Annotated in this window: 417 protein-coding genes, 2 tRNA genes, 17 pseudogenes and 1 other annotated feature (2 of these 437 cut by a window edge); of the genes and pseudogenes, 211 read left to right on the top strand and 225 right to left on the bottom strand. The window is 62.5% G+C overall.

Translation table 11 applies throughout. The annotated features are described in order from the left end of the window. The 3 genes in view from THIVI_RS15955 to THIVI_RS15945 are tightly spaced (each overlapping or abutting the next) and all read right to left on the bottom strand, a layout consistent with a single transcriptional unit that may run on beyond the window. Positions 1-688 carry the 5' portion of a phosphatidate cytidylyltransferase gene (locus THIVI_RS15955; RefSeq protein WP_014779575.1) on the bottom strand. 260 nt of this gene lie to the left of the window's left edge, so only the first 688 of its 948 coding nucleotides appear in the window; its start codon is at positions 686-688; its stop codon lies beyond the left edge, outside the window. Continuing rightward, on the bottom strand, positions 685-1,317 hold the full coding sequence (locus tag THIVI_RS15950) for a lysophospholipid acyltransferase family protein (protein WP_014779574.1): 633 nt from the start codon (positions 1,315-1,317) through the stop codon (positions 685-687). The genes THIVI_RS15955 and THIVI_RS15950 overlap by 4 nt, the downstream gene beginning before the upstream one ends. Next, positions 1,314-1,967 carry a CDP-alcohol phosphatidyltransferase family protein gene (locus THIVI_RS15945; protein WP_014779573.1) on the bottom strand — a complete coding sequence of 218 codons (654 nt, stop codon included), beginning with the start codon at positions 1,965-1,967 and terminating at the stop codon, positions 1,314-1,316. Before THIVI_RS15945 ends, THIVI_RS15950 begins: the two co-directional genes overlap by 4 nt. Before the next feature lie 162 nt (positions 1,968-2,129). On the opposite strand from THIVI_RS15945, the gene THIVI_RS15940 reads away from it, so the two are divergent. Genes THIVI_RS15940 through THIVI_RS26085 form a run of 3 tightly spaced genes read left to right on the top strand, consistent with a single transcriptional unit; the run spans position 2,130 to position 4,732 of the window. Further along, positions 2,130-3,770 carry a sensor histidine kinase gene (locus tag THIVI_RS15940; RefSeq protein WP_245537287.1) on the top strand — a complete coding sequence of 547 codons (1,641 nt, stop codon included), beginning with the start codon at positions 2,130-2,132 and terminating at the stop codon, positions 3,768-3,770. Between the two features lie 20 nt (positions 3,771-3,790). Next, a complete protein-coding gene (gene mtgA / locus THIVI_RS15935) occupies positions 3,791-4,594 on the top strand; it encodes a monofunctional biosynthetic peptidoglycan transglycosylase (protein WP_014779571.1) in 804 nt (267 codons plus the stop codon). A gap of 15 nt (positions 4,595-4,609) precedes the next feature. Then, on the top strand, positions 4,610-4,732 hold the full coding sequence (locus THIVI_RS26085) for a hypothetical protein (protein ID WP_014779570.1): 123 nt from the start codon (positions 4,610-4,612) through the stop codon (positions 4,730-4,732). A gap of 136 nt (positions 4,733-4,868) precedes the next feature. Here THIVI_RS26085 and THIVI_RS15930 read toward each other — a convergent pair whose 3' ends face one another. From THIVI_RS15930 to THIVI_RS15920, 3 genes are all read right to left on the bottom strand, one after another. Continuing rightward, positions 4,869-5,282, bottom strand: coding sequence for a SufE family protein (locus tag THIVI_RS15930; protein ID WP_014779569.1), 414 nt, complete (start codon positions 5,280-5,282; stop codon positions 4,869-4,871). Between the two features lie 21 nt (positions 5,283-5,303). Then, a complete protein-coding gene (locus THIVI_RS15925) occupies positions 5,304-5,630 on the bottom strand; it encodes a HesB/IscA family protein (RefSeq protein WP_014779568.1) in 327 nt (108 codons plus the stop codon). A gap of 62 nt (positions 5,631-5,692) precedes the next feature. Beyond that, complete coding sequence (locus THIVI_RS15920; protein ID WP_014779567.1) at positions 5,693-6,355, bottom strand: LON peptidase substrate-binding domain-containing protein; 663 nt, start codon at positions 6,353-6,355, stop codon at positions 5,693-5,695. A 261-nt stretch (positions 6,356-6,616) separates the two neighbouring features. Here THIVI_RS15920 and THIVI_RS15915 point away from each other — a divergent pair, with 261 nt between their 5' ends. From THIVI_RS15915 to egtD, 3 genes are all read left to right on the top strand, one after another. Continuing rightward, positions 6,617-8,935, top strand: coding sequence for a tetratricopeptide repeat protein (locus tag THIVI_RS15915; protein WP_014779566.1), 2,319 nt, complete (start codon positions 6,617-6,619; stop codon positions 8,933-8,935). 521 nt (positions 8,936-9,456) lie between these two features. Further along, complete coding sequence (egtB, locus tag THIVI_RS15910; RefSeq protein ID WP_014779565.1) at positions 9,457-10,755, top strand: ergothioneine biosynthesis protein EgtB; 1,299 nt, start codon at positions 9,457-9,459, stop codon at positions 10,753-10,755. Next, complete coding sequence (gene egtD / locus THIVI_RS15905; RefSeq protein ID WP_014779564.1) at positions 10,752-11,792, top strand: L-histidine N(alpha)-methyltransferase; 1,041 nt, start codon at positions 10,752-10,754, stop codon at positions 11,790-11,792. The genes egtB and egtD overlap by 4 nt, the downstream gene beginning before the upstream one ends. A 149-nt stretch (positions 11,793-11,941) precedes the next feature. Here egtD and THIVI_RS15900 read toward each other — a convergent pair whose 3' ends face one another. Then, the gene (locus THIVI_RS15900) at positions 11,942-12,202 is read right to left on the bottom strand and encodes a DUF2934 domain-containing protein (protein ID WP_245537286.1); all 261 of its coding nucleotides are present in this window, start codon (positions 12,200-12,202) and stop codon (positions 11,942-11,944) included. A 211-nt stretch (positions 12,203-12,413) separates the two neighbouring features. On the opposite strand from THIVI_RS15900, the gene THIVI_RS15895 reads away from it, so the two are divergent. The 5 genes from THIVI_RS15895 to THIVI_RS15875 all read left to right on the top strand — a co-directional run bounded on the left by THIVI_RS15895 (position 12,414) and on the right by THIVI_RS15875 (position 19,225). Next, positions 12,414-12,965, top strand: a complete 552-nt coding sequence (locus tag THIVI_RS15895) for a DUF2760 domain-containing protein (protein ID WP_014779561.1) — start codon at positions 12,414-12,416, stop codon at positions 12,963-12,965. Beyond that, positions 12,962-14,809 (top strand): Hsp70 family protein, encoded by a 1,848-nt coding sequence (locus THIVI_RS15890; RefSeq protein WP_014779560.1) that lies wholly within the window; start codon positions 12,962-12,964, stop codon positions 14,807-14,809. The genes THIVI_RS15895 and THIVI_RS15890 overlap by 4 nt, the downstream gene beginning before the upstream one ends. 128 nt (positions 14,810-14,937) lie before the next feature. Further along, positions 14,938-17,121 carry a glycogen synthase GlgA gene (gene glgA, locus THIVI_RS15885; RefSeq protein WP_014779559.1) on the top strand — a complete coding sequence of 728 codons (2,184 nt, stop codon included), beginning with the start codon at positions 14,938-14,940 and terminating at the stop codon, positions 17,119-17,121. A gap of 131 nt (positions 17,122-17,252) precedes the next feature. Next, complete coding sequence (locus tag THIVI_RS15880; RefSeq protein ID WP_014779558.1) at positions 17,253-18,563, top strand: alpha-amylase family glycosyl hydrolase; 1,311 nt, start codon at positions 17,253-17,255, stop codon at positions 18,561-18,563. Between the two features lie 182 nt (positions 18,564-18,745). Beyond that, positions 18,746-19,225 carry a L,D-transpeptidase gene (locus THIVI_RS15875; protein WP_157174645.1) on the top strand — a complete coding sequence of 160 codons (480 nt, stop codon included), beginning with the start codon at positions 18,746-18,748 and terminating at the stop codon, positions 19,223-19,225. A 263-nt stretch (positions 19,226-19,488) separates the two neighbouring features. Here the strand turns inward: THIVI_RS15875 and THIVI_RS15870 are convergent, their stop codons facing one another. From THIVI_RS15870 to THIVI_RS15815, 12 genes are all read right to left on the bottom strand, one after another. Continuing rightward, positions 19,489-20,442, bottom strand: coding sequence for a hypothetical protein (locus THIVI_RS15870; RefSeq protein ID WP_014779556.1), 954 nt, complete (start codon positions 20,440-20,442; stop codon positions 19,489-19,491). Between the two features lie 217 nt (positions 20,443-20,659). After that, positions 20,660-21,136, bottom strand: coding sequence for a DUF302 domain-containing protein (locus THIVI_RS15865; RefSeq protein WP_014779555.1), 477 nt, complete (start codon positions 21,134-21,136; stop codon positions 20,660-20,662). Positions 21,137-21,278: 142 nt separating this feature from the next. After that, positions 21,279-21,446 (bottom strand): 50S ribosomal protein L33, encoded by a 168-nt coding sequence (gene rpmG / locus THIVI_RS15860; RefSeq protein ID WP_007193702.1) that lies wholly within the window; start codon positions 21,444-21,446, stop codon positions 21,279-21,281. Between the two features lie 15 nt (positions 21,447-21,461). After that, complete coding sequence (rpmB, locus tag THIVI_RS15855) at positions 21,462-21,698, bottom strand: 50S ribosomal protein L28 (RefSeq protein WP_014779554.1); 237 nt, start codon at positions 21,696-21,698, stop codon at positions 21,462-21,464. Between the two features lie 235 nt (positions 21,699-21,933). Further along, a complete protein-coding gene (locus THIVI_RS15850; RefSeq protein ID WP_014779553.1) occupies positions 21,934-22,353 on the bottom strand; it encodes an SCP2 sterol-binding domain-containing protein in 420 nt (139 codons plus the stop codon). A 281-nt stretch (positions 22,354-22,634) separates the two neighbouring features. After that, positions 22,635-23,405 carry an SDR family NAD(P)-dependent oxidoreductase gene (locus tag THIVI_RS15845; RefSeq protein WP_014779552.1) on the bottom strand — a complete coding sequence of 257 codons (771 nt, stop codon included), beginning with the start codon at positions 23,403-23,405 and terminating at the stop codon, positions 22,635-22,637. Then, positions 23,402-24,103: an SDR family NAD(P)-dependent oxidoreductase gene (locus tag THIVI_RS15840; RefSeq protein WP_041447054.1), complete on the bottom strand. Its 702-nt coding sequence runs from the start codon at positions 24,101-24,103 to the stop codon at positions 23,402-23,404. Before THIVI_RS15840 ends, THIVI_RS15845 begins: the two co-directional genes overlap by 4 nt. Beyond that, positions 24,100-24,819, bottom strand: coding sequence for a 6-pyruvoyl trahydropterin synthase family protein (locus THIVI_RS15835; RefSeq protein ID WP_245537285.1), 720 nt, complete (start codon positions 24,817-24,819; stop codon positions 24,100-24,102). The genes THIVI_RS15840 and THIVI_RS15835 overlap by 4 nt, the downstream gene beginning before the upstream one ends. Continuing rightward, positions 24,767-25,426 (bottom strand): ZrgA family zinc uptake protein, encoded by a 660-nt coding sequence (locus THIVI_RS22920; RefSeq protein WP_014779549.1) that lies wholly within the window; start codon positions 25,424-25,426, stop codon positions 24,767-24,769. Before THIVI_RS22920 ends, THIVI_RS15835 begins: the two co-directional genes overlap by 53 nt. Before the next feature lie 8 nt (positions 25,427-25,434). Continuing rightward, on the bottom strand, positions 25,435-25,890 hold the full coding sequence (locus THIVI_RS15825) for a Fur family transcriptional regulator (RefSeq protein WP_014779548.1): 456 nt from the start codon (positions 25,888-25,890) through the stop codon (positions 25,435-25,437). A 16-nt stretch (positions 25,891-25,906) separates the two neighbouring features. After that, the gene (locus tag THIVI_RS15820; RefSeq protein WP_014779547.1) at positions 25,907-26,755 is read right to left on the bottom strand and encodes a metal ABC transporter permease; all 849 of its coding nucleotides are present in this window, start codon (positions 26,753-26,755) and stop codon (positions 25,907-25,909) included. A 188-nt stretch (positions 26,756-26,943) separates the two neighbouring features. Next, a complete protein-coding gene (locus tag THIVI_RS15815) occupies positions 26,944-27,750 on the bottom strand; it encodes a metal ABC transporter ATP-binding protein (RefSeq protein ID WP_014779546.1) in 807 nt (268 codons plus the stop codon). Between the two features lie 159 nt (positions 27,751-27,909). Here THIVI_RS15815 and THIVI_RS15810 point away from each other — a divergent pair, with 159 nt between their 5' ends. After that, positions 27,910-28,593, top strand: a complete 684-nt coding sequence (locus THIVI_RS15810) for a hypothetical protein (RefSeq protein WP_014779545.1) — start codon at positions 27,910-27,912, stop codon at positions 28,591-28,593. A gap of 16 nt (positions 28,594-28,609) precedes the next feature. Here THIVI_RS15810 and THIVI_RS15805 read toward each other — a convergent pair whose 3' ends face one another. From THIVI_RS15805 to THIVI_RS26345, 3 genes are read right to left on the bottom strand one after another with little or no spacing between them, the layout of a single operon-like run. Beyond that, positions 28,610-29,719 (bottom strand): IS5 family transposase, encoded by a 1,110-nt coding sequence (locus THIVI_RS15805; protein WP_041447215.1) that lies wholly within the window; start codon positions 29,717-29,719, stop codon positions 28,610-28,612. Between the two features lie 44 nt (positions 29,720-29,763). Continuing rightward, positions 29,764-30,162 carry a hypothetical protein gene (locus tag THIVI_RS25395; protein WP_217160908.1) on the bottom strand — a complete coding sequence of 133 codons (399 nt, stop codon included), beginning with the start codon at positions 30,160-30,162 and terminating at the stop codon, positions 29,764-29,766. Positions 30,163-30,195: 33 nt separating this feature from the next. Beyond that, a complete protein-coding gene (locus THIVI_RS26345) occupies positions 30,196-30,342 on the bottom strand; it encodes a DNA/RNA non-specific endonuclease (RefSeq protein WP_217160906.1) in 147 nt (48 codons plus the stop codon). An 18-nt stretch (positions 30,343-30,360) separates the two neighbouring features. On the opposite strand from THIVI_RS26345, the gene THIVI_RS15795 reads away from it, so the two are divergent. After that, a complete protein-coding gene (locus THIVI_RS15795) occupies positions 30,361-30,819 on the top strand; it encodes a bacteriohemerythrin (RefSeq protein WP_014779544.1) in 459 nt (152 codons plus the stop codon). 90 nt (positions 30,820-30,909) lie between these two features. On the opposite strand, the gene budA is transcribed toward THIVI_RS15795, so the two are convergent. The 6 genes from budA to THIVI_RS15770 all read right to left on the bottom strand — a co-directional run bounded on the left by budA (position 30,910) and on the right by THIVI_RS15770 (position 35,844). Continuing rightward, a complete protein-coding gene (gene budA / locus THIVI_RS15790) occupies positions 30,910-31,788 on the bottom strand; it encodes an acetolactate decarboxylase (RefSeq protein ID WP_014779543.1) in 879 nt (292 codons plus the stop codon). A gap of 204 nt (positions 31,789-31,992) precedes the next feature. Then, a complete protein-coding gene (locus tag THIVI_RS23875; RefSeq protein ID WP_157174480.1) occupies positions 31,993-32,178 on the bottom strand; it encodes a hypothetical protein in 186 nt (61 codons plus the stop codon). 230 nt (positions 32,179-32,408) lie between these two features. Next, the gene (locus tag THIVI_RS15785) at positions 32,409-33,149 is read right to left on the bottom strand and encodes an ABC-type transport auxiliary lipoprotein family protein (protein ID WP_014779541.1); all 741 of its coding nucleotides are present in this window, start codon (positions 33,147-33,149) and stop codon (positions 32,409-32,411) included. Continuing rightward, on the bottom strand, positions 33,137-34,276 hold the full coding sequence (locus tag THIVI_RS15780; protein ID WP_014779540.1) for an MlaD family protein: 1,140 nt from the start codon (positions 34,274-34,276) through the stop codon (positions 33,137-33,139). Before THIVI_RS15780 ends, THIVI_RS15785 begins: the two co-directional genes overlap by 13 nt. Further along, entirely contained in the window at positions 34,273-35,010 is a 738-nt protein-coding gene (locus THIVI_RS15775; RefSeq protein WP_014779539.1) for an ATP-binding cassette domain-containing protein, read from the bottom strand. Before THIVI_RS15775 ends, THIVI_RS15780 begins: the two co-directional genes overlap by 4 nt. Before the next feature lie 12 nt (positions 35,011-35,022). Continuing rightward, entirely contained in the window at positions 35,023-35,844 is an 822-nt protein-coding gene (locus THIVI_RS15770) for an MlaE family ABC transporter permease (protein WP_014779538.1), read from the bottom strand. 114 nt (positions 35,845-35,958) lie between these two features. On the opposite strand from THIVI_RS15770, the gene THIVI_RS15765 reads away from it, so the two are divergent. After that, complete coding sequence (locus tag THIVI_RS15765) at positions 35,959-37,533, top strand: GAF domain-containing protein (protein ID WP_014779537.1); 1,575 nt, start codon at positions 35,959-35,961, stop codon at positions 37,531-37,533. A gap of 214 nt (positions 37,534-37,747) precedes the next feature. Here the strand turns inward: THIVI_RS15765 and THIVI_RS15760 are convergent, their stop codons facing one another. The 5 genes from THIVI_RS15760 to THIVI_RS23870 all read right to left on the bottom strand — a co-directional run bounded on the left by THIVI_RS15760 (position 37,748) and on the right by THIVI_RS23870 (position 43,152). Continuing rightward, positions 37,748-39,034: a GGDEF domain-containing response regulator gene (locus tag THIVI_RS15760; RefSeq protein WP_014779536.1), complete on the bottom strand. Its 1,287-nt coding sequence runs from the start codon at positions 39,032-39,034 to the stop codon at positions 37,748-37,750. Positions 39,035-39,330: 296 nt separating this feature from the next. Continuing rightward, the gene (locus THIVI_RS15755) at positions 39,331-41,079 is read right to left on the bottom strand and encodes a RyR domain-containing protein (RefSeq protein WP_014779535.1); all 1,749 of its coding nucleotides are present in this window, start codon (positions 41,077-41,079) and stop codon (positions 39,331-39,333) included. A gap of 105 nt (positions 41,080-41,184) precedes the next feature. Next, positions 41,185-41,997: a hypothetical protein gene (locus THIVI_RS15750; RefSeq protein WP_014779534.1), complete on the bottom strand. Its 813-nt coding sequence runs from the start codon at positions 41,995-41,997 to the stop codon at positions 41,185-41,187. A 166-nt stretch (positions 41,998-42,163) separates the two neighbouring features. Further along, on the bottom strand, positions 42,164-42,625 hold the full coding sequence (locus THIVI_RS15745) for an OsmC family protein (RefSeq protein ID WP_014779533.1): 462 nt from the start codon (positions 42,623-42,625) through the stop codon (positions 42,164-42,166). Then, positions 42,571-43,152, bottom strand: a complete 582-nt coding sequence (locus THIVI_RS23870) for a gamma-glutamylcyclotransferase family protein (RefSeq protein ID WP_245537284.1) — start codon at positions 43,150-43,152, stop codon at positions 42,571-42,573. The genes THIVI_RS15745 and THIVI_RS23870 overlap by 55 nt, the downstream gene beginning before the upstream one ends. A 260-nt stretch (positions 43,153-43,412) precedes the next feature. On the opposite strand from THIVI_RS23870, the gene THIVI_RS15735 reads away from it, so the two are divergent. Beyond that, a complete protein-coding gene (locus THIVI_RS15735; protein ID WP_014779531.1) occupies positions 43,413-44,237 on the top strand; it encodes a UDP-2,3-diacylglucosamine diphosphatase in 825 nt (274 codons plus the stop codon). Between the two features lie 205 nt (positions 44,238-44,442). On the opposite strand, the gene THIVI_RS15730 is transcribed toward THIVI_RS15735, so the two are convergent. Beyond that, entirely contained in the window at positions 44,443-45,552 is a 1,110-nt protein-coding gene (locus THIVI_RS15730; RefSeq protein WP_041447215.1) for an IS5 family transposase, read from the bottom strand. Positions 45,553-45,859: 307 nt separating this feature from the next. Between THIVI_RS15730 and THIVI_RS22915 the strand changes: the two genes are divergently transcribed. Next, a complete protein-coding gene (locus tag THIVI_RS22915) occupies positions 45,860-46,552 on the top strand; it encodes a hypothetical protein (protein WP_014779530.1) in 693 nt (230 codons plus the stop codon). Between the two features lie 117 nt (positions 46,553-46,669). On the opposite strand, the gene THIVI_RS15720 is transcribed toward THIVI_RS22915, so the two are convergent. The 5 genes and pseudogenes from THIVI_RS15720 to THIVI_RS15700 form a co-directional block, all read right to left on the bottom strand. Next, positions 46,670-48,118, bottom strand: a complete 1,449-nt coding sequence (locus THIVI_RS15720; RefSeq protein ID WP_014779529.1) for a bifunctional 2-methylcitrate dehydratase/aconitate hydratase — start codon at positions 48,116-48,118, stop codon at positions 46,670-46,672. Between the two features lie 229 nt (positions 48,119-48,347). Next, positions 48,348-49,505 (bottom strand): bifunctional 2-methylcitrate synthase/citrate synthase, encoded by a 1,158-nt coding sequence (prpC, locus tag THIVI_RS15715; RefSeq protein WP_014779528.1) that lies wholly within the window; start codon positions 49,503-49,505, stop codon positions 48,348-48,350. A gap of 34 nt (positions 49,506-49,539) precedes the next feature. Then, a complete protein-coding gene (gene prpB, locus THIVI_RS15710) occupies positions 49,540-50,430 on the bottom strand; it encodes a methylisocitrate lyase (protein ID WP_014779527.1) in 891 nt (296 codons plus the stop codon). A 145-nt stretch (positions 50,431-50,575) separates the two neighbouring features. Beyond that, complete coding sequence (locus tag THIVI_RS15705; RefSeq protein ID WP_014779526.1) at positions 50,576-51,268, bottom strand: GntR family transcriptional regulator; 693 nt, start codon at positions 51,266-51,268, stop codon at positions 50,576-50,578. Positions 51,269-51,597: 329 nt separating this feature from the next. After that, positions 51,598-53,241: pseudogene (locus THIVI_RS15700) on the bottom strand (IS1182 family transposase). Between the two features lie 285 nt (positions 53,242-53,526). Between THIVI_RS15700 and THIVI_RS23865 the strand changes: the two are divergent. Beyond that, a pseudogene (locus tag THIVI_RS23865) lies at positions 53,527-53,942 on the top strand (DEAD/DEAH box helicase family protein); the annotation flags it as partial. An 89-nt stretch (positions 53,943-54,031) separates the two neighbouring features. Next, positions 54,032-54,379 (top strand): hypothetical protein, encoded by a 348-nt coding sequence (locus THIVI_RS25130; protein ID WP_169315553.1) that lies wholly within the window; start codon positions 54,032-54,034, stop codon positions 54,377-54,379. Between the two features lie 167 nt (positions 54,380-54,546). Here the strand turns inward: THIVI_RS25130 and THIVI_RS15690 are convergent, their stop codons facing one another. Beyond that, positions 54,547-55,656, bottom strand: coding sequence for an IS5 family transposase (locus tag THIVI_RS15690; protein WP_041447215.1), 1,110 nt, complete (start codon positions 55,654-55,656; stop codon positions 54,547-54,549). Between the two features lie 84 nt (positions 55,657-55,740). Here THIVI_RS15690 and THIVI_RS15685 point away from each other — a divergent pair, with 84 nt between their 5' ends. The 11 genes from THIVI_RS15685 to hisC all read left to right on the top strand — a co-directional run bounded on the left by THIVI_RS15685 (position 55,741) and on the right by hisC (position 65,489). Then, positions 55,741-57,081 (top strand): ABC1 kinase family protein, encoded by a 1,341-nt coding sequence (locus THIVI_RS15685; RefSeq protein ID WP_014779525.1) that lies wholly within the window; start codon positions 55,741-55,743, stop codon positions 57,079-57,081. Positions 57,082-57,251: 170 nt separating this feature from the next. Further along, positions 57,252-58,187: an ABC transporter ATP-binding protein gene (locus THIVI_RS15680; RefSeq protein WP_014779524.1), complete on the top strand. Its 936-nt coding sequence runs from the start codon at positions 57,252-57,254 to the stop codon at positions 58,185-58,187. Further along, positions 58,187-58,969 (top strand): lipid asymmetry maintenance ABC transporter permease subunit MlaE, encoded by a 783-nt coding sequence (mlaE, locus tag THIVI_RS15675; protein WP_014779523.1) that lies wholly within the window; start codon positions 58,187-58,189, stop codon positions 58,967-58,969. Before THIVI_RS15680 ends, mlaE begins: the two co-directional genes overlap by 1 nt. Before the next feature lie 4 nt (positions 58,970-58,973). Next, positions 58,974-59,444, top strand: coding sequence for an outer membrane lipid asymmetry maintenance protein MlaD (mlaD, locus tag THIVI_RS15670; RefSeq protein ID WP_014779522.1), 471 nt, complete (start codon positions 58,974-58,976; stop codon positions 59,442-59,444). Continuing rightward, the gene (locus tag THIVI_RS15665; RefSeq protein WP_014779521.1) at positions 59,441-60,061 is read left to right on the top strand and encodes an MlaC/ttg2D family ABC transporter substrate-binding protein; all 621 of its coding nucleotides are present in this window, start codon (positions 59,441-59,443) and stop codon (positions 60,059-60,061) included. The genes mlaD and THIVI_RS15665 overlap by 4 nt, the downstream gene beginning before the upstream one ends. Continuing rightward, positions 60,058-60,399, top strand: a complete 342-nt coding sequence (locus THIVI_RS15660) for an STAS domain-containing protein (protein ID WP_014779520.1) — start codon at positions 60,058-60,060, stop codon at positions 60,397-60,399. Before THIVI_RS15665 ends, THIVI_RS15660 begins: the two co-directional genes overlap by 4 nt. A gap of 109 nt (positions 60,400-60,508) precedes the next feature. Beyond that, positions 60,509-61,786, top strand: a complete 1,278-nt coding sequence (gene murA, locus THIVI_RS15655; protein ID WP_014779519.1) for a UDP-N-acetylglucosamine 1-carboxyvinyltransferase — start codon at positions 60,509-60,511, stop codon at positions 61,784-61,786. Continuing rightward, a complete protein-coding gene (gene hisG, locus THIVI_RS15650; RefSeq protein WP_014779518.1) occupies positions 61,783-62,424 on the top strand; it encodes an ATP phosphoribosyltransferase in 642 nt (213 codons plus the stop codon). Before murA ends, hisG begins: the two co-directional genes overlap by 4 nt. An 8-nt stretch (positions 62,425-62,432) precedes the next feature. After that, positions 62,433-63,020 carry a DUF3782 domain-containing protein gene (locus THIVI_RS15645; RefSeq protein ID WP_014779517.1) on the top strand — a complete coding sequence of 196 codons (588 nt, stop codon included), beginning with the start codon at positions 62,433-62,435 and terminating at the stop codon, positions 63,018-63,020. 55 nt (positions 63,021-63,075) lie between these two features. Beyond that, the gene (hisD, locus tag THIVI_RS15640; RefSeq protein ID WP_014779516.1) at positions 63,076-64,380 is read left to right on the top strand and encodes a histidinol dehydrogenase; all 1,305 of its coding nucleotides are present in this window, start codon (positions 63,076-63,078) and stop codon (positions 64,378-64,380) included. Then, complete coding sequence (hisC, locus tag THIVI_RS15635) at positions 64,377-65,489, top strand: histidinol-phosphate transaminase (RefSeq protein WP_014779515.1); 1,113 nt, start codon at positions 64,377-64,379, stop codon at positions 65,487-65,489. The genes hisD and hisC overlap by 4 nt, the downstream gene beginning before the upstream one ends. 73 nt (positions 65,490-65,562) lie before the next feature. Here hisC and THIVI_RS15630 read toward each other — a convergent pair whose 3' ends face one another. Continuing rightward, positions 65,563-66,834, bottom strand: coding sequence for a cyclic di-GMP phosphodiesterase (locus THIVI_RS15630; RefSeq protein WP_014779514.1), 1,272 nt, complete (start codon positions 66,832-66,834; stop codon positions 65,563-65,565). Between the two features lie 238 nt (positions 66,835-67,072). Between THIVI_RS15630 and ileS the strand changes: the two genes are divergently transcribed. Then, the gene (gene ileS / locus THIVI_RS15625; RefSeq protein WP_014779513.1) at positions 67,073-69,904 is read left to right on the top strand and encodes an isoleucine--tRNA ligase; all 2,832 of its coding nucleotides are present in this window, start codon (positions 67,073-67,075) and stop codon (positions 69,902-69,904) included. 147 nt (positions 69,905-70,051) lie between these two features. Here the strand turns inward: ileS and THIVI_RS22910 are convergent, their stop codons facing one another. Both THIVI_RS22910 and THIVI_RS15615 read right to left on the bottom strand, forming a co-directional pair. Next, the gene (locus THIVI_RS22910; protein WP_014779512.1) at positions 70,052-70,456 is read right to left on the bottom strand and encodes a type II toxin-antitoxin system VapC family toxin; all 405 of its coding nucleotides are present in this window, start codon (positions 70,454-70,456) and stop codon (positions 70,052-70,054) included. Further along, positions 70,453-70,683: a FitA-like ribbon-helix-helix domain-containing protein gene (locus THIVI_RS15615; protein ID WP_041447052.1), complete on the bottom strand. Its 231-nt coding sequence runs from the start codon at positions 70,681-70,683 to the stop codon at positions 70,453-70,455. Before THIVI_RS15615 ends, THIVI_RS22910 begins: the two co-directional genes overlap by 4 nt. Before the next feature lie 331 nt (positions 70,684-71,014). Here THIVI_RS15615 and lspA point away from each other — a divergent pair, with 331 nt between their 5' ends. From lspA to THIVI_RS15595, 4 genes are all read left to right on the top strand, one after another. After that, entirely contained in the window at positions 71,015-71,524 is a 510-nt protein-coding gene (gene lspA / locus THIVI_RS15610) for a signal peptidase II (protein WP_041447658.1), read from the top strand. Positions 71,525-71,617: 93 nt separating this feature from the next. Further along, entirely contained in the window at positions 71,618-72,523 is a 906-nt protein-coding gene (gene rimK, locus THIVI_RS15605) for a 30S ribosomal protein S6--L-glutamate ligase (protein ID WP_014779509.1), read from the top strand. Positions 72,524-72,623: 100 nt separating this feature from the next. Next, the gene (locus THIVI_RS15600) at positions 72,624-73,667 is read left to right on the top strand and encodes a succinylglutamate desuccinylase/aspartoacylase family protein (RefSeq protein WP_014779508.1); all 1,044 of its coding nucleotides are present in this window, start codon (positions 72,624-72,626) and stop codon (positions 73,665-73,667) included. An 80-nt stretch (positions 73,668-73,747) separates the two neighbouring features. Further along, positions 73,748-74,035, top strand: coding sequence for a hypothetical protein (locus THIVI_RS15595; RefSeq protein WP_014779507.1), 288 nt, complete (start codon positions 73,748-73,750; stop codon positions 74,033-74,035). A 51-nt stretch (positions 74,036-74,086) separates the two neighbouring features. Here the strand turns inward: THIVI_RS15595 and THIVI_RS15590 are convergent, their stop codons facing one another. Beyond that, positions 74,087-74,740, bottom strand: a complete 654-nt coding sequence (locus tag THIVI_RS15590; RefSeq protein WP_245537283.1) for a retropepsin-like aspartic protease family protein — start codon at positions 74,738-74,740, stop codon at positions 74,087-74,089. A gap of 328 nt (positions 74,741-75,068) precedes the next feature. On the opposite strand from THIVI_RS15590, the gene THIVI_RS15585 reads away from it, so the two are divergent. From THIVI_RS15585 to THIVI_RS15575, 3 genes are all read left to right on the top strand, one after another. Next, positions 75,069-77,027: an SLC13 family permease gene (locus tag THIVI_RS15585; protein WP_014779504.1), complete on the top strand. Its 1,959-nt coding sequence runs from the start codon at positions 75,069-75,071 to the stop codon at positions 77,025-77,027. A 141-nt stretch (positions 77,028-77,168) separates the two neighbouring features. Further along, entirely contained in the window at positions 77,169-78,401 is a 1,233-nt protein-coding gene (locus tag THIVI_RS15580; RefSeq protein ID WP_014779503.1) for an ATP-binding protein, read from the top strand. A 126-nt stretch (positions 78,402-78,527) separates the two neighbouring features. Beyond that, the gene (locus tag THIVI_RS15575) at positions 78,528-78,827 is read left to right on the top strand and encodes a hypothetical protein (protein ID WP_014779502.1); all 300 of its coding nucleotides are present in this window, start codon (positions 78,528-78,530) and stop codon (positions 78,825-78,827) included. On the opposite strand, the gene THIVI_RS15570 is transcribed toward THIVI_RS15575, so the two are convergent. Next, positions 78,770-79,414 carry a nicotinate-nucleotide--dimethylbenzimidazole phosphoribosyltransferase gene (locus THIVI_RS15570; protein ID WP_157174478.1) on the bottom strand — a complete coding sequence of 215 codons (645 nt, stop codon included), beginning with the start codon at positions 79,412-79,414 and terminating at the stop codon, positions 78,770-78,772. The two genes, THIVI_RS15575 and THIVI_RS15570, sit on opposite strands and share 58 nt — an antisense overlap. Positions 79,415-79,704: 290 nt before the next feature. Further along, on the bottom strand, positions 79,705-80,718 hold the full coding sequence (gene cobD, locus THIVI_RS15565) for a threonine-phosphate decarboxylase CobD (protein WP_041447050.1): 1,014 nt from the start codon (positions 80,716-80,718) through the stop codon (positions 79,705-79,707). 441 nt (positions 80,719-81,159) lie between these two features. Between cobD and nhaD the strand changes: the two genes are divergently transcribed. Both nhaD and THIVI_RS15555 read left to right on the top strand, forming a co-directional pair. After that, on the top strand, positions 81,160-82,560 hold the full coding sequence (gene nhaD, locus THIVI_RS15560) for a sodium:proton antiporter NhaD (RefSeq protein WP_014779499.1): 1,401 nt from the start codon (positions 81,160-81,162) through the stop codon (positions 82,558-82,560). Further along, positions 82,553-83,110 carry a thermonuclease family protein gene (locus THIVI_RS15555; RefSeq protein WP_052315046.1) on the top strand — a complete coding sequence of 186 codons (558 nt, stop codon included), beginning with the start codon at positions 82,553-82,555 and terminating at the stop codon, positions 83,108-83,110. The genes nhaD and THIVI_RS15555 overlap by 8 nt, the downstream gene beginning before the upstream one ends. A gap of 154 nt (positions 83,111-83,264) precedes the next feature. On the opposite strand, the gene THIVI_RS24795 is transcribed toward THIVI_RS15555, so the two are convergent. From THIVI_RS24795 to tsaC, 4 genes are all read right to left on the bottom strand, one after another. Further along, positions 83,265-83,489: a hypothetical protein gene (locus THIVI_RS24795; protein ID WP_014779497.1), complete on the bottom strand. Its 225-nt coding sequence runs from the start codon at positions 83,487-83,489 to the stop codon at positions 83,265-83,267. A 141-nt stretch (positions 83,490-83,630) separates the two neighbouring features. Then, on the bottom strand, positions 83,631-83,882 hold the full coding sequence (locus THIVI_RS15550) for a hypothetical protein (RefSeq protein WP_014779496.1): 252 nt from the start codon (positions 83,880-83,882) through the stop codon (positions 83,631-83,633). 251 nt (positions 83,883-84,133) lie between these two features. After that, the gene (locus THIVI_RS15545) at positions 84,134-85,180 is read right to left on the bottom strand and encodes an SAM-dependent methyltransferase (RefSeq protein ID WP_014779495.1); all 1,047 of its coding nucleotides are present in this window, start codon (positions 85,178-85,180) and stop codon (positions 84,134-84,136) included. Positions 85,181-85,319: 139 nt separating this feature from the next. Then, positions 85,320-85,883: an L-threonylcarbamoyladenylate synthase type 1 TsaC gene (tsaC, locus tag THIVI_RS15540; RefSeq protein ID WP_014779494.1), complete on the bottom strand. Its 564-nt coding sequence runs from the start codon at positions 85,881-85,883 to the stop codon at positions 85,320-85,322. 165 nt (positions 85,884-86,048) lie between these two features. Between tsaC and THIVI_RS15535 the strand changes: the two genes are divergently transcribed. Beyond that, complete coding sequence (locus THIVI_RS15535) at positions 86,049-87,554, top strand: HDOD domain-containing protein (protein ID WP_014779493.1); 1,506 nt, start codon at positions 86,049-86,051, stop codon at positions 87,552-87,554. Positions 87,555-87,649: 95 nt separating this feature from the next. Here the strand turns inward: THIVI_RS15535 and topA are convergent, their stop codons facing one another. The 4 genes from topA to THIVI_RS15515 all read right to left on the bottom strand — a co-directional run bounded on the left by topA (position 87,650) and on the right by THIVI_RS15515 (position 93,293). Further along, positions 87,650-89,953 carry a type I DNA topoisomerase gene (gene topA / locus THIVI_RS15530; RefSeq protein WP_014779492.1) on the bottom strand — a complete coding sequence of 768 codons (2,304 nt, stop codon included), beginning with the start codon at positions 89,951-89,953 and terminating at the stop codon, positions 87,650-87,652. Between the two features lie 335 nt (positions 89,954-90,288). Continuing rightward, positions 90,289-90,765 (bottom strand): Smg family protein, encoded by a 477-nt coding sequence (locus tag THIVI_RS15525; protein ID WP_014779491.1) that lies wholly within the window; start codon positions 90,763-90,765, stop codon positions 90,289-90,291. Positions 90,766-90,901: 136 nt separating this feature from the next. Then, positions 90,902-92,077, bottom strand: a complete 1,176-nt coding sequence (gene dprA / locus THIVI_RS15520) for a DNA-processing protein DprA (protein ID WP_014779490.1) — start codon at positions 92,075-92,077, stop codon at positions 90,902-90,904. A gap of 7 nt (positions 92,078-92,084) precedes the next feature. Next, positions 92,085-93,293, bottom strand: a complete 1,209-nt coding sequence (locus THIVI_RS15515) for a LysM peptidoglycan-binding domain-containing protein (protein ID WP_014779489.1) — start codon at positions 93,291-93,293, stop codon at positions 92,085-92,087. 128 nt (positions 93,294-93,421) lie between these two features. On the opposite strand from THIVI_RS15515, the gene def reads away from it, so the two are divergent. The 7 genes from def (at position 93,422) to trkA (ending at position 102,024) form a co-directional block, all read left to right on the top strand. Next, the gene (gene def, locus THIVI_RS15510; RefSeq protein WP_014779488.1) at positions 93,422-93,958 is read left to right on the top strand and encodes a peptide deformylase; all 537 of its coding nucleotides are present in this window, start codon (positions 93,422-93,424) and stop codon (positions 93,956-93,958) included. A gap of 109 nt (positions 93,959-94,067) precedes the next feature. Continuing rightward, complete coding sequence (gene fmt, locus THIVI_RS15505; protein ID WP_014779487.1) at positions 94,068-95,024, top strand: methionyl-tRNA formyltransferase; 957 nt, start codon at positions 94,068-94,070, stop codon at positions 95,022-95,024. Then, positions 94,990-96,363 (top strand): 16S rRNA (cytosine(967)-C(5))-methyltransferase RsmB, encoded by a 1,374-nt coding sequence (gene rsmB, locus THIVI_RS15500; protein WP_014779486.1) that lies wholly within the window; start codon positions 94,990-94,992, stop codon positions 96,361-96,363. Before fmt ends, rsmB begins: the two co-directional genes overlap by 35 nt. Further along, the gene (locus tag THIVI_RS15495) at positions 96,360-96,947 is read left to right on the top strand and encodes a DUF4390 domain-containing protein (RefSeq protein ID WP_014779485.1); all 588 of its coding nucleotides are present in this window, start codon (positions 96,360-96,362) and stop codon (positions 96,945-96,947) included. Before rsmB ends, THIVI_RS15495 begins: the two co-directional genes overlap by 4 nt. Next, positions 96,947-99,154, top strand: a complete 2,208-nt coding sequence (locus THIVI_RS15490) for a sensor histidine kinase (RefSeq protein ID WP_014779484.1) — start codon at positions 96,947-96,949, stop codon at positions 99,152-99,154. Before THIVI_RS15495 ends, THIVI_RS15490 begins: the two co-directional genes overlap by 1 nt. Continuing rightward, positions 99,151-100,518 carry a sigma-54-dependent transcriptional regulator gene (locus THIVI_RS15485; protein WP_014779483.1) on the top strand — a complete coding sequence of 456 codons (1,368 nt, stop codon included), beginning with the start codon at positions 99,151-99,153 and terminating at the stop codon, positions 100,516-100,518. Before THIVI_RS15490 ends, THIVI_RS15485 begins: the two co-directional genes overlap by 4 nt. A 189-nt stretch (positions 100,519-100,707) precedes the next feature. Further along, the gene (gene trkA, locus THIVI_RS15480) at positions 100,708-102,024 is read left to right on the top strand and encodes a Trk system potassium transporter TrkA (protein ID WP_014779482.1); all 1,317 of its coding nucleotides are present in this window, start codon (positions 100,708-100,710) and stop codon (positions 102,022-102,024) included. On the opposite strand, the gene mobB is transcribed toward trkA, so the two are convergent. The 3 genes from mobB to THIVI_RS24790 all read right to left on the bottom strand — a co-directional run bounded on the left by mobB (position 101,981) and on the right by THIVI_RS24790 (position 104,028). Then, entirely contained in the window at positions 101,981-102,523 is a 543-nt protein-coding gene (mobB, locus tag THIVI_RS15475; protein ID WP_014779481.1) for a molybdopterin-guanine dinucleotide biosynthesis protein B, read from the bottom strand. The genes trkA and mobB overlap by 44 nt on opposite strands. 108 nt (positions 102,524-102,631) lie before the next feature. Further along, positions 102,632-103,867, bottom strand: a complete 1,236-nt coding sequence (locus THIVI_RS15470; RefSeq protein WP_014779480.1) for an HDOD domain-containing protein — start codon at positions 103,865-103,867, stop codon at positions 102,632-102,634. Further along, on the bottom strand, positions 103,864-104,028 hold the full coding sequence (locus tag THIVI_RS24790; protein ID WP_014779479.1) for a hypothetical protein: 165 nt from the start codon (positions 104,026-104,028) through the stop codon (positions 103,864-103,866). The genes THIVI_RS15470 and THIVI_RS24790 overlap by 4 nt, the downstream gene beginning before the upstream one ends. Before the next feature lie 272 nt (positions 104,029-104,300). Between THIVI_RS24790 and ettA the strand changes: the two genes are divergently transcribed. Continuing rightward, the gene (gene ettA, locus THIVI_RS15460) at positions 104,301-105,968 is read left to right on the top strand and encodes an energy-dependent translational throttle protein EttA (protein WP_014779478.1); all 1,668 of its coding nucleotides are present in this window, start codon (positions 104,301-104,303) and stop codon (positions 105,966-105,968) included. A 78-nt stretch (positions 105,969-106,046) separates the two neighbouring features. Here the strand turns inward: ettA and THIVI_RS15455 are convergent, their stop codons facing one another. From THIVI_RS15455 to THIVI_RS15405, 11 genes are all read right to left on the bottom strand, one after another. Continuing rightward, on the bottom strand, positions 106,047-106,907 hold the full coding sequence (locus THIVI_RS15455) for a ferredoxin reductase domain-containing protein (RefSeq protein ID WP_014779477.1): 861 nt from the start codon (positions 106,905-106,907) through the stop codon (positions 106,047-106,049). Positions 106,908-107,009: 102 nt separating this feature from the next. Then, on the bottom strand, positions 107,010-107,201 hold the full coding sequence (locus THIVI_RS15450; protein WP_014779476.1) for a hypothetical protein: 192 nt from the start codon (positions 107,199-107,201) through the stop codon (positions 107,010-107,012). After that, a complete protein-coding gene (locus tag THIVI_RS15445; protein WP_014779475.1) occupies positions 107,194-107,784 on the bottom strand; it encodes an electron transport complex protein RnfA in 591 nt (196 codons plus the stop codon). Before THIVI_RS15445 ends, THIVI_RS15450 begins: the two co-directional genes overlap by 8 nt. Continuing rightward, on the bottom strand, positions 107,774-108,436 hold the full coding sequence (gene rsxE / locus THIVI_RS15440) for an electron transport complex subunit RsxE (RefSeq protein WP_014779474.1): 663 nt from the start codon (positions 108,434-108,436) through the stop codon (positions 107,774-107,776). The genes THIVI_RS15445 and rsxE overlap by 11 nt, the downstream gene beginning before the upstream one ends. Before the next feature lie 206 nt (positions 108,437-108,642). Further along, positions 108,643-109,335: an RnfABCDGE type electron transport complex subunit G gene (locus THIVI_RS15435; RefSeq protein ID WP_014779473.1), complete on the bottom strand. Its 693-nt coding sequence runs from the start codon at positions 109,333-109,335 to the stop codon at positions 108,643-108,645. Between the two features lie 7 nt (positions 109,336-109,342). After that, a complete protein-coding gene (locus THIVI_RS15430) occupies positions 109,343-110,371 on the bottom strand; it encodes an RnfABCDGE type electron transport complex subunit D (protein ID WP_014779472.1) in 1,029 nt (342 codons plus the stop codon). A 117-nt stretch (positions 110,372-110,488) separates the two neighbouring features. Continuing rightward, positions 110,489-111,895, bottom strand: a complete 1,407-nt coding sequence (rsxC, locus tag THIVI_RS15425; RefSeq protein ID WP_014779471.1) for an electron transport complex subunit RsxC — start codon at positions 111,893-111,895, stop codon at positions 110,489-110,491. Between the two features lie 172 nt (positions 111,896-112,067). Next, positions 112,068-116,990: a 2-oxoacid:acceptor oxidoreductase family protein gene (locus tag THIVI_RS15420; protein WP_014779470.1), complete on the bottom strand. Its 4,923-nt coding sequence runs from the start codon at positions 116,988-116,990 to the stop codon at positions 112,068-112,070. 177 nt (positions 116,991-117,167) lie between these two features. After that, the gene (locus tag THIVI_RS15415; protein WP_014779469.1) at positions 117,168-118,034 is read right to left on the bottom strand and encodes an RnfABCDGE type electron transport complex subunit B; all 867 of its coding nucleotides are present in this window, start codon (positions 118,032-118,034) and stop codon (positions 117,168-117,170) included. A 232-nt stretch (positions 118,035-118,266) separates the two neighbouring features. Then, positions 118,267-119,127, bottom strand: coding sequence for a COG3904 family protein (locus THIVI_RS15410; protein WP_014779468.1), 861 nt, complete (start codon positions 119,125-119,127; stop codon positions 118,267-118,269). Between the two features lie 25 nt (positions 119,128-119,152). Next, positions 119,153-120,748 carry an imidazole glycerol phosphate synthase HisHF gene (locus THIVI_RS15405; RefSeq protein ID WP_014779467.1) on the bottom strand — a complete coding sequence of 532 codons (1,596 nt, stop codon included), beginning with the start codon at positions 120,746-120,748 and terminating at the stop codon, positions 119,153-119,155. A gap of 286 nt (positions 120,749-121,034) precedes the next feature. Here THIVI_RS15405 and THIVI_RS15400 point away from each other — a divergent pair, with 286 nt between their 5' ends. From THIVI_RS15400 to THIVI_RS15385, 4 genes are read left to right on the top strand one after another with little or no spacing between them, the layout of a single operon-like run. Beyond that, positions 121,035-122,138, top strand: a complete 1,104-nt coding sequence (locus tag THIVI_RS15400) for a polyamine ABC transporter substrate-binding protein (protein ID WP_014779466.1) — start codon at positions 121,035-121,037, stop codon at positions 122,136-122,138. A 17-nt stretch (positions 122,139-122,155) separates the two neighbouring features. Next, positions 122,156-123,304: an ABC transporter ATP-binding protein gene (locus THIVI_RS15395; RefSeq protein WP_014779465.1), complete on the top strand. Its 1,149-nt coding sequence runs from the start codon at positions 122,156-122,158 to the stop codon at positions 123,302-123,304. After that, a complete protein-coding gene (locus THIVI_RS15390) occupies positions 123,301-124,209 on the top strand; it encodes an ABC transporter permease subunit (RefSeq protein WP_041447048.1) in 909 nt (302 codons plus the stop codon). Before THIVI_RS15395 ends, THIVI_RS15390 begins: the two co-directional genes overlap by 4 nt. After that, the gene (locus tag THIVI_RS15385) at positions 124,206-125,024 is read left to right on the top strand and encodes an ABC transporter permease subunit (protein ID WP_014779463.1); all 819 of its coding nucleotides are present in this window, start codon (positions 124,206-124,208) and stop codon (positions 125,022-125,024) included. The genes THIVI_RS15390 and THIVI_RS15385 overlap by 4 nt, the downstream gene beginning before the upstream one ends. Positions 125,025-125,074: 50 nt before the next feature. On the opposite strand, the gene pnp is transcribed toward THIVI_RS15385, so the two are convergent. The 12 genes from pnp to nagZ all read right to left on the bottom strand — a co-directional run bounded on the left by pnp (position 125,075) and on the right by nagZ (position 138,311). Further along, positions 125,075-127,171 (bottom strand): polyribonucleotide nucleotidyltransferase, encoded by a 2,097-nt coding sequence (gene pnp / locus THIVI_RS15380; RefSeq protein ID WP_014779462.1) that lies wholly within the window; start codon positions 127,169-127,171, stop codon positions 125,075-125,077. A gap of 111 nt (positions 127,172-127,282) precedes the next feature. Then, positions 127,283-127,552, bottom strand: a complete 270-nt coding sequence (gene rpsO, locus THIVI_RS15375; protein WP_014779461.1) for a 30S ribosomal protein S15 — start codon at positions 127,550-127,552, stop codon at positions 127,283-127,285. Between the two features lie 106 nt (positions 127,553-127,658). Continuing rightward, positions 127,659-128,576, bottom strand: coding sequence for a tRNA pseudouridine(55) synthase TruB (truB, locus tag THIVI_RS15370; RefSeq protein WP_014779460.1), 918 nt, complete (start codon positions 128,574-128,576; stop codon positions 127,659-127,661). 4 nt (positions 128,577-128,580) lie between these two features. After that, complete coding sequence (gene rbfA / locus THIVI_RS15365) at positions 128,581-128,970, bottom strand: 30S ribosome-binding factor RbfA (RefSeq protein ID WP_014779459.1); 390 nt, start codon at positions 128,968-128,970, stop codon at positions 128,581-128,583. A gap of 2 nt (positions 128,971-128,972) precedes the next feature. Continuing rightward, the gene (gene infB / locus THIVI_RS15360) at positions 128,973-131,813 is read right to left on the bottom strand and encodes a translation initiation factor IF-2 (RefSeq protein WP_014779458.1); all 2,841 of its coding nucleotides are present in this window, start codon (positions 131,811-131,813) and stop codon (positions 128,973-128,975) included. Between the two features lie 18 nt (positions 131,814-131,831). Beyond that, complete coding sequence (gene nusA, locus THIVI_RS15355; protein ID WP_014779457.1) at positions 131,832-133,334, bottom strand: transcription termination factor NusA; 1,503 nt, start codon at positions 133,332-133,334, stop codon at positions 131,832-131,834. 33 nt (positions 133,335-133,367) lie between these two features. Next, a complete protein-coding gene (gene rimP / locus THIVI_RS15350) occupies positions 133,368-133,862 on the bottom strand; it encodes a ribosome maturation factor RimP (protein ID WP_014779456.1) in 495 nt (164 codons plus the stop codon). A gap of 377 nt (positions 133,863-134,239) precedes the next feature. Continuing rightward, entirely contained in the window at positions 134,240-134,989 is a 750-nt protein-coding gene (locus tag THIVI_RS15345) for a hypothetical protein (RefSeq protein WP_014779455.1), read from the bottom strand. 99 nt (positions 134,990-135,088) lie between these two features. Continuing rightward, positions 135,089-135,829, bottom strand: coding sequence for an S-methyl-5'-thioinosine phosphorylase (locus THIVI_RS15340; protein WP_014779454.1), 741 nt, complete (start codon positions 135,827-135,829; stop codon positions 135,089-135,091). Between the two features lie 103 nt (positions 135,830-135,932). Then, positions 135,933-136,394 carry a hemerythrin domain-containing protein gene (locus THIVI_RS15335; protein ID WP_014779453.1) on the bottom strand — a complete coding sequence of 154 codons (462 nt, stop codon included), beginning with the start codon at positions 136,392-136,394 and terminating at the stop codon, positions 135,933-135,935. Positions 136,395-136,686: 292 nt separating this feature from the next. Further along, positions 136,687-137,238, bottom strand: a complete 552-nt coding sequence (locus tag THIVI_RS15330; RefSeq protein WP_014779452.1) for a hypoxanthine-guanine phosphoribosyltransferase — start codon at positions 137,236-137,238, stop codon at positions 136,687-136,689. Next, positions 137,235-138,311, bottom strand: a complete 1,077-nt coding sequence (gene nagZ, locus THIVI_RS15325; protein WP_014779451.1) for a beta-N-acetylhexosaminidase — start codon at positions 138,309-138,311, stop codon at positions 137,235-137,237. The genes THIVI_RS15330 and nagZ overlap by 4 nt, the downstream gene beginning before the upstream one ends. A 344-nt stretch (positions 138,312-138,655) precedes the next feature. Here nagZ and THIVI_RS15320 point away from each other — a divergent pair, with 344 nt between their 5' ends. Further along, positions 138,656-140,227 carry a methyl-accepting chemotaxis protein gene (locus THIVI_RS15320; RefSeq protein WP_014779450.1) on the top strand — a complete coding sequence of 524 codons (1,572 nt, stop codon included), beginning with the start codon at positions 138,656-138,658 and terminating at the stop codon, positions 140,225-140,227. A 72-nt stretch (positions 140,228-140,299) separates the two neighbouring features. Here THIVI_RS15320 and THIVI_RS15315 read toward each other — a convergent pair whose 3' ends face one another. Next, positions 140,300-141,079 (bottom strand): dienelactone hydrolase family protein, encoded by a 780-nt coding sequence (locus tag THIVI_RS15315; protein ID WP_245537281.1) that lies wholly within the window; start codon positions 141,077-141,079, stop codon positions 140,300-140,302. A 191-nt stretch (positions 141,080-141,270) separates the two neighbouring features. Here THIVI_RS15315 and THIVI_RS15310 point away from each other — a divergent pair, with 191 nt between their 5' ends. The 9 genes from THIVI_RS15310 (at position 141,271) to THIVI_RS15265 (ending at position 153,023) form a co-directional block, all read left to right on the top strand. Continuing rightward, the gene (locus THIVI_RS15310) at positions 141,271-142,818 is read left to right on the top strand and encodes an SDR family oxidoreductase (RefSeq protein WP_014779448.1); all 1,548 of its coding nucleotides are present in this window, start codon (positions 141,271-141,273) and stop codon (positions 142,816-142,818) included. A 7-nt stretch (positions 142,819-142,825) separates the two neighbouring features. Continuing rightward, on the top strand, positions 142,826-143,746 hold the full coding sequence (locus tag THIVI_RS15305) for an alpha/beta fold hydrolase (protein ID WP_014779447.1): 921 nt from the start codon (positions 142,826-142,828) through the stop codon (positions 143,744-143,746). 272 nt (positions 143,747-144,018) lie between these two features. Continuing rightward, positions 144,019-145,407, top strand: a complete 1,389-nt coding sequence (locus THIVI_RS15300; protein WP_041447045.1) for an isochorismate synthase — start codon at positions 144,019-144,021, stop codon at positions 145,405-145,407. Positions 145,408-145,413: 6 nt separating this feature from the next. After that, positions 145,414-147,252, top strand: a complete 1,839-nt coding sequence (menD, locus tag THIVI_RS15295) for a 2-succinyl-5-enolpyruvyl-6-hydroxy-3-cyclohexene-1-carboxylic-acid synthase (RefSeq protein ID WP_014779445.1) — start codon at positions 145,414-145,416, stop codon at positions 147,250-147,252. Between the two features lie 318 nt (positions 147,253-147,570). Then, positions 147,571-150,939: an Eco57I restriction-modification methylase domain-containing protein gene (locus tag THIVI_RS15290; RefSeq protein WP_014779444.1), complete on the top strand. Its 3,369-nt coding sequence runs from the start codon at positions 147,571-147,573 to the stop codon at positions 150,937-150,939. After that, positions 150,936-151,382: a hypothetical protein gene (locus THIVI_RS15285; protein ID WP_169315580.1), complete on the top strand. Its 447-nt coding sequence runs from the start codon at positions 150,936-150,938 to the stop codon at positions 151,380-151,382. The genes THIVI_RS15290 and THIVI_RS15285 overlap by 4 nt, the downstream gene beginning before the upstream one ends. Before the next feature lie 23 nt (positions 151,383-151,405). After that, a complete protein-coding gene (locus tag THIVI_RS15280; RefSeq protein ID WP_014779442.1) occupies positions 151,406-151,747 on the top strand; it encodes a hypothetical protein in 342 nt (113 codons plus the stop codon). Next, positions 151,731-151,961: a hypothetical protein gene (locus THIVI_RS15275; RefSeq protein WP_014779441.1), complete on the top strand. Its 231-nt coding sequence runs from the start codon at positions 151,731-151,733 to the stop codon at positions 151,959-151,961. The genes THIVI_RS15280 and THIVI_RS15275 overlap by 17 nt, the downstream gene beginning before the upstream one ends. A gap of 243 nt (positions 151,962-152,204) precedes the next feature. Continuing rightward, on the top strand, positions 152,205-153,023 hold the full coding sequence (locus THIVI_RS15265) for a flagellin N-terminal helical domain-containing protein (RefSeq protein WP_014779440.1): 819 nt from the start codon (positions 152,205-152,207) through the stop codon (positions 153,021-153,023). Between the two features lie 70 nt (positions 153,024-153,093). On the opposite strand, the gene THIVI_RS15260 is transcribed toward THIVI_RS15265, so the two are convergent. Continuing rightward, entirely contained in the window at positions 153,094-153,891 is a 798-nt protein-coding gene (locus tag THIVI_RS15260) for an inositol monophosphatase family protein (RefSeq protein WP_014779439.1), read from the bottom strand. An 88-nt stretch (positions 153,892-153,979) separates the two neighbouring features. Here THIVI_RS15260 and THIVI_RS15255 point away from each other — a divergent pair, with 88 nt between their 5' ends. The 7 genes from THIVI_RS15255 (at position 153,980) to iscR (ending at position 162,324) form a co-directional block, all read left to right on the top strand. Further along, positions 153,980-154,744 (top strand): RNA methyltransferase, encoded by a 765-nt coding sequence (locus tag THIVI_RS15255; protein WP_014779438.1) that lies wholly within the window; start codon positions 153,980-153,982, stop codon positions 154,742-154,744. Next, on the top strand, positions 154,741-157,443 hold the full coding sequence (locus THIVI_RS15250) for a DEAD/DEAH box helicase family protein (protein ID WP_014779437.1): 2,703 nt from the start codon (positions 154,741-154,743) through the stop codon (positions 157,441-157,443). Before THIVI_RS15255 ends, THIVI_RS15250 begins: the two co-directional genes overlap by 4 nt. A 189-nt stretch (positions 157,444-157,632) precedes the next feature. Next, positions 157,633-158,103 carry a clan AA aspartic protease gene (locus THIVI_RS15245; protein ID WP_014779436.1) on the top strand — a complete coding sequence of 157 codons (471 nt, stop codon included), beginning with the start codon at positions 157,633-157,635 and terminating at the stop codon, positions 158,101-158,103. 161 nt (positions 158,104-158,264) lie between these two features. Further along, positions 158,265-158,606: a hypothetical protein gene (locus tag THIVI_RS15240; RefSeq protein WP_014779435.1), complete on the top strand. Its 342-nt coding sequence runs from the start codon at positions 158,265-158,267 to the stop codon at positions 158,604-158,606. 293 nt (positions 158,607-158,899) lie between these two features. After that, the gene (locus THIVI_RS15235; protein WP_014779434.1) at positions 158,900-160,915 is read left to right on the top strand and encodes a site-specific DNA-methyltransferase; all 2,016 of its coding nucleotides are present in this window, start codon (positions 158,900-158,902) and stop codon (positions 160,913-160,915) included. 66 nt (positions 160,916-160,981) lie between these two features. After that, entirely contained in the window at positions 160,982-161,779 is a 798-nt protein-coding gene (gene cysE, locus THIVI_RS15230; protein ID WP_014779433.1) for a serine O-acetyltransferase, read from the top strand. A gap of 62 nt (positions 161,780-161,841) precedes the next feature. Beyond that, positions 161,842-162,324, top strand: a complete 483-nt coding sequence (iscR, locus tag THIVI_RS15225; protein WP_014779432.1) for a Fe-S cluster assembly transcriptional regulator IscR — start codon at positions 161,842-161,844, stop codon at positions 162,322-162,324. A gap of 221 nt (positions 162,325-162,545) precedes the next feature. On the opposite strand, the gene THIVI_RS15220 is transcribed toward iscR, so the two are convergent. Then, complete coding sequence (locus tag THIVI_RS15220) at positions 162,546-162,974, bottom strand: rhodanese-like domain-containing protein (RefSeq protein WP_014779431.1); 429 nt, start codon at positions 162,972-162,974, stop codon at positions 162,546-162,548. 126 nt (positions 162,975-163,100) lie between these two features. Between THIVI_RS15220 and THIVI_RS15215 the strand changes: the two genes are divergently transcribed. Then, positions 163,101-164,078, top strand: a complete 978-nt coding sequence (locus THIVI_RS15215; protein WP_014779430.1) for a lysophospholipid acyltransferase family protein — start codon at positions 163,101-163,103, stop codon at positions 164,076-164,078. Positions 164,079-164,153: 75 nt separating this feature from the next. Here the strand turns inward: THIVI_RS15215 and soxZ are convergent, their stop codons facing one another. From soxZ to THIVI_RS15190, 5 genes are all read right to left on the bottom strand, one after another. After that, complete coding sequence (soxZ, locus tag THIVI_RS15210; RefSeq protein WP_014779429.1) at positions 164,154-164,468, bottom strand: thiosulfate oxidation carrier complex protein SoxZ; 315 nt, start codon at positions 164,466-164,468, stop codon at positions 164,154-164,156. A 60-nt stretch (positions 164,469-164,528) separates the two neighbouring features. Beyond that, positions 164,529-164,996 carry a thiosulfate oxidation carrier protein SoxY gene (gene soxY, locus THIVI_RS15205; RefSeq protein WP_014779428.1) on the bottom strand — a complete coding sequence of 156 codons (468 nt, stop codon included), beginning with the start codon at positions 164,994-164,996 and terminating at the stop codon, positions 164,529-164,531. 247 nt (positions 164,997-165,243) lie between these two features. Beyond that, positions 165,244-166,740 (bottom strand): M48 family metalloprotease, encoded by a 1,497-nt coding sequence (locus tag THIVI_RS15200; protein ID WP_041447647.1) that lies wholly within the window; start codon positions 166,738-166,740, stop codon positions 165,244-165,246. A 234-nt stretch (positions 166,741-166,974) separates the two neighbouring features. Continuing rightward, positions 166,975-168,246 (bottom strand): vWA domain-containing protein, encoded by a 1,272-nt coding sequence (locus tag THIVI_RS15195; protein WP_014779426.1) that lies wholly within the window; start codon positions 168,244-168,246, stop codon positions 166,975-166,977. Continuing rightward, positions 168,243-169,286 (bottom strand): AAA family ATPase, encoded by a 1,044-nt coding sequence (locus tag THIVI_RS15190; protein WP_014779425.1) that lies wholly within the window; start codon positions 169,284-169,286, stop codon positions 168,243-168,245. Before THIVI_RS15190 ends, THIVI_RS15195 begins: the two co-directional genes overlap by 4 nt. A gap of 368 nt (positions 169,287-169,654) precedes the next feature. On the opposite strand from THIVI_RS15190, the gene THIVI_RS15185 reads away from it, so the two are divergent. After that, positions 169,655-169,852, top strand: coding sequence for an Alvin_2107 family globule sulfur oxidation protein (locus tag THIVI_RS15185; RefSeq protein ID WP_014779424.1), 198 nt, complete (start codon positions 169,655-169,657; stop codon positions 169,850-169,852). Between the two features lie 78 nt (positions 169,853-169,930). On the opposite strand, the gene THIVI_RS15180 is transcribed toward THIVI_RS15185, so the two are convergent. Further along, on the bottom strand, positions 169,931-172,420 hold the full coding sequence (locus THIVI_RS15180) for an ABC transporter permease (RefSeq protein ID WP_014779423.1): 2,490 nt from the start codon (positions 172,418-172,420) through the stop codon (positions 169,931-169,933). After that, positions 172,417-173,106 (bottom strand): ABC transporter ATP-binding protein, encoded by a 690-nt coding sequence (locus THIVI_RS15175; protein ID WP_083845764.1) that lies wholly within the window; start codon positions 173,104-173,106, stop codon positions 172,417-172,419. The genes THIVI_RS15180 and THIVI_RS15175 overlap by 4 nt, the downstream gene beginning before the upstream one ends. Here THIVI_RS15175 and THIVI_RS15170 point away from each other — a divergent pair. The 3 genes from THIVI_RS15170 to THIVI_RS15160 all read left to right on the top strand — a co-directional run bounded on the left by THIVI_RS15170 (position 173,105) and on the right by THIVI_RS15160 (position 175,763). After that, positions 173,105-173,731 carry an arylesterase gene (locus THIVI_RS15170; RefSeq protein WP_014779421.1) on the top strand — a complete coding sequence of 209 codons (627 nt, stop codon included), beginning with the start codon at positions 173,105-173,107 and terminating at the stop codon, positions 173,729-173,731. The two genes, THIVI_RS15175 and THIVI_RS15170, sit on opposite strands and share 2 nt — an antisense overlap. Before the next feature lie 76 nt (positions 173,732-173,807). Further along, positions 173,808-174,560, top strand: a complete 753-nt coding sequence (locus tag THIVI_RS15165; protein WP_014779420.1) for a PD-(D/E)XK nuclease family protein — start codon at positions 173,808-173,810, stop codon at positions 174,558-174,560. Positions 174,561-174,635: 75 nt separating this feature from the next. Further along, positions 174,636-175,763: an NAD(P)/FAD-dependent oxidoreductase gene (locus THIVI_RS15160; protein WP_014779419.1), complete on the top strand. Its 1,128-nt coding sequence runs from the start codon at positions 174,636-174,638 to the stop codon at positions 175,761-175,763. Here THIVI_RS15160 and secF read toward each other — a convergent pair. The 8 genes from secF to fliW form a co-directional block, all read right to left on the bottom strand. Beyond that, positions 175,760-176,707 (bottom strand): protein translocase subunit SecF, encoded by a 948-nt coding sequence (secF, locus tag THIVI_RS15155; protein ID WP_014779418.1) that lies wholly within the window; start codon positions 176,705-176,707, stop codon positions 175,760-175,762. The two genes, THIVI_RS15160 and secF, sit on opposite strands and share 4 nt — an antisense overlap. Positions 176,708-176,718: 11 nt before the next feature. Next, entirely contained in the window at positions 176,719-178,575 is a 1,857-nt protein-coding gene (gene secD, locus THIVI_RS15150) for a protein translocase subunit SecD (RefSeq protein ID WP_014779417.1), read from the bottom strand. Positions 178,576-178,738: 163 nt separating this feature from the next. After that, positions 178,739-179,074 (bottom strand): preprotein translocase subunit YajC, encoded by a 336-nt coding sequence (gene yajC, locus THIVI_RS15145; RefSeq protein WP_014779416.1) that lies wholly within the window; start codon positions 179,072-179,074, stop codon positions 178,739-178,741. 174 nt (positions 179,075-179,248) lie between these two features. Beyond that, on the bottom strand, positions 179,249-180,385 hold the full coding sequence (locus tag THIVI_RS15140; RefSeq protein WP_014779415.1) for a RuBisCO large subunit C-terminal-like domain-containing protein: 1,137 nt from the start codon (positions 180,383-180,385) through the stop codon (positions 179,249-179,251). Continuing rightward, positions 180,382-180,726 carry a Uma2 family endonuclease gene (locus THIVI_RS15135; RefSeq protein WP_052315045.1) on the bottom strand — a complete coding sequence of 115 codons (345 nt, stop codon included), beginning with the start codon at positions 180,724-180,726 and terminating at the stop codon, positions 180,382-180,384. Before THIVI_RS15135 ends, THIVI_RS15140 begins: the two co-directional genes overlap by 4 nt. A gap of 104 nt (positions 180,727-180,830) precedes the next feature. Then, entirely contained in the window at positions 180,831-181,838 is a 1,008-nt protein-coding gene (locus THIVI_RS15130; RefSeq protein WP_014779413.1) for a transketolase family protein, read from the bottom strand. Further along, positions 181,838-182,782, bottom strand: coding sequence for a transketolase (locus tag THIVI_RS15125; RefSeq protein ID WP_014779412.1), 945 nt, complete (start codon positions 182,780-182,782; stop codon positions 181,838-181,840). The genes THIVI_RS15130 and THIVI_RS15125 overlap by 1 nt, the downstream gene beginning before the upstream one ends. Positions 182,783-182,825: 43 nt before the next feature. Continuing rightward, entirely contained in the window at positions 182,826-183,239 is a 414-nt protein-coding gene (gene fliW / locus THIVI_RS15120; protein ID WP_014779411.1) for a flagellar assembly protein FliW, read from the bottom strand. Between the two features lie 251 nt (positions 183,240-183,490). Here fliW and THIVI_RS15115 point away from each other — a divergent pair, with 251 nt between their 5' ends. Further along, the gene (locus THIVI_RS15115; protein ID WP_014779410.1) at positions 183,491-184,180 is read left to right on the top strand and encodes a thiopurine S-methyltransferase; all 690 of its coding nucleotides are present in this window, start codon (positions 183,491-183,493) and stop codon (positions 184,178-184,180) included. Positions 184,181-184,501: 321 nt separating this feature from the next. After that, a complete protein-coding gene (locus tag THIVI_RS22905; protein ID WP_014776674.1) occupies positions 184,502-185,908 on the top strand; it encodes an IS701 family transposase in 1,407 nt (468 codons plus the stop codon). Between the two features lie 14 nt (positions 185,909-185,922). On the opposite strand, the gene THIVI_RS24785 is transcribed toward THIVI_RS22905, so the two are convergent. From THIVI_RS24785 to THIVI_RS15090, 5 genes are all read right to left on the bottom strand, one after another. Next, positions 185,923-186,660, bottom strand: coding sequence for a hypothetical protein (locus THIVI_RS24785; protein ID WP_014779409.1), 738 nt, complete (start codon positions 186,658-186,660; stop codon positions 185,923-185,925). 212 nt (positions 186,661-186,872) lie between these two features. Beyond that, positions 186,873-186,995, bottom strand: coding sequence for a DUF2283 domain-containing protein (locus tag THIVI_RS23860; protein ID WP_245537280.1), 123 nt, complete (start codon positions 186,993-186,995; stop codon positions 186,873-186,875). Positions 186,996-187,079: 84 nt separating this feature from the next. Continuing rightward, positions 187,080-191,129, bottom strand: coding sequence for a ribonucleoside-diphosphate reductase subunit alpha (locus THIVI_RS15100; protein WP_014779408.1), 4,050 nt, complete (start codon positions 191,127-191,129; stop codon positions 187,080-187,082). 209 nt (positions 191,130-191,338) lie between these two features. Continuing rightward, complete coding sequence (locus tag THIVI_RS15095) at positions 191,339-191,998, bottom strand: thiopurine S-methyltransferase (RefSeq protein WP_014779407.1); 660 nt, start codon at positions 191,996-191,998, stop codon at positions 191,339-191,341. A gap of 113 nt (positions 191,999-192,111) precedes the next feature. Further along, on the bottom strand, positions 192,112-192,999 hold the full coding sequence (locus tag THIVI_RS15090) for a DNA ligase (RefSeq protein WP_157174476.1): 888 nt from the start codon (positions 192,997-192,999) through the stop codon (positions 192,112-192,114). A gap of 248 nt (positions 193,000-193,247) precedes the next feature. Here THIVI_RS15090 and THIVI_RS15085 point away from each other — a divergent pair, with 248 nt between their 5' ends. The 6 genes from THIVI_RS15085 to THIVI_RS15060 all read left to right on the top strand — a co-directional run bounded on the left by THIVI_RS15085 (position 193,248) and on the right by THIVI_RS15060 (position 203,280). Continuing rightward, a complete protein-coding gene (locus THIVI_RS15085; RefSeq protein WP_014779405.1) occupies positions 193,248-194,531 on the top strand; it encodes a CoB--CoM heterodisulfide reductase iron-sulfur subunit A family protein in 1,284 nt (427 codons plus the stop codon). 1 nt (position 194,532) lies between these two features. Continuing rightward, complete coding sequence (locus THIVI_RS15080) at positions 194,533-196,818, top strand: hydrogenase iron-sulfur subunit (protein WP_014779404.1); 2,286 nt, start codon at positions 194,533-194,535, stop codon at positions 196,816-196,818. A 205-nt stretch (positions 196,819-197,023) separates the two neighbouring features. Beyond that, positions 197,024-197,650, top strand: a complete 627-nt coding sequence (locus tag THIVI_RS15075) for a 4Fe-4S dicluster domain-containing protein (protein WP_014779403.1) — start codon at positions 197,024-197,026, stop codon at positions 197,648-197,650. A gap of 16 nt (positions 197,651-197,666) precedes the next feature. Then, positions 197,667-198,566: a CoB--CoM heterodisulfide reductase iron-sulfur subunit B family protein gene (locus THIVI_RS15070; RefSeq protein WP_014779402.1), complete on the top strand. Its 900-nt coding sequence runs from the start codon at positions 197,667-197,669 to the stop codon at positions 198,564-198,566. A gap of 330 nt (positions 198,567-198,896) precedes the next feature. After that, a complete protein-coding gene (locus THIVI_RS15065; protein WP_157174475.1) occupies positions 198,897-200,414 on the top strand; it encodes a hypothetical protein in 1,518 nt (505 codons plus the stop codon). Continuing rightward, complete coding sequence (locus THIVI_RS15060) at positions 200,401-203,280, top strand: AAA family ATPase (protein WP_014779400.1); 2,880 nt, start codon at positions 200,401-200,403, stop codon at positions 203,278-203,280. Before THIVI_RS15065 ends, THIVI_RS15060 begins: the two co-directional genes overlap by 14 nt. Before the next feature lie 233 nt (positions 203,281-203,513). Here THIVI_RS15060 and THIVI_RS15055 read toward each other — a convergent pair whose 3' ends face one another. Further along, positions 203,514-203,768, bottom strand: a complete 255-nt coding sequence (locus tag THIVI_RS15055) for a type II toxin-antitoxin system Phd/YefM family antitoxin (protein WP_014779399.1) — start codon at positions 203,766-203,768, stop codon at positions 203,514-203,516. A gap of 312 nt (positions 203,769-204,080) precedes the next feature. On the opposite strand from THIVI_RS15055, the gene THIVI_RS15050 reads away from it, so the two are divergent. Beyond that, positions 204,081-204,341 carry an AbrB/MazE/SpoVT family DNA-binding domain-containing protein gene (locus tag THIVI_RS15050; RefSeq protein WP_014779398.1) on the top strand — a complete coding sequence of 87 codons (261 nt, stop codon included), beginning with the start codon at positions 204,081-204,083 and terminating at the stop codon, positions 204,339-204,341. Positions 204,342-204,595: 254 nt separating this feature from the next. Here the strand turns inward: THIVI_RS15050 and THIVI_RS15045 are convergent, their stop codons facing one another. Both THIVI_RS15045 and THIVI_RS15040 read right to left on the bottom strand, forming a co-directional pair. Then, a complete protein-coding gene (locus THIVI_RS15045) occupies positions 204,596-205,228 on the bottom strand; it encodes a hypothetical protein (protein WP_014779396.1) in 633 nt (210 codons plus the stop codon). A 3-nt stretch (positions 205,229-205,231) separates the two neighbouring features. After that, positions 205,232-206,746 (bottom strand): AAA family ATPase, encoded by a 1,515-nt coding sequence (locus THIVI_RS15040; protein WP_014779395.1) that lies wholly within the window; start codon positions 206,744-206,746, stop codon positions 205,232-205,234. Between the two features lie 78 nt (positions 206,747-206,824). Here THIVI_RS15040 and THIVI_RS26340 point away from each other — a divergent pair, with 78 nt between their 5' ends. Further along, complete coding sequence (locus THIVI_RS26340; protein WP_083845825.1) at positions 206,825-206,923, top strand: type II toxin-antitoxin system YoeB family toxin; 99 nt, start codon at positions 206,825-206,827, stop codon at positions 206,921-206,923. Positions 206,924-207,196: 273 nt separating this feature from the next. On the opposite strand, the gene THIVI_RS15035 is transcribed toward THIVI_RS26340, so the two are convergent. Beyond that, positions 207,197-207,778: a hypothetical protein gene (locus THIVI_RS15035; RefSeq protein WP_169315579.1), complete on the bottom strand. Its 582-nt coding sequence runs from the start codon at positions 207,776-207,778 to the stop codon at positions 207,197-207,199. A gap of 218 nt (positions 207,779-207,996) precedes the next feature. On the opposite strand from THIVI_RS15035, the gene THIVI_RS15025 reads away from it, so the two are divergent. Beyond that, complete coding sequence (locus THIVI_RS15025; protein ID WP_217160902.1) at positions 207,997-209,178, top strand: DNA-methyltransferase; 1,182 nt, start codon at positions 207,997-207,999, stop codon at positions 209,176-209,178. A gap of 537 nt (positions 209,179-209,715) precedes the next feature. Here the strand turns inward: THIVI_RS15025 and THIVI_RS15020 are convergent. The 3 genes from THIVI_RS15020 to ampD all read right to left on the bottom strand — a co-directional run bounded on the left by THIVI_RS15020 (position 209,716) and on the right by ampD (position 214,773). Beyond that, positions 209,716-212,988 carry an efflux RND transporter permease subunit gene (locus tag THIVI_RS15020; RefSeq protein ID WP_014779391.1) on the bottom strand — a complete coding sequence of 1,091 codons (3,273 nt, stop codon included), beginning with the start codon at positions 212,986-212,988 and terminating at the stop codon, positions 209,716-209,718. Then, a complete protein-coding gene (locus tag THIVI_RS15015) occupies positions 212,981-214,063 on the bottom strand; it encodes an efflux RND transporter periplasmic adaptor subunit (protein ID WP_014779390.1) in 1,083 nt (360 codons plus the stop codon). The genes THIVI_RS15020 and THIVI_RS15015 overlap by 8 nt, the downstream gene beginning before the upstream one ends. A 113-nt stretch (positions 214,064-214,176) precedes the next feature. After that, positions 214,177-214,773, bottom strand: a complete 597-nt coding sequence (gene ampD / locus THIVI_RS15010; RefSeq protein WP_014779389.1) for a 1,6-anhydro-N-acetylmuramyl-L-alanine amidase AmpD — start codon at positions 214,771-214,773, stop codon at positions 214,177-214,179. Positions 214,774-214,823: 50 nt separating this feature from the next. Between ampD and nadC the strand changes: the two genes are divergently transcribed. Further along, the gene (gene nadC, locus THIVI_RS15005; protein WP_014779388.1) at positions 214,824-215,714 is read left to right on the top strand and encodes a carboxylating nicotinate-nucleotide diphosphorylase; all 891 of its coding nucleotides are present in this window, start codon (positions 214,824-214,826) and stop codon (positions 215,712-215,714) included. 16 nt (positions 215,715-215,730) lie between these two features. Here nadC and THIVI_RS15000 read toward each other — a convergent pair whose 3' ends face one another. From THIVI_RS15000 to THIVI_RS14990, 3 genes are all read right to left on the bottom strand, one after another. After that, positions 215,731-216,057 (bottom strand): chaperone modulator CbpM, encoded by a 327-nt coding sequence (locus tag THIVI_RS15000; protein ID WP_014779387.1) that lies wholly within the window; start codon positions 216,055-216,057, stop codon positions 215,731-215,733. A gap of 3 nt (positions 216,058-216,060) precedes the next feature. Further along, on the bottom strand, positions 216,061-216,990 hold the full coding sequence (locus THIVI_RS14995) for a DnaJ C-terminal domain-containing protein (protein WP_014779386.1): 930 nt from the start codon (positions 216,988-216,990) through the stop codon (positions 216,061-216,063). A 322-nt stretch (positions 216,991-217,312) separates the two neighbouring features. After that, positions 217,313-218,803, bottom strand: coding sequence for an AAA family ATPase (locus THIVI_RS14990; RefSeq protein WP_014779385.1), 1,491 nt, complete (start codon positions 218,801-218,803; stop codon positions 217,313-217,315). Positions 218,804-219,271: 468 nt separating this feature from the next. On the opposite strand from THIVI_RS14990, the gene pabB reads away from it, so the two are divergent. The 5 genes from pabB (at position 219,272) to THIVI_RS14965 (ending at position 224,520) form a co-directional block, all read left to right on the top strand. Next, a complete protein-coding gene (pabB, locus tag THIVI_RS14985) occupies positions 219,272-220,681 on the top strand; it encodes an aminodeoxychorismate synthase component I (protein ID WP_014779384.1) in 1,410 nt (469 codons plus the stop codon). 240 nt (positions 220,682-220,921) lie between these two features. Continuing rightward, the gene (gene hemB, locus THIVI_RS14980; RefSeq protein WP_014779383.1) at positions 220,922-221,935 is read left to right on the top strand and encodes a porphobilinogen synthase; all 1,014 of its coding nucleotides are present in this window, start codon (positions 220,922-220,924) and stop codon (positions 221,933-221,935) included. A gap of 112 nt (positions 221,936-222,047) precedes the next feature. Further along, positions 222,048-222,887, top strand: a complete 840-nt coding sequence (gene aroE / locus THIVI_RS14975; RefSeq protein WP_014779382.1) for a shikimate dehydrogenase — start codon at positions 222,048-222,050, stop codon at positions 222,885-222,887. A 78-nt stretch (positions 222,888-222,965) separates the two neighbouring features. After that, positions 222,966-223,832, top strand: coding sequence for an NAD(P)-dependent oxidoreductase (locus tag THIVI_RS14970; RefSeq protein WP_014779381.1), 867 nt, complete (start codon positions 222,966-222,968; stop codon positions 223,830-223,832). Position 223,833: 1 nt separating this feature from the next. Then, positions 223,834-224,520, top strand: coding sequence for a hypothetical protein (locus THIVI_RS14965; RefSeq protein WP_014779380.1), 687 nt, complete (start codon positions 223,834-223,836; stop codon positions 224,518-224,520). 73 nt (positions 224,521-224,593) lie between these two features. Here the strand turns inward: THIVI_RS14965 and tyrS are convergent, their stop codons facing one another. Continuing rightward, complete coding sequence (gene tyrS / locus THIVI_RS14960; RefSeq protein WP_014779379.1) at positions 224,594-225,796, bottom strand: tyrosine--tRNA ligase; 1,203 nt, start codon at positions 225,794-225,796, stop codon at positions 224,594-224,596. A gap of 146 nt (positions 225,797-225,942) precedes the next feature. Here tyrS and THIVI_RS14955 point away from each other — a divergent pair, with 146 nt between their 5' ends. Continuing rightward, entirely contained in the window at positions 225,943-226,245 is a 303-nt protein-coding gene (locus THIVI_RS14955; protein WP_041447037.1) for a hypothetical protein, read from the top strand. Between the two features lie 26 nt (positions 226,246-226,271). Here the strand turns inward: THIVI_RS14955 and erpA are convergent, their stop codons facing one another. The 5 genes from erpA to THIVI_RS14930 all read right to left on the bottom strand — a co-directional run bounded on the left by erpA (position 226,272) and on the right by THIVI_RS14930 (position 229,124). After that, complete coding sequence (gene erpA / locus THIVI_RS14950; protein ID WP_014779377.1) at positions 226,272-226,622, bottom strand: iron-sulfur cluster insertion protein ErpA; 351 nt, start codon at positions 226,620-226,622, stop codon at positions 226,272-226,274. Positions 226,623-226,693: 71 nt separating this feature from the next. Continuing rightward, positions 226,694-227,722: an N-acetyl-gamma-glutamyl-phosphate reductase gene (gene argC / locus THIVI_RS14945; RefSeq protein WP_041447640.1), complete on the bottom strand. Its 1,029-nt coding sequence runs from the start codon at positions 227,720-227,722 to the stop codon at positions 226,694-226,696. A 195-nt stretch (positions 227,723-227,917) separates the two neighbouring features. After that, positions 227,918-228,286, bottom strand: coding sequence for a HesB/IscA family protein (locus tag THIVI_RS14940; protein WP_014779375.1), 369 nt, complete (start codon positions 228,284-228,286; stop codon positions 227,918-227,920). 82 nt (positions 228,287-228,368) lie between these two features. Further along, a complete protein-coding gene (locus THIVI_RS14935; RefSeq protein ID WP_014779374.1) occupies positions 228,369-228,881 on the bottom strand; it encodes a DUF5063 domain-containing protein in 513 nt (170 codons plus the stop codon). Positions 228,882-228,959: 78 nt separating this feature from the next. Beyond that, complete coding sequence (locus THIVI_RS14930; protein ID WP_014779373.1) at positions 228,960-229,124, bottom strand: rubredoxin; 165 nt, start codon at positions 229,122-229,124, stop codon at positions 228,960-228,962. Between the two features lie 143 nt (positions 229,125-229,267). Here THIVI_RS14930 and thiD point away from each other — a divergent pair, with 143 nt between their 5' ends. From thiD to THIVI_RS14910, 4 genes are all read left to right on the top strand, one after another. After that, the gene (gene thiD, locus THIVI_RS14925; RefSeq protein WP_014779372.1) at positions 229,268-230,092 is read left to right on the top strand and encodes a bifunctional hydroxymethylpyrimidine kinase/phosphomethylpyrimidine kinase; all 825 of its coding nucleotides are present in this window, start codon (positions 229,268-229,270) and stop codon (positions 230,090-230,092) included. A gap of 278 nt (positions 230,093-230,370) precedes the next feature. Continuing rightward, on the top strand, positions 230,371-231,009 hold the full coding sequence (thiE, locus tag THIVI_RS14920; protein ID WP_014779371.1) for a thiamine phosphate synthase: 639 nt from the start codon (positions 230,371-230,373) through the stop codon (positions 231,007-231,009). After that, entirely contained in the window at positions 231,006-232,289 is a 1,284-nt protein-coding gene (gene hemL / locus THIVI_RS14915; protein WP_014779370.1) for a glutamate-1-semialdehyde 2,1-aminomutase, read from the top strand. Before thiE ends, hemL begins: the two co-directional genes overlap by 4 nt. Positions 232,290-232,403: 114 nt before the next feature. Further along, positions 232,404-234,299 carry a propionyl-CoA synthetase gene (locus tag THIVI_RS14910; protein WP_014779369.1) on the top strand — a complete coding sequence of 632 codons (1,896 nt, stop codon included), beginning with the start codon at positions 232,404-232,406 and terminating at the stop codon, positions 234,297-234,299. Between the two features lie 481 nt (positions 234,300-234,780). Here the strand turns inward: THIVI_RS14910 and THIVI_RS14905 are convergent, their stop codons facing one another. From THIVI_RS14905 to msrA, 3 genes are all read right to left on the bottom strand, one after another. After that, positions 234,781-235,890 carry an IS5 family transposase gene (locus tag THIVI_RS14905; RefSeq protein WP_041447215.1) on the bottom strand — a complete coding sequence of 370 codons (1,110 nt, stop codon included), beginning with the start codon at positions 235,888-235,890 and terminating at the stop codon, positions 234,781-234,783. A gap of 67 nt (positions 235,891-235,957) precedes the next feature. Next, the gene (amrS, locus tag THIVI_RS14900) at positions 235,958-237,055 is read right to left on the bottom strand and encodes an AmmeMemoRadiSam system radical SAM enzyme (protein ID WP_014779368.1); all 1,098 of its coding nucleotides are present in this window, start codon (positions 237,053-237,055) and stop codon (positions 235,958-235,960) included. Positions 237,056-237,234: 179 nt separating this feature from the next. Continuing rightward, positions 237,235-237,777, bottom strand: a complete 543-nt coding sequence (msrA, locus tag THIVI_RS14895) for a peptide-methionine (S)-S-oxide reductase MsrA (RefSeq protein WP_014779367.1) — start codon at positions 237,775-237,777, stop codon at positions 237,235-237,237. A 415-nt stretch (positions 237,778-238,192) separates the two neighbouring features. On the opposite strand from msrA, the gene hypF reads away from it, so the two are divergent. Continuing rightward, positions 238,193-240,592: a carbamoyltransferase HypF gene (gene hypF, locus THIVI_RS14890; RefSeq protein ID WP_014779366.1), complete on the top strand. Its 2,400-nt coding sequence runs from the start codon at positions 238,193-238,195 to the stop codon at positions 240,590-240,592. A 34-nt stretch (positions 240,593-240,626) separates the two neighbouring features. Continuing rightward, the gene (locus THIVI_RS14885; protein ID WP_014779365.1) at positions 240,627-241,094 is read left to right on the top strand and encodes a rhodanese-like domain-containing protein; all 468 of its coding nucleotides are present in this window, start codon (positions 240,627-240,629) and stop codon (positions 241,092-241,094) included. Positions 241,095-241,239: 145 nt separating this feature from the next. Here the strand turns inward: THIVI_RS14885 and THIVI_RS14880 are convergent, their stop codons facing one another. Further along, positions 241,240-241,950, bottom strand: coding sequence for an SOS response-associated peptidase (locus THIVI_RS14880; RefSeq protein ID WP_014779364.1), 711 nt, complete (start codon positions 241,948-241,950; stop codon positions 241,240-241,242). A gap of 211 nt (positions 241,951-242,161) precedes the next feature. Here THIVI_RS14880 and ccmE point away from each other — a divergent pair, with 211 nt between their 5' ends. From ccmE to ccmD, 11 genes are all read left to right on the top strand, one after another. After that, a complete protein-coding gene (ccmE, locus tag THIVI_RS14875; RefSeq protein ID WP_014779363.1) occupies positions 242,162-242,635 on the top strand; it encodes a cytochrome c maturation protein CcmE in 474 nt (157 codons plus the stop codon). Then, positions 242,635-244,620: a heme lyase CcmF/NrfE family subunit gene (locus THIVI_RS14870; RefSeq protein ID WP_014779362.1), complete on the top strand. Its 1,986-nt coding sequence runs from the start codon at positions 242,635-242,637 to the stop codon at positions 244,618-244,620. Before ccmE ends, THIVI_RS14870 begins: the two co-directional genes overlap by 1 nt. 12 nt (positions 244,621-244,632) lie before the next feature. After that, on the top strand, positions 244,633-245,172 hold the full coding sequence (locus tag THIVI_RS14865; protein WP_014779361.1) for a DsbE family thiol:disulfide interchange protein: 540 nt from the start codon (positions 244,633-244,635) through the stop codon (positions 245,170-245,172). Between the two features lie 84 nt (positions 245,173-245,256). Next, complete coding sequence (locus THIVI_RS14860) at positions 245,257-245,748, top strand: cytochrome c-type biogenesis protein (protein ID WP_014779360.1); 492 nt, start codon at positions 245,257-245,259, stop codon at positions 245,746-245,748. Positions 245,749-245,754: 6 nt separating this feature from the next. Further along, positions 245,755-247,113 carry a c-type cytochrome biogenesis protein CcmI gene (gene ccmI, locus THIVI_RS14855; RefSeq protein WP_014779359.1) on the top strand — a complete coding sequence of 453 codons (1,359 nt, stop codon included), beginning with the start codon at positions 245,755-245,757 and terminating at the stop codon, positions 247,111-247,113. Between the two features lie 322 nt (positions 247,114-247,435). After that, positions 247,436-248,053: a cytochrome c biogenesis heme-transporting ATPase CcmA gene (ccmA, locus tag THIVI_RS14850; RefSeq protein WP_014779358.1), complete on the top strand. Its 618-nt coding sequence runs from the start codon at positions 247,436-247,438 to the stop codon at positions 248,051-248,053. A gap of 5 nt (positions 248,054-248,058) precedes the next feature. Continuing rightward, complete coding sequence (ccmB, locus tag THIVI_RS14845; RefSeq protein WP_014779357.1) at positions 248,059-248,730, top strand: heme exporter protein CcmB; 672 nt, start codon at positions 248,059-248,061, stop codon at positions 248,728-248,730. A 9-nt stretch (positions 248,731-248,739) separates the two neighbouring features. Then, positions 248,740-249,000, top strand: coding sequence for a DUF4160 domain-containing protein (locus tag THIVI_RS23845; protein ID WP_245537279.1), 261 nt, complete (start codon positions 248,740-248,742; stop codon positions 248,998-249,000). After that, the gene (locus THIVI_RS23840; RefSeq protein ID WP_157174472.1) at positions 248,984-249,253 is read left to right on the top strand and encodes a DUF2442 domain-containing protein; all 270 of its coding nucleotides are present in this window, start codon (positions 248,984-248,986) and stop codon (positions 249,251-249,253) included. The genes THIVI_RS23845 and THIVI_RS23840 overlap by 17 nt, the downstream gene beginning before the upstream one ends. Before the next feature lie 78 nt (positions 249,254-249,331). Continuing rightward, complete coding sequence (ccsA, locus tag THIVI_RS14835) at positions 249,332-250,090, top strand: cytochrome c biogenesis protein CcsA (protein ID WP_014779354.1); 759 nt, start codon at positions 249,332-249,334, stop codon at positions 250,088-250,090. Further along, positions 250,087-250,245, top strand: coding sequence for a heme exporter protein CcmD (ccmD, locus tag THIVI_RS14830; RefSeq protein WP_014779353.1), 159 nt, complete (start codon positions 250,087-250,089; stop codon positions 250,243-250,245). The genes ccsA and ccmD overlap by 4 nt, the downstream gene beginning before the upstream one ends. Positions 250,246-250,640: 395 nt before the next feature. Here ccmD and THIVI_RS14825 read toward each other — a convergent pair whose 3' ends face one another. The 13 genes from THIVI_RS14825 to THIVI_RS14765 form a co-directional block, all read right to left on the bottom strand. Continuing rightward, positions 250,641-251,432, bottom strand: a complete 792-nt coding sequence (locus THIVI_RS14825) for a hypothetical protein (protein ID WP_014779352.1) — start codon at positions 251,430-251,432, stop codon at positions 250,641-250,643. Positions 251,433-251,685: 253 nt separating this feature from the next. Next, entirely contained in the window at positions 251,686-252,774 is a 1,089-nt protein-coding gene (locus THIVI_RS14820) for an HlyD family secretion protein (protein ID WP_014779351.1), read from the bottom strand. Positions 252,775-252,776: 2 nt separating this feature from the next. Then, complete coding sequence (locus THIVI_RS14815; protein WP_217160900.1) at positions 252,777-253,919, bottom strand: glycosyltransferase family 2 protein; 1,143 nt, start codon at positions 253,917-253,919, stop codon at positions 252,777-252,779. A gap of 130 nt (positions 253,920-254,049) precedes the next feature. After that, positions 254,050-255,453, bottom strand: a complete 1,404-nt coding sequence (locus THIVI_RS14810) for a TackOD1 domain-containing metal-binding protein (RefSeq protein WP_014779349.1) — start codon at positions 255,451-255,453, stop codon at positions 254,050-254,052. Between the two features lie 156 nt (positions 255,454-255,609). Continuing rightward, positions 255,610-258,378 carry a pyruvate, phosphate dikinase gene (gene ppdK, locus THIVI_RS14805; RefSeq protein ID WP_014779348.1) on the bottom strand — a complete coding sequence of 923 codons (2,769 nt, stop codon included), beginning with the start codon at positions 258,376-258,378 and terminating at the stop codon, positions 255,610-255,612. A gap of 384 nt (positions 258,379-258,762) precedes the next feature. After that, entirely contained in the window at positions 258,763-259,494 is a 732-nt protein-coding gene (locus tag THIVI_RS14800; RefSeq protein ID WP_014779347.1) for an MBL fold metallo-hydrolase, read from the bottom strand. An 11-nt stretch (positions 259,495-259,505) separates the two neighbouring features. After that, entirely contained in the window at positions 259,506-259,793 is a 288-nt protein-coding gene (locus THIVI_RS14795) for an encapsulin-associated ferritin-like protein (protein WP_014779346.1), read from the bottom strand. A gap of 466 nt (positions 259,794-260,259) precedes the next feature. Then, a complete protein-coding gene (gene phoU / locus THIVI_RS14790; RefSeq protein ID WP_014779344.1) occupies positions 260,260-261,018 on the bottom strand; it encodes a phosphate signaling complex protein PhoU in 759 nt (252 codons plus the stop codon). Further along, complete coding sequence (pstB, locus tag THIVI_RS14785; RefSeq protein ID WP_425358601.1) at positions 261,018-261,839, bottom strand: phosphate ABC transporter ATP-binding protein PstB; 822 nt, start codon at positions 261,837-261,839, stop codon at positions 261,018-261,020. The genes phoU and pstB overlap by 1 nt, the downstream gene beginning before the upstream one ends. 95 nt (positions 261,840-261,934) lie before the next feature. After that, positions 261,935-263,248 carry a phosphate ABC transporter permease PstA gene (pstA, locus tag THIVI_RS14780; RefSeq protein WP_014779342.1) on the bottom strand — a complete coding sequence of 438 codons (1,314 nt, stop codon included), beginning with the start codon at positions 263,246-263,248 and terminating at the stop codon, positions 261,935-261,937. Beyond that, positions 263,241-264,632, bottom strand: a complete 1,392-nt coding sequence (pstC, locus tag THIVI_RS14775; RefSeq protein WP_014779341.1) for a phosphate ABC transporter permease subunit PstC — start codon at positions 264,630-264,632, stop codon at positions 263,241-263,243. The genes pstA and pstC overlap by 8 nt, the downstream gene beginning before the upstream one ends. 100 nt (positions 264,633-264,732) lie before the next feature. Continuing rightward, positions 264,733-265,773, bottom strand: a complete 1,041-nt coding sequence (locus THIVI_RS14770) for a PstS family phosphate ABC transporter substrate-binding protein (protein WP_014779340.1) — start codon at positions 265,771-265,773, stop codon at positions 264,733-264,735. Positions 265,774-265,912: 139 nt separating this feature from the next. Beyond that, positions 265,913-266,317 (bottom strand): hypothetical protein, encoded by a 405-nt coding sequence (locus THIVI_RS14765; RefSeq protein WP_014779339.1) that lies wholly within the window; start codon positions 266,315-266,317, stop codon positions 265,913-265,915. Between the two features lie 83 nt (positions 266,318-266,400). Between THIVI_RS14765 and THIVI_RS14760 the strand changes: the two genes are divergently transcribed. After that, positions 266,401-267,588, top strand: a complete 1,188-nt coding sequence (locus THIVI_RS14760) for a glycosyltransferase (protein WP_014779338.1) — start codon at positions 266,401-266,403, stop codon at positions 267,586-267,588. Here the strand turns inward: THIVI_RS14760 and THIVI_RS14755 are convergent. The 8 genes from THIVI_RS14755 to THIVI_RS14720 form a co-directional block, all read right to left on the bottom strand. After that, positions 267,585-267,821, bottom strand: a complete 237-nt coding sequence (locus tag THIVI_RS14755; protein ID WP_014779337.1) for a hypothetical protein — start codon at positions 267,819-267,821, stop codon at positions 267,585-267,587. The genes THIVI_RS14760 and THIVI_RS14755 overlap by 4 nt on opposite strands. A gap of 88 nt (positions 267,822-267,909) precedes the next feature. Continuing rightward, positions 267,910-268,689, bottom strand: coding sequence for a queuosine precursor transporter (locus tag THIVI_RS14750; RefSeq protein ID WP_014779336.1), 780 nt, complete (start codon positions 268,687-268,689; stop codon positions 267,910-267,912). 80 nt (positions 268,690-268,769) lie between these two features. Next, positions 268,770-269,333, bottom strand: a complete 564-nt coding sequence (dcd, locus tag THIVI_RS14745; RefSeq protein ID WP_014779335.1) for a dCTP deaminase — start codon at positions 269,331-269,333, stop codon at positions 268,770-268,772. Positions 269,334-269,408: 75 nt separating this feature from the next. Then, positions 269,409-270,497, bottom strand: coding sequence for an EAL domain-containing protein (locus THIVI_RS14740; protein WP_014779334.1), 1,089 nt, complete (start codon positions 270,495-270,497; stop codon positions 269,409-269,411). A 65-nt stretch (positions 270,498-270,562) separates the two neighbouring features. Next, the gene (apbC, locus tag THIVI_RS14735; protein WP_014779333.1) at positions 270,563-271,654 is read right to left on the bottom strand and encodes an iron-sulfur cluster carrier protein ApbC; all 1,092 of its coding nucleotides are present in this window, start codon (positions 271,652-271,654) and stop codon (positions 270,563-270,565) included. Positions 271,655-271,832: 178 nt separating this feature from the next. Beyond that, positions 271,833-273,602, bottom strand: coding sequence for an SLC13 family permease (locus tag THIVI_RS14730; protein WP_014779332.1), 1,770 nt, complete (start codon positions 273,600-273,602; stop codon positions 271,833-271,835). Between the two features lie 147 nt (positions 273,603-273,749). Continuing rightward, on the bottom strand, positions 273,750-274,967 hold the full coding sequence (locus THIVI_RS14725; protein WP_157174471.1) for an NF038122 family metalloprotease: 1,218 nt from the start codon (positions 274,965-274,967) through the stop codon (positions 273,750-273,752). Positions 274,968-275,154: 187 nt separating this feature from the next. After that, complete coding sequence (locus THIVI_RS14720) at positions 275,155-276,930, bottom strand: hypothetical protein (RefSeq protein ID WP_014779330.1); 1,776 nt, start codon at positions 276,928-276,930, stop codon at positions 275,155-275,157. 395 nt (positions 276,931-277,325) lie between these two features. Between THIVI_RS14720 and THIVI_RS14715 the strand changes: the two genes are divergently transcribed. After that, a complete protein-coding gene (locus tag THIVI_RS14715; protein ID WP_014779329.1) occupies positions 277,326-277,535 on the top strand; it encodes a hypothetical protein in 210 nt (69 codons plus the stop codon). Positions 277,536-277,551: 16 nt separating this feature from the next. On the opposite strand, the gene THIVI_RS14710 is transcribed toward THIVI_RS14715, so the two are convergent. From THIVI_RS14710 to THIVI_RS14690, 5 genes are all read right to left on the bottom strand, one after another. Next, the gene (locus THIVI_RS14710; protein WP_041447215.1) at positions 277,552-278,661 is read right to left on the bottom strand and encodes an IS5 family transposase; all 1,110 of its coding nucleotides are present in this window, start codon (positions 278,659-278,661) and stop codon (positions 277,552-277,554) included. Between the two features lie 425 nt (positions 278,662-279,086). After that, a complete protein-coding gene (locus THIVI_RS14705) occupies positions 279,087-279,881 on the bottom strand; it encodes an SDR family NAD(P)-dependent oxidoreductase (protein WP_014779328.1) in 795 nt (264 codons plus the stop codon). Further along, positions 279,878-280,597: a pirin family protein gene (locus THIVI_RS14700; protein ID WP_014779327.1), complete on the bottom strand. Its 720-nt coding sequence runs from the start codon at positions 280,595-280,597 to the stop codon at positions 279,878-279,880. The genes THIVI_RS14705 and THIVI_RS14700 overlap by 4 nt, the downstream gene beginning before the upstream one ends. Positions 280,598-280,661: 64 nt before the next feature. After that, positions 280,662-280,877, bottom strand: a complete 216-nt coding sequence (locus THIVI_RS14695; RefSeq protein ID WP_041447033.1) for a Rossmann-fold NAD(P)-binding domain-containing protein — start codon at positions 280,875-280,877, stop codon at positions 280,662-280,664. A 119-nt stretch (positions 280,878-280,996) separates the two neighbouring features. Continuing rightward, the gene (locus THIVI_RS14690; protein ID WP_014779326.1) at positions 280,997-281,797 is read right to left on the bottom strand and encodes a M90 family metallopeptidase; all 801 of its coding nucleotides are present in this window, start codon (positions 281,795-281,797) and stop codon (positions 280,997-280,999) included. A 370-nt stretch (positions 281,798-282,167) separates the two neighbouring features. On the opposite strand from THIVI_RS14690, the gene THIVI_RS14685 reads away from it, so the two are divergent. From THIVI_RS14685 to THIVI_RS14665, 5 genes are all read left to right on the top strand, one after another. After that, positions 282,168-282,374, top strand: a complete 207-nt coding sequence (locus THIVI_RS14685; RefSeq protein ID WP_014779325.1) for a hypothetical protein — start codon at positions 282,168-282,170, stop codon at positions 282,372-282,374. Between the two features lie 148 nt (positions 282,375-282,522). Continuing rightward, on the top strand, positions 282,523-283,299 hold the full coding sequence (blaOXA, locus tag THIVI_RS14680) for a class D beta-lactamase (RefSeq protein WP_014779324.1): 777 nt from the start codon (positions 282,523-282,525) through the stop codon (positions 283,297-283,299). Continuing rightward, positions 283,296-283,922, top strand: coding sequence for a LysE family translocator (locus tag THIVI_RS14675; protein WP_014779323.1), 627 nt, complete (start codon positions 283,296-283,298; stop codon positions 283,920-283,922). Before blaOXA ends, THIVI_RS14675 begins: the two co-directional genes overlap by 4 nt. 69 nt (positions 283,923-283,991) lie before the next feature. After that, positions 283,992-284,387: a lactoylglutathione lyase gene (gene gloA, locus THIVI_RS14670; protein WP_014779322.1), complete on the top strand. Its 396-nt coding sequence runs from the start codon at positions 283,992-283,994 to the stop codon at positions 284,385-284,387. A 24-nt stretch (positions 284,388-284,411) separates the two neighbouring features. Next, entirely contained in the window at positions 284,412-284,873 is a 462-nt protein-coding gene (locus THIVI_RS14665) for a DUF1810 domain-containing protein (RefSeq protein WP_014779321.1), read from the top strand. A gap of 236 nt (positions 284,874-285,109) precedes the next feature. Here the strand turns inward: THIVI_RS14665 and THIVI_RS14660 are convergent, their stop codons facing one another. The 3 genes from THIVI_RS14660 to THIVI_RS22900 form a co-directional block, all read right to left on the bottom strand. Further along, on the bottom strand, positions 285,110-286,048 hold the full coding sequence (locus THIVI_RS14660; protein WP_014779320.1) for a hypothetical protein: 939 nt from the start codon (positions 286,046-286,048) through the stop codon (positions 285,110-285,112). Further along, the gene (locus tag THIVI_RS23835) at positions 286,038-286,616 is read right to left on the bottom strand and encodes a DUF6932 family protein (RefSeq protein WP_014779319.1); all 579 of its coding nucleotides are present in this window, start codon (positions 286,614-286,616) and stop codon (positions 286,038-286,040) included. The genes THIVI_RS14660 and THIVI_RS23835 overlap by 11 nt, the downstream gene beginning before the upstream one ends. Before the next feature lie 134 nt (positions 286,617-286,750). Then, positions 286,751-288,157: an IS701 family transposase gene (locus THIVI_RS22900; RefSeq protein WP_014776674.1), complete on the bottom strand. Its 1,407-nt coding sequence runs from the start codon at positions 288,155-288,157 to the stop codon at positions 286,751-286,753. A 778-nt stretch (positions 288,158-288,935) separates the two neighbouring features. Between THIVI_RS22900 and THIVI_RS23830 the strand changes: the two genes are divergently transcribed. Next, positions 288,936-289,076 carry a 4Fe-4S binding protein gene (locus tag THIVI_RS23830; protein WP_014779317.1) on the top strand — a complete coding sequence of 47 codons (141 nt, stop codon included), beginning with the start codon at positions 288,936-288,938 and terminating at the stop codon, positions 289,074-289,076. A 142-nt stretch (positions 289,077-289,218) separates the two neighbouring features. On the opposite strand, the pseudogene THIVI_RS14650 reads toward THIVI_RS23830, so the two are convergent. The 3 genes and pseudogenes from THIVI_RS14650 to THIVI_RS14640 form a co-directional block, all read right to left on the bottom strand. Continuing rightward, a pseudogene (locus THIVI_RS14650) lies at positions 289,219-289,692 on the bottom strand (IS1595 family transposase); the annotation flags it as partial. A gap of 358 nt (positions 289,693-290,050) precedes the next feature. Further along, complete coding sequence (locus THIVI_RS14645) at positions 290,051-291,160, bottom strand: IS5 family transposase (RefSeq protein WP_041447215.1); 1,110 nt, start codon at positions 291,158-291,160, stop codon at positions 290,051-290,053. A gap of 87 nt (positions 291,161-291,247) precedes the next feature. After that, a pseudogene (locus THIVI_RS14640) lies at positions 291,248-292,358 on the bottom strand (IS5 family transposase). Positions 292,359-292,859: 501 nt separating this feature from the next. Between THIVI_RS14640 and THIVI_RS14635 the strand changes: the two are divergent. Then, complete coding sequence (locus THIVI_RS14635; RefSeq protein ID WP_157174469.1) at positions 292,860-293,630, top strand: HAMP domain-containing protein; 771 nt, start codon at positions 292,860-292,862, stop codon at positions 293,628-293,630. Here THIVI_RS14635 and THIVI_RS14630 read toward each other — a convergent pair. Continuing rightward, positions 293,576-294,760 (bottom strand): ISAs1 family transposase, encoded by a 1,185-nt coding sequence (locus THIVI_RS14630; RefSeq protein ID WP_014776993.1) that lies wholly within the window; start codon positions 294,758-294,760, stop codon positions 293,576-293,578. The two genes, THIVI_RS14635 and THIVI_RS14630, sit on opposite strands and share 55 nt — an antisense overlap. Before the next feature lie 193 nt (positions 294,761-294,953). Between THIVI_RS14630 and THIVI_RS14625 the strand changes: the two genes are divergently transcribed. Together THIVI_RS14625 and THIVI_RS22895 are read left to right on the top strand one after the other, a co-directional pair. Continuing rightward, positions 294,954-295,658, top strand: coding sequence for a methyl-accepting chemotaxis protein (locus THIVI_RS14625; RefSeq protein WP_052315043.1), 705 nt, complete (start codon positions 294,954-294,956; stop codon positions 295,656-295,658). Between the two features lie 605 nt (positions 295,659-296,263). Next, a complete protein-coding gene (locus tag THIVI_RS22895) occupies positions 296,264-296,539 on the top strand; it encodes a hypothetical protein (protein ID WP_169315577.1) in 276 nt (91 codons plus the stop codon). On the opposite strand, the gene THIVI_RS23825 is transcribed toward THIVI_RS22895, so the two are convergent. After that, positions 296,515-297,646 (bottom strand): IS630 family transposase gene (locus THIVI_RS23825; RefSeq protein ID WP_217160896.1). Its coding sequence is split into 2 segments (ribosomal slippage): positions 296,515-297,220 and positions 297,219-297,646, totalling 1,134 coding nucleotides; the frame shifts between segments, so codons are not numbered across the junction. The two genes, THIVI_RS22895 and THIVI_RS23825, sit on opposite strands and share 25 nt — an antisense overlap. Positions 297,647-297,867: 221 nt before the next feature. On the opposite strand from THIVI_RS23825, the gene THIVI_RS14605 reads away from it, so the two are divergent. The 3 genes from THIVI_RS14605 to THIVI_RS14600 all read left to right on the top strand — a co-directional run bounded on the left by THIVI_RS14605 (position 297,868) and on the right by THIVI_RS14600 (position 299,222). Beyond that, positions 297,868-298,575: a tyrosine-type recombinase/integrase gene (locus THIVI_RS14605; RefSeq protein WP_217160894.1), complete on the top strand. Its 708-nt coding sequence runs from the start codon at positions 297,868-297,870 to the stop codon at positions 298,573-298,575. A gap of 196 nt (positions 298,576-298,771) precedes the next feature. Then, positions 298,772-298,951: a type II toxin-antitoxin system RelE/ParE family toxin gene (locus THIVI_RS25840; RefSeq protein ID WP_245537278.1), complete on the top strand. Its 180-nt coding sequence runs from the start codon at positions 298,772-298,774 to the stop codon at positions 298,949-298,951. After that, a complete protein-coding gene (locus THIVI_RS14600) occupies positions 298,944-299,222 on the top strand; it encodes a helix-turn-helix domain-containing protein (protein ID WP_014779315.1) in 279 nt (92 codons plus the stop codon). Before THIVI_RS25840 ends, THIVI_RS14600 begins: the two co-directional genes overlap by 8 nt. Positions 299,223-299,527: 305 nt before the next feature. Here THIVI_RS14600 and mnmE read toward each other — a convergent pair whose 3' ends face one another. From mnmE to rpmH, 5 genes are read right to left on the bottom strand one after another with little or no spacing between them, the layout of a single operon-like run. Beyond that, positions 299,528-300,865: a tRNA uridine-5-carboxymethylaminomethyl(34) synthesis GTPase MnmE gene (gene mnmE / locus THIVI_RS14595; protein WP_014779314.1), complete on the bottom strand. Its 1,338-nt coding sequence runs from the start codon at positions 300,863-300,865 to the stop codon at positions 299,528-299,530. A gap of 22 nt (positions 300,866-300,887) precedes the next feature. After that, positions 300,888-302,564, bottom strand: coding sequence for a membrane protein insertase YidC (yidC, locus tag THIVI_RS14590; RefSeq protein ID WP_014779313.1), 1,677 nt, complete (start codon positions 302,562-302,564; stop codon positions 300,888-300,890). Continuing rightward, the gene (gene yidD, locus THIVI_RS23815) at positions 302,557-302,793 is read right to left on the bottom strand and encodes a membrane protein insertion efficiency factor YidD (RefSeq protein WP_014779312.1); all 237 of its coding nucleotides are present in this window, start codon (positions 302,791-302,793) and stop codon (positions 302,557-302,559) included. Before yidD ends, yidC begins: the two co-directional genes overlap by 8 nt. After that, positions 302,778-303,164 (bottom strand): ribonuclease P protein component, encoded by a 387-nt coding sequence (gene rnpA, locus THIVI_RS23810; protein ID WP_014779311.1) that lies wholly within the window; start codon positions 303,162-303,164, stop codon positions 302,778-302,780. The genes yidD and rnpA overlap by 16 nt, the downstream gene beginning before the upstream one ends. Positions 303,165-303,167: 3 nt before the next feature. Continuing rightward, positions 303,168-303,302: a 50S ribosomal protein L34 gene (gene rpmH, locus THIVI_RS23805; RefSeq protein WP_083845760.1), complete on the bottom strand. Its 135-nt coding sequence runs from the start codon at positions 303,300-303,302 to the stop codon at positions 303,168-303,170. Between the two features lie 319 nt (positions 303,303-303,621). On the opposite strand from rpmH, the gene THIVI_RS14585 reads away from it, so the two are divergent. The 3 genes from THIVI_RS14585 to gspE all read left to right on the top strand — a co-directional run bounded on the left by THIVI_RS14585 (position 303,622) and on the right by gspE (position 306,824). Further along, positions 303,622-303,708: transfer RNA gene (locus THIVI_RS14585), tRNA-Leu, on the top strand. Between the two features lie 139 nt (positions 303,709-303,847). Further along, positions 303,848-304,927, top strand: a complete 1,080-nt coding sequence (locus tag THIVI_RS14580; RefSeq protein ID WP_014779310.1) for a quinone-dependent dihydroorotate dehydrogenase — start codon at positions 303,848-303,850, stop codon at positions 304,925-304,927. A gap of 118 nt (positions 304,928-305,045) precedes the next feature. Continuing rightward, positions 305,046-306,824, top strand: coding sequence for a type II secretion system ATPase GspE (gspE, locus tag THIVI_RS14575; RefSeq protein ID WP_014779309.1), 1,779 nt, complete (start codon positions 305,046-305,048; stop codon positions 306,822-306,824). A gap of 157 nt (positions 306,825-306,981) precedes the next feature. On the opposite strand, the gene THIVI_RS14570 is transcribed toward gspE, so the two are convergent. Continuing rightward, complete coding sequence (locus THIVI_RS14570) at positions 306,982-307,329, bottom strand: hypothetical protein (RefSeq protein ID WP_157174468.1); 348 nt, start codon at positions 307,327-307,329, stop codon at positions 306,982-306,984. Positions 307,330-307,478: 149 nt separating this feature from the next. Beyond that, on the bottom strand, positions 307,479-310,991 hold the full coding sequence (locus THIVI_RS22890; RefSeq protein WP_014779307.1) for a PAS domain-containing protein: 3,513 nt from the start codon (positions 310,989-310,991) through the stop codon (positions 307,479-307,481). Between the two features lie 514 nt (positions 310,992-311,505). Between THIVI_RS22890 and THIVI_RS14560 the strand changes: the two genes are divergently transcribed. Genes THIVI_RS14560 through rsmD form a run of 3 tightly spaced genes read left to right on the top strand, consistent with a single transcriptional unit; the run spans position 311,506 to position 314,798 of the window. Next, positions 311,506-312,894, top strand: a complete 1,389-nt coding sequence (locus THIVI_RS14560; protein ID WP_014779306.1) for a M16 family metallopeptidase — start codon at positions 311,506-311,508, stop codon at positions 312,892-312,894. Then, positions 312,884-314,251 (top strand): M16 family metallopeptidase, encoded by a 1,368-nt coding sequence (locus THIVI_RS14555; protein ID WP_014779305.1) that lies wholly within the window; start codon positions 312,884-312,886, stop codon positions 314,249-314,251. Before THIVI_RS14560 ends, THIVI_RS14555 begins: the two co-directional genes overlap by 11 nt. After that, positions 314,235-314,798 (top strand): 16S rRNA (guanine(966)-N(2))-methyltransferase RsmD, encoded by a 564-nt coding sequence (rsmD, locus tag THIVI_RS14550; RefSeq protein ID WP_014779304.1) that lies wholly within the window; start codon positions 314,235-314,237, stop codon positions 314,796-314,798. Before THIVI_RS14555 ends, rsmD begins: the two co-directional genes overlap by 17 nt. 360 nt (positions 314,799-315,158) lie before the next feature. Here the strand turns inward: rsmD and THIVI_RS14545 are convergent. After that, positions 315,159-316,269: pseudogene (locus THIVI_RS14545) on the bottom strand (IS5 family transposase). 310 nt (positions 316,270-316,579) lie between these two features. On the opposite strand from THIVI_RS14545, the gene coaD reads away from it, so the two are divergent. The 3 genes from coaD to ggt are packed head-to-tail and all read left to right on the top strand — an operon-like array spanning position 316,580 to position 319,080. After that, positions 316,580-317,056 (top strand): pantetheine-phosphate adenylyltransferase, encoded by a 477-nt coding sequence (coaD, locus tag THIVI_RS14540; protein WP_014779303.1) that lies wholly within the window; start codon positions 316,580-316,582, stop codon positions 317,054-317,056. Positions 317,057-317,116: 60 nt separating this feature from the next. Then, positions 317,117-317,368 (top strand): YfhL family 4Fe-4S dicluster ferredoxin, encoded by a 252-nt coding sequence (locus tag THIVI_RS14535; RefSeq protein ID WP_014779302.1) that lies wholly within the window; start codon positions 317,117-317,119, stop codon positions 317,366-317,368. Then, a complete protein-coding gene (ggt, locus tag THIVI_RS14530; protein ID WP_014779301.1) occupies positions 317,365-319,080 on the top strand; it encodes a gamma-glutamyltransferase in 1,716 nt (571 codons plus the stop codon). Before THIVI_RS14535 ends, ggt begins: the two co-directional genes overlap by 4 nt. A gap of 102 nt (positions 319,081-319,182) precedes the next feature. Here ggt and THIVI_RS14525 read toward each other — a convergent pair whose 3' ends face one another. Continuing rightward, positions 319,183-319,572 carry a hypothetical protein gene (locus THIVI_RS14525; protein WP_014779300.1) on the bottom strand — a complete coding sequence of 130 codons (390 nt, stop codon included), beginning with the start codon at positions 319,570-319,572 and terminating at the stop codon, positions 319,183-319,185. Positions 319,573-319,983: 411 nt separating this feature from the next. Between THIVI_RS14525 and THIVI_RS14520 the strand changes: the two genes are divergently transcribed. The 12 genes from THIVI_RS14520 to THIVI_RS25125 all read left to right on the top strand — a co-directional run bounded on the left by THIVI_RS14520 (position 319,984) and on the right by THIVI_RS25125 (position 335,477). Continuing rightward, complete coding sequence (locus tag THIVI_RS14520; protein WP_041447028.1) at positions 319,984-321,429, top strand: glycosyltransferase; 1,446 nt, start codon at positions 319,984-319,986, stop codon at positions 321,427-321,429. Positions 321,430-321,676: 247 nt separating this feature from the next. Continuing rightward, a complete protein-coding gene (locus tag THIVI_RS14515; RefSeq protein ID WP_014779298.1) occupies positions 321,677-323,014 on the top strand; it encodes a hemolysin family protein in 1,338 nt (445 codons plus the stop codon). Continuing rightward, the gene (locus THIVI_RS14510) at positions 323,007-324,341 is read left to right on the top strand and encodes a hemolysin family protein (RefSeq protein ID WP_014779297.1); all 1,335 of its coding nucleotides are present in this window, start codon (positions 323,007-323,009) and stop codon (positions 324,339-324,341) included. Before THIVI_RS14515 ends, THIVI_RS14510 begins: the two co-directional genes overlap by 8 nt. Positions 324,342-324,665: 324 nt before the next feature. After that, a complete protein-coding gene (locus THIVI_RS14505) occupies positions 324,666-327,644 on the top strand; it encodes a chemotaxis protein CheB (protein ID WP_041447027.1) in 2,979 nt (992 codons plus the stop codon). Further along, positions 327,637-331,107, top strand: coding sequence for an EAL domain-containing protein (locus THIVI_RS14500; protein ID WP_014779295.1), 3,471 nt, complete (start codon positions 327,637-327,639; stop codon positions 331,105-331,107). Before THIVI_RS14505 ends, THIVI_RS14500 begins: the two co-directional genes overlap by 8 nt. Before the next feature lie 162 nt (positions 331,108-331,269). Next, positions 331,270-332,541, top strand: coding sequence for a signal recognition particle-docking protein FtsY (ftsY, locus tag THIVI_RS14495; protein WP_014779294.1), 1,272 nt, complete (start codon positions 331,270-331,272; stop codon positions 332,539-332,541). A 12-nt stretch (positions 332,542-332,553) separates the two neighbouring features. Further along, complete coding sequence (gene ftsE / locus THIVI_RS14490) at positions 332,554-333,222, top strand: cell division ATP-binding protein FtsE (protein ID WP_014779293.1); 669 nt, start codon at positions 332,554-332,556, stop codon at positions 333,220-333,222. Between the two features lie 3 nt (positions 333,223-333,225). Next, the gene (ftsX, locus tag THIVI_RS14485; protein ID WP_041447026.1) at positions 333,226-334,191 is read left to right on the top strand and encodes a permease-like cell division protein FtsX; all 966 of its coding nucleotides are present in this window, start codon (positions 333,226-333,228) and stop codon (positions 334,189-334,191) included. 160 nt (positions 334,192-334,351) lie between these two features. Beyond that, complete coding sequence (locus THIVI_RS14480) at positions 334,352-334,672, top strand: PAS domain-containing protein (RefSeq protein ID WP_041447025.1); 321 nt, start codon at positions 334,352-334,354, stop codon at positions 334,670-334,672. Positions 334,673-334,695: 23 nt separating this feature from the next. Next, positions 334,696-334,992, top strand: coding sequence for a hypothetical protein (locus THIVI_RS14475; protein ID WP_157174467.1), 297 nt, complete (start codon positions 334,696-334,698; stop codon positions 334,990-334,992). Between the two features lie 23 nt (positions 334,993-335,015). Next, entirely contained in the window at positions 335,016-335,258 is a 243-nt protein-coding gene (locus tag THIVI_RS14470; protein ID WP_014779290.1) for a hypothetical protein, read from the top strand. A gap of 51 nt (positions 335,259-335,309) precedes the next feature. After that, positions 335,310-335,477: a hypothetical protein gene (locus THIVI_RS25125; protein WP_217160892.1), complete on the top strand. Its 168-nt coding sequence runs from the start codon at positions 335,310-335,312 to the stop codon at positions 335,475-335,477. Positions 335,478-335,488: 11 nt separating this feature from the next. Here THIVI_RS25125 and THIVI_RS14465 read toward each other — a convergent pair whose 3' ends face one another. The 6 genes from THIVI_RS14465 to THIVI_RS14440 all read right to left on the bottom strand — a co-directional run bounded on the left by THIVI_RS14465 (position 335,489) and on the right by THIVI_RS14440 (position 339,581). After that, positions 335,489-336,256: an endonuclease/exonuclease/phosphatase family protein gene (locus THIVI_RS14465; RefSeq protein ID WP_041447626.1), complete on the bottom strand. Its 768-nt coding sequence runs from the start codon at positions 336,254-336,256 to the stop codon at positions 335,489-335,491. 108 nt (positions 336,257-336,364) lie between these two features. Next, entirely contained in the window at positions 336,365-337,012 is a 648-nt protein-coding gene (locus tag THIVI_RS14460) for a c-type cytochrome (protein WP_014779288.1), read from the bottom strand. A 207-nt stretch (positions 337,013-337,219) separates the two neighbouring features. After that, positions 337,220-337,675, bottom strand: a complete 456-nt coding sequence (locus THIVI_RS14455; protein WP_014779287.1) for a copper chaperone PCu(A)C — start codon at positions 337,673-337,675, stop codon at positions 337,220-337,222. A 108-nt stretch (positions 337,676-337,783) separates the two neighbouring features. Further along, positions 337,784-338,425: an SCO family protein gene (locus THIVI_RS14450; RefSeq protein ID WP_014779286.1), complete on the bottom strand. Its 642-nt coding sequence runs from the start codon at positions 338,423-338,425 to the stop codon at positions 337,784-337,786. Positions 338,426-338,497: 72 nt separating this feature from the next. Then, positions 338,498-338,866, bottom strand: a complete 369-nt coding sequence (locus THIVI_RS14445) for a c-type cytochrome (protein WP_014779285.1) — start codon at positions 338,864-338,866, stop codon at positions 338,498-338,500. A gap of 79 nt (positions 338,867-338,945) precedes the next feature. Continuing rightward, the gene (locus tag THIVI_RS14440) at positions 338,946-339,581 is read right to left on the bottom strand and encodes a carbonic anhydrase (RefSeq protein WP_014779284.1); all 636 of its coding nucleotides are present in this window, start codon (positions 339,579-339,581) and stop codon (positions 338,946-338,948) included. A gap of 61 nt (positions 339,582-339,642) precedes the next feature. On the opposite strand from THIVI_RS14440, the gene THIVI_RS24780 reads away from it, so the two are divergent. Together THIVI_RS24780 and THIVI_RS14435 are read left to right on the top strand one after the other, a co-directional pair. Then, positions 339,643-339,807, top strand: a complete 165-nt coding sequence (locus THIVI_RS24780; protein WP_157174466.1) for a hypothetical protein — start codon at positions 339,643-339,645, stop codon at positions 339,805-339,807. Positions 339,808-339,817: 10 nt separating this feature from the next. Next, a complete protein-coding gene (locus tag THIVI_RS14435; protein WP_014779282.1) occupies positions 339,818-340,858 on the top strand; it encodes a GGDEF domain-containing protein in 1,041 nt (346 codons plus the stop codon). Between the two features lie 285 nt (positions 340,859-341,143). On the opposite strand, the gene THIVI_RS14430 is transcribed toward THIVI_RS14435, so the two are convergent. After that, the gene (locus THIVI_RS14430) at positions 341,144-343,195 is read right to left on the bottom strand and encodes an elongation factor G (protein WP_014779281.1); all 2,052 of its coding nucleotides are present in this window, start codon (positions 343,193-343,195) and stop codon (positions 341,144-341,146) included. Between the two features lie 32 nt (positions 343,196-343,227). Between THIVI_RS14430 and THIVI_RS14425 the strand changes: the two genes are divergently transcribed. Next, a complete protein-coding gene (locus THIVI_RS14425) occupies positions 343,228-344,193 on the top strand; it encodes a L,D-transpeptidase family protein (protein ID WP_014779280.1) in 966 nt (321 codons plus the stop codon). On the opposite strand, the gene THIVI_RS14420 is transcribed toward THIVI_RS14425, so the two are convergent. Beyond that, complete coding sequence (locus THIVI_RS14420) at positions 344,172-344,369, bottom strand: alanine-zipper protein (RefSeq protein ID WP_014779279.1); 198 nt, start codon at positions 344,367-344,369, stop codon at positions 344,172-344,174. The genes THIVI_RS14425 and THIVI_RS14420 overlap by 22 nt on opposite strands. 709 nt (positions 344,370-345,078) lie before the next feature. Here THIVI_RS14420 and THIVI_RS14415 point away from each other — a divergent pair. The 3 genes from THIVI_RS14415 to THIVI_RS14405 all read left to right on the top strand — a co-directional run bounded on the left by THIVI_RS14415 (position 345,079) and on the right by THIVI_RS14405 (position 348,240). Next, a complete protein-coding gene (locus THIVI_RS14415) occupies positions 345,079-345,660 on the top strand; it encodes a chorismate--pyruvate lyase family protein (RefSeq protein WP_014779278.1) in 582 nt (193 codons plus the stop codon). Between the two features lie 43 nt (positions 345,661-345,703). Next, entirely contained in the window at positions 345,704-346,933 is a 1,230-nt protein-coding gene (locus THIVI_RS14410; protein ID WP_014779277.1) for a hypothetical protein, read from the top strand. A gap of 122 nt (positions 346,934-347,055) precedes the next feature. Beyond that, positions 347,056-348,240 carry an ISAs1 family transposase gene (locus THIVI_RS14405; RefSeq protein ID WP_014776993.1) on the top strand — a complete coding sequence of 395 codons (1,185 nt, stop codon included), beginning with the start codon at positions 347,056-347,058 and terminating at the stop codon, positions 348,238-348,240. On the opposite strand, the gene THIVI_RS14400 is transcribed toward THIVI_RS14405, so the two are convergent. The 3 genes from THIVI_RS14400 to THIVI_RS14390 form a co-directional block, all read right to left on the bottom strand. Beyond that, a complete protein-coding gene (locus tag THIVI_RS14400; protein ID WP_169315576.1) occupies positions 348,186-348,725 on the bottom strand; it encodes a hypothetical protein in 540 nt (179 codons plus the stop codon). The two genes, THIVI_RS14405 and THIVI_RS14400, sit on opposite strands and share 55 nt — an antisense overlap. A gap of 71 nt (positions 348,726-348,796) precedes the next feature. Continuing rightward, positions 348,797-349,852 (bottom strand): transposase, encoded by a 1,056-nt coding sequence (locus THIVI_RS14395; protein WP_014777014.1) that lies wholly within the window; start codon positions 349,850-349,852, stop codon positions 348,797-348,799. A gap of 44 nt (positions 349,853-349,896) precedes the next feature. After that, a complete protein-coding gene (locus THIVI_RS14390) occupies positions 349,897-351,006 on the bottom strand; it encodes an IS5 family transposase (RefSeq protein ID WP_052315090.1) in 1,110 nt (369 codons plus the stop codon). Positions 351,007-351,199: 193 nt separating this feature from the next. Here THIVI_RS14390 and THIVI_RS14385 point away from each other — a divergent pair, with 193 nt between their 5' ends. Genes THIVI_RS14385 through THIVI_RS14360 form a run of 6 tightly spaced genes read left to right on the top strand, consistent with a single transcriptional unit; the run spans position 351,200 to position 356,985 of the window. After that, on the top strand, positions 351,200-354,010 hold the full coding sequence (locus THIVI_RS14385) for a monovalent cation/H+ antiporter subunit A (RefSeq protein WP_014779275.1): 2,811 nt from the start codon (positions 351,200-351,202) through the stop codon (positions 354,008-354,010). Beyond that, positions 354,011-354,364 carry a Na+/H+ antiporter subunit C gene (locus THIVI_RS14380; protein WP_014779274.1) on the top strand — a complete coding sequence of 118 codons (354 nt, stop codon included), beginning with the start codon at positions 354,011-354,013 and terminating at the stop codon, positions 354,362-354,364. After that, entirely contained in the window at positions 354,361-355,878 is a 1,518-nt protein-coding gene (locus tag THIVI_RS14375) for a monovalent cation/H+ antiporter subunit D (protein ID WP_014779273.1), read from the top strand. Before THIVI_RS14380 ends, THIVI_RS14375 begins: the two co-directional genes overlap by 4 nt. Beyond that, entirely contained in the window at positions 355,875-356,369 is a 495-nt protein-coding gene (locus tag THIVI_RS14370) for a Na+/H+ antiporter subunit E (protein WP_014779272.1), read from the top strand. Before THIVI_RS14375 ends, THIVI_RS14370 begins: the two co-directional genes overlap by 4 nt. After that, the gene (locus THIVI_RS14365; RefSeq protein ID WP_014779271.1) at positions 356,363-356,632 is read left to right on the top strand and encodes a K+/H+ antiporter subunit F; all 270 of its coding nucleotides are present in this window, start codon (positions 356,363-356,365) and stop codon (positions 356,630-356,632) included. Before THIVI_RS14370 ends, THIVI_RS14365 begins: the two co-directional genes overlap by 7 nt. An 8-nt stretch (positions 356,633-356,640) precedes the next feature. Continuing rightward, complete coding sequence (locus tag THIVI_RS14360; RefSeq protein ID WP_014779270.1) at positions 356,641-356,985, top strand: Na+/H+ antiporter subunit G; 345 nt, start codon at positions 356,641-356,643, stop codon at positions 356,983-356,985. Between the two features lie 426 nt (positions 356,986-357,411). Here THIVI_RS14360 and THIVI_RS25835 read toward each other — a convergent pair. Beyond that, positions 357,412-357,855 (bottom strand): annotated as a pseudogene (locus THIVI_RS25835) (transposase); the annotation flags it as partial. Next, positions 357,532-357,648: a sequence feature (AL1L pseudoknot), on the bottom strand. (Overlaps the previous pseudogene by 117 nt.) Before the next feature lie 88 nt (positions 357,856-357,943). Between THIVI_RS25835 and THIVI_RS14350 the strand changes: the two are divergent. Continuing rightward, positions 357,944-359,053 (top strand): IS5 family transposase, encoded by a 1,110-nt coding sequence (locus THIVI_RS14350; protein WP_041447215.1) that lies wholly within the window; start codon positions 357,944-357,946, stop codon positions 359,051-359,053. Positions 359,054-359,378: 325 nt separating this feature from the next. On the opposite strand, the gene THIVI_RS14345 is transcribed toward THIVI_RS14350, so the two are convergent. Then, entirely contained in the window at positions 359,379-360,488 is a 1,110-nt protein-coding gene (locus THIVI_RS14345) for an IS5 family transposase (RefSeq protein ID WP_041447215.1), read from the bottom strand. Between the two features lie 54 nt (positions 360,489-360,542). On the opposite strand from THIVI_RS14345, the gene THIVI_RS14340 reads away from it, so the two are divergent. From THIVI_RS14340 to THIVI_RS25825, 3 genes and pseudogenes are all read left to right on the top strand, one after another. Further along, positions 360,543-360,791, top strand: coding sequence for a recombinase family protein (locus THIVI_RS14340; RefSeq protein ID WP_217160890.1), 249 nt, complete (start codon positions 360,543-360,545; stop codon positions 360,789-360,791). Positions 360,792-360,848: 57 nt separating this feature from the next. Continuing rightward, positions 360,849-360,953, top strand: a pseudogene (locus THIVI_RS25830) (transposase); the annotation flags it as partial. 76 nt (positions 360,954-361,029) lie between these two features. Then, the gene (locus THIVI_RS25825) at positions 361,030-361,416 is read left to right on the top strand and encodes a hypothetical protein (RefSeq protein ID WP_245537468.1); all 387 of its coding nucleotides are present in this window, start codon (positions 361,030-361,032) and stop codon (positions 361,414-361,416) included. Here THIVI_RS25825 and THIVI_RS23795 read toward each other — a convergent pair. Next, a protein-coding gene (locus THIVI_RS23795) for an IS630 family transposase (protein ID WP_086013616.1) occupies positions 361,390-362,522 on the bottom strand; the annotation gives its coding sequence in 2 pieces (ribosomal slippage) (positions 361,390-362,087 and positions 362,087-362,522; 1,134 coding nt in all). The genes THIVI_RS25825 and THIVI_RS23795 overlap by 27 nt on opposite strands. 89 nt (positions 362,523-362,611) lie before the next feature. After that, a complete protein-coding gene (locus THIVI_RS14320; protein ID WP_014777014.1) occupies positions 362,612-363,667 on the bottom strand; it encodes a transposase in 1,056 nt (351 codons plus the stop codon). Between the two features lie 56 nt (positions 363,668-363,723). On the opposite strand from THIVI_RS14320, the pseudogene THIVI_RS14315 reads away from it, so the two are divergent. After that, a pseudogene (locus THIVI_RS14315) lies at positions 363,724-364,086 on the top strand (transposase); the annotation flags it as partial. A gap of 220 nt (positions 364,087-364,306) precedes the next feature. Here the strand turns inward: THIVI_RS14315 and THIVI_RS25820 are convergent. After that, the gene (locus tag THIVI_RS25820; protein ID WP_281054891.1) at positions 364,307-365,632 is read right to left on the bottom strand and encodes a transposase; all 1,326 of its coding nucleotides are present in this window, start codon (positions 365,630-365,632) and stop codon (positions 364,307-364,309) included. Between the two features lie 276 nt (positions 365,633-365,908). Next, positions 365,909-366,970 carry an IS110 family RNA-guided transposase gene (locus tag THIVI_RS14305; protein WP_014779264.1) on the bottom strand — a complete coding sequence of 354 codons (1,062 nt, stop codon included), beginning with the start codon at positions 366,968-366,970 and terminating at the stop codon, positions 365,909-365,911. 174 nt (positions 366,971-367,144) lie between these two features. On the opposite strand from THIVI_RS14305, the gene THIVI_RS14300 reads away from it, so the two are divergent. Continuing rightward, the gene (locus THIVI_RS14300; RefSeq protein WP_157174464.1) at positions 367,145-367,432 is read left to right on the top strand and encodes a hypothetical protein; all 288 of its coding nucleotides are present in this window, start codon (positions 367,145-367,147) and stop codon (positions 367,430-367,432) included. Positions 367,433-367,473: 41 nt separating this feature from the next. On the opposite strand, the gene THIVI_RS14295 is transcribed toward THIVI_RS14300, so the two are convergent. Then, positions 367,474-368,583: an IS5 family transposase gene (locus tag THIVI_RS14295; RefSeq protein WP_041447215.1), complete on the bottom strand. Its 1,110-nt coding sequence runs from the start codon at positions 368,581-368,583 to the stop codon at positions 367,474-367,476. 329 nt (positions 368,584-368,912) lie between these two features. On the opposite strand from THIVI_RS14295, the gene THIVI_RS14285 reads away from it, so the two are divergent. After that, positions 368,913-369,257, top strand: a complete 345-nt coding sequence (locus tag THIVI_RS14285) for a hypothetical protein (RefSeq protein ID WP_157174463.1) — start codon at positions 368,913-368,915, stop codon at positions 369,255-369,257. A gap of 622 nt (positions 369,258-369,879) precedes the next feature. Here THIVI_RS14285 and THIVI_RS14280 read toward each other — a convergent pair. Then, positions 369,880-370,935 carry a transposase gene (locus THIVI_RS14280; RefSeq protein ID WP_014777014.1) on the bottom strand — a complete coding sequence of 352 codons (1,056 nt, stop codon included), beginning with the start codon at positions 370,933-370,935 and terminating at the stop codon, positions 369,880-369,882. An 87-nt stretch (positions 370,936-371,022) separates the two neighbouring features. On the opposite strand from THIVI_RS14280, the gene THIVI_RS22880 reads away from it, so the two are divergent. The 5 genes and pseudogenes from THIVI_RS22880 to THIVI_RS24770 all read left to right on the top strand — a co-directional run bounded on the left by THIVI_RS22880 (position 371,023) and on the right by THIVI_RS24770 (position 373,834). Continuing rightward, positions 371,023-371,445: a transposase gene (locus THIVI_RS22880; protein WP_052315039.1), complete on the top strand. Its 423-nt coding sequence runs from the start codon at positions 371,023-371,025 to the stop codon at positions 371,443-371,445. A 188-nt stretch (positions 371,446-371,633) separates the two neighbouring features. Beyond that, positions 371,634-371,822, top strand: a complete 189-nt coding sequence (locus THIVI_RS24775; protein WP_157174461.1) for a hypothetical protein — start codon at positions 371,634-371,636, stop codon at positions 371,820-371,822. 48 nt (positions 371,823-371,870) lie between these two features. Further along, positions 371,871-372,951, top strand: a pseudogene (locus THIVI_RS14265) (IS5 family transposase). After that, a pseudogene (locus THIVI_RS14260) lies at positions 372,872-373,348 on the top strand (transposase); the annotation flags it as partial. The pseudogenes THIVI_RS14265 and THIVI_RS14260, both read left to right, overlap by 80 nt. 87 nt (positions 373,349-373,435) lie before the next feature. Next, positions 373,436-373,834, top strand: a complete 399-nt coding sequence (locus THIVI_RS24770) for a hypothetical protein (protein ID WP_157174460.1) — start codon at positions 373,436-373,438, stop codon at positions 373,832-373,834. A 504-nt stretch (positions 373,835-374,338) separates the two neighbouring features. Here the strand turns inward: THIVI_RS24770 and THIVI_RS14250 are convergent. After that, positions 374,339-375,049 carry an IS4/Tn5 family transposase DNA-binding protein gene (locus THIVI_RS14250; protein ID WP_014779263.1) on the bottom strand — a complete coding sequence of 237 codons (711 nt, stop codon included), beginning with the start codon at positions 375,047-375,049 and terminating at the stop codon, positions 374,339-374,341. A 120-nt stretch (positions 375,050-375,169) separates the two neighbouring features. On the opposite strand from THIVI_RS14250, the pseudogene THIVI_RS26335 reads away from it, so the two are divergent. Further along, positions 375,170-375,421 (top strand): annotated as a pseudogene (locus THIVI_RS26335) (IS982 family transposase); the annotation flags it as partial. A gap of 5 nt (positions 375,422-375,426) precedes the next feature. On the opposite strand, the gene THIVI_RS14240 reads toward THIVI_RS26335, so the two are convergent. Next, positions 375,427-376,536 (bottom strand): IS5 family transposase, encoded by a 1,110-nt coding sequence (locus tag THIVI_RS14240; RefSeq protein WP_041447215.1) that lies wholly within the window; start codon positions 376,534-376,536, stop codon positions 375,427-375,429. Positions 376,537-376,788: 252 nt separating this feature from the next. Between THIVI_RS14240 and tal the strand changes: the two genes are divergently transcribed. The 4 genes and pseudogenes from tal to THIVI_RS25815 all read left to right on the top strand — a co-directional run bounded on the left by tal (position 376,789) and on the right by THIVI_RS25815 (position 381,101). Further along, positions 376,789-377,760, top strand: a complete 972-nt coding sequence (tal, locus tag THIVI_RS14235) for a transaldolase (protein ID WP_014779261.1) — start codon at positions 376,789-376,791, stop codon at positions 377,758-377,760. 361 nt (positions 377,761-378,121) lie between these two features. Beyond that, on the top strand, positions 378,122-378,952 hold the full coding sequence (rsmA, locus tag THIVI_RS14230) for a 16S rRNA (adenine(1518)-N(6)/adenine(1519)-N(6))-dimethyltransferase RsmA (protein ID WP_014779260.1): 831 nt from the start codon (positions 378,122-378,124) through the stop codon (positions 378,950-378,952). A gap of 318 nt (positions 378,953-379,270) precedes the next feature. Further along, a complete protein-coding gene (locus tag THIVI_RS14225; RefSeq protein WP_041447013.1) occupies positions 379,271-380,197 on the top strand; it encodes a hypothetical protein in 927 nt (308 codons plus the stop codon). Beyond that, a pseudogene (locus THIVI_RS25815) lies at positions 380,184-381,101 on the top strand (ISAzo13 family transposase). Before THIVI_RS14225 ends, THIVI_RS25815 begins: the two are co-directional and overlap by 14 nt. Positions 381,102-381,116: 15 nt before the next feature. Here THIVI_RS25815 and THIVI_RS14215 read toward each other — a convergent pair. Then, positions 381,117-381,767 (bottom strand): annotated as a pseudogene (locus THIVI_RS14215) (IS982 family transposase); the annotation flags it as partial. Between the two features lie 67 nt (positions 381,768-381,834). On the opposite strand from THIVI_RS14215, the pseudogene THIVI_RS14210 reads away from it, so the two are divergent. From THIVI_RS14210 to THIVI_RS14165, 10 genes and pseudogenes are all read left to right on the top strand, one after another. Then, positions 381,835-382,915: pseudogene (locus THIVI_RS14210) on the top strand (IS5 family transposase). After that, positions 382,836-383,312, top strand: a pseudogene (locus THIVI_RS14205) (transposase); the annotation flags it as partial. The pseudogenes THIVI_RS14210 and THIVI_RS14205, both read left to right, overlap by 80 nt. A gap of 504 nt (positions 383,313-383,816) precedes the next feature. Further along, the gene (locus tag THIVI_RS14200) at positions 383,817-384,773 is read left to right on the top strand and encodes a CHAD domain-containing protein (RefSeq protein ID WP_014779258.1); all 957 of its coding nucleotides are present in this window, start codon (positions 383,817-383,819) and stop codon (positions 384,771-384,773) included. A 22-nt stretch (positions 384,774-384,795) separates the two neighbouring features. Then, entirely contained in the window at positions 384,796-385,329 is a 534-nt protein-coding gene (locus tag THIVI_RS14195; protein ID WP_014779257.1) for an HD domain-containing protein, read from the top strand. Positions 385,330-385,423: 94 nt separating this feature from the next. Continuing rightward, complete coding sequence (locus THIVI_RS14190) at positions 385,424-386,446, top strand: TerC family protein (RefSeq protein ID WP_014779256.1); 1,023 nt, start codon at positions 385,424-385,426, stop codon at positions 386,444-386,446. A gap of 264 nt (positions 386,447-386,710) precedes the next feature. Next, positions 386,711-387,352 (top strand): vWA domain-containing protein, encoded by a 642-nt coding sequence (locus THIVI_RS14185; protein ID WP_014779255.1) that lies wholly within the window; start codon positions 386,711-386,713, stop codon positions 387,350-387,352. 109 nt (positions 387,353-387,461) lie between these two features. Beyond that, positions 387,462-388,514 carry a TerY-C metal binding domain-containing protein gene (locus THIVI_RS14180; protein WP_014779254.1) on the top strand — a complete coding sequence of 351 codons (1,053 nt, stop codon included), beginning with the start codon at positions 387,462-387,464 and terminating at the stop codon, positions 388,512-388,514. Then, positions 388,492-390,180 (top strand): PP2C family serine/threonine-protein phosphatase, encoded by a 1,689-nt coding sequence (locus THIVI_RS14175; RefSeq protein ID WP_014779253.1) that lies wholly within the window; start codon positions 388,492-388,494, stop codon positions 390,178-390,180. The genes THIVI_RS14180 and THIVI_RS14175 overlap by 23 nt, the downstream gene beginning before the upstream one ends. A 70-nt stretch (positions 390,181-390,250) precedes the next feature. Continuing rightward, positions 390,251-391,750: a helix-hairpin-helix domain-containing protein gene (locus tag THIVI_RS14170; protein ID WP_014779252.1), complete on the top strand. Its 1,500-nt coding sequence runs from the start codon at positions 390,251-390,253 to the stop codon at positions 391,748-391,750. Positions 391,751-391,838: 88 nt separating this feature from the next. Further along, positions 391,839-392,441 carry an HAD-IB family hydrolase gene (locus THIVI_RS14165; RefSeq protein ID WP_014779251.1) on the top strand — a complete coding sequence of 201 codons (603 nt, stop codon included), beginning with the start codon at positions 391,839-391,841 and terminating at the stop codon, positions 392,439-392,441. Positions 392,442-392,526: 85 nt separating this feature from the next. Here the strand turns inward: THIVI_RS14165 and THIVI_RS14160 are convergent, their stop codons facing one another. Further along, positions 392,527-392,733 (bottom strand): hypothetical protein, encoded by a 207-nt coding sequence (locus tag THIVI_RS14160; protein ID WP_014779250.1) that lies wholly within the window; start codon positions 392,731-392,733, stop codon positions 392,527-392,529. A gap of 133 nt (positions 392,734-392,866) precedes the next feature. Between THIVI_RS14160 and THIVI_RS14155 the strand changes: the two genes are divergently transcribed. The 8 genes from THIVI_RS14155 to THIVI_RS14120 are packed head-to-tail and all read left to right on the top strand — an operon-like array spanning position 392,867 to position 401,495. Then, the gene (locus THIVI_RS14155) at positions 392,867-393,748 is read left to right on the top strand and encodes a methyltransferase domain-containing protein (RefSeq protein ID WP_014779249.1); all 882 of its coding nucleotides are present in this window, start codon (positions 392,867-392,869) and stop codon (positions 393,746-393,748) included. Then, complete coding sequence (locus THIVI_RS25240) at positions 393,749-394,042, top strand: ArsR family transcriptional regulator (protein WP_174284511.1); 294 nt, start codon at positions 393,749-393,751, stop codon at positions 394,040-394,042. Between the two features lie 21 nt (positions 394,043-394,063). Continuing rightward, positions 394,064-396,076 carry a hydrogenase 4 subunit B gene (gene hyfB / locus THIVI_RS14145; protein ID WP_014779247.1) on the top strand — a complete coding sequence of 671 codons (2,013 nt, stop codon included), beginning with the start codon at positions 394,064-394,066 and terminating at the stop codon, positions 396,074-396,076. Then, positions 396,061-397,041: a respiratory chain complex I subunit 1 family protein gene (locus THIVI_RS14140; protein ID WP_245537277.1), complete on the top strand. Its 981-nt coding sequence runs from the start codon at positions 396,061-396,063 to the stop codon at positions 397,039-397,041. The genes hyfB and THIVI_RS14140 overlap by 16 nt, the downstream gene beginning before the upstream one ends. Next, positions 397,038-397,760, top strand: a complete 723-nt coding sequence (locus THIVI_RS14135; protein ID WP_014779245.1) for a formate hydrogenlyase — start codon at positions 397,038-397,040, stop codon at positions 397,758-397,760. The genes THIVI_RS14140 and THIVI_RS14135 overlap by 4 nt, the downstream gene beginning before the upstream one ends. Further along, positions 397,757-399,229 (top strand): hydrogenase 4 subunit F, encoded by a 1,473-nt coding sequence (locus THIVI_RS14130; RefSeq protein ID WP_014779244.1) that lies wholly within the window; start codon positions 397,757-397,759, stop codon positions 399,227-399,229. Before THIVI_RS14135 ends, THIVI_RS14130 begins: the two co-directional genes overlap by 4 nt. Then, positions 399,226-400,977, top strand: coding sequence for a hydrogenase large subunit (locus tag THIVI_RS14125; RefSeq protein WP_014779243.1), 1,752 nt, complete (start codon positions 399,226-399,228; stop codon positions 400,975-400,977). The genes THIVI_RS14130 and THIVI_RS14125 overlap by 4 nt, the downstream gene beginning before the upstream one ends. Next, entirely contained in the window at positions 400,977-401,495 is a 519-nt protein-coding gene (locus THIVI_RS14120) for an NADH-quinone oxidoreductase subunit B family protein (protein ID WP_014779242.1), read from the top strand. The genes THIVI_RS14125 and THIVI_RS14120 overlap by 1 nt, the downstream gene beginning before the upstream one ends. 320 nt (positions 401,496-401,815) lie before the next feature. Here THIVI_RS14120 and THIVI_RS25810 read toward each other — a convergent pair. Both THIVI_RS25810 and THIVI_RS14115 read right to left on the bottom strand, forming a co-directional pair. Next, positions 401,816-401,992, bottom strand: a pseudogene (locus THIVI_RS25810) (ISKra4 family transposase); the annotation flags it as partial. Positions 401,993-402,068: 76 nt separating this feature from the next. After that, positions 402,069-402,365 carry a transposase gene (locus tag THIVI_RS14115; RefSeq protein WP_041447011.1) on the bottom strand — a complete coding sequence of 99 codons (297 nt, stop codon included), beginning with the start codon at positions 402,363-402,365 and terminating at the stop codon, positions 402,069-402,071. Positions 402,366-403,232: 867 nt separating this feature from the next. Between THIVI_RS14115 and gyrB the strand changes: the two genes are divergently transcribed. Beyond that, positions 403,233-405,638, top strand: coding sequence for a DNA topoisomerase (ATP-hydrolyzing) subunit B (gene gyrB / locus THIVI_RS14110; protein ID WP_014779240.1), 2,406 nt, complete (start codon positions 403,233-403,235; stop codon positions 405,636-405,638). Positions 405,639-405,764: 126 nt separating this feature from the next. Here gyrB and moaE read toward each other — a convergent pair whose 3' ends face one another. The 5 genes from moaE to glgB are packed head-to-tail and all read right to left on the bottom strand — an operon-like array spanning position 405,765 to position 409,950. Beyond that, positions 405,765-406,214: a molybdopterin synthase catalytic subunit MoaE gene (gene moaE, locus THIVI_RS14105; RefSeq protein WP_014779239.1), complete on the bottom strand. Its 450-nt coding sequence runs from the start codon at positions 406,212-406,214 to the stop codon at positions 405,765-405,767. A gap of 54 nt (positions 406,215-406,268) precedes the next feature. Then, on the bottom strand, positions 406,269-406,841 hold the full coding sequence (locus tag THIVI_RS14100) for an NnrU family protein (protein WP_014779238.1): 573 nt from the start codon (positions 406,839-406,841) through the stop codon (positions 406,269-406,271). 31 nt (positions 406,842-406,872) lie between these two features. After that, complete coding sequence (locus THIVI_RS14095) at positions 406,873-407,349, bottom strand: YaiI/YqxD family protein (RefSeq protein WP_014779237.1); 477 nt, start codon at positions 407,347-407,349, stop codon at positions 406,873-406,875. Continuing rightward, positions 407,262-407,687: a DUF2288 domain-containing protein gene (locus THIVI_RS14090; protein ID WP_052315034.1), complete on the bottom strand. Its 426-nt coding sequence runs from the start codon at positions 407,685-407,687 to the stop codon at positions 407,262-407,264. Before THIVI_RS14090 ends, THIVI_RS14095 begins: the two co-directional genes overlap by 88 nt. After that, positions 407,674-409,950 (bottom strand): 1,4-alpha-glucan branching protein GlgB, encoded by a 2,277-nt coding sequence (gene glgB / locus THIVI_RS14085; protein WP_014779236.1) that lies wholly within the window; start codon positions 409,948-409,950, stop codon positions 407,674-407,676. Before glgB ends, THIVI_RS14090 begins: the two co-directional genes overlap by 14 nt. A gap of 127 nt (positions 409,951-410,077) precedes the next feature. Between glgB and glgC the strand changes: the two genes are divergently transcribed. From glgC to THIVI_RS14055, 6 genes are all read left to right on the top strand, one after another. Next, positions 410,078-411,349 (top strand): glucose-1-phosphate adenylyltransferase, encoded by a 1,272-nt coding sequence (gene glgC / locus THIVI_RS14080; protein ID WP_014779235.1) that lies wholly within the window; start codon positions 410,078-410,080, stop codon positions 411,347-411,349. 1 nt (position 411,350) lies between these two features. Beyond that, positions 411,351-411,551 carry a sulfur carrier protein ThiS gene (thiS, locus tag THIVI_RS25370; protein ID WP_014779234.1) on the top strand — a complete coding sequence of 67 codons (201 nt, stop codon included), beginning with the start codon at positions 411,351-411,353 and terminating at the stop codon, positions 411,549-411,551. A 51-nt stretch (positions 411,552-411,602) separates the two neighbouring features. Beyond that, complete coding sequence (locus tag THIVI_RS14070; protein WP_014779233.1) at positions 411,603-412,400, top strand: thiazole synthase; 798 nt, start codon at positions 411,603-411,605, stop codon at positions 412,398-412,400. A gap of 97 nt (positions 412,401-412,497) precedes the next feature. Continuing rightward, entirely contained in the window at positions 412,498-413,208 is a 711-nt protein-coding gene (gene trmB, locus THIVI_RS14065) for a tRNA (guanosine(46)-N7)-methyltransferase TrmB (RefSeq protein WP_014779232.1), read from the top strand. After that, positions 413,208-413,858: an ABC transporter ATP-binding protein gene (locus THIVI_RS14060; protein WP_014779231.1), complete on the top strand. Its 651-nt coding sequence runs from the start codon at positions 413,208-413,210 to the stop codon at positions 413,856-413,858. Before trmB ends, THIVI_RS14060 begins: the two co-directional genes overlap by 1 nt. Further along, entirely contained in the window at positions 413,855-414,664 is an 810-nt protein-coding gene (locus tag THIVI_RS14055; RefSeq protein WP_014779230.1) for an ABC transporter permease, read from the top strand. Before THIVI_RS14060 ends, THIVI_RS14055 begins: the two co-directional genes overlap by 4 nt. Before the next feature lie 56 nt (positions 414,665-414,720). Here the strand turns inward: THIVI_RS14055 and hemE are convergent, their stop codons facing one another. Both hemE and THIVI_RS14045 read right to left on the bottom strand, forming a co-directional pair. Continuing rightward, positions 414,721-415,785, bottom strand: a complete 1,065-nt coding sequence (gene hemE / locus THIVI_RS14050; RefSeq protein WP_014779229.1) for a uroporphyrinogen decarboxylase — start codon at positions 415,783-415,785, stop codon at positions 414,721-414,723. A gap of 167 nt (positions 415,786-415,952) precedes the next feature. Then, a complete protein-coding gene (locus THIVI_RS14045; protein ID WP_014777014.1) occupies positions 415,953-417,008 on the bottom strand; it encodes a transposase in 1,056 nt (351 codons plus the stop codon). Between the two features lie 64 nt (positions 417,009-417,072). Here THIVI_RS14045 and THIVI_RS24760 point away from each other — a divergent pair, with 64 nt between their 5' ends. From THIVI_RS24760 to THIVI_RS14035, 3 genes are all read left to right on the top strand, one after another. Then, positions 417,073-417,237, top strand: coding sequence for a hypothetical protein (locus tag THIVI_RS24760; RefSeq protein WP_014779228.1), 165 nt, complete (start codon positions 417,073-417,075; stop codon positions 417,235-417,237). A gap of 117 nt (positions 417,238-417,354) precedes the next feature. After that, the gene (gene lon / locus THIVI_RS14040) at positions 417,355-419,760 is read left to right on the top strand and encodes an endopeptidase La (protein WP_014779227.1); all 2,406 of its coding nucleotides are present in this window, start codon (positions 417,355-417,357) and stop codon (positions 419,758-419,760) included. A 157-nt stretch (positions 419,761-419,917) separates the two neighbouring features. Beyond that, positions 419,918-420,007: transfer RNA gene (locus tag THIVI_RS14035), tRNA-Ser, on the top strand. Positions 420,008-420,280: 273 nt separating this feature from the next. On the opposite strand, the gene THIVI_RS22865 is transcribed toward THIVI_RS14035, so the two are convergent. The 3 genes and pseudogenes from THIVI_RS22865 to THIVI_RS26075 form a co-directional block, all read right to left on the bottom strand. Then, positions 420,281-420,508 (bottom strand): hypothetical protein, encoded by a 228-nt coding sequence (locus THIVI_RS22865; RefSeq protein ID WP_157174458.1) that lies wholly within the window; start codon positions 420,506-420,508, stop codon positions 420,281-420,283. A 299-nt stretch (positions 420,509-420,807) separates the two neighbouring features. Next, positions 420,808-421,272 (bottom strand): RtcB family protein, encoded by a 465-nt coding sequence (locus THIVI_RS26080; RefSeq protein WP_281054890.1) that lies wholly within the window; start codon positions 421,270-421,272, stop codon positions 420,808-420,810. An 85-nt stretch (positions 421,273-421,357) separates the two neighbouring features. Beyond that, a pseudogene (locus tag THIVI_RS26075) lies at positions 421,358-421,873 on the bottom strand (RtcB family protein); the annotation flags it as partial. 688 nt (positions 421,874-422,561) lie between these two features. Between THIVI_RS26075 and THIVI_RS14020 the strand changes: the two are divergent. Continuing rightward, the gene (locus THIVI_RS14020) at positions 422,562-423,938 is read left to right on the top strand and encodes an IS1182-like element ISTvi2 family transposase (RefSeq protein WP_014777777.1); all 1,377 of its coding nucleotides are present in this window, start codon (positions 422,562-422,564) and stop codon (positions 423,936-423,938) included. Between the two features lie 1,374 nt (positions 423,939-425,312). On the opposite strand, the gene THIVI_RS14010 is transcribed toward THIVI_RS14020, so the two are convergent. The 13 genes from THIVI_RS14010 to THIVI_RS13950 form a co-directional block, all read right to left on the bottom strand. Further along, positions 425,313-426,041, bottom strand: coding sequence for a M48 family metallopeptidase (locus THIVI_RS14010; RefSeq protein ID WP_014779225.1), 729 nt, complete (start codon positions 426,039-426,041; stop codon positions 425,313-425,315). Further along, positions 426,031-426,309, bottom strand: coding sequence for a hypothetical protein (locus THIVI_RS14005; RefSeq protein ID WP_157174457.1), 279 nt, complete (start codon positions 426,307-426,309; stop codon positions 426,031-426,033). Before THIVI_RS14005 ends, THIVI_RS14010 begins: the two co-directional genes overlap by 11 nt. A 59-nt stretch (positions 426,310-426,368) precedes the next feature. Next, entirely contained in the window at positions 426,369-427,478 is a 1,110-nt protein-coding gene (locus tag THIVI_RS14000) for an IS5 family transposase (protein WP_041447215.1), read from the bottom strand. A 58-nt stretch (positions 427,479-427,536) separates the two neighbouring features. Continuing rightward, positions 427,537-430,335, bottom strand: a complete 2,799-nt coding sequence (locus tag THIVI_RS13995) for a type I restriction endonuclease subunit R (RefSeq protein WP_083845753.1) — start codon at positions 430,333-430,335, stop codon at positions 427,537-427,539. Further along, positions 430,332-431,522, bottom strand: coding sequence for an ATP-binding protein (locus tag THIVI_RS13990; RefSeq protein ID WP_014779224.1), 1,191 nt, complete (start codon positions 431,520-431,522; stop codon positions 430,332-430,334). The genes THIVI_RS13995 and THIVI_RS13990 overlap by 4 nt, the downstream gene beginning before the upstream one ends. A gap of 75 nt (positions 431,523-431,597) precedes the next feature. Then, positions 431,598-431,801, bottom strand: a complete 204-nt coding sequence (locus THIVI_RS13985; RefSeq protein WP_014779223.1) for a hypothetical protein — start codon at positions 431,799-431,801, stop codon at positions 431,598-431,600. Then, positions 431,798-432,382 (bottom strand): ATPase, encoded by a 585-nt coding sequence (locus tag THIVI_RS13980; RefSeq protein WP_014779222.1) that lies wholly within the window; start codon positions 432,380-432,382, stop codon positions 431,798-431,800. Before THIVI_RS13980 ends, THIVI_RS13985 begins: the two co-directional genes overlap by 4 nt. Then, positions 432,379-433,680, bottom strand: a complete 1,302-nt coding sequence (locus THIVI_RS22860; RefSeq protein ID WP_052315032.1) for a restriction endonuclease subunit S — start codon at positions 433,678-433,680, stop codon at positions 432,379-432,381. Before THIVI_RS22860 ends, THIVI_RS13980 begins: the two co-directional genes overlap by 4 nt. Further along, entirely contained in the window at positions 433,677-434,030 is a 354-nt protein-coding gene (locus THIVI_RS13970) for a type II toxin-antitoxin system PemK/MazF family toxin (RefSeq protein ID WP_245537276.1), read from the bottom strand. The genes THIVI_RS22860 and THIVI_RS13970 overlap by 4 nt, the downstream gene beginning before the upstream one ends. Continuing rightward, positions 434,017-434,223 carry a hypothetical protein gene (locus tag THIVI_RS13965; RefSeq protein WP_014779220.1) on the bottom strand — a complete coding sequence of 69 codons (207 nt, stop codon included), beginning with the start codon at positions 434,221-434,223 and terminating at the stop codon, positions 434,017-434,019. Before THIVI_RS13965 ends, THIVI_RS13970 begins: the two co-directional genes overlap by 14 nt. Before the next feature lie 73 nt (positions 434,224-434,296). Next, entirely contained in the window at positions 434,297-434,818 is a 522-nt protein-coding gene (locus tag THIVI_RS13960) for a GNAT family N-acetyltransferase (RefSeq protein WP_014779219.1), read from the bottom strand. After that, entirely contained in the window at positions 434,815-435,087 is a 273-nt protein-coding gene (locus tag THIVI_RS13955) for a type II toxin-antitoxin system TacA family antitoxin (RefSeq protein WP_014779218.1), read from the bottom strand. The genes THIVI_RS13960 and THIVI_RS13955 overlap by 4 nt, the downstream gene beginning before the upstream one ends. 90 nt (positions 435,088-435,177) lie before the next feature. Continuing rightward, positions 435,178-437,571: a type I restriction-modification system subunit M gene (locus THIVI_RS13950; RefSeq protein WP_014779217.1), complete on the bottom strand. Its 2,394-nt coding sequence runs from the start codon at positions 437,569-437,571 to the stop codon at positions 435,178-435,180. A 429-nt stretch (positions 437,572-438,000) separates the two neighbouring features. On the opposite strand from THIVI_RS13950, the gene gspG reads away from it, so the two are divergent. From gspG to gspD, 9 genes are all read left to right on the top strand, one after another. Then, positions 438,001-438,411: a type II secretion system major pseudopilin GspG gene (gene gspG / locus THIVI_RS13945; protein WP_425358600.1), complete on the top strand. Its 411-nt coding sequence runs from the start codon at positions 438,001-438,003 to the stop codon at positions 438,409-438,411. Between the two features lie 78 nt (positions 438,412-438,489). Next, positions 438,490-438,972, top strand: coding sequence for a GspH/FimT family pseudopilin (locus THIVI_RS13940; protein ID WP_014779215.1), 483 nt, complete (start codon positions 438,490-438,492; stop codon positions 438,970-438,972). Next, positions 438,969-439,397 carry a type IV pilus modification PilV family protein gene (locus THIVI_RS13935; protein ID WP_014779214.1) on the top strand — a complete coding sequence of 143 codons (429 nt, stop codon included), beginning with the start codon at positions 438,969-438,971 and terminating at the stop codon, positions 439,395-439,397. The genes THIVI_RS13940 and THIVI_RS13935 overlap by 4 nt, the downstream gene beginning before the upstream one ends. A gap of 14 nt (positions 439,398-439,411) precedes the next feature. After that, positions 439,412-440,119, top strand: coding sequence for a prepilin-type N-terminal cleavage/methylation domain-containing protein (locus THIVI_RS13930; protein WP_014779213.1), 708 nt, complete (start codon positions 439,412-439,414; stop codon positions 440,117-440,119). Between the two features lie 8 nt (positions 440,120-440,127). Next, on the top strand, positions 440,128-441,042 hold the full coding sequence (locus tag THIVI_RS13925; protein ID WP_014779212.1) for a type II secretion system minor pseudopilin: 915 nt from the start codon (positions 440,128-440,130) through the stop codon (positions 441,040-441,042). A 276-nt stretch (positions 441,043-441,318) separates the two neighbouring features. Continuing rightward, positions 441,319-442,419, top strand: coding sequence for a PilN domain-containing protein (locus THIVI_RS13920; RefSeq protein WP_014779211.1), 1,101 nt, complete (start codon positions 441,319-441,321; stop codon positions 442,417-442,419). Beyond that, positions 442,419-443,033, top strand: a complete 615-nt coding sequence (gene gspM / locus THIVI_RS13915) for a type II secretion system protein GspM (protein ID WP_014779210.1) — start codon at positions 442,419-442,421, stop codon at positions 443,031-443,033. The genes THIVI_RS13920 and gspM overlap by 1 nt, the downstream gene beginning before the upstream one ends. Beyond that, positions 443,030-443,617 (top strand): type II secretion system protein N, encoded by a 588-nt coding sequence (locus THIVI_RS13910; RefSeq protein WP_014779209.1) that lies wholly within the window; start codon positions 443,030-443,032, stop codon positions 443,615-443,617. Before gspM ends, THIVI_RS13910 begins: the two co-directional genes overlap by 4 nt. A 45-nt stretch (positions 443,618-443,662) precedes the next feature. Next, on the top strand, positions 443,663-445,861 hold the full coding sequence (gene gspD, locus THIVI_RS13905; protein WP_245537275.1) for a type II secretion system secretin GspD: 2,199 nt from the start codon (positions 443,663-443,665) through the stop codon (positions 445,859-445,861). A gap of 87 nt (positions 445,862-445,948) precedes the next feature. Here gspD and THIVI_RS13900 read toward each other — a convergent pair whose 3' ends face one another. From THIVI_RS13900 to THIVI_RS13850, 11 genes are all read right to left on the bottom strand, one after another. Then, positions 445,949-447,004 (bottom strand): PilT/PilU family type 4a pilus ATPase, encoded by a 1,056-nt coding sequence (locus tag THIVI_RS13900; RefSeq protein WP_014779207.1) that lies wholly within the window; start codon positions 447,002-447,004, stop codon positions 445,949-445,951. Positions 447,005-447,030: 26 nt separating this feature from the next. Next, the gene (locus THIVI_RS13895) at positions 447,031-448,281 is read right to left on the bottom strand and encodes a PilT/PilU family type 4a pilus ATPase (RefSeq protein ID WP_014779206.1); all 1,251 of its coding nucleotides are present in this window, start codon (positions 448,279-448,281) and stop codon (positions 447,031-447,033) included. 158 nt (positions 448,282-448,439) lie between these two features. After that, positions 448,440-448,871, bottom strand: coding sequence for a DUF29 domain-containing protein (locus THIVI_RS13890; RefSeq protein ID WP_014779205.1), 432 nt, complete (start codon positions 448,869-448,871; stop codon positions 448,440-448,442). Between the two features lie 95 nt (positions 448,872-448,966). Beyond that, positions 448,967-450,433 (bottom strand): glutamate synthase subunit beta, encoded by a 1,467-nt coding sequence (locus THIVI_RS13885; protein ID WP_014779204.1) that lies wholly within the window; start codon positions 450,431-450,433, stop codon positions 448,967-448,969. Further along, positions 450,426-455,081, bottom strand: coding sequence for a glutamate synthase large subunit (gene gltB / locus THIVI_RS13880; protein WP_014779203.1), 4,656 nt, complete (start codon positions 455,079-455,081; stop codon positions 450,426-450,428). Before gltB ends, THIVI_RS13885 begins: the two co-directional genes overlap by 8 nt. Positions 455,082-455,701: 620 nt before the next feature. Continuing rightward, a complete protein-coding gene (aroB, locus tag THIVI_RS13875) occupies positions 455,702-456,781 on the bottom strand; it encodes a 3-dehydroquinate synthase (RefSeq protein ID WP_014779202.1) in 1,080 nt (359 codons plus the stop codon). 16 nt (positions 456,782-456,797) lie between these two features. Next, entirely contained in the window at positions 456,798-457,322 is a 525-nt protein-coding gene (gene aroK / locus THIVI_RS13870; RefSeq protein WP_014779201.1) for a shikimate kinase AroK, read from the bottom strand. 282 nt (positions 457,323-457,604) lie between these two features. Further along, positions 457,605-458,003, bottom strand: a complete 399-nt coding sequence (locus THIVI_RS13865) for a hypothetical protein (protein ID WP_041447007.1) — start codon at positions 458,001-458,003, stop codon at positions 457,605-457,607. A gap of 23 nt (positions 458,004-458,026) precedes the next feature. After that, positions 458,027-460,411, bottom strand: coding sequence for a type IV pilus secretin PilQ (locus THIVI_RS13860; protein ID WP_014779200.1), 2,385 nt, complete (start codon positions 460,409-460,411; stop codon positions 458,027-458,029). 19 nt (positions 460,412-460,430) lie between these two features. Beyond that, on the bottom strand, positions 460,431-460,955 hold the full coding sequence (locus tag THIVI_RS13855) for a pilus assembly protein PilP (protein WP_014779199.1): 525 nt from the start codon (positions 460,953-460,955) through the stop codon (positions 460,431-460,433). Beyond that, positions 460,952-461,373: the 3' portion of a type IV pilus inner membrane component PilO gene (locus THIVI_RS13850; RefSeq protein ID WP_014779198.1), read on the bottom strand. 196 nt of this gene lie beyond the right edge of the window; only the last 422 of its 618 coding nucleotides appear in the window; its start codon lies off the right edge, out of view; its stop codon occupies positions 460,952-460,954. The genes THIVI_RS13855 and THIVI_RS13850 overlap by 4 nt, the downstream gene beginning before the upstream one ends.

Here is a 461,373-nt window from a genome sequence, read left to right as displayed (position 1 = left end):
CGCCGACCGTGCCCTCCCAGGTCTTGTTCGGGCTCACCCGCAGGCTGATCCGCCGCCGCCCCATGGTCTTGCCGAAGACGTACTGAAGCACGTCGCTCAACTGCACCACCAGGATCAGATAGAGCAGCAGCTTGGCCTGCTGCCCCTCGTAGCCGGGGATCTGGAGCATCAGCAGCGCGGGGGCGTGACTCACGCAGTAGACGGCGACCATCAGTCCCCATTGGATGGTCGCGGTGCGGGCGAGAAAGGATTCGGTATCGCCGGACAGGACGCTGCGCACCGGCACGAAGAGGAAGGCATAGACCGGGATCAGGATCACGAAGAGCCCGTACCAGTGGATGCCGACCAGCAGATACTGCGCCGGCGCGAAGACGAAGAAGGCCCAGAAGAGCGTGCGATGGTCGGCGCGCCGCGTCGGGGCGAGGGTGACGAACTCGCGCAGGGCCACGAAGGAGATGAGCGCGAAGAGGATGACCGAGCCGATCCCGCCAGTGGCGAGTGCCGCGACGAAGACCGCCGTCATGATCCACCAGGAGCGGATGCGGGCGTTGAGGTTGTCCACCACCGCGCGGGCCGACGTGCCGCTCAGCCGCCGGTCGAGCGCCAGACCCACCAGACTGCTCAGGATCAGCAGCCCGACGATCCCGCCGAGCAACAGCAGCATCTCCCGATCCCAGACCAAATTCATCGCGGTTCTCCAAGATCGGTCAGGGCGGCGCGCGCCCGTTCGAGGAAGGCGACGCGATCCTCCCCCGGTTCAAGCCGGAGGGGCGCGCCGAAGATGGCGCTCCCCAGGATGGGGACGGGCAATACCTCGCCCTTGGGCAGGATGCGGCTCAGATTCTGGAGCCGGACCGGGACCAGGTCCACCGCCGGGCGCTGCCGCGCCACGAAATAGAGACCCGGCCGCAGTTCGCCGATCTCGCTCCCATCGCCGCGGGTTCCCTCCGGAAAGAGGATCAGCGAAGCGCCCGCGTCCAGCGCGGCCGTCAGACCGCGCAGCGAATCGCGACTCCCCCAGCGACCGGAACGATCGATCAGGAGCGCGTTGAGCACCCGGGTCGCCAGCCAGCATCGCACGCCGGGCTGGTTCCAATAATCGGCGGCCGCGACCGGACGGGTGCACTGGCGTAGCGTCCGTGGCAACGCCGCCCAGATCACCAGGGTGTCCAGATGACTGGTGTGATTGGCGAAATAGACGCGGGGCGCCGCGCCGAATCCATCGCTGGGCGCGCCACCCACCCAGCGCGCGCTGACAGCCGTGATGAGTCGGGTCAGCCCCGCAAGCAGTTCGGCGGTCAGCGGCACGATCGTCACCGCGATTCCAGCGCATCCAGGATGACATGCACCCGCCGCGCGGCGGTCCAGGCGGCCCCCGCCGCGACCATCAGCAAGGCGAGGATCAGGATCCAGCCATCCCATCCGAAGGGCACCGCCAGCGCCGCGATCAGGAGCCCGAGGGTCATGGCCGCCATCCGATGGGGTTTCGCCATGGGACCCCGGAAGTCCTGCGGCAAACCGCAGGTGCCGCCGAGCAGGCGGATATAGGCGGTCAGCAGGGCCAGACAGCCGGCCAGCCAGGCCAGTTCCGGCCCCCAGGCCAGCCCGGTCGCGTAACCCGCCGGGACGATCAACAGCGGATCGGCCAGCCGGTCCGGTAAATCGTTGTAGACTTCACCCACGCGCGAACCCAGCCCGCCTTCCACCGCGACCATGCCATCGAGCAGGTTGCAGAGGAGGCGCAACTGGATACTAACGGCGGCAAGCACCAGGAGCGTGATGCGCGCGGCCGGCTCGGCGAACGGAACGAGCAGCATGGCGCCAGCGCCCAGCACGGCGAACGCCAGGCTCAGCAGCGAGATCCGGTTCGGCGACACCCGGCGCTGCGCGAGCCAGCGCGCCAGGGCGCGCGCCCAAGTGGCATCGCGGGTCTTGAGTGGACGGCGGACGCTCGGAGCGGATGACATGGCGGCGAATCCTCACTGGTCGATCGGGTTGCCAAAAAACGCTAATCGGCAGTCGTTAACCTTGGCTGGACTATGCATGAACCACTGGAATCGACGCAAGTACGCCGCCGTTCGGAAGGATGTCGAGCCTGGAATCGACCGGCTCGGAAAGAACGCAAGGCGATGAATATGGGCCGGACGCAGGAAGACCCGAATCCCCCAGCGGCACCTGGCGCGACAGGTGCGCCCGCACCCGATCCTGGCGCGCGCTATCCGACCTGGGGCGCGTTACGCTGGCTGTTGGTCTTCCGCATGCTGATTTTATGCGGCTTGATTCTGGTCTTTTCCCCGGCGGTCGTGGATCCGGCGACGGGCAGAGTCGACACCCGATTCGCCTGGTCCATCCTGCTGGTTTACGCACCGCTGGTTCTGCTCGGCGGGCTATCCCTGGCGAATCGTTGGCCGCACCGGATCCAACAGGTCCAGATCGGCATTTTCGTCGATATCCTCGCCTATACCCTCCTGATGCATGCCGCGGGGGGCATTGCCAGCGGGCTTGGCATCCTGCTCGCCGTCGCGGTCGCCGCCGCCGCGTTGATGATGGAAGGCCGTCTGTCGCTGCTGTTCGCCGCGCTCGCCTCGCTGGCCATCTTTGCCCAGCAGATCTATTCCGCCATGCAGGGCGATGCGCACGCCACGTCCTTCACCCAAGCCGGCCTGCTGGGTCTGTTGTTTTTTATGGTCGCGCTGATGTCGCATGTGCTGTATCGGCGCGTGCGCTCGGCGGAGGCGTTGGCGGCGCGGCGCAAGGTCGACATCGACGATCTCTCGAAACTCAACGACTTCATCATCCAAAGCATCGGCACCGGCATCCTGGTGGCCGATGGTGAACGCCGCTTGCGACTGCTCAACCGGGCCGCGCTGGATTTACTCGGAGCCAAGCGGTTCAACACCGGGGCGGCGCTGTCCGATCTCTCGCCCGAACTGGGCGCCTGGCTGGCGACGCAGGTGCGGCCGTCCCCTCCCAATGGGCGGCTGATCCACATCGGCGACCGGGAGATTCGGGTCTCGCTCAAGCTGCTGGGCGACTATCGCGCCAGCGGCGTCATCCTCTATCTGCGCGACAACCGGGAGGTCGCCAGGGAGGCCCAGCAGATCAAGCTCGCCTCGCTGGGGACATTGACCGCGAGCATTGCCCACAATATTCGCAATCCGTTGAGTGCCATGACCCATGCCAGCCAATTATTGACCGAAAGTCCGGGGCTGACCGACGATGACCATCACCTGCTGGAGATCGTCCGCCGCAACGGCGCGCGCATCGAAGAAACCGTGCACAGCGTGCTGCAACTCTCCAGTCGCAATCAGCGGCAGCCTTCCCCGATCGATCTGGCCGTCTGGCTGGAGGAGTTCGCCGCCGAATTTCGCGAACGCCATCAATTGAACGAGAACGCGCTCCAACTCGCGTTCGACGCGGACGCCATCGCCGTCGAGGCCGATCCCCGCCATCTCCATCAGATCCTTGCCAATCTGTGCGAAAACGCGCTCATCCATGGCAGACAGGACGCGCAGCCGGCCCGGATTCTGATTCGGCTCGACCGGACCGGCGACCTGGGCGAGGCGCTGATCGAGATTATCGATGCGGGACCGGGGATCGATGCCGCGACCGTCAATGAGATCTTCAACCCATTTTATACGACGACCTCCAAGGGGACCGGGCTTGGGCTTTACATCGCGCGGGAACTCGCGGAGAGCAATGGGATTCGGCTGACCTACGCGCCTGCCAAACCCCAGGGCAGTTGCTTCAGGCTGGTCTTTTCCGGCTGATTTTGAGGTGTGCCGCGGACATGGATTCTCTCGATCAGGCTGCTGAAGCGCGGGATCCCGTCCGCGCCGGGTGGATGACGACGCGGATGCGCGCGGCGGGCGGCTGGAGCCGACACCCGCTGGTGTCCGGTGTCCGCTGGCTGTTGCGTCTGTTGCTGGGGCTGACGCTCTTCTCGGTGTTGCTGTCGGTGCTGCTGGTCGGCGTCTTTCGCTGGGTGGATCCGCCGGCGTCCGCCTTCATGTTGCGTCATGCCTTCAATGTCTGGCGACTCGATCAGTCGCCCCCCTATTACCGCTATGACTGGGTTCCCTGGGAACGGATCCCGCCGACCGTTCGATTGGCCGCCATCGCGGGCGAAGACCAGCGATTTCCGCATCACTTGGGTTTCGATCTGGTCGAAATCCGTCATGCCTGGTCCGATTACCGCCGGGGAGGCCGACTGCGCGGCGCCAGCACCATTACTCAACAGGCCGCCAAAAATCTGTTTTTGTGGCCGGAATCGGGTTGGTTGCGCAAGGGAATCGAAGCCTGGCTGGCGCTGTTGATGGAAGTTCTGTGGTCGAAGGAGCGGATTTTGGAGGTCTATCTCAACGTCGCTCAATTCAGCCCAAGCACCTACGGCGTCGAAGCCACCAGCCAGCGCTATTTCGGTTGCCCAGCCAGCGCACTCGGCTTGGAGGAAGCCGCGCTGCTGATCGGCGCTTTACCGGCACCCGGCATGTATCGGCTGGACCACCCCTCCGAACGGCTCCAGCAGCGCGCGGATTGGATCCTCGACCAAAGCCAGCGGCTGGGTGGGATGCGCTATTTGAAACAACTATAAACGGGGGGCGGAACAATGAAGTGCCATGAAGGCGATTTCCCGGAGATCCTCGGACTCGGACTCGGACTCGGACTCGGACTCGGACTCGGACTCGGACTCGGACTCGGACTCGGACTCGGACTCGGACTCGAAGCCTGAAACCGTTCGTGGTGAGGTACTCGAACCACGAACGGTTTCAGGCGGGGCGAATGGTCTGCGCTTTTTCGGAAATCACTTTAATGGCAGTAGGGTGAAACGCGGCATGCGTGCTGGACGCGGTGTCAGGGGATGGTCTTCAGCCTTGTGCCTGCCGCTTCATTTTATTGACGATGGCATAGACGCCAACGTGTCGATTCGGACTCAGATGTTCTTCGAGCCGCAAGCCCTTGAAGAGATCGTCCACGTCAAGCGACTCGATGTCCGCTGGGGTTTTGCCCGAGAACAGCTCCACCAACAGCGCGACCACGCCTTTGATGATGGCCGTGTCGCAGTCGCCGGTGTAGAACAGATGTCCCCGCCGGTCGGGATCCGGATGCGCGGCGACATGGACCAGGCTCATGCACTCCATCACCCGGTTGGCGTCGGTCTTGTCTTCGACCGGCATTCGGGGCATTCGCTCGCCAAGTTCGACGAGGTATTGATAGCGCTGATCCCAGTCGCCCAGTAGCTCGAAATTATCGATGATCTCTTGAATGTCGTCGTGTCTCATCGCGGGGCTCGTGGGTCACCTCTAAACGCTGAACGATTCGCCGCACCCGCAGCGATCCTTCACCCTGGGATTGCGAAACTCGAAGCCTTCGTTGAGCAAACTGGATTTCACGAAATCGATTTCCATGCCGTCGATGCGCTCAAGATTGTCTGCGTCGACCACCACCTGGACGCCATGACTCTCGAACACCCGATCCTGGGCGTCGACGCCATCGGCGTAATCGACCTCATAGGCGAAGCCGCTACAGCCGCTTTTTTTCGTGCCAACCCGCAAACCAACGCCATGCCCGCGCTTTGCAAGCATCGTCGCCACATGGCGCGCGGCTGCTTCAGTCAAGGTAACTGCCATGGAAAACCCTCGTGAATCAGAATGTCGTCAGGATCTTGAAATTGCCCCAGAAGCGGTCGATTTCAATGCCGATGCTCCGCGACGCGCATGCTGGAGGCCGACGCCATGTCCAGCAGTCCGCGCATCAGGGCCGCGCGCTCGCCGGTGGAGATGGTCTCGATCAGTGCCTGTTTGTCCTCCGGACTGAGCGGCAGATGGGCGCAGAGCAGATTGGTCAGATCGGCGTCGGCCATCTTCTCGATGTCGTTCCAGGGCACCTCGACCCCACGCAGTTTGCAATAGGACTTGAGCGACGTGAGAAATCCCGCGCGGTCGGCGATCGTTTCCGCGTTGTCATGACAGTCCGCGGCGAACCGCTCCCAGTCGACGGCCGTGCGCCGATAGCCCTGACGAGCCTCGATTTCGCGCTTGATCTGAAACCGGCAGATGCCGGTCAGAACCAGGATGATTCGTCCATCGCTGGTCTCGCTGTAGGAGGTGATGCGGCCGGCGCAGCCGATGCGGTGGAGCGCCGGAATCTCGTCCAGCATGGTTTCGCTGGTCGGCTGAATCATGCCCAGCAGATGATCCGACGCCAGTGCATCGAACACCAGGTTGAGATAGCGCGGCTCGAAGATATTGAGCGGGAGCTGCACGCCCGGCATCACGACCGCGCCGGCCAGGGGGAAGATCGGGAGTTCGGCGGGCAGATCGGAAAATTTGGGAAAGAAGGGGCTACGGGTCATCATATGCTCCATGATCCGAACCCGGCATCCAGGCTCGGGACGATTGGCCGAGACCGATCACGTCATCGCACGTCGATCGTTGTTGACGGTTACATGGGGTGCGCGCGGTCGTTCCACAGTCCATCGGTGACGAAATTCCATCTGTCCATTAACCGCCCTCTGCGGGTAGATTGATGTCAGGACATCACCTTCAACAACAGCGCGGGCCTTGCCGGACGCGGTTTCGCACCTGAACAACGAGCTGAAATTCGAGGAACTCCGATGACGACCAAGGCAGACCTGATGACCCGCGAGGCGCAATGCAAGAGCGCGGCCGACTTCGCAACGCTGGCGCAAGCCGCCCTCACAATCGATGCGGACTATGCGAAGACCCTGCTGGAGCGCGCCGAGGCGCAGTGTCAGATGCCGGCGGACTATCTGGCCGCCGCCGAGGGCGCCGTTGCCGCCGGTCTGACCGATTACGCCGGGGATCTCTACGGGCAGGCGGAGGATGCCTGCTTCGATGCCTTGGAGAAGGCCGCGCTGGGTGCCAGTCTTGCGCGCACCGGGATCGATCCCGCGAAGGGTCGCGCCTTGATCGAAGAGGCCGCCGGCGAGGCGAAAAAGCTTGGCGAATTCCTGACGCTCTCGGGCTACGCCAAGGAGTCGCTGGGCGACGAGGCGCTGGCCGCGACCCTGCTCGCCAAGGTCGAGGCGCAGGCCAAGACCCTGGCCGATTACCTCGATCTCGCGCGCACGCTGTCCGCCGAAGGCAACGCCGGGGCGGCGCGCGCCTTCTATCAGAAGGCCGCGCGTCATCTGGACGGCATGACCGAGACGGTCGCCTACGCGAAAGGCTATCTTGACACCTTCAGCGACCGGGACGCGGCCCGCAAGGTGCTCGACAACGCCGAGACCGACTGTCAGTTTCCCAAGGATTTCGCGGCCCTGGCCGCCGGCTACAAGGCGCTGTTCGAGGATGGCGACAAGGTCGCGGAGCTGATGGAGCAGGCCGCCGAATTCGCCATGAGCGGCGAGGAACATCTCGATCTGGCCACTGCGTACTGGACCCTGCTGGGCGATCGCGACAAGTCCGTCGCCGCCTATCGCCGGGCGCTGCCCGAGGTCAACGACAAGGGCCAGCTTCTGGAACTGGGAGGATTCATCGCTGCGAAAGTCGGCGATCCGGCGCTGGCCAAGCAGTTCTACGCCAAGGCCGAAGAGCGCATGAGCGCCGCCGCCGAACGGCTCAAGCTGGCCGAGGCGGTGATCGCGGACACCGGCGATAAGGCCTATGCGGCGGAGGTCTATGGCCGCGCGGCGGATGCCTTGACCCAGCCCAACGACCTGTTGTCGGTCGCCGCCGAGGTTGTCGACCGGCTCGGCGAAACGGCCAGGGCGACGGCGATCTATCGCAAGGCGATGGCCGGGATGACCGACCTGGGACAGCATCTGAAATTGCTGGACGCGGTCGCGGCCAAGCTCGGCGATCAGGCATTCGCCCGCGAGATTCTGGTCAAGTCCAGCGAGCTGGCGTCCGGAACCCCGGCCTTGCTGGACCTTGGCAAGCGTGCGCTGGCCGTGCTGGGCGACCGGGAGATGGCCCGCGCATGGTTTGCCAAGGCGGAGGAGCAGGTGACCTCGGTCGGCGAGATGAAGAGTCTCGTCGCGGCCGTCAAGACCGATTTCGCGGAGGACGCGGACTGGCTCGCGGTGGTCGAGGAAAAGCTGGCCAAGCGCGAAGCGAACCAGGAGAAATACGCGGTGTTCCAGGATGCCGAAAAGGGTGCCAATACCGCGGTCAAGACGCTCAAGCTGATCGACGCCATGATGGCCGAACTCGACGACCGATTCTATGCCCGGAAGCTGCTGCTGGACGCGCAGAAGAAGCTGGACGAGGAGGGCTGGGATTTCTCCAAGGCCCGCAAGCTGGTTGCCAGCGTGAGTCAGCATCTGGGCGATAGCGACTGGGCGATCCGGCTGTTGAAAGACGCCGCCGGTCGGGTCCAGGGTTTCGCCAATGTCATTCAGATCGCCGAATCGGCCGCCGAATTGCTGCCGGATCGCGAGCAGGCCCGCGTGCTGGTTCGGGAGCTGCTTGAGGACTGGGAGCGGCAACTGGCCGGGTTGAGCGAACGAACCGCCTACGACTTCAGCAAGCTCGCTGCGGTCAAGGGGCGCCTGCTGGGCGATCGGGACGGGGCCGCCGCCGCGCTGGAACAAGCCGCCGAACAGGCCAGCAACCATTTCGCCTTTGCCGAACTGGCACGAGTGGCCAGGGAACTGGGTCTGGAGGAAACGGTCAAGGCGTTGCTGGAGAAGGCCGCGGAACGCTGCGGCTCGGCGAGCGAGGCGCACCAACTCGCCAACCGGCTGCTGGAGAGCGGTTTCGGCCAGGAACCGGTGCGCGCGCTGTATGCGGGAATCAAGGGCAGACTCACCGCCGCCGAACAACTTCAGTGGACCGATGGCATCGTCGACCTGTTCGGCGATCGCGCCTGGGCCGAGCGGGAGTTCGCGGAACTGGCGGGCGCCACGCAAGGCACGGACGCGCTCCGCGTGCAACGCCGTCGTCAGCAACGGGTCGCACGGACCAACTAAGAAACTGTCTATTTGCTACGTCCCGATTGCTGCCGGACAGTGCCGCTCAAGTCGGGAAACCGTTGATGGACACTGTCTAATGTTTCACGCGGAGACGCGGAGAGTTGAAAGAGGGACGACGGCTCACGCCGAGCGATTGCCATCGGAAGGTTCCTTGGAGGCCATCTCCATCATTCATCTTGTCTTTCTCCGCGCACTCCGCGCACTCCGCGCCTCCGCGTGAAACCGTCATTCAGCAACTGTCCATTTTCGACGTCCCGATGGCGGCCGAACAGTGCCGCTCAAGTCGAGAAACAGTTGATGGACACTTTCTAAACCGCGTTCAAAACGACGCATCCCCTCATAAACGCGGTTGCAATTGCTGGAAATCATCGAAGTCGACCGCACTCTGCACATACCGTTGCAATCGACGTCCGCCAAGTGACGACACGTCGCCTCGCTCCCAACGCGCTCTGACCGGCACGGCTGGCCAAGGGTGCGGTTGTGGGCGGCGATCAACTAGCCATTCAAGCGAGGGAACCATGCAGGCAACACCGGCAAGCGACGATCACAGCGACGCCGAGCGCGCGCATCGATTCAGGGACTTCCAGCGCATCCGCGCCTTCAGCGAGCAACTCTGCGAGCATCTGGTCATCGAGGATTATGGTTTACAGACCGTCGTCGAGGCGAGTCCGCCGAAATGGCATCTGGCCCATGTCTCCTGGTTCTACGAGACCTTCCTGCTGCGGCCCTTGCTGCCCGGCTATCGGGTCTTCCATCCGCGTTTCGAGTATCTCTTCAACAGCTATTACGAGCAGACCGGCAGCGGTTTCTGGCCGCGCCCCGAGCGCGGTCTGCTGTCGCGCCCGACGGTGGCCGAGGTCTATGACTATCGCCACCATATCGACGCGGCCATGGCGCGGCTGATCGCCGACTGTCCGGCGAGCGACTGGCCGACGGTTGAGCAACGGCTGCGGATCGGCCTGAATCACGAACAGCAGCATCAGGAATTGCTGATCACCGACATCAAGCGGCATTTCGCGCACAATCCGCTGCGTCCTGCCTATCGCGCGGATCTGCCGTCCTCGCCGATCGGCGAGCCAGACCCCTTGCAGTGGCTGTCGTTCGATGGCGGTCTGGGGGAGATCGGCGCCGCGTCCGGCACGGGCGACTTCTCGTATGACAACGAACACCCGCGTCACCGCGTCTTTCTCGAACCCTTCGCGCTGGCCGACCGGCCGATCACCAATGGCGAGTATCTGGAGTTCATCGCCGATGGCGGCTATGAGAAGACCGCGCTCTGGCTTTCGGACGGTTGGGCCACGGTGCGTCAACACGGCTGGCGCGCGCCCTTGTATTGGGAAGAACAGGACGGCGACTGGCGGATCATGACGCTCGCCGGAATGCGTCCGCTGAACCCCGCCGAGCCGGTCTGTCATGTCAGCTACTACGAGGCCGACGCCTTCGCGACCTGGTCCGGCAAGCGTCTGCCCACCGAGGCCGAATGGGAACTGGTCGCGACCGCGCATCCCGTTGCAGGCAATTTCGTCGACGGCGGCTGGCTGCATCCGCGCCCGGCGGCGGCGGGCGACGGACCGCGCCAACTCTTCGGCGATGTCTGGGAGTGGACCGGTTCCGCCTACCTCCCCTATCCGGGCTATCGCGCGGCGCCCGGCGCGCTCGGCGAATACAACGGCAAGTTCATGTGCAATCAGATGGTGCTGCGCGGCGGTTCCTGCGCAACCTCGCGGGAGCATGCGCGCGCCACCTATCGCAACTTTTTTTATCCCCAGGAACGCTGGCAGTTCAAGGGATTCCGACTCGCGGAGAGCAGGTCATGACACAGCGCGCGGCGATGAAACACGCACGACATCCGGATCTTCAACCGGAGTTCGCTGAATCTTCAGATGGGACGAGCGAGCGCGTCCGTTTTCACGACAATCATCCGACACCCACCGACGTGCGCGCCGAGGTGCTGGCCGGGCTCGGTCAGCCGAACAAACGTCTGCCGCCGAAACTCTTTTACGATCAGGCCGGTTCGCGTCTGTTCGACGCCATTACCGAACTGCCCGAGTACTACCCGACCCGTACCGAGATCGGCATCCTGCGCGCGTATGGCGGTGCGATGGCCGACCGTCTCGGGCGCGGCTGCGTGCTGGTCGAGCTGGGCAGCGGCAGCAGTCTCAAGATCCAGACGCTGCTGGCCGCCCTGGAGCCACAGGTCTACATTCCCGTCGATATTTCCAGGGACCATCTGCTGGAATCCGCGCACGCCCTGGCCGCACGCTTCCCGCTGCTCGCCATCCGGGCCGTCTGCGCCGACTACTCCGCTTCCTTCCAACTTCCGCTGGAGCCAGACTGGCCGCGACTGGCCGCCTTCTTCCCCGGTTCCAGTATCGGCAATTTCGATCCCGAGGACGCCCGGCGTTTTCTGGAACGGGTCGCCCGACTGCTCGGGCCGGGCGGACGACTGCTGATCGGCGTCGATCTGCGCAAGGATCCGGCGCTCCTCAACGCCGCCTACAACGATGTCCAGGGTGTGACGGCGGCCTTCAATCTCAACCTGCTGACCCGGATCAATCGCGAGTTGGAGGGCAATTTCGATCTCGATGCCTTTGCGCATCGCGCGTTCTTCAACGACGCGCGGAGCCGGATCGAGATGCATCTGGTCAGTCTGGCCGAGCAACGGGTTCGGGTTTCCGGTCAGGATTTCACGTTTCGCGAGGGCGAAACCATCCACACCGAGAACTCCTACAAATATGGCGTCGCCGATTTCCAAAGCCTCGCGCGGGATGCCGGTTTCGAGGCCGAACAGGTCTGGACCGATGTGGCGGATCTGTTCAGCGTGCAGTGTCTGCGCGTGAGTGACGTAACCTGAATCTCGACGCGCGCACTCCATCCGAGTCCAACCCATGAGCGAATACCAATACTACGAATTCGTCGCGCTCGACGAACTGAGGTTCCCCCCGAAATTTCGTCTTCCAAATGGTGGCGTAGAATGTCGTTCCTAGCCAGGTACCGACGGGTTCAGGTCAATTGAAGCGCGTTGCGAATGCTGGCGCGTCTGGCCTCCGGTTCGGTCGCGCGGCCGATCCGCCGGTCGGCGATCATGGCGTCGATCAGTTGCTCGGCGCGGAGCCAGTCCGCATCCGCTCCGCCGGGCGCGAAATCCCGCTGCTCCGCCAGATAATAGGCGGCGATCGCAATCATCTCCTGACGTTGTGGGGCGGTCGGTATCCTGTCGGTCTCGGTCTTCATGGCGAGGAGCGTCTCTGTCGGTCTGAGCATCGTCTGGCCGCGCGGCAGGGGCGGCACAAAATAGCAGTGAAGCGCATGCGGATTATGCCACGATCCCGCCCATCCCCCTTGACTCCCGAAAGAGCCGTATAATCGCGACTTCAGCGCGGGCGCGTGACTTGGCGCATCCTGATGCGCTCTCGATCGGCGTCTCGGCGCCTTCACCGACTTTAGCGACCTTCACAGCGAAGAGGAACCCTTCATGGCATCATCGGCGCCGTCCTTTTTCCGGAGGGCATTCATTGCGTTCGGCAGTTTCCGACGCATCCTGAAAGACCCTGATTTTGCGCACGCCGTCGCGACCCTACCGGCCGGCGAATCCGCGCATCCGGCGGCGCGGCAGGCGCGTCCCGCCGCGGCGCCACCGGCAACGGCCGCGCCGGATTCCGCCCTGCTCCTGCTCGGCCTGTTGCAGAAAGAAGGGCGTCTGGTGGATTTTCTTCACGAGGACATCCAGAGCTACTCCGACCAGGAAGTCGGTTCCGCCGCGCGGATTGTCCATCAGGGCTGTCAGCGGGTGCTGCAACAGCATCTGACGATCATCCCGGTACGCGACGAGCCGGAAGGTAGCCGGATCACCCTGGAGCGGGGTTTCGACGCCTCGGCCCTGCGGCCCACGGGTCATGTGGTCGGCGACCCTCCCTTTACCGGTTCGCTGGCGCATCGCGGCTGGCGCGTGGTGGAAACCCGTCTTCCGGCGGTCACCAGCGGGCATAACCTGAAGATCCTCGCGGCGGCGGAGGTGGAGTTGTGAGCGCGGGACGTTATGCCGTCGGCATCGATCTCGGGACGACCCATTGCGCGCTGTCCTACGTGGACTCGGAAAAGAGCGAGGGGGAAAACATCGTTCAGGCGCTGCTGCCTGTCCCCCAACTCGTCTCGCCGGGCGCGGTGGAAGCGCGGCCACTGCTGCCGTCGTTTCTCTATCTGCCTCACCAGGACGAATTCAGGATCAGCGATCTGGGGTTGCCCTGGCAGAGCGATTCCACCCGCATCGGCGGCGAACTGGCGCGCAATCAGGGCGCTATGACCCCGATTCGTCTGGTGTCCAGCGCCAAGAGCTGGCTCTGTCACCCGGATATTGATCGCAAGTCGCCGATCCTGCCGGCTGGCGCGCCGGACGAGATCCCGAAAGTCTCGCCCTTCGAGGCGAGCATCCATTTCCTCGCGCACCTGCGCAATGCCTGGAATGGATTGCATCCCTACGAGCCGCTGGACCGTCAGGAGGTTACGGTCACGGTGCCCGCCTCCTTCGATCCGGCGGCGCGCGAGCTGACCGCCGAGGCCGCGAAGGCGATCGGCATCGAGCATCTGGTGCTCCTGGAAGAGCCGCAGGCGGCGCTCTATAGCTGGGTCAGCGACAGCCAGGGCGATTGGCGCAATCAGGTGCGGGTGGGCGATGTCATCCTAGTCGTCGACGTGGGCGGCGGAACCACCGACCTGTCGCTGATCGCGGTCACCGAGAACGCGGGCGCGCTGGAACTGACCCGGGTGGCGGTCGGCGAGCACATCCTGCTCGGCGGCGACAACATGGACCTGGCGCTGGCCTATCTGCTCAAGAACAAGCTGGCGCAATCCGGCGTCGAACTGGACCGCTGGCAGTTGCAGGCGCTTACCCACGGCTGCCGTCAGGCCAAGGAATCGCTCCTCGCCAATCCCGAGCTTGAGCGCCTGCCGGTTGTCGTTCCAAGTCGCGGCTCGCGTCTGATCGGCGGCAGCATCCGTACCGAACTGACGCGCGAGGAGGTCCAGGCCAGCCTCATCGAGGGCTTCTTCCCGGCGGTCGAGTCCAGCAGCCGACCAGCCAGCCGCGCGCGCGGCGCCCTGACCAAGGTCGGTCTGCCCTATGCGCAGGATCCGGCCGTGACCCGTCATCTCGCCGCCTTCCTGGGTCGGCAGAGCGGCGCGACCGAGGATCTGGCTGGCTTCGTCGCCCAACATCCGGGCGCGAGTTTTCTGCGCCCGACCGCGGTGCTCTTCAACGGCGGTGTCTTCAAGGCCACACCGCTCCAGGCGCGCGTCCTGGAGGTACTCAACCAGTGGCTGGCGGCCGAGGACGCGCCGCCGGCACGCCTGCTGGAGTCCCGCGATCTGGATCTGGCCGTGGCGCGAGGGGCCGCTTTCTATGCCCATGTGCGCCGTCACGGCGGGGTGCGGATTCGCGGTGGCACCTCGCATACCTACTATGTCGGCGTGGAGAGCGCGATGCCTGCCATCCCTGGCATGGAACCCGAGCTTCAGGCGCTCTGTCTGGTTCCCTTCGGGCTGGAAGAAGGTTCCGCGCCGGTCGCGCCGCCCCAGGAGTTTGGTTTGGTGGTTGGCGAGCCGGTGCGTTTCCGCTTCTTCGGCTCCAGCGTGCGTCGCGAGGACCAGGTCGGCGAACTTCTGGACGAGTGGCGGGAGGACGAACTCGACGAACTGGACGAGATCCAGACCACGCTGCCAGCCGAACAGCGGAAGAAAGGCGAAGTGGTGGCCGTGCGACTGCAGGCGGCGGTCACGGAGGTCGGCACCCTGGAACTCACGGCGATCCCGGTCGATGCGACCGAGGAACGCTGGAATGTCGCCTTCAATACCCGGGGCAATCGCGGGGACTGAGTCAGACGAATCCGCGCGGCTGCGTATCGGCGCGGATTCGCCGCTTTTGACAAGCGCGACCTCGGTACACTAATAATAGAGTCGTTAAGCGTTCTCCCAGAGACGACACCGCTGCAGGAAACGAGTGCATGGCGAAAAAGCCGACTGGATCGAAACAGGGACCGACCGCGCGCCCGCGCGCGGCCGATAAGACTGCAACCATCGCCGCAAGCAAGATCGCGCCAAGCGAAGCCGCCCCAAAGGCGTCCGGCGACGCTTCGGCCAAGTCGCCCCAAGCGCCGGCTGACGCGACTGCGGGGGGCAAGCAAGCGCGCTCGGTGGACGCGCCCGTCAGCACCGAACCAAAGCCGGAGACGGTTTTGCAGGCGCCGGCAGCAAAGGAGACGCCTCGGCCCGCAGCGGCAAAACCGGCATCGAAACCAGGATCTCGCACCACGGCGAGGCCGGTTGAACAGACCGCGCACCCAACGAAGCCCGACTCCGGTTCCCCGGCCATCTCGGCGAGTGCGTCACCGAAAACGACCGATGCCGTGATCAAGACTGAACCGGTAACTGCCCCGACAACCGACGCGAGCGCTCCGCTCGTCGCGGATGACCGTCGCCAAGCGACCAAGCTATCGCCGCCACCACAGCCATCCGCCGCACCCAAGCCCATTGCGCCAACCCAGGACAGCCTTGAGCAAGGGACAGTCGCGTCGCCGTTGGCAGCTGCGACACTGGAGCCCGCCGAGGAGCCGCAACCGGAACGTCCTCCGGAATCCGCGCAGGCAGACGAGCCGCCGCCCGAGTTCGTTCCGGAGCCGCCGCCCGCCGCGCCGCCGGCACCCAGCCGCCCCAGCCTCTTCATCGTCCACATCACGCCCGAACTCGCGGCGGTGGCGAAGGTCGGCGGTCTGGCCGACGTGGTCTTCGGTCTCAGCCGCGAACTGGCGATTCGCGGCAATCATGTCGAGATCATCCTGCCCAAGTATGCCTCGATGCGCTATGACCAGATCTTCGATCTCCAGGAGGTCTACAAGGATCTCTGGGTGCCCTGGTACGACGGCGCCATCCATTGCACGGTCTTCTTCGGCTTCGTGCATGACCGCAAGTGCTTTTTCATCGAACCGCATTCGCCGGACAATTTTTTCAACCGAGGCAGCATCTACGGCTTCAAGGACGATGTTCTGCGTTATGCCTTCTTCTCGCGCGCCGCGATGGAGTTCCTCTGGAAATCGGGCAAGCACCCGGACATCATCCACTGTCACGACTGGCAGACCGCGCTGGTGCCGGTGTTTCTCTACGAGTTCTATCAAACGCTCGGGATGACGCATCCGCGCGTCTGCCTGACCATTCATAACTTCGCCCACCAGGGGGTGACCGGCGTCGAACTGCTGCACGCCACCGGACTGCATCGGCCCGAGCGTTTTTTCGATCCGACCCGGATGGCCGACAACCGTCACCCCAAGGCGCTGAACCTGCTCAAGGGCGGCATCGTCTATGCCAACTTCGTGACCACCGTCTCGCCGCGCTATGCCTTCGAGACCAAGGATCAGGGCCAGGGCTTCGGCCTGGAACCGACGCTGCACACCCATCACATCAAATATGGCGGAGTGGTCAACGGCATCGATTACGATATCTGGAACCCCGAGGTCGACCGCCACATCCCGGTGCATTACGGGATCGACTCGATCGACGGCAAATACGACAACAAGCGCGCGCTGCGTCACCGCCTGATGCTCGCCGACAACGACAAGCCGATCGTCGCCTTCATCGGCCGGCTGGACCCGCAAAAGGGTCTGGATCTGGTGCGTCACGCCATCTTCTACACCCTGGAGCGCGGCGCCCAGTTCGTGCTGCTCGGTTCCAGTCCGGATGACCGCATCAATGGCGATTTCTGGGGTCTCAAGCGGATGCTCAACGACAGTCCGGACTGTCATCTGGAGATCGGCTTCGACGAGGATCTGTCGCACCTGATCTATGCCGGCGCCGATATGATGCTGGTACCGAGCCGCTTCGAGCCCTGCGGACTGACTCAGCTCATCTCGCTGCGCTACGGCACCATTCCGGTGGTGCGTGCGATCGGCGGACTGGCGGATACGGTGTTCGACAAGGATTTTTCGGATCGGCCGCTGCATGCGCGCAATGGCTATGTCTTCCAGGATTACGACAATCCAGGACTCGAATCCGCGCTCGGGCGTGCCATCGCCTGCTATCGCAACCACCCGGAGCATTTCCGCGAGTTGATGAAGAACGCCATGCGCTCGGATTACTCCTGGAACGTGCCGGGGCAGGACTATCTGAACATCTACGATTACATCCGCGATGCCTGAAAAAATTCCGGGTACGGAATTTTTATTTTTTTATAAAGGAGTGACACGCGAGCCGATTGGACGTTCGTGAGCGATGTTCGTGTGTCACTCCGGCATGTTGCCGCCGATCGCGGCAAGGACTTGACTGCTTCATGAAGATCTACAATCTGTTTCCGCGGCTGGCCGGGCATTTCGAGGATTGGGGGCCGCATCTGGAGCGCGCCGCGGCGATGGGCTTCGACTGGGTGTTCGTCAACCCGATCCAGAAAACCGGCCGCTCGGGCAGTCTCTATTCCATCGCCGATTACTTCGCGATCAACAAGGATTTCCTCAACCCGAACGCGCCTGTTTCGCCCAAGGAGCAGGTACTCGCCATGGTCGCGAAGGCCGAGTGCCATGGGCTGTCGATGATGATCGATCTGGTCATCAACCATTGCGCGGTCGACTCAAGCCTGCTCAAGGAGCATCCCGAGTGGTTTCTGCATGAGGGGAAAAAGATCGCCAATCCCTTCTGTGTCGAGGCGGATGGAACCAAGGTGGTTTGGTATGACCTGGCTCAGTTCGATCACGAGCACTCGCCGGCGCGCGCCAAACTGTTGGATTACTGCGTCAAGCTGGTGCTGCATCTGGTCAGTCTCGGGTTCCGGGGTTTCCGCTGCGATGCCGCGTATCAACTCCCCAATGAGGTTTGGAAACAACTCATTACCCGCGTCCGGCGGGAGCACCCGGAGACGGTCTTCGTCGCCGAAACCCTAGGCTGTTCGCCGGAGCAGACCAAAGCGACGGCCTCCGCCGGTTTCGACGCCATCTTCAACAGTTCCAAATGGTGGGACTTCAACGGCGCCTGGCTGCTCGATCAATACAACCTGACCCGAGAGGTCGTCCCCTCGATCAGCTTTCCCGAGAGCCACGACACCGAACGGCTGTTCAGCGAATCCTGCGACAATCCGCACGCGATGAAACAGCGCTATCTGTTCTCCGCGCTTTTTTCCGCCGGTGTCATGATCCCGATCGGCTTCGAATACGGTTTTCGCAGCCGTCTCGACGTCGTGAACACCCGCCCGGAACAATGGGAGTCGCCGAACGTCGATCTGACGCATTTCATCGCTCACATCAATCGCATCAAGGATGACTATCCGGTTTTTCAGAGCGAGGGTCCGATCAAGCGCCTGGAGACCTCCAGTGACGCGATTCTGATGCTGCATAAGCGCGCGCCAAGCGGCAAAGGCGAGGCGCTGCTCGTCATCAACAAGGATCCCTGGAATCGCCAGTATCTCCATGTCGACGACCTGTATCGTTACTTGCGCACCCCGGCTCCGCTGGTGGATGTTTCGCCCGAATGGCCGATGGAGTATCTGCCGACGCCTTTCGAGTTCGATCTGGCGCCCGGCATGGGGCGGATTCTGGTGACGTCCGACAAGCCGCCAGTCGATTTGAAGGCGCGGACGAAGCGGGATTCCTGACGTCGTTCGCACCGCGCCGGCAGGACGCCCCATCGTTTTATATTGCGGGCAAACGCTCCAGGAGGCGCGAAACGAACATGCATGCAAGTCGATACCCTTGGTTATCCCTTCTGGTGGCCGTTCTGTCGATCGGTTGCGCGCACACGCCCTCGCAACCCGCGCCTGAGAGAATCGAAACAGCCATGACCGCGCCCGATGGATCCGGGAATGCGTTCGGTCACGAGGGAGAACGGACCTCGGATGAATCGAAGGAGCGGACGAACGAAGAATTACCCGTCGATGGCCCGGATCAGCGGAGCGAAGAGACGCAAAGCCGCGCGCTGACGATCAATCTGAAGACGCAGCAATTCAGCTATCTGGTCGATGGCGAAGCGGTCAGGAGCGGACCCATTTCATCTGGCGCTCAGGGTTATCCGACGCCGACCGGGACGTTTTCCGTTCTCGGCAAGGAGAAAGACAAGGTTTCCTCCCGCTACACGAACACGCTTGGAATGCAGGCATGGATGCCCTATTCGATCCGGTTCCATGGTCATTATTTCCTGCATGAAGGCTGGCTGCCCGGCTATCCCGATTCGCATGGATGCGTGCGTCTGGGCGAGAAGGATGCGCGCTTTCTGTTCGAGCGGATGAAGATCGGCGACCGGGTCGAGGTCGTCAATTAAGCGGCGTCCGGCTGGATATACGCCGTTTGCGCGGCGGTTCGTCCGCGTCGGCGCTGTCTAAGGTGATTTACGGGAAAGACTTTACCGATTTTCCGTTCGTCCTGAGTCCTGAGCTTGTCGAAGGGTCGAAGGATGACCGGAAAATCGCGCTCCGAGGCCGACATTGCATCCGTTCATGGTTCGACCCTTCGACGGGCTCAGGACTCACCACGAACGGATGCAATGTCACCACGAACGTGGGTATGAGCTTTTCAGTAAATCACCTAAAAGGCCGACCGAAAGGCATCGAGAAAGGCGTCAAAGGCTTCGTCGGGGAGCGCATTGATGCCGGCGGCCGCCTTGCGTCCGCCGCCGCTCGGAAAGCGACGACAGAGTGCGTCCGCGCCATCCGGCCGCGACAGCGGCGCCCGCACGCTGACCAGGTAGCATCCGCTTGCGATCCGGGTCAGGATGGCATGCGCCCGATCCGGTGCCTGCTGGGCCAGTTCGTTCGCGAAGACACCGCTGGCGCGACGCGCCCAGGTCTCGGCGGGCAGAATATAGAGTCGGTGGCCCGCATCCTCGAATTCCGGCGCCATGGCACGCGCGCGCGCCATGTCATCCGTATAGCCGTCACGCAGCACGGCGAAGGTTGCATCCTCCGCGATAAAGGCGAGCGGGTCCGTATAGGGCTGTAAACGCCGGTACAGGTCTTCGGGCGCAACGTGCAGATCTTCGACCGTCTCTCCATAGCCGTTATAATTCAGATAGATGCCAAGATCCCGCAGCAATCCGAGATCGGCTTCGGAAAGCCCTAGCGGCTCGGCCGCCCGCCGTGCGGACTGGTCGAAGTTATCGCCGAAGGTTCCGACCACGGCCCAGGCGCGTTGCCGGCCGCCCAAGTAGTCATCGACCAGGAGGCTGGTTCCCTTGTCCGGCACTGTCTCCACATGGACATCGAGCGCGGGATGCGAGGGTATCGCGCCGGGAAAGTGGTGATCGAAATACTGCACGCGGACGCCCTCGGCCAGCAGCCGTTGCAGCGCATCCCGATTTTTATCCATTGAAATATCGAGGGCGGTCACGGTCGCGGCCGCGCCACCCGGTACCCGATCGAGCAGATTGATCTCGCGCTTGGGGCCGGTCACCAGAATGCTGGCGATGGGATTGACCAGACGCAATTGTTGCAGGGCGCAAAGGCCGTCCGCGTCGCCATTGAAAACGTCATAGTGATTCATTGCGTCTTTATGATCGCAGGTGTCTTGTGAGCGAGAGGAAGTAACGTTGGCAGGTGTCACGGCAATCCTCGATATGGCTTAAGACAGACCGGGAATGACCGCGCCGGGGCTGGGGCTGTTTCCTGCGCGGGGCGGTTTCAAGATGGCGAGCCCCGTCCAGCCACCCCGTGGCATGAACGAGCGCGGGAGCATCCCACCGCGCGCGGCAAGGCGATGATTACCAGTCCACCGCCGCCCCGGAGACCTCCTTGAGCATGGCCGCAACCCTGGCCATGACCGCGTTCGCGGCGATCTGGTCCTCGGGAATCTCGCGATGCGCGACAAAAGTGATGTCGGTCTTATCGGGCAGTGTGTAGACACTGACGATGAAGGGGCAATTGACGATGCGGGCGGGATCCTCCAGGGTCATTTCGCGCGAAAGCACCGCGCTGCAGAACTCGACGGTCCTGGCCTGGCCATAGATGCGGTCCTCCATGCCGAGATCCTTTCCCGTGCGCGCCAGCATCTCGCCCATGTCCATGACGTTATTGATGTACATGCCGCGTTCGAGAATCGCGGCCTTGAGTCCGTCCAGCACATCCTCGAAGGTCGAATCGCTCTGATAGACGGCATAGCCGCGATCCGCCGCCTGTGTGCCGGGCAGAAGAAAGCAGAGGAGTAACAGAAAGGTGAGGGTGCGAAAGCGGATCGACATGGGCTGGTAGCTCCATCGAAGTTTGCGCCGGGCAGACGTCTGGCTTGGCCTGAAAAGCTGCGAAAAACAGAAAACCCGCGTTCAGCGGGTTTTCTTGTTGTGGCGCGCTTTCAGGCTAGCCACGGTCACGAGAAGGATCAAGCTATTTGATCTTGCCTTCCTTGTACATCACATGCTGGCGGATGACGGGATCGAATTTCTTGATCTCCATCTTGCCTGGCTGATTGCGTTTGTTTTTGGTGGTCGTATAGAAATGACCGGTGCCGGCGCTGGAGTTGAGGCGGATCTTGTCGCGTGCTGCCTTGGCCATGGATAAATCCTCCGGTTAGACCCGTTCGCCGCGGGCGCGGATCTCACCGAGAACGGTGTCGATCCCTTTCTTGTCGATGATGCGCATCCCGTTGGCGGAGACACGCAGCTTCACGAAGCGTTTCTCGGCCGCAACCCAAAAGCGGTGCTCGTGGAGATTCGGCAGGAAGCGGCGTTTGGTCTTGTTGTTCGCGTGCGAGACGTTGTTGCCGGTGAGGGGACGTTTACCGGTAACCTGGCATACCTTGGACATGGCGGGAATCCCTGCAAGTCGGCGAGTGTGATTCGGTACAGAAAGAAGCGGAATGCTATCAGCGGATTGAATGTAGCGCAAGCCCCGCCTTATTTTTGTCTGCCATTCTCAGTCATGACTGGCGAAGCAGCCGCGATTGACATCGTTGAAAATCCAACCGCGTCTGCTCCGACGTTGACTGGCTCAGGCGTGCCTTCTCTCGCGATAAACCACGCTTAATATTTCGGGACGCGGTTTACGCAAGTTCGTCTGTCTCGATCTGCTGCATCAAGCCGAAGCTCTTGACGAAGGGATTCGCCATGCGCGGATCCTTGAGCATGGCCTTGTAATCGCCGACCTTGAACTTGAGCTTGCCGGTCGCGAAGGCGGTGCCCATGCCCATCATGCCGATGCCCTTTTCGACCCATTTCAGCCAGTCTTTGAGATCGGCGCGCATGTCCCAGTTGGCGGGCGGATCGCTTTCCGCCCAGGCCCCGGCGCGCACGCAGACGCCATTTTCGACCACGAACACCCCGCGCGGGTTTTCCTCGTCCTTGAAACCGCAATAGATCACGGAGTCGAAATTGATCTCGGCCAGTTTGTCCTTGACCTCGGGTTCGGCATTCCAGGCGTCCTTGAGATGGTTCATCCAGTCGGCGGAAAAGAGTGCGGCCATTGTGATCGGTCCTCCAGTGTGGGCAGCGAAAGAGCCAGCGCGGAGATCGCGGTGGCTGAAAATGAGCCTGAAAAAACGTTTGACTCGCAAAAACGCAAGCTAAACAAAGGATCTTGAATGGCTGCTTGGTGCCTGCTGTTCACCGACCGGATCTTCCCTGAGCATCGTCGCGGGGTGCATCCTCTTGGAGTGACAGCAGTTTATGGTTCTTCGCAGCCTTTGCATGGGCTTGCATCACCCCAAATTCTATCAGGATTTGGCGGAAAGAATACCCGCGAGAATCAACCAAGCGTATAGCCTGCATCCACGTTTAGTGTTGCTCCGGTGATCAGTCGGGCGCGCGAGGAGGCGAGAAAGAGCACGGCGTCGGCGACATCCGCGGGGGTGACGATCTGTTGTCCAAGGATATGGCGAGCCTGGACGGTAGACGCGATCAGGTCAGTCTGGCCACCCCACATCGCCGAGGCGACGACGCCGGGCGCGACGCCGTTGACGCGAATGCCGCGCGGCCCAAGCCCCAGGGCCAGCCGCCGGGTCAGCATGTCGAGCCCGGCCTTGCTGACCGAATAGCTGGTCGAGGTGCAGGCGACGAATGGATGCTGCCCGCAGGCCGACGAGAGATTGATGACGACCGGCGCGGCGCTACGCTCCAGAAGTTCGGCGCAGGCCTGGGTCAGCGCGAAAGGGGCGATCAGATTGGTCTCCAGGGTCGCCCGCCAGGCATCGACGCTTTCTTCCAGATCCCCGGAGTCGAGGATGACCCCGGCATTGTTGACCAGCACGTCCAGCCGGCCGGATTGCTCGGCGATGCTCGCGACCAGTCGTGCGCGAAAGTCCGCGTCGGTGACGTCGCCGACCAGGGCGATCAGCGTTCCATTGGCGGTCTGCTCCGGCCAGCGTTCGGTCAGCCGCTTCAGCTTTCCGGGATCGCGCCCGAAGGTATACACCCGGTCACCGGACGCCAGAAATCCCGCCACCAGCCCGGCGCCGATGCCCGAGGTGCCGCCGCTGATGCAGACCGCGCGGCTGGAATCGCCAGGTTGGGCGCTCATCGCTCGCGCTGCCCCAGATTGGCGTGGATCAGGGCGCCGTTCAGCACCGGCGCATGGGCCGCAAAGGCGACCGCCTCGGCGATCTCCTCCGGCTCGATCAGACGGTCGAAGGCGGAGAGTCCCGTGATCGCGGCCAGCGTATCCGGGTTGTCGCCGATCAGCGCGCGCAGTTGCTCGGTGTCGGTGAAGCCGGGACAGATCATGCAGGTATGGATGCCGCGCCCGGCCAGATCCTGACAGGTCGCGCGCATCATCCCGGCCAGCGCATGTTTGGCGATGACATAGCTCGCGACCCCCGGCACTGCCTTTTCGGCCAGGGTCGAACCGATGTAGATCAGGCTCGACCCCTGGCCCATGTGTGGCACGACCAGTTGGTTCAGTCCATTGGCGGCGATGATATTGAGTTCGAGCGCCGCGCGCAGATCCGCGCTAGGGAGGCTGTCGATTCGATCCGAGCGCATGACCGAGGCGTTATGGACCAGACAGATTCGCCCGGCATCCTTGAGCCAGGGCTGAAGCGGCGCATCCAGCGCGGCCACCGCATCGGGTTCGGCAAGATCGCAAACGAGATTCTCGACCCCGGATTCGGGGCAGGGGTGGCGCGAGAGGTTGACGATGACCCAGCCGTCGACCAGAAAGCGGGTGGCGATGGCGTGCCCGATGCCGGAACTGGCGCCGGTGACGATCAAGAGGTTCATATACGGGACTCCCAGGATGAAAAAGCCCATTGGCCGAGTCCTGAGGAGACGCCGAGTTCGATGGCGCGTAGATCCCGACCGGCCAGTTCGGGGCGTTCGCGCAGTCGGGCGAGTAGCAGCGCAGCCAATTCCTCGATGGTGACGTTGCGGATCGGCAGCGGCAGGACGTCGCGTTCCAGAAAGGGAATCCGCTCGTCGGCGAAGAGGGCGAAGACCATCCCGTCCCGATGCTCGATGCACAGATGAGGCGAGCGTTGCGGCAGCAGAACGCGCTCGTCGAGCTGGTCGCAGAGGTTCTTCAGCACCCGTTTGAGCAGCACATAGTCGAAGGCCAGCCCGTCAGTGCCCACCGCGGCCGTGACGGCGCAGCGGACCTGAAAGTTGTGGCCATGGAGATTTTCCCGCTCGGTCGCCGAGAAGAGGGTGAAGTGGCCGGCGCTGAAATTGAGATAGTCCTTACTGATCTCGATTCGGGTTAGGGGTTGCTGGGGCGTCACCGGTCTCTCCTGATCTGCAAGCCTGTGTCCTTCCGGGATGGGCGAGTTGTGCTTGGCCTTCTCGCTCCGGCTTGGTGGCCGAAGCGCCGAGTGCGACTGGGCGATCCCAGGGGCGCGGTGTGCCGCGAGTCCATTGGCGTGAAAGCGCGCATCCCGGATTGGGATGTCACCTAATTGGGGCGTCTGGTCCGGCGGATAAACCCCCGCCGCGATCTTCATCGATACGCACGCCCGACAGCGGCACGAAAGACATGATCGGGTTGACGGGCGTCAGTTCCGCCTCGCCCTGGCCGTCGTTGGTCACGTAGTGAACCAACACCCGTTGCAGAACCGGAAAACCCATGAAGAGCCCGAGCGCGGCGGAATCCAGCCGGTCCGGGCGGTCGCAGCGGAAACGGTAGCGCGCCGTCAAATGCGCGGGCTCCGCTGTGCCGGGATCTTGACCGCGCGTGCTGGTCCGCCGACGGTCGGAGAGCTGGGCATCCACCCTGGACTCGATCAGCCGGCAATCGGCATTGGTGTTGAAGCGGATCATGCCGTCCCCGGCCTTCAGGTTCTCCCTGGCCAGACGCAAGGTCTCCCGCTCGTCGGCGGTCGCTGGCGCATGCTCGAAGCCGACCAGGGTTACCGCCGGCGCGCTCAGTTCAACGAGAACGTCGGGGCCATCGGCGTTCATGGCGATGCGCGCGGTTCCCTGGACATGCGCGGTCGGCTGGCGGGGCGGCGATTCCCGCGCGCTCGTTGTTCCCGCAAACTCGATGGCGACGATCAGGACCATCAGGATCGCCAGTCGGCGGCGTGGCGCGAAACGTGGCGACAGGGTCATCTCGCGCCTCAATCCGTCGCCTTTTCGGCGCAGTCCGCGCAGGTGCCGATCACCTCCACCACCCGTCGCCGGGGTTGGAAACCGGTCTCGCTGGCGGCGGATTTCAGGCTGGCGGCGATGGCTTCGTCCTCCAACTCGGTCACCAGGCCGCAGTCGGCGCAGATGAGGAACTGGCTGAAGTGCGGATGATCCGGGTGGGTGCAGCCGACATAGGCGTGCAGACTCTCCAGTTTGTGCACCAGTCCCTGCTCCAGCAGAAAATCCAGCGCCCGATAGACCGTCGGCGGTGCCAGCGGGCGCGATCCGTCGCGCATGGCCTCCAGGATTTCATAGGCGCCAAGCGGTCGCCCCGCGGCGCAAAGGATGTGCAGCACCTGTCGCCGTTGCGCCGTGAGACGCACGCCTCGCCGCTGACAGAGCGTATCGGCCTCTTCCAGTGCGGTGTCAGTCGGTTTGAGGTCCATCGGATCGACCTCGCGTTCAGGCTCGGGTTGCCTGACGCAGCGCGCCGCGCCAGGTCAGAAAACGGCTCAACAGCGCCGACAGCACATAGACGCCGCCGGCCAGCAGAATCATGGTTGGCCCCGCCGGCAGATCGGGGCCGTAGGAGAGTCCCAGTCCCAGCGAGGTGAAGAGTCCACCGAGTAGGGTCGCGATCGCCATCATGCCGCCGAGCGAGTGGACATAATGGCCGGCGATAGCGGCCGGCAGGGTCAGCAGGGCGATCACCAGGATCAGACCGACCACCTGGATCAGCAGCACCACGGTCACGGCCACCAGACAGAGCAGCAGCAGATAGAAAAAGGCCACCGGCACGCCACGCAGCCGGGCGAATTCCTCGTCGAAGGTGACGGCGAGAAACTGACGGTAGAAGAGCGCCACGGTCAGTATCAGCACCAGATCCAGGCCGGCCATGAACCAGAGTTCGCGGGTCGGAACCAGCAGGATGTTGCCGAACAGAAAGCTCATGAGATCCGCGGCATAGCCGGGCGTCTTGGCGATGAAAAGGATGCCGATGGCCATGCCGATCGCCCAGAGCGCGCCGATCAGGGTGTCTTCCTGCATCTTCCAGAACAGACGCACGGTTCCGATCAGTAGGGCCGCGAGAATGGCGGCGAGCAACGCGCCCAGCAGCGGGTCGAAGCCGTAATAGAGCGCGGCCCCCATCCCGCCGAGCACCGAATGCGCGATGCCCCCGGCCATGAAGGCGATCCGCTTGACGACCACGAAGGTGCCGATCACCCCGCAGCCGATGCTGGCCAGAAGACCCGCGAGCAGGGCGGTCTGGAGAAAGGCGTGTTCGCTCAGGGCGGAAAGGAATTGACTCATAAATTAAACCGCGTCTAGCGTCATATGGAGAGTTGCGAGTGAACTTGGCCTGCCGTTATCCGCGGTAATTGGCAAGACGCAGTTAAAATGATAAAAAACAAACACTTAAAACGCGTCCGCTGCAACGTCTTTTGGCTCATCCGTGGCTGAGTCGGTACACAAACATCACATACCCGACCGGACGCGTTTTAATGCCGATGCGCGACCAGGCGCACATGTCCGCCGTAGAGTTGCTGGATGGTCTCGGCATTCACCGCGTCGGTCCCATGATAAAGGAGCGTGCGGTTCAAACAGGCAACCCGGCTGACATAGTCCGAAATAAAGGCGATATCGTGCGAGACCAGCAGAATCGTCAGGCGTCGGTTCAGCACCGCGAGCAGATCGAAGATGTCGTTCTCGACCCGCTGATCGATATTGGCGGTCGGCTCGTCGAGGATGAGGATCTCCGCCTCCCCGGCCAGCGCCCGTGCTAGCAGAACCCGTTGCAACTGACCGCCGGACAGGGTGCCGATCCGCCGCCGGGCCAGGTCCAGCGCCTCCACCTCCTCCAGCGCCCGCCGCGCGGCGTTCCGGTCGGCCGCCCGCTGCCAGCCAAGCATCGGCCCGATGCCCAGCCGCCCCATCGCCACCACCTGCTCCACCGAGATGGGAAAGTCGCGTGGGAAGCTCGGGAATTGCGGGACATAGCCGATCCGCCGCGTGACCAGTCGCGGCGGCTGGCCAAGCACCCGGATCTGTCCGGCCTGAGGCGCCAGCAGACCCAGGATCAGCTTCAGGAGGGTGCTTTTGCCGCCGGCATTGGGTCCGACCAGCCCGACGAATTCGCCGGGCGCGACCGACAGATTCACCTGCTCCAGCACCAGCGAATCGCCATAGGAAAAACTGAGATCCCGCACGAGAATGACCGGCGCCTCCGGGCTTTCGGCGGCAGGCGGGATCGCGGAAGCCTCATCCCCGTGATCGAACGGAGACGGCGGAAGCGTGTGTGCGAACATGGCGGGTATCCGGCGGAGAGGCTCGAATTCGTTCAATCGGCGTTAAGTTGGATAGTATAACGTCTTTCATTCCGCTGCTTCGATCCCGCCATCCCGAGAGGACATCCCGCGCCGGTAGGATTAGGATTGCCCGCACCCGGAATCCGACGCCAACGCTCCATGACCATCTCCACGCAATTTTATTGGGCCGCCGGCCTGAGCCTCTATGTGCTGGCCGTTCTCTTTCTGACCCGACTGCCGTATCGGCGGATGGTCGATCGAGGCATGGAGCCCATCCGGGCGGTCTATTACAACCGCAAGATCGTGCACATGTTGGCCGGCGGTGTCGGCTCGGTGATGGTTCCGCTGGTCTTCGCCGATCCCTGGTATCCGCTGGTCAGCGGATTGCTGCTGACGATCCTGCTCGATGTGGCGCATGTCACCGGATTCAGGTTCTACTGGTTCCAGACCGGCGAGAACCGCAACGATGTCAAGTTCGCGCTCATGTGGGCGACCTCGGTCTCGCTGCTCTGGTGGATTCTGGAGAATCCCTGGCTCGCGATCCTGCCGTCGCTCTATATGGCCTTCGGCGACGGCGTGACCGGGATCGTCCGCAATGCCGTCATCCGCAAACGTTCCAAGAGTCCCATCGGCAACGTCTTCATGCTTCTGGTCTGCGCCCCCATGGGCTGGATCATCGGCGGATTGGCGACCCCGGCGATCCCGGTCTGGGGGCTGCTCTCGGCGATCGTGGCGACCGTGATCGAACGCTATGAATTTGGCCCTATCGACGACAACATTCTGATCACGGTTTCGGCCTCCGCGGTGCTCCTGTTGGGTGCCTATTGGGGGCCGCTAGGCTAAGAGGGTGTAGACAAAATCAAACCGTTGTGGTCAACCGCCGCAGCAGGATGCGCGCCTCCGCCAGCCAAACCCAGGTTTCGGAGACCGCTGGCAGACGGTCATGATGCATGATCAATCGACGGGCACGCTCATTCCACGCATGGGTGCGCTCGACAACCCAGCGCTTCGGCAGCGGAACGAAGCCGTCGGCGTTGGCGATCACCACTCGGTCAGGCGCCCCGTCCACGTGCCAGGAGCCAACGCTTTTGTTGGCTGGATGGCGCACGACTTCCACGCGGATCGCGTGGGTCTGCTCGGTGGTTTGGGCAAATTGACCGGCGTAGGCGCTATCGACAAACAGCGTGTTGATCTGGGGGTACTTGGCGGCCGCGTCAGCGACGGCGCCCGAGGCGGCATCGCGGTCCTGAAGATTGGCCGCGACCACGCTCACCGCCAACACGAACCCCAAGGTATCGACCACCAGGCTGCGCTTGCGCCCCTTGACCTGCTTGCCCGCATCAAAGCCGCTCGGTCCACCCTGCGGCGAGCCGCGGGTCGATTGCGCATCCAGCACCGCCGCCGTCGGCGCGATCTCACGCCCCTCGCGTTCGCGCCATTGCCCCCGCAGTCGATCATGCATCTGCTCAAACTTCCCAGCCGCACTCCAACGGCGAAACGTCTTGTAGACATTCTGCCAAGGCGCGAAATCGTGCGGCAGCATCCGCCACGCGCACCCCGTGCGCACCACGTAGCAACACGCCTCCAGGATGCTCCGGCGCGACACGCGGGGCGGTTGACCCCGCCCGCCCGGCATCTCAAAGAGAGCGGCGACCAAGTCCCACTCCGCATCGGTCAGACAACTTGGGTAGCTTTGGTCGGGGTCGTGGCGACGATGCGCATCCGTATACCCATACCGACGCGGCGTTGCGCGCGCTTGCGCCTCGAGACCACTCTCGCCCCGGAGGCGCGTGACGCCCGCCTCCCGCAAGGACTTGCGAATCGTTGCTTCATGAGCCTCGATTCCCGTCCGTGCCGCGAGTTCCCGGGCAATCTCTGACAGCGTGGAGGTCGGGCGATCCGTGACAATTTGACGCAATACCGCTTGCTCCGCCTCGTGAATCTTGGGGGGACGACCAGCTTTCGACATCAGCGCACACCAGCTCAGTTGTAGACTGGTATACAAATAGCAGCTCAATTATTTTTGTCTACACCCTCTGAGCGGCAGTTTGCCAGAATGTGATAGGTGATGAGTCGGAACGTGACTCGAAACGATAAAAAATCCAGCCCTGATCCGGCGTTTTCGATCAGACATTTCACCTCCGCCAAGGTGACGTGTCGCTTCTCGCAGGGTTTACCGTCACCGTTCCCATCCAGCGAAGCAACTCCGCAGTCGTTGAGAGAGTGCCGCGCTTCGGCGGAGTCCGACATCTGCTTACACGTCCGTTGATTTCCACACTCGGCGACAGCGGCATCGGTCGCACCCTCACGCGAACCCGAGATCGTCCCGCCTCCTGCACTGGGCGAGATTCCCGGTAAACACTCAATCCCGATGCGCTTGACCAGTTCTTCATAGCGGATCGGCTTGTTCATCCTGGCATCGTCGCGGTTTTCGACCCAATCAGCCTAGGCGCGATTCTCGGCGACATCGTAGACTAACTTGAACAGGTGCGTCGGCACCCACACGCGACCGGCACCGAGGGTGGCGGGTTGACCGGCAAAGACCGGCCCGGTAAAGACGAAGACATCGCCCGTTGCCCGCCTCGTGTACACTTCAAACGGAGAATAGCCATGCCGATTATCTGGCGACCACAGTTAACGACGGGAGACGAGCGGATCGATCAAGATCACAAATATCTTTTTACGATCTTTAATTGCGTCGAACTCGCCGTCCATTCCCATGACCAGATCCAGCATTTACCGCTCTTTTTTGGACAACTCTTTGATTATACAAAAGAACACTTCTTGCGCGAAGAAAAACTTCAGTTCTCGGTCGGTTATCCCGAATACCTCGCGCATAAACAGGCCCATCAGGATATTTTGGTGCGGCTGAAGGAGGTTAATGATCATCTGCAACAACTTGCAACGTCGGAAGGGGGACTCAATGACCCTGAATTACTCCGCGCGGGTCTTGATCAAGAAATTCTCAATTTGTCACGCAGTTGGATTGTGGGGCATGTCGCAAAAATGGATACCGCCATGCTTCCGTATCTGAAACGTGCCCCAAAACCCTTTGTTTTTGGTTCGTAGGAGCGCCTGTTGTGCGCGCCTTCCGACCTCGCCACGGTCTTCCGGCCTCTCTCCTGGTACGAACCCAAAGCCCCTCCCCTTCGAGTGGTCTTAAAACGCCTTTTTAGCGCCGTTTCGCCAAGCCTGGAAGCAACGACACCGTCCTATCCGGATCATTTCGCCTGGATCGCGGCCCATGGATGCCATTATGGCGCGGATGGTCCCTGCTCGACCGCCTGCAAGGCGGTACTCTGGTCCCCCTCCCTGGAGCGGCGCGTTGAGAAACGCCGGATCGAGCGGGAGCTGGACCTCCCACGCCTCGGTTCGGTCCAGTTGGACCCGTCCACTGGCGAGACGGAAGTCGAGCACATGCCCGGCGTGCTGTCGATCGGCGGACAGGAAATGGAGATGGAAACCGGGGACGTTGACACCTTGCAGGAAGGTCGGGCACCAGAAACCGAGCAAGGTGCCTTGGATCGCCGCGTGCTCAAACAGGGTCTGCTGCTTGGACACCTCCGCCAGTGGCCGATACGGCGGCGCCTGTCGTGGCACGCTGCGAACCGTGAGGTGCTGGAAGGTGCCATCCACGCGCACGGCATAGATCAGATTCCGACTCGGGAGCTTAGACTCCAGCCAGGGTTTGAACGCTGCGTAAGTTTGATCGGGGGGTGGATCGAGGATCTGGTCGGCGTCGAAAAAGGTCACGGCCATGAACGGCGTCCCGGTGTCGGGCGGCATGCGTCGGACTTGGCCATCGGCGGCGGCCTGATAGACCTGTCCGTCCAAAAGGATCAGTTCGCCGTCGAGGGCGGCGAAGGTACCCAAACCAAAATCCCCGTGCGGCAACACCTCACGGAGCTTGGCCAGAGGCTGGTAGACCCCGGTCAGCAGGGCATCGATAGTGGAGACTTGATACAGCGTCTCGCGGTCGTGGTCGGCCTGCACCGAACTGGCGACGATGAGCGCAAGCAGGAGCCAGGGTCTGGGCATGAGCGTTTTCCTGATGATGACCGATAGCGACTTGTGCGATAAAAATTGCCGGGCCTACCTGTGACGCCATGTCCGCCTTCACCAGCGCCTCACTACGGCTTTCCTGCGCCCCTTCTGTCACGGACCCAAAGCGCCTCCCCTTTAGCGGCCTTAAAACACCTTTTAGCGCCGTCAGAGACGCGATGGCCCTGCCTGGGCGAGGCTTTAGCGCCGAACGCCAGCGCGGTTGACGCCACCGTTGAGGTTGGTCGGACTGCGGCCTACGCGCGGCGCCACCACCACCGGCGCGCGCACTGCCGGTGCGACCACGACCGGGCGCACCACGCAGCCCTTCGGGACGCCCACGGTCTTGCAATAGCCAGCGTAGGATGGGTAGAACGGCCATGGCACAACGCTAACGGTTGGCACGGACGCCGATTGGCCGTGAAACCCATCGAACCACTGCACTAAGCCTGACTGATTGACTTGAACGCCTTCGAGAAACCGGGGGCGTTTTTGGTTGGGCGCGAATCGGAAACGTCGGCGCATGAGTTCGATGGGTTTCGCTTCGCTCTACCCATCCTACGTGGCTGGAGTTGCATGTGTGGCGCGATGGACGCGGCCCGATAAGCGATATCCGGTCATCGCGCGTCACCGGCCGCAATGGACCGGATTTGGGCCGTCGATCCGCTGATGTTCAGCGACCGAATCCGGGTAATTCCAAACTGTGGCAGACCCGTGAACGCCCGCAGATCGCGCACCACCTCGCCGGCCAGACGCCCGGCGAGCCGGTTGAATGCCTCCGCCATGGCGTCCGGGGTCGCGCCCTGGACCCTTTCCTCCCCGCTGTAACGGCGGGTCCAGACCGCATGACGGTCGCTGGTGCTGACCAGCGACAGGTTCAGTGTCGCGATCACGCGCGGCGGCTGCTCGGTGGGCCGATGCTCGAAGCGTTCCACCTCGCCGCCGAGCAGATAGTCCGAGCGCGCGCGATCCGCCGGGATCGCGACGACACGAAAGAGGCCGGCATCTCGAATCGCGTTGACCATGACTTGGGACAGGGCGCGCGGCACGGGCTCCTCCCACAGCAGCTCTTCGTAGCGCTCGACCAGCAGCGGCTGGCGATGGTCGCGATAGACGATCTGCCGTCCGCCAAGAAAGCCCCGCGCGGCCAGATGGTTGACCAGCAGAATGGCCGATGCCGCGGTGTTTCCGGGAGCCTGAACGGACGGCGGCGGCTCCAGGGCATAAAAACGGTCGCGCTGGAGCGGCGCGGACGAGCCGCAGCCGGCGAGGGCCAGGAACGCCAGTGAGAGGGCATGCCACCGGTGACGCCGGACGAAGCGGTGCCCTTCGATGGCCAATGGGCTTACTGAAACCAAGGCGTCTTCTCCTCGACTTCGCGGCTTTTGAGGATGGTCGCGGGATCGGCGCGCAGTTCGCGCGCGAGCGCGGAGAGGTTGCGGGTCGCGTCCTCGATGTTGGTGAGGATCGGCGTCAGGGCAGTGGCGAGTTCCTGAAGCAGAAACTGCGTATCGTCCAGGGTGCGTTGCAGCGCGGGGCGGTTGTCCCGCACCAGTCCGCGGAGATCCACCGCCAACTCGCCATAATTGGTCACCGCGCGTTGCAGATCGTCGGTGCTCCCGCTGAATTCCGTGCTCATCCCGGCGAGGTTGTCGGACAGGGTCCGGACCGACGCCAGGATCGCCGCGATGGCCTGTGGATCGATCGACGCCTTGAGCCGCTCCGAGAGTTCCCGCAGATTCTCGAAGGCGCCCGCGAGCCGCGCGCGATTGTCGCCCTGCTCCTCGCCCGTGCCGATCAGGGTCTCGATGGTCTTGATCTGATCGCGCAGACTGATCAGCGCCGGGGCGACGGTCTCGTCGACCAGGGTCTTGAGCGTGTCGGTCAGGTTCCCAACCTGGGCCAGCAGATCCGCCTCCCGCCCCTGGGCGTCGATGACCGCGCCATCCGCCAGCAGGTCGAGCGCCTGACCCGGCCGGATCTTGACGGCATCCCCCTTGAGCAGACCGGCGCTGCCCAGTTGCGCGACGCTGTCGCGAGGGACCGGCCAGGCGTCCTTGATCCGCAGGGTGGCGCGAAAACAGGGGAGCGCGGGATGACGGGAAGGCGCGTCGGCGAACGGCGGGCAGTTCCCGGATCCGGCCTTGAGGGACGCGCCCTGGGGGTCGGCATTCCGCCCTGGAAACACCGGCGTCACCCGTTCCACCAGCCCGATGACATAGCCCTCCTGGATGACCTGAATCCCGACCTCCAGCCCATCGGCATTCAGAAAATAGGCGTCCACCCGATAGGCGCGTCCGAACAGACCCGGCAGCAGCAGGGCCAGCGCGCCGACGAGGACCGCCGCCATGGCCAGCACGAACAGCCCCGCCAACAAAAGATCCCGGCGTTGCGCGCGCGCCTGGCGTTTGCCGGGCGCGCCGATTTCGGGCGGCGCGTAGAGACGCTCCAGACGGTGGCTGGATGGGCCTTCGTCCAGGTTCACGGTTGCCCCCAGAGGGCGGAGCGCAGCTCCAGGCGCGATGCGCTGGCGGCGGCCAGATCGGTCGCCGGTCCCTCGAACAGCAGCCGGCCGCGATCGAGCACCGCGACCCGATGCCGGGCATCGGCCAGAATCTCCGGCCGGTTGTCGGTGGCGATGAGTGTCAGTTTACGGTTCTCCCGAAGTTTGCCCAGCCGCTCCAGCGTCTCGCGGATGGCGGTGAGATCCAGCCCATCCGAGAGTCCGTCCCAGATCAGCAGCCGGGGCTGGTGGATGAGCGCCCGCGCCAGTTCGACCTGACGCTGCTGGCCCAGCGAGAGCGCGCGCGGCGGATGGTTTTCGAGTCCGTCGAGTTGCAGCAGGGTCATCACCAGCCGCGCGGCGCGGGCCATGTCCCGGCGGGTCATGGCGGTGTCGCGCAACGGCAGCAGCAGATTGTCCAGCACCGTGGCGCTCGCCAGCAGGGATCCGCCCTGCAGCACCGCCCCGGTCTGGTGCCGCAGACGCCGCATGGCGCGCCCGTCGAGCCGTTCCAGATCCTCGCCAAACACCCGCAACGTCCCCGCGGACGGGCGGTCGAGCCCGAGAATCAGGCGCATCAGCAGACTCTTGCCGGCGCCATTCGGCCCCACGACCAGCAGCCAGTCGCCCTCGGCGAGACGCAGCCGCAGATCCATGAGCGCCATGCGTCCCTTGACATGCTGATAAATCCCGTCGAGTGCCAGTGCATCCGTCATCGCGCGCTCCAATCAACCGCGCGGCAGCAGACTATAGAACAGATCCGCGAACAGGATCGCGGCGACGGCGCCGATCATGGTGCGGGTCGCGGCCTGTGCGATGCCTTGCGGATCGCGACCCGCCGCAGTTCCGTTCACGGTCGCGATCAGACCGATCAAGAGGGCGAAGAACATCGGCTTGATCACGGACATCAGCAGATCAGCGGGACCGAGGGCGCGGGTCAGCGCGTCCAGAAAGAGCGCCGGCGGCAGTTCCGCCATCCCCCAGAGCCAGAGTCCGGTGGCACCAAGCGTGATCAGACTCCCCCAGACCGCGAAGGCGAAACTCATCAGCAGCATCGACAGCAGCACCGGCCCCAGGGTAAAGCGGATGGGATCGATGCCGTTCGCCAGCAGTCCGTCCATCTCGCCGCTGACCGTGAGCGTGGCCTGGCGCACCGCCAGCGCCACCCCGGCCCGCCCGGCCACCAGGATACCGACCAGAATGGGCACGAACTCCAGCGCGACCGCATGGATGACCGAGACCAGCACCAGCCCCGGCAGGTCGAACTGATCCAGAATCCTCTGGGTCTGGCGGCCGAGAATCAGACCGACCGCCAGGCTCGTCAGGGTGATCGCGGGCAGGATGGACAGCCCGGCCTGACGCAGCGAGACGGCCAGGGCCGGCAGATCGAGACGCGACCGGCCGGCGAGAATGCGCAGATAGAGACCGCCACAGCTCAGGAGCGCCAGTCCGGCCAGGCCGATGCCCTCGATCCAGCCGGCGGGTCCATGGAAAGGACGGCGCGGCTGGGTGTCGATGCGGAGGGCGCGGGATGGGCGGTGTTGGTTCATGAAACCGCATCCAGTAAGGTAGCGTCGTTGGTACGTCGGTTGAGAGACTTGTCCGAGGGGATCTTACCCGATGACGGCTGATTTCCGCTCCGCTTCAATTTGAGGGCAACATCGATGAGCGAGCTTTCACTGCAAGGTTTTCTGGCCGAGTGCGAACGCGAGCAACTGCATCGCGTCCAGGCCATCCAGCCCGACGGCGCGCTGCTCGGCGGGATGGTCGGCGATCCGCGAATCCGCTTTGCGAGCGCCAATCTCGCCGACTGGATCGGACACGGGTGCGACGAGGCGCTGGGCCAGCCGCTCGCGGCCATCCTGCCGGACGTTCCGCCCCCGACCGATGCCACGGCCGCCGCGGACGATACCTGGATGCAACCGTCCACCGAAAAGCGGCTGTATCGCAATCTGTTCAGCGGTCCACGCGGCAGTCTGGACGGGTTGTTGTCCTGCAACGAACAGAACTGGCTGCTGGAGTTGGAGACATCACTGCCGCCCACACGCCAGCACGACGCCGATCGGCCGGTGCCGCATCGTCTGTATCGGATGCCCTACACCGAACTGGACTGGGAGCAGCAGTGCCAATACCTGGCCAACGAGCTGCGCGCCGCCACCGGCTTCGAGCGCGTCATGATCTACCGTTTCCGGGATGACGACTGCGGCGAGGTCATCAGCGAAAGCCTGGCCGAGGGTCTCTCGCCCTACCTGGGGCTGCGCTATCCCGCGTCGGATATTCCGCGGATCGCGCGAACGCTGTATCTCAGCAATCGGCACCGTCAGATCGCCGACATCGCCGCCGAGCCGGTGCCGATCCAGGTTCACGATGGGGCGATCGCCGATCTCACCCTGTCGGATCTGCGCGCCGTCTCGCCGGTCCATCTCGCCTATCTGCGGAACATGGGCGTGACGGCCTCGCTCTCCTTCTCGCTGATCCTGTACGGACGGTTGTGGGGGCTCATTGCCTGCCATCATCACGCACCGCGCAGCCTGCCGTTGCCGGTGCGCGAGCGTTGCGCCGAGATGGCTCAAGTCTTCACGCTCTCCATCGGAGGCTACCAGAACAACCGTCGTTTGCGCGAGGTCAACGGCAGCGACCAGGAGATCGTGCGCCTGCTCGACGCCCTGCGCGACGCCGAAAGCCATCGTCGATCAAGCGCGTTCGGCGCTCCCACCTTCAATCCCGGTCCGACCCTCGGCCGCGCGCTCCTGTCGCTGGTCGCCGCCGAGGGCGCGGCGCTCGTCGACGGCAATCAGATCGTGACCTTCGGGATCACGCCCACCCGGCCGGAGATCCAGGCTCAGGTCGAATGGCTGCGCACCGGCCTTGGCGATCAGGTCTTTTCCACCGACGCGCTGCCCAATCTGTTTTACCCCGCCACGAACTACGCCGATCGCGCGAGCGGGCTGCTGGCGGTGCGTGTCAGTCGTTTCGACCATATCGACAAACGTGGCGAGCGCGTCTTTCTCTGGTGGCGGCCCGAGCAGCCGCGCACCGTCTACTGGGCCGGCGATCCGCGCAAGGACGTCTGCTTCGACGAGCAGAGTCAACACCTGTCGCCGCGCTCCTCCTTCGATCGCTGGATCGAGACCACCTCGGGCCATTCCGAACCCTGGTCCGATAGCGACCTGCTGCGCGCCAAGAAATTCCGCAGTCTGGTGCTGCGCGCCATCAACGCCGATGTTATGCGGGGGTAGAAAGGGGCAAGGGGCAAGGGGCAAGGACAGCAATTCTCAGTTTGAACATAACTGTATGAGCAATGGTGTCCCTGAAGCCGTTCGTGGTGAGGCCCTCGAACCATGAACGGCTTCACGCGCCGAACCCCGGATTTCCCGTCTGTCCTCCGAGCGTTCGACCACCAGGCCGCTACGATCCAACCGCCATGAAAATCGCTGCCCTTGTCCCTTGTCCCTAACCGCGAACAACGCGGTTACGTCCCTCCGCCTTGGCGCGATAAACCGCGCCATCCGCCCGTCCGATCATCTGGAGCAACGAGGTTTCCAGCTCGGTGGCGAACCCAATGCTCACGGTCAGCGGGATCGGCGTTCCGCCATCCTCGAAATCCACCTGAGCGACGGCGGCGCGCACCCGCTCTAACACCAATTCCGCGTCATCGTCTTGTTTAATCACGAGTAAACAGATGAACTCCTCGCCCCCGTAGCGCCCGACAAGATCGGACGCGCGTAACGATTGACTCAGCGCGACGGCAATCCGCTTCAAGGCATCGTCGCCGACCAGATGGCCAAAGCGATCGTTGACCTGCTTAAAGTGATCGACGTCGATCATGCCGAGCGCGATCTGAAAATGACCGCGCCGGGCATTGGCGTAGAGCTTTTCGCACACCTCCAGGGCATGACGCCGGTTGGCCAGTCCGGTCAGCACGTCGCGGGTGGCCGCCTCGCGCAGGCGGCGCACGTATTCCATCATGTTGGTGTTCTGGGTGACGCGACAGAAAAACTCCTCCGCCTGAAAGGGCTTGGCGATGAAATCGTTGGCGCCGGCCTTGAGCAGGCGTGCCGAGAGTCCGGGCTTGGAAGCATCCGACATGCCGATCACGGCCAGATCCTCGCGGCGATATTGCTGACGGATGGCTTCGATCAACTCCAGTCCGTTCATCTCGGGCATGTTGACATCGGTGATCACAAGACTGGTCTCGGGATGTTCCGCTAGCCGCTTCAGCGCTTCCCTGCCATTGTTCGCCGTCAAGGTCCGATAGCGATAACTCTCCAGCAGACGTTGCAGATACGCCCGAAAACTGGGCGAATCGTCAACCACCATCACCTTGACCTGACGGTTGTGCCACAGGCGTCCGAGCGTGTGCGCGACCTGTTCGATCTCGTTACGCTTGTGCTTGACGAAATAATCCACGACCTGTTTGCTCAGCATGGTCTCCCGCAGCAAGGGATCTAGGGAGCCGGTCAGCACCACCACCGGAATCCCGTGACGCTGCACCAGATCCACGACCTCGCCCTCCGGGGCATCCGGTAGATTGAGATCCAGCACGGCGGCGAAGAACCGCGTGGGATCCAGGGCCAGCGCCGCTTCCGCCTCGGCCAGCGACCCCGCCTCCACCGTCCTCAAGCCATGCGCATCGTCGAGATAGGCGCTCAGCAGACCGCGCAGGGAACGGCTGTCCTCGACCACCAGCACCGTGCCGGTTGCGCTGACGCTGGTCGCGTCATTCATCATCTGAATCATTGGGGGCTTGCCTCTGTCGGGGACCGCCGAAAGTCACTGTTCGACAGGCCATACTCGAAACACTCGAACTCAAGCCATCCCAGCCGCGAGGAAAAGGGCGGATTCTAAAGCGATTTTCGGCAAACATCATCTTCGCGTCGAGTGCTGGCCTGGCGGACGAAGCTTCGTGTGCAACGACGTTAGCCATCCCGGAGGGCGCTGCCATGCAGTTAAGCCGTTCATGGTTCGACACACTCACCACGAACGGCTTAACTGCATGGCAGTGCATCCCGAAAGGAGTCCGCGCGTGGCCGGGATCAATACTCGAAGTTCCAGTCGAGTCCGGCCCAGCCGGCCGCGAGCGTGACCCGTCTGACGGGTTCGGCCATGGGCGCGATCGCTCCCAGCGCGATGACGATCTCGGCCCGCGCGGCAAACCAGCGCGCCAGTTCGCCCTCGCCGTCCAGCGCGATTCGGCGCTCGGCGCGGGCGGCAAGTTCCAGCAGATCCCGCCGCGCGGCGGCGTCGGGCTGGGCGGCCAGCAGTTCGTCGATAGGCTGGGACAGCAGCCAGAAGAGTCCGGCGCCGCTCTGATCGAGCGCCTGTCGCGCCACCTGTCGCGTTGCCGGATCCGCCAGGGTGGCGGCGAACACGAGCGCGCGATCCGGATAGCGGGCGACGAGCCGCTCCAGAACCAAACGGGTCAGGGTGCGCAGCCGTTTCCCGCTGACCGACCCCGCACCCGGCGCGGGGATGCCGACGATCAGCAGACGCACCACCCCCAGCCCGGAACGCGCCAGCAGGTTCGGCACGCCGCGCACGGCGAAACGGTCGAGATCCTTCATGGGTTCGGACAGCTCGGCATAGGGGATGAGCTGCGGATGATGCTTGCGGGCATTGTCGCGTACCGGGGCATAACTCCAGCCATCCAGCGACCGGTCGGCGGCCCAGCGCCGGTGTTCGATCAGGGCCAGCCGTTCCACCTCCAGCGGCGTGAAGGCGAAGGCGTCCACCATCTCCTCGGCGACCGCGCGGCAATCCGTGACGGCCAGCTTGGCCCAGAGATGGTCCGCCTGATGGCGGTTGGCCTGCCGATAGGACGTGGCCAGTCGCGGCCAGGGCTCGCCGGCTGGCTCGGTGCCCGGATCGCGTCCCTGAGCGGCGATGCTGTCGCAATAGTATTCATGGATGGTCCGAGCCGCCTCGTCGCCGAGACCATCGAGCAATACTTCCGGGCGGCAGACCTCGCGGAGCGACGAGAAGGGGATGATCTGTCCATCCCAGTCCGCGATGTCGCCCCTTGCCTCGTCGTCGCCGATCTCCAGCAGGATCGGCGGCGAGGCGCGTTGCGCGCGGGCAATGGTCTGGACAAGCGCGCGCGCCACCCGAAGACCCTCCGGGCCGGGAGCGTCCTGGCAGACCAGGGCGAGGGTGACGGCTGGCGTGTCCTTGAGTGGCGGTGACGCGAGCGGCGCGAACCGAATCTCCGCCACTTGATCGGCCTGAGGATAGTCAGCCTGGAAACGCGCGGCCGCGCGCGCCGTATCGTCACAGAGAATGCTGACCCGGGGGCGCGCGTCGGCGTAGTGGATCAGCCGCAGCGCCTGGACCAGAAAAGCGCCGGCGGAGGGCGTGAACCCCGCGATCAGCAGATGCGGCACCTGACCGAACGGCGGATCCATGCCGGAATGCAGCGGCCAGCGGGCAAGCAGCGCGCGCATGGCGCGGTTTTCGATGGCGAAGGTCTCCAGGCGCAGCCGTCCACCGAGGTTCAAGTCTGGCAGCGGGGGCGGCGGATCGGCCAAGTGCATCAGGATCAGCCGGACGGGCTCAGCACCGAACCCTCGCCGAATTTGAGCCAGTCGGGTGGCGAACGCGGCGATCAAGCCCGCCGGATCGGGTGGATCGGCCAGGATCAGGGTACGGATTCGGGCCGGCTTCAGCGTCGTCAGTTGGTCGGGCGAGACCAGGCGCACCCGTCGCCCATCCGCGCGCAATCCCGCGACGACACGCGAGGCGAGCGGCTCGGAGCCGCAGACATGGATAAGCGATGGGCCAAATAACATGGAGAGGCACTCGGGTCATTTCCAGGAAACGGCCCTGGGACCGCCGACTTGTAGTCGGCAACTGGGATCGCCGACTACAAATCGGCGGTCCCAGGGGCCGCATCCTCATGACGCCTTCCCATCCCCCGTCGACGCAAACGTCTGGGCCAGGAGGGCGGCCACGGATTCGGCGGCATCCGCCATCTCCACCACCTGCATCAAGGCGCGCTCGCGCGCTCCGAGCGGGAAATCCGCGATCTCCCGGCCGTGACGCCACCCGTCGGCCAGCAGATCGGCCGTGCCGCCCGTACCGGCCAGGACGATCAGACGCCGACCCGCCCGCAACGCCAGCGCCACGTCGCGCCGGGTCACGAGCCCGCCGGCGGCGACCAGGGTCAGGGCTGGACGGTTGCCGGCAAGCTGGGTCGCGGCGGCAACGATCCAGGCCGATTCGTCACCCCAACGATCTCCTGGCGTCAGGAGAAAATGCGAGTGGTTCGGGTCAAGCCGCGCGCCCTTGCCGGAGGTCCGTCCCCCAAACCAATCGGTGTCCCCACAATGTCCCGCCCCGGACAGAACGCGGACCGCGGCACGCGACGGCCGCGTCTCCAGCGCCACCGTGCCAAGAGCCGCGATCCCGACCAGCGGAAAGCGGGCGGCGGTCCGATGGCGCGCCTGCCCCATCAAGGCCATGACCCCAAAGGCGGTCCCGCCATCGACGACCGTGACATCCAGCGCATCCAAGCGGGGCGCCAGTCGCTCGAACAGGATCAGCAGGGCCTCCGCCACCGCCGGATCGACATTCGCGGCCCCGCCGATCAGCACCAGCACCGGCCTGGGTTCCGAAAGCCCCAGCGCGTCGAGCGCGCCGGCGAGGGCGGTCACGGCTTCGGATGGCGCAAGTCCGGCGTTTTCCCGAGTCATCTCGCCGATGTCCATCAACCCGCTCCCGTGCAGCAGTTCTCATGTTGGCGTCATCCCATCGTAGGAGCCCGCTTGCGGGCGACGGTGTTTGGCAGACCCAAATCATGTCGCCCGCAAGCGGGCTCCTACGTCTCAACGAGAATTGCTGGCTCCCGTGGGCGCGGATCGACACGCCATGGTTTCACTCGGACTCATGCAGGATAACGCCCTGCCCATCCAGCAGCGTGACGCGCATCGGAATGCCCTGGCGGATGCTCGCCGACACCACGCAGAAGTCCTCGAACAGGGTCTTGCAGCGGGCGAAACGGGGCGACTGCGTGACGACATCGGCCAGGATCAGCCGGATCTCCAGAGCGCCGATCCGCTGACGCTTTTTCTCGTTGCGGACCATGATGCAGGTGGCCTCGGCGCGCAGACAGTTTTCTGGCGGCTCCTCCTTGAAGACGCAATAGAGCAGGCTCGCGCTCAAACAGTTGGCCGCGGCGGCGGCCAGCAGGCGCGAGGCGTTCGGCCCCTGCTGCTCGCCAAGCGGCGGGGGCTCGTCCATCAGCAGATCGGGGGCGCGCTTCCAGTCGAACGCGACATTGATCAGGAAGCCTTCCCGTTGCTCAAGATGGATGGTGAAACGGCCTTCTTCGGACATGCTCTTTCCTCGATCTTGGTGGTTATCGCGTCTGAAGCTGTGGATGGCGACGACCGCCGGTGACGGGTCTTGGGATCCCTGACGCAACGCACGCCGGCGGCCCGCAAGGACTGCGGATCCGCGGCGAAGGCACGCCAGTCGCCGCCGCCGATGACCGGCCGGTCGCGCAGCCGGCCGCGATAGACATAGATCCAGGCACGGCCATAGGGCGTTGCGATCAAGTGTCGATCATAGAGGATCGGATAGTCCTCCAGCCGGTCGAGTTGGCGCAAACCGGCGCCATCCAGGGCATACACCTCGCCGACGATGGCGGTCGCCCCGCCGCGGGCCGCGCCCGGATAGGCACCGACGCGGTAAAGCGTAAAGCAGGGCGCGGTGCGATGCGGCCCCAGCCAATCCGCGCCGTTCAGCAGGCGATGATTGACCTCCCCGCGCAGCAGGGTGCCATAGACGAAGACGCGATGGCGCATGGCGGCGGTCTCAGGATGCGCGCGGGGCGCCCGACAACTGGCGCGGCGCCCGATCATCCTCGACAACCGCGCCGGTTCGCATCGGGATCGTTTGCGCGTCCATTGAATGTTCCCCGCGGGGCATCGGTGGAAATTCCCGAACTATAGCATTCAGCCGGCAACTCCCGCCAAAACCCGATGCGGCACGCCATTTTCGGGATGCGACAATCCCTGACAACCGCCCGCGATCTTCATCGTATCTTCACCAAGCCTCAACCGTGCGGCAACAAAATTCGGACAACATTGCACGAATTTTTCTGGCAGAGGCAGCGAATGCGATGTCCGATATCAAACGCATGAACCCCCTGAAATACCGCAGCATCTTCATCTCGGATGTGCATTTGGGATTTCGGGGCTGTCAGGCCCGATTCGTCCTGGATTTTCTGCAAGCGACCCAGTGTCGGCAGCTCTATCTGGTTGGCGATATCGTCGATGTCTGGGCGATGAAAAACGGTCTCTACTGGCCCGACTCGCACAACCAGGTTGTGCGGGAAATCCTGGACAAGGCCCGTCAGGGGACCGAGGTCATCTATCTCCCCGGCAACCATGACGATCTGTTTCGCGATCATCTGGGCGCCAGTTTCGGCGAGGTGACGGTACGCGACGAAGTCGTCCACACCACCGCCGATGGCCGGCGTTTTCTAGTGCTGCATGGCGACAAATTCGACGGCGTGGTCCAGAACAGTCTCTGGCTCGCCAAGCTCGGTTCGCGCGCCTACGACACTCTGCTGGCGCTGAATGGCTTGCTCAGCCGCGTCCGTTCCCTGTTCGGGCTGAAATACTGGTCGCTGGCCGGTTATCTCAAGCACAAGATCAAGAACGCCGTGAGCTATATCGGCAACTTCGAGCAGGCCCTCGCCCGGGAAGCCGAGCGGCGCGAACTCGACGGCATGATCTGCGGCCATATCCACCACGCCGAGATGCGCGACATCGCCAGCGTGTCCTATTGCAACTGCGGCGACTGGGTCGAGAGCTGCACGGCGCTGGTCGAGCATCACGACGGACGTCTGGAACTGCTGCGCTGGACCGATGCCTATCCCGAATCGCTGGTCGCGCCAGCGATCACCCCCGCCCCCGCCATCGCGCTGGCCCAGGCAAGTTAGGCGATTTCCGGGAAAGACTGTACCGATTTCCCATTCGCCTTCGACAAACTCAAGGACGAACGGGAAATCCTCCGCGCGGTCGGCCCCCCCAGCCGCCCCTCTGCCTGAAACCGTTCGTGGCGAATCCTGAGCGGAGCCGAAGGGTCGAACCACGAACGACTTCACGCGCGGCGGACATGATTCGTCTGAGAGGGTGTAGACAAAATCAAACCGTTGTGGTCAACCGCCGCAGCAGGATGCGCGCCTCCGCCAGCCAAACCCAGGTTTCGGAGACCGCTGGCAGACGGTCATGATGCATGATCAATCGACGGGCACGCTCATTCCACGCATGGGTGCGCTCGACAACCCAGCGCTTCGGCAGCGGAACGAAGCCGTCGGCGTTGGCGATCACCACTCGGTCAGGCGCCCCGTCCACGTGCCAGGAGCCAACGCTTTTGTTGGCTGGATGGCGCACGACTTCCACGCGGATCGCGTGGGTCTGCTCGGTGGTTTGGGCAAATTGACCGGCGTAGGCGCTATCGACAAACAGCGTGTTGATCTGGGGGTACTTGGCGGCCGCGTCAGCGACGGCGCCCGAGGCGGCATCGCGGTCCTGAAGATTGGCCGCGACCACGCTCACCGCCAACACGAACCCCAAGGTATCGACCACCAGGCTGCGCTTGCGCCCCTTGACCTGCTTGCCCGCATCAAAGCCGCTCGGTCCACCCTGCGGCGAGCCGCGGGTCGATTGCGCATCCAGCACCGCCGCCGTCGGCGCGATCTCACGCCCCTCGCGTTCGCGCCATTGCCCCCGCAGTCGATCATGCATCTGCTCAAACTTCCCAGCCGCACTCCAACGGCGAAACGTCTTGTAGACATTCTGCCAAGGCGCGAAATCGTGCGGCAGCATCCGCCACGCGCACCCCGTGCGCACCACGTAGCAACACGCCTCCAGGATGCTCCGGCGCGACACGCGGGGCGGTTGACCCCGCCCGCCCGGCATCTCAAAGAGAGCGGCGACCAAGTCCCACTCCGCATCGGTCAGACAACTTGGGTAGCTTTGGTCGGGGTCGTGGCGACGATGCGCATCCGTATACCCATACCGACGCGGCGTTGCGCGCGCTTGCGCCTCGAGACCACTCTCGCCCCGGAGGCGCGTGACGCCCGCCTCCCGCAAGGACTTGCGAATCGTGGCTTCATGAGCCTCGATTCCCGTCCGTGCCGCGAGTTCCCGGGCAATCTCTGACAGCGTGGAGGTCGGGCGATCCGTGACAATTTGACGCAATACCGCTTGCTCCGCCTCGTGAATCTTGGGGGGACGACCAGCTTTCGACATCAGCGCACACCAGCTCAGTTGTAGACTGGTATACAAATAGCAGCTCAATTATTTTTGTCTACACCCTCTGAGTTTTCGCCCCCTCACGTCAGACGTAGAATTGCTGGCACTTTCGGCAACGGCTCGGTCCCGGCGCACCCCCTGGCTGTACGATGATCGGCGGCCAGCGTTGGTGCCAGGTCGCGTGTCCGGAAGATCCCCGCGCCAAAGGCCGGGGGGCCGGACGTGATTTGCGTGCGTCGCCCTCTTGGCCCTAATCTTGTCCCGTTCAGCGATTCTCAATCCTGTCAAACCGGAGCGTTTCTCCATGACGAAACAGACCCAGCCCCTTCCAACCCACCTCGGCGTCTTGCTGGTTCTGACGCTCACGGCACCGAGCGCCGCCTTTGCCTATGACAACAAGGATGCGATTCGCGACTGCGAGAGCCGCCTCGGTCGCGACTACGGACTCACCGACCTACGCGATGCCCGCGCGGTCCAACTGCCTGGCGAGAAGAACTATAAGGTCGAAGGCCAAGCCAAGATCGACGGCAAAAAGTACCCCTGGAGCTGCAGGGTCGCGGACCGGCGCGTGGTCGATGTGGAGTATCGCGGACGCCGTCCCTCCCAGTCTTCCGGCGGCAGGCCCGAGATCCTGCCCCGTCGCGGCGGCGAGATCGAGGTCCGGATGCCGAGCGGTTGCACCTCGCGATACGATCGCGACGGCGACTTGATCACCCGTAGCAGCGGTTGCAGCCAGAGCGACCGACGCCACGCCGACGACGCCGCCGACGACTACTTCCGCGAGCAGGGGCGCCGCGGTGGCGGCAGCTGGCATGACGATGGCGACAGGCCGCCACGGGTCATTGCTGGCAAGAATGGCGAAAGCGAGGTCGTGTTCAGGAACGATTGTGTCGTCTACTATGATCGGCGTGGCCGGCGGACGGAAGCCTTGCCGAGATGTAATGGCAACCAGTTAATGGAGGCGGATCAGGCCATGCGCGCCTACCGTCGCGAATAGGAACAGTAGGGGCGAATTCATTCGCCCCTACGCCCTGCTGGCTCCCAGAAATCGGGACGCTTGACGCAGACTTCTCATCCGAGGATGAGCGTTCGGCAGCGATCGCTCAAGACGGGTTCAGATCACGAACAGATCCATGAACTGGTTGATGGGCGTCGCCATCAGCCGCTGTTCATCCTGGCATAGATCATAGATCCGCTGGGCCTGCCCCTTGGGAAAGCGGGTCTTTAGCGCGTTCAGGAATTTTGCCTCCAGGACCGGAATCCCCTCGGCGCGGCGGCGGCGGTGACCGATGGGGTACTCGACCTCCACCTTGTCGGTGCTGGTGCCGTCGGTAAAGAAAACCTGCACGGCATTGGCGATGGAACGCTTGTCCGGATCCAGATACTCGGCGGTATAGCGCGGATCCTCGCGCACGGTCATCTTCGCGCGGAGTGCGTCGATACGCGGATCGACGGCAACCGCGTCCTCGTAATCGTCCGCGGTCAGGCGCCCGTGGATGAGCGGCACGGCAACCATGTATTGCAGGCAGTGATCGCGGTCGGCCGGGTTGTGGAGCGGACCGTCCTTGCTGATGATGCGCACGGCGGATTCCTGGGTGGTCAGCTCGATGCGCGCGATCTCGTCGATGCGATTTTTGACCAGCGGGTGCAGGGTCATGGCGCACTCGACGGCGGTCTGGGCGTGGAACTCGGCCGGGAAGCTGAGTTTGAACAGGATGTTCTCCATCACATAACTGCCGTAGTCGCGCTGGAACGCGAAACGGTTGCCCTTGAAGAGCACGTCATAGAACCCCCAGCGGGACGCGGTCAGGACCGAAGGCAGGCCCATCTCGCCCTTCTGCACCATCATCGCCAGACGCACGGCGCGCGAGCTAGCGTCGCCCGCCGCCCAGGATTTGCGCGAGCCGGTGTTGGGCGCGTGACGATAGGTGCGCAGCGCCTGGCCATCGACCCAGGCCTGCGACAGAGTATCGATGACCTGATCGCGGTCGGCGCCCAGCATCGACGCCGCGACGCCGGCGGAGGCGACCTTGACCAGCAGGACATGATCGAGTCCGACCCGGTTGAAGCTGTTTTCCAGCGCCAGCACGCCCTGAATCTCGTGGGCCTTGACCATGTAATGCAGCACGTCGGCGACGGTCAGCGGCGCGGCGCCATCGGCGATCGCGCAGCGCGACAGATAATCGCCCAGTCCGAGGATCGCGCCCAGGTTATCGGAAGGATGACCCCACTCGGCCGCGAGCCAGGTGTCGTTGAAATCCAGCCAGCGCACCAGCGCGCCGATGTCCCAGGCGGCCTTGACCGGATCGAGCTGGAACTGCGTGCCCGGCACGCGCGCGCCGTGCGGCACGACCGTGCCAGGAGCGATGGGGCCAAGGTGCTTGGCGCACTCGGGGTATTGCAGGGCCAGCAGCGCGCAGCCCAGCGAGTCCATCAGGCAATGGCGGGCGGTGGCGATGGCCTCAGGCGAAGCGATTTTGTAGTTGCAGACATAGTCGGCGATGGCGACCAGTTCCTGGTCCGGGTCTGGACGCAGGTTGGCGTCGGCGATGTGAGAACTCATGAGGTTTATTTCCGGTTTGTAAGGGGGACGAATTGTTTGGGGGGAGAACGGCAGGTATTCCGGGGTTGCCGACATCCTGTCGGCACCGAACTGGACGCCGACAACATGTCGGCGATCCCAGGTTTCAGTTTTGAAATTTTTGACACCTAAACCGCGTCGACTCCGACGCAACGGATGATTGCGAACCGAATTGACCATTCAATAAGACGCATACCGTAAAGGACGCGGTTTAGCGTTGCTCAATCGGCAACCACTTGAGGTTCTCGACCCCGACATAGTTGGCGCTCGGGCGAATGATCTTGCCATCCTGACGCTGTTCGATGACGTGGGCGACCCAGCCGGCGGTGCGCGAGATGACGAAGATGGGCGTGAACAAGGGGGTCGGCACGCCCATCTGCGCATAGGAAACGGCGGAGAACCAGTCGAGATTGGGGAACATCTTCTTCTGGTCCCACATGACGCTTTCGAGCCGCTCGGCGACCTCGAACATCGCCAGGTTTTCGTTGGCCACGGACAGCCGCCGGGCGACCGACTTGATGACCTCGTTGCGCGGGTCGGCGATGGTATAGACCGGATGGCCGAAGCCGATGACGATCTCCTTGCGGGCGACCCGTTCGCGGATGTCCGCCTCGGCCGCGTCGGCGCTCGCGTAACGTTGCTGGATCTCGCAAGCGGCCTCGTTGGCGCCGCCGTGCTTGGGACCGCGCAGCGCGCCGGTGGCGCCGGTGATGGCCGAGTACATGTCCGAGTTGGTGCCGGCGATCACCCGCGCGGTGAAGGTCGATGCGTTGAACTCATGCTCGGCATAGAGAATGAGCGAGGTGTGCATGGCGCGCACCCAATCGGCGGACGGTGTCTCGCCGTGCAGTAGATGCAGGAAATGACCGCCAATCGTCTCGTCGTCGGTCTCGACCTCGATGCGCCGGCCGTGATGGGCAAAGTGATACCAATAGAGCAGCATGGAGCCGAAGCAGGCGATCAGACGGTCGCCAATTTCGCGCGCCGCGCCAACCGGCATGCTGTCCTTTTCTGGCTCCAGGGTACCGAGCAGCGAACAGCCGGTACGCATCACGTCCATCGGATGGGCGGACGAGGCCGGAATCTGCTCCAGTGCGGTCTTCAGTGCCGCCGGCAGGCCACGCATGGCCTTGAGCTTGCGCTTGTAGGCGGCCAATTCTGTCCGGGTCGGCAGACGCTCATGGATCAGCAGGTGGGCAATTTCCTCGAACTCGGCCCGGTCGGCGAAATCCAGGATGTCATAGCCGCGATAGTGCAGGTCGTTGCCGGTCCGTCCGACCGTGCAGATCGCCGTATTGCCGGCGACGGTGCCGGACAGGGCGACGGATTTTTTTGGCTTGGGCAAGGGGTTTGCGTCGTTCTCGGCCATCGTTTCCTCTCCTCGGTTCAACTGCTTTTTTGGTTTATGCCTCGGGTTGCGACTGCGCGAACAACTCGTCGAGTTTCTGCTCGAAGCTGTGATAGTTCAGATAGTCGTACAGCTCCATGCGGGTTTGCATGATGTCGACCACGTTGGCCTGGGTGCCGTCGCGGCGGATCGCCTGATAGACATTGAGGGCAGCCCGGTTCATGGCGCGGAAGGCCGACAGCGGGTAGAGCACCAGCGACACGCCGACCGCGCCCAGCTCGGTCGTGGTGAACAGCGGCGTGGCGCCGAACTCGGTGATGTTGGCCAGCACCGGCACCTGGACGGCGGCGATGAAGGTTTCGTATTGGGCAAGCTCGGTCATGGCCTCCGGAAAGATCATGTCCGCGCCGGCCTCGACACAGGCCACCGCGCGCTCGATGGCCGAGTCCATGCCCTCGACGGCCAAGGCGTCGGTGCGGGCCATGATCACGAAGTCGTCGGTGCGCGCGTCCACGGCGGCCTTGATGCGGTCGACCATTTCGGACTTGGAGACCACCGCCTTGCCGGGGCGATGACCGCAGCGTTTGGCCGCCACCTGATCCTCGATATGACAGCCCGCCGCGCCCGCCCGACTCATCTGCTTGACCGTGCGGGCGATGTTGAAGGCGCCGCCCCAGCCGGTATCCGCGTCGACCAGCAGCGGCAGCTCGGTCGCGTAGGTGATACGGCGCACGTCTTCCAGCACGTCATCCAAACTGGTCATTCCGAGGTCCGGCACGCCGAAAGAGCCCGCCGCGACCCCGCCGCCGGAGAGATAGATCGCCCGGTAGCCGGTCCGTTCGGCCATCATGGCGTGATAGGCGTTGATCGCGCCGACGACCTGCAAGGGACGTTCTTCCTGGACGGCGCGACGCAATTTGGCGCCGGGGGTCGTTTTTTCGGTCATCGTGTTCGCCTCGTTGATGATCTGTGAATGACTGGGTGCTGACTTCTTGGTCGGACAACGTGGAGAGACGGTCGACGACAAGTCGACTGCCCCAGGGCCGACTACAAGTCGGCGGTCCCAGGGGACGGTTGCGACGGATTGGTGGTCAGGCCGGGTTCGCGGCCAGCCGGCGCTCGATGGACTGCCGCGAGGCACGGATATGCCGACGCATCAGCCACTCGGCCAGCTCGCCATCGCGCTCGGCGATGGCTTCGACGACCTGCCCGTGTTCCTTTAGCGCCTCGCGCGCCCGGTCGCTTTTCATCCCGAACTGACAGCGGTACATCCGCGCCAGGTGGTAGAGATCGTTACAGAGAATGTCGATCAGTCGGCGGTTGCCGCTGCCCTGGACGATCCGGAAATGGAAATCCAGATCCCCTTCCTGCTGAAAGTAGGTCTGCCAGTCGTCGCGGGCGACCTCGCGCCGGTGGCGTTCCAGCAAAGCCTGAAGTGCGGCGATCTCCGCGTCGGACATGCGTTCCGCCGCGAGTCGCGCGGCCATGCCTTCGAGCGCCTCGCGGATGACATAGATCTCCAGCAGTTGATCGCTGGAGAGCGTGATCACGCGCGCCCCCACGTTCGGCTTGCGCTCCACCAGATTGGTCGCTTCCAGCCGTCGCATGGCCTCGCGCAGCGGGCCGCGGCTGATGCCGTAACGGGCCGCCAGGACGGGCTCGCTGATCTTGCCGCCGGGCGGAATCTCGCCCGCCACGATGGCTTGGCGAAGCTGGTCGAAGACCCGGTCGGCGATGGTTGAGCAGGCTTCTTCGGAATCAGCTTCGGCTGGACTCGGCGTCATTTATTGTCGACAATATAGTGAAATTTAAGCGCAATAATAGATGATAATTTTATAAAAGCAATAAATTGTCGACAATATTACTGCCGCTGTGGCAAGTCCTGGCGTTTGCCGGATGGTTCCTCGCGGTTCCCGCCGATCCTTATTTATATGCGGCCGTCAGCAATTCACAGTATATGAAGGGAGCCGAAAGATTCAGGGTTCAGGGCTCACCACGAACGGTTTCAGGCGAAGCTCGTCAAGTGTCTGGACAGTCGGTCAACTAGGCAGCCGGGCAGCCGGTCGGCCGGTCAGCCAAACGTTGACACTGGTGGCGAATTCATTCGGCCAGTTCACCCCGCGCCCTGAAGCGCGGCAAACCGCGAACAGCGGGTTGGCGCGATGGGGGTTCCACCCAACCACTCCCCGACTCGAATCAGGTTGATGGCCACGGCCGTGACGAGGTGTTGCAGATGGGTTTTTGCCTCCCCGATGTAGCGACACTGTCGCAGGCCACTGCGTCGGATGGCTTGCTCATGGGTGCTTTCCACACCCGCATGGGCCGCGTACTGCTGACGAAACGCCTCGGTGGCCTGCTCCTTACGCCGTCCCTGTAACACCTCATACTGCTCGCGCGAGGATAAGGCAATGATGCGCGGCTCCTTTTTCGCTCGCGTGCACTGAGCGCGATGGGCGCACGGCGTACAATCTTTGGCCGAGAACCGCGCCTCCACGCTGATCCCAGGCACCGTCGTCTTTGGCAACCAAGAGGCTCTGTTTCCCGACTGGGCACGTCACGACGTGGCGCTCCCAATCAACGTGAAAATGGGCCTTGTCAAAACCCTCTCCCGCCCGGGTTTGCCAACTCGGGTCATCGGCCACGGGGCCGACGACGGCGACGTGATACTCCCGTTGACTGTCCAGCAACACCTGAGCGGAGGTATAGCCTTTGTCGACCAGGTGCTCGCTCGGGAGCCACTGACGCGGCGCGAGCGAGGCATGGACGACCTCAAGCATATTGTCATCAGGCGTCGTCGCCGGAGTCGTCTCGACATTGACGATCAGGTGCGGCCTGACCGCCTCGCAGGTTTCGGTCAAGTGAACTTTGTAGCCCACCCACTCGACGCTACGCTTGGTGCTGTAGCGCGCGTCTGGATCGTAGGGTGAGCTGATCATCGCCGCTGGAGGAGGCATGTCCTCGACCGCCCGCCAGACCAATTGGCCGTTGCGCTCGACATACTGCTGGTCCAAACCTTGCGTAGGGTCTGGATAGATGGAATCTTTTCCAGCCATGCCTGCTCGGGGTCGGACTCGATGGCCTTGAGAAGCAACTGTCCGTCGGCTCCGATGGTGGCCGCTAAGGTCTGGCGGGCCTCATCAGCCTTCGGTAAGTGATAGTTCTCGATGCGGTGACTGTAGCGCTCGTACCAAGTCGGCGGCGCCAAGGACTGCAACCACTCGGGCACGACCACACCCAGGCTGTTCAAGGCTGCACGTAGCGTTTCACCAACACGCTCCAGGCGATTGAGGTCGCGCACGGCGGCCAGCACATGGGTCGAATCCGTCCGTTGGCGACCACCGGCTTTGAGTAAGCCCTGCTCCTGCAATTGCTGGAGGAGATCATCGAGCAAGCGCGGCGCGGCCTGCTTCTTCACCAGACGCGCTCGGAATTCGCTTAACACCGTGTGATCGAAGCCCGGATCGGTCAGTTCCAGCCCAAGCAGGTACTTCCAGTCGAGGCGACTGCGCACGGCGTCGGCGGCCGCCCGGTCCGACAGATCCTCGATAAACTGCAAGATCGTCACCCAGGCCAAGCGGCCGGGGGCTTCGGCGGGTTGACCGCGGCGCGGGAAGAGATCGGCAAAGCGCTCATCGGCGTAGAGCGCTCCAACGTGCTCGGCCAACTGTAAACACAGGGTGCCGTGCGGAAAGGCCGCGAGCGCGACGCGACGGGGCTCGGACGGAATCTCAAAGGCGGTGCGCAGTTGCAGCGACATGGGTCGTCTCCGAAGCGGTGGCGGCAAGCCGTCTAGCCTGCATGAGACCGTGGACCGCGCAACCCGGAGGAATGCTGCGACGGCAGCCGCCTGGGCATGGAAACGAATTCGCCACCAGTGTCAACGTTCGTAGGATTTCCCGTTCGTCCTGAACGTGTCGAAGGGCGGACGGGAAATCCGGGCCTCGGAGCGTGAAGCCGTTCATGGTTCGACCCTTCGGCTCCGCTCAGGACTCACCACGAACGGCTTCAGGGACACCAATGCTCATCCAGTTCCGTTCAAACTGAGAGCCTGCTCGATATCCTGCAACGCTTCATGCACCTGGAGGTGAAGGAAAAGCAGGCAAGACCGAGCGGGGCGCGCGGACGGTCCGCCGGGAGACGCTGATCTTTCCGCGCTATCACCAGCTCGACGGGGTGCGCGCGCTCGTTCGGCATGCCGTGGCGCATGGCGCCGGTCACAACTATCTGGTCCAGCATTCGGCGGGCTCGGGTAAGTCGAACACCATCGCCTGGCTGGCGCATCGACTGGCCACCCTGCACGGCGACCAGGATGAAAAGGTCTTCCATTCGGTCGTGGTAGTGACGGATCGGCGCGTGCTGGATCAGCAGTTGCAGAACACCATCTATCAGTTCGAGCACAAGACCGGGGTGGTCGAGAAGATCGACGAGGATACCCGGCAACTCGCCCGCGCGCTCTCGCTTGCAGCAGATGACCGAGGGCTCGATCGATCTGAGTCAGGGGGAGACCTATCCGCTCAAGGGGCCGACGGATGTCGGGACCGGCGTCCGTGACGATCCGGTTCCCTTGTCGACGCTCGTGGACAAGCTCAACGTGCGTTTCGGGACCGATTTCAACGCGGCGGATCAGCTTTGAGCAGACTCGCGCCAGCCCGGAGTTCAACGAAAAAATCCTGGACGCCGCTCGGGCGAATACCCTCGACAATTTTTCGGCGTATTTCGGGAGGATGCTCGATGAACTGTTCATCGAGCGCATGGAAGGGAACGAGGAGATTTTTTCGCGGGTGATGGGCGACCGGGAATTTCGTGTGATTGCTCAGGCGCATCTCGCACGCGCGATCTTCGGGCGTGCGAATGGCCGAGAGTCAGCCGCCAGCGCAGGTCCATCGGAGACTTAGGCGAATTCTGCCGACAATCTATTTATCAATGCGGCGACCCCGTTCTTTGTGAAACTTTATAACCTTTACCGACACCAAGGCTGCCGGCACTTCCGCTTTGTCACCGTTTTGTCCGGGATCGATCTGGGCGCCATTTTTTTATTCTTACTCAGAGGGTGTAGACAAAATCAAACCGTTGTGGTCAACCGCCGCAGCAGGATGCGCGCCTCCGCCAGCCAAACCCAGGTTTCGGAGACCGCTGGCAGACGGTCATGATGCATGATCAATCGACGGGCACGCTCATTCCACGCATGGGTGCGCTCGACAACCCAGCGCTTCGGCAGCGGAACGAAGCCGTCGGCGTTGGCGATCACCACTCGGTCAGGCGCCCCGTCCACGTGCCAGGAGCCAACGCTTTTGTTGGCTGGATGGCGCACGACTTCCACGCGGATCGCGTGGGTCTGCTCGGTGGTTTGGGCAAATTGACCGGCGTAGGCGCTATCGACAAACAGCGTGTTGATCTGGGGGTACTTGGCGGCCGCGTCAGCGACGGCGCCCGAGGCGGCATCGCGGTCCTGAAGATTGGCCGCGACCACGCTCACCGCCAACACGAACCCCAAGGTATCGACCACCAGGCTGCGCTTGCGCCCCTTGACCTGCTTGCCCGCATCAAAGCCGCTCGGTCCACCCTGCGGCGAGCCGCGGGTCGATTGCGCATCCAGCACCGCCGCCGTCGGCGCGATCTCACGCCCCTCGCGTTCGCGCCATTGCCCCCGCAGTCGATCATGCATCTGCTCAAACTTCCCAGCCGCACTCCAACGGCGAAACGTCTTGTAGACATTCTGCCAAGGCGCGAAATCGTGCGGCAGCATCCGCCACGCGCACCCCGTGCGCACCACGTAGCAACACGCCTCCAGGATGCTCCGGCGCGACACGCGGGGCGGTTGACCCCGCCCGCCCGGCATCTCAAAGAGAGCGGCGACCAAGTCCCACTCCGCATCGGTCAGACAACTTGGGTAGCTTTGGTCGGGGTCGTGGCGACGATGCGCATCCGTATACCCATACCGACGCGGCGTTGCGCGCGCTTGCGCCTCGAGACCACTCTCGCCCCGGAGGCGCGTGACGCCCGCCTCCCGCAAGGACTTGCGAATCGTTGCTTCATGAGCCTCGATTCCCGTCCGTGCCGCGAGTTCCCGGGCAATCTCTGACAGCGTGGAGGTCGGGCGATCCGTGACAATTTGACGCAATACCGCTTGCTCCGCCTCGTGAATCTTGGGGGGACGACCAGCTTTCGACATCAGCGCACACCAGCTCAGTTGTAGACTGGTATACAAATAGCAGCTCAATTATTTTTGTCTACACCCTCTCAGGAAGAACATCCCATGTCCGAAAGACCGACTTCCAGCGGCTCCGCCGTTCCAAGCAAGCGCCTCAGCCGTCTCTGGCATCTGGGCCGGGCAACCGGCGATCTGGCCGCGGGGATCGGGGTCAAGGGTCTGATCGACCTGGCGCGCAATCGCGGCGGCGCGCAATCCTCGCGCATCCAGCTTTCTCCCGAACACACCCGGCGTTTTACCGACCGGCTCGCGCGTATGCGCGGGGCGGTGATGAAGATGGGTCAGCTCATGTCGATGGATGGCTCCGACATCTTTACCCCGGAGGCCGCCGAGATCATGAGCGCGCTGCGCGACCGCGCCGAGCCCATGCCCCTGAGCCAACTCGCGAAGGTGCTGGAGGGCGAATATGGCGCGGGTTGGGACAAGCGTTTCAAGCGCTTCGACTTCACGCCCATCGCCTCCGCTTCTATCGGGCAGGTGCATCGGGCCGAGACGCGGGACGGCCGACAGCTCGCGCTCAAGATCCAGTTTCCCGGCGTGCGCGAGAGTATCGACAGCGATATCGACAACCTGACCTTTCTTGGCCGGACGCTTGGGATGGCGCCGACGGGGATGGACATCGCGCCCTTTCTCGACGAGGCGCGTCGGCAGCTCCACCGCGAGGCGGACTATGTCGCCGAGGCCGATTCGCTGGATGCCTATCGGGCGATGGTGGGCGAGGACGCGGATTTCTTCGTCCCCCGCGTCCACCGCGATTTCTCGACCATCAACATTCTTGCGATGGATTTCGCCGAGGGCGCGCCGCTCGACCGGCTGGCGGAGCCTACCTATCGACGCGCCGAGCGTGACCGCGCGGCGACCCTGCTCATGCGTCTGTCATTGCGTGAGCTGTTCGAGTTCGGTCTGGTCCAGACCGATCCGAATTTCGCCAACTATCTCTATGACGCGGCGAACGGGCGTATCGTGCTGCTGGATTTCGGCGCCACGCAGACCGTCGCGTCCGCGCTCGTCGACGAGTTCCGGCGACTCGCCCAGGCCGCGATCCGAGATGATCGTCCGGCCATGCGCGCGGCCTCGGTCGCGCTCGGCTACATGGGCGAGGACGATCCCCGCGAGCATGTCGACGCCATGATCGAGATGCTCTGTCTGTCCGCGGAGCCGCTGCGCGAACCCGGCCATTACGATTTTGGCGCGTCCGATCTGTTCGAGCGGGTCTATCGGCGGGGTCGGGAGATGTTCCATTCGGGCGTCTTCAGCACCGCGCCCGCGCCGGAGACGATGTTTCTGCATCGTAAGTTCATGGGCTCGTTCATGCTGTCGCGCCGGCTGCGGGCACGGGTCGATCTGGCCACGATCGTGCGGGAGTGTCTTGGGACCAGTACGTGAGTGCAAAACCTGGGACCGCCGACATGTTGTCGGCCCTGGGGTAGTCGACATGTTGTCGACGACATCGAGAATCGCGGCTCGGCCTCGGCCTGACTTGACGCTCGGAGATCCGCTCGCGACAATGCTCCGCTTTCGCGAATGGTGCGCTGGGCAAAACATCGGATCAATAGATGAGGCGAGATTCTGAAACCGGGCGGATGGAGCGCGACAGCGATACCTCCCCGCCGCGGCCCCCGCTCGCCGATGCGGTGCACGCGACTCCTGAATCCGATGGGCGGCGGGAACTCCCAGGCGCCGCGGCCTCGACCCCGCTGGTCAAGATCCGTGGACTGAGTTTTCGGCGTGGCGACAGGCTGATTTTCGACAACCTGAATCTCGATATCCGCCGGGGTTCGGTCACCGCCGTCATGGGGCCGAGCGGAAGCGGCAAGACCACCCTGCTCAAGCTGATCACCGGCCAGATCCACCCGGATGCCGGACGCGTCGAAGTGGACGGCGAGGATGTCCATCGGCTCGACAAAGCCGGACTGTACCGGCTGCGCCGGCGCATGGGCATGCTGTTTCAAAGCGGGGCGCTCCTGACCGACCTCACGGTGTTCGAGAACGTCGCCTATCCGCTGCGCGAGCATACCGACCTCTCGCCTTCGCTGCTGCGCAAACTGGTTCTGCTCAAGCTGGAGGCCGTGGGTCTGCGCGGCGCGCGGGATCTGCTGCCGAACGAATTGTCCGGCGGCATGGCGCGGCGGGTAGCGCTCGCCCGAGCGATCGCGCTGGATCCGCTGATGATTCTTTACGACGAACCCTTCACGGGTCAGGATCCGATTTCCATGGGGATGCTGGTCGCCCTGATTCGTCAACTGAACGACGCCGCCGGTCTGACCAGCATTCTGGTCTCCCACGACGTGCGCGAGACCGCGAGTATCGCCGATGATCTGTATGTCATCGCCGAGGGACGGATCATTGCACACGGGACGCCGGCGGAGATCGCGGCGGATCGTTCGGCCTGGGTCCGCCAGTTCATGGACGGCTTGCCGGATGGGCCGATGCATTTTCACTACCCGGCGCCCCCGCTGGAAGCGGATTTTCGCACCCGAGGAGCGCGCTGATGCGACTCGATAGCCTGGCGCGTCTCGGACGCGTTGGATTGGGCGCGCTGGAGCGGCTGGGACGGGCGCATCTGCTGCTCGTCAGTATCGTCCTGGGCGTCGGTGAGATTCTGCGCCGCCCCGGGCTGCTGTGGGCGCAGATCTTCAATATCGGCGTGCTCTCGCTGCTGATCGTCGGCGTCTCGGGTCTGTTCGTCGGCATGGTGCTGGGATTGCAGGGCTATTATGTGCTGGCCCAGTTCGGCGCGGAACAGAGTCTGGGGGTCATGGTCGCGACCTCGCTGGTCCGCGAACTGGGACCGGTGGTCACCGCGCTGCTGGTCGCCGGACGCGCGGGCTCGGCGCTGACCGCCGAGATCGGGCTAATGAAAGCAACCGAGCAGTTGTCCGGTCTGGAAATGATGGCGGTGGATCCCATTCGGCGCATCCTGACCCCGCGCTTTTTCGGCGGCGTGCTGGCCATGCCCCTGCTGGCGGCGATCTTCAGCGCGGTCGGCGTGATGGGCGGTTATTTCGTGGGGGTCGGGCTGCTGGGGGTCGACGATGGCGCCTTCTGGAGCCAGATGCAGTCCAAGGTCGATTTCGAGGAAGATGTGATCAACGGCGTTGTCAAGAGCCTGGTGTTCGGTGTCGTCGTCACCTGGATCGCCTTGTTCCAGGGTTACGATAGCGCGCCGACCGCCGAGGGCGTGAGCCGCGCGACGACACGTTCGGTGGTGCATGCGGCACTGGTGGTACTGGGAGTCGATTTCGTGTTGACGGCATTGATGTTCGGAGACTGAGCGCATGGGCAAGCAACACCGGATCGAGGTCATGGTCGGCGCCTTTATGGTGATCGGCTTTCTCGCGCTGTTTTTTCTGGCGATGCGGGTCAGCAATCTGAGCCTGGATACCAATGCCGAGGGCTACCGCCTGAGCGCCCGTTTCGCGAATGTGGGCAGCCTCAAGGTCCGCTCGCCAGTGACCATGGCCGGGGTGCGGATTGGGCGGATCGAAGAGGTGCGCTTCGACAAGACGACCTACGAGGCGGTCGTCACCTTCAGAATCGACGCGGGGATCGATACCATCCCGGAGGACACCTTCGCGAACGTCTTCACCTCCGGCCTGCTCGGCGAGCAATATATCGGGCTGGAGCCGGGCGGCAGTCAGGAGTATCTGCGCGATGGCGACGAAATCGCCAATACGCAGTCGGCGCTGGTCCTCGAACAGATGATCGGGCAATTTCTTTTCAAAAAAGCCGGAGAAAGCGGCGGATGATTCAACGACGTCATTTTCTGATCTTCGCACTCTGCCTCCTGCCCCTGGCCTGGAGCGGAAACATCCTCGCCGCGCAGGACGAGGCAACCGCCCTAGTCCAGCGCACGGCGGAGCGGATGCTCAAAACGCTGGAGGCGCGCCGCGGCGAGGTGGAGCGCAATCCGTCCCTGATCTATGGGATGGTCGAAACCACCGTGGCCCCGCATTTCGATTTCGAGCGGATCACCCAGGGCGCGCTGGGACAATCCTGGCGCCAGGCCACGCCCGAGCAGCAGCGCCAACTCGTCAACGGCTTCAAGCAAGTGCTGATCCGCACCTATGCGCGCTCGCTCCTGAGCTATTCCGGCGAGGAGATTCGCTACCTGCCGGTCAAGCCCGGCAGCCGGCCATCCACCGTCACCGTCTCGACCGAGGTGCGCGAGCCGGGCGCGACCCCAATCCCGGTTGACTACCGGATGCACAACAGCGGCGGCGGCTGGAAGGTTTACGATGTCGTGATCAACAACGCCAGTCTGGTGGGCAACTACCGTAGCAATTTCGCCAACGAGATCCGTCAGGTCGGGATCGACGGGCTGGTCGCGAAGTTGAGCGACATGAATACTCAGGGGCGGGATTGAACCCGTCTCCCCTCACTCCCTGTGGCCCCGGCCGCTGGTGTCTGTCCGGTGCGCTCGACTTCAGTACCGTCACCGGACTGGCCAGCGAGGCGGGCACCTTATTCCGGGATCAGGCCGCGTTGGGGCTTGCGCACATGGAGATCGACCTGTCCGACCTGGATGCCTCCAACAGCGCGGGTTTGGCGCTGCTGCTCGAATGGGTGGAGATGGCCCGCGAGCGCGGCATTCGTCTGACCTATCGCCAACTCCCGGACTCGCTGAGCCGGATCGCGACCTTCTCGAACCTCCAGAGCATTTTGCCGCTTGAAGAGATAAACCGCGTCAGCAACGACCTGTGACGCCGGTTCCGACCGTGGCGTCAACGATGCCGAGCATGCTCGACGCGGATTGACGCTGTGTTTCCCTTCTCCAATTCACTGCCATTTTTCCGGTTTCACCAAATCATTCATGGATAAACTTCTGATCAGCGGCGGCCCCGCCTTGCAGGGCGAGGTGCGCGCCTCGGGCGCCAAGAACGCCGCCCTCCCGATCCTGGCCGCCACCCTGCTGGCCGAGGCACCGGTCACGCTCACGAATATTCCGCGCCTGCGCGATATTGCCACGACCCTGGCGCTGCTGGGTCGGATGGGCGCCCGCTTGACGCGCGACGGCGACGAAGTGCGGGCGGAACCCTCCGCGCTCACCAGTTGTGTCGCGCCCTACGAGCTGGTGAAAACCATGCGCGCCTCGATCCTGGTGCTGGGTCCGCTGGTCGCCCGCTACGGTCGCGCGGACGTGTCGCTGCCTGGCGGCTGCGCCATCGGCGCGCGTCCGGTCAACCTCCATCTCGACGGACTGCGTGCCATGGGCGCCGAGGTGACCGTCGAGAGCGGCTATATCCGGGCGCGGGCCGCGCGGTTGCAAGGCGCTCGTCTGGTGATGGAGATGGTGTCCGTTACCGGCACCGAGAATCTGATGATGGCGGCGACCCTGGCTCAAGGCGAGACGCTGATCGAAAACGCCGCGCGCGAACCCGAGGTGGTCGATCTCGCGGACTTTCTGAATGCGCTGGGCGCACGCATCGAGGGCGCCGGCACCGATCTGATCCGCATCCAGGGCGTCGAACGACTTGGCGGCGCATGCTATCGGGTGATGCCCGATCGCATCGAGACCGGCACCTTTCTAGTTGGGGCGGCCATGACCGGCGGTCGGATTCGAGTGCTGGACACGCGCCCGGAGTGTCTGGACGCGGTCCTGCAGAAACTGCGCGAGGCCGGCGCCGAGATCGCGATCGGGCCGGACTGGATCGAACTCGACATGCAGGGACGGCGTCCGCGCGCGGTGGATATCCATACCGCGCCGCATCCGGCCTTCCCGACCGACATGCAGGCCCAGTTCTGCGCGCTCAACAGCATCGCCGAGGGCGTCGGAACGGTCACCGAGGCGATCTTCGAGAACCGTTTCATGCATGTCCCGGAGTTGCAGCGCATGGGCGCCGATATCCGGGTCGAGGGCAATGTCGCCATCTGTCGCGGGGTCGAAGGTCTCACCGCCGCGCCGGTCATGGCCACCGATCTGCGCGCCTCCGCCGGTCTGGTGCTGGCGGGTCTGGTCGCCTCCGGCGAGACCCTGATCGACCGCATCTATCATCTGGATCGCGGCTATGACAACATCGAATCCAAACTTCTCGCCCTGGGCGCGCGCATCCAGCGCGTCGCCGGGGAAAGCCGGATCGCGACGCCATGAATCTGAACGCCCCCCTGACCATCGCGCTCTCCAAGGGCCGCATCCTCGAACAGACCCTACCGCTGCTGGCGCATGCCGGCATCGCGCCGCTTGAGGATCCCGAAACCAGCCGCAAGTTGATCCTCGGAACCAGCAATCCACAGGTCAAATTCGTCATCATCCGCGCCAGCGACGTGCCGACCTACGTCCAATATGGCGCGGCGGATCTCGGCGTCTCGGGCAAAGACGTGCTCTTGGAACATGGCGGCGAGGGGCTTTACGAACCGCTGGATCTGGGGATCGCCCGTTGTCGCTTGATGGTGGCCGGACTCCCGGATACCCCGGTGCCAACCTCTCGACGACTGCGAATCGCCACCAAATATGTCCACAGCGCGGAACGCTATTTCGCCGCCAAGGGTCAACAGGTGGAAATCATCAAGCTCTACGGCTCGATGGAACTCGCCCCACTGGTCGGTCTGGCCGACCTGATCGTCGATCTGGTCGAGAGCGGCAACACGCTCAAGGCGAACGGACTGGTCGCGCTGGAACACATCGCCGACATCAGCTCACGTTTGGTGGTCAACAAGGCGTCCTGGAAGATGAAACACGAGTCCGTGAGCGCCCTGCTGGAATCGTTACGCGAGGCCGTTGGCAAGTGAGTCACACCATGGCACCCACCTATGAAGACATCCTGACGCTGTTCCGCGAAGTCGCGGAATCGCAGAAAGAGACCGAGCGGAAATTCCGGGAGACCGATCTGAAGTTTCAGGAAACCGACAGGAAGATCCAGGAAACCGATCGGTTGATCAAGGAACTCAGCCGAACCTTCGGCGGCTGGAGCAACCGGCTGGGCGAATTCGTCGAGGAAATGGTGCGGCCGGCGGTCGTGCGACTGTTTCGCAGTCGCGGGCTGGAGGTGCATCAGGTGATGCGCGACGTGACGGCCATCAACGACGACGGCACTGAAGGCATCGAGGTCGATCTGCTGATCACCAACGTGGAGACCGCGATCGGCGTGGAATGCAAAAGTCGCCTGACCCTGGAGGACGTGCAGGAGCATCTCGCGCGGCTGGAAAAATTCAAGCGACTCTTTCCTCAGTACGCGGGCTATCGGCTGATGGGCGCGGTGGCGGCGATGGTGCTGCCCGACGAGGTGGCCCGCTTTGCCTATCGACAGGGCTTGTTCGTGCTGGCGCAAAGCGGGGATGCGATCCTCATCCGCAATGACGATCGGTTCACCCCGAAGGAATGGTAATTCAACCGCGTCGACCGACACCCAAACGCCTGACCTGACAGCGAGTGACATCTCCGTGACCGATATTCAACGTCTCTCCACCTTGGACGCCGATTTTCAACCTCGGCTCGCCGCGCTCCTGGCCTGGGATTCGGTTTCCGACGACCTGGTCCAGCAGACGGTCGCCGAGATCATCCGCGCGATCCGCGCGCGCGGCGACGCGGCGCTGCTCGACTATACCGCCCGCTTCGACCGCTGGACGCCCGCCACGGCCACCGAGCTGGAACTCCCCCGCGCCCGCCTGGCGCAGGCTTGGCAGACCATCCCGACCGATCAACGCGAGGCGCTGGAGTTGGCCGTCGCCCGCATCCGCGCCTATGCCGAGCATCAAAAGCTGGAAAGCTGGAGCTATCGCGAACCGGACGGCACCCTGCTCGGTCAGCAGGTCACGCCGCTCGATCGCGCCGGACTCTATGTCCCCGGCGGCAAGGCGGCCTATCCTTCGTCGGTGCTGATGAACGCCATCCCGGCCAAGGTCGCGGGCGTCGGCGAACTCATCATGGTGGTGCCGACCCCCGACGGCGAACTCAACGAACTGGTGCTGGCCGCCGCCCACATCGCCGGCGTCGATCGCGCCTTCGCCATCGGCGGCGCGCAGGCGGTCGCCGCGCTCGCCTATGGCACCGAGACGATCCCCGGCGTGGACAAGATCGTCGGTCCCGGCAACATCTATGTCGCCACCGCCAAGCGCGCCGTCTACGGCCAGGTCGGCATCGACATGATCGCCGGCCCCTCCGAGATCCTGGTGGTCTGCGACGGCGCGACCGATCCGGACTGGATCGCGATGGACCTCTTCTCCCAGGCCGAGCACGACGAGGACGCCCAATCCATCCTGCTGAGTTGGGATGGCGGATTCCTGGAGCGTGTCGCCGCCAGCATCGAGCGTCTGCTGCCGACGATGGAGCGTCGGACCATCATCGCCGCCGCCCTGGGCGCGCGTGGCGCGCTGATCCAGGTCCGCGATCTCGACGACGCCATCACCGTCGCCAACGTCATCGCCCCGGAGCATCTCGAACTCTCGGTCGCGGATCCCGAGGCCATCGTCGGGCGCATCCGTCACGCCGGCGCCATCTTCATGGGCCGTTATACCGCCGAGGCGCTGGGCGACTATTGCGCCGGGCCGAACCATGTCCTGCCCACCTCGCGCACCGCCCGCTTCTCCTCGCCGCTGGGCGTCTACGACTTTCAGAAACGCTCCAGCCTGATCATGGCCTCCCGCGCCGGTGCCGCCGAGTTGTCCCGCACCGCTTCCGTGCTGGCGCGGGGCGAGGGACTCACGGCCCATGCGCGTTCGGCCGACTATCGCGGAGAGGCGTCGTGAAGGAATTGATCGATCGGCTGGTTCGCCCCGAGATCCGCGCGCTGAATGCCTACCATGTGCCCGAGGCGGCGGGGCTCATCAAGCTGGACGCGATGGAGAATCCCTACGTCTGGCCGGAGTCGCTCAAGACCGAATGGCTCGACGCACTGCGCGACGTAGCGCTGAATCGCTATCCCGATCCCTCCGGGCGCGCGCTCCAGGAGACGCTGCGCGAGGCGATGGAGATTCCGTCCGACATGGGGCTGCTGCTCGGCAACGGTTCCGACGAGCTGATTCAGATGCTGGCGCTGACGGTCGCCCAACCGGGGAACCCGCTCAGGACAGGCCCTTCGGCTTCGCTCAGGACAGGCATTCTGTCGCTCGATCCCGGTTTCGTCATGTATCGGATGATCGGGCTGTTTGCCGGCATGGACTACGTGGGCGTGCCGCTCCAGGCGGACGATTTCTCGATCGACCTCCCCGCCACGCTCGACGCCATCGCGCGCGCGCAACCCGCCCTGATCTATCTCGCCTATCCCAACAACCCGACCGGCAACCGTTTCGATGCCGACGACATGGTGCGGATCATCGAGGCGGCACCCGGTCTGGTGATCGTCGACGAGGCGTATTCACCTTTCACCGATTCCAGCTTCCTGGGTCTGCTGGGCGACTGGCCGAATCTGCTGGTGATGCGCACCGTCTCCAAGATGGGGCTCGCCGGTCTGCGACTCGGCTATCTGGTCGGCCCGCCCGCCTGGCTTCAAGAGATCGACAAGGTTCGGCTGCCCTACAACGTCAACGTCCTGACCCAGGCATCCGCAACCTTCGCGCTGAGACACAAAGCAGTGATGGACGAACAGACCCGCGCCATCCGGATCGAGCGTACCCATCTGTTCGAATCACTGACTCGGATCGAGTGTCTTCATGCCTATCCGAGCGAGGCCAATTTCATCCTGGTCAGGGTGCCGGAAGGGCGCGCGGACAGCCTCTTCTCGGGACTTCGGGAACGCGGAATTCTGATCAAGAATTTGCACGGCACACACCCGCTGCTGCGGGATTGCCTGCGCATCACGGTCGGACTGCCCGAGGAAAATGCCGCCTTGATGGCGGCGTTGACAGATCTTCTGTAAACCTCGAAAAACCGCGCCCAGAGCGAGAGAGTGAGTTCGACGTTTGGCGCATGGTCCCTGGCGGGGATGCGGTTTAACGCGTTTTCGCCCCTGACGATGACTGGAAATAATAACTGAGCTTGTCCGAGAGGTTGAGGTATTCCAACTGATCCTGGCTCAGGTCGGATTGGCACAGACTCTCGCGGATACCGACATCTTCCTCCGCGAGATTCAGCACCAGCGATTCCTCCTTGGGAATATCCGGCGAGTAGAGCAGGACATTCGGTTTCAACAGATCGGCCGCGTTGAGCGAGATCACCAGCGCAATCCGCTCGTCATTCAGTCTGACCACGGTGCCGGGCGGATAGACGCCAAGATTGGTGATGAAGGTGGTCAGCACCTTGGGGTCATAACAGGCGCGTTCTTTTGAATACATGCGCGAGATGGCCTGGTGAGGGGATAGCCCGCGCTCCGCCCCAAGCCCGTTGCACAGATTGTCATAGCGGTTGACGACCGTCACGATACGGGTCAGCAGACCGATGTCCGCCGCGCGCAGCCCCCCGGGAAAGCCGCTGCCGTCCTGGTGCTCGTGATGCTTGGCGATGACCTCGACCACGCCCGGAGGCAAGGTGCCGATCGCGCGCGCGATCTCGGTACCATAGCGGGTATGCTGTTCGTAAAGCAGACGTTCCGGCCGCGTCAATTCGCCCTTTTTATGCAGGATCTGGTAGGGAACCTTCTGATGGCCCAGATCGTGAAAGAGCGCGCCGAGCCCGAGCTGACGCAGTTGAGCACTCTCCAGGTTCAGCTTCTGACCGACCACCAGCGCCAGCGCGATGACATTGATGGCGTGAAAATAGCTGTTCTCGTCCTGGTGCTTGAGATTGACCAGTTGGACCGTGGTCTCTTGGTCGTCGGTGAGATCCTCGACCATCCCCACGACCAGACCCTGGGCCTCCTCGACCGCCTGCATCGGGGAAGCGCGTAGATTGGCCATGAGTTTGCGCACCGAGCCAACCGACTGGGTGTAGCGTTTAGCGCATTGATTGAGACGGGTACGGCGCTCTTTCAGTACCCGGATACGCTGCTGTTTTTCCTCCCAAAGCGCGGCGGCCGGATCACCCCCGACCGCGTCCGTCGGGGCTGGCGGGGGTTCGGGCGGCGGATCGGCGGCCGACGACGGGGCGTCGCTACGCGCGGGATCGATGCGTATCTGCTCGATCCCGAGCGAGCGCAAGACATCCAGTTGCTTCTGGGTGCGGATCTTGAAGCTGCTCGTCACGAAGGGATGACTCATCCAGGGCAGGTCGAGATGGATGAACAAACCGATCCTCAGTTGGCTTGTATCGACGGTTTCTTTACTCACATCACGCACCCAAATCGCCGCGGTTCGATTATCCCGATACCAAGCGGTTGAGCCGCAAAGAACGCAACCGCACCAGGTTGCAACGGAAACCCGTTACACTCGTTCAAAAAAGGCCAAGAATAAGTCATTCGGACCCTTTCCGCTTGATTCTCGGCTTGACGACTTGTAGCGTGCATGGCTTGGACGTGTCCAAGTCCACTTAAATCCAGGCCCTCCGACGCACCCGAGACCGATTGCAGTGACTGACTATAAACATACCCTGAACCTCCCCAACACCGGCTTTGCGATGAAGGCGAATCTGGCTCAGCGCGAGCCCGAGATGCTCAAGCGCTGGGAGTCGCTGGATCTCTACGCCCGTATCCGCGCCGCGCGCGCGGGCGCCGCGACCTTCATCCTGCATGACGGCCCACCCTATGCCAATGGCGACATCCACATCGGTCACGCGGTCAACAAGGTGCTGAAGGACATCATCGTCAAGTCGCGCACGCTCGACGGACTGGACGCGCCCTATGTGCCGGGCTGGGACTGCCACGGCCTGCCGATCGAGCTTCAGGTCGAGAAGAAAAAGGGCAAGCCCGGAAACAAGATCAGCGCCGCTGAGTTCCGCGTCGCCTGCCGCGAGTATGCCGCGAAGCAGGTCGATGGCCAGCGCGGCGACTTCAAGCGTCTGGGTGTCCTTGGCGATTGGGAGCGGCCCTATCTGACCATGGATTTCGGTTTCGAGGCCGGAATCATCCGCGCGCTCGGCAAGATCATCGCCAACGGTCATCTCCAGAAGGGCGAAAAACCGGTGCACTGGTGCATCGACTGCGGCTCGGCCCTGGCCGAGGCCGAAGTGGAATACGCCGACAAGCAGTCGATCGCCATCGACGTGCGCTTTCCGGTCGCCGAACCCGAGGCGCTCGAAGCCCGCTGTCATGCCAGCCCCACCGGTTGCGGCGAGGGTCCGGTGTCGGTCGTCATCTGGACCACGACGCCCTGGACCCTGCCCGCCAATCAGGCGGTGGCGCTGAACGCCGATCTCGACTATGTCGTCGTCGAGGCCGTCTCGGCGCACGGGAAAGAGCGTCTGATCGTCGCCGAGGGTCTGCTCAAGGACACCATGGACCGCTGGGGCATCGAGCACTATCGGGTGCTGGGCGACGGGCGCGGCATCGAGTTTGAGGGCCTGATGCTCAGGCATCCTTTTTATGATCGCGAGGTGCCGGTCATCGTCGGCGAGCATGTCACGCTCGATGCCGGTACCGGCGCCGTACATACCGCGCCCGGTCATGGCCTGGAGGATTACATCGTCGGTCAGCGCTACGGGCTGTCGGTCGACAATCCGGTCGGCGGGGACGGGCGCTTTTTGCCTGGTACCGAGCTGTTCGCGAGCGAGAACGTTTTTCAGGCCAACGAGCATGTGATCGAGGTGCTCAAGGCCAAGGGCGCGCTGCTGCTGGAGACCCGCTTCACCCACAGCTATCCGCACTGCTGGCGCCACAAGACCCCGATCATCTTCCGCGCCACGCCCCAGTGGTTCATCAGCATGGACAAGCAGGGACTGCGCGAGACCGCCCTGCGCGAGATCGACAACGTCCACTGGATGCCGGACTGGGGCCAGAGCCGGATCGAGGGCATGGTGCGCGGACGCCCGGACTGGTGCATCTCGCGTCAGCGTACCTGGGGCGTACCCATCGCGCTCTTCGTCCACAAGGAGACCGCCGCGCTGCATCCGCGGACCGGCGAGTTGCTCGAACTGGTCGCCAAGCGGGTCGAGAAGCACGGCATCGAAGCCTGGTTCGAGCTTCATCCGAGGGATCTGCTGGGCGACGAGGAAGGCGCGCGCTACGACAAGGTCCACGACACCCTGGATGTCTGGTTCGACTCGGGCGTCACCCATGCCTGCGTGCTGGAGCATCGGGAGGGGCTACGCGCGCCGGCGGATCTCTATCTGGAAGGCTCTGACCAGCATCGCGGCTGGTTTCAGTCCTCGCTCATGACCTCGGTCGCCATGCACGGCCACGCGCCCTATCGGCAGGTGCTCACCCACGGTTTCACCGTCGATGCCCGGGGCGAGAAGATGTCCAAGTCGAAGGGAAACGTGGTCAGCCCTCAAAGCGTCATGAAAACGCTCGGCGCCGACATCATCCGGCTGTGGGTCGCGGCGACCGATTACCGCACCGAGATGAATGTCAGCGACGAGATCCTCAAGCGCACCGCCGATGCCTACCGGCGCATCCGCAACACCGCGCGCTTCCTGCTCGCCAATCTGAACGGCTTCGACCCGGCCATCCATACGGTCGCGCCGGGCGACATGCTGGCGCTCGACCGCTGGGCGGTCGACCGGGCCGAGCAGCTTCAGCGGGAGTTCAGCGACGCTTATCGCGACTATCAGTTCCATCTGATCGTGCAGAAGGTCCAGCAGTTTTGCGTGGTCGACATGGGCGGCTTCTATCTGGATGTCATCAAGGATCGCCAGTACACCACCCAGGCCGACAGCCTGGCGCGGCGCTCCTGTCAGACCGCCATGTATCGCATCGTCGAGGCCATGAGCCGCTGGCTGGCACCGATTCTCAGCTTCACCGCCGACGAGATCTGGCGCGAGATTCCGGGCGAACGCGACGAGACCGTTTTTACCGCGACCTGGTATGAAGGACTCTTCGCGCTGGAAGACGGCGACGCCATGGATCGCGGATTCTGGGACCGCGTGATCGCCACGCGCATGGCCGTCGGACCCGCGCTGGAGACCGCCCGCAAGGCCGGCCAGATCGGCTCCTCGCTCGACGCCGAGCTGGATCTCTATTGTGCGGACGCGCTGCGCGAGACGCTCGAACGGCTCAGGGACGAATTGCGTTTCGCCCTGATCGTTTCCGAGGTTCGGTTGCACGCATTCACCGAGCGCCCCGAGGATGCGGCCGAGACCGACCTGGACGGACTTGCCGTGCGGGTCATCGCGTCCGGTCATCCGAAGTGCGTGCGCTGCTGGCATCATCGCGCGGATGTCGGCAGCCATGCCGAGCACCCGGAACTGTGCGGGCGCTGTGTCGAGAATGTCGCCGGGGCGGGCGAGAACCGGCACTTCGCGTAGGATGGGTAGAACGGCCATGGCACAACGTTAACGATTGGCACGGACGCCGATTGGCCGTGAAACCCATCGAACCCCGCTGAACCATGAGACGCATGACCGACAAAACCACCCTTCATTGACGATGACGCGGCGAATTGGCGGCAACCGTCAGGTCAGTCCTAACGTGCGCGCGGCCGCGTTTAACGCTTCGTCGTTCGTGATCAGACGCGCGCCCTGTCGTTCGGCCAAGGCCAGATACAGCGCATCGTAGGCTGTCAGGCCATGCGCCTCCGCCAAGGCGCAGGTCGATAAAATCAAGTTTTCATGCTCGCAATAACGGATCGGTAGCGACATCATCGCTTGCAGAAGCTCGACCAACTCCAGTGCCGACAGTTCGCCCCGTTGCCGCTTGCGCAGCATGACGTTCGCCGCTTCCGCCAATAACAACTGAGGCGCCAACACCAGATCACCGCCGCTGGCCGCGCGATTGAATGCAGTCTCGACCTCGGGATGCAGCGGACCATCGGGCACAAACAAACGGATCAGGGCCGAGGTATCGACCACCCAGATCATCTTGCACGATCCTGTCGCACGTCTTCCACCGTGTCGCCCAGAGTGCGTCCCTCCAGGCGTGCCCGCCAATCACGGGCTGTCGCCAAGCCAGAGCCGCCGATCAGTCGGATTTCCCGTTCGATCAAGCAGCGCACCTGTTCCTGCATGCTGCGGTGGTTCGCCGCAGCCATTGCCTTCAGGGATTCATAGACATCATCCGGGAGATGACGAATACTCAATGCTTTCATGAATTTTCTTGCCATCAAATTGCATTCATCATGATACTAGCATATCGCTGCGCTGGGCGAGACTGAGCATGATGCGTTTCGCGGCCAGCCATTATCGAGACATGTTGCTGCCCTTCGACCCGAGAAGGGCGGGATCAAGGATTCGTTGGGGTTCGACCCGTTACGAAACCTCATTCAATTTCATTTTGGATTGAGCAAGGGAATCAGGATATATTAAAAATAAAGACTTAAACCGCGTCAGCGCCGGCGTTTGCTGGTCGAGCGCATCAACACCGAGGTGCAAATAACGCCTGCCATGCCGGACGCGGCTTCACAACTCAATGGTGCCCATTTGAAACGCTGGCTCTTACTCTCACTACTCGTCCTGCTCCTGGATCAGGCGACCAAATGGTTGATCCTCTCCACCCTGCAACCCTTCGAGCCGGTCATCCTGTCACCGAACCTCAACCTGACCCTGATGTTCAACGAGGGCGCGGCCTTCAGCTTTCTCTCGGACGCGGGCGGCTGGCAGCGCTGGCTGTTCACCGGGCTCGCGCTGACCGTCAGCGTCGTGCTCACGGTCTGGTTACTGCGGCTCAAGCGTGGCGAGGGCTGGCTAGCGGCCGGTCTGGCGCTGCTGATCGGCGGTGCCATCGGCAATCTGATCGACCGGATCCTGCTCGGTCACGTGGTGGATTTCATCCAGGTCTCTCTGCCCTTTATTCCACTGGATCTGTTCAATCCCTGGCCCGCCTTCAACATCGCCGACAGCGCCATTACCCTAGGCGTCATCATCCTGCTGATCGCGACTCTGATCGCGGACGACACCGCGAACCGTTCGCCGTCTGAAAACGGCGTCTGAAACCAGAACCAACCGGAAGCGCGCAAGCGATTCCGGTATCATGCGCTCCGATCACAGACCACGAAGGTTCACGGCGACCGGCGCCGACCCTGCATGAGAATTGCCATCCTCTCGCGCAATCCCTCGCTGTACTCGACCCGTCGACTGGTGGAGGCCGCGCGCGCGCGCGGACACGAGACCAAGGTCATCGATGTCCTGCGCTGCTACATGAACATCACCTCGCTCGCCCCCTCGATGCACTACAAGGGCGAGGAATTCACAGATTTCGATGCCGTCATCCCGCGCATCGGCGCCTCGGTCACCTTTTACGGCACGGCGGTGCTGCGCCAGTTCGAAATGCTGGGGGTCTATCCGCTGAACGAATCGGTCGCCATCACCCGCGCCCGCGACAAACTGCGCTCGCTGCAACTGCTGTCGCGCAAGGGGATTGGGCTGCCCATCACCGGCTTCGCCCACGCCCCGGACGACGTGGAGGATCTGATCAAGATGGTCGGCGGCGCGCCGCTGGTCATCAAGCTGCTGGAAGGCACCCAGGGCATCGGCGTGGTGCTGGCCGAGACCCAGAAGGCCGCCGAGAGCGTCATCGAAGCCTTCATGGGCCTCAAGGTCAACATCCTGGTGCAGGAATACATTAAGGAGGCCAATGGCTCGGACATCCGTTGTTTCGTCATCGGCGACAAGGTGGTCGCGACCATGAAACGCCAGGCCAAGGAGGGCGAGTTCCGGTCTAACCTGCACCGCGGCGGCAGCGCCTCGCTGATCCGCATCACCCCGGAGGAACGCTCGACCGCGACCCGCGCGGCCCGCATCATGGGGCTCAACGTGGCGGGCGTGGACATTCTGCGTTCCAATCATGGCCCGGTGGTGATGGAGGTCAATTCGTCGCCGGGACTCGAAGGGATCGAGACGGCGACCGGCAAGGATGTCGCGGGCATGATCGTCGGCTTCATCGAAAAGAACGCCGCGCTCGGCAAGACGCGCACGCGCGGTCAGGGCTAGCGATCCCAGAATGAGGTTGACTCGCTGGCACTCCGCGACGGTTTCATGACAAGATCGGGGCGATGTCTTTCCGGTCGCTTCATGTTCTGGACGTCTCACGATGACCCCTGCCCCGCTTGTCATCGCCGGTCGCCGCGTGCAACCCGGCGAGCGCGCCCGCGTCGATATCCCGCTGCCCAGCCTTTACACCCAGACGCCAGTTCTCATGCCGGTGCATGTCCTGCAGGGGCGACGCCCTGGACCGCGGCTGTTCGTCACCGCCTCGATCCATGGCGACGAAATCAACGGGGTCGAAATCATCCGGCGTCTGCTGCTTCAAAAATCCTTGCAGCGACTGTCCGGCACCCTGCTGGCCGTGCCCGTGGTCAACGTCTATGGCTATGTGCGCCAATCCCGCTACCTGCCGGATCGGCGCGACCTGAACCGAAGCTTCCCCGGTTCCGACAAAGGCTCCCTGGCCGCGCGCCTGGCGGCGACCCTGATTGGCGAGGTCGTGGAAGGCTCGACCCATGGGATCGATCTGCACACCGGCGCGCTGCATCGCGAGAACCTGCCGCAGATCCGAGTGACGCTCGATGCCGATGTCCGCATGCCGGCACTCGCCAACGCCTTCGGGACGCCGGTGATCCTGGACGCCGAGGTTCGACCCGGCTCGTTGCGCGCGGCGGCGATCGAGCGCGCCATCCCGCTGCTGTTGTACGAGGGCGGCGAGGCATTGCGGTTCGACGAGTTCGCGGTGCGCGCCGGGTTGCGCGGCATTTTGGGGGTGATGTGCCATCTGGGGATGATCCGCGACCACGCGAGCCGCAAAACGCACGAACCGAAACCGGTGGTGGCCCGTTCCTGCCTCTGGATTCGCGCCGACCGCAGCGGCGTGCTGCTCTCCCTGACACCGCTCGGCGCCTGTGTCAAAAAAGGCGATACGCTGGGGATCATCACCGATCCCTTCCGTCACGCGGACGCGTCGGTGCTCGCGCCCACCAGCGGCATCGTCATCGGGCGCACCAATCTACCCCTGGTCACCGAGGGCGAAGGGATCTACCACATCGCCCGTTATGGCATGCTGGAGGCGACGGTCGAGCGGCTGGAACAATATCGCGACTCGCTGGATCCGGATGACGAAGAGAGCGAAGAGATTCTCTGAACCGGCATCCCGAACGACGTACTATAGCGGTCTTCGCACAGAAGCTGCCCTCACTTCCGCCGTCGCCCCTGGAGCGCACCATGTCCACCGGCTTTGTTCTTGTCCTGCTGAGGGAAATTCGCGAGAGCATTCTGAAACTGCGCGAGGAATTCAACGCGCGCCTGGATCAGACCAACGAACGTCTGGACCAGACCTCGGCCAGCCTGGGCCGCGTCGAGAGCGAACTCCATGAACTGCGGAAATACATGCGCCAGATGGCGCTCAACCAGGCCAAGCATGAACAGGCGCATTCACAGCCTGTCGAGCGTCTCGGCAGCGATGTGCATGAACTCAAGGAACAACTCCAGCGGTTGAAAAAGGGCCTGTAACGCTGAACCGCATCCTGACCGCCGCGTCGCGCCCGCCAGAACAGCGGACGTTTACTTCGACGCTAGCGTCACCTGACTGTTGGCATCGTCGATCGTCATCCGGAAACGCCCCAGCACATTCATTCCAAGCAATGCCTGACCGCCGAGCCGCTGGTCCTCAATGAACGCGGCCGACACCTCGGGTATGCGCGTCTCGCCGAGCCAGAGCGCGGGCAGCACTCCGACGCGTGCCTGGATCGTCCCATTCGCGGTCTGCACCTGCTGCTCGCGCAGCGCGCCCGCCTCCAACCCCAGCGACACGACCAGCGACGCCGGCAGCACCACCTGATCCGCGCCGGTATCGATGAGCAGAACCTGTTCGATCCGCCGGTTGTTCGGTCCTTCCAGGATCAGGGTCAGCAGATGCGAGTCCCCCTTGCGCTGCGTCGACAGGACGATCTCCCCAGGCGGCGCGCCGGATTCGACCGAATCGTTCGCTGGATTGCCGCCGGCCTCGTTTTCGACCACTATGGGCGGCGGAAGATAGGCAACCTTTTCGCCAAGGATGATCACCCGCTCGATCCCGCCGGTCGGCGTCTGCACCAGCACGTAATCGAAATTTTCCAACAAGGCTTGCAGCCGCGCAGACAAGGTCTCGCCCTCTACGCGCGCCAGGGCATCGGCGGTCTGCTCGATGCCTCGCACTTCGAAGCCATGTTCGGACATGAGCCGCTCGAGTTCAGCGGTGACCGCAACGCGCGAGACTGGCGCCGGTTCTTCCATGGCGAAGGGGAGACCCCAGACGAGGCATGACGACGCGATCGAGATCCAGCGGATGACAGGCTTCATAGCAACAGGCTCACAAGTAGCGAACAAAGCAGAACATCAGGGCAAAGACTAACAGTGCACTGAATCGCCCGCCACCGGCGCGCAGGCTCAAGCCTTGAAGCGCATCCCCGGCCCTGACGGAAAAAGACAGGAATCCGGGAAACCCTTTACGTATCATGCGCGGTTGACGCACGGTCATAAACCAGCTCGCAAGAGGGAAACCAGTATGTCCAACATCTTTCGCACCTTGTCCAAGCAAGACCTCACGGCCGCCTTTTTCGCCATCGTCGGTATCTACCTCGCCAGCGTGGTTCCCTCCACCGAGATCGCCTGGGTCAGCGCCTTCCTGCTGCTCACCATTTATCTGTTCGTGACCGAGGTGGTGAGCGTGGACGTGGCGGCGGTCACCGTGATGGTGTTGCTCGGCCTGACCAGTCTGCTCGCCCCCTGGATGGGACTGGACCAGGGACTGGTTCCAGTCGAACATCTGTTCGATGGTTTTTCCAGTAACGCGGTCATTTCCATCATCGCAGTCATGATCGTCGGGGCTGGACTGGACAAGACTGGCATCATGTCGAAGGTCGCTGGTTTCATCATGCGCATCGGCGGCACCACCGAGGGGCGCATCATCCCGTTGATCTCGGGCACTGTCGGGGGGATCTCCAGCTTTATGCAGAACGTGGGGGCCGCCGCCCTCTTCCTTCCGGTGGTGAGCCGTATCGCCGCCCGCACCGGCTTGCCGATGTCGCGCCTGCTGATGCCGATGGGCTTCTGCGCACTTCTCGGCGGCACCATCACCATGGTGGGCTCCAGTCCGCTGATCCTCCTGAACGACCTCATCCTGACGTCAAACCAGACCCTGCCGGACGGCATCGCGCCCATGGCGACCTTCCAACTGTTTGACGTCACGCCGATTGGCCTCGCGCTGCTTGCCACCGGCATCATCTATTTCGTGATCGCCGGACGCTTCGTGCTGCCGTCGCGGGTCAATGACAAACTCGAAGGCAGCGATACCAGCGAATACTTCGCCGAGACCTACGGACTCAGCGACTTCGAACTTGGGGAGTTCCGCGTCCCGGGGAAAAGCCATCTGATCGGGATGAGCGTCGACGAGCTGGAGCGCACCTGGAAGGTGCGGATCGTCGGCGTCGAAAAAGGCGACGGCCTGCGCTTTGGCGCCGACGGGATCGACCGTACCCTGGGCATCACGGCCGGCACCACGCTCGGACTGCTAGGCAACGCCGACGCCTTGCTGGATTTCAGCAACGCCAATCAGCTCACCCGCAAACGCGAGCTGGAACTCTTTGCCGAGGCGATGGCCCACACCAAGGCCGGCATCGCCGAGATCGTCATTCCGCCCGGCTCCAGCCTGATCGGCAAGACTGCGCGCGATGTCTGGCTGCGCAAGACCTATGGGCTTTCGCTGCTGGCCATCAGCCGCGGTGGCGAGCAGATCACCTTTCATACCGGTGGCGTTCGCAATACGCCTTTTCAGGCCGGTGACGCGCTTGTGGTCCACACCACCTGGGCGGATCTGGCGCGAGTGGAAAAAGACCGTAATTTCGTCGTGGTCACCACCGAGTACCCACACGAGGAATTGCGTCCGCACAAGGTCTCAGCTGCCCTGTTGATCTTCATCGTCACCCTCAGCCTGATCCTCTTCACGGATCTGCGGCTGTCGATCGCGCTCTTTGCCGGCGCCATGAGCATGATCCTGGCGGGGGTGCTCACCATCGAGGAGGCTTACCAGGCGGTGAGCTGGAAGAGCGTCTTCCTGCTGGCCTCGCTGATCCCGCTCGGGCTGGCGGTGGAGTCCACCGGCACTGCGGCCTGGATCGCGCAACAGACGCTCGCGGCACTCGGCGACGTGCCGATCTGGGTCGTCCAGGCGGCACTTGCCGTGCTCGCGACCGCCTTCACCCTGGTCATGTCCAATGTCGGCGCCACCGTGCTGTTGGTCCCGCTCGCGGTCAACATGGCCTTGGGCTCAGGCGCGAATCCGGCGTTGTTCGCCCTGACGGTCGCGATCGCCACCTCCAACTCATTTTTCCTCCCCACCCATCAAGTGAATGCACTGATCATGGGGCCGGGCGGTTACCGAGTCGTCGACTTCATGCGTGCGGGCGGCATCATGACCATCCTCTTCCTGATCGTCGCGCTGACCATGTTGAACCTGGTGTTCTGAACAAAGGGCAAGGGGGCGTTACTCGTGACACCGCTCCGCGGTGTCACGCATCCCGCTGCGCTCCGCGCCGCGAGCGGATTCGCAACCACTGACCGTTGACCCGTCATTCCATCTCCTGACGGGTGGCCGAACCTCCATCCCATGCTGTCATTACTCAAAAAAAAGCCCATCTGCCCGCTTCATGGGTGCGAACTGACCCTGTCCCACCATGGCAAGAAATCCAATGTGGGTCACTATTTCATTGAGGTGGTCGGCGCGCCGCTGCTCTATTGTCAGCAATGCTTCGAGAAGGGACAGGACACCTCGGTCGAGGTCGAGGCGGCGGCCTCGAATGATTTTCTGCGCAAGCTCGCTCGGCTGCTGGATGCGTCCGAATTCCCCGGATCGCTGTCCAAACCCCGGATTCGCGTCGACTTCAATCCGTCCAAGACCCACCTGGAGACCCCGCCCGCAGAGCAGATCGGTCCGCTCTACGACATCAACGGCCGCAGTGACATGCGGGCGCGGACGACAGAGAACGAGGAACCGCGGCTGGCGGGACTCGAACCGCTCGAACCGCGCTATTCGCTGGAACATCTCGTCCTCGACCCGGACAGCCTGGAGCGCATCCGCGAAGCCACCAATGTCCTCGTCTCGCAGGATCTGCTCTACGAGACCTGGAATCTCGGCTCGATCGCACGCACCGGACGGCGGGTGGCATTGAACTTCTATGGACCGCCCGGCACCGGCAAGACCCTGGCCGCCGACGCCATCGCCGATCTGCTCGGCAAACGGATTCTGCGGATCAGCTACGCCGAACTGGAATCGAAATATGTCGGCGAGACGCCCAAGAACATCCAGGCGGCCTTCGCCAGGGCAACCGAGACTGGCGCCCTGCTGTTTTTCGACGAGGCCGATTCGATCCTGGGCAAGCGTCTGCTCAATGTCTCGCAGTCCGCCGACAACAGCATCAATGTTGCGCGCAGCACCACACTGATCGAGCTGGACAACTTCAATGGCGCGGTCATCTTCGCCTCGAACCTGGTCAGAAATTACGACACCGCCTTTCTGCGCCGGATGCTGGCGCATGTGGAGTTTCGGCTTCCCGCCGCCGAACAGCGCGAGCGGATCTGGCGCGGTCACGTTCCCCGCCAACTGCCGCTGGCCGACGACGTGGACTTCGCGGCCCTCGCCCGGTCTTCGGAGGGCGCGGCTGGGGGCGACATTCAAAACGCGGTGCTGCTCGCGGCCTCCTATGCCTCGCTGCGCCTGGGCGAATCGCGAGTCGTCTCGCTCGCCGATTTCAACCGTGCCACCCGTTTCATTCTGGAGGGCAAACGCAGGATTCTCGAAGGCGGCATGGAGACAGACCAAGACCCTTTTGGATGGGCCTAAGTGTTTTCACGGATACCCATGAGGAATGAGAAGACTAGGATTCAAGACTGTCCTTTAAACCGCGCCCGGCTCATCAATCCGGAGGCGTTTTAGATCCTATTGACGGAAGCCATGGAGAGACCAGAAATGGACCCTGACCCCATCCACTGCGAGATGATCAACCTGGACGAACACAGACTGACGCGACTGGAGCAGGCGATCGAGCGAACCAGAAGAAAGCTTGATGTCGTGGGCATTCGACTGGACTGGCTGGGGCGAAAGCTCTTAAAAGCCGAGCTTGAGAAGGCCGACCTGCGTCGCCAGCTCGCCGAGCGAACCTGGGAATTCAACCTGCTGCGCCATCGGCTAAAACAGGGGCCGCAGGTCAGTCAGACGGACGCCTCCCGCAGCACGACGACCGTGCGGGTTTCAACCGTGAGGGATTGAAACGCCGCGCCTTGGGCGAAATACGCAAGCGACAGCCCATTGGCTGGCAAGGCCCGGGGTGTCCAGCCGGTCACGGTCAGCCACTCGCCCAGATGCGGATGCAGGCTGGAGGCGACCCGTGCCGCAATGCTCGCGTCGGCCCCTGGTAAAAGGACCGGAAGACCGATCTGGGCACCCGCGATCAGAATGCCGACGAACGCGGCAAGTTCCGGGCTTCCCATGAGACGTAGCGCCTCGTAGGGATCGCCCGACGCTCTGACATCCCAGTCTGGCTCTGCTGGACAACGGTCGGGCGCCTGCGGGCGCAAGACGTTTGCCCCTGCCGTCTCGGCCCTGTCACACCGCGTCTCCCGCCCCCATCCGACCAGAAGGTCGCAACCGGCAAGCTTTGCGCGTTCCACCGCGTGCCGGCCAAGACTCAGGGCAATATCCAGCCGATGTTTATCCAGCGCCTTGCGGTTACGCGAACCGCCTGTCGCGGACAGGATTCCATCACGCGCACGCTTGGCAACCAAACCGGACTGACCATGGGTGCCAGCGTCAAGGGTCTCGATGTCGACATCCGGGTGCTCCAGCAACCAGTCCATGATGGGATTCCGGGCGACACACGTTTGTGCCCTGAGCGAAGCCGCGAGCGTCTCCTCAGGCGACCTCAAGGTTGGATCGAGATTGGCGCCCAGGACGACGACCCGCACCCGGCCGGCATTTCTCCAGCCCCTGGCGGTATCCGTCTCGACGGCGCGGGGGCGGCTGACCGGCAACGAACGCGGCCCGATGGCCCGATTCCGAGCAACCGGAAACGCATCGGTTTGCGCCCGGCGAGCCCATGCCGGAAGTTCGGCCCGATCCGCGGCGGGCACCGCAAGCCAATCAGGTTTCACGCATGGGCAACGGCTGTCAGAGCCATCTCCAACCGCCGCCAATCCCGTTCATCGCCCGGCAAACCGAAACGCAGACTGGGAGGGCGGATAAAGCGACGCACCAGGATTCCCTGTCGCGCCAGATTCGCCTGGATCCGGTCCGCCTCGTCGGTGAGCACCCATTGAAAGAGCGCCGTTCCGCCCATCGGCGCCAGTCCGTATCGACGGAGCAACTCGGCGAGTCGGTCGGCGGCCAGCGGAAGCGCTGCCCGCGTGACCTGTTGCCAAACGGTATCGGCAAGTGCCTGACGGGCGATCGCGCGCGAGGGACCGCTCAGGGTCCAGGGGCCCAGCCAGGACAGCAGACGCGCGCGCAGGGCGGATTCCGCGAACAGAAAACCGACACGCGCCCCGGCCAAACCGAAAAATTTGCCGAGCGAGCGCAGCAGAATCAATCCCGGCCGACCGGCGAAAGGGGTCAAACTCGCCTCGGGCGTGGCATCCATGAACGCCTCGTCGACGATCAGCCAGCCGCCGCGAGCGGCAAGACGCGCGTGCCAGTCGAGCAGGGTCGCGATCGGCCAACAGCGACCGGTCGGATTGTTGGGATTGATCACGACCAGGCAATCGAGCCGTTCGGGGCCGTCGTCCAGCCATCGACCGGGATCGCTGTCGACCAGTTCGACGACCTGATGCCCGGCGCGACACCAGGCATGCGCATGCTCCCGGTAGCCCACCCGAGGCACGCCCACGCGGCAGGGCGCGCGCAACGTGGGGAGCGACTGGATCGCGGCCTGGGAACCCGCCAGCGGCAAGGGACATGGCGCCCCGTAGTAACGCGCCGCCGCCGACTCCAAACCATCACCCTCCTCGGGCAAGCGGCCCCAAACGGCTGCGGGCAAGGTCGCGACCGGCCAGGCATGCGGGTTGATCCCGGTGGACAGATCGAGCCAGTGTTCCAATGGAATGTCGAAACGCACGGCGGCCTGGCGCAGCCGACCGCCGTGCTCGGGTGGATCATGGTCTCTCAGAGGGCAGTCTCCCGCGGACAGAAGGTAAGAGGAAAGCGGCCAGCAAGCGTGCGCTCAATCTGGCGCGGATCGCCGTTGTCAACCGACAGCGACCAATCTTCCGCGGTCGGCCATGAAAAACTGACGCGGATTGCAAAGTATAGCGTTCAGGCCGCTCATATAACGAACATGACCAGGCAATTCTTACAATCTGTCCGTGCTTCGGCGTCGCTCAGGACGAGGAGCGAAGGGGCGCCACGCACGTCTTTAAACTCGCCACGCTCGGCTGACCGATACCCTTGATTGCATGCGCTCCGGCAGAGAAAGCAGCTAAAACGGTGACGTTCAAACCGAGAATCGCTTGCAACCGCCGGAACGACTTGGCGCCCGTCAAAACACAGGGTATCTTGCGCGATTGCCCTTTCACCGATACAGATCCAGCAGTTCACAGAAGGCTCACTCATGCACCCCGCGACCCGTTTTTTCATGGGCGTCATCGCCCTCTTCGCCCCTTTTGCGGCCTTTGCGTCAGAGACCGCCAACTCCATCGATCTGACAACGCACGCCGTCGGCTATACCGCTCTGATTATCTTTGGTCTGGCCTACGCCCTGGTCATGACCGAGGAATTCCTGCACCTACGCAAATCCAAACCGGTCATCATCGCCGCCGGCGTCATCTGGTGCCTGATCGCCTACGTCTACACTCAGATGGGCGAGCCGCATCTGGCCGGCGAGGCCGTCCGCCACAACCTGCTCGAATACGCCGAACTCATGCTGTTCCTGCTGGTGGCGATGACCTATATCAACGCGCTCCAAGAGCGGCAGGTTTTCGACGCGCTGCGTGCCTGGCTGATTCGCAAGGGCTTCGGTTTTCGCGCGCTGTTCTGGTTGACCGGCATCCTCGCCTTCCTGATCTCGCCGGTCGCCGACAACCTGACCACGGCCCTGTTGATGTGCGCGGTGGTACTGGCGGTCGGCGGCGACAACAAGCGCTTCGTCACCCTCGCCTGTATCAACATTGTGGTGGGAGCGAATGCCGGCGGCGCCTTCAGTCCGTTCGGGGATATCACGACCCTGATGGTCTGGCAGAAGGGCATGGTCGACTTTTTTGGATTTTTCAAGCTGTTCGTGCCCGCCGTGGTCAACTTCGCGGTTCCCGCGATCCTCATGCACTTCGCCGTCCCGAATCTCAAGCCGGTGGCAAGCTCGGAGGATGTGCACATGAAACGGGGCGCCCGGCGCATCATCGTCCTGTTTCTGCTGACCATCGCCACCGCGGTGAGCTTCCACAACTTCCTACATCTGCCGCCGGTGCTGGGGATGCTCACTGGTCTTGGATATCTGCAGTTTTTCGGGTTTTACCTGCGCATGAGCCACCAGCGCTGGCAGCGACGCAACGAGGATCGGGCCACGCTGGTTGGCGACATGACCCCCTTCGATGTCTTCAACAAGGTCGCGCGGGCTGAATGGGACACCCTGCTGTTCTTCTATGGCGTGGTGCTCTGCGTCGGCGGACTCGGGCAGCTCGGCTATCTCGCGATGGCGTCCGATCTGATGTACAACCAATGGGGGCCGACCCTTGCCAACGTGTCGATCGGCTTCCTCTCGGCCATCGTCGACAATATCCCGGTGATGTTCGCCGTCCTGACCATGAATCCCGAGATGAACGAGACCCAGTGGCTGCTGGTCACCCTGACCGCTGGCGTCGGCGGCTCGCTATTGTCCATTGGCTCGGCGGCTGGCGTGGCGCTCATGGGTCAAGCACGCGGAACCTACACCTTCTTCGCGCATCTGGAATGGACGCCCGCGATCGCGCTCGGCTACCTGTCGAGCATCGCGGTCCATCTGTGGCTCAATGGCTGATTCCGGACCTCGGGTGCGTCGTCGCACGCCGCTTTCAACCCTGGCGATCGCCCTGCTCCTGGTCGGCGCCTGGGCGGTCGAACGCTGGGGACCGGGGCTGATCCCGGCCAACTGGTCGTTCGGCGCCTCGGGCCGCACCTGCCGGCTGGATACCGTGCTGGATGGCGATTCGCTGCGGCTGACCTGCCAGGGCGAGCGGGTTGAGGTGCGATTGCACTGCATCGACGCCCCCGAGCACAAACAGCGGCCTTGGTCCGACCGCTCGCGCGCCTCGCTTCGCCAACTCGCGACCCGGCAGTTGGAGTTGGTTCCGATCGAAAAGGACCGCTACGGGCGCACGGTGGGCGATGTCTACAGCGTCGGAGCGAAACAGCGGCTCCTGCTGAATCTGGAACAGGTCAGGAGCGGTCACGCCGCGGTCTATGCGCGCTATTGCGAGGATGCCCGGTTTTTTCGCGCCGAACGCGAGGCCCGCAAGGCCAAGCGCGGGATCTGGAGCCGTAAAGGCGAACACCAGACCCCCTGGGTTTTTCGGCATCGCAAACATTGAGCGCGGCCGACAATGGCGGATGGCGGTGATTGATTGTCGCACCGCCGTATCGATTCTGGATCTCCAGCGGCCCGCTGTCCGGAAAGGGGTTTCAGGGCGATCACGGTCTTTTTGAAACAGGCCCGTCTTCACGCCCCAGCCTTTGCCGATTCGTTCAAGACATGAACGGGTACGCTGTAAAAGGATTGATCGACGAGGCATCCCGAGAAGGAACCTCCCGTTCCCCGGCGTTTTGCAGCAGGTGATGATAGACGTTGGCCAACACCCGCTCGCGATACGTCTTCGGAGGGGTGACGCATCGCAATTCCCGCCTGTAGTATTCAATACGTTCCCTGGGCGTCAACGCCTGGATATCGGAATAACTGGCGTCTTCATTCATTGTGCGTTCTCCACGGACATCTTCTGGGTTGTCGACACGTTCAATCCGATCGAATCGTTCGCCATTCAGAGTACACAAAGGCGACAGCCTGTTTTGTGCGTAAGTCGGCACTATGCGAGAGAAACGCTCCGATCATTGCCCTCAACGGTTTAAATGCGTTCTGACGTTTTGAATCGGAGAAGGTCGCAGATAACCCAGGAGCGCAACGGCGGCTTGATGGGCGGTTTCCTGGTCCAGTGGGCAACCACCCACCTTGGCGTAGTGCCGGCGGATGGTCTCGCGATGGGTTGACGCGAATTCGTCAACCGCTAACGTCCTGTCGGCAAGAATAGTTCTAAAGGTCACCAGATCGGTCTTCAGATCATGATAGATAATCGCTGGATCGAGATGCATCACAGTTAGCGAATCATTGGATGGATGGTATCTGAATTCTGACTGATCCGGACACGCCGGAACATTCCGTATGAGTACGCATTCACCGGACGACGAATCAGATCGGCATCGCCCCGTCGGGACACGACAGAATTGCGTCCCAACGTGCGTCGGTTCCGACGACGGCGCGCTCTGCCAACTTCCGGGCTGATCGTTCACCCCGACGTTTGCCCTACCGAACGCGGTTTCGGCTGAATGCGCAGGCGCCAGACTCACGCTGGCCGTGCAAATAAATAGTGACCGACAAACCATTCCTGACCCTTGCGATAACCGAACAGCTCGGCGCAGGCCATGAAGAAGAGTCGCCAGCGCATCCACCAGGTCGCCGCCTCGCCCGCGCCGTAGGTGTCCTCCAGGATCGGCCAGATTGACGCGCGGGCGGCATCCATGCGCGCCAGCCAGGCGTTGAGCGTGCGCTCGTAATGTCGACCGTCCCAACGCCAGCGGGTGACCAGTTTCAGGTCATCCTGGAAGTGCAGCGGCAGATCGTCGCTCGGCATGATGCCGCCGGCAAAGAAGTAATGACTCATCCAGTCGCTGGGTCCGATGTCCTCGAAAGGATAGGGATGCTCCCGATGCACGAAGATATGCATCAAAAAGCGCCCGCCGGGCGTGAGCCAATCGTGGACGCGCCGTAAGAGTTGGCGGTGGTTGCGCATGTGCTCGAACATTTCCAACGAAACGATGCGGTCGTACTGACCCTCGGCCTGGAAGTCGTTCATGTCCGCCGTGACGATCGTCAGGTTGGTCAGCCCCAGACGGTCACGTTCCGCTTCGATGAACTGGCGCTGACCGTGCGCGTTTGAAACGCCCGTGATCCGGGAATTCGGATACCGCTCCGCCAGATAGAGACTGAAGGCGCCCCAGCCGCAGCCAAGCTCCAACACCCGCTGGCCGTCCGCGATTCCAGCGCGTTCGGCGGTGACGCGCAGCGCCGCCGCCTCCGCCTCCGCAAGGGTCTTGACTCCATCCGGCCAATAACAACTGCTGTATTTTCGGCGCGGCCCCAGCACGAGATCGAAAAAGCTCGCGGGGAGTTCGTAATGCTGTTCGTTGGCGCGCTCCGGCACCTCGGCGATCGGAGCGGCGTCCATCATGGCGACGAACTCGCGTTTGTGGCACATCGCCGCCTCGCAGTCGTGCAGCGGCAGACTCGCCAGGCGCTGGCGTAGCAGCAGTCGAATCCCAGCGCGCACGACCGCATCCGGCGCCTTACCCTGTTCGACCCAGCGGATCGCCATTTCCGTTGCCTTGAGCATCGTCATTCCTCTCGTCTTGTCTTTTATGTGCCGATGTCAATCAGATGCCGACGGGACTGGACAAGGACAAGTCTCTGCGCTCGATACAGGACAACGCTCCAAGGCGTCAAAAGCACAAACCTGACAACTGACAACGCATTCAACCCCGTAGCACCCGCCCCGTGCGACCGTCGCGGATCCTGGAAGGACGCCCGGATCCGCCACAGGCACCCGCGAGGACAAGGTCGGGCCCATCCTCCAGCGCCAGTCGGACCCGCAGGCTCGTGCGGGCCGGCGGGCGATCGGCCCGATTGGCGCTGGTGGACACGATGGCGCCGCCAAAGGCGCGGCACAGCCCGGCGGCAAGCGGATGGGCGGTGACCCGGACCGCGAGCGTGTCGAAGCGACCGGTCAGCCAGCGGGGCGTCATGGAACGGATGGGCAGGAGCCAGGTATGCGGACCTGGCCAGCTCGCGCGGATTTCCGCCATGCGCGCGGCCGGCAGATCTTCGACAAAGGGCGTCAGTTGAGCGGGATCGGCGGCGATCAGGATCAGACCCTTGGAGACATCCCGCTGCTTGATGGCGAGAATGCGGGACACGGCGGCCCGATTCCAGGGATCGCAGCCGAGTCCGTAGACGGCTTCGGTGGGATAGGCCACCACGCCGCCCTGTCGGATGACGTGCGCGGCCCGACGCAAGCGGTGACGAGGAAAGTGGGACATTGATTCAATCCGCGAGAATTGCCGGCCTATCGGCGCGGACGCCAGGAATCGAGGTGGCGGTTCGGCGGGCTGGCAACCGATCGGTCTGTGGCGCTCATCGGCACATCTGGCAATGCCTCCGCCGCTCGCCTATAGTCTAACGCTGATTAACGCGCCGATACCGACTTGAAAACCGAAACCTCCCCTAAAAGCCTCGACGAGTGGGTCGAACTGATCCGCCAAGAGGAAATGCCGATCTTCGACGACACGGCCCAGAAGGTCATTGCCTTTGCGGACGATGAGCTGGCGCCGATCTCGGAACTGGCCGGAGTGATTCTGCACGACGCATCCCTGACCGCCCGCGTCCTCAAGTTGGCCAATTCCATCTACTACAATCCGACTGGCGCCGGCATCAGCACCATTACCCGTGCCGTCATCTTGCTTGGCTTCAATGCGGTGCGCGACATGTGCCTGGCGATCACTCTGGTGGACGCGCTGGTCAAGGGGGCCGCCAGAGAGCGCCTGAGTCGCGAACTGGCCCGCTCGCTGCACTCCGCGACCCAGGCGCGCGCGCTGGCTGCGGCGCGCGGCGACAAATCGCCCGAGGAAGTCTTCATCGCCACCCTTCTCACGCGCATCGGAGAGATGGCCTTCTGGTGTTTCTGCGGCGAGATCGGCCAAACCCTGGAAGGGCTGTCGAAGCAGCCCGGCATCACCCCGGAGCAGGCCCAGGAACAGGTGCTCGGCTTTCGGCTGAGCCTTCTGAGCAAACACCTGATCCAGGAATGGCACCTCACCGAACTGCTGCAGAAGGCCATCAGTCACCCCACTCAAAAGGACGAACGGATGCAGGCCGTCGTGCTGGGCCAACAGATCGCGCGCCACGCCGAGGACAAGGGCTGGCGCACGGAGGAGATGAATCAACTGGCCCGCAAGGCGGCCAAACTGACCGACCTCCCGCTCGGCGAGGCCAAAACGCTGCTGTATCGGAATGCGCACGAGGCAACCCAATTGGCAGCCGATCTCGGCGCCAGTTTCGCCGCGATCCATATCCCCCTGCCCAGTCTGAACGAATCCGACGAGCGCGCTCAGACGACCACGGATCGGTTGCTGGAATCATCGCCCGCCGCCGTATCCCCAACGAGCCAACCCTACCCAGACGCTCCGCTGCGCAACAAGATCCTGCGCGAACTGACGGCCTTTCTCGATGCGGGTCAATGCGACTTCAATCTCGTCATGGAACTGGTGCTGGAGGGAATCTACCGTGGGGTCGGCATGGATCGCGTGCTGTTCGCCCTCATGACGCCCGACAAGCAGGGCATCAAGGCGAAATACGCGCTCGGTCAGGATCAGGGCGAGCTGACCAGCGGTTTCCACTTTACCCGTCGGGCCAATGCCCCCGACATTCTGTTCCAAACCATGGATCGCAAACTTCCGCACTGGATGACCGCCCGTGACTGCGAGGAGTACGCGCACCTGATCCCCAGCGGCCTGACTCAGTTGGTTGGATACACGCCCTTCATGCTTGCTCCCATCGTCGTCAACCAAAAGTGCATCGGACTCTTCTACACCGACCGCGGCCTGAGCAAACGAGCGCTCGATGCCGCCAGTTTCAACGACTTCAAATATTTTGTCAGCCAGGCCAACCTAGGGCTCAGCCTGGCCGCCTCGCGTCCACGCCGGAAATCCTGACCCAATTCAAACCGCGCCCGGAGCCCCTTCCTTGCGGCGCAGCGGCGGCCTGGAAACGAACGAAAGCTCCGGAATAGGACAGGATTAACAGGATTCTAAGACTCCGCCTCTTGCGTCTCGGGCTGGTCGAGCGGCTCGCGATAACCGCATTCCTTTTGCGGACAAACCTTGGCTGTGCCCTTGGTCTTGGTCGTCTTGATGGTCATCACCGCCCAGCCGCACTTTGGACAGGGTTCGGCGATGGGTTCGTCCCAGACCGCATAGTCGCACTTGGGGTAGGTGGAGCAGGAATAAAAAATCTTACCCCGCCGCGATTTTTTCTTCTGTAACGTGCCCTTTTGACATTTGGGACAGACCACGCCCGTATCCTCGGGCTTCTCCAGCGGCTCGATGTGCTTGCACTTAGGATAGGCGCTGCAACCGATGAACTTACCGTAACGACCGCGCTTGATCTCCAGCGGGGCGTCGCACTCGGGGCAGGTTCGGCCCTCGACGATCTCCGGTGCCTCGGCCTCTGCCTTGTCGGCGTTGAGGTCGCGGGTGTAGTCGCAGTCGGGATACTGGGTGCAGCCGATAAAGCGTCCGTTGCGCCCGAGTCGGATGGACAGCGGCCCGCCGCATTTGGGACAAAGTTCGTCGAGCTTTTCCTGCGTCACGTCGCTACGCTTGACGTTCTCCTGGGTGTTGTCAACCAACTCCTTGAAAGGCTTCCAGAAATTTTCGAGCAGCGGCACCCATTCCTCCTCGCCGCGCGAGACCGCGTCCAGTTCGTCCTCCAGGCGCGCGGTGAAGTCGTAGTCGACGTAGGCGGTAAAATATTCGGTGAGGAATTTGTTGACCACCCGCCCCACATCGGTCGGCGAAAAGCGCTTTTTGTCGAGGATGACGTATTCGCGATCCTGCAGAGTGGAGATGATAGAGGCGTAGGTGGACGGCCGACCGATGCCGAATTCCTCCAGTTCCTTGACCAGCGACGCCTCGGAATAGCGCGGCGGCGGTTCGGTAAAATGCTGCTCGGGCCGAATGGCCAGCAGATCGACCAGATCTCCGGTCTGCATCTCCGGCAGCATCCGCTCCTCGTCGTCATCGGCGCTCTTGGCATCATCGCGTCCTTCGAGATAGACGCGCATGAAGCCCGGCTCGGCGATGATCGAGCCGGTCGCGCGCAGCAGATTACCCGCTCCCGCGCTCAGATCGACCGCGACCTGATTGATGAGCGCATGCGCCATCTGACAGGCCAGGGTCCGTTTCCAGATCAGCTCGTAGAGCCGGAATTGCTCGGGAGTCAGATGCGCCTTGACCACCGTTGGCTCGCGCAGGATCGAGGTCGGACGGATCGCCTCATGCGCCTCCTGGGCGTTCTTGGCCTTGGTCTTGAACAGACGAGGCTGGTCCGGCAGGTCGGCGGCGCCATAGCGCTCGGTCACGTAGACGCGAATCTCCTCCACGGCCTCCTGGGCCAGATTGACCGAGTCGGTTCGCATATAGCTGATCAGACCGACCGCGCCGCCGCCGACATCGACGCCTTCATAGAGTTGCTGGGCCACCCGCATGGTGCGCAGGGTCGTGAAACCGAGCTTGCGCGCCGCTTCCTGCTGGAGGGTCGAGGTGATGAAAGGGGGGGCCGGATGGCGCTTGCGCTGCTTGCGCTCGACCTGTTCGACCTTGAGCTTGCCGTTGGCGGCCTGTTCCAGCGTCTGCCGCACCTCGGTGGCACGCGTCTCGCCGGCGATCGTGAACTGCTCCACCTTCTCGCCGCCGAAGGTCGTCAGCTTGGCGCTGAATGACTTGGCGTCTTTCGCGGCATCGGCCTCGATGGTCCAATATTCCTGCTGGACGAAGGCTTCGATCTCGTTCTCGCGTTCGCAGATCAGACGCAGCGCCGGACTCTGAACCCGCCCGGCCGAGAGTCCGCGGCGGATCTTCTTCCACAACAGCGGGGACAGATTGAAGCCGACCAGATAGTCCAACGCGCGCCGCGCCTGCTGGGCGTTCACCAGGTCATAGGAGAGTTCGCGGGGGTTCGCGACCGCCTCCTGGACCGCGCGCTTGGTGATCTCGTTGAACACCACCCGATGCACCGGTCGGTCGCCCAACTGCTTGCGGCCCTTGAGCAGTTCATACAGATGCCAAGAGATCGCCTCGCCCTCGCGATCCGGGTCGGTCGCCAGATAGAGCGCCGTGGCCCCTTTGAGCTTTTTGGCGATGGCCTGGACGTGTTTCTCGTTGCGGTCGATGATCTGGTATTTCATCGCGAAGCCGTTCGCGGTGTCGACGGCGCCCTCCTTTGGCACCAGATCGCGCACATGGCCATAGGAGGCGATGACCTCGAAATCGGGTCCGAGATATTTTTCGATGGTCTTGGCCTTGGCGGGCGATTCGACGATAACGAGATTCATGTGGTCTTCTGGTCGGAGGTGGCGCGATTTTTCTAGGGTAAACCGATTTTGAGCCGCGTCTAGGGCGATCTACCTTGCCGCGCACGAATTAAGGCGATTTCCGGGAAAGTTTATACCCATGCCAAAGGCTTCAAAATGGACAGGATTAAACCGCGCCCAGCATGGTATGCGATGTTTTTGGATTGGATCCATCTCGGCAGCATCCACAACTGTCGGAGCTGGCGCGGTTTAAAACATGAAAAATTAAAAATTTTAAACCGCGTCTCCACGGATTCCGCAAAAACCCCAAAGGCCAGACACAAAATGAAAATGACGCAGATCGCTCTGGACGCGGTTTAATGCAGATACACGGGCTCTTCGTTATAGACCATGTCTTCCATCTGGGTGAAGGCATCTTCCCGGCCTGGGCGATTCATGAGCACCAGCAGCACCACCCATTTGACCTCATCGACCGTGACCAGCGGGTGATCGATCGCCAGCAGACGGTCGATCGCCAGCTCACGACTGGCCGGATCGAGGATTCCACTCTGTTCCAGAAACAGAAGCAGTCCGCGCGCCTCCACATCCAGCTTGGCGCATTCGACCTCGCAGTAGAGACGCAACGAGCCCACGGCATGGTCGTGGGACTGAGGCGCGTCGACACCGACGGCCAATTCGTCGAGCCAAAGCAACGCCTTGTCGATCTCTGTCTTGCTGAAACCCGCCTCTGACAGTTCGTCTTCCAGATCGCTTTGGTCGACCGGGGGCTGACTCTCGCCGTCCATATAATTCTCATAGAGATAGATCAACACATCGACCATGTTTTCGTACATCAACCAACCTCGTGGAGGGCATCGGCCGTCAGGCCGACAGAGACAATCGTCAAACAATGCCATGACCGCTCATGACTGGATCGCGACCGGCATGACAGGCGCTGCATGAACCGGCCGGCGTCATCGCTGACGCGGGTTAGGCGCGAGAACGGTGATAGCGTCCTCCAGGGGCCGATGATACATGACCGCTCAATTCGAGAACCAACAACATGGCGGCAACGCGCTGGGCAGGCAACCCGCTGCGCTCGATCAATTCATCCGGGGCAACCGGGTCGAACCCCATGGAATTCAGCAACCGCTGCGACTCCGCGTCAAGGGATACCGACAGATCTGGCGCCGCTTCCGCCTCCGTCAGATCCACGGCAGTGGCCGCGGTCGCCGCGAGGGCCGAGTCTGGTGCCGCCAGCGCACAATGCAGCAGTGGCGCCAGTTCCACCAGAATTTCCTGGGCGGATTCGACCAGCCTGGCACCATCGCGAATCAGCGCGTGACAGCCCCGCGCCAGCGGGTTGCGGATCGATCCCGGCACGGCGAACACCTCGCGCCCCTGTTCGAGCGCGGTACGGGCGGTAATCAGGGATCCGCTTTTCAGGGCCGCCTCCGTGACCAGCACCCCCAGACTCAATCCGCTGATGAGTCGGTTGCGACGTGGAAAATTTCGGGCCAGCGGCCCCTGCCCCGGCGGAAACTCGCTAACCAGAGCGCCCGCGCCCGTGTCGGCGATCCGGCGGGCCAGATCCCGATGGACCGCGGGATAGACGCGGTCGGGTCCGGTCCCAAGCACCGCGACGGTTCGCCCGCCTCCCGCCAGGGCGGCGGCATGTGCGGCACCGTCGACGCCAAGCGCCAGACCGCTGGTGACGATCAATCCGAAACCGACCAACTGCCGGGCGAACTCCCGGGTGGTCTCAAGTCCGCCCGGCGTGGGATTGCGGCTGCCGACGATGGCGATCTGGGGTTCGGCGAGCAGACCGGCATCGCCGCGCACATAGAGCAGCGGGGGCGCATCGTGGATCTCGGCGAGCAGCGGGGGATACCGGGGATCGGCAAGGGTGAGGATATGGGCATCGGGCTGAGCCGACCAGTCCAGCACGGCCGCGAGAGCGTCCGGATCCGGCTGCTTGAGGGCCGCCACGCTTGCCGGCTTCAGGCCCGCGGCGGCAAGCCGTTCGGGGGAGGCGCGCAGAACCGCGACGGGACTGCCGAAGTGCTCGATCAGTCTGGCGACGGTGCGCGGACCGATCCCTGGCGCATTGGCCAAGGCGAGCCAGGCGTCGAGCGGCGCGTCCAGCGGATTCGAGCGCGGACTCAAGACGCGATCAAGAGGGCGGTGGCGCGACCTGGTCGCCAACCGTGAAGGCGCGCTGGGCATTCAGCACCAGGGCGAAGCTCACCCGCTCGAAGGTCCGGAAGACCATCAGGACGCCCGCGCGTTCAAAGGGTGCGACGAACTGCGCGTTCTTCCTGCGGAAATCCGCGTGGAGCGGCAAGGGTGCGTTCGGGGAGGGCTCGTCGCGACGCCAGCCCTTGTTCTCGAAATCGCGACCGTACCAGAACTCGGTCGACAAGGGGCTCTCGCTGCGCCAGTTGGAGACGATACTGCCGCCGCGCACCTGATCGCGTTGCTTGGTACCGCCGACGAATGCCTCGAAGACATGGCCCGGTTCGATGCGGTCACGGGTTCCGCGATTGAGGACGACGACATCGAATTGACCGATCTGCGAGACGCCGTTGAGCACCGACAGGATGCGGCCCCTGGTTCCCGCCGGCGCGGGTCGCGGGTAAAAATTCTCGAGCGGTTTCTCGACACTGGCGGGGATCACGCGATCGCCGATGGACACCTCGCGTTCCGAGCGCACGACCTGAAGTTTGGCCGGATCGCCGACACGCTCCAGCGCGGCGTTGGCGACAAAGAGCGCCTCGTAGCCCAGGATTTCGTTGGTGTCGGGATCGCGCAGCGCGTCTCCGGGCCGGAGAATCTGGAAATTCGTCTGCTGGTTGGAACGGATTCGGCGCACGTAGATGGAGTCGTGCAAACCCGCCACCAGATGTTCGTCCGGGAAACCCACGACATAGGAGGCGCGCTCGATCTGATCCGAGTCCGCCACATAGGGCTGGGTCAGGAAGGGTGCGATCGAGGCGATCCTGATCGTCGGCACCGCCTCCTTGAGCGAAGACGCGCGAACCTGCGGGCTCAGTCGCACCACCCGCATGCCGTCGCGGGATCCGGACGCCGAACTGCCGCCACGCGCCACCCCGATCCGCGGTTGCCCGTCGACCATCGTCAACTGGAGCACATCGCCGGGGTAGATGAGATCAGGATCGTCTAGGCCCTCGTTGGCCTGCCAGACCTCCGACCAGCGCCAGGGGTCGCGCAGAAACCGCCCGGCGATGTCCCAGAGCGTATCGCCCGAACGCACGACATAGGTCTGCGGCGCATCGGGCGCCAGTTCGACGGCAAGCGCCACGGTGGACAGCAGAAGCAGGATGCCGGCAAGTAGGGCAGTGATGGCGAAACGGCTGATCATGGCGCAACGAAACCTCCGGGGTGGTCGAAACGGGATTCACCCGCCCCCATCAAGGTGGTGTGGTATTCTTACCGATAGTAGCGCACGCGACTCTGTCTATTCCACTCGTTTACTGCAAACTCGCAAAGATGGCTAAGCTCGATATCCTTACCTTTCCCGACCCCCGGCTGCGCCATAAGGCACGGCCCGTGGAGCACGTCGACGCCGCGATCCAGCGCTTGGTCGATGACATGCTGGAAACCATGTACGCCGCGCCAGGTATCGGCTTGGCGGCTACCCAGGTCGATGTCCCGCTCCAGGTGCTGGTGATCGACACCTCCGAACGCCATGACACGCCACTGTGCCTGATCAATCCCCGGATCCTGTCGCTGGAAGGCACGGAGCAGATGGACGAGGGCTGTCTCTCCGTGCCGGGCTTTTACGAAACGGTCACCCGCGCCGAGCGGGTCAGCGTCCAGGCGCTCGACCGCGCGGGCGAGCCCTTTACCCTGGACGCCGACGGACTGCTCGCGGTCTGCATCCAGCACGAGATCGACCACCTGGCGGGGAAACTCTTCGTCGACCATATCTCGATGCTCAAGCGTCAGCGCATTCGACGCAAGCTGGAGAAGGATCAACGACAGTCCGCGGCACCAGCCGGCGAACCGCGACGGGGCATCCTCTGATGCGGGCCGGTCATCGCAGAGATTCGACGCGAAGCGCGCCTTTGCGCATCCGCCGCCGGCGCGCTCCGAGTCGGGATGTTGGCCGGGGCTCCGGCGGTCAGTCGATGCAATGGCCTACCCCGCGATGAACAACACCCGAGTGATCTTCGCGGGAACGCCCGAGTTCGCGGTCCCGAGTCTCGCCGCCCTGCTGGACGCCGGACTGGACGTCGTCGCGGTCTACACGCAGCCGGACCGCCCGGCCGGACGCGGACAAAAGCTCCAGGCGAGCCCGGTCAAGGCGCTGGCCCAGGCCCGTGCCATCCCGGTTTTTCAGCCCGAAAGCCTGAAACGGGACGCCGACGCGGTGACCCAACTGCGCGCACTCGATGCCGACCTGATGGTGGTGGTGGCCTATGGGCTGCTTCTCCCGGTCGCGGTTCTGGAAGCGCCCCGTCTCGGCTGTCTCAACGTGCATGCCTCGCTGCTCCCGCGCTGGCGCGGCGCGGCGCCGATCCAGCGCGCGGTACTCGCCGGGGACGCGCTTGCCGGGGTCTGCATCATGGGGATGGAAGCCGGTCTCGACACCGGTCCAGTCTATCATCGCGTCGAGACGCCGATCGGCCCGCGCGAAACCGGCGGCAGTCTCCATGACCGGCTCGCGACCCTGGGCGCCAGCGCACTGCTCGCGGCGCTCCCGGGGGTTCTCGACGGTTCGTCCGTCCCCGAGCCCCAGGACGACGCGCTCGCGACCTACGCGCGTAAGCTCACCAAGGAGGAGGCGCGCATCGACTGGACCCAACCCGCCGACGCCATCGAGCGTCAGGTGCGCGCCTTCGACCCCTGGCCGGTCGCGCAGACCAGCCTGGACGGCGCGGTCCTGCGCGTCTGGGATGCCGAGGCCGACGAGGGGGCGACGCCCCCGGCCGCTCCCGGAGAGGTCGTCGCCACCGACAAAACCGGCATCATCGTGGCGACCAGCCGGGGCACGCTGCGCATCACCCGTCTTCAGCCCGCCGGGAAAAAACCCATGAGCGCAACGGATTTCCTCAATGCACGACACCTGGACGGGCTGCGGCTTGGTTGATCCTGGACAGCACGCAAGTCCAGGCACTCCCGCTGGCGCCGAAGCGCGCGCGGCCGCCGCGCTCAACCTGCATCGGGTCCGCGATCAGGGTCAATCGCTGACGCGGGTTCTCCAACAGCCCCAGGCCGCGCGCGCGCCCGCCGATCAACCTTTGATCCAGGAGATGACCTACGGGGCGCTGCGACTGCTGCCCCGACTGGAGGCGCTGGCCGGACGTCTGCTCAATCGCCCCGTCAAGAAATCCGACCGGGATCTGGAGGCGCTGATCCTGATCGGGCTGTATCAGCTCATCGCGATGAAAATTCCGGCGCACGCCGCCGTGTCGGCCACCGTCGACGCCAGCCGCCTCCTCGGCAAGCCGGACAAGGCACCGTTGGTCAATGCGCTGCTGCGGCGGTTCCTGCGCGAACGCGAGACCCTGCTGGCCGAGATCGAGCATGAGCCCGGCGCCCGCTGGCTCTTTCCCGACTGGCTGCTGACCCGCCTGCGCCGCGACTGGCCCGAGGATTGGGAGCGCATCGTCGACGCCAGCAACGCGCGTCCACCGATGGCCCTGCGGGTCAATCGCCTACGTGCCAGCCTGAGCGATTACGCCGACCAACTCGCCGCCGCCGGCATCGCCGCGCGCCCCGTCCCAGGGTGCGAGATGGGTTTGATCCTCGACCGCCCCCACGCCACCCGCGATCTCCCCGGTTTCGAGCGCGGGCTCGTGTCGGTGCAGGACAGCGGCGCCCAACTCGCGGCCCACTGGCTCGACGCTACCCCTGGACAGCGCGTCCTCGACGCCTGCGCCGCGCCCGGCGGCAAGACCGCCGCCATCCTGGAGCGGGCCGACAATGCCTTGGATCTGATCGCCATCGACAGCGACGCCTCGCGGCTCGACACCGTGCGCGCGACCCTCGACCGGCTCGGCCTAACGGCCAGCGTCATCCAGGCCGATGCCGCCGCTCCCCAGGGCACCTGGACCGAGCGCCCCTTCGACCGCATTCTGCTCGATGTCCCCTGCTCCGCCACCGGCGTGATCCGCCGCCATCCGGACATCAAATGGCTGCGGCGCGACCGCGATATTCCCGAACTCGCTGCGACGCAGGCGGCGATGCTCGACGCCATCTGGCCCCTGCTCGCGCCCGGCGGACGCCTGCTCTACGCGACCTGTTCGCTGCTGGCCGAGGAAAACCACGAGCAGATCGCCGCTTTTCTGTCCCGTCAGCCGGAGGCGCGCGAACGGGATCTGCCGACCGCTTCAGGCCAGACCTGCCCTCGCGGGCGTCAATGGCTGCCGACGCCGGACGGGAGCGACGGTTTTTACTATGCGATCATCGAGCGAGTGTCCGCATGAGCGGGGGACACGCAACTCGGTCGCGGCGCGCGCTGGCACTGAGTCTGGTGTTCTCGCTCCTGACCTGGGCAATCCTGTCATCCGCCCTTGCGGGAGATGACTTCGAGTTCCGGCAATCCCAAATTCGACTTGAGGACGGAATCTACTATCTGGATGCCACCATGGACTCGGCGTTCAGCGAGGAGGCCCTGGAGGCGCTGAACAATGGGGTTCCCCTGACGATCATCATCCATCTGCAAATCCGGCGCGTCAACGCCTGGCTGTGGGAAGACAGTCTGCTGGATCGGCAGATGCGCTACGCCATCCGCTATAAGCCATTGTCCGAACGCTACGAGGTGTATCGCCTGCCGGGCACCAGCGGACGCGGATTCGAGACCCGTGAGGCCGCGATCCGCGCGCTAGGCGAACTCCAGAATGTGCAACTGATCGCGCAGGACAAACTGGACGAGGAAGAGGAGTACGAGATCCAGATCAAGGTCTTTCTGGACATTGAGGAATTACCCCTGCCGCTGCGCCCCATGGCCTATCTCAAACCGTCCTGGAAGCTCTCCAGCGGGTGGAGCAAGTGGCCGCTAAGCCCCTGATGCGACTGCGCGAACTCGGAATACTGCCAGTCGCCGGACTGATCGTCGGATTGTTCGTGGTACTGGTGCTGATGCGCGACGCGGTGCAGAACTCCGAGGCGCTCAGCCGCGCCTTCGTGCCGCTGCTGTTCGCGGTCCTGGCCGGGCTTCTGGTGCTGGCCGTGCTGGTGGCGGTCAACGTGGTCAAACTGGTCCGGCGCCATCGCCGCCAGGCGGCCGGATCGCGACTGACCGCGCGCATCGTCACCCTGTTCGCGCTCATCTCGCTGCTGCCGGTTGGCGTGGTCTACTATTTCTCGCTCGGCTTTCTCCTGCGCGGGATCGATAGCTGGTTCGATGTCGAGATCGGACGCGCCATGCAGGATGCGCTGCTGCTGAATCAGGCCTCGCTCGATCTCAATCAGCGGGTGCTCGGCAAATACACCGAGCAACTGCTCGCCGGTATCGAGGACCGTTCGGCGACCGCGATCGCGCTCAGCCTCAATCATCGGCGCCGTCAGGCTGGCGCCATCGAATTGACCGTCTATGGGCCAGGCGGCCAGGTTTTAGGCACGGCCAACGAGGATCCCACGCAACTGGTTCCCGACCACGCCGAGCGCGAGATTCAGCAGAGCGTGCGCGCCGGCAACAATTATGTCGGACTGGAAAGCGGCCCCGGCGACGAACTGGTGGTGCGCGCGCTGGTCAACGACCCCGGCGGCCGCGAGATGCAGATGCAGGCGATCTTCCCGACCTCCGCGCGCATCAGCGAACTCTCCGCGCGTCTCGAAGAGGCTTACAATCGCTACACCGAGCTGGCCTATCTGCGCCAGTCACTCAAATTCAGCTTTTCGCTGACCCTGTCGCTGGTGCTCCTGTTCGGCCTCATGGCCGCCTTGATCGCGGCCTTTCATACCGCGCGCCGGCTGGTCGCGCCGGTGGCGGATATCGCTCGCGGCACCCGCGCCATCGCGGAAGGCAACTACGAGCAGCAGATACCGCTGCCGGGACATGACGACGAAATCACCTTTCTGGTCGCTTCGTTCAATGCCATGTCACGCCGGATCGCCCGGGCGCGCGACGAGGCCGCGCGTAGCAAACTGGCGGTCGAGACCCAACGCAACTATCTCGAAACCGTGCTCGGGCGTCTCTCCTCGGGTGTCGTGGCCTTCGATGAAAGCCAATGTCTACGCACCGCGAATCCCGCCGCGCGCAAGATTCTGACGTTGAACTTCGCCGAGGACGCGGGTCCGACGCTCGAACGGATCGAGCGCGAGCAGCCCTGTCTCACCCCCTGGACCGAAACCGTCCGCCGTCACCTCGCCGCTGGCGATGCCTGGCGTGCCGAGGTGATCCTGCAACGCGGCGAAGGCAACCAGACGCTGCTGTGTCGCGGCAGTCCCCTGCCTCTTCCGGATTCCGAGCAGCGCGGTCATGTGGTGGTCTTCGACGACATCACCTCGCTCATCACCGCCCAGCGCAATGCCGCCTGGGGCGAGGTGGCGCGACGCCTGGCTCACGAGATCAAGAATCCGCTCACACCTATTCAACTCTCCGCCGAACGGCTCCGTCACAAGCTGCTGTCCAAGGCCGACGAGGCCGATGCCAGAATCATCGACCGCGCCACCGGCACCATCATCGCGCAGGTCGAGGCCATGAAGGCCATGGTCAACGATTTTTCGGACTATGCGCGCGGCCCCCGGATCCAGCGCGAGCCACTGCTTCTCGATCGGTTGATTCAGGAGGTTCTGGATCTTTATCGCAGTGCCGGGACGCCCGCGCTGCACATCGGTCTGAACGCGGCGGGGGTTCAAGTTCGCGGCGATCCGCTGCGGCTGCGTCAATTGATCCACAACCTCATCAAAAACGCGCAGGAGGCATTGGAAGGCCGCGCCAACGCACGCATCGGCGTGACCACGGACGTGATCGACGAACTGGCGCCAGACGTCTCTCAAGTGGAGGCCGGCTCTGCGGTACAGCTCACCGTAACCGATAACGGTCCCGGTTTCGAGGCGCACCTGCTGGAGCGGCTCTTCGAGCCCTATGTCACCACCAAAGCGAAGGGGACAGGACTTGGGCTGGCCATCGTCAAGAAGATTATTGAGGAGCACGGCGGTATGATCGCGGCTGAAAACACCGGCGAGGGCGCCTTGATCAGGATCCGACTGCCGGTCTGGCAAGCCGCCCTGCGCACGAACCAACGTCTGGAGCAAGACACACACCCATGAGCGCAACACACATCCTGGTGGTGGACGACGAGCCCGACATTCGCGGCCTGGTCCAGGAAATCCTGGAGGACGAGGGCTATACCGTCGCCATTGCCGAAAACGGCGAGACCGCGCGTCATGCCCTGCGCGACCGGCGCCCGGACCTGATTCTGCTGGACATCTGGATGCCCGACATCGACGGCATCACGCTGTTGAAGGAATGGGCGGAAGAAGAGGGACTACCCTGTCCGGTCATCATGATGTCCGGTCACGGCACGGTCGAGACCGCGGTGGAGGCCACCCGGCTTGGCGCCTACGACTTTCTCGAAAAACCGCTGTCCATGGCCAAGCTGCTGCTCACGGTCGAGCGTGCGCTGGAGGCGGACAAGCTCCAACAGGAAAACATCGGTTTAAAGCGCCGCACGCCGCAGGTGCACGAGCCCATCGGGCGCAGCGCGGCCATACAGCGACTGCGCGAGCAGGTCAAGCGCATCGCCCAGCACGACACCTGGGTGTTGATCATGGGCGAGGCCGGCAGCGGGCGCGAGACCTTCGCCCGCTATCTGCACTCCCAGAGCGCGCGCCGCGAGCGGCCCTTCGTGGATCTCAGCGTCTCCTCGCTGGCCGGCGGCAACGCCGCGCGCGAGTTGTTCGGGACCGAGGAAGGCGAGCATACGCACTACGGCAGTCTGGAGAAGGCGGCGGGCGGCACCCTGCTGCTCGACGAAGTCGCCGACATGGAACTCGACGCGCAGTTGAAACTGCTGGGCGCCCTGGACAGCGGCTCCTTCCTGCGCGTGGGCGGCAGCGAGCCGGTACGCATCGACGTGCGCATCGTCGCCGTCACCCAGCGCAACCTGGAAGACGAGGTGCGCGCCGGACGCTTCCGCGAGGATCTCTTCTATCATCTCAACGTCGTCCCGCTCAACGTGCCGTCCCTGCAGGAACATGCCGAGGACGTGCCGGACCTGCTGAATTTTTATCTGGACTATTTCGCCACCCACGAAAAACTGCCCTACCGTCGCTTCAGCGTCGGCGCGCAGAACTTCCTGCGCAATTACGGCTGGCCGGGCAATGTCCGCGAACTGAAGAACCTGGTCCAGCGCGTGCTGATTTTGGGCGCCGGCGACGAGATCGGGCAGAAAGAGGTCGAAACCGCGCTCGGCGCGCCGCCGCCGATTCAGGTTCAGGCGCTGGAGGGTCTGGTGTCCTTCGATCAGCCGCTGCGCAACGCGCGCGAGCAGTTCGAGAAGGCGTATCTGGATTATCAATTGGAAAAGCACGCCGGCAACGTCAGCAAGATGGCCAAGGAGGCCGGCATGGAACGCACCCACCTCTATCGCAAGCTGCGCTCGCTCGGGATCGAGATCAAGGAGCGGCGTTAAACCGCGTCTGGCGGGATATTCACCGTTGGTGCGTTGGCCCTGGCCTCGCGTCAATCCACGGACGCGACAGTTGACGCGGTTTAAATGATAAAAATTCAATCCTGAAACCGCGTCAACTCCAACGTTTGCTGGTTCTTACGAGGCCGAACCAATGCACCAGCCGCACACGTCCTGCCGGACGCGGTTTCAATGAAGATCATCATCCTGGGCGCTGGCCAGGTCGGCACCTCGGTGGCCGCCAATCTGGTCAGCGAGGCCAATGACATCACGGTGGTGGATCACAACCCGGAACTTCTGCGCGAATTACAGGAACGCTTCGACCTGCGTACCGTGCTGGGTCACGGCGCGCATCCGGATGTGCTCGCGCGCGCCGGCGCCGATGACGCCGACATGATCATCGCCGTCACCAACAGCGACGAGACCAACATGGTGGCCTGTCAGGTCGCCTATACGCTGTTTCATACGCCCACCAAGATCGCGCGGGTGCGCGCTCAAAGCTTCCTCGATCAGCCCAGGCTCTTCGGCACCGACGCCCTGCCCATCGATGTCGCCATCAGCCCCGAGGCATTGGTGACCAGCTACATCCTGCGCCTGATCGAAAACCCCGGCACGCTCCAGGTGCTCGATTTCGCTGGCGGACGCATCCGGCTGGTCGCGGTCAAGGCGTATTATGGCGGCCCGCTGGTCGGTCACGAATTGCGCGCGCTCCAGGAGCATATGCCCCAGGTGGATGCGCGGGTGGCGGCCATCTATCGTCAGGATCGTGCCATCCAGCCGGAGGGCGATACCGTCATCGAGGCCGATGACGAGGTCTTTTTTCTCGCCGCCCCGATCCATATTCGCGCGGTCATGGGGGAATTGCGGCGACTCGACAAATCCTACAAGCGTCTGATCGTCGCCGGCGGCGGCAACATCGGCACCCGGCTTGCCCGCGCGCTCGAAGCCAACTACCGGGTCAAGCTCATCGAGCGCAATCTGAACCACTGCAAACGTATCGCCGAGGATCTGGAAAAGACCATCGTGCTGCACGGCGATGCCGCGGATCAGGAACTGCTGCTGGAAGAGAACATCGAGAACACCGATGTCTTCTGCGCCGTCACCAACGACGACGAGGCCAAAATCCTCTCCGCCATGCTCGCCAAGCGGCTGGGCGCGCACGAAATCGGCCGGCTGATCCACCCCAACGCGCAACTCCCCGTGCGCATCGGCGGCAAGAGCGTCAATCATCGCGTGGTGGACGCGGTCTGGGGATTTTTCTCGCTCTATGTCGCCAGCTTCGTCCTCATGTATCTGCTGCTGGCGGCGACCGGGCTGGATCTGCTGACCGCCTTTTCGGCGGTGGCCGCCTGCATCAACAATCTCGGCCCTGGCCTGGCGCAGGTTGGCGCCCATTACGCCGACCTGCACGATCTGGCGAAATGGATCCTCTGCTTCGCCATGCTGCTCGGACGGCTGGAGATTTTCACCCTGCTGGTGCTGCTGAGCCCGGCCTTCTGGCAGCGTTGAGGAGGAAATCCGCGATCGCGTTCGCGTCATCGAGCGGCAGGACCGGCGGGTGTCCGTCAGCGGGTAGCTCGTCGGGGGTCGCCACCGCGATGATGTCGCCATCGCCTGGATAGAGCGGCGCCTGACCGAGCGCGGCGCGGTAGATCTCGATCTTGGGATAGCGGGCATGCTTGAAGCCCTCGACCAGAATCAGGTCCAGTCGGTCCGACTCGAAGCGCGCGAGCATCGCGTCGAGGTCGGGATCTTCCCCCTTCGCGGCATTCTCGACCTGCAATGCCCAGCGTTCGCGGGAGGCCAGCAGGGTCTGGGCCGCGCCGGCGGCACGGATCTCGAAGCTATCCTTCCCCGGCACGTCGAGGTCGAAGGTGTGATGGGCGTGCTTGAGATAACCGACCCGCAGCCCACGTTCGCGCAGAACCGCGACGAGCCGCCGCAGCAGGGTGGTCTTGCCGCTGCCGCTCGGGGCCACGAAACCGAATACCGGAATCTCGACTTGCATCGTCTGTTTTCGTTCCTGGAAGGCGCTTTTGAACCGCAAAGAGTGCAAAAGAATGTTGATCGTTTCGGCCCGGTCGCTCGCAACGACGCACGCCTTGACGGACGCGGTTCAGGCGCCCCCCTTGAGCATCCCGATCACGGCGGCCAGTTCCTCGCTCGCCTCCGCGATCACGTCGACCTTGCCCGCCGTCTCGGAGAACCCCAGGCCCAGCTTGAAATAGGCCGGCACTTCGTCATAGCGCGGCACCGGACCCCGCGATTCGGACTGATTCATGCGATAGAGCCGGGCCACCAGCACGATATCGCAATCGTCGGGCCGGTCGCCCTGGTCGCGATGCCAGTGGCCCGATTCGCGCACCACCTCGACCAGCTCCGGCCCCAGTCCCCAATAGCTCATCACCAGTTCGCCCACCATGTCGCGCAGCTTGAGGATGGCGGCATCCAGTTCGTCGTCGTCGATTTCGCGGTAATGACGGCTAACAAAATCCAGGATGGGAATTTCGCCGACATCGTGCAGCAGTCCCGCCAGCAGGGCCTCCTCGGGGTTGATCCCCTTGCAATGCCGGGCAATCACAAAGCTCAGCGCGGAGATATGGACACTGCGATTCCAGACTGCCTTCATCCGCTGCTTCATCAGCGGCGATTTGGTCTTGAAGACCTTTTGCATGGCCATGCCGACCACGGCCCCGCGGGTGAGATCCATGCCGAGTCGGATGATGGCGCTGCGCAGATCCGCGGTCGGCTTGGCACCGCGGTAGACAGGACTGTTGGCGAGCCGGATCAGCCCCCCGGTCGCGGCCGGGTCCATCTGCACGATACGTGCCAGCCGCGCCGAATTGATGTTCGGATCGCTCATGGCCTCCTGGATCGCCCGTGCCACCTTCGGCAGCGAGGGCAGCGCGAGGCTACCGCTTTTGCAGGCATGATAAAATCGCATCAGCAGGGCGCTTTCGGCCTCGCTGAGATCCAGGTCGTCGAGCGAGCCGCCCGGCGCGGGACGGTCGCCGCTGAGCGTTTCGTAAAGCTGTCGATCCAAACGTAGCAGTTCGGCCTCGCCGAGGGCGACGGCGGAGTCCCGCAAACGACCCGGCTCGAACACCGGATGGCAGGCCCGCATCGAACCCGCCTCCACGATGTCCTTCTGATCACCCTTCAGCAGACAGAGCCTGCCGGCCAGCAAATAATCCAGCCAGGGATGCTCCTGGGTCGCGACGAGTTTTTTACCCGCCGGGAGCGACGCGACCTGACCGCCTCGGGCCAGGCGCGCGCGCTGATCCCGCGTCAATCGATGCACCGGAATCAGATCTTCCAGGGTCTCCGCGGACAGTACAGGGGTAACGGTCAAGCCAGTACCTCCAAGAGCTGGAGCATCGCCTTTGGCAACGGCAGCGGCGATAGCGTTTCAGTCGCCGACGGTTTGCGGATGAGACGATACAGCCCCTGCGCGGATTCGCGATAGACCGTCAGTTCGCCTGACTGGGTGTCCAGCAGACCGGACTGCGCCATCCGGGGATAGTCCTCAACCGACCAGCGGTGGCAAGGCAGACCAACCGCGGATTCTCGCGGAGACAGCATCGATGACATGAAAAACTCCCGACCCTTGGTTGCCAGGGGATTCAAGATGCCTGAAGTATATTCGGCGCCGGCTCCCCATTTTGGACATTTCACCCTCGACAGCGCAGAATGGCCATCGACAGCGGGGCGCAATGCCCCCTCCCCGACATCTGCAACAGCGCATCCCTGACGACATCCCCCAAGCAACCAAACCGCAAAAAACCATGGCTCAATACATCTTCACCATGAACCGGGTCGGCAAGATCGTGCCGCCCAAGCGCGTCATTCTGCGCGATATCTCGCTCTCGTTTTATCCCGGCGCCAAGATCGGCGTCCTGGGTCTGAATGGCTCGGGCAAATCCACCCTGCTCAGGATCATGGCCGGTCTCGACACCGAAATCGAGGGCGAAGCCCGCCCGCTCGCAAACATCAAGATCGGCTTTCTGTCGCAGGAACCACAACTGGATCCCGCCAAGGACGTGCGGGGAAATGTCGAGGAGGCGCTTGGTCATATCAAGGACGCGCTGACCCGGCTCGATGACGTCTACGCCGCCTATGCCGACGCGGACGCCGATTTCGACGCCCTGGCCAAGGAACAGGCGGATCTCGAAAACCTCATCGAGGCCACTGACGGACACAACCTGGAGCGCACCCTGGAGGTCGCCGCTGACGCCCTGCGCCTGCCGCCTTGGGACGCCGACGTGACGAAACTCTCCGGCGGCGAGCGCCGCCGCGTCGCGCTCTGCCGGCTGCTGCTCTCCAAGCCCGACATGCTGCTGCTCGACGAGCCGACCAACCATCTGGACGCCGAATCGGTCGCCTGGCTGGAGCGCTTTCTGCACGAATATCCCGGCACCGTGGTCGCGGTCACCCATGACCGCTACTTCCTGGACAACGTCGCCGGCTGGATCCTGGAACTCGACCGCGGCCACGGCATCCCCTGGGAAGGCAATTATTCCTCCTGGCTGGAGCAGAAGGAGCAACGCCTGGAGTTGGAACAAAAGCAGGAACAGGCCCGCATCAAGGCCATGAAGCACGAATTGGAGTGGGTGCGCTCCAACCCCAAGGGTCGCCACGCCAAGAGCAAGGCGCGCATGGCCCGCTTCGACGAATTGCAGTCGCAGGAATTCCAGTCCCGCAACGAGACCAACGAGATCTATATCCCGCCCGGTCCGCGTCTCGGCGAGTTAGTGATCGAGGCGACAGGACTCAAGAAGGCGTATGGCGACAATCTGCTCTACGAGGATCTGTCGTTCAACCTGCCCCAGGGTGGCATCGTCGGCATCATCGGCCCCAACGGCGCCGGCAAGACCACGCTGTTCCGGCTCCTCACCGGACAGGAACAGCCCGACGCCGGCACGCTACGCATCGGCGAGACGGTCCAGATCGCCCATGTCGATCAGAGTCGCGACGCGCTCGACGACGACAAGACCATCTGGCAGGAAATTTCGGACGGCTCCGACATGATCGTGGTCGGTCGTTACGAGATGCCTTCGCGCGCCTATTGCGGGCGGTTCAACTTCAAGGGCGGGGATCAGCAGAAGCGCATCGGCGATCTGTCCGGCGGCGAGCGCAACCGGGTGCATCTGGCCAAGCTGCTGAAAAGCGGCGGCAATCTGCTGCTGCTCGACGAACCGACCAACGACCTGGACGTCGAGACCCTGCGCGCGCTCGAAGAGGCCCTGCTGACCTTCCCTGGCTGCGCGGTGGTCATCAGCCATGACCGCTGGTTCCTGGATCGCATCGCCACCCACATCCTCGCCTTCGAGGGCGACTCGCAAGTGACCTGGTTCGAGGGGAATTACGCCGACTACGAGGCCGACCGCCACCGCCGTCTGGGCACCGACGCGGATCAGCCGCACCGGCTCAAGTATCGGCGCTTGTCGGCTTAAACCGCGTCAGCTCTGACATGCGTTGTTCCAGCGAGGTTGAGCCAATGCACAAACAACGCATGTCATGCTGGACGCGGTTTAATCGTAGGTCAATTCAGACCAGCGGCCCTCGTCGATCAACTGTTGCTTGACCTGCTTCCAAGCATCCGCCGATCCCGCCTGTTCGGCCATGACCTGGTCGAACACCTGCGCGATCTTGCCCAGCCCCGAGAGGAAGACATGGGTGTTGGATTCGCGGATGAGACGCCAGGCATCGGCGGCGTGCTCGGCGAGAGCCTGCCCCAGCGCCTGTGACGAGGACATCATGGGGCGCGTCCCCAAGGCGCGGAATGCCTGGAAGGTCTTGTCGTCGTAGTAGTTGGCGAGATCGGTGCTCTCGTCGTTGGCGTACATCAGATCGAGACCGCTGCGCCCGCCGTAATACAGCCGCACCTGTCCCTTCCAGTCGCCGCGGCGCTCGTAGATGAGCTGGGCGAAGGCGCGGAAGGGGGCGACGCCGGTACCGGTGCCGATCATGAGCAGATTGGCGCGGTTGTCCAGCGGCATCTTGAAGGGGCTCAGATACGGACCGCTGATGGTCAATTGGTCGCCCGGTCGAGCGTCGCAGAGATAGTTGGACGCCACGCCCGGATAGCGTTCGCCGCTGATCTCGTCGACGTAGAAACAGCGGCGCACCAGAATCTCCAGGGTCACGCCATCGCCCACCGGAAGATTGCGGGCATTGGCGATGGAATAGCGGCGCAGATGCTGGGCGTTGCCGAAAGCATGCGGACCGGGCACCAAGACGCCGATGCTCTGACCCTCGACGAACTGAAAGGCCGGGTCCAGCACTTCGAGCGTGAGATGACGAACCTCCGCCGCGCTGTCCGGAGTGACGCGCTGGGACGCCTTGACGACCGCCGCCGTGGTGGGGCCGATCTCGGGGGTGAACTGACTCATCCGCTTAACTCCTCGCTCTTGCGGCCTTCAGCCGCAAGAGATGATTGAAATTGACTAACCAATGAAATTCGACTGCCTTGGGATCCGGGATCCCAGGGGCGATCAATGCCGAGCGGGAAATCCCGAGGGACGTTTCTCGCACTGACCGCTGCCGCAGGAACAGCCGCCATCCTCGCGCCGAAAGGGTCCGAGTTGCGGGTTTCCAGCCGCAAAGCGCGCATAGACCCGCTCCACCCAGACCCAGCCAGCCAGCACGGCGAAGATGATCAGGGGGGCCAGCAGAAACTTAACCATGCCCGCCACCGAGACCCGCGAAGCCCATGAAGGCGAGCGACAGCAGCCCCGCCAGCATCAGGCTCAGGGCCGCGCCCTGACTGACGCTCGGCACCCGCGCCAGAGCGAGCTTTTCGCGCAGACCGGCCATGAGCATCAGGGCCAGCATGAATCCGACTCCAGCACCCGAGGCATAAACCAGGCTCTGCACGAAGTCGTATTCCTTGGATGTCTGGAAGAGCGCCAGCCCCAGGATGGCGCAGTTGGTGGTGATCAGCGGCAGGAAGATGCCGAGCGAGCGGAACAGCGCCGGACTGAACCGCTTGACGAACATCTCGACCAGTTGCACCGTCGAGGCGATGACCGCGATATAGCAGATCAAACGCAGAAACAGCAGATCCAGCTCGGTCAGCAGCCAGTTGATACCGAAGGCGGCGGCGGAACTCACCAGCATCACGAACAGGGTCGCTAGCCCCATGTTCCAGGCGGTCTCTTTCTTGGCCGAGACGCCGAGGAATGGGCAGATGCCGAGAAAGAGCGCCAGCACGAAATTATTGACGATGGCGGCATTCAGAAAGATTAGCGGCAAGGGTTCAGCGTGCATGGACGGCGACTCCGGTTTGCTCGGTCAGCCCGCGCGCCTTGCGCAGACGCAGCCAGTTGAACAGCAGCAGCCAGGCGCCCAGCACGAAGAAACCGCCAGGCGGCAGGATCATCACGATCCAGGGCTGAAAATCCGCCCCGAACAACGGAACCCCCAACAGGGTTCCGTTGCCCAGGATTTCGCGCACCGTGCCCAGGCACAGCAGCGCCAGAGTGAAACCGATGCCCATCCCGAGACTGTTGACGAAGGTGGTCATCAGACGCTGTTTAGAGGCATAGGCCTCGGCCCGGCCCAGAATGACGCAGTTCACGACGATCAACTGGATGAAGGCTCCGAGCGCCGCGTACAGCTCCAGGCTGATCGCCTGGATGGCGTAGTCGACGATGGTCACGAAGGTGGCGATGATCACGATATAGCTCGCGATGCGCACCTGCTTGGGAATCCAGTGGCGCAGCAGCGAGATCAGCAGGCTGGAGCAGACCAGCACGAAGGTGGTCGCCAGCCCCATGGCGATGGCGTTGAGGGTCGTGTTCGTCACCGCCAGCACCGGACACATGCCGAGCAGCATTACGAACACCGGGTTTTCTTCCCAGAGACCACGGAGGAAAGTATCCGGGGTCAGGGTTTCCTGGGGGTTGAGTAGATCAGCCATTCATCTCGCCTCGCGTTAAACCGCGTCTCGCGCGGTATCGTCATTTCGAGTCGTTCGCTCGTGTGTTGCGTTCACCAGCCAGAATCGGAGTTGACGCGGTTTAAGTCATTAAAAATAAAAAATTTTAAACCGTGTCAGCGGCAACCTGAGTGGACCCGCGTCGGTGCCCTCTCGCACAAAACGACGCAGATCCCTCTGGACGCGGTTTAATGCGGTTGCGACAGCCTGGCTGGATCTTGCTGGATCGCCCGTTGGATCGCGGGCACGGCCCGTTGCGCGGCGGCATTCGCCGCCCGTCCCATCGCCTTGGAGGAGATGGTCGCGCCGGTGATGGCATCGATCTGCCAGGGCTCGGACTTGGTTCCATGCTTGACGGTAACGATCTCGTTGGCGAGCGCGGAACCCTCGGCGTTGAGGCGGGCGTCCAGCGCCTCGAAATTCTTGAGAAATACGGGATCGGTATCGAGTTTGTCGCCGAAGCCGGGCGTCTCGGTGGAATTGAGCACCTTGCTGCGGACGATACATTGGCAGCTTGGGTCATAGGCATACATAACCGTGACCGGGCCAGCGTAGCCCGGCGCGCTGCCGGTGATGGCAAGCCCCTTGAGCTGGGCGAAATCGTCGTAGCCGGCGTAGACCGGGGCTCCGCTAACGCCCTCGCCCGCCAGCCTCAATTCACCGGTGTCGGCGATGACAAAATCCCGCTTGCTCACCGCGCCCGGCAGCACCTGAAAGACCGCCCGTTCGGTCAGGACGCGCTGATTCTCGGCGATGATCGGCAGGGTGAACTGGTAGACCAGCGCCACCAGCAGGCCCGAAAACATGGCGATTCCGCCCAGGGTGCGCAGCATGGGCCAGGCGGGAGTGACCGCGGGCTGGATCTGTACGTTGCTATTCATCGTTGGCTCACTTCGATCCATAGACACGCGGTTGGGTCCAGCTTGAGATCAGCGGGCCGATGGCGTTGCCGAGCAGGATGGCGTACATCACGCCCTCCACCAGTCCGCCGAACAGCCGGATGATCACCGTCAGGGCGCCGATGAAGAGGCCGTAGACGATCACCCCGCGCGCGGTCACCGGCGAGGCCACCATGTCGCTGGCCATGAACCAGGCGGCGAGCATCAGCCCGCCCGAACAGAGCACGAACCAGGGACTCGGATAGATGGCGGGGTCGATGAGCCAGAAGGGCAAGGCGACCAGCACCGCGCCGGCCATGACGCTGGCCGGAATGCGCCAGTCGAGCATCCGCTGCCAGGCGAGCCAGAGACCGCAGATCAGGATCAGGAGCGCGGAGGTCTCGCCGGCCGAACCGGCGATCAGACCGGTGAAGGTGTCGGCCAGCGGCGTCTCGATGTGCTGGAATTTTTGCAGCGCCAGGGGCGTGGCGCCGGTCCAGCCGTCCATCTGCAATCCGGCGACCCAGTCGGCAACCGGGACCGGCTGCATGAAGGGCAGCGTAAGCGTGGACGGGATCAGCTCCGAAAAGCGCCCCGGCGCGAAGGCCGGGGTCCAGGTGGTGATGGCCACCGGAAAGGCCGCCTGCACGAAGGCCCGTCCCACCAGAGCGGGATTCATGACGTTGTAGCCCAATCCGCCGAACAGCGCCTTGCCGAGCGCGATGGCGACGAAGGCCGCGACCGCCGCCATCCAGAGCGGAAAGCCCGGCGGCAGGGTCAAGCCGAGCAGCAGTCCGCTGATGACCGCCGACCAGTCCGCGACCGTGTTGCCCTGACCGCTCTGACGCGCAAAGAACCACTCGGTCGCGACCGCCACGCCAACCGTGGTCAGCAGCAGCAGCAGGGCGCTCAGACCAAACTGCCAGACCGCGAAGACCGCGATCGGCAACAGCGCCAGCACCACGGTGCGCATGATTTGGTCGACCGACATCGCCCGCTTGAGATGCGGGGAGGTTCTGATCTCAATGTCTTTGAACATAATCTTTCAACATCATGAGGTTCAATCCAATAAGGACGTGGGCCACAGCCAGGACTCGGGGATCGTCATCCGGGATCGCCGAGTACCACTCGGCAATCCCGAATGGCACTCCCGTGGTTACTGTGGCCGCTTGCGATTGATCGCCTTGGAGATCCGGAAATATTGGGTCAAGGGGATGTTCGACGGACAGACATAGGCGCAGCAGCCGCACTCGAAGCATTGATCGAGATGGTAATCCGCGGACATGGTCGCGTAGTCGCGCGCCTGCGCCAGCTCGCCCAGCATGGAGGGATTGAGCGAGATCGGACAGGCGTTGAGACATTCGCCGCATTTGATACAGGGATAGACCTGCTTCCGGGCCGCATTCTCGTCCTCGGCCTCCAGCACCACCACGCCCGACACGGATTTGGTGATAGGCACGTCGAGCGATGCCACGGTCATGCCCATCATGGGACCGCCCAGGATCACCCCGCCCGCGTTCGGTTTGACCCCGACCTGTTCGAGCAGGAAGCGCACCGGCGTGCCGATCGGCACCATAAAGTTGCCCGGGCGCTCGACCGGCAGTCCGCTGACGGTCACCACCCGCTCGATCAGCCCGCGACTCTTGGGCAGCAAATCGCCCATCTGGGCCAGGGTGCCGACGTTGAAAACGGCCACGCCGATGTCCGAGGTCAGACGGCCGGCCGGAACCTCAAGCCCCAGCAGGCTGCGGATCAGCATCTTCTCGGCGCCCTGCGGATACTTGGTCTGGACCGCCTCGGCGGTGATCGGCAAATGTTTGGGCAGACGCGCGCGCAGATGGGCGACCGCGTCGAGTTTGTTGTCCTCGACCCCGATGATGGCCCGCTTCGCCCCGGTCGCGCGCAGCGCGATGCGGATGCCGCGGATCAGCGAATCGGTCTGCTCCAGCATGATGCGATGATCGCAGGTGAGATAGGGCTCGCATTCGCAGCCGTTGACCACCAGGGTCTCGATGGCCTTGCCCGTCGGCGGAATCATCTTGACATGGCTGGGGAAGGCCCCGCCGCCCAGCCCGACCAGACCGGCCGCCTGGACCGCCGCGATGATCGCCTCCGGCTCCATCTGTTCCGGATCCTGTTCGTGGTCGTAGAGCACCTGCTGTCCGGCGGCCAGATAGACCTTGAGAAAAATCGCCGGCGCCTTGGGGCCCTCGGCGGTCGGTCCCAGGCCGATTTTCCGGATCACGCCGGTGGCCGGCGCGTGCATGGGCACCGAGACGAAACCGTCCGCCTGTGCAATCGGTTCGCCACGGACCACTTCCTGCCCGACCTTGACGAGCGGAATCGCCGATTTCCCTTTGTGCTGCGACAGCGGAATGATCAGCTCGGGCGCGAACGGCAGACGCCGGATCGGCTTGTCCGCCGTCAGTTCCTTATGCTCGAGCGGATGGATGCCGTGATCGAAGGTCGGGGCACGCTGGAACAGGCTGAAGAGTCCCCTGGAGGAACGCGGCTCCGCCGGGAACCGACCGCTTGAATCGAGAATCGCTGTTTGCTCTTGCATCGAAGGATCCGCCGATGTTGGTTGAAATGAAACCGCGCCCTGGGACTGCCGGCTTGCAGCCGGCCCTGGGGTAGTCGACATGTTGTCGACTGGCCGTTTGGAGGTAACACGTCCGACGACAAGTCGGACGCCCCAGGTGCCGGCTACAAGCCGGCGCTCCCAGCGGTTGTCCTTACTGGTATTTCTCGGCCCGCTTGATCAGCTTGTCCACGCCGGCCTCGGACGGATTGAAGGGCGTGCCGGGATGGATACAGCCGGCGGTACACTTCTCGGCGGCCTTGACGATGTCCTTATAGGGACCGGCCTTGGGATCGAGCACCTCGACCTTCTTGTCGCTGTTGTATTTGAAGATCTTGGGGTTGATGTTGACGCACTCGTCGCAGGCGGTGCATTCGGGGGTCTCGATCCAGACCGCCTCCCAGCCCTCGGTCGCGCCGTTTCCGGAGCCATTGGCGCTGGCGTGGGCAGCACCGTTGCCGCCCGACCCGTTGCCGCCAGTCAAGGCCCCGAGCGCCCCGCCATCCCCGCCGGCCATGGCCAGCAGGCTGAGGGTCAGCTTCTGCGCCATCTCGGCCTTGGCCGCGTTGCGCACCTGGTCGACATCGACCTTGTTCAGCTCGCCGCAGATGCCGCGCAACTGGGTCCAGAAACCGCGCCGTTCCTCGCAACTGGTGACCAGTTCCTGCGCGACCAGCACCCGCATCAGGCGGTTCTTGCCGTCGACGCCCCAGATATAGGGGAAGAGCCCGTCGCGTCCGTCGGCGTCCAGTTCCAGGAACTCGGCCAGCGAAACCATGGAATCGTTCCAGGTCTCGGGCGGCGCCTTGCGGAAGTGCTTGCGGAAACGGCCCTCGATCATGGCGAAGTCGGCGAAGGTGAAGGGCACCTCCATCGCGGCGGGATTGCCCTTCTCGTCGGTGTAGTTCAGCGTCCAACTGATCCAATCCTGATCGATGTTGGGATTGCCCTCGATCGAACAGCACTCCTCGAAGCTCGCGCCCAGGTCCGGGTTATAGGTGAACAGCGGATAGGCGCGCGATTCCACCGCCATGCGGGCATGCTTGTTCGACATGTCGTCGCCGATGCCGTGCTCGGGCTGACAGGAGGTATAGACGGTGAACAGGGCCGGACGGCGCGCATTCAGACCATCGATATAGCCCTCCAGCAGGTGCGTCAGATGCGACGCGGAGCTGGTCAGCACATAGCTGGAACGATGCGCCATGCCGATCAGGCCCATCTCCTTGCGGATCTCGGTCTTGCCCTTCCACTGCTTGCCGTAGGGGGCCATGTCCGCGATCTGGCCGATGAAGCCCGAGGTACAGGACTGACCGCCGGTGTTGGAATAGGACTGGGTGTCGAGCACCAGGATCTTGACCGGATGACCGGACATGAGCGCGCGCGACAGGTTCTGGAAGCCGATGTCGTACATGGCCCCGTCGCCGCCGACAGCGACCACTGGCGGACAGAGCAGCCATTCCTCCTCGCTGAAATCCTTCCAGCCGTAGTAGGTCAGGTTGGATTGAGGATCGGCCGGGTTGAACTTGCCGTCGAGTTCCAGACGCGCCTGACGGATCGCCTTGAAGCCCTCGCCCATCTTGCGCATGTGACCCTCGAACAGACCGAGCGCCATGGAAGGGGCGTCCTGGAACAGGTTATTGGTCCAGGGGAAGGGATAGGGGCTGTAAGGGAAGGTCGCGCCCCACACCGAGGTACAGCCGGTCGAGTTGGCGATGCCCATCGCGGCGCGCGGCTGCGGGCTGACATACTGGGCCTTGAGATGACGCAGCTTGTCGAGCAGCCCGGTGACCCATTTCAGCCACTCGGGATCGACCGGCTGGGCGCGCTTGTCCGTCAGTTCGGCCGACAGACCGGACAGGGTCAGATCGCCGTCCTTGTGCGTCTCGACCGCCTTGGCGATCGCGGCGCTGTTGGACAGATCCATGCTGGCGGCGAGCTTGAGCCGGACATGGGTCTCCAGCCGGTTGATGAGATCGTCGATCTCGGCCAGATGCCGCTTGACGCGCGGCTGCATCAGGGCGGTCACGGTGGCGGTGAAGAGATGGATGGCGGTTTTCTCGCCGCAACCCATGCAGGAACCGTCGCCCGAGACCATCGACTGATAGTTGCTCTTGTCGAGCAGCAGGGTTTCGAGCGCGCCGACCTTGTCGTCCAGATCCTCGATGCGGATGAAGTCCGGATCGGTGGTGGGAAGGTCGAGCCACATGTTCCAGCGCGCCTGCATCTCCTGGATGCTGGCCTCGGTCTGGGGCTCGTCGATCAGGGCGCCGTCGCCGCAGACCTCGATGCATTCCATGCAACCCTTACAGGTGTAGGGGTTGACGGTGATGCTGAAGAGCCCGCCGCTGCCGATCTGTTTCTTCTCGCGATTGGTCCAGTAGGGCTTGGTGATGGCGAACTGATAGTCCGCCAGCGCCTCCATCATGAGACCGAATTCTTGCTCGGCCAGTGCTTTCTGCTCGGGTTCGCCAGAGAAGGCAGCCAGCGTTTCCAGCACCGCCCGGTCCATGAGCAGGCGCATATCGGCCGACTCGCCGGCGCCATTGACCAGTTCGCGCAGACGCTTCTCGACATTGCGCGTCTCGCGGCGCAGATACTGGGTCGGCATGCCGCGCTCGACACGCGCGATGGCGGCGGCGAAGACATCCGAAACCTTATTGACCAGCCCCGGAATGGCGCTGTCCGGGCAGACCGAGAAACAGTTGCCGCAAGCGGTACAGTTCTCCGGGACATACTTCGGATAGGAGAAGCGGATCTGCGTCATGTCGCGATAGACGCCCGTGGAGGCGGGCATCAGCGACAGCGCCATGTGCGGATCGGCCAGATTGTCGCTGCCACGCCCGGTGGCGTAGAAGGCGCCGGTCTGCTCCCAGAAACGATGCACGTCGGTCAACCCGCCGTCACCTTCGGGCAGTGCCTTGAGCATGACCGGCAGACCGACCTCCTTGCGCGCGATGAGCTGACCGCCCGCCACGACCTTGTCGGTGATCTCGACGATCTCATCGAAGCCGCGGCGCACGATGCGCAGGTTGTCCTGAACCACGCGCTCGCCCTTGCCGCCGAACTTGGCGCGGATCTGCTCCTCCATGGCCGAGAACAGACCGGCCTCTGTGAGACCGGACCGCTCCATCAGCGGCGAGGCGGCGAAGAAGGCGCCCTGGAAGGCGTTGCCCTGCATGCGGAACTGCAACTCGGGATCGGAGGCTTCTTCACGAGCGATCTTGAAGCCGTCGAGATAGAAGACGCGGATCTCGCGCTCGATCATGAAACGGCGCGCGGCGGGCGGGAAGCTCATCCACACCTGTTCGGCGTTCTCCAGACTGGACTGGATCACAAAGGCGCCGCCGCGATCCAGCCCGGACAGCGGATTGGAGTGGGTGAAGACATTGGGGTCCGGGCTCAGGACCACGTCGACATAGGTGTACTCGCAGTTGAGCCGGATCGGCTCGGGCGCGGCGGAGAGGAAATAGGTGGTCGGCTGACCCTTCTTCTCCGAGCCGTATTTGGGATTGGCGCGGATGTCGAAGCCCAGCAGATCATAGAGGGTCATCGCCAGATTCTTGCCGGTGGTCACCGCGCCCCAGCCGCCGACCGAGTGCATGCGTACCGTGACCGCGCCCTTGGGCAGCAGGTTCGGGTTCTCGCTGCCGCGCAGCGACATCTCCTGAATGCGCGGATAGGCATCCTTGAGCGCCTGGAGCCGGATCTCGTCCTTCGGGTCGAGCGCCTCGCGCATGAAGTCGATCGAGAGATAGTAGAACTTGCGCCGCGTGCCCTCGGGCAGCATGTTTTCGACCGCCGCGATCAGCCCCTCGGGCTGGAGGTCGCGCGAACCCAGGCCATAACAGCCGGAATAGAGTCGCGGCATGTCGCCGGCTTTATAGGTCGCATAGGCGGGATACGGCAGATCCTCGCCCTTGCCGACCACGCCGTTTTCGAGACACTTGGAAAGCGCCGCGCGGATCTCGCGCATGATCGGCAGATCCTCGGCGAGCGGCTGGTCGGTGCGTTCCAGGATGGCCACGCCCTTCTTGCCTTGCAGCAGGCGCCCGATCAGATCGCCGGGGAAGGGACGGAACATGGTCAGGTTGACCACGCCAACCTTGAGCTCGCGGGTCGTGCGCAGATAATCGGCGACCGCCTCGGCCTGGGTGATCATGCTGCCCTGCCCGACCAGCACATAGTCGGCGTCATCCAGATCATAACCGGTGGCGCGCTGATAGCGCCGGCCGGTCAGCTCGTAGTACTCGTCCATGACCTGATCGGCGATGGCTTCGATATGATCGAAAAAGTAAGGCCGCTGGGCCGCCACCGCCTGCATGTAGGCGTCCTGATTCTGCACCGGACCGGAGGTGGCCGGGTTGTCCACGTCCCACACCAGCGGCACGCGCCGGCGGGTCGGGCCATGGATCAGCCGCTGCGCCGGGGTCGGGCACTCGATGATGTCGTCCGGACGCCCGCAGAATTCCTCGATCAGCGCCCGCTCGGGCACCATCAGCGGCTCGATCAGATGGGTGGTCAGGAAGCCGTCCTGACCGACCACGGCGGGCGTCAGCGTGAGTTCCGCGATCTTGCGCGCGATCAGATTGAGATCGGCCGCCTCCTGGGCGCTCTTGCTGAACACCTGGAAGAAACCGGTGTCGTCGATACAGTGATAATCGTCATGGGCGCAGTGGACGTTCAGCGACGCCTTAGTGATGGCGCGCGAACCGATATGCAGCACATAGGGCAGACGCTTGCCGACTGCCGCGTAGAGCGACTCGTGCATGAAGGCCACGCCTTGGGCGGAGGAGAAGTTGACCGCGCGCAGACCGGTCATGGACATCCCGGCGGTGACCGCGGCGGCGGCATGCTCGGATTCGGGTTCGACGAAGATCAGCGGATTGCCCGAGATGTTCAGATGTCCCTTGGCGACTTCCTCGGCCCAATACTCGCCCATCTGGGTCGAGGGCGTGATCGGATAGGAACCAGCGGCATCGGACGCCTCGCGCTCGCCGAGAATCACGGCGCTATTGCCGTCCATCGCCATGCGGGTGCCGGGATACTTGAACTGCTTGTCGTCTTTCTTTCCGAACATGGGCCTTACTCTCGTGGTGAACCGCCAAAGCCGACCTTGAGCCACGCGGGCGCAGGGGACGCAAAGGGGTATTGTTCTAATAGACTCCGACGCGGCCGACTGTGAACCAGTGACCAAATCGCTGATCTCAAGCGCGTCCGTTCAAATGCGGGGAAATCGCTGGGCGTGCTCTCCGGTCTAAACCACCGGCAGCGCCCCCTTACGCAAAACCTTGCGAGCATCCCGGCCCTTGATGACCCGGCCATCCGCTTCCAGCCAGACGATGGCGCCGGTCGGACAGCGTTCGATCGCGACCGTGGACGCCAGCGAATTCTTGCTGTAATCGATCACGGCCAGGTTGTCCTGGATGTCGATCAAGCCTTCCGGCGAGTCCTGGACGCAGCGCCCGCAGGCAGTGCAGGCGACCTCGCAGTGATGCTCCGCTTCATCGCCGAATTCCAGATTCATGCAGGCGACCCAGAGGCGGTGACTCACCGGATGCAGACTAAAGAGATCCTTCGGGCAGACCGTCACGCAATCGCCGCAGGCGGTGCACTGGTCCTCGATGACGACCGGAATGCCCTGCTTGTTCATGTAGAGCGCATCGAAGCCGCAGACCACTTCACAATCGCCGAAGCCAAGACAGCCCCAAGAGCAGCCGCGCCCCCCACCGGCGACCAGCGCGGCGGCACGACAGGAAGGAAGTCCGCTGTAGTTGGCGCGCACATAGGCGACATTGCCGCCGCCGTCGCAGGCCAGACGCGCGACCCGCTTCTCGGTGGCCCCCAGGTCGACGCCCAGGAAATCGGCGATAATCTGATTCATCGACTTGGAGTTGACCGTGCATTTACCCGGTTCGGTTTCGCCCTTGACCAGCTGCTCGGCGAACGGACGGCATCCGGCCGTGCCGCAAGCACCGCAATTGGCCATGGGCAACAGCCCCTCGACCTGATCGATACGGGGATCTTCGAAGACGAACAGCCGCTTGTTCGCCAGCACCAGCAAGACGGCGAGGACCAGACCGAGTGCGGTCATGAAACCGACGGCAGTGAGAATGATTGCCATAGACTGCGAATCCCGCGCAAGGGCGGCCTGGGAAGCACGGCGACGGAATCGGAAAACCGTTCGCCAGGCTTCGGGATGGCTGGTGGAGAGACCAGGTTGATCGACGGAGGATAGACGCCTGGGGCCACCAAAAACTGAACGAAGTTTACGGATTTATGATCTATTAATATTCGTAATTATATAAATCGTCAGTATTGAAATTGACAGAAGAGGTTGATTCCGATTATTTTTATCACTGAAAACCGTCGACCACACCGGTCACGAGACCGGTCGCCAGCGCATCGGACAAGGGAATCAGCAGAATTTTGTCGTTCGGCACCGAGGCGGCGGCGATCGCCATCTCTGCGTCGACCCCCATCTCGCGCAGATAGCGAGCCGAATCGGCTACATAGAGCTGCCCGCCTTCATGACTGCTGTAGAGGTGAGGAACCTTGCTCTGGTGCACCCCAAGCCGGGCATCGCGGGTGACATAACGCTCGACGCCCCCCGCCAGCACATCGACGCAGGCGGAGGTGCAGACCCGGTCGACCGCCGTGCGCAGACCGTTCGCCCGCAGCCAGCGCCCCAGCTTGCGGGCCTCATGCACCGAGCCGCCCGGACTATTGATGACCAGACCGATCGCCCGGCGCTGGCGCAACTCGACCATGACGCGTTCCGCGAAACCCTCGGTCATCTCGACGTCGTCGATGCGCAGCCAGACCATGCGCGGACGGCCATCTGGCTCGAAGCGCATCAGCGCGGAGGTGACTCCGGTCTCGGCGGAAAGACTCCGGCAGGCATCGACGGCCAGCGCGACCAGAACCGGCCCGAGGGCTCGATACTCCTGGATCAAGCGATTGGAGCGTTCGACGATGGCGTCCACCGTCAAGCCGTAGCGATCCGCGGCGGCGATCACGACCGCATCGGACACGGCCACGTCGTTCGTCTGCCCGACCCGCAGCAGATGGCAGGCCGCGAGGGTCGAGAGCAGTTCATCACGAGCGATCCCCGCAGGCGCCGGCGCCGGCGCCGGCGCGTCCCGGCGATCGAGAGCGCAGCCGGACAGGGCGAACAGCAGCGCGAGCGCTCCCACCGTGACGACGCGTCTCGACATAGCCCCCGTTCCTGGAAAAAAGCCGCTAAACCCGCGTTTCGATCCCCTGCTCGCGCAGATAGGATTTGACGGCCTGAATCGGCACCTCGCGCCGGTGGAAGATACCGGCGGCCAAGGCCGCCTCGACGCCGGTCGCGGCGAAGACCTCGGCGAAATGCTCCACGCAGCCGGCCCCGCTGGAGGCGATCACCGGAATGCTCACGGCCGCGCGGACCGCGCCGATCAGTTCCAGATCGAACCCGGCCCCGCTGCCGTCGCGGTCGATGGAGTTCAGCAGGATCTCCCCGGCGCCCAGCGCCTCGCAGACGCGGGCCAGCTCGACCGCGTCGACATCGCGCCCCTCGCGCCCGCCCTTGATCGTGCATTGAAACCAGCAATAGCGCTCGCCATCGGGTCCGGGCGTCGCCGTCTCGACCGTCTGGTGGCGCGTCTCGTCCGGCGAACGGACATAGACGCGACGCGGGTCGATCGAGATCACCACGGCCTGATTGCCGTAGACGCGGGCGATCTCCTCGATGGCGCTGGTCCCGTCCCCGCAACCGCGCTCCAGATAGCGCTCGACAGTCGCGACGGCGTCCGAGCCGATGGAAATCTTGTCGGCCCCGGAGCGAAAATACTCGTCGGCCACGTCCAGGGCCGAATAGGACGTGCCGCTGGCGTCGGTGAAGGCGCGGATGCCGCCGCCGATGGTCAGCGGCACGAATACCCGTTCGGAGGTGCGCCGCAGCACCTCCAGCATGGGCTGGTCGGCGAGCGGGAAATCGCGAAAGGCGGTGATATTGAGAAAGGTGATCTCGTCGGCGCCTTCCTCGTAATAGCGCTGGGCCAGTTCGACCGGCTTACCCAGATTGCGGACCTCGCCGGATTCGCGCACGTCGTATTGATCGCCCTTGGTCACGACCAGATCGCCGGCATCGTTCGCGCGCACGTCCAGGCAGGCAATGACGCGCTTGGCGAAATGGGTCGGGGCATCGGCCGGGCGCGGCGACCAGCCGGCGACCGGCGCGCCGCCCGCGTCGGCGGCGAGAAAATGCTGGAGCAGCCGCAGTCCTGCCGCGCCGCTCTTCTCCGGATGGAACTGCACGGCGGCAACCCGTCCGCGTTGCACCGCGCTCAGGAAGGGGCTGCCGTAATCGGTCGTCGCGAGACGCCAGTCGGCATTCTCGGGACTCGGCTCGGCGCGATAGGAATGCACGAAATAGAGCTTTTCGCCGGCATAGTCGGCGAACAGGGGCGAGGCGCGTTCCACTCGCGCGTCGTTCCAACCCATGTGCGGAACCGACAGATCACTGGCGTCGAAGCGGCGGATCCGGCCGGGAATCAACCCCAGCCCCGCCACGCCGGGCGACTCCTCGCTGCCCTCGAAGAGCGCCTGCAAACCGATGCAGATCCCGAGAAAGGGCCGACCGGTGGCCAGATACTCCTTCAGCGGCTCGACATAGCCGAGCCGATGCAACCGCTCCATCGCCGCGCCAAAGGCGCCGACGCCAGGAAAAATCAACCTTTCGGCCTGGAGGATATCCTCGGGCCGCGCGATCTCGGTGAGCGAGAAACCCAACGCATGAATGGCGTTGCGCAGACTGCGGACATTGCCCGCGCCATAGTCCAGGAGCGAAATCATAGGTCGAATCCGAATGGGGTTGGATCGGTGCGCGAGGCATCCGATCAGCCGTGGGACAGGGATTGATCGTTGCGGGTTAGTTTAGCGCCAAGCGGTCGGGCGGTTCATTCTTTCCGATCCGGCGCGCGCCTCGTGAACCGAATCCGGTCGCTTTCCGGGCTTGGCGATCAGGATAGATATCATTGAAGTCGTCATGCGCGCGTAACATGGAATGCAGTAGCATGACGCCCCTTGCGACCGAGGTCGCCAGCCGATCCGTTCGAGGTTCCACTTGAGGGCAAACCAAATGCACAGGGTCATTTCAGGCGTTCGCCTGCTCATTCCGCTCTGCCTATTGTCGACCATCTCCGTCGGCCACGCCGAGGAACAGGTCCATCTCTACAACTGGAGCGATTATTTCGCCGAGGACACCCTGTCCGGCTTCCAGGAAAAAACCGGAATCCGGCCGGTGCTGGATGTCTACGACGCCAACGAGGTGCTGGAGGCCAAGCTCTTCGCCGGCAGCAGCGGTTATGACCTGATCTTCCCGACCGCGCGGCCTTTCGCGGCGCGCCACATCAAGGCGGGGCTTTATCTGCCGCTCGACAAGTCAAAGCTGCTCGGCCTGGACAAGCTGGATCCCGACATCATGTCAAGCCTGGCCGCGATCGACCCGGACAACGCCCATCTGGTGCCCTATATGTGGGGCACGTCGGGGCTCGGGCTGAATCTGGAGAAGGTGAAGGCCGCGCTGGGCGAGGATGCGGAACTCGACACCTGGGCACTGATCTTCGACCCCGACAAGGCCGCCAAGCTGGCCGGTTGCGGCATCAGTCTGCTCGACGATCCCACCGAGATCTTCCCGGCCGCGCTCGTTTATCTGGGCAAGGATCCGAACAGTCTCGACAAGGCCGATCTGGACGCCGCTGCGGCGCTGATCAAGGCCGTGCATCCGCACATCCGGTATTTCCACTCCTCGCAATACATCAGCGATCTGGCAAATGGCGATCTTTGCGTCGCTCACGGTTATTCCGGGGATGTCCTGCAGGCTCAGGAACGCGCCGAGGAGGCGGGCAAGGGTGTCGATCTCGAGTATCGGATTCCGCGCGAGGGGGCGGCGCTCTGGACCGATGTGATGGCGATTCCCAAGGATGCGCCCAACCCGGCGGCGGCCCACGCCTTCATCGCCTATCTGCTCGATCCCAAGGTGATCGCGGCGGCATCCGATTATGTCTACTACGCCAATCCCAATCTGGCGGCGACCCCGCTGATCGATAGCGACCTACGCGGCAATCCGGGCATCTATCCACCCGCCGAGGTCAAGCAGCGACTCTTCGTGCCCGCCGAGCGCAGCGATGCCGAGATCCGCAACCTGAACCGACTCTGGACCCGGCTCAAGACCAACCGTTAATCCAGGAAGCCGACCGCATGGCCACTCTCGCCGAACGCCGTCTCACCGCGCCCCGTCTCGAACCCTGGCAGGATCCCAAGGCCGCGCCCTACGTGCGCATCGAACGGGTCACCAAGAAATTCGGCGATGTCTACGCGGTCGACGATCTGAGCCTGGACATTTTCCAGGGCGAGTTTTTTTCGCTCCTGGGCAGTTCCGGCTGCGGTAAATCGACCCTGCTGCGGCTGCTGGCGGGGCTGGAATATCCCAGTGCCGGGCGGATCTTCATCGACGGCGTCGACGTCACCAATGTTCCGCCCTACTCGCGCCCCGTCAACATGATGTTCCAGTCCTACGCGCTCTTCCCGCACATGAGCGTGGAGCAGAACGTGGAGTTCGGTCTCAAACAGGATCGCCTGCCGCGCGGGGAACGCGCCGAGCGGGTCGGCGAGATGCTGGATCTGCTCAAAATCGCCGAGCTGCGCAAACGCCGGCCAGAACAACTCTCCGGCGGTCAGCGCCAGCGCGTGGCGCTGGCGCGCAGTCTCGCCAAGCATCCCAAGCTCTTGCTGCTCGACGAACCGCTCGGGGCGCTCGACAAGCGGCTGCGCGAGAATACCCAGTTCGAGTTGGTCAACCTCCAGGAACGCCTCGGCATTACCTTCGTGACCGTCACCCACGATCAGGAGGAGGCCATGACCATGTCCACCCGGATCGCGATCATGGACGCCGGTCAGATCATGCAACTGGACACCCCGACCGCGATCTACGAATTTCCGAGCTGCCGCTTCGTCGCCGAGTTCATCGGGTCGGTGAACCTGTTCGAGGGCAAGATCGTGTCGAGCGACGGCGACCGGGTGGTGGTGGACACCCGCCTTGGCCGCCCCATCCACATGCGCAGTTTTCTGCCGCATCCCATCGGCACGCCGGTCACCGTCGCGGTGCGTCCCGAAAAGATGCGTCTCTGTCAGGAGTACCGCGAGGATGGCGTCAATCAGCTCAAGGGCATGGTGGAGGACATCGCCTATCTGGGTGACGTGTCCATCTATCGGATCCGGGTTGGCGACGGTCAGTTGGTCGAAATGACCCTGACCAACATCCAGCCACGCACCGAGCAGGCGCTGACCTGGGAGCAGGAAGTGGCGATCGAATGGTCGCCGACGAGCGGCGTGGTGCTAACGGAATGACCGCACCGCCCACCCATTCGCACCGCCTGAGCCGCCTGGTCAACATCGGCATCCCCTATCTCTGGCTGGGACTGTTCTTCCTGCTGCCCTTCGCGATCGTGCTGCGGATCACCATCGCCGAGCCCGCTCTCGCCCAGCCGCCCTATACCGCGCTGTGGGAATGGATCGGGGACGGCATGCTCCAGATTCAGGTCAATCTGCAGAACTTCACCCTGATCTGGGAGGACGACATCTATCTGGCGGCCCTGCTGAACTCGCTGTGGGTCGCCTTCATCTGCACGGTCTTCTGTCTGCTGCTGGGGTATCCGATGGCCTATGCCATCGCGACCGCCCCCGAGCGCCGACGAATGATCCTGTTGATGCTGATCATCCTGCCCTTCTGGACCTCGTTTCTGATCCGCGTCTATGCCTGGATCGGCATTCTCAAGACCAACGGGATCCTGAACAATTTTCTGCTCTGGACCGGTCTTATCGATACGCCGCTGCACATCCTGCACACCCAGAGCGCGGTCTATATCGGCGTGGTCTATTCCTACCTGCCCTTCATGATCCTGCCGCTCTATGCCAACCTGACCCGTCTCGACCCGACCCTGTTGGAGGCCGCGGCGGATCTCGGCTGTCGTCCTATCCGGGCCTTCCTGCGGGTCACGCTGCCGCTCTCGATGGCCGGCATCGTCGCGGGTAGCATGCTGGTCTTCATCCCGGTGGTCGGCGAATTCGTGATCCCCGACCTGCTCGGCAGTCCGGGAAGCCTGATGATCGGCAAGCTGCTTTGGACGGAGTTCTTCTCCAACAAGGACTGGCCGCTGGCCGCGGCGCTGGCGATCCTGTTGCTCGCCCTGCTGGTCGTCCCCTTCGTGCTGATGCAGCGTCTACAGACGCGCATGGAGGAGGGCTCGACATGAAACGTCGCTCCTGGCCATTGCTCGGCGTGCTGATTTTCGGCTACGCCTTCCTCTATGTGCCGATCCTGCTGCTGATTCTCTATTCCTTCAACGAATCCAGACTGGTCACCGTCTGGTCGGGGTTCTCCTTCAAGTGGTACGGCGAACTGCTGCACAACCGTCAATTGCTGGACGCGGCCTGGCTCAGCGTGCGCATCGCCGCCGTCAATGCCACGGTCGCCATGATCCTGGGCACCCTGGCGGCCAATGCGCTGACGCGTCACGGTCGCTTTCGCGGACGCACCGGCTTCGAACTGCTGCTGACAGCGCCGCTGGTGATGCCGGATGTCATCATCGGACTCTCGCTGCTGCTGCTCTTCGTCGCCATGCAACAGACCATCGGCTGGCCGGACGGACGCGGTTTCACCACCATCGCCATCGCCCACATCACCTTCAGCATGGCCTATGTCACGGTCGTGGTGCGCTCGCGGCTGGCGCGCATGGACGCCTCGCTCGAAGAGGCGGCGATGGACCTGGGCGCCCGTCCGCTCACGGTTTATCTGCGCATCACCCTGCCGCTGATCGCGCCAGCGTTGCTCTCCGGCTGGCTGCTGGCCTTCACGCTTTCGCTCGATGACCTGGTCATCGCGAGCTTCGTCTCCGGCCCCGGCTCCACCACGCTCCCGATGGTGGTCTATTCCAGCGTGCGTATGGGAGTATCGCCTCAGATCAACGCGCTCGCGACCCTGATCGTGGCCATCGTGGCTCTCGCGGTGCTCGTCGCGGGTTGGACGATGCGGCAGAAACCGGATCGAGCACAAAAACGCGGCGCATGAAAAAGGGGCCATCAGGCCCCTTGGTCTTTCCGAAGATCGGTGGAGCGGGATTATTCGCCCGGCTCGATCGCCTTCATGCTCAGACGGATACGGCCCTGCTTGTCGACTTCGAGTACCTTGACCCGCACCTGATCGCCTTCCTTGAGCTTGTCGCTGACCGACTGGACGCGCTCCTCGCAGATCTGCGAGATGTGCACCAGACCGTCGCGGCCCGGCAGGATGGTGACGAAGGCGCCAAAGTCCATCAGACGCGCGACCTTGCCCTCGTAGATCTTGCCCACTTCAACGTCGGCGGTGATCAGACGGATGCGCTTCTTGGCCTCTTCGCCGGCGGATTTCTCCACCGAGAAGATTTTGACCACGCCGTCGTCGTTGATGTCGATGGTGGCGCCGGTCTCCTCGGTGATCGAGCGGATCACGGCGCCGCCCTTGCCGATGACATCGCGGATCTTCTCGGGATGGATCTTGAACTCGATGATGCGCGGGGCATGCTCGGACATCTCGGAGCGGTGCGCCTGGATGACCTTGGCCATCTCGCCGAGGATGTGCAGCCGTCCGTCCTTGGCCTGAGCGAGCGCGGTTTCCATGATCTCCTTGGTGATGCCCTGGATCTTGATGTCCATCTGCAGCGCGTTGATGCCCGCGACGGTTCCGGCGACCTTGAAATCCATGTCGCCCAGATGGTCCTCGTCACCCATGATGTCGGTCAGGACGGCAAACTGGTCGCCTTCCTTGATCAGACCCATGGCGACGCCCGCCACCGGCGCCTTGATCGGGACGCCCGCGTCCATCAGCGCCAGACTGGTGCCGCAGACGCTGGCCATCGAGCTGGAGCCGTTGGACTCGGTGATTTCCGAGACCACGCGCACCGAGTAGGGGAACTCCTCGATGCTCGGCATGACGGCCAGAATGCCGCGCTTGGCGAGACGCCCGTGACCGATCTCTCGCCGCTTGGGCGAACCGACCCGTCCGGTCTCGCCCACGCAGAAGGGCGGAAAGTTGTAGTGCAGCATGAAATGCTCGCGCCGCTCGCCTTCGAGTGCGTCGATGATCTGCGAATCGCGCTCGGTGCCGAGGGTGGTGATGACCATGGCCTGGGTCTCGCCACGGGTGAAGAGCGCCGAGCCGTGGGTGCGCGGCAGGACGCCGGTGCGGATCGTGATCGGGCGCACGGTCTTGCCGTCGCGGCCGTCGATGCGCGGATTGCCGGCCAGAATGGACCCGCGCACCGTGGTGCTTTCAAGTTGCTCGATGGCCGTCCTGACCTGTGCCTCGGTCCATTTTGGCGCCTCGCCGACCAGCGTATCGAGTGCCGACGCGCGGGCCGCGTCGAGTGCCGCGTAACGCACTTGCTTTTCGCGGATCCGGTAGGCGGTGGCGATCGGCTCGCCGCAGGCGTTCGCGACGGCGTCTGCCAATTCCTGGTTGGGTTCCGGCGGGGTCCAGGGTAATTCGGGCTTGTTGACCTCGGCGGCCAGTTCGCGGATGGCCTGGATGACGACCTGCATCTGCTCATGACCGAAGAGCACCGCCCCGAGCATGACTTCCTCGGACAGGCCGCGCGCCTCGGATTCGACCATCAGGACCGCCTGGTCGGTGCCGGCGACGATCAGATCCAGATCCGAATCTGGTCCAAGACCGATGACGGCTGGATTGAGAATGTACTCGCCGTTCTTGTAACCAACCCGCGCCGCGCCGATCGGGCCATTGAAGGGCAGACCCGCGATCGAGAGCGCGGCGGAGGCGCCGATCAACGCCGGAACCTCGGGATTGACCGCCGGGTTCAGCGATTTGACCGTGGCGATGATCTGAACTTCGCGGGTGAAGCCCTCGGCGAACAGCGGACGGACTGGCCGGTCGATCAGGCGCGAGGTCAGAATCTCGCCCTCGCTCGGGCGCCCCTCGCGGCGGAAGAAACCGCCGGGAATCCGGCCGGCGGCATAGGTCTTTTCCTGATAGTCGACGGTCAGCGGCAGAAAATCGCGGACCACGCCGGGGCGCTTGTCGACGACCACTGTCACCAGCACCACGGTATCGTCGAGGTTGACCATGACGGCGCCGTCGGCCTGACGCGCGATCTCGCCGGTTTCCAGCCTGAGCGTCTGGTTGCCGAACTGCACTTGCTTCACGATGGGGGTGGGAATCACGAATATATCCTCGGGGTGTTTGGGCCGCGCAGCCCGCGGCCTCCGGACCGCGAGGAGCGGGCGAAGCGGGGGCGGAACCGCCCCCGTTCGCCGAGATCGGGGCTGATCGGGTTAGCGACGCAGACCCAGACGCGCGATGAGATCGCGGTAACGGTCGATATCCTTGCGTTTCAGGTAATCGAGCAGTTTCCGCCGCGCGTTGACCATGTGCACCAGACCACGGCGCGAATGATGATCGTGTTTGTGTTCCTTGAAGTGTCCGGTCAGTTGCAGAATTCGCGCAGTCAGCAGAGCGACCTGAACCTCGGGCGAACCGGTATCTCTCTCGGCGCGCGCATATTCGTCGACGATTTTCTTTTTTTCTACTGCGGTCATGGTCATTGGTTGTCTCCTAAATTCGTGGGGACGTTGAAAAAAGGCCCGTATCCGGCGGTGACGACCGCCAAACCGATTTCCCCGACAATGACTTCAGGGGAATCTGGCCGGTTTAAATGAGACGCTTTGGTTGCACCTTGCCGTCTTCGAGGATGGTGCCGACACCGACGAAATGGGACGAGGCATCATAGAGACGCACCAATCCCTCGGTCGGCGCCTGAGGGATCAGCACCGCCTGACCCTGCCCCAGATAGAATGCCGCGTCGGCCGAGAGCTTCACCGCGGGCCAGTGACCGAGCGCGCTGTCGAGCGGAAGCAGCAGTGCATCCAGGCGTTGTGGCGTCTCGTCCTCGGACATGCTCTCGACCTGATCGAGCGTGACGAAAGGCGCGGCGGGCTCGGCATAGGGGCCGACGCCGGTGCGCCTGAGTTGGCTCACATAGCCGCCACACCCCAGTTCGCGGCCGATCTCTTCGGCCAGGGTGCGCACGTAGGTTCCCTTGGAACAATGCACGTCGAGTTCGATCTCGGGCAGTTCGAAGGACAGCAGATCCAGGGAGAAGATCTCGATTCGACGCGTCTGGCGTTCCACTTCCATGCCCTGGCGCGCCAGCTTGTAAAGCCGCTGGCCCTGATGCTTGACCGCCGAATACATGGGCGGCATCTGGTCGATCCCGCCGAGAAAGCCCCGCAGGACTTCCCGCACACGCGCTTCGTCGAATCCGACCACCGGGCGCGTTTCGACCACTTCACCCTCGGCATCGGCCGTGGTGGTGGTCACGCCGAGACGCACGCGGACGCGATAGCGCTTGTCCGCGTCGAGCAGGAAGGCGGAAAACTTGGTCGCATCGCCCAGACAACAAGGCAGCAGCCCCGTCGCGAGCGGATCCAGACTGCCGGTATGACCGGCCTTGGCGGCCTGATAAAAGCGTTTGACGCGCTGTAGCGCGTCATTCGAGGACAGGCCAAGCGGCTTGTCCAACAAGAGAATTCCGGTGACATGACGTCCCGAATCGCGGCGACGTGCCATCGATTTAAGGCTCCTGATCCGTGACTTGACGAGCGTCGGGGGACGCTGTCGCGACGGCGTTGTCGATCAGCGAGGACAGGCGTTCGCCATAGCCGATCGAGGTGTCGAAGACGAAATGCAACTGCGGGATGGTGCGCAAACGCACCTCACGCGCGATCGCATGACGCAGAAATCCGGACAGCGGGCCATTGAGCAGACGCTCCTGGGTTGGCGCGTCCTCGTCGCTCGGGAAGCAGGTGAAGAAGACCTTGGCATGCGCCAGATCCCGCGTCACCCGCACCTCATGCACCGTGATGTTGCCAAGCCGGGGATCCCGGACCTGATCGCGCACCGCCACCGCCAGCACCCGCTTCAACTCGGCACCGATGCGTTCGGTGCGATCGAATTCCTTCACATTCACAGCTCGCGCGCCCGCTCGGTGCGCTCGAAGACCTCGATCTGGTCGCCGGGCTGCACGTCGTTGTAGTTTTTGACGCCGATACCGCACTCGGTACCCGCCTTGACCTCGCTGACATCGTCCTTGAAGCGGCGCAACGACTCCAGCGCCCCCTCGTAGACCACGACGTTCTGGCGCAGCACGCGGATGGGACTGTTGCGACGGATCGCGCCCTCGGTGACTAGACAGCCGGCGATGGCGCCGAACTTGGAGGAGCGGAACACGTCGCGCACCTGAGCCAGTCCGATGATCTCCTCGGTGACGATCGGACTCAGGAGCCCGGAGATCGCCTTCTTCACGTCATCGATCAGCTCATAGATGATGCTGTAATAGCGCAGGTCGAGTCCCTTCTCGTCGACCACGCGACGCGCGGCGGCATCGGCGCGGACGTTGAAGCCGAGGATGATGGCGCTGGAACTCACTGCGAGATTGGCGTCGGATTCGGTGATTCCGCCGACGCCGGAGGCCACGATAGAGAGCTTGACCTCCTCGTTGGCGAGTTTCAGCAGGCTGTCCTTGAGTGCCTCCAGACTGCCCTGAACGTCCGCCTTGATGATGAGATTGACGCTCTTCTGCTCGCCATCCTTGATCTGGGAAAAGAGTTGATCGAGGCTGACGCCACGCTGCTCGTCGAAGCGGCTTTGACGCGAGCGCGCGGAGCGGAACTCGGCAACCTCGCGGGCGCGCCGCTCGTCGGTCACCGTCATCACGTCGTCGCCGGCGTTCGGCGTCCCCGAGAGTCCCAGCACCTGCACCGGGATGGAAGGCCCAGCGGATTCGACCGGCAAGCCGGCCTCATTGAACATCGCCCGTACCCGGCCATACTCGCCGCCGCTGACGATAATGTCGCCACGGCGCAGGGTGCCGGCCTGGACCAGTACGGTCGCGACCGGACCACGCCCCTTGTCGAGACTGGACTCGACGATCGCGCCACGGGCGGGACCGTCCACCGGCGCCTTGAGTTCGAGCACCTCGGACTGGAGCAGAATGGCATCGAGCAGGTCGTCAATACCGTCGCCGGTCTTGGCGGAGACCTTGACCATCATGGTGTCGCCGCCCCATTCCTCGGTCAGCACCTCGTGCTGGGTCAATTCCTGCATGACCTTGTCCGGGTTGGCGTCGGGCTTGTCCATCTTGTTGACGGCAACGATCAACGGCACCTTCGCGGCACGGGCGTGATGGATCGCCTCGACGGTTTGCGGCATGACGCCATCGTCGGCGGCGACCACCAGGATCACGATATCGGTGACCTTGGCGCCACGGGCGCGCATGGAGGAGAAAGCGGCATGGCCCGGCGTATCCAGGAAGGAGATCGTGCCCTTCTCGGTTTCGACATGGTAGGCGCCGATGTGCTGGGTGATCCCGCCGGCCTCGCCGGAGGCGACCCGGGTGCGCCGGATATAGTCGAGCAGCGAGGTCTTGCCGTGGTCGACATGGCCCATGATGGTGACCACCGGGGCGCGCGGACGCAACTCGGCCTGTTCCACCTGTTCCTGCACCTCGTCGAGCAGCGTCCCCTCGGCGTCGCGATTGTCGGTGAGCACCGCCGTATGGCCCAGTTCCTCGACCACGAGGATGGCGGTATCGCGATCCAGAACCTGATTGATGGTGACCATCATGCCCTGCTTGAACAGTTCCTTGATGACCGCCGGAACCTTGATCGACATCCGGCTGGCAAGTTCGCCCACCGAAATCAGTTCGGGGATCTCAACCTCACGCACCACGGGCGCGGTCGGCCGCTGAAAGACATGCTTGTCCTGGAGTTCCGGCTTGGTCTTTTTCCGGCGGCGCAAGCCCCGACTGGTCCCGGCACCGCTCTCGACCTCTTCATAATCGGTTCTGGGGGTCACGATTTGTTCGCGAGCGCGAGTTGAATCCTTGCGCACCGCTTTCTTGACGGCCCGATCTTTTTCCTCGGGTTCCGCAGTCTTCTTGACGCAGCCCTTTTTGGGCTTTGCGGCTTCGACGCGACGCGCAACGGCAGGAGCTGACGCCGGGGGGCGAGCAGCGGGCGGCGGCCTCTTGACCTCGCTTTCCACAACGACCGACTCCGGCTCCTGAAGCGCTTCAAGCGCCTGGCGGGCAGCCTCGGCCTCGGCCTCGATCAACGCCAGACGCTCGGCTTCGATCCGCGCGGCCTCTTCCGCACGCCGACGCGCGTCTTCCGCAAGACGACGCTCGTCGTCCGCGACACGACGACGGATCGCTTCCTCGCGAGCACGCAATTCCTGATCTTCCTGATCGGCCAGGCGCCGCGCTTCCTGCTCGGCACGCAAAGACTGGAGTTCGGTCCGGCGACGCACCTCGTCGTAAACCGGCGCTTTAGGCGCCGCGCGCTCTCTTGCGGGACGCGGACGCTCGACAGGGGGTCGACGCGGGGGAGCGGTCGACGCCGGCGGGGGCTGTGTCGCGGGCGTGGCAGAGGGTGCCGGCGCGGATGGTGTCTCGTCGCCGCGCTTGACATAGGTGCGCTTGCGGCGCACCTCGACACTCACGGTCTTGCCGCGCGCCGGTGGCGCGGGCCGGACGCCGGCGGTACTGCGGGGTACCGCGGTCACCTGACGCAATTCGCTGACCGATTTACGCTTGAGGGTAACCTGACTCGGCGCCGCGCCGTCGTCCTCTTCTCCATCCTTGCCATGACTGCGGCGAAGATAGCCAAGGAGCTTGACTTTCTCCTGTTCCGTCAAGGTAGCGTCGGCGCCGCTGGCGCTGATGCCCGCCTCGTTCAATTGGGTAAGGAGTCGCTCGACCGGAATACCGACCGTGGAGGCGAGTTGCTTGACCGTGACTTCACTCATGGACTGACCTTTAAACCTCTATTCCTCTGCGGCATCCACGAACCAGTGTTCGCGTGCCTTCATGATCAAGCGCCCCGCCCGCTCTTCGTCCATGCCCTCGATTTCCATGAGTTCGTCGACTGACTGCTCGGCGAGATCATCCAGGGTGGCGATACCTAAGGCGGCCAACGCATCGGCGAGAGTCTCGTCCATGCCTTCCAGCGACAGAAGATCGTCGTCCGCTTCCGGACCGGCGTCCTCTTCCGAGGCAATGGCACGCGTCAACAGGACGTCATTCGCGCGCTCACGCAACATATCGATCGTGTCATCATCGAATTCATCGATGGCCTGCATCTCGGCGAGCGGCACGTAGGCCACCTCATCGACACTGGTAAATCCTTCCTCGACCAGCACCGCGGCGATGCTTTCATCGACCCCTAATTGGATTACGAAGTTCTGAACGGAACGCTGGGCCTCCTGCTCGCTTTTGACCGCCGCGTCCTGCTCGTTCATCACGTTCAGCTCCCAACCGGTCAACTGAGTGGCGAGACGCACGTTCTGACCGAAGCGGCCGATGGCCTGGGCCAGATTTTCCTCCTTGACGGCGACATCCATGCTGCGCGCTTCCTCGTCGATGACGATCGAGACGACATCCGCGGGCGACATGGCATTGATGACGAACTGCGCCGGATTGTCGTCCCATAGGATGATATCGACCCGTTCGCCATTCAGCTCGTTGGAGACGGCCTGAACGCGCGCGCCGCGCATGCCGACACAGGCACCGACCGGATCGATCCGGGGGTCCGTGGTCCGCACCGCGATCTTGGCCCGCGAGCCGGGATCGCGCGCCGCGCCCAGGATCTGAATCAGACCCTCGCCGACCTCGGGAACCTCCAGCTTGAAGAGTTCGATCAGTAGCTCCGGCGCCGTGCGGCTCACGAAGAGTTGCGGACCCTTGAGCTCGGAACGCACATCGTAGAGATAGCCGCGCATCCGATCCCCGGAACGCACGGACTCTCGTGGAATCAGATGTTCGCGGGGAATCAGCGCCTCGGCGTTATTGCCCAGGTCGAGCAGAATGGAGCCGCGCTCGGCTTTTTTGACGATGCCGGTGACCAACTGCCCCTTGCGCTCGACAAAATTCGTGACGACTTTGGCGCGCTCGGCGTCTCGCACCTTCTGGACAATGACCTGCTTGGCCGTCTGAGCGGCGATGCGCCCGAAGAGCACCGACTCGATTTCTTCCTCGATGAAGTCGCCGACGCCGAGCTGCGGTTCCAGAATGGCGGCGGCGGACTCCGTGATCTGGCGGGATGGCGCCTCCAGCACTCCCTGTTCCGGATCCGTGACGATCTCCCAGCGACGAAAGGTATTGTAGTCGCCGGTCTTACGGTCGATGACCACGCGGACATCGATGTCGCCGCCATGTTTCTTGCGGGTCGCCGATGCCAAAGCCGCCTCGATCGCCTCGAAGATCACATCCTCGGAGACGTCCTTTTCGTTGGAAACGGCTTCGACGACCAGTAGAATTTCTTTGCTCATGCTACCTGTATCCAACTCAGCGCTTGCGACCCATCAATCGTCATCATTGCGTGCCGTCTCGCCCGAGGCTCGAAATTCGTAGACGAGACGAGCGGACTCCACATCATCGAGCGGAATCTCCCAAAGACGATCATCGGCATCCAGCTTGATCGTTCCGGCCTCGAAACCTAGCAGCATGCCTTCCAGCCTGCGGCGCCCATCCAGCTTTTCAGCCAGGCGAATTCTGACGCGACGACCCGCGAAACGTTGGAAATGCTCGGGAAAGACCAGCGGCCGATCAATGCCGGGCGAGGACACCTCCAGATCATAGTGCCCGGGGAGAGGATCCTCGACATCCAGGACGCCGCTCAACTGGTGACTGACTGCGGTGCAGTCATCCACCGTAATGCCCCGCTCATGATCGATATAGACCCGCAGCGTGGCGCCACTGGCACCATGCGGAAAAAATTCCACGCCCACGAGCTCATAGCCCATGGGCTCCACAACCCCGCGCGCCAATTTGGTAATACTGCTGTCTGCCGACTGCATAATCCGCCCTTCAGAAACAAAAATTGGGCCATTGGCCCAACCTCATTACCGCACCATAGCGCTCTTATCAGCCCATGGCACCATTTCGAGAGCGATAAAAAAACCCCGTAACGGGGCCTTATGGACGGCAGATGTGGATGGTGACTAAACCGCCTTCTCCTTAAGCACTGGGAGTCTATCCGCTCTTTCCATAAAGCGCAAGGCTGGATGCGCGAAGCCACAAGCACAAGTATCTCCCACCGCTGTATCGAAATCGCGCATGGAAGCATAGGAAACATGCAAGTGTCCGCTGACCCGCATTCCCAGCAGTCGCGTGCAAAAAATTTCCGTCCGGCGCGACGGGCAGAGGGCGCCCGCCGCGCGTCGGCGGATTGACCTTAGCGTTGAGGCGCGACGGCTCCGGGGCCGTAACCCGCGGGATAGCCGGGATAGCCATAAGGCCCGGCGGCAGGCGCCGACATGCCCTCCCAGTACTGACGCATCCGCTCGTCCGCCTCGCGGCGCATGGCGGCATATTCAGCCTGCATCCGCGCCTGTTGCCTCGCCATCGACTCCCAATCGTAAGGAGCCTGCCGAACCGGAGGCGTGGACTCTTCGGGCGCCATCATCGGCGGTACCGCCCAGGCTGGCGGGGCGGCGGACTGCGCGGACTCCGGCATGGATGGCGCCACGGCATCATTTGTCATCCGACGATCGAACGCCGGAACCCGCGGTTGCTCGACGGTCTGGCGCTGAACGGCGGCAGGCGCCGTCGCGGGCGCTTCGTTCATCAGGGATCTTGCGAAAACAGCCGACTCCGCTTCATTGACCGGTCGGGATTCCTGGGCCTTGGGCGTTTCCGGAGCCTTGGAAACGGGATATTCGGCGGCCGGCGACTGCTGAGCCGGACTCGCCATGACCTGACTTTCCGCGGCGGGATCCGACTTGGATGCCGAGCCTGGCAAGGCCGAAATCGGGATCGGGCTCAACTGAGCGATTTTCTCCAGAAGGGAGGTGGACGAGCCACCTTCCTCCTGATCGATGGAATTCAAGTAGAGATAGCCAAAGGCGATCACAACTGCCCAAAGGATCAATTTCGGCAACCAACCGAACGTCGAACGGGAGGCGGTAGTTTCCGAGTCAGCCATGCTTCGTTACTCCTGCAAGTAGTCAAACGTGATGAATTAAAACGGTAAAGCGGCGTTCAATTCGCCAACGCCCGCCGCACCGCAAGCCATGGGCAGCGATTATCGATCAGACGCAAGGGACATCAACACCGCCTCGACTCGCTCCACGCAACGCGCAAGGTTCGTCTCGATCTCGCGCATGTCGATGATGCCGTCGGATTTTCCCGCCGCCCAATTGACGACGAAGGCAAAGCTGGCGTAGCAGAGATCCAACTCCCGCGCAAGACTCGCCTCTGGCATACCGGTCATGCCGACCATGTCGCAACCGTCGCGCTCGTAGCGTCCGATCTCCGCCGCTGTTTCCAATCGAGGCCCCTGCGTGGCACCGTAGGTTCCCTGACGGATGACCGAGTGTCCCATTCGGTCACAGGCTGCCATCACGGCAAGACGCAACTCTTCGCAATAGGGTGCCGTCAGGTCGATATGCTCGACACCCCCGGCCGCGCCATCGTAGATGGTGTGCTCGCGTCCGTAGGTGTAGTCGATGATCTGATCGGGAACCGCCAAGGCGGTTGGGCAAAAACGCGCCGTGATACCGCCAACCGCGGCCAAGGCGATCACCCGCCTGGCACCGCAGGCACGCAACGCCCACAGATTGGCGCGATAGTTTATCCGATGTGGCGGCAGATGGTGGGACGGGCCGTGACGAGGAAGAAACAGCACCTCGTTCCCGCCGAATCGTCCCCGCGTGACAGGGGCCGACGTTTCACCGTAGGGCGTGTCGACCTGCCGCGCATCAAGCACCGACAAGGCGGGAATTCCCGCAAAGCCCGACCCCCCGATGATTGCAAGAAGAGACATTCACGCCCCACAACCGGTAAAACGCAGGAGTCTACCGGAGAGCGTTCGGGAAACCAAACCGAAGCGTTGGTGCCGGCTTGGCCGCCTCGGGATCCTCAGGCGCTCAGAAACTCGGGGATCCGGACTGCTGCGTTTCCTGAAAAACTCCGATTTCCAGCAGCTTGGGCAAAAGCACCTGTTCCTCGCGATCGATGCGACTGGCCACCATCTCGAAGACCTCATGGGTTTCGGCCAGAAAATCGTCGGTAAATTTAAAATCGCAGTTTTTGAGCCAGCGCTTGTGGTAATCGTCGAAAATCTTGCGGAGCGGCTTTTCGCCGCTGATGAAGCCCCAGGCAATGGACTTGATTTTCGGATCTTCATGAATCAGCAGTGTCGGATAGAGACTCCGATCCTCATCCGCCAGATGGCTTCGCACCTTTTTTCCGAGATCGCAGAGCAGCTCATAGGCGGTTTTGGCGTTCGGCCGGATCTTCAACAGTTCCGGTGTCAGAATCGAGTTCAGATCGTCGATCATCTGGCGCAGTTCGGCGTGCGAATTGCGGTAAACATTCAGGTCAGACATGCCTCGTCATCCTCGTTAGCGATCACTCGTGAGTGGGCACCGATGGCGCGCCGACCCCGCCGCGCGCCGGCCAGCGAACATCGCTACCGCACGCACCTCGAAAGCGCGCCACCGGACTGCTTGAGAGGATGTATACCAAACCGCCGAAATAGTCAAAAAGCCTTTAATTATATTGGCATTTTGCCAAATACCGCTTCAGCACGAAAAATCCCGCGGCGCTTGTGGCCATGGGTCTTCCCGGCGCGTCGATTCGGCCTCCGCCCGACTCGACGAATGCCGCCGCTGACGCGATTCAGAGATCTTCGTCGGCAACCGCGAAGACGCCATGGGCATTTCGGAAATAATTTTTATAGTCGAGACCATCACCGTAGAGATACCGGTTTGGAACCCGGACTCCCACCACATCGGCCTCGCACTGGTGCGGACGGCACTTCTCGACCAGAACCGCCGAAAGCACACTGGCGGCGCCGTCTTCATGGCAGGCGCGGATCACCTGGTCGAGCGTGACGCCTTCGTCCAGAACATCGTCGAGAACCAGGATGTGCTCGCCGCGAATCGCTTCCGACGGGCGGTAGCGCCAGACGATCTCGCCACCGCTGGTCGTCCCCCGATAGCGGCTCGCATGGAGATAATCGAGCCGCAATTGAAAGTGAAGTCTTGGCAGGAGCAGGCCGGTCACGACGATCCCGCCGGTCATGACGCAAAGCACCAGCGGATCCTTGCCCGCCAGGCGCTCGGTCAGCACGCCCGCCATCCGATCGAGCGCGGCGTCCATTTCCGCGGGCGTTACCAGACAGTCGGCGCGACCCGCAATGGCGGCGTACTCGATGGCGTCGAGCTTCATCCCGCGCGCCCCGTTTCGGTTGGATCGGCCAGCCCGAGATCCCGCGTCTCCAACTCTTCGAGCTGAGCCACGGAACGGATCGCGCGCGCCCACTCAGGCTGTTCGCGCAGACGCGCGCGATCGAATTGCCCGCGCCCCCGCATGCGCACCTGACGCAGGACAACGACCGGATCGCGGCGGTCGCCAAAGGCTTCGACGATTGCCGCCGCCGCGGGCCGATTGTTGCAGATCAGCAGCATGTCGCACCCCGCCTGCTCGGCGGACTGCGCGCGCTCGACATAATTCCCGCCCGCGCCGGCCGCCGCCATGTTGAGATCGTCGCTGAAAATGACTCCCTGAAAACCAAGCCGGCCGCGCAGAACGTCCCGCAACCAGATCGACGAGAATCCGGCCGGTCGCCGATCGATGCACGGATAGACGACGTGCGCCGGCATCACGGCCTCCAGGCCATGATCGATCAGGCGCTGGAACGGCACCAGATCCTCCCGTTCGATCTCCGCGAGGCCACGCGAATCGGTCGGCAGTTCGGCATGCGAATCCGCCGCGACCCCGCCATGTCCCGGAAAGTGCTTGCCCACCGAGGCCATGCCGGCGCGCCGGGCGCCCCCCATCCAGGCCGCGGCCAGATCGCAGACCGGCATCGCCTGGGACGCAAAGCCGCGATCGCCGATGACCTGGCTGATCGACCGGTCCAGATCCAGCACCGGCGCGAAACTGAAATCGACCCCGACGGCCCGCAACTCGGCGGCCATCAACCAGGCCACCGACGCGCAGGCCGCGCGCGCGCGCGCCGGATCGCGCGCGTGCAGTTGGCCGAAACGCCCCGCTGGCGGCAGACGCGTGAAGCCCTCGCGAAAGCGCTGCACGCGGCCGCCTTCCTGATCGACGCCGACCAGCAGACGCGGCTCGCGCAAACCATGGATCGACGCCGTGAGTTCGGCGATCTGCGCCGGCGACTCGGCATTGCGCGAGAAGAGGATCACCCCGCCGACGGCGGGATGGACCAAAAGCTCGCGATCCTCGGCATCGAGCGCCGTTCCCGCGAGGTCGAGCATGATAGATCCCAGCGACATGGTGTGATCTGCGTTCGGTGGCCGGTGCGTGTCGAGAGCGAAGTATCGAAGGTAGGCATTTTTAACACAGGCGAGTGGCGAGTGGCGAATCCCGCCGCCTGGCAGAACGCAACCGCCTCCAATACAGGGGCCCACCGCAGACCCGATCGGCGACGATGACCCTTAGCCTGAATGACTTAGGCGATTTCCGAGAAAACGGCTCATCCCGTCCATGAACAGCTACTCCATAGACAGATTGTTTTCAGGAAATCACCTTATACCCGCGGGCGCGGATGCGCGATGATAGCGGCTGTTTCACCCTACGCCATCACTTGCTACCACACGGACCCGCTCAGGCCATCACCATGAAGATCAATCTGCCGGTCACCAACCGGGAAAACGATTACGCCGCGTCGCTCGTGATCGTCTCCACCACCGACACCAAGGGCACCATCACCTACTGTAACAAGCCATTTATCGACATCAGCGGATTCCGGGAAGACGAACTGCTGGGTGTCAATCACAATGTGGTGAGACATCCCGACATGCCCACGGCAGCCTTCAAGGATCTCTGGTCGACGGTGCAGAAGGGCAAACCCTGGCGCGGGATCGTCAAGAATCGCTGCAAAAATGGCGATCATTACTGGGTGGATGCCTATGTCACTCCGGTCTACGAAGGCGAAACCCTGATCGGCTATCAGTCGGTCAGAACGAAACCGAAGCGCGGGCAGATCGACCAGGCGGAGCGGCTCTACGCCCGGGTGCGCGAGCGCAAGCTGGAGGATCTGCCCAGGCGATGGATTCCCGAATTCGGGCATGGCGTCTGGATCACCCTGGCTTTTACGCTGGTTGGGTTGGGCGCGGTCGCCGCCGGCTGGTTCGGCAGCCTCTGGATCGGCCTGGCCACGCTGGCGGCGGGCATGATTCTGGCGCAAGTCAGCACACGAACGATCTTCTCGCCCATTCGAGAGAGTGTCGCGGCGGCGAAAAAGATCGCCGCCGGCGATCTGAATTTCCCCATTCATGTCGTGCGCAACAACGAGACGGCGGAGATCCTCCAGGCTATCAAGATGCTTCAGTCCCGCCTGGCAACGGTGATCGGCAACATCCAGGAGTCTGCGTCCGGAGTGGCCGTGTCGGTCGGCCAGTTGGCGCTTGCGAGCAACTCCACGCATCGCCTGATGGAACAGCAGCACCAGGAAACCGACATGGTCGCCACCGCCATGAACGAGATGTCCGCCACCGTGGCCGAGGTCGCCAACAACACCACCGCCGCCGCCGATGCGGCGCACCAGGCGAGCGCCGACGCTCAGGCGGGCCGCGTGATCGTGCGCGAGAGCGTGCACGGCATCCAGCAACTAGCCGAAGGCGTCTCCGAGGCCGCCGAGGCCATCGGTCGGCTGGGCGACGAATCGGAGAATATCGGCAAGATCCTGGATGTGATCCGCAGCATCGCCGGCCAGACCAATCTGCTGGCCCTGAATGCGGCGATCGAGGCGGCGCGGGCCGGCGAGGCGGGGCGCGGTTTCGCGGTCGTCGCCGACGAGGTACGCGCCCTGGCGCAACGCACCCAGGATGCCACGCAGGAAATCCAGGCCATGATCCAGCGTCTGCAGGAAGGCTCGCGCAGCGCCGTGGCCGTGATGAAGCGCGGGAGCGAGCAGGCGGAACGCAGCGTCCTCTCGGCCTCGGAGACCGACCGATCGCTGGATTCGATCACGCAGTCGGTCGACCGCATCAACGAGATGAATGCTCAGATCGCGACCGCCGCCGAGGAACAGAGCGCGGTGGTGGAAGAGATGAACCGCAATGTGGAAAGTATTCGGCACCTGTCCATGCAGACGTTGGAGAGCACCGATTCCGTGGTGTCGGCCACCGGTCATCTGGAGGATCTGGCGGGCCGGCTGGCCACGCTGGTGAATCAATACAAGGTCTGAGGCGTCAAGCCAACGCCAGGGAACGCCGACCGGTTGTCGGCGCCTGGGGAGACTGGAATTCTGCCGGCCGCGTCATTCCTCGCCGCACGCTTCGGACCCGGTCGCATCCCGCAACAGCGATTGCACCGCCGCTGTGGCCGCGCGAAGAATATCCTGGCGGGGCGATCCGGGGCTCGCCTCGCCGCGCGCGCAAGTCAGTCGGCAGACCCAGTCGGTCGGCGACTCGAAATCGCAGTGATCCGCCCCAATCATTCGTTGCACAACGGCGTTCGGGCTGGCGGCATAGACCGCTAGTCCATTCTGAGAGGCGTTACAGCGCGAGGCGTCGCCGACCAGTCCGATCAGGGGCGGCTTCAGACCGGACGCCATCCGGACCCCCAAGGCCCGCGCATCGACCAGATCCAGCGCCACCACGCCCACCGCGCGCCGATCGTTGCGGGCGGCGATCAGCGCGGAGAGCGCGCCGGCCGAAAAACCCGTATACACCACCCGGCGCGCCCCGAGTGCGTCCGCGACCGTCATCATATCGAGCGCATTGCGAGCATGGCCGCCGTCCCAGAGCCGATCGTTGCAGAAATCCAGTGTCGCGGTCGTCACGCCGGACTTGGCCAAGGCGGTCGCGAGCCCAGTCATGCGCTCCTTGGCGCGCAGGAACCCATGCCCCACGACCGCCAGATCGCCAGGGGCCACGCCGGCCGGTCGGTACACCCGATAACGCAGCGCGCAAGCGGTCCTGGAGAGCACGACGCCGTCCGCGACGGCAATCCCGGCCGGCCGTCCCGACGGCAAGCCACCGACCCCGACCTGGCGGACAAACTGCCCCGTGCAACCCGACACAAACAGACAAGCCATGAAGATCGCTGTAAACTTGGCTTGACGCGAACATGTCCGATTCGATTGATTCATGAATGACGGGGGGGGTTGCATCGATATGCACCTCTGCCTGCAAGGATTAAGGTTTAGACATTCCTGGCGATTCTGAAACGAACGCGTGGCGAATGCGGCCCGCGCACGGTTGCGCCCGGCACCCGAGAGGTCGTCCGATGACTGACTCGACTGCGTTGAAACAGACCATCCCTCAGAAGTCGGGGCAAGACAGCGCCGGGCAAGCCGCCGGCTTGCCGGCTCTGTGCCTGGTCTTTGGCGCCAGTGGCTACATCGGCAGTCATCTGGTGCCTTATCTGCTCGGGGAGGGATTCTCGGTCCGCGCCTGCTCCCGCAACCCAGCGGTGCTGGAGGCGCGCGGCTGGCCGGGCGTCGGGATCGTCGGCGCGGATGCGCTGGTCCCGGAGACCCTCGCCGCCGCGCTGGCAGGTGTCGAGGTCGCCTACTATCTGGTCCACTCGATGTCCGCCGGAAGGGATTTCGGGCGCCTGGATCTGGAGGCGGCACGCCATTTCGCACAGGCCGCGGGCGTTGCCGGGGTCAGACGCATCGTTTATCTGGGCGGTCTGGTGCCGGACGACGCGCAGAGCGAGCATATCGTCTCGCGGCGCGATACCGGCGTGGTGCTGCGCGGCGGACCGGTACCGGTGACCGAGATCCGGGCAGGCATCATCGTCGGACCGGGCTCGGCCGCCTTCGAGGTGATGCGCGATTTGGTTTATCATCTGCCGGCGATGATCACGCCGCGCTGGGTCAGCGCGAAATCGCCGCCCATCGCGCTGGAAAACCTGCTCCGGTATCTCGCGCGGGTGCCCTGGATGGAGGAAACCGCCGCGCGCAGTTTCGATGCGGCCGGACCGGAAACCCTGACCTACGCGGAGATGATGCGTATCCTCGCCGAGGAAGCCGGCAAACGGCCACCCTGGATCATCCCGGTCCCGGTGCTGACGCCGCAACTGTCCGCGTATTGGCTGCGCTTTATCACCTCGGTGCCGACCCCCATTGCCCGCGCCCTGATCGAGGGGCTCCGGCATGACTTTTACGCCCGGGACGAGGAACTGCGTCGTCTCGTCCCCCAGCCCCTGCTGGGATTTCGGGACGCCGTGCGCGCCGCGTTCGAGATCGAACGCCGCGGCGCTGTCGTCAGCCGCTGGGTCGAGGGAGCCTTTGCCGTGCGCCATCAACAGATCGACTATGCCTATTACGCCAAGCGCGCGAGCGGCAGCGCCGAGACCGCCGCCGACCCCGCCGCAGTTTGGCGGGTCGTGGCGGCCATCGGCGGCGACAATCGCTATTACTATCTGAACACGCTTTGGTCGATCCGCGAATGGATGGACTGGATCGTCGGCGGGCCGGGTCTCCAGCGCGGCCGACGCCATGCCGAGGAGGTTCGCACGGGCGACCGCATCGATTATTGGACGGTGATGGGCGCCGAGCCCGAACGCCGTCTGAGCCTCGCGTTCGGCATGCGCGCGCCGGGTGCCGGCGTGCTGGAATTCGAGCTGGAACCGCTGACCACCGGGGGCACCCGTCTGACCGCCACCGCCTACTGGCATCCAGCCGGGGTCTGGGGACTGCTGTACTGGTATTCGCTGGAGCCTCTTCACCGGAGGCTCTTCAAAGGTCTAACCCGTGAGATCTGCCGCCGCGCCGAGCAGGACATCCGGGCACAACGCAATCGACAGAACCGTTCGCAAACGAGGTAATTCGCACATGGACTCCGCTATCGCCCGCGCTGGCAGCACCGCCACGACCCGCAACCCGTCGCTTCCCGCCGCCATCGACGCCTCCCGTCACGATTATGTCTCGCGGCTTGGCGGGCGGATTCACTATTACGCCGACACATCCGCCACCGGCCGTCCGCTGGTCCTGATTCACAGCATCAACGCCGCGCCGAGCGCCTTCGAGATGAAGCCGCTGTTCGAGCACTATCGCTCGCAGCGTCCGGTGTTCGCGCTGGATCTTCCCGGCTTCGGACACTCCGACCGCAGCAACCGGCGCTATTCGCCCGAGTTGTTCGCCGGCGTCATCGCCGAATTCCTGGAGACGATCGTCAAGTCCACGGCCGATCTGATCGCGTTTTCGCTCGGCTGCGAGTTTGCCGCCCGCGCGACCCTGATGAAACCCGAACTGGTGGCCAGTCTGGCCCTGCTGTCGCCCACTGGATTCAACATCCGCGGACTTCCGACCGGCAAGGCGGCCGAGCGTGCTCACAAGGCGTTGAGCGTGCCGGTGATCAATGACGGGCTGTTCGGCCTGCTCACCACGCGCCCCAGCATCAAATATTTTTACAATCAGGTGTTCAAGGGCGCCATCCCGCCCGGACTCGTCGACTACGCTCATGCGACCACGCACCAGCCGGGCGCCAAGTATGCCCCGCTGTATTTCCTGTCCGGTCAACTTTTCACCCCCAAGGCGGGTGATACCCTGTACGGTAAACTGACCCAGCCGGTTCTGGTGGTCTACGACAAGGATCCGAACATCGACTTCCACGAATTGCCGGGCTTTCTGAGCCGTCATCCGGGCTGGCGGGCTGAACAGCTCACACCCACCCGTGGCATGCCCCAATGGGAGAAACCCGCCGAAACCGCCGCCGCCATCGACCGCTTCTGGTCGACGCTCAAGACCGACTGAGCGCGACCTGATCGCGTCCGCGCGCATCACGGCATGGATGCAGAGCATCACTGCCATTAAGTTAAGCCGTTCGTGGTGAGTCCTGAGCCCGTCGAAGGGTCGAACCATGAACGGCTTAACTTAATGGCGCCCAGAATTTTCCGTTCGCCCTGAGTGTGTCGAAGCCTGTCATGAGCTTGTCGAATGGGGCGAACGGAAAATCCTTAACTTAATGGCAGTGATGCAGAGCATCCATGCCCCGGCCCACGACTTCCTGTCTTCACGATCCCGTCATGCTCGCACCGCTCAAAGTTCTGGAGCAGCTCAAGGCTCGCCTCCACGAAACGATCGGCACCCTGCCCCTCGGACAACCGGGCGGCTATGCCTCGCTGATCCTCGAACTCCCCCACGGGCTCGGTATCGCGCCCGATCTGGCGGGACCGCAGTTCCATTTCGCGCACAACCATCGCGGCGACCTGCGCGCCGGCTACGGCATCGCCGGCGAGTGGCGGGCGCGGGGTCCGGACCGCTTGCGGATTCTGCGCGCGGCGGCCAAGGGCGTCGCGGCCAACTGGCAGCACATGGATCCGGACGAAACCGGCTTTCTGGGCTTCGGGATGCTGGGCTTTGCCGCCTCGCCCAACGAATCGCCGAACGCGGGGCTAGCGGAACTGCCGAACGCCATCTTCTGGCTGCCGGAACTGGCGCTCTGCTCGCACGATGGACAGGCCGCGCTCATCCTCACCACCGCGCTACCGATGGGGATCGACTCCCTACTAACACGCTGGCAGAACCAACTGGACCAGATCGTGCCATTGCTCGATCTGCCAGCGCTCGACCCGCTCACGCCGGCGCACCTGGATCGTGGCCTCAGCACGCCCGATCAGGAGGATTGGCGCGAACTGGTGTTCGCCGCGCTCGACGAGATCGACCAGGAGCGACTGCGCAAAGTCGTTCTCTGTCGCCGCCTGCGCCTGACTGGCCAGCGACGCTTCGACCTAACCCGGCTCAACGCGGCCCTGACCTATCTGTTTCCCTCCTGCCAGGTGGTGAGCATCCGTCGCCATCGGACTAGTTTCGTCGCCGCGACCCCCGAGCGTCTCTTCACCCAGCGCCGCGACCGCATCGAGGCCGACGCCATCGCCGGCACCGCCTGTCGCGCCGAGGACGCCGAGCGCGACGCGCAAATCACCCGGGGTCTGCGGACCTGCGAAAAGAATCTGCGCGAGCATCAGGTTGTGGTTGAGGCCGTGACCGAGGCGTTGAGCCAATGCAGCCGCTCCCTGGAGCCGCCCGATGGCCCGCGAATTCTGCAACTCAACAACGTCCAGCATCTGCGGAGCATCGTGCGGGGCGAGTTACACCCAGACGTGGATGTCTTTCGACTCGCCGAGTTGCTCCATCCCACCCCGGCGACCAACGGACAGCCGCGTCAGGAAGCGCGCGACTGGCTGGATCGGAGCGAACCGCTGGAGCGCGGCTGGTACACCGGCGCCGCCGGCATCGTCGAGCCGGATCTGACCGGCGAACTCTGGGTGCTGCTGCGCTGCGCGCGCATCAGCGAGCGGATCGCCGACCTCTACGCCGGGGCCGGAATTGTCGCCGGTTCGGATCCCATGAGCGAATGGGAAGAGACCGAGCACAAGCTCGCCGCCATGTCGACCGCGCTTCAGTTCGCTTGAATTGCAATGAGCCGCGAAGACACGACGGATCAAGGCTGCCGCAATCTGCGCTGGGCGCTCGCGCTGCTCGACGGGCTGATCTCGGGCGGGATGCGGCGGCTGGTGCTCTCGCCCGGCTCGCGTTCCACCCCGCTGGTGCTGGCGGGCCAGCGCCAGCCCGAACTGGAACTGACACCGATCCTGGACGAGCGCAGCGCCGCCTTTTTCGCACTCGGCCTGGCGCGGGTCTCGGGCCGACCGGTGGGCCTGCTGTGCACTTCCGGGAGCGCGCTCGCGCATTGGTTTCCGGCCGTCATCGAGGCGTCCGAATCCGGCATCCCGCTGATCCTGCTCTCCGCCGACCGCCCGCCCGAGCTGCGCGACTGGGGGGCGAACCAGACCATCGATCAGACCCGGTTGTTCGGCGGCTTCGTGCGCGAATTCCACGACCCCGGCGCGTCTGAAGAGGGGCCGGCCGCGCTCAAAATGATGCGCGCGCTGGGCGCTCGCGCGGCGGCGGTGAGCTTGGGAAACTGGCCGGGGCCGGTGCATCTCAATCTGCCGTTTCGCGAACCGCTCGTGCCTGCCGCGGATTGCGAGGCGGCGCCCGCGCCAACGCCAACCCTCCGGCACACTCGGCCACTCTGGCTCCCACGCTCCAGCGTGGGAGCAAGCATGGATGCTCCAGCATCCAGTCAATTCTGCTCGGAGCGGCCCCATTCGCACCGCGAGGCCATCTGGAACGAGGGGCAAAACACCGGAATTCCCGACCTCGCCTCCCTGCTCTCCGGCCGTGGCCTGATCTGCTGCGGACCGGGCGTCTGCCCGCCCGCCTTCGCCGACGCGCTCTGGGCCTGCGCCAGGCGGCTGGCCGTCCCCGTGCTCTGCGATCCGCTCTCCGGACTGCGCTTCGGCCCCGGCTCCGAACATCGCATCGCCCGCTACGACAGTCTGCTGCGCAACCCCCACGCGGCGGCGGCGCTGAAACCCGACTGGGTACTACGCGTTGGCCACGCGCCCGTCTCCAAAATCCTGCTCGGTTGGCTGGCCGACATCCCCACCATCCTGGTCGATCCGGGGCAGGGTTGGAGCGATCCAACGCAGGATGTCCGGCTACGGATTCGCGCGGACGCCGCCAGCGTCTGCCGTTGGCTCGCCGCGTCGGAGATCGATCCGCCAGGCGGGAGCCCCACGTCCCTGGATTGGCTCGCCCGCTGGACAACCGCCGAGCGCCAACTGGACCTTCTGGCCGCCGACGCTCTCGCGCGGTTCCCCTGGTGCGAGCCCCATCTGCTCGCCGATTTGCTCGCCGCCCTGCCCGAGGGCGATGGTCTGTTCTGCGCCAACTCCATGCCGATCCGGCAACTGGACACCTGGTCCGGCCGCCGCGACACGGCGCTGCGCGTGTTCGGCAATCGCGGCGCGAGCGGGATCGACGGTCAGTCATCCACGCTCGCCGGACTGAACGCCAGCGGCATCCCGACGACGGGATTGCTCGGGGATCTCTCCTTTCTGCACGACCTGAGCGGCCTGCTGCTGCTACGTCAACTCGACCGCCCCTGCATCGTCCTGAACAACGGCGGCGGGCGAATCTTCGACTATCTCCCGCAACGGGGACTGCCTGGTTTCGAGCGACTCTGGCGCACGCCGGTCGAACTCCCGCTTGGTGAACTGCTGCGTCCATTCGGGATCGCCCATCGCGCGGTCAGCGACGGGGCCGGATTTCGCGAGGCGCTGGCGGAGACCCTCGGCGGCGCGGGAAGCGGGGCAGGCGTGATCGAGGTCTATCTCGATGGCGAGATCAGCCGGGCGGTTCATCGTGAGTTCTGGAACTCGCTGACGATTCAAGGTCTTGAGTTTGAATAAGCAAAGCTGATGCCCTGGTCGATCCGCAACGATCTAATAGGAGCCCACGGAGGAGCCCCCGGAGCGCACCGCAGCCAACCGTCACTGCCATTCAGTGAAGCCGTTCGTGGCGAGGCCATCGAACCATGAACGGCTTAATACTCAAAGGCTTAGGGTTTTCCGTCCGCCCCATTCGACAATCTCATGACAGGCTTCGACCCTTCGACAAGCTCAGGACTCAGGGCGAACGGAAAATCCTTAACTTAATGGCAGTGGGCCGAGCCGGCTGGACAGACCGACTCATTTGGGAACACTCGACGAATGGGAGCACCGCCGCGAATGGCCAGCACGGACAACTTCAAACCGCTGTTCAACCGGCGACTCCTGAATGAAGCGCAACGCGGTTTCACGCCCGCCCTCGACGCGGAGCAGCGCCACATCGCCGCGAGTTGGGCCGCGAGCGCCGGCACGGGCGCGCTGCTCGGCCAAAAGGAAAAGCCGCTCCAAGGCCAGTTCCTGAGCCAGGTCATCGACCGACTACTCGGCTATCGACAGATCGTCGGCGCCGACGGGCTGCACCATCTCGAACCCGAGACCAGCTCCAAGGCGGTCAAGGGCTATCGTCCGCCGGATGCCCGTCTCGGCTGGTACGGCCCCGGTACGGGTTCGGGCGCGGTCATCGAGCGCACCCGCGCGGTGCTGGAACTGAAATCCCCCGGCGCCGATCTGGACGCCCGGCAGGCGGCGGGCTATGGTCGGCTTACCCCGGTCGAGCAGGCGTTCGGCTATGCCGCCAGGGTCGACGGCTGCCGCTGGGTGCTGGTCGGCAACTTCATCGAGCTGCGTCTTTATCGCACCGATCGCGGCCAAGGCTATTGTCAGCGTTTCGACCTGGGCGCGCTCGCCGACCCCGAGCATCTGCGCACCTTCCTGTTCCTGCTTGGCCGCGAAAACCTATTCGGAACCACGCCGGACAGCGAGAGCGCGGTCGAGCGTCTGGCCACCCACACCCATGTCGAAGAGGAGCGCATCGGTAAGGCGTTTTATGTCGTCTATCGCGATCTGCGCCTCGATCTCTTCGATCAATTGCGCCGTGACAACCCGCCGCCCGTCGACCGGGAGACGGATGCGCATGGCGTCCATCTCCTGGAGCTGACCCAAAAGATCCTCGATCGCTGTCTCTTCATCTGCGTCTGTGAGGACACCGGACTCCTGCCGCCCAAGGTGCTCACGCAGGCCCTGGAGGCGAAGAGCGAGGGCTTCGTCCAGGTCTCGCGCTGGCAGCAGTTGTGCGGACTCTTCCGCGCCGTCGACCAGGGCCATCCGCCCCTGCGCATCAACGCCTACAACGGCGGACTCTTCGCCGCGGATCCCGTGCTCGACGCCCTGCGAGTGGCCGACGCGGGTCTGGATGGCATCGCGGCCCTCGCCGGTTACGACTTCGAGACCGATCTCAACGTCAACATCCTCGGGCACATTTTCGAGCAGTCGATCACCGACCTGGAGTCGTTGCGCGCCGAGATCCGGGGCGAGAGTGCGGATAAACAGCGCTCGCGGCGCAAGCGTGACGGCATCTTCTACACCCCCGAGCCCATCACCCGCTTCATGGTGTCGCGCACCATCGGTGGCTGGCTCGCCGAGCGTCACGCCGAGATCGAGACCCGTCACCGCACCGGCAAGCCCGGCCCGCTGTCGAACGAGACCCGACTGAAAGTCTGGGTCGATCTGCTTGAGGTACTGGGCCGGATCAAGGTGCTGGATCTGGCGTGCGGCTCCGGGGCCTTTCTGGTCGCCGCCTTCGATTTTCTGATCGGCGAATACGAGCGGGTCAACCGCGCCATCGCCGAACTGCAAGGGACGCCCGCGCAGTTGGGGCTGTTCGATCTGAACCGCCAGATTCTGCAAGACAACCTCTTCGGCGTGGACCTCAATCCCGAGTCGGTCGAGATCACCAAGCTCAGTCTCTGGCTCAAGACCGCGCGTCAGGACAAGCCGCTCAACAACCTCGACGCCAACATCCGCTGCGGCAATTCGCTGGTGGAGCCGCCGCCGCCAGACGCCCCACTGGCCCTCGTCGACGCCTTCGCCAGCCTGCCGGCGGACACCCGCGCCTTCGACTGGCACGCCGCCTTTCCCGAGGTCATGGCCCAGGGCGGCTTCGATATCGTCGTCGGCAATCCGCCTTACGTGCGCCAGGAATCACTTGGCCCGCTCAAGCCCTATCTGGCCGCGCGTTACGCCAGCTATCACGGGGTTGCCGATCTCTATGTCTATTTCTACGAGCGCGGCCTGGAGCTACTCGCCCCCCAGGGCAAATTGAGCGACATCGTCACCAACAAATGGCTGCGCGCCGGTTATGGCGAGCCGTTGCGCCGACTCTTCGCCGCGCGCGCCGAGCTGGAAGAAATCCTGGACTTCGGCCACGCGCCCATCTTCGAGGACGCCGACACCTTCCCCTGTATCCTGGTCGCCCGCCACCGCGCCCCCGAGCCCGCGTCGGAGCCATCCCTGGTGCGGATCTGCCCGATCCCGCGCGACCGTCCGGCCGAGCTGTCACTGGACAACTATATCCATGAGCACGGCTATCCGATCCCCTGGTCGCGCTACGGCGCCGAACCCTGGAGCCTGGAACCGCCCGATGTCGAGACCCTGATGGGCCGGCTGTGCGAGCGCGGGGTGCCGCTGGCCGAGTTCGTGGGAGTCAAACCGTATCGTGGTGTTTTGACCGGACTGAACGAAGCCTTTCTGATCGACGAGACGACCCGCGCCGGATTGATCTGCGACGATCCCGGCTGCGCCGGGATGATCAAACCGTATCTGCGCGGGCAGGACATTGGTCGCTGGGTGCCGGAATGGCAAGGGTTGTGGATGATCTTTGCGCGTCGTGGTTTTGAGATCGATGCCTATCCGTCGATCCGGGCGCATCTGGAACGCTTCCGCGGGCGACTTGAGCCAAGGCCGGGCGATTGGGACGCGGCCAAGGATGGTGACTGGTCTGGAAGGAAGCCGGGCCGCTATGCTTGGTACGAGATTCAGGACAGCGTCGAGTATTGGGAGAGTTTTGAGCGGCCGAAAATCCTTTACCAAGAGATCCAGTTCCACCCCCAGTACGCCTTCTCCGATGGTGCGCTCTACGGCAACAATAAGGTCTTCCTGTTGCCAACCTCGGATCACTACCTGCTTGCCGTCCTCAACTCCCCGCTCCTCTGGTGGCACAACTGGCGCTATCTGCCGCACATGAAGGACGAGGCACTGAACCCGGCCGGTTTCCGCATGGAGACCCTGCCGATCGCCGACCCGCCCCCCGCGCTTCGCCGCGAAATCGAGGAGCACGCCGCCGCCACCCTGGAGCTGACACGCGTCACCCAGCAGAAATCCCGCGAACTGCTGACCTGGCTGCGTCTGGAACTCGGCGTCGACAAGCCCGGTCAGCGTCTGGAGACCTTCGCCGACCTGACCGGCGAGGCGTTCGCCGCCGCAGTCCGCAAACGCCGCCCCAAGGGCGCTCCCCGCCTCACCCCGCAGACCATCACCGAGCTGACCGACACCCATCGTCACTACGCCACCGCCGAGCAGGCCCGTACCGCCCAACTGCGCGCCCTGGAACGGCGGATGTCCGATCTGGTCCTTGAGGCATACCAGCTCACCGACGAGGAGATCGACCTGCTGTGGCGCACCGCGCCGCCGAGGATGCCGGGCGCGCGATGAGCGAAGAGCCGCATTCAGCGAAGGAGGCGGCGCGGGAGACCTTGCGATATGCCCGCGACCATTCCCAGTGGCGGATGAAAAACCTCAACAGAAACAAGAAAGAAATCGAGAGGACGCTGCTGCGTCTGGACGCGTACCGGGACACGCCCGAAGTCGCCGACTTTCTCCGACGGACCCGTCGGAACCCCGGCCGGGTGGATAGTCGCGAGCTACACTACATGCAGAGAAGTTATCGCGACGGGCGCCCAATTCCCGACCTGGACGCCTTCGATGCGCTGTTTGCGCGCGTGCTCAATGACCCGCATGCCCACGTCTACCGGAGTCATGGCGTGCGTTATCAGGTCCGTTCAGTCCGCGAGGGATGGATTGCGATTCTCGACCCGGATGGGACGCACGTCAGTCTGTATCCCAATTTGAACGACGACTTTGGAGAGGCTTTATAGACGTTAAGCGACTTGATCCGCTGATGCGCTATCAGGAATACGCCGAGTATCAATTCTCGCTCGACGGCGAGGGTCTTGGCCTGCGAGCGGCGCGTGAAGCCTTGAGCGAAGCCGTGGCGCAATCCCAAGATGTGCGCGAGCTTGACGAAATCGTCATTGAGGCCACTCAAGTCAACGAGTACATCAATCCGGGACTGCTGGAGGACGATGCCTCGCGTCCGCTCGCCCACTGGTGGTGGCACCTCGGCAAGCTGCGCAACCGGACCTATCCCGCCCATCTGCTCCCGGAGTATCTGCGCGCCGTCTACGAACAGGCAGCGGACGAGGCGGCTTTATTGGCCGGGAAAAATGAGCGCGCAAATTGACTATCAAATCCTCTTGGAGGAGGTCGTCAGGACAGCTAAGGCGGCTGCGGAGCAGGCGGTCGATGAACCGTTCGAGCACGGCCTGAAAGCGGCCTATTATGACATTCTGGATGTGGTTAAAACGCAGGCGGAAGTGATGGAGGTGCCACTGTCCGAGATCGGCCTTGGCGACTTTGACCCGGATTCCTTGCTCGGCCCACGCAGGGCCGCTTGAGTGTTGACAAACACCGGCTGGAACTGACCGAGGCGCATTAACCGTCCGCGCCACGGACGGCACTACCCTCACACGTCAAACCGCGACGCCAACAACGTAAACCCCAGAATCCGGCCCTCGTCCCAAGTCGTCTCGATCCAGCGCCCCCAGCCGTTGCCGCAATCGCTGCGCATCGTGCGTTTCGATGGATACCTCTTTCTCCTATAATTTTTTATGTCAATCAATTGATGGAAGGTGACCGCGATGGTGGGAATCAACAATCAGATGGCGCTAGGCGCGCAGAGCCTCCTCAACCGAAGTCAGGGTGCCCTGGAGACGACGCAGGAACGCCTCGCTTCAGGCAAGCGGGTTAACGGCGCCGCCGACGATGCCACCGGACTGGCGCTCATCTCTCAGTTCGCCGCCCAACTCACCGGCGACGCCCAGGGGGTTCGCAATCTCAGCGATGGGATCTCGATGATGCAGACGGCAGAGGCCGGGGTCAGCCAAATCAGCGAAAACCTACAGCGGATCGGCGATCTGAGCCTCCAGAGCATGAACGGCACGCTCTCCGATTCGGATCGCGCCAACCTTCAGACCGAGGTCAGCGCGTTGCGGGAACAGATCGCCCAGACCATCGAAGGCACCTCATTCAATGGGGTTAAGTTGCTCCCGCGGGAAGGCGAACTTGGGATTCAGGCGAGCGCCAGGGCGAATGATGCCATGATCGTTAATACCCGCGACCTTCAGGAACAGATGAAGACCTTTGGCCTCGACGACATCGACCTTTCGACCGCCGCCGGCGCCGCCAGCGCGCTCAAGACGACGGACCAGATCACAGACTATCTCAGCGGGATACAGGGTGAGTTTGGCGCCGCCCAGAACCGCTTCGAAGCCAGCATTCGCGCGTTGAAGCAGGGCAACGTCAACGTGGCGGCGGCCCAGAGCGGCATCCAGGATACCGACTACGCCCGCGCGACAGCGGAGCAAAGCCGTAACCTTATCCTGAGCCAGGCGAACATTGCCATGCTCAGTCAGGCCAACAATATCTCCTCTCTGTTCGTCTCGCAGTTACTGGCTTGAGACCGCTCCGGGCTTTGGCCCGGAGCGTGCCTCAACCGGAGTTCGGTATCCCAAGCCGATTTGGAGACGCTCACGCGCGCAGTTGCTCGGTCATGAAGGGCGTCAGCAGATCAAGCATGGCGCGGTGGATCCGGAGATTGCCGGCGATCAGGTTGCCGGTGTCCAGGAAGCGGGTGCCGCCGCCGAAGTCGGTGACGGCGCCGCCGGCCTCCAGGATCAGCAGAGCGCCAGCGGCGCAGTCCCAGGGCGAGAGGCCGATTTCCCAGAACCCATCGGTGCGCCCGGCGGCGACATAGGCGAGATCCAGGGCGGCCGAACCGGGGCGGCGCAATCCGGCGGTCTCCAGGGTCATGGCCTTGAACATGCCGAGATAGGCGTCGATGTGGCGCTGATCGCGGAAGGGGAAGCCGGTGCCGATCAGCGCGCCTTCGAGCGACGGGCGGGTGGCGACGCGCAGCTTGCGGTCGTTGAGCTGGGCGCCCTGCCCGCGCGCGGCGGTAAAAAGTTCCTCGCGCGTGGGGTCGTAGACGACGCCGCATTCGAGCTGCCCCTTATACTTGAGCGCGATCGAGATCGAGAATTGCGGGAAGCCGTGCAGATAATTGGTGGTGCCGTCCAGCGGGTCGATGATCCACTGGAAGTCGCCGCTGCCCTGCTCGCCGCTCTCCTCGGCGAGGATGGCGTGGCCGGGGAAACGATTGCGCAGTTCCTGGATGATCGCCGCCTCGGCGGCGCGGTCGACATCGCTGACGAAATCGTTGCGGCTTTTCGACTCGACCTGGAGCTGTTCGAGCCGATCCGAGTAACGCATGATCAGACGGCCGGCACTACGGGCGGCGCGGATGGCAATGTTTAGACTTGGGTGCATGGTTTGCGGGATATCCGGGCAGTCGCTGTATCATAGGCTGACGATACAGCGCGATTTTCTGAAGATTTAGCCCGACATGATAGACCAAATGACCGCATCGCTGGCGCGCATCCGTTTCGTGCTGGTCGAGACGACCCATACCGGCAACATCGGCGCCGTGGCGCGGGCGATGAAGACCATGGGTCTGTCGCGCCTGGAACTGGTGGCACCCAAGCATCCGCCGGACGCGGAGGCGTTGGCGCGCGCCTCGGGCGCGGACGATCTGCTGGAGCGAGCCGGCCTCCATGCGAGCCTGCCCGACGCGCTGGCCGGCTGTCGTCTGGTGATCGGCGCGAGCGCCCGTCTGCGCACCATCGAATGGCCGCTGCTGGAGCCCTCGGCGTGCGCGCGGCAACTGCTCGACGAGGCCGCCGAGGACGATGTCGCCCTGGTCTTCGGGCGCGAGAGTTCGGGGCTTTCGAACGTGGAACTGGCGCGTTGTCATGCGTTGGTGCACATCCCGACCAATCCCGATTTCAGTTCGCTGAATCTGGCCGCGGCGGCGCAGGTGTTGGCCTACGAGATTCGCCGCGTGGCGCGCGAGGAACGCGGCGAGCGGCTCCTCGATCCGCCGCGCGAGTTGGCGACGGCGGACGAGATGGAAGGCTTTCATGGTCATCTGGCCGAAACGCTGCTGGCGATCGGTTTCGGCGATCCCGCGCAATCGCACAAGCTGATGCGGCGTCTGCGGCGGCTGTTCAATCGGGCGCGTCCGGATCGTGTCGAGATGAATATCTTGCGGGGGATTCTGAGCGCCGCCCAGGGTCGCAAGCGCGCCGGGCGCGCCACGCGCGACGAAGGGGAGTCGTCATGAACCTATTTCACGAATTGATCGCCGCCCGTGTCGATGCCTGGCGCGCGGAAGGCTATCCGTGCGCGGACTATCCCGCCATCGCCGAAATCCTCGGCCATGCCATCGATGACGAACGAACCGGCCATCTACGCTACCTGCGCAAGGCCCAATTCCGCGCGCTGGAAGTCTATTGGTTTCTCCGGCTGGTCGAGGGCACACCGAAAATTCCGGACCTGTACGCGCGCTGTTTCCCCAAGAAAGCGGAGCGCCGCGAGGCACTCGGACTCTCGGCCAAGGCATTCGAGGATGCCGATTATGATTTCGACGTCCTATTCGCGCGCATCCGCACCGATAACGCCTTCGTCCGCGCCAATCATCTGGAAAGTTTGCGCGAGACTCTGACGCTCGATTACCCCTCCTACATCCTGGCCCTGGCGATGGGCGCCGGGAAAACCATCCTGATCGGCGCCATCGTCGCGACCGAATTCGCCATGGCGCAGGAATATCCGGACGGACCCTTCGTGCAAAACGCCCTGATCTTCGCCCCAGGGAAAACCATCATCGAATCCTTGCGCGAAATCTCGGACATCCCCTTCGGCAAGCTCCTGCCGCCCCGTTTCGAGAAGCTGTTTGCCGCCAGTCTGAAACTGACCTTTACGCGCGATGGCGACAAGGAACTCTCCGGCGTGATCGACGGCAGCGCCTATAACCTGATCGTCACCAACACCGAAAAGATCCGCATCCAGAAACCGGCCGTGCGCGGCAACGGGCAGCAATTCCGGCTGTTCGCCAATACCAAGGCGGAAGAGGCCGAGGAAATCGCCAACCTTCGGCTGCAAAAGATTGCCAGCCTGCCCCATCTGGCGGTGTTCTCCGACGAGGCCCACCACACCTATGGGCAGAAGCTGTTGGGCAAATGGGAGAAAGACCCCGATAGCGGCGAGCCGGTTTTCAAGGAACAGGGCATCAAGAAGGTGCGCCGCACGGTGGATTATCTCGCTCAGGAAACCAACCTGGTGGTGGTCGTGAACACCACGGGCACGCCCTATTTCGAGCGGCAACCCCTGCGCGATGTCGTGGTCTGGTACGGACTCGGGGAGGGCATCCAGGATGGCGTACTGAAGGACGTCGCCGGCAACATCAAGGTCTTCAGCCTGGACGACGAACACGGTTCCCTATTGGTTTCCAAGATCGTGACCGATTTCGTCGACACTTATTGGGAGACGCGACTTCCGGACGGCTCGCCGGCCCGTCTGGCGCTCTATTTTCCGACCGTCGCGGCCCGCGACGAACTGCGAACCGCCATCGAATCCACGCTTGCCCAACGCGCCATTGCTCCAGCGGTCTTGCTGGCGGTGGATGCCAAGTCAGCGGAGACGGTCAAGGCCGAGTTCTACCGTCTGGCCCATGATCCGAGTGCCCAACACCGCATCGTGCTGTTGGTGAACATGGGCACCGAGGGTTGGAATTGCCCCAGCCTGTTCGCCTGCGGTCTGGTGCGGCGGCTCACAGGCAGCAACAATTTCGTCCTGCAAGCAGCGACTCGCTGTCTGCGTCAGGTTCCGGGCAACGCTACCCCGGCCCGCATCTATGTGTCGCGGGAAAATGAATCCATCCTCGAACGGCAACTCGTCGAAACCTACGGCACCACGCTGAACGATCTCAACGCGACGCAAGCCGAACGTCTCGAAAAAGACATCCGTCTGCACAAGCCGGATCTACCGCCCCTGTCGATCAAGAAACGCGTGCTGCGGTTTCGGCGTCGCGCGGACCCTTCCGGTGTCTCGCCCCTGGCGTTTCAGCGTCCCGAGATTGACGCCCCGCTGGCCGGGCGACTGGACACCTGGTCTATCGTCGAGGTGGGCGGACGCGGCCAACTGACCCGCATCGATACCGAGGCGCTGCACGCCGAACCCGACACGCTCGATCTCTATTCCGCCGCCGGTGGACTGGCCGCCAATTACCATCTGCCCATGTCCGAACTGCTGGCCGCCTTGCGCGCCCTCTACGGCGCGGGGGCGACGATTCCGGTTCATCATCTGGACGCCCTGTCCCAACAGATCGAAACGCAACGGCGCGAGTACGAGGAAGACTGGCAGGAGGTCGAAATCGCCCTGGCCCTGGTCAAGCCCGACGGCTTCCAGCGGCACACCGACGCGGACGGCACGCCTTTTTATACCGCCCGGATCAGCTTCGAGAAATCGCGCGAACACCTCTACCGGATGGCGGACAGCTTTCCGAACCAAGGCTTCGCGCGGGACAAATCGTTCCATTACGAAGGCTACAACTTCGATTCCGAACCGGAAGCGGCCTATCTGGAACAGGCGCTCAATGTCATCGCGCAGTACGCGGAGAACGTCGAGGGTGTGTGGTTCACCGGCGGATTGACCGACCCCTCCAAGACCGATCTGTACGCCGAATATCTGGGCGAGGATGGCCGCTGGCATCGCTACACCCCGGATTTCGTCATTCTGCGCAAGGATGGCAAATGTCTGGTGGTGGAAGTCAAATCCGAGCAACATCGAGCCGACATCGCCGCCGATCTCGCCAGAGCCGACACCGGCCAGCAACCCCGGAGCCGGGAAGGCCGCAAGGCGGTCGCCATGCGCCAACTGACCGACATCGACCCCGAGCGACTGACCTACCGGGTCATTTTCGCGGGGAACGTCTTGCCGGCGGAAGCCTTGGAAGAGACCCGGCGCTTCGTCGCCCAAGACTAAGGTGATTTCCGGAAAAGTTTATACCCACGTTCGCGATGACATTGCATCCGTTCGTGGTGAGCTGGTCGAACCATGAACGGATGCAATGTCGGCTTCGGAGCACGATTTCCGTTCGTCCTTCGACCAGCTCAGGACGAACGGAAATCGGTAAAGTCTTTCCCGGAAATCACCTAAAACGAGGATCGCACCATGGGCTTGATCTACACCAGCATCACCCTGAGCAATGTTCGCAAACCGGACATCAAACCGCTCACCGTCCAGGCCCTGGTCGATACGGGCGCGGTTCATCTCTGCATTCCCGAACACATCGCCCTGCAACTCGACCTGGATACTTACGAGGAACGGGAAGTGGAAACGGCGGATGGCTCCTCGCGTCGGCGGCCCTATGTGGGGCCAATTCTCGCGGGCTTTGAAAATCGCCGCTGTCTCACCGGCGCGATGGTGCTGGGCAATGAGGTTTTACTCGGCGCCATTCCGATGGAGGACATGGATCTGGTGATCCATCCCGGACGCCAGACCGTCATGGTCAATCCGGCCAATCCCAATTTCGCGGTCAGCAAGGCGAAATCATTGATGACGATCCAGGATCTGGAGGATGCCGCGCTCGTGCGCGAACGCGCCGCCGGTCCCTTTATCGATGTCAGCCTCGATGACTTATAGGCTGCGTTTCCATGCACTGCCCGCTCGTTCCCACGCTCCAGCGTGGGAATGCCGGCGGGTCGTTCCAGCGGCCCGTCCGGTCACGCGACGCTGGAGCGTCGGCCCTTGCTCCCACGCTGGAGCGTGGGAGCCAGAAGAGAAGACTCAACGTGGAGCACGCCATGCAAGTCCAACGGCAATTTTTTGAGGTCACGAGTCGGCAATTGGTGATCGATTTACCAGAGTCGTTCGTTAACCATCGCGTTGAGGCGATTGTATTGACGGTCGATGACGGCGAGCCATTGGCAACCGTCGCTCGCCGCCGGTCGCATCCCGCGATTGCCGGGAAAGGAAAAACGCTGGGCGATATCGTGAGCCCCATTTTCGATGAAGGGGATGCGCTCGCGGAACTTGGCAAGGATGTGCGCACCTTGATTGCCGACAGCGAACCCGTCGCACTCGGCGAATTCCGCCTGGATTTAACCGGATTCCAATTCGCCCGGGACGAGGCCAATGCCCGCTAAGGTGATTTCCGGGGAAGATTTTACCGATTTTCCGTTCGTCCTGAGTCCTGAGCGGAGCCGAAGGGTCGAAGGATGAACGGAAAATCGCGCTCCGAGGTTGACATTGAATCCGTTCATGGTTCGACAAGCTCACCACGAACGGATTCAATGTCGCCACGTCGCCACGAACGGCTGCAATCTGGTATGAGCTTTCCCAAAAATCACCTAAACATTTTATCAATACCAACATCCATCCATTCATTCTCTAACGGGCCAATCCCGCGACATTCCGCATCCTCTTTGGAGCAATCCCTTTGCATCCTTCCCAAGACGTCAAGATCGCCAAGGCCAAGGGCCGACCCATGCTGCAATGGGTGGGCAAGAAGCCTTTGAGCACGGTTCCCGCCTATCCCGCCCAGCACATCGAGCGTTTCCAGTTAGAGACCGCGTCCGATCCCGTCGCCGACCTGAATTGGAGCGATTGGCCGGAGCGTTACCCGCGCGGCGGTCTGCTGTTCCACGGCGATAACAAGGATGTGCTGGCGCACCTGTTGGCGAATGGGTTTCGGGGCAAGGTCAAGCTGATCTATATCGATCCGCCGTTCGATTCCGGGGCGGATTATGTGCGCAAGGTGAATCTACGCGGGACAGCGAGCGCCAAGCTGGATGGCGAGGATTACAGTCTTGGTGAGCAGGTTCAATATACGGATATCTGGGCGAACGACAATTACTTGCAGTTTATGTATGAGCGGTTGTTGTTGCTTCGTGAACTGCTAAGTGACGCAGGCTCTCTTTATTTGCATTGTGATCCACGTCGAGGACATTTCATCCAGTGCATTATCGATGAGGTTTTTGGGGCGGAAAATTATCGTAATGAGCTTATTTGGAAGCGATCTGATGCTCACGGAAATGTCGGCCAAGGAACAGAGCATTTTGGGCCTGTGCACGATAAAATATTTTTTTATTCAAAAGGCGACAGACCAACATGGAATCTTCAATACACTCCGCTTAATGAAGACTATGTAAAAGGTTTTTATAGATATACGGAAAATGACGGCAGGAAATATAAGCTGGATAATTTGCTTGGCCCCGGTGGAGCAACAAAAGGAAATCCAGTCTATGAATTTCTTGGCGTCGTTAGAGCATGGCGTTATTCTAAAGAGAAAATGCAGAACATCTATGATGCTGGCAGAATAGTTCAAACCCGTCCGGGTACTGTTCCAATGTTAAAACGCTACCTTGATGACTCTAAAGGGGTACCCGTTCAATCAATTTGGACAGATATAAGTATGCTTCGTGGTTGGTCTGGCGAAAAAGAAGAATATCCAACACAAAAACCTGAAGCACTTATTAGTAGATTGATGCAATCGTCATCAAACCCCGGTGACATCATTCTCGACTGCTTCATCGGCTCCGGCACCACCGCCGCCGTCGCCCAAAAACTCGGCCGCCGCTGGATCGGCTGCGACATCAACAAGGGCGCGATTCAAACCACCGCGAAACGTCTGCAAACCATCATCGCCGACCAGTCGGTGGCGGAAGACGCACCCAAACAGCGTCAAGGCAGCCTACTCCCAGACGCAGACAAGGCGCCGCCCAAACCCGCGCAACTTGGCTTTACCGTCTGGCGGGTGAACGATTACGACCTCCAGATCCAGCACAACGAGGCGGTGCAACTGGTGGTCGAGTATCTCGGCATTCAGCGCATCAAAACCGACGCCTTTTTCGATGGCACGCGCGGCAACCGCCTGGTCAAGATCGTTCCTTTCAACCATCCGCTGACCCCGTTGGATCTGGACAGCGTCAAGCGCGAACTCGATGGCCGACCGGGCGAGGAGCGGGATATTCTGGTGGTGACGCTCGGCATGGAACTGACCGCGCGCGCCTGGCTGGAGCGGCACAACCGTAACCGCCCGATCAATCGCATTCATCTGATCGAACTGCGCACCGACAAGAAATACGGCGGCATCATCCAGCACGAGCCGGCGAGCGCGGAGGTCGCGATCCAGCGCGAGCGCACGCCTGACGGGGACATGTTGACGGTCGAGATCCAGGATGTCATGTCACCCAGCATCGTCGCGCGGCTTAGTCTGGACACTTCGCTGTTCCGCGCCCAGATTCCGGACTGGCGCGCGGTGGTGGATTGCGTCCTAATCGACACGGCGTACAACGGCGAAGTCTTCAATGTGTGCCTGTCGGATGTGCCGGAACGCAAGCAGGAGTTCGTGCAGGGGCGCTATGCGTTGCCCGCCCCGCCCGCGGGGAGCACGGTCGCGGTCAAGATCGTCGATATGATGGGCGAGGAAATTCTGCTGTCCCGCCAGGTCTGAATGGCCGCCGCCGAGCGCTGCGCCATCCTTTTCCGATCACGCACCATTCATCGCTGACCCAAACCTATGTTCGACCGACTGAAAGAAGACATCGCCTGCGTGTTCGAACGCGACCCCGCGGCGCGGACCAGTTTTGAAATCTTCACGATCTATCCGGGACTGCACGCGGTCATGGCCCATCGGCTCGCGCATCGGCTGTGGCGACACGATCTCAAGTGGCTCGCGCGGTTGCTGTCGAATCTCGCGCGTCTGTTCACCGGCATCGAGATCCATCCGGGCGCGGTGATCGGGCGACGCTTTTTCATCGATCACGGCATGGGCGTGGTGATCGGCGAGACGGCGGTAATCGGCGACGACTGCACGCTCTATCACGGCGTGACGCTCGGCGGAACCACCTGGCAGAAGGGCAAGCGCCATCCGACCCTGGGATGCGATGTGGTGGTGGGCGCGGGGGCCAAGGTGCTGGGGCCGATCGAGATCGGCGACGGCGCGCGTATCGGCTCCAATGCGGTAGTCGTCAAATCGGTCCCGCCCGGCGCGACCGCGGTGGGCGTGCCGGGCCGGATCATCGAGCCCGCCAGGGACGCGACTGCCCAGCGCCGCGCCAACACCGCCAAGCGCATCGGCTTCGATGCCTATGGCGCGACCCGCGACGCGCCCGACCCGGTCGCCAATGCCATCAACCGGATGCTGGATCATATCCATCACATGGACCAGCGCATGGAGGCCATGTCGATCGCGCTCGAAGCCCAGGGCATCATGCCCCACTTCGAGCACGACGCGGACCTGGATGCGATGGAAATCGACCCGGCGACCGATGCCGATCTTCCCCGTCCACGTGACCCTAAAGCGCGTATGGCTTAATTGATCGTTCTGCTCGGGTAACGTATGATGCTCGAAGTTTCTGTTGCAGGAGTCGATTTCACGTGAGACTGACGACCAAAGGCCGCTATGCCGTCACCGCCATGCTGGATCTGGCCATCCATCAGGGCAAGGGGCCGATCACGCTGGCCGACATCGCCCAGCGCCAGGGGATTTCACTGTCCTATCTGGAGCAGCTCTTCGCCAAGTTGCGCAAAAGCGCGCTTGTGACCAGCGTGCGCGGTCCGGGTGGTGGCTACAATCTGGCCCGTTCGCCGGCGGACATTCATGTGGCCGAGGTGATTGCCGCGGTGGATGAAAGCGTGGACACCACGCGCTGCGGCGGCGCGCACAATTGTCAGAATAACGGACCCTGTCTGACGCACGGTCTCTGGCACGATCTGAGCGATCGCATTTACGAACATCTGAATAAAATCAGTCTTCAGCAATTGGTGGATCAGCGCAACGATTTGGGCGAACGCCCCCCGACCACCTGTGCCGCGGTCGACGTGAAGCTCGGCATTCAGCGGATTGGCGCGCGCGCCTGAGACGCCGCCCGTCATCGGTCGCCGCCATCCGCGACCGCGCGGCTTTGCGATACTGTCGGCTGGCTGTCGCATGCCGGTTCGCCATTCAAGCAACGTCCAGGGATTGCCCGATGGAGCACATGCGATCGGCGATTGCTGACTCCATGGACGCGATGTCCAGTCCGCGCTCGGGGAAGCGGGCATCCGGGATGCCCTGCTTCCAGCACAGGAAGCGAGCGGTATCAGCATTGCTCCCAGGGCAAGCCATGGAACCGCCAGCCGCCGAGGCTGCTGCGGTGATGGTGCTCGTCCAAGTCGCCCTCGAACCCCTCGTCGACATGATAGACCGACTTCAGTCCATCGCGGATGAGCGCCTTTCCGGCATCGAGCGAGCGCTTTCCGCTGCGGCAGATGAGGATGACGGGCGCGCAGGAATCGCTGGTCTCGCAGGCCGCGCCGCCAAGCAGAAGCTGACGGATCTCGGTGACGAAGTGCGGATTGACGACCCAGTCCGGCTCATCGATCCAGGCGACATGCACTGCGCCCTTCGGATGGCCGACAAATAGAAACTCCATGGAAGAACGGATATCGACTAGGACGACCTGGGGGTGCGTTTCGAGCATCTCCAACGCCTCTTGGGGCGTCAGACTCTTCGGGTGATCGTCGCTCATTGGCATTGCCTTTTCTCATTTGGTGGTTAGTTGTCGCGATTCCGGAATCGCCTGAACGACGTTCCCGGTTCCGCTATCCCGCTGTTATCGGCGACCTGAGTGGACGCTCTCGTTGAGGTACTTCTTGTGACGGACAAATCGGTAAAACGTCGGCGCCCATTCGGGGTCGCGGTCAAGGATGCCTTCGCGCGCGGACTCGTGCGCCTGATCTCGCGCCTGCCGCTCTCCCTGATCCATCGCCTGGGCGCGGTCGCGGGGTATCTGGCAACCTTGTGGCCCAATCGACAGCGCCGCAACGCGCTCATGAACATCGCGCTGTGCCTGCCGGAGTTGAGCCGCGAGCAACAGATCAAGCTGCGCGACCGCAATCTCAGTGAGTTTGGCAAGACCTATTTCGAGATTGGCTATCTCTGGTTGCGTCCCGCCCGACAAGCGCTCGCGCTGGTGCGCGAGGTCCGGGGCGCCGAACTCCTCCAGCGCGAGCCGGGTAAGGGATTGATCGTCCTGTCGCCGCATCTCGGCGCCTGGGAGCTTGCCGGACTCTATCTGGCCGCGCAGGGGCCGACGGCGATCTTCTACAAACCCCAGAAATATCTCGACGACCTGATCCGCGCCTCGCGCGGTCGCAGCGGTGCCGAACTGGCTCCCATCACGGCCAAGGGAATCCGCGTTCTGGTCCAGGCGCTGGAGCGCGGCGACGCCGTGGGGATCCTGCCGGATCAGGAGCCCAAGGCGGATAAGGGGGCGGTCTTCGCGCCCTTGTTCGGGGTTCCGGCCTTCACCATGCTGCTGGTCAACCGACTCGCGCGGCGCACCGGCGCGCCCGTGGTCTTCCTGTTCGCCGAGCGTCTGGAGAAGGACGGCGGATTTCGGATTCACTGCATCCGGGCGCCCGAGGGGATCGACAGTGAGGACGACATCCAGGCCGCGACCGCGCTCAATCGCGGGATCGAACAATGCGTGATGACCTGTCCGGAACAGTATCTGTGGCCCTATAAGCGCTTTCGTCGCCGACCGGAGGGGGCGCCAAAAATCTATACGGGCGCGCTGGACGACGTCCATGTCTTCCGTCAGGCGGAGCGGATTCGACCGCGTCCGTCTTGAATTGTCCGGTGAATCCTGTCTATTCCGAAGCCTTTGGCCTCGATATGAATTTTCCTGGAAACCGCCTAAAGCGGTTTAACCCTTGATCTGGTCGGATGCGCTCTGGGTCTCGCCCTTGTTGTCCTTCCAGGTGACCGTGATCTCATCGCCCGCCGCACCGCCCTTGAACTTGAAGGAGAGATAGGGGTTCTTAGACACGCCGCCGCTCCAGTTCGCGGTCAGAACAACTTCATCCTTGTGTTTGCAGACGACTTCCTCGATGAAATGGGCCGGGACCAGTTCGCCGGTCTTGCTGTCCTTGCGCAGTCCGGTTTCCATGGGATGGCTCATCAGGCACTTGACGGTGGTTTCTTCGCCGCTCAACGTGGCGCGGATCTTGATGTCGGACATGGTCGATAACCTCGGTTTGGGGCTCGGTGGGTAGATTGGAGGATCTGTGCCGGATCAGGGCTAGCCGCCGCAACCGCCAATGGTGACTTTGACGCTCTTGGCATTCTGATAAAGCTTATCCCCCACCTTCACCACGGCGACCACATCGGCGGTCTCGGCCATTTTGATGCGGGTGGAAACGAACGGAATGGCGGATCCGCTGAAATCGAAAGACGCGATCAGTGGGGTCTGATTTTTGGAGGCGATGATGGCGATCGAGGTCACGCCCTCCAGATCGGTTTCGACCGTCACCGGCACCACGGCGCCGTTCTCGGCGATATCCGGCGCCTTGATCTTGATACGGTCGCTGGTCTCGGGCGCGTCGCTGCCCATCAGGCCGGTCAGCGCGGTCGGAATATCCTTGGCATGAAAGGCCGCCTCGTTCCAGTCCGCGAGCGCCAGACGCGGCGCAAGCAGGCCAACGGCGACTCCAACGGATCCAGCGGCCAGCGAGCCTTTCAGCAGGGTTCTGCGTGTTGCGTCGATCATCAATCGTCTCCTAATCGAACATGGGGGTTGGTGGAAATCTCGACGAACCGTTGTCGAGCGGTCATTTCTTGTTATTCATCAAGCCGCACTCTGCGATGGAGCGGCGATGTCAGGGCGAGCAGGTCTCGCGGACGGATGCCCGGCGATCCTTGCCGACGAGGCGGCCTCGATCCGAGCATACCGCAGTCGTCCAAGTCTTGAAACCGCCGCCAACCCGCCTGTCGGGCGTGCTGACGTCAGCCTTCGTTCAGGATCTGTCGCGTTCCCCGAACAAACCTTTTTCACGCCGCTTCCGGTCGCGCTCCTCTTCTTTCCAGGCATCGAGCCGGGCCTGGATTCGCGCCGCGTCATGATAGGCAATATCGCGTTGACGCAAGGCAATCTCAAGCTGACGGATCGCCGGTTCGGTGTCGCCCTCGGCATAGAGCTTCTCGGCGCGAAAACGATGCGTCGCGGCCTTGTGTCCAGCTTTCATCGCGGCCTGTTCGAGCAGATCGTAGAGCATCGCATTGCCCGGACGCAGCCGCTCGACCGCTACGAGTTCGTCCAGCGCCCGAGCCGGCTTGCCGCTGGAAATCAGTGCCTCGGCATAGGCAATGCGCAGCGGCCAACTGTCGGCGTAAAGACCGCTCGCTTGCTTCAGGTGATTGAGCGCGCGTTCGGTTTGACCCCGTTGCAGATCGAGCCGGGCGTCCAGCACGATGAACTCGGCCAGACTGGGGTGGGCGGCAAGCAGCTTCGCGGTCTCGGCCTGGGCGCCGGCAACATCGCGTGCGCGCTCCAGGGCCAGCGCATAGCCATAGCGTTCGGCGGTCTCGTTGCGATGACGCCCCTCGCGCAGGGTGTCGCGAAAGTGCGCCACGGACTGCTCCGCGCGCGCGTAGGAGCGTTCGCGCAGATTCGCGCGCGCGAGTTGAAAGCGCAGACTGTCCGGGCGTTGACGCGCGCCGAATTCGTCGGCGCGCGCGAGCGCGTCGGCGATGCGGTTGCTGTTGACCGGATGGGTGCGTAGAAACTCCGGCGCGTGGTTCTCGTAGAGCCGGCTCGATCTGGCGAGACGCCCGAAGAACCCGGCCATGGCGTGGGGATCGTGACCCGCGTGCGCCAGGGTGGCGATGCCGAGACGGTCGGCCTCGTTTTCGTTGTCGCGGGTGAAATTGATTTGACGCTGGATGGCGGCGGCCTGAATGCTCATGATGGCGGCCATCCCGGCATCCGAGGAGACCTGCGCCCCGAGGATGGCGGCGGCGACCAACAGGGCCGTGGCCGGAATGGAGATCTTCTGCTGATCCTCGAAGCCGCGCATCAGATGACGCTGGGTGACATGGGCGATTTCATGGGCCATGACCGCCGCCAGTTCGCTCTCGGTTTCGGCGGCCAGGATCAGGCCCGCGTAGACGCCGATATGGCCGCCGGGACCGGCGAAGGCGTTCACGACTGGCTCGTCGATGAGGAAGAAGGTGAAGTCGCCAGTGGCATGCCGATCCGCAGCGACCAGCGCGTTCCCCAGCGATTCGAGATAATCGGTCAGAATCGGATCGTCCAGCACCGGCAAGGCCGCGCGCACGCTGCGCATGAAGGCCCGGCCAAGACGCACCTCGGCGCCCGTGCTCATCATGGCGTCGGAGGAATTCCCGAGATCGGGGAGATCGAAGGATTGACCGGATGCCGGGCTGACGCAGACCAGGGCGAATACGCCGGTCGCGACCAGGAGTCGTCTGAATAGGAACGTGAACGAGGTCATGAACATAGCTGCATGGGAGTTGACGATCTGTCCCAGAGTTCCCGCATTAAACCGCGTCCAGAGTGACATGCGTCATTTTCATTTATTGTTGATCTCAAAGATTTACCCGACCTTGGTGGAGACGCGGTTTAAAATTTAATGGTTTTAAATTTTAAACCGCGTCAGCGCCGGCGGCCGTTGATCCTGATACAGCCGAACCCGGCGGATAACGGTGCATGCCACCCCGGACGCAGTTCAATTGAGTTGAATTCGCTGGCCCCAAGGCACCTTGGCGCGCCCCTTTACGAGCCAGATGACTGGAAAATGCGGCTCCAGCGCCGGAAACGGGCCATTGGCATCGGTGAAATAGACCAGCAGATCGGGCTGCGTTCCAGTTTGGTCGATCCAGTGAAACACCGGCAGAAAGTTGGTTCCGCCGCCGCCAGCGATCTTCTCCGGGCGGCGAAATTCCTCCCAGGGCTCGTAGCGAAACGGCGCGCCTTCGCAGAGATTGGCATCGCACGGAAGCAAAGTCACGCGCGCGCGCACCTGGCCTTTGAGCGCGTCGATTTCACCGATGAATTCGTCCAGATCGGCATCCTTGATGGAGCCGGAGGTATCGATCGCAACCACCAGATCGAGTTGATGACCGCGCAAACTGGGCAGGATGAAATCGCCATCGCGGCGGGAGGGCCGCTGATAACTGTAATCGTCGCGCGCGACGGCGGACAGATAGCGCGCCAGTAGCATGCGCCACGGCAGTCGGGGCTGGAGCAGATGATCGACCAGGCGCGCCAGCTCGCCGCCGAGCTTGCCCGCTTGCAGCGCCTGCTGAGCCGCGCCGGCCAGACGCTGCTGCCACTGGACCGCGAGCGTTTCCCGTTCGTCCGGCGTCAGCGGATTGGGCGCATCCGCCGCGCGACCGGTCAGGTCGTCCGCATCGACATTCCCTGTCCTCCCCTCACCTTCCCCGCCACTGTCCGGCGGAGTCCGCGGGCGCTCGCGCCGGTCGAGATCCGGCTCGGTCATCCCCGACTGGTTGCCGCCACGTTGGTTGTCCCGGTCGTAGGCGTGGGTGTCCAGGGTTTCCGAATCGTCCTGCTCATCGAGCAGCGGATAGATTTCCTCGGCGGTCAGCCCCTTGAATCGGGGCATCGACAGTGCATCGGATGGCGGCGTGAGTCCGTCGTCGATCAGAAGCGGATTGATCGCATGGTCGCAGGCCAGATCCCAGCGATGCCTGACGCGATGCTGACGCCGCGCGAAATGCGAGAGCGCGCAATGCAACGCCTCGTGCGCCAGCATGAACTGGGTCTGATCCAGGCTCAACGACTGGATATAGTCGGGGTTGTAATAGAAGGCACGGGCATCGGTGGCGGTGGTCGGGCACCAGTCGGCATTGGCCGCGCGCAGAGGCAGGCGCAGCACCAACGCGCCCAGAAAGGGCTTGTCCAGGATCAGCCGGGTACGGGCCGCGGCCAGTTTGGTCTCGATCGTCGTGGGATGGGTGGCCATGATCGTGGTCATTCGTAGAGCATGACATCCGAGACAATCTGCGCCCACTCGGCGAAGGCCGGCACCTCGAAGAGTCGGTTGCCGACCGCGCGCTGCAGATCGGAGACCAGCATCACGCCCATTTCGCGCTGGGGAAAGCGTCCGGCATAACGCAGGATATGGCTAATCGTTTCAGGGCCATTGGCATCCGACTGGGCGCGAATCGCCCGCCCGACCAGCGCGGCGGCGACGGCGTACTGGAGATCGATCTCGCGCGGCACCGACACGGTTTCGCCGCGCACGATGGCATCCAGATCCGGCATCTGCTCCAGGCTGTTGACGAAGGCCGTCAGCTCAATCCCCGCCGCTGGCCCAACGCAGGCTTGCAGTGCGCCCTGCAGCAGATCCGGTTGATCCTCGAATTTCCTCAGACCGCGATGGGCGAACTCCCAGGAGCGCGGCGACGGGAAGGCAACCGGGTTGTGGGCTGGATCGAAGTCGAACAGAAGTTCCGGGCGAAAACGCAGAAAGGCGATGACCCGCTCGTCGATGGCGTTGGCATAGGCCCAGGCAACCCAGTCATCCAGATTGACGTCCAGCTCGAAATGGGAGAACCGATTGGCCAGCGGCGCCGGCATGCTGTAGGTCACGCCACGGTCGCCCTGACGGTTGCCCGCGGCGAAAATGGCCCAATGTTGCGGAACGCGATACTCGCCAAGGCGTCGATCCAGGATCAACTGATAGGCGGCGGCGGAGACCGAGGGCGGCGCCGAGGTGATTTCGTCGAGAAACAGAATCCCGGCCGGACCATGGCGTTGCGTGTCCGGAAGCATGGCGGGAATCGCCCACTCCACCCGCTCCCCATCGCGGAAGGGAATGCCGCGCAGATCGCTCGGTTCCATCTGCGACAGCCGGATATCGATCACGGGGGCATGATGACGCTCGGCGATCCGGGCCACGATCTGGGACTTGCCGACACCCGGCGGTCCCCACAGCATGACCGGGGTATGATGGCCCTCGGCGGTGCTCAAGAATTCGCGATCCAGGACGCGAAGCAACTGGGCTGGACGCATGATGTAGCAGGATCCTCGGGTCGATGGGGCGACGACGGAGAACGGTCGTCATTTCCAATGTCAGGACTGTGGGTATCCGCCGGGCGATTCACAAGCGGATCGCATTGATCATTGTCATGGCATTCGAGCGCGCAAGGCAATTGCCTAACCTTCTTGTCACCTATTAGAAAAACGCTGTATTCTTATGTCCCTTCTCGTCACCGTTATCGCACCAGCAATGTGGAGACGATCCGTCCGAGAACCGAGTTTCGCACGATGAGGACTGGATGGAGCAGGGCCAATGGTTTTGCATCCGCCCATACAATAATATGACGGCCAAGTCCTAACCGACGATGCCTTCAACAATCGACCTTTCCCGGAGACCGAACATGAACCAGTTTTACTACGATGCCGTCACCAAAATGGAACAACTCGGTGTCGACGACGAATACATCCAAGGCTGGCAATGCGGCTTCCTGCAAAACCCCAAGCGCGAGGAGCAGCGTCTGACCGAAGCCTACGAGGCGGGTTACGGCGATGGCGAAGAGAAAAATACCGACAATTTCGGCGACTGGGTCAAGGGCTAAAACCGCTGCGAGCGGTGCTCGAAAAAGGCGGCGTGACCGCCTTTTTTTGTGCGCGTCACGCTTGCGGATTTTCTCCGACTAACCCGCCCGCCTGAGCGTCTGCAACGGCGGGCGGATCAGCAGCGGATAGGTGGCGAGCGTGCCCGCCAGTCCAATCGCCAGCCCCGAACCGAAGACTCCGATCACCCACAGCGTCGGATTGAAGCTGAATTCCAGACCAAACAACTGCTCGGCCAGCAGCCAGCCGGTCGCCTCGGCAAAGACCGACGCCAGCAGACCCGCCAGCAGACCGGCGGCGGTGAACTCGACGGCCAGACTGCCCAGCAGCGCGCGGCGTCCGGCGCCCAGGGTGCGCAGGATGCCGTGTTCGATCCGGCGATCCTCCAGGCTCGCCTGAATCCCCGCGTACATGACCAGCAGACCCGCAGCCAGAGTAAACAAAAACACATACTCAACCGCGAGTACGCCCCGGTCGACGACCTGACGAACCTGCTTGAGGATGGCGTCCACGTCCAGCGGGGTGACGCTGGGGAAGCGTCGCGCCAGTTCCGGGATGACCGCCTCGCGGTCGGTGGGCAGATAAAAGCTGGTGATGAAGGTCGCCGCCTCGCCGCCCAGCAGCGCGGGCGAGGCGGTGACGAAGAAATTGACGTTGAAGCTGTCCCATTGCACCTCGCGCAGACTGGTGACGGGACCGCTGACTTCGTGCCCGGAGACCCAGAAGGCCAGTTCGTCGCCCAGTTTGATCCCGAGCGTCTCGGCGATGCCCTCTTCGACCGAGAATTGCGGCGGTGCGGCGGCGTCCGTCCACCAGGCTCCGGCGACGATCCGGTTGTCCGGTTGTGACTTGTCGCCATAGCTCAGATTGAACTCACGGGTTGCGAGCTGTTCGGCGCGCGGATTCTCATAGTCGGACGGCTTGACCTCGTTCGCATTGATACGGACCAGACGGCCGCGAATCATGGGGTAGAGTTCCGCCGTCTCGATCCCCGATTCGCCCAGGAATTGCTTGAGCGGCACGACCTCCTGAGGCTGGATATTGATCAGAAAGGTATTCGGCGCGCCCGCTGGCAAGCTGTCCTGCCAGGTTCGCAACAGATCGACACGCACCACGGCGAGCAGTAGCAGGGCCAGGATGCCGATCCCGAAGCCGGCGATCTGCAACACCGCGCCGCTCGGACGTCGCGCCAGGGCGGCCAGCCCGAGCCGCCAGATTCCCCGCGCCCGACCCGCCAGACCGCCGGCCAGACGCACCAGCGCCAGCACCACGAGGATCAGGCTCGCCAGGGCGCCGAGCACGCCGACCAGCAGCTTCCAGGCGAGCGCGAAGTCATTGGCCTGCCAGACGATCAGCAGGGACAGCGCCAGTCCAGCCGCCGCGAGGGTGAGCGCGGCGGACGCGCGGGGCGTTCCCAAATCCCGGCGCAGCGCCCGCAAGGGCGGCACCCTGGCCAGTTGAACCAGCGGCGGGAGCGCGAACCCGAGCAGCGCGATCATCCCGGTGGCGACCCCGACCACAACCGGCGCGAGCGACGCTGACGGCAGATCGGCCGGGAACCAGTCCGACAGTGCCGCGGCCAATCCCAGTTGTCCAAGCCAACCGACCAGACAGCCCAGCAGGCTGGCGATCAGCCCGAACAGCACCAGTCGCAGGACGAAGATTCGGATCAGCAGATGGCGCGGCGCGCCCAGACAACGCATGACGGCCACCGCGTCGGTCTGACGCTCCACCAACCGATGGCTGGCCAGGGCGATGGCCGAACCCGCGACCAGCAGGGTGACCAGCGTCGCCAGACGGAGGAAGCGCGAGGCACGATCGACGGCGGACGCGAATTCGGGCCGCGCGTCGCTGGCGTCGTTGAGCGAGGTGTTGGGCGAGCGTCGCGGTTCCACCCAACCTTTGAAACCGTCCACCGTGACGGCATCGCCGGCCAGCAGCAGTTTATAGGTGGCCCGGCTGGCGGGACCGATCAGCCCGGTGGCGTCCAGATCGGCATGATTCATTAGCACGCGCGGCGCCAGATTGAAGAGACTGCCGCCCTCGTCGGGCTCATGGCTCAGGATGGCGCCGATGCGCAGGCGCGACTCGCCCAGGCTCAGCATGGCCCCGATGTCGATCCCGAGCAGTCGCAGCAGGCGCGATTCGACCCAGATCTCGCCCGTCGGCGGTCCGCCGAGGACGGCACGCTCCGGGCTGTCGAAGCCGTCGCGCAGGCGCAATTGACCGCGCAGCGGATAGGCGGGATCGACCGCCTTTATCTGGACCAGTTGCGGCGCCCGGTCGGCGACCGCCATGCTACGGAATTCCAGCAGGCGCGCCCGGGCAAGCCCGCGTGTCTCGGCCTCGTCCTGGAAACTCGCGGGCAGCGGCGAGGATGACTCGATGGCAAGGTCGGCGGCGATGAGTTCGCTGCCCTGACGCTCCATGGTGGCCTCGACCCGATCGGTGAAGAACCCCACCGCCGTGATGGCCGCGACCGTCAGGATCAGCGCGGCGGACAACAGATAGAGTTCGCCGCTACGCCAATCCCGGCGCAACAAACGGAGCGAGATGCGCCAGGCCATCATGACAGCGGCTCCAGATGTCCGTTGTCCATGCGCAACCGGCGGTCGCAACGTTCGGCGAGTCGCAGATCATGGGTGACCAGCACCAGTGCCGCGCCGGCCGCCCGGCGCAGGTCGAGCAGCAGGTCGATGATGTGCTCGCCGGTAACCTGATCCAGGTTCCCCGTGGGCTCGTCGGCAAAGAGCACGGCGGGACGTGGCGCGTAGGCGCGGGCGATGGCGACGCGCTGTTGCTCGCCGCCGGAGAGTTGGCGCGGATAGTGCCCGGCGCGCGCGGTGAGGCCGACCCGCTCCAGCGCCTCGTCGGCCCGTTGCGCGGCCCGTGCATCGCCTGTCAACTCCAGCGGCAGCAGGATGTTCTCGCGCGCGGTCAGCGTCGGCAGAAGCTGGAAGTTCTGAAAGACGAAACCGACGCGGCCGCTGCGCAACGCGGCGCGTCCATCTTCGTCTAAGTCTTCAATACGCTGGCCGCACAGCCAGACCTCGCCCGCGGTGGCGTCGTCCAGACCCGCCAGCAAGCCCAGCAGGGTCGATTTGCCCGACCCAGAGGCGCCCAGAATGGCGACCGCCTCGCCGGCCCCGATCTCCAGATCCAGTCCCGCGAGGATGGTCAAGCCACCGACCGGACCGTTAACATGCTTGCCCAATCCCATCGCACTGGAGACGGCTTGAGCCGATTGCACTGACATGATCCGACTACTCCTGATTAGTGTTCTCTCGCTACCCACGGTCGTCCTTGCGCAAGCCCCGATCATCCTGGCGCTCGGCGATAGCCTGAGCGCCGGTTACGGACTCGCCCGCGAGGACGGCTGGGTCTGGCTGCTCGACCAACGCCTGAGACAGCTCGGTCTTCCGCATCAGGTGGTCAATGCGAGCGTTTCCGGGGATACGACGGCTGGCGGGTTGACGCGATTGCCATCGTTGTTGGAACAGCATCGCCCGGAGGTCATGGTGATCGAACTAGGTGCCAACGACGGACTGCGCGGTCTCGATGTCCAGGTCATCCGCGACAATCTGACCGCGCTGATCCGCCAGGCTCGGGCCGTCGACAGCCGAATTCTGCTGGTCGGCGTGCGTCTTCCGCCCAACTACGGTGCGGCTTATACCAACGAGTTTCAAGGCGTGTTCCAAACGGTCAGCAAGGCCGAAGGCGTGGCGCTTGTTCCCGATCTGCTCCAGGACGTGGCCGAACACTGGGATCTCATGCAGCCCGACGGGATTCACCCCACCGCCGAGGCTCAGGGACGGATCCTGGAGAATGTCTGGCCGGTGCTTGAACCACTGGTGCGCGCCACGTCGGGAAGCGGCTCCTGAACGTCGCATTTTTCCCCAGATGCCCCGATATTGCTCATTGACTCGCGGGAGGACTACCCGAATTGGAGAATGACGCATGAACACGGAAACCTTGAAAGAAACCATCAAGCGCGAACTACCGGGGCTGGTGCGGGATGACCCCGCCCTGCGCGCCTTCATTCTGGACATCACGCGACCGGAATATGCCGGACGGGCGGAAACCCAGGATCGTTTTTACGACATCCTGGCCGAATTGCGCCGGGACCGGGAAGAACAAGCCCGCAAGTGGGACGAACAGAAACGGGAAGATCAACGCAAATGGGATGAGCAGAAACAGGAAGACAAACGCAAATGGGATGAGCATAAGCAGGAATCGGATCGCAAGTGGGAGGAAAGCCGGCGGGAATTCCAGCAGGTCCATGAAGAAATCATGGCCCAGGCAAAAAAGTTCGACCGCTCGATCGGCGCCTTGGGCGCTCGCTGGGGCATGCAGTCCGAAAAGGCCTTTCGCGACGCGCTGGCCGGCATTCTGGAGGAGAACTTCGGCGTCCAGGTCATCAACGTCAATGACTATGACGACGCGGGCGAAGTCTTCGGCCGTCCGGACCAGGTGGAACTGGACGTCATCATCCAAAACGGCCTGCTCCTGATCTGTGAATTGAAATCCTCGATCGATAAGGCGGGGATGTATATCTTCGAGCGCAAGGCGCGCTTTTACGAGCGCCGGCATGGCCGCACGGCCAACCGGCTGATCGTAATTTCGCCGATGATCGACGCCCGCGCCGCCAAGGTCGCTGAACGGCTGGGCATTGAAACCTATGGCGATTCGGTCGAGGTGAATGCCTTGTAACCAAACCAGCCGCTCCCCAGAGTCGTCTCAACGACCCGAATGACTGAACAGTTCCTCGATTGATTGGAGTCTTACATGCATCGTGTCACCATCGTCGGTTCGGGCTTTGCCGCCCTGACCGCCATCCAAACCCTTCGCCAGACCAAAGCCGATCTCGATATTACCGTGGTCAGTTCCAAGTCTGAGTTCGTCTACTACCCCGGTCTGATCTGGGTTCCCTGCGGACTGCGCACGGGCGATGACCTGCGCATCGACCTGAAACGCTTTTTCGAGCGGATGAAGGTCCGGCATCTGCCCGCCGAGGCGACTGGTTTGAGCAAGGATGGGCGCATTCTGGAGACGACCGGCGGGCCAATCGAGAATGACGGTCTCATCATCGCCAGCGGCGGACGTTTCATCAAGAAATTGCCGGGTATCGAACACGCCATCACGCCCTGCGAGGGCATCGCCGCCGCCGAGGCCATCCGTGATCGCGTCCGCGCCATGGACGGTGGGCACATCGCCATGGGTTTCGCGAGCAACCCGAACGAACAAAGTTCGATGCGTGGGGGGCCTATCTTCGAGTTTCTGTTCGGAATGGACAACCAACTCCGCACGGAAAAACGGCGCGACAAATTCACCCTGACCTTCTTCACGCCCGCCGAACGCCCCGGTAACCGGCTCGGACCCAAGGCGGTCGACGGTCTTCTAGCCGAGATGAAGCGGCGCGACATCGCGACCCATTTGGGGCACAAGCTCAAGGGCTTTTCGACCAGCAAGGTGACGACCGAGGGCGGGGAGTTCGACGCCGATCTGATTCTCTTCATGCCAGGGATGACCGGTAACGCCTGGTTCGACAACACCGAACTGCCGCGATCGCCGGGCGGTTTGCTGCAGGGGGATGCGCAGTGCCGAGTGCCCGGCCTGGAGCGGGTTTACGTGGCGGGCGATTCGGGCAGTTTTCCGGGACCGGACTGGATGCCCAAGCAGGCGCACATGGCGGATCTTCAGGCGCGCGCCGCAGCGCGCAATCTGGCCGCCGAGTTCGCGGGACGCGAACCCCGCGAGACCTTTAAGGTGGAACTCATTTGTATCGTCGATACCAACGACAGCGGCATGCTGGTGGCGCGCACCGAAAACTATAATTTGGTGCTGCCCTCGATGCGCGTCTTCCATTGGCTGAAGCGCTTTTTCGAGTGGTTGTATCTGCGGCGTTTCCGCTAGGGCATGCTGTCGAGTTCGGCGCCTTCCTTCTTGACCGGCATCAGATCGCCCCGGTTGAGACCGAGCCAGATCACGATCGCGGTCGCGATATAGATGGTCGAATAGGTGCCGACCAGGATGCCGATGATCAGCGCCAGCGAGAAGCCGCCGATAACCTCGCCACCGAACAGATAGAGGGCGAACAGCACCAGCAGGGTGGTGCCCGAGGTGACGATGGTGCGCGAGAGGGTCTGGTTGATCGAGACGTTCGTGATCTCGATCACCGTCCCCTTGCGCATCCGGCGGAAGTTCTCGCGGATGCGGTCGAAGATGACGATGGTGTCGTTCAGCGAATAGCCGATCACCGCCAGCACCGCCGCCAGCACCGTGAGATCGAAGGGAATCTGGAAGATCGAGAACATCCCGACGGTAAAAATGACGTCATGGATGAGTGCGGCGACCGCCCCGACCGCGAAACGCCACTCGAAGCGCAGCGCGACATAGATCAGGATGCCGATCAGCGAGAAGAGCACCGCCAGTCCGCCCTGTTCGCGCAGATCCTCGCCGACCTGAGGTCCGACGAATTCGACCCGGCGCAGCTCGACTTTCCCCTCGGACGCCTGACTCAGCGCGCGGTAGACCCGCTCGCTGAGTTCCGCGCTCGCCGCCTCGCCCGCCAGCGGGGCCAGACGGATGAGCACGTCCGTCCGCGAGCCGAAGTGCTGAACCGTAGCGCCGGTGAAGCCAGCACCCTCCATCGCGGCGCTGACCGCGCTGAGTTCGGTTGGATTCTGATAGCCGACCTCGATCACGGTGCCGCCGGTGAAATCCAGTCCGAAGTCGAAGCCGCGCACCAGCATCGACAGCAGACAGATGATCAGCACCACCCCGGACAGGATCGCCGCAGTGTAGCGCTTCCCGATGAAATCGATGTTCAGCTCATTGATCGTGCGTTTTTTGTTCATGTCGATGCCCCTCAGAGACCCAGTTTATTCAGACGCCGCCCGCCGTAGATCAGATTGATCAGGGCGCGGGATCCAAGGATGGCGGTAAACATGGACGAGAGGATACCGATGAAGAGCGTCACCGCGAACCCCTTGACCGGACCGGTGCCGAAGCTGAACAGCACCACGGCGGCGATCAGGGTCGTGACGTTGGAGTCGACGATGGTCGAGAGCGCCTTGTCATAACCGGCATGGATGCTGGCTTGGGGCGAGTTGCCGTTACGGATCTCTTCGCGGATACGCTCGAAGATCAGCACATTGGCGTCCACCGCCATACCGACCGTGAGCACGATGCCGGCAATGCCCGGCAGGGTCAGCGTGGCCTGTAACATGGAGAGGATGGCCACGATCATCACCAGATTGACGACCAGCACTAGATTGGCCACCATCCCGAAGGCTCGGTAATAGAGCCCCATGAAGATCACCACAAGCGCCAGTCCGATCAGCACCGACCGAACCCCCTGATCGATGTTGTCCTGACCCAGGCTGGGACCGATGGTGCGTTCCTCGACAATCTGGATCGGCGCCGCCAGCGCGCCCGAGCGCAGCAGCAGGGCGGTATCGTGGGCCTCGGCGCTGCTGTCGAGCCCGGTGGTCTGGAAGCGTCGGCCGAAGGGTTCGCGGATACTGGCGACGCTGATGACTTCCTCGACCTTGCGCGTTGTCTTGACCGGCTCGCCGTTGACCAGTTCGGTGGTGGTGCGGTTCTCGATGAAGACGACCGCCATTGGTTTGCCGACGTTTTCGGTGGTGACGTCGCGCATCCGTCGCGCGCCTTGGCCATCAAGGTTCACAAAGACGGCCGGGGTACCGCTCTGACCGTCGAATCCGGCCGAGGCGTCGGTGATCTGATCGCCAGTCACGATCACCCGGCGTTTGAGCAGAATCGGTCTGCCGTCGCGCTCGTAATAGAGCTTGCTGCCGACCGGAACCCGTCCCGCCACGGCATCGGCGACACTGCCCTCGGTGTCTACCAGACGGTATTCCAGGGTCGCGGTGGCGCCGAGCAGTTCTTTCAGACGACCGGGATCCTGCGCGCCCGGCAGTTGCACCACAATCCGCCGCTCGCCCTGTCGGGCGATGCTGGGCTCCGCCACTCCAAGCGCGTTAACGCGATTGCGCAGGGTCGTGATGTTCTGCTCCAGCGCGAAATCCTTGATCTTCTGCTGCTCGACCTCCGGCAGGCTGGCCTCGACCAGATAGCGATCTTCATCCTGACTGCTCTGAACGGTCAGATCCCGGAACTCGCGGCTCAGCACCTTCTCGCCGGCATCGCGGGTCTCGGCGTCGTTGAATTTCACCAGGATGCGCCCGCCCTCGCGGGTGGCGGTGACATAACGGATCTTTTTGTCGCGCAACTGAGTCCGCAGATCACCGAGATAGCGCTCCAGCGTCTGATCCAGGGCGGCATCCATGTCCACGTCGATGACGACATGGATACCGCCGCGCAGATCCAGGCCCAGCGACATGGGGTTGAGACCGACCGCGCGCATCCAACCGGGCAGATCGGCCGACTGCGTCAACGCCGTGCGGTACTTCGTGGAGAGCGAACGCTCGATCGCCTCCTGTCCACGTAACTGCTCGCCGGGCGCGGCGAAGCGGACCAGCAGTTTTCCGCCCTCGCGTGTTTCGATGCCCTTGACGGGGACGCCGGCATTCTCAAGCGCGGCGCGGACCTCGCCGACACTGGCCTCGGTGACCTCGGCGCCGCGGGCGGCGGTGATTTCGATCGATGGATCCTGAGAGTAAAGGTTCGGCCAGGCCAGTAGCAGGCTGGCCAGAATCACGCCCAGGATCAGCAGATTCTTCCACAGGGGATATCGGTTCATTGCAGTTTTGATCTCTACATCGCTGGTCGCAACGGCGCGCGGGGCAGGTGCGAGGGGAGACGCCGGTCGCGCCGTCGGCAAGTGACGTCCGCGACCAAATCCGCACGAAAAGACCCGGCCGCTCGCGCGTCCGCGTCCTCTCGGTCCGGATGCAGTGGGAAGTTTAGAGTTCCTTCAGCGTGCCCTTCGGCAGCACGGATTCGATGGTCGCCCGGCGCACCTTGACCTGGACGCCATCGGCGATCTCGACCAGGATGAAGTTTTCGCCGATCTCGTTAATCCGGCCGGCGATGCCGCCGACGGTGATGACCTCGTCGCCCTTCGCCAGTGCCGCGACCATCTTCTGATGTTCTTTCTGACGCTTGGCCTGAGGACGAATCAGGAGAAAGTAAAAGACCACCGCAAACAACACCAGCGGCAGCAGCGCGATGAACGAATCGCCGGCGGAGGCGGCGGCGACCTCGCCCTGGGCGAGCGCGTCGGAGATAAAGAAGCTCATAGTCGACTCCCGATCGGTACGCGGATCCGCAAGCGGGATCCAGTGACGTGAAGCGGCCCGTGTCGGTCAATCCCGAGACGGCCAAGGAAATGCTGGCGGCGGATTATCGCACAGCGGCGAATAAGATACAGCGGGCAGGATCGCCGGAAACTCAATCCGTGGACTGATCGCCGGCTACCCTGCCTGCGCGACGAACCGACGGCAACTCTCGATCAGATCCGGACCATGTGCATGCAGATCGCCACCGATCAGCAGGATACAGTCGCGGCCATAGAAGTCGGACAATTCCGCGACCCGATCCAACCGCATGCCGCCGCCCGGAACGGGAAAGATCGTTCGCAGCTCGCCCATGGGGCGGGTCGCCCCCGCGACCAGATCGCGGCATTCCGCTTGAGTGAAGGAAAAACGCCCGCCCCAGCTCGGAAAGATGGTCGCGTCGGCGCCCGCCAGCCGGTTGAGCTGGCCGAAGAGCACGCCGTGCGAAAGGCCCGCGTCGGGATGCACGCAAAACGTCCCCTGAAAGGCCGGATGGCTGAGGATGGGCAAGGCGAGTGCATCGTCATCGGCCAGCGCGCGCATGGCGTCGAATCCGGCGAGTCCGGGGCAGAACAGCAAACCGCCCGCGCCGGCATCTTTCGCAAGCCGCGCGCGACTCGCGATCTCCCCCGCCGGAGCCGTGACGTTGGGCAGATAAAGACAGCGCTGGCCGGTCTCGCGATTGGCGCGCTCGACCGCCTCGGCGCAGCGTCGAACGCGCTCCTCGTAGCGGCAGAAGGTCTGATCGCTGAGTCCGTGATCGTCCTTGATCAGATGGATGCCGCCCAGCGCCAGTCGATAGGCCAGATCCGCCAGCGCCACGGGCGAGAGCCCCATCGGTTTGATGGCGGTGCAGAGCAATGGCCGGTCATGGACATCGACCAGCGCCCGCAGCCCGGCCTGCCCGAAACGCGGACCGCGATACTGGCGTGCCAGCGACTCGGGCAGCTCGAAGCCGACCAGTCGCACGCCCGGCTTGATGCTGATATTGCCGAAGAGCACGTTGATGAGCTGGGTCAGCTCGCGCCCGGCCGCCTCGACCGGATAGCCGATCCGTGCCTCGAAACGCGCCTCGCCGACCGCTTGCAGCGACAGCACCTGGCCGACGATCTGATCGCGGATCGACGCATCCGTGACCAATGCCTCGGGAAATTCGATGGTCTGCTCCACGCAGATGTCGCGGGCGCGCGCCTCGGCCTCGGCTGGCTTGCAGACGATATGGTAGACGGCGGTGAAACGCTCGCCGCTCAACGAGAGTGTCCTGTTCTGCGTCATTCGGCATCCCGTGCGGCAGGCGCCTCATCCCACTGGATCGCCACCTCGGGCAGGATGCCAACATTCGTCGTCCCGGTGAGTTCCTGAACGTCCGGCTTGCCATAAACGCCCTGTTCGAGACGATAGATCATCAGGAGGCGCTCTTCGGGATGGACCAGCCAATATTCGCGCACCCCGGCGGCCTCATAGATCCGTCGCTTGGCGATGCGCTGATGATTGATGCTCGGTGCCGGGGCCATGGCATAGGCCATGCCCTCGATCAGTTCGTCGCGCCGCTCGTTCGGCCAGGTCCGGTAATCGGCATAGGTCGATAATTCGGGCTGAGTCTGTGTTTGTACCATGCGGAAACCCCTCATCGGTCTCGGTCCTCGTCAGTATAGCCCGCCGTCCGGCTCGCCCTGGCGGAGAGGAGCCGACGGCAGGTCGGCGATCCCAGGGGCGCCCCTCACAAATCCTCGGTTTTTTCCAACGGGCGCATGGTGTCCAGACGAACGTCGGCCAGCGCCGCCTCGCTCAGACCGAGCCGCTCGCCGCTCAAGGTCTCGACCGCCCGCACCAGGGCCATGGCGTCCAGGTCGTATTCGCGCATCAGATACTGGCGGCTCGCGCCGTGCGCATAGGTGTCGCGCAGCCCGATGCGAATCAGGCGTTTGCCCAACCCCTGTTCGGCCATCAGCTCGGCGACGGCGGAACCCAATCCGCCGACGATGCCATGATTTTCCATTGTCACGACGCCGAGTCTGGCGCCGTCGATCACCCCAATCACCCGAGGATCGGCAAAGGGCTTGAGGGTCGAGACATGCAGATGGGCGATGGAAAACCCCCGTTCGCGCAGCACTTGAGTCGCGCGCATCGCCTCCTCGGTACAGATGCCGCTGGACAACACCGCCAGATCGCTGCCCTCGCTCAACACGCGCGCCCGTCCGAGCGCGATGGGCTCGGCGGGATCGAACAGCCGTGGCACCTCGCCCCGCAGCATGCGGACATAGACCGGACCCGCGACCGCCTGGGCGACATCCAGCACCGATTCCACATCGGTCGCGTCGCCGCATTCCAGCACGGTCAGGTTGGGCAGCAGACGCATCAGGGCAATGTCGTCGATGGCCTGATGGGTCACGCCGCCGGCGGTCGTGATGCCGGGCAGGAAGCCGATCAGACGCACCGGCAGATTCGGATAGGCGATCGACATGGCGACCTGATCGAAGGGCCGCCGACAGATAAAGACCGCGAAGGTGTGAACGAAGGGCGTGAAGCCCTCGCGCGCCAGACCGGCGGCGAAGCCCATCATGTTCTGCTCCGCCATGCCCATCGAGAAAAAGCGATCGGGATAGGCATCGCGGAAGCCGTCGGCCTCGCAGGAGGAGGTGAGATCCGCCGAGAGCACCAAGACCTCGGGACGGTCTTTGGCCCAGCGGATCAAATTGCCGTGGTGGGGCCTTTGAGTCGTCTCCATCACTTCGCCGCCTCGCGCAGATCGGCCAGTAGGGCCTGATAAGTATTGAATTCCTGGCCGTTTTTGAAGCGCACATAGTGCAGCTTGGGCGCGCGCTCGCGCAGCCGTTCGAGGCCGCGACAGGGATCGGTGCGGGCGATGACCACCAGCGGGCGCTCGCGCGGCGCGGTCGACTCGGCGGGCGCGGCCAGCGCGTCGGGATCGTGCCCGTCCACCTCATGCACCTCCGCGCCGAAGGCCCGCAGTCGCTCGGCCAGCGGCTCGACGGTCATGACCGACGCCATGGGGCCGTCGCACTGCTGAGCGTTGGCATCGACATAGACGCCGAGATTGCCGATCCGATGATGCGCCAGCGCGGCGAACGCCTCCCAGGTCTGGCCCTCCTGAAACTCGCCATCGGACATGAAGACCCAGACCCGCCCGGTCTCGCCGCGCAGCCGGCGCGCCAGCGCGATGCCGCCGGCCTGGCTGATCGCCTGCGCCAGCGAGCCGGCGGTGACCTCGTGCCCCGGCGAATGCTCGGCGCCGATCAGCTCGACGGTGCTGCCGTCCTGGTTGAACTCGTCCAGCGCGTCCGGCCCGAGCCGTCCCAGTTCGATCAGCAGCGAATAGAGCACCAGCGCATAGTGGACCGGCGAGAAGATGAAGCGGTCCAGCTCCGGCGCCCTGGGTCCGTTATAGTCGGCACCCGTGAAGGCGCGCGGATTGGTCGCGGACGGAACGCCGGCGAAAGGACGCGGTACCCGCGGCGCGGCGCTCGGACCGAGCCGCATCACCCGCAGATAGAGCGTCGCCAGGATCTCCGCCGAGGAGCACGCCTGACTCAGATAGCCGCCGTTGTTGGTCAGCGTATGCTCCAACACGCGCCGACGGATCGCGTCGGCGACCTGTCGCACCGGGTCGCGCGTAGGCGCTTCATTGAGTTGCAGGGAGGCTTGTGGCATGGGTCGCATCTCGGTCGGAAGGATCTCGGAGTTTACGTTGTCATCATTCAAAGATATTCATCTCAACCTTCGGCGTCGCCAGAATCTTCTGCATGCCCAGCCGCTTTTTCACATTGATCAGGATCGGTCCACCAAGATTGGCATTGAGCCCTGGTTGCCCGTCCTGGGCGTCGGTGTCCCGCTTCCAAAGCATCAGGAACACCGCCACGTCATCCGAGGATTCGGCCTGGAGCAGGGTCTGTTCCTCGTCGGTCAGATCAAGCACGTAATTCAGGCCATACAGCGTTGGATCCACCAGCGTGAAGGTGACCTCCGGACAGTCGCGGGACTCCATCCAATAGACCCGTCCGGACTCGGTATCCGAGTGGAACAAGGAATAGCTGGTCTGGCTCTCGAAACCAGGGATCCCTTTCGGGAAAACCAAAAGATTTGACGCAGCGGCGGTCGTGTCGGTCATGATTCAATCCTCAGTCTGGTGAGCACGGAAAACCGCGACTGAAAATCGCATGGAAATGATTCAGGGGCAAGCGTTCCGAGCGTCGCGAACATTCGGGATGCTTGCTCGCATGGCGAGACACTGCCCCTACGGCCGCGCCACCCATCCACTTTGCCGCTCCCATCTCGCCGCGTCGCCAGTCCACTGGAAACCGGCGATCCATTCACGGGCCAGGTTTTGAACCTCGCTCAAGCACCTGCACCGGAATTCGCATGACCAATCGTGACAACGCCTTATGGCAACAGTACTGGCGCGACCGCCGAACCGACTTTCACCAGAAAACGGTCAACCCGTTCCTGATCCGTTTCTGGCCCGGTCTCGGCCTGGCGCCGGGAAGTCGCGTGCTGGTTCCGCTCTGCGGCAAGAGTCTGGACATGCTCTGGCTCATCGAGCAGGGCTATCGCGTCCTCGGCATCGAACTGAGCCCACTCGCGGTTCGGGCCTTCTTTCGCGAACATCAGATGCAGCCCACGCGACGGAACGAGGGGCCGCTCACCCGCTGGGGACATGGGAATCTCGGTCTTCTCTGTGGAGACTTCTTCGCGATGACGGAGGCGGATCTGGGACCGATCGACGCCATCTATGACCATACCGCCTTCACCGCGCTACCGGAGGACATCCGCCGCCGTTACGTCGCCCATCTGAATGCCATCACCCCGGCGGCCCGCAAACTCCTGCTGCTGACCGCCGAGGACGCGGAGGAAGGCCAATCGCCCGCCCAGGCTTCCGCCGCCGCGCCAGAAATCGCCGCCCTCTACGGCGAGCGTTTCGAGATCGAACTGAGCCACGTCGAGCGCGTGATCGAGGACGCCGCGCAAGCGCCCGACGCGCCCCCGGAGTGCGTCTACTACAAGGTCTATCGACTCAGTCAGCGGGACGAATGTCAGAAGGCGCTGGCGTAGGATGGGTAGAGCGCAGCGAAACCCATCATTTCTCTACGCACCGCTAGAGGGTTACGACGGCATTTCCTCGCTGGAGCGTGGGAACAAACCAAACCAAGCTAAATCCTAACGATGGGGCGTCGAACCAAGAGTGCAGCGAGTCGAGCCGATTGACAACCATGCGGCACAATACGCCAGCATTATTTTCTTGCGTCGGCTGTCAGTTTGGCTAGATCATGAGTTTTTTGGATTCGGTTTTTAATTCTACTTTGTTAGCTTGACATAAGCTTATGATTTTCAAATATTATTTTCAGGGAAAATTTTATTTGGAAATGGCAGATCATGGCTAACGCGATTGGTAGCGAAACCGATGCGATGTTAAAAAACATGGTTGGTAACCTCTCCGCTCATCTGGAGGATTATCACGAATTTTTTCAAAACGAAACAGCTGATGGTCATGAACTGAGTCGAGCTTACATCATGGGTCTTCTCAAAACTGAAGCCGGAAAACGGAATCTCGAACGCATCAACGAAGAAATTGATGTGTCCGGTGGTGATGGTTATCAACGGATCCAACAGTTCATCACAGATTCACCGTGGTCGGCGGGAAACCTCATCGGTGCGATCGCCCAAGACACCTCAAGTCTGTATGCGAATCAGCCGAATTATCGCGGTCGGGATGTCGGCTACATCATTGATGAGTCAGCGCATCTCAAGAAAGGCAAGTATTCCGTTGGCGTCGCGCGGCAATATGCCGGTGTCATTGGTAAGGTTGAGAATTGCCAGGTAGGCGTTTATGCCAGCTTAGTTTGGGAATCACAGAGCACGTTAATTAATGAGCGGTTGTTCCTTCCAACGTCCTGGACCGCTGATTTAAAGCGATGTGACCAAGCGGGTATTCCTGAAGAGGCACGTCAGTTTAAAACGAAGATCGAACTCGCACTGGAGATGATTCAATCCGATCTGGCGGCGGGCGTAGACATTGGTTGGGTGGGCGGTGATGGCCTGTACGGACACGGGTTAGAGCTTGGTGTTTCTTTAGATAACATAGGGTTAAATTTTCTGCTTGATGTTCATTGCGATCAGATGATCTATCCCCTCAAACCCATTCTATCGGTTCCGGAATCCGCTGGGCGAGGACGAAAGCCAACCAAACTTCAAGCTGATCGCGACCCCACGCAAGTGAGATGGTATGCCGACCATCTTTATCCTTTCCAATGGCGCACGATGGCCGTTCGCAATGGGGCCAAAGGGCCGATCACGCTGTCCGTTCATACCGCTCCCGTGTGGGTTTGGGATGGCAAGTCGGAGCGCGTGACCGAGCGGGTATTGGTCATCAGCCGAAATCACGCGGACAACAAGATCAAATACTCACTCAGTAATGTCGATTATCGGAGCACCCCGATCGAAAGGCTGGCTTACATGCAAGCACAGCGCTATTGGGTTGAACGGGCATTTCAAGAAGCCAAAAGCGAATTAGGAATGTCAGATTATCAAGTCAGAAAATGGAATGCCTGGCACCACCATATGGCGCTGGTGATGTTGTCGCTGTCCTTTATTGTTAAAGAGCGTCTTTTGCACAAAACCGATTATCCATTGGTGAGTTGCCGTGATCTTCGGCTTCTCATCATCGCTTTACTACTCAACGATCCGGATGCGGTCGAAAAAAGAATCCAGCAAATGCGGGTCAGGCATGAGCAAAGGCGCAAGGATATCGAGCGTTATTACAAGCTGACCGCGACGGGATAGTCAATGCGTTTGAATTAAAGTAACAAAGTAGAATTAATATTGTGAAGTTTTTCTTCAACGTATTTGTCGGAGAATAGAGTATTTCCGCGCACCACCCAAAAATATACAGCTAGTGCGTTTGTGAATTCTTCAATATTATCCACGCCGAAGGAGTATTCTTTCTGGGTCAGATCTTTATGCTTTGGAGCCGAAAAAAAGAAATATACTCTCTGGGCTTCATGGCTGTACTCGACACTTAAGTCGCATGAAAAACTTTTTTCTTGATCAGCGGAGTAGTTGATCTCGGAGTCAGCAGCATACATAAACATCGCCGCATCTAATACGGAAATGAACGCATAAACAAGTTCAAAATATAGCTCTATCTCTGGCAAGTCTGGAATCACATATTCGTGTTCGACTTTATTCCTTATGTTATTTAATTTTTCTAGCGATCTGGATTTGTATATTTCTATTTTTGATACAAAGTCAAGCTTCTTATCAAAGCTAAGACTTCTTTTTTTTGCGAGTGATGCGAGGCCAAGTGTATGGAGAAATATATCCATCGCACATTCCATTACTCTTTTGAGGTTTGAAACGCAGTTGATTTTATCCTCTGGCGATTCTTTTCCTAAACTCGACTCTGCAAATTTCAGGTAGTCTTGGGGGAAAAGGTCGAAAGAAGGAAAATCAAGAGACACTCCCGATCCTCCTACAGGATGTGCTTGCGGTAGTGTTGTAATTAATTCTTCAATTATAGCGCGTAGCGAAGACATTATTTGATGCTCTGAAATGTCATGTCAGATTGTGTGCCTGGCAACCTGATCAATTTTGACAAAATAAGACTGTTTGTCTTTCCTCCCTCTAGCTTCCACGCTCCGGCGTGGAAGTACGTGATGACGCTCCCGCATACGTCACCTACGCACCCGCTAGAGCGGTGCAAGGGAATTCCCGCGCTGAAGCGTGGGAACAAGCAAGCAAATGCCGTCTAACCCACTTTATCGCATACCGCAGGTGTCGCACGCTTGCTCACTGAAAGAACGTCAATGCCAATCAGATGATCATCCAAGTCATAATCAGCGATGATTCCCGGCTTGATCTTCTTGGGCATCGCTTAACATCTCGAAATAAGCGGCATCCGCCGCTGCGTCGAACCCGAATTTCATAGCGGGTCAGGACGCAGCCCATTCAGCGCCTATTGACACGCCTCGCAGTCAGGATCAAGGATCGAACACGCACTCGGCGCAGCCATTCCATTCCCCTTCCCGCTCACCTTCCCGTCCTCCATCGAAAGGTAATTCCCTCCAACCGCGCTGAGTTTATTCGCCCGACCAGTCTCGGCCATCGTGGATTTCTCGACATGGGTCGCGCCCATGGACCGCAGGTAATAGGTCGTCTTCAACCCCCGCACCCAGGCCAGCTTATAAAGATTGTCGAGCTTTTTGCCATTGGGTTCGCGCAGATAGAGATTGAGACTCTGCGCCTGGTCGAGCCATTTCTGACGGCGGCTGCCGGCCTCGATCAGCCAGCGGGCGTCGACCTCGAAGGCGGTGGCATAGAGCTGTTTGAGTTCATCCGGAATGCGCTCGATCTGCTGTACCGAGCCGTCGAAATATTTGAGGTCGTTGACCATGACCGAGTCCCAGAGTCCGCGTTCCTTGAGATCGTCGACCAGATAAGGATTGACGACGGTGAACTCGCCAGACAGGTTGGATTTGACGAAGAGGTTCTGGTACGTCGGCTCGATCGATTGGCTGACGCCGACGATGTTGCTGATGGTGGCGGTGGGGGCGATGGCCATGCAGTTGGAATTGCGCATGCCGACGGTCTTGACCCGCTCGCGCAGGCTGTCCCAGTCGAGCGTTTGGCTTGAGTCCATCTGGAGATAGCCGCCGCGTCCTTCCTCCAGGAGTCGGATGCTGTCGATGGGCAGGATGCCCTGGCTCCAGAGCGAGCCATCGAAGCTCTGATAACGCCCGCGCTCGGCGGCCAGTTCGCTGCTGGCTTGAATGGCGTAATAGCTCAGGTACTCCATGCTCTGATCGGCGAACTGCACGGCCTCGGGGCTGGCGTAGGGGATGCGGACTTTGTAGAGGGCATCCTGGAAGCCCATGATGCCAAGGCCCACCGGGCGGTGACGCAGATTGGATTTGCGCGCCTGGGGGACATTGTAAAAGTTGTAATCGATGACGTTGTCCAGCATGCGCATGGCTGTGCGGACGGTCTTCCGCAACCGCTGGGTGTCGAGCCCCTTCTCGGTGACGTGGGCGGCTAGGTTGATCGAGCCCAGGTTGCAGACAGCGATTTCCGAGTCATTGTTATGCAAGGTAATTTCAGTGCATAAATTAGAGCTGTGCACCGCCCCGACATGCTGATTGGTATAGCGCAGATTGCAGGGATCCTTGAAGGCAATCCAAGGATGGCCGGTCTCGAACAGCATGGCCAGCATCTTGCGCCAGAGATCGACCGCCTTGAGTCGCTTGCTGACCCGCATCTCGCCACGCTCGGCGCGTGCCTCGTAGGCGAGATACGCCTGCTCGAAGGCTTGACCGGTGAGGTCGTGCAGGTCCGGGGTCTCGTCGGGCGAGAAGAGCGTCCAGGGCTGATCCTCGGCGACACGCTTCATGAAGAGGTCCGGCACCCAGTTGGCGGTGTTCATGTCGTGCGTGCGCCGGCGGTCGTCGCCGGTGTTCTTGCGTAGATCCAGGAATTCCTCGATGTCGATGTGCCAGGTTTCGAGGTAGGCGCAGACCGCTCCTTTTCTTTTTCCTCCATTCGATACGGCGAAGGACGCCGTGTTGTAGCTATGATCGCCTTCGACTTTCAGGTCGAATACAAAAGGCACCGGATCGATTGGATTGATTTTTGTTATACGAGTAAATAGTGCACCGTTCCACTCAAACCAAAAGCACCTGGAGGCAACCTTGTAGTCGAAATACTCGGCAAAATCCGGCACACTGGGGATACGTAAATCATAGCTACGGGTGGTTCCTGAAAACTCGAGTATCGAGCCATCGACACGGCGTGCTAAATGGGCGTTATCACGCTCACGAAAACTGGCTGAAGAAGGTATTCCAAGCCGAAGAAGCAGGTAGCGCAATCCTTCGATTAAAAAATAAGAAGTATTGCAAAAATTGAGAAGTAATCCTCCAGAGACGCTCCCATCCGTCTCCAACAACCCACGAATCAATGCCTTGGTTTGTGATCTTGGGAGATGCAGAAAATGGGCAGCAATATGTTTCTCGTGTCGATCATTATAGAAATCACTTTTTTTGAATGGCAAAGCCGACCCGGTACCACCAACGAAGCGGCCTGTCGTCGCATCACGTAGTAAACCTTTTCCAAGAGACCATTTGATCTGTTGGTAAGAACTATTACGTTGTGAAATCCAATAGTGAATGCCTTTTTGATGAAGGTATTGCTCAACGAATTCCAAGAATCCATCCTTTGCTGGATTTCCAGACACACCCCACTCGGCATCTCCGTTTGTGATATGCCCATCACCCAGCATGATTCCATAGAATCGGGCATCGTCATCGGAAAAGCCAGGCACTGGAACGACCTCTTGCGGAATCGTTTGTGCGACATAATCTCCGGCTTTTAGGCTTCCTGCCTCATGATAAGCAACTTGAAGGTCACCTATCTGGAGCAGCTCGACGATCTTTTTTGGTGTGTGATAATGACGCTTTATGGAGACAGACCAAACCGGATGGCCTGCCGTGATTCGTATGGGGTTTGCCGCGTGCCTAACGGAAATTTCAACCATTGGATCACGCTGATTGTAAGTCATGTGCTTTAGCACTTCGCGATAACGGCCTTCTTTTCCTAATACTAAATCGCCGATCTTGATGTCTTTGATCGCCTTTGGCCCATTGCCAGTCCATATCAAAGTCTCGGGTGCAAGACATTGATTTACGGCAACTGCCGTATCATTCGCCACCTTCAAAAACGGCACCACCCCCTGACTCTTCCCGTTCGTCCCCTTGATATGCGCTCCCATGCCGCGCACGCGGGTCCAGTCATTCCCCAGACCGCCAGCGAATTTGGACAGCAGCGCATTGTCCTTGATGGCGCTATAAATGCCATCCAGATCGTCCGGAACCGTGGTCAGGAAGCAGGAACTGAGCTGCGGACGCAGGGTGCCGGAATTGAACAGGGTCGGGGTCGAACACATGAAATCGAAGCTGGACAGCAGATCGTAAAACTCGATCGCGCGCTCTTCGCGGTCGATTTCGTTGATGGCGAGCCCCATGGCGACGCGCATGAAAAACGCCTGCGGCAGCTCGAAACGGATGCCATTGGCGGTATGGATAAAATAACGGTCGTAGAGCGTCTGCAACCCGAGATAGTTGAACTGAAGATCGCGCTCGGGCCGGAGCGCGGCGCCGAGCCGCTTGAGATCGAATCGCCCAAGCTGATGGTCGAGGTGTTCGAGGTCGCCGGCACGCTTGATGTAGGCGGCGAAATAGTCGCTGTAGCGCTCGGCCAGATCGGCCTGGGTCTCGACGCCGTCGGCGAGCCCGAGAAAGCCGAGCGCCTCGCGGCGCAGCAGATCGAGCAGCAGCCGGGCGGCGACCTGGCTGTATTGCGGTTCTTGTTCGATCAGGGTGCGGGCGGACATCACCAGCGCCTGACCCACATCGGCCTCGCGCACGCCGTCGAATAGGTTGCGCAGCGTATCGGCCAGAATGGCGTGGAGGTCGACGGCGTCCAGATCGCGACAGGCTTCGTCGACCAGCCGGGTCATGCGCGCGACATCCAGCGGACGGGTCGAGCCGTCCGCCAGGGTGACGTTGAGCGGCTGGGTCTTGCGAATTTCGGTGCTGGCGGCGGCTTTCTCGGCGCGCTCGCGGGCGCGCGCCTCGCGGTAGAGCACATAGTCGCGCGCGACCTTGTGTTCGCCGGCACGCATCAGCGCCAATTCCACCTGATCCTGGATATCCTCGATATGGACGCTGCCGCCGCCGGGCAGGCGCCGGGTGAGCGCGGCAGTCACCTGTTCAACGAGTTCGCGCACCCGGTCATGGACGCGGCTGGAGGTTGCCGCCGAACCGCCTTCGACCGCGAGGAAAGCCTTGGTCATGGCGACCATGATCTTGCTGGGGTCGAACTGGGTGACCTGGCCGTTGCGCCGGATCACCTGCACCTTGCCGGGAACGTGGGCATCGCTCTCGTCGACAACGGGCTCGGGGCGGGTGTCCTGGGCGGGGATCGGATGCAAATGCGACGGGCGGTTGGCGGACATGGCTCCTCCGGTAAACTGGTTCTGGTATGGCTGCCGTTCGGGGTGGCCCAGGGGGTGGGCGAAAGGGCTGGCTCGTGAGGAAGATCAATATAGACGATTCATTTTGTCGGTCAACCACAATATATTGTGGAAAGCCGCTGTAAAAGCGGTTGACGCTTTGAGGGTCTCGAAAACGCTTGAACCAACGAAAGAAGATCGAGTCGACCCGCTCATCCCCGAGGATCGAGCCGCCACACCTCCTCGGCGAGCGCGGTCAATCCGCGTCGGCGAAAATTGGGCGAGTCGTCGAGCACATCGAAGCTCGCCAGTTCAGTGATCGCGTAGCGGTCGGCGAAAAGCTGTTCGACCTCCGCGCGATGGACCGAAAAGGGCGGCCCCGCCATCTGGCTCTGGTCGTAATCCAACGTGATCAGCAGACTCGGGGCCGCGCTCGGCACCAGGGCCTTGAAGTGCGCCGCGTACTGGGGACGCAGTTCGAGCGGCAGGGCGATCAGCGAGGCGCGATCATAGACCGCGCCGACCTCCCGCAAGTGGTCCGTGTTCAGGTCGAAGAAATCGCCGCACAGCAGGGTGATCTCGTCGGCGCGATAGCGACGCAGCGGCCCCGCCTCGGTTATTTCGGGAACGAGTCCGGCCTCCGCGAAAAATTCCTCCACCGCGCGTCGACTGATCTCGACTCCGATCACCCGGTGTCCCTGGCTCGCCAGCCAGAGCAGATCCAGGGTCTTGCCGCACAGCGGGACGAAGACCTGGAGCGTCGACGGCAGACCGAGCCGGGGCCAGAATTCGCGCAGATGCAGGTTGATCTCGGGCAGATGCCAGCCGGTTTCGCCGCGCTGCCAGCGTTCGAGCCAGAATTCCGGTTGCATGCGAGGTTTCTCCAGTGAAACGGCGTTGAGCGATTTACGGGAAAGCGAATACCAATCCCAGAGGGACGCGACGTCTGACCACTTCCAAGATCGATGGATTGTCCGATGCAGAATTACTCGGGCGCGCGCACCCGCAGAAAACTCGCGAAGCGCGGGATTCCTTTCTCCGTATAGCCCAGATATTTGTAGGTCACCAGACTGCCAAGCGGTGGCGGTGCGCGCCGCTCGGCATCCGTGAAACCGGTCCCGAGACGAAAGCGCAGACCATTGGCATCCTCCACCAGAAGCGCGCCCAGCATCCCCGCGTATTTACCCTGGCCGGGCAGATGTTCGATCACCCGGGCCTCGGCATCCTGATAAGGCTTGACCTTGAGCAGGTCATCCGTGCGCCCCGCCCGATAGTCCGCGCCATCGCGGTGCAGCATGAGCCCCTCGCCGCCGGCCTGGACGACCGCATCCAGCCGCGCCATCAGGTCCGCGTGGTTCGCGATCCGAACTTGCTCGACGGGGACCAGAGAGGGATTGGCCGAGTCGGCGAGCACCTGTTGCAACCGCTGGAGCCGCTGACCGAATGGCGCATCGAGATCCGGCAGATCGAAGACCATGAAGCGGATCTCCCGCCAGTCATCCGGCGCGGGCTCCAGTCGCCGCACCGTGCCCGACAGACGCTCGAAGGTTCCGCGTCCCATCCAGAGTTCGCCATCCAGGGGGATCGCGGGAAATCCCGCCGTGAACCACTCGGGCGACTGGATCGGATGCCCGCCACGGCTGATCAGGCGCGCGCCATCCCAGTAAGCGCGCACGCCGTCGAGCTTCTCGCTGACCCAATACGCCGATAGATCGACGCCTTCGGTGTAGACGTTCGCCAGCATCAGGGCCGGTTTGGTCGTCGGGACAGGCTGGCTGGGCAGTGCGACGACATCCCGAGCGAATCCAGGCGGCGCGGCCAGACAGAGGAACAGGAGCCACCGGGAGGTGAGGCGGAAGGGGAACCTCGGCATGGTCGCGTATCCGTTCGGCGGTTTCAGGAGAAGCAGAAGCATAACCCCCCTCTATCAACGCATCAAAAACTACAATGTAAATTTCAAGTGTCCTGCCATAGCCGCGAGCATCGGTGGGGGGTATCTTAGCGAATTCCGATATTCGGGCGTTCGCACGCACCGGATGACCTGAACGACACAGACTTTCTCCGTGCCTCACCGCTGCGTCGTTCGCCCTACGCCATATCCGCGAAGACGGAGGAAAGTCCATGACGGCAGTCGTCGCAACCAATGAGACCATTCTGGTGGTCGGTGGTGGCATCAGCGGCATGACCGCTGCGCTGGAAGCCGCCGAGACCGGGAAACGGGTCGTGCTGGTTGAAAAGCGTCCCTATCTGGGTGGCCGCGTCACCCAGCTCTATAAATATTTCCCGAAACTCTGTTTCCCCACCTGCGGCCTGGAAATCAATCAGCGCCGCGCCAAGATGAACCCGAATCTCACCATCCTGACACTGGCCGAGGTGACGGGGCTCACGGGCCGCGAGGGCGACTACACCGCGACCGTCAAGCTCTCCCCGCGCTATGTCAACGAACGCTGCACCGCCTGCGGCGACTGCGGCACGGCCGTCGAGGCCGAGTTCGACGACGACTACAACTATGGTCTCGGCAAGCGCAAGGGCGCCTATCTGCCCTACCGCATGGCGCATCCGGCGCGTTACGTGCTCGATCCCGCCATCATCGGCACCCCCGACGCGGACAAGGCCAAAGCCGCCTGCCAATACGGCGCCATCGATCTGGAGATGCGCGAGGAGACCGTGGAATTCCGCTGCGGCGCGGTGATCTGGGCGACCGGCTGGAAGCCTTACGATGCGGCCAAGATCCAGCCCTACGGCTATGACCGGATCGCCAACGTCATCACCAGCGTCGAGTTCGAGCGACTCGCCGACCCCAACGGCCCGACCGGCGGGAAGCTCGTCCGTCCGTCCGACGGCCGCGAGGCGAAAAAGGTCGCCTTCATCCAGTGTGCCGGCTCGCGCGATCGCAACCATCTGCTGCACTGCTCGCGTATCTGCTGCATGGCCTCGCTCAAGCAGGCGACCTATGTCGCCGATGCCTTCGCCGATGACGCCGAGATCAATCTCTATTACATCGACCTGCGCGCCATCGACCGCTTCGAGGACTTTTACAACAAGGTCCGCGCCAACCGGAACATCCGGTTCATCAAGTCCAAGCCGGCCTCGATCGTCGCCGACAAGGACGGCAACCCGGTGGTCCACGGCGTCGACACCGAAGGCTACAACCGCTTCGCCGAGCCGCACGATCTGGTGGTGCTCGCCATCGGCATGGAGCCGTCGGTGGACCAGGATGCCTTCCCGGTGTCGATCGTCATCAACCGCGAGGGCTTCATCGAGGCCGCGCCCGAGAACGGCGGCGTCTTCGCGGCCGGTTGCGCCTCGGACGCGCTCGACGTGAACCGGGCCGCGCAACATGCTACCGGCGCCGCGCTGCGCGCCATCCAGGTCGTCAACCGCGTCGCCAGAGCGGAGGTCTAACATGGCAGTCGAGAAGAAATTGGCCGGTTATCTCTGCACCGGCTGCGGCATCGGCGAGCGTCTGGATACCAGTCAGCTCATGAATATCGCCACCCGCGAAGGAAAGTTTCCGAGCGTCAAGCAGCATGCCATGCTGTGCTCGCCCGAGGGCGTCAAGCTGATCCAGGACGACATCGACGCGGGCGAGGCGACCCATCTGATGATCGCCGGCTGTTCGCGTCGTTCCAAGGTCGAAGCCTTCAGTTTCAGGAATGTCGCCATCTCGCGCGCCAATCTGCGCGAGGGTGTCATCTGGACGCGTCCGGACACGCCAGAAAATGCGGAGACCACGCAGGAGATGGCGGACGACTACATCCGCATGGCCTGCGCCGAAGTTAAGTTCATGACCGTGCCGACACCCTCCGGCGAGCAGGAACTCAATAAGAACATCCTGGTGGTCGGCGGCGGCGTGACCGGCATGACGGCGGCGCTGGAAACGGCGGCGGCCGGCTATCCGGTCCATCTGGTCTGCGACGAGGACGTGCTTGGCGGGGTCTGGAAGGATCTCTACAAGCGCGTACCCTTCCGCGCCGCCGCGTCCGATGTGCCGAACGGACGCGATGTCGACCTGCCGGGGCCGGAAGATCCCGGTATCGCGGATATGATCGAGCGCGTTTTGGCCAACGAACGCATCACGGTCCATCTCAATGCCAAGCTCTCCAAGACCTCCGGCGCGCCGGGGCGCTTCTCCGCCGACATCGACCGTTCATCCGGCCCGACGGTCACCGAGAACTTCGGCGCCATCGTCCAGGCCAGCGATTTCAAGCCCTACAACGCGAACAAGCTGCCCGAATTCGCCTATGGCAAAACGCCGGACGTGCTCACCAATTTCGAGCTGGAACGTCTGGCCAAGGCCGCCAACGGCGGTCCGCTCAAACGCCCGTCCGATGGCAAGGTGGTCGAATCGGTCGCCTTCATCCAGTGCGCCGGTCAGCGTTCGGACAAGGAAGGTCATCTGCCCTATTGCTCCGGCTTTTGCTGTACCGAGTCGATCAAGCAGGCGATGTACTTCCGGGAGCAGAATCCCGATTGCGACACCACCATTCTGTTCGACGATCTGCGTACCCCCGGCGCGGCGGGCGAGGATTTCTACCGCTGCGGCCAGCAGGCGATGGTCACCTTCACCAAGGGCAAGGCCAGCGCGGTGGCGCAGAACGGCAAGGGGCTCAAGGTTAAGTTCAAGGATCTGATCCTCAACGAAGACACCGAGATGGACTGCGATCTGGTGGTACTCGCCACCGGTCAGGTGCCCAATAACGGCCCCGATCCCTACGCCCAGCTTGCCGTCGACGAGGCCGAGAGCGAGGAGGAAAAGGAAGCCGCGCGCCAGAAACTGGCCGTCGCCCCTCCGTCGATCCTGAATCTGGACTACCGCCAGGGCACCGACCTGCCGCAGCTCAAGCACGGCTTCCTCGACAGTCATTTCATCTGCTTCCCCTACGAGACGCGGCGCACCGGCATCTATGCCGCCGGCCCGGTGCGGCGTCCGATGGACATGAAACAGGCGATGGAAGACGCGGTCGGCGCCGCCATGAAGGCGATCCAGGCCGCCGAAAGCGCCGCCCAGGGCGCCGCCGTCCATCCGCGCGTGGGCGATCTCAGCTATCCGAGCTTCCGCAAGGAAGGCTGTACTCAGTGCAAACGCTGCACGGTGGAATGTCCCTTCGGCGCCATCAACGAGGATGAGCAACGCTATCCGGTGTTCAACGAATCGCGCTGCCGGCGTTGCGGCACCTGCATGGGCGCCTGTCCGGTGCGGGTCATCTCCTTCGAGAACTACTCCATCGATACCGTCAACCAGCAGATCAAGGCGGTCGACATCCCCGACGAGTTCTCCGAGAAGCCGCGCATCCTCTGTCTCGCCTGCGAGAACGACGCCTATCCGGCGCTCGACATGGCCGCCCAGGCAGGGATCGAGACCACACCCTTTGTGCGGGTGGTGCCGGTGCGCTGTCTCGGCTCGGTCAGCCTCTCCTGGATCACCGACTCGCTTAACTCCGGCTACGACGGCATCGTGCTCATGGGCTGCCGGCGCGACGAGGACTATCAATGCCACTTCGTGCGCGGCTCGGCGATCGCGGCGGAACGCCTCAGCAAGGTCGGCGACACCCTCACCCAGCTCAACCTGGAGCCCGAGCGCGTCGTCGTTCACGAGGTCGCCATTACCGATTTGGAACGCGCGCCACGCTTATTGAATGAGATGGCGGAAATGATCGGTAAGATCGGCATGAGTCCGTTCAAATTCTAAATCGCGACCGGCGCGACCGGCGCGGCCTGTGTCTTGACTGAACCTCGGGAGCGCAAAACGCCGTGTCAGGGTTGCGATTTAGAAGCGTCAATTTATTAATCGATTTAAATCGCGTCTCCACCGATGGCCGTGAGTGGCGATGAGTCCAAGATCACTCGAACCCCGACCTGTCGGGCGGGACGCGATTTAACCGGAGAACCTTTCCATGGGCGACCTGAATACCGCAATGATCGAGAAGTATCGCAACCGCTTCTTGAAGGAGGTCGAGGCGAACGTCGAAGAGGGCGAGTGGGTCAAGATGTGCATGCAGTGCGGCGTCTGTTCCGGCTCCTGCCCGCTCGGCAAGTTCTGGGAGCACCCGCCGCAGGAAATCTTCATGATGATCCGCGCCGGCAAACGCGACGAGGTGCTGTCCTCCGAATCGGTCTGGATGTGCACTTCCTGCTACAACTGCATCGTGCGCTGCCCGCGCGAGCTGCCGATCACCCACATCATGCACGGCCTGGCCCACTACGCCAAACGGCTCGGACTGGTTCCGAAGAACCAGCCCACCGCCAAGTTCGCCCAGATGTTCTGGGACAACCTCATGGTCAAAGGCCGCGTCAACGAGCTAAAACTGGGGCTGAATCTCTACTTCATGAACGGCATCGGCGACGGCGTCAAGGTCGCGCTCAAGAACCAGAAGATCGGCATGGGCATGCTGAAGAGCAAACGCATGAATCCCCTGGAAGCCGTGGGCGGGCATGCCGTCAAGGATCTAAAAGGCTTCCACGCGGTGCTGAAAAAAGCCCAGGAACTCGAAGACAAACGCCTCGCCGAACACGGCGCCTGAGTTGGAGAATCGTCCCATGGCCAAGCGTCAATACTCGTTCTATCCCGGCTGCTCCTCGCAAAAGGGCGCGTCCTCCTCCAACTATCTGATCTCGGTCCAGACCATGTGCGAAGAGCTGGATGTCCAGCTCAACGAGATCCCCGACTGGAACTGCTGCGCCGCCTCCATCGGCTATGCCGGCGGCGGCGAGTTGCCGCGTCTCACCCTCTCGGCGCGTAACCTCGCCCTGAGCGAACAGCACAACCCCGGCCAGGATGTCGTCGCCACCTGCGCCGCCTGCTGGCTCTCCACCCGCGAGGCTCAGGAGCGGCTGCACGAGGACCAGTCCTTACTGGCCGAGGCCAACACCGCGCTCGCCGAGGCCGGGCTTAAACTCACCAAGGAGATGCCGATCAAGCACATGGCCGAGGTGCTGATCGAGGACATCGGCTATGCGGAACTGGGCAGCAAGGTCAAGCGCCCGCTTGACGGTATCAAGATCGCCGGCTACGTCGGCTGCCAGACCAACCGCCCTTTCGGCATCGCCGGCGAGTCCTTTGAGAATCCCAAGTATCTCGACCAACTGGTCGAGACCCTGGGCGGCGACTCGATCCCCGACTATGAGAAAAAGGTCCAATGCTGCGGCGGCGCGCTCGCCTTCTCCGAACCGGAGAAATCGCAGGAGATGGTCAAGGGCATCATCGAGGCGGCCTACGATCACGGCGCCGATCTGATCGTCACCCCCTGCCCAGTGTGCCAGATGAACGTCGAGGTCTATCAGGATCAGATCAACCAGACCTACGGGACTCAGTTCAAGATGCCGGTGGTGTATTACTCGACCCTGATGGCGGTCGCCTATGGGCGCTCGGCCAAGGATGCGGCGCTCAATGGGCAGGTGATTCCGGCCAAGAAACTGGAGGCGATTGCGGGGAAGTAGCCGCCCACGATCAAATAGTGTACAAACAATGCCCGCCTCGGCGGGCTTTGTTTTGTCCGCCGCCCGAAAATGAGCTTCGAATTCGAGCGCCAATTTCGCTGGACGTCGATGAACAAGGGCTTCAATATCGTTCTGAGTAGGTTCGGGGAGCATTCCAGCAGACGCAACCATCCCGCCTAGGTTTTGCTGGCCGCACACCAAAAACGAAAGGACGCGATTCTTGTGAAACCGATATTTCCTCATGACTTATCAGATCTACGCGATTCGGCAATACCAACGGTGCTGTTTTGTGGTGCGGGTCTTTCAGTCGGGAGCGTCCCTGGCGCGGCCGTGCTTTATAGAGACTGCCACCAGGGTGCGGAAGACAGGCTTGGTCTTTCCGGTCTTATCGATCACGGGAGATTCCAGACGATCGATGCCGCCTCGCGCCTGTACGCCTGGGCGGACGCAGTGCTGGATGCGCTGGAACAACGCGGTGACTCTCTGCCTAAGCTGAGGCTGGCGCGCGCACTGGGGCTGCTTGATGATCCGAAGTGGTGGGGTCTGGCCGAGATCGACTTTCGCGGCAACTCGCCCCGTCACAGGGTCATCGCGCGTTTCGCGAAGGAGGGATTGTGGCGTTCACTGTGGTCTTTCAACTGGGATTGCATTCTCGAAAATACGCTGGAGCAGATCGGTCTGCCGAAGAGGCGGCCAGCATTCGAGACGCCTTGGGAAAAGGATCACTACGCCATCCATCTGCACTCTGTTTATTTTCCCGCGACCATCCATCCTCGCGGTCTTGTGGTGCATAAACCCCATGGCTGCGTTCGCGCTTTGCGTGTGGCCGATATTGCGGAACGAGATGGCGATCTGGACAAGGCTGAAGCCTTGAGCTATCGACTCATGATTGGAGAGCGAGAGCTGAAAGACCGGTCAGCGGACACAAAAGCTATCAAAGAGGATGGACTCTTTGCCAGCCAGCTCGGCAGTGCGGTCCCCGCAACTCTGAATATGATCCTCGGGTGGAGTCTGGGTGAAGAAAGCTTGATGAAGCAGCTTGAAGTCTGCGTCAACTATATGGGAACACGCATTGCCATTTTAGATCCGACCTTCAGCGGCGGCCATGAACGGCTACGGCTTTGCCTGCCCGCCGCGGTCGATCAGTCGCAAGTTCATTTCAAGCTGGACTTTTTAGACTGTCCGAACCGGGACGATATCTTTCTCTGGCAACAATCACTCTATACGCTCGAACGGCTCGAATGCGTAAACGGCGGCACGGCGCTTCTTGATCGAAACGGAAACCACTGGAGGTCAACGGTTGCGGAATGCCCAAGGGAGACTTTCTTTTGCGCCTGGGCTGACGAGTTTCTGCCCGTCTGGACTCGGCTCTGCTGGAGCGCCGGTCTGGTGGAGGCAGAAAAGATGCGAAGTCATCGCATCGACTTGGAGCGCAGGGATGAGCACATTCCCTTGGGATACAATCATGTGGCTCGCCCAGACCTACAGGCCGCGATCACGATGCTCGAAAGAATCCCGGGATTGGGCCGCGACATCAACGTGAAGGATTGGCCTGGCGGTCTGTTTTATGAGCCGAATCAAACGCTCGTTGTACCGCTGCCATGTTGGGGCGACATCAATGAGCTGCGGGCGCTGAGACCCTTGGTCGATGCCTTACGACGTCAGTTAGGCTATGTTCAACGGCTCGCGGTCTGGCCGCTCGACAAGACCGCGACCTGTTCGGATGACAAGCGTTCGCAACACCTGGTCGAACGCTTGGCGGCACTGATGCCGGTACCGGAGTTTGCGGATCCGGGAAACATACGCATCATCCACAGCATGGAGGAAGTGTCTCATGCGAGCCATTGAAGCCGCCCGCGCGTTTCTGATCGATCGCTATCGCGAGCTCGTGGATCCTGCATTCGATTTTGGCGTGGAGGATTCTTTTCACCGCCCGAGTTGGCGCTGGGTGAATGAAGATCTGGATCCAAGCGACACCGATGACGACGACGCCTTGTTGCTGGACCCTGACGTCGGTGTCGCCCTGTTCTTGCTGAATTTTCGAGGACAGGCCGAGGAACGGCGGACCAACCTGCGCGCGCAGGTCGCTCGTGGAGTGGGATTGCGATCACGGCTGCTACCTCGGCGGCTACCTGATTCGCAGAGCGACAAACACGGTGGTTGGCGCGTGGTGATCCATTGGTTCGTCGATCGGCGGAATGTCGCGATCTGGCGTCAACAGGTATCGGATCTACGAAGAGATACGGCACACCTCGACGAACTGCCGGTCGATGCCATCGTGGCCAGGAACAGCGGATGGCCCGAGGCCATTCGGCAACACGGTTTTCCACGTTTGCTGCTCAAAACCCGCCGGGTGCTGCACATCACCACGGCGGAGGAACTCCTCGAATGGTCCAGCGCCGATGCTCAGGTCGCTCGGGCGCTGACTGGATTCGGACGCTCGTTCCCTGGAGATCTTGAGCGCACGCTGGCCGGTAAGATCGAGGAGATATCCAGAAAGAAATCCACTTCCACGTCGTCACCCCTCAAAGACCAAGCCGCCGAGCCCTTTCAACTCACCAGCTTGTCGATCCGAGCGTTCCGAAACCTGCGCGAGCTGGATCTGCACCTTGATCCCAGCGCTCCCGTTCGTTGCGCCGTCTATCATGGTCCGAACGGCACCGGGAAATCCAACCTGTTCGAGGCATTGGAACTGGCGCTGCGGGGCACATCCCAGCGAGCACACGACTTCCTTGCGGACAATGACGTGACCACGACCAAGCGGGCCAAGGAGTACCTGGAACTCTATCTGAGGACCATCGGTGAGCCACGGACCGACCCGAAGCTGCGAATCAATGGCGACGAGGTCTCGCTGGCGCTTGATCGCACCGATGCCTCACCCTTGTCGGGAAACCTCCTTTCCCAGGACGACACCCATCGGTTCGTCGAGATGCCGGCCCGCGACTTGGCCGCCGAGCTACTTGGTGATTACTCGGCGTTAGCCGAAGAGTTGTTGGGATTCACCGAAAACGCGTCTAACCAGGCCAAGGCCGAGTTCAAGGCCATGCTGGCGAACTTGCAGCTGGACCGACCTGGGGGGATCACGAAACCCGAAACGGCAAGGCGCAAAGTAGCGGAGCGTGAGCTGCGCGAGGCGGTGCATATCCCAGCCGATGTGCTTGGGCGTTTACGATCCACCGAACTGTCTTGGAGCAGGACAACCGCGTCCGCCATGCGCCTGGCCGATGGACTCCAACCGGACGATGGTCGCCTGCAATCACTCGCCAAAGAATTGTCGAAGACGGCGACTTGCGATGACTCGGCGGCCGGTCTGCTACGAGATTTCTTGATGCCCGCCTGGAAGGCAAGAGCTGAGGTGGATGCCTTTCTCGCCCGGCTTGCGGACATGCGCAAGCATTGGCCAGAGCATCTGGCGCGCCAAGTGGATATCTGGGGTACTTGGCTTGTCCAGCGGCGCGCCGTTCAGCCGACTCAGGATCCCGCGACCTTGGCATCGCTCGAAGCTCAGCGCCAGGCGCTAACGCAAACCCTTTCGGACCTGACTCGGCGAGGTCAATCGCACAAGGAGCGGGAAGCCCATTTTATCGGCGTCCAGTCTTTCATCGAGGGCATCTGGATCAGAGCGGGAGACGACCGCTGTCCGACCTGCGATACATCGTTGCGCGATCGCGGCGGACTTCTGGCGACGGTTGCCGCCGTGCGCGAGGAGAACGCACAGACGTTGAGCGCGCTGAGGCAGGAGTATTCCAAGGTTCAACAACGCCTGAAAGACCTGGACCAACGCTTTGTCATCTTGGGGGGCGGCGCGTGTCCACTCACCGAGTCAGAACAAGAGGCTGTCCGCAACGCGCTTGCCATTCACCTGCCGGACGGGGGCAGTCTCGACCAGTTGTTATCGGACTCAACCGAACGAGGCCGCTGTACGGCCTGGATACAGATGGTTCGCGCACTCTCGGCCGCTGCGCCACTCGCCGGAGACGCCGAACAGTTCGAGACGAGAATCGGAGCGCTGATGGAACGCCTGAATCGACGCTACCGCGATATGGCGTTAGGTTTTCAGCGCCCAGAGGCATGGCGCGCTGTCTCCAAAGCGTTGAAAGACCGTCTTACCGGGGTCGTCGAGCGCCACTTGCCGGAAACGCTTGCGGGGTTGTGGCTGGAGATCGCCTTTAATCTGACGCCCGCGCCCTGGCAGATCCGCGGCGACTTGAACCTTGCGGTTGAGAGTCGACGAGGCAAACAGGAAGCGAGGATTCGACTGACGGACAGCGAGACCAGTGGAGACTTCCGTTTAGCCCGATACGTCCTGAATCGCGCCGAAGTACGCGCACTGGGCCTGGCGTGGTTCTTGGTGCGCTACCTGACTCAAGGACGCTTCGCGCATGCGTTGTTGGTCATGGACGATCCCGCGCTGGATATGGATCAAACGACCTTTCGCGATCTATGCCGACTCCTGGAGTCCTTGCTGCGCCTCCATCGCGTGCATGAAATACCGCTGACGATCCTCTTGCTTCTACACCAGGACGAACGGGCGCTAGACGCCGCGCGAGCGACGGAGGGCGTGTTGCATCGACTGGTTTGGAGGGGTGATGCCTCAGTGGCTCGCTCGGTCAAGCTGTATAGCGAGGAATATCGGCATCCAACCCCAGAGTCGCTCTTCGCGGACGCGCGCGATCGGCGAAGCGAGATTGTAAACAGCGATCGGCAGGCATAATCGTGAATGGCTCTCTGATTCGCCCTAGTCGCGATCCTGCGGCTGGGCACAAATCACAGCTTGTGGTTGCTGGGTGTTTGGCGAAGGATTCAAGAGGCTCGCGCGACTTCATCGCGACCGGGCCAGGATCGGCCGTTGGCGTTCAACTCGTCCCAGACCGCAGGGGCAATCTCGATTTGGCCGATGCATCCAGTTTGCGCCATTCCTTGAGCGCCTCTGGATGAAAGGCGAGTTCATAGCTCATCCAACGACATCTTCAGTGGCGCCTGTCCGTCGGCGATGCGGGCATCGGCCAGCGCATTGAGTTCCAGATCCTCCAGCCGATCCATCAGTGCCTCATAGGCTTGAGCCGGCACACAGTAAAACGCCGGCTCGTTGCGGTTGAGGATGGCGACGGGAAAGCCCTCGCCGGCCGCCACGGTACCCATGGGATTCCGCTTCAATTCGGACACGCTAGCGGTCACCTCCGCGAGGATGATATGCGCCATGACGCTCTCCAATCGATTAAGAGCCCTCAGAATAGCATCCGTAACCAGTCTTTGTTCAATGTGATCCCGCACGAGACCCGCCACGCCGACATCATCCATGCCCCGGCCCGGTGCGTGTCATCTCCTTCGAGAACGACGCCTTGGAGGCATTGCAGTTCTCCTGCGGGGAAGTCAATCGGCTGGATTTTCCTCGTGACGGATAAAGTCCGCGAATGCGGGCTTTGTCGTGATTTTCCCCACTCCATCAATAGGCATCCTGATCGAGCTGTCATAAACTTTGACATCTTACTCGGTAAGATTCGAGAGATGACCATGTCGACCGTGACGGTTTCAGACAATGGCCAGGTGGTTATCCCCGCCGCGATCCGCCAGCGGCTAGGGATCGCACCGGGCAGCAAACTGGATTTCGAACTGGAAGGCGACAGTATCCGGGTCCGGATGCTCCGCGCGATCAAGCCGACACGCCCCGAAGACGGCTTTGGACTGCTGAGGTGTGACCAGCCCGGAGAGCGCCACCTAGCGGATTTCGACGTAGCGGCCGCGATGCGGGACGTGCGCCATGATCGCCCTTGATACCAACATCCTGGCCCGCTTCTCTGTCGAGGATCCCGGCGACCCGGAGGCGGCCAAGCAACGACCGATCGCCTACGAGATTTTTTCCACGAGTCCGAGCCTCTTTGTCCCGCTCAGCGTCGTGCCGGATGACCAGAATCACCCACGACAGCGTTGCCAAACCCTGGAGCCGCCGTCATGTCCTCAAGGACGCGACAGCGTTATCGATCAATTGAAAGTCTCTCGTCAGAGGGGTTTGCTGGGATTCGCGATGCTCATCCCAGCCGACGAACCTCGGCCAAAGAGGCCAGGATACGGGCTTCAACCTGATTGAAGGCGCTCAGGTATTTCAATGCACCATAGTCATTGATCAGCTCACCGATTCGCATCGCCTGACGATGCGGATTGAGCTTCGAGCGCCGCCGGCCGGTCTGACCACTGGCCGTCAGCAGCAGCGTATGCAGGATATGTTTCGGATCCTTGAGGTCTTCCAAGCCGTCCAGCGGGGGCATTTCCAGCCTCATGCGACCATTGGGATTACCAGCCGCTCGGCGCAGGGCGGCTTCGTCGATCAACAGCCAGGCTTCCTGCATGCGGATCGGAATGACCGGAACGATGAGTCCCGGAATCCCTGACAGGGCTTTCTCGATCTCGGCGAGGCACCGCTCATGGGGCTCGCCTTCGGCATCCCGATGGATAAACAGCAGATCGCTGGGATAAAGATCCAGGGCACTCTCGATGCGCGCGCGCAGTTCCTTCGGGGGGCGTGGCAGACGGCGCAGATCCGCCCAGACACCATCGACGGGGCCGCTAATGTGCTGCCGCAGCAACCAGGTCAAGGGGTGGATCAAGATGGCATCCGAGCTGCCGTCGGTCAGCAGCGTGAATTCCAGGCGCTCCATGGCCATCCGTTACAGTTCCAGTTTCATCTGAATCATATCTTCACGATCAATGACACGTCGGTCTCCGCCTTTGCGACTGGCGTCGCCCTTTTCCGCAACCGGCTGAAGAAAGGCGAGCGCTCTGCCTTTTTGCAGGGTGCGCATGCCGACCTTATCCTGGGCACGCCAAGTCCCCGACAGGCAGCGGAATGACACACCCTTGATGACTTGTCCGGCAACGATCCGTTGCTCGGGCACGGCAAAGATCACGGATTCATCGGGAACCTGCCCGACCACGATCGGGGAGTGGGTATTGATGATGACCTGGCGCAGTGGGTTGTCGTCTCCGACCGCCAGAGAGGGATCGACAGCGATATCTCGTAATAATCCGATGATTGCGCCGATGCGCTCTGGATGAATGCCGTTTTCCGGCTCTTCCAAACAGATCAGGCCAGTCAGCGTCGGGTCGATCTCGACGCTGGCTAATGCCAGAAAACGGAGTGTGCCGTCTGACAGCGCCTTGGCTGGTAGCTCGGTCCCATATTGATCCGTCAACAGTAGGGTCAGCAATTCCCGCTTTTCGTCTCGGTCGATCCGCACGGCGCCGACATGATCGATCAATTCGCAGAGACGATTGGCAATTTGCGTCAGCGCAAAACCTTCTCGCTGCTGGTCCGGCATCTGCGCCTCGCCCTCCTGGTCCCGAGGTTGCCGCGTTGAATCCTCCTCCTTCCACTGCTGGGCCAAGCGGTACAGCGTGGCCGGCAAATGAGCGCCGTTGGGAGACAGTTGGGCCGGGGCATCGAATCCATCGGACATCCTCAACGCCGATGGCTCCAGTTGCAACGGTCGCCAGTTGAGCATCTCCTGGCGTGCCAAAACGGCGGTGGGGCTCTCCTGGGCATTGACGGTCGAGAGGACAGTGCGGGGTAGTTTTTCAGCCTGGAACAGGCGTGTGCGACCACCGCCGGTCGAGGTATCCTGATGCAGTTTGATGACGCGGGTGTCGTCCTCCTGAATCTCGGTGGAAATGTACGGACTGGTCCGACGGCCCTGGACGACGGTGTCACGCCATTTGACCGAGTGATCGAATGGCAAATGCGCGTGGGCCTCGCTCTTCTTGATGTAGTCCAGGCTTTCTTCCACCAGTTCAACGCGCGGTCGCGCCCCGTGGCCGTTCGGCGCACGATATTCGAGCTTGATCCGATAGCTCAGGAAGGTTGTCTTTGCCTCCGCCGGCTGATCGAGATAGTCACTGCCCGTGGGAGGTACCAGGATTTCGGCCTCGATACAGATCGGAAGACAGATCCCGCTTGGGGTTTGAGTGAAGAGATGCCGAATATCCGAGACCGCTCCATGCTCGTCACGCACGGCCATTGCGGCGTCGAGGATCGGCACATCCATCAGTGCCTTGAGAAACAGGATGGCATCGAAGAGGTTTGACTTGCCGACGGCGTTGGCGCCGGCCACGCAGGTAAACGGTCCGAAATACAGATCGACTCCGATCAGATTTTTAAAGCCATCGACGCGCAGATGGGTCAGCATAGTCAGATGATATCCAGCCAGATGAATCGTCGTGGGCCGCGAATGGGACGGTAAACGAAGACATGGGAACACACCACGATTTGTAAATGGTCGCGACGGATCGACCGCGAGCATCGTCTGGTCTATCAGGCCAGCGATTCAGGGCTGACCATCGTGCAGTGTCGATATCGCTACTGAGCGGTTGAGGTGCGATCAGTCCGGAGACCGCAACCGATCGGATCTGTATTCGTTTGAAAAGACCACCGAATCCGTACTCAATTCCTTGACTGAACGCGATGCGGAGACTGAACGAGACCACGCGCGGGAGCCCGCCTTGTCCCCGCCATCGACGACCTCATCGGTCAGATTCAGGAGTCCAGGCTGCGCGAGCAGTTCAGGAAGGAATCGGCCGCGATCCAGAAGACCCGTAAGTTTGGCCTAGCGTTCGACCGCCACTTGGAACCTCCCCCCCTAGTCAGGCGTCTTCATTTTCTCAACGAGCGACATGCGCTTGCCGCCATCGTCCGCTCGGAACCAAGCGGCGGCGGTGACGAAGTCATCGGTCCAGAAGCCACTGGGCTCCTTGGACACAGGCTGCAACGTCGCCATCTCACTCTCGCTTTTCCCAGGCAGCAGCCAACGCCCAAGCGTATACAGATAGCGGTCCCACTTGCGCGTAGAGGGCTGCATCGACACCGCGAGCACGTCAAATTCCCCGTAACGGTATGGGCGGTTTTTCCCCTGGCCGTCGTTGCCGGCCCGCGTTTTCTGTGTCTCGGTCATGTACACATCACCCTCGAAGCCGAAACGCGCCCCACCTCTCACGACCGGCGCCCCTCTCTCGCTGCGCTGTAGCTTGACCTGCACGGAAATGCGGCCTTGCGCATCTTCCATCAGGTAGTCGTAGGCAAAGTTGCCCTCCGGCGTGACATCGCGCCAGCCCAGCGGCGCCATTGCCGGAACCACAAAGGTTCGGAAAGCCGCGTCAGCGATTACGCCACGAAGCATCCGGCGGGTCAGTTCCGGAGCGCGATGGACAGCCTCAAGGATCATTTCCGCAGGGGCATCGATGACCCGCTCAAACTCGTGGATCAGGTGGCGCTACCGCAGCTCATCGAACAAAATTTTCTGTTCTTCCGGTGAGCACTGCGATAGCAACTCGCGGATGGCGGCAAGGTTCGCGTCACTCATGGTTCCCGCCCTTGGGCCGTCCCGGCGGGTTGGGCTCGAACGCCAGCACATCCAAACGATTCACGAAGGATCGCCCACCGATGTCCAGCGTGCGCAGACGTCCGTTCCCGACCAAGCGCGCAATGGCTTGCCGGGTGACGTTTCGGAGCCGCGCAGCTTCCGCCTGGGTGATCCAATCGGAGGGGTTGATGGCGACTTGCAATTTATCAGTTGACGTTGTCAATGTATTTATTGGTATACTTTATAAGAACGAGAGCATGTTACCAATGGCGTTTGTGATGCCCAAGACAAATACGATCATCGAAGCTCGTCAATCCGAGCTTTTCGTGCCTGAGCAAGAGCACCCGTCTCGCCTCTTGAAGACGTTGGAGCCGCTCTATCGCACGGCCTCGGGGGCAGCCTATCTAGGCGATTCACGCGACATATTGAAGGCGATGCCCGACAACTCGGTGAACCTCGTGTTCACGTCTCCGCCGTATGCGCTGCATTTCAAGAAGGAATACGGGAACGTTAGCAAAGCTGACTACGTCGAGTGGTTCCTACCGTTTGCGCAGGAGATTCGCCGCGTCCTCAACGAGGATGGCAGCTTCGTACTAAACATCGGCGGAAGCTGGAATCCGGGATCTCCCACGCGCTCGCTGTACCACTACAAGCTGATGATTGCACTTGTCGAGGAACTGGGTTTTCACCTCGCCCAAGAGTGCTACTGGTACAACCCTGCAAAAATGCCCGTGCCTGCCGAGTGGGTCACGGTGCGAAGGATTCGGATCAAGGATTCGGTCGAGCACGTCTGGTGGCTATCGAAGACACCGCACCCAAAGGCTGACAATCGGAAAGTACTGCGCCCATACAGTGCGGACATGCTCCGGCTGGCCAAGAAGGGCGTGAAGACAACGGTTCGGCCATCAGGACACAACATCAATGCGTCATTCGACAAGATCGAGTCAGGTGGATCAATCCCTTCAAACGTGGTGCAAGATCAGTTTGCCAATGAAATGCTCATCGCGGGCAACAACGCGGCCAACGATGCTTATACGAAACGCTGCAAAGCGTCAGGGATGAAGATTCACCCGGCCCGCTTCCCAGCGACACTCCCGGAGTTCTTCACGAAATTGCTGACGGACGAAGGCGACCTTGTTGTCGATCCGTTCGCTGGCTCGAACACGGCGGGCGCAGTCGCGGAGCGATTGGGGCGACGATGGATCGCAATTGATTTGCTTGAGGAATATCTCGAAGCAAGCAAGTTCCGCTTCGGGGAATAGCAAGGAGGAAGAACAGCGGGAAACGGGTAGAGCAGAGAACAGCCTTCCCGCGCCCGTCGATCCTGCCTCTCTGTTTTCCCGGCAGGGCGATGGCCGGACCAGGCCGATCTGGCTGACCCTGACGAATACCGCCAAGCGATCCCGAACCGCTTGTATCTGGTCATCGACGAGGCGCATCAAGGGATGACTGGGACGACGACCCACACATGAGCTTTGTCTTCAGCGACAAGTCCACCCTGTGAGATGTGCGCTTCCGCCACTTCATGTCGGATTGCCGGGGTATCGTCGGCGACATTGAAGCGGCTTAAGGTTGCCCAACAAGGTCGCTTCAGCCGTCCCTGGCTACGACGCAGCCGTTCCGCCAGGTTGGCTGCATTTGACAAGCCTCAATCATCGTTCAGACCATCGCCATCATTCGGGGAACGGGCGTCTCGCCCGCCAGACGGACGGGACGCCCGTCCCGACAGCTTGTCAAGACCCGCCCGTTTTCCGACGCATCAGGTCGCTACCGGTTTCCTGAATGGGGCCACCGTTCGCTCACCCCGTCGCCCCCCGAATCCACTCCACCCGTTTCCGCATCACTCCGTAATAGACCACCGGAATGACCACCAGTGTCAGTACCGTGGAGACGAACAACCCGAACAGCAGCGCCACCGCCAGCCCCGAGAAGATCGGGTCGTCGAGGATGAAGACGGCGCCGGCCATGGCGGCGAGCGCGGTGAGCACGATCGGTTTGGCGCGCACCACCGCCGAGTTGATGACGGCGTCCTCGAAGGCGCTGCCCTCGCGCACCTGCTGGTTGATGAAGTCCACCAGCAGGATGGAGTTGCGCACGATAATGCCGGCGAGCGCGATCATGCCGATCATCGAGGTCGCGGTGAACTGCGCGCCCAGCAGGGCGTGACCGGGCATGATGCCGATGAGCGTGAGCGGGATCGGGGCCATGATGATCAAGGGCACCAGATAGCTGCGGAACTGGGCGACCACCAGCAGATAGATGAGAATCAGCCCGACCCCGTAGGCGATCCCCATGTCGCGGAAGGTCTCGTAGGTGACCTGCCACTCGCCATCCCATTTGAGACTGTATTCATAGGGGTTGGTCGGCGCCTCCCGATACCATTGTTCGAGACCCAGATCGCGGGTCAGGGTCGCGGCCATTGCGAACAGGCCATAGAGCGGACTGTCGGTTGCGCCGGCCATGTCGCCGGTGACATAGACCACCGGCAGCAGATCCTTGTGATAAATGCTGTGTTCGCGGCTGCCGTCGACGACCTCGACGATCTCGGACAGCGGCACCAGTTGACCGCCCTCCGAGCGCACCCGCAGCGCCAGCACCTGTTCCAGATCGGCCTTGTCCGCCTCGCTGTATTCGACGCGGATCGGCACCGCGTATTTGACGTTGGCGCCGTGCAGATAGCTCATCGCCTCGCCGTTGAGCACGGTGCTCAGCGCCGAGGCGATGCTGGACTGCGCCACGCCCAGACGCGCGGCCTTGGCGCGGTCGACCACCAGGGTCAGCTTTTGGGAGGGAAACTCGACCGAGTCGTCGACATCGACAATATCCGGCGTGCCCTCGAAGACGGCACGGACCTGTTTGGCGATGCCGATCTGGCCCTCGTAGTTGAGACCGTAGACCTCGGCGACCAGTGGCGAGAGCACCGGCGGGCCGGGCGGAATCTCGACGATCTTGGCATTGCCGTCATAGCGCCGGGCGATCTCCTGCAGGGGCGCGCGCAGTTCCAGGGCGATGGCGTGGCTCTTCTGGTCGCGGTGATGCGCGTCGACCAGATTGACCTGCAAGTCGCCGAGATGGGCGCCCTCGCGCAGATAATACTGACGCACCAGACCATTGAAGTTGATCGGAGCGGCGGTGCCGGCGTAGCCCTGATAATCGGTGACTTCCGGCACGGTGGCCAGATACTCGCCCATCTCGGTGAGCACGCGCGTGGTCTGTTCCAGGCTGGTGCCCTCGGGCATGTCGAGCACCACTTGGAATTCGCTCTTGTTGTCGAACGGCAGCATCTTGAGCACGACGGACTGGTTGACCGCGAGCGCAAGCGAACCGGCGATCAGCACCAGAATCCCGCCCAGCAGGAACCAGCGGTTGAGATGGCCCCGGCGTCCGGCGAGAAAGGGTCCGATCAGACGACGGAACAGCCCGTCCAGACGTCCGTGGCCGTTCTCGTCATGCGCCCCGTGATCCGCGCCGGCCAGTATCAGAGCCGTGCGCTGACGCCCGAGCATGAAGTTGGTCATCCAGGGCGTGAAGACGAAGGCGACGATCAGCGAGATCAGCATGCCGAGCGAGGCGTTGATCGGGATCGGGCTCATGTAAGGCCCCATGAGTCCGCTGACGAAGGCCATCGGCAGCAGCGCCGCGATCACCGTGAAGGTGGCCAGGATGGTCGGTCCGCCGACCTCGTCGACCGCCCTTGGCATCAGATCCAGCAGACGGTCCTTGGTCAGCGCCATGTGTCGATGGATGTTTTCCACCACCACGATGGCATCGTCGACCAGAATGCCGATCGAGAAGATGAGCGCGAACAGCGAGACCCGATTGAGCGTGAAGCCCCAGGCCCAGGAGGCGAAGAGCGTCAGGGCCAGGGTCACGACCACGGCCGCGCCGACGATGATGGCCTCGCGCCAGCCGATCGCGAACAGCACCAGCAGCACCACGGAAGCGGTGGCGAAGGTGAGCTTGCTGATCAGCTTTTTGGCCTTGGCGTCGGCGGTCGCGCCATAGTTGCGCGTCACCGTGACCTCGACGTTGTCGGGGATGAAGATGCCGTGCAGTTGCTCGAAGCGGTCGATGACCCGTTGGGCGACCTCCACCGCATTCACGCCGGCCTGCTTGGCGACCGCGATGGTGACTGCCGGGGTAGTCCTGGTCAGATCGAGGCCGGCGTGTCCGGCCCCCGAGCCCGCGCCCATCCAGACATAGCTTTCCGGTTGCTGGGGGCCGCGCTCGATGGTGGCGACATCGCGCAGATAGACTGGCCGCTCGCCGTGCAGTCCGACCACCAGATCGCCGATCTGCTCGGGACTGGTGAGAAAGGTGCCGGCCTGGACCAGAATCTCCCGGTTGTCGGCGGTCACCTCCAGGTTGTCGCGGATCGCGTTGCCGGCCTGGAGCGAGCGGCGCAGATCGGTCAGATCGATCCCGTAACCGGCGAGCGTTTCGGGCTGAAGCAGTACCCGCACCACCTGATCCGGCACGCCAAGGGTGTAGATATCGCGGGTGCCGGGGACGCGCTTGAGTTCCTGCTCGATGGCGTGCGCGACCTGTCCCAACTCGAAGGCGCCGACGTTTTCGTCCTTGGACCAGAGGGTCGCGGTCAGGATGGGCACGTCGTCGATGCCCTTGGGTTTGACGATCGGCGTGCCGACGCCCAGGTTGGGCGGCAGCCAGTCCTGATTGGACAGCACCTTGCTGAACAAACGCACCACCGCGTCGGTGTTGTCCTCGCCCACCTGATACTGGACCGTGACCACCGCCATGCCGGGACGCGAGACCGAGAAGACATGCTCGATGCCCCGGATCTCGGAAAAGACCTGCTCGGCTGGTCCCGCCACCAGGTGCTCGATTTCGCTGGCGGAGGCGCCGGGAAAGGGAATGAAGACATCGGCGAAGGTGACGTCGATCTGCGGCTCTTCCTCACGCGGCGTCACCATGACCGCGAAGAGGCCGAGCAGCAATCCAACCAGGGCCAGCAGCGGGGTGATTTCGGTGGCCTGAAAGCGCGCCGCGAGACTGCCGGCGAGTCCCAGCTTCTCCGGCCCCGCGTTCTCCGTCATGGCTGGCTCAGTCATGACCCTGCTCCTCCGCGCCGGCGTGACGCATGGGCGCCTGCGACTTGAGCAAGGCGCCGGCGGCGATCGGGTCGAGCGCGACACGCTCGCCCTCGGTCAGACCGGCGAGCACCACATAGGCATCCGGCAGCACCCGGCCCAGTCGGATCTGACGGAAGTGGACATGATCGCCCTCCGTGATCACATAGACCCCCGTGATCTCCGAGCGCTGGACCACGGCCGCCTTGGGCACCGTCAGCTCGCGCTTCTCGCCGACCACGAAGCCGGTCTTGACGAACATCCCCGGAAACAGCGCGCGGAGCTGACCGCTGGTCTCCGCCGGCAGATCGATGCGCACCTTGAAGGTGTTGGACCCCAGATCGGCGAACGGGAAGACGGTGATCTTGTTGGTTTCGATGGCCTGTCCGTCGGGCAGATAGACCCGCGCCAGCGTCCCCTTTTTAGCGCCGCCGCGCACCGAGGGAATCACGCTCTGCGGCACGTCGACGATCACCCGCAATTCATCGAGCGAGATGCCGCTCATCACCGGCGCGCCGGGGCTCGCGATCTCGCCGAGCTGGACATGACGATGCGTGACGATGCCCGAATAGGGCGCGCGGATCTGGGTGTAGGCCAGTTGCTCCTGCGCCTGCTCGAGACGCGCGGTCGCCGCCTCCAGCTCGGCCTGAGCACCGGTCAGATTGGCGGTCGCCTGATCCATCGCCGAGTCGGAGACATTCTTCTTTTTATAGAGTCCCTCGACGCGCGCGAACTCGTCATTCGCCTGTTGCAGCCGGGCGGTCGCGGACTTCAGGTCGGCCGCCGCCTGCGTCACTCGGGTGCGATGCTCGGTATCCTTCAGCCGCACCAGTACCGCGTTTTTGTCGACATAATCGTCGACATCGTAGAGGATTTCCTCGACCTGACCCTGCGTTTGGGCCGAGACGGTGGTGCGGTTGACCGCCTCCACGAGTCCGTCGAGACGGTATTCGCGAGGCAGGTTGCGCGACTCGGCGGCCGCGGTGTCCAGCGCGGCGGCCTGGAGATCGACGGTCAGCAGGAGAAGCAAGGCGGTCAAACATCCGATCTTGTGCATGGCGAGGGATTCTCTGAAATATTAGATTTCACTAATATACTGTTTTCCACTTGAATATCAAGATTATTGATGAAGCGTCCCGCAAAAGCGAACCGTGCGACTCGGAATTGACCTCACCTGACCACAAGTTCGCCGCTCGTCTCGCGATAGCGATTCCAGTCGAATGCCGGACCGGGATCGGTCTTGCGTCCGGGCGCGATGTCGCTGTGTCCGGCGATGCGCGCCGGGGTGATGGCGGGATAGCGGCGCTGAAGGTGTCGGGTGCAGTCGGCGAGCACTCGGTATTGCGCCGCGGCGAACGGAGTTCTATCGTCCCCTTCCAGCTCGATCCCGATGGAATAGTCGTTGCACCGTTCGCGCCCCTGAAAGCAGGAGACGCCGGCGTGCCAGGCCCGTTGTTCGCAGGGCACGTATTGGATCAGAGTCCCGTCACGGCGGATCAGCAGATGCGCCGAGACACGAATCCCGGCGATGGCGGCGAAATAGGGATGCGCGCTGGGATCGAGCCGATTCAGGAACAAATCGTCGATCCAGTCTCCGTCGAATGCACCCGGCGGGAGACTGATATTGTGGATCACCAGCAGGTCGATCGGCGCGCCGGGCGGTCGGGCGTCCTGATTCGGCGAGGGATGGCGCAGTGCGCCCTGGAGCCAGCCCTCGGCGTCGATCCCCGAGATGCCGGCGCCGGTTGAACCGGCGTATTCTGTCATCGTGATTCCAAGCCTATTCTTACGCGCCCACTCTTCCGAGCACAGTGTCCATGGAACAATCCACCCCAGATCCAGTCCTGCCAAACCGCTCCACCCTCCGCCATCATCTGCCCGAGCGCCAGGTCATCGAGTCCCAGATCGACGCCGCCCTGGCCGAAGATATGGGCGCGGGCGACCTGACCGCCGCCCTGTTGCCCGCGGGGCAGCGCGCGCGGGCCGAACTGATCACCCGCGAACCCGCGACACTCTGCGGTTGCGCCTGGTTCGAGACGGTGTTTCGGCGACTGGATCCCGCGAGCGTCATCCGCTGGGAAGCCGAGGATGGCGATCGCATCGTGCCCGGACAGCGCCTGTGCGTGCTGGAAGGCGCCTCGCGCGCGCTGCTGACCGGGGAACGCACGGCGATGAATTATCTACAAGCCCTCGCCGGCACGGCAACCCGCGCGCGCCAGTACGCCGACGCGGTCGCGGGGCTGCCGGTGCGCGTGCTGGACACCCGCAAGACCTTGCCGGGGTTGCGTCTTCAGCAGAAATACGCCGTGCTCTGCGGCGGCTGTCACAATCATCGCATCGGTCTGTTCGACGCCATTCTCATCAAGGAAAACCACATCCTGGCGGCCGGCTCGATCCGCGCCGCGCTGGAGGCCGCCCGCGCGCTGAACGCGGGTGTCGGGATCGAGATCGAGGTGGAGTCGCTCGCCGAACTGGAGCAGGCGTTGGACGCCGGGGCGGAGTTGGTTCTGCTCGATAACTTCACGCTGGAAGAACTCCGCCGCGCGGTGGCCCTGAACGCCGGACGCGCCCGGCTGGAAGCCTCCGGCGGCATCGATCTCAAGACCGTCCGCCCGATCGCCGAGACGGGCGTCGATCGCATCTCGGTCGGCGCGCTCACCAAGGATGTCACGGCGGTGGATCTGTCGATGCGATTGGTGACGCTTTAGGAGGCGCTGTTCAGAATCACCGTTCGCCGAGTTGCCGTTCGAGCGCTTGCAGGCGCTCGCGCAGGCGTTCCAGTTCATCGAGCAGGTCGAGCGCGAGCGCGGCGCCGGCGAGGTTCAAGTCCAGGTCGTGCTGGAGTCGGACGGCGCGGCGGGCGCGACGAACCTCCTCGCCGCTAAAGCGCCAGTCCCCTGGCTGTCCGCCCTGGGGCCGCAGCACGCCCTCGATGACCATGAGTTCGATGGCGCGACCATTGGCGCCGCAAAGCTGGGTGAGTTCCGTCAGCGAAACGGTCACGGCTTCATCCAGCACGATCCCTTCAATGCCGCTCTCGATCTGCGCCATGGATCAGACTCCCAACTCGGCCCGCGGGTTGAAATTCAGACGCTCGGCCATGAGTCGATACGCCTCGCGCGCGGCCTCGGTGTTGGCCGGTGGCGCGACGATCTCCAGCACCACGATCGTATCGCCGGGCGGCTTGCCGGGCAGACCGCGCCCTTTCAGGCGCAGCTTCTGTCCGCTCTGAGAGCCCGCCGGGATCTTCAGGCTCACCGAGCCGCCCAGGGTCGGCACGGTCACGGAGGCGCCTAGGGCCGCCTCCCAGGGGGCAATGGGCAGGCGAAGCTGAATATCCTTGCCGTCTGGCGTGAAATGCCGATGGGGAGCAAGCTCGATCTCCAGGTAGAGATCGCCGGGCGGACCGCCATTCAGTCCGGCCGCGCCCTGCCCCGCGAGCCGGATCTGCCGGCCCTGGGTAACCCCTTCCGGAATACGAACGTTCAGGGTGCGCGAGCGCGTGTTGCGGCTGCCGTCCGCGGCGGTTTCCTGCGCGTCGAGCTTGATCTGACGAGTCGCGCCGCGATAGGCGTCCTCAAGATCGATGGCGATTTTGATATTTTGGTCCTGGCCGCGGCGGCGGCGGGTTTCCCTGGCATCGGAATGGAAGGCGCGCCCGAAGATGCTGGAAAAGAAATCACTGAAATCGGCCGCTTCGCCCGGATTGAAATGAAACTCCCGATTGCCGGCGGCACCGGGCGGCGGTCGGAAATCCTGCCCGGCGCGCCAGTTGCTGCCGAGCGCGTCGTAGGCGGCGCGTTTCTCCGGATCGTGCAGAACCTCGTTGGCCTCGTTGACCTCCTTGAAGCGCGCCTCGGCGTTCGCTTCCTTGCTGACGTCCGGGTGAAACTTGCGCGCCAGCCGGCGATAGGCGCGCTTGATCTCGTCTTGCGAGGCGTTGCGCGCCACGCCGAGGGTTTTGTAGTAGTCCTTGTATTGCATCGCAACGTCTCGGGAAAATGGGCGGACAGACACTCGGAGAGACCCGAACCATCGCCGAAAATGGGGGCGATGGGGAGCGATTGCATCTTTCCGCCGGATCAAGGCCGCAATCGGATAACGCCCTGGATGTCTCTAAACCGCGTCCGGTACGGTATGCGTCGTCTTAAGTGGTCAGCCAAGTTGGCATCCATCTGCAATGTCGGCGTCGACGCGGTTTAACGATTTCATTTTTAAACATTTTAAACCGTGCCAGCTCCGACGATCATGGAGGCTTCCGGGGTCGATTCAATCTATAAACATCGCATACCGCGCCGGGCGCGGTTTAATACCGCTCGGGACCATGCGCGGGCACGGTCCGCTCTCTGGCCCAGGTTCGTAGCGCCTGAATCTGGGTGTCCATGATGACCGAAAGCGGCTGGGTGCTGGCCAGTTCGCCGAGCAAGGTCGCGGTCTCCAGCGCGCCGTCGCGCGTCGTGTCCGCGTAGAGCGCGGAGACCACCGCCTGCTCGATGCCGGCGCCGGTGAAACCCTCGCTCGCCTCGGCCAAGGCGTTCAGATCGAAACGGTCGGGCTCCTGACCGCGCTGGCGCAGATGGATCGCGAAGATCTCGCGGCGGACCTCGGCGGTAGGCAGATCGACGAAGAAGAGTTCGTCGATGCGGCCCTTGCGGATGAGTTCGGGCGGCAACCGCGAGATGTCGTTGGCGGTGGCGACCAGAAACACCCGCGTGGCGCGTTCCGCCATCCAGATCAGCAGCGTGCCGAGGATGCGCCGGCCCACCCCCTCGTCTTCCGAGCCGCTGGCGATGCCCTTTTCGATCTCGTCGATCCAGAGTACGCAGGGCGCCATGAGGTCGGCGGTGTCCAGCGCCCGGCGCAGATTCTTCTCGGTCTCGCCGATGTATTTGTCATAGAGCGCGCCGAAATCGATCCGCAGCAGCGGCACCCCAAAGCGACCGGCGACGGCCTTGGCGGCGAGACTCTTGCCGCCGCCCTGCACACCCAGCAAGAGAATGCCGCGCGGATGGTCGCGCTGGCGGGCGGGATCGAGGAAAGCGTCGCGGCGACGGTCGATCCACGCCTTGAGGTTGTCGAGACCGGCGACCTCGGCGAAGGAACGGGTGTCATGCTCGAAGCTGATGATGCCCTCGGGGCTGAGGAGTTCGTACTTGGCGCGCTTGACGGTCTGCACGTCATCCTGGGTAATGGCACCGTCGTGGCGGATAGCGTTGCGGATGAGACGACGGGCATCGGATTCGGTAATGCCCAGCAGATTGTCGGTGAGCTGTTCGACAGCCTCGCGGCTGGCGCGCACCGGACGATCCTGGACGGTCTCCTGCCAGCGCCGGGCCTCCTCGCGGATCAGGGTCTGGATGCGTTGGCGATCGGGTAGTCGCAACGAAAAGCGCACGCTGAGATGACGCAGTTCGGGGGAAATCTCCAGTCCGTGACTGACCAGGATGAGTGTGCGCGGCAGATTGGCGTAGCCCTGCGCGATTTCCTTCAACAGCCGAACGTGCAGGGGCTTGTCCAGATAGGGATGAAAATCGAGCAACAGATAGATGCCGCGCTGATTGGTGAGTTTGATGTGACGCAAAATCTCGCCGGGATCCGCGAGCGGCTGCTGGGCCGGGGCGTCGAACTCGATCCGCTGAAGTCCGTCGGTAACGGTCCAGCAGAACGCGGGCTCGGACAGACGCATCGCCAGCCGGGCGAAGAGTTCGAGCACCCGCGGCTCCTCGATCGACTCGATCAGGATAATCGGCGTGTCGGAACGCAGTAGCAGTTCCAGGTCATGGAGATCCGGGGTCATCTCGGTCACGACGCCAAGGCAGCCGGCACCGGATTGTCGACCAGGGCACCGATGGGACTGGTCCAACCAGGCAGGGTTAGAATCGGCCGGGGGAGAATGTTTGGGTGCAACATCGCGAGACCTTCATCCGCGTGACAACGTGGCGACGGAAGATGCCGCGCCCAGGATCGAGGATGGCGCAGCCGGGATGGCGGGATACACTCAGTAAGCCGGATGCGTGGAATATCCCGGCGGAAAGTTTAGTACAGATGCGGCATGCGCGCCTGCCACCGCTGGATCGCCTGGCGAAGCGACGCGGAGAAGGACAAGCGGCTCCGCCGGTTCCGTGGCATCCTTCCGTGCGTGCCGCGTTCACGCTCACATAACCATCGACCACTCGCCGACCCGCAACCGCCCACCAACCCCGCTGCCGATTTTCGCCAGGGCTGCGTGTCCGAAGTCGTTGCGGGTGACGGACATCCATCCGGTATGACGTTCCCATTGATTCAGGATCTTCCCTATCGACCCGACAGCGCCGATCTGTTCGACGCCCTGACGCACCGCGCCTGGCCCGTCTTTCTCGACAGCGGACGACCCTTCGGCGCCCTGGGCCGCTATGACGTCCTCTCCGCCGACCCCGGCACGGTACTCGTCACGCGCGGGCTCACGACCCGTATCCAGTCCCCGCAAGGAATCCGCGTCTCCCTGGGCGATCCATTCGACCTGCTGGGCGAGGCGCTTGGACCGACCCGACCGCGCCTCGAAGGTCTGCCGTTTTGCGGCGGCGCCATCGGCTACTTCGGTTACGATCTGTCCCGCCGTTTCATCGATTTTTCGAGGCGCGCGCGCGACCTTGAAGGGCTCGCCCCGAGCGGAACCGAAGGGCTGCCGGACATGGCGATAGGAATCTACGACTGGGCGCTGGTGGTGGACCATGCCGAGCGGCGCAGCCGATTGTTCGCCCCGGACGAGGCCCGTCTGAAGGCGTATTCGGATCTGCTGTCGCCGGATCGGCCCAAAGGGACAGGCATGCGTCCGCGAGAGTGCTATCGGATACTCGACCGGGTCAGACCGAACATGAGCCACGGGCAGTATCTGGAGGCCATCGCGCGGATCAAGCGCTATCTCCACGAGGGCGACTGCTACCAGGTCAACTTTGCCCAATGCTTCGCCGCCCCGGCGCAAGGCGACCCCTGGGATGCCTACCGCCAGTTACGGCGAATCAATCCCGCGCCCTTCGGCGCCTATCTCGCCACGCCCGACGGTCAGGTGCTCTGCTCTTCTCCCGAACGCTTCCTGACGGTGCGCGCGGGCGGGGTCGAGACCCAGCCCATCAAGGGCACGCGCCCCAGGGGGGAAACCCCCGACGCGGATCGGCGCCTGACGGAGGAATTGCGCCTCAGCCCCAAGGACCGCGCCGAGAACGTCATGATCGTCGACCTCCTGCGCAATGATCTCGGCAAGGTCTGCGTCCCTGGCAGCGTCCAGGTTCCCCGTCTGTTCGAGGTCGAGCGTTACGCGCGGATCCAGCACCTGGTCAGCACCGTCACCGGCCGGCTGGCCGAGAACCGCACCGCGCTGGATCTGCTGCGCGCCTGCTTTCCCGGCGGATCCATCACCGGCGCGCCCAAGCGGCGCGCCATGGAGATCATCGAGGAACTGGAACCCCAGCGGCGCGGCGTCTATTGCGGCGCGCTCGGCTATCTCGGATTCGACGGCGCCATGGAGACCAACATCGTCATCCGCACCCTGATTCATGCCAACGGAATCGCCCGACTCTGGGCGGGCGGTGGCATCGTCGCCGACTCCGATCCCGAATCCGAGTACCGCGAGACCTACCACAAGGCCGCTCCCCTGCTGGATTTGCTCGAACAGCGGCATCTACGCCGTTCGCGGTGATCCTGACGCCGTTCGCGGTGATCCTGACGCCGTTCGTGGTGAGGCTGACGCCGTTCGTGGTGAGGCTCTCGAACCATGAACGGCGTCAGGGACACCGCTGCTCATAGCCGTGACGTTCAAACCGAGAATTGCTGACTGGAGCCATCGCGTCTCCTGAGCTATGGTATCCGGCCTGAAGCCCCGGGATGGTTCCGGGCGCGCCGGATCCGCAATTAAACCCCTTACCCGAGGCCACTTCCCATGCACTTTCTCGATACCCCTCGCGCCGCCTTCCCCGTCACCCGTCTGCGGCGGATGCGTCGCGACGACTTCTCGCGCCGCCTGATGCGCGAGAACACGCTGACCCCGGATGACCTGATTTATCCGGTTTTCGTCCTGGAAGGCTCAGGGCAGCGCGAGCCGGTCGCCTCCATGCCAGGCGTCGAGCGTCTGAGCATCGATCTGCTGGTCGAGGACGCGCGCGAGGCGCATCGCTTGGGGATTCCGGCGATGGCGCTCTTCCCGGTCACGCCGCTGTCGGCCAAGTCGCTGGATGCCTGCGAGGCGTTCAACCCGGACGGGCTGGCCCAGCGCGCCGTGCGGGCGCTGAAGGACGCCGTGCCGGAGCTTGGGATCATGACCGACGTGGCGCTCGACCCTTTTACCACGCACGGTCAGGATGGACTGATCGACGATGCCGGCTACGTGATGAACGATGAGACCGTCGAGGTGCTGGTGCGCCAGGCGCTCTCGCATGCCGAGGCGGGCGCCGACATCGTGGCCCCCTCGGACATGATGGATGGGCGCATCGGCGCGGTGCGCACGGCTCTGGAGGCCGCCGGTTATATCCACACCCGCATCCTCGCCTATTCGGCCAAGTATGCGTCGAGCTATTACGGTCCTTTCCGCGATGCGGTAGGCTCCGCCGCCAATCTGGGGGCCGGCAACAAATACACTTATCAGATGGATCCCGCCAACTCGGACGAGGCCATCCACGAGGTCGCGTTGGATCTGGCCGAGGGCGCCGACATGGTCATGATCAAGCCCGGCCTGCCCTATCTGGATATCGTGCGGCGCATCAAGGATCAGTTCGGCGCACCCACCTTCGTCTATCAGGTCAGCGGCGAATACGCCATGCTCAAGGCCGCGAGCATGAACGGCTGGCTGAACGAAAAGTCGGTGGTGCTGGAGGCGCTGCTCTCCATGAAACGGGCCGGGGCCGACGGCGTCCTGACCTATTACGCCAAGGACGTGGCGCGCTGGCTGGCCGAGTGATGGCGCCCCCCTGGGACCGCTGGCATGTTGCCGGCATCTGGGGTAGTCGACATGTTGTCGACTTCTTCCGTCACAGAGAGCCGACCGACTGTCGACGGTCGCGGGACTGACCATGTCTGATCGTTACGCCGTCATCGGCAACCCCATCGCCCACAGTAAATCGCCGTTGATCCATGCCGAATTCGCGCGCCAGACCGGCCAGTGTCTGGAGTACGGTCGAATCCTTGGCGATCCGAACGACTTCGCGGGCGATGCGCGCCGTTTTTTCGCCGAGGGCGGACGCGGGCTCAATGTCACCGTGCCCTTCAAGGAGCAAGCCTGGGCGCTGGCGGACGAACGTAGTCCGAGGGCCGAACTGGCGGGCGCGGTCAATACCCTTATCCGGCTGGACGATGGCCGGCTGCGCGGGGACAACACCGATGGCGTTGGGCTCGTTCGGGATCTGGGCGACAACCACGGTTTTCGTTTCCAGGGCGCGCGGGTACTGCTGCTGGGCGCTGGCGGCGCGGCGCGCGGGGTGTTGTTGCCCTTGCTGGAGACCGGGCCGGAGCGCCTGTTGATCGCCAACCGGACGGTCTCGAAGGCCATCGAACTGGCCGCGCTTGGCGCGGCGTTCCCTTCGGCGACGCCCGGCGCGGGCGGCACGGTCGAGGGTCGCGGTCTGAAGGCGTTGGAAGGCGAGTCGTTCGACCTCATCGTCAATGCCACCTCGGCGGGTCTGAGCGATGCCGTGCCGGCGATCCCCGAGGATTGTCTGAGCGACGGCGGCTGGATCTATGACATGCTCTATGGCGACGCCCCGACCGCCTTCCAGCGTTGGGGCCGGACACATGGCGCGGCACGCGCGCTCGACGGGCTTGGCATGCTGGTCGAGCAGGCGGCGGAAGCCTTCTGGCTGTGGCGGGGCGCGAGGCCGGAAACCCTGCCTGTCATCAAATTGTTACGCGGATAAACCCTGTCCGGCAGGTTGGTGGAACCGGCTTGTAAACCACGCCTGACCTGCCGGACAGGGTTTCACAGGAGCTTGCGCATGAAGACCGCTGTCCTTGGAATGGGCCTGATGGGTTCGGAAATCGCGCTGCGGCTGAAACGCCAGGGGCGCGAGGTGACGTGCTGGAACCGGGGCGCCGAGCGGGCCGAGTCCGCCCGTCAGCGCGGACTCCATCTCGCGCCGACCGCCGCCGAGGCCATCGCCGCCGCGGATCTGACGCTTTTGGTCCTGAGCGACGCGCAGGCCATCCTGAATACCCTCTTCGAGGGCGGCGATGCCGACGCGCTGGCGGGCCGTATCCTCGTCCAGATGGGCACCATCGCCCCGCGCGAGAGCCGCTCGATCGCCGCCCATGTCGCGGCGCAGGGCGGCGAGTATCTGGAAGCCCCCGTGCTCGGCAGTCTGCCGGAGGCGCGCGAGGGCGCGCTCATCCTCATGGCCGGCGGCGATGTCGATCTGTTCGAGCGCTGTCTGCCGGTGTTCAGGGATCTGAGCCGCGACCCGCAACGCATCGGCGAGGTCGGACAGGGCGCCGCGCTCAAGCTCGCGATGAATCAATTGATCGCCGGCCTGACCGCGACCTTTGCGCTCAGTCTCGGGCTAGTGCGCCACGAGGGCATCGCGGTCGAACAGTTCATGAGCCTGCTGCGCGGGAGCGCGCTCCATGCCAAGACCTTCGACAAGAAGCTCGACAAGTATCTGAGCCACGAATACGGGGCCGCCAACTTTCCGCTCAAGCATCTGCACAAGGATGTCCGGCTGTTCCGTCGGGTCGCCGACGAGGCGGGTCTGGACACCGGCCTGATGGCCGCCATCGAGGCGAGTTGCCTGCGCGCCGAGGCCCTGGGGCTGGCCGATCAGGATTACTCCGCCATTTACGAAGCCCTGACCGTGCGTGCATCCTGATATGGAACTCCCCTTCACCCACAAACCCGGCCGACGCGAGCGTCATCTGAGACGCCGGCACGAAAACCCGCTGTTCGCCTGGCCCGCCCCGGAGGTCTCGCCCGAGGCACTGCTGGCGGCGCAAAAAGCCGACCATGAGGAGATGGAAGCCTTTCGGGAGAGTTTTCGGGCGCTGGTTCGGCGCGCGGTCGAACTGCCGCCCGACGCGGGTAGCGAGATCGTCCTCGAACTCAAGGAATCGCTGGAGCGTCAGTACGAACAATCCTTCGGGCTGCCGGAGGACCATGCGCGGGAACGTGAGGCGCTCCGCAAATTGATCGATCTCATCATGCGGGCGATCCGCAAGGCCGCCGGGGCCGATCCGCTGGCGCGGCAGGAACTGGCTGACGAGGAAGCGGCGCGCCAGATCCATTTTCGTCTGCTGGAGCATCCGCTGATCGCGGATCTACTGCATCCGCAATCCCCCATCGCGCCGGACGAACTGGCGCCGACACTGCTTGACGCCCCGCTCGACGAGGTCGCGGCCGCGCTGGATCTGTTCGATCCAGAACAGATCGCGCAACTTGCCGACCGATCCGCCCGCCTGCTGGAAAACCTGGCGGCGAGCGGCCTGGATGTCGCGCAACCCGGTCAGCGGATCGCGCTCTTCCTCGCCCGGCTCGATCCCGAAATGACACGGCGGCACTGAGCGCGGGCGGGACGGGTCGTTGGCGATCTTCAACCTGAATTCGGCAATTGGAGCCGCACAGGCAAACAACCGCTCAGGTCAGACAAACCTTCGCAAATTTGCGTTTTCCCACTTGGTAAACATGACAGCTACCAACAGGACAGCTCAAATGCGCGTCCTCGATCCGTTCGCCATCGATGCGCACCGCCCCCTGCCCGATCATGCGGATCGCCTCGGACGTGCTCTTCACGAGGTTCGCCTCCTTCAATAGATTGGCGATCGCAAGCACGCCGTCTTCGCCGCACGCGAGGCTGATCTCCGGAAGATCGTCGGGCAGGGCGCCACGCTGAAAGCGGGCGATGAAGCCATCCAGCGCCTGCCTGGCCTGATCCGGGCCATGGAACCGCGTCACCAACTCCAACCCAAGCTCGAACTTGATGTCTCGCGGGTTCGCACCGTCGCGCACGGCGGACTGCCAGGCGAGGATCTCCGACATCTCGCGGCGACTCAGCAGCTCGAAGTAACGCCACATCAGATCATCGGAAATCGACATGAGCTTGCCGAACATCTCGTCGGGCGAATCCGTGATCCCGATATAGTTGCCAAGCGATTTCGACATTTTCTGCACGCCATCCAATCCCTCCAGGATTGGCAGCGTGATCACGACCTGGGGTTCCTGACCGTAGATCGCCTGCAGTTGGCGCCCAACCAGAAGATTGAATTTCTGGTCCGTGCCGCCCAATTCGACATCGGCCTTCAGGGCCACCGAGTCATACCCCTGGATGAGCGGATAGAGGAATTCGTGGATGGCAATGGGCTGGCCCGACTTGTAGCGTTTCGAGAAGTCGTCTCGCTCCAACATGCGGGCAACCGTCTGCTGCGCCGCAAGCTGGACCAGGCCAGCGGCGCCGAGCTTCTCCAGCCACTCCGAGTTAAAAACAACCCGTGTCTTGTCCGGGTCGAGGATGCGGAAGACCTGTTCCTGATAGGTTTCCGCGTTTTGCTGGATCTGCTCGCGCGTCAACGGCTTGCGGGTCGCGCTCTTGCCCGTGGGGTCGCCGATCATCCCGGTGAAATCGCCAATCAAAAACAGGATTTCATGGCCGAGATCCTGAAACTGACGCAACTTCTGGATCAGCACCGTATGGCCGAGATGGAGATCGGGCGCGGTCGGATCGAAGCCCGCCTTGATCCGCAGTGGCCGCTGCTGCGCGAGTTTTTTGCGTAATGCGTCTTCGAGCAGGATTTCTTCGGTGCCGCGCTGGATGAGCGCGAACGCACGTTCGAGCGAGTCCATAACGATGACTCCTTGTGATGTCTGGTCGGGAATGCCGGGTCAGGCAAAACGCGCGAGAGTACGACGATCGATCAACGCACACAAGCGCGGGAAGAAAAAACGGAAGGCGTCGCTCGCTTGTTCCCCGACAGGTTTTCCGACTACACTTGGAGAAACATCGTTTTTCATTGATTTTGCAGTTTTTTATGATGCGCGACTACAAATTTCAACAGAAGGAATGGCCGCTTCGCAAACCGCGAAGAAGCCCCGTGAAGGCGATCCTGAAGATCCTGACAGTCTGCGTTCTGGCGACCGTCGGCTATACGGCCTATCAGTGGTTCGCGGCAGCGCCCAAGGAGAGTAAGCCGACGATCAACACGAATCGCCAAATCATCCCGCTACAAATCCCGCCAAACAAAGCGGATTTATCGACCGCTTCTCCCGCAGAGACCGCGAGCGAAGTCCGCTAGCCTCCAGCGGCCTTCCACCCGATCATTCAGGCTGAAAACGAGGAACCGCAGCCGCAGGTCGTGGTTGCGTTCGGATTCCGAATGACGAACTGAGCACCCTGCAAGCCTTCCGTGTAGTCGATCTCCGCGCCCATCAGATATTGCATGCTCATTGGGTCGACCACTAATTTGACCCCGTCGGTGACGATTTCGGTATCGCCGTCCTGGAGTTCCTCGTCGAAGGTAAAACCATACTGAAAACCCGAACAGCCGCCGCCCTGAATATAGACCCGCAGCATTAAACCGGGATTACCTTCCTCCTTAATGAGTTGAGCAACCTTCGAGGCGGCGGATGCCGTGAAGATCAGCGGGGTATCAAGCTCGGCTTCTGCATTCATGGGAGACGTCATCCTCGAAAAGAAGGTGTTATTTAAACGGAAGTGCGTCTTCCCGACCGCCGGTTCAAGCCTCAAGGCAACAGGGCTAATGATTCCAGGCCCATCGACTCATCGAGACCAAACATCAGATTCATATTCTGAACGGCTTGGCCTGCGGCCCCTTTCACGAGATTGTCGATCACCGACTGCACCACCACGACCCCCGTGTCTCCCTGGCGCGCGACCGCGATCCGGCAAAGATTCGCCCCCCGCACGGAACGGGTATCCGGATGGCCGCCCGGCATCAGATCGATGAACGCCTCGCCGGCATAGCGCTCGGCGTACAAACGCTCAAGGTCGACCGCCGGATCCGCGAGGCGCGCGTAGAGGGTCGCCTCGATTCCGCGAATCATGGGCACCAGATGCGGCACGAAGGTCAAATTTACTTCGACGCCCGAAAACTGCATGAGGTTCTGCGCAATCTCGGGCGCATGACGATGGCCCGTCACCGAGTACGCCTTGAAGCTCTCGCCGATTTCAGCCATCAGCAGACCCGTGGTCACTTTGCGGCCAGCACCGCTGGCGCCGGATTTCGCATCCGCGACGAGCCACGAGGGATCGATCGCCCGCGCCTCCAGCAAGGGAAGAAAGCCCAGCGTCACGGCAGTCGGATAACACCCTGGATTGGCGACCAGACGTGCCGTCCGGACGGCCGCCCGATTGAGTTCCGGCAGTCCGTAGACCGCCTCTGCCAGGAGTTCCGGACAGTGATGGGGCATCCCGTACCAGTGCTCCCAAACTGCGGGATCCCTCAGTCGGAAATCTGCCGCCAGATCGATCACCCGAACCCCGCGCTCCAGGAGTTCCGGGGCGGATCGCATGGCGGTCCCGTTCGGCGTGGCAAAGAAAACCAGATCGCAGTCAGCCAGCGCGCCACTGTCGGGTTCGGTAAAACGCAGGTCGATGTGGCCGCGCAGATGCGGAAACAACTCGGCGACCGACAGCCCCGACTCGCTCCGGGACGTAATGACCGAAATCGCTGCCCGTGGATGACGCGCCAGGATGCGGAGCAACTCGGCCCCCGTGTAGCCGGTACCGCCCACGATTCCGATCCGAATCAGGTCGGACGCGCTATTGGTCGATTGAACGGGCACGGCGCATTCCGATGGTTGGTTTGGATATCATCTCGATCCTCAAAAACAAAAAGCGGCAGAAGCCGCTTTATCAAAAGACTGTCCGCGCTGTTCGCTGTCCCGCCTCAAGAACCTGGCGCTGGCCAACCGGTCTCGCGGAAGAGCGAGGCCACAAGCAGCGACTCAGGAGCAACCGCCGCCGGAAGAAGAGGATCCGCAACTCCCGCAACTCCCGCCCATCTGCGGAAGATTATTGAACACGAAGGTTGCATTGCCGTCGTCCTGATCGACGAAGTCGATTTCGACGCCACGCAGGTATTCAAGGGTGCCGTCATCGACAATCACCTTGAAACCGTCGAACGACAGAACGCCGTCGTCGTCATTGATGACATCGGTAAAGGTCATGCCAAAACTGATCCCGCTGCAACCGCCCGCGGTCGCAAAAACGCGGACACCCTGAATATTGTCGTCGACCTGCCGAAACAAATCGCCCATCTTTGTCTGAGCCGGCTGAGTCAGCGTCAGCTCCATCTCGTTGATTACTGCGGACATGAGCATAACCTCTGGGTAGCGTACAAATTGGCGAGGGATGTTAGCAGAAAGATAACGAATAATACCAGCGTAAAAGACAAGGTTAGCGGTCGAGGCGCGCCTGCGCCCCGAGCATCGCCAAATGGCGGTCGGCATCGATCAGATGCCGCCCCCAATGCCGCTCATATCCACTCGACCACACCGCTATTGCATCGTCCGGATCCAGCTCATACAACAGCAAACCCTGTTTCAACTCGCAATAAATGTCGGTCAGGTCATCGGCGAGACTCCCCGTCATGGCGTCCGCCCCCTCGCCGGCGTAATCGAATTCCAACCAATAGCTGTCGCGGTCGGCCAGGAGCCTGCGCAGATGGGCGAACAACTCGAAGCGGGCGTCCAGATCCATGAGGTCGATGGGACCGATGGGGTCGACCTCGCGCCCTTCGCCACCCACCGAAACGACGGCGACCTGCAAACGGGGCAGCAGGTTCGCAATGTCGCGCAACCAATGCTTCCAATCGCTTCCAGACAGATCGATGATGTCGCAGTACCGCTGGGCAAGCGCGGCAACGTCATGAAAGATGCGCGGGGCATCGAACTGGGGTTGTTGAATCATTGCGTCCATGCCTGCGATTGTAGACGAGAAATCCATCCGTGGGAGACGCGGCGCGACAAACTCGGCAATACCCTAAGGTTAAATCTCGACCAGATCGAAATCGTCCTTGCCGACTCCGCACTCCGGGCATTTCCAATTCATCGGGACATCTTCCCATTTGGTTCCCGGAGCGATACCGTCTTGCGGCCAGCCCTGCGCCTCGTCATAGATCAGTCCACACACCACACACTGATAGGTCTTCATCACACCACTCCAGTTCACCGGCAACGGCGGACCTGACCGCCATTGCCACGCTCGATAGACACTTCAATGTCTTCATGGAAAATCTACCAAAATCTAGGGACTCTCTCTGGAATTTCAATGCAATCATGCGAGGATTCGCAAACATGCACGCCTCCACGCAGCGCCCCGTCGTGCTCTGCATCGGCGGCCACGACCCGAGCGGCGGCGCCGGCATCCTCGCCGACGCCGAGGCGATGCGGGCCGCTGGCGCCTTTGCCGTCACCGTCGTCAGCGCGCTGACCGACCAGGACACCTGCGGCCTGCGCCACCTGTATCCGCAACCGCCCGAACAGGTCGAGGCCCAATGCCGGACGCTCATCCACGACAGCGCACCCCGCGCGCTGAAGATCGGCCTGATCGGCGATGCGCGGATCGCCGAGGCGATCGTTCGTCTCGTCGACGCACACCCGCAACTCCCGGTCATCCTCGACCCCGTGCTGGCCTCCGGCGCCGGTCAGCGGGTCGCCGACGCGGCGCTGCTGGATCGGCTACGCCAGCATCTGATCCCTCGCTGCACCCTGATCACCCCCAACCTGCCCGAGGCGCGCACGCTGACCGACGCCGAATCGCCCGCCGACTGCGCCGCGCGTCTGCTGGAGATGGGCGCGCGCTGGGTCTTGATCACCGGCACCCATGACGACACCCGGCAGGTGACCAATCGACTCCATGGCCCCGACGGCGAGCGGCGGGATTGGGACTGGCCGCGTCTGCCCGACGAGTATCATGGCTCCGGCTGCACGCTCGCGAGCGCCATCGCGGCCCGGCTCGCCTTGGGGATGCCGCTGATGGACGCCGTCGACGCGGCGCAAGCCTATACCTGGAAGAGCCTCCAGCAGGCTTTTCGATCCGGCCGCTGCCAACTTACCCCGAACCGGTTTTATCATTCACTCGACAAAGACAAAGACAAAGACAAAGACAAAGACAACTGAGGTAATTTCCGGAAAAGCGCATACCAGAATTGCATCCGTTCGCGGTGGCATTGAATCCGTTCGTGGTGAGCCCTGAGCCCGTCGAAGGGTCGAACCACGAACGGATTCAATGTTGGCCTCGGAGCGCGATTTTCCGATCATCCCATTCGACAAGCTCATGACAGGCTTCGACCCTTCGGCAAGCCTGTCCTGAGCGAAGCCGAAGGGCTCAGGACGAACGGAAAATCGGTAAGTCTTTCCCGGAAATCACCTGACAACTGACAACTGACAACGGCACCATGATCCATCATTTGACTGGCCTCTACGCCATCACCCCGGAGGCTTCCAGCAGCCCCGCTTCGCTCGCCGCACAGGTCGCGCTCGCCATCGCCGGCGGCGCGCGGCTGATTCAGTATCGCGACAAGCATTCCGACTCCCAGGGACGCCATGACCGCGGCGCGGCCCTGCTGAGGCTCTGCCGCGACGCGGGCATCCCGCTCATCGTCAACGACGATCTGGCGCTGGCAGTCGACCTGGGCGCGGACGGCGTCCATCTGGGCCGCGACGATCCCGACCCGCGCCAGGCCCGCGAGCAACTCGGAGACGACGCCATCATCGGCGTCTCCTGTTACGACGATTGGTCGCTCGCCGAGGCCGCCGAGCAGGCCGGCGCCACCTATATCGCCTTCGGCAGCTTCTTTCCCTCCGCCACCAAACCCCATGCCGTGCGCGCCGCTCCGAGTCTTCTGACCGAGGCGCGCCAACGTCTGCGCATCGCGCCAGTTGCGATCGGCGGGATCACGCCGGACAATGGCGGTTCATTGATCGCGGCGGGCGCACGCATGCTCGCGGTCGTCACTGGCGTCTTCGACCAGCCCGACATCGCCGCCGCCGCCCGCGCCTACACCAACCTCTTTCCGAAGGAGCACCCCCGATGACCCGTTCCCATGATCTTTTCCAGGCCGCGCAACGCCACATCCCCGGCGGGGTCAATTCGCCGGTGCGGGCGTTCCGTGGGGTCGGCGGCGATCCGGTGTTCTTCGAGCGCGCCGCCGGCCCCGAGGTCTTCGATGCCGACGGCAAAGGCTATATCGATTATGTCGGCTCCTGGGGTCCGATGATCCTGGGTCACGCCCATCCCGAGGTGCTGGCGGCGGTGCGCGAGCGGCTCGACAAGGGACTCTCCTTCGGTGCCCCGACCGAACTCGAAACCGTCATGGCCGACAAGGTCTGCGAACTGGTTCCGAGCATGGACATGGTGCGCATGGTCAGCTCCGGCACCGAGGCGACCATGAGCGCCCTGCGTCTGGCGCGCGGCTATACCGGACGGGACAAGATCGTGAAATTCGAGGGCTGCTATCACGGTCACGCCGACTCGCTGCTGGTCAAGGCCGGCTCCGGCGCGCTGACCTTCGGCGAGCCCAGTTCGCCCGGCGTCCCGGCGGCGCTGGCCGAACTGACCATCACCCTGCGCTACAACGATCTCGATCAGGTGCGCGAGACCTTCGCCGCCATCGGTTCCGAAATCGCCTGCATCATCGTCGAGCCGGTCGCCGGCAACATGAACTGCATCCCGCCCGTGCCGGGCTTCCTGGAAGGCTTGCGCGAGGTCTGCGACCAGTCCGGCGCGCTGTTGATCTTCGACGAGGTCATGACCGGCTTCCGGGTCGCGCTCGGCTGCGCCCAGGGACTCTATGGCATCACGCCCGACCTGACCGCGCTCGGCAAGGTCATCGGCGGCGGCATGCCGGTCGGCGCCTTCGGCGGCAGGCGCGAGATCATGTCGCGGCTCTCGCCGCTCGGGCCGGTCTATCAGGCCGGCACCCTCTCCGGCAACCCCATCGCCATGGCCGCTGGACTCAAGACCCTGGAACTGATCTCCGCGCCCGGCTTCCATGATCGGCTCACCGCCACCACCGCCAAACTGCTCGGCGGCTTGCAGGAACGTGCCGATGCCGCCGGAATTCCCTTCAGCACCAATCAGGTCGGCGGCATGTTCGGGCTCTTCTTCACCGGCGAGCGGGTGACGAATTACGACCAGGCCACCCGGTGCGATCAGGAACGGTTCAAAGCCTTCTTCCACGGCATGCTGGAGCGCGGCGTCTATCTGGCCCCCTCCGCGTTCGAGGCCGGTTTCGTCTCCAGCACGCACTCTGACGGACACATCCAGAAGACGCTGGACGCGGCGGCGGAGACTTTCATGGCCATCGCCGGCTGAATTCAACCGAGAATTGCTGGGCTTCGAGCGGGACGCTAGACAACCAGATATTTGGTATGAAATTATCCGAAACTCTTCGGAATTCGACGCCTTACCCTCGGGAGCACAGCACAAATGGGTTACCAAAGCGTCTATGACCGCTCGATGCGCGACCCGGCGACCTTCTGGGCCGAGGCGGCGGAGCTGATCGATTGGGATCGACCCTGGGAGCGGGTTCTGGACGACACCAACCCGCCCTTCTACCGCTGGTTCAGCGGCGGCAGGCTCAACACCTGCTACAACGCCGTGGACCGCCACGTCCGCGCGGGGCGCGGCGATCAGCCAGCGATCATCCACGACAGCCCGGTGACGAACTCCAAAACCGTCATCACCTACGCCGAATTGCAGGAGCAGACCGCGCGCTTTGCCGGCGCGCTCCAGGCGCTCGGCGTCGAGCAAGGCGACCGGGTCATCCTTTACATGCCCATGGTGCCGGAAGCGGTGGTGGCCATGCTCGGCTGCGCGCGCATCGGCGCCATCCATTCGGTGGTCTTCGGCGGATTCTCTTCGCGCGAACTCGCCACCCGTATCGACGACGCCAAACCCCGGGTCATGGTCGCCGGCTCCTGCGGCATCGAGCCCAATCGGGTCGTGCATTACAAGCCGCTGTTGGATGCCGCCATCGATCTGGCCGAACACAAACCCGCGCACTGTCTCATCCTGCAACGTCCCCAGGAACCCGGTACCCTGATCGAGGGACGCGATCGGAGCTGGACCGAGGCGCTGGCCGCCGCCGAACCGGCGGACTGCGTGTCGGTCGCGGCCACCGATCCGCTCTATATCCTCTACACCTCCGGCACCACCGGCCAGCCCAAGGGCGTGGTGCGCGACACGGGCGGACACGCGGTCGCCATGGCCTGGAGCATGGCCAACGTCTACAACGTCGAACCCGGCGAGGTCTTCTGGGCCGCCTCGGATGTCGGCTGGGTCGTGGGCCATTCCTACATCGTCTATGCCCCACTGCTGGCCGGCTGCACCACAGTTCTCTACGAAGGCAAACCGGTCGGAACGCCGGATGCTGGTGCCTTCTGGCGGGTGATCCAGGAACACCGGGTCTCCGTGCTCTTCACCGCGCCGACCGCCTTCCGCGCCATCAAGCGCGAGGATCCCAACGGCGAGCATCTGAAGCGGTACGACCTCGGCGGTTTCCGCGCGCTCTTTCTGGCCGGCGAACGCTGCGATCCCGACACCCTGAACTGGGCCGAAAAGATGCTGGGCGTCCCCGTCATCGACCACTGGTGGCAGACCGAGACCGGCTGGGCCATCGCCGCCAACTGTCTCGGCATCGAGCCGCTGCCGATCAAACCGGGCTCGCCGACGCGCGCCGTTCCCGGTTACGACATTCAGGTGCTCGACGACATGGGCGAAGCGGTCAAGCTCGGCGACATCGGCCGCATCATGCTCCGCCTGCCCCTCCCGCCCGGCTGTCTCCCGACCCTCTGGGGTAACGACGCCCGATTCGTTCAGTCCTATCTGTCCGCCCAGCCCGGCTATTATCTGACCGGCGACGCAGGTTATCTGGACGAGGACGGCTATCTCTTCGTCATGAGCCGCATCGACGACGTCATCAATGTCGCCGGGCATCGGCTGTCCACGGGGAGCATGGAAGGTGTCCTAGCCGCCCACCCGGATGTCGCCGAGTGTGCCGTCATCGGCGCCGCCGACCCGCTCAAGGGCGAACTGCCCCTGGGGCTGGTGGTGCTCAAATCGGGCGTCACACGGGAGCGCTCGGCCATCGTCAAGGATCTCGTGGCCATGGTGCGCGACGAGATCGGCCCGGTCGCGGCCTTCAAGACGGTCGCCATCGTGGAGCGGCTACCCAAAACCCGTTCCGGCAAGATCCTGCGCGGCACCATGAAGGCCATCGCCGACGGCAAGGACTACCGGCTTCCGGCGACGATCGACGATCCGGCGATCCTGGACGAAATCGCCAGCGCGCTCGCCGCTATCGGATATGCCAGGCGGGCTTGAAGCCCGGCGCCGCCGACAGGATGCGGGTCGCGCCACACTACCATTCAGGACTCAGGGCGAACGGAAAATCCTGTCCATCCTGAGCAATCCTGTTAATCCTGTCCATTCACCGCCTTCCTGTGGGTCGATTCTTTTCAGAAAATCACCTTAAAAACTGTCCATTTTCGACTTCCCGATTGCTACCGGACAGTGCCGCTCAAGTCGAGAAACAGTTGATGGATACGTTCTAATGTTTCACGCGGAGACGCGGAGCACGCGGAGAGTGGGAAGCGGTACGACGGCTCACGCCGAGCGATTGCCATCGGGCGGCCCCGTGGAGGCCGTCCCCATCCTGCATCCTGTCTTTCTCCGCGCACTCCGCGCCTCCGCGTGAGATCGTCATTCAGCAACTGTCAATTTTCGACGTCCCGATGGCGACCGGACAATGCCGCTCAAGTCGGGAAACAGTTGATGGACACGTTCTAAGAGGGTGTAGACAAAATCAAACCGTTGTGGTCAACCGCCGCAGCAGGATGCGCGCCTCCGCCAGCCAAACCCAGGTTTCGGAGACCGCTGGCAGACGGTCATGATGCATGATCAATCGACGGGCACGCTCATTCCACGCATGGGTGCGCTCGACAACCCAGCGCTTCGGCAGCGGAACGAAGCCGTCGGCGTTGGCGATCACCACTCGGTCAGGCGCCCCGTCCACGTGCCAGGAGCCAACGCTTTTGTTGGCTGGATGGCGCACGACTTCCACGCGGATCGCGTGGGTCTGCTCGGTGGTTTGGGCAAATTGACCGGCGTAGGCGCTATCGACAAACAGCGTGTTGATCTGGGGGTACTTGGCGGCCGCGTCAGCGACGGCGCCCGAGGCGGCATCGCGGTCCTGAAGATTGGCCGCGACCACGCTCACCGCCAACACGAACCCCAAGGTATCGACCACCAGGCTGCGCTTGCGCCCCTTGACCTGCTTGCCCGCATCAAAGCCGCTCGGTCCACCCTGCGGCGAGCCGCGGGTCGATTGCGCATCCAGCACCGCCGCCGTCGGCGCGATCTCACGCCCCTCGCGTTCGCGCCATTGCCCCCGCAGTCGATCATGCATCTGCTCAAACTTCCCAGCCGCACTCCAACGGCGAAACGTCTTGTAGACATTCTGCCAAGGCGCGAAATCGTGCGGCAGCATCCGCCACGCGCACCCCGTGCGCACCACGTAGCAACACGCCTCCAGGATGCTCCGGCGCGACACGCGGGGCGGTTGACCCCGCCCGCCCGGCATCTCAAAGAGAGCGGCGACCAAGTCCCACTCCGCATCGGTCAGACAACTTGGGTAGCTTTGGTCGGGGTCGTGGCGACGATGCGCATCCGTATACCCATACCGACGCGGCGTTGCGCGCGCTTGCGCCTCGAGACCACTCTCGCCCCGGAGGCGCGTGACGCCCGCCTCCCGCAAGGACTTGCGAATCGTTGCTTCATGAGCCTCGATTCCCGTCCGTGCCGCGAGTTCCCGGGCAATCTCTGACAGCGTGGAGGTCGGGCGATCCGTGACAATTTGACGCAATACCGCTTGCTCCGCCTCGTGAATCTTGGGGGGACGACCAGCTTTCGACATCAGCGCACACCAGCTCAGTTGTAGACTGGTATACAAATAGCAGCTCAATTATTTTTGTCTACACCCTCTAAGCGGCGAAGTCGCGCAACCGCACCGGCAAGCGCCGCCCGTCCCAGGATCCCGGATGTGCCTCGAAAACCCCGGCGCACGGCGTCCCGCAGCGATTGCAGGCACCTGCGTCCGTCAGATTCCAATCCGAAAGCACGTACCAATCCCGCCCGATCAGCTTGTGACCGCAGTGGTGACAATAGGTACTGCCGCCCGCGTCGTCATGGACGTTCCCGGTATAGGCGTGGCGCACGCCATTTCTCAGGGCAATGGCGCGCGCCCTAGTCAGGGTGTCCGGCGGTGTCACGGGATAATCGAGCATCTTGTAATCGGGATGGAAGGCGGTGAAGTGCATGGGCACATCCGGCCCCAGATGCTCGACCACCCATTGAGTCATGGCCTCCAATTCGGCATCCGAATCGTTTTCGCCAGGGATCAACAAGTTGGTGATTTCGACCCAGACCGAGGTCTCATGAACCAGATAGTCCAGGGTCTCCAGGACGGGTTGCAGATGACCGCTACAGAGTCTGTGGTAGAAGTCCTCCGAAAACCCCTTGAGATCGACGTTGGCGGCGTCCATCCACGAAAAGAATTCGGCGCGCGGCTCGGGGCGGATGTAGCCGGCGGTGACCGCGACCGACTTGACCCCGCGCGCCCGGCACGCCTGTGCCACATCGACGGCGTATTCCAGAAAGATGACCGGGTCGTTGTAGGTATAGGCCACGCTGCGACAACCCAGCGACTCGGCGGCACGGGCGATGGTCTCGGGCGCCGCCTGATCGGCCAGGGTATCCATTTCGCGCGACTTGCTCATATCCCAGTTCTGGCAGAAGCGGCAGGTCAGGTTGCAGCCGGCGGTGCCGAATGAGAGTACCGGGGTACCCGGCAAAAAATGGTTGAGCGGTTTCTTCTCGATCGGGTCGACGCAGAATCCGGAGGAACGCCCATAGGTCGTCAGCACGATCTCGCCCTGTTCGCAGGCGCGCACGAAACACAGGCCGCGCTGCCCCTCCTTGATGCGGCAGAAACGCGGGCAAAGATCGCACTGAACCCGCCCGTCTTCAAGACGGTGCCAGTAATGAGTGGGCACGACCGTCTTCATCGTGTCAGCCATCATCGCACTCCTCCCGCCCGGTTGTAGCCGGACTCTTTACATCATGACCTGCCTGACACCGCGCGAACGCCGCTGCCCGTGGATTCAGGCAAGGCCGAGCACCAACAACGCATGACAGGCCGAACGCGGTCGCGTGTTAGTTTCATTGTCGAATACGCTGGCGCAATTGCAATGCACGCGCTTCAGGACGGGCTCTGAATCAGGTCGGCATGCCGCTTCCGCAGTTTCGCGAGTTTGGGCGAAATCACAGCCTGACAGTAACCCTGCGAGGGATTGCGGCGGTAGTAGTCGTGGTGATAGACCTCGGCGGGGTAAAACGTCGGCACGGGCTGAAGTTGCGTCACGATCGGTTCCGGCCAGACTTGATTCGCCGTCATCTCCGAGATCAGCCGCTCGGCGGTCGTGCGTTGAGGATCGGAGTGATAAAAAATCACGGAACGGTACTGGGTTCCGGCATCCGCGCCCTGGCGATTGAGGGTCGTCGGATCATGGATGGTGAAAAAAACCTCCAGGAGCGTTCCGAAGTCGATCACGCTATTGTCGAAGGTGACGCGAACCACCTCGGCATGCCCCGTGGCACCGCCGCAAACCTCTCGATAGGTGGGATTCTCGGCGAGACCTCCCGCGTATCCCGATACTGCGGATTCGACGCCTTTGAGCGTCTGAAAGGCCGCTTCCAGGCACCAGAAGCATCCACCGCCAAGCGTCGTCGTTTCAATGGCCATGCGTCATTCCTCTTCAGGATGGTCGAATATCGGGGCGCGCGGAAAACCCTAAACCTCTGAGCGTTAAGCCGTTCATGGTTCGACCCTTCGGCTATGCTCAGGCCTCACCACGAACGGCTTAACTTAATGGCAGCGGGCGCGCGGTCGGTTCGCGCAACGCGCATCCACTTGACTCAACATGCGGTCATTGACGATCAACGCCAACCGGAGCCGGGGTCGGCGCGGCAGCGGCGGGAAACGCGCGGCACATCACGCCGCGGCGGCTTGCCATCGAGTCTTGCGTCGGCATGTTCAGGAGTACGAATTCGTCATCGACAAGCATGAGGGGGCTGGGTCATGCTCGATTCCGACGAGCAATGTGCCGTGTGACCCGCATCGCTGGCCACCCGCGGCACTCGGCGAGATGCGGTGTACCATGAATGCAGAGTCGATCCGTGTGCGCGGTCTGGTCCAAGGCGTCGGTTTCCGGCCCACTGTCTGGCGCCTCGCCCGCGCTTGCGGTCTGGTCGGGGATGTCCTCAACGATGGCGCGGGCGTCCTGATCCGTGTCCAGGCGGATGACCGTCAGACCATCGATCGGTTCTGCGAGCGCCTGCGGGCGGAGTGTCCGCCACTGGCGCGGATCGAGAGCATCGAGCGCACCCCGCTCGCCGCCGCGCTGGAGACGGACGGGTTTGCGATCCTGGCGAGCGCCGCCACTGCGGTACAGACCGGCATCGTCGCCGACGCCGCCACCTGTCCCGACTGCGCCGCTGAGATCCTGGACCCGACGAATCGCCGCTACCGCTATCCCTTCACCAATTGCACCCACTGCGGGCCGCGACTCAGCATCGTCCGGGGCATCCCCTACGATCGGGCCTGGACCAGCATGGCGGTCTTTCCGATGTGCCCGGTCTGCGCCGGGGAATACGCCAATCCGGCCGACCGCCGCTTTCACGCGCAGCCCAATGCCTGTCCCGACTGCGGCCCCAGGGTTTGGCTGACCGATGCCGAGGGGCGCGAGTTGGATCCGGCCGGATTCGGCGCGGTCGACGCCATCGCCGCGGCCAGCCATCTGTTGGCCGAGGGGCGCATTCTCGCCATCAAGGGGATCGGCGGCTTTCATCTCGCCTGCGATGCCGCCAACGCGGCAGCGGTTGCCGAACTGCGCCGGCGCAAGCGCCGCTTCGGCAAGCCCTTCGCGCTGATGGCGCGGAACCTGGAGACGATCCGCGCCGTCTGCCGGGTCACGGACGCGGAGGCCGCGCTGCTGGAAAGCCCGGCGGCGCCGATTCTGTTGCTGGACATGCGAGCGCCTCGGAGCGGTCAGGATGGGCAGGCTTCGCGCTGCCCATACGCCGCAGCGGCTCTGGCTCCGGAGATCGCGCCGGGTCAGACCACGCTCGGCTTCATGCTGCCCTACAGTCCGCTGCATCGTTTGCTGCTGGCCGACTGGGCACGTCCGCTGGTCATGACCAGCGGCAATCTGAGCGAGGAGCCTCAGTGCATCGATAACCTGGACGCGGCCAAACGCCTGAGCCCGCTGGCGGACGTCTCGCTGCTGCATGATCGCGCGATCGTGAATCGGGTCGACGATTCGGTGGCGAGGGTGATGGCCGGAGCGCCGCGCCTCCTGCGCCGCGCGCGCGGCTATGCCCCCTCCCCCATCCGGCTGCCGCCGGGCTTCGCGGATGCGCCGCCGATCCTCGCCTTCGGCGGCGAACTCAAAAACACCCTCTGTTTGGCGCGTGACGGTCAGGCGATCCTCTCCCAGCACCTGGGCGATCTGGAAGACGCCCGCACCGCGCGCGAATACGAGGCCACGCTCGCGCTCTATCTCGAACTCTTCCAGCACCGGCCCCGGCTGCTGGCCGTGGACCTGCATCCCGACTACCGCTCCAGCCTTCTCGGGCGCGACTGGGCCGCCCGCGCCGATCTGCCTTTGATTGGCGTGCAGCATCATCACGCCCATCTGGCCTCGGTGCTGGCCGACAACGGCTGGCCGCTGGAAGCCGGCCCGGTCCTCGGCATCCTGCTCGACGGGCTCGGCTATGGCGATGACGGCACGCTCTGGGGCGGCGAGTTTCTGGCCGCCGATTACCGCGACTACCGACGGATTGGACATCTGAAGCCGGTTCCGTTGCCGGGCGGAACCCAGGCGATCCTGGAGCCCTGGCGCAGCCTGTACGCACAGCTTGAGCGCGCCTGCGGCTGGGATGAAATGCAGGCCCGTTATCCCCATCTGAACCTCGTCCGGCGGCTGGCCGAAAAACCGCTCGGCGTGCTCCGGGCCATCATGGAGCGCGGACTCAACGCCCCCCCGTCCAGTTCCGCCGGCCGGCTGTTCGACGCGGTGGCGGCGGCGCTCGGGCTTGGCGGAGAGCGCGTGACCTACGAGGGACAGGCGGCCATCGAACTGGAATCGGCGGCCTCGCGGGCGATGGAGACGGCGGGTTCAGGCTATCCGTTCGCGACCCTCGCCACGCCATCGGCGACCGTGTTGGATGCCGCGCCGCTTTGGGATGCGCTGTTCGAGGATCTGGCGCAAGGCGTTGCGAGCGAGCGGATCGCCGCCCGCTTTCATCTCGGATTCAGCGCCGCCATCGTCGATTTGGGCCTGGAACTGGCCGCGCGCAACGGGCTGGACACGGTCGCGCTGTCAGGCGGCGTGTTTCAAAACCGCCTCCTCCTGGAATCCGTCGCGGACGGCTTCGGCGCGGCTGGGCTGCGTGTCCTCATGCAGCAACAGGTGCCCGCGAACGATGGCGGACTCTCGCTTGGCCAGGCCTGCGTCGCGGCGGCGCGCTCGCTGCCCGCCTCATCTCGCCAGTCCTAACACACGCAGTTGAACCGCAAAGAGCAGAAGTGCCATGAAAAATTTTCTCGAACTGATCAAAAATTGTCTGACCGACATCAAGGAGATCATGCCCTGGGATCTTGAGGAACGGATTCAAGAGAACCCCGACCTGCTCATCCTCGATGTCCGCGAGCCGGACGAGTTTTCCGCCATGCATCTCCCCGGCTCGCTGAACATCCCGCGCGGCATCCTGGAATCCGCCTGCGAGTGGGACTATGAGGAGACGATCCCCGAACTGGTCCGGGCGCGCGCGCGCGAGATCGTCGTGGTGTGCCGTTCCGGCTATCGCAGCATCCTCGCCGCCCATTCGCTGACCGTGCTGGGCTACGAACGGGTCGCATCGCTGCAGACGGGTCTGCGGGGTTGGAAGGACTACGAACAACCGCTGGTCGACCTGGCCGGGAAGGCGGTCGACCTGGACGACGCGGATGTCTATTTCACGCCACGGCTGCGGCCGGATCAGCGACGGCCCGCGGTTTAAGGGGCAAGGGGCAAGGGGCAAGGGGCAAGGGGCTATTTTCCTTGGAATCGCCGACATTCCATAGGCGGTATCGGTGAAAGCGCCAACAGAATTCGGATTGACGCAAACTAAACTCTATTTTGAGTGCCGAAGGGTTCGGCTTCGCTCAGCGCGAGGCGCGAAGTTCCGGTTCCTGGATCATGGATGACCAAGGCTCGATCAGCGCCGGGCCATCCTCGGACGGCGTATTCACCCGCCGGTCGACCGGATAAGCAAACCATGGGGCCGGATCGCAGGGTTTGAGCAGTGGCGTCAGGGTCTCCGGTCGCGTCCGTGTCGGATCCAGCCAGACACCGTAGGCCGCCGGCGTCAGGATCACCGGCATCCGGTCGTGGATGGGGCTAACCACGTCGTTCGCGTCGGTCACGATGATCGTGGCGCTGTCGAGTCGCTTGCCCGTGCCGGGGTCGGTCCAGGTCTCCCACAATCCGGCGAACGCGAAGGGCTGGCGATCACGCCGGGCGATGAAATACGGCTGCTTTCCGGAACCGGTTGCCTGCCATTCGTAGAAACCATCGGCGGGGATCAGGCAACGGCGCTGTCGGAAGGCCGCGCGAAAGGACGGCTTCTCGGCCACCGTCTCGGCCCGTGCATTGATCGTGCGGTAGCCGATGTTGCGATCCTTCGCCCAACTCGGGATGAGTCCCCAATGGAGCGTCGCGAAGGTTCGCGTACCGGCGGGGTCCGCGCGCACGGCCAGGAGCAGGCTCCCAGGGGCGATATTGTAGCGTGGCGGAAGCAACGCCCCGTCGAGTGAGGCGCCAAAATGGGCGTCCAATTCCGCGCCGCGGAGGTATTGAGCAAAACGACCGCACATAGCATCAAGTCAGCGGAGAATGAAAGGGTCGCAATGATCCCTGCCCAATGTGTGAGCGGAAAAATGCAAAAACAGTTGTGGCTTAGGTGCAGAATAAATAGCATGAATTCAAGTACCGACAAATCGCTCCAGCCGATCATGTTGCCCACGCTTGCGCTCCGGCGGATCACCTGTTGAACTTTAGTCCTCACTCAAACCACCGGCACTGACCATGAAAGCAAGACAAAAAAGACTCGTCTTCGTGGGCCTGGCGATCCTCGGGATCGGCACGGCCTCGGCCCTGGCCCTGACCGCGCTGAAAAGCAATATCTCGTATTTCTTCAGTCCCTCGCAGGTGCTCGCGAACGAGGCGCCGCCGGATCATGTCTTCCGGCTCGGCGGACTGGTCACCAAAGGGACGCTCGCGCGCCAGCAGGACGGTCTCACGGTGCACTTCGACGTGACGGACAACGCCGAGACGGTCAAGGTCGCCTATACCGGCATCCTGCCCGATCTCTTCAGCGAGGGCACCGGCGTCGTGGCCAAGGGGAAACTGGGGTCGGACGGGGTCTTTTATGCCGACGAGGTACTCGCCAAGCATGATGAGGAATATGTGCCACCCGAGGTCGCGAGCACGCTCCAGACGGCGCATGCCGAGGGCGTCGTCGAAGCCGCCTCCGCCCCGGCGTCCGGAGCAACCAACTGATGGTGCCTGAACTCGGTCATTTCGCGCTGATCCTGGCGCTGATGCTGGCACTGGTCCAAGCGAGCGTGCCATTGCTGGGGACTTTTTCCGGCAATCGCGCCTGGATGGAGCTTGCCCGCCCGCTCGCCTGGGGTCAGTTGACCTTTATCGGGATCAGCTTCCTCTGTCTGCTGCAAGCCTTTCTGATCGACGATTTCTCGGTCATCTATGTGGCGACCAACTCCAATTCGCTGATGCCGACCGCCTACAAGGTCTCGGCCATCTGGGGCGCTCATGAAGGGTCGCTGCTGCTCTGGGTGCTGATGCTGGCCGGTTGGGGCGCGGCGGTCGCCGCCTTCAGCAAGAACCTGCCGCTCCCCATGATCGCGCGGGTGATCTCGGTGCAGGGCATGGTCGCGATCGGTTTTCTGCTGTTCATGGTGCTGACCTCGAATCCCTTCGACCGCATATTTCCGGTGCCGCTCGAAGGCCGCGATCTCAATCCACTGTTGCAGGATCCGGGTCTGGCGATCCATCCGCCCATGCTGTACATGGGTTATGTCGGCTTCTCGGTCGCATTCGCCTTCGCCATCGCGGCCCTGATCGGCGGCAAGCTGGACTCGGCCTGGGCGCGCTGGTCACGGCCCTGGACGACCGCTGCCTGGATCTTCCTGACCATCGGGGTCGCGCTCGGCTCCTGGTGGGCCTATTACGAACTCGGCTGGGGCGGCTGGTGGTTCTGGGATCCGGTCGAAAATGCCTCCTTCATGCCCTGGCTGGTCGGAACCGCGCTCATGCATTCGCTCGCGGTGACCGAGAAACGCGCCGCCTTTAAAAACTGGACCGTGCTGTTGGCGATCTCGGCCTTTTCGCTCTCGCTGCTCGGCACCTTCCTGGTCCGCTCCGGGGTGCTCACCTCGGTCCATGCCTTCGCGACCGATCCGACACGCGGCACCTTCATCCTGATCTTCCTCTGCATCGTGATCGGCGGCTCGCTGGCGCTCTATGCCTGGCGCGCGCCCGCGATCTCCGGCGGTGGGCGTTTCGATCTGGTGTCGCGCGAGACCTTTCTGCTGATCAATAACCTGCTGCTCGCCACGCTGGCGGTGCTGGTGCTGTTCGGCACGCTCGCGCCACTGATCTACGATGCCGCCGGCTGGGGCAAGATCTCGGTCGGGTTCCCCTGGTTCAACAAGATGTTCGTGTTCCTGTCGCCGTTGCTGATTTTGGCAATGGGCATCGGCCCACTGACCCATTGGAAACACGACGAACCGAAGCGTCTGCTCCGCTCGCTGTGGCTGGCTCTCGCGCTCGGCATCCTGACTCTGATCGTCACGACGTCGTCGCTCGTCCCGGCGGGCCAGCTCGCGGTCGGATTCGGGCTCGGCATGGCGGTCTGGCTGGTCGCGACCCACCTCATCAGCCTGTTCGACCGTCTCCGGCATCGGGGCTGGCTCAAGGGTCTGGCGGCTGACCTCGGCGGCAACAGCCGCAGCTATTACGGCATGTGGCTGGCCCATCTCGGCGTCGCCGTGTTTATCGTCGGCGTCACCATGGTGTCCAATCAGGGCACCGAGACGGATATCCGCATGTCGCCCGGCGGAGTACACGAGGACTCGGGCCATCGCTTCCAGTTCAACGGCGTCGAGATGGTCAAAGGTCCGAATTACGATGCCTTCCGGGGCGAGTTTGTCGTCTATCAAGGCGAACGGGAGATCACCCGGCTCTACCCCGAAAAGCGCAAGTATTTCTCGGGCGGCATGCCGATGACCGAGGCGGGGATCGACGCCGGTTTCCTGCGCGACATCTATATCTCGCTCGGCGAACCGATCGGCGTGTCCGGCGACTGGGCCTTGCGGGTCTACTACAAACCCTATGTCCGCTGGATCTGGCTCGGCTGCATCCTGATGGCCTTGGGGGGCGTTCTGGCCATCACCGACCGGCGTTATCGTACCGCTCCCGCACGCGTCGGCGCGGGCGCAATCACTGCAACCGTCCGCGCTTGAGGCGTTTGAATCATGAGCAACTCCGCGTCACGCGCACTCATCCCGCTGGGCATCTTCCTCGTCCTGGCCGCCCTGCTTTTTTATGGATTGCGACTGGATCCCCGCAAGGTTCCGTCGCCGCTGGTCGACAAACCGGCACCGTCCTTCACGCTCCAGTCGCTGAAGGATCCGAGCCAGACGCTCACGAAGGACATTCTGCTCGGCAAGGTTTCGCTGGTGAATGTCTGGGCCTCCTGGTGTCCGTCCTGCCGTCAGGAACACGGCGAACTGATGCGTATCGCTCGCGAGAACGACGTGCAGGTGATCGGCTTCAACTGGAAGGACACCCGACCGGAAGCCTTGCAGATGCTTCGTCAGTATGGCGATCCCTATGCGCTCAGCCTCTATGATCCGGACAACCGCTCGGGAATCGACTGGGGCGTCTACGGCGCTCCCGAAACCTTCGTGGTGGATGGCGAGGGGATCATCCGCCACAAGCGAATCGGCCCCATCGATCGCGCCGTCTGGGAGTCCGAAATCCTTCCCGTTGTCGAACAATACCGCGCCAAATAATCTCTCTTCCGGCTGGGTAGGGGGGCGTAGAGACAAGGCAATGCCTTGTCTCTACAAGGGAGCGGGAAACAACCTGGACCAATCATGATGCCCATTGACAGTAAACGCCTGTTTTCGAGCGCCCTGCTGGCCGGCGCGCTCGCGTTCGGCACGGCGCACGCCTATACGCTGGAAGAATTCACCTTCGACGACCCGGCCCAGCACGACGAGTTTCGGGATCTGATCGGCGAGCTGCGCTGCCTGGTGTGCCAGAACGAATCGCTGGCCGGCTCGCAGGCCGGCGTCGCCCAGGATCTGCGCGAGGAGGTCTATCGGATGATGCGGGAGGGCCAGAGCCGGCAGGAGGTCGTGGACTTCCTGGTGGCTCGCTATGGCGATTTCGTGCTCTACGAACCGCCCATTAAACCCTCGACCTATATCCTCTGGTTCGGCCCCTTCCTCCTGGTCGGCGTCGGCGGCTTTCTGCTGTTTCGGACCCTGCAACGCAAAAAGGCCGAGCCTGAACAGGATCTCAGCGAGGCCGAGCAGGCCCGCCTTCAGCAACTTCTCGCCAAGACTGGCGACCACCAGGATTAGGGCCTCATGATGATCTTCTGGATACTTGCCGCCGGCCTGATCGGTCTGGCGCTGTCGTTCATCCTTCTGCCGCTCGCGCGCCCGGAGACCGCCAACGACGCGCCGGAGCAGGACGCGCTCAATCTCGATGTCTTCAACCAGCGCCTACGGGAGCTGGACGCCGATCTCGGGGCCGGTTTTCTCGACCAGGATCAGTACGCCGCCGCCCGCCGCGATCTGGAGCGCGATCTCCTGCGCGATGTCGACGGCGATGGCACCGCGTCCTCCGCCGGCAAGCCGACCTCAGCCTTGGGACGCTGGGGACTGGCCACGATCCTGACTCTCGCCGTGCCGTCCGCCGCCGTGCTGATGTATCTGCAACTCGGCGACCTGGAGATTGCCCCCCGCCTGGAGGCCGCCGCCAGCGGACAGCCGCTCCCGGCCGACGGAGCGGGCGGTCAGGACGCGCCTTCCATGGAGGTACTGGTCGAGCGGCTGGAAGCACGCATGAAGGAAAACCCAGCGAATCTCGAAGGCTGGCTGATGCTCGGGCGAACCTATTTCGCCATGGACCAGAGGGACCAGGGACTCGACGCCATCTCCAAAGCCTATGAACTTGCACCGAATCAGACCGAGGTGATGCTCGCCTACGCCGAGGCGCTCGCCGCAGCCAGCGACACCAAGAGTCTGGAGGGAAAGCCGGCCGAACTGATCGGCGCCGCGCTGCAACAGGAGCCCGCCAACGCCAATGCGCGCTGGCTGGACGGGATGATTTCCTACCAGCGCGGTCAGTACCAAACCGCCGCCGTCGCCTGGCAAAAGATCCTCGACGAACTGGAGCCGGGCAGCGAGGAGGCCAACAATCTGCGCCAGATGGTCGATGAAGCCAACAGCCGCGCCGGACAGCCTGAAACAGCGTCGACGCCGACCATTGGCGCGCCAGCGACCGCGCCGGCGCCAGTGGCGGACGAGTCGCCGTCATTGGCGCAGTCCGACCCGATCCCGGCAAGCGTCACCGCCACCCCGGAGCCAGCGGCCGGCGCCAGCCTCGCCGTCGAAGTGACCCTGGATCCCGCCATCGCCCCCCAGGTCAGGCCGGACCAGACGGTGTTCGTCTTCGCGCGCGCCGCCGCCGGTCCGCCCATGCCGCTCGCCGCGCTGCGCCTGCGGGTCAAGGATCTACCCCGTTCGGTCACCCTGGACGACAGCCTCGCGATGAACCCGGCAATGCGTCTCTCGGCCTTCCCCGAGGTCATCGTCGGCGCCCGCGTTTCGCGGACCGGACAGGCCACGCCGCAAGCGGGCGATCTCGAAGGCGAGATCGGACCGATTCAACTGGACGGAACCCGTCAGGTCTCGGTCAGGATCGATCGCGTGCGTCCGTAAGACGCGCGCGTCTCAATCATGGTCGTCGAGACATCCGCATGGTCCCGTCGCTCCTGACCGCGCGGATGTCATCGCCAGCCTGCAACAAATGGGTCGCGACGACGCAAAGTGCGCGCCATGTTGGTTATGTGCGCAACGAAAAACGTTTCTGCATTCCTGGATTGCGCGGTTGTCGAAATTGCCCCGAGCGTTTATGGTTACCCGCTCAACCGCGTGAGCCAGATGGCTCGCCCAATCATGGCAGCGGCACTGCCGGCCCAGGCGCCGGTTTGTCCGCGTCAACGAATCGGATCCCGCCGCACAACATGATCCAAGCTCAAACATGCTTGAGGTGACAAAGCTGGAATGCCGGCGCGGCGACCGGCGGCTGTTCTCCAACCTGGATTTTGCCCTCGGCGCAGGCACCCTGCTGCACGTGCGCGGACGCAACGGCAGCGGCAAGACGACCCTTCTGCGTACCCTCTGCGGTCTCTTCACCCCGGATGCCGGCGACATCCGCTGGCAGGGCGAATCCATCCGTCGTCTGGGCGAGGACTACCGGCGGGATCTGCTCTATTTCGGTCATCTGAACGGCATCAAGGGCGATTTGACCGGAATCGAAAACCTGGCCGTCGCCGCCACGCTCGATGGCGACGACGTGGACAGGCCCGCCATCTGGGAAGCGCTCGGACGCATCGGGCTCGCCGGTTTCGAGGATCTGCCCACCCGCATGCTCTCCCAGGGCCAGAAAAAGCGCGTCGCGCTGGCCCGACTCATCCTGACCCGATCCAGGCTCTGGGTGCTGGACGAACCCTTCACCGCGCTGGATGTCGATGCCGTCGCACTGCTCCAGAGCCTGATTTCGGCGCATGTCGACGCGGGCGGACTGGCGGTTCTGACGACGCATCAGGAAGTGCCGCTGACCTCGGGTCAGGTCGAACGTCTGGATCTGGGGAACTGATCGTCATGCTGCGAGTCTTCTGGTGCATTCTGATACGCGATCTGACGCTCGCCCTGCGCCGACGCACGGACGTGCTGACCACGCTGTTTTTTTTCGTGATCGTGGTGAGCCTCTTTCCGCTCGGTGTCGGCACCGAACATCAGGTACTGCGCATTCTCGGACCCGGAGTGGTCTGGGTGGCGGCTTTGCTGGCCTCGATGCTGGCCCTGGAGCGCCTCTTCGCGGCGGACTACGAGGACGGTACGCTGGAGCAGATGTTGCTGACCGCCCAACCGCTGGCGCTGCTGGTGCTGGCGAAGATCGCCGCCCACTGGCTCCTGACCGGGCTGCCGCTGGTGCTGATCGCCCCGCTGGTCGGCATGCAGTATCACCTGTCGGAGACCGCGATCGGCGTCATGATGTTCTCGCTCCTGCTCGGCACACCGATCCTGAGCCTGATCGGCGCCATCGGCGCGGCCCTAACGCTCGGCCTGCGCGGCGGCGGAATCCTGTTGTCGCTGCTGATTCTGCCGCTTTATATTCCGGTTCTGGTCTATGGCGCGGGTGCGGTGGAGGTCAGTACTATCGACCTGGCGGATATCGGACCTTACCTTTCATTGCTGGGCGCGTTTCTGGTGGTCGCACTGATTTTTGCCCCGGTTGCCTCGGCGGCGGCGTTGCGGATTTCGATCGAATAGTCGTCGATCATGGCTGACCGTGGAGACAGAGATAAAATGCCGACGGTGATGAAAATTGGTCGATTTCGTTTTCATTTTTATTCAGATGAAGGTGCTGAGCCACCGCACATTCATGTGCGCTGCTCCGATGGCGAGTGCAAGTTCTGGCTCTCACCTGTTACTTTAGCGCGTAATCGTGGGATACCCCCTCATGATTTACGAGAGATTGAGAGACTTATATTTGAACAGAGACAATCCTTTGTTGATCAATACCATGAATACCATCAGTGAAACAGAGCCTGTTGCCGTCAGGGCTTGGGCGGAAAAAAGAATGGTCTATCTTGAATTGACGGATGGACGGATTTTCGGCTTTCCCGCTGATCGTTTTCAAATCCTGAGTCAGGCATCTGAACAACAACTGAAAGAAGTTCAAATCGAAGTGAACGGCCATGCATTGAGATGGGACGAGCTTGACGAGGATTTGACCGTTGCCGGAGTCGTCGCTGGAAGATTTCAACTTCCGTTACCCCGACGAGCGGCCTAGCGTAAATCAAAAGCCATCACGGTCAGTTTCGATTCATCATCATTCAGATCTCCAACTCCAACGACCATACTCAACCCAATGACCCTCAACTGGTTCAAATTTTCATCCCCCGCCTCCTTCTATCCGCTCGCCGGACGACTCATTCCGGTGTTTTGGGGCCTGACGGTCATTCTGCTCATCGTTGGCCTCTATTGGGGCTTCTTCGAGACGGCCGACCGGCTTGGCGGCGGCAACCCGCAGAAGGAGTATTACCGCATCATCTTCATCCACGTCCCCTCGGCCTGGATGTCGATGTGGCTTTATGTCGTCATGGTCGGCTGGGCCGCGATCGGGCTGGCGTTCAACACCCGGCTGTCGTTCATGATGGCCAACGCGATCGCGCCGACCGGGGCCATCTTCACCTTCCTGGCACTCTGGACCGGGGCCTTCTGGGGCCGTCCGAGCTGGGGCACCTATTGGGATTGGGATCCGCGCCTGACCTCCGAACTGGTGCTGTTTTTCATGTATATCGGCTACATGGCGCTGCATTCGGCCATCGACGATGTGCGCCGCGCGGATCGCGCCTCCGCCCTGCTCGCGCTTGTCGGGCTCGTCATGGTGCCGGTCATCTTCTGGTCCATCAACTGTCCGGACCCGAACCAGTGCGCGGCGCTGCATCAGCGTTCCGGCCTGGGCCGCATGGACGGCAACATCCTGTTTGCGATGCTGACCATGACCCTGGCGTTCTGGATGTATTCCTTCGCTACCACCTTCATGCGTCTGCGCGGCATCATCCTGACGCGCGAAGCGGAGAGCGCCTGGGTGCGCGAACTCTTGACCGACGGAGACCGCAAATGACCGAGTTTTTCTCGCAAGGCGGCTATGCCTTTTTCGTCTGGGGCGCCTACGGCATGGTCGCGCTCCTGCTGCTGGCCGAAATCCTGCAACTTCGCGCGGAGCGGCGAAGCATGCTGTCTCGTTTGGGTCGATTGATGCGGATGCGTGGATCATGATGAAGCGGCTCCCGCCCAATCATGTCCGCGTGCAGGCGTTGGCGCGCGAGTTGGGCATCCCGCACCCTCTACGGCTGGCGCCATCAGGCCGGTTGCTAGGGGACGCTGCCCGCCAGCCCGGCAACTGCGCTGGGCGTGTTCAGCGGCGCGGAGACATTTGCCGTGGTGGTAGGATCGAAGGGGGAAGCCTGTCATAAGTCCGTCGAATGGAACGAACGGGATACCCGCAGACTCGGAGCGTGAAGCCATTCGTGGTTCGAGGGCCTCACCACGAACGGCTTCAGGATCGCCACGAACAGCGTCAGGAGACGGCGAACGTCAAGCCTACTGAGAATTGCCGCACTCTTTCGTGCCCGCTTGACAGCTTAAATGGCTGTCCGGTTTTCGAGACTAGTTTAGGTTGGCGAGCGCCACGGCCCGCCGACGCCACCGACAAGCAACAACAATCCGAGACCAACCAGGCCGAAGGTTGCCGGCGCTGGGACAGCATACCCATAGCGCAGATTGTCGAACCCGACATAATCGTCCTTGACGAAACCGCCCGGTTTGACCGATTCCCCCTCGATCAGAGTCAACTCAATCGATCGGAAAGCCTTGTCGCTAAAAAAACCCGCGAACAATGAAGTACTTAAATATACGTTGTTATGGCAGCCATATCCACTGACCGCGGGATCGCATGGCGCGCTTCCCCAAGGCGCTCCCTGGAGCAACAGGTCGAACGCCGCGCTGCCGTCCAAACTTGCCCGCAATAGGGATTGCCCCGTCGAAGTTCCGAGGTCATACACATCCAGGCCGAAAAACTGAATCGGTCGGTCAAAAACGAACCGCACTGAGCTGTAGGAATTGAACTCCGAAGTCCAGCCAGCATCCCCGAGGCCCCACCCCCCGGGAACCGCATTGATCGCATGTCCTGCTCCAGCGGACAGGTAATGCGTTTCGTCGACGACGCTGAAGCGCGACGAATACAGGGTCAGATTATCGAGTCTGAGGGATGGCGTTCCGGTTTTGTATTGACCGGGCAGCGCCGAATCGAAACTCTCGAGACGGAGCGAACCGTCGCCGTATCGAGCGCGCGCTTCCGTTTCAAAGTTGGTGGCGTCCTTGATCACTGTCGCTGACGAAAAGCCAGTTGCCAGCGTCAGACAGAGACCAAGCAGGCGACGAGTACGGGCGTTCGCGCTATTCATGAAAAAATCTCCGTGCGCGATCAGCGCAGGCGTCGAGATAATATATTTTTAAACGCAATATTCGCGCCGTTAGAGGCGCCCAGCAACATGCGCCGTTGCGATCGAACGGCTGGATTGGGATGGATAACGCCTGACTGGAACGGACATAAACGCAATCGCCGTTAAAACACCCTGTCGCAAATTGTCAGGCATGGCAGGAATTGACGCATCGGACGCATAACGCCCTTTTTAAGAAAACCATATCGAAAGATTGCTATCCCGTCGATGGCAATACCTCCATGGTTGCTCGGTCGGGGTCAAGGTGCATCCTGAGACGCTCCAAGGCGCGGGCAACCCAACCCCAGGGGGAGTGTTCCCAACTAATCTCGACCTTGGTGAAGAGCGGAGGGGGCTCCGTCGCGCCGGACAGTGCGATGCGAACGATCTGCTGCGTCCGCACCGCCTCGAAGGCGCGCTTGAACTCTGGCGGGAGGACGGTCGCCAGCGGCAGAATGCGCTCCACCCGGCCCGTCGCAACCCAGATCCCATCCCGCAGCGTGACAGACTCGCCTTCGCGGACCCGATGAAAGCTACCCGTCGGCAGATACGCCAGCACATAGGCGGATCCCTCATGGATGCGCAAAACTTGATCGCCGACCTTGACCACGCTTCCCAACTCCACCTCCAGCGCCCCCACGGTCCCTTTCGCCGGCGCGTGCACATAACCGTCATTATAGACTCCGGTGAGCGCATCCAGCACCTGTCTGGCCGACATCACCCGGGTTTCAAGACTCGGCAACTCGGCAGCGATGGTGTCGCGTTCGATCTCCAATTGACGAAGCTCCGAGATGCTTTGGTAGGTGTCGTCAACCATCTGCGCCCCCTGATGCCGAATCAGCAGGCCCTCTTTATCCGCCCGGCTCAGCTCGCGTCGTGCATTTTCATTCCAGGAGACCCGAATCCGCGCCTCGTCGATCAGTCCATTCAGTGCCTTGCTACGGATACGCATCTCGGTTAGCGAGAATTCCGCCTGCGTCAAATCGGCCGTGAGTCTGACCAGGGTTTCCAGGGCATCCTGGGAGCGCAGGCGCGCGAGCCTTTGTCCCTCGGTCACCTCGTCGCCAAGCTTGACAGACAATTCGGTGACGGTCGCGACACGCTCGGCGGCGATAACCTGGGCATCGCGAACGATCATCCCCTCTCCTTCCAGAAAGAACAGCCCTTCGGTGACAATATCGATCAGATAAAACACAAAAAATAGAAGAAGCGCGAGATAGACATAACGACCGACAGCCCCCCGTTTGACTGGGCGTGCTTCGCTCCGTAGCTGATCGACACGAATCTTGGGACGGATTCGTTGCATGGTCAAAACTGATCCTGAGCGTCACGAACCTTGGATGGATAAAATGGATCAGTGTATGAGCGGCGCAGGACGAGTTCGCTCAGATAGGCTCGCAGGCGGTTAATGCGCATATAATAAGCGACGTAGAAGGTCATACCGGGGACATAGGCGAGCAAGCGCCACATGCCGGGGCGCGGCACGAACAACATGGCTACCGCAAACTCGAAGTAGTCGAAAAAAATGACCAAAGCATGCAGTGCGATCAGCAACACCAATGCGTCGGCTCCATGGTTGAGGACGAGATAGGTAATGTAGCCGACCCAGGCAAACGTTAGCACGAGATGAAACCACAGAAGATTGATTGCGGCCACCATGTCGGCCGTCGAAAAATTATGCTGAAAAGGATTAAATACCGACCGGAATTTGCGCCATCGGTTACGGATTAGGCTGCGGTTCCAACGCAACCGTTGATTGTCGAGCGCGCGATCCGTCACCGGCACGTCCGTTAGCGCCCAGGCCTGGGGCTCGAAGATAATGCGCCAACCAGCGCGGCGGATCTTGGTGGTGACATTGCTATCGTCGCCAGGCCCTACGTCCCAACCGCCGACGGTCTCTAGCCCTCTGCGCCGGTAGGCGCCGAAGGCGCCGGAGACGATGGCCAGAATTCCGAACATCGAGGTGAACTGGCGCCCGAGCGAGATATTGCTGAAATATTCGAGCGATTGGAAACGGGTGAGAAGCGACGCGCGCGGATTTCGGACGGCAATATTCCCGCCGACCGCGCCGATGCTCGGATCGTGCACCAGCGGACGCAACAGGTGTTCCACCGCATCTCGATCGAAAGAGGTATCGATGTCCGCCACCACGATGATGTCATGCCGACAATACCGCAGTCCGAGGTTCAGCGCGGCCGCCTTACCGCCGCGAATCCCCGCCGATACGACCGTATCCACCAGACCCTGCTGCTGCAGACGCAGTGCCAGTTCCGTCATCGGCTCGGTCGAACCGTCATCGACCACGACAATCTGCAGATTGCGGTGCGTCTGCTCGTGGAGAGATCTGACCGAGCGGACCAGACCCTTGGTTTCGTTGTGGCCGACCATGAGCACGCTCGCCGGCGTGGTCGCCGGCGTGCGCGGATAGGGACGATGGAAGGCCGCATGCACGCCGACCGCAATCGTCGAGAGCGTATAGCGCGGGATCTCGAAGATGGCGAAATACCAGAAGACCGAGATGAGGGATCTGAAATCCTGCGAGGCGAGAAACGCCAGACCGTCTTCTAGCATGGCCGCGCGGTCAGCGTTTAGACAGCATGGCGATCAGGGATGGCGATTGATCGTACCCCACGAGGCTTGCCTCCAACCGCATCTTCTCGCCGAAGCTTTCCCGAATCTGCTGGCTCAGTCGTTTCATAACCGCCTCTCCGTTCGCCGGGTCAGTTTCGGGAAGCAGCATGACGATCCGCCCTTCGTGCAGCGCGACGAAGTCCGCGCTACGCAAACTCTCGCGGAGCATGTCCACAAGGGCACGCCGTAGCCGCGTGATGCCGGTCGCGCCGAGTTCCTGGCGCGCCTGTTCCAAATCGGGCACCGGGATGGAGACCACCGTATAGGGACGTTCATAGCGTGTGTGCACGCGATGGATCGATTCCAGGATCAGCGCCAGATTATGCGGGCTGCGCCAACCCGCCAGACGGCTCAACAGTTCCTCGATTTCACGGCCCGGCAAGCGACCTTCTTCCGCCGCCAGTTCGCCTGCCTTGGTGAGTCGGTAGTGCGAGTATTCGCGCGTCTGGATATCGACCCCGCGGGTTTCATGACTACAATCGGCGCAGAGAAACGAGACCAGCGGTTCCGCTGCGGTCTTACCACAAGTCCGGCAGCGTTGCATCTCGCCGGGCGTGTCATAGTCCACGCCATAATGTCTCAAGCGATGACGGCACTTAGGGCAGATCAGGTTCTCGCCATCGTCGAACTCGCTCCGTGACGCCTGGTGTCCGCAGCGATAGTGATGAACGATCTGGATCTCTTCCAAGTTCGCCGAGTTGCAGCTCGGACAGACTTCCCGCGCCAAGGCTCTTGCCGATCCGCACCGCTCGCACAGCAGCAGGCGCTCGAAGAACCGCCGCTCGAACAATCCCGATTCGGCCAACGACTCCAGGATATCCCGCGATCCTGGAATTCCGGTCAGGAGCGGATAAGACACCATCTCCTCGACATGCGGGTCGATGACGCCATTTAACTGACCATCGCGCGAAAAGGCCAGATAGCACAAGGTTAAAGGATCGCGATCCTCACCCTCGGGCAAGGGTGGCAGCAAACGCAGCTTCGCCCGAATTTCGTCGATCGCCGTCCAGCCTTCCCGGAGCGCCGAGCGCGAGGGCATGGGCGCGGAGAAATCGGCGCGGGGGCAAGCGCGGCCCGTCATGTTGACGATCGGGATGAGCGGAGAGGCGCACGTTACCGCCTCGACGATCAAACCCGGTTCGATGCCAGGAAACAGAAACAGAGCGGCGTACTCTGACGACGGGTCCGCATTCCGGGCGATGTCTGCAAAGCCATCCAGTAAACCCTCTGGTGGCTCGCCGGACACCAGCACCACAACCTGATCCAACTCCCGACAGAGCGCGGTAGGCGAATGTTTCGAGGATTCTCGCTGGAAGTTCCCCCGGTCGTTCGTCTTCCAAGGCTTGGTATTCATGCGGCCTGTGTTTCCTCCCGCTGAGTGCCAATCCAGTTTTCAGGAACCGGGTCGGAGAAGCGTGACCGAGAGTAGGAAGGGATGCTGGATGAACTCGGTTCCGGTTCCCAAGCAGGGCCTGGGAACCGGTTTGGTCAGTACGACCCTTCGATCAGGTTAATCCGCCAGCAGCGCAGCATGCGCCGCCGCCAGACGCGCCACCGGCACCCGCGGACCCGAACAGCTCACATAATCCAGACCGGCCTCGTGACAGAAGGCGATGGAGGCGGGATGGCCGCCGTGTTCGCCGCAGATGCCGACATGCAGGTCGGGCTTGACCGAACGCCCCCAGTCCACCGCCAGTTTCATCAGCTTGCCGACGCCCTTGACGTCCAGGACATCGAAGGGGTTGTCCTGCAGGATGCCCGACTGGTTGTAGAGCGGCAGGAACTTGTTCTCGGCATCCTCGCGCGAGAAGGAGAAGGTCGCCTGGGTCAGGTCGTTGGTGCCGAAGGAGAAGAATTCGGCTTCCTCGGCTAGCGACTCGGCGCGCAGACAGGCCCGCACCACCTCGATCATGGTGCCGAACTTGAAGCTCACCGGCTTGCCGTAGCGTTCGGCGACCTCGGCATGGATGGTGTCGACGAAGGTCTTGACCTTGCGCAGTTCGGCTGCGGTACAGACCTGGGGCACCTTGATCTGGGGCTTGACCTGGATCCCTGCCTTGGCGCATTCGGCCGCCGCCTCCAGGATCGCCCGCACCTGCATCTGATAGATCTCGGGGAAGGTGATGCCAAGCCGCACGCCGCGATGACCGAGCATGGGGTTGGTCTCGTAGAGCGCCCGCACCTTGCGCAGCATCGCTTCCTTCTTGGCGATGACCTCTTCCACCACGGCCGGATCGATGTGGCGGCGCGCGGTGTCGACCTCGTGACGCAGGGCGTCGGAGGCATGCAGCAGACCCATGGCGCCGGCCAGGACGGTCACGCCGCGTGCGTTCTGCGCGAGAACCCGCAGTTCCGACAGCTCGCGTTCCAGCACATGCTCGTCGGGCAGGAACTCGTGGATCGGCGGATCGAGCAGACGGATGGTGACCGGATTCGGCGACATCACCTCGAACAGCTCGCGGAAGTCCTTGCGCTGGAGCGGCAGCAGTCGATCGAGCGCCTCCTGACGCTTTTCGGGCGTCTCGGCGACGATCATCTCGATCACGATCGGCAGGCGTTCCACGTCGTTGAACATGCGTTCGGTGCGCGCCAGACCGATGCCGACCGCGCCATAGCTACGCGCCCGACGGGCATCGTCCGGGGTGTCGGCATTCGCCAGAACCTTGAGCCGCGCCACCGCGTCCGCCCAGCCCAGCAGGGTGTTGAGTTCCGGCGTAAAGTCCGGCTCCACGGTTGGGATGGCACCCAGATAGACCTTGCCGGTGGTGCCGTCGAGCGTGATGACATCGCCCTCCTTGAAGCTGGTGAGCCCGACCCGCGCCTCGCGCCGGTCGACATCCACGCTGATTCCCTCGGCGCCCGCCACACAGGGTTTGCCCATGCCGCGCGCGACCACGGCAGCGTGCGAGGTCTTGCCGCCACGCGAGGTCAGAATGCCCTCGGCGGCGAAAAAGCCGTGGATGTCCTCGGGTTTGGTTTCTTCGCGTACCAGGATGACCTTTAGCCCCTGCTCATGACCGAGTTGCTCGGCACGGTCGGCATCGAAAACCGCGATGCCCGAGGCCGCGCCCGGCGAGGCCGGCAGGCCCTGCGCGACCGCGTCGGCCTTGACGGTAGGATCCAGGCGAGGAAACAGCATCTGTTCCAGCGAATCGGGCGCGATGCGCAGCAACGCCTGTTGCTTGTTGATCAGACCCTCCTGCTCCATCTCGATCGAAGTCCGCACCATGGCGACCGTGTTCATCTTGCCGTTGCGGGTCTGGAGACAATAGAGCTGACCCTGCTCGATGGTGAACTCGAAATCCTGGACCTCGTGATAATGGGATTCCAGCTTGTCGCGCAACTCGTCGAGTTGCTTGGCCATCTCCGGCATCTCCACCTTGAGCCGATCGATCGGTTTGGGGGTGCGAATACCGGCGACCACGTCCTCGCCCTGGGCATTGACCAGATACTCGCCGTAGAGCTTGTTCTCGCCGGAGGCCGGATTGCGGGTGAAGGCCACGCCGGTGGCCGAGTCGTCGCCGCGGTTGCCGAACACCATGGTGACCACGTTGACCGCGGTGCCGTTGGCCATCTCCGGGGTGATATGGAACTGCTTGCGGTAGTCGACCGCGCGCTTGCCACCCCAGCTATTGAAGACCGCCTTGATCGCGATCTCCAGTTGTTCGTAGGGATCGGACGGGAAGGGACGGCCGGTCGCGTTCTGCACCACCTTCAGAAAGCGTTCGGCGGTCTCCTTGAGGTCGGTCGCGGACAGATCCACGTCCTGCTTGGCATGCGCAGCCTCCTTGATCGCCGCGAATTCCTTGTCGAACGCCTCGTCATGGACGCCCAAGGCCACCTTGCCGAAGAGCTGGATGAAGCGTCGATAGGCGTCGTAGCCAAAGCGGGCGTCGCCGGTGGCGCGGATCACGCCCTGCAGGGTCTGTTCGTTCAGGCCCAGGTTGAGAATGGTGTCCATCATGCCCGGCATGGACATGGCCGAGCCCGACCGCACCGAAACCAGCAACGGGTTCTCGGAATCGCCGAACCCCTTGCCGGTCTTCTGCTCCAGCGCGCGCATCTGCGTGTGCACGTCGTCCATGATTCCGGCGGGCAAGGTGTGATCGGGCGTGGCCAGATAGTCCAGACAGGCGGCGGTCGAAATCACGAAACCCGGCGGTACATTCAGCCCGATCTGCGTCATTTCGCACAGATTGGCGCCCTTGCCGCCGAGCAGATGTTTGTTTTTGCCGTCACCGTCCTCGAAGGCGAAAACGTGTTTCGTGGTGGTATTCATTGTTTGGATTGGTCTCTCTCGTCGGTTGCGTTGAGGGAATTTTGAGACCGGCAAGCGCCGGCGTGTCAAAACAAGGGACGCTATTTTGTCATTTTGAGGGGGAGGCGGTGGCGAAAAATGGCGATTTATTGCCCTTGCTCAGGATTGCCCAAGGGTAAAGCGTGACGAGATTGGGGCCGAAGCACCATTGCGCGCATGGACTCGCACCCAAGCAAGGATAGAGGGTGGATCGGCTCCGGCATTGGCTCGCGGCGCTCGCGCTGAACGATGCCGAAGGAGCACCGCGAACGCCTGACGCGACCAGTTGCACGGATTGTCTGGCGGAGGAAGCCAAACGGTGACGTTCAAACCGAATAATAGCCGGCGCGCAACGGCGTCAGGCGTTTACAGCCTTCGTGGAACCAGTTCGATCCGGCGCCCGACCCCGCCCTCGATAAAGCCCGCGCCATAGACCTGACGCAGCGCCGCCCGGGCGGCATCGCCGGTGCAGTGGGTCGGCACCACCTCGGTGACGCCAAGCTGGCGCAGCGATGCGATGGCCCGCGCGATGGCGGAGGCATCGGAGTACATCAGATGGAAACCGCCAATCGCCCAACGGACGGGCTTGCCATCCGCGGATCGGGTCTGTTCGACGAGCCGTTCGATCCCCGGATGCGAGCAGCCGCCGATGATCGCAAGCGATTCGTCCAGATCCAGAACCAGCGCATGCTCCGGCGGATCGGCGGCCAGCATGCCGGTGGAACGAAGGCCGGGGGCCAGTTCGCGGGGTTCGGAGCCGACGACGATCAACTCGCCGCAGAGACCTTGCAGGTCATGGACGAGATGCCTGGAAAACCCCTCGTGGATGACCACCGTCACGTTCGGGTTGAGTTCCAGGATCGAGTCCAGACCGCCGATGTGATCCCAGTGCGCATGGGAGAGAAAAACCATGTCCAGACCGGCGGGGTCGATGTCCAGCGCGCGCATGTTCTTGAGCAGAGCGCGGCCGTTGCTCCCGGTATCGAAGAGGACGGTCCGAGCCGGCGTGCGGATGAGTGCGGAGAAACCCCAGAGAGTCTGGAGTCCGGGCAGGCCCGGATAATTGTCGAACAGAATGGTGAGCGTGGCGGTTTCCATGCGGATTCCGATCAATGGTGCGCGATGACCTTGTCGGTAAAGAGATAATCCTTGAGTTCCTTGTCGAAGCTTGGATCCTTGCGGCGGATCCATTCCAATACCATGGCGGCATGCTCCTTCTCTTCGTCGCGATTGTGCGCCAGGATCGCCTGAAGATCCGCGTCCTTGCAGACATCGACCCGCTGGTTGTACCAGTCGACCGCTTCCAGTTCTTCCATCAGTGAAATGATGGCCCGGTGCATGTCGCGGGTTTCGTCGGACAGTTCTTCGGTCGGCTCGTGATAGCCCTCGTTCGCCATGGTCGGATCTCCAGTCATTAGGATGAAGGTGAAGGGTGTCAACGCCAGCTCGCGATGAAAAGGTTCATGAGTAAGCTAAAAAAAGTCCATTCGCGAATACTCTTGACGCCATTGTCGTTGTCGTTGCCAAGGCGATTTCCGGAAAAGCTCATGCCCACTTTCGTGGTGACATTGCATCCGTTCGTGGTGAGTCCTGAGCCCGTCGAAGGGTCGAACCATGAACGGATGCAATGTCGGTCTCGGAGCGCGATTTCCGCCCGTCCCATTCGACAAGCTCATGACAGGCTTCGACCAAGCTCAGGACGAACGGAAATCTGTAAAGTCATTCCCGTAAATCACCTAAACGGATTTTTTTACTCGTTACGATCCTGGACGCGGCTTGGATTGTCCGGCGTCCGAGGCGGAATGACAATGCTGAAACACAATCGCCACGCCCGATTCAAGGCCGACCGTCGTCGTGACGGGTTCAATACCCGTGGTGACGCAGGGTCTCGATGAGGATTTCGCGATTGCGGTAGCGGACATCCTGCCCGAGCGCCACGTAAATCACCTGCTCGGCGATGTTGGAGGCGTGATTGCCGATGCGTTCCAGGGCGTGGGCGGTGGTCAGCAGACAGACGGCCTGGCGCGGTGTCAGACCCTCTCGATCCTGCTCGCCCAGGAGTTTGCGCGCCTCGTGGGAGGCCTGATAGAGGCTCGACTCATCCTCGAAAATATGCAGCGCGAGCGCGACGTCGAAGGTGGCCACGGCCTTGATGCCGCGCTCGAACATGCAGCAGGCTTTGTCGTCGAGCTGACGCAGCGCATCTCTCAAGGCCTCCGACAGCAGGTCGGCACCGGCACCCAGATCCCGCAACTCCAGCGCCTGGCGGGCGATGCGCACCGCCTTGTCGCCCGCGCGCTCCACGTCGTCGGCAATCTTGGACAGGGCCAGGACGATGCGCAGGTCGACCGCCGTGGGCTGGCGGCGCGCAATCACCAGGAAGACTTCCTCGTCGGCATCGAGCGACAGAAAATCGATCTGGGGTTCACGGTCGAGCACCCGGAACGCCTGGCTGTCCTCCCGATCCACCAGCGCCCTCACGGCGGACTGCGTCTGCTCCACCACGCGCTCGCCCATCTCCAGGATGATCCCGCGCAGTTTCGCGAGTTCCTGATCGTAGCGGCGCACGGTATGCCCGCTGGCGAGATCGGCGATCGGCTTGAGGGAAGTGGTGTCTGTCATTAGCCAAACCGTCCGGTGATGTAGTCTTCCGTCAATTTATGCTGCGGATTGGTGAAGATATGATTGGTCTCGCCGACCTCGATCAGATCGCCCAGATGGAAATAGGCGGTGCGCTGCGAGACGCGGGCGGCCTGTTGCATCGAGTGGGTGACGATGGCGATGCTGAAATTCTGGCGCAACTCGTCGATCAGTTCCTCGACGATGGCGGTGGCGATCGGGTCCAGCGCCGAACAGGGTTCGTCCATCAGGATCACCTCGGGCGACACCGCGATGGTGCGCGCGATACAAAGCCGCTGCTGCTGACCGCCGGACAGTCCGGTGCCGGGCTGGTCGAGACGATCCTTGACCTCGTTCCAGAGGCCGGCCTTTTGCAGACTGGCCTCGACCAGTTCGTCCAGTTCCGCCTTGTTATTGGTCAAGCCATGGATGCGCGGTCCATAGGCGACGTTTTCGTAGATGGACTTGGGAAAGGGGTTGGGCTTCTGAAAGACCATCCCGACCCTGGCTCGCAAGGGGACCGGATCAAGCCCCTTGTCATAGATCTCCTGCCCGTCGAGCTGGATCGAACCCGTGACCCGGCAACCGACGATGGTGTCGTTCATTCGGTTCAGGCTGCGCAGGAAGGTGGATTTGCCGCAGCCCGAGGGGCCGATCATGGAGACAACCTCGTTCTTGCCGATGTCCAGGCTGACGCCATGGATCGCCTGTTTGCTGCCATACCAGACATCGACGTCGCGGCAGACCATGCGCGGATCGGCGGCGGTGAAATCGCCGACCGTTGCCCTGGAATGCTGTCCGCCCGCCAGTTCGGCGGAGCTCATCGCGCCAGTCGCTTTATCGATTGCTTCAACCATCGTATTCATGACTCTATGAGTGCCTCGAAATTCATTGACCTGTATCCTTGAGCGGACGGCATCTACCAGCGCCGCTCGAATTTGCGTCGCAGCATGACCGCGACAAAGTTCATCAGGAACAGGAAGGCCAGTAGCACCATGATCGCCGCCGAGGTGCGCTCCACGAAACCGCGCTCCGGGCTGTCCGCCCACAGGAAGATCTGCACCGGCAGGACGGTGGCCGAATCGGTGAAGCCGCTGGGTACATCGACGATGAAGGCGATCATGCCGATCATCAGCAGCGGCGCGGTCTCGCCCAGCGCGTGGGCCATGCCGAGAATCGTGCCGGTCAGCATGCCGGGCATGGCCAGCGGCAGCACATGATGGAACTGGGTCTGCAGGGGCGAGGCGCCAACGCCGAGCGCGGCCTCGCGGATCGACGGCGGCACGGATTTCAGCGCCGCACGGCTGGAGATGATGATGATCGGCAGGGTCATGAGGGTCAGCACCATGGCCGCGACCAACGGAGTGGAACGCGGAACGCCGAAGAAGCCGATGAACACCGCAAGCCCCAGCAGGCCGAACACGATGGATGGCACCGCCGCGAGATTATTGATGTTGACCTCGATTAGATCGGTCCAGCGGTTCTTGGGAGCGAACTCCTCCAGATAGAGCGCGGCACCCACGCCGATCGGGAACGAGAGCGCCAGGGCCAGCGTGAGGGTGTAGAAAGACCCCATCAGCGCTCCGGCAATCCCGGCCAGCTCCGGCTCGCGCGAGGTACCATGGGTGAAAAAGATGGTGTTAAAGCGTTTTTCGATCCGTCCCTGTTGCTCAAGCTGGCCAACCCAACCAATGGCCTCATCCGTAACACGCCGATCGCCCTGCGCGGCATCGCGGTCGATATTACCCTTGACCAGCATGTCGATATCGTCGTCGGCCAGCACCCAGATCTCCTGGCTGGTTCCGATCAGGCTGGGATCCTCCATCACGCGTTCTTGTAGAAGCTGGGGAGCGCCAACGCTCAGTATCGAATAGAGCCGGCGCAGTTCGCTACGATCCGTGACCTCGGGAAACTGCTGACGCAGCGCATCCCTGATCAGTTTACTGTAATTCGCGCCGGCAATTGACTCCATGTCCCTGGTGCCTGCGGGATCGATGACGCTGGCCGTGAGCGTGACTGGCAGGCGAATGTAGGTCTGCTGAAAGGCTGTATAGCCCTTGCTGACGATATCGGCGAACAACAGGACGACGAATGCCAATCCGAGACCAACCGCGATGGCGCCAATCAGCCGGAAACGGCGCTCCCGAGCATAGCGCCGTTTCAGCGATGCGTTGACGATATCGATGGTCCGGCGCGGCTGAACACCGGGCAGGATAGCGGCTGGATTACTCATATTGCTCCCGATATTTACGCACGATCGACAAGGCGACGATATTGAGTGACAGGGTCACCAGAAAGAGCGTCAGACCCAGCGCGAAGGCCGCAAGCGTCTTAGCGCTATCGAATTCCTGGTCGCCGGTCAGCAGGGTCACGATCTGCACCGTCACCGTGGTCACGCTCTCGAGCGGATTGGCGGTCAGGTTAGCGGCCATGCCTGCGGCCATTACCACGATCATGGTTTCGCCGATCGCCCGCGAGACGGCAAGCAGGATGCCGCCGACGATGCCGGGCAGCGCGGCGGGCACGATCACCCGGCGGATGGTCTCGGACTGAGTCGCGCCTAAGGCGTATGAGCCGTCGCGCATGGACTGGGGCACCGCGTTGATCACGTCGTCCGACAGGGAAGACACGAAGGGGATGATCATGATACCCATGACCAGTCCAGCCGCCAGGGCACTCTCGGAGGCGACTTCCAGTCCGAGCGAGACACCAAGATCGCGGATCGCCGGCGCCACGGTCAAGGCGGCGAAGAAACCATACACCACGGTCGGAATGCCGGCCAGAATCTCAATCACCGGCTTGGCCACCGCGCGCACATTGCGCGGGGCATACTCGGACAGGTAGATCGCGGACATCAGACCGATGGGCACAGCCACCAGCATGGCGATCAGCGAAACCATCAGCGTCCCGGTGAAGAGCGGGATGGCGCCGAAGGCACCGGTCGCGCCGACTTGATCGGCACGCAACGCGATCTGCGGGCTCCAGTTGGTGCCAAGGAAAAATTCGACCGGCGAGACCATGTCAAAGAACCGCAGTGACTCGAACAGAACCGAGAGCACGATCCCCAGGGTCGTCAGAATCGCAATCGACGAAAACACGATCATGATCGCCAGAAAGATGGATTCGACCCGATTGCGGGCGCGCATCTGGGGTCCGGTTTTCCTCCAAGCGTACGCCATGCCGCCAAGCGCTACGGCCAGCACGGCTAGCCACATGGACCAGGTGGCGATGCGTTCAAGCCGCGCGTACTGATCGGCGGCAGCCTGGACCTCCGGAGTCACGGTGGCCGACACGATGTTGCCAGTCGCCAGGTTCTTGATGTCGTTGAGGATCAGGTCGATGCGCCCGGAAGACTGACCCTCAAGCATGTCCGGGGACAGATTGGCGGTGACCAGACTGGTGACGATCTGATCTTGAAACCCGATCCACAACCCCATGAGCAGGAGGGCTGGAATGCCGGCCCAGAGCGCGGCATAAAGGCCGTAATAAGATGGCAGCGAATGGAGTGCATTAATTTGGGTCAGACCGCCAACGCTGGAGACGGCGCGCTTAATGCCCAATTGGTAAGCCACGGCCATGACCGCGAGCAGCATGAGAATGAGGATCCAGGCGTACATCGAAATTCCGCTTGGTGAAACCATTGAAAGCCGTGGACCGCGCGCGGTCCGCGGCAGCTTGCGGGGCGTTCCCTACCTCGCCTGGTCGGGCGATCCGTGATTATTCCGGCTTGGACATGGGCTCCAGCGCCTGAGCGGACTTGGCGACACTGGCGCGTTCGGCATCGGGCAGCGAGATCAGACCTTTGTCGGCCAGATAACCCTCGGGACCCCAGGCCTTGTCGCTGGTGAATTCGGTGACGAACTGCTTGATGCCGGGGATGGTCCCGACATGCGCGTTCTTGACATAGAAATAGATCGAGCGCGACACCGGATAAGACCCATCGGAGATGGTCTCGTAGGTTGGCTCGACGCCGGCGATCTTGGAACCCTGCACCTTATCGGTGTTCTGGTCGAGGAAGCTGTAACCAAAAATGCCCAGAGCGTTCTTGTTGGACGCGAGCTTCTGCACGATCAGGTTATCGTTCTCGCCAGCCTCGATATAAGCGCCGTCCTCGCGGATACCACCGCAGATGGCCTTATGCTTCTTCTCGTCGCTCTTCTTCAGCGCCTTGATCTCGGGAATGCTGTTGCAACCGCCTTCCATTGCCAATTCGACGAAGGCGTCGCGGGTGCCAGAGGTCGGCGGCGGACCCAGAACCTCGATCTTGGCATCCGGGAGGGCAGAATTCACGTCCTTCCAGGTCTTGTACGGATTGGGGACGATTTTGCCGCTGGCATCCGGGACATCCTTGGCGAGCGCCAGAAAGATATCCTTCAGCGTCAAATCGAGCTGGGGTGCCTTTTTAGAATTCGCGATGGCGATGCCGTCGAAGCCGATCTTGACCTCGGTGATCTCCTTCGCGCCAGCTTTCTGGCAGTTCTCGAACTCGGATGCCTTCATGCGGCGCGAGGCATTGGTGATATCCGGATGATCCACGCCCACGCCGGCGCAGAAAAGCTTCATGCCACCGCCTGTGCCGGTGGACTCAACCTTGGGGGTTTTATAACCCATGGTGCGCCCAAAGGTCTCTGCAACCGCAGTGGAGAAAGGGAACACCGTCGAGGAGCCGACAATGTTGATGGTGTCGCGGGCCATGGCCTGAGTCGAGAGCGAGCCGGCCGCCAGCAGGACGGCGGAGGCGATCAGAGTCTTGTTCATCAAAGTGTCTCCCAGAAGATCGTTGAAACAGCGAGGCTGTATTGTGATCGTGGCTGATGCACATAATATGATGAGTTGATGACCATTTTATGACAGAGACACCGCGCGAACCCGCCTCGTTCCCGCGGTAACGACTCACTCACTTCCCGCTCAGCTGCCCCAGCGAACGCACCAGACGCAAACTGGCATTGAAAAAATCGTCCTCTGGATGGTCCTTGCAGATCGTCCGAATGCGCAGCATCGCGGCGTCCAGTTCGGCGTCGCGCAGTACGTCGCGGCCGGTCGCGAGGTTGAGTCCGGTCACCAGACCGGCCAGCCATTCACGATACCGCCGGTAGTCTTCGTCGGCGATGGGAGTCGACATCGCGTCCACTGGCGCGGTCGCGAGAAAGGCGGAGCAGGGCTTGACGCCATAGCCCCAGAGTGCGGGAACCGTCGTCGCGCCCTCTGTCCCGGCGCCTGCCCAGCCTGCCGGCAAGGCCAGAAGAACCAACGCCAGACTTGCCGCCAACACGTTCGTTCCCGGTTTTAACCCATCGTTCATGTCATCTTTCCTTCATTTAGATGCGAATATCGATTCGCTAAGGTTATCATCACGGACTTTGCCGGTTGACCGTGACTCACCCTATGCGCGTTTTGATGATCTCGGATGTCTATTTCCCCCGCATCACCGGCGTTTCGACGTCCATCCAGACCTTCGCGAGGGAGTTTGTCGGCAAGGGCCATGAGGTCACCCTGATCGCGCCGGATTACGGCCAAGACGCGCCGGAACCCTTTGAAATCCTGCGCATCCCCTCGCGCTACCTTCCCGTCGACCCCGAGGACCGCATGCTGCGGCCCCGTCAGATTCGTCGCCACGATGCCGACCTCGAACGCCGCGGCTTCGATCTGGTGCACATCCATACGCCCTTTTTCGCGCACTACACCGGTCTCGGACTCGCCAAACGGCTTGGCATCCCCGTGATCGAAAGCTACCACACCTTTTTCGAGCAGTATCTTCATCACTATGTCTCCTTCGTTCCGTCAAGCTGGCTCCAGCGAGCGGCACGCTATTTCTCCGCGGCGCAGTGCAACGATGTCGACGCCCTGGCGGTGCCCTCGCAGGCCATGCTGGATATTCTGTCGCGCTATGGCGTCAAGACGCCGGCCAGGGTGATTCCGACCGGGATCGAACTGATTCAATTCAGCCAGGGCGACGGCATGCGCTTCCGCGCACGCTACCGGATTCCGCCCGAGCGACCGGTTCTGGTGCATGTGAGCCGTCTCGCCTTCGAAAAAAATATCGATTTTATCCTGCGGGCGCTCGCGCGCATCAAGAAGCAGGTACCCGACGTGCTGCTGGTCATCGCCGGGGAAGGCCCCGCCCGATCTCAGCTCGCGGCTCAGGTGCAGGCGTTGGGACTGAGCGATCACACGCTGTTCACCGGCTATCTCGATCGGGACGGCAGTCTGGAAGATTGCTACTGCGCCGGTTCGGCCTTCGTGTTCGCCTCGCGCACCGAGACCCAGGGGTTGGTTTTGCTGGAGGCCATGGCGCTGGGCGTCCCGATCGTCTCGACCGCGGTGATGGGAACCAAGGAGGTTCTGGCAGGGGGTTTGGGATCGCTCATCGCGGAGGAGGATGAGGACGATTTCGCCGCCAAGGCCGTGCGTCTTCTCACGGATCCGGTCCTGCGCGAGGTTCTGTCGCGCGAAGCCGTCCAGCACGCGCGCTCCTGGTCGGCCCCGGTACTCGCCGACCGCATGCTGCAACTCTACGATCACGTCTCCGGGAACGGACTTCAACAACCCGTGCCGGCGAGCAATCCAGGCTAGGCGATCTCGTGGATCAGGCGTCCGATCATCTCGTCGCTGGCGCTCAAGACTTTCGCCGATGCCTCGACCTGCTGGACATTCTGCGTTTGCTCCACCAGAGGCTTGCTGATGTCGCGCGCGGCGCTTCCGTCCATCTGTCTGGCGCTGGCCAGTTCGGACGCGTTAGCGCGCAAGCCCTCCATGCCGTTCTGAATCCCCCGCATTCCCGCTTGGCTCGCACCTGACAGCAACATGGTCGCACCCTCGATTTAATCTATGGTATTCACTGAATTTTAGCCCACGATCACGACAACCATCCCCCTGCGAGACGGCTTTTGTGATTCATTTCTCAGCGAAACCCTCGCGCCCGGCCGCCCGCTCGGTCAATGCCCGCGCAAGCTCCGGTCCCAGATAGCGGTCGATCAGAGAACGCCCCAGATAGATCAAAGGCGTCAGCGCGATGGCGACGACGAATTTATAGAGATAGTTGACCGTCCCCACCGCCAGAAAGAGTTCCATGGACCATTGCTGCGGTCCCAGCACAAAGGCGATGTAGAGCACCACGAAACTGTCGATCAACTGCGACACCAGCGTCGACCCCGTCGCCCGCGCCCACACATAGCGACTCCCCGTGATCCGCCGGATCCGATGGAAGATGGTCACATCGACGATCTGACCGATCAGAAAGGCGATCACCGAACCGGCGATGATCCACATCCCTTGACCGAAGATCACGCCGAAGGCCGCCTGCATGTCCGGCACGCCCTGCTCGGCCTGAATCCCCACCCACCAACTGGCGGGAGCCAGTGCGATCGCTAGATAGGCGAAGGCGAAGGCGTAGAGAATCAGTCCGACCGTCAGGTAGGAGAGAAAGCGCACCCCGCGCCGTCCGAAATACTCATTGATGATGTCCGTCATAAGGAACACCACCGGCCACAGCAGCACGCCCGCCGTGAAACTCAGCGACCCGGACTGCCCGAACAGATTCCAGTCGAAGGGCGCCAGTCCAAGGGTGTCCTCCAGCGCGAAGATCTTCACGCCCAGAAACTCGGCGATCAACGCATTGCAGACGAAGAAGCCGCCGAGGATGACGAAGAGTCGAGTGGGTCGGTCAAAGGTCATGACTGCGCTCGACCGGCGCGGCAGGAGACGCAAGGGTCGCGACAACCGCGCCTGCCGAGGCGTCTGACGCGATCATGGTGTCAGGATTTCGGCAAGGTCACGCCGCGCTGACCCTGATATTTGCCGCCACGGTCTTTATAGGATGTTTCGCAAATCTCGTCCGATTCAAGAAAGAGAATCTGCGCCACGCCTTCATTGGCGTAAATTTTCGCGGGAAGCGGCGTGGTGTTGGAGAATTCCAGGGTGACATGGCCTTCCCATTCTGGTTCCAATGGGGTCACATTTACTATAATTCCGCAGCGTGCATACGTGCTTTTTCCCAAACAAATCAATAAAGTATTCCGTGGAACACGAAAATACTCAATGGTTCTGGCAAGCGCGAAGGAGTTGGGCGGAATGATGCAGACATCGGACTTGAGATCGACGAATCCGTTGGAATCGAAATTTTTGGGATCGACGATGGCCGAATTGATATTGGTGAAGATCTTGAATTCGTCGGCGCAGCGGACATCGTAGCCATAGCTCGACGTGCCGTAGGAAATCACGCGCCCATTCTCGCCCTCGCGCACCTGTCCGGGCTCGAAGGGTTCGATCATCCCCTGCTCGGCCATGCGGCGGATCCAGCGGTCGGATTTGATGGCCATCGGGCACCTCTCATGAAAACAGCCGGTGAGGGTACAACGCTGGCGCGCGGCGAGCAAAGTCAATCGTTCATAGTGTCAGGTCCGGCCCGTTCCTACCGGCCATGAAGACGGAATCGAGAGCGCCGAAGGAATCGGAGCCGGCCGGGCGAAGAGATAACCCTGCACCATATCCGCGCCCTCGCGCACAACGTAAGCGAGTTCGTCCTCGGTTTCGACGCCTTCGGCCAGAACCAGAATCTTCAAATCGCGAGCGATGCCAACGAGCGCTTTGAACACCGCCTGCCGCCGCTGGTCGGCGTGAATGCCCCTGACCAGATCCATGTCGATCTTGATGATGTCAGGCTGGAGCAGAGTCAGCAGATTGAGCGAGGCATAACCGCTTCCGACATCGTCCAGGGCGACCTGATAGCCTGCGGAGCGATAAAAATCGAGGATGCGCTTCAAATGGTCGATATCGACGATACGTTCCGTCTCCACAACCTCGAAGACGATGCGCGAAGGATCGAACCCAAGGCTCTTCGCCCAGCCAACCGTACTGCGCAGACAGTGCACCGGATCGTAGATCGCCGTGGGCACGAAATTAATGAACAGTCGACCGACGATCCCGGCGGCGGCCGCGCAATGCAGCGCCATTTCGCGCGCCTGGCGATCCACCTGAAACAGCAGATCGTTCTCCGTGGCCATCCGGAAAATCTCCCCCGGAAACATCAGGGTACCATCCGCGTTCCGACCTCGCAGCAGGGCTTCGTAACCGATCGTGACACCCGTATCGGACGCCAGAATGGGCTGAAACCAGGCCGTGAATCGCTTGTGTTCGAGGATGTCGAGTAAACGTTGCGAATCCACCAGACCAAACCAGCGATCCAGGGTGCGAGCGCGGGTAAACGCCTGAAAGGTTAGCGTCTCGTCAGCGGCCAGCAACAGCGCGGAGATCCCCTGGTACTCCAGTTGATTAAAAAAACCGGAGTTGCGGACAAGGGCGAGAAAGTCGGCCAAACTCGCATCCGGGAGCGTAACGACCATCTGCTCTGTCTGGTAGCGGGCGGACTGGTCATCCAGGAAACCGACCATCTTGTCCAGCAACTCGCGCACGGCGAAAGTGAGTAACAGGTTGCCCCGCGCATCGGGCGTGAGCGGAAGCGTTTGGCAGCGCGGACATGACATGCCTGGTGCTCCTTCAGTTAAACCGTGTCTGGCATCGCATCGCCGAGTCAAATCAGCGCAACCGCTCAGTTGTTCTGAATCACGATGCGTGGGAACTTGGCGGCGTAATCCTTGGCCTGCAACGACAGCTTGGCGGCGGTCTTGCGGGCGATCTCGCGATAGATTTCGGTCGCGCGCGACTCGGGTTGAGCCACCACGGTCGGCTTGCCGCTGTCGGTCTCCTCGCGGATGTGCAGTTCCAGCGGCAACGAGCCGAGCAGATCCACTCCGTACTGGTCCGACATGCTCTGACCGCCTCCGGAACCGAAGATCGGCTCTTCATGACCGCACTTGGAGCAGATGTGAATGCTCATGTTCTCGACGATCCCGAGCACCGGAACCTCGACTTTCTGGAACATCTTCAGCCCCTTGCGGGCATCCAGCAGGGCAATATCCTGGGGCGTGGTGACGATGATCGCGCCGGAGACCGGAACCTTCTGGGCCAGCGTCAACTGAGTGTCGCCGGTGCCCGGCGGCAGGTCGATGACGAGATAATCCAGATCGGCCCAATTGGTGTCGTTCAGCAACTGTTCCAGCGCCTGGGTGACCATGGGTCCGCGCCAGATCATCGGGGTTTCCTCGTCGATCAGAAAGCCGATCGACATCGCCTGGAGATGATAGCTGTTCATCGGCTCCAGGCTTTTGCCGTCCTTCGACTCCGGCTTGCCGGTGATCCCGAGCATGCGCGGCTGGGACGGGCCATAAATGTCCGCGTCCAGAATACCGACGGTCGCGCCCTCGGCGGAAAGGGCCAGGGCCAGATTGACGGCGGTGGTGGACTTGCCCACGCCGCCCTTGCCGGAGGCGACGGCGATGATGTTCTTGACGTTGTCGATCGGCTTGAGCGACTTCTGCACCGAATGGGCCTTGATCTCCCAGCTCACCTCGACCACGGCCGTGTTCACGCCCGCGACGCCCATCACTTTTTCCTTGACCGCCGCGGCGATGGCCTCCTGAACGCCCTTGGCCGGAAAACCCAGCACGACCTTGACCCGCACCTGGCCACCGTCGATGGCGATGTCCTTGATGGAATGCGCCGCGATCAGATCGCGGCCCAAATGCGGCTCTTTATATTCCTTGATGGCGGCTTCGATGGCTTCTTTCGTGGGTTCGGACATGGGGTACTCCAGTGACTGAAAAGGCGACCGGCCCGGCCGGAATCGCAAAAGTTTGGGGACGTTCGCCAAACGGGGCGTTGGAACGTCCAGGGCATGAAAGCGTTGTCGGTAGCATGGTATCAGCAGTTGCTAATTCAACCCCAGAGCCAATGCGGCCTCCGCTCAACGACTTGACCGATCAAAAGCGCCAGACCAGCGGCGCAATCGTGATCGTCAGCACCGCCATCAGCAGATTGAGCGGAATGCCAATCCGGAAATAATCCGAAAACCGATAACCTCCAGGTCCATAGACCATCAGATTGGTCTGATAGCCGATCGGCGTGGAAAAACTAGCGGAAGCGGCCATCATGATCGCGATGGCGAAGGGCATGAAACTCACCCCAAGCGCCTGACTGGTCGAGAGCGCGATCGGAAACATGAGCACGGCGGCGGCATTGTTCGTGATCAGCTCGGTAAACAGCATGGTAACGAGATAGACCACCGCCAGCGTGACCCAAGGATCGCCCTGGGCGAACTGAACCATATTTTCGGCGATGAAGCGCGCGGCGCCGGTTTTTTCCAGGGCGAATCCCAGCGCGAAAGAAGCCGCGATGGCGATCAACACCTTCCAGTCCACGGCGGCCCGCGCCTCGCCGCTGTTGAGACAACGGGTCGCCAACATGAGACCGGCGGCGGCCATCGACGCCTGCAGCATGGGCAGCCACTCCAGGGTCACGGTCAGTACCATCGCCGCGAGGATGGCGATGGCAATCAGCGCCCGATTTTGACGCAGCGGCCGGGAATCGGGAACCCGGCTGACCAGAAAGAAATCGCGCGAATTATGCTGACGGTCGGCAAAGCCGGGGTCCGCTTCCATCAGCAGCGTATCGCCCGGCCGCAGCACGATATCGCCGATCTTGCCCCGAATGCGCTCGCCGTTGCGCGCGACCGCAATCACGGCGGCATCGTAGCGATTGCGGAAACGCCCCTCGCGGATGCTCTTGCCGATCAGCGGGCAACTGTCCGAGACCACCGCCTCCGTCAGACAGCGTTCCGGGCGCGGCACATCGAGCTTGAAGACCTGATCGCCGGCGGGCACCAGACCGCGAAAGCGCTGGAGATCCAGTACCGAGTCCACCACGCCCACGAACACCAGCCGATCATTGGACTGAAGCCGCTGATGGGGCGCGATGGCGGGCAGCACCTCGCCGTCGCGTTCGAGTTCCAGCAGATACATGCCGGGCAGATGACGCAGTCCAGCCCCTTCGATGGTCTTGCCGGCGAGCGGACTGTCCGGCTCCACCAGCATCTCGACCGTGTATTCGCGCGGGTCGTCCAGGTCGCTCATCACCGGTTTACGGTCCGGCAGCAGCCAGCGTCCGAAGAAGGCCAGGTAGAGCATGCCGACCAACGCAGCCGGAAGACCCACCCAGGCGATGTCGAACATGCCCAGGCCCGCTAGCCCGCCGTGCTCGATCATCAGCCCGTTCACCACCAGATTGGTGCTGGTGCCGATGAGCGTGCAGGTACCGCCGAGGATCGAGGCATAGCTGAGCGGGATCAGCAGTTTGGAGATGGGCAGCCGGTTACGTCGCGCCCAGTCGTTGACCGCCGGCAGAAACATGGCCACGACCGGCGTGTTGTTGAGAAAGGCGCTCATGCTCATGACCGGTGCCATCAGTCGGAACTGCGCGCGCGCGAGCGTTTTGGGCCGACCCAGGACGCCCTGCGCGAGCCAGGCCATCGCGCCGGTCTCTCGCAGACCTGCGGCCACCACGTAGAGAACGGCGACCGTGACCACGCCCTCGTTGGACAGTCCGGCCAGCGCCTCGGCGGGAGTGAGGACGCCGGTCAGCAGCAGGAAGGTCACGCCCGCGACCAGCAACAGATCGGCGGCGAGTTTGGTCAGCGCAAGCGACCCGATCACGAACGCCACCGTCGCGATGGCGAGCCAGGCATCCCACATCATCTCGATAGTCCCGTGGAGAAAAACGATTGCCCGAACTGTACCGGAAATCGTCTCCAGCCGGACTCGCGGCTTGGCGACAGGGAGCGAGCCTCTGGCCCGTCTGGCGAGCGAGACGCCCGCCCCCCAGTATTGCGGTTTGTCGAAACCTTACCTTGATCGCTCCGGCCGACGGCGCAGACTCCCTCCAATTCCGGCGACTCCGGCCAGCATCAGCGCCAGACTGCCCGGCGCGGGGATCGGTTCCAGATTCAAATCCCAACCGATCACATCGAATGCCAGGAGATCGTAGTCGGTGATTTGCAAGTATTCGCCGGGAGCCGCCGTGGGGTCCATCAGGCCCAATCCCTGCTTGTCCTTCCAGTGGCTTGCCTGTCGGCCGTCGCCGTGGGTCTTGCCGGTCGCGAAACTGGCAAGCGGGGTGTTACCGCCGTCGATCGAAAAATATTTGTCGCGCTTGTCGGCGCTCCAGTCGAGGGCATCCTGAGCCAGACTCTCGGTCGAATAGCGGAACAGATCCAGCGTGCTGACGAAAATAAATTCGTCATCATCATAATAAGTTGTGCCGTTCGGCGAATTGATATCCAGGATATCGACGCCGCTGATAAAGCCCAGGGCGTGACCCATTTCATGCGCGGCGATTCCAATAAAGTCGAAGTAACTACTCGAAATCCCATCCGAATCGTCAAAATCCCAGTTAAAAGCAGTGCTAAAGCTGATCCGCGCGTCGAGTCCGGAACCAACATTAAAACCTAGCGCCTTGGCATTGGCGGCGGTCAGATTGATCCAGGAATTATTGTCGTCGCCGTCGTTGTCCAGATAAGAGGCGGCGCCGCCCGAACCATTCGGATTGTTGGCGGTGTAGTTGACCCAAAGAGGAACGCTGGAGCCGGTCGGCAGGTTGGAAACCGCCGCAGCATCGAAGACAGACGTTTGGTCCGCTGTCAGAGCGTTCCGAAAACTGTCATACGACACCAAGGCATGCGTTGAAGACGACTGCCCGAGAATCCCCGCGCCAAGATCGGTGAAACCAACCTCGATGTTAACCGTCACGTCATCGGTGAACAGGCTCGACCAGAGATCCGCAGCGGCCTGAAAGCCGAGAGCGGCGGCGCTTCCGGCCGCCACGCCGCCAGCATCGGTAAAATTGAACGTCAATGCCGAACTTGCTGGCGCGACGAGACTCAGCGCGGTCAACAGCGTTCCCGTCTTCCACAAAGGGCTCCGTGCTTTCATCTTGGCGGCATCCTCAAAAAGAGAAAAATGTACATGCTGCTTTACAGCGCGATGTCGTTTTGCTTTGAGATCGACACAAAATCTGGATACGAATGGCTGGAGCCGACTAAAAACTGTATAAAATACTGACACCGATTCGTTGCAAAAACAATCTCGGCCCAACCATCACGGCAATTCTCATTTTGACGTAGGAGCCCGCTTGCGGGCGACTTGCGGGCCTACGGGTTTACTTGCGGACACGGGGATTGGCAAAATCCAAAGGCTTGTGGAAGGTCATGTCGCCCGCAAGCGGGCTCCTACGATGGCGGATGACGCCGCGCTACCTCGGCGGTCTGACGGTATCGCGGAACCAAGGTCGGTATTCCTCCATGCGCGCCCGCTGATCGGCCGGCGCCCGCCGGCGGCAAGTGGCGCCGTCCGGGGTGTCCGCTGAAGCGCCCCAGCGACGCTCGATGCAATCGTTGGGGTTATAACCCACTTCCAGCCCCGGACGGCGGGCATAGATCTCCCGGAGACTGAGCCGCCAGGGGCTGCCGTCGCTGCGCCTGTAGGTGATGAACCGTTCGTCGAGACGCCGGTCATGGATCTGTTCAATCCGCGCGGAGGCGCTCTCCGGGCTCATGCCCTGCAGGACGTAGAGTCGCGGATAGCGGCGGATGCGCTCGGGCAGACCTTCCAGCACCTTCATGGCGATCAGCAGACGCATGTCGCGCGAGGGGGTCGCGTAGTCCTCCCAAGGGCCGGTGGTCTCGAAGATGGCCGGACCGCTGGGCATGGGGACGGTGGCGGGACGTGCGCGCATGAAGGTCTCGCCGTTGTCCACCGAGGTCAGGCGGGTCTCAAGCTGCTCCATCAGCGCCGCCAGGGTCGACGCGTAAGCGTTCTCGGGCGCGAGCCCGGCGGGGTTGATGAGTTGCTCCATGCGCGCATAAAAATCGGCGGGCGCAAGCGCGGCCTGTTCGGTGGAATAGGGCGGCAGACCGGATGCGCCATCGAGCGCCCGGTTGGGCAGTGCGCGCACGCCCGACGCGCTCCGCACCAGCGGCCGAAAGGCCTTGAAACCGGGACCGCTGCTCGGAGTCTGGGCGAACAGGAAGGTGCCCTCCCAGAAACGCTTGCGGGTCACCGAGTTGTCCGGCTGGGCGTCGACCGCGAGCAGGAGTCCGCTTTGTCCGCCGCGCGGGGCGATCCACTTGACCACCACCAGGATGTGGCCGTAGGGGTCGGCATAGACCGTGCCGGGCCACAGGCTCGCGCGCGTGAGCGGAACCGGATAGAAGTCCGTGGCCTCGTCCCCCAGGCCCGTTCGAGCGCTGCCGGAGTGGACCGTGTCGACGATTCGCCGGCTGGCCTCCCGGAAGGTAGCGGCCGGCGCGGGAGCGGCGGTAAAACGTCCCTCAACGATCGGCTGTTCGCAACGCGGCGGGCTGTTGCGACTGCCGCGGCTACAGGCACGATAGGCGACGGGCAGGCCCAGCTTCCAGGCGAAATAGCCGCGCAAAAAATAAGGCAGGTCGGCGCAGTCCGGTTCGGCGGGGAGCCGGTTGTCCTCGCTCGCGCCCAGATAGTTGTACAAAAAATTTCGCTCGGGATCGCCCAGCAGGGGCGCCAGCGAGTCGAAGCTCATGGATTGGTCGGGCGGTGCGTCGAACAGACGTTCGATCCAGGCCGAGTAGAGCGCCTCGGTCGCCAGATCCCATTCGCCGCCGCTCCGCTCTCCCGCCGCCCCCCCGACCTCGGCCTCGGCGCAGGCGACTACCCGACCGTTGCGGATCGCCTCGATGCGATAGGTTCCCGCGCTGGGGCGAAACTGCGTGCCGTAGAGCGACCAGGGCGGTCCGCCGTTCTCGACGCTCCGCAGGTCGGTCCGACGGCCCGCGGGATCGGTGACGAGCAGCCGATCCAGCGCGCCGTCGGTCGCGACCGCCAGCACCTCTAGCGGTTCTCCGGGGAGGGCGCGCAGCGGCGCGGTCCAGACGCGAACCTGTCCGCCCGACTGACAGTCCGGCGCGGCCTCGACGGAGACAGGAAGGACGAATCCGGTCATCCACAGGGCGGCAGTCAGCAACGACAGCAGGATGGGGCGCGATGGCATTGTCATCACCGTGGTCTAAATTCGGTATCGCGCGAGTGTACCCCGACCGACCGCGGGCGAGCGAGCGAGCGAGCGAGCGAGCGGCCATGACGTTCCGGTCGGCGTTCATGCCATTCGCCGAGCCGTTTGGTCATGGTGGGGGTTCGCAGGACTGAGAGTGATATTCTGCCATCCATGCTCGACCGTTCTGGATGTCAGCCCTGTTCGCTAGAGGTCGATCATCACGGTCAGCGTCAGCGAGTCGTATCTTTAAAATAACAGATCCTACGCGGAGCCATCGACCCCCGCCATCCGAACACCCTCATTCGCTACAGCAACCATCCGCCCGAGCGCGAACTCTCGGATCTGACTTAGCGTTTGTTCCCCGATGAATTGCAAGACTTCGCGACCGCGCGATGGGAATCGGGCATCTATACCAACAAGGCACCAAGGCCGAACTGACCAGCGCCCCTGAGCCAGTCGCCACCGCTGGCAAAGCGCTGGATCCGCGCGAACGCAAAACCCTGCTTCGTCTCATCGCCACCCTGTGCGATCTAGCCAGGCTTGACTTGGAACAGTCCTACAAGACGGCCGAGATCATCAAAGTAAAAAACCTTGAGACCTAAGAGGGTGTAGACAAAATCAAACCGTTGTGGTCAACCGCCGCAGCAGGATGCGCGCCTCCGCCAGCCAAACCCAGGTTTCGGAGACCGCTGGCAGACGGTCATGATGCATGATCAATCGACGGGCACGCTCATTCCACGCATGGGTGCGCTCGACAACCCAGCGCTTCGGCAGCGGAACGAAGCCGTCGGCGTTGGCGATCACCACTCGGTCAGGCGCCCCGTCCACGTGCCAGGAGCCAACGCTTTTGTTGGCTGGATGGCGCACGACTTCCACGCGGATCGCGTGGGTCTGCTCGGTGGTTTGGGCAAATTGACCGGCGTAGGCGCTATCGACAAACAGCGTGTTGATCTGGGGGTACTTGGCGGCCGCGTCAGCGACGGCGCCCGAGGCGGCATCGCGGTCCTGAAGATTGGCCGCGACCACGCTCACCGCCAACACGAACCCCAAGGTATCGACCACCAGGCTGCGCTTGCGCCCCTTGACCTGCTTGCCCGCATCAAAGCCGCTCGGTCCACCCTGCGGCGAGCCGCGGGTCGATTGCGCATCCAGCACCGCCGCCGTCGGCGCGATCTCACGCCCCTCGCGTTCGCGCCATTGCCCCCGCAGTCGATCATGCATCTGCTCAAACTTCCCAGCCGCACTCCAACGGCGAAACGTCTTGTAGACATTCTGCCAAGGCGCGAAATCGTGCGGCAGCATCCGCCACGCGCACCCCGTGCGCACCACGTAGCAACACGCCTCCAGGATGCTCCGGCGCGACACGCGGGGCGGTTGACCCCGCCCGCCCGGCATCTCAAAGAGAGCGGCGACCAAGTCCCACTCCGCATCGGTCAGACAACTTGGGTAGCTTTGGTCGGGGTCGTGGCGACGATGCGCATCCGTATACCCATACCGACGCGGCGTTGCGCGCGCTTGCGCCTCGAGACCACTCTCGCCCCGGAGGCGCGTGACGCCCGCCTCCCGCAAGGACTTGCGAATCGTTGCTTCATGAGCCTCGATTCCCGTCCGTGCCGCGAGTTCCCGGGCAATCTCTGACAGCGTGGAGGTCGGGCGATCCGTGACAATTTGACGCAATACCGCTTGCTCCGCCTCGTGAATCTTGGGGGGACGACCAGCTTTCGACATCAGCGCACACCAGCTCAGTTGTAGACTGGTATACAAATAGCAGCTCAATTATTTTTGTCTACACCCTCTCAGGAGGCGATGCAGTCGTTCAGAGACCGATCGGCTGCGGGGCTATTTGGCGACCAGCACCGCGCTCGGCAATCGCGCCAGCAATTTACGGCTACGGTGCCTGACCCCGTTTGCGACAGGTTTCGATGACGCTCTGGCGAGCAGTGCGAAGACGCGTGAGCCGGTATCACTTGGGTGAGACGACCTCACTGACTGGAAGGGATCGATCAGACACCGCCCTTCAGCCGTGAGCGCACACGGCATCGCGATGCAGCCGTCCCAGACTGGCCATGACCGACTCCTGATGGACATCGCTACCGGGCCGCGATCTGCCCAACCGCATGCGCCCCGGTGCTTGGGACGGCAAACCCCGCGTTTCAGGCAATGGCGCGCACGATACCGCCGTCGACCCGTAGCGCCGCGCCATTCGTGGCCGACGCGGCGGTGCTACAGACATAGACGATCATATTCGCTACCTCCTCGACCGTCGCGAACCGCTGCAACAGTGAGGAGGGCCGGGCGGACGCGAAGAACTCCCGTTCCATCGCCGCGAAATCGATCCCGCGCTCCTGGGCCAGGCGTTCCACGAAGGTGGCGACTCCTTCGGAGCGCGTGGGTCCGGGCAGCACGCTGTTGACCGTGATCCCGGTCCCGGCGGTGGTCTCGGCCAGACCCCGGGCGATGGCCAGTTGCGCCGTTTTGGTCATGCCGTAGTGGATCATCTCCGGTGGGATCTGGAGCGCCGATTCGCTGGAGACGAACACGATCCGCCCCCAGTCGCGCGCGCGCATGCCCATGAGGTAGTGGCGTGACAGGCGCACGCCGCTCATGACATTGGTCTCGAAGAAGCGCAACCAGTCCGCATCGTCAATCGCCTCGAACGTCTTGGGCTCGAAGATTCCGACATTGTTGATCAGCACGTCCAGATCGGGGACGGACTGAATCAGGGCGTTGCAGCCGTCGGCGCTGGAGAGATCCGCGGCCACCGAACGGACCTGTGCCCCCGGCACGGCGTCGCGAATCCGTTGGGACGCAGCCTCGACGCGCGCTGGCGTCCGACCATTGATGACCACCTCGGCGCCTTCCATGGCCAGACCAAGGGCCGTGGCGAACCCGATTCCGCCGGTCGAACCCGTGACCAGCGCACGTTTCCCTTCAAGATGAAAATTCATGCGATGGAGCCTCGTGTCGATGGCAGCACAAACAGCAAGACCTCCGCCGCGTCGAGGCCCGTCAACTCGACGTCCGGTACCTCGGATAGCGCCGCGCCATCGCCTGGCCCCAACGCGATGCCGTTGACCGTCGCGCGTCCGCGTGCCACCTGCACATAGGCGCGGCAGTCGCCCGGCAGTGCCTGACGCACCGTTTCGCCCGCCAGAAGCAGCGACGCATAGAGCGAGGCGTCCTGATGGGTCATCACGGATCCGTCACGTCCATCGGGCGAGACCAGCAGGCGCAGACACGCCCGACGGCTCTCGGGAGAAAATGACTGCTGTGCGTAGCCCGGAGCGATTCCCACCCGGTTTGGCAGCAACCAGATCTGCAGGAGATGCACCGGCTCGGTCTGCGAATGATTGAATTCGCTATGTTGAACCCCGCTCCCCGCACTCATGTACTGCACCTCCCCCGGGCGGATGACGGCGCCATTGCCCAGACTGTCGCGATGCTCCAGTGCGCCCTCCAGGACATAGGTAACGATTTCCATGTCCCGATGTCCGTGGGTGGGGAAGCCACTGCCTGGGGCAACGCGATCCTCATTGATGACGCGCAGGTTGGAAAATCCCATGCGATCGGGATCGTGATAGTCGCCGAAGGAAAAACTGTGGCGGCTGTCGAGCCAATCGGTGCGCGACTGTCCCCGTTCATTGGCCGGTCGAATCTGAAGCATGCTGATCTCCGGGTAGCTGGTGGTCTTCTGAATTCAGATGGTGGCTTTGGCGCGCGGGTTCCGCTCAGAAGGTCTCCCGATCGGGGCGAATGTCCAGTTCATGGGTCCAGGCCGAGCGGTCCTGTGCGAGCAGCGTCACACAGGTGCGCGCCACCGCCTCGGGATCCAGGCATTGCTCCCGGGACAGTCGGAAGGCGTCGCGCGCCCGATCGCTCCAGATGACCCCGTCGATGATCAGATGGGCGACATGAATCCCCTGGGGACCCAGTTCGCGAGCCAACGACCTGCGTCTTCATGCCGATTCGTTCCTCTTCACAAGGGCGCCGGGCGCCAACGTGACCTGGCCGTGAATGGCTATTGAGGACGACGGTGGCCAAGAACAAGGGGTAGGCATCTTCCCTAACGCGCCTCCCGCGCTGGGCGTGACCGCCGGTTCTGCCGCCGCAGCGGATCCTGACGATAGAAGGCGCTGAGCTGGGCGTAGACGTCCGGGTATTCGCCCACGAGAAGCGCGGGGACTTCGAAGAATGCCTCGCTGACCACGGCGAAGAACTCCGCGGGCGATTCGGTGGCGTAGGGGTCGATGGGGGTGTCCTCGCCCTGATCGACGCGCCGGCAGAGGTCGTCGAAGGCCCCTGCGAAGACGCGCTTCCAGGCGGCGCCGGACATCCCCGCGTGCAGCGGCGGGCAGCCATTGATGCGGCCCGAGCATCCATCGAGCTTGTGCGCCAGCTCATGAAGGATGACGTTGTCGCCGTCGAGTCGGGTGCCGGCGCGGATGTCCGACCAGGAGAGGATGACCGGTCCGTGCTCCCAGGATTCGCCGCTTCTGGCTTCCTGCTCGACCCCGACCACACCATCCTCGCCCATGACCTCGTGCGTGGAGATAAAGGCATCCGGATAGAGGATGACCGCGTACCAGCCCTGGTACCAGTCGAGTCCGAGTTCCAGCACCGGCAGGCAGGCCTGGAAGGTGATCGTCAGGCGCATGCGATCCGTCAGCCGCAGTCCCTGAACGGGCTCCAGGGTCTTGTCATGCAGGAAACGCCGGGCGAGATCGCCGAGCTGGGAGGACTCGGCTGAATTGAGACCCGCAAGCAGCGGCAGCGACTCCCAGGCGTGAGTCCAGTCCGCGTCACTGAACCGGGCGCGCTCGCGCACCCGCCTCCGGGAGTGCCACCAGTCCGTCAGGCGATTCATGATGGGCAGCCTCCGCCGTGGTGGTCCGCGGCGCGGGTCGGGGTGACACTCACGCGCCGCCGGTCCAGGTCATCACGGGTCTGCTCCGGGTTGATCCAGCGTTGCATAGTCGCGATTCCAGCCATGAGGATGCCAGCATGATGGCACAGAGACAGCGCTGCGCAGGTAGGACCGTTTCAGGCCACGCGCGGGATCGCCACCGCATCGGCTCACCGCGCACCTTCAGCCGTTCGGCGCCCTGAAAGGGACGGGCATGGATCGCAGGCGCCTCGTCCGCGAGAGCCTCGTCCGCGAGAGGTCTGAAGCATTAAAAAGCCCTACCAGATGACAGGGCAGGACATGGCAGGACCGAACAGACAAGCGAAGGGGAGTGGTCAAGGCGTCGGACCTGATCCTGACGACGACCGATCTGGATCTGGCGACGCTCACCGAAGGGCAGGGCAACCGCGCGGCCGACCGGCTCCAGGATCTGCGCGCTGTGCAGACGGTCGGCGAGGCGCATCGGGAGGCCGAGGCGCAGCGGTGGGCCGAGATCCTGGAGACCTTGCCGCGGGCGGGCACGCCGGACGCGCCCTGAGCCTGGTCGGCGCGTGATTGACGTGGCGCCACGAGCGGATAGAGTAGCGGGCGGGCGTCGCGTCCCTCCGGCGCGGGCGGTCGCCGCCAATCCGGATGGCCAGCGCCCTGCCATCGGTCTGTCGACCACATTCGCTCGGGTATCCATCATGCGTCGCCTGCTCCTGACCCTGACCGCCGTGCTGCTGTCGCTTCCCGTCCTCGCCGAGGACGCGGACATCGCCGCGCTCTTTGCGCACGCCGACCGCGACGGCACGCTGGTGCTGTCCTCACTGCGTACCGGGGAGACCTTCATCCACCATGATACGCGCGCGCAGCGCCGCGTCTCGCCGGCCTCCACCTTCAAGATCTTCAATACCCTGATCGCCCTGGAGGCCAAGGCGATCGGCGGGGCCAACGACCGCCTGGCCTGGGACGGTCAGCGCCACGCCTTCTTGGATTGGAACCGGGACCAGACGCTGGCCAGCGCCTTCAAGGTGTCCTGCGTCTGGTGTTATCAGACCCTCGCGCGTCGCGTGGGCGCGGCCACCTATCGTGAAGCGATTCGCCAGGCGGGGTACGGCGCGCTGTCGGAGCCCTTCGCGCTGACCGAGTTCTGGCTGGACGGGTCGCTGCGGATCAGCGCCATCGAGCAGGTCGCGTTCATGAAACAGGTGGTGCGTCGGACCCTGCCGTTCGGGCCTCAAGCCTATGACACTCTGCGCGACATCATGGTCGTCGAGCAGACCCCCGCCTGGACGCTGCGCGCCAAAACCGGCTGGTCGACGCGCTCGACGCCGTCGCTCGGCTGGTACGTCGGGTACATCGAGACGCACGACGATACCTGGGTCTTCGCGATGCATCTCGACCTGCGCGACGCAGCCGATCTGCCGCTGCGAGCGGCATTGACGCGCGCGGCCTTGCAGGTCAAGGGCCTCATCGAATGACGACCGCCTCGCTCGCCACCGGCCTCGTCCTCGGTCTCTCCGCCGGTCTCGCCCCCGGACCGCTGCTGACCCTGGTGATCGCCGAGACGCTGCGGCACGACGTCAGGTCCGGCATCAGGGTCGCGCTCGCGCCCCTCATCACGGATCTTCCGATCATCCTCGCGACGCTGTTCGTCCTGTCCCGGCTCGCCCAGTTCGAGTGGATCCTCGGGGCGATCGCGCTCGCGGGCAGTGCCTTCGTGCTGTCGATGGGATACGCCAGCCTGCGCACCCAGGGCCTCGCCCTCCCGTCGCGCGACTCCGCGCCGCGATCCTGGATGAAGGGCGTCCTGGCCAATGCCCTGAGCCCGCATCCCTATCTCTTCTGGCTCAGCGTCGGCGGCCCCCTGATGACCAAGGCGTGGGCGCTGAGTCCGATCGCCCCCGTGCTCTTTCTGGGAGGCTTCTACACCGCGCTGGTCGGGGCCAAGATCCTCCTGGCCCTGGCGGTCGGGCGATCGAAGGTCTTTTTGACCGGCCCAGCCTATCTCCTCATCATGCGACTGCTCGGCGCCCTGCTGGTCGTGCTTGCCGCGGTCCTCCTGGTCGATGGACTGGCCTTGCTGGGATGGACGAGCGGGTGACGCGCACCGCCCGCCGCGCCCGAGCCGCCTCCGCCAACCCCTTTTTCAGACCGATCGGAGACCCTGACCATGCGAATCCTCCACACCATGTTGCGCACCGGCGATCTGCCGCGCGCCATCGACTTCTACACCCAGGTACTGGGCATGCGGCTGTTGCGCCAGAAGGACTATCCGGACGGGCAGTTCACGCTGGCCTTTCTGGGCTATGGCGAGGAGTCGGAGCAGACCGTCATCGAGCTGACTTACAACTGGGGCGTCGACCACTATGAGTTGGGCAGCGCCTACGGCCACATCGCCCTCGAGGTCGATGACGTTTACCAGGCCACCGAGCGCATTCGGGCGCTGGGCGGCAGGATCCTGCGCGAGGCCGGCCCCATGCATGCCGGCACCACGATCATCGCCTTCGTCGAGGATCCGGACGGCTACCCGATCGAGCTGATCGGCGCCCGTCAGGTGGCGGGCTGACGCCTAGGTCTTGAGGAGGCCGCCATGACCGACAGCACCGATCCCCATGACCTGAACCGCTTCGTCGCGGCGCAGCGCGACGCTTATGACCAGGCGCTCGCCGAGCTCCGGGCCGGCCGGAAACGCTCCCACTGGATGTGGTACATCTTCCCGCAGATCGAGGGCCTGGGCTTCAGCGCGCTGTCGCGGCGCTACGCGATCACGGATCGCGCGGAGGCCGAAGCCTACTTGCGGCACCCGCTGCTCGGGACGCGTCTGCGCGAATGCGCCGAGGCCGTCCTGGCGATCGATGGCCGATCCGCGCGGGAGATCCTCGGCGCGCCGGACGACCGCAAGTTGAGATCCTGCGCCACGCTCTTTGCCGGCGTCTCGGCACCGGGCTCGGTCTTTCACCGGCTGCTGGACAGGTATTTCGATGGCCAGCCGGATCCGCGGACGGCGTGTCGGTTGGGCCAGGGGCCGGGCGAGGCTTCTTCGGGTGGGTGAGTCGCCACGCGGCTTTCCTTGGGAATAGACGACGGGCGGACCGGAGTCGGCCAAGTCCAGACGAGCGGCACGCCGCCAAGTCCGGTGGCTGGAGAACGCGAGAAGCGGTCAGTTTAATCCTAAACCTTTGGCACCGAGAGAAACCAGAATAGCAGACACTCACGACCTGGATGACGGCAGCTATCACAGTAGGCAAACTCGGAGCGTGCCGAGTGACGTGTTAATTTGTGGAATTGCTATACATCCATTTTACCCAAGAACCCTAACAACCTGTTTACTTCTCTAGCCGGCCTGCTCAGAGGAGTTACTATTCTTCGCTTAATGCGAACTTTCCAAGCTTTTCGCTCCGGCTTTTCTCCTCGGCCGATCAATCCAGAATACTCCTCGGCAGCCTCCTTGGACACAGACCCATAGAGCATCTGCCCATCAACCAACATTTCAAATTTTCGGTGCTCAGGAAGAATACCAATAAGGATTCCTTCGATAGTTATATCTGTCTCATCGATTGACGTTACTTCTGTTCTGATGCGACCTCGGTGGATCGCAGGCAAATCCAATGAAATATCTGCAACGTCATCAACGAGCCTAATTGTGCCCTCGGCGGAGTCTAGCGTTACAAAAAAATCTTTAAGCGAAATGAGCATTCGCGGCTCCAATGTTTCCGCAACTTCTTCAAAATCTAGCTCATTTGAAGACGACACTTTACCCAATGTCCGAACCACTTCCTCAACAATAAATTTCAAAGCAGTTGTGTCAGTTTCCTCTTGATCAGACAATTCGTCCAATACAAAACCAAATGATCCTTTGGTTAAATTGGTAACCATCAGATTAGTTGCTTGTCTCATAGGGATCGGCCCCCTACCACCAAGCATTCCTAGCTCCGCTGATGCGAATGACCGAGCTACCAAATCTTGGAAGCTCTCCAGCATATGCGCGGCAAAATCTGCGGAAATTCCTCGTGACCCTAGTACCGGCTTACCTCCAAAAAATAAGGCAATACTGGCTTTCTTTTCGGGGTGTTCGACCAGTGACAACAGCTCAGATTCGATTTTTTTCTTGCGTTTTTCCAGTTGAAATTCACCGACTGGATCATCCATTTCTTTAGCGCTTTGAAGTAAATCGCTGAGTGACGCAAGCTCGGCTTGCAACCCTTGCATACGAAGTCTACGAGGCATTTTGTATCTCCGAACTTAAAAGCAGCTCGACATCACTGTCGTTTCTGCCAAAAGGAACTTCAATCATGCCTTTCCACAAAAAGGTATCTCGTTGATGAGAGAATAGCCCAAACCAGTATCTTGTATGTGCTACGAGGTGGACCGGATTTACGCTCAGATCAACGAAATAGGCATCACACCTGAAATGCAGCTTAGTCGTCTCAGGGTCGAACAAATCAGGTCTGGACAGTACAAATTCACGCCAAGACGCTGACTCCGAAACTGCATCTGGACGCACTGAGAACGTGATGATATCTATATCCTTTGGCGGCCGGCCACGGATCTTTTCACAGTCTTCTACGAAGCTTCCGTCTAGCCATTGGAATCCAGAATGTATACCTGCTGCGCGCAACGCATTCCTATAATTAACTAATCCTTCTAATATTTCGCGACGTTCCTTTGTATTGCCAAATCGTTGGATAACTTCAAAAAGCTCAGCGCGATATGGTGCCATTGCGCCTTTCTCAGCCGGTGAACCTCCAGGCAAGAATGGGGGAAGCACTCCATCATGGCTATGATTCGGTATCAACGCTTCTAACTCCTTCTATATGCATAGTCAAACAGGGTATAGTGGATACTACCCATTTAGGGGCATATCCTCATTTACCTAGTGTATTGGGTTCGCCCTAATTCTACTTTGTTACTTTAATTCAAACGCATTGACTATCCCGTCGCGGTCAGCTTGTAATAACGCTCGATATCCTTGCGCCTTTGCTCATGCCTGACCCGCATTTGCTGGATTCTTTTTTCGACCGCATCCGGATCGTTGAGTAGTAAAGCGATGATGAGAAGCCGAAGATCACGGCAACTCACCAATGGATAATCGGTTTTGTGCAAAAGACGCTCTTTAACAATAAAGGACAGCGACAACATCACCAGCGCCATATGGTGGTGCCAGGCATTCCATTTTCTGACTTGATAATCTGACATTCCTAATTCGCTTTTGGCTTCTTGAAATGCCCGTTCAACCCAATAGCGCTGTGCTTGCATGTAAGCCAGCCTTTCGATCGGGGTGCTCCGATAATCGACATTACTGAGTGAGTATTTGATCTTGTTGTCCGCGTGATTTCGGCTGATGACCAATACCCGCTCGGTCACGCGCTCCGACTTGCCATCCCAAACCCACACGGGAGCGGTATGAACGGACAGCGTGATCGGCCCTTTGGCCCCATTGCGAACGGCCATCGTGCGCCATTGGAAAGGATAAAGATGGTCGGCATACCATCTCACTTGCGTGGGGTCGCGATCAGCTTGAAGTTTGGTTGGCTTTCGTCCTCGCCCAGCGGATTCCGGAACCGATAGAATGGGTTTGAGGGGATAGATCATCTGATCGCAATGAACATCAAGCAGAAAATTTAACCCTATGTTATCTAAAGAAACACCAAGCTCTAACCCGTGTCCGTACAGGCCATCACCGCCCACCCAACCAATGTCTACGCCCGCCGCCAGATCGGATTGAATCATCTCCAGTGCGAGTTCGATCTTCGTTTTAAACTGACGTGCCTCTTCAGGAATACCCGCTTGGTCACATCGCTTTAAATCAGCGGTCCAGGACGTTGGAAGGAACAACCGCTCATTAATTAACGTGCTCTGTGATTCCCAAACTAAGCTGGCATAAACGCCTACCTGGCAATTCTCAACCTTACCAATGACACCGGCATATTGCCGCGCGACGCCAACGGAATACTTGCCTTTCTTGAGATGCGCTGACTCATCAATGATGTAGCCGACATCCCGACCGCGATAATTCGGCTGATTCGCATACAGACTTGAGGTGTCTTGGGCGATCGCACCGATGAGGTTTCCCGCCGACCACGGTGAATCTGTGATGAACTGTTGGATCCGTTGATAACCATCACCACCGGACACATCAATTTCTTCGTTGATGCGTTCGAGATTCCGTTTTCCGGCTTCAGTTTTGAGAAGACCCATGATGTAAGCTCGACTCAGTTCATGACCATCAGCTGTTTCGTTTTGAAAAAATTCGTGATAATCCTCCAGATGAGCGGAGAGGTTACCAACCATGTTTTTTAACATCGCATCGGTTTCGCTACCAATCGCGTTAGCCATGATCTGCCATTTCCAAATAAAATTTTCCCTGAAAATAATATTTGAAAATCATAAGCTTATGTCAAGCTAACAAAGTAGAACTAAACAACCGACAATTTTATGATTATCCCGATAGCCTGCTTAGGTCGTATGTTAACCCACAACAGAAATTAAAATTCGTCGCCGTTACGCGAGTATCCTTGGTAGGCAAGAGGAATACCCTACATCGTAGACAGAGGGTGCGATGCGTCTACATAAGGAAGAGCAACGCTTCGCCGCTCGACTCACGGACGTCCGCTTCACGCAGAAATTGGTGGCCGTATGCTTCCGACCAAGTGTCTCCAGTCGGGACGATGCCGTCGCCTAGGCGGATCAGTTTACCTCGATCTCACCGAATCGTGCACGCATCCCGTTCCAGTCCAACCTTGGGGCAGCCGCCGGCTCGCCGCGCCCCCTGCCAGGTGCCCGAGTCGTTTGGAGACGAAACTCCCGCGCGAGTGACAGGGTCCAGTAGCGCGTGCAGGCCAGAAAGATCGCGAGTGCGAGTAGGAACAGCGGCGCATCGAGCCGGACCGGATCGGAGCCATTGGCCGCGAGGGTCAAGAACCCGGTCGCCAGGCGGCGGGTCGGCTTGGCGCTAACCGATCCGTGTCGATCCGCCCGGATGGCGGATCACCTCCGACCAGGCGCATCATCTGACGCTGTCGTCGAGCGTCGCCGCGCTCGTTTGGCATGCATCTTTTGAGGAGCGCGGACCGCCAAACGCCGGCGGCGAGCACACGATGAGAGACTGCCAGCCATGGCCATCCCCACCTCCAGAACGACGGTCGCCGCCACCATCCAGCTCGATCCCGAGCGCTGCAACGGCTGCGGACGCTGCGTGGCCGTCTGCAAGGACAACGAGTTCACCGCTCTGAAATACCTGATCAACTCTGACTAATCTGATCAAATTTTTCTCCCTGCTTCACAGAGGCCGGTTTCACGCTGTCGAGGCAACGCCAGAGCCTTCCTCTCAACAGGTGTCCTGATTAGCAAGCTTCCTCAGTCAGGCGTATCCAGCGCTCTGGGCGCGGCCCGACGGCGATCGCCGTGCGGGTAAAGCCGGGGACGGGCGTCATCTTGGCGTATAGGGGATGTCTGTCAGGATTTAGGGACACCGCCGCCACGAAGGGCACCTTGTTCTCCGAACCGCGACCGGCGGTACCGCCAGTGAGTTCACCGCCCAAGTAGGCGTCGTCCACCTGGACTTCGCCCGCGAGGGTGTAGGCGCGGTCGCGCTCGACCATCGCCTGCATCAGTGTGTGCTGGATCAGCCACGCGGTCGGGTAGCTGACGCCCAACGCACGTTTCAGCGCGAGGGCGGACAGTCCGGTCTTGGCTTCGCTGATCAAATAGATCGCCAAAAACCACACGGTCAGTGCCAGGTGAGTGCTCTGGAGCAGGGTGCCCGCGATGAGGGATGTTTGGACGTGGCATACCCGACACTGGAAGGTCTGATGCGCACCGACACGGAAGACCGAATGCCGGGCCTCGCCACAGCGCGGGCAGCGACAGCCCGGGTTGGAATTGAATGCGGTTCATGGGCATGGCGGAACTCCTCGGCGACGGGGGAGAACCCAGCGTGCGTCAATTGGCCGCGGGAAACCGGCTTAACTGGAGAATCTTGCCAATCAGGAGTAGTGTTCAGGCCCCCCGGACGCAAGCGCCGCAGCACTTGACGCGACCGACCCAGTTTACCCGCTCAAACACCCTTCAGAGACTGCCGAGAAACTCGATTAAATAAAAACAGTAGCTTACGCGATGGCAGCCCTCGAAAATGCCAAGATCGCCGCAATGACTACTGGTCACTCTAAATGACCTATTTATTATCAATGTTTTAGTTTCTATACAGTCTCTTAGAGGGTGTAGACAAAATCAAACCGTTGTGGTCAACCGCCGCAGCAGGATGCGCGCCTCCGCCAGCCAAACCCAGGTTTCGGAGACCGCTGGCAGACGGTCATGATGCATGATCAATCGACGGGCACGCTCATTCCACGCATGGGTGCGCTCGACAACCCAGCGCTTCGGCAGCGGAACGAAGCCGTCGGCGTTGGCGATCACCACTCGGTCAGGCGCCCCGTCCACGTGCCAGGAGCCAACGCTTTTGTTGGCTGGATGGCGCACGACTTCCACGCGGATCGCGTGGGTCTGCTCGGTGGTTTGGGCAAATTGACCGGCGTAGGCGCTATCGACAAACAGCGTGTTGATCTGGGGGTACTTGGCGGCCGCGTCAGCGACGGCGCCCGAGGCGGCATCGCGGTCCTGAAGATTGGCCGCGACCACGCTCACCGCCAACACGAACCCCAAGGTATCGACCACCAGGCTGCGCTTGCGCCCCTTGACCTGCTTGCCCGCATCAAAGCCGCTCGGTCCACCCTGCGGCGAGCCGCGGGTCGATTGCGCATCCAGCACCGCCGCCGTCGGCGCGATCTCACGCCCCTCGCGTTCGCGCCATTGCCCCCGCAGTCGATCATGCATCTGCTCAAACTTCCCAGCCGCACTCCAACGGCGAAACGTCTTGTAGACATTCTGCCAAGGCGCGAAATCGTGCGGCAGCATCCGCCACGCGCACCCCGTGCGCACCACGTAGCAACACGCCTCCAGGATGCTCCGGCGCGACACGCGGGGCGGTTGACCCCGCCCGCCCGGCATCTCAAAGAGAGCGGCGACCAAGTCCCACTCCGCATCGGTCAGACAACTTGGGTAGCTTTGGTCGGGGTCGTGGCGACGATGCGCATCCGTATACCCATACCGACGCGGCGTTGCGCGCGCTTGCGCCTCGAGACCACTCTCGCCCCGGAGGCGCGTGACGCCCGCCTCCCGCAAGGACTTGCGAATCGTTGCTTCATGAGCCTCGATTCCCGTCCGTGCCGCGAGTTCCCGGGCAATCTCTGACAGCGTGGAGGTCGGGCGATCCGTGACAATTTGACGCAATACCGCTTGCTCCGCCTCGTGAATCTTGGGGGGACGACCAGCTTTCGACATCAGCGCACACCAGCTCAGTTGTAGACTGGTATACAAATAGCAGCTCAATTATTTTTGTCTACACCCTCTAAGAGGGTGTAGACAAAATCAAACCGTTGTGGTCAACCGCCGCAGCAGGATGCGCGCCTCCGCCAGCCAAACCCAGGTTTCGGAGACCGCTGGCAGACGGTCATGATGCATGATCAATCGACGGGCACGCTCATTCCACGCATGGGTGCGCTCGACAACCCAGCGCTTCGGCAGCGGAACGAAGCCGTCGGCGTTGGCGATCACCACTCGGTCAGGCGCCCCGTCCACGTGCCAGGAGCCAACGCTTTTGTTGGCTGGATGGCGCACGACTTCCACGCGGATCGCGTGGGTCTGCTCGGTGGTTTGGGCAAATTGACCGGCGTAGGCGCTATCGACAAACAGCGTGTTGATCTGGGGGTACTTGGCGGCCGCGTCAGCGACGGCGCCCGAGGCGGCATCGCGGTCCTGAAGATTGGCCGCGACCACGCTCACCGCCAACACGAACCCCAAGGTACTCGACCACCAGGCTGCGCTTGCGCCCCTTGACCTGCTTGCCCGCATCAAAGCCGCTCGGTCCACCCTGCGGCGAGCCGCGGGTCGATTGCGCATCCAGCACCGCCGCCGTCGGCGCGATCTCACGCCCCTCGCGTTCGCGCCATTGCCCCCGCAGTCGATCATGCATCTGCTCAAACTTCCCAGCCGCACTCCAACGGCGAAACGTCTTGTAGACATTCTGCCAAGGCGCGAAATCGTGCGGCAGCATCCGCCACGCGCACCCCGTGCGCACCACGTAGCAACACGCCTCCAGGATGCTCCGGCGCGACACGCGGGGCGGTTGACCCCGCCCGCCCGGCATCTCAAAGAGAGCGGCGACCAAGTCCCACTCCGCATCGGTCAGACAACTTGGGTAGCTTTGGTCGGGGTCGTGGCGACGATGCGCATCCGTATACCCATACCGACGCGGCGTTGCGCGCGCTTGCGCCTCGAGACCACTCTCGCCCCGGAGGCGCGTGACGCCCGCCTCCCGCAAGGACTTGCGAATCGTTGCTTCATGAGCCTCGATTCCCGTCCGTGCCGCGAGTTCCCGGGCAATCTCTGACAGCGTGGAGGTCGGGCGATCCGTGACAATTTGACGCAATACCGCTTGCTCCGCCTCGTGAATCTTGGGGGGACGACCAGCTTTCGACATCAGCGCACACCAGCTCAGTTGTAGACTGGTATACAAATAGCAGCTCAATTATTTTTGTCTACACCCTCTTAAACTGGTCACTCTAAATGACCTATTTATTATCAATGTTTTAGTTTCTATACAGTCTCTTAAAATGGCATGCGCCAAGGACAACCGATGCTCATCCGACATCAACTCAACAGCCTCTCCGCCGTCTTTGTCGGTGCACTGCTGCTTTTGCTAGCGGGCGCTTGGTGGTCTTGGCAACGTCTTGATCATCTCCAGACCGCTCAGGAGCTGACCCTCACCCTGAACAACCGTCTGCTGCGAATCCATCTCAACGAAACGAATTTTCTGATGCGATTGGATGAGCGTCAGGCGACCCAGTTACATCAGGAAGCATTGCTATTCAAACAGGATCTGGAGACCCTTCACAGCCGTCTCGACGCGGAAGCCAGCACGATCCGGCTTGACGCACTCCAGACCAGTCTTGATAACTATCTCCGCCTCTTCGACTCGCTGGTGGCCGACGCGCGCGCCATCGGGTTTGATCCGGAGTCGGGGCTCTATGGCAGTCTCCGCAAGGCCGTGCATCAGGCTGAAAACGCCGTCAAAGCCCTGCAGCGGGATGATCTGCTGGTGGGAATCCTGCAACTCCGTCGCGACGAAAAGGATTTCATGTTGCGCTCCGATCCCAAATACGTTGAAAAATTCACTGCCGATTTTGTCAATTTGTCGCAAAAGGTTGGCGATGACAGTCAGGTCCGTGCCGCGCTCACGTCGTATCAGGAGGATTTCCTGGCGTTGGCGAAGGCCCAAACCCAGGTCGGGCTGAAGGCCGATCAGGGACTCAAGGCCGAATTGAATGAAAAGATGCGTGTGATCGATGGTGAATTCGACAGCCTTCAGGGGCAGTTGACCGACCTCCTGTTGGTCGCGGAACGCCGGATCGCTTGGACATTGCTGTCGATCAGTGTGGTGATCGCGGCGCTGGTCGCGCTCCTGACGATGCTGATCACGCGCCGTTTGAATCGGGACCTGGGACACACGACGGAGGTCATCCAGAATATTTCGGAACATTACGACCTGACGCTCAAACTTGATCTAAAGGGTCGCAATGAACTCACCCGAATGGGCGCTCATTTCAACGCCATGTTGGAGCATATTCGTCATCTGATCCTGCAAAGCAAAGAAGCAGTGGATTACCTATCCCAAGCGACCTCGCCAGGGCAATCGCATCAAGCGCTGCTAACATTAGCGGGTACCGATGTATCAGCGTCGCCCTTCCTCTGAGGCGACTCGAAGAGCAATTTCGACAGGTAGGACTCGTCCCAACCGGCTTTCAAGCGTTTGTTCTGGATGCCGAGCTTGGTGCCGTCATTCTTGAGGCGCGAGAGGGCGAGGTGACGCAGGACGGCAAGATTCTCGCGCGCCACCGGATCGCGGACACGGCACTCATCCTCACGAAAGGCGATATCGAGATTCCAATGCAACCCGTTTTCGATGCCCCAGTGACCGCGTACTGCGTGGGCAAAGCGCGCGGCGCTGGTGCCGATGCTGCCAATGAAATAGCGGGTCTCGACCGAGACCTTGCCGGCGACCTCACGGCGCGATTCAACCATGCCGATCATGTTCATTGCCTCCCACGAGGCGCTGTGCGGCACGCCGGAAAGATCGCCCAAGGTTTGGTAGCGACGGGTTTCGAGACGACCATGCCCTCGCTCGACGGTTTCGAGGAATGCCGAATCGACACCGGCGTAGCCTCTGGCGTCGGCGTCGATGAACGCCTCCTCGACCTCGGCGGCCAGCGTTTCCTGGTTGCCTTTGAGCGCGAGCACATAGTCCCCTCCCTGGTGGATGATCTGCGCGGCAATCTTGGTCTGGCAGCCCATGGCGTCGATGGTGACGATGCAGCCCTCCAGCTTCAGCCACTCCAGCAGACGTGGAATGGCCGTGATCTCATTGGATTTGGCGTCGGTGGCGACCTGTCCGAGCACCACCCGATTGGCCGTCGCCCAGGCACTGACCAGGTGCAACGCCGCCAAGCCCTTGCCGCGGCTGTGGGAGCGGCGCAGGGTCTTGCCATCGACGGCAATGATCTCTTCGGGGATCAGTTCGGCCACCGACGCGCTCCATTGGCGAAAGCAGGCGGCAAACTGTGCGGGATCGATGAGCGCAAACACCCGCCCGAAGGTGTCGTGCGACGGAATGCCCGCGGGCAGTTTCAGAAACGTGCGCAGCCACGCCTCCTTGGCCTGTCCGAACGTCTCGACACCCACCCAACCGTCGGCGCCACTGAAGGACGCCGCGATGGTGATCACGATCATCTCACTTAAGAGGTGCCGTCGTTGGATCGCGCTGCGCGGCTCGTCCAGCGGGGCAAAATGGTGCGCAATCGATCGCTCCACACTCAAGTCGCACATCGGCGAGATCTCCCCAAGATTCTAAAGACTCAAATCATTGGGGCCGCAGTACGGATTGTCTAACAGTATGCGCTAATGCGTTGATGCGATTGCCCTGGCGACCTCGCAACTTTCCGCCACTGCCGAGCAGACGTCCACGGGGGGGCGTCAGCAACTCTCGGAAGCCGATCTACTGGCGACCGCCATTACCGAAATGGCAGCCACCATCGACGAAATCGCCCGCAATACCGAAGTGGCAGCCGATCGGACCCAGCGCACCAGCACGAACGCCAGGTCAGGGCATGACCAGGTTCAAAAGACCATCCGCCACATCGAATCTCTGGCACATCGGTTGACGGATTCCACTCAAGCGGCACAAGCGTTAGCGCACAGCTCGGCCACCATTGGTTCGGTGTTGGATGTGATTCGCACCATTGCCCAGCAAACCAATTTATTGGCCTTGAATGCCGCTATCGAAGCCGCGCGAGCAGGTGAGCAGGGGCGCGGTTTCGCCGTGGTGGCGGGCGAGATCCGGACGTTGGCCATGCGCACGCAAACTGCGACCGATGAGGTCGGGGACATCATTAAAACGCTTCAAGAAAAGACGGACGCCATTGTCAGGCTGATTGAAATCTGCCATGGCGAAGGACTGGAAAGCGCTGCCCAAGCCAACCAGGCGGGGGAACTCCTCGCTCGGATCGCCGAAGATGTCACTTATATGTTGGATATGAATACCCAAATTGCGACCGCCATCGAAGAGCAGAGTCGGGTTGCAACCGAAGTGAATCGCAATGTGGTCGTGATCCGCGATGTGGCCGAACAAGCGGCCGCGGCATCACACAGCAATGCACAAACCTCAACCCAGGTGGCCCAACAATCCGATGCCCTGGCACAGGTGATTCGTCGCTTCCGTTGCTGAATCGATTGGTGAGCTAATCCAGGAACAGTATTGCCGATACATAGCGCTATGAGTAAGCAGGCATTGGGTTCGGGGCAGGTGCGCAGCTGTACAGGCACTGCGGGAGCGGCACAAGAGGCGATGCTGTAACGCTGTTCCGGTCGATGTCCGGGGCCGGCGATGCAAGCCTGACGGCTGAACAAAACAGCCGCCGCGCGGCTCAGGGACCAGCCAACCCTGGAAATGCACCAGAGCAATGGACTCACAGGCATAAAAAATCCCCGTATCCGGTAAGAATACGAGGATTTTCAGTTCTTTTATTGCCTATTCCCTCATTATCCCCCAAGATCCTTCAAGATCCCCCGCTACGGTAGCACCAGGGTAGCACCGGGATTTTCGCGGATCGGGAGACGGGAGGGTTTCAGGCATGGCCGAGCGACTGAACTTCACGAAGAAGGCGATTGACGACTTCCCCCAGGCCGCGCCCGGCAAGCGCGACTACTACCACGACACCAAGGTGAACGGTTTGCTAATCGCAGTCACCGCCACCGGGGTGAAGTCCTTTCAGGTGTACCGCAAGGTGTCCGGTAAGCCCGTGCGCGTCACCCTTGGACAGCTACCCGGATATGACCATCGAACAAGCCCGGCGACAGGCACAGTCGGCGCTCTCGACCATGGCCGAGGGTGTCAGTCCGAATTCGGAGAAGAAGGCCGCCCGCGTGCGTGGCGTCACACTGGGAGAGGTGTTCGAGGATTACCTGAAGGCCCGCAAGTCACTCAAGTCCGGCACCCTCGCCGATTACCGCAAGATCATGAATAAGGCATTTGGCGACTGGCAACGCAAGGCGTTATCCGACATCACCCGCGATCTAGTACCTCATTCCTCCTTAATTTGCGGATAGAGGCGCTTGAGCTTGATCCGTGCATCGTCGGTGGTGAAGTGCCAATCGACTTTGGCACCGGAGGCGTTGCGGCGATCCGTCCAGGCCTTGGCCTCGCGGCGCAGGGTGTCAATGTCGTCGATGCGCCGATCCAGGCACTGTTTGGTGTAGACGCTCAGTTCGATCTCGGCGATGTCGAGCCAACTGCCGTGTTTCGGCGTGTCATGGATTTCCAAGCGATCCAGAAGCCGGCGAGCCTCCTCGGGTGGAAACGCTTTATAGAGAGACGCCGGTGCATGCGTGTTCAGGTTGTCCCAGACCAGCACGACCTTCTCCGCGCTGGAGTAGTCAACGTCGAGCAATTCCTTGATTTCATGCGCCAGATCGAGCGCGGTTTTGGTGGCGCGCACATTGGCCTTGCGCCAACCAGTCAACGGTTCGACGACCATAAAGGTGTTGACGGCCCCCAAGCGCTCGTATTCATAATCATAACGTTGCTCCTGTCCCGGTGCGGCGGGAATTGGCTGGCGCGTTTCGCCGATCAGTTGGGTCGGCTGTTCGTCGAGACAGACCACGGGACGCGGTGGATCGTCGGGGCGTCGGTAGACCTCCAGTACATCCTCCATCCCCGCGACGAAGGCCGCGTCGTGCTCGGACGGGATCACCCAACAGGTGCGAAGATGCGGTTTCAGTTCGTTTTTTTAGGGTGCGCATGACCGTTTGTGGCGAGATCGTCTCGACCACGTTCAGTTCGACGAGACGCTCGGCCAAGAGATTGAGGGTCCAGCGCGCTTGGCCTTCAGGCGGTGTCGAGCAGGCGATGCGCACCAAGTGCGCTTCGCCCTCACCGTCGAGAAGCCGTTCACGCGGCGGCTGCGCACGCGGTTTGCGTTCCAACGCCTCATCCAGGCCGAATTCGACAAAGCGTTGGCGAATCGTGAAGACCGTGCGTGGACTACAGTGGAACGCCTCGCCGGCTTGGACATCACTCCAGTTCCGCCTCTCCGCATCGATCTTCAGCAGCACGTTGGCATGCTTGATCTTGCGCGCAGCGGCTTTGCCTTGATCGATCAACGCCATCAGCGACGACCGTTCATCCTCGGTGAGCCGAACAACATACTTGCTCATTGGAAACACCTCTTGAGAACTGGCGTGACGAGATGGGTCTACAATGAGATTTATGCAAGATTAAGCGGAATGCTGTACTAGTTGCCAGCAAGCACCGCAAATTAGGGCAGGCATCCGAGGCCCGCGCCAATCTGGCGATGCGGGTATTGAGGGCTTTGTTCAACTTCGCCGCTGGCGAGTACGAAGACGAACGCGGCGCTTCGCTGTTCCCGGATAACCCCGTGACCCGAATTTCTCACACCAAGGCATGGTATGCCGTGGAGCGGCGCCAAACCCTTATCAAGACGCACGAACTACGCCCGTGGTGCGAGGCGGTCATGGGTTTGACCAGCGAGCACCCCGGCGAGCAAGCCGAAACCGCGCGCGATTACCTGTTGCTGATCTTGTTCACCGGACTGCGGCGCGAGGAAGCCGCCCGCCTGGAATGGGCGCATGTGGATTTTGAAGGCCGCACCCTGACCGCGCCCGACACCAAAAACCGCCGATCCCACACGCTACCGCTCTCCGATTTCTTGCTGGATCTATTGACACGCCGCCGACGCGACCACGAAGACCGCACCCGCGAGTGGTCCGCGCTCGCTCGCCGCTATGTCTTTGCCAGTCCGACCAGCCGGACGGGGTACATCAACAACATCCACAAGCAAATGGAGAAGGTACACGCGCGCTCGGGTATCACGTTCACCTTGCATGATCTTCGCCGCACCTTCGCGACCACGGCGGAAGGGCTGGACCTGTCGGCTTATGCCGTCAAGCGATTGCTCAATCACAAGATGACGGGAGATGTCACCGCCGGGTACGTCGTGGCGGATGTGGAACGGCTACGGAAACCCATGCAAGCCGTCACCGACTTTCTGCTGAGCGCCACGGGGCTACGCCCGCGCGGGGAGGTCATCGCCTTGCCGCTGAGCGCCCCAGGGCAGGCCGGATAACCCGCCGCGCGGCGCAAACGAAGCCCCGCCTTTGACGTATCATCGTCGGCATGGTCTTCATTGAAACCTCCCTCTTTACCCGACTCGCCGCCCAACACCTGAGCGATGACGAGTCCGCCGCCCTGCAAGCCCCGCCCTACAAGCCGCCCTGATCCTACACCCCGCGACTGGCGTCGTGGTCCCCGGCAGCGGAGGCGTGCGTAAACTGCGTTGGGCTGGCTCGGGACGAGGGAAGCGGGGAGGGCTACGGATCGTCTATTACTGGCGAAGCCGAGCCGATCAAATTTGGCTGCTGACCCTCTACCCCAAGAACGAGCAAACGAACATCCCGCCCCACATCCTGCGGGCGATTGCGGAGGAAATCGGCGATGACTGAGCGCGACATCGGGCAAGAAATCCTAGACGGCATCCGCGAGATCAAGGCCCATCAACGCGGGGAAGTGACGCTGCGCACCCTGGAAGTTGCGGATCCGGACGCCCGCGCCATCCGACAGCGCATGGGCCTGACACAAGACGCCTTCGCCGCGCTCTTGGGTGTCAGTCCCCGGACCCTGGAAGGCTGGGAGCAAGGCCGGAGACAGCCGCGCGGATCTGCCCTGGCGCTGCTGCGTGTGGCCGCGAATCATCCCGAGGCGCTGCGGCCCTGACAACAACAAGCCCCGAGACGACTCCACCAGCCCCGAGGATTCGCTGAAGGCGCGGGCCTTCGGTTTCATCGTCCGCAACCGGGTATCTGACAATGCCATCTGTTCGGACTCCGCGCGTGCCATTGGGAACGGCGCGGACGTCTACGGAACAAAAAATTCCTACCGTCTGGCGCCGCGTTCCTTGGTAGGAACTGTTCTTAGCGGATTACTGCGGAACGTGCAAGCACACGTTAAACGAAAAAGCCCGCAACGATGCGGGCTTGGTGGGGTCTTGCGGACAGTTGCGGAACGGTTCGGAAGTCTCGCTATTTTCCGATGCAGAAACTGGCGAAAATCCGCCCCAGAAGGTCATCGGAAGTCACTTGCCCCGTGATCTCTCCAAACACCCGCTGGGCCTGCAAAAGCTCCTCGGCGACCAATTCGGGGCCAGTCTGATTCGTCAGGTTCTCTTGCGCGACATCCAAACATTGCAATCCGCGATTCAAGGCATCGAGATGCCGGCGACGGGCCATGAAGGCACCACCTGGGAGCGTACCAACCCCAGCCACGGCCTTGAGATGATCTCTTAACAGATCGAGTCCGGCACCCGTTTCGGCGGAGAGAGAAATTTCCGTTCCCGTTTTCGTTTCAGCGAGTTGCGGTTCGATCCCGGCGAGGTCGATCTTGTTCCTCACGCGCGTGACGGGACAATTCGATGGCAGGCTCGCCTCGCCCATGGGTTCGGCGTCCTCGATCCCATCATGGATCCAGAGCACCAGATCGGCCGTGACCAGTTGCTCGCGCGCGCGCCGCACCCCTTCACGCTCGACCGGATCGTCCGTCTGGCGAATCCCCGCGGTATCGACGATTCGAATGGGTAATCCATCGACGTGAATGTCGAGCTTCAGAAGGTCGCGGGTGGTTCCGGCGATCGGTGTCACGATCGCGGCATCCGTACCGGACAACCGGTTGAGAAGACTGGACTTGCCGACATTTGGCGCGCCGGCGATGACGACCGCCAGACCCTCGCGGATCATCTGCCCCTGATGAGCTTCCGTCATGATCGCCCGAGTCATGTCGATCAGTTGACGAAGACCGCTCGCCACCGATTGTTCGGTCGCGACATCGATCTCCTCGTCCGGAAAATCGAGCGTGGCCTCGATCAGCATCCGAAGTCGCGTCAGATGCTCAATCAGCGTCTCGATCCGACGCGAAAAGACGCCTTGCAGGCTTTGCCCGGCGAGACGCGCGGCCAGGACGCTCGAACTTTCGATCAGGTCGGCAACGGCTTCGGCCCGTGCGAGATCGAGTTTGCCATTCAGAAAGGCGCGTTCCGTGAACTCGCCGGGACGCGCCATGCGCGCGCCCAATTCAAGACATCGATGCAGCATCAGATCCAGAACGACAGGTCCACCATGGCCCTGTAGTTCAAGAACGTCCTCGCCGGTAAATGATTTCGGGGCTTGAAAGAAGAGTGCGAGACCTTCGTCGATGAAGTCTCCAGCCGCATCTCGAAAGGTTGCAACGCTGGCGATGCGCGGATGTAGCGGGCGGCCAACGATCGCCTCGGCAATCTTCCGAACCCGCGAACCGCTGACCCGCACAATGCCGACGCCGCCAATGCCCGGCGGAGTGGCAATGGCGACGATCGTATCCTGGGTCATGCAATCAAAGTGACAATTCGGATTACCGTTTATGCTTGGCCGCCACCTTCTCGATATTGCGCGTGATATGCCATTGCTGGGCGATGGAAAGCAGGTTATTGACCACCCAGTAGAGCACCAGTCCCGACGGGAAAAAGGCGAAGAAGACCGTGAAGACGAATGGCAGGCTCATCATGATCTTCGCCTGCATCGGATCCGGCGGCGCGGGATTCAATTTCTGCTGGATGTACATGGAAACGCCCATGATCAGCGGCAGCACGAAATAGGGATCGGGCGCGGAAAGATTATCGAGCCAAAGCATGAATGGCGCCTGGCGCATCTCGACGCTGCTGAGCAGAACCCAGTAGAGCGCGATAAAGACTGGAATCTGGATCAGGATTGGCAGACAGCCGCCGAGCGGATTGATCTTCTCGGTTTTGTACATTTCCATCATGGCCTGATTCAGACGCTGCTTATCGTCGCCGTAGCGGTCCTTGAGCGCCTGCATGCGCGGCGTCAGCTGACGCATGTTGGCCATGGATTTGTAGCTGGTCTCGGACAGCTTGTAGAAGGCGAGCTTAATCAGGATGGTCAGAAAAATAATCGACCAGCCCCAATTGCCAACCACGGAATGGATCGCGCTGAGCACCCAGTGGATCGGCTGGGCAATGACGGTTAGCCAGCCATAATCGATGGCCAGATCCAAGCCGGTGGCAACACTGGCGAGATCGTCCTGGAGCGTTGGACCGATAAAAAGCTGGTTACTGAATTCATGCGTCGTTCCAGGGGCGATGCTGAGCGCGGGCGAGTATTTGCCGATGATATAGCGGGAATTATCGAGCACCTTGGTATAGAAGATGTCTTGCTCGCCCCGTGGCGGAATCCAGGCCGCGATGAAATAATGCTGCATCATGGCAATCCAGCCATCCACGACGGGCTGATCGAGCTTGCCTTTGAGCATCTCCTTGAAGGAGACCTTTCGATACTTGTCCTCGGGGCTGTAAAAAGCGCCGCCGGTATAATTCTTGATGAATCGGGATTCGTTGGGGTCGCTGAAATCGGTGCGTTGAAGCTGATTGTATTCGCGCGCGACCAAGGGAGCGTCAGTCGCATTCGTCACGATCTGGCGGGTCTGGACGACATAGCTGCCACGCGTGAAGGTGTAGCGTTTTTTGACCTCAATGCCCGCTTCGTTACGCCAGGTCAGATCCACATCAAGATGATCGACGCCGGGTTCAAGCCGATAACTGGATTGGGCGCTGTGAAACTCGCCTTCGTGGGTCGGCAGCAGCGAGACATCCTCGCCAAGCAATCCAGACTGGACGATGAACATGTTGGGCGCAACTGGCTTCAGAAGTTGCAGCTTGTCTTCGGGGCGTTCTGGTACGGTCGCATAATCCAGCAACCAGGCACTGCCGATGGTGCCACCTCGGGTGGAAATCTCGACCTTCAGGAGATCGGTCTCCACGACGATGCGGGGAGAGGCATTCTCTTGTCTGGCCAACTCTTCCATTGCGGCGCCCGTGGCGACCATGTCCGGCGTTGTTGCAATCGCCGGAATGTCTTTCTGCGTCGTCTTCGGCGCGAATGCCGCTGTCTGACCTTGTTCCTGCGCAACTTGAGGGACAGAGGGACGACCGTAGTCCTGCATCCACGACTCATAAATCAGGAATAGCACTGCGGCAAGCGAGAAAAACAAAATCAATCGCTGGTTATCCATGAGTCGTGGTCTGCCTTTCGTGAGGGACTGGATCGATACCCCCGGCGTGCCAGGGATGGCAGCGGGATACGCGGTGCAAGGCTAAATAGCTGCCATACAGAACGCCATGGCGCTCGATGGCTTCGACGGCGTACTGCGAACAGGTTGGATAGAAACGGCAATGAGGTCCGAGGAGCGGGCTGATCAGGTACTGGTATACCTTGATCGGCACGATCAAGATTCGACGCATGGCTGATTCCTGATAATGGCCCAGGCTTGCTCCAAGACGAAAAAGAGCTGCTGGTTAGAGATCTTCGGGGCGCCGCTCGAACAGAGGATGACGATGTCTACCCCAGGGATCGATTGGCGATGCGTCCGAAAACTTTCGCGCGCGATTCGCTTCAGTCGATTGCGATCAACGGCGCGTCGCGCGCATTTCTTCGAAATGGCGAGGCCAATTCGTGCATGGCCTAGGCCGTTTGCTCGGTATAGCACGACGAATCCGATCTTTCCCGTTTTGACTGGATGGGCAAAAACGCGCCTGAATTGCGGCGCACGCTGAAGCCTTTGCTCGCGAGAAAAGCGATTGTCAGGAAAGCCGGTTGAATCCGCGGGATTCAGAGCCTAAGGGGACAGACGCGCGCGGCCCTTTGCGCGACGCGCGCTCAGAACCTTAAGACCGTTCCGGGTGGCACTGCGTGCGCGAAACCCATGGGTTCGTGCACGCTTCAGGCGGCTCGGTTGAAAAGTGCGCTTCATCAGTCGGTACTCCAAAAATCGAGATTGACGTCGGACTCAATAGCCCGCCCGGAAAAGACCCGGAAACTTAAGCAATTTCCAACAGGAAGTCAATGGCGGCCGATGTGTTGCCAGCCGTTCTCATTTTGGTGTCATCCGCCATCGTAGGATCTCGCTTGCGGGCGACATGACCTGCCAGTCGCTTTCGAAGCCACCAAATTCCGTCGCCCGGAAGCAAACCCGCAGTTCCGCATATCGCCCGCAAGCGGGCTCCTACTTGAGAATTACTGGCCGGGGATACCATTTCAGCCGGCACGAGTGTATATTTTCGGACTGCGTTGCCGGGGTGGCGAAATTGGTAGACGCATCAGACTCAAAATCTGACGGGGGTGACCCCATGCCGGTTCGATTCCGGCCCTCGGTACCAATAAAAACAAGAGGCTGGGCCAAAAGCTCAGCCTCTTTTTCGTTGTCTCCGACGCGTACCGAGCATTTTCCAGAAATCTCCAGAATCCATTGGCGGGCGGCGATGCCGAACGCGATCGGCGCAAAGATTGGACGACACGATGACAGAAGACAACCTTTGGCGCCTCCTGCGACCGCTGGCATTCCGGCTGGATCCGGAACTGGCGCACAATCTGACCCTGGGCCTGCTGTCGCGCTGGTCGAGGCTGTTCGCGGGAAGCCTGAATGACGGCGACATTGCCCGCGCGCCGGGTTTGGCGGTCGAGGCGATGGGACTGCGCTTTCCCAACCCGATCGGGCTGGCCGCCGGATTGGACAAGAACGCGGAAGCGGTGCCGGCCTGGCAGGCGCTGGGCTTCGGTTTCGTCGAGGTGGGCACGGTCACTGCCCTGCCCCAACCCGGCAACCCCCGGCCACGGCTCTTTCGCTTGCCGCGGGATGGCGCGATCGTGAACCGGATGGGGTTCAATAACGAAGGCGCGGAGGCCATGGGACGGCGGCTGGAACGGCTGCGCGCGCGCGATTTGCTTCAGGTACCGCTCGGCGTCAATCTCGGCAAGTCCAAGGTGACGCCACCGGAACAGGCCGCCGACGATTATCGCCGCAGTTTCGAGCGGCTCGGCGAACTGGCCGATTATGTGGTGGTGAACATTTCGAGCCCGAACACGCCGGGTCTGCGCGATCTGCAACGGGTCGAGGAGGTCGAGCGGATCGTCGCGACGATCCAGGGACCGAATCAGCGCCTGTCCCGCCCTCGCCCGCTGCTGGTCAAGCTGGCGCCGGACCTGGCCGACGCGGACGCCATCGACTGCGCCCGCGCCGCGCTCGGCGCGGGCTGCGCCGGTCTGATTCTGACCAACACCACCATCCGTTTCGCCGGGCTCGCGAGTTCGACCGAGGGACTCAGCGGTGGACTGTCCGGCCAGCCGCTGCTGGCGCGCAGTACCGAATTGCTGGGCCGGCTCCGCGCCGCGCTCGGCCCGGAGCCGGTGCTGATCGGTGTCGGCGGCGTCATGGATCCGGCGGGGGCGGCGGCGAAGCTGGCCGCCGGCGCCAATCTGATTCAGGTGTATACGGGGCTGATCTATCGCGGGCCGAGGTTCGTGCGGCAATTGCTACGCGCGTTGGCCGTCGGTCCCGAAGCAGGCATCCCAGGCGCTCGTTCACTGACATTAAGTTAAGCCGTTCGTGGTTCGAGGGCCTCACCACGAACGGCTTAACTTGATGGCAGTTAGACGATCGTTCGAGCGGTCGAAGAATGGACCGGATCAAGGCGATTTTTCCAAGGGAAACGGCCTGATGCAAGACGACACGATGCTCGACAAGGCCCCCGTCATTCGTGCATTACGCGACGATCCGGACGATGTTCCGCTTGGCCAAAGCGCGTGCGACACCCCGGACATCACCCCCGAATCGGAGGTCGTCGCCTCGCTCCAGATGCAGGGCAAACTGACCCCCGGCGATCTCGCGCGCGCCCGGCGGTTGGCCGAGGATGGCGGGGACAGTCTGCTGCCGATGCTGGTGCGTCTGGGTCTGATCTCGGAACGCGACATGGCCCGGACCATGTCCGAAGTCCTGCATCTGCCGCTGGCGGATGCCGCGCAATTTCCCGCCGAACCGGTGCGCGAGGATCTCTTTACCCTGCGCTTCCTCAAGGATTCCCGCGTCCTGCCGCTGGCCGACGACGAGCAACGGATCGAAGTCGCGCTGGCCAATCCCATCGACGGTTTCGTCCTCGCGGCGGTGCGGATGGCGGCGGGCAAAGCGGTACGCGCCTCGGTCGCGCCGCCGACCGAGATCGAGGCCGCCATCGAGCGTCTCTATGAAAAGGTCGAGGAAACGCCCGCCGACCCGGATGCCGACTTCGGCGATTTCGACGAGGAAGACATCGAGCATCTCAAGGATCTGGCCAGCGAGGCGCCGGTCATCCGCATGGTCAATCAGCTCATTCAGAAGGCGGTCGAGTCGCGCGCCTCGGACATCCACATCGAACCCTTCGCCGATGTCCTGAAGGTGCGGTATCGGGTCGATGGCATCCTGAAAGAGGTCGACGCGCCGCCGGTGCGCTCCACCGCCGCCGTGATTTCGCGCGTCAAGATCATGGCCAAGCTCAATATCGCCGAACGCCGTCTGCCCCAGGACGGGCGTATCCCGATCCGCATCCAGGGCAAGGAACTCGATCTGCGCGTCTCGACGGTGCCGACCATGTTCGGCGAGAGCGTGGTGATGCGTCTGCTCGACAAAGAAAGCGTGCGCTTCGATCTCGACGCGCTCGGCTTCGACGGCTCGCCGCGCGAGCGTCTGCGCGTCATCCTGGAGCAGCCCTACGGCATCCTGCTGGTCACCGGGCCGACCGGCTCTGGCAAGAGCACGACCCTCTATACCGCGCTCAGCCGTCTGAACACCGAGGAACGCAAGATCATCACGGTCGAGGATCCGGTCGAGTACCAGTTGCCCGGCATCAACCAGATCCAGGTCAAGGCGGCCATCGGCATGACCTTCGCCGGCGCCCTGCGCGCCATCGTCCGGCAGGATCCCGATATCATCATGGTCGGCGAGATGCGCGATCTGGAGACCGCGCGGATCGCGGTGCAGTCGGCGCTGACCGGACACGTCGTGCTCTCCACCCTGCACACCAACGACGCCGCCAGCGGTGTGACCCGTCTGCTGGACATGGGCGTCGAGGATTATCTGCTCACCTCCACCATCAACGGCATCCTCGCCCAGCGCCTGGTGCGTCGGCTCTGTCCGCACTGTCGGGCGTCCTATCGCGCCCTGCCCGAACTGGCCGAGCGCTTCGCCCACATGGCCGGCGTCACGCATGACATCGACCTGCATCGCGCGGTCGGCTGCGAGGCCTGCAACGGCACCGGCTATCGCGGGCGTCTGGTCATCACCGAGGTTTTGACGATGACGGACCAGATCCGCAAGGCGATTCTCAGTCACGCCACCGCCACCGAGATCCGGCGGATCGCCGTCGCCGAGGGCATGGAAACCATGTACCAGGACGGTCTGCGCAAGGCGCTCGATGGGCGCACGACGATCGAGGAAGTGCTGCGGGTTGCCGAGGACAATTAAGGCGGTTTCCGTGAAAGAGCCTACCCGTAGGAGCCCGCTTGCGGGCGACGTGACCTGCGAAGATGCCCTCCGTGTGCCCACGTCTGAAGCCGTTCGTGGTGAGGCACTCGAACCACGAACGGCTTCAGACGGAGCGAGTACCTCCCCGCGAAAGGCTTCAGGCTCCGAATCCGAGGCTTTCCGAGGGATGCGCGATCCCGGCGGGGAGGTCGAGGCGCCGGCGCCGAGCGATCGTCGCCGGCTCGCCTTCATGCTGCGTCCGGTCTGGCGCTGGCGCCGTCCGACGCGGACGCTTGCGCGGGAGCGAGCGCCCAAAGATCTGCTCCGACCATGACCGAAGATACTCGATGTACTCCCAAAGCCCTTGGGCCATCCGCGAGGCGTCGGCGGTCTCCATGAAGATGCCTCCCGTGCGGGCATAGTGCTGTCCGATCGTCTCCGCGTGCTTTTCGACGAAGGCATCGCACGCAAGCCCGCCATCGGCGGTAAACGGACTATCGGCCATGATCGTGCCGATCGCCGTTTGGTTGTGACTGGTCGCGAGGTCGCTGAAAAATTTGGCTGGATCGAATGACTGCATCATTGTGAGGGTACTGCGTTGCGGTGCTCTCTATTCTGGCGCGATCAAGTCATTTTCCAAGTCGGTACAATTACCTATCCGCTGATACCGGCGGGCAAGGCATTCAGCAGACAGGTCAGCGCGCCGATGTCGACCGGCTTGACGAGATGACGATCGAATCCCGCCGCGCGCGTGGCCTCTTTGTGCCGATCCTGACCCCACCCCGAAATCGCGGCGATCATCACGCCAGCATGCCCGGACGGCGCCGCGCGCAGGCGTCGACAGGTGTCGTAGCCATCCAACTCGGGCATGCCGAGATCCAGCAGAATGAGATCGGGTTGAAACGTGGTCGCGGTCGCGACCGCTTCCAATCCATTACGGGCGGTTCGCACCTCGTGCCCCATGAGTTCCAGCAGCATCGCCAGACTTTCCAACACGTCCGGATTGTCGTCCGCGAGCAAGATGCGACGGCCGGAGGCGATCACCGCGCCGCCCGACTGACTCACGGACGGCATGGTCTCGATCCGCTCCGAGCCAAGCGGCAAACGCAGACTGAACTCGCTGCCTTTGCCCGCGCCCTCGCTGGCGGCCGTGAGCGTCCCGCCATGCAGGGTAACGAGTTGTTTCGCCAGACTCAGCCCGATGCCAAGCCCGCCCTGAGCGTCCTGGCGCGACCGATCCGCCTGCACGAACAGATCGAATATCTTGTCCAGCATCGACGGCGAAATGCCGATCCCGGTGTCCGTGACGCGCACGACAATCTCGTCGCCTTCTTGTTGGACGGTCAACTGGATTTTGCCGCCAGGTTCGGTATAGGTCGCGGCGTTGTTGAGCAGATTCGACAACACCTGCTCCAGCCGGAGCGGATCGCCATCGATCCGCGGTAACTCCGAGGGCAGACTGAGGATGAGCTCATGCCGGCGGGCATCGATCAGCGGCTGGCAGGACTCCACCGCCGCGGCGACGATGTCCGCCACGGCGAGCGACTCCCGGCGAAGCGCGATTTTGCCGCGACCGATCCGGGAAACGTCCAGAAGATCGTCGACCAATTTCGTCAGGGAGTCGACCTGGCGCTCGATGACATGACGCAACCAAGCCAGCCTGGATGCGTCCAGATCCGGGTGTTCCAGGATTTGCACCGCGTTTTTGATCGGCGCCAGCGGATTGCGCAGTTCATGGGCGAGGATGGCGATGAATTCGTCCTTGCGGCGGTCGGATTCGCGCAGGGCTTCCTCGGTCAGTTTGTGCTCGGTGATGTCCTGGGTCGTTCCGAAACCGCCCAGCAACTCGCCGCGGTCGTCGAACTCCAGTTCCGCCTTTTGCCGCAGCCATTTGACCTGCCCGTTCACGATCGCCCGATGCTCGATGTCATACGGCTCGCCCTGGAGAGCGGCTTGCCACTGCCGGTCCACGGCTTCCCGGTCCTCGGGATGCACGGTGGACAGGAAGGTTCCGTAGCTCAATGACTCCCCTGGAGGAATGCCGAAGATCCGATGGGCTTCCGCCGACCAGATCAGCACATCGTGGCGCACATCCAGCCGCCAGCTCCCGATTTTACCCACGGCCTGGGCACGGCTGAGGTCGTCCTGGCTGATGCGCAGCGCGTCCTCGGCCGCCTTGCGCGCGGTGATATCGATGGCCATCGCCAGAATGCAGGTCACCCGTCCGGCCGCGTCCTTGAGCGGAATCTTGTCCGTGCGGATCCAGCGCCGTTCGCCGGAGGGCAGGCGATAGGGTTCGTCGATGCCATAACGCGGAACCCCGGTTTCGATCACGATGAGGTCATCGCGATAATAGCGCTCGGCGTCATCCGGATAAAACTCGGCCGAGTGATGGCCCTCGATCCGCGATTTCGGCAAACCCAGCGACTGGGCGACCGCGGCGTTGACGCGCAGGATGCGATTGGCGGTATCCTTGTACCAGATCAGCGCCGGCACCGAATCCAGGATCAGTTCCTGCTCCTGCTGCAACTGTTGGAGCGCCGCGTTGGCCCGGATGCGTTCGGAGAGATCGCGGCAGATGGTCGAGAGATATTCGATCTGTCCGGTGAGCGGGTCCGGTTGGGCGAGGATGAGTTGCGAGACCGGGATCTCAGAACCGTCAGGCCCGAGCAGCGCCGTGTCGCCCATCCACTGGCCGTGCGCAAGCGCTGCCGGAATGCCTTCTTCCTTCACCCGCCGATAGGCCCAGTCCGGATGATGAGCTTCGATGCGAGCACGCTCCAGCGGCTCCAGCGGATCGATCCCCAGGAGCGCGCGCCCGGCGGGGTTGATGTAGTCGACCAGTCCCTCGTGGCTGGCGGTGGCGATCATGTCGCTGCTGGCCTCGATGATCGCCGCGAGTTTCCGGTTCAGCGCCTCGGCCAGCTTGAGGTCGTGAATGTCGGTGAGCGTGCCGATCGCGCGCAGCGGCTTGCCCGCCGCATCCCGGTCGACCACCTTGCCGCGACTCAGTATCCAGCGCTCGCCGCGATTTCGGAAGCGGAACCGGAATTCCTGTTCGCACCGCCCCGATTGCAGCAGCTCCCGCAAGGTGCCGGCGATCGCGCGCTCTCTGTCATCGGCGTGCAGCAGGTCTTTCCAGCACTGGGGCAACTCCCACACATAGGCATCCAGCGTGGCGGCAAAGGCCGCGCTGAAATGGACGGTATCGGTCTGAAGATGCCAGTCCCACAGTCCGACGTTGGACGCGGCGATGGCGTCGCGGAAACGTCCCTCGCTTTCCTGATGTTGCCGGACGCTCGTCTCCAATTCGGTGGCGCATTGGCTGACCCGCTCTTCCAGGATCGCATTGAGTCGCCGGACTTCATCCTCGGAATGTTTCCGCGCGGAGATGTCCCGCGCAAGGCCGACGGAGCGAGCGATCGATCCATCGGGCGCGACGACCGGAAAACTGCGGTCCCAGATCCAGCGGACGCTGCCATCCGGGCGCAGGATTCGGTATTCGCCCTCGCTGGGTAACCCCTGGCGCTGTCGGGCCAGTTCCGTCAGAAAGGAATCGAGATCCTCGGGGTGAATGGCATCGAGAAACGAAAGGGGGTTGGCGTACAGTTCGGCCACCGGCCGTCCCCAGATCCGCTCATAGGCCGGATTGATATAAATAATCCGCTGGAGGTCGAGGTCGGAGATCCAAAACACCTCGTCGAGGCTGTCCATGACGAGATGCAGGTCTTCCTCGCGCCCCGCCAGTTCCTGCTCCAGCGCATCCCGCTCGCCGATATCGATCAGCGTGCCCGCCGTGCGGAGCGGTTGGCCAGCGGCGGCATCGCGCGCGATCGCCCGCCCCCGGCTCCGCACCCGCAGCCAACGGCCATCGCGGCGACGCATCCGAAAGCTCGCCTCGTACAGTGGGTTGTCGGGCAGCAACGCCGCATCCATACGCGCCCTGACCTGGAGTTGATCCTCGGGATGGACCAGCGCGAACCAATCGTCGGGAACGGTTGGGGAATCCGCGTCGGCGTAACCGAGCATCGCCGCGATCGGCGCGTTCACGCGCGCGCGCCCGGTCAGATGGTCGTATTCCCAGAGACCGATGCCGCTGGCATCCAGAATCTGTGCGTAATCGGGTGCATCCTGGGGCAAAGGATTCAAGATGGAAGCGTTCGGCATCGGTCTCTCTCGACGACTCTGTTCGTTTCCTGGGTGATCTCCGAGTGGGTCTTACGGCGTGTCGTCAATTGTAATTCGTGTGGGACGATCACCGCTCCGCGACTGTTTCAGGGCATCGGATCGAGACGCTCGACGCGGATGTCGAGCGGCATCGCCGTAGGGGCGAATTCATTCGCCCCTGAATCCCGCATCCCCGCATCCCCGCAACCAACACGGCGAATGAATTCGCCCCTACAGGGCAGCATCCTGCTCAACGGACGGAGATGCCCTCTATTTGCGTACTCATACCATAACAAGAGAATTGATGACACACCCCAGACAGCCAGGGATTTGGCATGAAGTTTTCCTGAAATCGCCCAAGTCGACAACATGTCGACTTCCCCAGGACCGGCTGCAAGCCGGCGCTCCGAGGGGGCGGTATCTTGGAATCGTTTTCTTTCCGGAACTATCATCGGTCCATCCTTGCCCATAGATTGCCTGTCTGACCCGACAACCGATTTAGGAACCCCTGTTCATGCAACGACTCATGAAACGACGCTTGCTCGCCGTGCTGTTTTTCCTGTTGCCGCTGACGACACTCGCCGCGCCGGAGGTGCACGAACGACGCCTCGACAACGGACTCAAGATCCTGGTCAAACCGGACCGTCGCGCGCCGATCCTGACCTCGCAGATCTGGTATCGCATCGGATCGAGCTACGAGCATGGCGGGATCACCGGGATCTCGCATGTCCTCGAACACATGATGTTCCAGGGCACCGAGCGTTTCGCCCCCAACGAATTCTCGCGCATCGTCGCCGAGAACGGGGGCGAGGAGAACGCCTTCACCGGGCGCGACTACACCGCCTACTATGAGAATCTGGCGAGCGACCGGCTGGAAATCGCCTTCGAGCTCGAATCGGATCGCATGCGCCATCTGACCCTGGGCGAGAAGGAATTCGCCAAGGAACTCGAAGTGGTCAAGGAAGAGCGCCGGATGCGTACCGACGACGATCCGCAGTCGCTGACCTACGAACGCTTCACCGCCGTCGCCTATGACGCCTCGCCCTACCGCAACCCGGTGATCGGCTGGCCGGGCGATCTGGAACAGATGCGCGTCGAGGATCTGCGCGATTGGTACCGTCTCTGGTATGCCCCGAACAACGCGACCCTGGTGGTGGCGGGCGACGTGGATCCGGAGCAGGTCTTTGCCCTGGCCGAAAAGCACTTCGGCCCGCTGAAGGCCGAGACCGTGACCCCGCCCAAGACCCTGGCGGAGCCCGAGCAACTGGGCGAAAAGCGGCTGCGGGTCAAGGCGCCGGCCAAGGAGCCCTATCTGCTGATGGGCTACAAGGCGCCCGCCATCGCGGACGCGGACGAGCCCTGGGAGCCCTATGCGCTGGAGATCCTGGCCTCGATCCTGGATGGCGGCGATAGCGCGCGCCTTGCCCGCGAACTGGTGCGAGGCAGCCAGATCGCGTCCTCCACGGGCGCCAGTTACAGCGCCTTCGCACGCCTGCCGGGACTGTTCCTGTTCGATGGCGTCCCGGCCAAGGGGCATGGCATCGCGGATCTCGAACAGGCGCTGCGCGACCAGATCGCGCGTCTTCAGACCGAACCGGTCGACGCGAGCGAACTGGAGCGGGTCCGCACCCAGGTGATTGCCGGCAAGGTCTATGAGCAGGATGCGCTTTTCTATCAGGGCATGCAGCTTGGCCAGCTCGAAGCGCTCGGGCTCGACTGGCGACTCGCCGATGCCTATGTGGACAATCTGGCCGCGGTCACGCCCGCGCAGATCCAGGCGGTCGCCCGCAAATATCTCAATCCCGATCGACTCACCGTGGCGGTGCTCGATCCGCAACCGCTCGCCGACAACCAGTCGGCGCCCGCACCGAAGGGTCTGGGAGGACTCACCCATGTTCGCTGATCGTTTCCACGTATCCCATCGACCCTGGCTTGTCGCGGCCCTGTTCCTGGCCGTCGGCCTCGCCCCCGGAGCCGCGCGCGCCACCCCCGAGATCCAGACCTGGCAGGCGCCCGGCGGCGCGCGGGTGCTGTTCGTTGCCGCCCCGGAGATCCCGATGGTCGATGTGCGGGTGGTCTTCGACGCCGGGAGCGCGCGCGACGGCGATCGTTCCGGCCTGGCCTCACTGACGGCGGCCATGCTCACGCAGGGCGCGGGCGACTGGAATGCCGATGCGCTGGCCGAGCGGCTGGAGAATGTCGGCGCCAAACTCGACGCTGGCGCGGACCGTGACATGACCTCGGTGGTCATGCGCTCGCTGACCCGCGAACCGGTTCTGGAAACGGCGGTCGAGACGCTCGCGACCGTGCTGACCGCGCCGACCTTCGCCCCGGCGGATCTGGAGCGCATCCGCGAGAACCGGCTGGTCGCGCTCAGGCAGGATCAGGAATCGCCCAAGACCGTGGGCCAGAAGGCGCTCTATCGGGCGATCTTCGGCGATCATCCCTATGCCGCCGATCCCGCCGGGACCGCCGAGAGCATCGCCGCCATGACGCGCGAGGATCTGACGGACTTTCACGCTCGCTACTATCGCGGCGCGAACGCCGTGGTCGCCATCGTCGGCGCGCTCGACCGTGCCGCTGCCGAGGCGCTGGCCGCGCGGATCGTCGCCGGGCTGCCGTCCGGCGAACGCCCGCCCACATTGCCCGCGGTCACGGAACTGACCGACGGCACCCTGGAAGCCATCCCCTTTACCTCCAGTCAGACCACGGTACTGGCCGGCCAGCCGGGGATGCGTCGGGGCGATTCCGATTATTTCCCGCTCTATGTCGGCAACCATATTCTCGGCGGCAGCGGTCTGGTCTCCATCCTGATGAACGAGATCCGCGAGAAACGCGGGCTGTCCTACAGCACCTACAGTTATTTCCTGCCGCTGGCCCAGCCCGGTCCCTTCCTGATGGGGCTTCAGACCAAAAACGCGCAGGCCGACCAAGCCCGCGCCGTCTTGCTGGAGACGCTGAAACGCTTCATCGACCAGGGACCGAGCGCGCAGGAACTGATCGCGGCCAAAAAGAACATCACCGGCGGCTTTCCGTTGCGCATCGCGAGTAATGGCGACATCGTTCAGTATCTGGCCGTGATCGGTTTCTACGGCTTGCCGCTGGATTATCTGGACCGCTTTACGTCGCGCATCGAGGCCATCACGGTTGAGCAGATCCACGACGCCTTCGCGCGGCGCGTCCATCCCGACCGGCTCGCCATCGTCACGGTTGGCAACAACTCCGCCCAGGCGTCCGCGGTCAGTGACGCGGGCGAGTAACCAACTGCGCATCGTCGGCGGCCGTTTTCGCGGCCGCCGCCTGCCCTTTCCCGATCAACCCGGTCTGCGTCCCACGCCGGACCGGGTGCGCGAGACCCTGTTCAACTGGCTGGCGCCCATTATCCCCGGCGCCCGCTGTCTCGATGCCTTTGCCGGCAGCGGCGCGCTCGGTTTCGAGGCCGCCTCGCGGGGCGCCGGCGAGGTGGTTTTGATCGAGCGCGCGGCGGCCGTCGCGCAGCGGTTGCGGGCCAATGCGCGGACCCTAGACGCCCCCGGCATCGAGATCCTGCACGCCGACACGCTGCAATGGCTCGCCGGTTCGCCGCGTCCTTTCGATATCGTGTTTCTGGATCCGCCCTATGACGACGACCTGCTCGCGCCGGCCATCGCGCGTTTGGCGGGCCAAAGCTGGCTTGCGCCAGGCGCGCGGATCTATCTGGAAGCGGCGCGTCGGACGGGCTTTCCGGCGTTACCGCCGGGCTGGGATCTCCTGCGAGACAAGAACGCGGGGCAGGTTCGCTATGGGCTGATTGGCGTCCCCCTGTGAGCGCAGCCCCTGGGAGCGCCGGCTTGCAGCCGGCCCTGGGGCGTCCGGCTTGTAGCCGGACAAAGCCGACCGACCGGATCGAAACCGCGGCATCTGACGGGCCGCGCCCTGGCGTCATCGTCGGTCGACAACATGTCGACTGCCCCAGGGCCGGCTGCAAGCCGGCGCTCCCAGGGTCAGCAATTCTCAGTTTGAGCCTGACCGTTTCGCCTTCTCTGCCCCCGGAAAGCAGGGATAAGGCAGCCTGAAGCCGTTCATGGTGAATCCTGAGCCTGTCGAAGGGTCGAACCATGAACGGCTTCACGCTCAGAGGCTTAGGGTTTCCCGTTCGTCCTGAGTCCTGAGAGGGTGTAGACAAAATCAAACCGTTGTGGTCAACCGCCGCAGCAGGATGCGCGCCTCCGCCAGCCAAACCCAGGTTTCGGAGACCGCTGGCAGACGGTCATGATGCATGATCAATCGACGGGCACGCTCATTCCACGCATGGGTGCGCTCGACAACCCAGCGCTTCGGCAGCGGAACGAAGCCGTCGGCGTTGGCGATCACCACTCGGTCAGGCGCCCCGTCCACGTGCCAGGAGCCAACGCTTTTGTTGGCTGGATGGCGCACGACTTCCACGCGGATCGCGTGGGCCTGCTCGGTGGTTTGGGCAAATTGACCGGCGTAGGCGCTATCGACAAACAGCGTGTTGAGTCTGGGGGTACTTGGCGGCCGCGTCAGCGACGGCGCCCGAGGCGGCATCGCGGTCCTGAAGATTGGCCGCGACCACGCTCACCGCCAACACGAACCCCAAGGTATCGACCACCAGGCTGCGCTTGCGCCCCTTGACCTGCTTGCCCGCATCAAAGCCGCTCGGTCCACCCTGCGGCGAGCCGCGGGTCGATTGCGCATCCAGCACCGCCGCCGTCGGCGCGATCTCACGCCCCTCGCGTTCGCGCCATTGCCCCCGCAGTCGATCATGCATCTGCTCAAACTTCCCAGCCGCACTCCAACGGCGAAACGTCTTGTAGACATTCTGCCAAGGCGCGAAATCGTGCGGCAGCATCCGCCACGCGCACCCCGTGCGCACCACGTAGCAACACGCCTCCAGGATGCTCCGGCGCGACACGCGGGGCGGTTGACCCCGCCCGCCCGGCATCTCAAAGAGAGCGGCGACCAAGTCCCACTCCGCATCGGTCAGACAACTTGGGTAGCTTTGGTCGGGGTCGTGGCGACGATGCGCATCCGTATACCCATACCGACGCGGCGTTGCGCGCGCTTGCGCCTCGAGACCACTCTCGCCCCGGAGGCGCGTGACGCCCGCCTCCCGCAAGGACTTGCGAATCGTTGCTTCATGAGCCTCGATTCCCGTCCGTGCCGCGAGTTCCCGGGCAATCTCTGACAGCGTGGAGGTCGGGCGATCCGTGACAATTTGACGCAATACCGCTTGCTCCGCCTCGTGAATCTTGGGGGGACGACCAGCTTTCGACATCAGCGCACACCAGCTCAGTTGTAGACTGGTATACAAATAGCAGCTCAATTATTTTTGTCTACACCCTCTGAGCGGAGCCGAAGGGTCGAAGGATGAACGGGAAACCCTTCACTGCTCGCCTGATTCGTCTGGGTTTTTCGCTTCATCAGGTCATACTGAGAATTGCTGTCCCAGGGTGGCGCTCCCGGCGCGCGCTCATGCGGGTTGTGCTATCGTGCGCGCCGGCCTTGATCGCGGGAGGCCGCCGACACTCTGTCCCGAATCCGTCGCGTCCGCCGACTGGCCGAATTTCCCTAAGAGGATCCAACGATTGCGCAGCGTGGTCTATCCCGGAACCTTCGATCCCATCACCAATGGTCATGTGGATCTGATCCATCGCGCGGCCCGGCTCTTCGATCGCGTGGTGGTCGCGGTCGCCGCCGATACCGGCAAGGCGCTGCTGTTTTCCACCGAGGAGCGCGTGGCGCTGGTCGGGGCCAGCGTCATCGATCAGACCAACGTGGAAATCGTGCCCTTTCAGGGACTGCTGGTGAACTTTACGCGACAACTTGGAGTCAGCGTTATCATGCGCGGCTTGCGTGCTGTCTCGGATTTTGAGTATGAATTCCAGTTGGCGGGCATGAATCGCCGCATGGCTCCGGATATCGAGACCCTCTTCCTGACTCCCGCCGAGCAATATTCCTACATCTCCTCATCGCTGGTGCGGGAAATCGCGCGACTTGGGGGCGATGTCTCGACCTTCGTCACGCCAGCGGTTCAGGCTGCATTGAAGCAGCGGTTTGGATAACATTCGCAAGTCCCATCACAACCCGTACAACCCAACGAGCAAACGAGAGGAATTTTTCCCATGGCGCTAATCATTACCGATGAATGTATCAATTGTGACGTCTGCGAACCCGAGTGCCCGAATGGCGCCATTTCCCAGGGCGACGAGACCTATGTGATCGATCCCAACCTGTGCACCGAGTGCGTCGGTCACTACGAGACCTCGCAGTGCGTCGAGGTGTGCCCGGTCGACTGCATCATCAAGGATCCGGCTCACGAAGAGAGCGAGGATGAACTGCGCGCCAAGTACGAGCGTATCTCCAGCGCGGCATGAGGCACACCGTCGGCCACCTGAGCCGGCGCTTGAGAGGCCCCGCGACGGGGCTTCTCATTTTCTTCTCGTTTTTCGCGGCATGCGTATGCGTTGCCGGGGAAAGCCGGCCGCCGAAGGCGGCGATCGCCACCGCGCATCCCCTGGCGACCGAGGCGGGTTTCGCCATCCTCGACGCAGGCGGGCAGGCCTTCGACGCGGCCGTTGCCATCGGCGCCACGCTCGCCGTGGTCGAACCCTACAGTTCCGGTCTTGGCGGCGGCGGCTTCTGGTTGCTGCATCGCGCCAGCGACGGTTTTCAGACCATGGTGGACGGTCGCGAACGCGCGCCGCTCGCCGCCCATCGCGATCTCTATCTCGATGCCGAGGGTCGTTTCGTCCACGAACGCGCGCTCGATGGCCCACTGGCGGCCGGTATCCCTGGGATGCCCGCCGCCCTCTGTCATCTCGCCGAACGCTATGGCCGACTGCCGCTCGCGCGGACCCTGGCGCCGGCCATCCGCCATGCCCGCGAAGGCTTCGTGATCGACGAGACCTATCGGCGCCTGACCGGTTGGCGGCTGGAAGCGCTACGGGCCTCGCCCGGCGCGGCGAGCCAGTTCCTGGCGGATGCCGAGATTCCTCCCCTGGGCTTCCGTCTGCGTCAACCCGATCTGGCGCAGACGCTGGAAGCGCTGGCGCGGCAGGGCTGCGACGGATTCTATGCCGGCCCCGTGGCCGAACGGCTGGTCGCGGGGGTACGCGCGGCGGGCGGCATCTGGACCCGCGAGGATCTGGAGCAATACGCCATCGTCGAGCGCGCGCCCATCGTCGGCGCCTTTCGCGGCTGGCGGGTGGTCAGCGCCGCGCCGCCGTCCTCGGGCGGCGTGCTGCTGGTGCAGATGCTCAACATGCTGTCCGCGCTGCCGGCGGACCAACTCGATGGCGACGCGCGTACCCATACCCTGGTCGAGGTCATGCGCCGCGCCTATCGGGATCGCGCCGCCTATCTCGGCGATCCGGATCAGGTGTCGATGCCCCTCGCGCGTCTGACCGACCCGGACTATGCCGCGGGTCTGATTCGCGATTTCGATCCCGCGCACGCCACCCCGAGCCGTCTGGCGGAGCGCGCGAAGACATCGACCTTGGCGGAGGGACAGGACACCACCCATTTTTCAGTGCTCGACCGCGAGGGCAACCGGGTGGCCGCCACGCTCAGCATCAATTATCCCTTCGGGTCGGGTTTCGTGCCGCCGGGCACCGGCGTCCTGCTGAACGACGAGATGGACGATTTCTCGGCCCAACCTGGCGTGGCCAATGTCTATGGACTGGTCGGCGGCGAGGCCAACGCCATCGCGCCCGGCAAACGCATGCTGTCGAGCATGTCGCCGACTTTTTTGGAATCGTCGAAGGGGATTGCGATTCTGGGCACTCCGGGCGGGAGCCGCATCATTACCATGGTTCTGCAGGGTATTTTGGCCGCCGTGGAGGGCGCGCCGGTGTCGGATTGGGTGTCCCGCCCCCGGATTCATCATCAGTATCTGCCCGACACGATCCAGTTCGAGCCCGGCGCGCTTGCAGAATCCGAGCAACAGCGGCTGATTTCAATGGGCCATCGGCTTGAGCCGCTCGAACGGCCGTTTGGCGATCTGCAGGCGATTTTCTGGGATCGATCCAGTCAAGCGGTCGAGGCCGCCAGCGATCCGCGCGGCTCCGGGCGTGCGCTGGCGCGCTGAGGCGATCGCGGCAAGCGCTTACCCCCTCGGCGTCGCCCGCAAGCGGGCTCCTACGCGCCCCGTAGCGGGCGACTTGGCCGTCGGTTTCAGCGATTCAGGAAATCATTGCCGGATGGTTGCTTCGTGCGAGCGCTCTTCCAGCCAGGTCTCGGCGATATACAGACTGACATCCACGGCCATCAGACTTAGCAGCACAAATCCCGCCGCGAACAGCCAATGCAGACCGCGCCACAGTGTCTGCATCCGTCTTCGCATGGGACTCCAGGTCGGCTCCGGCGGATGCGGAACATGGGCGAAGAGATCGACGAACATCAGTCCGGTGACGGACCAGAGCAGCAAGATCAGACCCGGCATCAGCAGCGCGTCGCCTTCCTTGCCCGCAAAGGCGAAGAGCCCGATACTGGCGGTGAGCGAACCGAACGCGGCAAGACCGATCAGTACCTGGCGAGCGGGTAGAATGCGTCTCGCGATCTGTTGCAGACGGTCCAGCATGGCAGTGACGATATCGATGGGGTGGGGCTTGCTGTCGCTTTCAGGCGGTCCTATCCTATCCTTCGACGACGCTGTTTCAATCCGCGCTCGGCTTAACCTGGCGACAAGTGCAAGGAAGAGGTTGCCCCTCTCCCGTGCGCATTATCCCCCTGAAGGGGGAGGTTTCAACCGGAGGATGGCGATGAAACCGACGCGTCTCCAACCGGTCGCCGCTCCCCCATCAACCCTTTAACCTAAAAAGATCCGTCGAACCGCAAGGAATCGAAAACAAGAGGTTGTCGTGCCATTGGACGTCGTCCCGTGAGCGAGACGGACAGCCGGAACACGCACCTGAAATTCTTTGCGTCCTTTGCGCCTTTGCGGTTCAATCCGCCGGATTTAGGTTTTATCCACTTTACGGACATACAACCCATGCTCGCGACTGAACTCACGGTCGAGCTTTTACTGACACTCTGTCTCGTCATTCTGACGATCTTTTCATTCAATCTCGCCTTGCTGACCCTGGCGAGGATTCTGACCCCCAAGCGTCGCCTCGCCATCGCGACGCCCGAGGAGGCCGCGCTGCCCAGGGTGCTGGTGCAACTCCCGCTCTTCAACGAAGGCGATCTGGTCGAACGGATCCTGGCCGCCGTCATCGCCCTGGACTGGCCCCGCGACCGGCTCCAGATCCAGGTTCTCGATGACAGCGTCGACGGCTCGCTCGCCCTGAGTCGGCAGGCCGTGGCCGCCTTGCATCAGGACGGTATCGAGATCGAGCTGCTGCATCGGGTCCAGCGCACCGCCTTCAAGGCCGGCGCGCTGGCGGCCGGGCTGGAGCGTTCCGATGCGCCCTACGTGGCCATCTTCGACGCCGATTTCATCCCGCCCGCGGATTTTCTGCGCCGGACGGTCGGCGCCTTGATCGCCCAGCCCGGCCTGGCCTATGTCCAGGCGCGCTGGGCGCATCTCAACCGCGACGAGAGTCTGCTGACGCGTATCCAGGCGCGCCTGCTGGACTCGCACTTCGGGGTCGAGCAGGAGGCGCGCTGGCGTTTGGGTCTGCCGATCCCCTTCAATGGCACCTGCGGCGTCTGGCGGCGCGCCGCGATCGAGGATGCCGGCGGCTGGGAGGGCGACACCCTGACCGAGGATCTGGACCTGAGTCTGCGCGCGCGTCTGCGTGGCTGGCGCTCCGGTTATCTCAAGGATCTCAGCGTACCGGGCGCGCTGCCCGTGTCCACGCGCGCCTGGCGGATCCAGCAATTTCGCTGGACCAAGGGCTTCGTGCAATGTTTCGTCAAGCTGATGCCCCTGATCTGGGCGAGTCCGGCGCTCCCGCGCTGGCAAAAGCTGATGATCAGCCTTCAGATCGGTCAACCCCTGGCGTTTCTGCTGGGCGCGACCTGTCTCGTCCTGGGGCTCCCTTTCATCGCCGGGGCCATGGTGGCGGACGGGACTCTCGGCCGGGTGGCGATCGTCACCTCGCTGCTGGGCTTCGCCGCCCCGATCGGCTTTCTCCTGCTGGCCGGAACCCGCGGCGGCGCTCGGGAGACCGCGCTGGAGGTGTTTGGCGCGCTGGCCCTGACCAGTGGGCTCCTGCTTTCGAACGCGCGCGGCGGGCTGGAGGCGCTGCTGGGTTATCGCACCGAGTTCGTGCGCACTCCCAAGGCGCGCGTTCAGAGCGGTCCATACGCGGCCCGCTGGAGCTATGGCCTGATCGAGTTGAGCGCCGGACTCGGACTGCTTGGTTTCGTCCTGCTGGAGCAGCCCATCGCGGCGATCTATCTGGCCATGGTCATTAGCGGTCTGCTCGGGGTGGGGACGCTGCAGATGCTGGATGGATTCGCGCTGGTCAAACAGCCTGATACGCGGCATTGACAAACCGCCCTGCGATGAAAAATCCGCGTTTGTCGGTCTCCCGCGCCAGGCGCGCGGCAACCGCGAATGCGATCTGGCATACTCCAAATCCTATGAACAGCACAGACACCCCGCCTGCAATGGTGGAATCCGCGGACGATTCCGGCGAGGATCCGGACTCTCCGGATCCTGACAACGCGTTCATCGACACGCTTGCCACGAGGTTCTCCCCGGCCATCAGTCGCCAGCGCGAGGCGAGATCGCCCGGATGAGCCTCTGGCCCTTTCCGATCGTCGTCGTCCTCATCCTGATCAACGCGCTCTATGTAGCCGCCGAATTCGCCATCGTCGGCGCGCGGGCGACCCGCGTCGAGCAATTCGCCGCGCGGGGTCACCGCCTGGCCGCCGCGCTGCTGCCGATCATGCGCGATTCCGGCCGCCTGGACCGGTATATCGCGGGCTGTCAGATCGGCATCACGCTGTCCAGCCTGGTGCTCGGCGCCTTCGGACAAGCGACCATCGGCCTGGCCCTCGGCGCGCTCCTGGTGTCGCACGGGGAACTCGAACCGCTCGGCGCCTACGCGCTCTCTGCCACGGTCGTGCTGGTGGCGCTGTCGTCGATCCAGGTGATCTTCGGCGAATTGATCCCCAAGACGGTGGCGCTTCAGTATCCAGTCGGCACGGCGCTCTTTACCTATCTGCCGATGCGCTGGTCGCTGATCGTTTATGCCCCCTTCATCAGCCTGCTCAACGGGAGCGGAAACCTGGTGCTGCGGCGGTTTGGCGTCAACCCCGAGACCAGCCACCGGCATGTTCATGCGCCCGATGAAATCGATCTCCTGATCCGCGAGAGCCGCGACGGCGGACTCCTGAAGGCCAGGGACAGCACCCGTCTGCGCGAGGCGCTGCGGCTCGGTCGTCATACGGTGCGCCAGTTGATGGTGCCGCGGCGCCAGATTGCCAGCCTGGACCTGAACGCGCCGCTGGCGGACTTGCTGGCGCAGATCGACGCCTCGCCCTACACCCGGCTCCTGGTGTATCAGGGCGACTTCGACAACATGCGCGGTTTCCTGCACGTCAAGGATCTGGCGGTGACAATCGCCAGCGGGCGCGACCCGGCGGCCCTGCCATCCCTGGTGCGTCCGCTGCTGGCGCTGCCGAGCGGGCTGACGATCGACCGCGCGCTCGGGCAGTTGCGCGATCGGCGCGCGCGCATCGCGCTGGCGGTCAGCGAGTTCGGGGATATCGAGGGACTCATCAGTCTCGAAGACATCATCCGCGAACTGCTTGGCGAACTCTCCGACGAGTTCAAGTCCGCGTCCGATCTGGCGCCGGTGCCGCTGCCCGATGGCCGCTGGCGGCTGCCAGGTCGGTTGCCGATTGACGAGTCGATCGAGTGGGCGCACAACCTCGGCACCCCCGCCTGGGATGCCGGCGAGGCTGAAACCCTGGCCGGCTGGCTGCTGGAACAGCTTGAGGCGATCCCCGAGGTCGGCGATCGATGCACCGCCGCCGGTATCGACTTCGAGATCGAGTGCATGGACGGCGCGGCCATTCGCTCGGTGCTGGCGCGACCCGCGCGGATGCCGGGAGACGCGCATGATTGAGTTCATCATCGTCCTGTTGATCATCATGGCCCTGGTCGCGCTCAACGGGCTGTTCGTCGCGGCCGAATTCGCCATCATCGGCACCCCGCGCTCGGCGATGGCGACGCGGGCGGAGTCCGGCGACCCGCGCGCTCGACGCATCGTCGCCGTCCTCGACGATCCGACCCGCCTCGATCGCTATGTCGCGACCGCGCAGATCGGCATCACCTTCGCGAGCCTTGGTTTGGGCATGTATGGCGAACACACGATCGCCGCCTTCATCGAACAGGGGCTGATCCTGGCGGGTTTCGCCGGTCCTGGCGCGCAGATCACGGCGCACGGTCTGGCGTCCGCGCTCGCCATCGCGGCCATCACCTATCTGCATATCGTCTTCGGCGAGATGATCCCGAAGGCGTTGGCGCTGAACCACGCGATGCGGGTCGCCCTGTGGGTGACTCCGATCATGCTGTGGGTCGGGCTACTGCTGTATCCGCTGGCGAAGGGGCTCAATCTGACGGGTAACCTGCTGCTGCGTCTGGTGGGTTTCGAGCGCGGTCGCGACGCCGCGCATTATCTTGCCCCGGAAGAACTGGAATCGGTCGCGCGCGAGAGTCAGCAGAGCGGTCTGATCAGCGAGGAAAGCGGTCGGATCTTTCGGGAACTCGCCGATTTCAGCGAGATTTCGGCCGCGCAGGCGATGGTGCCGCGGGTGCGCACGCATGGTATCCCGGTCAGCGCGAACGACGCCCTGCTGCGCGAGATCCTGAACCTGCATCGCCACACCCGCTATCCGGTCTACGCGGGCGATCTCGATCACATCATTGGCACGGTCCATATCAAGGATCTGCTCGGACCGCTGCGCGAGGGTTCGGGACTCGCCCCGGCCATGGTGCGGGAAACCGCCTATCTGCCGGAAACCGCCACCCTGGACGATGTGCTGGCCGCGATGGATCGGGTGCACAGTCAAATGATCGTGGTGATGGACGAGCACGGCGGCACGGCGGGCATTCTGACCGTGGAGGATATCTGCGCCGAGGCGGTCGGGGATATCGAGGAGGGGGCGGACGATGTCCCCGATGTCCTCCCGGTCGGGGCGGACAGCTATCAGGTGCAGGGAACGGTTCGTTTGGATACGCTGGGCACCCTCATCGGGCAGGAGTTGGAACACCCGGAGGTCGACAGCGTGTCGGGCTTGATCCTGAGCGAACTCGGCCGGCCGCCCCTGGTTGGCGATCGCATCCACTGGAACGATCTGAGCTTTAAGGTCAGCAGTCTGTATGGACGCGGGGTGCGACAAGCGGTCGTGACCCTGGATCGGTCGCTCCCCCGCTCGGTCGAGCCTCTTTGACGCACTCTTCAGCCGCCGTCCGTGACCCGCGTAGCGAGATCGCTCGACACGGCGTCGATCGGGCCGGACGCGGTTGAATTTGCTTCAGATCGATCGGCAGGATCGGGGTGGTCCAGGTAAACTGTCGGCAGCACAATGCCATGGCGACGGTTCGCACCTGAAAGACCGGCGGGGAGGGCGTTAGAATACGCCTCCGCGGTTTCACGAGCGCCTGGCTCCAGGTCGGATCGCCGATGACGGTCGGACGACGGGAAAGACAAGCGCGAAACCGAAATAAGGCAGTCATTCATGAGTCATGGCGAAGCAGGCAAAAAAAACACTACTATGTCCAATGTCCCGAATGTCACCGAGAGCACGGGAGCGAGCGCCTCCCAAAACCGATTCAAAGGGTATGTCGTTGCGATCGGAGCCTCGGCGGGCGGACTGGACGCGCTGGAGCGTTTCTTTCAAGGTTTGCCGGCCAATACCGGCGCCGCCTATGTCGTGATCCAGCATCTCTCGCCGGATCACAAAAGCATGATGGCCAACCTGCTGTCGCGCCATACCGCCATGCCGGTGGTGACCGTCGAGCACGATATGCGAATCGAGGCGGATCGGGTGCATCTGATCCCGCCCGCCAGCATGATGAGCGCCTCGGGCAATGCGTTGCGCCTGAGCCCCAAGAATCCGCGCGGCCTGACCCTGCCCGTCGATCATTTCTTCAGCTCGCTGGCCAAGGAGTTCGGCAATCGCGGGATCGGCGTGATCCTCTCCGGAACCGGCTCCGACGGCACGCGCGGCTCGGTGGCGATCAACGATGCCGGCGGCTTCCTGCTCGCCCAGGATCCCGAGTCCTCCAAATTCGACGGCATGCCGCGCAGCGTCATCGCCACCGGTCTGGTGGACGCGATCCTCCCGCCCGAGGAACTCGGACCCCGTCTGCTCGAACACATCCACCAACTGCCTCATGTCAAGATCCGGGTGCCGGTGCTGGCCGCCGAGATCGATCAGGACGGCGCCCACGAAGAGGTCATGCACCTGCTGCAGCATTCCGGCGGAATCAATTTCCGCGAATACAAGCCGGCCACCGTGATGCGCCGGATGGAGCGGCGCATGCAAGTGCGTCAGACGCCGGATCTGCTGAACTATGTGCGACTGCTGGGCACGGACCGGGGCGAGTTGGCGACCCTGCGCCGCGAGTTGCTGATCCCGGTCACGAGTTTCTTCCGCGATCCCGAGGCGTTCGAGATCCTGGCCGACACCGCCGTCAAGACCATCGTGGCCGAACGCGCCGACAATCAGCCGCTGCGGGTCTGGGCGGCGGGGGTCGCGACCGGCGAGGAGGCCTATTCCCTGGCGATTCTCTTTGCCGAGGCGTTCGATCGGGCACGCCGCTGGCCGAATTTCAAGCTGTTCGCGACCGACGTGGAGCCCCAGAACGTCGAGACGGGCGGCGCCGGCGTCTTCTCCGAGGCGATCACGGCGGAAATCTCGCCCGAGCGGCTGGAAAAATTCTTTCTGCGGCGCGGCAACCATTTCGTGGTCAAGACCGAGATCCGTCAGAGCATCATCTTTGCCCGGCACAATCTCCTCGAGGATCCGCCCTTCACCCGGATGGATCTGGTGTCCTGCCGCAATCTGCTGATCTATTTCCGCTCCGAGGCCCAGGAGCGCGCGCTGCGCCGGCTCCAGTACGCCATGGCGCCGGGGGGCTTCCTCTTCCTTGGACCCAGCGAGACGCTCGCCAATCTCCAGACCGACTTCACTGCCGTCAGCTCCAAGCACAAGATCTATCGCATCCTGCGGCATGTCGCGCTGCCCCTGGATACCGCCATCGCGTCGCTCTCGCGCAGCTCGGTGACGGGCGCCCGGCCGCGTCCCGGGATCCGCACCCATGGCGTGTCCAGCGACGCCGCCGCCATCGATGCCGCGCAGAATCTGCTGCTACGCAGCTACGCGCCGACCAGCCTGCTTCTGAATCAGCGCCACGATCTGCTGCATGTGTTTGGCGATGTCACGCATTACCTGCGCATCGGCGAAGGCGCGGCCACCCTGGATCTGGCGAAGCTGCTGCCCAGCTCGCTGGTGGCCATCGCCAAGGCGCTGCTCTATAAGGCCGCGCGCGACCGCGCGCCGCTGCGCTCCGACCTGCTCGGACTCTCGCTGGACGCGGGCCGCACCGAGCGTTTGCACCTGGTCGCGAGACCCATTGACCCGCCGCACGGCGAGCTCAACCTGCTGCTGTCCTTCGAGACGGAAACCATCCCCGATGTCGCCGTCGAGGTCGATGCCGCAGGCGGCAGGCGTTCCGCCACGCCCTCCCTGACCGAGATGGAGACGCTCAGTCTCGACCGCGAGACGGCCCAGCGTCTGGAGACCCTGGAGCGCGAACTGGCGGCGACCCGCGAGAGCCTCCAGGCCACCATCGAGGAACTGGAAACCGCCAACGAGGAACTGCAGGCCACCAACGAGGAACTCATGGCCTCCAACGAGGAGTTGCAAAGCTCCAACGAGGAGCTGCAATCGGTCAACGAGGAACTCTATACCGTCAACGCCGAGAATCAGGAAAAGATCGAAATTCTCAACCGGCTCAACGCCGATCTCGACGGCATGGCCAAGGCCGCCTCGATCGCCACCGTCTTCGTGGATTCGCAACTGCGTCTGACCCGCTTCACGCCCGAGGCCACCGCCCTCTTTAAAATCCGCGAGGGCGATCTCGGCCGTCCCATCGACGACTTCGCCAACCTGCTCCAGTATCCGGAGTTCCTCCCCGAACTGCATCGCACCATCGGCAGCGGCGAGATGCTTCAGCACGAGATCGATGCCGCCAACGGACGTCACTATCTGGCGCGCGTGCATCCCTACGCGGTGCGCACCGGCGAGGCGCGCGGGGCGGTCGCCACCTTCGTGGACATTACCACGCTGCGCGACGTGGAACGTCTCCAGGCGGTGCTGGACTCGCTGCCCGAGCATGTCGCCGTGCTCGATGCCAAGGGTGTCATCACCATGGTCAACCGTGCCTGGCGAACCTTCGCGGAGGACAACGGCAATCCGATGCTGCAATCCTCGGGGCTTGGGACCAACTACCTGGAAGTCTGCGACATGCGCCAAATCGTGGATGAACCGACCGCCGGCAACGCGATCGGCGGTATCCGGCAGGTGCTCGAAGGCAAGACCACGGCATTCTCTCTGGAATATCCCTGCCATTCGCCGGATGAGCAGCGTTGGTACGTCATGCACGTCGCGCCGATCGATCATCCGGGCGGGGGAGTCATCGTGAGTCACATCAATATCAGTAAGTGGTCGACGGGCAACCATGACTAGACAGAAGACCGGGGTGCGAGAGGGGCAGGGCAGCATCCGTGACCTGATCGACATCTCCCCCGAGGAACTGCGCGCGCGAGCGCTGACCGCGCTGCAGCAGGGTCGCTTCGATCTCGCCGACGAGGTGCTGGCGGGGAGCGACCTCAAGGTTGCCGCCCTGGTGGAGAATCTGCGGATCTATCAGGCCGAACTCGAAATCCAGAACGAGGAACTGCTGCACAGTCAGCGTCGCAGCGAGGAGTCGCTCGCACGCTTCACGGCGTTTTTCGACGGCTTGCCCGTGGCCGAGCTGGTGATCGATCGCACGGGTCTGGTCAAGGAGAGCAACCTGGCGGCGCAGCGTCTGTTCAATCTGCGAGACAGCCACTTTCATCAGCATTTTTTCGCGCGTCTGATCGTCGAGGCGGACCGGGGCGCGGTCATCGGCGCCTGGTCCAAGCTCTCGGGGAATCAGACCGTGGTCATCCCGGAGGTCCGGTTTCGCGGCGACGGCACGGGCGAGTTCATCGGCGACCTCCATTTCGCCCCCTTGCCGAGAACCGAGGACGAGGCACCGCAGTTCGTCTGCGCGGTGATTGACCGCACCGAGGCGGTTCAGCAACGCCGGGATCTGTTCGAGGCCGGCGAACGTCTGTTTCGCAGCGAAGCCGAGTTGAAAGAGCGGCTCAAGGAACTCGCCTGTCTCCATGACGTGCTGGCCGCGACCAGTCAGGCCGATGCCCCCGTGGCGCGAATCATCCGGCAAGTGGTCGAGCGCCTGCCCGCCGCCTGGCGGTTCGCGGATCTCGCCGAGGCCCGAATTTATCTGCCCCACATCAGCGTCGAGACCGCCGGATTCGCGATGACCGACTGGTCCCTGACCGCGCCGATTGCCCTGGCCGACGGCCGCCAGGGGGAGATCACGGTCGTCTATCGCGCGCAACCGCACGGCGATGACGATGGCGAGGAGCAGGCGATTTTCCTGCCCGAGGAACGCTCGTTGCTCGACGCCGTCGCGACCCATGTCGCCGTCTTTCTCGACCGGCATGACGACGAGGAGCGTTTGCGCGATAGCCGCGAGCGTTATCGGGTGCTGGCCGAATACAGTCCGGATTGGGAATATTGGCTGGGTCCGGACGGCCAGTATCGCTATGTCTCTCCGGCCTGTCTCAAGCTCACCGGCTATCCTCCCGAAGGATTTATCGACGACCCCGACCTCTTTACGCATCTGATTCATCCGGCGGATCGAGAGCTCTGGGTCGGCCATTGTCGGGAACTGGCGTCGAGTACGGTCGAGCATGTGGGCTGCGTGGAATTCCGGATTTTCGCCCGCGACGGTCAGGAACGCTGGATCGAGCACATCTGCAATCCGGTGGTCACGGACGACGGACGCTATCTGGGGCGACGCGGGGTGAACCGCGACATCACCCAGCGCAAGCGTTTCGAGGAGGCGCTGCGACGCAGCGAGGATTTCCTCAACGCCACCGGCCGCATGGCCAAGGTCGGCGGCTGGGAACTGGATCCCGTGACGAACGCCATGCGCTGGACCAGCGTCACCTATGAGATCTTCGAGGTCGATCCGGGCGGGGCGCCCTCCTTCGAAAGCGGGATGAAATTCTTCCATCCCAGCGATCGCGTCAAGCTGCAGAAGTTCATGGACCTGGCAATCTCGCTGGGTCAGCCATTCGATATACAGGCCAGGCTCGTCACGACCAACGACCGACCGCTCTGGGTTCAGGTGGCCTGCGAGCCGGTGATGCACCACGGCGTGGCCACCAAGCTCCTGGGGACGATCCAGGACATCACCGCCCGCATGGACGCCGATAAATCGCTGCGTCAGGCGGCGCGGGTCTTCGAGAATACCGCCGAGGGCGTCGTCATCACGGATCCCGAGGAGCGCATCCTGGCCGTCAATCGGGCCTTTGCCGAGATCACCGGCTACGCCGAGGAGGAGGTGTTGGGCGCGACGCCGCGGATCCTCAACTCGGGGCGGCACGATGCCGAGTTCTATCAGGCAATGTGGGCCGAACTGAACCGCTCCGGTCAATGGCGCGGCGAACTCTGGAATCGCCACAAAAATGGCCAGATTTATCCGGAACTCATGACGATCAGCGCCGTGGTGGACGGAAATGGCGAACTGACCCATTACGTCGGCGTGTTCCGCGATATCAGCCACCTCAAGCGCTCCGAGGAGAAGCTTGAGTATTTGGCCCATCACGACCCGCTGACCGGTCTGCCCAATCGCAGCCTGTTCCAGGCGCGTCTGGAACAGTGCCTTCAGCGCGCCGCGCGCCATCAGCGGCAGGTTGGACTGCTGTTCCTGGATCTGGATCGATTCAAGATCGTCAACGACACGCTCGGCCATTCGATCGGCGATGGATTGCTGCAGCAGGTGGCCGAGACCCTGTCCAAACAGGTACGGGCGGCCGACACCATCGCCCGTCTGGGGGGCGATGAGTTCGTCATCATCCTGGAAGACATTCCCGCCGCGCGTTTCGCCGCCAATTTCGCGGAACGGCTGATGACGGCCTTCAGCCAGCCGTTCAACGTGGAAGGGCATGAACTGTTTATCACCGCCAGCATGGGGATCAGTCTCTATCCGCAGGACGGGGAGGAGATCGACGCCCTGGTGCGCCATGCCGATATCGCCATGTATCAGAGCAAGAATGGCGGGCGCAACGGGTTCAGTTTCTTCGAATCCGCCATGACCGAGGGCGCCGCCGAACGTTTGCGTCTGGAGCACGATCTGCACGGCGCGCTGCTGCGCGATGAATTCGTTCTGCATTATCACCCGCAACTGGCGCTCGCCGATGGGCAGCTCCGCGGGGTCGAGGCGCTGTGCCGCTGGCAGCATCCCACGCTGGGTCTGATTCCGCCCAACCAGTTCATTCCGGTCGCCGAGGACATCGGACTCATCGACCGGCTGGGCGCCTGGGTGCTTGAAGAAAGTTGTCGGCAGATGATCGTGTGGGATCAAGCCGGCTTTCATGTGCCACGGCTAGCCGTCAATCTCTCGGTGCGGGAGCTGGAGCGCGCCGATCTGGTGGACGAGATTCGGGAGATCCTGCATCGAACCGGGGTCGCGCCGGAGCGCCTCGAACTGGAGGTCACCGAGTCCATGATCATGCGCAACGCCGAGCTTGCCATCAAAACCCTGGCGGCTTTGCGGGGGCTGGGCGTCACCCTGGCGGTTGACGACTTCGGCACGGGCTACTCATCGCTCGCCTATCTGAAGCGTCTGCCGCTGCATCGTCTGAAAATCGACCGTTCCTTTGTGGAGAAACTCACGCAGGATTCCAACGACGACGCCATCGTGCGGGCGATCCTCGCGCTCGGCCGCAGCCTGGGCCTGGAGACGCTCGCCGAGGGCGTCGAGACTCAGGCCCAAGTGGATTTCCTGCTGCAAGAGGGTTGCATCGAGGGTCAGGGCTATCTGTTCAGCCGGCCCGTACCGGCCGCGGATCTCGTCGCGACCTTGTTTTAGGCGATTTCCTGAACCTTGCCCCTTGCCCTTTCTTGGGATCTGCATTGGCAAGCCGCCGATCCGAAAGCGGCGGGTGAAATGACGATCTGGTAGCATTGACGGACGCGATGGGCGGCGACTTGCCGTCTCACTCTGAACGTCAACCCGTGATAGCAAGCCCTTATGTTTGGTTTCGGAAAAAAGCACAAAACTCCCGACCTGTCCGGGCAGGCTCCCGCGGACGAGCCGATCACACTCCAGGAACCCGCGCCGCAGACCGAACCGACGGCGCGGGAAACCCCAGCGGATCCGGGCGCATCGACTAAAAAACCCTGGTTCGGCAAGCTTTTCAAATCGGCAAAACCACCTCTGTCAGAGGCTGAACCAGGTCGCGCGCCGCCGCTCGGGCCAGCCGCGCCGGAGTCGCTCGACCAGCCGAGCGCCCCCCTGCCACGACAACCGCCGCCTAAACCGGTCAAGGTTACCCGGGACATCGCCCCGGTTCCAAGAATCGCGCCAGAGGAGGATGCCGAGCCAAAGCGTGGCGTGTTCTCCCGTCTGCGCGAGCGGCTCTCCCGTACCCGGTCCAACCTTGGCGACGGTCTCGGCACGCTCTTTCTCGGCCGCAAGCGCATCGACGACGAATTGATGGAGGAACTCGAAACGCTCCTGATCACCGCCGACGTTGGGGTGGAGGCTACGGCGCGCATCATCGCGGACCTGACCGAGCGGGTGAAGCGCAAGACGCTTGCCGATCCGCCGGCGCTCCTGCAGGCGCTCAAGCGCGATCTGCGCGAACTGCTGCAGGCCGCCGACGGTCCGGTACGTCAGCCGGCGCCAGGCAAGCCGCAGGTGATCCTCATGGTCGGCGTCAATGGCGCGGGCAAGACCACGACCATCGGCAAGCTCGCCAAGCGGCTCCAGACCGAAGGCAACAGCGTGATGCTAGCCGCCGGCGATACCTTCCGCGCCGCCGCCGTCGAACAACTGGAGACCTGGGGCGAGCGCAACCAAATTCCGGTCATCGCCCAGCAAACCGGCGCCGACTCGGCCTCCGTGGTCTTCGATGCCCTGCAAGCCGCCACGGCTCGTGGGGCCGATGTCCTGATCGCCGACACCGCTGGACGGCTGCACACCAAGACCAACCTGATGGACGAGTTGACCAAGGTGGCGCGCGTGCTCAAGAAGCTCGACCCCGATGCGCCCCACGAGGTGATGCTGGTGGTCGACGCCACCACGGGACAAAACGCACTGAATCAGGCCGAGCATTTTCACCGGGCGGTGGGGCTGACCGGGATTACGCTGACCAAGCTCGACGGCACCGCCAAGGGCGGCATCCTGTTCGCGATCGCCGACCGGCTGAAGCTTCCCATCCGCTTTATCGGGGTGGGCGAATCCATCGACGATCTGCGCCCCTTCGACGCCGATGAGTTTCTCGATGCACTCTTCGGCTAGGAGTGTCCGCGCGTGATCCGTTTCGAGCATGTCTTCAAACGCTACCCGGAACGCGGCGAGGCATTGACCAACATCAGTTTCGAGATGAAGGTCGGCGAGATGGCCTTTCTGACCGGTCATTCGGGCGCGGGCAAGAGCACCCTGCTGCGTCTGATCGGTCTGCTGGAGCGCCCCAGCCGCGGCCAGATCCTCGTCAACGGACGCAATCTGGCCACCCTGCCGCGCCGCCAGATCCCCTATCACCGGCGTCAGGTCGGGATGATCTTTCAGGATCACCGGCTGCTGCCCGACCGCAGTATCTTCGACAATGTCGCCCTGCCGCTGGTGGTCACCGGTCTCGGACAAAAGGAAGTGGGCCGGCGCGTGCGCGCCGCGCTGGATCAGGTCGGCCTGCTCAAACGCGAACGCGCCACCCCGGTCGCGCTCTCGGGCGGCGAGCAGCAGCGGGTGGGCATCGCGCGCGCCATCGTCGGACGCCCGCCGGTTCTGCTGGCGGACGAGCCGACCGGTAACCTGGACCCTGATTTGTCGCGCGAAATCTTTGAACTCTTCGAGCGATTTCAATACGTCGGCGTCACCTTGCTGATCGCCACGCACGATCTTGCGCTCGTCAACAGTATGCAGCACCGGACTTTCACACTGGACGACGGACGCCTGCTGAACGACACGGGGCGTTGGTGACGCATGGCAAAACAACGCTCCCGGAGGCGGCGTGGTCCCCAACTCCTCGATCTACCGGGAATCTGGCTCAGTCAACATGTGCAGAGCGCGATGGCCACTCTGCGCAGGCTCCTGGATACCCCACTGCCCACCGGGATGACGGTGGCGGTCATTGGCATCTCGCTCGCCCTGCCCGCCGCGCTCTATGTGCTGGCGGATAACCTGCGCGCCATGGCGGGCGGCTGGGATCAGACCGCGGCGATTTCGCTCTTTCTGTATGACGAGACGCAGGACGCCGACGCCAACCGCGTCGCCGCCGATCTGCGTGGCTGGCCCGAGATCGCCCAGGTGCAGATGATCACCCGGGAGAAGGCGCTGGACGAGTTTCGCGCCCTGGGCGGATTCGAGGAGGCACTGGAGCAACTCACGAGCAATCCCCTGCCGGTGGTGCTGGCCATCTATCCGCGTAACGAGCACTCCCCGCCCGCGCAACTGGAGACCCTGCAAACCAAATTGCTGGAACTCCCCGAGGTTGACTTCGCCCGCATGGATACGCTCTGGCTGCAACGGTTTCAGGCCATCCTGGAGTTGATCCAGACCGGGGTGCTGCTGCTTGGCGGGCTGCTGGGGATGGGTGTCCTGCTGATTGTCGGCAATACCATTCGTCTGGAAATTCTCAATCGCCGCATCGAAATCGAAATCATGGAACTCGTGGGCGCCACCGCCGCCTTCATTCGCCGCCCCTTTCTCTATGCCGGCGCCTGGTATGGCCTGTTGGGCGGTCTGACCGCCTGGCTGCTGGTGACGCTGGCGATACTGCTGCTGCAGGGACCGGTCTCGCGCCTGGCGAGTCTGTACCGAAGCGATTTTCCGCTGTCTGGTCTTGGCCTTGCGGCCATCGGCATCATTCTGATAGGCAGTATCCTGCTGGGACTGATTGGGAGTTGGATCGCCGTCAATCGGCATCTGCGGGGAACGGAGCCGGATTAAACCGCGCCCAGTGCGGTTTACGATGTTTTTTTGGATTGGATCAGCCTCGGCAGCACCCACGACTGTCGGAGCGGGCGCGGTTTAAACGATCAAAAATGAATTCGCCCCCACAGAGCGGCGGCCTGCATCCTGCTCAAGTGGATTCGGGCAAAAATCGGCCATGATCAAAACCGCGCAGACTCCGCCGGACGCGGCTTTAAGGAGAGAAGGATCCGATGAAACCCAAGTTCCAGATGGACGGCAGCCGCGCCCAGTTAACTTTAGAGAAAACGAACCGTCCGAATCCCGGCAGGCGAAACAGCGGCTGCTGGAAAGCGAGGAACGGCATCGTCTGTTCTTCGAGCAGTCCCGCGACGCCATGATGACCCTGGCCCCGCCGTCCTGGCGATTCACCACCGGCAATCCGGCCGCCTGCGCGACGTACGGCGTGCGCGACGAGGCGAAATTCGTCGCCCTGGGCCCCTGGGATGTCTCCCCATAGGCGCCAACATAGCCGGCAAGCCCTTGAAAATTCGTGGAGAGGCGCGATCCGTTGGGCATTTTGCCGCCATGCTCCACGCCTCCCAGCCCGCCGATCTTGCGTTTGAAACGTTTCTGAAGGAATTGCCACCCGAGTACGCGACGATGGCGCGTGAGTTCAAGGCGTTCGCGCGCCCGCGCAAGCTCAAGACGCCGGCGCAATTGCTGCAAGTGGTGATGCGGGATTGCGGACTCGATCAGGCACGGCGAACGACGGCGGGGAGCTTCACGCTGCTGGAGGAACTCTCGACACCCTGCGCACCCAGCAAAACAGTCGCTTAGGCGAGGTCTGGATCCGGGGAAAATTGCTTTATGCACTGGTCATCGAGCGACGCGCCCAGCGCCATGCCACGGGCGGCATCGACCCGCTGGATCGACCGCGTCGCTTGACCCCGTGGCGGCTGCTGGCGATCGTTCGCCAAGCGGTCGATGGCTGGGTTCTCGACGATCAACAGTGGTGCGCCGAGCAATGGGACGCCTGCCTCGACGTGCTCAAGGAACGTCCGCGCCGCCGCCGTTTGCAAACCCTTCCGGGCCAGGGTCATTGAGATGATGAATGCACAAGAACGTCAACGGTGCGGTTAAGTTGGCGCTTATGGGTGGAAACCTTGGAGCATGGCGAGATGCGACTGCGGCTCGGCTGCGAACTGGCCCAGGGGTATGGCATCGCCCGCCCCATGCCGGCCGACGAGATCCCCGGCTGGTCGGTTGTCTGGTGTCCCGATCCGCGTTGGACCGATCCGTCCACGGTCCGTCGCATGGGTTGATGGGGCGGGCCTCACCGCATCGGATCGGCGAACCGGAGACCCTCGGGCAGTTCGATGGTCGCGCTGAGCGGAAGATGATCGGAGAGCGCGTAGTCGATGACCCGCGCGGAGACGACCTTGAGCGGGTGGGAAACCAGGATATGATCCAGGTTATGGCGCGGACGCCAACTCGGAAAGGTCTTCAGCTCGCAGTCGAGTCCCCGCATCCCCGTTTGAAGCACCATGGCGCGTAGCCCCTTGGACGCGCAGCCGCAATTGAAGTCGCCCATCAGCACCAGATAGGGGTGTTCGAGCGCGAGCGTCTCCAGATAGGCCAGTTGCCGGCGGCGCGCCTTCCAGCCAAGCGCGAGATGGAGGATGGCAATCGCCAGGTCGGAGCCGTCCGAGAGCGGGAATTCGGCGACCACGGCGCCTCGCCCCGGGAGGCCGGGAAGCCGGTGTTCGGTGATTCGACGGGGACGCAGACGGCTCAGGATGCCGTTACTGTGCTGGGCGAACGGCCCCAGATTGCGATTGATCTGACAATACCAGTGCGGAAAGGCGCCATGCCGGGCGAGGTATTGAATTTGGTCGATGAAGGCGCTGCGCAAACTGCCCGCGTCGACTTCCTGGAGCCCGACGAGATCGAATTGATGCAGGAGTTGGGCAATGCGGGTCAGATTGACCAGCCGCTCGGGGTGCGGCAGGACGTGCTTCCAACTGTTCGTGAGATAGTCGCTGTACTGACGGGAGTGAATCCCCGCCTGCACGTTATAACTCAGCAGATGCAATTGCCGGATGGCGAGGGTGCGGGCGGATTCCGATTCGGACACGTCGACTCTGGAGGGAGATGGTTGGCATGCAAAGGCGGCCGATGCCTGCCTTTGCATGTGCTCCAAACGCACTGATTAGTTCTTCAAGCCCTGAATGTATTGAGAAACCGCAGCAATCTCCTGCTCGGTCATGCGGGCGGCGACACCGCGCATCATCCCGTTGGGATCGTTCGCCCGCTCCTGGCTCTGGAAATAGCCCAGCGTCTGTTTGACGTAATCGGCATGCTGACCGGCGAGACGGGGGAATTTCGACAGCCCCTGACCCATTCCGGCCGGACCATGGCAACCGCTGCACGCGGGCACACCGCTGGCCGGATTCCCCGCCCGGTAGAGCGATTCGCCCAACTTGGCCAGTTCTGGATCGGCGGCACCGCCCGTCTGAGTCTGGCTGGCGAAATAGGCCGCCACGTCGATGACTTCCTGCTCCGTCAACGGCATGGCCATCGGCGTCATCTGGACGTTATACCGCTCGCCCGCCTTGAAGTTCGTGAGTTGCTTCTGGATGTACTCCGGATGCTGGCCGGCCAGCTTGGGCCAAATTGGGACGACGCTATTGCCCTGCGGGCCATGACAGGCCATGCAGATACCATTCGCTTTCGCCTCGCCCGCCTTGAGGTCCGCGACCGGCTTGGTGGCCGCTGGAGCATGCCCCTCGGATGCCTGTATCGCGCCAGTCGCCAGGATCGCCGCTACCGAAACCGTCATCAGCCAAGTTTTCATCATCGCAAGTGCCCAATCTGTTCGTGTTCGCGGCCGCGTCATCTGCGTCGACGAACGGCCTGTGGGTTTAGTGTGTGAAAAACCGGCGACATATATCAGATATTTGGCATATCAGTCAAACCCGAAACGCCCCGTCAGGAGACGGATCGCCAGTCTTCGCCAGTGCCGTAGACAGACCCAGGTCTGGAAATATCCCGACGCCGCGTTCGGTCACTGTCGATGCGGCATTGGCGGCGCCTCGATGCGTCGCACCGGGGCCTGAATCGTGTCGGTTCCGCCGTCGTCGTACCTGAGCGTCAGAGCGACCGAGGCGCCGGGCTCCAGGGTCTGTTTCAGGCCGATCAGCATCACATGCAGCCCGCCGGGCTGAAGCGCGACGCTCTCGCCCGCCGGCAATTCGATCCGTTCGATGCGGCGCATCCGCATCATTCCGCCTTCCTGGAGATGCGTGTGCAACTCCACGACCTCGGCGACCGGGCTCTCGGCGCCGACCAGGGCGCGATCGTCGGATGACCGATTGTCGAGCGACATGAACACCGCGCTATTCGGCTGTCCCGGCGGAACGGCGCGGGCGTAGGGATCGCCGATCACGATCTCCGTGGCATGAACCCCTAGAGACCAGGCGGCCAAAAGGCCGATGGCGAGACAGGCGGATCGTCGAGTCATGCGTTGAATCTCCTGTTAAACCGCGCCCAGCACGGTATGCGATGTTTTTGGGTTGGATCAATCTCGGCAGCATCCACAACTGTCGGAGCTGGCGCGGTTTAATCCTGTCTATTGAAGGCTTTTGCCTGAATCGGTGACAAGCAGGCCGCGGATCGCCGCCAGGATCTCGGCTGGGGCGGTCGCGTGTTCGAGCGTGCGCGCAAGATGGCCCGAGGGATCGAGCACATAGGTGGAGGCCGAGTGATCGATCAGATATCCCATGGCGGAATCGCTCCGGTCCGTTCTGCGATAGGCCGCGCCATAGAGACTCGCGGCTTGCGCGACCTGTTCGGCGGTACCCGTCACGCCGAGGATATTGGGATGGAAATGGGCGGCATACCCGGCAAGCCGGGACAGGTCGTCGCGTTCGGGATCGACACTCACGAACAGCACCCGCACCCGCGCGAGTTCCTCGGGCGTCAGTTCTCTCAGCGCCATGGCGATGAAGGCCAGATTGGTCGGACAAATGTCCGGACACCAGGTGTAACCGAAGTAGACCAGCACGACCTGACCCCGCAGGCTCGCCAGATCCACCGGACCGGTCGCCGCGTCGAGGATGAAATCGCCCCCCGTGGGTGGCGCGGCGAGTTCCAGCGGCAGGTGCCCAGGGTCCGGGTTCTTGCCTGAGTCATCCGACGGCTCCCAGGCAACAAGCCAGATCAGAAGCCCTGTCAGGAAAAGAATCGCGGCGATCAATGAAGTGCGTGGCATGGAAACGAAGTCCTTCATGACGTAGGAAACCGCGCGGGATCTCTGCCCGCGGCATCTTTTCGGCAAGCTCGTTCAGCAGGCGTCGAGCCGCGACGAGTCAGGGTTACGCGGACGATCCGGGGCGTCCCGCAGTTGCCCTTGCAGATAGCTGGCGATCGCTTCGGCCTTGGCGCGCGGCATGAACAGGAAGACCGGCATCAGGGTCTTTGGAGAGCGCCGATGCCCCTGGATGACCGCGACAAATTTCTCGATATCGAGACTGGCGTATACCACCGGCGGAACACCCTTGAGAAAACTGCCCTGACCCGCGTCGCGGTGACAAGCGGCGCAGTAATAGCGATATAAATCCTCGCCGCGCTGGAGCGATGGATGGTCCTCCAGGTCGGGATTGCGGCAAGCGACGAGCCAGACCGCGGCGAGGATCACGAACCATCTGCTCATCGATTCTTTCGTCCTATCCGATTGCGACGATGGCGCCCGTCGCCCATGCGACTCACCTTAAGAAGGATCGCTGACCACTTCAATCCTCGGACATCCCCTCGAAAAAGTCCACCAACCCTGTCTCCAGGGCATATTCGGCCCCCACCACCCGCAGTCCGTCATGTGCGACGAGCGACTCGATGATCGCCGATCCGTGACGCAGTTGATTGACCGAGGCGCGCACATTCGCGCGCACCGCCGCCCGATGCAATGCCTCGCGGTCATGTCGCAGTTCCGTGTCCAGGAAGCCTTCCACCGAGGGTTTTACCCGGTTGACGATCGAGGCGATGTTGCGCGAGGCGCTGTCATCGCCATCCAGCAAGGTTTCGATGGTCGCCGTCACCGCGCCGCAACGCGAATGGCCCAGGACGACCACCAGTCGAGTGTGGTAGCGGGAGACGGCGAATTCCACACTGCCGACCTGGGACGGCGCCACGATGTTGCCGGCGACCCGAATCACGAACAGATCGCCCAGTCCCTGATCGAACACGATCTCGGCCGGAACCCGCGAATCCGAGCAGCCAATGATAATCGCGCACGGCGCCTGTTGCGCCGCGAGTTCGGCGCGCTGCCGATGGGTCAGCAATTGAACGGAGTTGCGGACATTGTTGGCGAAGCGGAGGTTGCCCTCGCGCAAACGGGCGAGCGCCTCGCGTGCTGAAACGATCTTATTCATTGAGCCTCGTCGAATGCCGTCACAGCGGTTGTTTTGCAGAGCCGATCTTAACGCTTATGCCGTGTCGACGCTGTACGCCGCGCGCTGGCGGAAACGCCCGGAGCGAACGGACACGTATCGCTACGCGGCGGAAGCCGACCTGACGCTCGCCTGGATCATCGAATATGATAGGGGCTGGATCGGAAGTCGAAAAACCCGCTTCCGATCGATCGGCAATCGCTTGTGAGTGATGATCCATGACCGTCAAAAGGATGGCCTTTCCCGAAGATCTCAGAACGTCGTCCGATTATCTTCGGATGGCCGTGCCCTTGATGATCGAGCGAAAAATTCCTCCGACCCCTTACAATTACGCCCTCTGGTACGCGCACGTCCAGCAGATCAGTCCTGAACTCAGCAAGGCATTGCTTGAGGAATTTCCCCGCGCCGGTTCCTATGACCAGGATAAAAGCGAATCGCTCTTTTTTGAATTTTTCGTCAAAAATTATTTGCCGAATAATCGGAAAGCACAAAATTTTGTGGTCAGTATCCTGACGCAATTAGCGCAGGCGGTGTCTAGGAATGTCAAGGGCACGGAGGCCTACGGCAGTGCATTGAAAGACGCCATGGAGATCTTCGATGCCGCGGTCGATCAGCAAAGGATTCGTGACATGCTCACGCAGCTACTGACCGATACCGCCACCGTCGAGACGCTGAACATGGAGTTTCAACTCGAACTTCAGTCGGCCCGCGTCGAAGTGGAAAAACTCCGCCGGGAACTGGAGGAAAGTCAGTATAGCGCGCGCTTCGATACGCTGACCAAGATCGCCAATCGGCGCGCCTTCAACGACGCCTTCGCGCAGGCGCTCGGAATGCCGGATGACCCGACCTGCCTGCTCCTGCTGGATCTGGATAAATTCAAAGTCTGTAACGATACCTATGGTCACCTGACGGGTGACCGGATTTTGGAAATCGTGGGCGGGATCCTGGGCGGATTCCAGAGCGAAACGATCTTCGTCGCACGCTATGGCGGCGAGGAATTCGCCGTCATCGTGAAAGACTCGCTGGCGGCGGCCCAAGACATCGCCGAGACCATTCGTCAAAAAGTGTCGGCGATCCATCTCACCAAGAAGGACACGCACGACTTGATCGGCGTGATTACCGTATCCATTGGCGTGGTCCTCGCGCGCGTCGGCGAAACGCCGGAGGAAATCATTGGGAGAGCCGACGCGGCACTCTACCGCGCCAAGGATCAGGGGCGAAATCGCGTGGTCACCGATGGCGTCGGAGATGCAGTTTAACGATTTAAACCGCGTCCTGAGTGATATGCGTAATTTTCATTTTGTGTTTAACTTTGGGGGTTTCTGCGTCATTGATGGAGACGCGGTTAAAAGTGTTATATTTTTAATAGACCTGTGCCAAAATAAGCTTTTAAGCCTGTTTTTGCGTTGCAAGCCATTGTTTCTCAATGGCCAAGATTTAATTTGGCACAGGTCTAATGTTTTAAACCGCGCCAGCTCCGACGATCATGGAGGCTTCCGTGGTCGATTCAATCCATAAACATCGCATACCGCGCCGGGCGCGGTTTAGCAAACATCGAAACGATCGAACTGCATGCTGAATTGTCCCCGCCCCTGGGTCAGGCTGCGGAGCGTGGTCGTGTAGCCCAGCAGCGGCTCCAGCGCGGCCTCGACCTGGATGGCAACCTGATCGCCATTCGCTTCGGTATCTTGGATGACGGCGTGACGCGCCTGCAGATCTCCCAGCACCGCCCCGAGACTTGCCTCGGGCACCACCACTTCGACCCGCATCATGGGATGCATGAGTCTGGGCGCGGCACTCTCCAGCGCCTTGCGCAGCGCCTTCGCGGTGGCGGCCGCGAGCGCCTCGGCGGTCGAGCCCTTGCCGAACAGTTCGACCTCCGTGACCCGGACCGACAGATCCAGCACTTGGGCACCCTGTAACGGACCCGAGGCAAGCCCGCCTCTAAGCCCCTCCTCAATGGCGCGCAATTGCGCTGGATCGAGTTCGGCGCCCTCGGGCAGCAGACGCGGCCTCAGCGCGACGCGCTCACCGCCACCACGGGGCAGCGGCTCCAGGGCAACGGCAACGCGGGCCATCAGATCCGGTTGACGTGGGTCGGGCGTCGGCGGCGGCGCGAACAGGGCATCGGCGGACGCGACACAACCGATGGTCTCGCGCACGGCCACGGCGGGGCGTCCGGTGCGCAGATGGATGCCGAATTCGCGTTCCATCCGTTCGACGACAATCTGCAGATGCAGTTCGCCCATTCCGCGCAGCAGTCGTTGACCGGTCTCGGGATCCTCTTCGACCCGCAGGGTTGGGTCTTCCTGCTGGATCTTGCCCAAGACCTCCAGGAGTTTGTCTTCGTCGGTTCCGGCGGCGGGTTCGATGGCGAGCCCAAGGACCGGAGCCTGGGTCGCGATGCGCTCCAGGTTCACCAGATGTCCCGGCGCGCAGAGGGTGTCGCCGGTCGTGGCGAAACGCAAGCCGGCCAGCAGCACGATCTGCCCCGCCTCGGCCTGATCGAGCTTAGTCTTCTTGCCCGCGTCCACCTCGAAGATACGCGCCACCTGCTCGCGTTGAGCGCGGCCGTCGCCGGTCTGGAATTCGACGGTGTCGCCGGGTTTGAGCGTGCCGCGATAGACGCGCGCGAAGACATGGCGACGGCCGTCCCAGAGCTGGACCTTGAAAGCCAGCGCGGCGAGCGGACCATCGCTGCCCATGCGGATCTCCTGGCGCTCCCCATCGGGGGTGTCGGCCAGCGACGGCGGCCGATCCAGTGGCGCGGGAAGAAAATCGACAATGCCGTCGAGCAATGGCTGAACCCCGAGGTTGCGCAGTGCGCTGCCGCCGTAACAGGGGCACAGTTGCCCGGCCAGGGTTCCCTTGCGGATGGACGCGCGCAGCGCTTCCGGATCGGGCTCCAGACCAGCAAGCACCAAGTCGGCCAGGGATTCGTCAACCTCGGCCGCGGCCAGCAAAAGCGCCTCCCGCAGATCGGCAACGCGATCCCAGAGTGTCGCGGGGCATGGTTCCGCGAGTACCTGCTCGCCCTGTTCGCCGATGAAACGAATCCGGGTTCGATCGATCAAATGGACGATGCAATCCTGGTCCGGGATCGGCACCGTGATCGGGATCGGCTCGGTTTTCAGTCGGCGCTTGACCACCGCGAGGCTGCGAACATAATCCGCGCCTGGACGGTCCATCTTATTGACGAAGAACAGCGCCGGGAGATTGAAGTGCGAGCGCTGACGCCACACCGTTTCGGTTTGCGGCTCGACGCCGCGTACCCCGTCCAGAACCAAAATGCAGCCATCGAGCACCCGCATGGCGCGCTCCACCTCGATGGTAAAGTCCACATGACCGGGGGTGTCGATCAGTTGCAACAGGTGCTCGCGCCAGTGTGCCCTGGTCACCGCAGCGGTAATGGTGATGCCGTGCTGCTGCTCCTCGGCCAGGTAGTCCATGTGAGCCGCGCCATCATGCACCTCGCCCATCTTGTAGGAGGCTCCGGTATAAAAGAGGATGCGCTCGGTGAGCGTCGTCTTGCCCGCATCCACATGAGCGGCGACCCCGATATTGCGAACGTGAGACAATCGGGACGGTTTTTTCATCGGCTTTCAACCCATCAGGAGCATCAATCGGTATGACTGGTTTGGATCTTGGCAGACGTCCTCGGGCTTGGCTCGCGACGGCGATCTGCACCTCGTTGTTTGGCTGGGGGGCCGTGAACGGCGCCCAGGCCGAGACGTTCCGACTCGACAATCCGAACGACTCGGTCGTTGGATTTCCGTTTTATTTTACGGCGCGCAACAAGGATACGCTGCTGGATATCGCCCGCCAGAACAATCTGGGCTACGACGACATGCGTCAAGCCAATCCCAAGGTTGACGTGTGGGTACCGGGCGAGGGCAAGGAGGTAATGGTCCCGAGCTTTTTCGTGCTGCCAAACGTGCAACGCACTGGGATCGTGATCAATCGCGCCGAAAAGCGGCTCTATTACTTTCCGCCCAATGACCCCAACCAGGTGCGGATCTATACGATCAGCGTCGGCAAGGACGCCATGGGGACACCGCTTGGCACCTTTAAAGTCATCGAAAAAAGAAAGGATCCGACCTGGACGCCCGGACCGAATGTACGCGCCTCTCACGCGGCCCGCGGCGATATTCTGCCGGCTCAGGTACCGCCCGGACCGGATAATCCGCTCGGCCGATATGCCATGCGTCTGAGCAATCCGGATTATCTGATCCATGGCACCAGCATGCCCTGGGGTCTTGGTATGGAGGTCAGCGGGGGCTGTATCCGGATGTATCCCGAAGGCGTCGAGGAGTTATTTGGCCTGGTCAGCGTCGATACGCCGGTCGCGATCATCGACCAGCCGTACAAACTTGGATGGCGTGGAGACGAACTGTATCTGGAGGTCCAGACCGGAGAGAAGAGCGTGCGCCAGAGCGCGAGATCGGTGATCCCGGAATCGCTGGCAAACGCGGCGGGAGTCGTAATCGATTGGGAGGCGGTGGAGCGGGCGGTTCAGGAAGACACCGGCGTCCCACAAGTCGTGGGACGCCGGAGTCAATCAGGCAATGGGACTTACTTGCCCATGATCTTCTGATACATCCGGTCCAGACGCTCGGTATTGGAGTTGCAGCAAGCCTGGGCACTGTTAGCGCTGTCCAGGGCTTGCTGAGCCATGTCACGAGCGGTCTGGTCGGTGGTGCAACCGCCGAGCAGGGAAACGCTCAGCAGAGCGGCAGCGGAAATGGAAGCGATTTTGACGATCTTGGTCATCGGTTTGACTCCATAAAGTTGGCCATTGGGCCAATTATTTATAACACATTGTGACGGATGTTTCCGAACCTCGCGAGGCCCAGCATCGACACGGCAGGATCATTGTCAAGATCCCGTGGAAACACGTGAAGATCCTGACCCAGACGCAAAACCGACCGGCGAAGCTGAAATTTGAGGCGGCTCTTAAAGCTTGGGGCAAATTTGATTCAACATCAAGCCCACAAGTGTTTTATTTGGAAGTTTTTTTACAACGGGACCATCGCCAGAGGTCCGCGATCACACGGAATATCCCGTTCAAAGCCTTGTCTATTTCAATAAATATTAAATTAAATCAAAAATATAAACGATAAACTCCGGATTCTCAGAGGGTGCGTTCGGCACCGTTTCCGCCTTTCGATACCGCTATCTTCAACCACAACGCGGACCTGCCGAAGGATGGAAAATTCCTCTATAGATACTTTTAACCAACAAGTTGCATTATCACCAAATACGGGTTTGGCTGTCCGCCCTTGGTGGGAAACTCGTTCATGGGTCACAATGCGACCGTCATCGCCTCGCCGCGCCTTCCGATCCGATTGAAGCCCTTTCATAATGACGATACCCCCCATGCCGCGATCGCTTCACTTGCTCCCATCCGTCCTGTCTTGCCTCACCGCGTCCGGATTTCGCTCGATGCGACCAACCATGCTCGCTCGCTGAGAGATCAACGATGCGTCGCTACTATGGACGCGCCTTTCAGGCGCAAACCCAACCGCCCTTTCGCTGCGACGGCTTCGCGCGCGACGGCGTCATCCACGCAACCTCGGGCGATTCGCTGCCCTTGAGTCTGTTGCCGCCCTTTCTGCGCGCGCTGTTGGTGACCGACGGCACCGTGACCAAGATCCTGGAAGCCTATTTCTGGGAACCGGTCGCGGTGGACACCCTTGAACAACGCTTCGAGGTTGCGACGGAGGCGGTAACCTGGATCCAGGTCAGTCCAGGAGACCGCTGCCTGATTCGGGACGCCCGGCTGCGAGGAACCGATTCCGGGCTCGGCTTCGCCGAGGCCTTTTCCCTGATCCGCATCGATCTGATTCCGCCTGGATTTCGCCAGCGTCTGATCGACCGCGAGATTGGTATCGGCGTGCTGATTCGCGACAGCGGTCTGGAGAGCTATCGCGAGGTGCTGGACGTCGGTCTGGATCGCACCGCGGACGGCGCGGCGGCGGTGTTTCGGACGTACCGCATCTTCATCGATAAACGTCCGGTGATCCTGATCACCGAATATTTTCCGCTCGCGCTCTACCGCTGAACCGCGTTTCGCCAAGATCAATCGATGCCCGAGGTCATCCCCAATGGAAATCGGACCGCGCGAACTCGTCACTCCCTTCAGACCCATTCCGCTGGAGATCCCGGGGGGAATGAAACCCAATGAATTCTTCAACAGCACGGAGAATCTCAACGATCTGGTGAACCGCAACGGGCTGCTGGTCAATGCGGAAGACCTGCTGCTCTATCGCAAGGCACTGGGCCATTCGCTCGCATTCGACGGCTCCATTCTCTACAACACCTCCAAGCGCATCCTCAATCCGCTGGGGCGCCCGGTGCGCCGCACCCAGGTGCCCGAACCGGTCAAGCGGGTCTGGAATCGGATGAACCAGATCCTCATCGGCTATATGATCGAGCAATACCCGGATCCGAACGATGCGTTGGTGTTGGCGGGCGAGGCCAGCCTGGACGCCACCTGGCCCATGACCTCGCCGGGGGTGCCCAGCATCCGCATGCTGCACAACCATTTCATCGTCTTTCCGATGGCCGATCTGCGCGCGGCGCCACTCGCGCAGCGAGAGAATCCCAACCTCACCGACGGCGGCCAACACAGCCTGTTTCAGGCCCACATGCGCGAGGTTTATCAGCGCTTCTTCGACCAGGCGCTGGATCTGCGCATTCTGCGCGCGGCGGATGCCGCGGAATCTCGGCTGGCACTCACCGGCTATCCCGAAGGGCTGCCCTGCTGGGAAATCGTCGGCGGGGTGGAGGCATTGAAGGAGGTGCGGTTCTGGCGCGAGTACGACGCCATCCTGGAGGGTTTCCTGGATTTTTATCGAACCTTCTTTTCGCAGGTCTCTACCCGCAACGCTCCGATCCTGCCGGATGTGCGCTTTCGGCAACCGGTGGAGGAAGTGCTGCTGTTCGACCGCGATTTCATGGCCACCGCCAAGAAGGTGCGCGACCGCTGCATTCGCGAACCGGCCTATGCCAATTCGATCCGCTGGGAGCCGGCCTTCAAGCAAATCATCTTTCGGAACGAGACCGGCCGACTGCTGGTAACCATCAGCCAGAATTCCATCGGCAACGCCATCACCGAACTGCTCGGCGTGGTAGTGAAGCGGGTGCCGGACGCCATCCGGTATGGACTCGCGGAGCCCGCGCTGATCGAGCGGCTGCTGGAGGTGCGTCAGCGTCTGATCGACGCCGATCTGGGTGAAGTGATCGGCGCCGAGCATTGGACCGCTCCGCTTGTTGGGCAAGCCGGCGATCCGGATACCGGCTCCGACGTTACTGCCCCACCATCTGCCCCATGATGGCCTGAATCGTCGGGTGCGCCATCAGGGCAATCGCATCAACGCATTAGCGCATACTGTTAGACAATCCGTACTGCGGCCCCAATGATTTGAGTCTTTAGAATCTTGGGGAGATCTCGCCGATGTGCGACTTGAGTGTGGAGCGATCGATTGCGCACCATTTTGCCCCGCTGGACGAGCCGCGCAGCGCGATCCAACGACGGCACCTCTTAAGTGAGATGATCGTGATCACCATCGCGGCGTCCTTCAGTGGCGCCGACGGTTGGGTGGGTGTCGAGACGTTCGGACAGGCCAAGGAGGCGTGGCTGCGCACGTTTCTGAAACTGCCCGCGGGCATTCCGTCGCACGACACCTTCGGGCGGGTGTTTGCGCTCATCGATCCCGCACAGTTTGCCGCCTGCTTTCGCCAATGGAGCGCGTCGGTGGCCGAACTGATCCCCGAAGAGATCATTGCCGTCGATGGCAAGACCCTGCGCCGCTCCCACAGCCGCGGCAAGGGCTTGGCGGCGTTGCACCTGGTCAGTGCCTGGGCGACGGCCAATCGGGTGGTGCTCGGACAGGTCGCCACCGACGCCAAATCCAATGAGATCACGGCCATTCCACGTCTGCTGGAGTGGCTGAAGCTGGAGGGCTGCATCGTCACCATCGACGCCATGGGCTGCCAGACCAAGATTGCCGCGCAGATCATCCACCAGGGAGGGGACTATGTGCTCGCGCTCAAAGGCAACCAGGAAACGCTGGCCGCCGAGGTCGAGGAGGCGTTCATCGACGCCGACGCCAGAGGCTACGCCGGTGTCGATTCGGCATTCCTCGAAACCGTCGAGCGAGGGCATGGTCGTCTCGAAACCCGTCGCTACCAAACCTTGGGCGATCTTTCCGGCGTGCCGCACAGCGCCTCGTGGGAGGCAATGAACATGATCGGCATGGTTGAATCGCGCCGTGAGGTCGCCGGCAAGGTCTCGGTCGAGACCCGCTATTTCATTGGCAGCATCGGCACCAGCGCCGCGCGCTTTGCCCACGCAGTACGCGGTCACTGGGGCATCGAAAACGGGTTGCATTGGAATCTCGATATCGCCTTTCGTGAGGATGAGTGCCGTGTCCGCGATCCGGTGGCGCGCGAGAATCTTGCCGTCCTGCGTCACCTCGCCCTCTCGCGCCTCAAGAATGACGGCACCAAGCTCGGCATCCAGAACAAACGCTTGAAAGCCGGTTGGGACGAGTCCTACCTGTCGAAATTGCTCTTCGAGTCGCCTCAGAGGAAGGGCGACGCTGATACATCGGTACCCGCTAATGTTAGCAGCGCTTGATGCGATTGCCCTGGGTGCGCCATCAGTCGCTGGATGCGCGCATCCCCGCGCAGCCGTTCCAGGTCGCCGGACATAATCAGACGCGTTAACTCGGGGTCCGATAGAACGGCCTGGATCTCGGGATCATTCTGAAGCGCCGAAATCTGCCCCATCAGCCCTGGATCGCTCGCCAGTTGTTGTTGGATGGAGGCAATCTCCGTCCCGTATCCGGGCATTCCGGATGCGGGCGGTTGAGACATCGACGCCGAACCGTCAGGCTGGATCGAGCGGATCTCCGACTCGGGAACCAGAATCTCGCCCAGGGTCGCGGAGCGGATCCGATAACGCCCCCCTTCGATCGCGACCAGTTCGCCGGACAGGACGCTGCCGTCGGCGAGTTCGATACGGCTCGCCTCGGCCGCGACCTGGCCGGTCGCGGCCAGGGTCATCATGACGAGCGACCCCGCGAGGAGTCGGCGGATTGGTGTTGCGGAAAACATCGTCACCCCCTCATCACCTATCAGTTACTCACGGGCATGAAAAGCGGGCAACGGGAGGTCGTTTTGAAGGCACCGCTTCAGACGGCGCAGGCCGCGCGTGAACCACGAGACCAGGCTACGATAGAGTTTCCTGAAGCTCCAATGCGCGGGGTCGTTCTGCGCCTGGACTTTTTTTCGAGTGGTGTCGGATCGTTCAGCCCCTCGTCTCGGCCGGCGCGAACACACCAGTACATGGCCAAGGCCATGATGAGCACCAGTCGCTCCAAACGCTCGGCATGCTGGAGTTGCGAATCCTCCAAGTCGAAGCCCCGGCCCTTGACGTCGGAGAACATCGGTTCGATGGCCCAGCGAGCAGCGTCGTCAAGCACGCTTGCCCGTGTCGGGGCGGCGTCCATGGCAATGATCCACGGCTCGGGGTGGCCATCCTCGTGCAGGATCCCGAGGTTCGTGATCACCCCCTGCGCAAACAGGCGCACACCGGTGAAGTAACGTTCCGTCACCCCGTGTGCCAACGCGCCCGTCGTCGTCTCATCGCCCTGCCCGGTATCCGTTAGCACGTTGCTCTTCAGGCGCAGCCGGTCGCTCCAGCCCCGGGCTTGGAGCCACCCGAACAGGCCCGCCGACGGATAGAACCGGTCCGCCGATAGCAGCACGCGCGCCCCGGACGGCAGCCAGGCCAGGAGCGGCTCCAACACCACCTGCTGGCCCGCGAAGCCGAGATTGGCCGCCCCTTCCTCAGCCCGCCACGCCAGCGGTATCGCGCGATCACCCACCCGCAACGCCACCATCAGCAGCGCCATCCGATCACCCAAATCGGTTTGGTCCAGGCTCAACAACACCGTCTGACCATGGCTGGCCGCCTTCGCCAACTCCGCTCGTGCAAAGGGCTCAATCACCATTCCCGGACCCAACCGCGGATTCTTCAGCAAACGCCTCAGCCATTGCTCGCGCATGTCCTGCCGCTCGGTGTCCAAGGGCAGCAGATTGGCCAACTCCACCGTGTTCGGGGTTTGGCCTTCGATCATCGCCCCGACCGCCAACGCCAGCTTGCTCACCACCGTCTTGCGCAGACGCGGGTGCACCTCGCGCAGCCCGCACGCCACTTCATCAGCCAATCGTTTGACGCTTCCCATGATCCTCAATCACCTCAACATCGACTGAGAGGGTGTAGACAAAATCAAACCGTTGTGGTCAACCGCCGCAGCAGGATGCGCGCCTCCGCCAGCCAAACCCAGGTTTCGGAGACCGCTGGCAGACGGTCATGATGCATGATCAATCGACGGGCACGCTCATTCCACGCATGGGTGCGCTCGACAACCCAGCGCTTCGGCAGCGGAACGAAGCCGTCGGCGTTGGCGATCACCACTCGGTCAGGCGCCCCGTCCACGTGCCAGGAGCCAACGCTTTTGTTGGCTGGATGGCGCACGACTTCCACGCGGATCGCGTGGGTCTGCTCGGTGGTTTGGGCAAATTGACCGGCGTAGGCGCTATCGACAAACAGCGTGTTGATCTGGGGGTACTTGGCGGCCGCGTCAGCGACGGCGCCCGAGGCGGCATCGCGGTCCTGAAGATTGGCCGCGACCACGCTCACCGCCAACACGAACCCCAAGGTATCGACCACCAGGCTGCGCTTGCGCCCCTTGACCTGCTTGCCCGCATCAAAGCCGCTCGGTCCACCCTGCGGCGAGCCGCGGGTCGATTGCGCATCCAGCACCGCCGCCGTCGGCGCGATCTCACGCCCCTCGCGTTCGCGCCATTGCCCCCGCAGTCGATCATGCATCTGCTCAAACTTCCCAGCCGCACTCCAACGGCGAAACGTCTTGTAGACATTCTGCCAAGGCGCGAAATCGTGCGGCAGCATCCGCCACGCGCACCCCGTGCGCACCACGTAGCAACACGCCTCCAGGATGCTCCGGCGCGACACGCGGGGCGGTTGACCCCGCCCGCCCGGCATCTCAAAGAGAGCGGCGACCAAGTCCCACTCCGCATCGGTCAGACAACTTGGGTAGCTTTGGTCGGGGTCGTGGCGACGATGCGCATCCGTATACCCATACCGACGCGGCGTTGCGCGCGCTTGCGCCTCGAGACCACTCTCGCCCCGGAGGCGCGTGACGCCCGCCTCCCGCAAGGACTTGCGAATCGTTGCTTCATGAGCCTCGATTCCCGTCCGTGCCGCGAGTTCCCGGGCAATCTCTGACAGCGTGGAGGTCGGGCGATCCGTGACAATTTGACGCAATACCGCTTGCTCCGCCTCGTGAATCTTGGGGGGACAACCAGCTTTCGACATCAGCGCACACCAGCTCAGTTGTAGACTGGTATACAAATAGCAGCTCAATTATTTTTGTCTACACCCTCTGAGCGGCAGTTTGCCAGAATGTGATAGGTGATGAGTCGTCACCCCATGCCTAAAGATCAGATCGGTGGATCAATGGTATTCTGACGGCCGATCAGAAACAGCTCCGTGTCCCGGAAATTCGCGCATGAACCTGTTCTTCGTCATCCTCATCCCCTTCGTGGGAGCCGGCCTGACGGGCTGGATGTCCCGCTTCGGGCGGACGCCGTCGGCCTGGACCGCAGGGGGCGTGGCCCTGCTGGCACTCCTCTGCCTGCTTCCGTCCTCAGCCGCGCCCTTCCACGGCGAGACCCTCGTGCAACGCTGGCAGTGGATTTCGGACATCGGTCTGGATCTGGCCCTGCGCCTGGACGGACTCGGTCTCCTGTTCGCCCTGATGATCCTTGGGATCGGTCTGCTGATCATCCTCTACGCCCGCTATTATCTGTCCGAGCGCGACAGTCTGGGCCTGTTCTATGCCTATCTGCTGCTTTTCATGGGCTCCATGCTCGGCATCGTGCTGTCGGAAAATTTGATTCTGCTGCTGATGTTCTGGGAACTGACCAGTCTCACGTCCTTTCTGTTGATCGGCTTCTGGCGCGAGCGCGAGGACGCCCGCAAGGGCGCGCGCATGGCGCTGACCATCACCGGTCTGGGCGGTCTGGCGCTGCTCGGCGGGTTTCTGCTGCTGGGCGAGATGGCGGGCAGTTACGATCTGTCGACGATCCTGGCATCCGGCGACCGGGTCCGCGCCCATCCGCTCTACACCCCGATGCTGGTTCTGATCCTGCTCGGCGCCTTCACCAAATCGGCACAGTTCCCCTTCCATTTCTGGCTGCCGCATGCGATGGCCGCGCCCACGCCGGTATCCGCCTATCTGCATTCGGCCACCATGGTCAAGGCCGGGGTCTTTCTGATGGCGCGCCTCTTTCCGGTGTTGTCGGGCACCCCCGAATGGTCCTGGCTGGTTGGCGGCGCGGGGCTCGCGACCCTGCTGGTGGGCGCCTGGTTCGCGCTCTACAAGCATGATCTCAAGGGTCTGCTGGCCTATTCCACCATCAGTCATCTGGGACTGATCACGCTCCTGTTCGGGATCGGCACGCCCCTAGCGGCGGTTGCCGGGGTCTTTCACATCATCAATCACGCGACCTTCAAGGCGTCGCTCTTCATGGCGGCCGGGATCATCGATCACGAGTGCGGCACCCGCGACATGCGCCGCGTCAATGGTCTATGGAAATTCATGCCTTATACCGCCACTCTGGCGATGGTGGCGGCCGCCGCGATGGCGGGCGTGCCGCTCTTTAACGGGTTTCTGTCCAAAGAGATGTTCTTCGCCGAGACGGCGACCTTTTACACCGAACATGACTGGGGCTGGCTGCTGCCGCTGGTCGTGGTGATCGCCGGCATGCTGGCGGTCGCCTACTCGCTGCGCTTCATCCACGATGTCTTTTTCAATGGCGATCCGATCGATCTGCCGCGCACGCCCCACGAGCCGCCGTTCTGGATGAAGGCTCCGGTGGGGGTGCTGGTGGCGCTCTGTCTGCTGGTGGGCATCCTGCCCATGCTCACGGTGGAGCCGATCCTCACGGTGGCGGTGGCGAGCGTGCTGCAAACGCCTTCGCCGGTCCATAATCTCGCCATCTGGCATGGCGTCAATCTGCCCTTGCTAATGAGCATTGCCGCGCTCATCGGCGGTCTGCTGATCTATGCGGCCAGACGCCCGCTGTTTGGCCTAGCCGCACAGTTGGAGGGGCGGCTGGATGCACAGGCGATGTATCGCTGGACGCTTGGTCGGGTCATCGCTTTCGCCGCTTGGATCACCCGGCATCTGGAGACCGGATCGCTGCAACGCATGCTCCTGCTGTTCGTCCTGTCCGTCCTGACCCTGGGCGCGGCGGGGTTCGTCGGCAGCGGATCGCCGCTGACCGGCATCCGCGCGACGCTCCCGGTCGATATCCTCGGCGTGCTCGTCACGGCGGGGATAATGTCCGCGGCCATCGGCACCCTGGCGCTGCATCGCCGCCGGTTGACGGCCCTGATCGTCATGGGCGCGCTGGGCCTGCTGATCGCGCTGATCTTCGTCCAGTTCTCCGCGCCGGATCTGGCCCTGACCCAGCTCACTGTGGAAGTGGTGACCATTGTCCTGCTGCTGCTGGCGCTCTATTTTCTGCCGCAGCGCAGTCCTGCCGAATCCAGCCGGGCGACACGCCTCCGCGATCTGGGCGTCGCGGCACTGGCCGGCGCCGGAACCGCGGCGCTGACCTGGTCGATGCTGACGCGCCCCTTCGCGAGTATCTCCGACTATTTTCTGGTCAACAGCCTGCCGGGCGGCGGCGGCACCAATGTGGTCAACGTGATCCTGGTCGATTTTCGGGGCTTCGACACCCTGGGCGAGATCACCGTGCTGGCGCTGGCCGGTCTCGGAATTTATGCCATGCTCCGCGATCTGCGTCTGCAAGGCCCCACTCAGGATGCCGACGGGCGACCCTGGAACTGGGATCTTCACCCCAGCATCATGGCGGCCCTGACACGGCTCCTGCTACCGCTCGTGCTGCTGGTGTCGATGTTTATTCTGCTGCGCGGGCACAACCTGCCGGGCGGCGGCTTTATCGCCGGACTCATCGCCGCCGTCGGTCTGATCATGCAATATCTGACCAATGGCGTGGAATGGACCCACCGCCGACTCTCCGACAATCTGCATCCGGTCATCGGCGCGGGTCTGCTGATCGCCCTGCTGACCGGGCTGGCGAGCCTGGCGCTGGATTATCCCTTCCTGACGTCGGCCTTCGCCCATGTCCATTGGCCCATCGTCGGCGATTTCGAGCTGGCCTCGGCGATGGCCTTCGACCTGGGCGTCTATCTGGTGGTGGTGGGCGCGACCCTGCTGATTCTGATCCATCTGGGTCTGATGCACCGGGCCAGTCATGCAACCTCGCTCAACCCTCTGGAGCCACGCTGAATGGAAGCATTGATAAGCCTAATCGTTGGCGTTCTGACCGCCTGCGGGGTCTATCTGATCCTGCGCGGGCGCACCTTTCCGCTGGTGCTGGGGCTCACGCTCCTGTCCTATGCCGTCAACCTCTTTCTCTTCGCCACCGGACGGCTCGCCATCGGCCTGCCGCCGATCATCGACCGGAACCTCGCGGAAACGGCTAGCGGTTACACCGACCCACTGCCCCAGGCGCTGGTGCTCACGGCCATCGTCATCGGGTTCGCGATGACCGCCTTTCTCATCATGCTGGCGCTCAAGGCGCGCGCCGAGTTGGGCAACGATCATGTCGACGGTCGGCCGAACATTGGAGACGATGCGTGAATCCTCTCGTCATCGCCCCCGTGCTCCTGCCGCTGCTGGCGGGGACGCTGCTTCTGCTGCTGCGCGGCACGCTCTCGCTCCGGGTGCGGCGCGGACTGAATCTGACGCTGGTCGCCATTCAGATCCTGCTCGCGGCCGCCCTGCTCATGACCGTCAGCGAAGGCGACATCCTGATCCACACGCTCGGTAACTGGCCGGCGCCTTATGGCATCGTGCTGGTGGCGGACCGGCTGGCGGTCTGGATGCTGCTGGTGACCGCTATCCTCGCCTGGTTTGCCCTGCTGTTCGCCGTGCGCGGCACCGACCAGGGTAGCCGGCACTTTCATCCGCTGTTTCAGTTGCAGTTGTTCGGTCTCAACGGCGCCTTTCTGACCGGCGATCTGTTCAATCTCTTCGTCTTTTTCGAGATCCTGCTGCTCGCCTCCTACGGACTGCTGCTGCATGGCGGCGGTGCCCGACGCACCCGTGCGGGGCTGCATTTCGTCGCCCTGAATCTGGCCGGATCGATCCTCTTCCTGTTCGCGGCGGGGACGTTCTATGGCACGCTGGGGACGCTGAACATGGCGGATCTGGCGGTGAAGATCGCCGCCGTGCCGCCCGAGAACCTGGGTCTGGTCCGCGCCGCCGGGCTGCTGCTGTTTGGCGTCTTCGCCCTCAAGGCCGCGCTCATTCCGCTACATCTCTGGCTGCCCGCGGCCTATTCGTCCACCTCCGCCCCGGTGGCGGCGCTCTTCGCCATCATGACCAAAGTCGGGGCCTATTGTCTGTTGCGGGTCGGGACGCTGATCTTTGGCGAGGACGCGGGACCAGTGGCGAATCTCTATACCGGCTGGCTGCTGCCGCTGGCGCTGATCACCTTGATCGTCGGCGCGCTGGGGGCGCTCTCGGCCACCGAACTGCGCCGACAGATTGCCTATCTCGTGGTGGTGTCGGTGGGGCTGCTGCTCACCGCCTTCGGACTCGGCACGCCGGCCGCGATCGGCGCCGGGCTCTATTATCTCGCCCACGCCACCTTTGCCGCGGCGGCGCTCTTTCTGTTGGCCGACATCGTTGCCGGCGGGCGGGGCGCGTCGCTTGATCGACTCACTCCCGGCCCCGCCATCCCGCGCGCGGGACTTATTGGCGGACTCTTCTTCGTCACCGCCGTGCTGATCGCGGGACTGCCGCCGCTGTCCGGTTTCCTCGGCAAATTCCTGGTGCTCAAGGCCGCGCTCGCCGATCCCGCCTGGCCCTGGGCGATGGGCCTGGTGCTGACCTCGGGACTGCTGGGCATGATCGCCCTGACCCGTTCGGGCAGCCTGTTGTTTTTGCGTGCCGACGGAAGGTCCGGGGCGACGCCAGCGAGTGCCGGCGATTTGGCGCCCGTTGCGGGTCTGCTTGCACTCTGTCTGGCCTTGACGATCTGGGCCGGCCCCATCCTCGGTTTGGCTCAAGCGGCAGCCGAGCAAGTGCTGCGGCCACAGACTTACATCCAGGCCGTACTCGGCCCCACGACGCGGACGGAACACCGATGAAACTCCGGCTTTTCCCGCATCCCGTCCTGACCCCGCTCCTCGCCTTGATCTGGCTGCTTCTGGCGAATAGCCTGGCGCCCGGACAGATTCTGCTCGGCCTGCTGTTGGGATGGGCAATTCTCATCTTCACCCTGCGCTTCTGGCCCGAACGCATCCGCATCCATCGACCAGTGACCCTGTTCCGCTTTCTGCTCCTGGTGCTCTATGACATTCTGGTTGCCAATCTCAACGTCGCCTTTCTCATCCTGCGCGGACCGCGCCGGCTGACCCCGGCCTTCGTGACGGTCCCGCTCGATCTGCGCTCGGAGCTTGGGATCAGTCTGTTCGCCAACACCATCTCGCTGACGCCCGGCACCGTCTCCTCCTGGCTGAGTCCGGATCGTCGCAGTCTGGTGGTGCACGGCCTGCACGTCGGCAATCCGGACGCCCTCGCGGCAACCCTCAAGCGCCGCTACGAGGCGCCCCTACTCCAGGTCTTCGAGCCATGCTGAATCTCGCCGTCACCATCGCCTTGGGGCTGGTCTCCGCCGCCTTCGCACTGACCCTCTGGCGTCTGCTGCGCGGACCGGATCAGCCGGACCGCATCCTCGCGCTCGACACGCTCTATGTGAACGCCATCGCCCTGCTGGTTCTGCTCGGCATTCATCTCGATTCCTCGCTCTATTTCGAGGCGGCGCTCCTGATCGCCATGATGGGCTTCGTCGGAACGGTCGCGCTCTGCAAATATCTGTTGCGCGGCGACATCATCGAATAGGTCAAGCCATGCTGGAAATCCTGTTGTCCGCACTCATCCTGATCGGCGCCCTCTTCACCTTCATCGGCTCGCTGGGGCTGGCACGTCTGGGCGATTTTTATACCCGGCTGCACGGTCCGACCAAAGCCACCACGCTGGGCGTTGGCAGTCTGCTGATCGCGTCCATGATTCATTTCAGCACCCAGGGGGATGGCGTGAGTTTCCACGAAATCCTGGTCACCCTGTTCCTGTTCATCACCGCCCCGGTCAGCGCCCATCTACTGTCCAAGGCCGCGCTGCATCTGCGGGTGAAGTCGCTGGCAAGCGTGCCGCCGCGCATTGACGAAGCCGATTCAGGTTCGGACAATCGGTAGTTCGATGTCTTTTTCGCATCCATTGCGAATGCCAATGGCCCGGTCTCACTCGCGCCGACAAAGGGTCTCCCATGTCGCCATTTTGACCATGTCGGCAGCTTCGGCCCCGATGGTCGATTGGCAGATCACCGATCGCCTACGCATCACGAATCCATTGGTTGTCGGCCCGACCGGTCCGGCTGGACTGGAACTCTCCTATGTGCTGAATTCTGGCTGGAAGGTCGGCATGGGCACCGATTATCGCTCCTATCGCCATCGACTCAACCGGGAAGGCCAGTTACCTGGCTGCGTCGGGGAGAATCGCTATATTCCCGTTTTTGTGCGCGTCGGCCGCGCGCTTTCCGAGACCTTGAAGATCAACCTCTATGTCGGGGTGGCGATGGATTTCGACGCTTGCGTACAGCACGACGCGACGAACGGGCGGCGAACCCGGAAGCCTTCCTCCCAGATCCGCTGGATTTCTCCGCACAAGTGTTCGGCGCTCAGGGATCGTGCCGACCGTTGGCCGGGATCGGCCCGGCGGGTCGCCGGCAGCCAGTCAGTCGATGGCGCGATTCGCAACACCTTGCCGATCGGCTCGACTCCATCGGCATCATGGTGCCGGTCGATCAACGCCTTCATCGCTCGAACGGGCGGTCGAGTTCCGCCTGGGCAACATACGCCGATGCCTTGCGCAGGATTTTATTGGCCTGACGCCGTTCCCGTACCTCCCGCTCCAACCCCCCTGATTCGCTCCCGCTCGGCGGTCGTCGCCTCCTCGCATTCGCCGTTGTCCTGCTCCGATTGCCGTATCCAGCGTCGTCGCGTCTCCGCCGTGCAACCGATCGCCGTCCATTGCGACTCATGCTCCCCTTGATGCGCCCGCACCATGCGAACGGCCCGCTCGCTGAGAGGGTGTAGACAAAAATAATTGAGCTGCTATTTGTATACCAGTCTACAACTGAGCTGGTGTGCGCTGATGTCGAAAGCTGGTCGTCCCCCCAAGATTCACGAGGCGGAGCAAGCGGTATTGCGTCAAATTGTCACGGATCGCCCGACCTCCACGCTGTCAGAGATTGCCCGGGAACTCGCGGCACGGACGGGAATCGAGGCTCATGAAGCCACGATTCGCAAGTCCTTGCGGGAGGCGGGCGTCACGCGCCTCCGGGGCGAGAGTGGTCTCGAGGCGCAAGCGCGCGCAACGCCGCGTCGGTATGGGTATACGGATGCGCATCGTCGCCACGACCCCGACCAAAGCTACCCAAGTTGTCTGACCGATGCGGAGTGGGACTTGGTCGCCGCTCTCTTTGAGATGCCGGGCGGGCGGGGTCAACCGCCCCGCGTGTCGCGCCGGAGCATCCTGGAGGCGTGTTGCTACGTGGTGCGCACGGGGTGCGCGTGGCGGATGCTGCCGCACGATTTCGCGCCTTGGCAGAATGTCTACAAGACGTTTCGCCGTTGGAGTGCGGCTGGGAAGTTTGAGCAGATGCATGATCGACTGCGGGGGCAATGGCGCGAACGCGAGGGGCGTGAGATCGCGCCGACGGCGGCGGTGCTGGATGCGCAATCGACCCGCGGCTCGCCGCAGGGTGGACCGAGCGGCTTTGATGCGGGCAAGCAGGTCAAGGGGCGCAAGCGCAGCCTGGTGGTCGATACCTTGGGGTTCGTGTTGGCGGTGAGCGTGGTCGCGGCCAATCTTCAGGACCGCGATGCCGCCTCGGGCGCCGTCGCTGACGCGGCCGCCAAGTACCCCCAGATCAACACGCTGTTTGTCGATAGCGCCTACGCCGGTCAATTTGCCCAAACCACCGAGCAGACCCACGCGATCCGCGTGGAAGTCGTGCGCCATCCAGCCAACAAAAGCGTTGGCTCCTGGCACGTGGACGGGGCGCCTGACCGAGTGGTGATCGCCAACGCCGACGGCTTCGTTCCGCTGCCGAAGCGCTGGGTTGTCGAGCGCACCCATGCGTGGAATGAGCGTGCCCGTCGATTGATCATGCATCATGACCGTCTGCCAGCGGTCTCCGAAACCTGGGTTTGGCTGGCGGAGGCGCGCATCCTGCTGCGGCGGTTGACCACAACGGTTTGATTTTGTCTACACCCTCTGAGCGGATCGCGCAGAGCGCCTGACCGATGGCTTGTAGTGCCGACCTTTTTCTGCGGGAAACGAAGAATCAGCAAGTTATAGCGCGACCGGCGCCGAATAGTCGAAGTCGGTTTAGAGCACCAACCCATCGTCACCGGCGGCGGCTAACGCCGCCTAGCGATCCCGGAGTTCCAGTGGCTCAACACCGTCCTTGGCAACGTCAAAAACTGAACCGCCCCGGCTTTCTCGGATGCGCCAACATTTGAGAGTATGGAGCCATGAAGAAAGCAACAAATTTTTCACCCGAGGTCAGAGGGTGTAGACAAAATCAAACCGTTGTGGTCAACCGCCGCAGCAGGATGCGCGCCTCCGCCAGCCAAACCCAGGTTTCGGAGACCGCTGGCAGACGGTCATGATGCATGATCAATCGACGGGCACGCTCATTCCACGCATGGGTGCGCTCGACAACCCAGCGCTTCGGCAGCGGAACGAAGCCGTCGGCGTTGGCGATCACCACTCGGTCAGGCGCCCCGTCCACGTGCCAGGAGCCAACGCTTTTGTTGGCTGGATGGCGCACGACTTCCACGCGGATCGCGTGGGTCTGCTCGGTGGTTTGGGCAAATTGACCGGCGTAGGCGCTATCGACAAACAGCGTGTTGATCTGGGGGTACTTGGCGGCCGCGTCAGCGACGGCGCCCGAGGCGGCATCGCGGTCCTGAAGATTGGCCGCGACCACGCTCACCGCCAACACGAACCCCAAGGTATCGACCACCAGGCTGCGCTTGCGCCCCTTGACCTGCTTGCCCGCATCAAAGCCGCTCGGTCCACCCTGCGGCGAGCCGCGGGTCGATTGCGCATCCAGCACCGCCGCCGTCGGCGCGATCTCACGCCCCTCGCGTTCGCGCCATTGCCCCCGCAGTCGATCATGCATCTGCTCAAACTTCCCAGCCGCACTCCAACGGCGAAACGTCTTGTAGACATTCTGCCAAGGCGCGAAATCGTGCGGCAGCATCCGCCACGCGCACCCCGTGCGCACCACGTAGCAACACGCCTCCAGGATGCTCCGGCGCGACACGCGGGGCGGTTGACCCCGCCCGCCCGGCATCTCAAAGAGAGCGGCGACCAAGTCCCACTCCGCATCGGTCAGACAACTTGGGTAGCTTTGGTCGGGGTCGTGGCGACGATGCGCATCCGTATACCCATACCGACGCGGCGTTGCGCGCGCTTGCGCCTCGAGACCACTCTCGCCCCGGAGGCGCGTGACGCCCGCCTCCCGCAAGGACTTGCGAATCGTTGCTTCATGAGCCTCGATTCCCGTCCGTGCCGCGAGTTCCCGGGCAATCTCTGACAGCGTGGAGGTCGGGCGATCCGTGACAATTTGACGCAATACCGCTTGCTCCGCCTCGTGAATCTTGGGGGGACGACCAGCTTTCGACATCAGCGCACACCAGCTCAGTTGTAGACTGGTATACAAATAGCAGCTCAATTATTTTTGTCTACACCCTCTGAGTTGAAGATCCACATCATCGATACCGATCTGGGCCTGACCGCCGCCAGCGCCCACCATCGCGAGGGGTTCAAGGAATTGCTCAGCCAGGTCACCCTGGAGCAGGTTGGCATCATCCTCTTGATCGATGTCACCCGTCTGTCTCGTAACTGCTCCGACTGGTATCCGCTGCTGGATCTCTGTGGTGGCTCTTCCGGCGCTTCAGGCGGCTGCCAAGTTTTTATAATGCATTAACAATAGGCTTATCGTCACGAACCGCCAGGTAGGCTTGCAGCTCTCGGAGTTAGGCTGATGATCTCCCTCACAACGCTGCTGGACGACGTCAAGCGTTACGCAGTCCTGCGTGGTTTGCACTGGCCCGAAGGCGTGACGTGTCCACGCTGCCAGTCGTCGCAGGTGAGCAAACAAGGGCGAGACGCCACCCAGCCAGCGCGCCGGAAGTCTCGTTGCAGGGGGGCGCGACTTCGACGACTTGACTGGAACGATCTTCGCTGGTCGGCATCCGTCGTTGACGGCCTGGATCGGCCGTCTGTACCTGATGGGCTTGAACCTCTCCAACCTTCAGATTGCCCACGAGTTGAGTCTAAACGAGGATGACGTGCAGCGGGTGACCGAACAGCTGCGCGCAGGGATCGTCGACAGCCAGCCGACGCCGATTTTATCGGGAGAGGTCGAGTGTGACGAGGTGTACGTGGCGGCCGGTCACAAAAGCCATCCTGAAGCCGTGAAAATAGGGCGCAAGGGGCGCTGCCGTCGGCTGAAGGGGGCGCCCGGCTACGGAACCCTGGAAAAAGAGAAGCCACTGATCTTTAGCATGATCCAACCTAGTACCTCATTCCTCATTAAGTTGCGGATATAGGCGTTTGAGCTTGATGCGTGCATTGTCGGTCGTGAACTGCCAGTCGACAACAGCCCCGGAAGCATTGCGGCGATCCTCCCAAGCCTTGGCCTCGCTGCGCAGGGTGTCGATGTTGTCGATGCGCCGATCGAGACACTGCTTGGTGAAGACGCTGAGCTCGATCTCGGCGATGTCGAGCCAGCTGCCGTGTTTGGGGGTGTAGTGGATCTCCAGGCGGTCCAAGAGTCGACGCGCCTCCTGCGGCGGAAAGGCTTTGTACAGCGACGCCGGCGCATGGGTGTTGAGATTGTCCCAAACCAGAACGACCTTTTCAGCCTTAGGGTAATCGACGTCCAGCAGCTCCTTGAGCTCATTGGCGAGATCAAGCGCGGTCTTGGTGGCGCGGACGCTGACCTTGCGCCAGCCAGCCAGTGGCTCGACGATCATGAAGTTGTTGGCGGTGCCGATGCGTTCGTATTCGTAGTCGTAGCGTTGTGCTTGGCCGGGTTGCAGCGGAATCGGCGTGCGGGTTTCGCCGATCAGCTGTGTCGGCTGCTCGTCGAGGCAGATCACCGGGCGCTGCGGATCATAGGGACGGCGATAGACCTCCAGAACGTCTTCCATGCAGGCCACGAACTCGGCATTGTGCTCGGGCGGAATCACCCAGCACGTGCGCAGGTGCGGTTTCAGAACGTTTTTTTGAGCGTACGCATGACGGTTTGCGGCGAGATCGTCTCCACGACCTGCAACTCGACGAGGCTTTCGGCCAAGAGCGTGAGGGTCCAGCGTGCCTGTCCTTCAGGCGGTGCGGAGCAGGCGAGGCGCACCAGTTGTGCCTCGCCGTCCCCGTCCAGAAGTCGTTCACGCGGCGGGTGCTCGCGCTTCTTGCGCTCCAGCGCCGCCTCCAAGCCGGCCTCGACAAAGCGTTGTCGGATGCTGAAGACCGTGCGCGCGCTGCAGTCGAAGGCGTCTGCGGCTTGCGCATCGCTCCAACCGGGCCCACCGGCATCGAGCTTGAGCAGGACGTTCGCATGTTTGATCTTTCGGGCCGCTGCCTTGCCTTTGCCGATCACCTCCGTCAGTGCCGTTCGCTCCTCCTCGGTGAGCCGCACAACATACTTGACCATAGGGAGTCTCTCTTGATAACCCTCATCACCTATCAGTTACTCACGGGCATGAAAAGCGGGCAACGGGAGGTCGTTTTGAAGGCACCGCTTCAGACGGCGCAGGCCGCGCGTGAACCACGAGACCAGGCTACGATAGAGTTTCCTGAAGCTCCAATGCGCGGGGTCGTTCTGCGCCTGGACTTTTTTTCGAGTGGTGTCGGATCGTTCAGCCCCTCGTCTCGGCCGGCGCGAACACACCAGTACATGGCCAAGGCCATGATGAGCACCAGTCGCTCCAAACGCTCGGCATGCTGGAGTTGCGAATCCTCCAAGTCGAAGCCCCGGCCCTTGACGTCGGAGAACATCGGTTCGATGGCCCAGCGAGCAGCGTCGTCAAGCACGCTTGCCCGTGTCGGGGCGGCGTCCATGGCAATGATCCACGGCTCGGGGTGGCCATCCTCGTGCAGGATCCCGAGGTTCGTGATCACCCCCTGCGCAAACAGGCGCACACCGGTGAAGTAACGTTCCGTCACCCCGTGTGCCAACGCGCCCGTCGTCGTCTCATCGCCCTGCCCGGTATCCGTTAGCACGTTGCTCTTCAGGCGCAGCCGGTCGCTCCAGCCCCGGGCTTGGAGCCACCCGAACAGGCCCGCCGACGGATAGAACCGGTCCGCCGATAGCAGCACGCGCGCCCCGGACGGCAGCCAGGCCAGGAGCGGCTCCAACACCACCTGCTGGCCCGCGAAGCCGAGATTGGCCGCCCCTTCCTCAGCCCGCCACGCCAGCGGTATCGCGCGATCACCCACCCGCAACGCCACCATCAGCAGCGCCATCCGATCACCCAAATCGGTTTGGTCCAGGCTCAACAACACCGTCTGACCATGGCTGGCCGCCTTCGCCAACTCCGCTCGTGCAAAGGGCTCAATCACCATTCCCGGACCCAACCGCGGATTCTTCAGCAAACGCCTCAGCCATTGCTCGCGCATGTCCTGCCGCTCGGTGTCCAAGGGCAGCAGATTGGCCAACTCCACCGTGTTCGGGGTTTGGCCTTCGATCATCGCCCCGACCGCCAACGCCAGCTTGCTCACCACCGTCTTGCGCAGACGCGGGTGCACCTCGCGCAGCCCGCACGCCACTTCATCAGCCAATCGTTTGACGCTTCCCATGATCCTCAATCACCTCAACATCGACTGAGCGGCAGTTTGCCAGAATGTGATAGGTGATGAGGAAAAAGACCATTCGTCCGTTGATTTTAGAGATCATTGCTCCAGGCACACAGGTCTACACCGACGAGTACAACATCGATGCCCGGCTACCTGAGTGGGGTTATGGTCATCAGACAGTCTGCCACAGCCTGGGCGAGTATGCCCGTGATGAGGACGGCGACGGCTTCCACGAGGTCCATGTCAACACCATGGAGGGCTTCTGGTCACTGTTGCGCTCTTGGCCGCGCCCTCATCGCGGGATCTCCCAGGAAAAATTGCCGCTCTACCTGGGCTTTTTTCAGTTCACACACAACGTCCGTCAGCGCGGTCAGGGGCTGCTCCGGCCCATGCTTTCGGCCTTGCTGACCAGAGCCATCTAAAACGCAGAAAGAGCCAATATCAAAATCACGCTAATTTTTCGATTCCGACGTGTTCCACGTGGAACAACATCTTCTGAATTCTGCTTAATGGGGTAATGGGCGTCCCATTACACACAACTCTCCGTGTCCGAGATCTCCCTGACCTATTTGATCCCAGCGGCGAAGTCCATAATACTCGATCTTCGAGTTTTTAAAGTTCGACTTTAGCCATGGCGATACGCTATGCGCAGGCATCTGCGGCGCGGTATCGTAACGCGGGTGTCAGTTCTTGCCGCCCCAGGTCACGCCCACTCATGTGCTTGGTCGACGGGGCCAGAGGAAACAGGGTCTTGATGGTTTCTGTCAGTTGCGCGAACTGTGCGGCGGGATCCTCGGCCGCCAACAGCCGTCGGAACATGTCCATCAACGCCTCACTCTGGCAGTGGTGTCGGAGGCTGCCCACGGTGCACGCGGGCGCCTGGTGATTGAGGCGGGTTCGTTGCTCGGGGTGAAGGAGGAGGGCGTGGTCGAGCAGCAGACTCAGGGTCAGGCTTCGGCTTGCCCCCTCTTCGTCGGGCTGTTTGGCCAGTTGCCCCCACCCTTCATTGAGCTTCCAATCCTCCAAAAACACTTCGACTAACCACCTCAGAGTATCGACTTGGACGATGTCCAGGGTCCGCCAGCTCAAGTCAGTGGCGACCAGGTCGCGAAATTCGGTTTCGCAGGGGTCGCGCAGGGCAACCACAAAGCGCTTTTTGCCATGGGCGCACACAAGCCCCCGCGCGCTGCTGACGATGACCTCGATCTCGGTACCGCCGCGCACGCGGATACGCTGCGTGACGCCCGGGTAGGCGCTAAAGAACGCCGTCAGCGGGCGCTCCTGGCCACGGAAGCGAACCTTTTGATTGCCACGCAACTGGCTCACCGTTTGGATTCCGCTGCACAGGGCGCTGGCCTGGTCCATGAAGGCTTGGGTTCCGTACAAGGCATCGGCCAACATCGCCTTGATGCGCACCTGAGGATGAGCCTGGCGAAACGTTTGGATCAGCTCCAACACGAGCTGGGCCTTGCCCGGATAGGCCGAATCGGCCGGGGGACAGGGCGGACGCTGGGCTTTCGCCACGTTCAAGCGCTTCCATCGCTGCTCTTCCCGGCGCCAAGCCACTTGCTTGGGATCCGGGCAGGAAAAACGAAACCCGACCGGCACGGTCACCGTGGAGGTCACCAGCAGCAGAAACACCAGGGCTTGCCCGTTGAAATAGCCCCCCGTCTTCTTGTCGCAGAGCTTGTGCGCCCGATGAATCCGGGGCGTGCGCTTGGCACGGCGCTGATCGCTGTCGTCCGCCGCCAGAATGCCTTCGTGAACCCCGTACTGTTCCAGCACCACCGCGACGCTCACCTCCCAGAGCCGCTCCCAGACGAGCTTGGTATGTCGGAACATCCACGACAACGCTCCGAGTCGATACACCCTCAAGCCCGCGCGCTCGAAGGCCGCCCAGCACACCGTATTGGTCAGGAGCACCCCCATCAGGCAGAACCTCAGCCAGGCACGCTGGCAACGGCTCAATCCCCGGCCCGGCGCATGATGCCTCAGCGCTTCATCCAGGGAGTCGACATAACGCTCGATAAAGGGTAGTGGGGCAGAAAAAATGGCAGCGCCCCCTCCTCAGGCAAGAGGAGCCATCTTCGCGCTTTTTGTCAAGCAGGAAAAATTTGAAGATCGAGTTTCATGCCATCACAGTGATGTTCACGCTTCGCAACTCGTGGTGTTCGGTACTCGTTAGTCGGTGGCGACGACCGGAAGGTCGCGATTCATCCCGCCTGAGGGCGCGCCTCGCCGGTCTCAGACGGCGGCCTGGAGCGGCTTGCCGGCTTCCGGGTCAGAGGGCTTGCCGGTGCGCATCACAGCGTAGGCCACCCGCGCGATCTTGTTGGCCAGCGCCACGACGGCGACATTGGTGTGACGGCGGGCCTTGAGGGCCGTCGCCCAGCGGCTGGTAGGATCCTCCTTGCGCTCGACCCAGCGCATGACGGCGCGTGCCCCGTGGATGAGCAGCTGGCGCAGGTAGACGTCGCCGCGCGTGCCGATCCCGAGCAGGCGCTCGCGTCCGCCGGTGGAATGCTGCCGCGGGACCAGCCCGAGCCAGGCGGCTAAGCCGCGACCGTTGCGAAACAGGCTGACGTCCTCGCCGACAGCCGCCAGCAACGCCGTCGCCACGAGGGCGCCGATGCCGGGGATCGTCATCAGCCGCTGGACGGTCTCGTCACTCTGGGCGATGACCTGAACCTGGCTGTCGAAATGCGCCACCTGCTCATCGAGATGGCGCAACTCCTCAAGCAGGCGATTCAGCTCGGCGCGAAAGCGTTTGCTCAAGCCGTTCTCGGCCTCTTCGAGAATCTCGGACAGGCGCCGCATCAGCGCCGCGCGCCCCTGGGGAATCTCGACCCCGTACTCCAGCAGCAGACCGCGCACCTGGTTGACCTGGGCGGTACGCCGCTCGACGTTGAGGCTGCGCATCCGATGAATCGCCTGGAGGTCTTGCTGTTCGACGGTCTTGACGGCCACGAAGCACATGTTCGGCCTCTGTACCGCCTCGCAGATCGCCTCGGTATCGACCGCGTCGTTTTTGTTGGATTTCACAAACGGCTTGACGAACTGCGGGGCGATCAGCCGCACCTCATGACCAAAGTCGCGCAACACCCGCGCCCAATGGTGCGCGCTCCCGCACGCCTCCATCGCCACCAGGCACGGTGGGCGATTCGCCATGAACGCGCTCAACTTCCCGCGGCTCACCTTCTTGCTGAACACTTGGCACCCCTGCGCATCCACCCCGTACAGATGCATGCTGTTCTTGGCCAGATCGATACCCATCGTGACAACAGGCTCTTTGCGACACTCTGTCATTGGTCTGCTCCGCGACCTCGGTTGACGATGTTTCAAACTCATCGCTCATTGTGCCCGCTGAAGGCTCGTTGGAGGAGCGGGGCGGACCATCCCATTACCCTAATCCGGGATGGCGATGGGCTGTATGATCCGCAGACCGACAACGATCGGTTGCTGCTGGGGCTGAAGTGGACCATGTCAGAGGCCGCGCTGCATATCCTCAAGCAGCGTATGCTCGAGGGCAAGCGGGCGAAGGCGCGCCATGGCGAGATCAAGATGCGGCTGCCCATGGGCTATCTGCGCGATCTGGCGGGGAATGTGATCAAGGATCCGGACGCCCAGACGCGTGAGGTGATCGAGACGATCTTCGTGCAGTTTGCGCGCCGCGGTACGCTCAATGGCGTCCTGCATTATCTGGTCGCACATCAGCTCGAGCAGCCCTATCGGGCGGTCAGTGGCCCCCAGACTGGGCAGTTGCAATAGCGCCGACCTAACCGCGTGACGCTGAGAGGGTGTAGACAAAATCAAACCGTTGTGGTCAACCGCCGCAGCAGGATGCGCGCCTCCGCCAGCCAAACCCAGGTTTCGGAGACCGCTGGCAGACGGTCATGATGCATGATCAATCGACGGGCACGCTCATTCCACGCATGGGTGCGCTCGACAACCCAGCGCTTCGGCAGCGGAACGAAGCCGTCGGCGTTGGCGATCACCACTCGGTCAGGCGCCCCGTCCACGTGCCAGGAGCCAACGCTTTTGTTGGCTGGATGGCGCACGACTTCCACGCGGATCGCGTGGGTCTGCTCGGTGGTTTGGGCAAATTGACCGGCGTAGGCGCTATCGACAAACAGCGTGTTGATCTGGGGGTACTTGGCGGCCGCGTCAGCGACGGCGCCCGAGGCGGCATCGCGGTCCTGAAGATTGGCCGCGACCACGCTCACCGCCAACACGAACCCCAAGGTATCGACCACCAGGCTGCGCTTGCGCCCCTTGACCTGCTTGCCCGCATCAAAGCCGCTCGGTCCACCCTGCGGCGAGCCGCGGGTCGATTGCGCATCCAGCACCGCCGCCGTCGGCGCGATCTCACGCCCCTCGCGTTCGCGCCATTGCCCCCGCAGTCGATCATGCATCTGCTCAAACTTCCCAGCCGCACTCCAACGGCGAAACGTCTTGTAGACATTCTGCCAAGGCGCGAAATCGTGCGGCAGCATCCGCCACGCGCACCCCGTGCGCACCACGTAGCAACACGCCTCCAGGATGCTCCGGCGCGACACGCGGGGCGGTTGACCCCGCCCGCCCGGCATCTCAAAGAGAGCGGCGACCAAGTCCCACTCCGCATCGGTCAGACAACTTGGGTAGCTTTGGTCGGGGTCGTGGCGACGATGCGCATCCGTATACCCATACCGACGCGGCGTTGCGCGCGCTTGCGCCTCGAGACCACTCTCGCCCCGGAGGCGCGTGACGCCCGCCTCCCGCAAGGACTTGCGAATCGTTGCTTCATGAGCCTCGATTCCCGTCCGTGCCGCGAGTTCCCGGGCAATCTCTGACAGCGTGGAGGTCGGGCGATCCGTGACAATTTGACGCAATACCGCTTGCTCCGCCTCGTGAATCTTGGGGGGACGACCAGCTTTCGACATCAGCGCACACCAGCTCAGTTGTAGACTGGTATACAAATAGCAGCTCAATTATTTTTGTCTACACCCTCTGAGCAACCTGCTGCACCATCCGATTTATGCCGGCGCCTACGTCGATGGTCGCCGCCCCACGGATCCGCGCCGCCGCCAGCCCGTGCGCCCCTCCACCGGGCGCACGGTCGCTGGCCCGGAGTAGTGGGAGGTGCTGCTCAAGGACCGCCTGCCGGCCTATATCAGCTGGACGCAGTACTAGGCTAATCTGCGCCAACTTGCCGCGAACACGGCTCAAGCGGGGGGTGTACCTCATACGCGCCAACATAGCCGGCAAGCCCTTGAAAATCAGTGGAGAGGCGCGATTTGTTGGGCATTTTGCTGCCATGCTCCGCGCGCCCCAGCCCATCGATCTCGCGTTTGAAGAGTTTCTGAAGGAATTGCCACCCGAATACGCGAAGATGGCACGTGAGTTCAAGGCATTCGCACGCCCGCGCAAGCTCAAGACGCCGGCGCAATTGCTGCAAGTGGTGATGCTGTCTTGTGGGTTGGATCAGGCACGGCGAACGACTGCCGGAAGCTTTACGCTGCTGGAGGAACGCATCACCGATACCGCAATCCACCAGCGCTTGCGGGCGTGCGGACCCTGCTGCACACGCTGTTACCCGCCACGAAGAGCACCTTGACGTCATTGCGGTTGCCGATCGTCGATGGATCGTCGCTGCAAGGCCCGGGCGCCGAGGGAACGGATTATCGGGTGCATTTGGCGTTGGATTTAACCCAGATGACCGTGCACGCGGTGGACGTGACCGGGGTGGATGGCGGGGAAACCCTGACACGTTACCCGTGGCAGGCAGGAGACATCGTGCTCGTGGATCGGGGCTACAATCAGCCACGGGTGATTCTCGACCTGTTCGCGCGTGGCGTTGGGGTGATCGTGCGCTTGAACCCCACGGCGATGCCCTTGTTTGTCCGCCGAGGGGATGCAGACGTGCTCGATCCTGCTGCGGTGCGGCTCGAGGTGGCGGCGCCTCTGCGCGCCCACTCCAGCGACACGCTGAGTCTGCCGGTGTGGTTGCGCACGCCGGAGGTGAGCGGACCGGGTTGGCTGCACGCGGTGCGTCTCCCGCCCGAGGCGGCGGAAGCCGCCCGTCGGCGGTGCCGAAAAACGGCTCAACGCAAAGGGCGAACCCCGAGTGACGCCACCTTATTTCTGGCCGGCTGGGTCATGGTGTTCACCCTCATCACCTATCAGTTACTCACGGGCATGAAAAGCGGGCAACGGGAGGTCGTTTTGAAGGCACCGCTTCAGACGGCGCAGGCCGCGCGTGAACCACGAGACCAGGCTACGATAGAGTTTCCTGAAGCTCCAATGCGCGGGGTCGTTCTGCGCCTGGACTTTTTTTCGAGTGGTGTCGGATCGTTCAGCCCCTCGTCTCGGCCGGCGCGAACACACCAGTACATGGCCAAGGCCATGATGAGCACCAGTCGCTCCAAACGCTCGGCATGCTGGAGTTGCGAATCCTCCAAGTCGAAGCCCCGGCCCTTGACGTCGGAGAACATCGGTTCGATGGCCCAGCGAGCAGCGTCGTCAAGCACGCTTGCCCGTGTCGGGGCGGCGTCCATGGCAATGATCCACGGCTCGGGGTGGCCATCCTCGTGCAGGATCCCGAGGTTCGTGATCACCCCCTGCGCAAACAGGCGCACACCGGTGAAGTAACGTTCCGTCACCCCGTGTGCCAACGCGCCCGTCGTCGTCTCATCGCCCTGCCCGGTATCCGTTAGCACGTTGCTCTTCAGGCGCAGCCGGTCGCTCCAGCCCCGGGCTTGGAGCCACCCGAACAGGCCCGCCGACGGATAGAACCGGTCCGCCGATAGCAGCACGCGCGCCCCGGACGGCAGCCAGGCCAGGAGCGGCTCCAACACCACCTGCTGGCCCGCGAAGCCGAGATTGGCCGCCCCTTCCTCAGCCCGCCACGCCAGCGGTATCGCGCGATCACCCACCCGCAACGCCACCATCAGCAGCGCCATCCGATCACCCAAATCGGTTTGGTCCAGGCTCAACAACACCGTCTGACCATGGCTGGCCGCCTTCGCCAACTCCGCTCGTGCAAAGGGCTCAATCACCATTCCCGGACCCAACCGCGGATTCTTCAGCAAACGCCTCAGCCATTGCTCGCGCATGTCCTGCCGCTCGGTGTCCAAGGGCAGCAGATTGGCCAACTCCACCGTGTTCGGGGTTTGGCCTTCGATCATCGCCCCGACCGCCAACGCCAGCTTGCTCACCACCGTCTTGCGCAGACGCGGGTGCACCTCGCGCAGCCCGCACGCCACTTCATCAGCCAATCGTTTGACGCTTCCCATGATCCTCAATCACCTCAACATCGACTGAGCGGCAGTTTGCCAGAATGTGATAGGTGATGAGGTGTTCACCACCGTGCCCCCGAGACTTTGGATGGCCCCACGGTGTTGGCGCTGTACCGCTACCGCTGGCAAGTGGAACTGGCGTTCAAGCGCCTCAAGACCTTGCTTGACCTCGAAGCCCTGCGCAACCAGCGAAACAGTCGCTTAGGCGAGGTCTGGATCCGGGGAAAATTGCTCTATGCACTGGTCATCGAGCGACGCGCCCAGCGCCATGCCGCAGGCGGCATCGACCTGCTGGACCGGCCCCGTCGGCTGACCCCGTGGCGGCTGCTGATCATCGTTCGCCAAGAGGTCGATCGCTGGATTCTCGAGGTGCAACGCTGGCGAGACGAACACTGGGACACCTGCCTCGACGTGCTCAAGGAACGTCCGCGCCGCCGCCGCTTGCAAACCCTTCCGGCCAGGGTCATGCAGATGATGAACTCACAAGTAAGTCAACGGTGCGGTTAAGTTGGCGCGTATGGGGGCGTACCTCGTCAGGGTCTCTCACTGCTGTCAGGGCGCGTGGTCTGCGCATGGCCACCCAATACACCAACAATGCGAGCGGATGACGCTACGTCTGCAGCCGCGAGGCCGTCGACGACGGGGCGCCCCTGTGCCAATCGCTCAGCGGTGCCGCGCTGGAGATCAGTCTCCAAGTGGCCGAGGATCTCGAAGGGCAGCGTGCCCGCCATCACGCCGAGTGGCAGCAGCGCCTGGAGCGCGCGCACGACGACGCGGAGCGGGCGGCGCACCAGTACCAGGCGGTCGAGCCTGAGCACCGGCTGGTGGCGCGCACACTCGAGCAACAGTGGGAGGCTGCGCTCAGAGGGTGTAGACAAAAATAATTGAGCTGCTATTTGTATACCAGTCTACAACTGAGCTGGTGTGCGCTGATGTCGAAAGCTGGTCGTCCCCCCAAGATTCACGAGGCGGAGCAAGCGGTATTGCGTCAAATTGTCACGGATCGCCCGACCTCCACGCTGTCAGAGATTGCCCGGGAACTCGCGGCACGGACGGGAATCGAGGCTCATGAAGCAACGATTCGCAAGTCCTTGCGGGAGGCGGGCGTCACGCGCCTCCGGGGCGAGAGTGGTCTCGAGGCGCAAGCGCGCGCAACGCCGCGTCGGTATGGGTATACGGATGCGCATCGTCGCCACGACCCCGACCAAAGCTACCCAAGTTGTCTGACCGATGCGGAGTGGGACTTGGTCGCCGCTCTCTTTGAGATGCCGGGCGGGCGGGGTCAACCGCCCCGCGTGTCGCGCCGGAGCATCCTGGAGGCGTGTTGCTACGTGGTGCGCACGGGGTGCGCGTGGCGGATGCTGCCGCACGATTTCGCGCCTTGGCAGAATGTCTACAAGACGTTTCGCCGTTGGAGTGCGGCTGGGAAGTTTGAGCAGATGCATGATCGACTGCGGGGGCAATGGCGCGAACGCGAGGGGCGTGAGATCGCGCCGACGGCGGCGGTGCTGGATGCGCAATCGACCTGCGGCTCGCCGCAGGGTGGACCGAGCGGCTTTGATGCGGGCAAGCAGGTCAAGGGGCGCAAGCGCAGCCTGGTGGTCGATACCTTGGGGTTCGTGTTGGCGGTGAGCGTGGTCGCGGCCAATCTTCAGGACCGCGATGCCGCCTCGGGCGCCGTCGCTGACGCGGCCGCCAAGTACCCCCAGATCAACACGCTGTTTGTCGATAGCGCCTACGCCGGTCAATTTGCCCAAACCTACCGAGCAGACCCACGCGATCCGCGTGGAAGTCGTGCGCCATCCAGCCAACAAAAGCGTTGGCTCCTGGCACGTGGACGGGGCGCCTGACCGAGTGGTGATCGCCAACGCCGACGGCTTCGTTCCGCTGCCGAAGCGCTGGGTTGTCGAGCGCACCCATGCGTGGAATGAGCGTGCCCGTCGGCACCGACATGGCGCAACTCCTACCCATGATCGAGCAGGTCGAGGAGCGTTGCGGACAGAGCCCCGATGAGTGGCTGGTCGACGGTGGCTATCCGGCCCATGACCAATTGGATCGCGCCGGCGCGCACACCTTAGTCTACGCTCCGGTGCCCAAACCGAAAGATGCCGCCACCGACCCGCATGTCGCCAAGGACGGCGACAGCGCCGCCGTCGGCGCCTGGCGTGAACGCATGGGAACGGACGCGGCCAAGGCGATCTACAAAAAGCGGGCAGCCACCGCCGAATGCGTCAACGCCCAGGCGCGCGAACGCGGCCTGACCCGACTGCGGGTGCGTGGTGCCGCCAAAGTCCGCTGTGTGCTCCTGCTGCATGCCCTCGCCCACAATCTCATGCGTACACTCGCCTTGGCGCCGAGTCTGCTGGGCGACGGGAAAGGCGCGTCTAGCGGAACCACAGTAACCGCATAAGGCACTGATTATAAATAATGTCGTCGGTTTCGGCGCGAATTCTGCCGATCTCTGCCGATCTCTGCCGATTGATCGCCCCATTTCCCGATGATGGCTTCCTCTCCGCCTCGCGGCTCTGCGCGCAGCACAAAGGGCAGCGCTGTCGCCATCACTGGGCGAAAATCGATTTCTTCACAACCTCTCAGCGCTGAGGCGCGGCTGCAGACGGACTACCAGCGCTTCCAGTCGAACGAGCCGCGCACCTTATCGGAGGACGAGCGCACACGCATCCGCCAACTGGCTGCGGACATTCCGAGCTTGTGGAAGGCGCCGACCACCGCGTCCGCCGAGCGCCAGGCCATCGTGCGTCAACTCCTCGATCAAGTCACCGTCACCGTCATCGACGACAGCGAGCGCGTCGCCGTGGAGGTCCGCTGGATCGGCGGGCACCGCGCCCGCACCCACTTGGTGCGGCCGGTCGCCCGCCTCGAGCAGCTCAGCGACTAACCGCGGCTGGTGGCACGCGTGTTGGCCCTGCATGCGTCCGGACTGCGCTGTCCGGAGATTGCCGTACAGTTCAACGCCGAGGGCTGGCGGCCCGCCAAGCGACGCGCGACCTTCAATGGCCCGATGGTCGCCAGTCTGCGCGCGCACCAAGGTGTGCCCGCCGGCATCTCCCACTCGCGTACGGCACCCTGGCCTGAGCGTGCCCCCAATGAATGGGCTTTGCCCGAGCTGGCGCGCACCCTGGAGATGCCGTCAGTGACGCTGTTCAGCTGGCTGCGCAACGGCTGGCTGCAGGCCCGTCAGGTTCCGCGTGCTGGCCTACAGCAGTGGCTGATTTGGGCCGATGATGCCGATCTCGAGCGTCTCCGTGCGCGACGCCAGGCACTGCGGCGCTGGGCAAAAAACCTCATGTCGCGTCCAACGACGTCGCCGACAACCCGCGTTGATTGTTCTACGGAGGCAGCATGGCTGGTAAATCTCCACTTGCCAGCGCGCCGGTACCACTCAATCAGCTCGACCACCGCCTCCAGGGTGGTGGCCGCACGCTTGGTCAGCGCCCTCGGGCAAGGCGCGATTGTGCTTGGCGCGCAGCAGCCAGTCGGCGGGGTTGCCCAAATCGCGGGCGCCCCGCATGAGGTCGAGCAGATCGCCTTCGCGATCGGCCAGGTAGACCAATCGGGCCTGCGGCAGCTCGGCGGCCAGGTCCGCCACCCGCGCGTACCCTTCACCCCAGCGAACGCTCTCCTTGATCCCCGGACGGATCCCGTCAGGGTCTTTCGGCGCCTGCGCCCACATCCAGGCATCCAGGACGCCCAAGGGTTCGCGCGCGGAGATGATGGCATCGGTCGGGTGCAAGTACATCCCGCGCGGGGCCGCGAAACTCAGCGGACCCAGCCCCTCAATGGCCCGTCCGTTGAAGTTCAGTGCGGTGGTGTCCTGCACGCATAGCACCACCGGCTGGGTCGCCATACGCTCGCGGGTGCACTGGCGATGCGGTTCCAGGATATCCATCCAGTCGAAGGCGTCCTGAGCCAGGAAACGATAGGCCGCCTGGGTTTCCGCCCAGCCATGGCAGGCGCCCGGAAGGCTCGCCATGGGCCGCTCGGCCAGACGTTCGACCAACTGCACCGCCCGGCGGTCGCAGCGGGCGTCGCCCAGATCGATCCCACACCACCAACCCCATCGATCTTGCGTTTGAAGACTTTCTGAAGGCATTGACACCCGAGTACGCGGAGATGGCGTATGAGTTTAACGTGAGTTCTGGATAAGGGCGGCGGCCCCTGGGGGCAAACCCGCCAAGGTATCAGGATGCCATCCGGCCCCCCTAGCGCCGCCATGATCGATTTTGAAACAGTGTTCTGTGATGTGGATGATTTCTGCCAAGAGTTTCTGCCGGACTGGCACCGCCAACTCCTCACCCAGGGAGAGCGGCGTCGGCAACGCGCCAGCCGGTTGACACTCAGCGAAATCCTGATGATTTTGATCGTCTTCCACCAATCCCAATACCGCACCTTCAAGGCGTTCTACCTGCTGCACCTGAGCCGATACGCCCGCGCGGAATTCCCGCATTGGCTCAGAGGGTGTAGACAAAATCAAACCGTTGTGGTCAACCGCCGCAGCAGGATGCGCGCCTCCGCCAGCCAAACCCAGGTTTCGGAGACCGCTGGCAGACGGTCATGATGCATGATCAATCGACGGGCACGCTCATTCCACGCATGGGTGCGCTCGACAACCCAGCGCTTCGGCAGCGGAACGAAGCCGTCGGCGTTGGCGATCACCACTCGGTCAGGCGCCCCGTCCACGTGCCAGGAGCCAACGCTTTTGTTGGCTGGATGGCGCACGACTTCCACGCGGATCGCGTGGGTCTGCTCGGTGGTTTGGGCAAATTGACCGGCGTAGGCGCTATCGACAAACAGCGTGTTGATCTGGGGGTACTTGGCGGCCGCGTCAGCGACGGCGCCCGAGGCGGCATCGCGGTCCTGAAGATTGGCCGCGACCACGCTCACCGCCAACACGAACCCCAAGGTATCGACCACCAGGCTGCGCTTGCGCCCCTTGACCTGCTTGCCCGCATCAAAGCCGCTCGGTCCACCCTGCGGCGAGCCGCGGGTCGATTGCGCATCCAGCACCGCCGCCGTCGGCGCGATCTCACGCCCCTCGCGTTCGCGCCATTGCCCCCGCAGTCGATCATGCATCTGCTCAAACTTCCCAGCCGCACTCCAACGGCGAAACGTCTTGTAGACATTCTGCCAAGGCGCGAAATCGTGCGGCAGCATCCGCCACGCGCACCCCGTGCGCACCACGTAGCAACACGCCTCCAGGATGCTCCGGCGCGACACGCGGGGCGGTTGACCCCGCCCGCCCGGCATCTCAAAGAGAGCGGCGACCAAGTCCCACTCCGCATCGGTCAGACAACTTGGGTAGCTTTGGTCGGGGTCGTGGCGACGATGCGCATCCGTATACCCATACCGACGCGGCGTTGCGCGCGCTTGCGCCTCGAGACCACTCTCGCCCCGGAGGCGCGTGACGCCCGCCTCCCGCAAGGACTTGCGAATCGTTGCTTCATGAGCCTCGATTCCCGTCCGTGCCGCGAGTTCCCGGGCAATCTCTGACAGCGTGGAGGTCGGGCGATCCGTGACAATTTGACGCAATACCGCTTGCTCCGCCTCGTGAATCTTGGGGGGACGACCAGCTTTCGACATCAGCGCACACCAGCTCAGTTGTAGACTGGTATACAAATAGCAGCTCAATTATTTTTGTCTACACCCTCTCAGAGGCTGTTTGGATATTCTGCCTAAGCCCATGATTGGCTGATAGGATCGACTAAAATCTCGATTTATTCGACAAAACCCCCGCTCTCCGCATACTGACTGGCTGACGCGGGGGGGCCAAACAGCTTCTTTCTTACTTAAGGTCATGAACTGACCGCTCACACCCAACGCGGAGACCGACTCATGAGCAAACTCGCGCAACTCAAGAGCATGACCACCGTGGTCGCGGACACCGGCGATTTTGAGGCCATCGTCGACTATCAGCCCCAGGACGCCACGACGAATCCATCGCTGCTCTACAAAGCGGCCCAGATGCCCCAGTATCGTGACCTGATGCAGGAAGCGGCGCTGTTCGGTCAGGAGCGGGGCGGTAGCGACAATCTTGCCCAGGCAAGATGGACCATGGACAAACTGGCCGTCAACTTTGGCACCGAGATCCTCAAGATCGTGCCGGGGCGGGTCTCCACCGAGATCGACGCGCGGCTCTCCTTCGACACGGATGCCACGCTGCGCCGCGCCGAGGGGCTGGTGGCGCTTTATCAGGACGCGGGCATCGATCCGAGCCGCCAGGTGCTGTTCAAGATTGCCGCCACCTGGGAGGGGATCCGCGCCGCCGGGATTCTGGAACGCCAGGGGATTCACTGTAATCTAACCCTTCTGTTCGGCTTCGCCCAGGCCGTCGCCTGCGCCGATGCAGGCGTGACCCTGATCTCGCCCTTCGTCGGACGGATCCTCGATTGGTATAAGAAAGCGGAAAACGTCGCCGGCTACCCTGCCGACGAGGATCCGGGCGTCCGATCAGTGACCCGGATCTTCAACTATTACAAGCGCCATGGCTATGAGACGGTGGTCATGGGCGCCAGCTTCCGCAATCTCGACGAGATTCTGGAACTGGCCGGTTGCGATTACCTGACCATTTCGCCCGCACTGCTGGGCGAACTGGCCTCCACGGAGGGCGAGGTACCGCGCAAGCTGGATGCCGAGCGAGCGAGCGCGTTAGATCTGCCCAAGGTTGCCTTTGATGAGCCCGGCTTCCGCTGGGAACTCAACGAAGACGCCATGGCGACCGAAAAACTTTCCGAAGGCATCCGGCTGTTTACCGCCGATACCCGCAAATTGGAGCAGTTCGCCCACGAAGTCTGTCGGAGTTGTTGATTAAAGCGAATTCCGGAAATGACTTTGCCAAGCGTCAAACCCCGTAGGAGCCCGCTTGCGGGCGACAGGTGGGCGTATGGAAAGCATCGTGGCCGGTCACGTCGCCCGCAAGCGGGCTCCTACGGGCAGGATCTTTCACGGAAAGCGCCTAAAGTTGGCAGCTTGATTGGGCTTTATTCGATGTCCTTGGAGCAATCCCCGGCGGCTGATCGCTGGAGGCGATTTGCGCTTGCAATCGACGATAACCGGCTCCTGGCGGAAAAGGCTGGGCTGAGCAAAACTGAGGTACGCGCGTTGCGAGAGCAGCGGGAGTAAACGCCAACCGCCAGCGCCCGCCCGCGCTTTCGAGTACCCTAGCCGGATGGAACATCATCCCCGCAAACGCTTCGGCCAGAATTTTCTCCACGATCCCGCGATCATCGAGCGGATCCACTCCGTCATTGGCGCCAAACCAGGAGAACGGCTCCTGGAGATCGGCCCCGGCCAGGGTGCTATCACCAGGGGTTTGCTGACCGCGGCAGGCACGCTCGATGTGGTCGAACTCGACCGCGACCTTATCGAACCGCTGCGCCAGCGTCTGGGGCCGCTCGGGGATCTGCGCATCCACAATGTCGACGCGCTCAAATTCGATCTGCGCGATCTGGCCAGCAATGGCGAGCGACTGCGCATCGTCGGCAACCTGCCCTACAACATCTCCACCCCCATCCTGTTTCATTTCCTGGAGCAATCCGACTGCATCCTCGATCTGCATCTGATGCTGCAAAAGGAAGTCGTGGACCGAATCGTCGCCGACCCAGGCGACAAGATCTATGGGCGTCTCTCAGTCATGGTGCAAAGTGTGTGCAGCGCAAGCTGTCTGTTTCGGATCGGCCCCGGCGCCTTCACTCCAGCCCCTAAGGTCGAATCCGCCTTTGTACGTCTGCGCCCATTGCGTCCCCGACCCCATCCGATCGACGATCCGGCGCTCCACGCCCGCATCGTCGCGGCCGCCTTCGGACAACGGCGCAAGACCCTGCGTAACAGCCTCTCCAAGCTGATCGATCAGAGCCTGTTCGAGGAAACCGGAATCGATCAGACGCTACGGGCGGAAAACCTGGATGTCGCCAGTTACGCCCGACTCGCCAATGCCGCTTGTCAATCGTTGACTTGCGGTGTCGAGCTTGATGGAGCGAAAACCCCGGACGAATCATGAGGCCGCCGATGGGTGAAATGGCCGGATTGCGATGTCACGACAGCCGGTGCGGCAGGCACGAAAAAGCCCGCGCGCGGCGGGCTGGGTGGAGATAAGCAGGTTCAGATCAGTAGTCGCTCGCGAACGCCCCGCGTAGAGATTGGCCGTATCCTTCGCCTCGGCCACCGCTTGGCGGACGTCGGCGTCCGTTAGATCCAGCAGGCGCAGCGCCCCCCGACCTTAGCGACCGCCTCGATGCGCCGGTACGCCTTCCGGGTGTGTCTCGGCGGAAAATCCGTGGAGAGTCGCGCTTTGCTGGCGATTTTGCCGCCATGTCCCATGGCATCCACGGCCGTCGATCTTGCGTTTGAAGACTTTCTGAAGGAATTGCCAGGCGATGACGCGGAGATGGCGCATGCGTTCAAGGCGTTCGCGCGCCCGCGCAAGCTCAAGACGCCGGCGCACCTGCTGCAAGTAGTGATGCTGTCTTGCGGGCTCGACCAAGCCCTGCGACCCGCCGCCGGGAGCTTCAGGCGGCTGGCGGAGCGGATCACCGATACCGCGATCCACCAGCGCTTGCGGGCCTGCGGACCCTGGCTGAAGGCGTTGCTGCACACGCTGTTACCCGCCACGAAGAGCACCTTGACGTCGTTGCGGTTGCCGATCGTCGATGGCTCGTCGCTGCAAGGACCGGGCGCGGCGGGAACGGACGATCGGGTGCATTTGGCGCTGGATTTAACCCACATGACCTTGCACGCGGTGGATGTGACCGGGGTGGATGGCGGGGAAAGCCTGACGCGATCTCCCTGGCAGGCGGGCGACATCGTGCTGGCGGACCGGGGCTACAATCAACCGCGCGTGATTCTCGACCTGTTCGCGCGTGACGTTGGGGCGATCGTGCGCCTGAACCTAACGGCGATGCCCTTGTTTGTCCGCCCAGGGGAGGCGGACGTGTTCGATCACGCTGCGGTGCGGTTCGATGTGGCGGCGCATCTGTGCGCTCAATCCCGCGACACGCTCAGTCTTCCGGTATGGTTGCGCGCGTCGGGGGCGGTGAGCGGACCGGGTTGGCTGCACGCCGTGCGTCTCCCGCCCGAGGCGGCGGAAGGCGCCCGTCGGCGTTGCCGGCAAGCCGCCCAGCGCAAGGGCCGAACCCCGCGCGAGGCCACCCTGTTTCTGGTCGGCTGGGTGATGGCGTTCACCACCGTGCCCCCGAGACGTTGCATGGCCCCACGGTATTGGCGCTCTACCGTTGCCGCTGGTTGAACCGCAAACGGGCGGTGACCCCGAAGGGCGCGCGTGCGACACCCGCGCCAGTTTGCGCAGCCTGGCTAAAGGATTGGGTCGAAGATGTGCCACCACAGTGGGGCGCCTGCTCAAACCGCTCGGCTACTCGCTCAAAGCGAATGTTAAGCGGTTGATTGGTAAGCCCCATCCGCAACGTGATCGCCAGTCTCGGTAGATCCTGCGCGTCAAGGCGCGGTTTCTGCGCAACGGACAGCCGGTGATCCGTGTGGACGCCAAGAAAAACGAACTCGTCGGCAATTTCAAGCATGCGGGCGCGCGTGGTTGCCAGACGGTGGATGCGGTCAACACCGACGATTTCCCGAGCGAGGCGCAATGCCGGGCGACGCCTGATGGGGTCGACGACCGGCAAGCCAATCACGCTGTGGTCAGCGTCGGCACCTCGGCGGCGACCGCGCCATTGGCGGTGGCATCGATCCGTCGCTGGTGGGAACATGCCGGGCGCCAGCGTTACCCTCAGGCTCACCACCTGTTAATTGAAGCCGATGCCGGGGGCTGCAACGGGCATCGCCCGCGCTGATGGAAACGCGAGTTACAACAGTTCGCTAATGACACGGATCTCTCCTTGACCGTGTGCCACTATCCCAGTGGCGCCTCCAAATGGAACGCCATTGAACATCGACTGTTTAGCCAGATCAGCCGCAATTGGGCCGGACATCCGCTGCGTAGCCTGCCGATCATGCTGGGGTTGATTCGTGGCACGACCACGACCAACGGGCTGACCGAGGAGCCCGTGCTCGACCCAACGGCCTACGTCAAAGGCATCAAGGTCACCAACCAGGAAATGGCGGCGCTCAATCTGAGACGACGACTCTGTCCCCATCTAAACTACACCATCCGGCCAAACAAATCGGGAAGTGGTTAACGTGAGTTCTAGCTATTAATTGATTAAAGTCAAAGACTTAAGTTGATTTCTGTCGAGATTCAGGGACGGCTTGCAGGGCTGGTGCGTGTAGGCGGCCAAGGAGGCAAGGACATTGACCATGGCGTTGATGACGCTACGGTGATGGGTGTGTTCGACCTGCTGGATATTCTTCAGTTGGTCGTTGATGCTTTCGATGATGGCGCGCTTGCGCAACAACAGCTTGTCCATTAAGGGCATGAGCTTGTTGTGCATGTTCTTGCGGATCTTCGTGATCAGTTGCAACCCGCGCTCCCAGAGTTCGTCGAAGAGGCGTTGAGAGATGTCGCCGCAGTCGCCGATGAGTTTGCCCGTCAAGCCCTTCGTCAAGAGGGGCACGGGCTGGCGGTCGTCAACGTTGCCGGGCGTGATCCGAAACGCGAGCAATCCCCCGCGATCGTTGACGACGAGGTGGATCTTGAAGCCGTAGAACCAACCCATGGAATTCTTGCCCCGTCGCGCGAGCTGTTTGAACACCTTGTGACTGTGGATCCGGCGGTTGTGACAGACCACCCAGGTGGTCGAATCCACGAAGGCGATGCCAGTATCCTGGCCGTGGCGGGTATCGAGATCAACGCACAGCGGTATCAACGCCCGAGGAATCAAGGCCGCAAACCGCGTGTCACTGAGAGGGTGTAGACAAAAATAATTGAGCTGCTATTTGTATACCAGTCTACAACTGAGCTGGTGTGCGCTGATGTCGAAAGCTGGTCGTCCCCCCAAGATTCACGAGGCGGAGCAAGCGGTATTGCGTCAAATTGTCACGGATCGCCCGACCTCCACGCTGTCAGAGATTGCCCGGGAACTCGCGGCACGGACGGGAATCGAGGCTCATGAAGCAACGATTCGCAAGTCCTTGCGGGAGGCGGGCGTCACGCGCCTCCGGGGCGAGAGTGGTCTCGAGGCGCAAGCGCGCGCAACGCCGCGTCGGTATGGGTATACGGATGCGCATCGTCGCCACGACCCCGACCAAAGCTACCCAAGTTGTCTGACCGATGCGGAGTGGGACTTGGTCGCCGCTCTCTTTGAGATGCCGGGCGGGCGGGGTCAACCGCCCCGCGTGTCGCGCCGGAGCATCCTGGAGGCGTGTTGCTACGTGGTGCGCACGGGGTGCGCGTGGCGGATGCTGCCGCACGATTTCGCGCCTTGGCAGAATGTCTACAAGACGTTTCGCCGTTGGAGTGCGGCTGGGAAGTTTGAGCAGATGCATGATCGACTGCGGGGGCAATGGCGCGAACGCGAGGGGCGTGAGATCGCGCCGACGGCGGCGGTGCTGGATGCGCAATCGACCTGCGGCTCGCCGCAGGGTGGACCGAGCGGCTTTGATGCGGGCAAGCAGGTCAAGGGGCGCAAGCGCAGCCTGGTGGTCGATACCTTGGGGTTCGTGTTGGCGGTGAGCGTGGTCGCGGCCAATCTTCAGGACCGCGATGCCGCCTCGGGCGCCGTCGCTGACGCGGCCGCCAAGTACCCCCAGACTCAACACGCTGTTTGTCGATAGCGCCTACGCCGGTCAATTTGCCCAAACCACCGAGCAGACCCACGCGATCCGCGTGGAAGTCGTGCGCCATCCAGCCAACAAAAGCGTTGGCTCCTGGCACGTGGACGGGGCGCCTGACCGAGTGGTGATCGCCAACGCCGACGGCTTCGTTCCGCTGCCGAAGCGCTGGGTTGTCGAGCGCACCCATGCGTGGAATGAGCGTGCCCGTCGGCACCGACATGGCGCAACTCCTACCCATGATCGAGCAGGTCGAGGAGCGTTGCGGACAGAGCCCCGATGAGTGGCTGGTCGACGGTGGCTATCCGGCCCATGACCAATTGGATCGCGCCGGCGCGCACACCTTAGTCTACGCTCCGGTGCCCAAACCGAAAGATGCCGCCACCGACCCGCATGTCGCCAAGGACGGCGACAGCGCCGCCGTCGGCGCCTGGCGTGAACGCATGGGAACGGACGCGGCCAAGGCGATCTACAAAAAGCGGGCAGCCACCGCCGAATGCGTCAACGCCCAGGCGCGCGAACGCGGCCTGACCCGACTGCGGGTGCGTGGTGCCGCCAAAGTCCGCTGTGTGCTCCTGCTGCATGCCCTCGCCCACAATCTCATGCGTACACTCGCCTTGGCGCCGAGTCTGCTGGGCGACGGGAAAGGCGCGTCTAGCGGAACCACAGTAACCGCATAAGGCACTGATTATAAATAATGTCGTCGGTTTCGGCGCGAATTCTGCCGATCTCTGCCGATCTCTGCCGATTGATCGCCCCATTTCCCGATGATGGCTTCCTCTCCGCCTCGCGGCTCTGCGCGCAGCACAAAGGGCAGCGCTGTCGCCATCACTGGGCGAAAATCGATTTCTTCACAACCTCTCAGCTCAATTGGATGGCGGTTTCGACCGCTCGCACCGCGCGAGGTTTGCCAGACGGCGTCGATCTATCATACTTTGAGCGACGATTGGATCCTTCCACGCTCCGCCCGGAGCGTCTGGGCACTGCAGCAGTTCTCATTTTGACGTAGGAGCCCGCTTGCGGGCGATTTACGGGCCTGCGGGCGACTGGGAGTGGAACAAAGGCCTTTGGCAGGCCATGTCGCCCGCAAGCGGGCTCCTACGATGGCGGATGGCGGATGGCGGATAGCGCCAAAATGAGAACTCCTGTGGACACTGAGATCAACAAGACAGAGGGAACGGCAAATGACAAAATCCAGCGCGCCCGACCCATCGCTCGATCCGACCCAGCGGACGGATGTCGTCGCCAAGGGGATCCTGAAGAGACAGTTCGACACCCTGCTCGCGAATCTCGATGGGGTGCGAGCGAACCGGGATCCCGAGTTTCTGCACGATCTGCGCGTCGCCACGCGGCGGACCCGCTCGGCACTGACACAGATCAAAGGGGTCTTCCCGGACGATCTGGCGAAGCTGTATCAATCCCGTTTTGCCTGGCTCCAGCAGGTGACCAATCCGCTGCGCGATCTGGATGTCCATCTGCTGCATTTCGACGGCTACGAACAGAGTCTGCCCGCGTCCCTGCGGCCTTCCCTGGAGCCGCTGCGCGCCTATCTCCTGACGCTCCAGGAGGACGAACATGGCCGTTTGCTAGCCGTGATCGATTCCGATGCGTTCGCCCGACTGGTCCAGGACTGGCAAGCCTTTCTGGACGCGCCGATCCCCGAGGTTTCCGGCACCGCCAATGGCCTGCGCCCCGTCAAGGAGCTTGCCGACGAGCGTATCTGGCGACTCGTCAAGCGGGTCAGGCGGAATGGCCGGGCGCTGCAGTCGGATTCCCCGCCCGAGGATCTGCACGAACTGCGCAAGAGCTGCAAGAAGCTGCGGTATCTGATGGAGTTTTTCCAGACGCTCTATCCCGACCACGACATCCGTCGCCTGATCGATCTGCTTAAGACCCTGCTCGATCATCTCGGCGGGTTTCAGGATCTCGTGGTCCAGGTTGGCCATCTGTCCGAACTCGCGCAACGGATGCGCGACGAGGATTGCGCGGAAACTAAAACCCTGCTGGCCATGGGTGCCTTGATCGGACATCTGCTGGTGCGCCAGCAGGTTCTGCGCGACGACTTCGCGGCGGTCTTTGCCGACAGTTTCGACAAGGATCACCGGTTATTATGTCGTGAACTCTTTGCCTCCAGGCGCTGAACCGACACCCGGCGGAGGATCGATGAATCAAACCGACTTTGCGCTTGTGGTCGACGCCTTGAGTTTCGCCGCGCACAAACACCGGGATCAACGTCGCAAGGACCGGGATGCCTCGCCCTACATCAATCACCCCATCGCACTCATGCGAGTGCTCGCGCTGGAGGCCGGTCTCCAGGATCCGCTCGTGCTCGGCGCGGCGCTGCTCCATGACACGGTCGAGGACACCGAGACCACGCCCGAGGAACTCGCGGAACGGTTTGGCCCCGCGATCCGCGATCTGGTGCTGGAGGTCAGCGACGACAAGACCTTGTCCAAGGCCGAGCGGAAGCATCAGCAGGTGCTGCACGCCGCGGGCGCCAGCGAGGGTGCAAAGCTGATCAAGCTCGCCGACAAAATCTGCAACCTGCGCGATGTGGTGAACAATCCGCCGAGCGGCTGGGATCTGGCGCGCCGCCGGGAGTACTTCGATTGGGCCGCCAGGGTCATCGACCAGTTGCGCGGAACGCATCCTGGACTGGAGGCGATTTTCGATCAGGTGCTCGCCCGGCGGCCCTGAACGATTGTGGCCGCTCCGCTTTATTGAGACACTCATCGGCTCGCGCCTTCGGCGCTCGTTTTCTTAAATTTCAAGCTCATCTCAGGAGCACTGTATGGAGCATTTCGGGTTTCCCGTCGAAACCATCGTCATCTTTTTGGCCGTGGTCGGGGTGTCGATTTATCTGGATCTGTTCGCGCACAAGAAAGCGACCGAGATCAGCGTCGCCGACGCGGCCAAGTGGTCGGTCTTCTGGATCGTTCTCGCGCTGAGTTTCTATGGCTATCTCTGGGGTCGATTCAGCAAGGAATGGGCGGACCTGTACCTGGCCGGTTATTTCCTCGAAAAGAGTCTCTCGGTGGACAACCTGATGGTCTTCATGGCCATCTTCGCCTCCTTCGGGATCAAGTCCGTGCTGCAGCATCGCATCCTCTACTGGGGCATTCTCGGCGCGCTGGTCTTCCGAGCGATCTTCGTGCTGATCGGCACCAGTCTCTTCATGGCGAGCCCCTGGGTCGGTTTCGTCTTTGCCGCGCTGGTCGCCTGGAGCGGTGTGCAGATGCTCAAGAACAGCGGTGGCGGCGACGAGATCGAGGATTATTCGGACCATTGGAGCGTGCGGCTGACCGGCCGGATGATGCCCATCTACACCAAGCTGCATTTCGACCGCTTTTTCGTTCGCCATCAGGAACTCTTCGTCAATGGCGAGACCGCGAAACAGGTCACCCGCAATGGCGCGCTCTATGCGACACCGGCCTTCCTCTGTCTGGCCGCCATCGAGACCTCGGACCTGGCCTTTTCCTTCGACTCCGTGCCGGCGGTCATCTCGGTGACGCAGGAACCCCTGCTGGTCTACGCGGCCATGATCTTCGCGATCCTGGGTCTGCGCAGTCTCTATTTTGTGCTGGCGGCGCTGACCCGCTATCTGGTCTATCTGGAAAAGGCCGTCATCGCACTGCTTTTCTTCATCGCCGCCAAGATGGTTCTGCAATCCTGGAACCATGCCATCGGCGATACGGGAATACACATTTCCCCCGGAGTCAGCCTCATGATCATTCTTGGCACCCTGGGCATTGGCGTCGTCGTCTCGCTGATGTTCCCCGGTCCGAAGGACGAGGACGCCCAGGATCGCGCATAGGCCGCGAAAGCGGGGTTCTCACCGGAATTTAGGTTTTTAACATGGCGGTTGCTTTGAAATCGTGATCGCCTGCGCGACCGGGCAGGGTGCCGATACCTCGGTGCTGAAACAGATCACCGAGGTGTTGGTCGCGCTGGATACGGCCGACAATATGTCTAGTTGTCAGTGAGCCTGAGTACGGCAGTTGAACCGTAAAGACACAAGAGACACGAAGAAAAACAAAGCGCTATCATCAACTGCCAACTGATCTCCGGGTATGCCAACATGAGCATCAGAAGACTCCCCGTTTACATCCTGCTCGATACCTCCGGCTCCATGCGCGGCGAGCCCATCCACTCGGTCAATGTCGGTCTCCAGGCAATGCTGAGCGCACTGCGGCAGGATCCCTACGCGCTGGAGAGCGTCCATCTCTCCATCATCACCTTCGACATCCAGGCACGCGAATCCCTGCCGCTGACCCCGCTGGCCGATGTGAAGCTCGACGAGATCCCGGCGCCCGCGTCCGGCGCGACCTTCATGGGCGCGGCACTGGAATTGCTGATCCAGTGCGTCGACCGCGATGTGAAAAAAAGCACCGCCGACGCCAAGGGCGACTGGCGTCCGCTGCTGTTTCTCATGACCGACGGCAGCCCCTCGGATCTCCATGCCTTTCGGCAGGCCATTCCCGAGGTGAAGAGGCGCAATTTTGGCTCGATCGTCGCCTGCGCCGCCGGTCCCAAGGTCAAGCAGGACGCCCTGCGCGAACTGACCGACCGGGTCGTCCTGCTCGACACCATGGACGCGGCGACCTTCTCGGGATTCTTCAAATGGGTGTCGGCGAGCGTTGCCGCCGGGTCGAGTAGCGCGGGCGTGTCGGATCAGGTGACGCTGCCGCCGCCGCCACCCGAGGTGCAACTCGTGCTGTGAATCTTGAAAAATCCTGTCAATCCTGTCCATTTCGAAGCCTTGGACATGGGTATGAACTTTCCCGGAAATCGCCTTAACGCCGACCGATGGCACCGTACAGGAGCAACGCATGCGCAGGCTTCCCGTGTTTTTCGTCCTCGATTGCTCGGAATCCATGGTGGGAGACCATCTCAGACAGATGGAAGACGGCTTTCAGGCCGTCGTCCGCACGCTGCGCGGCGATCCTCACGCGCTTGAGACCGTCCATCTCTCGGTGATCGCCTTCGCGGGCGTCGCCAACACCATCGTCCCGCTGATCGAGGTGTTTTCCTTCTATCCGCCGAAACTCCCGCTGGGCGGCGGAACCAGTCTCGGGGCCGCGCTCGATGCGCTGATGGCGGAGATCGACCGCTCGGTGGTCAAGACCACCCCTGACCAAAAGGGCGACTGGAAGCCGCTGGTCTATCTCTTCACCGACGGTCATCCGACCGACGATCCTGGTCCAGCCATTGCTCGTTGGAATTCGCGCTACGCCAGGAGAGCCTCCCTGATCGCGGTCGGGATCGGCAAGGACACCGATTTTTCGGTGCTGAAACGCCTGACCGAGAATGTCATCCTGTTCGAGGAGACGCGGGAGGGCGATTTCAGCCGATTCGTCAACTGGATCAGCGCCTCCGTCGTCGCCCAGAGCAAGAGCCTGGGCGAGGGGCTCGACAGCCAGACGCTACCGGACCTGGACGAGCGTTTCATGAAGATCGTCAAGGATCCCCCGCCAGCCCTCGCCGATGTCGCCTGCGTGACCCTGGTCGGTCGCTGTCAGAAGACCCGCAAACCCTACCTCATCAAATATGAACGCGAGCTACAGGATGTCGCCACGCTCGACTTCAAGTTCGAGGTGCCGATCTATCGGCTCACGGGCTGCTATCCGCTCGATGAAGACTATTTCGCCTGGTCGGATACTCGCGTCGTCGACCTGAAGGTGAACACCTCCGATCTGATCGGCGCGCCGGGCTGTCCGCACTGCGGCAATGCCACCGCCTTCGCGGTCTGCGGCTGCGGGAAGCTCCTGTGCATCAATGGTCCGGAAGAGGCGACCTGCCCCTGGTGCGAAAAGCAGGTGACCTTCACCCCCCGCCCGGCGAGTGAGGATGACGGGTTCGATGTTGGACGCGGCAGGGGCTGACGGCACGATGCCTTCCGCCGCCCGCAAGCCGACGCCCGAGCAGCGGCAAAAATTGGCGCCCGAGATCGAGAATTTGATCTGGGGGTTGTTCGGACCCAACGATCGTCCGTTCTTTGACCGGAGCGAGATTGCGCCAGTTGCGTTGGATGAGTTTGTCCAGTGCGACGAGGTGTTCGAGGAGACCTTTCGCTTTCTTGACGCGCTGACGGGGATTTGGAACCAGCGCCGTCCGGGAAGGCCGCTCAAGCCGTTTACCCAGGATCGGCAACCCAAGGAGATTGCGATGCCGATGGTGCTGCCCGTCCTGTCCGAGACTCCGGTGTCTAGGCGCGAGGAGTCCAAGGCCGGCGATGAGTCGGCGCCAACGGAGGCGAACATCGAGGAGACTTCAGCCATGCCTTTTCCGCACCCGCCCGACACCCCGACGCCTGGATCCGCTCAGGGCTCGCCCGGACAGGTTCCCGCGGCCAGCACAGCCCCAGCCAAGCCTCCAGAGCCCAGGGCAAGCTTCCAACTGCCCAATGGCAAGGTGGGCGTCGACTATGCCGCGCGCATCGAGGGACGGGATGCGGAAGGCCGACCAGTGCGTATCCGGGATGTCCGGATTCCCGATGGCCTTGGTCTGTCCTTCGACCCGGACAGCGGCGAACTTCGCGGAACCCCCGCGCTGGACGGCGACCACCGACTCCCGTTGAGCTGGTACCTGGACGAGAAAACCCGCTATTCGGGTGAGTGTCTGCTGATCGTCAACCCCGACCCCAAGAGCCTCTGGAAGGTGATCGAGCCGCCGGACGGTTCGCCTTACCTCAAGCCCCATGCAGATCGCCGCCTGCTGACCGGTCGCGGGTTCAGCATCGCCGCCGCCAGTCGTCGCGGACGCTCGCACGAGCATGCGGGAACCTTCCGCGACGACGATTTTTTCATCGGCCATGATGCACAGACGCAATGGTCCCTGATTCTGGTCGCGGACGGGGCCGGCAGCGCGCGATACTCCCGCGAAGGCGCCCGACTGGCCGTTACAAGCGCCGGCGCGCATCTGTCGGAGGCGCTGGCGGGCGAGATTGGCGCCAGGATGACCGCCGCCCTGGACGGTTGGGAGGCCGATCCCGAGGGCGTCGCGCAGGCCATGGGCGCCGAGTTTCATTATCTGTTCCACAAGGCGGGCACGCTTGCCGTGCAGTCCATCGAACAGGAGGCGCGGAGCGCGGGTACCGAGGTTCGGGATTATGCGACGACCCTGCTCGCCGCGGCGGTCAAACGGCGGGACAGCGAGACCTTTCTGGCGACCTTCTGGATAGGCGACGGGGCCATCGCGGCCTATGGGCCGCGCGGCAGGGTGCGTCTGATGGGGACGCCCGACGGCGGCGAGTTCGCCGGCCAGACGCGCTTTCTGGATCATGTCGCGCTCGCCGACCAGGCGTTCGCCAAACGCATCGGCATCGGCCGTTATGCCGACCTGAGCGCCGTCATGCTGATGACCGACGGCGTCTCCGATCCGCGCTTCGAGACCGACAACGGCTTGAACGATCCGGCGAAATGGGACGGACTCTGGGGCGACATCGCGCCGCTGATGGCCTCGCCCGAGCCCGACCGAAACCTGGTCGATTGGCTGCATTTCTTCACGCCGGGGCATCATGACGACCGTACGCTCGCGCTGCTCTGGTGACTCTGACGCCATGGCGATTTCTTCGCGTCTCGGCGTCTCCGTGCGAGTCATTTTTTGTGAGGAGTCGCCGATGGCGAAGATTGTCACCTGTGAAACGCTCGACGGCCAGACGATCCAGTTCGTCGACGAGGTCATCGGATCGGGTGCGATGAAGGAGGTGCATTTTTCGCCCGATCGATCCTATGTGGTCGCCTTCTACAAGACCCGGCAGGATTATCAAGCGAAAGAGCGCCTTCAGATGATCGCCGGCAAATACCGGGAGAGTATCTTCAATCAGATCGGCGGCGACTACTGGCAAAACCTCTTCTGCTGGCCGACGGCGGTGCTCGAACACGAGGGTCGGCTGGGGCTGGTGGCGCCGACCTATCCGCGCCATTTCTTTTTCGAGCATGGCTCGAAAAATAACGACATGCTCGGCATCAAGGGGAAGGAAAAGGAAGGCAAGTGGTTCGCGGCGGCCAATCTGCGCAACCGTTTCGTCGATCCTCGGGAACTGGGCGACTGGCTCAACCATCTGAAGGTCTGTCTGCTACTCGCGCGCGCCGTGCGCCGCATGCACATGGCTGGGCTCGCGCATTCCGACCTCTCCTATAAAAACGTCCTGGTCGATCCGTCCCAGGGGCTGGCCTGCGTCATCGATGTCGACGGTCTGGTGGTCCCCGGTAAATATCCGCCGGATGTGGTCGGGACGCCGGACTTCATCGCCCCCGAGGTGGTTGCCACCGCCCATCTCCCGAAAGACGACCCCAACCGCAAGCTGCCGCGACGCGAGACGGATCTGCATGCCCTAGCGGTCCTCATCTACATGTATCTGCTCTACCGGCATCCACTGCGCGGGGCCAAGGTCCACGATCTCGATGACGAGCAACGCGACGAGCAGCTTTCCATGGGCGAGCGCGCGCTCTTCGTCGAGCACCCGAGCGACCGGAGCAATCGGATCAAGGTCGCCCGCGCCAAGCCGACCGAATTGCCCTGGGCCGATACCGAGCGACTGCCGTACACCCTCACCGGCCCCTATCTGTCCCAACTCTTCGAGCAGTCCTTCATCTCCGGTCTGCACGAGCCCTCCCAGCGCCCGTCGGCGAACGACTGGGAGACCGCGCTGGTCAAGACGGTCGATCTGATTCAGCTCTGTCTGAATCCGGTGTGCGAACAGAAGTGGTATGTGTTCGATAATTCTACCAAACCCCGCTGTCCCTTCTGCGGGACGCCATTCCAGGGCAAACTCCCGGTCCTGAACCTCTATTCCTCTCGCAAGGAGGGGCAATTCAGACCCGATAATCACCGCCTGATGGTCTGGACCGGCCAATCGCTCTTTCATTGGCACGCGAACAACCTGATCGCCCCGAACGAGAAACTCGCCGAGGCGCATCAACAGCGGGTCGGCTATTTCGTCTTGCATGAGCGCCGATGGTGGTTGGTCAACGAACGTCTGCCCGACCTGATGGAGGTCGCGACCCGGACGCCCATCCCGATCGGCGGCAAGCTCGAACTCAAGGACGGGCAGCAGATTCTGCTCGCCAAGGGCGAGGGCGGCCGGCTGGTCGTGGTCCAGATGGTCGAAGCCTGAGCCGACGCGCGTCAAGAGCGACGTTTGTTGGTTCCGCCGCGCGTTCTCTTGCGGAAAAACGCTGTCTGTTGCACTGGAACAATGATTTATGAATCAAACGAAACCTGTCGTCGCCGCCTTTGACTTCGACGGCACCATCACCACCCGGGATACCTTCGTCCCGTTTCTGGCACTCGCCTTTGGCCGTGTCCGCGTTGGGCTGGCCTTCGCGAGCCTAGCCGGCGAAGCGCTGAAGGTTGTCCTGAAACGCTCCGATCGCGATCGTTTCAAGGCCCGGATCATCGGCAGGCTCTTTCCCGGACACTCGGTCCCATCGTTGCGGCGGGTCGGAGACGCGCACGCCCGCGCGGTGGAAGCGCTCTTTCGACCCGCCGCATTGGAGCGAATCGCGTGGCATCGGTCGCAGGGACACCGGCTCGTCATGGTTAGCGCCTCGCTCGATCTGTATCTGGAGCCGGTCGCGGCGCGACTGGGTTTCGACGATCTGCTCTGCACTCGGCCAGCGGGCGATCCGCTGCTGTTCGACGGCGGGATGGACGGCGCCAATTGCCGGGGGGCCGAGAAGGTCAGGCGACTGGAAGGTCTGCTCGGGGATCTGACCCAGTACGAGCTTCATGCCTACGGGGACTCGGCGGGAGACCGGGAGATGCTGGAGGTTGCGGATGTTGCGTATTACCGACCTTTCGAGTGAGTAGGCTGGCGCCTTAGGCTCCGTTCGCGGTGCGTCATGAACCATGAACGAATCCGGATCCCTCGCCCGGTTCGCGGACGACCGCTCAGGACGCCCCATCCTCTGACTTGACCGAGGTTCCCGTCAGCCACTCCGGCAGCTCGCGCGTTCCCGCGTGTTCGACAATGTATTGACGCATCAGCCTGCGGATCACCTGCGACGAGGTGAGATCCTGCTGGGCGCAGATCTCCTCGAAAATCTGCTTTTTGATCGGATCGATCAGAAACGTCATGCGGGCGGTGCGCTTTTCCATGGGAGGCTCTCGATGTGCATAAAATATGCTTTATATGATAATTGCATTATTATTAGAGCGCCATATAATGCGACTGAGCCGAGCAAGCAGAAACGTCTCGCCAGCGGGCCCAAACCGGTCGACCAGGATGCCAATGAACCATGAAGCCGGGCTTGCACGTGGCACCCTCTTGGAACTCCCCGGAGCCGGGGTGGGCGAGCGCGGTCATCTGCGCCTGCTCGAATCGGCGCCGTGCGATCCGCAACAGATTTACGCGCGGATTCTGAGCGAGCGTTACGGCAAGCCGTTCATCGTCGACGATGGGCGGACGCGACGCCTCTATTTCAGTCTGCGCTTTATCCAGAGTTCCATGCGCATCGACGACCCGGTCACCCTCGATTTCGCCTATACGCGCAAGATGATGGCCTTTCTGCTGTTCGTCCCGGATCCCAGCGAGGTGCTGATGGTGGGGTTGGGCGGCGGTTCGCTGGCCAAGTTCTGTCACCGCCATCTGCCCGATACACACCTGACCGTGGTCGAGATCAGCCCCGACGTGATCGCTCTGCGCGGCGAATTCGGCGTTCCCGAGGACGCGCGCATCAAGATCGTTCAGGCCGACGCCGCCGAGTATCTGCCGAGCGCCGAGGGCGATACCGAGGTGCTGCTGCTGGACGGTTTCGACGCCAGCGGCATCGCCCCGGCGTTTCTCCGGCGCGGCTTCTACGAGGCGGCACGCCGTCGACTGCGGCCGGGAGGGCTGCTCGTCGCCAACTTCTGCGGCCCGCCGCAACGCTGGTATCGGCATTTTCGTTTGCTCGATGACGCCTTCGACGGGCGCGTCCATCTGGGGCGCGTGACCTACGCCGACAATCACATTGCCTTCGCCTTTGCCGATACCGGTTTTCCGCTCGACTGGGCGCGCCTGGCGAAACGGGCGCGGGCGCTGGCGGATCGAATTCCGCTCGATTTTCCCGAGTTCGTGGACCGGCTGCGCGCCGGGGCGGGTCTGCGACGGGAATTACGCCGATTGCAGTGAATGCAATCTTTCTCTCAACCGGAAGGAGTGCCGACGTTGCAGGAAATTTTGGACTGTCTCAGAAACCTTGGTCAGCAACTCGATTCGGAGATCGCCGCCGCGACCGGAATCCCGCTCGCCGATGTGCGCCGTCGTCTCTTGGAACTCTCGAAAAAAGGCGGCATCATGACCTGCCACGCCACACGTTTCATCGATGGCCAGAAAATTGAAGGGATGCTGTGTCGGGCGATTGGCCCCGCCTCTTCACTCAACCCCGTCCGAGCCTCGAAATTGAAGAACAATCGCCATGGTTAACACCGATTGGCCGTCGTCACAATGCAGATGAATCCAGTCCTGCCGCTGGCCGGGCTGGCGGTGGCGCTGGCCCTGGCCTCGTCCGCCGTGTCGCTGTTCGCCAGCCGCGAGCCGCGCGTGTTGCGGCGATTCGCCATGCCGCTGGTCGGGCTGGCCGGTCTCGCGGCGCTGGCGGCGGGGCTGTGGGCCTTGCTCGCGGGCGGTAGCGTCACCGCGACCCTGCCGCTCGGGTTGCCCTGGCAGCCGTGGCGGGTGCGGGTCGACGCGCTGTCCGGGCTCTTTCTGATGATCATCGGTCTGGTGACCGTCGCGGTCGGTATCTATGGCCGCTCCTATGTCCGTGGCTACGAACGCGGTCGCGATTCGCTGACGGCGCTCGGCGGTTTCACCGGTCTCTTCCTGACCGGCATGCTGCTGGTGGTGATGGCCGACGATGCCTTTCTCTTCATGGTGGCCTGGGAAGTCATGTCCCTATCCTCCTATTTTCTGGTGGCCTTCCAGCACGAGCACGCAGCCAACCGGCGTGCCGCCTTCCTTTATCTGCTCATGGCCCATGTCGGCGGACTCGCCATCCTGCTCGGCTTTGGGGTGCTGGCGGCCTTCGGTCATGGGTTCGAGTTCGCGGCCATGCGCGAGGCGGCTCTCTCGCCCGGCTGGGCGAGCGTCGCCTTCGCCCTGGTCTGCGTCGGCTTCGGCATGAAGGCGGGTTTGATGCCGCTGCATGCCTGGCTGCCGGAGGCCCATCCGGTCGCGCCCTCCTATATCTCGGCGCTGATGTCCGGGGTCATGCTGAAGATGGCGGTTTATGGCTTCATCCGCGTGGTGTTCGACCTCATCGGTCAGATCCAGTGGCAGTGGGGCGTGATCGCGCTCCTGGTCGGCAGCGTCTCGGCGCTGATGGGGGTGCTGTTCGCGCTGATGCAGACCGATCTCAAGCGACTGCTCGCCTATTCGTCGGTGGAGAATCTCGGCATCATCTTCATCGCGCTGGGGCTGTCGCTGCTGTTTCTCGGCACCGGTCATCCGCTGCTCGGTTCGCTCGCGCTGATCGCGGCGCTCTATCACTCCATCAATCACGCGCTCTTCAAGGGGCTGCTGTTCCTGGGCGCGGGTACCATCCTGCACGGCACGCACGAGCGCGATCTGGAACAGATGGGCGGTCTGCTGCGGCGCATGCCCTGGACCGGATCTTTCTTTCTGATCGGCTGTCTGTCCATCTCCGCACTGCCGCCCTTCAATGGCTTTGTCTCCGAATGGCTGATTTTTCAATCGGCCCTGCAGGCCTGGCAACTCGACAGCGGCGTGCTGCGCAGCATCATCCCGATCACCTCGGCGGTGCTGGCGCTCACCGGCGCGCTGGTGGCAGCGACCTTCGTTAAGGTCTACGGCATCGCCTTTCTCGGTCAGGCGCGCTCGCGTCATGTGCGCCACGCCCGCCAAGGCGCGGTCGGCATGCGCGTCGGCCAGGGTCTGCTGGCGGGGTTGTGCGTGTTGTTCGGCGTCCTGCCGACCCAGGTCATCGCCCTGATCGAGCCGGTGTCGGTGCAGTTATTGGGTGGCGGATTGCCCCAGTCGGGCGCCCGGGGCTGGTTGTGGCTGACGCCGATCTCGTCGGACACGGCGAGCTACAGCGCGCCGTTGACCATTCTGCTGCTGGCGCTGATCGCCGGGGTGGCGTTCTGGTGGTTTGCGCGCGGGGTGCCGCGACGCATCCGTCGCAGCGATCCATGGGACTGCGGTTTCGCGCCGCCCTCGCCACGGATGCAGTACACGGCGGCCTCGTTCGCGCAACCGATCCGGCGGGTGTTCGGACTGCTGTTCGAGATCGACGAATCTCGACCGACGTTCGATGACCCGGCTCCGCGTTATCGGCTCAAACTGACCGACCGCGCCTGGGGGCTTTTCTATCTCCCGGTGGCGCGCGCGGTCGAATCGGCCTCGCGGCGGGTGGTGCGTCTGCAGTCGGGGAATGTGCGGGTCTATCTCGGCTGGACGCTAGGGACACTGTTGGTGCTGCTATGGATCATCTCGTGATGCCGGACGGCTCGATGTTCGCGGCCTGGCTCATCGCCCTACTGCAAGCGCTGCTCTACGTGGCGCTCGCGCCGCTGCTCATCGGCTGGGTGCGGAAGGTCAAGGCGCGGCTCCAGAACCGGCGCGGCGCGCCGCTGCTGCAACCCTACGCGGATCTGCGCAAGCTGCTGATCAAGGAGACGCGGGTACCGCATACCGCCTCGCCGCTGTTTCGGATGGCGCCCTACATCGTCTTCGTCGCGACCTGGTTGGCGGCGGCGACCGTTCCGCTGCTGGCGCTCGATCCAACGGTTGCGCGGATCGCCGATATCATCGTGCTGGTCGGCCTGCTGGCACTGGCCCGCTTCTTCCTGGCACTGGCCGGGATGGACGTGGGTACCGCCTTCGGCGGCATGGGTGCCTCGCGCGAGATGCTGATCTCGTCGCTGGCCGAACCCGCCATGCTGATGGCCGTCTTCACCCTGGCTATGACCGCTCACAGCACCAGTCTGGCGAGCGTCATGAGCCATCATCTGGCCGATGGCTTCCTGCTGCGGCCCTCCTATCTGTTCGCGCTGGGCGCCCTGCTGCTGGTGGCGCTCGCCGAGTGCGGTCGCATCCCGGTGGACAATCCGGCCACCCACCTGGAGCTGACCATGATCCACGAGGCGATGCTGCTGGAATACTCCGGCCGCCATCTGGCGCTGATGGAGTGGGCGGCGTGGATCAAGCTGCTGCTCTATGGCGTGCTGATCGCCAACGTTTTCGTCCCCTGGGGCGTGGGCCAGGATTTCACGCCGCTGGCGCTCGGTCTGGGTCTGCTCGCGGTGCTGGCCAAGCTCGCGCTCCTGGGCGCCGCCCTGGCGAGCGCCGAGCACGTTCTGGCCAAGATGCGTCTTTTCCGTGCCCCGGCCTTCCTGAATCTGGCACTGCTGCTGGCCCTGCTCGGTCTGTTGAGCCATGTCATCCTGGAGATCGGCGCATGACGCTCACGCTCTTGCCCCTGCTGCAACAGTTCGTCCTCTTGCTGGCGGCCCTGGCGCTTTTCCTGTCCTTTGTCCTGTTGTCCCAGGCACGCCTCATCGCCGCCATCCATAGCTTCGCCTGGCAGGGCGCGCTGGTGGCGGCGGTCACGCTCACGGTCGCACTCGCCGGTCATGCGCACCATCTCTATTTCTCGGCCATTCTGACCCTGGCGCTCAAGGCGCTGCTGATCCCCTGGATGCTGCATCGTCTGACCCGTCGGCTGGGGCTGGAGCGTCACACCGAGGATCTGCGCTGGCCCACCCTGGCCATCATGGCCGCGGTCGTGCTGGTGATCTTCAGCTACTGGCTGGTCGCGCCCATGGTGGCGCAGGGGCTGGCCTTCACCCGCAACATCATCGCGGTCAGTCTGGCGGTAGTGCTGATCGGGCTGTTGATGATGGTCGTCCGTCAGCAAGCCGTGGCCCAGGTGCTCGGCTTCATGTCGATGGAAAACGGTCTCTTTCTCGCCGCCGTCTCGGCCACCGCCGGCATGCCGCTGGTAGTGGAACTGGGCGTGGCCTTCGACGTGCTGGTGGCGATGGTGCTGTTCGGGGTCTTCTTCTTTCAGATCCGCGAGAGTATCGACTCGCTCGACGTGGACCGGCTCAACCGGCTGACCGAGAGCGCCGACACGGCCAGCGCGAATCCATTCGCCACCAGCGATGAGGTGAGCCAGTGACTCCGCTGCTGCTCACTCTGCTCACGCCGCTCATCGGGGGGCTGGCGCTGGCCCTGCTGCGTCCGCTGACCCTGGCCGGCTGGCTGAATCTCGCGGTCTCCGCGCTCACCCTGGGGGGCGCGGTCTGGCTGGCCTGGTCGGTGGCGGTGATCGGGATCATCGAGGGCACGGGCTTCCGGGTGGACGCCTTCAATGTCTATCTGGTGGTCCTGACCGCCTTCGTCGGCTTGACCACCTCCATCTTTTCCCGTCCCTACATGCGCTACGTGTGTTCGACCGGCAAGCTCGGCACGGGCAGTATGCGGGTCTATCACAGCATGTATCAGGCGTTCATGCTGACCATGCTGGTGGCGCTGACCACCGATAACCTGGGCGTGCTCTGGGTCGCGGTCGAGGGGGCAACGCTGGCAACGGTACTGCTGGTGTCGCTCTACCGCACCCCGGAAGCGGTGGAGGCGGCCTGGAAATACTTCATCCTCTGCGGTGTCGGCATCGCGTTGGCCCTGTTCGGAACCGTGCTGACCTATTTCGCCGCCCAGCATGTGGTGGCGGATCCGAGCGCGGGCCTGACCTGGAGTGCGCTCTATGAACGTGCCGACGAACTCAACCCCACGGTGATGCGGATCGCCTTCGTCTTCCTGCTGGTCGGCTATGGCACCAAGGTCGGTCTGGTGCCCATGCATCAGTGGCTGCCGGACGCACATTCAGAAGGCCCCACACCCATGTCCGCCGTGCTCTCCGGTCTGCTGCTCAATGTCGCGCTCTATGCCGTGGTGCGGCTCAAGATGCTGGTGGACGGCTCGCTTGCGGGGACTGAGACACCGCATCTGGCCGGGGCGATGCTGATGGGTTTCGGGCTGGTCTCCTTCACGGTGGCCGGGCTCTTCCTGCATCGCCAGCGCGACATCAAGCGCATGTTCAGCTATTCGTCGATCGAGCACATGGGTCTGATGACCTTCGCCTTCGGGCTTGGCGGGCCGCTCGCCACCTTCGGCGCCTTGCTGCACATGCTGGTGCATTCGCTGACCAAATCGGCCATCTTCGTCACCGTCGGTCATGCCACGCATATCGCCGGCACTCAGGCGATCGATGGTATCCGCGGACTCATCCGCACCCAGCCGGCGGTCGGCTGGTCGCTGCTGCTCGGGGTCGTCGCCATCGCCGGCTTTCCGCCCTTCGGCGTCTTCACCAGCGAGTTCCTGCTGCTGACCGCCACCATGCAATCGCAGCCCTGGTTCACCTTCGCCCTGGTGAGCGGTCTGGCCATCGCCTTCGCGGGTCTGTTCCGGCATCTGCATCCGATGGTCTATGGCCCCGCGCCCGAGGGTCAGTTGCCGGTCCAGGCCAACATGCTGCCGGTGATGCTCCATCTGGGTCTGGTGCTCTGGCTGGGGTTGTCCATCCCGGATTTTCTGGCCACCTGGCTGGATCGAGCAACTCAGTTGATCACGGGGGCGCATCTGCTATGACCCAATCAGACAGTAGGAGCCCGCTTGCGGGCGACAGTCCTCCACTAGATCCCGCCGACTCGTCCGCCAGTCGCCCGCAAGCGGGCTCCTACGAACCGTCGGCTCGGATCCGCCGCTTCGACTGGCTGTCCGAGTTTCTGGCCCGACTGGAAGACGAACACATCGTCGCGCACCGGGGCGACGCGCGCATCCTGGCCCCGGCCCACCGTCTGGTGCTGGATCCCGAGGACTGGGCCGCCGCCGCCAAGCTGGCGGCGGGCATGGGGATGCGTCATGCGGGGCTCTGGAGCGATCCGCTGGAAACCGAGGTGTCGGAAGCAGAGATCGAGGAGCCCTGTCTCCGCGTCCGCGCCTGTCTGGAACAGGCTGGCGACTATCTGGTGATCGAGACCGATGTCCCGCTGAACCGTCCGCTTCTGGGCTCCCAGACCCCCGCCTATCCAGGACTGGATCGGCTGGAGCGTCACGCGCACGACTTGACCGGCGTGGTCTTCACTGGCCACCCCTTCGACTCCGCTCAGGACAGGCCGGACGAGCGCCGCTGGACCCGTCATCAAGCCTGGCCCGCCGACCGCTTTCCGCTGCGTCATGATTTCCCGCTGAGCGGCGAGACGACCCGACGCACCCCCGCCGACGCGGACTATCCCTTCGTGCGCGTCCAGGGCGCCGGCGTTTACGAGATCCCGGTCGGCCCCGTCCACGCCGGCATCATCGAGCCGGGGCATTTCCGTTTTCATGCCATGGGCGAGGAGGTGCTGCGTCTGGAGCAACGGCTCGGCTACGTCCACAAGGGTATCGAAAAGCTCGCGGTGGGGCGCGATCCGGCCGGACTGGTCCGGCTCGCCGGGCGCGTTTCCGGCGACTCCACCGTCGCCCATGCCTGGGCCGCCTGCCAGGCCATCGAGCGCGCCACCGGATGCGCGGTACCGCCACGCGCGCTGACGTTGCGCGCGGTCATGGCCGAGCGCGAGCGCATCGCCAATCATCTGGGCGACATCGGCGCCATCTGCAACGATGTCGGCTTTGCCTTCGCCCATGTCCAGTGCGCACGGCTGCGCGAACAATGGCAGCGGCGCTCGCGCGCGCTGTTCGGGCATCGCTTCATGATGGACGCGCTCATCCCCGGCGGGGTCGTCCATGACCTGTCCGCGGACGCCTTTCTGGTGTTGCGTCAGGATCACGCCGCACTGCATCGCACCATCGAGCCGCTGTTCGATGTGATCGACGATCACCCCTCGCTGGACGACCGCCTGATCGCCACCGGCATCCTTTCCCAGACGGATGCCCGCGCGCTCGGCTGCACCGGCTATGTCGGCAAGGCCAGCGGGCTGCGGTTCGATGTCCGCCGCGACAATCCCTATCCGCCCTACGATAGTGTGCGCGTAGAAGAATCCGCAGAGACCGAGGGCGACGTGGCCGCGCGGGTACGGGTACGTATGGCGGAGGTGCGGAGCAGTCTCTGGATGCTCGACCGCCTGCTCGATGCCCTGCCGGAAGGCGAGATCGTCGCGCCTCTGCCGGCTGTCCAACCGGACGCGGTCGGTCTGGGCCTGATCGATGGCTGGCGCGGCGAGATCCTCTGCTTCGTGCGCTTCGACGCCGAAGGACGCATCGCGCGCTATTTCCCCCGTGACCCGAGCTGGTTTACCTGGCCCGCGCTGGAGCGTCTCATCCTCGGCAACATCGTCCCCGACTTCCCGGTCTGCAACAAATCGGTCAATGGGTCTTACGCTGGGCAGGATTTGTAATGTTTCGGATTCTCAGACAATCGTTCACCACCGGCGTGGTTACCGAGCCGCCACCCGACCACGAAGAGGCTGAACTGGCGCGCATCGGCATCGAACTGCACCGGCTGATCGACGCACGTTTCGGACGCAGTTTCGCCATCCGTCAGGTGGATGCCGGTTCCTGCAATGGCTGCGAGCTAGAGATCCACGCACTGAACAATCCCTATCACGATGTCGAGCGCTTCGGTGTCCACTTCGTCGCCTCGCCGCGTCACGCCGATGCACTGCTGGTCACGGGGCCGGTCTCGCGCCACATGGAAACCGCGCTACGCCGCACTTGGCGTGCCACGTCCTCGCCCAAGTTCGTGATCGCCGCCGGCGATTGCGCCTGCGACGGGGGCGAGTTCGGTATTTCCTATGCGAGCTGCGGCGCGGTGGAGAATGTCATTCCGGTGGATGTGAAAATCCCCGGCTGTCCGGCCGCGCCACTGGATTTGCTCAAGGGGTTGCTCGGGGCATTGCGTGCCCGGCAGGGATGACCGATCTGCACTGGGCAATTGGTATCCAAATAAACCGTGCTCGGGGCATTGCGTGCCCGGCAGGGATGACCGATGCACCGGTGCTTAACCAGTGCATTTAAAAAAACCGCTTGTCTACAAGAAAGCTAATTTATTTCAATTGGTTATTTTCCAGTAATGCGGGGGCTGGCGAAGGTGTCGCCTCGACTCGAGATCATCGGACCTGAGCGCACTGGTGGGCGCCTACGCGGGTCGCGGGAGTCCGCCCGGGTGCTGCCTTCAATTAATGTCACTTAACGCGGCTGGGTACCGCACTGATCGATCTTGTCCCAGAATTGCGCCTAGCGCCCCGTGGATTGCACGAGCGTCCGCTGGCTCAAGACGATCTTGGCACCCTGGCGTTTTCAGCGCATGCCCGCGCCACAGAGGCGTTGCTTGCCCAGGATCTTGCAGGCGGCCTCGACGACACCGGAGCCGATCAGGAGGTTCTCGGCGAGATGGCTCGGGTAGTCCATGCGCATGCGTTGGATGCATTGATATCGCAACGCCGGCTTCAACGGGGTAATTTTTTAACAAACGGGTAGTCTCATCTCCTTAGTCGATCGCCGCGCCAGCACGGTGATACGGTGCGCCATCCCAGAACAGGATGATCTCGCGGGTCGGTTCCCGCTGACGCAGACGGCGTAAGACGGTCAGCGTGTGCTCGGTGTTGGCACACGGGAAATCCCAGATCGCCACCTGCCCCGCGTTGTAGCAATAGAGCCCATAGAAACTCACTTTTGCGGAAAGCCCCGGGGTATGGGAGTCGACCCACAAGCGCTCCCTGATCGGCGCCCAGCCGTCGCCCAGATCGGCTTCCTGCTGGATGTGCGCTTCGCCGAGAGAGATCAATCAGGGAGGCTCGGGGTCCAAGGTGCGCTGCAGCAGGGCCTGCAGTTGCGCGACGAAGGCTTCGCGGGCGGGCGTCGTGGCGCGATTGAGCAAGGCCTTGGCCTTCTTCCAGGAGAAGCCCAGGCGTTTGAGCGCCTGACGCGGCGGTGAAACTTCAAGGTCCAGCGCGGCGCGACGGTGTGCTGGGCGAGTTCCACGCTCGGAACCAGGCGCCCCGTCTGGGGGTCACGCTGCGTGGGTAGAGCGCGACCGCCGCCACGCCGGTGCGGATCAACGTATCGAGTGCGGACTCCATCACCGCGTCAAAAAACGAGGAACCCCTCCTGTGTGCTCGAACAGCAACGCCTGGGAACCCTCGTCATTATATTGGAGGCACAAACGGTTCAAAATTGGCGGGTGACGCCCTACACGCAACGCAATCACCGAGATTCCCACCCGTGTTGGATCAGTTCGTACGACGCAGAAACCGCTCACGGGTGCTGGCATGTGCGGGGCCGTCATCGCCTCATACCAGAGATCGTCTGGGGGTCTGGTTCCACTTCGCGAGATCGAGCTTGAGCATAAACGAAACGAGTAAGTTGTGGCAGGGAGCGGCTTGGTCGATAGGAGGCTTGGCACGGGTGGCAGAGCACCACCGAAAATACGCATCCCGAGCAGGGCTTGGTTTAGGTATCTAGATATCACATTAAATCGCTATATAATCAATAAACTGCATGACCTTATCCATGTCAGGAGCATCGCACGCTGGACCTATATCCGCAAGCCGATGATGGCATAAATTATCCAGATAATTTAGGGCGTGAGGTGCTGCGTCCATGATTCACGTATAATATCGGTATGTTTACCATCAAATATCTAACTATTTAAATGACATACGACTCGACAAACATAAAGGTACTTCGTGGACTCGACGCGGTGCGCAAACGCCCAGGCATGTATATCGGGGATACGGATGATGGTACAGGACTACACCATATGGTATTTGAAGTCGTAGATAACTCAATCGACGAGGCTCTAGCTGGCTACTGCAAGAATATCAATGTGACAATTCATGCCGACTGTTCAGTTACAGTAGTTGATGATGGGAGGGGAATACCAGTCGATATGCATGCAGAAGAAAATAAATCAGCTGCAGAAGTCATCATGACCGTATTGCACGCAGGAGGCAAATTTGACGACAACTCCTATAAAGTCTCCGGCGGTTTGCATGGCGTAGGCGTCTCGGTCGTGAACGCACTCTCAGAAAAATTAAATCTGCGCATTTGCAAGGGAGGGCAGATCTATGAGCAGGAATATCGCTTTGGCGTGCCTCAGTATCCACTTAAGGCTATTGATCAGACAAAGCGCACGGGTACCGAAATTCGCTTTTATCCGTCACCTAACATTTTTACAAATTTGGATTTTCACTACGATATATTAGCCAAGCGTCTTCGAGAACTATCATTTCTTAACTCAGGCGTTAAGATAGCGTTAACCGAAGAATCTACTGAAAGAAAGGATGTTTTTGAATATCAAGGTGGAATTCGTGCATTCGTAGAACATTTGAATAAAAACAAAGATCCAATTCATCCAACAGTCATCTATTTTAGTGCAGAGAGACAATCGATTGGAGTTGAATTGGCTATCCAATGGAACAGCAGCTATCTCGAAACAATTTATTGCTATACAAACACGATTCCACAAAAAGATGGCGGTACACATTTGGCCGGATTACGTGCGGCACTGACAAGAACGCTTAATTCATATATTGAGCGTGAAGGTTTGGATCGTAATCAAAAGATCAGGCCCGTAGGCGATGATGCTAGAGAAGGCCTTGTTGCGGTTCTGTCTGTAAAGGTTCCGGACCCAAAGTTTTCATCTCAAACGAAAGACAAACTGGTGTCATCGGAAGTAAAAGCTGTTGTCGAGTCACTTGTTGCCGAGCAGCTAGGTATGTTCCTCGAAGAGCAGCCGTTTGAAGCAAAAATCATCGCAAATAAGATGCTTGATGCTGCACGAGCTCGTGAAGCTGCTCGAAAAGCACGAGAAATGACTCGCCGTAAGGGCGTTCTCGACATTGCAGGATTACCAGGAAAATTAGCTGACTGTCAGGAAAAAGATCCCGCTAGATCGGAGATCTATCTAGTCGAAGGAGACTCTGCTGGAGGTTCTGCAAAACAAGGAAGGGATCGAGCTTTTCAAGCAATATTGCCATTGAAAGGCAAGATACTGAATGTGGAAAAGGCTCGCTTCGATAAAATGCTCTCATCCGCAGAAGTTGGAACGCTGATTACGGCGCTTGGATGTGGCATCGGACGAGAAGAATATAACCCTGACAACTTAAGGTACCATCGCATTATCATCATGACCGATGCGGATGTAGATGGCGCTCATATTCGTACCTTGCTCCTGACTTTCTTTTATAGGCAAATGCCAGAATTGGTAGAGAGAGGACATATTTATATCGCGCAGCCCCCCTTGTTTAAAATCAAAAAAGGAAAACAAGAAGAATATCTGCTCGATGAGTCGGCTCTTAATTACGCCATGCTCCAGGCGGCGCTGGATGATGCGAATTTATTCGTCACGAAAGACGCACTGCCATTGGCGAGCACTGCGCTGGAGTCACTGGCTTTGGATTACAGTGTGATCGTGAATATCGTTAAGCGACTGGAGAAACGGTATGGCACTGAATTTCTGGAAGCAGTGATTAAAGCCCCCCGGATTGATGACCTGATTATTTCCGATCTTGAGCGATTAAAGAGTTGGTGTATTCAATTAGAGGCCATACTTAATCACAATGAAATACCTACATTTCACTATAATGTTCGAGTCAGCGAACAATCGTCGAAAATACCCGAATATATCGAGGTAGTTCGATTTATTCACGGCATCCATGAAAGCCGTATTGTTCCGTTAGAGTTTTTTCGCTCAATTGATTATGCAAAAATGCTTGAGTACGGCCAAAAGCTAACAGGTTTTCTGCAGTCCGATGCCTATGTTAAACGTGGCGAGCGGCTGAAGGTTATAACAGATTTGGGAGATGGGATACGTTGGTTGCTCACGGAAGCTCAAAAAGGGTATAGCACCCAACGATACAAAGGACTCGGTGAAATGAATCCCGAACAGCTTTGGGACACCACAATGAATCCGGAAACGCGCCGTCTTTTGAAAGTGACCATTGAGGACGCGGTCGCTGCAGATTTGATTTTCACTACATTGATGGGTGATCAAGTTGAACCGCGACGACTATTTATCGAAAAAAATGCTCTAAATGCCGAAAACTTAGACATTTAACGCATTCTACTGCGGACAACTCTCCGTGTTTGGATGACATCGGTCCTTGGCATTTACTGATGTCGAAGATCCCACGTCGACTCGGCGTCGTCTGAATCCCCATGGCGGTGCCGCTGCGGTTGGATGTCACCAACGCCGGGCGGCGACGTCATCCGATACTTTTGACTCGACCCAGCGTTCGCCCTGCTCGGTCTGCTCTTTTTTCCAGAAGGGCGCTCGGGTCTTCAAATAATCGATCAGAAATTCGCAGGCGCGGAAGGCATCGCCACGATGATGGCTGGCAACACCGACGAAGACGATCGGATCCTGCGGCTCCAACTTCCCGAGCCGGTGAACAATGGTCACGCCCTCCAGCTTCCAACGCGCGTTAGCCTCCTCGGCGATCTCGGCAAGCGCCTTCTCGGTCATACCGGGGTAATGTTCCAGGGTCATGCGGGACACCGCCACCCCCTCGTGGAGATCGCGCATCAGCCCAACGAAGGTGACGAGCGCGCCCACGCGCGGATTGCCGTGCCACAACGACTCCTGTTCGGCGGCGATATCGAAGGGTTCGGTCTGGATCTGGACGCGCGGCATCAGCAGACTCCAGGGGCGCGTCTTACCGATTTCTCCGACTCTGCTCGAACTGCGTCAACCAATGGGCGCGACCCCCATCAAAACGCGGTGCAGCCAAAACAGGAAGAGCAGATAGACTCCCAGACCGCCGACGATGGCGATGGCGTCGTTGGTCTGACTCGGCGGTGCACCCGGAACCGGCGGCCCCACCCGGCGCTTGAGCGAGATTCGATCCGCTACGGCCCAGGCCAGGAAGGCACCGAACAGGAGCAGATCCGCGAGAGTGCCATTGGCCAACAAGTGACCAAAAGCCCAGATCTTGACCGCAAGCAACATGGGATGTTTGGTGGCGGTCTGGATGCGCCCCGGCAGATAGGCCGCGAACAGCAACGGAAAGATCGGCAACATCAGCAGCAGATTGAGGTGTCTCATCCAGCCCGGCGGATCATAGAGGACGATGGCCGACTGGCGCGCCTCCCCATAACCCCAGACGATCAGAATGAATCCCGCCAGAGAGAGCACGCTGTAAACAGCCTGCCAGGGGATGACGCCAAAGCGTTCGACGACAGTTGTCCGCAACCCCGGCTTGACGATGGAGACCGAGTGAGTCCCCAGAAACAGAATCAGACCTAGAATCAGTACTGCCATGCGTCAACTCCTCTGATTGATGTGATGCCGTTTAGCGCTTCAAGGATTCTGCCGCCGGAGGACACCCCTGCCTCGCAAGAAAGCCATCCAAGGCATTCGCGAATGCCTGCCGGTCGCGCGCGCCCAGCGTCGCGGGACCGCCGGTGTCCACGCCAGTCGCGCGTAAGGTGTCCATGAAGTCGCGCAGGTTCAGGCGTTCGCGGATATTGTCCTTGGTATAGATCTCGCCACGGGGATTCAAGGCGTGGGCCTCCCTGGCGATGACCTCAGCGGCCAGCGGGATGTCGGCGGTAATCACCAGGTCGCCCGGTTCTAGGCGTTTGACGATTTCATTGTCGGCGACATCGAATCCCTGTGCGACCTGGATGGCACGGATGAGTCGCGATGGCGGCAGGTTCATGGGCTGATTGGCGACCAGTGTCACCCGGACGCCAACCCGTTCGGCGGCGCGAAACAGAATGTCCTTGATGACCCTTGGGCAAGCGTCGGCGTCGACCCAGATGTGCATGCGACCTCCTGGACCAGTACCCAGGGTTTAACGACCACCGCCCAGAGGCTGGCGTTGGTCTCGAACCAGTCTCGGGCCTGTCGATCCGGAACCGGCACGATGCCCCCGTGCGCCATCTCGGCGTCAATGGTCGGAGCGTCATCGCGCGCGATCAAGAGGGCGGTCTCGATGAGGTCGAGACCGTCCCGGACCCAGATCACCTTGCCTTGCGCGAAAAAGCGTTGCAGATCCCGCCAGGGAATCCGCGCAGTCTCCTGATTGAGTTTGTGGCGCGCATCCACTTCGGGGTCGATCCCCGAGGTGGTCGCGCTTTCCGGTCGGTCTTCAATCGGCCTCATCGGTCTGATCCGCGGGAAGCTCGGCAGCGGTCGATTCGGCAAGGCTGTCCTCTTCGACGGAGTCGACGCGCACGGGCTCATGGACCATGATCAATCCGCCAAGGGGCGGGAGCGCGATCGGGATCGAGTAGGGACGCCCCATCCAGCTCAAGGGCTCCGCTTCCACGCCGCCCTGATTACCGACATTGCTGCCGCCATAGACCTCTGCGTCCGAATTCATGGCCTCTCGATAAAAACCGGGCTCAGGAACGCCGATTCGGTAATTGTTGCGCGGCACCGGCGTGAAATTGAACGCGGCGGCGACGAGATCCTGACCGGATTTGCTCTTGCGGATATAACTCAGCACCGACTGCGAGCTATCGTGACAGTCGATCCATTCGAACCCCGAGGCGTCGAAATCGACTTCGTGCAGCGCGGGCAGTTCGCGGTGCAGATGGTTCAGATCGGAGACCAGCGTTTTCAGCCCCAGATGCTGGGGTCGTTCAAGCAATTCCCAGTCCAGCGACGCGGAAAAATCCCATTCGGTTCCCTGTCCGAATTCGCAGCCCTGAAAAAGGAGTTTCTTCCCGGGATAACTGAACATGAAGGTGTAGAGCAGACGCAGACTGGCGAATTTCTGCCAGCCGTCGCCGGGCATCTTGTCCAGCATGGATTTTTTGCCGTGCACCACTTCATCGTGCGAGAAGGGCAGCACGAAGTTCTCGGTGAAGGCGTAGAGCAGGCCGAAGGTCAGCAGGTCATGGTGGAAATGACGGTAGATGGGATCCTTCTGCATATAGGAGAGGGTGTCGTGCATCCAGCCCATGTTCCATTTCATGCTGAACCCGAGACCGCCCAAATAGGTCGGGCGCGAGACCGCCGGCCAGGCAGTGGATTCCTCGGCGATCATCAGGGTGCCGGGGTGCTGTTCGTGGGTCACGGTATTGAGCTGGCGGACAAAGTCCACGGCTTCGAGATTCTCGTTGCCGCCGTACTTGTTGGGAATCCATTCGCCGGCGTTGCGTGAATAATCGAGATAAAGCATGGAGGCGACGGCATCGACGCGCAGCCCATCGAGATGGAACTCGTCCAGCCAGTAAAGCGCGCTGGAAAGCAGGAAGTTCTTCACCTCGTTGCGGCCGAAGTTGAAGATCAGGGTGCCCCAGTCCTTGTGCTCGCCCATGCGCGGATCGGCGTGCTCGTAGAGCGCCGTGCCATCGAAACGCGCCAGTGCGTAGGCATCCTTGGGGAAATGGGCCGGCACCCAATCGAGCAGCACGCCAATCCCCTTACGATGCAGATAATCGACGAAAAAGCGGAAATCGTCCGGCGTACCGAAGCGTGCGCTGGGCGCGAAATAGCCAGTGCATTGATAGCCCCAGGAGGCATCGAGCGGGTGCTCGGTGATCGGCAGCAACTCGATATGCGTGAAGCCCAGTTCAGCCACATAGTCGCCGAGTTGTTTGGCCAGGATTCGATAGTTGACGAAATTGCCATCGGCATCCCGCATCCAGGATCCAAGATGCACTTCGTAGACCGAAAAGGCCTGATGCTGCCAATCCGATTCCGCGCGCGCCTTCAGCCAGTCCGCATCGGACCACTTGAAGCGACTTTCGGGGCAGATGAGTCCGGCGGTCTGCGGCCGTTCCTGGAAGGCCTGGGCATAGGGATCGATCTTGATGTGAATATTGGTGTGACGGTCGCGGATCTCGTATTTATAGAAACCGCCAGTCTCCAGGCCAGGGATGAACAGTTCCCAAACACCGCTGCCGCCGCGCACGCGCATGGAATGAACGCGACCGTCCCATTGGTTAAAATCGCCAACGACGCTCACCCGCTCCGCATTCGGCGCCCACACCGCGAACTGAACCCCGGAGATTCCTTCGACCTCGCGCAGATGCGAACCTAGAAAACGATAGGCATGCCAATGACGCCCCTCGCCAAACAGATGGATGTCGAAATCTTCAAGCTGGAGCGGAAAACAGTAGGGGTCATAGGCGCTATGCGTGGTACCGGCCGCATCCTGCCACGCGATGCGATAACGCTCGGGAACCTTAGCGGCAGCGCCTTCCCAGATAAAGAAATCGGAGCCTTCGATCCGGTTGAACGCCTCGCCAGCTTCCACCAGAATCGCGCTTTCGGCCATGGGCAGAAACGCGCGGACCACCGCCTGCTGTTCGTTGACGTGACGGCCCAACACCTCGAAAGGGTCATAATGGCGCGCCTCGACGATACGCAGCAGGGGTTCCGGGAGCTTTGATGCGGAGCCTTTTGCGGATGCCATGTCGTTCGTGTTCCTCTGCTGATTCTGAGCCGGCCCCGATCCCAAGATCCAGGGGTTGCAAGTAATCTTAATGGTATCATAGGGCGATCACTCAAATACTGACTCGTCCTTGACGACAGGAGAAAAGATGCCCCATTCCAATCCCAGGTTCATTAGTCGCCTGACCCGTGACACGCTGGCGCTGATCCTGGCCGGCGGGCGGGGTTCCCGTCTAAAGCACCTGACCGCCTGGCGCTCCAAACCCGCCGTTCCCTTCGGCGGCAAGTTCCGCATCATCGATTTTCCGCTGTCCAACTGCATCAATTCGGGCATCCGCCGGATCGGCGTGCTGACCCAGTACAAGGCGCATTCGCTTATCCTGCATATTCAGAAGGGCTGGGGATTTCTGCGCGGCGAGTTCGGCGAGTTCGTGGAACTGTGGCCGGCGCAACAGCGGGTCGCGGAAACCGCCTGGTATGCCGGAACCGCGGACGCCGTGTTTCAAAATCTGGACATCATCCGCGACCACAACCCCGAATACATCCTGATCCTGGCCGGCGACCATATTTATAAAATGGATTATGGCGCCATGATCGCCTACCACGTCGAAAGCGGCGCCGACATGACGGTTGGCTGTCTCGAAGTCGAGGCCGATCGGGCGAGCGAGTTCGGTGTCATGTCGGCGGACGCGGACAATCGGGTCCGGAGCTTCGCGGAAAAACCAGCCAAGCCCGAGACGATTCCGGGCAAGCCGGGTCAATGCCTGGCATCCATGGGGATCTACGTCTTCAATCGCGCCTTCCTGTTCGAGCAGCTCATCAAGGACGCCGACACGCCCGGTTCAAGCCATGATTTTGGCAAGGACATTATCCCGACCGTCATCAAGCTCTACCGCGTCATGGCCTATACCTTCCGCGATCCGATTAGCGGCGAGCAGGCTTATTGGCGCGACGTGGGCACGCTCGATGCCTTCTGGGAGGCGAATCTTGAGCTGATCGGCGTCACCCCGCCGTTGAATCTCTATGACAAAAACTGGCCGATCTGGACCTATCAGGAGCAATTGCCGCCCGCCAAGTTCGTGTTCGACGACGAGGCGCGCCGCGGCATGGCAGTCGATTCGATGGTCTCGGGCGGCTGCGTCATCTCCGGGGCCACGGTGCGTCACTCGCTGCTGTTCTCCAACGTGCGGGTGAACTCCTATGCCTATGTGGCGGATTCGGTGGTGCTCCCCGACGTGACGATCGGGCGCAACTGTACCGTGCGCAATGCCATCCTCGACCGCTACTGTCATCTTGAGGAAGGGACGGTGATCGGGCTGGATCCCGAGGCCGATAGAAAGGCCGGATTCCTGGTCAGCGAGGGCGGCGTGACGCTGGTCACCCCGGAAATGCTCGGTCAAGACGCCAATCACGTTCGTTAAGATGAAGATCGTTCTGAATGGATCTCCCCGGGAGATTGCCGACGGAACTCTGGTGTCCGAGCTTGTCGAAGCGTTGGCCCTTGGCGGCCAGCGTTTCGCCGTCGAGATCAATGCCGAGCTGATTCCGCGCAGCCGTTTCGCCGAGCATCGTCTCAACCCCGACGACAAGGTCGAGATCATCCAGGCCGTTGGCGGCGGATGACGCATCGCGCTCTCCTACTCAACCTTATAGCAAGCACCCCACGGCAGCCTCATGTCTAACGTGACTCAGAACAGCGACCCACTCATCATCGCCGGCAAGGAATACCGCTCGCGCCTCCTGGTCGGCACCGGCAAATATAAGGATATGGACGAAACCGCCAGCGCCATCGCGGCCAGCGGCGCCGAAATCGTCACCGTCGCGGTACGCCGCACCAACATGGGCCAGAACCCCGGCGAGCCGAATATCCTTGATGTCCTGACGCCTGATCGCTACACCATCCTGCCCAACACCGCCGGCTGCTACGACGCCGAGACCGCCATTCGCACCTGCCGGCTGGCGCGCGAACTGCTCGACGGTCACAACCTGGTCAAGCTGGAAGTGCTGGGCGACGAAAAAACCCTGTTCCCGGACGTGATCGCGACCCTCAAGGCCGCCGAGGTTCTGGTCAAGGACGGCTTCGAGATCATGGTCTATACCAACGACGACCCCATCGTCGCGCGTGAACTCGAAGCCATCGGCTGTATCGTCATCATGCCGCTCGCCGCGCCCATCGGCTCGGGTCTGGGGATCCGCAATCCGCTCAACATCCGCACCATCGTCGAGAACGCCAAGGTGCCGGTGCTGGTCGACGCTGGCGTCGGCACCGCCTCGGATGCCGCCGTGGCCATGGAACTCGGTTGCGACGGCGTACTCATGAATACTGCCATCGCTGCCGCCAAGAACCCGGTGCTGATGGCGAGTGCCATGCGCAAGGCGATCGAGGCCGGGCGCGAGGCCTTCCTTGCCGGACGCATGCCCGCCAAGCGCTTTGCCTCGGCCTCCTCGCCGATCGAAGGTCTGTTCTTCTGAGGACATGACCGGTCGCCATTGCCCGCCAATGGCGACCGGCATCCGCCATCCGGCCATCAGCGCCACACCCATCCGATCGCATCGTCGAGACCCGCCCGTGAACCCGCCAACCGATTCGCCTACTCCCTCCTGGCATCGCGCCATCCGCAGTTTCGTGCTGCGCGAGGGTCGCCTGACGCTCGCCCAGGAACGCGCCTTCCGCGAACTCTGGCCGCGCTTCGGCCTGGACTGGAGTCCTGGCGTCCCACTCGATTTCGGGGCGATCTTCGGCAACGACCGGCCGGTGGTGCTGGAAATCGGCTTCGGCAACGGCGATTCGCTGGCCGAGATGGCGGAGCAGGATCCCGCACGCAACTGGCTCGGCATCGAGGTTCATCGCCCCGGCGTGGGTCATCTGCTGCTGGAGATCGAGCGGCGCGCGCTCGCGAATCTGCGGATCGTCCGGCATGACGCCGTCGAGGTGCTCGCGCACAGCATCCCGCCCGTCAGTCTCGACGCCGTGCAGCTGTTCTTTCCCGATCCCTGGCCCAAGCGGCGTCATCACAAGCGACGCATCCTGAGCCCTGATCTCGTGGTCCTACTTGCGCGGGCAATCCGTCCGGGCGGAATCTTCCACGCCGCGACCGATTGGGAACCCTATGCCGAACAGATGCTGGAAACCCTGGACGCGGCCGCCGACCAGTTCGAGAACACCGCCGGCCAGGGTCAATTCGCGTCCCGTCCCGCCTTGCGTCCACTGACCCGGTTCGAGCAGCGCGGCGAGCGGCTCGGACATCGGGTCCGCGATCTGCTGTTTCGGCGTCGCTGATGGCCGGATTGCGACTCGATGCCATCGGTCATCGCCTTCTGGCCCCAGTGGGTCTCACGCTGGCGGCCGGTGAGATGGTTTTCCTGTCCGGCCCCTCCGGTTCCGGCAAAAGCTTGCTGCTGCGGGCGATCGCGGATCTGGATCCCAATACGGGCGAGGTCTGGCTGGGCGACGAGGCGCGTTCCTCCATGACCCCGCCACACTGGCGGCGGCGGGTCGGTCTGTTACCGGCGGAATCCTTCTGGTGGGCCGAGTCGGTCGGCAAGCATTTCCCGGTGACAAAGACGGCCACTGCATCCGCGCTGCCGCCGATGGTCGACTGGCTCGCTCAACTGGGCTTCGATCCGGATGTCCTGAACTGGTCGATCGCGCGGCTGTCGACCGGCGAACGTCAGCGCCTCGCCCTGGTTCGACTCCTGGCACAGAAGCCCGAGGCGCTGCTGCTCGACGAGGCGACCGCCAATCTCGACCCCGCGGGACGTGGTCGGGTCGAGACACTGGTCGACACCTATCGTCGCAACGTGCGGGCCGCCGTGCTCTGGGTCAGTCACGATCCGGAACAACGCCAACGGCTCGCCGAAATATCCGACGTTCAGTCTATCGGGCGTTCCTACGTCATTCGCGACGGTCGCCTGGAGCCCGAGTCATGACCTTGATTCATCTGACGCCCTGGGATCTAGCGCTGGCTTCGGTCCTGGTGCTGTTGTTGGCGGCTATGTCCTGGCAGCTACGCCTAGGGGTCGAGCGCCGGGTGCTGATCGCGGCGACACGTAGCGCGGTTCAACTCATGCTCGTGGGCTTCGTGCTCAAATTCCTGTTCGCGCAAACCAGCCTACCGCTGATTTCGCTCATGATGCTGGTCATGCTCATGGCGGCCGGCTTCGAGGTGATGCAGCGTCAAAAGCGACGCTATCGCGGTCTCTGGGGCTACGGCATCGGCACCTTTTCCATGTTTCTCTCCTCCTTCACCGTCACCCTGCTGGCGCTCACGGTGGTCATCGGCGTCGAGCCCTGGTACCAGCCGCAGTATCTGATTCCGCTGCTCGGTATGCTGCTAGGCAACGCCATGAGCGGGGTCGCCATCGCGCTCGACAGCCTGACCCGTCATGCTTGGGAGTCGCGCGGCAAGATCGAGGCGCGTCTGCTGGCGGGCGGAACCTGGGAAGAGGCCATCGAGGAGATTCGTCGCGAGTCGCTGCGCTCGGGGCTCATCCCCATCGTCAACGCCATGGGTACCGCCGGCCTGGTGAGCTTGCCGGGCATGATGACCGGTCAGATTCTCGCCGGCAGTCCGCCCCTGGAGGCCGCTAAATATCAGCTGCTTATAATGTTTCTGATCTCGGCCGGCACCGGCCTGGGTTCTGTGGCCGCGGTTTGGTTGGGTTCAAGACGGTTGTTCGATGATCGTCAGCGACTGCGGCTGGACCGGCTGGCCGAGGCGGATGGGCGGCACTGACGTGCGCGCGGACGCCATCCTTGCGCACGTCACGCCGTAACATCGCCGGACTTTATTCAGACGTGATAGGCACGGCTCAATTCATGCACCGCAGCGACCATGGCGCCGGCATGTTCCGGATTGACGTCCGGCGTGATGCCGTGGCCAAGGTTGAAGACATGCCCTGGACCCTGACCATAGCTGGCCAGCACACGCGCGACTTCCTCGCGAATCCGCTCCGGCGAGGCATAGAGTGCGCAGGGATCGAGATTGCCCTGGAGCGCGACCCGATCCCCGACCAGGCGACGGGCATCCGCCAGATCCGTGGTCCAATCCACTCCAAGCGCGTCGCAGCCGGTGTTGGCCATATCACCCAACCACTGTCCGCCATTCTTGGTAAAGAGAATGACGGGAACCTTCCGCCCCTCGGCCTCGCGGGTCAGACCTGCAATCACGCGCTGCATGTAGGCGAGCGAAAATTCGCGATAGTTGGCTGGGGCCAACGCGCCGCCCCAGGTATCGAAGATCATCGTTGCCTGAGCCCCTCGGGCAATCTGGGCATTCAGGTATACCGTCACCGCATCCGCGGTCTTGGCAAGCAACCGGTGCAGCAGATCCGGGCGATCAAACATCATCCCCTTGATCTGCGAAAAATTCTTGGCACCGCCGCCTTCCACCATGTACGTTGCCAGAGTCCAGGGACTGCCCGAAAAGCCGATCAACGGGACGCGACCCTGAAGTTCGCGGCGAATCGTGGAGACCGCGTCCATGACGTATTTCAGTTCGCCTTCCGGATCCGGTATTCCGATTCGATCCACGTCAGCCTCGGAGCGGACCGGACGCTCGAAATGCGGTCCCTCGCCCTCCGAGAAATAGAGCCCCAAACCCATGGCGTCGGGCACCGTCAGAATATCCGAGAAGAGGATGGCGGCATCCAACGGAAAGCGTTCCAAGGGTTGTAGAGTGACCTCGCAGGCCAGTTCCGGATTCTTGCACAGATCCATGAAGCTGCCGGCCTTCGCGCGGGTCGCACGGTACTCGGGCAGGTAGCGGCCCGCCTGGCGCATCATCCACACCGGAGTGTAATCAACAGGTTCGCGCAGCAGCGCGCGCAAAAAGGTGTCATTGGTCAGTGAGGTCATGATGCGTGCCCGAGCAGTATTTTAGTTGAATGTCTTGCATGATTCGGCTCGGCATTATACTACGGGATGGGCTTTGCGGGATCTCTCCATCCATGAAGCCTCATCACCTATCAGTTACTCACGGGCATGAAAAGCGGGCAACGGGAGGTCGTTTTGAAGGCACCGCTTCAGACGGCGCAGGCCGCGCGTGAACCACGAGACCAGGCTACGATAGAGTTTCCTGAAGCTCCAATGCGCGGGGTCGTTCTGCGCCTGGACTTTTTTTCGAGTGGTGTCGGATCGTTCAGCCCCTCGTCTCGGCCGGCGCGAACACACCAGTACATGGCCAAGGCCATGATGAGCACCAGTCGCTCCAAACGCTCGGCATGCTGGAGTTGCGAATCCTCCAAGTCGAAGCCCCGGCCCTTGACGTCGGAGAACATCGGTTCGATGGCCCAGCGAGCAGCGTCGTCAAGCACGCTTGCCCGTGTCGGGGCGGCGTCCATGGCAATGATCCACGGCTCGGGGTGGCCATCCTCGTGCAGGATCCCGAGGTTCGTGATCACCCCCTGCGCAAACAGGCGCACACCGGTGAAGTAACGTTCCGTCACCCCGTGTGCCAACGCGCCCGTCGTCGTCTCATCGCCCTGCCCGGTATCCGTTAGCACGTTGCTCTTCAGGCGCAGCCGGTCGCTCCAGCCCCGGGCTTGGAGCCACCCGAACAGGCCCGCCGACGGATAGAACCGGTCCGCCGATAGCAGCACGCGCGCCCCGGACGGCAGCCAGGCCAGGAGCGGCTCCAACACCACCTGCTGGCCCGCGAAGCCGAGATTGGCCGCCCCTTCCTCAGCCCGCCACGCCAGCGGTATCGCGCGATCACCCACCCGCAACGCCACCATCAGCAGCGCCATCCGATCACCCAAATCGGTTTGGTCCAGGCTCAACAACACCGTCTGACCATGGCTGGCCGCCTTCGCCAACTCCGCTCGTGCAAAGGGCTCAATCACCATTCCCGGACCCAACCGCGGATTCTTCAGCAAACGCCTCAGCCATTGCTCGCGCATGTCCTGCCGCTCGGTGTCCAAGGGCAGCAGATTGGCCAACTCCACCGTGTTCGGGGTTTGGCCTTCGATCATCGCCCCGACCGCCAACGCCAGCTTGCTCACCACCGTCTTGCGCAGACGCGGGTGCACCTCGCGCAGCCCGCACGCCACTTCATCAGCCAATCGTTTGACGCTTCCCATGATCCTCAATCACCTCAACATCGACTGAGCGGCAGTTTGCCAGAATGTGATAGGTGATGAGTCCATGAAGCTGCATTTAGCAAAAACCATCTCGACCTGCCATCGTGTGTGCTGGATGGTCGGCGACGCGCGCGCCGTCGCACGTCAGATCACCGCAGACGAGACTCAACCGAGCGGTGCTGCCATCTTTGTTTGTGTTGATGGCGTCGATGCGGCCCAGGCGGTGTAGATCAGGGCCTTGAGGGCGAATCACTCCCGTCTTGACCAGCGCCTGGGCTTGCAAATCCGCGCCAAAGACCTGAAATTCGCTACCCCGGATCAGGGTTTTTCAAGCGAGGTACATGGCATGTCGGATGAGGAACGCGGGGATCATGCGAGCGAGGATGGCGTCAGCGAGACTCTGGAGCCGATCCAGCTCGCGCGCGCCAACGATGTCCTGCCTACCGAGATTCATATCCTGCCCGTCGCCTCTCGGCCCTTTTTCCCTGGGCAGGCGGTTCCGCTGATGATGGATGCCGAACATTGGGCCTCGACCATGAAGGCGGTGGCCGACACCGAGCACAAAATGCTCGGCGTCCTCTTGGTGGACAGCGAAACCTCGGAGGAAGCCACCACCGGGAATTTTCACGCCATCGGCACCGCCTGCCGGGTCCATCGCATCCATCAGCAGGACGGTCATCTGCAAGTGCTGGTGGAATGTCTCCAGCGCTTCCGCATTGCCGGTTGGGCGCACCGCGAGGTGCCCTTCCGCGCCCGCGTCACCTATCTGCCCGAACCCGCCGGCCCGCCGAGCAGCGAAATCAAAGCCTATGCCATGGCGGTCATCAACACCATCAAGGAGTTGCTGCCGCTCAATCCGCTGTACGTGGAAGAACTGCGGATGTTCCTGGACCGCTTCGGTCCGGACGATCCCTCGCATCTCGCCGATTTCGCGGCCAGCCTGACGACCTCCACCAAGGAGCAATTGCAGGACGTGCTGGAGATTCTCCCGCTGCTTCAGCGCATGGAAAAGGTGCTGGTTCTGCTCAACAACGAACTCGAACTGGCCCGCGCCCAGCAGAAGATCCGGCGCACGGTCGAGGAGAAGATGCAGAAGCAGCAGCGCGAGTTCTTTCTGCGCGAGCAGCTCAAGGCGATCCAGAAAGAGCTTGGCATCGCCAAGGACGACCGCACCGCCGAAATCGACAAGTTCCGTTCGCGGATCAAGGATTTGATCCTGACCGAACAGGCGAAAAAACAGGTCGAGGAAGAATTGGAGAAGATGGGTATCCTGGAGACCGGCTCGCCCGAGTATTCGGTCACCCGCAACTACCTCGACTGGATTACCCTGCTGCCCTGGGGCAAGCACTCGGCGGATAAACTGGATCTCAAGCGCGCCCGCCGCGTCCTCGACCGCGACCATTACGGCCTGGAGGATGTCAAAAAGCGCATCCTCGAATTCCTCGCGGTCGGCATCCACAAAGGCGAGATCGCCGGCTCCATCATCCTGCTGGTCGGCCCGCCCGGCGTGGGCAAAACCTCCATCGGCCACTCCATCGCCGACGCCCTGGGTCGACGGTTCTTCCGCTTCTCGGTCGGCGGCATCCGGGACGAGGCCGAAATCAAGGGCCACCGGCGCACCTATATCGGCGCCATGCCCGGCAAATTTCTGCAGGCCATGAAGGACGCCGGAACCGCCAACCCGGTCATCATGCTCGACGAGATCGACAAGATTGGCGCCTCTTACCACGGCGACCCGGCCTCGGCCCTGCTGGAAGTGCTGGACCCGGAACAGAACTCGGATTTTCTCGATCACTATCTAGACCTGCGCTTCGACCTTTCCAAGGTGCTGTTCGTCTGTACCGCCAATCAGTTGGACAGCATTCCCGGCCCGCTGCTCGACCGCATGGAGGTCATCCAGCTCTCCGGCTATATCGCCGAGGAAAAGCTCCAGATCGCCAAAAAATATCTCCTGCCGCGCCAGATCGACCGGGCGGGCCTGTCCAAGGGCGCGGTCAAGCTAGACACCAAAACCCTGCGCGCGCTGATCGAGGGCTACGCGCGCGACGCCGGTGTGCGTCGGCTGGAAAAACAACTCGGCAAGATCGTGCGCAAGGTCGCGGTGCGGATGCTGGAGGGCGAAGAGACGCCGATCGACATCGCCGAAACGGACCTCAAGGGTTATCTCGGCAGTCCGGTCTTTCGCGACGAGCGCAAGTTGAGCGGCCCCGGCGTCGTCACCGGCCTGGCCTGGACCGCGATGGGCGGCGCGACACTTTCCATCGAGGCCGCGCGCACCCACAGCTTCACCCGCGGTTTCAAGCTGACCGGACAGTTGGGCGATGTCATGAAGGAATCCGCCGAGATCGCTTACGGCTATCTGGTCAGTCATGCCAAGGAATTCGGCGCCGATCCGACCTTCTTCGAGAAATCGTTTATTCACGTCCACGTTCCCGCCGGCGCCACGCCCAAGGATGGCCCCTCCGCTGGCGTCACCCTGACCTCCGCCTTGCTCTCGCTGGCGCGCAACGAACCGGTCCGCCGCATCGCCATGACCGGCGAGATTACCCTGACCGGCGAAGTCTTCCCGGTCGGCGGCATCCGCGAAAAACTCATCGCTGCGCGCCGCGCCGGGATCAAGGAAATCATCCTGCCCGAGGATAATCGGGGGGACTTCGAGGAAGTCCCGGAGCATGTCCGCAAGGGGCTGAAGGTGCACTTCGCCTCCCGTTACGATGACGTACTGCCGCTGTTGTTCAAGTCGGCGGGGTAAAAATTCAGCGCTGGATCGCCTGACGATGCAGACACCAGTTAGACGGCACGGGCCGGTTTAAACACTCTGGCAGGCGTGGAGGTTAAATCGGATAGACAGGAAGCGCCCCCAGGATTAAAATGCACGGTCTGCATTTCGGTGCAGATCGACAGTTCCCGGAGAGGTGCCAGAGTGGCCGAATGGGCCTGACTCGAAATCAGGTGTACGCGCGAGCGTACCGTGGGTTCGAATCCCACCCTCTCCGCCAATAAATGAAGAAATAATTTTTAATTCAATTACTTATGTCGTAATTGATTTAAGCGGTTCCCCAATTGCTCCCCCCACTGCGTCATCGGTTGGCATGAGACGCTACAGCTTGATCAGACTCGAATAAAGCACCCGTCACCGACGGAAGCCCTACTCTCCTTATGCTCTTCTCCGCCGAGTCTGTTCCGGTGCGGCGACGGATGGCCGATGGCGGATGGCGGGCGATCCCCTGGGTGCAAGGTCGACATCATCGCCAAGCTGCTGCCACCGCATTTTAAAGCTCCGTCGCAAAGATCCGATCCAACTGCACCCAGAGCGCTTCCTTGACTTTCAGCAGGCGCATCTGCGGCATCAGGTTCAGGCGCTCGTGTGCCTCCTGAAACGTCCAGCGCTGCTTCAGCAGCTGCTCGACATCCTGTCCAAATGTTTGCGCCGTGTAGTGCGGCAGCGTTACCCAGCCGAGGATGCGTGCGGCATGGACCCGAAAAAGCTCCATCTCCACGATGGGTTGCCGATTGAATTCCAGGCTCCCCAGGTGGGCGTTCAGCCAGATCAGCGTTGGCAGTGCCAGCGTCGTCGTGTGCTCTAACAGCGCCTACGTACTGTGCAGTGTTTCGGCCGCATCGGGATCGCCGGCGATGACCGCATTCAGGACGAAACGTACCCCCAGGCTTTGCAGCATCGCAAACAAATCGTTTTCCACCGCATACGCCATGAAGTACTTAGTCCCAGGTTGCGGTCAATAAAAACACGCTTGGTCCCAAACGATGGGGCCGTCCTGGTAAAACCATTGCGTCTAGATCACCCCTTCACACACACCACCTGCTTGAGGGTATGCACCACCTCGACGAGATCCGCCTGATTGGCCATGACTTGATCGATGTCCTTGTAGGCGCCGGGAATCTCGTCGAGCACGCCCTTGTCCTTCCGACAGATGACGCCCGCCGTCTGCGCCGCGAGGTCCGCCGCGGTGAACTGCTTCTCGGCGGCGGTGCGGCTCATGCGCCGCCCGGCGCCGTGGGCACTGGAACAGAAGCTGTCCGGGTTGCCCAGACCGCGCACGATGTAGCTGCGCGCCCCCATGCTGCCGGGGATGATGCCCAGATCGCCGGCGCGTGCCCGGATCGCGCCCTTGCGGGTCACCCAGACATCCGCGCCGTAATGATGCTCGCGCTCGACATAGTTGTGATGGCAGTCGACCACCTCCGTCGTCACCGCAAAGACCGGCAGATGCCGGGCCAGCGCGGCGAGCACCAACGTCATCATCTGATCGCGGTTCTCGCGGGCATAGGGCTTGCGCCCAGGAGACGGCGGTCACGTAGTCGTCGAAATGCGCGCTGCCCTCCGGGAAATAGGCCAGATCGCGGTCGGGGAGCTGGATAAACCAGCGTTCCATGTCGCGCCTGGCCAGCTCGATGAAATAGGTGCCGATGGCGTTGCCGATGCCCCGGCTGCCCGAGTGCAGCATGACCCACACCTGGCCGGCTTCATCCAGACAGACCTCGATGAAGTGATTGCCACCGCCCAGGGTACCCATCTGGTTCACCCAGTTGGAGAAACGCCCGAACGCCTTGAGCAGTTGCGGGTGTCGGTCGGTCATCGCCTGGAGCGGCGCGGCGAACGGCGCGGCGGCCTCGCTCAAGGCGCGCTCGTCTTTGTGCTGGGCTCGCCCGACCGGCACATCCCGGCTGATCTGGTCGAAGACTTTTTTAAGCACGCGCTCGTCGATCTGCTCGGCGCTCAGCGAAGTGCGCGCGGCGGCCATGCCGCACCCGATGTCGACCCCGACGGCGGCCGGGATGATCGCCTGATGCGTGGCAATGACGCTGCCGATGGTGGCGCCAATCCCGGCGTGCACATCGGGCATGGCGGCGACATGATGATGGATGAACGGCAGCTTGGAGAGATTGGTCAATTGCTCGCGCGAACGCGGATCGAGGTCGTCGGTCCAGACCTTGACCGGCCGCTCGCCCTCGGTGATCACTTGCTTGATGGGCATCTGTCCTCCAGGCCGCTTGCCGAGCGGCACGATTCGGGTCGGTTCGGTGTGGACCGACCATGCGGGGATCGTCTGACGATCCCCAGTTCTAAAAAGGTGGCCGCGACAAGGGTGCCGACGCCTGGCACAAGGCCAGACTTTTACTCTACCGACTGAGCTACATCGCTGACGCGATGGCGGGACTCGAACCCGCGACACAAAGTAGCGCCAGCGGCATTCGTGGCCGAAAAAAGGGCGATGACAAGATGGCCGACAGGGTTCATGCTCATGTCCATCCTTGAACGACTTCTCCGCCTGTGAACGGGGCGAAGGACTCCACACCTTTTCTAATGCTCTCGAACCGCATTCGTCGCGAAACAAAAGGGCGACAAGATGGGGGGACGGGTCTCCCGGCACGACCGGAATGCCGACCGTCGTCGGCTGACCGATAAAGCGTTGAACGCCCACCCGCATTCGCCCGAACTCAGAGGCTGTGAAAAAACCTCGCGGCCTGGCCGCTGCTCCTGGGGGGCGGTAAAATAGCCCCATCGAAGCAATGGCCCCCGGCGAGCAAACGATGGCGGATGATCTCCAACCTGGCCTGTTCGACGGCGTCCCGGACCTGCTGGCCCAGGCCGAGCAGCGTCAGGCGCCGCCCCCCGGGGTGGCGCGGGTGCGCTGGCCCAACCGGACGCAACGGGAACTGCGCCCGAGCGACCTGGACTCGCTGCTGCCCGAAGAGCACCGGGCGCGGGTTGTCTGGGCCTGGGTGGAACAGGCCGACTTGAGCCGGATGTACGCCGACATCCGCGCGGTGGAAGGCGGCAGTGGGCGCACCGCGATCGCCCCGGAGATCCTGTTCGCCCTGTGGCTCTATGCCACGCTCGATGGGGTGGGCACGGCGCGAAGCGTGGCGCGCCTGACCCAAGCGCATGATGCCTATCGCTGGATCTGCGGCGGCGTGCAGGTCAACCATCACACTCTGTCGGATTTCCGCAGCGCCCATGGCGAGACGTTCGAGGCGGTGCTGACCGACAGTGTCGCGGCCCTGATGGCGGTGGGGGCCGTGACCCTCAAGCGGGTCGCACAGGACGGCGTGCGCATCCGCGCCAGTGCCGGCGCGGCCTCGTTTCGGCGCGGTGAGACGCTGGAGCGGTGCCTGGAAGAGGCGCGGGCGCAGGTTGCCGCCCTCAAGCAGCAGGCCGAAGAGAACTCCGGGGCGCGGACCCGGCGCCAACAGGCGGCGCGCGAGCGGGCCGCGCGGGAGCGCCGGGAGCGCATCGAGCAGGCGCTGGAGCGGTTGCCCGAACTGGCCGAGATCAAGGCCAAGCAAGGCAAGCCGCGCGAGCAGGCGCGGGCCTCCACCACCGATGCCGAAGCCACGGTCATGAAGATGGGCGACGGGGGCTTCCGTCCCGCCTACAACGGTCAATACGCCACCGACACCGCCAGCCAAGTCGTCGTCGGTGTCGCGGCGGTTACCGTCGGCACCGACATGGCGCAACTCCTACCCATGATCGAGCAGGTCGAGGAGCGTTGCGGACAGAGCCCCGATGAGTGGCTGGTCGACGGTGGCTATCCGGCCCATGACCAATTGGATCGCGCCGGCGCGCACACCTTAGTCTACGCTCCGGTGCCCAAACCGAAAGATGCCGCCACCGACCCGCATGTCGCCAAGGACGGCGACAGCGCCGCCGTCGGCGCCTGGCGTGAACGCATGGGAACGGACGCGGCCAAGGCGATCTACAAAAAGCGGGCAGCCACCGCCGAATGCGTCAACGCCCAGGCGCGCGAACGCGGCCTGACCCGACTGCGGGTGCGTGGTGCCGCCAAAGTCCGCTGTGTGCTCCTGCTGCATGCCCTCGCCCACAATCTCATGCGTACACTCGCCTTGGCGCCGAGTCTGCTGGGCGACGGGAAAGGCGCGTCTAGCGGAACCACAGTAACCGCATAAGGCACTGATTATAAATAATGTCGTCGGTTTCGGCGCGAATTCTGCCGATCTCTGCCGATCTCTGCCGATTGATCGCCCCATTTCCCGATGATGGCTTCCTCTCCGCCTCGCGGCTCTGCGCGCAGCACAAAGGGCAGCGCTGTCGCCATCACTGGGCGAAAATCGATTTCTTCACAACCTCTCAGTGCCCGCCGGAGGAGACAAGGGGTGTCGAGAGCTTGGCGATGTTTTCAAGACATGGATTCCCGGCTGCATTCCCCTCCAGCAGGCCAACTCGTTTACACCTCCATGGCTTCGATTTTGGCGCAGGATCGCCGAGACGATCAGGGGCGCCACATCGCGGCAGCTCACCTGGCTGGATGCGCCCCGGCGATCGCCCGTCACGGGGCGCTGGATCCCCGAGACATCGGGCAGGAGATAGATCTGGCCCGCGAGTGTCGGTACATTCTCCAGGGCGATCTCCATGGCATCGTGCAGCGCCGCATGACCTGCACGAAGTTGCGCAGCATCCGCCCATTGTCGATGACCCGCAGGAAAATGCGCTTGGCGAGTGCGGGATCGACGAGGTCAGCCAAGCCACCAGCACCGCTGGGGTGTCTTTCATGTAGCTCTGGCGACGAGCAAAGATCGCGACCTGCGCCACATCGCGCGGTTCGACCTGACGCGCCACCTCCAGCAGGCTCGCGAGCTGAGTCTCGGTGTCGGCATAGAAGGCATTGGCGAGCGTTCCAGTCATCGCCAGTTGCGCCAGGGCGGCCTTGGGGGAGAACGCATAGGCCAAGCCGCCGGCTTCATTGCGCGCGTTGGCCGGCGATGCCAAACGGCCCCGAGTGGATGCAAAGAGTTGTCGATTCGCCATGTTGCTCATCCTCGCTGCGCACACAGGCGCGGTCTGGGCGCGACCGACAGGGTCGAGCCTGAAAGCGGCGAGGAAGAATGAGAACCGGGAAGTGGAGCTTGAAGCGTCCGGTCTTTGCGTTCCCCGCCAGATCGACTGACGGGGGAAGGCCGGTCAGACGATCAGATGGTGCGAGCCGTCGTTGTGCCGAAGTGGCGATTGCCAAATTCGGCGCGGATGGAGGGCGCGCGCCTTGGGTAACGAGCGAAATTTGATCCCGATCGACCCTGACCAGCGCCGCCAGGCACACACGCGCGACGCGACAGCCAGTCGCGAATCGCGGCCGGTTGAGTCGTGGCTGTGAAGGTCGAAGGGCGCATGCAGGATCTTGAGTCGGATGAAAGCAAGCAAGCCGTTTCAGCGACTTTAGAACTCGAACGGGGTTAGTTTAGGATCGCAATGTGGATCAGGCAAGGCCGAGAGGAGAAATTGCCCGTCGCTGAGCGCAGCCATTGTTTGCAGGGCCAATCCACCAATCACTCGCTCCACTCCTCATGCCCCAGCGGCAGGCTGTTCAAGATCTCCCGCGACTGCCGCCACGTCGGCAGGTGGGCATCCATCAGCGCCGTGAACCGCTCATTGTGGTGGCGTTCCAGCAGGTGCATGAGTTCATGTACCACGATGTATTCCAGGCATCGTACCGGCTTCTTGGCCAGTTCCAGATTGAACCAGACCCTCCGCGCCGTGACGTTGCAGCTTCCCCAGCGGGTTTTCATCTTCTTGATGCCCCAGTCGGCCGCCTGTACGCCCAGGACCGGCTGCCATTGCGCCAGTAACGGCGGGATCAGCTCGCGCAGTCGCTCACGATGCCAGCGCCACAGGATGGCCTCCCGCTGTTCCGCCGTGGTGTCGGGGCGCACGAACAGATCCAGCCGATCCAGACCGCGCAGGGCGATCCGGGCCGGTCGGTCCTGGATGTGGACCTGCAACCGATAAGGGCTTCCCAGGACGTAATGCGTCTCCCCGCCGATCATCTCGCGTGGCGATTGACGCGGTTGTTCGGCAAACCTGGCCTGATGCCGCTTGATCCAACTCAGCTTATCCAACACCGCCAGCCGCACGGCGTCATCGCTCACCACCAGCGGTACGGCCACCCGCACCCGCCCATGGGGCGGATAGACCCCCAGATGCAGGTTCTTGATGTCCTTCCGCACGACTTCGACCTGGATGCCGGCCACGCTGAATTGGTGCCTGTCAGTAGTCATTCTGATGCTTCGCCAGTTCCAGAATCCGCTCGGTCAAGGCGTCGTCTCCGTTCAGCGCCTCACGGATGGCGCGCCGGACGCGCTTGGTCTTCATGGGACTGTGTTTCCAATCGTCTTTTCGGTTGTCCCGAATCCCCTGATCGACCGCCATCGTCAGCCCTTCGTCTTCGCCCAGATTGTTGTAGAGCGCCCGTTGTGCCGCCGTCTCGACCTTTGATGGATAACTGCCTGGCGTTCCTCCCGGACGGCTGGCTTGCTGCGTCAACATTGCGATCTGCTCCAGATAGTTCCGGTAACTCAATGCTCCCTTAGAGGGTGTAGACAAAATCAAACCGTTGTGGTCAACCGCCGCAGCAGGATGCGCGCCTCCGCCAGCCAAACCCAGGTTTCGGAGACCGCTGGCAGACGGTCATGATGCATGATCAATCGACGGGCACGCTCATTCCACGCATGGGTGCGCTCGACAACCCAGCGCTTCGGCAGCGGAACGAAGCCGTCGGCGTTGGCGATCACCACTCGGTCAGGCGCCCCGTCCACGTGCCAGGAGCCAACGCTTTTGTTGGCTGGATGGCGCACGACTTCCACGCGGATCGCGTGGGTCTGCTCGGTGGTTTGGGCAAATTGACCGGCGTAGGCGCTATCGACAAACAGCGTGTTGATCTGGGGGTACTTGGCGGCCGCGTCAGCGACGGCGCCCGAGGCGGCATCGCGGTCCTGAAGATTGGCCGCGACCACGCTCACCGCCAACACGAACCCCAAGGTATCGACCACCAGGCTGCGCTTGCGCCCCTTGACCTGCTTGCCCGCATCAAAGCCGCTCGGTCCACCCTGCGGCGAGCCGCGGGTCGATTGCGCATCCAGCACCGCCGCCGTCGGCGCGATCTCACGCCCCTCGCGTTCGCGCCATTGCCCCCGCAGTCGATCATGCATCTGCTCAAACTTCCCAGCCGCACTCCAACGGCGAAACGTCTTGTAGACATTCTGCCAAGGCGCGAAATCGTGCGGCAGCATCCGCCACGCGCACCCCGTGCGCACCACGTAGCAACACGCCTCCAGGATGCTCCGGCGCGACACGCGGGGCGGTTGACCCCGCCCGCCCGGCATCTCAAAGAGAGCGGCGACCAAGTCCCACTCCGCATCGGTCAGACAACTTGGGTAGCTTTGGTCGGGGTCGTGGCGACGATGCGCATCCGTATACCCATACCGACGCGGCGTTGCGCGCGCTTGCGCCTCGAGACCACTCTCGCCCCGGAGGCGCGTGACGCCCGCCTCCCGCAAGGACTTGCGAATCGTTGCTTCATGAGCCTCGATTCCCGTCCGTGCCGCGAGTTCCCGGGCAATCTCTGACAGCGTGGAGGTCGGGCGATCCGTGACAATTTGACGCAATACCGCTTGCTCCGCCTCGTGAATCTTGGGGGGACGACCAGCTTTCGACATCAGCGCACACCAGCTCAGTTGTAGACTGGTATACAAATAGCAGCTCAATTATTTTTGTCTACACCCTCTTACGCCGCTGCTCGATCAGGGCGTCCAGTAGTTTGGACATACGCGCGTAATAGGCCGGATCGATGGGCGATTCGTCGATGATGAGCTTGCGGACGTTGTTTTCGATCGTCTCGGCGACCGCTTCCTGATTCTTTTGGATCCCCTTGGGCAGTGACTCCACGGCGTCCGGACCACGCTCGACGATGAGCTGAACCAGACTCATCTCGTCAAAGGCGGAAACTTTCTGGCTGTCCTCGGCCCGAATGTAGGTGTCGATCAGGTGCCGCATGGCCGGCTCGTATGCCTTGAGATCGATGTCATCGCCGCTGGCCAGTCTGACTTCGTCGCGCACCTTGGTGGCATGATCGACCTCGCCCTTGAGCCGGTAGATGGCGTCAGGCGAATAGCCAGCCTTGGCCAGGTCACTGGCGAGATCGGCGTAGGCGCGCAGCAGAGTAGCCACGAACTTGTAGAGCTTCAGCCGTTTTGGCTCGTTGGCCTTAAGCTGCCCGGCATGGCCTGACTCCTGGGCGCAGAAATAGTGCAGATAGTCCTGGGTATTCCGGGGCATCGCCACCGGTTCGCACAACGCCTTCACCGCCTCGCGGGCGGCTTCCAGATCTTCACGCGCCTTGTCCAGCCGGTTTTCCAGCAGCCCTTTCACGTCCTCCTGATCGTAGGTCTCGAAGGCGCCGCTGGTGTAATCGCGCACCGCGCCTTCCAGGCTCTTGAACAGATCCTTGTAGTCGACGATGTAACCGTATTCCTTGCTCTCGCCGTCGAGCCGGTTGACGCGGCAGATGGCCTGAAACAGACCATGGTCGCGCATCTGTTTGTCGATGTAGAGATAGGTCGCCGAGGGCGCATCGAACCCGGTCAGCAGCTTGTCGACCACGATCAGAAGCTTCATCTGCCCCGGCTGGTCGATGAAGGCCGTCTTCACCTGCTGCTCGAAACGCTCGACCTTGTGGATGGCGGTCTCCGGTGGTTCGTTGAACCAGTCGGCCAGCATCTGGGAATAGATCCGATACTTGAACAGCGCCTCGGTCTCGCCCTCGCCGGTGGTTTCGCCCTTGGTGTCCGCGATGCTTGGCGTATAGCTGGTGACGATCGCGCATTTGCCCTTCAGCTCGGTGCCGGCAAAGAGTTCATAGAGCTTGCACGCCTCATAGATGCTGCCCGCGACCAGCATGGCGTTGCCGTGGCCATCCATCAGGCGCGATTTCTGGTTCATGTCCAGGAGGATGTCGGCCACGATCTTCGACAGCCGCGACTGACTGGACAGCACCCGCTGCATGGTGCCCCATTTCTGCTTGAGCTGCGCCTTGGCCAGATCGTTCAGCCCCTGCGTCTTGGCCTCGAACCAGTCATCGATCTTGCCCGGCGAACTGATCGCCTGGTCGATGTCCCGCGCCTCATAGCGCAGATCCAGGACCACGCCCTCGCGCACCGCCTGGTCGAACTTGTAGGTGTCGATGTAGCGTCCAAAGATCTCGATGCTGGTCCGTTTGTCGACCTTCAGGAGCGGCGTGCCGGTGAAGCCGATGAACAGGGCATGGGGCAGAATGGCCTTCATCGCCTGGTGCAGATCGCCGGACTGGGTGCGGTGGCACTCGTCGACGAAGACATAGAGGTCGCCTTTCGCACGGAAGTCGGACGGCAGTACCTGCATGGTCTGGATGAATGCCTTGGTGGCGGCGGCGCTGTCCGTTTCCTCGTTGCCGGTGGCGCTGAATTTATGCACCAGCGAACAGATCAGCGATTCTTCCGGGCTGTTGAGTGTCGCGATCAGGTCCGCGCCGCTGCGGGTGCGGTACACCTGCTCGTTGACGCCCTTGAAGACCTTTTCGATCTGTTCGTCCAACTCGGTGCGATCCGTGATGATGAGCACCCGCGCCTCGGGCAGATGCTCGCGGATCCACTTGGCCAGCCAGACCATGGTCAGCGATTTACCGCTACCCTGGGTGTGCCAGATGATCCCGCCCTCGCGACGGCGGATGAACACCTGCGCGGCCTTGACCCCGAAATACTGATTCTGGCGGCAGACCTTTTTGGTGCCGGCATCGAACACCACGAAATCGTGGATCAGTTCGAGGAACCGCGCCTTCTCGCATATCTGCAACAGATGCCGGTCCAGCCGCACCGGTTCGGCGGCATGAGGACCGCCATCCTCGTTCCATTGGAGGTAATACTTCTCCCGCGTCTCGATGGTCCCGTAGCGCAGCCCCTCGCTGTCGTTGCCGGCCATCACCCATTGCAGGGTCGCGAAAAAGGGCTCGATGAATGTCTTCTGCTGGTTGTCCAGGTTTTGGCGGATGCCCTCGGCGACCGACACGATGGAGCGTTTCAGTTCCAGCAGGCCCAACGCGAGACCGTTGATATAGATCACCACATCCGGGCGCTTGGTGCTGGCCTTGGCATCCGCGCCCTTAACCGTGACCTCCTCGGCGATGGCGAAATGGTTTTTCACCGGATCCTTCCAGTCGATCAGCCAGACCGTGACATGATTCACGCCCGCCGCCGGTTGCACCTTCACCCCATAGCGCAGCAGGTCATAAACCGCCTGATTGCGGTCGTAGAGACGCTTGCTGGTGTCGGAGGCCACCCGGTTGAGTTCATGCAGCGCCCGGCTGATGAGGCTGTCGCTGACGCCCTGCCGGTTCAGCCAGGCGGTCAACAGATCCGGCTCGATATTGGCGTTGCCGGGGCGGTCGATCCAGTTGCCCAGATAGTCGTAGTCCAGCCGCTCGCGAAACAGGGCGATGACGCGGGCCTGGGTCTTCTTTTCGGTCTGGCCAACAGTGCTCATGTGTCCTCGTCAAACAGATCCAGGTCGGTTTGTCTTTCCTGCGGCGGCCAGCGACCTTCCGCCACCCGTGTCTCGAACCACCGATGCATGGCGGCATCATCCACGGCATATTCACCCCGCGCGGATTTCCAGACCAGCGCCGGGGTGCGTTGCCGCAGTGCTTCGAGCGCATTTTGAGCCTTCTGCGCAGTCACGTTGACGCCAGATTTTTCTTGGTAGAAGCGCAGCGCCTCCATGTCATAGGGTCGAAACCGCTGACCCTGCTCCAGGAGTCGCCAGAGCACCGCCTGTTCGACCGGCTTCAGACTGAGATACTCGGATTCCATCTGGGCCTCGTCGTCCGCCTGTCGCAGGGAAGCCGCCTCCAGCACCGCCTGCTCGCAACGGATCGTCAAGCCCGACAAGGGACTCAGCGCCTGCCCGAGGGCTTCCATGAAAAATTGCGGGCGGTATCCAAACCCCTGGAAGGCAGCAAACAGCGTTGCTGAATCCACGGGGCTCAGGTCTGGACGTTGGGTTTCGATCAATTCAGCGATATGTTCGATGAATCCACGGTCCAGCTCGGGCATGCGCTGAATCTGCGAGCCAAAAAAGGGCGCGCCGTTCGTGTTGACCAGACGCAGCAATTTATCCCGATCCGAGCCGGACATCACCAGCATCAGGTTGATCCTGTCGGGTCGGTTGAGTTGATCCCGCGCCGATTTGAGCGCGGCCATGGTGGCTTCTCCGGCCTCGCTGGTCAGCGCATGCTGAGCCTCGTCGACGATCAGGGTCACAGGCGCTTGTGCCGTTTCGTGAAGGGCGCGCAGCGCATCGGGCAGGGTCGCCCCATCCTGCTTGCCGATCCTGCTCGTGTCGATCTTGAATCCGGCAATGCTCAGGCTCTCCAGGCCGGCCGCCCTGGCGGTCTTGGCGACCCGGCCCAGACGCGCCTGCAGGGTTCGACCAATCGCCTCCGTGATCAAGACACCCGGATCGCGGCGCACATCGGCCCAGAGATCGACATAGATGACGACGATCCCATGCCGCTCCAGCGCGGGACTCAGATCGGATTGCAAGAAAGTGGACTTGCCGGTGCGGCGTGGCGCGGCGAGAAACAGCCCGTTGTGGGCGTCGCTGAAGACCATGCTGCCTTCAAGCGCCGCCACCAGTTGTTCGGCCAGGGTGGTGCGAGGATAGTGGATCATGGAATTATCCGTTTTTATCCAAAAACGGATAATTTATCGATTCCAATATAAAATCAAGGATCGCTGTGTCCAGCATCATGCCCTGCTTGAGGGCGCGGGTCTTGTCGCGGCAGGGAGCGAAGTCCGGTGCGCATCCATTTCGCCGCCGACGATGGCCGGTTTGCCGTCTTGCCAGACCACGGCGTATTGACCGAGACGGCGCTTGTGGTCAAGCGTCTCGGCGGCAACCTGTTTCAGGCTCTCCCACATGAGGCGGATGTGTTCGGAGGGTTCGCTCATGGTTTGGTACCCTGTATGAGAAGGTCGAAAAGGCCGGGATTGTCGATGTCGCGCCGCGCGCCCTGCTGACTGAACACGAGCGACGGAGAGGCGCCGGTGTTCATGAAACAGATGGTTTCGCTCGCGGCAGTGCCGTAATCGCCGAGCAGGTTTCGCAAGCCACGGGCGAAACGGCGCTCGATCGCGGCCTGAGGGATGTCGTGTCCACCGTGCCTGACCCGCTCCTGCACCCGCAACCGGGACATCTCCATCGACGGCAGAGCCAGATAGATCAACATCACCCGCCAACCTTCGGCGCGCAGGCGCTCGATCAGACGCAGATAGCCCCGCCCAGACAGAGTGGTCTCAAAGGCAAAATCGCGACCGGCCTGTGCATGACGCTCGATCTCATGCAGGAACAGGCGGCTGGCCGTGATCTGTTGCTGTTCGGGAGCCAGCGGCGAGAGTCCGGCGGCGATCAGATCGGCATTGACGAAGGCCGTGACGGCAATAGCGGGCAGATAGCGGAGCGCGAAAGTCGTCTTACCCGCGCCATTCGGCCCGGCAATGATGCGGCAGACAGGTGAGTCGCTGCCGGTCATCTCAGCCGGATCCGTCCGGTCAGCAGTTCCCGCATCATGCCCTGTTTGAGGGCGCGGGTCTTGTCGCGGCGCGCCACCAGTGCTGAAAGTTCCGCATCCATGTCGGAGAGGATGCTGGCGATGGCGGTTTGTTCGGGGACTGATGGAACCGGCAGCGTCAGCTTCGCAATGTTGGTCTTGCTGATGCCGGATACCTTGGTGCCCACGGCATAGAACATAAACTGCTGACGTATCGCCGCCGTCTTGAAACAGTAGCGCCGATAGTCGTGAGCCAACTCGGCAGTCCGCCCCTTAGCAACGATGGTGTGCAGTCCGGCAATGAATGGCAGGCCATCCTTGTTCACCACCACGACGTGCCTGCTCGTGCCTTCGTCGTCTTCCGATGCGTCAACGAAAACAACGTCACCATCGGCGAGGAGTGAATCAGGCGAGATTCGCTTAAGCGCAATAGCTAACTTCGGAATGTATTGATGGTCTGCGCTTGTATCTATCGTGGTCTTTGAAGAGCCGTGAATATCCCCGTAATGCAGGTAGTAATAACCTTCGGTCGATAGTTGGTCGCGCGAGGCAGAATGGCCGCCACTGAACTTGAACAAATCCCCCAACCGCTTCACCTCCCACTCTCCGCTGAAACCGGGGAGTCGGGTTTGGCCGGTGAGGAGTTGCTGCATGGCGGCCTGTTTGAGGTCGCGCTTCTTGGCGATGAGCTGGTCGAGCTTGGCGAGCAGGGCATCCACATCCGACAGCGCGGCGGCGATGGCTCGTTGTTCGGGGATGGGCGCGATGGGAATTTGGACGCGCCCCAAGATTTCCTGATTCAGCGATGCCATCGTAGTTCCAGTAGCATTCTGGAGAAGCCACGACTGAACTTGATGGCTCTGGAGCTGGGACGCGAGATATGGTGGATGACAGTCGCTGTGTGGCCGAATGCTTATTCCGTCTGAGCCAAGAAACCAACCACTTTCGTTTTCTGTGACAAGTGCGGACCGCTCAACTGCCCCCTTTCGCCCAAAAACGACATCGCCCGTTCGGAGGACATACTGAGGAATGCGACGAACTACAGCGCCAGGTACAAGCGGCGTGTGCTCAGTAACTTTGAAGCAACCTGTACCAATTTCGCCGACCGAAATTAACGGCACTCCCTCGCTGTACGAATATTCGCTTGCCTTCAGAAGCGTTCCGAAAGGGCCGGTCTTGATCTGGGCAAATTCGCGCACAGACTTTGCGTCCCACTTCTCCGGAATCACCCCCACCTCGGTCTGCTTATAACCGGGCGGAATCGCTGCGGTGCCGCTCATGTCGTAAGCCCTTGCTGAATGATCCGCCGGAGAATCCCGCCGAGCGTCTCCTGATCGCTCTGAACCAGAACGCCCAGTCGTCGCCGGATCACCGATTGCTCCAGCGTGAAAACAAGCGGCTTGAACACGGATGGCTTCAATAATCCAGCCGCTTGCCAGGCATCGATCAGCGCCTCGCCATAGCCCAGCGGGGCACGAATCTGACTGGTGATCGCAAGCAGGATGCAATCCGGACGCGCCTGCTGATAGGCGGTGGGACTGACGATCACGGCGGGGCGTTGCTTGCGCTCCGTCAGGTCGCTGAACGGAAACGGCACCAGCACGACATCGCCAAAGCTATAGCTGGTCATAGATGGCATCGTCTTCGTTGTTCCAGACCTTTTCCAACGCTGGCTCGGAGAGACGGGAAATGGCGATCCCCTCTTCGTCATCGGACACGAGCAACAATAGCCGTGCGGTCTTGCCGTAGAACTGGCGATAGTGTTCCGGTAGATGCACGTTGCCTGCGTCATCGATCGTGGTTTCCATTTCGATCGCAAACATGGTTGTTACCTCTCAATTCATGAAGCCGCCGGCCGGCGGGAACCTGAGCGGGCGATGCTGATCCGAGTCCCTTTCAGGCCGGCTCGACTGTTTCATGCTGATGATCCAACGTCTTAACCGTCGCGATCGGCAGATAGAGCTTCAACCCATCCTCCGTCAACGGGATGAACCCGAAACGCCGATAAAACGCCACGGCTTCCGGCTTGCTGTCCACGATGACGCATTGCACGCCGATCGTGTCGGCGGCGCGGATGGCTTGCTTGAGGGCGTGGATCAAGAGGCGCGAACCAATGCGCAGGCCGGATTCGCGCGCCTGGCGGTCGCTCGCCATGCGCCCGATCAAGACGGCTGGAACCGGATACTTTGGCAAACGGCGAGCCATGGGTTCGGGGAATTCGTCGTGGCCAAGGGACGCCGCGGACAGGGTGTAATAGCCCAGCACCCTGGCGTCGCCGTCCTCGGCGACGTACACCCGCGCCAGGTGGTTGCGCAGACTCTGGCTCGCGTAGCGCCTCAGATACTCGTCCAGCCCGTCATGGCCGCACGCAAAACCCGCGCGATGGTGGCGGCGGGGATCGAACGCGACGATCTTCATTCCAGTCCGGCATCCCGGTACTCGCGCCAGGCGGCTTGCAGGGCGTCGTTCGGCGCGGGGGGATGGTCCAGCGTTTCGGCGAACCGACGCCATTCCTCGGCGTTCAGCATGAAGTGCTGGTGGCTGCGCAGGATTTCCCGCGCTTTGTCCAGAGCGGCGTTCAGCACAAGGCCAGTCAGGGTGTTGCCGCTGATGTCCGCCGCCTGCATCAGCAGTTGCTTGGCGTTGGCGGGCAAGCGGATGTCGAATCGCTCGATGGCTTCGGACATGCTCTTTCTCCATACGGTTTATTACCGTACAGACTAGCAGGCTTAAAGACTGCGTTCCAAGCCAATTTCACTGTTTGTCCAGATATTTCTTCACGAGCTGAATCCCATCCGCTGCAAATGTCCATCGACCCGCGCGGCCAACCCCTCCACTTCATTGAGGAGATCGGGCAGCGGCGTGTCATAGCGGTCAGCCAGTTGCCGAATGCGCCCGGTGAGCGCCTGACTGACGCGGTCCAATTCACCCTGCACGCCGGCGGCGAGGCTGGCGAGCCATTTGTCGTCCACCACCAGGGTCTTGATCTCGGCCTCGGTGAGTTGCCCATACTTGGCTGCGACCTTGGCATCGAGCGCCTTTTTCGCCGCTTTCACGGCCTTGCTGGCGGCGCCTTCCTGTTCGATCAATGCGGCATAGTCTTCCAGCGCCTGGCGTTCGTCCGCCGCGTTCGGATCGCCTTGGATAGCCTTGAGCTGATCCTTGACGCTCCTGGCCGTGAGCTTGCCCCGTTCGGTTCGGGCCGCCGCATTCAGCAGACCCTCCTCGCCGCCCTGTTCATCGTCCATCTCCTCCATCTGGCGGCTGATGGCATCGCGCTTGGCCTCCAGTCGTTCGACGGTCGCCTGTTCGTCGGCAAAATAGCGGGCAATGATCAGCGCGGGCGGGATCAGGTCGGTATTGGGCCTGCCATCCTGAACCGCTTGCCAGCCGTCGCTGACCAGCATCCAGGCATCGTCCTGCATCGTCTCGGCCCAATAATCCATCAGGTGCTGATAGACATCATAGGGGTCGATCAGCGGCACGGCGCGGAAGGTCTCCAGCAGGTTTTCCGAGAGGGTTTCGATCAGCCGCTTGGGGCGGTCGCCGATCCGGATGCCGGTGAGCAGCGGTGTATTGGCCTGCCGCCAGGCATCAAAATGCTCCGTGGCCTGTGCATTGAAGGTGGTGAACTCCGGGTGGCCGAAGATACTGGCCTTGATGCGCCCGGCCTCGATCTTGAGCTGGCTGTAACCGGGGCGGTCAGCATCGGCAAAGAGTTCGCGGCGCACACTGGGGAAGACCTGCCAATAGTCGGCCAGCCCGTCGAGGTCGCGGTTGGGGATGCCGCCCTTCAGATGTGCCGCGATGTCTTGCCAGTCCTCGGGTTCGGTGCTGTCGATGTAGCGCGGCAGATTGAGGTTGAAGTCGTTGGCGGCGATCTCGGCCAGCGGCACCAGACGCGCATACTTCGGGATCTCCACCTGTCGGGTGAAGGTATCGACGATCCGGTGGATGTCCTGGGCACGCAGGCGGTTCTTATTGCCGTCCTTGATGTAGCCTTTGCTGGCATCGACCATGAAGAGACCCTTGCGCCCGGCCGCGCCTTCCTTGTCCATGACGATGATGCAGGCGGGGATGCCGGTGCCATAGAAGAGGTTGGCCGGCAGGCCGATGATGCCCTTGATGTAGCCCTGCCCGACGATACGCCGACGGATCTCGGCCTCGGCATTCCCCCGGAACAGCACGCCATGGGGCAGGATGACCGCCGCCTTGCCGGTGCTCTTCATACTTTTCAGCATGTGCAGCAGAAAGGCGTAATCGCCGTTCTTGTCCGGTGGGATGCCGTACTCGAACCGTCCGTAGAGATCGCTGGCCGCGTTCAGACCGCTGGTCCAGTTTTTGTTGGAGAAAGGCGGATTGGCGACCAGATAATCGAAGGTCTTGAGGTTGCCGTCCGAGTGTTTGAAATGTGGCGCGGCGAGGCTGTTGGCCTGCCAGATGTCGGCCTCGGGGCAGTCGTGCAGCACCATGTTCATGCGCGCGAGCGCGGCGGTGGCGTTGTCCATCTCCTGGCCGTAGAGCGTCAGATCCTTGCCGGTGCGGGTTTTCGCTTCGTCATGGGCCTTCAGGAGCAGGGATCCCGAGCCACAGGTCGGGTCGTAGATCGACTGCGCGCCGCTGGTCGCCCGTCCCAGATCGATCACCATCGACATGACGCGCGAGACTTCCGCCGGGGTGTAGAACTGGCCTTTGCTCTTGCCCGACTCGGTGGCGAAGTGGCGCATCAGGTATTCGTAGGCGTCGCCCAGCAGGTCGTCGCCTTCGATGCGGTTCTTGCCGAAATCCAGTCCCTCGAAGATGGCCACCAGTTTGGTGAGCCGGTCGACCATCTCTTTCGCCTTGCCGAGCTTTTCCTCGTCATTGAAGTTGGCGACGTTGATCGCGCCCTTGAGGCTGTCGTTGGCATCGGCCAGCCGGCCGATGATCTTGTTGATCCGGTCGCCGATCTCCTTGTCGCCCTTGGCCGCCACCATGTCCGCGAACCCGCCGCCGCGCGGGACGACGATCGGGGCATCGGGATCCGGATCCTGGGCGTATTTGTCGGAGACATATTTGACGAACAGCAGGACCAGCACATAGTCCTTGTACTGACTCGCATCCATGCCCCCGCGCAGCTCGTCGCAGGACCGCCAGAGGGAAGAGTAGAGTTCGGATTTCTTGAGGGCCATCGGGGTGTTTCTGGTTCCAGGTCGTGTCGGGCAGCGGGAGTCGGCTACTTTACCGCAGGACAACAACGGGAAAGACAAGGATCGCGCCCACTGGCCTTGTGCATGCAGGGTTCGCCCCTTGGATACCGTTCAGTGTCAGCGCTGGCGTGCGAGGTGAGACGGCGGGCTTCATCGACGCCACAAGGTCAGCGCCTTCAGGGTGCAAGCTGCCGCCGCCTCGTGTGATGGGAGCTAGCTACCACGAGGTTCAAGATACAAGGGGCGGGTTTGAAACCTTCCCCTACGTCCGGTTATCGCGTTCGATTAAGTTCAAACTGAGAATTGCTGGGGAAAGCGCCGATGCTTGGCCGTTTTGCCCGCGCGTCCTACAATGCTCGCGCAATTCATTCCGAATCGGACAGGGGTATCGAGGTCATGCAGATGCGTTTCATGCGAAATCCACGTCGTCGCGGCTTCACGCTGGTCGAACTGCTGGTCGTCCTCGCCATCCTCGGGCTGCTCGCCGGTCTGGTGGGTCCGCAGGTGATGAAATTCCTGGGCAGTTCCAAGACCAAGACGGCCAAACTTCAGATCGAGGATCTTGCCGCCACGCTCGACCTGTACCGGTTGGAGCTTGGCCATTATCCAACCGACATCAAGGCGCTGGTCGAAAAACCGGGGGACGTTCCGAACTGGAACGGACCCTATCTGAAGAAAAGCGACGTGCCCAAGGATCCCTGGGGGTTTGAATATCAGTACCGCTACCCCGGCGAAAACGGGAGCTTCGATCTCTGGTCGCTCGGCGCCGACAATCGCGACGGCGGCGACGGCGAGAACGCGGACATCCGCGGTTGGGAGTAACGCGCCATCGGCCTGGGGCATGGCGTGCCCCATCGCCCTGAAACCATCCACGCTATCGCTGGATATCGGGTTCTCCTCATGCCGGCCAGCAAAACCATGATCGCGTCCTCGCCGTTCAGGACAGCCGGGTTTACCCTGGTCGAGCTGCTGGTGGTTCTGGCGATCGCGGCGCTGATGATGACCGCGGTTCCCTCCCTGTTTTCCGCCGCCTTCCCCGGCGTCGAAATGAAGTCCGCCGCGCGTCGGACCGCCGCGACCCTTCGGCTGGCCAGGGAATCGGCCATCCGGCAGGGCATCGAGACGGAGTTGCTGGTCGATGTCGAGGCGCGCCAGCTTGCACTCCAGGGTTATCGCACCCTGAATCTGCCCAAACGCCTGAAGGTCGAGTTGGAGACGGCCAGCCGCGAGATGCTGGATGACCGACAGGGCGTCATCCGCTTCTTCCCGGATGGCAGCTCGACCGGCGGGCGCATCCTCGTGACCTATCGCGATCATGGTTATCAGATCGGGGTGACCTGGCTCACGGGACGAATCGAGTTGGCGCCCTGGGAAACGCCGTGAGCACCCGCCGCCAGCGTGGCTTTTCCCTGCTGGAGGTGCTGGTGGCCTTCGCCATCCTGGCGATCACGCTTGGCGTGCTCCTGGAAATATTCTCTCGCGCGAGTCTGGCGACCCTCGTCTCTTCTCAATACAGCCAGGCGGCGTCGCTGGTCGAATCGAAGCTCGCCGCCGTCGGTGTCGACATTCCATTGGAGGAAGGCACGGTCTCGGGTGAGCCCGAGGATGGCTTCGCCTGGGAGGTCACCGTGGCCCCGTTCGAGATCGAGGAGGATGTCGCGTCGCCTGATCCGAGCATGGGGTTGAGCGCCGGGCAAACGGAACCGCCGGTCATGCCCTATCGCGTGCAGGCAACCGCGCTTTGGGAGGAGGCCGGCCGCGTCCGCCGGCTGACCGTCTCGACGCTGCGTCTGGGCGAGCGTCTCTAACAGGAGCCGATTCGATGATGCGTGCAACGGTGACGGAGAAACGTGGCGGCGGTTTTACCCTGGTCGAGCTGCTGATCGCGCTGGCCATGATCAGTCTGATCGCTCTACTCTTATTTTCGGGGCTGCGTCTCGGTCTGCGCGCCTGGGAAAGCGTCGATGCCGCCACGGAGCAAATTGGAGAACTCCGGTTGGCTCACGGCTTTCTAGCGCGCATCCTGAGTCAAGCCAGGGTCGCGTCGACCCTCGTCGAGGCCGAAACGGTCGCGATTTTTGGGGGGGATGCGGAAAGCCTCGAATTCGCCGCGCCCCTGTCGGAGCAGGTTGGCGTCTCGGGGCTCTATGTGCTGCGTCTGACCCTGGAAGACCGGGGGAATTCGCGCGCGCTCGTCCTGACGCGCTGGCTGCTGCATCCGGAGGTGCTGGAGGGCGGCGACGGGTTTCCGCCCTGGGAACCTTTGGACAAGGATGGCGCGCGATCCGTGGCGGATCTTCCCGTCGACCTGGACGCGGCCGATGGCGCCTTCGGTCGAACCCTGCTTCTCGACCGGGTCGACGCCTTCGAGATTCTCTACCTTGGGCTGGCGGAGGGAGAGACCGAACCCGACTGGCATGAGGACTGGTTTGAACAGGCGAATCCGCCCACGCAATTGCGCATCCGTCTGACCACCGCCGCGCGAACCTGGCCGGATCTCGTCATCGCGCTGCCCGGACGGCGTTCCTGACGCGCCCCATGAAACGTCAGCGCGGCATTGCCTTGATGCTAGTTCTGTGGGTGCTGACCCTGCTCACGGTGATGGCGGTCAGCATGACCACCGCCCAGCGCACCGAAATGGCCTTGACCGAGAATCACGTCGCGACCACCCGGTTTCGTCTGTTGAGCGACGCGGCCATCGCCTATACCGCCTTGCGGTTCCTGATGCCCGATGCCATTCAAGACGAACCGCCAGCGCTCGAACTGGACGACGAGACGGCGGAATCCGCAGAATGGCGACCGAATGGCGCCCCCCATCGGTGGCGTTTCGCGGGCACGGAGTTGACCATCTCGGTGATGAACGAACTGTCGCGGCTCAATCTGAATCAGACCGAGCCGACGGTGCTGACCAGCCTGCTGGAAATCCTCGGGGTCTCCGAGGACGCCGCCGCCCAACTGGCGGACGCGATCGCCGACTGGCGCGACGAGGACGATCTGACTCAGCTCAATGGCGCGGAGGATGACGACTATCGCGATGCCGGGGCCGCCATTGGCGCCAAGGACGGACCATTTGTCGCTGTCGAGGAATTGCGGCAGGTGCTTGGGATGACCCAGGAAATTTACCGGCGGCTTGCTCCGGAGGTCACTGTCGAGGGCGAGGGCGCGGATCCCGAGCTGGCGTTTGCGTCGCCGGCCATCCTGGCCGCCACCCAGGGGATTTCGCTGGAGGATGCCCAGCTTCAGATCGTCGAGCGGGACACAACCACCGTGCCCGGCGCACGGGGACCGCGCGCGGCGAATCGTGGCGGACCGCTGTATCGGATTCTGGTCACGGATGACATCGCCGGCCAAAGGGGGCGGCGGATGGAGGCGCTGATGGAGCTGATGCCTGGACAACAACCGCCGTATCTGGTCCACTGGCGGCGTTTCAATCCTCTGAGGGAGGCGGAATAAGGCGATGGCTCCATGTGCGCCTCGGAAGCCTGCGGCATTGCCGTTCGCACGCCCGAACCCTTGATGATCGGGTGCACATCCGCCACCACACCGAGCCGGTCTTTTCCGCCCTCGCTGCTGGTTCAAGGCGCGCTGGTTCTGCTGCCGCGGCCATGGCTGCTACCGGGGCCTGGCGCTCTCGGATGACGCCTCGCTCTATCCGCCGCTGCACGATCCGGTTCAGCCTGTCGGTGCGAAAACATCGTTCACGAGCTATTGCGGAATCCAATCTCGCCCATGGCGTTCATCGATCGTCTAAAGCTTTTTCCGAAGAGCTTGCCTGGAACCGGAACCTCCAAGCCCGAATTCTTCCAGGATCTTCTGGAGCAAGCCGCGGTGTGCCTACCGGCGCTGATCAGGCACTCCCTGGCGCGTCGCCAGCGACGTCTGATCGTCGAGGTCGCTGGTACGCGGGCGCGTTTATTTCTGGCGACCGGACAAGAACGAGAGGAAATGGGCGATTTCGATCTCGATGCCGCCACGCCTCTGCCCGGAGTGATTCTTGAACGCTGTCGTGACCATGGCTACCGGACGGATCTGCTGCTGCCTCCGGACGATATTCTGACCAGAAGCGTGTCTTTTCCCGCCCAGGTGCGCGGCAACCTGCATCAGGTCATGCAACACGAGCTGGATCGTCTCTCGCCCTTCCAGGCACAGGAGATCGTTTTCGATTACGCCCTGCAAGCCAATATCAAGCAGACCGCCCGATTGACGCTCGATCTGGCGCTGTGCCGACGCGATCGCATCGGCGGCTGGATCAAACGGATGGCGGATGCCGGCTCGCCGATCGATCGGATCCGTTGGGCCGGAGCCTGGCCACGCGCGAATCTACTGCCGCCCGAGGAGCGCCCGCGCCATCAAAAGAACGCCTTCGGCACGAATGGCCTCCTGGCGATCCTCGCCTGCCTTTTGGTTCTGGCCATTCTGCTAACCCCGGTCTGGCAGAAGACCAAGATCGCCCAGACATTGGACGTCGAGTTACGCGACCTTCGTACCCAAGCTATCGCGGTCGACGAATTGCGGCAGGAATTGGAGCGCGCCCGCCTGGGCAGCACCGCCGTGCTCCAGCGGAAATGGGAGCAACCGCCGATCCTGGAGATGCTGCGCGAACTGACCGACCGCCTCCCCGACGACACCTGGATTCAGAGTTTTGAATACAACCAGGGCCAGGTCGATCTGCGCGGCGAATCGGGGCAGTCAACGGCCCTGATCGCCATCCTCGAACAGGCGCCCGGCATCGATGGCGTGTCGTTCAAGTCCCCGGTGACGCAAATCGCCAGCAGCGGCCGGGAACGTTTCAATCTCTCGTTTCGCTTTACCCGTCAGGAAGCAGAGTAATGCCGAAGCCCTCTTCAAAGATCTTCTGCGCGATCCTCTGGACCATGGCGATCCTGATCCCGCTGCTGGCCCTCGCGGGCATCCTGATCCCTTGGGCAAACCAGCTCGCCAGCTTGGATCGGCGGATCGAGACCGGCGAGGAACAACGGGTTCGTTATCGACGATTAGTGAACACTCTGCCTCGGCTCAAGGAGGAATTGGCCAGTGTGCGCGGTAACGACGCCTTCAAGGAATTCTATTTCAAGGCGCCAACGCCGGCACTCGCCGGGGCGCAACTGCAAAGTCAGGTGCAGGAAATCGTCACGGCCGCCAAGGGTCGACTGATCAGTACCCAGTTGCTTCCGGCGGAGAAGGATCAGGATCCGCCTAGCGTGCGGGTGCGCACCCAGATTCAGGGAACGACCGAGACCCTACTGGATGTTCTGCATCAGCTCGAACAGGCGCGGCCTTTCCTGTTCGTGGAACAGGTTTCGGTGCGTTCCTCCGCGCGTCCACAACTTCCGGCACAAGACGCGCGCAGTCGTCTGGCGCGCCGGATGCCGACCAACCCTGCGGGAGAATTGACCGTGAGGCTGGACATCTTCGGTTTCGCCCTCGCCGGAGATGGCTCGTGACGAAAATCCTGCCCGGCATGATCGTACTGGCGCTGCTTGGGCTACTCGTTCTGCAGTGGAAGGATTGGCCGCCCGAGACATCGCGCTCAGGGGTTGGCGAGGACTCCGCGGTTGAGAATGGCGTCGCGCCAGAAACGCAGCCGGACCCGCTGGCCAGACTGACACACCCCGCCGACCGGGATAGTTATGCCAGTATCGTCGAGCGCCCGCTGTTCCGACCCGACCGTAAACCCGAACCGCCCCCAGAGGAAGCACCGGCCGCCGCGTCCGCTCCCGGAACGGACCTTGCGTTGGACACCCTGGACCTGACTGCCGTGATGATGACACCGACCAGCGTCAGCGCCTGGGTGAAGGATCCCAGCCAACCGAAACTGCGACGCCTGCGCCTCGGCGACGAGATTGAAGGATGGTCGGTCCGGGAGATTCTCGAAGACCGCGTCCTGTTGGAGCGACAGGATGAGGAGTATGCGCTACTATTGCGCGATTACAGCAAGGCTCCTCCCCCGCCAGCCGCCCCGATGCCGATCCCGCGGCGCCCACCGAGGGCGCCGGAGCGCGCAATCCCCCCAGTGATCGATCGCTAGGCCGTGATTCGGCGACCGTCACTCCGAGGCTCAATGTACTCCGACATGAATCCGCATCGCATCATCCGATCCGGCCTTTGGCCGAAGGCGATCCCGCTGTTTGTCCTGGTCATCTCTCTCGGCGCCTGCGAACGCAGCTATTGGGATCCCACAGTGAAGGTGGGCGATCCCGAGGGTCATGTCATCGATCGCGATCAGGCACTGAAGCGCGATGCCTTCAAGGAACGGGGCGGGACCGGCGCGGAGACCATCGCGCTGGGCAGCGACGACGAGCGGACACCCAAGACGGTCGATTCGCTGCAGAGAGGGAGCGGCACCTTTGTCCGCAAGGTCACGCCGCCCAGCGTCGATACCACCCCCGGCGATGTCACCCTAAATTTCGACGGCACCGACATCCGCGAAGTCGTCAAAGTGATTCTCGGGGACTTGCTGAAGGTCAACTATGTCCTGCATCCGGCGGTCCAGGGAGTCACCTCGCTGCAAACCGGACGGCCGCTGCGGCGCGAGCATCTCATTCCAACCCTGGAAACCCTGCTGCGGATGAATAGCGCGGCCATCGTCTTTCGCGATGGCGCCTACGAGGTCGTACCGGTCGCCAATGCCATGCAAGGCAAGGTCGTCCCCCAGCTTGGCGAATCCACCCGCGCGCTCCCCAATGGTTACACTGTCCAGGTCGTGCCGCTGCGCTATATTGGCGCCGAGGAGATGAGCAGCATCCTGCAACCGCTGGCGCCCGAAGGCAGCGTCATCCGCGTGGACAATCTGCGCAACCTGGTGGTGATCGCCGGCACCAGTCCGGAGATGGGGAACCTGCTCGACACCATTCGGGTCTTCGATGTCGACTGGATGTCGGGACTCTCGGTCGGATTTTTTGTCCTCGAATTCGCCAAGGCCAATGAAGTCGTCACCCAACTCCAGAGCCTGCTGGCCGACGAGGGCGGCAACAATCCGCTCAAGGGACTCTTCCGGTTCGTGCCGATCGAAAGCGCGAATGCGCTCCTCGTCGTCTCGCCCCAGGAGCGTTACATCCAGCAGGCGCGCAACTGGATCGAACGGCTGGATATGGCGGAAGCTAGCGGCGATGCCGCGGAACGCGTCTTTGTCTACCGGGTCAAGCATGGCGACGCAGAGGCGCTTGCCGATATCCTCTCGGAATTGTTCGGCGGCAGTAGCAGCGCCGACCGGAATCGGGCGACCGGCAGCGTCGCGCCCGGACTCGCTCGTTCAAGCATCGGATCCCGAAACCAGCGGGATACGAACGACAAGAAGAATCAGGAAACCACGGGGAGTCAAGGCCGTCAGACACCGACCGCCTCATCCCGCGAAATCGAACTTTCCTCCAGCGTCAGTATCGTCGCCGATGGGGTCAATAACTCGCTTCTGATCCGCTCCAATCCGCGTGACTTCAAGAAAATTCTGGATGCCCTGAAACAACTCGATATCGTTCCGCTGCAGGTGCTGGTCGAGGCGACCATTGTCGAGATCACCCTGACCGGAAATCTCAAATACGGCGTTCAGTGGGAGATTTTCGGCACCCAGTCCAAGGGCCAGAGTTTCGCGTCGCTCGATGGCAGCCTGCTCGACTCGAAGGAAAAATCCGGCATCAATACCACCTTTCCCGGATTCAACTGGGCCTTGATTTCGCGCCCGGACATCATCAAAGCCACCCTGAGCGCGCTGGCGGGCGAGAATCTCGTCAATGTGCTGTCGTCGCCCTCCGTCATGGTCATGGACAATCAGACCGCCAAGATTCAGGTCGGTCAGGAAGTCCCCGTCGCAACCTCGCAACAGCAGAGTTCCTCGACCACGGATCGCGTGATCAACACCATCGAATATCGGGATACCGGGGTCATGCTGTCGGTCAAGCCGCGGGTGACCCCAGGCGGGCTCGTCCAGATGGAGATCGAACAGGAAGTGAGCACGGTCGCGCCGACCGACAGCTCGACGCTCGACTCGCCCACCTTCCAGACCCGCAACATCACCAGTTCGGTGGCCGTGCGCTCCAACCAGGCGGTCGTGCTGGGCGGCCTGATTCAGGATGAGCGCGCCGATGGGAAGCAGGGCATTCCGGGACTCTACAGCCTGCCCTTTGCCGGCGCGTTCTTCGGCGAACGCTCCAAGGATGCAAAACGCACCGAACTGGTCGTGGTGCTGACCCCCAAGGTCATCTCCAGCGATCAGGATATCGAGGCGGTCACCGAAGATTTCCGCGCCAAGGTGCGTGGTTTGAACTTCAAGTTTTAATCGCTTAAACCGCGCCCGCGCCAACCGTCACAGAGGCTGTCGAGGTGATTCCAATCCAAAAACATCGCCTACCGCACCGGGCGCGGTTTAACCGAAGTGGATCTTCGCCTCCAGGTTCGGCGCCGAATCCGCGTTGGCCAGTGCCTCTTCCAGGGTGATCGCGCCCTCGCGATAGAGTTCCAGCAGCGCCTCGTCGAAGGTCTTGACCCCTTCATGACCGCTCTGCTGCATCGCCTCGTTGATCGCGTCGACACGACCGTCGCGGATCAGATCAGCGATGTGGGGCGTGTTGACCAGCGTCTCGATCGCGGCGCGGCGGGTTCCAGCCTTGGTGCGCACCAGACGTTGCGACAGGATGGCCCGCAGGTAGATCGACAGATCCATGAACAGGGTTTTGTGCATCTCTTGGGGGAACAGATTGACGATCCGCTCCATGGCCTGATGCGCGTTGTTCGCATGCAGCGTGGAGACCGCCAGATGGCCGGTTCCCGCCAGTTCGATGGCCGCCTCCATGGTCTCGCGGTTGCGGATTTCGCCGATCAGGATCACGTCCGGCGCCTCGCGTAGCGCGCTCTTCAGCGCATGGGCATAGCTTTTGGTATCGAGCCCCACCTCGCGCTGACTGACGATGCACTGCTTATGCGGATGCACGAATTCGATGGGGTCTTCGATCGTGATGATATGTCCCGACGCGCTCGCGTTGCGATGGTCGAGCATGGCCGCCAACGTGGTCGACTTGCCGGAGCCGGTGGCGCCGACCATGAGGATGATCCCGCGCCGGTTCATGATGAGTTGGGACAGCACCGGCGGTAAGCCAAGCTCAGTCAGGGTGGGAATCTCGGCGCGAATGTAGCGCAGCACCATGGCGGTCTGGCCGCGCTGATAATAGGCATTCACACGAAAACGGGCGCGCTCCTCCAGGGCGATGGCAAAATCCAGTTCCCGCTCCTGCTCCAGTTCCCGCAACTGCGGCTCGTCCATCACGGAGGCCAGCGCCTCGCGACAGAATGCCGGCGTCAGAATCGTGTCTCCGATGGAGCGGATAACGCCCTCGATCTTGATCTTGACCGGCGTGCCAGCGGTAAAAAAGAGATCCGACGCCTTATGGCGGATCATCATTTCGAGATAAGGATTGATGTCCATCGGTGACTGTCTGCCTGTTGACTGCGTTATCGTCTCGCCTTCGATCCGGCCGGATTGACGAGACCCGCGGGTGGTTCCTCGATCCGGGAGACGGGCAGCGCCTCGCCAAACAGGGTCGAGTCGAAGACATCCTCTTCCTCGTCGCCGACCATGGTCAAGCCATCCGTCTCGGCGAAGTGGTTCTTGCCGCGCGCCTCCCGACCTTCCAATTTGATCGCCAGGCGCAATCCGTTCATGGAATCGGCATTGCGCAAGGCATCCTCGTAATTGATCTTGCCCGCTTCATGCAGATCGAACAGCGACATATCGAAGGTCTGCATGCCGAGTTCGCGGGACTTTTTCATGATGCTTTTGATGCCGCCGACATCGCCCTTAAAAATCATGTCCTGGATCAGCGGCGAGTTGATCATGACCTCGACCGCCGCGATGCGTCCGCCGTCGGTGCAGGGCAGCAGACGTTGCGAGATGACCGCGTTAAGATTGAGCGAGAGATCCATCAGCAACTGACTCCGGCGTTCTTCCGGAAAGAGGTTGATGATGCGATCGAGCGCCTGGTTGGCATTGTTGGCGTGCAGCGTCGACAGACAGAGGTGTCCGGTTTCGGAAAAATTGATCGCATGCTCCATGGTCTCGCGGGTGCGGATCTCGCCGATCAGGATCACGTCCGGAGCCTGACGCAGGGTATTGATCAGCGCGGCGTCCCAGCTCTCGGTATCGACGCCAACCTCGCGCTGGGTGATGAGACAGTTCCGATGCGGATGCACATACTCGACCGGATCCTCGATCGTGATGATGTGGCCATAGCTATTTTCGTTGCGATGACCGAGCATGGCCGCCAGCGAGGTCGATTTGCCGGATCCCGTCCCGCCGACCAGCAGCACCAGACCGCGCTTGTTCATCACGATCTCTTTCAGCGCATGCGGCAGATTCAACTCCTCCAGGGTCGGAATCCCGGCGTTGATCGTCCGCAACACCGCGCCGCACAGCCCCTGCTGCACGAAGGCATTGACCCGGAAACGGCCGATATCCTGCGGGCTGATCGCGAAATTGCATTCCTTGTGCGCGTCGAAGTCGCGCACCTGACGGTCGTTCATGATGGAACGCACCAGGATATTGGTCTGCTCGCCGCTCAGGATCTGGCTGCTCATGGGCGTCATGCGGCCGTCGATCTTGCAGGCGGGCGGAAAGCCGGCGGAGATGAAGAGGTCGGAACCTTTTTTAGCAATCATCTTGCGCAGACATTCGAGCATGAAATGAGCGGCTTGTTGACGATCCATGGGCACTCCGGTGTTTCTGATTGGCGATTCGCACTCGCCGCGACGACAGCGCGCGAAACCGGCCCCGTCTCGGCGGCGGGGCTTGGTCATATGATAAGCCCCGACGATGGATTTGTTGACTTCGGGCAATGTTTGTAGGCGATTTCCAGGAAATCACCTTAACCAGGCCAGAAATCCGGATCGATCAGCTCGTCGAAACCCCAGGGACAAGTGGGCGGAAATGCCGTTTCGTCCAGGCCGGTTTCACGGATCGCCATCAGGATCGCATCGCCATAGGCATCGGCGATCATCGTCGGCAGGTGCGATTTCAGGCTGGGATTATCCGCCAGCAGACGCAACAGATCGCGGCGCTGGACCTTGATGGTGGCACGCCAGGAATTGCCGATCAACGCCGGCTGGAAACGCCATTTCAGCAGGTGCATGAGCAGAATCGCAATACGGCTGAAGAGTTCGCGTTTTTCGCGGCGGCCCATGCTCTCGATCTCCTCGGCAATCCGTTCGATATCCACCGCGCCCAGGTCGCCGGCGCGCAGTAGAGCGGCCTGTCGATTGGTCCAGGCAAAAAAATCGGATTCGTAGAGTGTCGTCATGGCGATCTCCATCGCGGTCAAGGATCGAGTGTACTTCCGATAACAGAAAGGCGGCCAGATGGCCGCCTTTTCTCATCGCCGAAAACCCGCCGCCCCTATCGTGGCAAACCGGTTGCCCCCATCAGCCACTCGTCGACCGCGCGGGCGCATTGGCGACCCTCGCGGATGGCCCAGACGACCAGCGACTGACCGCGCCGCATGTCGCCCGCGCTGAACACGCCATCGACCGAGGTGCGATAGGCGTTCGGTCCCTCCGTCACGCCCTTGACATTGCCGCGCGCGTCCAGCTCCAATCCCGCTACGGTCTGGAGTTCCGCAAGCATGCCGGCATGCACGGGATGCATGAAGCCCATCGCCAGCAGCACCAGATCCGCCTTGAGCTCGCCCTCGCTGCCCGGAATTTCTTCCATTTTCCAGCGTCCCTCGGCGTCTTTCTCCCAGCGCACCAGGCAATACTGGAGCGCCATGACCCGACCCTCGACATCGCCCCGGAAGCCTTTGGTCGCGACATTCCACATCCGCTCGCAACCTTCTTCCTGCGAACTAGAGGTACGCATCCGGTTCGGCCAGTCGGGCCAGGTCAGCCCTTTGTCCTCTTTCACGGGAGGACGATCGAGGATCTCGATCTGAGTCACCGACTTCGCGCCATGCCGGTTGGAAGTACCGATGCAATCCGACCCCGTGTCGCCGCCGCCAATCACGACGACATGCTTGCCCTGCGCGCTGATGAAATCGCTGTCGGGCACCGGAGAGCCTTGTACCCGCTTGCTGTTGCGAGTCAGGAAATCCATCGCGAAATGCACTCCGGAAAGCTCGCGTCCCGGCACCGGCAGATCGCGCGGTTGCTCCGAACCGCCAGCAAGCACCACGGCGTCATAGTCTGCGCGCAGTTTGCTGACCGGAATCTCGACGCCGATGTGCGCGTTGGTATGGAACTCCACGCCCTCGGTGCGCATCTGCGCCATGCGGCGGTCGATCAGCGACTTGCTCAACTTGAAGTCCGGGATGCCGTAGCGCAGTAGCCCACCGATCCGGTCGGCTTTCTCGAACAACGACACCTGATGACCGGCACGCGCCAGTTGCTGAGCCGCCGCCAGCCCGGCGGGGCCGGAGCCGACCACCGCCACCCGCTTGCCGGTACGCCGCTCGGGAACCTGGGGCTTGATCCAACCCTCGGCCCAGGCGCGGTCGACGATCGCGCATTCGATGGTCTTGATGGTGACCGGCGTGTCGTCGATGTTCAGGGTGCAGGCGGTCTCGCAGGGCGCGGGACAGATGCGACCGGTGAATTCGGGAAAGTTGTTGGTCGAGTGCAATACCTCGATGGCGGCCTCCCAGTCGCCCCGATAGACCAGATCGTTCCAGTCCGGAATGAGGTTGTTGACCGGGCAGCCCTGATGACAGAACGGGATGCCGCAATCCATGCAGCGCGCGCCCTGCTCGCTGAGTTCGTTCTCCTTCAGCGGGATCACGAACTCGTTGTAATGCACGACTCGGTCGGCGGCCGGCTGATAGCGCCGGTCGCGACGGTCGTATTCCATGAATCCGGTTGGCTTACCCATGATCCACAATCCCCTTCGACGGCTTGATCATTCGTGGCGGACGGCTTTGATTGGCCTGCATATCCTGGAGCGCGCGCCGGTAATCGACCGGCATCACCTTGACGAACTTGGGCAGATAGCTATCCCAATCGGCCAGAATGCGCCGCGCCACCTCGGAGTTGGTGTAGTGCAGATGCTGTTCGATCAGTTGTTTCAGACGCCGCGCGTCGAACCGGCTCATGTCGTGGCTCAGGTCAACGCGCCCGTGCGTCTCCAGGTCTCCGCCCTGATGATCGAGCGCCTCCAGCGCATCGTCCTCGCGGGCGACGGGTTCGAGTTCCACCATCGCCAGGTTACAGCGAGCCGCGAAGCTGCCGTCGCCGTTCAGCACATAGGCGATGCCTCCGGACATGCCGGCGGCAAAGTTCCGTCCGGTCGGGCCAAGCACCACGGCCACGCCGCCGGTCATGTACTCGCAGCCGTGATCGCCAACCCCCTCGACCACCGCCGTGGCGCCCGAGTTGCGCACACAGAAACGCTCGCCGGCGACGCCCCGGAAGTAACATTCGCCAGAAATGGCCCCGTAGAGGACGGTGTTGCCGACGATGATATTGTCCTCGGCCCGCTCGATGGCCGACTCCGCCGGGGGATAGATGACGATGCGCCCGCCCGACAATCCCTTGCCGACATAGTCGTTACCCTCGCCTTCGAGTTCGACGGTCACTCCGCGCGCCAGCCAGGCGCCTAGCGACTGACCGGCGGTTCCCTTGGCCTTGATGTGGATCGTGTCCTCGGGCAGACCGACATGACCGTAGCGCTCGGCCACCCGACCCGAGAGCAGCGCGCCGAAGGTGCGGTTGAAATTGCGGATGGCGATCTCGATGCGCACCGGCTTGCCCTCCAGCAGGGCAGGCTTGGCCTGACGGATCAACTCATGGTCCAGCGCCTGGTCGATCCCATGATCCTGTTGCTCACGGTTATAGAGCGCAATCTCCGTGCCCACCGCCGGCTTGTTCAGGAGCCGCGAGAAATCCAGCCCCCGAGCCTTCCAATGCTCGATGGCGCGACGCATCTCCAGCCGGTCGGACTGGCCGATCATCTCGTTCAGGGTGCGGAAGCCGAGCTTGGCCATCAGGCGTCGGACTTCCTCCGCCACGAAAAAGAAATAGTTGATGACGTGCTCGGGCTTGCCGGTGAAGCGTTTGCGCAGCTCGGGATCCTGCGTCGCCACGCCCACCGGACAGGTGTTGAGGTGACACTTGCGCATCATGATGCAGCCCTGAACGATCAGGGGCGCGGTTGCGAAGCCAAATTCGTCCGCGCCTAGAAGGGCCCCGATCACGACATCGCGCCCGGTGCGCATGCCACCATCCACCTGGACCGCGATGCGCCCGCGCAGATTGTTGAGCACCAGGGTCTGATGGGTCTCGGCCAGTCCGATCTCCCAGGGCGAGCCGGCGTGCTTGATCGAGGTCAGCGGGCTGGCGCCGGTGCCGCCGTCATAACCGGCGATGGTCACATGATCGGCATGGGCCTTGGAGACGCCCGCCGCCACCGTGCCGACTCCGATCTCGGAGACCAGCTTGACCGAGATCCGCGCCTGTGGATTGACGTTTTTCAGATCATGGATGAGCTGCGCCAGATCCTCAATAGAATAGATGTCATGGTGCGGCGGCGGCGAGATCAGACCCACGCCGGGCGTCGAATGACGCACCCGCGCGATCTGGGCGCTCACCTTGTGGCCGGGCAACTGACCGCCCTCACCCGGCTTGGCGCCCTGGGCAATTTTGATCTGGATATCGTCGGCATTGACCAGATACTCGGTGGTCACGCCAAAGCGTCCGGACGCCACCTGCTTGATGGCCGAGCGTTCCGGATTCGCGCTACCATCCGCCAGCGGCCGATACCGTTCGGGCTCCTCGCCGCCTTCGCCGGTATTCGACTTGCCGCCGATGGCGTTCATCGCCTTGGCCAGATTCGAGTGCGCCTCATAGGAGATGGACCCGAAGGACATGGCGCCAGTGGCGAACCGCTTGACGATCTCCTTGGCCGGTTCGACCTCGTCGAGCGGAATGTCCTGCTCGGCGAAACGGAAGTCCATCAGACCGCGAAAGGTCAAGAGCCGCTCGGACTGCTCGTCGATGAGCCGGGAGAACTGCGCGAAGGTCTCTGCATTGTTGGCGCGGGTCGCGTGCTGGAGCGCGGAGATGGTCTCAGGCGTCCAGATGTGATCCTCGCCGCGCAGCCGGTAGGCATAATCGCCGCCGACATCCAGATGCTTGCGATAGATCTGCTCGCCGCCATAGCCCTGCACGTGCCAGCGCACCGCCTCCCGGGCCACCTGGGCGAGTCCGATGCCCTCCACGGTCGTCGGCGTGCCCGTGAAATAGTGCTTCAGGAAATCGCTGTTGAGTCCGATCGCATCGAAGATCTGCGCGCCGCAATACGATTGGAAGGTGGAGATGCCCATCTTCGACATCACCTTGAGCAGCCCCTTGCCGACCGCCTTGATATAGCGGTACTGAGCCTCCTCGAAGGTCAGTTTTTCGGGCAGGCGCGGCAGCAGCGACTGGATGGTATCGAAGGCCAGATAGGGGTTGATCGCCTCGGCGCCATAACCGGCCAGTGCCGCGAAATGATGCACCTCCAGCGCCGAGCCGGTCTCGACCACCAGACCCACGCTCGTGCGCAAGCCCTGACGGATCAGATGATGATGTACCGCCGAGGTGCCCAGCAGCGACGGGATCGGGATATGGTCGCAATTGGTGTTGCGATCAGACAGGATGAGGATGTTGAAACCGTCGCGCACCGCCTGCTCCGCCTCCTGGCAGAGTCGATCGAGCGCGGGCGCCATGCCGTCCGCGCCGTCGGGCGCCGGATAGACCATGTGCAGGGTGCGGGTGCGGAAGGCCGAGCCCGAGTTGTCCTCGATATGGCGCACCCGCTCCAGATCCTCGTTGGTGAGGACCGGCTGATTGACCTCCAGGCGCCAGTGCTTGCCCGCCTCGTTGAGCCCGAGCAGGTTGGGACGGGGGCCGATCAGCGACACCAGCGACATGACCAGTTCCTCGCGGATCGGGTCGATGGGCGGATTGGTGACCTGGGCGAAGTTCTGCTGAAAATAGCTCGACAGATGCTTAGGGCGGCTGGAGAGCACCGACGGCGGATTGTCGGCGCCCATGGAGCCGATCGCCTCCTGACCGGTGACCACCATCGGGGTCAGCAGGAACTTCAGATCTTCCTGCGAGTAGCCGAACGCCTGCTGCGCGTCGAGCAGGGTGCCCTCGTCCGGGGCCATGGGCGCCACGTCGGTCGGCAGCTCGTCGAGATGAATCTGAGTCTTGGCCAGCCATTCGCCATAGGGCTGCGCGGAGGCCAGTTCGGCCTTGATCTCGGCGTCATCGATGATGCGTCCCTGTTCCAAGTCGATCAGGAACATCTTGCCGGGTTGCAGACGCCATTTCTTGACGATGCGCTCCTCGGCGATGTCGAGCACGCCCATCTCGGAGGCCATGACGACCATGTCGTCGTTGGTGACCAGATAGCGCGCCGGGCGCAGACCGTTGCGGTCGAGGGTCGCGCCGATCTGCCGCCCGTCGGTGAAGGCGACCGCCGCCGGACCGTCCCAGGGCTCCATGAGCGCGGCGTGATACTCGTAGAAGGCGCGTCGCCGGGCGTCCATCAGCTTGTTGCCCGACCAGGCCTCCGGGATCAGCAGCATCATGGCATGGGCCAGCGAGTAGCCGCCCATCACCAGCAGTTCCAGCGCATTGTCGAAGCAGGCCGAGTCCGATTGACCTTCCGGGATCAGCGGCCAGATGGTATCGAGTTCCTCGCCGATCAGCTCCGAGCGCATGGTGTGACGGCGCGCGGCCATCCAGTTGACGTTGCCGCGCAGGGTGTTGATCTCGCCGTTATGGCAGATCATGCGGAACGGCTGTGCGAGGTTCCAGGTCGGGAAGGTGTTGGTCGAGAACCGCTGATGCACCAGGGCCAGCGCCGAGGCGAAGCGCTCGTCACCGAGATCCCGGTAATAGCGCCCAACCTGATGGGCGAGCAGCATGCCTTTGTAATTGATCGTGCGCGATGACAGGGTGACCACGTAATAAGCGGTCTTGTCGAAACCCGCCTCGCGGATCTCGTTGTCCATGCGCTTGCGGATCAGGAACAGCTTGCGCTCGAAGGCATCCTGATCTGGACAGTTCTCCCCGCAGGCGACGAAGACCTGACGCACCACGGGTTCGGAGGGCAGCACGCTATATCCAAGATCGCTGTTATCGACCGGCACGTCGCGCCAGCCGAGGACATGCTGACCGCCTTCCTGGAGGCGCCGCGTGACCGTCTCCTCCATGGTCTGTCGTTCCCGCTCATCCTGCGGGAAAAAGACCATGCCGACGCCATAACTGCCAGCGGGCGGCAAGTCGAACTCCACTACGGCACGGAAAAAGGCATCGGGAATCTGGACTAGGATACCGGCACCGTCACCGGCCTTCGGATCGGCGCCTACGGCGCCGCGATGATGCAGTCGCTCAAGGATTTCGAGTCCCTGCCGCACGATGGCATGGCTCTTCCGATTCTTGATGTTGCAGACAAAGCCGACACCACAGGCGTCATGCTCGTTGGCTGGGTCGTAGAGACCCTGTGCGGGAGGAAAGGCACGAAGGCTCATCTCTGACCTCGTTGATACCTGGGGGTAAAGGGTTCCGATTGTGGCGCCATTGCCAACGGGCGCTGTCAGTCGAGCGCGCGAGCGATCAACCGTCAGGCAACGCCCCAACCGGTCATTGGACAGCACAATCCTGTGTTCCGATGGTCTGGATGATTCAATCGCAAGCGCACCAGGGCCGCAGGGAAAACATCTCGCCATCGAAGAACCGCTAAGGATAACGCTTAAGCATGAGCCGTACCACAGACGGGGGATCTTGACAGCAATTCTCAGTTTGATCCTGAACGTTTCGCCTTCTCTGCCCGGAAAGCAAGGCTAAGGCTACATGAAGCCGTTCATGGTTAGCTTGTCGAACCATGAATGGCTTCACGGTCAGAGATTTAGGGTTTCCCGTTCATCTTCGGCCCTTCGTCAAACTCAGGGCTCAAAACGAACGGGAAACCCTTCACTGTTCGCAGGATTCGTTTAGATTTGTCGCTTCATCAGGCCAACTGAGAATTGCTGGGATCTTGATGCGATGTCTGAACGACCGTTGAAATGCCTTAAAGCTCTCGTCGCTGCCCGAAGTCCGCACCATTCTGAGGCGAATCGCACCATTCGATGGCAATCGCCGCCGCGCATGCTCAGCGATCCCAGGCATGGAGCGTGGCACTCAGCAAATCGGGGTCGAAGTCTCCGGTGACCAGACCCTTGCCAAGATGCCGTAACAGCACCAGGCGCAACTGGCCGTTCAACACTTTCTTATCCACAGCCATCAATTCCAGGAAACGCTCTGCGGAGACCTCGGGCGGTGGGTCGACGGGCAAACCCGCGCTGGCCACGAGCCGACGCACCCGTTCGAGATCCGCGCCCGACAGCCAGCCAAGCCGCGCCGACAGATCCGCCGCCATGCACATGCCGACCGCCACCGCTTCGCCATGCAGCCACTGACCGTAGCCCATGCCGGTCTCGATGGCGTGCCCGAAGGTGTGGCCGAAATTGAGCAGCGCGCGCTGGCCGGCTTCCAGTTCGTCCGCGGCGACGATCTCCGCCTTGATCTCGCAGGAGCGCAGGATGATATGCGACAGGGCGTCCGACTCCCGGCCGAGGACTTCCGACAGGTGTGTCTCCAGCCAATCGAGGAAGGCCGCGTCCCGGATGAAACCGTATTTGATAACCTCGGCCAGACCGGCGGACAGTTCGCGCTGGGGCAGGGTTTCGAGGGTCGCGGTATCGGCGATCACGGCGCGCGGTTGATAAAATGCGCCGATCATGTTTTTGCCAGCCGGATGATTGATTCCGGTCTTGCCGCCGACCGACGAATCGACTTGAGCAAGCAGAGTGGTTGGTGCCTGGATGAAGGCCACGCCGCGCTGATAACAGGCCGCCGCGAAGCCGGCCATGTCACCGACCACCCCGCCACCCAGGGCGATCAGCGTGCAGTCGCGTCCAAACCGGGCATCCAGCAGGGCGTCGAAGATCCGATTCCAGACATCGAGCGTCTTGTATTGCTCGCCATCGGGCAGGATCACCTCCTGCACCCGATAATCGCTCAGAGCCTGCCGGAGACGGTCCAGGTAGAGCGGCGCCACCGTCTCGTTGGTGACGATCATCACCTGAGAGCCTTGGAGATAGGATCGATACAGCTCCGGATCCGACAGCAGACCCATCCCGATCTGGATGGAATAGGTGCGTGCCCCAAGGGCCACCGAGAGCGTTTTCATGATCGTACCTCCCCGTTCAGATCTCTTCGGAAGCGAGTCTGCGGCAGATTTCCTTGACCACCGAACTGGTGCCACGTTTCTCGGTGGAGACCACCATGTCGGCGACCTGGCGGTAGAGCGGTTCGCGTTCTTCCATGATCTCGCGCAGTTTGGCCAGCGGATCCTCGGTGTCGAGCAAGGGACGGTTGCGATCACGGGCGGTGCGGGCGTATTGCTGCTCCGGGCTGCAGTGCAGATAGATCACCACCCCTCGGGAAGAAAGATTTTGACGATTCTCCGGGTTTAGGATCGCCCCACCCCCGGTGGCCAGCACGATCCGTTCCTCGCTCACCAGTTCCTCGATGACCTGACGCTCGCGGTTGCGAAAGCCTTCCTCGCCCTCGAATTCAAAGATGGTCGGGATATCCACGCCAGTGCGGCGCTGAATTTCCTGATCGCTGTCCTTGAAAGTATATGACAGCGACTCGGAGAGTTGCCGACCGACGGTACTTTTGCCGGCGCCCATTGGGCCGACGATAAAAATATTCTGTGCACGCATCATAGCGAACGATATGCCAGATTTTCGGCACGCGGGCAAGGGCACGTAGCCCATACCCGCGCGCATTGGATGGAGGGGGCGGGCGTCACTCAGCCTGTCCAGCGACGGGTGGATCGGGAGCGGCCGTCAACGGGTCGCCACTTTGACCATTCTAGCGACATTGATCCAAGATGCGGCCTGCATGATCGAAAAAAACCGTACTTTTTGAAATCGGAGTTTTCGCATTTGCGGCGCCGAGCGCCGAAAAAGCCGTGACACTGCGGAGCGGAGTCGCAAGAAACACCTCTATTTCATTAGGTTATCAATCCATTCACTCGTTTCACGATCTTCTTCTTCGATAAGCTCTTGTTTCCTTTCTTGCATCCTTAAAAGTCTATCCCCAGAATTTACTTCATAGTCTAATTTTTTATCCTGCCTTTTTTGTTCTAGTCGAAGCAATTCGATTTTCTGCATTTGAAATTGCCTTTCATATTCTAATTGTCTATCTTTTCTTGCTTGCTCACGTCTAGCCAACTCGACTTGCCGCTTTAAAGTCTCATTTTCAAGTTCTGCTTTACGAAGCCGAAGATCCATCTCATCAATCTCTTTTTCGGCCAGATATCTATCCTTTATATTTTCATCCGCAAAAATATATGTGGAAATCAAAACTGACAGAACCAAGGCGAAAACGAATGAAGTCTTCATTGCTTTCTCTCTCTCATCGCAAACTAACGTGCCACTGCCGCGTCACCCTTTAGAATCTTTGGCGTTACAAAGATCAGGAGTTCGGAATTGTTGTCCAGACGCGCCTCATTTTTAAACAAACGGCCAAGTACTGGAACGTCGCCAAGCCAAGGCACCTGCTCTTTTTGGAAAGACTTTTGACGCTCAAAAACACCGCCGAGCACCACGGTCTCGCCATTTTCAACTAAAACATTTGTCTCTACCGATCGAGTATTGATTGGAACGCCGTCAACGCTCTGATTTGTATAGTCCGCCGAATCCTTACTCACCATTAGTTCCATGATTACCCGATCATCTGGCGTAATATGAGGCGTTACGTCCAGTTGCAGCACAGCATCCTTAAACTCTGTTTGTGTGCCACTCTCCGAGACCGTCTTATAAGGAATCTGCTGACCTACCTTGATGCTAGCCTTACTTTGGTCCGAAGTGATGACCCTTGGACTGGAAACAATCTCGCCCCGTCCTTCCCGCTGCATCGCTGAAAGCTCTAGCTGAAGAAGATAAGAACCAACCTTACCGAGCAGAAAGTTAATGGATCCCGAAGGATCTAGGGCAGGCAGATTCGTGATCAGTGTCTGATTGTCATCGTCATCGATCAATCCAGAGTTATAGGGGGTTCCGGTATCGACATTGAGCCCGAATGGGCCCTTGTCGAAACCAGTAACAGCGAGACTACCTGGCTGGCCGCCCGCAACCAACAATTCATTGCTACCGAGAGATCCCATCGAGCCTGAAACACCGAATCGCACACCAAGATCTCGGGCAAAATCATTGTTAGCGATAACAACTCGTGATTCGATCATCACTTGTCGTACTGGCACATCGAGCAGTACGACAAGACTACGAATTGCTTCTATGTTTGTTCTAGTATCTTGAACAATTAGGGTATTCGTTCGCTCATCGGAAGTGACAGAACCCCGAAATGATAGAATGCTGTCAGATCTCTCGTAGGCGGACGAAAATTCCGAGCTGCCACTCATGTTTCCACTAAGATTAAAGCCTGCCTGATTACCAGAAGATGTTTGCTTACCTATACCTTTAGAGCTACCGGAAGCACTGTCAGAAGACTTTGAAACCTTTGACTTTTGTCCAGTCCCCTCGATAACTTCAGCAATGTCAGCCGCCTTGGCATATTTAATCGGAATAGTCTCGGTTTGAAGCTGCGCAAGCTCCTCAATTCTTTGAAAAGATTGGACCTCTAGTAATTCTTGTTCAGCAAATTCCTTGATCGGAGCCACCATAATGACATTTCCGTGCTCCCGCATTGTCAAACCTTTGGTTTTGAGAATGATGTCAAGCGCCTGATCCCAAGGGACATTCTTGAGTCGCAGCGTGATGTTGCCCTGCACGCTGTCACTAGCGACCAGATTCCTATCTGTAAAATCGGCGAGTACCTGAAGCACCGCGCGGACCTCGATATCCTGAAAGTTCAGTGACAGCCGATTCCCGTCATAAACCACTTTCTGCCGCGCCATGTCCTCCTTTTCGGCGGGCGTCAGCGGGCGAAAATCCAGGGTAAAGAGTTCATCGGTCTGATAGGCCATGTGATCGAAATCGCCCTCGGTCTGGACCTCGATCTCGACATTACGTCCGTTGGGCCGGGACTCGATCGCCGTCACCGGCGTTGCAAAGTCCGCCACATCTAGCCGTCGGAAGAGTCGTTGGGGGAGCGATGTATCATAAAGATCGACGAAAACACGGCTACCTTCTTCGCGCACAGCAACCCTGGTATCCGGATTCGGTAGCCGGATCACGACCCGGCCTTCGCCACTTCCGCTGCCACGAAAGTCGATATCTCGTAACGCGGGTCCGGAAGCTACTGACCGCGCAGGACGTGCGCGAGGGTTCCAGGCAGCCGGCGGTTGACTCGTCCGCGTCTCTGTCGGACTGGCGGCTGGCGGTGCCTCGGGCGGCGCGCTGGCGACACTGCCTTGCGTATTGACCTGAATGGTCACGCGATTGCCTGCCGTGCTGACCTCGTAAGGAACCGAATCGGTAAGATTGAGCACCACACGGGTGCGGTCGCTCGCATCGACCGCGACCAGACTATGCAACGGCCCCACACCGATCGGAACCGACTTACTGGCGAGCTTGCTGGTCACGCCGGGGAAATCCAGCGCGATCCGCGCCGGCGACTCGGTCGAAAATGTTTCGGGCGCGGCCACGGGTCCGGAGAGGATCAACTGAATCTCGACGCGACTGCCGGGGAGCGCGGCGAACTGAACATCCGTTAAATCGGCCGCCCCCGCTTGCGTGCCGATGATCAACAGGAGAATCGGAAGGCCGAGGGCATGGGCTCGCGCCGTCATGCGAGCGGACATGATAGGCCAGAGTCTGCCCCCTCGACCTCTTTGAAACAGGCTGATCATCAGTCTTCACTCCACGAATTTATTGGGTCAGCGCAACCGTGGCCGGACGTTCCCGCCACTGGCCTGGCGCATCGGAGACGATTTCGATCAATTGAATGGCATCCTCGCTGATATTGGTGATCTGCCCATTGTTCATGCCAAGATAGTTACCCACCTTCACGCGGTGAACGATGCCGTCCTTCGTTCGGACGAGACCCCATCGCTCTGCATCCTGATCGAGCGTTCCAACCATGCGCAGCGAGTCCAGCGGAAAGCCCTCCAACTCCTCCTTGCGCCGATTGGGATCCGGCGCCAGGCCGTTATCCTCGATCAAGGGTTCGGGAGGCATGGCCTCGGCATCCGGCGTAAAGGGATCGCGCCGCTCGCCAGGAAGATACACAAAGGTCTCGATCGGTTTGATCTCGGGCAGCGGCTGGATCGGCCCCGGAGGACGCGCCTTAATTGACTGCGCATAGGCTTCGAGCTCGCTCATCCGGTCTCCGCCACAACCGCCGATCAGCACGGGCGTCAGGAGCGACAGGATCAGGATGCGATGGCGATTCATTCTGCCGCGTCCTCGTCCAGATAACGATAGGTCTTCACGGTTGCCTGAAGCGTCAGCTTGCTGTCCGCCGCGCCAGGTTTGGCGCCGGGCTTGGCGGCGTCGCCCGTAATCTGCGCGTCGTGGACGGTCACGATGCGAGGCAATGCCGCGAGACCGCTGATGAAGCGCCCGAAATCGTGATAGGTTCCCGTGACCCGAATGCGAATGGGCAACTCCGCGTAAAAGTCCTTGGTGCGTTCGTCTTCCGGCTGAAAGAGCTGGAACTCAAGCCCATTCGCAAGCCCGGTCTGGGAGACATCGACCAGCAGCGAGGCGACCTCGGTTTTGTTGGGGAGCTGGCGCAGCATGGCGCCAAAGGATTCCTGCATCTCCACGAGTTGCTGACGATAGGCATCCAGGTTGGCCGCCTTGCGTTGCT

The organism is Thiocystis violascens DSM 198 (genome assembly GCF_000227745.2).
Lineage (GTDB): Bacteria > Pseudomonadota > Gammaproteobacteria > Chromatiales > Chromatiaceae > Chromatium > Chromatium violascens.
Note: the sequence above shows the minus strand (reverse complement) of the source record. Positions and strands in the feature narration are given on the sequence as shown.

Bases quoted from the DNA above. Each gene is read 5' to 3' on its own strand.
- THIVI_RS15945 (WP_014779573.1), bottom strand. From the start codon at position 1,967: ATGTCATCCGCTCCGAGCGTCCGCCGTCCACTCAAGACCCGCGATGCC.
- THIVI_RS15940 (WP_245537287.1), top strand. From the start codon at position 2,130: ATGAATATGGGCCGGACGCAGGAAGACCCGAATCCCCCAGCGGCACCT.
- mtgA (WP_014779571.1), top strand. From the start codon at position 3,791: ATGGATTCTCTCGATCAGGCTGCTGAAGCGCGGGATCCCGTCCGCGCC.
- THIVI_RS26085 (WP_014779570.1), top strand. From the start codon at position 4,610: ATGAAGTGCCATGAAGGCGATTTCCCGGAGATCCTCGGACTCGGACTC.
- THIVI_RS15930 (WP_014779569.1), bottom strand. From the start codon at position 5,282: ATGAGACACGACGACATTCAAGAGATCATCGATAATTTCGAGCTACTG.
- THIVI_RS15925 (WP_014779568.1), bottom strand. From the start codon at position 5,630: ATGGCAGTTACCTTGACTGAAGCAGCCGCGCGCCATGTGGCGACGATG.
- THIVI_RS15920 (WP_014779567.1), bottom strand. From the start codon at position 6,355: ATGACCCGTAGCCCCTTCTTTCCCAAATTTTCCGATCTGCCCGCCGAA.
- THIVI_RS15915 (WP_014779566.1), top strand. From the start codon at position 6,617: ATGACGACCAAGGCAGACCTGATGACCCGCGAGGCGCAATGCAAGAGC.
- egtB (WP_014779565.1), top strand. From the start codon at position 9,457: ATGCAGGCAACACCGGCAAGCGACGATCACAGCGACGCCGAGCGCGCG.
- egtD (WP_014779564.1), top strand. From the start codon at position 10,752: ATGACACAGCGCGCGGCGATGAAACACGCACGACATCCGGATCTTCAA.
- THIVI_RS15900 (WP_245537286.1), bottom strand. From the start codon at position 12,202: ATGCTCAGACCGACAGAGACGCTCCTCGCCATGAAGACCGAGACCGAC.
- THIVI_RS15895 (WP_014779561.1), top strand. From the start codon at position 12,414: ATGGCATCATCGGCGCCGTCCTTTTTCCGGAGGGCATTCATTGCGTTC.
- glgA (WP_014779559.1), top strand. From the start codon at position 14,938: ATGGCGAAAAAGCCGACTGGATCGAAACAGGGACCGACCGCGCGCCCG.
- THIVI_RS15880 (WP_014779558.1), top strand. From the start codon at position 17,253: ATGAAGATCTACAATCTGTTTCCGCGGCTGGCCGGGCATTTCGAGGAT.
- THIVI_RS15875 (WP_157174645.1), top strand. From the start codon at position 18,746: ATGACCGCGCCCGATGGATCCGGGAATGCGTTCGGTCACGAGGGAGAA.
- THIVI_RS15870 (WP_014779556.1), bottom strand. From the start codon at position 20,442: ATGAATCACTATGACGTTTTCAATGGCGACGCGGACGGCCTTTGCGCC.
- THIVI_RS15865 (WP_014779555.1), bottom strand. From the start codon at position 21,136: ATGTCGATCCGCTTTCGCACCCTCACCTTTCTGTTACTCCTCTGCTTT.
- rpmG (WP_007193702.1), bottom strand. From the start codon at position 21,446: ATGGCCAAGGCAGCACGCGACAAGATCCGCCTCAACTCCAGCGCCGGC.
- rpmB (WP_014779554.1), bottom strand. From the start codon at position 21,698: ATGTCCAAGGTATGCCAGGTTACCGGTAAACGTCCCCTCACCGGCAAC.
- THIVI_RS15850 (WP_014779553.1), bottom strand. From the start codon at position 22,353: ATGGCCGCACTCTTTTCCGCCGACTGGATGAACCATCTCAAGGACGCC.
- THIVI_RS15845 (WP_014779552.1), bottom strand. From the start codon at position 23,405: ATGAGCGCCCAACCTGGCGATTCCAGCCGCGCGGTCTGCATCAGCGGC.
- THIVI_RS15840 (WP_041447054.1), bottom strand. From the start codon at position 24,103: ATGAACCTCTTGATCGTCACCGGCGCCAGTTCCGGCATCGGGCACGCC.
- THIVI_RS15835 (WP_245537285.1), bottom strand. From the start codon at position 24,819: ATGAAGATCGCGGCGGGGGTTTATCCGCCGGACCAGACGCCCCAATTA.
- THIVI_RS22920 (WP_014779549.1), bottom strand. From the start codon at position 25,426: ATGACCCTGTCGCCACGTTTCGCGCCACGCCGCCGACTGGCGATCCTG.
- THIVI_RS15825 (WP_014779548.1), bottom strand. From the start codon at position 25,890: ATGGACCTCAAACCGACTGACACCGCACTGGAAGAGGCCGATACGCTC.
- THIVI_RS15820 (WP_014779547.1), bottom strand. From the start codon at position 26,755: ATGAGTCAATTCCTTTCCGCCCTGAGCGAACACGCCTTTCTCCAGACC.
- THIVI_RS15815 (WP_014779546.1), bottom strand. From the start codon at position 27,750: ATGTTCGCACACACGCTTCCGCCGTCTCCGTTCGATCACGGGGATGAG.
- THIVI_RS15810 (WP_014779545.1), top strand. From the start codon at position 27,910: ATGACCATCTCCACGCAATTTTATTGGGCCGCCGGCCTGAGCCTCTAT.
- THIVI_RS15805 (WP_041447215.1), bottom strand. From the start codon at position 29,719: ATGTCGAAAGCTGGTCGTCCCCCCAAGATTCACGAGGCGGAGCAAGCG.
- THIVI_RS25395 (WP_217160908.1), bottom strand. From the start codon at position 30,162: ATGAACAAGCCGATCCGCTATGAAGAACTGGTCAAGCGCATCGGGATT.
- THIVI_RS15795 (WP_014779544.1), top strand. From the start codon at position 30,361: ATGCCGATTATCTGGCGACCACAGTTAACGACGGGAGACGAGCGGATC.
- budA (WP_014779543.1), bottom strand. From the start codon at position 31,788: ATGCCCAGACCCTGGCTCCTGCTTGCGCTCATCGTCGCCAGTTCGGTG.
- THIVI_RS15775 (WP_014779539.1), bottom strand. From the start codon at position 35,010: ATGACGGATGCACTGGCACTCGACGGGATTTATCAGCATGTCAAGGGA.
- THIVI_RS15770 (WP_014779538.1), bottom strand. From the start codon at position 35,844: ATGAACCAACACCGCCCATCCCGCGCCCTCCGCATCGACACCCAGCCG.
- THIVI_RS15765 (WP_014779537.1), top strand. From the start codon at position 35,959: ATGAGCGAGCTTTCACTGCAAGGTTTTCTGGCCGAGTGCGAACGCGAG.
- THIVI_RS15760 (WP_014779536.1), bottom strand. From the start codon at position 39,034: ATGATTCAGATGATGAATGACGCGACCAGCGTCAGCGCAACCGGCACG.
- THIVI_RS15755 (WP_014779535.1), bottom strand. From the start codon at position 41,079: ATGTTATTTGGCCCATCGCTTATCCATGTCTGCGGCTCCGAGCCGCTC.
- THIVI_RS15750 (WP_014779534.1), bottom strand. From the start codon at position 41,997: ATGGACATCGGCGAGATGACTCGGGAAAACGCCGGACTTGCGCCATCC.
- THIVI_RS15745 (WP_014779533.1), bottom strand. From the start codon at position 42,625: ATGTCCGAAGAAGGCCGTTTCACCATCCATCTTGAGCAACGGGAAGGC.
- THIVI_RS23870 (WP_245537284.1), bottom strand. From the start codon at position 43,152: ATGATCGGGCGCCGCGCCAGTTGTCGGGCGCCCCGCGCGCATCCTGAG.
- THIVI_RS15735 (WP_014779531.1), top strand. From the start codon at position 43,413: ATGTCCGATATCAAACGCATGAACCCCCTGAAATACCGCAGCATCTTC.
- THIVI_RS15730 (WP_041447215.1), bottom strand. From the start codon at position 45,552: ATGTCGAAAGCTGGTCGTCCCCCCAAGATTCACGAGGCGGAGCAAGCG.
- THIVI_RS22915 (WP_014779530.1), top strand. From the start codon at position 45,860: ATGACGAAACAGACCCAGCCCCTTCCAACCCACCTCGGCGTCTTGCTG.
- THIVI_RS15720 (WP_014779529.1), bottom strand. From the start codon at position 48,118: ATGAGTTCTCACATCGCCGACGCCAACCTGCGTCCAGACCCGGACCAG.
- prpC (WP_014779528.1), bottom strand. From the start codon at position 49,505: ATGGCCGAGAACGACGCAAACCCCTTGCCCAAGCCAAAAAAATCCGTC.
- prpB (WP_014779527.1), bottom strand. From the start codon at position 50,430: ATGACCGAAAAAACGACCCCCGGCGCCAAATTGCGTCGCGCCGTCCAG.
- THIVI_RS15705 (WP_014779526.1), bottom strand. From the start codon at position 51,268: ATGACGCCGAGTCCAGCCGAAGCTGATTCCGAAGAAGCCTGCTCAACC.
- THIVI_RS15690 (WP_041447215.1), bottom strand. From the start codon at position 55,656: ATGTCGAAAGCTGGTCGTCCCCCCAAGATTCACGAGGCGGAGCAAGCG.
- THIVI_RS15685 (WP_014779525.1), top strand. From the start codon at position 55,741: ATGTCCGAAAGACCGACTTCCAGCGGCTCCGCCGTTCCAAGCAAGCGC.
- THIVI_RS15680 (WP_014779524.1), top strand. From the start codon at position 57,252: ATGAGGCGAGATTCTGAAACCGGGCGGATGGAGCGCGACAGCGATACC.
- mlaE (WP_014779523.1), top strand. From the start codon at position 58,187: ATGCGACTCGATAGCCTGGCGCGTCTCGGACGCGTTGGATTGGGCGCG.
- mlaD (WP_014779522.1), top strand. From the start codon at position 58,974: ATGGGCAAGCAACACCGGATCGAGGTCATGGTCGGCGCCTTTATGGTG.
- THIVI_RS15665 (WP_014779521.1), top strand. From the start codon at position 59,441: ATGATTCAACGACGTCATTTTCTGATCTTCGCACTCTGCCTCCTGCCC.
- murA (WP_014779519.1), top strand. From the start codon at position 60,509: ATGGATAAACTTCTGATCAGCGGCGGCCCCGCCTTGCAGGGCGAGGTG.
- hisG (WP_014779518.1), top strand. From the start codon at position 61,783: ATGAATCTGAACGCCCCCCTGACCATCGCGCTCTCCAAGGGCCGCATC.
- THIVI_RS15645 (WP_014779517.1), top strand. From the start codon at position 62,433: ATGGCACCCACCTATGAAGACATCCTGACGCTGTTCCGCGAAGTCGCG.
- THIVI_RS22910 (WP_014779512.1), bottom strand. From the start codon at position 70,456: ATGATCTGGGTGGTCGATACCTCGGCCCTGATCCGTTTGTTTGTGCCC.
- THIVI_RS15615 (WP_041447052.1), bottom strand. From the start codon at position 70,683: ATGAAAGCATTGAGTATTCGTCATCTCCCGGATGATGTCTATGAATCC.
- rimK (WP_014779509.1), top strand. From the start codon at position 71,618: ATGAGAATTGCCATCCTCTCGCGCAATCCCTCGCTGTACTCGACCCGT.
- THIVI_RS15600 (WP_014779508.1), top strand. From the start codon at position 72,624: ATGACCCCTGCCCCGCTTGTCATCGCCGGTCGCCGCGTGCAACCCGGC.
- THIVI_RS15595 (WP_014779507.1), top strand. From the start codon at position 73,748: ATGTCCACCGGCTTTGTTCTTGTCCTGCTGAGGGAAATTCGCGAGAGC.
- THIVI_RS15590 (WP_245537283.1), bottom strand. From the start codon at position 74,740: ATGTCCGAACATGGCTTCGAAGTGCGAGGCATCGAGCAGACCGCCGAT.
- THIVI_RS15585 (WP_014779504.1), top strand. From the start codon at position 75,069: ATGTCCAACATCTTTCGCACCTTGTCCAAGCAAGACCTCACGGCCGCC.
- THIVI_RS15580 (WP_014779503.1), top strand. From the start codon at position 77,169: ATGCTGTCATTACTCAAAAAAAAGCCCATCTGCCCGCTTCATGGGTGC.
- THIVI_RS15575 (WP_014779502.1), top strand. From the start codon at position 78,528: ATGGACCCTGACCCCATCCACTGCGAGATGATCAACCTGGACGAACAC.
- THIVI_RS15570 (WP_157174478.1), bottom strand. From the start codon at position 79,414: ATGGACTGGTTGCTGGAGCACCCGGATGTCGACATCGAGACCCTTGAC.
- nhaD (WP_014779499.1), top strand. From the start codon at position 81,160: ATGCACCCCGCGACCCGTTTTTTCATGGGCGTCATCGCCCTCTTCGCC.
- THIVI_RS15555 (WP_052315046.1), top strand. From the start codon at position 82,553: ATGGCTGATTCCGGACCTCGGGTGCGTCGTCGCACGCCGCTTTCAACC.
- THIVI_RS24795 (WP_014779497.1), bottom strand. From the start codon at position 83,489: ATGAATGAAGACGCCAGTTATTCCGATATCCAGGCGTTGACGCCCAGG.
- THIVI_RS15550 (WP_014779496.1), bottom strand. From the start codon at position 83,882: ATGCATCTCGATCCAGCGATTATCTATCATGATCTGAAGACCGATCTG.
- THIVI_RS15545 (WP_014779495.1), bottom strand. From the start codon at position 85,180: ATGCTCAAGGCAACGGAAATGGCGATCCGCTGGGTCGAACAGGGTAAG.
- tsaC (WP_014779494.1), bottom strand. From the start codon at position 85,883: ATGTCCCACTTTCCTCGTCACCGCTTGCGTCGGGCCGCGCACGTCATC.
- topA (WP_014779492.1), bottom strand. From the start codon at position 89,953: ATGAATCTCGTTATCGTCGAATCGCCCGCCAAGGCCAAGACCATCGAA.
- THIVI_RS15525 (WP_014779491.1), bottom strand. From the start codon at position 90,765: ATGTACGAAAACATGGTCGATGTGTTGATCTATCTCTATGAGAATTAT.
- THIVI_RS15515 (WP_014779489.1), bottom strand. From the start codon at position 93,293: ATGATCAGCCGTTTCGCCATCACTGCCCTACTTGCCGGCATCCTGCTT.
- def (WP_014779488.1), top strand. From the start codon at position 93,422: ATGGCTAAGCTCGATATCCTTACCTTTCCCGACCCCCGGCTGCGCCAT.
- fmt (WP_014779487.1), top strand. From the start codon at position 94,068: ATGGCCTACCCCGCGATGAACAACACCCGAGTGATCTTCGCGGGAACG.
- rsmB (WP_014779486.1), top strand. From the start codon at position 94,990: ATGCACGACACCTGGACGGGCTGCGGCTTGGTTGATCCTGGACAGCAC.
- THIVI_RS15495 (WP_014779485.1), top strand. From the start codon at position 96,360: ATGAGCGGGGGACACGCAACTCGGTCGCGGCGCGCGCTGGCACTGAGT.
- THIVI_RS15490 (WP_014779484.1), top strand. From the start codon at position 96,947: ATGCGACTGCGCGAACTCGGAATACTGCCAGTCGCCGGACTGATCGTC.
- THIVI_RS15485 (WP_014779483.1), top strand. From the start codon at position 99,151: ATGAGCGCAACACACATCCTGGTGGTGGACGACGAGCCCGACATTCGC.
- trkA (WP_014779482.1), top strand. From the start codon at position 100,708: ATGAAGATCATCATCCTGGGCGCTGGCCAGGTCGGCACCTCGGTGGCC.
- mobB (WP_014779481.1), bottom strand. From the start codon at position 102,523: ATGCAAGTCGAGATTCCGGTATTCGGTTTCGTGGCCCCGAGCGGCAGC.
- THIVI_RS24790 (WP_014779479.1), bottom strand. From the start codon at position 104,028: ATGGCGCAGTCCGGTCTGCTGGACACCCAGTCAGGCGAACTGACGGTC.
- ettA (WP_014779478.1), top strand. From the start codon at position 104,301: ATGGCTCAATACATCTTCACCATGAACCGGGTCGGCAAGATCGTGCCG.
- THIVI_RS15455 (WP_014779477.1), bottom strand. From the start codon at position 106,907: ATGAGTCAGTTCACCCCCGAGATCGGCCCCACCACGGCGGCGGTCGTC.
- THIVI_RS15450 (WP_014779476.1), bottom strand. From the start codon at position 107,201: ATGGTTAAGTTTCTGCTGGCCCCCCTGATCATCTTCGCCGTGCTGGCT.
- THIVI_RS15445 (WP_014779475.1), bottom strand. From the start codon at position 107,784: ATGCACGCTGAACCCTTGCCGCTAATCTTTCTGAATGCCGCCATCGTC.
- rsxE (WP_014779474.1), bottom strand. From the start codon at position 108,436: ATGGCTGATCTACTCAACCCCCAGGAAACCCTGACCCCGGATACTTTC.
- THIVI_RS15435 (WP_014779473.1), bottom strand. From the start codon at position 109,335: ATGAATAGCAACGTACAGATCCAGCCCGCGGTCACTCCCGCCTGGCCC.
- THIVI_RS15430 (WP_014779472.1), bottom strand. From the start codon at position 110,371: ATGTTCAAAGACATTGAGATCAGAACCTCCCCGCATCTCAAGCGGGCG.
- rsxC (WP_014779471.1), bottom strand. From the start codon at position 111,895: ATGCAAGAGCAAACAGCGATTCTCGATTCAAGCGGTCGGTTCCCGGCG.
- THIVI_RS15420 (WP_014779470.1), bottom strand. From the start codon at position 116,990: ATGTTCGGAAAGAAAGACGACAAGCAGTTCAAGTATCCCGGCACCCGC.
- THIVI_RS15415 (WP_014779469.1), bottom strand. From the start codon at position 118,034: ATGGCAATCATTCTCACTGCCGTCGGTTTCATGACCGCACTCGGTCTG.
- THIVI_RS15410 (WP_014779468.1), bottom strand. From the start codon at position 119,127: ATGTCGAGACGCGTCGTCACGGTGGGAGCGCTCGCGCTGCTGTTCGCC.
- THIVI_RS15405 (WP_014779467.1), bottom strand. From the start codon at position 120,748: ATGATTTCGCTCCTGGACTATGGCGCGGGCAATGTCCGCAGTCTGCGC.
- THIVI_RS15400 (WP_014779466.1), top strand. From the start codon at position 121,035: ATGCACAGGGTCATTTCAGGCGTTCGCCTGCTCATTCCGCTCTGCCTA.
- THIVI_RS15395 (WP_014779465.1), top strand. From the start codon at position 122,156: ATGGCCACTCTCGCCGAACGCCGTCTCACCGCGCCCCGTCTCGAACCC.
- THIVI_RS15390 (WP_041447048.1), top strand. From the start codon at position 123,301: ATGACCGCACCGCCCACCCATTCGCACCGCCTGAGCCGCCTGGTCAAC.
- THIVI_RS15385 (WP_014779463.1), top strand. From the start codon at position 124,206: ATGAAACGTCGCTCCTGGCCATTGCTCGGCGTGCTGATTTTCGGCTAC.
- rpsO (WP_014779461.1), bottom strand. From the start codon at position 127,552: ATGACCATGACCGCAGTAGAAAAAAAGAAAATCGTCGACGAATATGCG.
- truB (WP_014779460.1), bottom strand. From the start codon at position 128,576: ATGGCACGTCGCCGCGATTCGGGACGTCATGTCACCGGAATTCTCTTG.
- infB (WP_014779458.1), bottom strand. From the start codon at position 131,813: ATGAGTGAAGTCACGGTCAAGCAACTCGCCTCCACGGTCGGTATTCCG.
- nusA (WP_014779457.1), bottom strand. From the start codon at position 133,334: ATGAGCAAAGAAATTCTACTGGTCGTCGAAGCCGTTTCCAACGAAAAG.
- rimP (WP_014779456.1), bottom strand. From the start codon at position 133,862: ATGCAGTCGGCAGACAGCAGTATTACCAAATTGGCGCGCGGGGTTGTG.
- THIVI_RS15345 (WP_014779455.1), bottom strand. From the start codon at position 134,989: ATGGCTGACTCGGAAACTACCGCCTCCCGTTCGACGTTCGGTTGGTTG.
- THIVI_RS15340 (WP_014779454.1), bottom strand. From the start codon at position 135,829: ATGTCTCTTCTTGCAATCATCGGGGGGTCGGGCTTTGCGGGAATTCCC.
- THIVI_RS15335 (WP_014779453.1), bottom strand. From the start codon at position 136,394: ATGTCTGACCTGAATGTTTACCGCAATTCGCACGCCGAACTGCGCCAG.
- THIVI_RS15330 (WP_014779452.1), bottom strand. From the start codon at position 137,238: ATGAAGCTCGACGCCATCGAGTACGCCGCCATTGCGGGTCGCGCCGAC.
- nagZ (WP_014779451.1), bottom strand. From the start codon at position 138,311: ATGTCGCTGGGATCTATCATGCTCGACCTCGCGGGAACGGCGCTCGAT.
- THIVI_RS15320 (WP_014779450.1), top strand. From the start codon at position 138,656: ATGAAGATCAATCTGCCGGTCACCAACCGGGAAAACGATTACGCCGCG.
- THIVI_RS15315 (WP_245537281.1), bottom strand. From the start codon at position 141,079: ATGGCTTGTCTGTTTGTGTCGGGTTGCACGGGGCAGTTTGTCCGCCAG.
- THIVI_RS15310 (WP_014779448.1), top strand. From the start codon at position 141,271: ATGACTGACTCGACTGCGTTGAAACAGACCATCCCTCAGAAGTCGGGG.
- THIVI_RS15305 (WP_014779447.1), top strand. From the start codon at position 142,826: ATGGACTCCGCTATCGCCCGCGCTGGCAGCACCGCCACGACCCGCAAC.
- THIVI_RS15300 (WP_041447045.1), top strand. From the start codon at position 144,019: ATGCTCGCACCGCTCAAAGTTCTGGAGCAGCTCAAGGCTCGCCTCCAC.
- menD (WP_014779445.1), top strand. From the start codon at position 145,414: ATGAGCCGCGAAGACACGACGGATCAAGGCTGCCGCAATCTGCGCTGG.
- THIVI_RS15290 (WP_014779444.1), top strand. From the start codon at position 147,571: ATGGCCAGCACGGACAACTTCAAACCGCTGTTCAACCGGCGACTCCTG.
- THIVI_RS15285 (WP_169315580.1), top strand. From the start codon at position 150,936: ATGAGCGAAGAGCCGCATTCAGCGAAGGAGGCGGCGCGGGAGACCTTG.
- THIVI_RS15280 (WP_014779442.1), top strand. From the start codon at position 151,406: ATGCGCTATCAGGAATACGCCGAGTATCAATTCTCGCTCGACGGCGAG.
- THIVI_RS15275 (WP_014779441.1), top strand. From the start codon at position 151,731: ATGAGCGCGCAAATTGACTATCAAATCCTCTTGGAGGAGGTCGTCAGG.
- THIVI_RS15265 (WP_014779440.1), top strand. From the start codon at position 152,205: ATGGTGGGAATCAACAATCAGATGGCGCTAGGCGCGCAGAGCCTCCTC.
- THIVI_RS15260 (WP_014779439.1), bottom strand. From the start codon at position 153,891: ATGCACCCAAGTCTAAACATTGCCATCCGCGCCGCCCGTAGTGCCGGC.
- THIVI_RS15255 (WP_014779438.1), top strand. From the start codon at position 153,980: ATGACCGCATCGCTGGCGCGCATCCGTTTCGTGCTGGTCGAGACGACC.
- THIVI_RS15250 (WP_014779437.1), top strand. From the start codon at position 154,741: ATGAACCTATTTCACGAATTGATCGCCGCCCGTGTCGATGCCTGGCGC.
- THIVI_RS15245 (WP_014779436.1), top strand. From the start codon at position 157,633: ATGGGCTTGATCTACACCAGCATCACCCTGAGCAATGTTCGCAAACCG.
- THIVI_RS15240 (WP_014779435.1), top strand. From the start codon at position 158,265: ATGCAAGTCCAACGGCAATTTTTTGAGGTCACGAGTCGGCAATTGGTG.
- cysE (WP_014779433.1), top strand. From the start codon at position 160,982: ATGTTCGACCGACTGAAAGAAGACATCGCCTGCGTGTTCGAACGCGAC.
- THIVI_RS15220 (WP_014779431.1), bottom strand. From the start codon at position 162,974: ATGAGCGACGATCACCCGAAGAGTCTGACGCCCCAAGAGGCGTTGGAG.
- soxZ (WP_014779429.1), bottom strand. From the start codon at position 164,468: ATGTCCGACATCAAGATCCGCGCCACGTTGAGCGGCGAAGAAACCACC.
- soxY (WP_014779428.1), bottom strand. From the start codon at position 164,996: ATGATCGACGCAACACGCAGAACCCTGCTGAAAGGCTCGCTGGCCGCT.
- THIVI_RS15200 (WP_041447647.1), bottom strand. From the start codon at position 166,740: ATGACCTCGTTCACGTTCCTATTCAGACGACTCCTGGTCGCGACCGGC.
- THIVI_RS15195 (WP_014779426.1), bottom strand. From the start codon at position 168,246: ATGACCACGATCATGGCCACCCATCCCACGACGATCGAGACCAAACTG.
- THIVI_RS15190 (WP_014779425.1), bottom strand. From the start codon at position 169,286: ATGCGTCCAGCCCAGTTGCTTCGCGTCCTGGATCGCGAATTCTTGAGC.
- THIVI_RS15185 (WP_014779424.1), top strand. From the start codon at position 169,655: ATGAACCAGTTTTACTACGATGCCGTCACCAAAATGGAACAACTCGGT.
- THIVI_RS15180 (WP_014779423.1), bottom strand. From the start codon at position 172,420: ATGATGGCCTGGCGCATCTCGCTCCGTTTGTTGCGCCGGGATTGGCGT.
- THIVI_RS15170 (WP_014779421.1), top strand. From the start codon at position 173,105: ATGATCCGACTACTCCTGATTAGTGTTCTCTCGCTACCCACGGTCGTC.
- THIVI_RS15175 (WP_083845764.1), bottom strand. From the start codon at position 173,106: ATGTCAGTGCAATCGGCTCAAGCCGTCTCCAGTGCGATGGGATTGGGC.
- THIVI_RS15165 (WP_014779420.1), top strand. From the start codon at position 173,808: ATGAACACGGAAACCTTGAAAGAAACCATCAAGCGCGAACTACCGGGG.
- THIVI_RS15160 (WP_014779419.1), top strand. From the start codon at position 174,636: ATGCATCGTGTCACCATCGTCGGTTCGGGCTTTGCCGCCCTGACCGCC.
- secF (WP_014779418.1), bottom strand. From the start codon at position 176,707: ATGAACAAAAAACGCACGATCAATGAGCTGAACATCGATTTCATCGGG.
- secD (WP_014779417.1), bottom strand. From the start codon at position 178,575: ATGAACCGATATCCCCTGTGGAAGAATCTGCTGATCCTGGGCGTGATT.
- yajC (WP_014779416.1), bottom strand. From the start codon at position 179,074: ATGAGCTTCTTTATCTCCGACGCGCTCGCCCAGGGCGAGGTCGCCGCC.
- THIVI_RS15140 (WP_014779415.1), bottom strand. From the start codon at position 180,385: ATGACGCAGAACAGGACACTCTCGTTGAGCGGCGAGCGTTTCACCGCC.
- THIVI_RS15135 (WP_052315045.1), bottom strand. From the start codon at position 180,726: ATGGTACAAACACAGACTCAGCCCGAATTATCGACCTATGCCGATTAC.
- THIVI_RS15130 (WP_014779413.1), bottom strand. From the start codon at position 181,838: ATGGAGACGACTCAAAGGCCCCACCACGGCAATTTGATCCGCTGGGCC.
- THIVI_RS15125 (WP_014779412.1), bottom strand. From the start codon at position 182,782: ATGCCACAAGCCTCCCTGCAACTCAATGAAGCGCCTACGCGCGACCCG.
- fliW (WP_014779411.1), bottom strand. From the start codon at position 183,239: ATGACCGACACGACCGCCGCTGCGTCAAATCTTTTGGTTTTCCCGAAA.
- THIVI_RS15115 (WP_014779410.1), top strand. From the start codon at position 183,491: ATGACCAATCGTGACAACGCCTTATGGCAACAGTACTGGCGCGACCGC.
- THIVI_RS22905 (WP_014776674.1), top strand. From the start codon at position 184,502: ATGGCTAACGCGATTGGTAGCGAAACCGATGCGATGTTAAAAAACATG.
- THIVI_RS24785 (WP_014779409.1), bottom strand. From the start codon at position 186,660: ATGTCTTCGCTACGCGCTATAATTGAAGAATTAATTACAACACTACCG.
- THIVI_RS23860 (WP_245537280.1), bottom strand. From the start codon at position 186,995: ATGCCCAAGAAGATCAAGCCGGGAATCATCGCTGATTATGACTTGGAT.
- THIVI_RS15100 (WP_014779408.1), bottom strand. From the start codon at position 191,129: ATGTCCGCCAACCGCCCGTCGCATTTGCATCCGATCCCCGCCCAGGAC.
- THIVI_RS15095 (WP_014779407.1), bottom strand. From the start codon at position 191,998: ATGCAACCGGAATTCTGGCTCGAACGCTGGCAGCGCGGCGAAACCGGC.
- THIVI_RS15090 (WP_157174476.1), bottom strand. From the start codon at position 192,999: ATGCCGAGGTTCCCCTTCCGCCTCACCTCCCGGTGGCTCCTGTTCCTC.
- THIVI_RS15085 (WP_014779405.1), top strand. From the start codon at position 193,248: ATGACGGCAGTCGTCGCAACCAATGAGACCATTCTGGTGGTCGGTGGT.
- THIVI_RS15080 (WP_014779404.1), top strand. From the start codon at position 194,533: ATGGCAGTCGAGAAGAAATTGGCCGGTTATCTCTGCACCGGCTGCGGC.
- THIVI_RS15075 (WP_014779403.1), top strand. From the start codon at position 197,024: ATGGGCGACCTGAATACCGCAATGATCGAGAAGTATCGCAACCGCTTC.
- THIVI_RS15070 (WP_014779402.1), top strand. From the start codon at position 197,667: ATGGCCAAGCGTCAATACTCGTTCTATCCCGGCTGCTCCTCGCAAAAG.
- THIVI_RS15060 (WP_014779400.1), top strand. From the start codon at position 200,401: ATGCGAGCCATTGAAGCCGCCCGCGCGTTTCTGATCGATCGCTATCGC.
- THIVI_RS15055 (WP_014779399.1), bottom strand. From the start codon at position 203,768: ATGGCGCATATCATCCTCGCGGAGGTGACCGCTAGCGTGTCCGAATTG.
- THIVI_RS15050 (WP_014779398.1), top strand. From the start codon at position 204,081: ATGTCGACCGTGACGGTTTCAGACAATGGCCAGGTGGTTATCCCCGCC.
- THIVI_RS15045 (WP_014779396.1), bottom strand. From the start codon at position 205,228: ATGGCCATGGAGCGCCTGGAATTCACGCTGCTGACCGACGGCAGCTCG.
- THIVI_RS15040 (WP_014779395.1), bottom strand. From the start codon at position 206,746: ATGCTGACCCATCTGCGCGTCGATGGCTTTAAAAATCTGATCGGAGTC.
- THIVI_RS15035 (WP_169315579.1), bottom strand. From the start codon at position 207,778: ATGATCCTTGAGGCTGTCCATCGCGCTCCGGAACTGACCCGCCGGATG.
- THIVI_RS15025 (WP_217160902.1), top strand. From the start codon at position 207,997: ATGTCCAGCGTGCGCAGACGTCCGTTCCCGACCAAGCGCGCAATGGCT.
- THIVI_RS15020 (WP_014779391.1), bottom strand. From the start codon at position 212,988: ATGACTGAGCCAGCCATGACGGAGAACGCGGGGCCGGAGAAGCTGGGA.
- THIVI_RS15015 (WP_014779390.1), bottom strand. From the start codon at position 214,063: ATGCACAAGATCGGATGTTTGACCGCCTTGCTTCTCCTGCTGACCGTC.
- ampD (WP_014779389.1), bottom strand. From the start codon at position 214,773: ATGACAGAATACGCCGGTTCAACCGGCGCCGGCATCTCGGGGATCGAC.
- nadC (WP_014779388.1), top strand. From the start codon at position 214,824: ATGGAACAATCCACCCCAGATCCAGTCCTGCCAAACCGCTCCACCCTC.
- THIVI_RS15000 (WP_014779387.1), bottom strand. From the start codon at position 216,057: ATGGCGCAGATCGAGAGCGGCATTGAAGGGATCGTGCTGGATGAAGCC.
- THIVI_RS14995 (WP_014779386.1), bottom strand. From the start codon at position 216,990: ATGCAATACAAGGACTACTACAAAACCCTCGGCGTGGCGCGCAACGCC.
- THIVI_RS14990 (WP_014779385.1), bottom strand. From the start codon at position 218,803: ATGACCCCGGATCTCCATGACCTGGAACTGCTACTGCGTTCCGACACG.
- pabB (WP_014779384.1), top strand. From the start codon at position 219,272: ATGACGTTCCCATTGATTCAGGATCTTCCCTATCGACCCGACAGCGCC.
- hemB (WP_014779383.1), top strand. From the start codon at position 220,922: ATGCACTTTCTCGATACCCCTCGCGCCGCCTTCCCCGTCACCCGTCTG.
- aroE (WP_014779382.1), top strand. From the start codon at position 222,048: ATGTCTGATCGTTACGCCGTCATCGGCAACCCCATCGCCCACAGTAAA.
- THIVI_RS14970 (WP_014779381.1), top strand. From the start codon at position 222,966: ATGAAGACCGCTGTCCTTGGAATGGGCCTGATGGGTTCGGAAATCGCG.
- THIVI_RS14965 (WP_014779380.1), top strand. From the start codon at position 223,834: ATGGAACTCCCCTTCACCCACAAACCCGGCCGACGCGAGCGTCATCTG.
- tyrS (WP_014779379.1), bottom strand. From the start codon at position 225,796: ATGGACTCGCTCGAACGTGCGTTCGCGCTCATCCAGCGCGGCACCGAA.
- erpA (WP_014779377.1), bottom strand. From the start codon at position 226,622: ATGAATGCAGAAGCCGAGCTTGATACCCCGCTGATCTTCACGGCATCC.
- THIVI_RS14940 (WP_014779375.1), bottom strand. From the start codon at position 228,286: ATGTCCGCAGTAATCAACGAGATGGAGCTGACGCTGACTCAGCCGGCT.
- THIVI_RS14935 (WP_014779374.1), bottom strand. From the start codon at position 228,881: ATGATTCAACAACCCCAGTTCGATGCCCCGCGCATCTTTCATGACGTT.
- THIVI_RS14930 (WP_014779373.1), bottom strand. From the start codon at position 229,124: ATGAAGACCTATCAGTGTGTGGTGTGTGGACTGATCTATGACGAGGCG.
- thiD (WP_014779372.1), top strand. From the start codon at position 229,268: ATGCACGCCTCCACGCAGCGCCCCGTCGTGCTCTGCATCGGCGGCCAC.
- thiE (WP_014779371.1), top strand. From the start codon at position 230,371: ATGATCCATCATTTGACTGGCCTCTACGCCATCACCCCGGAGGCTTCC.
- hemL (WP_014779370.1), top strand. From the start codon at position 231,006: ATGACCCGTTCCCATGATCTTTTCCAGGCCGCGCAACGCCACATCCCC.
- THIVI_RS14910 (WP_014779369.1), top strand. From the start codon at position 232,404: ATGGGTTACCAAAGCGTCTATGACCGCTCGATGCGCGACCCGGCGACC.
- THIVI_RS14905 (WP_041447215.1), bottom strand. From the start codon at position 235,890: ATGTCGAAAGCTGGTCGTCCCCCCAAGATTCACGAGGCGGAGCAAGCG.
- amrS (WP_014779368.1), bottom strand. From the start codon at position 237,055: ATGATGGCTGACACGATGAAGACGGTCGTGCCCACTCATTACTGGCAC.
- msrA (WP_014779367.1), bottom strand. From the start codon at position 237,777: ATGGCCATTGAAACGACGACGCTTGGCGGTGGATGCTTCTGGTGCCTG.
- hypF (WP_014779366.1), top strand. From the start codon at position 238,193: ATGAATGCAGAGTCGATCCGTGTGCGCGGTCTGGTCCAAGGCGTCGGT.
- THIVI_RS14885 (WP_014779365.1), top strand. From the start codon at position 240,627: ATGAAAAATTTTCTCGAACTGATCAAAAATTGTCTGACCGACATCAAG.
- THIVI_RS14880 (WP_014779364.1), bottom strand. From the start codon at position 241,950: ATGTGCGGTCGTTTTGCTCAATACCTCCGCGGCGCGGAATTGGACGCC.
- ccmE (WP_014779363.1), top strand. From the start codon at position 242,162: ATGAAAGCAAGACAAAAAAGACTCGTCTTCGTGGGCCTGGCGATCCTC.
- THIVI_RS14870 (WP_014779362.1), top strand. From the start codon at position 242,635: ATGGTGCCTGAACTCGGTCATTTCGCGCTGATCCTGGCGCTGATGCTG.
- THIVI_RS14865 (WP_014779361.1), top strand. From the start codon at position 244,633: ATGAGCAACTCCGCGTCACGCGCACTCATCCCGCTGGGCATCTTCCTC.
- THIVI_RS14860 (WP_014779360.1), top strand. From the start codon at position 245,257: ATGATGCCCATTGACAGTAAACGCCTGTTTTCGAGCGCCCTGCTGGCC.
- ccmI (WP_014779359.1), top strand. From the start codon at position 245,755: ATGATGATCTTCTGGATACTTGCCGCCGGCCTGATCGGTCTGGCGCTG.
- ccmA (WP_014779358.1), top strand. From the start codon at position 247,436: ATGCTTGAGGTGACAAAGCTGGAATGCCGGCGCGGCGACCGGCGGCTG.
- ccmB (WP_014779357.1), top strand. From the start codon at position 248,059: ATGCTGCGAGTCTTCTGGTGCATTCTGATACGCGATCTGACGCTCGCC.
- THIVI_RS23845 (WP_245537279.1), top strand. From the start codon at position 248,740: ATGGCTGACCGTGGAGACAGAGATAAAATGCCGACGGTGATGAAAATT.
- THIVI_RS23840 (WP_157174472.1), top strand. From the start codon at position 248,984: ATGAATACCATCAGTGAAACAGAGCCTGTTGCCGTCAGGGCTTGGGCG.
- ccsA (WP_014779354.1), top strand. From the start codon at position 249,332: ATGACCCTCAACTGGTTCAAATTTTCATCCCCCGCCTCCTTCTATCCG.
- ccmD (WP_014779353.1), top strand. From the start codon at position 250,087: ATGACCGAGTTTTTCTCGCAAGGCGGCTATGCCTTTTTCGTCTGGGGC.
- THIVI_RS14825 (WP_014779352.1), bottom strand. From the start codon at position 251,432: ATGAATAGCGCGAACGCCCGTACTCGTCGCCTGCTTGGTCTCTGTCTG.
- THIVI_RS14820 (WP_014779351.1), bottom strand. From the start codon at position 252,774: ATGCAACGAATCCGTCCCAAGATTCGTGTCGATCAGCTACGGAGCGAA.
- THIVI_RS14810 (WP_014779349.1), bottom strand. From the start codon at position 255,453: ATGAATACCAAGCCTTGGAAGACGAACGACCGGGGGAACTTCCAGCGA.
- ppdK (WP_014779348.1), bottom strand. From the start codon at position 258,378: ATGAATACCACCACGAAACACGTTTTCGCCTTCGAGGACGGTGACGGC.
- THIVI_RS14800 (WP_014779347.1), bottom strand. From the start codon at position 259,494: ATGGAAACCGCCACGCTCACCATTCTGTTCGACAATTATCCGGGCCTG.
- THIVI_RS14795 (WP_014779346.1), bottom strand. From the start codon at position 259,793: ATGGCGAACGAGGGCTATCACGAGCCGACCGAAGAACTGTCCGACGAA.
- phoU (WP_014779344.1), bottom strand. From the start codon at position 261,018: ATGACAGACACCACTTCCCTCAAGCCGATCGCCGATCTCGCCAGCGGG.
- pstB (WP_425358601.1), bottom strand. From the start codon at position 261,839: ATGAGCTCCGCCGAACTGGCGGGCGGACAGCATTCCAGGGCAACGGTC.
- pstA (WP_014779342.1), bottom strand. From the start codon at position 263,248: ATGAGTAATCCAGCCGCTATCCTGCCCGGTGTTCAGCCGCGCCGGACC.
- pstC (WP_014779341.1), bottom strand. From the start codon at position 264,632: ATGTACGCCTGGATCCTCATTCTCATGCTGCTCGCGGTCATGGCCGTG.
- THIVI_RS14770 (WP_014779340.1), bottom strand. From the start codon at position 265,773: ATGAACAAGACTCTGATCGCCTCCGCCGTCCTGCTGGCGGCCGGCTCG.
- THIVI_RS14765 (WP_014779339.1), bottom strand. From the start codon at position 266,317: ATGAACGATGGGTTAAAACCGGGAACGAACGTGTTGGCGGCAAGTCTG.
- THIVI_RS14760 (WP_014779338.1), top strand. From the start codon at position 266,401: ATGCGCGTTTTGATGATCTCGGATGTCTATTTCCCCCGCATCACCGGC.
- THIVI_RS14755 (WP_014779337.1), bottom strand. From the start codon at position 267,821: ATGTTGCTGTCAGGTGCGAGCCAAGCGGGAATGCGGGGGATTCAGAAC.
- THIVI_RS14750 (WP_014779336.1), bottom strand. From the start codon at position 268,689: ATGACCTTTGACCGACCCACTCGACTCTTCGTCATCCTCGGCGGCTTC.
- dcd (WP_014779335.1), bottom strand. From the start codon at position 269,333: ATGGCCATCAAATCCGACCGCTGGATCCGCCGCATGGCCGAGCAGGGG.
- THIVI_RS14740 (WP_014779334.1), bottom strand. From the start codon at position 270,497: ATGTCATGTCCGCGCTGCCAAACGCTTCCGCTCACGCCCGATGCGCGG.
- apbC (WP_014779333.1), bottom strand. From the start codon at position 271,654: ATGTCCGAACCCACGAAAGAAGCCATCGAAGCCGCCATCAAGGAATAT.
- THIVI_RS14730 (WP_014779332.1), bottom strand. From the start codon at position 273,602: ATGATGTGGGATGCCTGGCTCGCCATCGCGACGGTGGCGTTCGTGATC.
- THIVI_RS14720 (WP_014779330.1), bottom strand. From the start codon at position 276,930: ATGCCATCGCGCCCCATCCTGCTGTCGTTGCTGACTGCCGCCCTGTGG.
- THIVI_RS14715 (WP_014779329.1), top strand. From the start codon at position 277,326: ATGGGAATCGGGCATCTATACCAACAAGGCACCAAGGCCGAACTGACC.
- THIVI_RS14710 (WP_041447215.1), bottom strand. From the start codon at position 278,661: ATGTCGAAAGCTGGTCGTCCCCCCAAGATTCACGAGGCGGAGCAAGCG.
- THIVI_RS14705 (WP_014779328.1), bottom strand. From the start codon at position 279,881: ATGAATTTTCATCTTGAAGGGAAACGTGCGCTGGTCACGGGTTCGACC.
- THIVI_RS14700 (WP_014779327.1), bottom strand. From the start codon at position 280,597: ATGCTTCAGATTCGACCGGCCAATGAACGGGGACAGTCGCGCACCGAT.
- THIVI_RS14690 (WP_014779326.1), bottom strand. From the start codon at position 281,797: ATGAATCGCCTGACGGACTGGTGGCACTCCCGGAGGCGGGTGCGCGAG.
- blaOXA (WP_014779324.1), top strand. From the start codon at position 282,523: ATGCGTCGCCTGCTCCTGACCCTGACCGCCGTGCTGCTGTCGCTTCCC.
- THIVI_RS14675 (WP_014779323.1), top strand. From the start codon at position 283,296: ATGACGACCGCCTCGCTCGCCACCGGCCTCGTCCTCGGTCTCTCCGCC.
- gloA (WP_014779322.1), top strand. From the start codon at position 283,992: ATGCGAATCCTCCACACCATGTTGCGCACCGGCGATCTGCCGCGCGCC.
- THIVI_RS14665 (WP_014779321.1), top strand. From the start codon at position 284,412: ATGACCGACAGCACCGATCCCCATGACCTGAACCGCTTCGTCGCGGCG.
- THIVI_RS14660 (WP_014779320.1), bottom strand. From the start codon at position 286,048: ATGCCTCGTAGACTTCGTATGCAAGGGTTGCAAGCCGAGCTTGCGTCA.
- THIVI_RS22900 (WP_014776674.1), bottom strand. From the start codon at position 288,157: ATGGCTAACGCGATTGGTAGCGAAACCGATGCGATGTTAAAAAACATG.
- THIVI_RS23830 (WP_014779317.1), top strand. From the start codon at position 288,936: ATGGCCATCCCCACCTCCAGAACGACGGTCGCCGCCACCATCCAGCTC.
- THIVI_RS14645 (WP_041447215.1), bottom strand. From the start codon at position 291,160: ATGTCGAAAGCTGGTCGTCCCCCCAAGATTCACGAGGCGGAGCAAGCG.
- THIVI_RS14630 (WP_014776993.1), bottom strand. From the start codon at position 294,760: ATGTGCGACTTGAGTGTGGAGCGATCGATTGCGCACCATTTTGCCCCG.
- THIVI_RS14625 (WP_052315043.1), top strand. From the start codon at position 294,954: ATGGCAGCCACCATCGACGAAATCGCCCGCAATACCGAAGTGGCAGCC.
- THIVI_RS22895 (WP_169315577.1), top strand. From the start codon at position 296,264: ATGACCATCGAACAAGCCCGGCGACAGGCACAGTCGGCGCTCTCGACC.
- THIVI_RS14600 (WP_014779315.1), top strand. From the start codon at position 298,944: ATGACTGAGCGCGACATCGGGCAAGAAATCCTAGACGGCATCCGCGAG.
- mnmE (WP_014779314.1), bottom strand. From the start codon at position 300,865: ATGACCCAGGATACGATCGTCGCCATTGCCACTCCGCCGGGCATTGGC.
- yidC (WP_014779313.1), bottom strand. From the start codon at position 302,564: ATGGATAACCAGCGATTGATTTTGTTTTTCTCGCTTGCCGCAGTGCTA.
- yidD (WP_014779312.1), bottom strand. From the start codon at position 302,793: ATGCGTCGAATCTTGATCGTGCCGATCAAGGTATACCAGTACCTGATC.
- rpmH (WP_083845760.1), bottom strand. From the start codon at position 303,302: ATGAAGCGCACTTTTCAACCGAGCCGCCTGAAGCGTGCACGAACCCAT.
- THIVI_RS14580 (WP_014779310.1), top strand. From the start codon at position 303,848: ATGACAGAAGACAACCTTTGGCGCCTCCTGCGACCGCTGGCATTCCGG.
- gspE (WP_014779309.1), top strand. From the start codon at position 305,046: ATGCAAGACGACACGATGCTCGACAAGGCCCCCGTCATTCGTGCATTA.
- THIVI_RS14570 (WP_157174468.1), bottom strand. From the start codon at position 307,329: ATGGCCGATAGTCCGTTTACCGCCGATGGCGGGCTTGCGTGCGATGCC.
- THIVI_RS22890 (WP_014779307.1), bottom strand. From the start codon at position 310,991: ATGCCGAACGCTTCCATCTTGAATCCTTTGCCCCAGGATGCACCCGAT.
- THIVI_RS14560 (WP_014779306.1), top strand. From the start codon at position 311,506: ATGCAACGACTCATGAAACGACGCTTGCTCGCCGTGCTGTTTTTCCTG.
- THIVI_RS14555 (WP_014779305.1), top strand. From the start codon at position 312,884: ATGTTCGCTGATCGTTTCCACGTATCCCATCGACCCTGGCTTGTCGCG.
- THIVI_RS14535 (WP_014779302.1), top strand. From the start codon at position 317,117: ATGGCGCTAATCATTACCGATGAATGTATCAATTGTGACGTCTGCGAA.
- ggt (WP_014779301.1), top strand. From the start codon at position 317,365: ATGAGGCACACCGTCGGCCACCTGAGCCGGCGCTTGAGAGGCCCCGCG.
- THIVI_RS14525 (WP_014779300.1), bottom strand. From the start codon at position 319,572: ATGCTGGACCGTCTGCAACAGATCGCGAGACGCATTCTACCCGCTCGC.
- THIVI_RS14520 (WP_041447028.1), top strand. From the start codon at position 319,984: ATGCTCGCGACTGAACTCACGGTCGAGCTTTTACTGACACTCTGTCTC.
- THIVI_RS14515 (WP_014779298.1), top strand. From the start codon at position 321,677: ATGAGCCTCTGGCCCTTTCCGATCGTCGTCGTCCTCATCCTGATCAAC.
- THIVI_RS14510 (WP_014779297.1), top strand. From the start codon at position 323,007: ATGATTGAGTTCATCATCGTCCTGTTGATCATCATGGCCCTGGTCGCG.
- THIVI_RS14505 (WP_041447027.1), top strand. From the start codon at position 324,666: ATGTCCAATGTCCCGAATGTCACCGAGAGCACGGGAGCGAGCGCCTCC.
- THIVI_RS14500 (WP_014779295.1), top strand. From the start codon at position 327,637: ATGACTAGACAGAAGACCGGGGTGCGAGAGGGGCAGGGCAGCATCCGT.
- ftsY (WP_014779294.1), top strand. From the start codon at position 331,270: ATGTTTGGTTTCGGAAAAAAGCACAAAACTCCCGACCTGTCCGGGCAG.
- ftsX (WP_041447026.1), top strand. From the start codon at position 333,226: ATGGCAAAACAACGCTCCCGGAGGCGGCGTGGTCCCCAACTCCTCGAT.
- THIVI_RS14480 (WP_041447025.1), top strand. From the start codon at position 334,352: ATGATCAAAACCGCGCAGACTCCGCCGGACGCGGCTTTAAGGAGAGAA.
- THIVI_RS14460 (WP_014779288.1), bottom strand. From the start codon at position 337,012: ATGATGAAAACTTGGCTGATGACGGTTTCGGTAGCGGCGATCCTGGCG.
- THIVI_RS14455 (WP_014779287.1), bottom strand. From the start codon at position 337,675: ATGACTCGACGATCCGCCTGTCTCGCCATCGGCCTTTTGGCCGCCTGG.
- THIVI_RS14450 (WP_014779286.1), bottom strand. From the start codon at position 338,425: ATGCCACGCACTTCATTGATCGCCGCGATTCTTTTCCTGACAGGGCTT.
- THIVI_RS14445 (WP_014779285.1), bottom strand. From the start codon at position 338,866: ATGAGCAGATGGTTCGTGATCCTCGCCGCGGTCTGGCTCGTCGCTTGC.
- THIVI_RS14440 (WP_014779284.1), bottom strand. From the start codon at position 339,581: ATGAATAAGATCGTTTCAGCACGCGAGGCGCTCGCCCGTTTGCGCGAG.
- THIVI_RS14435 (WP_014779282.1), top strand. From the start codon at position 339,818: ATGACCGTCAAAAGGATGGCCTTTCCCGAAGATCTCAGAACGTCGTCC.
- THIVI_RS14430 (WP_014779281.1), bottom strand. From the start codon at position 343,195: ATGAAAAAACCGTCCCGATTGTCTCACGTTCGCAATATCGGGGTCGCC.
- THIVI_RS14425 (WP_014779280.1), top strand. From the start codon at position 343,228: ATGACTGGTTTGGATCTTGGCAGACGTCCTCGGGCTTGGCTCGCGACG.
- THIVI_RS14420 (WP_014779279.1), bottom strand. From the start codon at position 344,369: ATGACCAAGATCGTCAAAATCGCTTCCATTTCCGCTGCCGCTCTGCTG.
- THIVI_RS14415 (WP_014779278.1), top strand. From the start codon at position 345,079: ATGCGTCGCTACTATGGACGCGCCTTTCAGGCGCAAACCCAACCGCCC.
- THIVI_RS14410 (WP_014779277.1), top strand. From the start codon at position 345,704: ATGGAAATCGGACCGCGCGAACTCGTCACTCCCTTCAGACCCATTCCG.
- THIVI_RS14405 (WP_014776993.1), top strand. From the start codon at position 347,056: ATGTGCGACTTGAGTGTGGAGCGATCGATTGCGCACCATTTTGCCCCG.
- THIVI_RS14395 (WP_014777014.1), bottom strand. From the start codon at position 349,852: ATGGGAAGCGTCAAACGATTGGCTGATGAAGTGGCGTGCGGGCTGCGC.
- THIVI_RS14390 (WP_052315090.1), bottom strand. From the start codon at position 351,006: ATGTCGAAAGCTGGTTGTCCCCCCAAGATTCACGAGGCGGAGCAAGCG.
- THIVI_RS14385 (WP_014779275.1), top strand. From the start codon at position 351,200: ATGAACCTGTTCTTCGTCATCCTCATCCCCTTCGTGGGAGCCGGCCTG.
- THIVI_RS14380 (WP_014779274.1), top strand. From the start codon at position 354,011: ATGGAAGCATTGATAAGCCTAATCGTTGGCGTTCTGACCGCCTGCGGG.
- THIVI_RS14370 (WP_014779272.1), top strand. From the start codon at position 355,875: ATGAAACTCCGGCTTTTCCCGCATCCCGTCCTGACCCCGCTCCTCGCC.
- THIVI_RS14365 (WP_014779271.1), top strand. From the start codon at position 356,363: ATGCTGAATCTCGCCGTCACCATCGCCTTGGGGCTGGTCTCCGCCGCC.
- THIVI_RS14360 (WP_014779270.1), top strand. From the start codon at position 356,641: ATGCTGGAAATCCTGTTGTCCGCACTCATCCTGATCGGCGCCCTCTTC.
- THIVI_RS14350 (WP_041447215.1), top strand. From the start codon at position 357,944: ATGTCGAAAGCTGGTCGTCCCCCCAAGATTCACGAGGCGGAGCAAGCG.
- THIVI_RS14345 (WP_041447215.1), bottom strand. From the start codon at position 360,488: ATGTCGAAAGCTGGTCGTCCCCCCAAGATTCACGAGGCGGAGCAAGCG.
- THIVI_RS14320 (WP_014777014.1), bottom strand. From the start codon at position 363,667: ATGGGAAGCGTCAAACGATTGGCTGATGAAGTGGCGTGCGGGCTGCGC.
- THIVI_RS14305 (WP_014779264.1), bottom strand. From the start codon at position 366,970: ATGACAGAGTGTCGCAAAGAGCCTGTTGTCACGATGGGTATCGATCTG.
- THIVI_RS14300 (WP_157174464.1), top strand. From the start codon at position 367,145: ATGTCAGAGGCCGCGCTGCATATCCTCAAGCAGCGTATGCTCGAGGGC.
- THIVI_RS14295 (WP_041447215.1), bottom strand. From the start codon at position 368,583: ATGTCGAAAGCTGGTCGTCCCCCCAAGATTCACGAGGCGGAGCAAGCG.
- THIVI_RS14280 (WP_014777014.1), bottom strand. From the start codon at position 370,935: ATGGGAAGCGTCAAACGATTGGCTGATGAAGTGGCGTGCGGGCTGCGC.
- THIVI_RS24770 (WP_157174460.1), top strand. From the start codon at position 373,436: ATGATGGCTTCCTCTCCGCCTCGCGGCTCTGCGCGCAGCACAAAGGGC.
- THIVI_RS14250 (WP_014779263.1), bottom strand. From the start codon at position 375,049: ATGCCTTCAGAAAGTCTTCAAACGCAAGATCGATGGGGTTGGTGGTGT.
- THIVI_RS14240 (WP_041447215.1), bottom strand. From the start codon at position 376,536: ATGTCGAAAGCTGGTCGTCCCCCCAAGATTCACGAGGCGGAGCAAGCG.
- tal (WP_014779261.1), top strand. From the start codon at position 376,789: ATGAGCAAACTCGCGCAACTCAAGAGCATGACCACCGTGGTCGCGGAC.
- rsmA (WP_014779260.1), top strand. From the start codon at position 378,122: ATGGAACATCATCCCCGCAAACGCTTCGGCCAGAATTTTCTCCACGAT.
- THIVI_RS14225 (WP_041447013.1), top strand. From the start codon at position 379,271: ATGGCATCCACGGCCGTCGATCTTGCGTTTGAAGACTTTCTGAAGGAA.
- THIVI_RS14200 (WP_014779258.1), top strand. From the start codon at position 383,817: ATGACAAAATCCAGCGCGCCCGACCCATCGCTCGATCCGACCCAGCGG.
- THIVI_RS14195 (WP_014779257.1), top strand. From the start codon at position 384,796: ATGAATCAAACCGACTTTGCGCTTGTGGTCGACGCCTTGAGTTTCGCC.
- THIVI_RS14190 (WP_014779256.1), top strand. From the start codon at position 385,424: ATGGAGCATTTCGGGTTTCCCGTCGAAACCATCGTCATCTTTTTGGCC.
- THIVI_RS14185 (WP_014779255.1), top strand. From the start codon at position 386,711: ATGAGCATCAGAAGACTCCCCGTTTACATCCTGCTCGATACCTCCGGC.
- THIVI_RS14180 (WP_014779254.1), top strand. From the start codon at position 387,462: ATGCGCAGGCTTCCCGTGTTTTTCGTCCTCGATTGCTCGGAATCCATG.
- THIVI_RS14175 (WP_014779253.1), top strand. From the start codon at position 388,492: ATGTTGGACGCGGCAGGGGCTGACGGCACGATGCCTTCCGCCGCCCGC.
- THIVI_RS14170 (WP_014779252.1), top strand. From the start codon at position 390,251: ATGGCGAAGATTGTCACCTGTGAAACGCTCGACGGCCAGACGATCCAG.
- THIVI_RS14165 (WP_014779251.1), top strand. From the start codon at position 391,839: ATGAATCAAACGAAACCTGTCGTCGCCGCCTTTGACTTCGACGGCACC.
- THIVI_RS14160 (WP_014779250.1), bottom strand. From the start codon at position 392,733: ATGGAAAAGCGCACCGCCCGCATGACGTTTCTGATCGATCCGATCAAA.
- THIVI_RS14155 (WP_014779249.1), top strand. From the start codon at position 392,867: ATGAACCATGAAGCCGGGCTTGCACGTGGCACCCTCTTGGAACTCCCC.
- THIVI_RS25240 (WP_174284511.1), top strand. From the start codon at position 393,749: ATGCAATCTTTCTCTCAACCGGAAGGAGTGCCGACGTTGCAGGAAATT.
- hyfB (WP_014779247.1), top strand. From the start codon at position 394,064: ATGCAGATGAATCCAGTCCTGCCGCTGGCCGGGCTGGCGGTGGCGCTG.
- THIVI_RS14140 (WP_245537277.1), top strand. From the start codon at position 396,061: ATGGATCATCTCGTGATGCCGGACGGCTCGATGTTCGCGGCCTGGCTC.
- THIVI_RS14135 (WP_014779245.1), top strand. From the start codon at position 397,038: ATGACGCTCACGCTCTTGCCCCTGCTGCAACAGTTCGTCCTCTTGCTG.
- THIVI_RS14125 (WP_014779243.1), top strand. From the start codon at position 399,226: ATGACCCAATCAGACAGTAGGAGCCCGCTTGCGGGCGACAGTCCTCCA.
- THIVI_RS14120 (WP_014779242.1), top strand. From the start codon at position 400,977: ATGTTTCGGATTCTCAGACAATCGTTCACCACCGGCGTGGTTACCGAG.
- gyrB (WP_014779240.1), top strand. From the start codon at position 403,233: ATGACATACGACTCGACAAACATAAAGGTACTTCGTGGACTCGACGCG.
- moaE (WP_014779239.1), bottom strand. From the start codon at position 406,214: ATGCCGCGCGTCCAGATCCAGACCGAACCCTTCGATATCGCCGCCGAA.
- THIVI_RS14100 (WP_014779238.1), bottom strand. From the start codon at position 406,841: ATGGCAGTACTGATTCTAGGTCTGATTCTGTTTCTGGGGACTCACTCG.
- THIVI_RS14095 (WP_014779237.1), bottom strand. From the start codon at position 407,349: ATGCACATCTGGGTCGACGCCGACGCTTGCCCAAGGGTCATCAAGGAC.
- THIVI_RS14090 (WP_052315034.1), bottom strand. From the start codon at position 407,687: ATGAGGCCGATTGAAGACCGACCGGAAAGCGCGACCACCTCGGGGATC.
- glgB (WP_014779236.1), bottom strand. From the start codon at position 409,950: ATGGCATCCGCAAAAGGCTCCGCATCAAAGCTCCCGGAACCCCTGCTG.
- glgC (WP_014779235.1), top strand. From the start codon at position 410,078: ATGCCCCATTCCAATCCCAGGTTCATTAGTCGCCTGACCCGTGACACG.
- thiS (WP_014779234.1), top strand. From the start codon at position 411,351: ATGAAGATCGTTCTGAATGGATCTCCCCGGGAGATTGCCGACGGAACT.
- THIVI_RS14070 (WP_014779233.1), top strand. From the start codon at position 411,603: ATGTCTAACGTGACTCAGAACAGCGACCCACTCATCATCGCCGGCAAG.
- THIVI_RS14060 (WP_014779231.1), top strand. From the start codon at position 413,208: ATGGCCGGATTGCGACTCGATGCCATCGGTCATCGCCTTCTGGCCCCA.
- THIVI_RS14055 (WP_014779230.1), top strand. From the start codon at position 413,855: ATGACCTTGATTCATCTGACGCCCTGGGATCTAGCGCTGGCTTCGGTC.
- hemE (WP_014779229.1), bottom strand. From the start codon at position 415,785: ATGACCTCACTGACCAATGACACCTTTTTGCGCGCGCTGCTGCGCGAA.
- THIVI_RS14045 (WP_014777014.1), bottom strand. From the start codon at position 417,008: ATGGGAAGCGTCAAACGATTGGCTGATGAAGTGGCGTGCGGGCTGCGC.
- THIVI_RS24760 (WP_014779228.1), top strand. From the start codon at position 417,073: ATGAAGCTGCATTTAGCAAAAACCATCTCGACCTGCCATCGTGTGTGC.
- lon (WP_014779227.1), top strand. From the start codon at position 417,355: ATGTCGGATGAGGAACGCGGGGATCATGCGAGCGAGGATGGCGTCAGC.
- THIVI_RS26080 (WP_281054890.1), bottom strand. From the start codon at position 421,272: ATGATGACGTTGGTGCTCGCCGCGCTGGCCCGGCATCTGCCGGTCTTT.
- THIVI_RS14020 (WP_014777777.1), top strand. From the start codon at position 422,562: ATGGCGGATGATCTCCAACCTGGCCTGTTCGACGGCGTCCCGGACCTG.
- THIVI_RS14010 (WP_014779225.1), bottom strand. From the start codon at position 426,041: ATGACTACTGACAGGCACCAATTCAGCGTGGCCGGCATCCAGGTCGAA.
- THIVI_RS14005 (WP_157174457.1), bottom strand. From the start codon at position 426,309: ATGTTGACGCAGCAAGCCAGCCGTCCGGGAGGAACGCCAGGCAGTTAT.
- THIVI_RS14000 (WP_041447215.1), bottom strand. From the start codon at position 427,478: ATGTCGAAAGCTGGTCGTCCCCCCAAGATTCACGAGGCGGAGCAAGCG.
- THIVI_RS13995 (WP_083845753.1), bottom strand. From the start codon at position 430,335: ATGAGCACTGTTGGCCAGACCGAAAAGAAGACCCAGGCCCGCGTCATC.
- THIVI_RS13990 (WP_014779224.1), bottom strand. From the start codon at position 431,522: ATGATCCACTATCCTCGCACCACCCTGGCCGAACAACTGGTGGCGGCG.
- THIVI_RS13985 (WP_014779223.1), bottom strand. From the start codon at position 431,801: ATGAGCGAACCCTCCGAACACATCCGCCTCATGTGGGAGAGCCTGAAA.
- THIVI_RS13980 (WP_014779222.1), bottom strand. From the start codon at position 432,382: ATGACCGGCAGCGACTCACCTGTCTGCCGCATCATTGCCGGGCCGAAT.
- THIVI_RS22860 (WP_052315032.1), bottom strand. From the start codon at position 433,680: ATGAGCGGCACCGCAGCGATTCCGCCCGGTTATAAGCAGACCGAGGTG.
- THIVI_RS13970 (WP_245537276.1), bottom strand. From the start codon at position 434,030: ATGACCAGCTATAGCTTTGGCGATGTCGTGCTGGTGCCGTTTCCGTTC.
- THIVI_RS13965 (WP_014779220.1), bottom strand. From the start codon at position 434,223: ATGTTTGCGATCGAAATGGAAACCACGATCGATGACGCAGGCAACGTG.
- THIVI_RS13960 (WP_014779219.1), bottom strand. From the start codon at position 434,818: ATGAAGATCGTCGCGTTCGATCCCCGCCGCCACCATCGCGCGGGTTTT.
- THIVI_RS13955 (WP_014779218.1), bottom strand. From the start codon at position 435,087: ATGTCCGAAGCCATCGAGCGATTCGACATCCGCTTGCCCGCCAACGCC.
- THIVI_RS13950 (WP_014779217.1), bottom strand. From the start codon at position 437,571: ATGGCCCTCAAGAAATCCGAACTCTACTCTTCCCTCTGGCGGTCCTGC.
- gspG (WP_425358600.1), top strand. From the start codon at position 438,001: ATGCGAAATCCACGTCGTCGCGGCTTCACGCTGGTCGAACTGCTGGTC.
- THIVI_RS13940 (WP_014779215.1), top strand. From the start codon at position 438,490: ATGCCGGCCAGCAAAACCATGATCGCGTCCTCGCCGTTCAGGACAGCC.
- THIVI_RS13930 (WP_014779213.1), top strand. From the start codon at position 439,412: ATGATGCGTGCAACGGTGACGGAGAAACGTGGCGGCGGTTTTACCCTG.
- THIVI_RS13925 (WP_014779212.1), top strand. From the start codon at position 440,128: ATGAAACGTCAGCGCGGCATTGCCTTGATGCTAGTTCTGTGGGTGCTG.
- THIVI_RS13920 (WP_014779211.1), top strand. From the start codon at position 441,319: ATGGCGTTCATCGATCGTCTAAAGCTTTTTCCGAAGAGCTTGCCTGGA.
- gspM (WP_014779210.1), top strand. From the start codon at position 442,419: ATGCCGAAGCCCTCTTCAAAGATCTTCTGCGCGATCCTCTGGACCATG.
- gspD (WP_245537275.1), top strand. From the start codon at position 443,663: ATGAATCCGCATCGCATCATCCGATCCGGCCTTTGGCCGAAGGCGATC.
- THIVI_RS13900 (WP_014779207.1), bottom strand. From the start codon at position 447,004: ATGGACATCAATCCTTATCTCGAAATGATGATCCGCCATAAGGCGTCG.
- THIVI_RS13895 (WP_014779206.1), bottom strand. From the start codon at position 448,281: ATGGATCGTCAACAAGCCGCTCATTTCATGCTCGAATGTCTGCGCAAG.
- THIVI_RS13890 (WP_014779205.1), bottom strand. From the start codon at position 448,871: ATGACGACACTCTACGAATCCGATTTTTTTGCCTGGACCAATCGACAG.
- THIVI_RS13885 (WP_014779204.1), bottom strand. From the start codon at position 450,433: ATGGGTAAGCCAACCGGATTCATGGAATACGACCGTCGCGACCGGCGC.
- gltB (WP_014779203.1), bottom strand. From the start codon at position 455,081: ATGAGCCTTCGTGCCTTTCCTCCCGCACAGGGTCTCTACGACCCAGCC.
- aroB (WP_014779202.1), bottom strand. From the start codon at position 456,781: ATGAAAACGCTCTCGGTGGCCCTTGGGGCACGCACCTATTCCATCCAG.
- aroK (WP_014779201.1), bottom strand. From the start codon at position 457,322: ATGATGCGTGCACAGAATATTTTTATCGTCGGCCCAATGGGCGCCGGC.
- THIVI_RS13865 (WP_041447007.1), bottom strand. From the start codon at position 458,003: ATGAAGACTTCATTCGTTTTCGCCTTGGTTCTGTCAGTTTTGATTTCC.
- THIVI_RS13860 (WP_014779200.1), bottom strand. From the start codon at position 460,411: ATGATCAGCCTGTTTCAAAGAGGTCGAGGGGGCAGACTCTGGCCTATC.
- THIVI_RS13855 (WP_014779199.1), bottom strand. From the start codon at position 460,955: ATGAATCGCCATCGCATCCTGATCCTGTCGCTCCTGACGCCCGTGCTG.